The organism is Actinocorallia aurea, from assembly GCF_054783995.1.
Genome location: NZ_BAAGPQ010000012.1, coordinates 113,685 through 561,758 on the forward strand (window position 1 = coordinate 113,685; position 448,074 = coordinate 561,758).

A 448,074-nucleotide genomic window follows, 5' to 3' on the forward strand; every position below is an offset into this window, starting at 1 on the left:
CCGGCTGGAGGAGGCCGGGGACTGGGCGAGGGCCGCGATGGCCGCCTTTCGCAAGACGGGCGATCTCAACGGCGTCGCCTCCGCGCTGTTCACCCTCGCCGACGTGCACCAGGGGCAGGGCCGCTTCGACGAGGCGCTGCGGGCGCTGGACGAGTCGATGGCGATCTTCGCCGAGATCGGCAACAGCGACGGCGCGGCCCTGACGGCGACCAAGCGGGCCGACGTGCATCTGGCGCAGGGCAGGCCGCAGCAGGCGCTGGCCGTCCTGGACTCGGCGATCGAGGCGCGCCGCGCGGCGGGGTCGCGCTGGGGCGAGGCCGACGGGCTGGTCCGCAGGGCGAGGGTGCTGCACGGGCTCGGCCTCGCCGAGCCGGCCCGCCGCTCGCTGGTCTCGGCCGCCGATCTCTACGAGACGGTGGACGCAGCCCAGGCCGTCCGGATCCGCGCCTATCTGCGCGACGCGGATCCGGCGTTCATGTCGGCGCGGCTGCCGCCGGTCGGCTGGTGAGGCTCAGCCCGGGGTGAAGCGGACGGGCAGTTCCCGCAGCCCCCTGATGATCTGGCTGGCCTGGCGGGGGAGGTCGGCCGCGGGCCGGGTGAGCGCGAGGTCGGGCAGCCGCCGGAAGAGGGTCTCCAGCGCCACCGCGCCCTCCACCCGGGCCAGCGGCGCGCCGACGCAGTAGTGGGCGCCGTACCCGAACCCGAGGTGCGTGAGGTCCTCGCGGGTGAGGTCGAAGCGGTCCGGCGCGGGGTAGCGCACGGGGTCGCGGTGCGCGGCGGCCAGCGCGAGGACGACGGGATCGCCTGCCTCGATCCGGACGCCGCCGAGGGTGAGCGGCTCGGTGGCGAACCGCCAGGCGGCGAGCTCCATCGGTCCGTCGAAGCGCAGCACCTCCTCGACCGCGGCGACGACCAGGTCGGGCCGGCGCAGGAGGAGGCCGCGCTGGACGTCGTCGAGGAGCAGGGCCAGCACGCCGTTGCCGACGAGCGCGACCGAGCCCTCGTGGCCCGCGAGCAGCAGCAGGAAGATCATCGATGCGAGTTCGACGCCGGTCAGCGCCCCTTCGCGTTCGGCCGCGACGAGCCGACTGATGAAGTCATCGCCAGGTTCGCGTCGTTTGGCGGCGATGAGGGCCCGGAGGTAGGGGCCGGGTTCGGGGACGTCGGCAGGGCCGGGCCGGACGGCGTTGGACGTCCACTGGCGGAAGATCCAGCCGTCCCGCTCGGGGATCCCCAGGATCTCGCCGATGACCCCGATGGCCAGCGGATACGCGAAGTCCGCGATGAGATCGGCCTCGCCCCGGTGCGCGAAGCCGTCCACGAGGGAGTCGGCGAGCGCCTGGACGCGGGGCCGCGCCGCCGCGGCCCTGCGGACGCTGAACGCGTCCGAGACGAGCCGCCGCAGCCGCGTGTGGACCGGCGCCTCCGTCGTCAGCAGATGTTCGCCGAGGTCGGACTCGTCCTCCAGCGGACGCCCCCGGTCCGCCTCGTGCCATGCCGCCAGCGCCCGCCCCGGCTCCCGGCTCAGCCGGGGGTCGGTGAGCGCGGCGCGCACCTCCTCGTACCGGGTCACCGCCCAGCAGGCCAGCCCGTCGCGCAGCACGACCCGGTGCACCGGTGCCCGCTCGCGCAGTTTCTCGTACTCCGGATAAGGATCCGCCACGGACTCCGTGCCGAGCAGCGCTTCCTTGACGCGAATTCGCAATCCCGCTCCCGGGGCTCCACATGCGCGCATGTCGTGTGTTTCCGGTAAGAGTCAACTGCTCAACACTGCCAGACCGCCGCCTCGCCCGGAAGAATGAGCGGTGATCGGCCGCGGAAGAGTTCCGGTGAGGGGGATCCGTTCATGGAACGTCTCCAGACCGCCGTGCGCGGGGCCGGACGATGACGGGCGCGGGCCGGTCGCGTCCGGGGACCCGCCTGGGCGTCCGCGGCGGAACCTCTCCCGCGGCGCTCGACGCGTTCTGCGCCGTGGACCTCGCGCACGTCGTGACGCTCGCCGAGGGCGGGCGGCTGCCCGGCGCGCGGGCCGCCGCGCTGCTCGCCGAGATCACCCGGCTGCGGGACGCGGGGTTCGCCGAGCTTGCCGGGCCGGAGTCCCCGCACGGTCTCCACCGGGCGTACGAGGAGCAGCTGAGGCGGACGCTCGGCGCGCGGGCGGGCGAGCCGCTGCGCCTCGGGCGCACGCGCGGCGGCTTCGAGGCGACGGTCGGGGCGGTGCTGCTGCGCGCGGAGCTGACGGAACTGTCCGGCGGTCTGGCCAGGCTGATCGCGGTCCTGCTGGCGCGGGCCCGCGCGCACCGGGCCGTGGCCGTGCCCGGCCGCACGCCGCCGCTCACCTACGGGCACCACCTCGCGGGCGTCGCCACCGCCCTGTCCCGCGACCTGTCGGCGCTGGAGCGCACGGTCGAGGAGTTGGTGCGGCGCCCGCCGACCGACGCGCGCCGCACCGCGGCCCTGCTCGGCTTCGCCTCGCGTCCTGCGCGCGCGCAGGACGCGGCGGCCTTCCGCGACCCGCTGCCGCGGGCCGTCGCCGTGGTCGGCTCGGCGGTCGCGACGATGAGCCGGCTGGCCACCGACCTGCAGGTGTGGAGCACCCGGGAGTCGGGCTTCGTGGTGTTCCCCGAGCGCCTGGCCGGCGGTGGCTGCGCGCCGCCGGCCGGGCGCGGCTCCGTCCTGCTGGAACGCCTCAAGGCCGAGGCGGCGGTGGTGAGCGAGGCGGCGGTGGCCGAGGCGGGGACGGGGCCACCGCCGGGCTGCGCCGAGGCGCTGCCCGCCTTCGCGGCGGCGCGGAACGCCGCGCGGCTCGCCTCGGTCACGGTCGCCGGGGCCCGCCCCGCCGTGCCCCGGCGGGAGCCTCGGGTCCGGCCGGAGTTCGCCGTCGCCCTCCGCGGGCCGACCAGCGCGGTCGGGACGCTGGTCCGCTCCGCGCCCGCGGAGGGCCGCACCGCCCCCGGGACCGCCGCCGAAGGGTGCGGCGGCGGCCCCGGGGGCACGGGGGAGGTCTTCGCTGTGCTGCGCGGCCACCTGGTCGACCACGCGGTCTGGCTCGCCGGGCATCGGGTCCGGCAGACGCGCGCGGAGGACGAACTCGCCCGCGCCGTCGCGCGGATCGTCGATCGGCACCCGCGGGACGCGTGAGGCGGGCGGACGGAGCGGTCCGCCCGCCTCATGCGCCAAGATGGACGGCATCATGCGCAGCGACCACTTCGCCCGGATCCGAAGGCTGACGGCGGCGCACCTGCCCGGCCTCGCCACCGCCCCGGTGACACCCCTGGGAGGCGGGCTGGACAACACCGCCTACGAGGTCGGCGGCGAGGTCGTCTTCCGCTTGGCCGACGGGGGCGCGGCCTCCCGCGTCGTCGAGGAGTCCCGCCTTCTGGCCGCGGTGGCGGAGATCTCCCCGGTCCCCGTTCCGGTGCCGCTGCTCACGTCGGAGTCGGACGGCTGCCTCGCCTACCGGAAGCTGCCAGGGAGCCCGCTCATGGGCGTGCCGTTCGCCGAACGCGGGCCTCTCGCTCAAGCCGCCGCTCCCGCCCTGGGCCGCTTCCTTACGGCACTGCACCGCGTGCCCGTCCCTGTCGTCGCCTCCTTCGTCGAGGTGGACGACACACCCTTCGACGTCGACCTCCAAGAAGCTCAAGCCGTCTACCCGGACGTCGCGGAAGCCATCCCGCCTTCATACCGGCCCCGTGTGGAGGCGTTCCTCTCGGCGCCTCCGCCGACCGACCCCTCCGCCCGCGTCCTGTGCCACAACGATCTCGGCGCCGAGCACCTCCTCACGTCCGACGGCGCGCTCACCGGCGTCATCGACTGGACCGACGCAGCCCTCACGACCCCGGCCCGCGACCTGTCCCGCCTCTACCGAGACCTGGGCCCCGCGCCGTTCGCCACCTTCCTGGCCCACTACGACCCGGCCCCGCCGCCGCAGGCCACCGTCTTCCTGGCCCGCTGCGCGGCCTTGGAGGACCTGGCTTACGGCCTCGCCCACCCTCCTTACCTCCGGCAGGCCCTCGCCGCCCTCCCCCATCTCTTCCCCGACGCCTGACCCGCGTCAGGGCGCGCCGAACCAGGTGGTGAGGGCTTCGCGCAGCGACGCGGTGGCGGACGGGTCGTCCGCGGGCGCGACCCAGGCGATGCGCGCGTCGGGGCGGATGAGGAGGGCGTCGGCCGGGCGGTGCTCGGCCTTGGCGGTGTGGACGTCGACGCGGTCGGCCCAGTCGCGGGCGGCCTCGCGGAGGTCGGCGCGGTCGGTGAGGTCGAGCAGGACGGGCCGGGCGGCGCGCATCAGCTCGGCGACGCCGGTGATGCCCCGGCCGGTGCGCAGGACGAGGTCGGGCGCGAAGACGCCGGCGAGGGGGTGGTCGGCGCCGGGCATCGGGTAGCGGATGTCGGAGCCGGCGAGGAGCGCCCCCATCCTGCGCAGCGGCGCCTCGTCGGCGAGGAGTTCCTGGAAGACCTCGCGGAGCGCTTCGGCCGCCGGGTCGTGCCCGCGCCGCAGGGCGACCTGGGCCTGCGTGTGCAGCAGGGTGCGGGCGCCGGCCGGATGGCGTTCGTCGTGGTAGGTGTCGAGCAGACCCGCCGGGGCTCGGCCCCGCACCTCGGCCGCCAGCTTCCAGGCGAGGTTCACCGCGTCGAGCATGCCCGCGTTGATCGCGACCCCGGTGGCGGGGAACTGGTGCGCCGCGTCCCCGGCCACCAGGATCCGGCCCGCCCGGTACCGCGTGGCCTGGCGCGCGCTGAACGTGAACCGCGACAGCCGGCTCGCCTCGGCCACGGGCATGTCGACACCGAACACGCGGCGCAGGCTGTCCTGGAACTCGGCCACGGTCATGGGGGTGTCGTCGTCGTACTCGACCGCCTCGTCCTCGGCCGTGTAGAGGGAGACGTTCCGTGAGCCCGGCGACGATCCGACGCCCAGGAGACCGTGCTCGGTCCGGGTGAACTCCGCGGGGACGGTGCCGAAGCCGGGGACGTCGAGATCGCCGTTCGCGAGCACGTCCACGGAGTCGGGCAGGACGACCTGGGCCAGCCGGTTGACCTCCGGGTACGTGGTGCCGGGGAAGGCGATCCCGGCGAGGTCGCGGACCCGGCTGCGCGCGCCGTCGCAGCCCACGACGTACCGGGCGCGCGTCCGGTACGGTCCGTCCGGTCCCCGCACGTCGAGGGTGACGCCGTCGTCTTCCTGGGCGAGCCCGACGACCTCGTGCCCGCGCCGGACGTCGGTGCCGAGTTCTGCGGCGTGCTCTTCCAGCACCCGCTCCAGCCGCTGCTGCGGGAGCGGCAGCGCGTGCATCGGAGGGTCCGGGAGCGGGCTGAGGTCGATGTGCACGCCGCCGAACGGGAAGCGGGGAGCCGGGACGGGCGCGGTGCAGGCCGCCTGGAGGCGTTCGAGCAGGCCCCGGTAGCGGAGCAGCTCAAGGATCTGTCCGCCGAGCCCGCCTGCCTTCGGGGTGTCCCGGCGCTGCGGCCGCCGCTCCAGCACCAGGGGCCGCACCCCCGCCGCGCCCAGCTCGGCCGCCAGCATGAGCCCGGTCGGCCCGGCTCCCACGATGATCACGTCGGTCATGCGCCACCTCGATTCCCAGGGTTGTGCCTAGCCTCGCAGAACGGCGCCGCCTCCCCGTCCGGGAGGCGGCGGGCCGATCAGAGGCTGCGGGCGGTGATGTGGCCGTGGGCGGTGGTGGCGCGGATGTCGAGGCCTGCGGTGCCGTCGTTCTTGAGGGCGTTGGTGACGCGGCCGTGTCCGGTGCCCGCGTCGAGGGTCGCCGAGACGCCGGGGGCGGCGCCGACGGTGATGTCGCCGGACTGGGCGGTGAGGGTCACGGTGCCCGCGGCGGCCTGGGCGATGCGGATGCCGCCGCGCTGGGTGCTGATCTCCGCGGGGCCGCCCAGGCGGCCGACCTCGACGTCGCCGTCGAGCGCGGCGAGCCGGACCGTCGCCGCCTCGTCGATCGCGATCGGGCCGTAGGAGCTCTCGACGGCGACGTCGTCGAGAGCGCCGACGGACCGGAACTCGGCGATCGCGGCCTTGGCCTCGACGCGCGAGCCCGCGGGCATCCGCACCGTCACGGCGACCGCGCCGGACGGGCCGAGGATCTCGTGGTGCACGGGCGTCTCGATCCGCAGCGTGCCGTCGGCGTACTCGACCGTGGTCCGCTCGGCGGCCTTCACGTCGCGGTCCCGGGACGGGTTCGCGGGCGAGACCTCGACGGTGGTGTCGGCCTGGTCGGCGGCGATGACGTGGACGCGCCCGGCGGGCACGTCGAGGACGGCGGAGATGGCGGCGGGGGTGGCGAACTGCATGGTGTGCTCCTGTTTCGTCTTCGTTTCGAACAATGCAAACGCTACGTTGCATTCGCGAAATTGGCAACACATGTATTGCGCTCTATCTAAGATACTACTGGTCAATGCCCGGATTTCATTGCAATGGCTCTCGGCATGAATGCAACGATCTTCCAGGGATTCGTTGCAATGAGATGAGCTTGAACGCTCTTCGCCGCGCCCGCTAAGTGAGTGGCGCGTCATGAACGCGGCGGGCTTTCGGCGTCGAGGGGAACGTTTTGCGGGTCCGGGGGGTGGAGGGGGAGTCGGGGCGGCGACGATGCGGGGAGGGGCGGGGAGTCGAGCCCTTACGCTGGCGGCGGTGCTGTTGTGCGCCGTGCCAGGTGAGTGATGAGAAGAAGGAAGGCCGCCTTGACCGAGACCTTGTACGCCGTCACCGACCCCGCCACGGGGGAGGTCGTGGCGACCTATCCGACCGCCACCGACGCCGACATCGCGCAGGCCGTCGCGGCGGCCCACGCGGCCGCGGCGTGGGGGAGGACGAGCACGGTCGCCGAGCGGGTCGCGCTCCTGCGCCGGGTCGCCGAACTGCACACCGAGCGCCGCGCCGACCTCGCCGCGACGATCGTGCGGGAGATGGGCAAGCCGCTGGAGGACGCCGAAGGCGAGATCGACTTCTGCGCCGAGATCTACACCTACTACGCCGACAACGCCGAGGCGTTCCTCGCCGACGAGCCGATCCAGGTGGGGGAGGGCAGCGCGGTCGTCCGCCGCCGCCCGGTGGGCGTGCTGCTGGGGATCATGCCGTGGAACTTCCCCGCCTACCAGGTGGCCCGGTTCGCCGCGCCGAACCTCGCCGCGGGCAACACCATCGTGCTGAAGCACGCGCCGCAGTGCCCGGCCTCGGCCGCCGCGCTCGAAGCGATCTTCCGGGACGCCGGATTCCCCGAGGGCGCCTACGTCAACGTCTACGCCACCAACGAGCAGATCGCCGACGTCATCGCCGACCCGCGCGTGCAGGGCGTCTCCCTGACCGGCTCCGAGCGGGCCGGCGCCGCGGTCGCCGAGACCGCCGGACGGCACCTGAAGAAGGTCGTGCTGGAGCTCGGCGGATCCGACCCGTTCGTCGTGCTGTCGACCGCCGACCTGGACGACACGGTGGAGAAGGCGGTGGCCGCCCGCCTCGACAACACCGGCCAGTCCTGCAACTCGGCCAAGCGCTTCGTCGTCGTCGCCGACCTGTACGACGAGTTCGTCAGCAGGTTCACCGGGAAGCTCTTCGCCGGGTCGCCGTCGGCGCCGCTGTCGTCGCAGGCCGCGGCCGACACCCTCGCCCGCCAGATCGACGCCGCGGTCGCCCAGGGCGCCGAGTACGCCAGCGCGGGCGAACGCGTCGGAGCCCACTTCCCGGCCGGAGTCCTCACCGGCCTCACCACCGAGCACGACGTCGCCCACCAGGAGCTGTTCGGCCCCGTCGCGATGGTCTTCCGCGCCGACGACGAGGACCACGCCGTCGAGATCGCCAACGACACCCCCTACGGCCTCGGCTCCTACCTGTTCACCACCGACCCCGACCAGGCCCGCCGGGTCGCCGACCGCATCGACGCCGGCATGGTCTTCGTCAACGGCGTCCTCGCCGAAGGCGCCGACCTCCCCTTCGGCGGGGTCAAGCGCTCCGGCTTCGGCCGCGAACTGGGCCGCCTCGGCATCGAGGAGTTCCTCAACAAGAAGCTCATCCGCACCGTCACCGACTGATCCCTCCCGGGCCGGCCCTCCCCGAAGACCCGGTGGGCGGCCGGCCCCGGGCGGCGCCACCCGTTCGGTTCGCAGGTCATCGCGTGTGGCCGGTAGGGTTCGGGCATGTCTTGGATGCCGCCTGCTGTTGCCGAACTGTCCGCCGAGGTTCAGGAGAACCTGGGAATCGTTCCCGTCGTCGAGCAATCCGGCTCGGGTGTCTGGCGCATGACCATCGAGAACGAGCGGGTGAAGAACGTCATCGACTTCAAGCGCACCTCGGGCTCCCGCTGGATCTGGAAGAAGTCGGTCCTGCTCGTCGACGGCGAGCCCTACCCGCCGCGCGACACCCACGAGGAGTTCTACGAGCTGTTCCGCAACACCGACGAGGCCCTGGAGCGCGCCGCGTCCGAGGAACACGCCGACCACGACGGCCACGACCATGCGCACGGCCACGGCCACGGCCACGGCCACGGGCACGGTCACTGAGCACCGGCCCGCAGGCGGGGCCCGCCCTCAGGCGCGGGCCGAGCGGCGGCGGCGCGCGATCACGACCGCACCGGTCGCCAGCGCCGCCGCCCCCAGGGCCCACAGGGCCGCGCCGTCCGGCCACGGCGAGTCGACGTACTCCGTGACGGTCACGACCGCCCGGTAGGGCTCGTCGGACACCGCCCGGGTGAACCGGATGTCGTCGGTGATCTGCGCCGCGTCGAAGTCGCCGTCGTAGCGGGTGAGGAAGCGCGGGCCGGTCAGGGCCGCGGACAGCGCCGGGTAGGCCGGGTCGGGCTTCACCTCGCCCGCGAACGTCACCTCGGGCGCGCCGCCTCGCGGCGCCGGGTTGGTGACGTCCATCCGGTGGTCGGCCAGCACGTACAGGCGCAGCGGCTGCCTTCCTTCGGCCGTGGCCGACAGCCGCATCGGATAGACGGGCGTGTCCGTCTCGTACGCCAGCCGCATCGGCGGCAGCCCGGCGGAGAGGCTGCCGGACGCCGGGGCGAGCCGCACCGCGACGACGAGCCAGCCTTCGGCGAGGTACGGGCCGAGCGCCCCGCCGAGGTCGTCGGGCAGGGTGAAGTCGTGGGCGTCGAGCCAGCGCGACACGGCGGTCGCGTCGGTGCCGGTGAGCTGGGCCACCTCGTACGGCCCGACCTCGACGTGGTCCACGACGGTGGCGCCGCGTTCGGCGGACCCCGGCGCGCCCCCCGAGCCGTCCCCGTCCACCTCCACCCGCCGCACCCGGACCTCAGGGCGGCTGATCCGGTCGAGTTCGGGGAACAGGTTCCCATCGGCCACCGCGAACCTGGCGCGCGCGGGAACCGGCATCAGGAAGGCCGCCTGGGTCGCCTCGGACCGCGCCTGCACCGAAAGGGTGATCGTCTCGGTGCGGCCGGCCAGTTCCACGAGCGCGGTCTCCCGCTGCGCGTGCAGCCTGTCGTTGGCGACGAACGCCCCGCAGGCGCAGGCGCCGGACCGCGCGGGGTCGACCGCCGTCATCGTGGCGGCCAGCGCCACCACCAAGGCGATACGGGATGCTCTGCGACCGGTTCTCATGTCCCGTCGGATGCCCAGACCGCCATGCGAGTTCGGCCTCGGCCGAAAGGGGGCCCCGGATAGGCTGTGCCGGTCCGAGCCCCCCGAGAATTCCGAGGACGTCCATGAACAGGCGTGCGCGTGCGTGCGCCGTGACGGGTTGCGCGGTGCTGCTCGCGCTCGTCGCGGTACTCCTGCCCCGGTTCCATGTGGGGCCGTGGCAGGTCGGACCGGTGGCGAACTCCGCTACGGCGAGGTTCCTGCACCCCGGGGTGGGGGTGGGACGCAAGCGGCTGGACTCGGTCCGCAAGAACCTGAAGAAGGAGCCTTTCAAGTCGGCGTACGCGAAGCTCCGCAAGGATCCACTGACCAAGCCGGGCCGGGTGCCGCATCCGTTCGCGCAGATCGAGTGCCTGCCGAACGGGGGGGAGACGGGCGACAAGGGCTGCGACAACGAGCGCGACGACTCGCTGGCGGCCTACGGCGACGCGCTGATCTGGTACATGAGCCGGAACAAGGCCTACCTGCGCGCCGCCGAAAGGATCCTGGACGCCTACGCCGCGACGGTGCAGACGCATGTGGGCGACGGCGGGCCGTACGACGCCGACGCCCCGCTCCAGTCCGCCTGGACGGGGATCAATTTCACCAAGGCCGCCGAGATCGTGCGCCATTCCCAGCCGAAGGGCAGGAAGTGGGCGGGCGCCGCCAGGTTCGGCGCGCTGCTGCGGCGCGCCTATGTGCCGTTCGTGAAGAACGGCACGCAGCAGGGGATGAACGGCAACTGGGATCTGGCGTCGGCGGACGCCACGATCGGGATGGCCGTCTACCTGAACGACCATTCCCTCTACAAGAAGGCGATCAAGCTTCTCCACGACCGGGTCCCGGCGTATTTCTACCTGGCGGCCGACGCCGATTCCAGCGGTTATCCGCTGCCGCCCGTGGACGGCACGTGGGGCATCAACCGGTCCTGGTACATGTGCCCGCAGGTTCCCGACGCCCAGCTCATCCAGCTTCCCGGCACGGGTGCGCCGTCCGAGTGCCCGAATCCCGAGCAGTACCGGGGCGCCTATTTCCCGGGCCAGACCCAGGAGACGTGCCGGGACCTGAAGCATCCCAGTTACGGCATCGACTCCGCCTTGGAGACCGCCGCGACGGCGTCCGTCCAGGGGGACGGCGCGCAGTTCTCCTGGCTCAAGGAGCGGCTGACGACGGCGATGGAATTCCATGCCCGCTACTCGGTGAAGCCCGCGCCGCAACGGCTCTGCGCCGGGCAGAAGCTCCAGGACAGAATGCTTCCCGGCTCACTCGAGATCGGCTACACCCGGTACCACCATTCGGTCGCGCTCCCGAACACGAGAAGACTCCTGCTGCAGCAGCGCAAAAAGCGCCAGGCCAATGAATTCATCGCCTGGGAGACCCTCGTCTGGGGAACCGCCGCCTAGGAGCGCGGCGTATAGCGCACCGGGCCCGGGTCGGCAAGGTGCCGTCCGGCGACAACATTGAGCCCTTGTGGGTGGTGTGCCGCCGACGGCATCGTCGTCGTCGTGGAAACGGATCATGCGAAGCGCGGGCCGGCGTGAAGGGGACGGGGCCGCTGCTCTCGTTCACCGGGGTGACGCGCAGGTTCGGTTCCGTCCGGGCGCTCGATCCCGTGACGCTGACGGTCGGGCGGGGCGAGTTCGTCTCGGTCATCGGGCCGTCGGGGTGCGGCAAGTCCACGCTCCTGCGCCTCGCCTCCGGGCTGGACGAGGCGTCCTCCGGCACCGTGGAGACCGCGACGGACGAGGTGGCGTACGTCTTCCAGGACGCCACCCTGATGCCGTGGCGGACGGTCCGGCGCAACGTCGAGCTGCTCGGCGAGCTGTCCGGGGCCGACCGCGCCGAGGTGCGGCGGCGCGCGCAGGCCGCGCTGGAGTCGGTGGGGCTGGCCGACTTCGCCGAACGCCTGCCCCGGCAGCTGTCGGGCGGCATGAGGATGCGGGCGAGCCTCGCCCGGGCCCTCGTCATGGACCCCGCGCTGTTCCTGTTCGACGAGCCGTTCGGGGCCCTTGACGAGATCACGCGGACCCGGCTGGGCCTCCAGCTCATGGACCTGTTCGTGGCGCGCGGCTTCGGCGCCCTGTTCGTCACCCACTCGGTCGAGGAGTCGGTGCTCCTGTCCGACCGGGTCGTCGTCATGTCGGCGAGGCCGGGCCGGATCACCGCCGAGTTCACGATCCCGTTCGCCTTCCCGCGCCCGGCCGAGCTGCGCTACACGGCGGAGTTCGCCGATCTGGCAGGGAAGGTCGCGCGCTCCCTCGAAGAGGCATCGAACACCGAAGAGGCATCGAGCACCGCGGAGGCGTCGTGAGCGGGCGCCTGGCCGCGCGCCGGATCCTGCCGCCGCTCGGCGTGTTCGCCCTGATCATCGCCGGCTGGTACCTCGTGACTTACGGGCTGCTGGCCGAGGACCGCAGGTTCCTGCTGCCGCCGCCGGACGAGGTCGTCACCGAGGGGTTCCTCGACGAGCGCGTCCGCGCGGACATCCTTGGGGCGAGCTGGGAGACGCTGAAGGCGGCGCTCCTCGGCCTGGCGATCGCCTTCGTCGTGGGTTCCCTGCTCGCGGTGCTCATGGCGCAGGCGCGCTGGATCGAGCGGTCCCTCTACCCGTGGGTGGTGTTCCTGCAGACGATCCCGATCCTCGCGATCGTCCCCGTCATCGGCTTCTGGTTCGGCTACGAGCTGACGGCCCGGGTCGTCGTCTGCGTGATCATCTCGCTGTTCCCGCTGGTCATCAACCCGCTCCAGGGCCTGCTCGGCGCCGATCGGGGGCTGCACGACCTGCTCACGCTGGCGCGGGCGGGGCGGCTCACCCGGCTGGTGAAGCTACAGATCCCGGCGGCGCTGCCGCAGGTGTTCGTCGGGCTGCAGACGGCGGCGGGGCTGTCGATCGTGGGCGCGGTCGTCGGAGACTTCTTCTTCGGCAGGGGCGCCATCGGGCTCGGCCTCCTGCTGTCCCGCTACAGCGGCAGGCTCCAGTCGGCCGAGATGCTGGCGACGGTGTTCGCGGCGGCGGTCCTCGGCGTCGTCGTCTTCTGGGTCTTCGGCGCGCTGGGCCGCAGGGTCGTCGGCGGCTGGTCGGAGGCCTGGGGCGCGGGCGACCGGACGGCCGGTGAGCCCTGACCGGCGACCCCCACATCTTTCCTTCTCCCGGGCAACCCCCCCGGCGTGCCTCGGCCGTGGTCAAGGCACGCCTCACCGCAAAGGACGAGCCATGTCCCATCCCCGCACCCGCCGCGTCCTGGGCGGCGCGGCCTTCGCCGCCTCCCTCACCCTCCTCGCCGCCTGCGGTGGCGAGGACGCCACCGAGTCGGCGCCCCGTTCCGGCGTCCTGTCCGGGGCGTGCCCCGCGACCGTCGTCATCCAGACCGACTGGGAGCCGGAGGCCGAGCACGGGGGCCTCTACCAGCTCCTCGGCGACGACTACGCCGCCGACGTCGAGGCCAAGGCCGTCAAGGGCCCGCTCCTGGCTTCCGGGAAGGACACCGGCGTCGACGTGGAGATCCGCATCGGCGGGTCGTCGGTCGGCTACCAGACCGCCCAGCCCCTGCTCTACCAGGACAAGGACATCCTCCTCGGCTACGGCAGGGTGTCGGAGCACCTGGTGACGCAGAAGGACACGCCCGTCGTCTCGGTCTTCGCCCAGTTGGAGAAGAGCCCGTACGCCATCTACTGGGACCCGGCGACCTACCCCGCCGCCAAGACGATCGCCGACCTGAAGAAGGACAGGGTCAAGATCCTGTTCGGCGCGGAGGCCACCGTCTGGCAGGAGTACCTCGTCGGCGCGGGCCTCGTCGACAAGGCCCAGGTGGACCAGAGCGACTCGCCCAAGCCGGCGACGTTCGTCGCGGAGGGCGGCAAGGTCGCCGAGACGGGCTTCATCACCGCCGAGCCGTACATGTACGAGGTCGAGACCGAGGCGTGGGGCAAGCCCGTCGTCGGGCAGCTCATCCACGACACGGGATTCCCCGAGTACTTCCAGTCGGTGGTCGTGCGCGAGGAGGACGTCACCAAGGAGAAGGACTGCCTGACGAAGCTGGTCCCGATCCTCCAGCAGGCCGAGGTCGACTACGTCACCGCCCCGGCCGCCACCAACGCGCGGATCATCGACCTCGTCGACAGGTACCGGACGAGCTGGCTGTACACCGCGGGCCAGGCCGAGGCCGCCGTCAAGGCGCAGGTCGATCTCGGCCTCGTCGGCAACGGCGACGACGCCACCCTCGGGAACTACGACCTGAAGCGCGTGCAGACCCTCATCGACCTGATCGGCGAGTACGCGCCCGACGCCGACATCTCCGGCATCACCCCCGACGACCTCGTGACCAACGCGTTCCTCGACCCCGCCATCGGCCTCAAGCCCTGACCCTCACCGGGAGGATCCCTTGCACGACGCCCGCACCCCCGCCGCCCCCGTGGGCACGCCGCGCGAGGAGGTCCTCGTCCGGGCCGCGTGGGTCCTGACGGTCGGGCCCGCGGGCGACGTCGAGGACGGCGCCGTGCACGTGCGCGACGGCCGGATCGCCGCGGTCGGCCCGTACCGGGAGCTGCGCCGGCGGCTGCCCGGCCTGCCCGTCGAGGGCGACGGGACGGGCCTGCTCATCCCCGGGCTGGTCAACACGCACACGCACCTGTCGGAGGCGCTCGCGACCGGCATGGGCTCGGAGCTGACGCTGTTCGAGTGGGGCGAGCGGATCGTCGGGCCGCTCGGCTCCGCGCTGACCGCCGAGGACGCCCGCGAGGGCACCCGCCTGCGCGCGGTCGAGATGCTGCTGTCCGGCGTGACGACGGTGAACGACATGTTCGTGCACTGCAATCCGGCGGACGCGGCCAGCGTCGGCGTCGTCGCGGGCCTGGCGGAGGCGGGCCTGCGCGGCGTCGTGTCGTTCGGCGCGGAGGACGCCGCGGTACCCGGCGCGCCGCCCTGGGCGGACGTCGCCCGGGTCATGGCCGAGCAGGAAGCCCTCGCCGCCGCGTGCGAGGCCGCCGAACTCGTCACCTTCCGGTACGGGATCGGCACCCTCCTCGGGCAGAGCGACGCCCTGCTGGAGGCGGGCGCCGACGCCTGCCGGGATCGCGGCTGGGCCGTGCACACCCACCTCGCCGAGGTCCGCGAGGAACTCGTGGCGGCCTCCCTGCGCTGGGGCCGCCGGACGGTCCCGCACGCCCTCGCGCTCGGCCTGTTCGACCGGCCGCTCATCGCCGGGCACGGCGTGTGGGTCACCGAGGCCGACATCGAGATCCTCGCCGCGCACGACGTGGCGATCGCGCACAACCCCGTCGCGAACATGATCCTCGGTTCCGGCGTGTGCCCGGTGCCGCGGCTGCGCTCGGCCGGGATCGCCGTCGGCATCGGCACCGACGGGGCCGCCTCCAACGACGGCCAGGACATGCTCCAGGCCGTCAAGACCGCGGCGCTCCTCCAGAAGGTCCACGCCCTCGACCCCTCGGTCATCGACGCCCCGACGGTCCTGCGGATGGCCACGTTGGACGGCGCCCGCGCGCTGGGTCTCGACCACCTCGTCGGCTCCCTGGAACCCGGCAAACGCGCCGATCTCGTGCTCCTCCAGGACTCCGTGTGCGTCTCCGTCCTGCACGACCCGTGCGGCCAGCTCGTCTACGGCGCGTCCCCTCGCGCCGTCCGCTCCGTCTGGGTCGACGGCCGCCGCGTCGTCGCCGACCACGCCTGCACCACCATCGACGAGGCGGCCCAGACCGCCCGCTGCCGCCCGCTCGCCGCCCGCCTCGCCCAGGCCTCCGGCCTGCGCGGCGCGGGCTTCTCCCGCCTTGACCCCGCCCCGTGAGCCCTCACCACGGGAGCGGACCGTGCGCGGAGAAGAACGCCACGCCCGGATAGGCGTGCCCCGGCGAGCCGGGGGTCGCCGCGCCCGTCAGGGAGCCCAGGCCGCTGCTGAGGTTCACCACGACGGGCGTGGGAGAGCGCCGCGGCGGCGGGAGGAACGCGTGGGTGACGCGGACCGTGCCGAAGACGTTGGTGTCGAACACGTCCCGCATCACCGCGCCGGTGACGTCGGCGGCGCCGATGACGCCCCCGTCGGGCGTCCGGCCTTCCACGCCTGCGTTGTCGACCAGGACGTCGAGGCCGTCGCCGTCCGACTCGACGCGCCGGGCCGCCGCCGCGACGGACTCCTCGTCGGTGACGTCGAGGACGAGGAGCCGGGCGCCGAGCGCGTCGGCGGCCGCACGTCCCCGTTCGGGATCGCGCGCCCCGAGGTAGACGGTGTGCCCCTCGGCGAAGAGGCGGCGCGTGGTCTCGTATCCGAGGCCCTTGTTGGCCCCGGTGATCAGTGTCGTCGTCATGCCACGGAAACCACCCAGCGTGAGTCGGCGCAGGCAGCGGCGCTTCCTGCCCGGAACCCGCAGCCGGCTTCCTGGGCCACATGGGGACAAAAGGGGGTTCGAGGGGCGGGGGTGGGTGAGGATGTCGAGAAGTTTTCATGTTCGAGGAGGCGCCATGCCCGTCCGCAGGGCCGTCGGTCGGATCGCGCTGGTCGGCGCGGTGGTCCTCGTCGGGGTCGCGGGGCCGCAGACCGCGCACGCCGACGCCGCGCCGCCGCCCGTCATCACCGACGCGCAGGGGCGGGCGCTGATCCTGCACGGGCTCAACACGGCGAGCAGCGCGAAAGGGGCCGGCGGGCTGCCCTGGATCGGGCGGGACGACGTCGTCCGCGAGGCCCGCGAGCTGGGCACGAACTCGGTGCGCTACCTGATCCAGTGGAAGAACGTCGAGCCGGAGCCCGGCCTGTACGACGAGGCCTACCTCGACGCGGTGGCCGAGCGGGTGGGCTGGTACCGGGAGCAGGGCATGCATGTCATCTTGGACATGCACCAGGACATCTACGGCCCCGCCGCGTGCGACGGCGCGGGCAACGGCGCGCCCGCCTGGGCCACGGTGACCGACGGTCTGGGGTGCACGCCGCAGGACCCGTGGGTGCTGACCTACCTTCAGCCCGCCGTGGTCCGCGCCTACGACCACCTTTGGAACAACCGCGGGACACATCCGGAGCTCGCGCGGCACTACGCGGCGATGTGGCGGCACGTCGCGGAGCGCTTCGCCGACGACCCCGCCGTCCTCGGCTACGACCTGATGAACGAGCCGTTCGGCGGCACCCGGCATTTCGGATTCTTCGAAGGGCCCGTCCTCACCCCCTTCTACCAGCGGATCGTCGAGGCGATCCGCGAGGTCGACCCGGACGGCTGGATCTTCGTGGAACCCGAGTCGGTCAACGCCAACCAGGGCGCCCCGTCCTCGCTCGGCGCCGTCACCGACCCGCGACCGGGGCCGCCCCGCATCGTCCTCGCACCGCACTTCTACCCGGGCGGCGTCGACCTGGGCGGTTCCTACGAAGGCGCCGCGAAACTGCTCGTCCGGGCGCAGTTCGCCCTGTGGAAGCGGAACATGCCGGCCGCGGCGCGCCGGCTGAACACCCCGATGTGGCTCGGCGAGGTCGGCGGCATGGGCCCGGACGCCCCCGGCGCGGCCGACTTCACCCGCGACTGGCTCGCCATGGCCGACGACCTCGGCATCGGCTGGGCCTACTGGTCGAACGACCCGGGATCGGCCGGCGTCGTCGACGGCGAAGGGAAGCCGACGCTCTTCGCAGGACTCCTCGCCCGCCCCTACGCCCGGGCCATCGCCGGCACGCCCACCGGCATGTCCTCCTCGGACGGCGCCCTCACCGTCTCCTGGCGGACCAAGGCGGGCGTCACCGGCCCGACGGAGATCTGGTTCCCCTCCGCGCCCGACGTCGCCTCCACCGACCCCGCCGGGACCTGGCGGACGTCCTGGGACGCGGACCGCCGCGTCCTGTCCGTCTGGGCCGACCCGGGCAGCGCCGCGCACACCGTCACCGTCACCGCGCGCCGCTGAAGCCGCCTGACCTGCCCCGGCGGGCTATGCTCGGGCGGTGAGCGGCTACGACGACGACCCCTTCGAAGGCCTTGACGCGGCGGGACTGCCGGCGCGGCAGCAGCGGATCCTTGTCGTGATCCAGGACTGGGTGGCCCGGCACGGCTACGCGCCGAGCACCCGCCAGATCGGCGACGCGGTGGGGCTGCGCTCGGCCTCGTCGGTGTCCAGGCATCTGGCGAGCCTGGAGGACAAGGGCTTCCTGCGGCGCGGCACGGCCGTCGCCAGGCCGATCGACGTGCGCGCGTTCCTGCCGTACCCCCGCTCCGCGGAGCCCGACGACGCGGTGCCCGTGCCCGTCGTCGGCGACATCGCCGCGGGCGTCCCCATCACCGCGGACGAGCACGTCGACGACCTCCTGCGCCTGCCGCGCGGCCTCACCGGCCGCGGCACGGTCTTCGCCCTGCGCGTGCGCGGCGACTCGATGATCGACGCCGCCATCTGCGACGGCGACATGGTCGTGGTCCGCCAGCAGCACGAGGCCCACTCGGGCCAGATCGTCGCCGCCATGATCGACGGCGAGGCCACCGTCAAGGTCTACCGCCGCCGCGACGGGCATGTCCTCCTCGAACCCCGCAACCCCGCCTACGAGCCCCTCGACGGCGACCGCGCCACCATCCTCGGCGCCGTCGTCTCCGTCCTGCGCAGCCTCTGACGCTCCCTCGGAGGCACTGTCAGGCGGACGGGCTACGGTGCTGTCCATGTCCCAGCGCCACTTCGACCGGGCCCTGTCCCGCCTGCGCGATCCGGATCCGGCGATCCGCCGGTCCGGCTTCGACTTCATCCTCGAACACGCCGACTCCTACGCCGCCCCCCTGGCCGAGGCGTTCGCCACCGAGCACCGTCCCGACCTGCGCCTCCTCCTCATCGAACTCCTCGCCGAGTCCCGCTCCCCGACCACGCTCCCCCTCCTCGCCGCCCACCTCACCGACCCCGATCCGAAGATCCGCCTCTGGTCCGCCCGAGGCCTGGACGCCCTCGACACCCCCGCCGCCCGCCAGGCCCTGGCCACCACTCCCACCGACCTCCCCTGACCTCCTCAGGGCGTGAGCGCCGTCCCCGGCGTGCCGCCCGGACGGGCGGCGATGCCAGGGACGGGTCGCAGGGTTACAGGCCTGCGGTGTTGAGGAGGAGGTTCGGGGTGCCGCTCGGGGCGCCGGTGATGACGGCGAGGGCGTGGGTCTTGAGCCAGGTGTCGATGACCGCGGTGGGGGCGTCGCCGTAGGTCTGCTTGTAGAGGGCGGCCATCCCGGCGACCATGGGGGCGGCGTAGGAGGTGCCGTCGGCCTGGATCGGGGTGCCGGTCGCGTCGACGGTGTCGACGGCCTTGCCCGGCGCGTAGAGGTCGACGCAGACGCCTCCGGCGCTGCTCCAGTGGATCGCCGAGTTCGCGGTGGCGGGCTGGTCGTCGACGTGGCGGTCGAGGCCGTCGCTCGCCGCGACCACGGTCGCCCTCGCCGCGTCGGACGGCGTCATGTTGCAGGCGTTCCACTTGAGGACGTCTTCCACTCCGCCGCCCTGCGTGAGCTGGTTTCCGGCGGAGACGGTGACCAGGACGCCGGCGTCGGCGAGCTGGTTGGCCACGGTGGACAGGTCGCTGCACCTGCTGTCCCAGGGCAGGCAGCCGGTCCGCAGCCAGTTGAGCGAGACGTTGACGACGGCGGGGCGCCCGGGGTTCGCGGCGTGCCGGTCGCGGATCCACTTGAGTCCGCGCAAGGCGGCGTCGAGGGAGGGGACCTCGGAGCCGCAGGGGACGGCCACGACGGACAGCAGGTTCGCGCCCTTGGCCACCCCGTGGGCCGTGCCGCCCGCGACCGCGGCGACCTCGGTGCCGTGCGGGTCGAGTTCGGCGAGGTCGCCTCCGCACGGCACCCGGTCGCCGTCCAGGACGGCCTGGCCCGCGATCCCGTCGTAGACCACGGCGGCACGGCCGCCGAACTCGCCGAGGCCGGTGTTGATCTCGGAGTCGACGATGTAGACGTCCACGCCGCTTCCGGTGGCGGTGTAGGTGTACTGGTACGGCTGCTGGGCGGGTCCCGCCTGGTCGATCCTGTCCAGCGCCCAGCCGGACTGGGTCTGCGTTTGGGGGCTCGCCGCCGCGGGCTGGACGCCCGTCAGCGTCAGCGCCGCCGCGGTCAGCGAGGTCACGAGCAGAGATCTCTTCACGTGCCGCCTCTCTCTCAAGGGGGGTGGGCGGCGCCCACTCTGGCAGACGGCTGGGGCCGCGGGCCCGCGGGGTGGGGCCGCGGCGTCAGAGGGGGAAGTAGACCGGGGTGGTGGGCTTGCTGAGGCCGTGGAGGACGAGCCAGAGGTAGCGGGCGGCGTTGCGGAGGTACTCGGCGGAGGACACCGCGGCGCGCGTGATGGCGGGGACGGCGGGTTTCGCGGCGGGGCCGAGGTAGGTGAGGGCGTTGAGTGCCTGGAGGCGGACGCGGGGGTCGGGGTGGGTGTCGAGGGCGGAGGAGAGGAACGCGACGGCGGGCCCGGGGCGGCGCGGTGCGCGGGCGAGGAGGCGAGGTCGTTCACCTCGTCGGGGTCGGCGCGCAGGTCGTAGAGCTCCTCGGCCGGCTTGGGATGCCAGAACCGTTCCTGGGCGGGTGTGAGGGTGCCGTCGAGGTGGGCCTGCTCCCAGTCCAGGTAGCCCTTCTGCTGCCAGGCGTAGGCCTGATGCTGGCCCCAGGGGCGGTGCGGGCTGTAGTTGCGGAGGTAGCGGTACCGATCGTCGCGAACGGTGCGGACCAGGTCGTAGCGCTCGTCCATCCGGTTGCGCACCCCGAACGCGTAGCGCGGCCGGTCGGCGCGGGTGGGCGAGGTGCCCGCCATGTGGGCGGGGACGGTCGCGCCCGCGAGGGTCAGCACCGTGGGGGCCAGGTCCAGCGAGGTGACGGGCACGGTGATCACCGACCCGGGCGGCGCGGGCGCCAGGTGCGCCCACTTCTCCGGGAACCGGACGATCAGGGCGGTGCCACACCCCGGCAGGATCGAAGGCGGCGTTGTAGTCGGTCTTGTTGTTGTTCGTACAGAAGTAGCCGGTCTCGCTCAGGTATTCGGGGAATCCGAGCACAAAAGCCGGGACGTGCCCTTCGGCCCGCATGTTCTCCGCGGGCCCGCAACTCTCCGGCGGCATCCCGGTGAGGATCGCGAACCGCGCCGGCGCGCACACCGGCGCGCTGGAGAACGCGTTCTCGTACCGGACGCCCTCGCGCGCGAGCCTGTCGAGCGTGGGCGTCCGCGCCAGGCCGTCCCCGTAGGCCCCGAGGAAGGGGTTGTCGTCCTCGCTGACCAGCCAGAGGATGTTCGGCCGCTCCGGAGCGCGCGCAGCTCCCGCCGTCGCCGCCCCGGCCCCGACGAGCCCGGCCAGCAGCACACCCTGCGCGACACGAATTCCATGTCTATCCCATCTATTAAGTGGGCATGGCCGACCAGATCATGCCATAAGAACCTCATGTCCACCATGAAGCCGCAAGTGCACCCCGACCTCGATCGCATGGGCCGCGTCGAGTTCGACTCGGGCCGGCGGTGGCGATGAGGTACGAGGCTGAAAGTCGGCCCAAGGGCGTTCCATCCAGAATCGAGCCGCACCCAGGCCTTACGAGGCGGGACTTCGCATTCGCTGGACTTCGCCCGTTCTTTGCCCGCGCGGGTAGTTGCCCAGAAGCGCGCTTCTCTACCTTTGGGGGATGAGGACGCGTAAGCGGAACTACCTGATCATGATGGTCCTGTGCCTCACGCTGCTCGTCATCGCCTGCGTCGTCGCCCTCTTCTCGGCGGAAATCGCCGTCATCGTGGCGCTCGTCGCGTGCGTCTTCCCGCCGCTCGCGGCGATCATGGGGAACGACGCCGAGGCCGACGACGACAGGCCCGAATGGGACGACGACCTGACCCGCTGGGCCCAGAACGAGATCGACCAAGGAGAAGGCGCTCCGCTGACGCCCCCGTCCGGCACGTCGGCCTCGTCGGCCGCGCGACGGACCTGATCCGCGCCGACCCGACCTCGCGCCGACCTCCGCGCCCCGGCCTCAGTCGGCGCGGCGGGCGGCGGCGCCGTCGAGGATCGTGGTGAGGGCCGCGGCGAAGGCCGCGTCGCCGGTGAGGTCGATCGCGATGTCGTCGTGCTGGACGAGGGCGGCGATGAGCGGGGTGGCGTCGGGGTCGAGGTGGCCCAGTTGGCGCAGGCCCGGTGGTGGGAAGGCGGTGGCGGTGCGGCGGCGTTCCGCGGCGACGAGGCCCTCGGTGTAGAGCGACAGGGCCGAGTAGAGGTGCCAGGCGTCCAGGGGCGCGAAGCCGGCGGCGACGAGGTAGCGGATGACGGCTTCGAGGCCGCGGAAGGCGGTGTCGAAGCCCTCCTGGTCGTAGCGGGGCTGCTTGACCGCGGTGAGGTCGGCGAGCAGGGCGTCCTCGGCGAGGATCGCGCGGTGGCGGGTGAAGTACTCGGCGAGGTAGGCGCGCCACTCCGACGGGGGGCGGCCCTCGGGCGGGGGCAGCATGCCGTCCAGGCGGGCGATCGCCTTGGCGGCCATGCGCCGGAGCAGCTCGTCCTTGTTGGTGACGTGCCAGTAGATGCTGGTGACGCCGACGTCGAGGCGCGCGGCAAGTTCGGCCATGCTCAGGTTCGCCAGGCCGCTCTCCCGGGCGAGCGCGAAGGCGGCGTCGAGGATCTGCTCGGCGTCGATCGAACCGCGGGGTCGTCGGGAACGCGCGTTGGAGGCCACCTCCCCATTCTCCTCCGTCCTGGCGAGATCGCCGACGACGGCGATACTGAAGGCATTCAGTATGGGCTACGGTACTGATTCAGCAGTGTCGGGGTCCACTTACGGCACCCGAGGAGATCCCCCTGGTCCGGCTGCCGCCGGGCCGTGAAAGAGAAGGAGCACGCCCATGGCCGGTCGTGTCGAAGGCAAGGTCGCGTTCATCACCGGAGCCGCGCGCGGGCAGGGCCGCAGCCACGCGGTCCGCCTCGCCGAAGAGGGCGCCGACATCATCGCCATGGACCTGATGGAGCCCCTCCCGTTCGTCGCCTACCGGGGCGCGACGCAGGAGGACATGGACGAGACGGTCAAGCTCGTCGAGGCGACGGGCCGCCGCATCATCGCGCGCAAGGGCGACGTGCGGGACCTCGCCGGCATGAAGGCGATCGTCGACGAGGGCGTCGCCGCCTTCGGCAGGCTCGACGTCGTCTGCGCCAACGCCGGCGTCATGGTGCTGCGCGAGTGGCAGGACATCACCCCCGAGATCTGGGACGACACCATCGCCACCAACCTCACCGGCGTGTGGAACACCGTCATGGCGACCGCCCAGCACCTCGTCGCGGGCGGCGGCGGCTCGATGATCCTCACCAGCTCCGCCGCGGGCCTCAAGGGCCAGCCGTTCCTCAACCCGTACGTGGCGGCCAAGCACGGCGTCGTCGGCGTCATGCGCGCCTTCGCCACGGAACTCGCCGAGCACAACGTCCGGGTGAACTCCCTGCACCCGACCGGCGTGAACACCACCATGGTCGACGGCCTCCAGGACATGTACCCGGGCTTCCTCCAGCGCCACCCGGGCGTGGCCTCGACCCTCGGCAACCTCCTGCCCGTCCAGGCGTCCGAGGCCATCGACCAGTCCCACGCCGTCGTCTATCTCGCGAGCGACGAATCCCGCTACGTCACCGCGACGACGTTCCGCGTCGACGCCGGCACCGTCGCGGTCTGAGCGGGAGGCCACGATGTCCGCATCGCACGAGGAGCGCCTGCTGATCGGCGGGACGCTCCGCCCGGCCGCGGACGGGGGCACGTTCGACGTGCTGAACCCGGCCGACGGCACGGTCCTCGGCCGGGTGGCCGAGGCGACCCCGGTCGACGTGCGCGCCGCGATCGCCGCGGCCCGCACCGCGTTCGACGAGACCGACTGGGCCATGGACCACGGGTTCCGCAAACGCGCTCTCCTCCAGTTGCACGACGCGCTGGTCGCGGAGAAGGAGGCGCTGCGCGAGGAGCTCATCGCGGAGGTGGGCGCCCCGCGCGCCCTCACCTACGGCGCGCAGCTGGAGCACCCGCTGGAGAAGCTCAAGTGGCAGGCCGAGTACATCGACCGCTTCGAGTGGGCGCGCCGCCTCGACGACGGCGTCAACCACTTCACCGGCGAGCCCAGCGAGTCCTGGGTGGTCAAGGAGGCGATCGGGGTCGTCGCCGCCATCACGGCGTGGAACTTCCCGTTCGAGCTCATGCTCACCAAGCTCGCCGGGGCCCTGGCGGCGGGCAACACGGTCGTGGCGAAGCCCGCGGCGGAGACGCCGTGGAACACGACCCGGATCGGCCGGATCATCGCCGAGCGGACGGACATCCCGGCCGGCGTCGTCAACGTCGTGACGACCCGGGACCGGGACACCGCGGGGCTGCTGCTCACCGACCCGCGCGTCGACATGGTGTCGTTCACCGGCTCCACCGCCACCGGCCGGCACGTCCTGGAGCAGACCGCGCCGACGTTCAAGCGCACGATCCTCGAGCTCGGCGGCAAGAGCGCGTCGATCATCCTGGACGACGCCGACCTCGCCCTGGCGATCCCGCAGGCCATCGGCGCGATCGCCCACTCGGGCCAGGGCTGCGCCCTGCCGACGCGGCTGCTCGTGCAGCGCGGCGTCTACGCCGAGGTCGTCGCGGGCCTCACGCAGGTGTTCCAGAACGCGCCCTGGGGCGATCCGCGCGAGCCGGGGACGCTGGCCGGCCCGGTCATCTCGGCCCGCCAGCGCGACCGCATCGCGGAGTACATCAGGATCGGCGTGGCCGAGGGCGCGCGGCTCGCGGTGGGGGGCGGGGTCCCCGACCGTCCGGGCTTCTGGGTCGAGCCGACGCTGTTCGTCGACGTCGACAACGACTCCACCATCGCGCAGGAGGAGATCTTCGGCCCGGTCCTCACCGTCACGCCGTTCGACACCGACGAGGAGGCGATCCGGCTTGCGAACGCCAGCCGGTACGGACTGTCCGGCTATGTCTCGTCGGCCTCTCCCGAGCGCGCGCTGCGCGTCGCGCGCGGGGTCCGTTCGGGGAACTTCGTGGTCAACGGAGGCTCGATCTCGGGTCCTGACGCGCCGTTCGGCGGCTTCAAGGCCAGCGGCATCGGCCGTCAGGGCGGCCGGGAGGGCTTCGAGATCCACACCGAGACGAAGGCGATCGGCTCGGCGCTCCCGCTCCGGATCTCCTGAGGACGGGGCAGGGACGCCCGACCGGAGTCCCGAACACACGCGAAGGGCGCCGCACCCCCGGGGTGCGGCGCCCTTCGCGTCGCGGGCGGTGGTGTCAGTGCACGGAGGCCGGGGTCTTCTGCGCGGTCGCGGCCGCGTCGGCGCCGCGGGTGGGCAGCGCGGCCGCGATGACGGCGGAGAGCACCGCGACGCCCGCGCCGATGGCGAGCGCCACCCGGAACCCGCCGAGGGACGGGACGGCGTGCCCGCCGAGGTCGAGGGTCATACCGGCGAGGACCGCGCCCATGACGGCGGCGGCGATCGAGGACCCGACCGAGCGGGTCAGCGAGTTGAAGGCATTGGCGGCGCCCGTCTCGTGGTGCGGGACGGCGGCCATGATGAGGGCGGGCATCGCCCCGTAGGCGAGGCCGACCCCGCAGGCGGTGAGGATGGTGCTGATCAGCAGCGTCGGCGCGGAGTCGAGCAGGAGCTGGGCGGACAGGTACCCGCAGGCCACGACGACCGCGCCTACGGCGAGGGTCACCTTGGCGCCGTGGGCGCGGGTGATCTTCGCGCCGACGGGGCTCATCGCCATCATCATGATGCCCGAGGGCGCCATCCACAGGCCCATCGCGATCATGGACTGGCCCAGCCCGTAGCCGGTCGCGGTGGGCAGCTGGAGGAGCTGGGGGAAGACGAGGGACTGCGCGTACATGGCGAAGCCGACCAGGAAGGAGGCGATGTTCGTCCACAGCACCACGGGCCGGGCGGTGGTGCGCAGGTCGATCATCGGGTTGGCCGTGCGGAGCTCCCACCACCCCCAGGCCAGGGCGATGACGACGGCGGCGGCCAGCAGCCCGATGACGGCCGCGGAGCTCCAGCCCCAGGCGTTGCCCTTGGAGACCGCCAGCAGCAGGCAGACCAGCACGACGGACAGGACGAGCGCGCCGACGAGGTCGAACCTGCCGCGCTCTTCGGCGTCGACGCCCACGGGCGGCACCCAGACGGCGACGGCGACGGTGATCAGGACGCTCAGGGCCGCGGCCATCCACGACAGCAGCCGCCAGGACCCGTGCTCGGCGACGGCCGCCGCCAGCGGCAGGCCGAGCGCGCCGCCCACGCCCATGGACGCGCTCATCAGGGCGATGGAGGAGTGCAGGCGCGCGGGCGGGATCACGTCCTTGAGCAGCGAGATGCCCAGCGGGACGATGCCGATCCCGAGGCCCTGAAGGCCGCGGCCGGCGATCATCACGCCGACGTTCGGGGCGACGGCGCACAGGACCGAGCCGATGATCATCGGGACGGTCAGGATGAGCACGATGCGCTTCTTGCCGTACATGTCGCCGAGCTTGCCCGCGACCGGTGTCGCGACGGCGCCGGTCAGCAGGGTCACCGTGATGATCCACGACGCGTTCGAGGCGGTCGTGTGGAGCAGGGAGGGGAACTCGGCGATCAGCGGGACGACGAGCGTCTGCATGATCGCCGAGACGATGCCGGCGTAGGCGAGCGCGGCGATCACGCGCGTCTCCGTGCCGGTGCGCCGCGAGGCGCCGGAAGAGGGGTTCATATATGCATGATACATGACATATGTATGATGCATATCCCGGGTAGGGTGGCCCCGTGAGCAGGCAGAGCAGAGATATCGATCGCGAAATCACCCTTCTGGGACGGCACGCCCTCCTCGGCCCTCCCGGCTCGAAGGGCCGCGGCAACCGCCTGGACCGGTCGGCCTACCTGATCCTCATGCGCCTGGAGGACCAGGGGCCCATGTCCGTCACCGAACTCCAGGACGCCTTCGGGCTCGACCAGTCCACCCTGTCCCGGCAGACCGCCGCGATGCTGCGCGCGGGCGCCGTCGAGCGCATCGCCGACCCCGCCGGCGGCCTCGCCCGCAAGTTCCGCATGACCCCCGAAGGCGTGCAGCGCCTCCAAGCCGACCGCGGCGAGAAGCTGACCGCCCTCGCCAAGATCCTCGACGGCTGGGACGACGAGCGTGTCGCGCTGCTCTCCGCGCTGCTCCGCCAGTTCAACGAGGGCGTCGAGCGCCTCGACGGACACCCCTGGCCGCGCGACTGACGCCCGGCGGCCCGGTCCTCACCGGGGCTCGGCGGCCGGGGCCTGGGTCGTCCTCCTTGGTCGGGTGAGGGGGCTGCGGCGGTCGAGGGCGCGCAGCGCGGCGGCGGCGGCGAGGCCGGCGAGGGCGAGGAGCGACCAGGGGAGCCAGGGCGCGCGCAGGTGCGCCGCGGTGTCGAGGAGGGCGCCGGTCAGCAGGTTCGCGGCGAGGATGCCGAGGCCGGACAGCAGGTTGTAGACGCCGTAGTAGGTGCCGACGAGGCCGGGCTCGGACGCGGCGGCGATGGCGGCCATCTCGAATGGGAAGACCAGGGCGGTGCCGACGCCGAGCAGCGCGGCGCACAGGAGGAGCGCGGGCGCCCCCGCCGCCGGGAACCAGGTGGCGATCCCCGGCGGGATGAAGGCCGCGCCCATGAGGAGGAGGCCGCGGGCCATGGCCTGACCGGGCGTGTACCTGGCCTTGCTCCAGGCGGTGAGGCGCAGTTGACCGGCCAGGGCGACCAGCGCGGTCACGGCGAACAGGGCGACGGTCCAGGCGGGCCGGCCGGTGAGGCGGGCGGCTTCCAGCGGCAGCGCGAGATAGATCTGGAACGACAGCGCGTAGGAGGCCGTCATGACGGCGGCGAACGCGAGGAAGGCCCGGTCGCCGAACGCGGCGCGCCAGTCGGTGAGCACCGGCCGGTCCTCGCGCGGCGGCGGATCCTGGACCGGCAGGCGCCGCCACTGCAGCAGCGTCAGCGCGGCGAAGACGCCGGCGGCGGTCAGGCTGACGGCGCGGAAGTCGAGCCGGAGCAGGGCGAGCCCGGCGAGCGGGCCGAGGAGGATCCCGGCCTGGTAGAACACGTTGAACATGGCGAACGCCTCCACCCGCCGGTCGGCCTCGGTGTGCGCGAGGTAGGCGCGGGCCGCCGGATTGAACAGGGCCCCGGCCAGCCCGGTCAGCGCCGAGGCGGCGACGAGGGCGGGCACGGACGTCGCGAACGCGAAGAGGCCGAATCCGGCGACGCGCAGCCCGCAGCCGAGCATGATGAGCGGTTTGCAGCCGAGCCGGTCGGCGAGGGTGCCGCCGATGAGGAACAGGCCCTGCTGGCTGAGGTTCCGGACGCCCAGGACGAGCCCGACGGCCCAGAGCGCCAGCCCGGCGCCGCGGGCGAGATGGTCGGCGAGGTAGGGCATGAGCAGGTAGAAGCCGAGGTTGATGCCGAACTGGTTGACGAACAGGACCTTGGCCGCGGGACCGAAGGTCCGCCAGGTGGTGGGCGCGCTCACGTCAGGCCTCCGATCGCGGGTTGCGGACGGTCCGGCAGTACGTCCACCGGGCGACCTCGCGTTCGGCGGGGTGCGCGATCTCGTCGGGCGCGGGGGCCGGAAGTCGGTCCAGGAGGTCGTGTGCGGCGCAGTAGGCGTCGTCGTAGACGGTGTTCCAGTAGCGCCACGGCCCGTCGGGGAAGACGGCGACGACCTGTGATCCGGCGGGCAGCACGCGGCTGGTCCAGGACGCGACGAGCGCGACCGCGCCGACGCTCCAGCCGCCCGTGATGAGCTGCGCGGACGCGAGCGCGCGGCATGCCCAGACCGCCTCGTGCGCGGCGACCCAGTGGACTTCGGAGAACAGGTCGTAGGCGACGTTGCGCGGGTGGATGTGCGAGCCGAGCCCGCGCATCAGCCGGTGCCCGGCGGGCTGGCCGAAGATCGCCGAGCCGACCGCGTCGACCGCGACGAGCCGCACGTCGGGCCAGCGCTCGCGGAGCCTGCGGCCGATCCCCGCGCTGTGCCCGCCGGTGCCGACGGCGCAGACGAGGGCGTCGACGCGCGGGAACCGCTCGATCAGCTCGTCGGCCAGCGCCGTGTACGCGCCGACGTTGTCCGGATTGTCGTACTGGTTGGGGCTGTAGGCGCCGGGTTGGTCTGCGAGCAGCCGACCGACCCGCTGCTTGCGGGCCTCCTGCCACCCGCCGACGGGATGCGCCTCCTCGACGATCTCCAGCCGGGCCCCGTACGCGGTGAGGAGGTGGCGGACGAGCGGCTCCATGCCGGGGTCGCCCACGAGCGTCACCGGATGCCGGTGGACCCGTCCGGCGAGGGCGAGGCCGAGGCCGAGGGTGCCGCTCGTCGACTCGACGATGGGCGCGCCCTCGGCGAGATCGCCGCGTTCGCGGGCACGGGCGACCATGTGCAGCGCGGGTCGGTCCTTGATCCCGCCGGGGTTGCGGCCTTCGAGTTTGGCCCAGAACCCGCGGTCGCCGCCGAGCAGGTCGGGCGTCCACAGGACGGGGGTGCGGCCGACGAGGCCGGCCAGCGCGGCGCAGTCGGCGGGACGCCGCAGGGCGTCGGTGGAGAGCCTGGAGAAGAGGTCGAGCTTGCGTGTTTCGTGACGCATGGTGAGAGATCCCCGAGAAAGGGCACGGCACGGGCATACCGCGGGCATGCCGGGCCGGCGTGCGGAAAGAGAGCGCCGCGCGGCCGTCGAGGGCCGCCGCGAGCGGTCTAGATCCGGGCGATCCGGAGAGCGGCGGGGAGCATCGCCCCGCCGAGCGCGGTGCGCATCCAGTGGCCCGGAGGCCGCGCATCCGCAACGCCGGCGAAGGCACGGGCCGCGCCCGCCGGGAGCAGGCCGAACGCGAGCACGGCGCAGGCGGCGAGGACGGCGGGCCCCGGCTGCTCGACGCGGAAATCGAGCCAGGCGGCGGCCGAGTCCTCGCAGGAGGTGTGGTGGTCGTGCCGGTGGTCTTCGTGGACGGGGGAGTGCGCCCCGTCCGGCGCGGTCACCGAGTGCGCCCGGCCCGTCCCCAGCGGGCCCTTGTGCAGGCCGGGAAGGCAGAGGGCGACGTGCAGCGCGACCAGCGCGGTGAGCAGTGCCAGACCGGCGCGCACCCCGGTCCGGCACCGCGCCCTGACATCGCCCCGGCCGGTCACCCCCCGACCGTAACAACCAAGATCGAACAGCCCCTCCGCGCCGCGCCGTCAAGATCGACACAGCCGCCCTGAGACGCCAGACGCGCGCCCCGCCGGGCTTCGTCGCCGGGCGTCGGCGCTCGACGAATCTACTGATATCGGTTCCCATCGCGGCATCGTTTCCGCCCGCCGGCCGGGGACTGCCCGCCGACCTGTCCCCCGAAGCGCGGGCGGCCGGCGATCGCGGAAGGCTGGTGCACGGTGTCGCCGGCGAGGAGCCCGTAGAAGGTGAGCATCGAGTCGTCGTTCATCTGCATGGGCCTGTCGCGGAAGGCCTCAGCCGGCGGGGGACCAGACGTAGGGGGTCGTGGTGGTGACGGCCTGGAAGCCGAGGTGTTCGAGGATGGGCCGGCTCTCGTCCGAGGCGTCGACCTGGAGGTAGCGGAAGCCGAGGTCCGCGGCCAGCCGGGTCCGGACGGCCACCAGCGCCCGGTAGATGCCGCGGCCCCGCCACGGGGCGAGGGTGGAGCCTCCCCACAGCGACGCGAACTCGGGGGTGTCGCGCAGCCCCAGCCAGGCCGCGGCCACGACCCTGCCGTCGGTCTCGGCGACGAAGACCGCGATCCGCGCGGGGTCGTCGGCCAGGCCCGCGCGCAGGTGGTCGCCGATGAACGCGCAGTCCTGCCCCCAGACCTCCGACTCCATCGCCACGATCGCCCGGACGGACGCCTCGTCGTCCACCCGCCGCAGCCGCACCCCGCTGGGCGGCGCCGCGTCGGTCGGCAGGTCGGCGACCCTGCCGATGGCGACGGTCTCGCGGGGCTCGGGCACGAAGCCGGCGGCGGCGAGCCGGTCGGGAAGGTCGGCGGGCAGGTCGTGCCCGCGCAGCTTCCACTCCACGGCCTCACCGCGCGCCTCGAAGTACGCCTTCTGCGCCGCGATCAGCCCGTCGACGTCGTGCCCGGACAGATCCCGGACCGCGCTGACGAACCCCCGGTGCTGCCCGACCACCCGCAGCAGCGGCCCGTCGCGCTCGACGCTGACTCCGCGGCCGAGAGCACCGGCTCCGCGCAGGTGGGTGTCGTACAGGGTGAGCAGATCTTCAGCCATCCGGCCGATGCTAACCACCCCGCCGCCGACCCGGCGAGCGAATTTCCGGCGTCGGACCTCCACGCGGCGCGTCCCCGGGGGCGACGTCGGCGGCGCGCGGCCACGGGAATGCGCCTGCTAGATTCTTACTACGTAAAGGCGCTGGCCGGGTGACGCTTCGCATAAGCCCGGAAAGAGCCGAGCGGACTGAAGACTCATCACCGAACGGCTCGGGGAAAGGCGGCATCGCGGGGCGGAAATAAATCGGATGACACGAGAGACACGCTCGACGCATTCTGGGGTCACGACAGCAGATGGGCGTAGCTCAACGGCAGAGCGGCGGTCTCCAAAACCGCGCGTAGCAGGTTCGACTCCTGCCGCCCGTGCGCATCATCCCGGCCTTCGGGCCGGGGCCTGAACCTTGAGAACTCCACAGCGGAAACACCGGCGCCGGACGGCGGGCTGCTTCGAAGGCGGCTCGATCCTTCGCGCCATCCCCGACCCGTAAGGGCCGGGGGCCGTGCCCTACGGGGTGCGGGGTCCGCCGGGGCGCGCCGAAGGGCGCCCGCGGCGGGCACTCGGGCCTGTAGCTCCAATGGCAGAGCATCCGCCTTGCAAGCGGGAGGTCGTCGGTTCGAATCCGACCTGGTCCACAGCGGGCGGCGCATTCGCCCGCGCAAAAGCGCATCATTTCGCGCGCCGCGCGCAGTAGGGAGTTCGGCAGTCCCCGCGGGCCTCATAAGCCCGAGACCGCCGGTTCGAATCCGGCCTGCGCGCCTTGATCCGGTGTCGCCCAGAGGCAGGGCAGCGGGCTGTTAACCCGTCAGGCGCAGGTTCGATCCCTGCCACCGGAGCCATTCCCGAAGAAAGAAGCCCGGTTGGCTCAACGGCAGAGCGACGCCTTTACGCGGCGAAGGCAGGCGGTTCGACTCCGTCCTCGCGCACCAAGGTCCGGGTCCCGGTGGCCCGGGGGGCGGCCTGCAAAGCCGTCTGCTCCGGGTTCGACTCCCGGCCGGGCCTCCACCGGTCCGCCCCTCCCGCGCCGGGGGGCGGGCCCGATCCCTCGGTAGCGGAACTGCGCGACGCTCTGCGAAGGCGCCGTTCCCGGTTCGACTCCGGGCGAGGGAGCTCATCGGTGTTTCCGCTGTGGCGCCGCCCCGCTGCCCGGTGCGTGCCGGCGAAGAGATCTGAGGCCGATCGCGACGAGCCCGCAGACCGCGATCAGTGGTGGCGGGCGGTCAGGCGGTGGCGCCGCCGTCGACGACGAGGTCGTGGCCGACGATGTAGGAGGACTCGGGCGAGGCGAGCCACAGGACGGCCGAGGCGGCCTCGGCGAGGGTGCCGACGCGGCCGATGGGGGAGGTGTCCCTCATGCGGGCGGCGCGGTCGGAGAGGGTCTCGCCGGGGCGCAGCGACATGGAAGTGTCGAAGGGGCCGGGGCTGATCGCGTTGACGCGGATGCCGTCGGCGATGCCTTCGAGCGCCGCGGCGCGGGTCAGCGCGCTGACGGCGGCCTTGGAGGCCGCGTAGGCGCCGAGGCCGGGTGCGCGCTTGTGCGCGCCGAGGTTGGACGCCGTGTTGACGATGACGCCGCCTCCGTTGCCGCGCATGTGGGCCATCTGGTGCTTCATGGCGAGGAACACGCCCGTCACGTTCACGGCGAGCACGCGGTCCCAGGTCGCCTCGTCCAGGTCGGCGAGCGGCCCCGCCGCGAAGATCCCCGCGTTGTTGAACGCGACGTGCAGGCCGCCGTGGCGCGCCACGGTCGTCGCGACGAGCCGGGCGACGTCCGCGCCGTCGGTGACGTCGGCCGTGACGGCGTCGGCCCGGCCGCCTTCGGCCTCGACGAGCCGGACGGTCTCCGTCAGGGGGTCGGGCCCGCGCCCGGCGACGACCACCGTCGCGCCCTCCCGGGCGAAGGCGAGCGCGCAGGCCCGCCCGATGCCGGAGCCCCCGCCGGTGATGAGGGCGACCTTGCCGGTGAACCGTGCGGTCATCGTGTTCTCCTTCGACGCGTGCGCCATAGCAGGTGGCGGATATTTAATGAGAACGATCGGTTTAGAATTCGGGCTTGTGAAAACCTGAAGGCCTTGCGAGCAGGTCAGTCCAGGAGTGCGAGCGCCTGCGCGGCGGCGTCGCGCAGCCTGTCCGGGGCGGGATGGGCGCGGCCGAGGACGCGCAGGCCCTGGAGCAGCACGAGCAGGAAGCGGGCCAGGGCGCGCGGATCCTTGTCCGCGGCGAGCTCGCCTTGGGCGCGGGCCCGGATCAGCGCGGAGGTGAGCGCGGTCTCCAGGCGGTCCCAGCTCGCCTCGACCCGCCGGGCGACCTGCGGATCGCGCGCCACCAACTCCACCGCGGCGTTGACGGCCAGGCAGCCGCGCCTGCGCTCGTCCCGCGCGGACTGCTCGGCGAAGTCCTCGACCAGCGCCCGCACCGCGGGAAGTGCGGGCCCCGGCTGCGCGAGCGCCTCGACGATGCCCGAGTCCTTGGCCTGGAGATACCGCTCCAGCGCCCTCACGTAGAGCTCGTGCTTCCCGCCGAACGTCGCGTAGATGCTGGCCCGCGCGATCCCCAGGCGCGCGACGAGCTCGGCCATCGACGTGGCCTCGTATCCGCGCTCCCAGAACAGCTCCAGCGCCTTCTGCAGTACCGCGTCCGGATCGAACTCCTTGGTCCTCGCCACCCCTGCACCCTGTCAGATCAAGACCGATCGGTCAATTATCGGGGACGGAGGCGGGCGGGGACGTCAGGCCTCGGGGGTGAGGCGCGACGCCTCGCGGGCCGCCTCGGGGTTGAGGAGGCCGGCCCGCGAGCCCGCCAGCTTCGCGCGCAGGTGCTCGCCGACCGTGACGGGCTCGTAGAGGGCGGGCCGCTCGGGCGTGACGCAGCCGGGGAGCGGGGCGATGACGGCGTCGATGTCGCCGTCGTGGAAGTAGGCGGCCGACCGGCGCGGGACGAGCACGCCGTCGACGCGCGGGGGAGCGACCCGGTGCATGGTCGAGATCCACTGGTCGTTCGTCCAGCGGGCGAGGGCGTCGCCGAGGTTCACCAGCAGCGCGCCGGGCGCGGGCACGACGGGGTTCCAGCGCCCGTGCAGGAAGATCTCCAGGCCGGGCACCCGGTCGGCCCACAGTACGGTGACGATCCCGTAGTCGGTGTGCGCGCCCATGCCCTCCTGGTCGGGTTCCAGGACGGCGTCGGCGGACGGCATCCGGTAGTTGTTCATCCGCAGGACGTCGACGGAGTGGCCGGTGAACGCGGCGAAGTGCTCCTCGCCGAGGCCGAGCGCGCGGCCGAACACCCGGGTCATCAGCCGCGCCACCGCGCCCGCTTCGGTGAAGTACGCCATGACCGCGTCCTGGAACCCGGCGACCTCCGCGGGATGGGTGTTGACCGCGTAGTCGTCGTGCGGCAGGTCGAGGCCGGGGAAGTCGGTCCACTGCGCGCCGACGTTGAAGGCCTCGAACAGGTCTCCCGCCGAGGCGAGGCCGAGGCTCGCCCGCAGCTTCTCGGACTTGGGCGGGCTGTATCCGCGGTTGAGCCGCGGCGGCAGCCGGTAGGCCTCCTTCACCGCAGGGTCCAGCCCGAAGAACCCGTCGGCGGCCCGGGTGAGGCCGTCGATGACGTCCTGGGGCACCCCGTGGCCGACGACCTGCATGAACCCGACCTCGCGGGCCGCCCGGTCCACCTCGGCGGCGATCGCGTCGCGCACCGCGGCGGGCGAGGACGGATCGCGGAAGGCGGTGACGTCGATGACGGGAACGGTCAGCATGGTTCCTCCCGGAGCCGTGACGTGCTCGGCCGGATGGTCCCCCTGGCCGTCCGGCGTACTCCAACTGGCGAAAAACGAGCGATATCGATCGCTGTCAACGATCAATATGACCTATTCGATCGCTTCCATCAATCGTCTTGGGTAAAGGTCAGGTGAACTGCGGAGCCGAGCCCCGAAGCCGTGCTCAACGCCCGGATCGGCGCCGCGGTGCGGCGGCTGCGGGAGGAGGCGGGGCTGTCCATGCGGGAGCCGACGCGCCGCTCGGGGGTCAGCCAGCCCTTCCTGAGCCAGATCGAGAGCGGGGCCAGCGCCCCGTCGATGATCACCACCTACCGGCTCGCTGAGGCGCTGGGCGTCCTGCCGGGCGCGCTGCTGCCCGCGCCGGACATCGCCAGGGTGTCGGTGACGCGCGCCGGCGAGGGCCGCCTCATCCCCGTCGCGGCCCGCGCCGACGCCGCCGTGGGCCGCGCCCTGCTCATGCGCCCCGACACCCGGCTGGAGATCATCGAGTACGTGGTGCGGCCCGGCGAGTACCTCGAAGAATGGTTCCAGCTCAAAGGCGACATGGGCCTCTACGTCGTCTCCGGCGCTCTCGACGTCGAGATCGAGGGCGCGGGCGTCCACCGCCTGGGCCCCCGCGACCTCCTCGCCCAAGACGCCCGCCTGCGCCACCGCTGGTTCCTGGTGGGCGACGAACCCGCCCATGTCCTCCTCGCCATAGCCCACCCCGGCTAGTCCCTGCCGGCTGCCGGACGGGCACGGGGCCGGTGCTCGGCTGAGCGGGACGGGCGGGCGGGGGTCAGAGGGCGAGGCGGGCGGCGGCGTCGGTCCAGGGGGTTTCGGGGGTGGAGGGGGTGTAGCGGGTGAGGGGCTGGGTTTCGGCGATGAGGGTGCGGAGGGAGGGGAGGTCGGGGAGGAGGCCGAGGGCGCGGGCCTGCATGCCGATGTTGCCGAGGGCGGTCGCCTCGGCGGGGCCGGCGATGACGGGCAGGCCTGTGGCGTCGGCGGTGAGCTGGCAGAGCAGGGCGTTGCGGGAACCGCCTCCGACGAGGTGGACGGCGTCGATGCGGCGGCCCGACAGTTCGGCGGCCTCGCGCAGCACCGCGCGGTGGGCGAGGGCGAGGCTGTCCATGATGCAGCGGACGGTCTCGGCCCGCGTGCCGGGCACGGCCTGGCCGGTGCGCGAGCAGTAGGCGGCGATCCGGGACGGCATGTCGCCGGGCGGCATGAACGAGGGGTCGTTGGGGTCGACGACGCTGCGCGGGCCGGGCACCTCGGCGGCGGCGGCCAGCAGCGCGGGCAGCTCCGCGGAGTCCATGCCCCAGGCGCGCATCGACTCAGAGACGAGCCACATGCCCATGACGTTGCGCAGGTACCGGACGGTCCCGTCGACGCCCGCCTCGTTGGTGAAGTTCGCGGCCCGGCCCGCCTCGGTGAGGATCGGGGCGGGCAGCTCCACTCCGGCGAGGGACCAGGTGCCGCACGAGATGTAGGCGAAGTGCTCGTCCTTGGCGGGCACCGCGGCGACCGCCGAGGCGGTGTCGTGGGAGGCGACGGCCGTCAGCGGCACGCCCGCCAGCCCGGTCGAGTCCCGCAGGACCCCGAGCCGCGTTCCCGGCCGCCGGATCTCCGGCAGCAGCCCGGGGCGCAACCCGAGCGTCTCGACGACCTCCGCCGACCAGGCGCCCGCGCTCGCGTCGTACAGGCCCGTCGTGGACGCGTTGGTGGCCTCCGCGCCCTTCTCGCCGGTCAGCCAGTAGGCGAGGAGGTCGGGGATCATCAGCAACGTCTCGGCCCGGTCCAGGAACCGCTCGGCGGCGAGCTGGTAGAGCGTGTTGAACGGCAGGAACTGCAGCCCGTTGACCGCGTACAGCCGCTCGGGCGAGATCTTGGCGTGGACGTCGTCGATGACGGCCTCGGTCCGGTCGTCCCGGTAGTGCACGGGGTTGCCGAGGAGCGCCCCGGAGGCGTCCAGCAGCCCGTAGTCGACGGCCCAGCTGTCGATGCCGACCGAGGCGACCTCGGGTCCGGCCTTCGCGAGCCCGTCCAGGACGTCCCGGTACAGCCCGAGGACGTCCCAGTGCAGCGTGCCGGCGACCTCGACGGGCCGGTTCGGGAACCTGTGCTCCTCGGTGAGGTCCAGCAGTCCGTCACCGACCCGGGCGGTGATGACGCGCCCGCTGGTCGCGCCAAGGTCCACGGCGGCGATACGCGCGGTCATACGAGAAATACCTCCAGGGTGCGGGGGCCGTGGACGCCCTCCACCCGGGACAGTTCGATGTCGCTGGTGGCGGAGGGGCCGGAGATGAACGTGAGCGGCCGGGTGATGTCGAGCCGCCCGATCGCGTCGGGAAGGTCGGCGGCGACCTGGTCGGCGCGCACGACGACGAGGTGGTGGTCGGGCACGAGCGTGAGCGCCCGCCGCCCCTGGGCCGCCTGGTGGTCCAGCACGATGGTGCCGGTCTCGGCGATGCCGACGGCGCAGCCGGTGATCGTGCCGGCGGCCCGCTCCAGGTCGGCGTCGGCACCGAGCAGCCGGGTCGGCGCGATCGCGCCGGTCCAGGCGGCCGGGACGCCTTCGGGGACGACGTAGGCGCCGGGCCGCAGCGCCGCCATGAGCGCGCCGGGCAGCTCCGCCTCGCTCACCCGGTGCACGATCGCGCGGTAGTGCGCGACCCGTTCGGCGAACAGCTCGACGAGCCCGTCGCCGTGGTGGCGGTCCAGGTAGCCCCGGTGCAGCAGCCGGTATTCGGCGTCCGGGTCGCCCTCGGGGGCGCCGAGCCTGCCGAGGATCGCGTCGCGCGCGCTCATGGGGCGTCCTTCCGGTCGGTGCCGCCGTGGGTGCGCTTCCACCACGCGCGGAACGACTCCTTCGGGATGGCGGGCAGGTCGCGGGTGTCGGCCCACGCGCGCGGGAACCGCAGGTGCGGCGCGACGAAGCGGCCCCTGCTCGCGACGGCCTGGCCGAGCGCGAGCAGGGCGGGGGAGCGCAGCCCCCAGGCCGCAGCCTTCATGACGGTCTTCTCGACGGGCTTCTTGGCCGCCTTCGCCCGCAGGTGCACCAGCACCTCGGGGATGTCGATCGCGACGGGGCAGGCCTCGTAGCAGGCCCCGCACAGCGACGACGCGAACGGCAGCGAGGCGTCGACCTTCGAGCCGATGCCCCGGATCTGCGGCGACAGGATCGCCCCGATCGGCCCAGGATAGGGCGAGCCGTAGGCGTGCCCGCCCGCCCGCGCGTACACGGGGCAGACGTTGAGGCAGGCGGAGCAGCGGATGCAGCGCAGCGCCTGCCGCCCGACCTCCTCGTCGCGCACGTCGGTGCGCCCGTTGTCGAGCAGGATCAGGTGGAAGTTCTGCGGCCCGTCGCCCGGCGTCACGCCCGTCCACGCCGACGTGTAGGGGTTCATCCGCTCGGCCGTCGACGAGCGCGGCAGGAGCTGGAGGAAGACCTCGAGGTCCCGGGCGCTCGGCAGGAGCTTCTCGATGCCCATGACGGTGATCAGCGTCTCCGGCAGCGTCAGGCACATCCGCCCGTTGCCCTCGGACTCGACGACCAGGACGGTGCCGGTGTCGGCGATCGCGAAGTTCGCCCCCGAGACGGCGACCTTCGCCGCCAGGAACTTCGCGCGCAGGTGGCGGCGGGCCGCCTCGGCGAGGTCGGCGGGCTCGTCCGTCAGCCCCTCGGGCGCCGACGGCATCCGGTGCGCGAACAGCTCGCGGATCTCGGCCCGGTTCTTGTGGATGGCCGGGACGAGGATGTGCGAGGGCCTGTCGTCGGCGAGCTGCACGATGAGTTCGGCGAGATCGGTCTCCAGCGCGGTGATGCCGTGCTCGGCGAGCGCCTCGTTGAGCCCGATCTCCTGCGTCGCCATCGACTTGACCTTGACGACCTCGGTCTCGCCGGTCTCCTTGACCAGGCGCGCGACGATCGCGTTGGCCTCCTCGGCGTCGCGCGCCCAGTGCACCACGCCCCCGGCCTCGGTGACCTTCTCCTCCAGCATCCGGAGGTAGTGGCCGAGGTACTCCAGGGTGTGGTCCTTGATGCGCTTGCCGGCCTGGCGCAGCTCCTCCCAGTCGTCCAGTTCGGCGACGGCGGCGGCGCGCCGCTCGCGGATCGTGCCGGTGGCGTGGGCGAGGTTGCGGCGCAGCCGCGTGTCGGCGACCGCCTCGTGCGCGGCCTTGGGGAACGCGGGCATGCCCACGTAGGTCGGCATCCGCGACTGCGTCGCGTCCTTCTCCAAGGCGCTCATGAGGTGCTCGCGAGGATCTCGGCGAGGTGCATGACCCGCACCCCGCTGCGCTGGCGGGACAGGGTGCCGCCGATGTGCATCAGGCAGGAGTTGTCGACGGCGCACAGCACCTCGGCGCGGGTCTGCTTGACGGCGGCGGTCTTGTCCGCGCACATGGCGGCGGACACGTCGGAGTTCTTCAGGGCGAAGGTGCCGCCGAAGCCGCAGCACTCGGTCGCGTCCGGCAGGTCCACCAGGTCGATGCCCTTGACCTCGCGCAGCAGCCGCAGCGGCTTGTCGCCGAGCTTGAGCATGCGCAGGCCGTGGCAGGTCGGGTGGTAGGTGACCCGGTGCGGGAAGACCGCGCCGACGTCGGTGACGCCCAGGACGTCCACGAGCAGTTCGGCCAGTTCGTACACGCGCGGCGTCAGGGCGAACGACCGCTCGGCGAGCCGGTGGTCGCCCTGGCGGGCGGCGGTCTTGCCGTGCCAGTCGCGCACCATCGCGGCGCACGACCCGGACGGGGCGACGACCGCGTCGTAGTCCTCGAACGTGTCGGTGAACGACCGGATGAGCGGCATGGCCTGGTCGGGGTAGCCGGTGTTGAGGTGCATCTGCCCGCAGCAGGTCTGCGCCTCGGGGAAGACCACCTCGTGGCCGAGCCGCTCAAGGATCCGGACGACGGCCTGGCCGGTTCCGGGAAAGAGCGTGTCGTTCACGCAGGTGGCGAAGAGGGCTATCTTCACGGTCTTGTCGACTCCCGGATGACGAGCTCGGGCTGGAACAGGATCTGCTGGTGAGCGTGGCCCTCGGGGTCGTCGCACTCGTCCAGCAGAAGCTCGGCGGCGATCCGGCCGAGCCGGTAGGTCGGCTGGCGGACCGAGCTGAGCTGGACCGACGACGCGGTGGCGTACTCGATGTCGTCATACCCGATGACGAGCACGCGCTCAGGCACGCGGACGCCCTGCCGGAGCAAAGTCCGCAGGACGCCCATGGCGAGGAGGTCGTTGGCGCAGAAGATGGCGTCGGGCAGTTCGGCCAGCAGATGGTCGGCGGCGTCCTGCCCGGCGGCGGGGGTCATGTCGGAGACGGTGACGTCGCGCAGGGACCCGTGCCCGGCCAGCTCGATCGCCTTCTGCGCGCCGGAGCGCCGGTCGGCGCACTGCCGCAGCGTCATCGGCCCCGAGACGTAGGCGATGTCGCGGGCCCCGCACTCCAGCAGGTGGGTGACGGCCATCTGCCCGCCCGCCACGTCGTCCACGGTGACCGAGCACTGCTGCGGCCGGGTGGCGGCGTGGTCGAGCATGACGGCGGCGATGTGCCGCTCGTACAGCAGGTCGAGCCGGTCGGGGCCGCCGCTGTCGACGGGGGTGACCAGCACCCCGCGCACGCCCTGTTCGGCGAGCATCCGCAGGTTGCGGTGCTCGCGGTCGGGCGAGGTGGCCGAGCTGCACAGGATCACGGCGTGACCGCGTTCGCTCATCAGGTCCTCGACGCCGCGCGCGAGGCTGGTGAAGAACGGGTTGGCGAGGTCGTGGACCATCAGCCCGACGAGGCGGCCCTGGCCCGCGCGCAGGCTCGACGCCGAGCCGTTGCGGACGAATCCCAGGGCCCGGATGGCTTCCTCCACCCGCTCCCGTGTGGCCGCGGCGACCCGCTCAGGTCGGTTCAGCACGTTGGAGACGGTTCCGGGGGAGACGCCGGCGGCCTTGGCGACCTGCTTGATGCCGACGGTCCCGTCGCGGGGGCCGGGCGGAGACGTCGCCATGGGGCTCCTCGGAGATCGGGGGGTTCGTGGGCAGAAAGCATCACATACTTTGGGGCCACTATTAAAACGTGTCAAGTACGTAAATTTGCCGTGACGTGGGACTTGACGTGCCTGGCATCACAGACTTACCTTCATCCATCAACGCAGGATTAAAACGATTTTCGTACGAAGGAACCCGCTATGAGATCAGGAGGCCGCGAGTGAGCGAACAGTCACCCGTGCTGGCGCTGGTCGACGTGAGCAAGTCGTTCGGCGCCGTGCGCGCGCTCAAGGGCGTCCGTCTGGAGCTTTACGCCGGCGAGGTCCACGCGCTGGCCGGAGAGAACGGCGCGGGCAAGTCGACGCTCGTCAAGGCGTTCGCGGGCGTGCACCGCCCCGACACCGGCAAGATCCTCCTGAACGGGGAACCTGTCGTCTTCAACAGCCCCGCCGACGCCCAGCGCGCCGGCGTCGCGGTGATCTACCAGGAGCCCACGCTGTTCCCCGACCTCTCGGTCGCGGAGAACATCTTCATGGGCCGCCAGCCGCGCCTCGCGCTCGGCCGGATCGACCGCAAGACCATGCACGCCAAGGCCGCGGAGCTGTTCCGCCGCCTCGGCGTCGCGCTCGACCCGCGCCGCCCCGCCAAGGGCCTGTCGATCGCCGACCAGCAGGTCGTGGAGATCGCCAAGGCCATCTCGCGGGACGCCAAGGTCCTGATCATGGACGAGCCGACGGCGGCCCTCACCGGCCAGGAGACGGCCCGGCTCTTCAACGTCGTCGAGGCGCTGAAGTCCCAGGGCTGCGCCCTCCTGTTCATCTCGCACCGCCTGGAGGAGATCTTCGCGATCTGCCAGCGGGTCACCACCCTGCGGGACGGCGTCTGGATCGCCAGCGAGCCGATCGAGGAGCTCGACGAGGACAAACTGGTCAACCGCATGGTCGGCCGCGACCTGGACGAGCTGTACCCCAAGCAGGAGGTCGCCCCCGGCGAGGTCGCGCTGAAGGTCTCCCGACTCACCCGCGAGGGCACCTTCACCGACGTCTCCTTCGACGTCCGGCGCGGCGAGATCGTCGCACTCGCCGGACTCGTCGGCGCAGGCCGCACGGAGGTCGCCCGCGCGATCTTCGGGATCGACCGCTGGGATGCCGGGAGCGTCGAGGTCGCCGGCACCCCCCTCAAGAACTCCAGCCCGACCGCCGCGATGGCCGCCGGCGTCGCCCTCGTCCCCGAGGACCGTCGCCAGCAGGGCCTGGTCATGGAGATGTCCATCGAGCGCAACCTCGGCCTCACCCGGCTGAAGGCGCTCAGCAAGGGCCCCTTCATCTCCCGCGCGGCCGAGCACGCCAACGCCGCGGACTGGGCGGTGCGCCTCCAGCTCAAGTACGGCAAGGCCACCGACCACGTCGGCGTCCTGTCCGGAGGCAACCAGCAGAAGGTCGTCCTGGCCAAGTGGCTGGCGACCGACCCGTCCGTCCTCATCGTCGACGAGCCGACCCGCGGCATCGACGTCGGCACCAAGGCCGAGGTGCACCGGCTCCTGTCGGAGCTCGCCGCGCAGGGCCTGGCCGTCCTCATGATCTCCTCGGACCTGCCCGAGGTCATCGGCATGGCCGACCGCGTCCTCGTCATGCACGAGGGCCGGGTCACCGCCGAGATCCCGCGCGCCGAGGCGACCGAGGAGTCCATCATGTCGGCCGCCACCGGCCGCCCCGGCAAGGAGGCCGCATGAGCGCCGTCACCACGGCACCCGCGCCGACGCCGCCCGCCCCGATCAAGGAGAAGGACGGCCTGCTCGACAAGGCGCTGCGCGCCCGCGAGCTCACCATCGCCGCCGCCCTGATCATCCTGGTGCTGGCGACGACGATCGCCAACCCGAGGTTCCTGTCGGCCCAGGGCATCGAGGACATCTTCCTCAACGCCTCGATCCTGACGCTCCTCGCGGTCGGCCAGACCCTCGTGGTCGTCACCCGGAACATCGACCTTTCCGTCGGCTCCGTCGTCGGCCTCGTCGCGTTCGTCACCGGCAAGCTCGTCACCGACGGGCACTCGGTCGCCTTCGCGATCATCGTCGGCCTGGTCCTCGGCACGGTCTGCGGGCTGGTCAACGGCCTGCTCGTCAGCTTCTGCCGGGTCCCGGCCCTCGTGGTCACCCTCGGCATGCTGTACGTGATCAAGGGCATCGACTACTACATCGCCGAAGGCCAGCAGATCAACGCGGCCGACGTGCCGCAGGGCCTGCTCGACCTCGGCAGCGGCGGCCTCCTCGGCGTGCCCTACCTGCCGGTCATCGCCGTCGCGATCATGTTCATCGTCGGCTACTACCTGCGGGCCTACCCGTCGGGCCGCGAGTTCTACGCGATCGGCTCCAACCCCGAGGCCGCGCGCCTCGCCGGCGTGCCGATCAGCAAGCGCGTCCTCACCGCCTACGTGGTGAACGGCCTCCTCGCCGGCGTCGCCGGCGTGCTGTGGCTGTCCCGCTTCGGCACCGTCGTCGCCGACAACGCCGCGGGCTGGGAACTCACCGTCGTCAGCGCGGTCGTGGTCGGCGGCGTCGCCATCGTCGGCGGCGTCGGCACGGTCTACGGCGCGGCGCTCGGCGCGCTGCTGCTCACCACGATCGGCAGCGTCCTGGTGGTGCTGAAGGTCAACTCGTTCTGGCAGGACGCCCTCACCGGCCTCCTGCTGCTGCTGGCGATCAGCGCCGACCGGCTGGTCTCGCTGCGCGTCGCCCGGACCCTGCGCAAGAGGAGTGCCGCACGCCATGGCTCCTGACCTCACCGCCCGCCGCCTCCCCGCGCTCGGCGCGTTCCTCCGCTGGGACGTCCTCGTCGGCGTCATGCTCATCGTGGTCTTCCTCGCCGGAATGGGCACGAACGAGAGCTTCGGCAACTCCGACAACATCGCGTTCGCGCTGAGCGACCTCGCCGAGATCGCCCTCATCGCGCTGCCGATGACCCTGCTCGTCGTCTGCGGCGAGGTCGACCTGTCGGTCGCCTCCGTCCTCGGCCTGTCGAGCGCCCTGACCGGCCACCTGTGGAACGCGGGCTGGACGTTCGAGGCGATCGTCCCGTTCGTCCTGGTCATCGGCGCGGTCTGCGGCCTCGTCAACGGGCTGCTCGTCACCAGGCTCGGACTGCCCTCCCTGGCCGTCACCATCGGCACGATGACGCTCTACCGGGGCCTGGCCTACGTCGTCCTCGGCACCGAGGCCGTCTCGGAGTTCCCGCAGACGTACTCGCAGTGGGCCACCGACACCGTCCCCGGCACGCCGGTCCCTTACTCGGTCGCGCTGTTCGTCGTCCTGGCGATCATCACCGGGCTGCTGCTGCACGCCACAGGCCTCGGCCGCAGCCTGTTCGCCATCGGCAACTCCGAGGACGCCGCGTTCTTCGCCGGAGTCCGGGTGAAGCGGATCAAGCTGGTCCTCTTCGTCGTCACCGGCCTCGTCGCGGCCTTCGCGGGCATCGTCTTCACCCTGCGCTACGGCAGCGCCCGCGCCGACAACGGGGCGGGCCTGGAGATGAGCGTCATCGCCGCGGTCCTCCTCGGCGGCGTCGACTTCGACGGCGGCAAGGGCACCCTCGGCGGCGTCATCGCCGGCGTCCTGCTCATCGGCGTGCTGCGCAACCTCCTCATGCTCGACGACGTCTCGACCGAGGTCCAGGCGATCGTCACCGGCCTCCTGCTGGTGATCTCCGTCCTCGCGCCCCGCCTCGCGGTCCTGTACCGCGAAGGCAGAGCCCGAAGGCGGGCCGCCAAGGAAGCGACCGCCCCCGCCTGAACCGGCGGCATCCGAACCCAACCATCCCCGTGCGAACCACAGCGGTTCCGCTCCACCCCTTCCACCCCTTGGAAAGGCACTGAAAGTGATCACACCCCTCCGCGGCGTGCGCACCACGCTGTCGATCGCGACCGCCGGCTTCCTGGCGCTCAGCCTGGTCGCCTGTGGCGGCGGCACGACGAAGGACTCGGCGAAGGACGACGCGGGCACCGGCAGCGGCACCGCCGCCACCGCGAACCCCAACGCCCCGCTGAAGGACGGCCTGAAGCTCGCCTTCCTGCCCAAGCAGATCAACAACCCGTACGAGACGATCGTCGACCACGCGGGCATCGAGGCGGCCAAGGAGTTCAAGGGCGAGGCCAAGGAGGTCGGCCCGTCCGACGCCTCCGCGTCCTCCCAGGTCTCCTACGTCAACACCCTCGTCCAGCAGGGCCACGACGCGATCCTCATCGCGGCCAACGACGCCAACGCCGTCTGCGGCCCGCTGAACTCCGCGCGTGACAAGGGCGTCAAGGTCGTGGCCTACGACTCCGACACCAACGCCGACTGCCGCGACATCTTCATCAACCAGGCGAGCTCCGAGGCCATCGGCCGCAGCCAGGTGCAGCTGCTGTCGAAGCAGATCGGCGGCGAGGGCGAGATCGCGATCCTTTCGGCGACGGCGAACGCCACGAACCAGAACACCTGGATCGAGTTCATGAAGGACGAGCTCAAGAAGCCCGAGTACGCGAAGATCAAGCTCGTCAAGGTCGCCTACGGTGACGACGACGACCAGAAGTCCTTCCAGCAGACGCAGGGCCTCCTCCAGGCCTACCCGAACCTGAAGGGCATCATCTCGCCGACCACCGTCGGCATCGCCGCCGCGGCCCGCTACATCTCCTCCTCGCAGTACAAGGGCAAGGTCGTGCTGACCGGCCTCGGCACCCCGAACCAGATGCGCAAGTACGTCAAGGACGGCACCGTCGAGTCCTTCGCCCTCTGGAACCCGAACGACCTGGGCTACCTCGCGTCCTACGCCGCCGCTGCCCTGGCCTCCGGCCAGATCACCGGCGCCGAGGGCGAGGTCCTGAAGGCCGGCAAGCTCGGCGAGCGCACGATCGGCGCCAACGGGGAGATCATCCTCGGCGACCCGTTCACGTTCGACAAGAGCAACATCGACGACTTCGACTTCTAGTCGTCCGCGGGCCCTCCTCCGGGAGGGCCCGCCCCCTGTTGACCGACCCGGCGATACCGAAAGGCCCGACATGCAACGCGTCTGCTTCCTGCTCAAGGTCCGCAAGGACAGGATGGCGGAGTACAAGGAGCGGCACGCGGCCGTCTGGCCCGACATGCAGGCCGCGCTCAGCGCGACCGGCTGGCACAACTACTCCCTCTTCCTGCGCGAGGACGACGGCCTGCTCGTCGGCTACCTGGAGACCGACGACTTCGACGCCGCCCGCGCAGGCATGGACGCCACCGAGGTCAACGCCCGCTGGCAGACCGAGATGGCCGAGTTCTTCGAGGACCTCGACGGCGCCGCCCCCGACTCCGGGATGGTGCCGCTCACCGAGGTCTTCCACCTCGCCTGAGCCCCTTTGCGACAGAGCTTTCCGACGCGCACGACCAACCGCAGCACCTGTGATTTTCGGGGATGGAAAATGACTGACATCAGCGCCGGGCTGGACCGCCTGGCCATCGAGACGCCTTCGTGGGCCTACGGCAACTCCGGCACCCGCTTCAAGGTGTTCGCCCAGGCGGGCGTCCCGCGCGACCCGTTCGAGAAGATCGCGGACGCGGCCCAGGTGCACGCCTTCACCGGCGCGGCCCCGACCGTCGCGCTGCACATCCCGTGGGACAAGGTCGACGACTACGCCGGCCTCGCCGCCTACGCCAAGGACCAGGGCGTCACGCTGGGCACGATCAACTCGAACGTCTTCCAGGACGACGACTACATGCTCGGCTCGGTCACCAACCCCGACCCGCGCGTCCGCCGCAAGGCCACCGACCACCTGCTGGAATGCGTCGACGTCATGGACGCGACCGGCTCGCGCGACCTGAAGCTGTGGTTCTCCGACGGCACCAACTACCCGGGCCAGGACGACATCCGCGCCCGTCAGGAGCGCCTCGCCGAAGCCCTCGCCGAGGTCTACGCCCGGCTCGGCGACGACCAGCGCATGCAGCTCGAGTACAAGTTCTTCGAGCCCGCGTTCTACACCACCGACGTGCCGGACTGGGGCACCTCGCTGCTGCACTGCCTCGCGCTCGGCCCGAAGGCCGTCGTCTGCGTCGACACCGGCCACCACGCGCCCGGCACGAACATCGAGTTCATCGTCGCGCAGCTGCTGCGCGTCGGCCGCCTCGGCGCGTTCGACTTCAACTCCCGCTTCTACGCCGACGACGACCTCATGGTCGGCGCGGCCGACCCGTTCCAGCTCTTCCGGATCATGCACGAGGTGATCCGCGGGGGCGGCCTCGACGACGACTCCGAAGTCGCCTTCATGCTCGACCAGTGCCACAACATCGAGCCGAAGGTCCAGGGCCAGATCCGGTCCGTCATGAACGTCCAGGAGGCCACCGCCAAGGCCCTTCTGATCGACACCGCGGCCCTCAAGGCCGCGCAGGACTCCGGCGACGTGCTGGGCGCGAACGGCGCCCTCATGGACGCCTACAACACCGACGTCCGCCCGCTGCTCGCCGAGTGGCGCGAGTCCAAGGGCCTGGCGGGCGACCCGATCGCCGCCTACAAGGCGTCCGGATACCTCGAGAAGATCTCCGCCGAGCGTGTCGGCGGCAACCAGGCCGGCTGGGGGGCCTAATCACATGAGCGACGCTGTGAACACCGTTGTGCACGACCTGCTGAACCGCTGTCACGAGCTCGGCGCCGACCCGCGCAACACCAACTACGCGGGCGGGAACGCCTCCGCCAAGGGCGTCGAGACCGACCCCGTCACCGGCGAGCCCGTCGACCTCATGTGGGTCAAGGGCTCCGGCGGCGACCTGGGCACCCTGAAGGCGTCCGGCCTCGCCGTGCTGCGTCTCGACCGGCTGCGCGCGCTGGTGGACGTCTACCCGGGCGTCGAGCGCGAGGACGAGATGGTCGCCGCGTTCGACTTCTGCGCGCACGGCAAGGGCGGCGCGGCCCCGTCCATCGACACCGCCATGCACGGCCTCGTCGAGGCCGCGCACGTGGACCACCTCCACCCGGACAGCGGCATCGCGATCGCGACCGCGTCCGACGGGGAGGAGCTGACCCGGAGGATCTTCGGGGATCGGGTGGCGTGGGTGCCGTGGCGGCGCCCGGGATTCCAGTTGGGGCTGGACATCGCGGCGATCAAGGCGGCGAACCCGCAGGCGATCGGCGTGATCCTGGGCGGCCACGGCATCACCGCGTGGGGCGAGACCTCCGCGCAGTGCCAGGCCAACTCGCTGGAGATCATCGCCGCGGCCGAGGCGTTCCTCGCCGAGAACGGCAAGGCCGAGCCCTTCGGCCCGGTCATCGCCGGGTACGAGGCCCTGCCGGAGGACGCGCGGCGTGAGCGCGCGGCCGAGCTGTTCCCGCTCATCCGGGGCCTGGCCTCCACCGACCGTCCGCAGGTCGGCCACTTCACCGATTCCGACGTCGTCCTCGACTTCGTCGCGCGCGCCGAGCACCCGCGGCTCGCCGCGCTCGGCACCTCCTGCCCGGACCACTTCCTGCGCACCAAGGTGTCGCCGATGGTCCTCGACCTCGCGCCGTCCGCGCCGCTGGACGAGGTCAAGGCCCGCCTCAAGGAACTGCACGCGCAGTACCGCGAGGACTACGCCGCCTACTACGAGCGCAACAAGGTCGAGGGCTCCCCGGCCATGCGCGGCGCCGACCCGGCGATCGTGCTCGTGCCCGGCGTCGGCATGTTCTCCTTCGGCGCGAACAAGCAGACCGCGCGCGTCGCCGGCGAGTTCTACGTCAACGCCATCAACGTGATGCGCGGCGCCGAGTCCGTCTCCACCTACGCCCCGATCGACGAGAACGAGAAGTTCCGGATCGAGTACTGGGACCTGGAGGAGGCCAAGCTCCAGCGGATGCCCAAGCCGAAGCCGCTCGCGACCCGCGTCGCGTTCGTCACCGGCGGCGGCTCCGGCATCGGCGCGGCCACCGCCCGTCGTCTGGTCGAAGAGGGCGCTTGCGTCGTCGTCGCCGACCGGGACCTCGCCGCCGCGGAGAAGGTCGCGGCGGAGCTGGGCGCGAGCGCGCTCGCCGTCTCCGACGTGGCGATCGCGGTCGCCGCGGACGTCACCAGCGAGGACGACATCAAGGCCGGTCTGGCGAAGGCCGTGCTGGCCTTCGGCGGCGTCGACCTCATCGTCAACAACGCCGGCCTGTCGCTGTCGAAGCCGCTGCTGGAGACCACGGTCGCCGACTGGGACCTGCAGCACGACGTCATGGCGCGCGGCTCGTTCCTCGTCTCCCGCGAGTCGGCCCGGATCATGATCGAGCAGGCGATGGGCGGCGACATCGTCTACATCTCCTCCAAGAACTCGATCTTCGCGGGCCCGAACAACATCGCCTACAGCGCCACCAAGGCCGACCAGGCCCACCAGGTCCGCCTGCTGGCCGCCGAACTCGGCGAGCACGGCGTGCGCGTCAACGGCATCAACCCCGACGGCGTCGTGCGCGGCTCGGGCATCTTCGCCGGAGGCTGGGGCGCCAAGCGCGCCGCCGTCTACGGCGTCGAAGAGGAGAAGCTCGGCGAGTACTACGCCCAGCGCACCCTCCTCAAGCGCGAAGTGCTCCCCGAGCACGTCGCCAACGCGGTCTTCGCCCTCACCGGCGGCGACCTGACCCACACCACCGGCCTCCACATCCCCGTGGACGCCGGCGTCGCGGCGGCCTTCCTGCGCTGACCGCACCCGCTCCACCGACGTCCACCGATCTCGCCCGATCGGTGGACGTCGGCGTTCCACCCGTCCTGCTCCGGCCGCGGGCCGACGCCGCCGGACGTCACCGTCATCGGTGAGTCCGCGGGAGCATCGCCGCGCCGCCCGGCCCCCTGAGCGTCTGAGCGTCGGCCAGGAGCCGGCCACACGGACCCCTTCGGCACGACTCGTCCGACCGCGCCGCCTGAGCCTCCGGGGAGCCGTGACCGCGTCCGGGCGCCGTGCGGACGGAGTTCGACCTCCTTGAGCACGAGGTTCTGCACCGAGATCGTCGCCTTCTCCCGGGCCAGGCCGACCTGGACGACGCGGCCCTTGCGCCGGACGGCGTCGATGGCGCCCGCGGTGGTGGTGCCGAATCCGGCGAAGCCGATGATGACGTCGAGTTCGTCCTCGGCGAGTTCGGAAACGTCCTTGACGATCTTCCGGACGCCGATGGCGCGGGCGCGCACGGCCCGTGCACGCGGCATCGCCCTCTCCCCTCGCGGAGCCCGTCGCGGCCGCCGACCGTCCGCCGGAGCCCCCCTCGAACTGCGGTAGACGCCATGAGAACGGGATAAGTTGCTGCGCTTCCGCCGAAGCGGGCTCAGGCGACCGCGACGTCCCGCACGGGCGGAGGCCGGGTAGCCGATCACCGTGGCGAAGATCAGCGCCCACACCGCTCGGAAGAGCAGCGCACCACCCGGTCCGCACCAGGTTCCCGAACGCCCGGCGTGCCGCGGAGGAACGGCACGCTGGAGATCGCCCGGCAGGCGGGGATCTCCCGCAGCACGCTGCGGCGCCGGCTGGGCGGCACCCGCCATGCACTGGACGAGGCGGTGCGCGCGGCATCCAGACCTGCGCGCCGCTCATGCGGGAGTCCGGCGGCGGCTCCATCGTGAACATCGGATCGGTCGCCGGGATCACCGGAGCCTTCTCCGCCGCCTACTCCTCCTCCAAGTGGGCGCTGGGAGGCCTGTCCGGGTCGGCGGCCTCCACGCTGGCGGGCTGGGGCATCCGCAGCAACGTCATCCAGCCGGGCTTCATCGACACCGACATGACCGCCGCGATGAAGGCGAACCCGCAGGTCAAGGAGATGACGCAGCGGGCCATGGCCAACACCGTGCTGCTGCGGCGCACCGGCAGGGCCGAGGAGATCGCCTCCACCGTCCTGTTCCTGGCCGGCGACGAATCCTCCTGCATCACCGGCACCGACATCGTCGTCGACGGTGGATGGTTCTCCAGCGCCCCGTACCTGGGCAACGAACGCGCCCAGGGCATGCTCGACACCCTGCGGGCAGCCCGAGCCCCGCAGGGCTGACCTTCGCCTCGCTGATGCCCCGCCGTCGCCGGCGGGGCATCAGTCGCTTTCGGGGGACACGGCGGCGGCACGCAGGAACGCCGCGGCGAAGTCCTCGCACACCTCGGCGGTGTCGGGGAGCTCTATGCCGGGGAGGTCGGCGAGCATGGGCCGGGTGAGGAAGTGCATCAGCACGGGCCCCATCAGCTGCTGGGCGAGCACGGGGATCGGCATCGGGCGCAGCCGCCCGGCGGCGACCTCATCGGCGAGCCATCCGCCGATGGCCGCGAGCATACGCGGGGCGAAGTTCCGGGCCAGGGCGTGCACGCTGGGCGCGCCGGGATGGGCGAAGGCCTCGGCGAACATGGCGGGGATGACGCGCGGCTCGCGGTCCAGCGCCCCGGCGAGCATCCGGTAGACGCGGCGGACGGTCTCGGGCAGGTCCTCGCGAGGGCCGCGCAAGAGCTCCTCGGCGTCCAGGATGGGGCTGTACCGCTCGAAGATCGCCTGGAGCAGTTCGTCGCGCCCGCCGAACACCGCGTACAGGCTGTGCACCGAGCACTGGGCCGCCGCCGCGACGGCCTCCAGGGTCAGGCTCGCCAGCCCGGACTCGCTGATCAGGTGCGCTCCGGCCTTGACCGCGCGCTCACGCACGGGCCGCTGCCCTCCGGGGTCCACCCCTGAGGCGCGCACCGCCTCGTCCAGGGCCTGGCGCGACCCGCCTATGCGGCGCAGCAGGGTGCTGCGCGAGATCCCCGCCTCCTGGGCGATGACGCGGGTGGGCACGTCGGCGACGTCCTTGCCCAGCTTCCGGGCGGCACGCACCGCGGCGTCCACCACCTCTTGCGGCACCCCGGCGCCGGCCTGCGGCACTTCACTCCTCCTCATGATCCGACCATTGTCCCTTCCCACGCCGGAGCGCTCGCCGCGCGGACTCCCCGAAGGCCCGGGTCCGTCGGCTCCGGCGGACCGGTGTCCCGCACCGGCCGTCCTCGGGCCCGAAGGCCCTGGCTGGTGAAGCACGACTCAAGCTAACATGTATAAATGAGTCAAGGCTGTGTGTGGTTCGAGCGCAGCGGCGGGAAGCCGCCACCCTCACCCCTCGAAGGGAACACTCATGAGTACGACAGCCGCGGAGCCCGGGGTCGGGCGGGGACGGCACGCCGGTGAATCGGTGATCCACGTGGAAGGGCTGGTGAAGTCGTTCGGCGACTTCCGCGCGCTGGACGGGCTGAACCTGAGCGTCGCCCGCGGCGAGGTGCACGGGTTCCTCGGGCCGAACGGGGCCGGGAAGTCGACCACGATCCGGGTCCTGCTCGGCCTGCTGCGCGCGAACGCCGGCCGGGTCGAGGTGCTCGGCGGCGACCCGTGGAAGGACGTCGTGGCGCTGCACCGCCGTCTGGCCTACGTGCCCGGGGACGTGTCGCTATGGCCGGGCATGACCGGCGGCGAGGCCATCGACCTGCTCGGCAACCTGCGCGGCGGCCTGGACGAGACCCGACGCCGGGAGCTGATCGAGCGGTTCGAGCTCGACCCGACCAAGCGGGGCCGCCAGTACTCCAAGGGCAACCGGCAGAAGGTCGCCCTCGTCGCCGCCCTCGCCTCCGACGTGGACCTGCTCATCCTCGACGAGCCGACCTCCGGCCTCGACCCGCTGATGGAGGCGGTGTTCCAGGAGGAGATCGCGCGCGAGAAGGACCGGGGCCGCAGCGTTCTGCTGTCGAGCCACATCCTCTCCGAGGCCGAAGCCCTCGCCGACCGCATCAGCATCATCCGCGCCGGAAAGGTCGTCGAGACCGGCACCCTCGACCAGTTGCGCCGCCACACCCGCACCACCATCCACGCCACCCTCGCCGAACCTCCCGCGAGCCTGGACGAGCTGCGCTTCATCGCCGACGCCCGCCTGGACGGCTCCCGCTTCACCGGCAGCGTCGACCCCGCCCAGATCAACGCCGCGATGGCCGAGCTGAGCCGCCACCGGATGAGCGCGCTGACCGTCGCTCCCCCCTCCCTGGAAGACCTCTTCCTGCGCCACTACTCCCTAGAGACCGACTCCGCAGAGACCGACTCCGCAGAGACCGACTCCGCAGAGACCGACTCCGCCAAGACCGGATCCGGCGCAGCCCGATCCGGCGAGGCCGGATCTGCGGGGACCGGATCTGCGGGGACCGGATCCGTGGGGAACGGATCGGTCGAGACCGAAGGCGGTCGGGCGTGAGCGCCGTCGCAGGCGTGCGCCCTCTGCTGAAGGTCGTTCTCCGCCAGGACCGCCGCGCCATCGCCCCTTGGATCGTGCTCATCACCGCCCTGTCGGCTTCGTCGATCATCGCCTACGGCCTGGTGTTCCCCGACGCCGCGGACCGGCAGCGGCTCGCCGCGACCCTCGGCACGAACCCCGCCCTCAGCCTCCTGTTCGGCCCGGCCCGCGACCTCGCGACCGCCGACGGGTTCAACGCCTGGCGCGCCGGAGCACTGGGCGGTTTCTTCGCCGCCCTCATGGCCATCTTCACCGTCGTGCGCAACAGCCGCGCCGACGAGGACTCCGGGCAGGCCGAACTCCTCGCCTCCGGCGTCATGGGCCGCCAAGCACGGCTGGCCACCGCCGTCGCGCTCGGCTCACTCGCCTCCCTCGCGCTGGGCGTCCTGTCGTGGGTGGTCACCGTGGCCGTCGGCGGCGGCCTCGCCGACACCCTCGCCCTGTCGGCGACCTTCGTCGCCTCCGGACTGATGTTCACCGGGGTCGCGGCAGTCGCCGCGCAGATCGGATCCGACGCCCGCACGGCCAACACCATCGCCGTCGCCGTCCTGGGCACGGCGTTCATCGCCCGTGGGTACATCGACGCCGCCCAGGCGGCCGACTGGACCTCCTGGCTGACCCCGCTCGGCTGGCTCGGCCAGGTCAAGCCCGCCGCGGGCAACGACTTCCGGCCGCTGCTGCCCGCGCTCGCGCTAGCCCTGGCGCTCATGGCCGTCGCGGTGGTCCTCAACGGCCGCCGGGACTTCGGCTTCGGCATGATCGCGCCCCGGCGCGGCCCCGCCCGCGGCGGCCGCTCGGCGAACGTGTGGGGCCTGGCCCTGCGGCTCAACCGCGGCCCGATCATCTCGTGGCTCATCGCCTTCGCCGGGCTGGGCGTCGTGATGGGCAGCCTCGGCGGAGCCGTCGGCGACATCTTCTCCGGCTCGAACGTGCCCGCGTTCCTCGCCGCCTCGGCCGGGGCCGGGCCGCAGGCCCTGCTGTTCGCCTTCATCGTCCAGATCCTCCAGATCATCGCGATCATCGCCGCGGTCTTCGGCGTCCAGATCGTCCTCCGCGTCTACGCCGAGGAACTCGACTATCGCGTCGAGCCGCTGCTCGCCGCCTCCCTCACGCGAGGGAGATATCTGGCGAGCAACGCGGTCCTCGCCTTCCTCGCGCCCGCGCTCGCCCTGCTGGTGGCGGGGACCGTGCTCGCCTTCGTCGTCCACGGCACGGAACCCGCGATCGCCGTCGGCGACGTGCTGGGCCAGGCCACCGCCACGATCCCGGCGGTCTGGGTGCTGGTGGCGCTGTCGCTGGCCGTCGTCGGAGCCAAGCCGGCCGTGCGCCTCGTCAGCTGGCTGGGCATCGTCGCCACCTTCGCCCTCACCCTGCTCGGCCCCCTGTTCAACCTGTGGGACGAGATCCTCGCCATCAGCCCCCTGCACCACGTCCCCGACATCACCGCCGCGGACGCGAGCTGGACCGGCCTCGCCGTGGTCACCGCGCTCGCCGCCGTCCTCACCGCAGTCGGCTTCCTCGGCTTCGGCCGCCGCGACGTGATCTGACCCTCCGGCCCCGCACCGGGGCCGGAGGCGTCCACCCCGCCGCGTCGTCCGCCGGCTCCACAGGTCCGGCCGCGCCCGGCTCTCCCGATGTCCGGCGTTCCCCGCCGGAGCCGTCGACGCGGGTGGGATTGGCGTTCGCAGTCTTCGGCCGCGCCACACGCACGACGGGGGGCACGGACTTCCGTGCCCCCCGGGGAACTGCGTCGAGACGCGGCGCAGGACGCGTGCCGCCGCGCTCGTCAGGCGACGATGACGGTCTTGCCGGGCAGGACACCCTGCTCGAACCGGGTGTGGACCGTGGCCAGGTCGGCCAGGGCGCGCACGGAGGCAACGTGGACGGACACCTCGCCGGCGGCCACCTTCGCGAGCAGCCCCGCGAGTTGGGCGGCGTCGCCGCGCACGGCCATCCGCACGACGCGCACGCCGCGGCCGGGCTCCTGCGCCGGGGGCGTGGTCGCGCTGACGAAGGCGCCCCCGTCGGCGGTCAGCGCGGCGAGCGGGGCGGCCTCCTCAGGCGTGTTCGGCACGAGGTTCACCACCACGTCGAGCGGCCCCCGCGCGGCCTCCGGCACGGGACGCACCGTGTGGTGGACGACCGTCTCCGCCCCGTACCCGCGGACCCGGTCCGCGCTGCGCGGGCTCGCGGTGGCCGTCACCGACGCGTCGGCCCGGACGGCCAGCCGCACCGCCTGACCCCACACGCCGCACGACACACCAAGGAGCCGCGCAGCCCGGTCCGGTTCCCGGGCGCGGGGCCCGGGGCCGTGTCGGCAGGGGAGAGGGACTCCGGAGAGAGCGGGAGGCCACCTCATCGGCGAAGCGGGAGCGAGGGCCGGTGCACGGCGGCATCGAGGCGCGCGCTGCCGCACCTGCCAAGCCGACCCCGCCTCGGTGGAGGAGAGGTCAGGCCTTGGGCTGCTGCTTCTTGAGGCGGGCTGCCTCGTTGCGCACCTCGGTCTGGACGGTCTGCTCGCGCTCCAGCCACTCGGGCTTTTCCGTCTTCAGGGTCTCGATCTCGGCGGTGGTGAGGGGGCCGGTGATGCCGCCGCGGGCCAGGCCCGAGATGGAGATGTGGAGTTTGGCGGCGATGACCTGCTTGGGGTGAGGGCCTTCGCGACGGAGGTCGGTGAGCCAGGCGGGCGGGTCGGCCTGGAGCGCGTTCAGCTCGTCCCGGGAGACGGGGCCCTCCTGGAACTCGGAGGGCGCTGCCGAAAGCAGGATCCCCAGTTTCTTCGCCGCGGTCGCGGGCTTCATGGTCTGCGGGGTCTTCGCCTTCGACGTGCTCATGAGGTCAAGGGTAGCCAGTGCCGGAGGGCCTTCGGGACGCCGCTAGGCTGAGACGGTGACAGAGGGTGGTTTCCGGCTGGCCTACGCGCCGGGGGTGACGCCCGCGAAGTGGGCGGGTGTCTGGGCCGAGCGAGTGCGAGGTGTGCCGCTGCGCCTGATCCAGACGCCTGCCGCCGAGATCGTCCCCCTCCTGCGGGACGGCGGCGCGGAGGCGGCGTTCCTGCGCCTGCCCGTCGACCGCGCGGCCCTGCACGTGATCCCGCTGTATGTGGAGACGACCGTCGTCATGGTGCCGAAGGAGCACGCGGTGGCGGCGTTCGACGAGCTCGAGGTCGCCGATCTCGCCGACGAGGACGTGTTCGCGCCGCTCGACGACGTCCTGGAATGGCCCGCCCGCCCCGGACAGCCCGCCTTCACCCGCCCCGAGAGCACCGAGGAGGCGCTCGAACTGGTCGCCTCGGACGCCGGTGTGCTCCTGCTCCCGCAGTCCCTGGCCCGCCTGCACCACCGCAAGGACCTCACCTACCGCCCCGTGACGGACGCCCCCCAGTCCCAGGTCGCCCTGGCCTGGCCAGAGAACGCGACGACCGACCTCGTCGAGGAGCTCATCGGCATCGTCCGCGGCCGCACCCCCAACAGCTCCCGGGGCCGCGCCCCCCAGCAGCCCGCTTCCAACCGGGCCCCGCAGAAACGCCCGACCCCCAGGAAGCGCCGCCGCTGAACCGCGCGCCCGCCCCGTCGTACGACGGGCGTGTCGGGCGGCGGAGCGGCGGCGCCCCGGTGGGTGACACCGGGAGGGACCCAGGCGCACCGGCCCTCGTGCCGAGTGACCCGATGGTCGAATTGTCCTCTTTGTCTGTCATGCTGCTGCCGTGAACGATGCTTTCGACGACGACGCCTGGGACTACGGGGACGATGCCGCGCTCTGGGACGATTACTGCCTGACCCTCGTGCGCGGCATCTCGGCCGAGGAGTTCCTCCGCCGGATCGGGGCCCGCGTCGGCCCCGAGGTCACCGGGCTCGAGGAACTCCGTGAGGAGACCTCGGAGAGGCCGGGCATGGGCATCGGCGTGACCGAGGTCGCCGGGTGGGCGGTCGGGTTCGAGACCTGCGGCCTGATCGGGGTCTCCGCCGAGTACAACGTGCCGCTGTCGGCCGGGACCCGGCTCGTCGCGGACTTCCGCAACGTCAACGCCGTCGCCCGGTTCGTCTGGCGTGAGGACGGCGACCTGCGCTTGGAGTTCGACCCGGCAGACCCCGTCGCCCGCCACGGCAGCGACCCCGACGCCCTCCGCGACGTGATGACCGCAGCGGGCTTCGCCCTGGACGGCACGGCCGCCGACCCGGACGACATCTGGGGCGACGAAGACCGCGAAACCGACCTCGACGCCGTGATCGAGCACCTGACCGGCCTCCGCATCACCTCGCAGCACCTCCGCCGAGCCACCTACCTGACCGGCTCCGTCGGCCAGTGACCCGCCCGGGGGCACCTCCGACACGCGTCCCGAACCCGGCGGAGCGCACATGCCTTCCGCGATGAGCGGCTTACGGTGTTCCAGGTGATTTCCGATGAGGAGGCGGCCTGGCACGCGGAGGCCGACGCGGTCTTTCTGCGGCTGCTGGCCGAGACGGGGGAACCGTCGGCGTCGCCGCACACGACCGAGGTGGCGCGCGAGGCCGTCGGCTGGCTCGTCAGCATCGCGCTGCGCTGTGGAGAGCGCGACCACGTCGAGGGCTGGTGCCTTCGGCTGGGTCGGGGACTGCCGCCGGGGCATCCCATGCTGGGCCTTGTCGGACTGTGCGCCTCTGACCGGGGCCCGGGGCCCGGGACTCCGGGGTGGCTGGGCTTGGCTGCGCTGGGTGAGGGGAGGGTGGCGGTCGGGTGATATCGCGCGGGGGATAAGTCGGGAAATCTGGGCGTACTGAGAATTGCTCGGTGGTCCTGGGACCCGTGGTTGGAGTCGCCATGCAGACGCTCCCGTCGTATCCGTTCGAGACCGATCATGTCCTTCACCTGCCGTCCGTGCTGCGCGAGGCCCGCGAGGGCGGGGCGCCCGTCCTGGTCCGCCCGCCGTTCGGCCCGTCGGCATGGCTCGTCACCTCCTATGAGGATGCCAGGCGCGTGCTCAGCGGGCCCGAGTTCAGCCGGGACCGCGAACGCGTCGGCGTCCCTCTCGACGGGGTGTCCGGCGTCATCCCGATCGACCCGTCCAGCGGCACCCTCCTGGCCGCCGACCCGCCCGACCACACCCGGCTGCGCCGCTTCGTCTTCCGGACGTTCACGCCGCGCCGTGTCGAGGACCTGCGCGACGATACCCGCCGGATCGCCGACGCCCTCCTCGACGAGATGGTCGCGGCGGGGCCGCCGGCCGATCTCGTCGGCGGGTTCGGGCTCGACCTGCCCGTCCGGGTGATCTGCGAGCTGCTCGGAGTCCCCGCGTCCGACCGGGACCGCTTCACCGGCTGGCTCGACGCCATGATCTCCGGGACCGCGCTGTCGCCCGCCGAGGTCGTCGCCGCCATCGACGAGATGAACGCCTACCTCGCCGACCTCGCCGCCCGGCGGATCGATGAGCCGACCGACGACCTCATCGGCGCGCTGGTGCGCGAGGAGATCGAAGGCGAGAGCCTCACCGGGGAAGAGGTGATCAGCCTGGTCCGCGCGCTGCTCGGCGCCGGGCACGAGACGACCGCCTCGCAGATCCCCAACTTCGTCTACCTGCTCCTGCGCGACGGCGACTACGCGCGGCTCGCCGCCGACCCGGCCCTGATCCCGCGCGCCGTGGAGGAGCTGCTCCGCTACGTCCCCCTGATCTCGCAGGGCTCCTTTCCCCGGTTCGTCCTCGAAGACGTCGAGCTCGGCGGCGTCGTCGTGCGCAGGGGCGACCAGGTCCTCGTCGACCTCGGCGCGGCGAACCGCGACCCTTCGGTCTTCCCCGACCCCGAATCCCTGGACCTCGCCCGCGACGCCAACCCGCACCTCGCCTTCGGTCACGGCCTGCACCGCTGCGTGGGCGCCGCCCTCGCCCGGATGGAACTCCAGGTGGCCCTGGAGGCCCTCACCGCCCGCCTGCCCGCCCTCCGCCTCGCCACCCCCGATTCCGCGCTCCACTGGACCCCCACCCGCCTGGTCCGGCGCCCCGACAAACTCCCCATCACCTGGTGAACCGCGGCACCGCCGTGCGCGAGGGCGACCGCCCCGTACGACCAGGCGGCCTCCTGAACCGGTCCGCCGACCGTGCGTCGCGCCCCCGCGCCGGACGGCGTGGCAGGATCGCCGCGGAGGGAGGGGGCAGCCTTTGAACAGTTCGGCTGATCGATGTTTCTAGACCGGTCGAAGGATGGCCGTTGACACGTGTCATCGCGGTTCGTAGGGTGGCGGCGTCGACGGAGGGACGTTCCGGAGCACCCCGCCGGGACGTGCTGGCGAGGAGGCTGGCCGGTGTCGCTGCAAGCAGATTTCGATGTCGTGGTGGTCGTGGGCTTCGGCGTCGTCGGAGCCACCGCCGCCCTGGCCGCCGCGAAGGCCGAGGCCCGGGTCATCGTCGTCGAACAGGATCCGCTCCTGGCCCGCCGACGCCGCGGCCCGCGCTCCACCGGAACCAGGGACGCGCTGCGGGCGCGGCTGCGCAGGGCCGCCCTGTCCGCCGGAGTCGAGGTGCGGACCCAGCGCCGGGTCCATGAGCTCATGGTCGACGGCGACCGGGTCTGCGGGCTCGGCGTCGCGGCGCTGCCCGGCCGCGGGCCCGCCGCGTCGGGGCACCGCTGGGCGCGTCGGCTCGCCGAGAGCGCGCCGGAGCGGATGGCGCCCGCGCTCGACCGGCTGGCCGAGGAGGTGTGGAGGTCGGCGTTCTGCATCGAGGAGGTGCCCTGCGCGTCGGTCATCCTCGCCGTGGACCCCGCCCACTGGGAGTTCGTCGGGACTGCCATGTGGAAGGCGGCCGGGCGCGGCGGCAGCGACGGGCGGCGGCGCAGGCTCGCGGCGGTGCCCGACACGGTGGGCTCCCGGCGGGAGCTCGACGTGCGGACCTGGTGCGCGCTGCACGAGGCGTCGCCGGAGGAGGCCGCGCTGCAGCGCGACCTGAGGGTGAACGAGGCGACCGGAGAAGTCCTCGACGCCGACGACCTGCCCGTCCCCGGTCTGTTCTCGGCGGTGCACGCCGCGGAGGCGGCTTTCGAGTTCGACACCGCGCCGCGGCGCGCGAGCGGCATCCAGTGGAGTTCGCTCGGAGCGCTGGCCCGTTCGTGCGGTGTCTGGGAGCGGTCGATGGCGTGAGCGCCGGTCAGCGGCCCGTGAAGCGGGGCGCCCGGTGCTCGCGGAACGCGGCGATGCCCTCGTGGAGGTCCTTCGTCGTCATCGTGACGGGCTGGGCCAGCGCCTCCCATTGGAGAGATGCCTCCAGGCCCGCCGCCGACTGCTCAAGGCCGGTCTTGGTGAGGCGCAGGGCGATGGGGCCGGCCTCGGCGATCCGGCCGGCGACCTCCAGCGCCTGCTTGAGGGCATCGTCGGAGACGTCGGTGACGAGGCCCCAGTCTTTGGCGAGGCCGGGGTCGATCTCGCGTCCGGTGTAGAGCATGTCGCGGGCGCGGGTGACGCCGATCGCCTCGGGGAGCAGCCAGGTGGAGGCCATGCCGCCGTGGGTGCCGCGGTAGACGAAGGGGGTGCTGAAGCGGGCGTTCGCGCTCGCGTAGCGCAGGTCGCAGGCCAGCGCCAGGCAGACTCCGGCGCCGACGGCGGGGCCGTTGACGGCGGCGAGCACGGGGAACGCGAGGGATCGGGGGCGCAGCCAGCTCCGGTAGAACGGGAGCATTCTGCCGCGCAGCCGGTCGATGGTGACGTCTTCGGCCGATCCCTGGTCGAGCCAGGACAGGTCGGCGCCCGAGCAGAACGAGCTGCCGTCGCCGGTGACGACCAGGACCCGCGTCTCGCGGTCCGCCTCCACCTCGTCGAGGGCGGCGTCCCAGGCGCGCGTCATCTCCTCGGTCATCGCGTTGCGGACGCCCGGACGGTTCAGCGTCACCACCCGGATGCCGGGTCCCGCCTCGCTGAGCACCACCGCGTCGCCGGCCATCGGGTCGTCCCTTCTGCGTTTCGGGCGCACACCTTATCGCAGGCGCCGCGGCTTGCCGATCCAGCAGGTGAGCAGTGCCCGTCCGCCGATACTTCGATACATTGACAATTATCTCAATCTCGTGTTCAGTGAGGCTGCCCGGGCGGTGGCCGCCGGACGGACCGGGCCCCGGACACGGGTCCGGGCGCCGTCAGTCCTGGGGCCGCGCGCCCCGCGAAGACAGGAGATCGCATGAACTTGGACAGCGCGTCTGCGCTCGTCGTCGGCGGAGCCGGCGGATTCGGCGAGGCCACCGTGCGGCGCCTGGTCGGGGCCGGGGCCAAGGTCCTCATCGCCGACCTCGCCGAGGACAAGGGCAAGGCGCTGGAGGCCGACCTCGGCGGCGACAAGGTCCGCTACCTGTCGACCGACGTGACCAGCGAGGAGTCGGTGGCCGCGGCGGTCGCGGCGGCGGGCGAACTCGGCCCGCTGCGGGCGACCGTGATCGTGCACGGCGGACCGGCCGCCGGGCGCCGCATCATCAACCGCGCGGGCGAGCACTACCCGCTGGCGACGTTCAAGAAGACGCTCGACATCTTTCTCGGCGGCACCTACAACGTCCTCGCGCACAGCGCGGGCGCGATGAGCCGCAACGAGCCCCTGGAGTCCGGGCAGCGCGGCGTCGTCATCATGACCGCCTCGATCGCCGGATTCGAGGGCCAGGTCGGGCAGTCGGACTACGCGGCGGCCAAGGGCGGCGTCATCAGCCTCACTCTTGCGGCCGCGCGCGACCTGGCGCCGACGGGCGTGCGGGTCCTCACCATCGCGCCCGGCACCTTCTTCACCCCCGCCTTCGGCATGGCCGAGGCCGACGCCCAGGCCAAGTGGGGCCCCGGCGTGCCCAACCCCAAGCGGATGGGCCACGTGGACGAGTACGCCAGGCTCGCCCTGCACATGGTCGACAACGACTACCTCAACGGCGAAGTCGTCCGCGTCGACGGAGCCCTGCGCTTCAACGTCTGAGGCGCTCCCGAAGCCCCGTGCGGCCGGTCCCCGGGAATCGGCCGCGCATCGGCGAGGGCCGCGGGGCTCCTCTGATAGTTCGATGACCTTGATGCGGGGACGCTGACGATATGACGAATGTGGAACAGTCGGTTGGAGCGCTGGTGAGGACGGGCGAGACGCTGTTCGTCGACGGCAAGTGGCAGGGCGCCGACGACGGGCGGACCTTCGAGGTCGTCGATCCCGCGACGGGACGGGTCCTCGGGACCGCGTCGGACGCGGGGCCCGCCGAGACGGATCGGGCCATCGCCGCGGCATCGGAGGCGTTCGCGTCCTGGAGCAGGACGACGGCGTACCAGCGCGCCGAGGTGCTGTGGAAGGCGCACGCGCTGATGGCGGAGCGGGCCGAGGACCTCGCGGTGCTGATGACGTCGGAGCAGGGCAAGCCGTTGAAGGCGGCGCGCAACGAGGTCCGCTATGCGCTGAGTTTCCTGGCGTGGTTCGCCGAGGAGGCCAAGCGGGTCCACGGCTCGTCGATCCCGTCGGCGCGGGCCGATCAGCGGCTGACGGTGCTGCGCCAGCCCGTCGGGGTCGTCGCCGCGATCACGCCGTGGAACTACCCGATCTCGATGATCACCCGGAAGGTCGGCCCGGCGCTGGCGGCGGGGTGCACGGTGGTGCTGAAGCCCGCTGAGCAGACTCCCCTGTGCGCGGTCGCGGTGTTCGAGATCCTCGCCGAAGCGGGGGTTCCGGCGGGCGTGGTGAACCTGGTGACGACGTCGCGGCCCGAAGCGATGGGGGACCGGCTGCTGGACGCGCCCGAGGTGCGGAAGCTGACGTTCACGGGCTCGACCGAGGTCGGGAAGCTGCTCGCAGCGCGGGCCGCGGCGACCATGAAGCGGGTGTCGATGGAGCTCGGCGGACACGCGCCGATGCTCGTGTTCCCCGACGCCGACCCCGTCCACGCCGCCAAGGGCGCCTCCTTGGTGAAGTTCCTCAACACCGGACAGGCCTGCATCAGCCCCAACCGGATCTTCGTGCACCGTTCCGTCATCGAGGAGTTCACCGCCGAACTCGTCGCCCGCGTGGGCAAGCTCGTCGCGGGGCCGGGGGAGAGGCCCGGCGTGGCGATCGGGCCGCTGGTGGACGAGGCGGCCGTCGCCAAGGTCGCAGCGCAGGTCGAGGACGCGGTCGCCAAGGGCGCTCGCCTGCTCGCGGGCGGGCACCGGCTCACCGAGGACGGTCTGGACGCCGGAACCTTCTACGCCCCGACCGTGCTGGCCGACGTGGACGAGTCGATGCGGATCTACCGCGAGGAGACGTTCGGACCCGTCGCCGCCGTCATCGCCTTCGACGACGAGGACGAGGCGATCCGCCGCGCCAACGACACCGAGTACGGCCTGGCCTCCTACGTCTACACCAACGATCTGGGCCGGGCCCAGCGCGTCGCGGAGGCGCTGCGGTTCGGGATCGTCGGCGTCAACGACATCGACCCGACCGGCGCGGCCGCCCCGTTCGGCGGCGTCGGCGCGAGCGGCCTCGGCCGTGAGGGCGGCGCCCAGGGCATCGACGAGTACCTCGATGTGAAGCTCGTCGGCACCGTCGCCCGCTAGACCTCCCCGCCCGCGGCCCCCGGGCGCGCGGACCGAAGAACGAAGAAGGAGCACCTGATGAAGCTGCGTGTGGGACAGACCCTCCGGAGCACCGTGGACGGCACCGCCCTGGTCGTCGTCCGCGCCCCCGAAGATGACCTCGCCGTCACCTGCGGCGGCCTCGACATGTCCGAGGAGCAGGTCGCGGCCAAGTCCCCGGCCCTCGCCGGAGCCGGCTCGGGCCTCCTGCTCGGCAAGCGCTACACCGTCGACGGGATCGACGTGGAGCTGCTGTGCGTCATGGGCGGCGACCACGCGGTGTCGGTGAACGGCGCCGAGGTCGCGCAGAAGTCCGCCAAGCCGCTCCCCGCCTCGGACTGACGCGATGCCCAAGCCTCAGGCACACGTGGTGGTCGTCGGCGCGGGCCTCGGCGGGATCAGGACGATCGAGCGGCTGCGCGCCGAGGGCCACACCGGCCCGATCACCCTGGTCGGCGCGGAGGCGCATCCGCCGTATGACCGGCCGCCGCTGTCCAAGCAGATCCTCAAGGGCCAGTGGGAGCCCGGCCGCGCGGTGCTGCGCGACGACTCCGCGCTGGCCGAACTCGACGTCGCGGTGCGGCTCGGCGCGCGGGCCGTGGCGCTGCGCGGCACGACGGTCGAGCTGGCCGGCGGCGGGTCCGTCACGGGGGACATCGTGGTCGTCGCGACCGGCGTGTCCCCCCGGACGTTGCCCGGCCAGCCCGACGGCGTGCACACCCTGCGCACCCTCGACGACGCGCTCGCCCTGCGCGACGCGCTGGAGGCCGCCCGCTCGCTGCTCATCGTCGGCGCCGGGTTCATCGGCGCGGAGGTGGCGTGCGCCGCCGCGGAGCGCGGCATCGAGGTGACCGTCCTGGAAGCGGGCGCGGTCCCGTGCGAGCGGGCACTCGGCCCGCGCGGCGGGGAACTGGCCGCGCGGCTGTTCACCGAGGGCGGCGTGAAGCTGCTGTGCGGAGCGCAGATCACGGGCTTCGCCGACGCCCGCACGGTGCTCCTCGCCGACGGGACGACCGTCACGGCCGACGCCGTCCTGGTGAGCGTCGGCGCGGTGCCCGACCTGGCCTGGCTCGACGGCGCGGGCCTCACCACCCGCGACGGGCTGGCCTGCGACGCGTCCGGCAGGGCCATCGGGGGAGAGGGCGTCTGGGCGGTCGGCGACGCCGCCGCCTGGTGGGACGACGAAGCGGACCGGCACCACAGGGCCGAGCACTGGACGGCGACGATCGACCAGGCGGCGGCCGTCGCGTGCGCGATCGCCGGTGCCGACGCGCCCGTCGCGGGCCCCGCCTACGTGTGGTCCGACCAGTTCGGCATGAAGGTGCAGACCGTCGGCCGGACCGGCGCGTGCGACGATGTCGTGACGCTGCATGGAGACGGCCTGGAAGGCGGCCCGGTGAAGGGGACCGTCCTCGGGTACTTCACCGGCGGCTCGCTGAGGGGAGTGGCGTCCTTCGGGGCGCCCGGCCTGTTCGTCCGCTACCGCGCGCTCGTCGCGTCGGGAGCCGAGCGGGTCGCCGTCCTCGCGCAGGCGGGGCGGTGACCCGGTGATCGAGACCGACCTCGCCGCGGCCCTGTTGCGGGCCACTCTGGGCGTCACGATGCTCGCGCACGGCTGGAACCACGCGTTCGGCGGAGGCAAGCTGCCCGGCACCGCGCGCTGGTTCGAGTCCATAGGCATCCGGCCGGGGCGCGTTCACGCCTTGTTCGCCACCCTGGCGGAGCTGGGCGCGGGCGTCCTGCTGATCCTGGGCCTGCTGAACGCCCTCGCGGCCGCCGCCGTCGTCGGCACGATGACCGTCGCCCTCGTCGCCAACCACCTCCGGAACGGGTTCTTCATCTTCCGCCCCGGCGAAGGCTACGAGTACGTCCTGATGATCATCGTCGCCGCCTGCGCGCTGGCCGCCCTCGGCCCCGGCCGCTGGTCCGCCGACCACCTCATCGACCTCACCGTCGACGGGCCGCCCGGCCTGGCCATCGCCGCCCTCCTCGGCGGCGGAGGCGGCCTGGCCCTCCTGGCCGCCTGCTGGCGCCCGAACCGCGCGAACGCCTGACCCCCGACCCCGGCGGCCCGAGGACCGAGCACCCCTCAGGCCGCCGGACCAGGCAGGATCGAGCACCCGGACGCCTCAGCTCAGGGCCCGCGGGTCACCAGCCTCCTTCGAGGAAGGCGAGGAAGGCGGGGGCAGGGTCGGCGGCGGTCGAGGAGTTGGCCGCGGCGACGACGACGAAGGCAGCCGCCAGGACACCCGCGAGGATCCCGCACGATCCGAGCATCCGCCTGGCCGACCGCTCGGCGCGCGCCGCCGCCCGCCCCAGCAGGACGCCGCAGACGAGGAGCGCCGCCGCGACGGACGCGGAGATGACCGCCATCGCCACGTGGTAGCGCGCGAAGTCCTCGATCAGCAGGTCCAGGGCGGGAGGGTGGGGGCCTCCCGGAGCGGCGGCGAGGTTCGCCCGGACCTCGTCGAGGGTCCCGTCCGCCGGAAGCATCGGCAGCAGCGACGCGAACGGTGCGATCGCGCCCTGGACGTTCGCCATGACCGTCACCAGCGAGAGCGACGCGAGCCCGGCCGCCGCACCGCCCCCCGAGGCGAGCGCCGCCCGCCTCCCCCTCCCGACCGACGCTGCGCGCGCGGGCCCGCCAGAGCCGGACGGCGAGCATGACGAGCACGGTGAGCAGCATCCCCGCGAGCGCCGCCTTGGCCACGTGGTAGCGGGCCCAATAGCCGATGACCGTCGCCAGCTCCGCCGACGGCGCCCGCTCGCCGGACGCCCAGTACCCATCGAACGCGGCCGCCAGCGCGTCGACGAGTTCGTCCCTCCCCCCGAACCCGGCCCCCGTCCCGAGGCCGGCCAGCACCCGCGGCGTGGCGACGAACACCGCCGCCAGCCCGGCCGCCGCCGCGGCCAGGACCCCCGGGCTCCCCGCAGACCGCACCCAAGCCACCCGACCGGACATCGAACCTCCACTGTGCGCACCGTGACCTCCGCGGATCCTCCCTCCCCTCGGCCCGCCCCCACATCCCCGCAGGGACGGATCCGGACGTAGACCTGGAGCATGACCGGCCGCCCCGGCACTCCACCTGAGGCGGGCCCGCCGCTCCCGGGTCCGGTGGCGGGGAGACCGGGATGGGCGGGGCCGGGGGCGCTCGGTGGGCTAGCGTGTGGGCATGGTGGCTGGCCGGATTGCCTCATTCGCCCGTGATGGTCTGATCTTTGACGTCGTCGACGAGGGACCGGTGGACGGCGAGGTCGTGGTCCTGCTCCACGGGTTCCCGCAGACGGCCCGCTCCTGGGACGTCCTGGCGCCCTCCCTGCACGCCGCGGGATACCGGACCCTGGCTCCCGACCAGCGCGGCTACTCGCCCCGGGCCAGACCCCGCGGCCGTCTCGCCTACCGGATGTCGGTGCTCACCGAAGACATCGTCGCGCTCATCGAGGCCGCGGGCGGGCGGCGAGTCCACGTCGTCGGCCACGACTGGGGCGCCTCCATCGCCTGGAGCCTCGCCGCGGCCCGGCCCGACCTGGTCGCGACGGTGACGGCGCTCTCGGTTCCGCACCCGATCGCGTTCGTCCGCGCGATGTTCACCAGCCGCCAGTTCTTCCTGTCCTGGTACATGTTCCTCTTCCAACTGCCCCGGCTGCCCGAGTTCCTCCTCCGCCGCATCGCGGCGTCCGACCGCGCGCGGGCCCGCCTCGCCCAGGGGATGAACCCCCGCGACGTCGACTTCATCCTGACTCCCGAGAACATGACCCCGGCCCTCAACTGGTACCGGGCCATGTTCTTGGGCGGCCCGTCCCGTCTCACCGGCGGCACGATCACCGTCCCGACCCTCTACGTCTTCAGCGACCGGGATCCCGCCCTCGGGCGCAAGGCCGCCTCCCTCACTCGCGGCCACGTCCGGGCCCCTTACACGTTCCACACCCTCCGGGGCGTCGGCCACTGGATCCCCGAGGAGGCCGCACCGGCGACCGCCGCCCTTCTCCTGCCCCACCTGGCCGGTCGGCCGGCCCGCGACCCGGGCTGAGGCAAAGCGTTATCTACCCAGGTGGGGGGTCGGCCGGCCGAGCGTACGGGCAGTCCCATCGGAGGGGCTTATGGGCATGGGGAGCGATCCGGCGGAGGACCGCGTGCTGGAGGTGGCCGCGCAGCTCTTCGGCGAACTCGGCTACGACGGCATCACCACCGACCTGATCGGACGGGCGGCGGGCGTCGCGCCGGCCGAGGTGGACCGCGTCTACGGCGGCAAACGCGGGCTGTACTCGACGGTGCTGCGCTACCTCCACGAACGCGACGCCGCCTTCATGTACGAGGCGAGACGCGCGATGGGCGGCGACCGGATCGATCTGCACGCCCTCGCCGACGTCTACCTCGACTACTGCATCGCCCACCCCGTGGGCGTCGCCCTATGGATGCAGCGCCGCATGCACGACGCGGCCGACGCGCGCGGGGTGGACGAGGAACTGGTCCCGCTGGTGGAGGAGATCGGCCGGATGTCCGCCTCCGCACTCCGCCCCGGCCTCGACCCCGTCCTGACCGCATGGCTCATGACGACCTACATACAGACGTTCGTCCACAGCGGCTTCCCCGACGCGACCGGCCGCTCCGGCCGCGACGACCCGGCCGCCACCCACCGCTTCCGCGCCCACCTCCACGCCCTGGTCGACGCGATCAGCGCCCCCGACTGAGCCGGAGTCGCGCGCCGCGATCCTCCTCGATGCGGCGACGTCACCGGGTCGCTCGTTGGGGCTCGGTCCCGCCGTGCGGTGCGAGGGCTTCGCCGCTCCGGTGCTGCGGCACGGGAGCGCGGTGTGGGCCGGTCGGCGGGGCCTGGCGTCGGGTGGCGGAATGGAGGGCGGCGTAGGGGCCGTCGGCCGCCAGGAGGTCGTGGTGGGTGCCCTGTTCGAGGATGCGGCCGTCCGACAGGTACACGATGCGGTCGGCGTCGCGGATGGTCGACAGGCGGTGTGCGATGACGAACGTGGTGCGGCCCCGGCGCAGGGCCCGCATCGCGTCCTGGACGAGGCGTTCGGTGCGGGTGTCGAGCGAACTGGTGGCCTCGTCGAGGATCAGCAGGGCGGGATCGGCGAGATGGGCGCGGGTGAGGGCGAGGAGCTGGCGCTCTCCCTCGCTGAGCCCGGTGCCACCCTCCCCGATGACGGTGTCGTACCCGTCGGGCAGGGCGCGGATGAACGGGTCGGCGCGGGTGGTGCGGGCGGCGGCCTCCACCTCGGCGCGGCCCGCGGAGGGGCTGCCGTAGGCGAGGTTGGCGGCGATGGTGCCGTGGAAGAGCCACGTGTCCTGGAGGACGAGCCCGATGCCCGAGCGCAGGGCCTTGCGCGGGATCGCGGTGATGTCGGCGCCGTCGACGGTGATCCGGCCGCCGGTCGCGTCGTGGAAGCGCAGGAGCAGGTTGACGAGGGTCGTCTTGCCCGAGCCGGTGGGGCCGACGACGGCGACGGTCTGGCCGGGCTCGACGGCGAGGTCGATGTCCTCCAGCAGCGGGATCTCGGGGTCGTAGCGGAAGGACACGTCCCGGAACTCGACGCGGCCCCGGAGCGGCGCGGGCGTGCCGGTCGGCTCGGCGGGCTCCTCCTCGTCGTCCAGGTGGTCCAGCACGCGGGCGGCGGAGGCGAGCGCCGACTGGATGACCGCCGCCATCCCGGCCACCTGGTTGATCGGCTGGCCCGATTGCTGGGAGTACTGGACGAACGCCTGGACCTCGCCGAGGGACAGCGCGCCCGAAGCGATCCGGAACGCGCCGATGACCGCGATGAGGATGAAGCCGAGGCTCGCGAAGATCGCCATGACGGGCCGGGCCAGCCCCGACAGGATCTGGGCGGTCAGGCCGGCGCGGTGCATCCGTGCGTTGTGCGCGGCGAAGCGCTGCGCGGCCTCCGCCTCCCGGCCGTAGGCGCGGACGACGGTGTGGCCGGTGAAGACGTCCTCGATGTGCGCGTTGAGGTCGCCCGTGGCCTTCCACTGGGCGGCGAACCGCGGCGCGGCGCGCCGGGTGACGCGGCTCGCCGCGGCCGTCGACAGCGGGATCGAGGCAAGGCTGATGAGGGCGAGCAGCGGGGAGATCCACAGCATCATGCCGAGCAGGCCCACCAGGTGGAAGACGGCGACGAGGATCGGCCCGACGGTCTGCTGGAGCGACTGGCCGAGGTTGTCGATGTCGCCGGTGACGCGGCTGAGCAGCTCGCCGCGCGGGCGGGAGTCCACGCGGTGCAGCGGGAGGCGGTCGAGCTTGGCCTGGGCGCGGGCGCGCAGCCGTCCCATCGCCCGCTGCACCGCCTCGGTCGCGACGAGCCCCTGCACGACGCCCAGTCCGGATCCGGCGAGGAACAGCACGACGGCCACGGCGAGATGCCGTCCTGAGGAGGCGAGGTCGCCGGCGACGATCGCGTCGGTCGCCGCGCCGAGCACCCGCGGTCCGGCGACGGTCAGGGCGGCCCCGGCCGCGGCGAGCACCGCGGCCCCCGCGATCAGGGGCGCCTCGGGGCGGAGCAGGGAGAGGACCCGGCGGACGCTCATGCGGCCACCTCCGTTTCCTGGGAGAGAACGATCTCGCGGTAAGCGGAATCGACGGCCATCAGCTCCTCGTGGGTGCCGACGGCGGTGAGCCGGCCCGCGTCGAGGACGGCGATCCGGTCGGCGGCGCGCAGGGAACCCGCCCGCTGGGAGACGATCAGGACCGCGGCGTCGCCCGTCGCCTCCGGGAGGGCCGCGCGCAGCCGCGCCTCGGTGACGGCGTCGAGCGCGGAGAAGGAGTCGTCGAACAGGTAGACCGAAGGCTTGCGGACGAGCGCGCGGGCGATCGCCAGCCTTTGCCGCTGGCCGCCCGACAGGTCGGAGCCGCCCTGCGCGACGGGCGCGTCGAGGCCGCCGGGCAGGCGTTCGACGAAGTCGCGGGCCTGGGCCACGTCGAGGGCCGCCCACAGGTCGTCGTCGGTGGCCGCGGGGTCGCCCTGCCGGAGGTTCTCCGCGACGGTCCCGGCGAACAGGTAGGCCTTCTGCGGCACGTACCCGACGGCTCGCGCGAGCGTCTCGTGGGCGAGGTCGCAGACATCGACCCCGCCCACCCGGACACTGCCCTCCGTCGCGTCGGACAGGCGCGGCACGAGCGCCAGCAGGGTGCTCTTGCCGCTGCCCGTCCCGCCGACGACACCGACGACCTCGCCCGGCCGGACCGTCAGGTCCACGCCGTGCAGCACGGGCCGTTCCGCGCCGGGGTGGCGCAGGCCCGCGCCGCGCAGCTCGACCAGCCCCGGCGAGGGCAGGTCCCGGACGGGTGAGGCGGCGGGCGCGACGGTCGGGTCGGTCCGCAGCACCTCGGTGATGCGCTCGGCGCAGACCGCGGCGCGGGGCGCGGCCATCACCATGAACGTGGCGAAGATGAGCGTGCCGAGGATCAGCATGAAGTAGGACAGGAAGGCCGCGAGCGCCCCGACGCGCAGGTCGCCTGCCGCGATGAGCCGGCCGCCGAAGAACAGGACCGCGACGCACGAGAGGTTCACCACGAGCATCGCCAGCGGGAACATCATCGAGATGAGGCGGCCCGTGCGCAGCGACAGGCCGGTGAGCTCCCCGTTGACGCGGGCGAAGCGGGCGCGTTCGGAGTCCTCGCGGACGAACGCCCGCACCACCCGGATGCCCGCGATCTGCTCGCGCAGCACCGTCGTCGCCTCGTCCGTGGTGCTCTGGAGGCGGCGGAACAGGGGCGCGAGCGTGCGCAGGACCGGGCCGAACACCAGGGCCAGCCCGGCGAGCGACACCAGCAGGACCGCGGCGAGGCGCGGGCTCATCGTCAGCGCGAGGACGGCCCCGCCGAGGCAGGTCAGCGGTGCCTGCACCATCAGGCCGAGGCCGAGCTGGGCGACGGTCTGGATCTGCTGGACGTCGCCGGTGCAGCGAGTGATGAGCGAGGGGGCGCCGAACCGCGCCATCTCCGGCGCGGAGAACGTCAGGACCTTGGCGAAGACGGCCTGGCGCAGGTCGCGACCGAGCCGGGAGGCGGCCCGTGAGGCGTACACGAGGGCGCCGACGGTGACCGCCGCCTGTGCGAGCGCCACGGCGAGCATGACGCCGCCGGTGCGGACGAGGTCGCCGCCGCCGGTCTCGGCCATGGCGTCGTCGATGAGGTCGGCGTTCAGGGTGGGCAGGTAGAGCATGCCGAAGGTGGCCGCGAGCTGGAGCGCGACGATGGCGAGGAGCTCTCCGGAGCGGAGCCGGGAGCGCATGAGTGAGAGCAGCACCGGTGCCTCCGTCAGCTCGCGTAGGGGCGGGCGGCGCGCGCGTCCCGCAGGGCGAGTCCCCACCAGGCGAGCTGGTCGAGGAGGGTCTTGGCCGCTGCGGACACGCCCTCGGGGTCGACGGGCGCGCCGTCCGCGTCGAACCGGTCCCACACGCCGTGGAAGCTGACGGTGTCGCGGATCGTCACCGCGTGCAGTTCGGTGAAGATGAGCCGGAGCTGCTCGACGGCCCGCAGGCCGCCCGACATCCCACCGTAGGAGACGAATCCGACGGGCTTGGCCTGCCATTCGGCCATGTGCCAGTCGAGGAGGTCCTTGAGGGCGCTCGGGAAGCTCTTGTTGTACTCCGGGGTGACCACGATGAAGGCGTCCGCGGCGGCGAGCCGGGGGCTGAGCGCGGCGAGGCGGTCGCCGTCGTAGGCGTGCAGCCGCTCGGGGACGGGGGTCTCCAGCAGGTCGATGACATCGAGCTCCAGGTCGTCGCGGCGGGCGGCCTCGCCCGCCAGCCAGCGGGCGACGGCGGGAGCCGCCCGGCCTTCCCGGACGCTGCCGATGATGATCGCGGTCCTGAGCTTCATCACATCTCCTGTGTACGTCGTAGAGTGGTGTCTACAACGTACACAGATCGGTCTACGTTGTAAACAGACTGATACGGTGTAGACGAGGAGGGATCAATGGCAGCCGAGGAAACGCTCAAGCCGTCGGTGTGGGAGCGCATCGACACCGCAGGCGCCCAGACCCGTGCGACGCTCTCACACGCGGTGATCGCGGAGGCGGCCGTGGAACTGGCCGACGCCGAAGGGCTGGAGGCCGTCACCATCCGCAAGCTCGCCGGCCGTCTCGGCGTGACCGCGATGGCCCTGTACCGGTACGTCGAGAACAAGGAGGAGATCCTCGAACTGATGGTGGACGCCGTCTACGCCTCGCAGCCCGTGCCCGAAACCGGCGGATGGCGCGCCGTTCTCGCCGAGGGCGCCCATGCCGAACGGCGGGTCCACCTGGCCCATCCGTGGATCGCGCAGGCCACGACCCGCGTCCCGATCGGCCTGATCCCTAACAGGATGCTCGTCGGCGAGCGCGTCCTGGCCTCCCTCGACGGCCTGGGGCTCGACGCCGACACCAAGATGGCCGTCGCCGACACCGTCAGCGCCTACACTCGCGGCGCGGTGGGCGCCGAAGCGACCATGGCGGAACTGCGGCACCGGGAGGGCGTCACCGACGGCGACGGCATGCGCGACGCCTACGCCCGCCGCATGCGCCACCTCATGGAGACCGGCCGCTACCCCGCCGTCCACGCCTGGGCCCGGACCGCGCAACGCAAGGACGACGACGACTGGCGCTTCGCCCTGGGCCTGGACATCGTCCTCAACGGGATAGCCGACACCTTCGACCTCCCCTGACCCCCGCCCGCCCTCTCACCCGTTCCCCGGAAGAGTTGTTCGGGAGCTTCGGTCAGGCGAACCAAGGGTCTTCGGTGAAGGTGCGGCTCAGGCGGTCGCGGACCTCTTGACCTGCCTCGGCGCGGCCCTCCTGGAGGATCGGTGCCAGGCAGTGCTCCCGCACGGCAGGGTGGTTCGAGGCGTCCGGGCACATGAGGACGGCGATCACCCGGGCGGGCCAGATCAGCGCCTGCGGATCGAAGGCCCCCGAGGCGGTGATCAGGCCTTCGTGGAGATAGCGCCAGCTCGCGTGGGCGGCGATCCCTATCGGTCCGGCGGGCTCAAGTCCCGGCGGCACGGGGACGTCGTCCCGCCCGAGGAGGGCCCGCTCCACGGTGTAGGCGACGGTGTTCCAGAAATGCTCGTATCGGCTCAGCGCGAAGGCGAGCTGAGCCAGCAGTTCGCACCAGAAATGCGATTCCCCGGCCCATGACTGGAACTCCGCCATTCGCAGGGGCCCGAGTTCCGCTTCGAGGACCCGCAGGAAGAGCCCCTGGTCGAGCTGACGCGCGTCATTCTCGAACGCGCGTTGTTCGGCCGCTCTGGTGTGGCTGAGAAGGTGGACGTCGCGGTGGAGCCAAGAGATGACGGTCGCTCGTGCGCAGCCGATCGCGGCCTGCTTCTTGGGAAGGCTCCGCCACTCTTCCTCCCGCTCGGCGACATACTCCAGAACTTTCTCTATGGGCTTGTCCGCGAGATCGAATCCCCCTTGGCATCCGTGTCTCGCGCCGCCGCATGTGCACGTGCATTCAGGACCTTCCGCCTGAGCGCATGAGCTGTTGTGCGCCACGCGTTCCTCCTCGATCGTCAGGGGAGAAACGCATCATCCAGGGCGGAACCAGATCGGTAAATATCCGTCAAGGGTAGATAGGTGAGGCTTCCGGTGCCGGGTGATGGGATGCGGTCAGTGCGCGACGGTCCACGGCGGGGTCCAGGTGCCGGGGGCGCCGTGGTCGGCGGTGGAGCTGGTGAGGTGGGCGCGGAGGGTGGGGAGGGCAGGGTGGGGGTTGGCGCGGTGCCAGAGGAGGGAGTGGGGGTAGACGGGGGTCGGGCCGGTGATCGGGATGAGGCGCAGGTCGTGGGAGGCGGGCCAGATGAGGCGGGTGCGGGCGCCCATGAAGGTGGCGAGGGTCGGGGTGTCGGCGATGGTGTCGAGGAGGGCGTCGGAGCCGAAGTTGGGGCCGGTCGCCTCGATGGCGATGCCGAACTCGGCGACCAGGGCGTCGTAGTAGGCGGCCCATTCCGTGCCGGGGGCGATGCCGGGCATCCAGATACGGTGGTCGGCGAGCTCGGCGACGCGCACCGAGTGGGCGCCCGCGAGGGCGTGGCCGGGGCCCACGAGGAGTTGGAGCGGCTCGTCGATGACGCGGACCGAATCGATGTCGTCGGGGAGGGGGCGTCCCGGTGCGCCGACGGCGCGGAAGGACGCGTCGAGGGCGCCGGAGCGCAGGGCGGCGACGGCGGTCTCGATCTCGAAGAGCATCAGGATGTCCAGGTCGATCCCGGGGTGCGCGCCGTGGAAGCCGCGCATCAGACCGGACGCCGCGCTGCGCGAGGTGAGCACGTCGACGCGGAGCGGCCGGCTGCCGGGGCGCACGGACGCGACCGCGCGCTCGGCGACGCGCAGCAACTCGCGGGCGTGGGGGAGGAGCGCCCGCCCATCGATGGTGAGTTCCGCGCCGTGCGGGGTGCGCGTGAACAGCCGGACGCCAAGGTCGCGTTCCAGCACCGAGACGCGCTTGGAGACCGCCTGCTGGCTGACGGACAGGTCGGCGGCGGCCTTCTGGAACTGGCCGGTCTCGGCGACCGCGGCGAAGGTGCGTACTGCTTCGAGGTCCACGCCGATTCACCTTAGTGAACAACCAGCAGTTGTGGAGTAGCGGCATGATGGTTGTTTGACCTTCTATTCTGTCTCCAGATTGGCTCTTCTTGGACAATGACTGATTGTGTAGAGGAGCGCACGTGGTGGGCAGGAGACGGCTGGGGCGGCGGTTCGGGTGGCTGTGGGCGGCGTACGCGGTGAGCGCGTACGGGTCGGGGCTGGGGTTCGGGGCGCTGCCGCTCGTCGCGGTGCTGGTGCTGCACGCGGGGCCCGCCGAGGTGTCCGCGCTGTCGGCGGTGGGGCCCGCGGTGGGCGCGCTGATCGCGGCGCCTCTCGCGCCCTGGGTGGAGTTCCGCCGCAAGCGCCCGGTCATGATCGCGATGGATCTGGTGCGGTTCGCGGCGATGGCGACGATCCCCGTCGCGTACGCGTTCGGCCGGCTCGGCTTCGTCCAGTTGCTCGCGGTGTCGATCGCGGTCGCCGCGGCCAAGATCGCGTTCGGTGCGGCGTCCGGTGCCTTCCTCAAGTCGCTCGTCCGGCCGGCCGACCTGCTCGTCGCGAACGCCCGCTTCGAGTCGACGAACTGGAGTTCCATCGCGGTCGGGCCGCCGCTGGGCGGGGCCGCGATCGGCCTGTTCGGCCCGGTCGTCACCGTGGCGGCCGACGCGTTCAGCTACCTGCTCTCCGCGCTGGCCGTCACCGCGATCGGCGGCCGGGAGGACGCGCCGCGACGGACCGGTGAGGACGCCGTCCGAGCGTTCGGCGTGTTCGACGGTTGGCGTTACCTCTTCCGCCATTCCACGCTTCGGGCGCTCTACCTCAACAACATGCTCGTCTCCGGTCTGATCATGGCCACCGAGCCGGTGCTCGCCGTGCTCCTGCTCCGCGAACTCGGCTTCACGCCCTGGCAGTACGGCCTCGCCTTCGCCGCCCCCTGCCTCGGCGGCCTCGTCGGATCCCGGCTGGCCGGGCGCGTCGTGGCCCGCCACGGCAGGGACCGCGTGTTCCGGACGGTCGGCACGCTGCGCGCCGTCTGGCTGATCGGCCTGGCCTTCGTCGGCCCCGGCACGGCGGGCCTCGTCACCGTGATCGCGATCGAGCTGGCGATCATCGTCAACATGAGTCTGTACACCCCGGTCCTGGCCGCCTACCGGCTCGAACAGACCCCGCAGCATCTCCTCGCGCGCACCCTGACGGCCTGGTCGATCGGCCAGCAGGCGGCCATCGCCGTCCTGACCGCGCTCACCGGCCTGCTCGCCCACGCCACAAGCCCGCGCACCGCCCTCGCCACCGCGGGCGTCCTCATCCTGGCCACCCCCTTCCTGCTTCCCCGCCCCGCCCCGGCCCCGCGACCCGAGCCGATGACCACCCGCTCCAGTTCGACCGAACCTCGTTGAGCCTTCCCGCGGAGGAACGAAGCCCGCCGCGGAGAGTCCCCGCCCGGATAAAGTGGGCACCCAGTGCACGACCGGTGAAGCCGGCCCTCCCGCCCGGCGCACACGCGGAGGTCCCATGCACATGCTCACGGCACTTCTCCAGACCCTTCCGGCCGAACCTTCCGACGACTCCGTCCGCCCCGAGTTCCTGGTCCTGGGCGGACTCGGCGTCCTCCTCCTCGTCGTGATCGTCATCGCCCTGTACCGCAGCTCGGCCTTCCTCCCGCATGACCCCGACGCCCCCGACCGCGAGTGGCCCGACTGAGGACGCGCGGCTGCGGGCCCGGACGAGAGGTGGGACCGGACTCGTCTGCCACGGGGCGCGGTCGCTCTGTCGGCTCGGGTGCCTATGCTTGGGGGGTGACCGGGAGAGCGGGGCGGGGTGCGGAGTTGCGGGCGGACGCCGCGCGCAACCGGGCGCGGATCCTGCGGATAGCGCGCGAGCAGTTGGCCGCCGGGGACAACTCGCTGCATCTGAACGCCATCGCCAGGCTCGCCGAGGTGGGCGTCGGGACGGTCTACCGCCACTTCCCCAACCGGCATGCGCTGGTCGAGGCGCTCTCGGCCGAACGCTTCGGGGAACTCGTCGATCAGGCGCGGTCCGCCGCCGACACCGAAGACGCGCTCGTCGGCCTGAGCCGTCTGCTGCGCTTCGCGCTCGACCGCGCGCTGGACGATCCGGACTTCGCGGCGGTGCTGGAGTCCGCCGGCGATGCCGGGGCGCAGACCTCCGAGATGAAGGCCGAACTCGACCAGGCGCTCGCGGTCCTGCTGGAACGGGCCCGCCTGGCCGGCGCGATCCGGAGCGAGATCGACGCGGACGACGTGCGCCGCCTCCTGTGCGGCGCGGCCCATGCCGTGCGCTCCGGCGACGGCGAACGCCGCGAACTCTACCTCGACGTCCTGCTGGCGGGCCTGCGCCCGGCGCGCTGACGTCCCGGAGCCCTTCGGCTCTCCCCTCTTCGCCTAAGCGGATAGCTATCCGCTTGTGCTAGCGTGCCCTCATTGAAACGGATAACTATCCGCTTCGTCGGAGACGGTGAGGGGAAAGCCATGAGCGGGCGAGCAGTGGTGACGGCGGGGACCGGCGGGATCGGCCTGGAGACGGCGAAGGGACTCGCGCGGCGCGGGTTCGCCGTCACCGTGGTCGGCCGCGACGCCGAGCGCGGGGCACGCGCCGTCGAGGAGATCGCGGCGATCGCGACCGGAGCCGCGCCGCGGTTCGAGGCCGCCGACCTCGCCTCGCTCGACGAGGTGCGGGCGCTGGCCGCGGTTCTGGCGGCGGAAGGACCGCTGGAGGTGCTCGTCAACAACGTCGGGGCGATGTCCGCCGAACTGCGGCGGACCGTCGACGGCGTCGAGGCGTCGTTCGCCGTCAACCACCTCTCGCCCTATCTGCTGACCGAACTGCTGGTCGACCGGCTCAAGGAAGGCGCCCCCAGCCGGATCGTCAACGTCACCTCCGGCGCGATCAAGGTCGCCAAGCGCGGCTTCGAAGCAGTGGAACCGCCCGGCGGCTACTACGCGTTCCACTGGTACGGCCGCGCCAAGCTCGCCAACCTCGCCTACACCGTGCACCTGGCCGAGCGCCTGCGCGGCACCGGCGTCACGGTCTTCGCGGCGGACCCGGGCGGCGCCGCCACCGGCATGACCAACGGCACCATGACCTCGCCGAAGATCGTCTCACCGCCGCTGCGCCTGCTGTGGCCGCTGGTGCGCCGGACCTTCGAACGCTCCACTTCAGGCCCCGCGTCCGAAGCCGCGCGCTCGTCGGTCTTCGCGGCCACCGACCCTTCGCTGAGCGGCAGCACCGGCGTGCTCATCGGAGCGGAGGCCCGGCCCGTTCCCATGGTCCGCGCCGCCGCCGACCCCCTCACCGTCCACCAGGTCCTCACCCTCAGCCGACGGCTCGCGCCCCTGGGGTGACGATCCGGCTCGACGCCTCAGCGGGTCGCGCGGTCGCGGGCGCGCGTCCACATCTGGAGGTAGGCCTCGGGGCCGTTGGCCACGTCGTCGAGCATCGCCGGAGGCGCCGTCTCGCGGAGGTCTTCGAGCCAGTCGGGCAGGAGGCCGTAGTTGGCGACGCCTTCGGTGTTGTAATCCCAGGTGCGGACGCCGGTGGTGAGGCGGTCGAAGGTGACGGACGGGTCGAAGAACGAGGTGAACGGGTAGGTGACGGCGGAGCCGGGGCGCGGGCCGGGGAGGCTGGCGAAGCCGTTGGCGTCCAGGCCCACGCCGTAGCCGAACAGGTGGCCGGGGTCGGCGGCGGCCCTCAGCGTGCGCCAGTAGTTCACGGCGCTGTCGGGGCGGGGCTGGATCTGGGTGGCCATGCCGCCGAGCCGGTAGACGCGCGGCAGGAAGGAGGGATGCGTCCAGTTGTGAGAGGAGATGACGCCGCCGTAGCCGATCTCCTCAAGGACGTCGAGCGTCTGATCCGCGGCTTTGGCGCTCATATGGTCGATCTCCACGATCAGGCCGCGCTCGGCCATGCCGCGGAGCGTGTACTCGCCGAGAGCGGTCAGCCCGTACCTGTTGCAGTGCGGGCCCTCGGGATAGTTGGGCAGACCCTTCAGGGGGACGTCCAGCCACGTGCCGAGGGGCGCGGGCAGCGACCGCGCCGACATGAGGGTGTTGTCGGGTGGCCCGGTACAGGGCTCGACCTGCCAGAACCGTCCGGTGCTGAGGAGGTTGCCGGCGTTGACGAGGAGCCCGGCGGTGCCGCCGTCGAACCGCACCCCGCACAGCGCGTTGTCGAACTTGTGGCACAGGAACATGCTGGACACGCCCAGCGCCCTGATCTCGTCGAGTCCCCGGTCGATCTTCGCCCTCGTGCACTTGGGGACACCGAGGAACACGCCGCAGCCGAACGGCTCGGAAACCTCCATACCGGTGACGACCGCGAGCTTGCCCTGCGCGATGACTGCGCGGGCCTGCTCCGGCGAGGTGACGAGACGGAACCAGCCCTTGCCGGGGCCGCCGTTCAGGTCGTCGATGTAGGCCTGCATCTCGCGGGCGCGCCGCATCTCCAGGCGGACGGTCGCCATCTCGTCGCAGTCGTTCAGCTTGAGCGGGTAGACGTCGCACAGGATGCGGTTGGCGACGAGCTGGTCGACCAGGACGCGCAGCCCGCCGCGCCAGGCCCGCTCCAGCCACGCGTGGTAGACCATCTGGTGCGTCTGGGAGTCGTGGGCGGGCCAGTAGCTGAACGTCGGGTAACCGTCGGTGGCGTGCGTGCCGGTGGCGGTGCCGTGCGCGAAGAAGTTCTCGATGACGGCGTACTGCCCGTTCGGCCCGTGGTCGGGACAGTCCCGCAGCGCCTCCTCGATCCCGTCCGGATCGAACGGCTTCCCGCAGATGATCCGCCCGCCCATGTCCTCGTGCCCTTCGACATGCGTGTGCGCGTCCAACAACCCCCGCACCGGCCCGTCCACCACGACCGCCGCCCCGCCCCCACCCCCCGCGGCCCGAGCCGGCACGCCGAAGAGCCCCCACACCGCGACCCCCACGACGACGATCGCCCAAAACCGCCACGTCCTCCACATAACGTGAGAGTAATTCGCCTTGCCCCCCATGAGAGGACCCAAAACCAGCCGCCCCCGCGGACGTCGGTGCGGTCGGCGGGCCGGCCGATGCCCGGGCCTGCCGCCGGGATCCAGCCGAGCGCCGCGCGGTTCCTTGCGCATAATCGACAGGGGCCCTGCCGCCGGAGCGGGCTCAGGGGAGGAAGAATCTGTGAGTCGGTCTGGGCGGCGTCCGGTGTTCGCTCGTTGGTATGCGCGGGCGAGTCTTGGGATGGAGCGGGGGGTCGGGCGGTATCGGGGGGCGCTGCTGAGGGGGCTGGGTGGGGACGTCATCGAGGTGGGGGCGGGGAACGGGCTCAACTTCGCGCACTATCCGGCGGGTGTCGCGCGGGTGCTGGCCGTTGAGCCGGAGCCGCATCTGCGGGGGATCGCGGTCGGGAACGCCGCACGTGCGCCCGTTCCCGTCACCGTCGTGGACGGGCTCGCCGACCGGCTGCCCGCCGCCGACGGGGCGTTCGACGCCGTGGTGGCCTCGCTGGTCCTGTGCACGGTGCCGGACGTGGGCGCGGCCCTCGCTGAAATGGTCAGGGTTCTGGCGCCCGGCGGGCAACTGCGGTTCCTGGAGCACGTCCGCTCGCCGAACCCCGGTGCCGCCCGCGTTCAGCGCGTGTTGGACGCGACCTTGTGGCCGCGGATGGCAGGCGGCTGCCATTGCGCCCGCGACACCCTCGGCGCCTTGCGGGAGGCCGGGTTCACCGTCGACCGGGTCACCCACCTGACCGCGAAGGACACCTCGATGCCCTTCCCCGCGTCTCCCCAGATCCTCGGCGTCGCCACCCGTCCCGGCTAGCCTTCCGCGGGCCTGGGGGAGGGGAGGCGCGTCGCGCGCCTCCCCTCCGGGGGTCAGCAGTACTGGGCCTGCTTGTTGATGATGCGGTAGGGGCAGTCGGCGTATTCCATCAGGCGGAGGACCGCCTCGCGGTTGATGGACGTCTGCGGGACGATCTGCTCGTCGGGCGGGTAGAAGCCGCCGCCGCTGCCGTTCGCGCCGGGATACATCTCGAAGGTGTAGTTGAAGATCTTCTGGTTGCCCCACAGCCAGTCGTTGATGGAGCCGTCGGTGATGTAGAGGTCGGAGGACTGCTCGGGGGTGTAGCCGTTGGTGGCGGCGAGGTTCTGCCCGAGGGCGGCGTGGGCGTCGCGGTCGTCCTGGGTGAGGCCCGCGCCGGTGTCGGACGTGGTGTAGCCGTACGGCCAGAGGACGAGCTTGCTGTAGGTGTGGAAGTCGATGGCGGTCTTGATCTGCTGCACGCCTCCGACGACGCGGCCGCGCACGAAGTCGGCGACCTTCTTCACCTCGGGGGCCGACTCCGCCGACGGGCCGCGGTAGGTGATGGCGCTGGTGCTGCCGGACGAGCCGCCGCAGCAGCCCCAGTTGTAGGCCCAGTTCCGGTTCAGGTCGGTGCCGATGTTGGAGCTGCCGGTGTTCGGCTGCCGGTTCTTGCGCCAGCTGCGGTAGACGCCGGTGGCGATGTCGTACTCGCCGCCGTCGGGGTTGAGGTCGGGCAGCAGCCAGATCTCACGGCTGTTCACGAGCCCGGTGATCCGGGAGTCGGTCCCGTAGTTGTCGAGGAGCTGGTGCAGCGTGTAGAGGGCCATCTCGACGGTGAGGTGCTCGCGCGCATGCTGGTGATGGGTGAACATCACTTCGGGCTCGGCCTCGTCGGTCGCGACGTTGTCGCTGATCTTCAGCAGGATGATGTCGCGGCCCTGGTAGGAGGTGCCGACGCTCAGCTTCTGCACGATCGTCGGGTGCGCCGCCACCAGCGTGTTGATCTCCGCCGTCATCTCGGCGTAATTGTGGTAGGTCGCGTCGGCGGTGGGGAAGTCGAACGTCGTGATGTCGCTCGAAGGCTTGGGGCCGCCCGCGTCCGGGCCGGGGCCGGGCAGCTCGGTCACGGTGTATCCGAGCTTCTTGATGGCCTTGAGCTCGCTCTTCCCGGCGGTCACGATGACGTGGTCGGTGAGCACGCCGTCGATCGAGGCGCCGGTGTTCGCGATCTGGGTGCGCTGGGCCGCTGTGCTGGGCCCCTGGACCTTGTACTGCGCCTCGGCGCCGGATGCGGCGCCCGCGGTGGTGCTCCCGGTCATCGCGATGCCGATGACGAGGAGAAGGAAAGTGAGTGCTGCGCCAAGCCTGCGTCTGGTCAACGCGGGTTCCTCCTGGGGGGTCTCGGAGGTGGATCACCTCACGAGAAAGTTTCACTTCGATCCCGCCCATCCGGTGAGCTTCTTTCACGTCCGCCTCCGGCCGTGGCCTGACCAGGCGAACGAGGTTTCCCCGCACATGAAGAAGGGCCGCACGGCGATAAGCCGTGCGGCCCTTCCCTCAGGTCGTGCGCTTCGTCGTCCGTCGGCGCGGGTGGAGCTCGGTCAGTCGGCGCCGAACTCCATGGCGGCGCGGTCGAGGGGCTGCTCGGCCAGCGGGGGGTTGCCGTCGGAGGCGATGGCCTCGGCGGAGCCCTCGGGCAGGGTGCCGATCAGGCCGTTGGGGCCCGCGGCGGCGGCGCCGATCAGCGCCTGGTGGGCGTTGCCGACCAGGCCGAGACCGGCGTACTGGTCCAGCTTGGCGCGGGAGTCGGCGATGTCGAGGTTGCGCATGGTGAGCTGGCCGATGCGGTCCAGCGGCCCGAACGCCGGGTCGGAGGTGCGCTCCATGGACAGCTTGTCCGGGTGGTAGCTGAGCGCCGGCCCGGAGGTGTTGAGGATCGTGTAGTCCTCGCCGCGGCGCAGCCGCAGGGTGACCTCGCCGGTGACCGCGGTGCCGACCCAGCGCTGCAGCGACTCGCGCAGCATCAGCGCCTGGGGGTCGAACCAGCGGCCCTCGTACATCAGCCTGCCGAGCCGCCGCCCCTCGGCGTAGTAGGAGCTCAGCGTGTCCTCGTTGTGGATCGCGTTGATCAGCCGCTCGTAGGCCGCGTGCAGCAGCGCCATGCCGGGCGCCTCGTAGATGCCGCGGCTCTTGGCCTCGATGATCCGGTTCTCGATCTGGTCGGACATGCCGAGGCCGTGGCGGCCGCCGATGGCGTTGGCCTCCAGCACCAGCTCGACCGCGGAGTCGAACTTGCGGCCGTTGATCGTGATCGGTCGGCCGTGCTCGAAGCCGATCGTGACGTCCTCGGGGGCGATCTCGACGGCGGGGTCCCAGAACCGGACGCCCATGATCGGCTCGACGATCTCGATGCCCGTGTCGAGGTGCTCCAGGGCCTTGGCCTCGTGGGTGGCGCCCCAGATATTGGCGTCGGTGGAGTACGCCTTCTCCACGCTGTCCCGGTAAGGCAGGTCGTGCGCGAGCAGCCACTGCGACATCTCCTTGCGGCCGCCGAGCTCCCCGACGAAGTCCGCGTCCAGCCACGGCTTGTAGATCCGCAGGGCGGGGTTGGCCAGCAGGCCGTAGCGGTAGAACCGCTCGATGTCGTTGCCCTTGTAGGTGGACCCGTCGCCCCAGATCTGCACGCCGTCCTCGAGCATCGCGCGGACCAGCAGGGTGCCGGTGACGGCGCGGCCGAGGGGGGTGGTGTTGAAGTAGGCCCGGCCGCCGGACCTGATGTGGAACGCCCCGCAGGCCAGGGCCGCCAGGCCCTCCTCGACGAGGGCGGTCCGGCAGTCGACCAGCCGGGCGATCTCCGCGCCGTACTGCTTGGCGCGGCCGGGCACCGAGCCGATGTCGGGCTCGTCGTACTGGCCGATGTCGGCGGTGTAGGTGCAGGGCACGGCGCCCTTGTCGCGCATCCACGCGACGGCCACGGAGGTGTCGAGGCCCCCGGAGAAGGCGATTCCGACGCGCTCGCCGGCGGGCAGGGAGGTCAGTACTTTGGACACGGCTTGATTATGCACCTCAATGAATTTTCATGCAACGTGACGGTCTGGACAGGACCTTGTCACCGTCCGCGTCCGTCCGCGTCAGCAGCAGCCCGAGGACGGGCGGGAGTCGGTGCGCAGCCGCCAGAACCGCTTCTCCGACAGGACGGGCTCGCCCGGATGGGCGACCGCGCGATGCGCCAGGTACCGCTCGTAGGCGCTGTCGCCGGTGAACTCCCGGAGCAGCCGCCACAAGGAGCGGAGCCACGGCGCCGCGCGGCGCAGGGCGGCTCGGGCGATCATGGCTCGGACGATCATGGCTCGGACTTCATGCGCTCGCGCTCGGCGCGGGTCGGGATCAGCCCGGACGGCGCCCACCGCTGGGAGGGGACGTAGGGGTCCTCGGTCGTGGTCGACGTGCGGCGGTGCAGCGCGGTGATCCAGACGCGGATCGCGTCGAGGAGGATCACGAGGACCACGAGCGCGAAGAACGCCGCGAGGACCCCGTCGACCGTCGAGTTCAGGACGACCTGCTCCATCGCCGCCGTGGACTTCGCGTTGCCGAGCGAGGTCCTGCCCGCGTCGAGGGCGTCCCGGTAGAGGTCGCGCTGGGCGAAGAAGCCGATCCGCGGGTCGCTGGAGAAGACCTTCTGCCAGGACGCGGTGAGGGTCACCGCGACGTCCCAGGCGAGCGGCACCAGCGTCACCCACGCGTAGCGGGCGCGGCCCGTCTTGATGAGCAGCGTCGTGCAGACGATGAGGGCGATGGCGGCGAGGAGCTGGTTGGCGATGCCGAACAGCGGAAAGAGCTGGTTGATGCCGCCGAGCGGGTCTTTGACGCCCGCCCACAGGAACCACCCCCAGGCGCCGACGACGACCGCGCTCGACAGGTACACGCCCGGCTTCCAACTGACGTCGCCGAACCGCTTCCACACGTTGCCGACGGTGTCCTGGAGCATGAACCTGCCGATCCGGGTGCCCGCGTCGACCGTCGTCAGGATGAACAGGGCCTCGAACATGACCGCGAAGTGGTACCAGAACGCCTTGGAGCCGACGACCGACGCGAAGATGTCGGCGATCCCGACCGCGAGGGTGGGGGCCCCGCCCGTCCGGGCGACGAGGGTGCTCTCCCCGACGGACTCGGCGGCCCCCGCGAGCTGCTCGGGCGTGATCGTGAACCCGAGGCCCGCGACGGCCTGGGACGCCGACTCCAGGGTCGGGCCGAGCGCGGAGGCCGGCATGTTCATCGCGAAGTACAGTCCCGGGTCGATGACGCACGCGGCGATCAGGGCCATCACCGCGACGAAGGACTCGGTGAGCATGCCGCCGTACCCGATGACGCGGACCTGGGACTCCTTCTCCAGCAGCTTCGGGGTGGTGCCGCTGGACACCAGGGCGTGGAAGCCGGACAGCGCGCCGCACGCGATCGTGATGAAGACGAACGGGAACAGCGCGCCGGCCACGACCGGGCCGTCGCCCGTCCAGGCGAACGACGTGAACGCCTCGGTCCGCAGATCCGGCCGGGCCAGCAGGATGCCGGCCGCGAGCATCGCCACGACGCCGATCTTCATGAACGCGCTCAGGTAGTCGCGTGGCGCGAGCAGCATCCACACCGGCAGCACCGAGGCGACGAAGCCGTATCCGATGAGGGCGAGGGTGAGCGTCTCGGGGGACCAGGTGAACGCCGAGGCCCACCCGGACTCGGCGACCCGACTCCCTGCGGCCACCGCCAGGACGAGCAGCGCCGCGCCCGCGCACGAGGTCTGAAGGACCCTGCCGTAGCCCACGTAGCGCAGGTAGCAGCCCATGAGCAGGGCGATGGGGAGGGTCATCGTGATGGAGAAGGCGCCCCATGGCGAGTGCGCCAGCGCGTTCACCACGACGAGGGCCAGCACCGCCAGCAGGATCACCATGATGGCCAGCGCGCCGACGAGCGCGGCGACCCCGCCGACGGGGCCGATCTCGTCCCGCGCCAGCTGGCCGAGGCTGCGGCCGCTGCGCCGCATCGAGAAGAACAGCACCACGAGGTCCTGGACGGCCCCGGCGAAGACGACGCCGACGATGATCCACAGGGTTCCCGGCAGGTACCCCCACTGCGCGGCGAGGACCGGCCCGACCAGTGGCCCCGCCCCCGCGATCGCCGCGAAGTGGTGCCCGAACAGCACCCGCCGGTCCGTCGGATGGAAGTCGATCCCGTTGTTCCTCAGCTCGGCCGGCGTGGCTCGCGCGTCATCCGGCCGCAGCACCCGATAGGTGAGGAACCGGGCATAGAACCGGTAGGCGATCGCATACGAGGCGACGGCCGCGAACAGGATCCACGCGGCCGACACCCTCTCCCCTCGCGCCAGCGCCAGCACCGCCCACGCCGCGGCCCCGACCGCGGCCACCAGAACCCAGACGGCCGTCTCCCGCCAAGCCTTTCCCGACCGAACCTTCGCCGACCGAACCTTCGCCGACCGGACCTTTTCCGACCGGACCTTTTCCGACCAGGCATTCCCCCGCACCGCGCACCTCCCCGAGCCATGCCACCCGCCCTCATGAGATCACAGCAAGTGATGCGCGCGTGACGCGTTTCGCTCGCCCTGTGGATAACCGCTCGGGGCGTCCGGGGCCGGGCGAGACCGTTCCGTGTATGTCGGTGCCCGTCGCTACCGTGCTGCGCGGGACGCCCGGTCGCGAGACGTGCCTTCCCCCGGCGGCAGGAGAGAGCAATGGCAGTGTGGGACGAGCTGGAGGCCCTGCTTCGGGCCAGGGACCGGCGCAAGGCGGTGCAGGTCACCGAACGCGTGCTCGGCCTCGACGACCGGGGCCGCAGAGAGGCGGCCAGCGCGCTTCCCGGTTTCCTGCGGTCGCTGCGGCTGGACTCCTGGGGAGGCGACTGCCGGGCCGGGGCGTTGAAGACGGCGGGCGCGGGCTGCCTGGGCGGGGCCGCGGCGACCGCGGCCTGGCTGACCCGGCGCGACCTGCGCCAGTGGGACGACGGCGCCGCCGAGGTGTCCGCGTCGGTGCTGAAGGTGCTGGCGCGTCGGCCGCGGGCGTGGCGGCTCGACCTCGCGGCCCGGTTGGCGGCGCGGCTGCGGTTCGGCGAGATCACCGCGTGGGGCGACCGCACCACGTGGGACATCGTGGCCGGCCTGCTGCGCGAAGAGGCGGAGGCGCCCCCGACGGGCGACGCGTTCGTCGCGGGCTGGCTGCTGTGGCGCGAGAACTCGCGGGCGGCGGACGACCCCTTCTTCGCGACCCTCGCACCCGCCCTGTTCGAGGTGGACGGCATGGGCCCGCTTCTCACGGAGAAGGCGCCCGTCCCCGAGCCCGGGACCGGCGAGGGGGAGCGCGCCCTGAACCTCGCCGAGGAACTCGTCGGAGGGCTCGACCGGGCGTTCCTGCTGGACGCCTGCGTGCGGAGGTTCCTGCGGGGAGGCGACACCCGGGGACTCGCCTGGTTCGTCAGGCTGCACGAGCGGCTCGCGCCGACCGCCGAGGAGTCGGCCGCCCGGGTGCGCGACTATGTGCGGCTGCTGCCCACCGCGGTGCCGTCGGTCGCCGCGGCGGCCTTCGCGCAGGTGCGGGCAGTGGACGCCGCGGAGCCTTTGGCGCCCGCGATCGTCGCCGAGGTCGGGCACGCGATGCTGTTCCGGCCTGAGCGCAAATTCCTCACCGAGACCCTCGGCTGGCTCGACAGGACCGCCCGCGGCCGCGCGGGCACAGTCGTCGCGTTGGCCGCCGCCGCCTTCGCGGTGGACCACGCCGACACCCGCGAACGCGCGGTGCGCCTGGCCGTCAAGTACGCCCCGGCCGCCGACCCGTTGACGGCCGAGGCGGTGCGCGGCGCGGCCGCGGAACTCACCGGCCCGCTCCGGGCGAAGATCGTCGCGGCGTACGGCGGCGCGGCCGAGCCCGTCGCCGCGCAGACCCCCGTCCTGCATCCGGTGGCGCCCCGCGAACTCGATCCGCCGATCGACTCGCCCGCCGAACTCGTCGCGGAGCTGTCTTCCTACCTGCACGCGTTCCGCGAGGAGCCCTGGCAGGAACACGAGCGACTGCTCCAGGGGCTCGTCGTGCACGGTCCCGCGGCCCGCGGGGCACTCGCCGAGTGGAAGCGCCCCTGGGCTCTGGAAGACCGGTACGCCGAACACCTTCCGCACCTGCACATCGTCGTCTGCCTGCTGCTGGCCGACCGTGCGGAGCCCGTTCGGCGGAGGCTGGTCGAGCGGGCCGAGCAGAGGGACGAGCCGGCTCCCGCGAAGCTGCTCCGCCTGCGCTGCCTGGAGGCCGCCGGGCACTTCGGCGAGCCCGCCCTCCTCGCGACGCCCACGGAGCCGACCGGCCACGTGGATCCCGAGGTGTTCGCCGCGCGGCTGCGGCTGCTGGAGGAGGCGGGCGCGGAACCGGGCGAGCACGACCTGGCGCAGGCCCTGCTGCGGCTGCCGCGCGGCATCTCCGAGGGGGCCATGCCGGCCGGGTCGGGCTCTCCCGCCGCCGCCGCGGCACGGTCGTGGATCGCGTCCGGCGGGTTCGCCGACCCCTGCCTGGAGTACGCGGTGGTGCGGCTGCCGCGAGAGGTCTCCCCGTGGGCGCCTCCACCGCGGGTCGCCGAGGCCGCCAGGCTGAGCGTGGTGGGCGAGTGCCGCTCCGAAGTGGCTTGGGCGGGCCTACTCGCCTCGTTCACCGGAAGTGAGGTGAAGAAGCGGATCCTCGGCAGGCCCACGCAGCGGTGGGCGTCGGTGCTGCCCTCGCACCGCGAACTCGTGGCGGCGCACCTCCTCGCCCAGGCGCCCGCCTGGCCGGAGTGGCGGCACGGCCAGGGCGACACCGTCCTCGCGCTCGCCGACGCGACGGGCCCCACCGGCCGCGCCACCGCCGCGGTCCTCCTCCTCGCCCTGGCCTCCTCCCACGCCGCCGACCGCGCCGCGGCCCTCGACGCGCTGCTCTCCTTCGCCGCCCAAGACGCGCTCCCCGCCTCGGACATGGGCGACCTCCTCGCGGAACTGACCCTGTCTGCCGACATCGTCCTGTCCAGAGTCGTCAAGTCCTTGGCCGAAGCCCAACGCGCAGGCGCCCACCTCTGGCCCCTGTACGCCGCCGCCCTACCCCGCATCCTTCCCGAAACCGGCCCCACCCCACCGGGCCTGGGCCCCCTGCTGGCCCTCGCCGCCGACACCGCCGAACACCACGGCATCCGCACCCCGATCCCCGAACTCACCCCCTGGACCGCCACCCCCCGCACCTCCCGCACCGCCAAGGAAGCCCACCGCCTCCACAAGACCCTCACCACCCCCTGACCGCCGACGCGAGCCAACGCCGGTCACGGCAGGCGTTGACAGAAAGCCCGAACAGCGAGAGCCGACATGAAAAGACGATCCCAGGGTGCGGAGCCTTGAGCGGTCCTCCCCGGGGCGGAACCCGGTGGCGGGAAGGTCGCTCGGTACGGCGTCGAGCCGAGCGCGGAGCCCGTCCGGCTGTTCAGCGCGCAGCGGAGTCCGGACGGCGCGGTCGCCGACGCGGAGGCCGTCAGGGGGTGGGGTGGAGGTAGGGGGTGAGGAGGTCGTGGATGAGGGAGAGGGCGGTGGGTTCGGGGAGGCCCTCTTCGATCATGCGGCCGGTGCGGAGGACGAGGGCGTGGAGGAGGTCGGCGGTCTCCTCGGGGTGGGCCGCGCCGTGGGCGGTGAGGGCGGCGACGAGGGGGGTGCGGAGGCCTTCGTGGAGGGCGCCGCTGGAGCGCATGACGAGTTCGCTGTCGGCGAGGGTCGCCAGGGCCTGGACGATCGCGTGCTCGCCCGTCGCCACGAGGTGGAGGTTGGCGTCCACGTAGGCGAGGATCCTGGCGCCGTCGCCGTCGGCCTCGTCCATGCGGGCGTTCACGTAGGCCGTCCACTGCGGGAACATGTCCTCGATGAGGGCGGCGAGCAGCGCGTCGCGGGACTTGAAGTACTGGTAGACGCTGGAGCGCGCCAGCCCCGCCCGCTCGGCGACCGCCCCGAGGGCCGGCGGCTCCTTGCCGCCGGTCTCGGCGAGGATGGCCCGCGCCGCGTCCAGGAGGGCACGGCGCCGCCGGGCGCGGTGCTCGGCCACGGTGGCCGCCTGGATCTTCGGCACGGGGCTCCTCTCATTCGGCGCGCTTCAGGCTCCCGTCCATCATCTCGTAGACGGTGTCGCAGTGCGCAAGGACGTCCAGGTCGTGCGTCACCATGAGCGCGGCGACGCCCCGGGCGCGCGTCTCGCGGGCGAGCAGCGCGACGACGTCGTGGCTGCGGGCCCGGTCGAGCGCCGCGGTCGGCTCGTCGGCGAGGACGAGGCTGGGCGCGGTCACCAGGGCGCGGGCGATGCCGACGCGCTGGCGTTCGCCGCCGGACAGCCGGTCGGGCCGCCGGTCGGTCTTGCCGGCCAGCCCGAGGTCGGCGAGCAGCTCCCGGGCGTCGGGGCGCGGGCCGCGACCGGCTCCCCAGCGGGCGGGGAGCTCCAGCTGCTCGGCCGCGGTGAGCGCCGGGATGAGGTTGCCGGACTGGAACACGAACCCGATCTCCTCGCGGCGCAGCCGTGCCCGTGCCCGTCGCGATCCGGCGAGCAGGTCGCGGCCCGCGACCGTCACCGTCCCGGACGTCGGCGTGGTGAGGCCGCCCGCGACGGCCAGCAGGCTCGACTTGCCCGCGCCCGAAGGGCCGACGACGGCGGCGAACTCGCCGGGCGCGACCGTGAGGTCCACCTCGTCGAGTGCCTGGACGTGGTCCTCGCCGTCGCCGAGCAGCAGGGACACGCCCCGCATGACGAGTCCGGTGCCTTGTGCCGCGCTCATCGTGCTCCTCCCAGTGCGTTCAGCGGGTCGACGGAGGCGATGCGGACGACGGCGAGCAGCGCGCCCACCGTGCCGAGCACGACGAGCAGGCCCGCCGCGCCCGCGACGGAGCCGGCCGCCAACCGGAACGGGACGCCGCTCCCGTCCATGAAGGCCCCGAGCCCCACCCCGGCCGCGACGCCCAGCGCGACGAACGCGACGAGCAGGATGACGGCCTGGGCGAGCGCGTCGCGCAGGAGGTAACGGGTGGGGGCGCCCATCGCGCGCATCACGGCGATCTCCTGCCTGCGCTGGATCGTCAGGACGGTGAAGAAGGCGCCGACGACGAGCGCGGAGATCGCGTAGAGGAACACCTCGATGAGCAGGAGCGTCGAGGTCTCGGCGCTGTAGCCGGGGGAGGCGGCGAAGGACTCCCGGAGGGTGAGGCTCTCGGTGCCCGCGGCCCGGTCGGCGGCGGCGAGGTCCGCGCCGGGGCCGCGCACCGCGATCGCCGTGGCCTGCGTGTAAACGCGCGGGGCGGCTTGCTCGCCGGGGCGGACACCGGCCTGGACCTCCTGCCAGGCGCGCAGCGGGAGGTAGGCGACGTCGACGTGGCCGAAGGTGTGCTGGGCGTCGAGGACGCCGACGATCTTCAGACGGGTGCCGATCCGGTCCAGGGTGACGGTGTCGCCGAGCGCGAGGCCGTCCTCCAGCGCGGTGGGGCTGACGACGATGCCGTCGGCGGCGCCGAGCCCCGCGCCGCGTGCCGGCCGCGGGGCGAGGAACGAGCCGGCCTCGACGCCGAACAGCGCGAAGTCGATCTCGACGCCGCCGTCGCTCTCGGCGTTGGCGAGGGACAGCCCGAACGGCGCGGCGTCGGCGACCCCTTCCCGTCCGGCCCACACCTTGGAGTCGGCCGTGTCGACGACGCTGCGGGTGAAGGCCGCGTCGTGCTGCACCCCCTCCTCGAAGGCGAACGACGTGACGGGCAGCCGCTTCAGGCCGGACACCCCGTCGTCGACGAGGCCGTCGGCGAGCCCGGACAGCAGCACCATCAGCGCCGCGATGAGCGCCACCACGGCGCCCACGAGCCCGAAACGCGCCCGGGCGTAGCGCAATTCACGCAGAGCTAGGAACATCTGCGGCTCCCGGCTCTCTCAAGTCTTATCGACAACATGTCGGAATGATACCGACACTGTGTCGGGAACTTTCCCGGGGTCGGCGAACCTGGCGATCGCCTAGGCTTGAGGCGTGCCGGAGCTGATCCCCCCCGACGTCCGGATGTACGCCGCCTGGCTCGACGCCCACCTGGAGTGGGGGCCGGGCGCGCACGAGGACGGCTTCGGCCTCGGCCCGGACGACGAGGTCGGCTCGCCGGAGGGCTTCGCGGCGTGGGTGGCGCGGCTGGACGCCTCGGCCATCACCCACCGGTGGATCGTCGCCGACGGTCGTGTGCTCGGCGGGATCGCGCTGCGCGCCGACAGCGACCCGCGCGCCGCGCTCCTCGGCCACATCGGCTTCGGCGTCCGCCCGTCCGCACGCCGCCGCGGCCTCGCCGCCTGGGCGCTGAGCCGGATGCTCGACGAGGCCCGCGCGCTCGGCATGCGTCGGGTGCTCCTGGTCTGCGAGCCCGGCAACACCGCCTCCGCGAAAACGATCGAGCGGGGCGGCGGCGTCCTCGAACCGGGCTCCGCCGCGGACGTGCGCCGCTACCTCATCGACCTCTGACTACCGCAGCATCTGGTCGACGAGGGTGTGGAGGTGCGCGCGGAAGCGGGCGACGGACCTTGGCCCGGCCCGGTCCGCGGCGCCGGGCAGGCCCGCCAGGGTGAAGGCCTGGATGATCCACGTGACGGACCAGATCATCAGCTCGGGATCGACGCCGTCGTCGAACAGCGCGGAGAACGCCTCCAGCGACGCGTTCGTCTGCGGGACGACGAACTCGGTCTCCAGTTCCCGCAGGTCCGCCGCGTCGTTCATCCGGCGCTGGGTCCACAGGGCGGCGTGCTCGGGGTGCTCCAGGGAGAAGTCGATGTACCCGTCGATGAACCTGTGGGCCCCTTCCCGGTCCACCCCGCCCTCGGTGTAGGCGCGCAGCAACCGCCACTCGGCAGCCTGCAGCCGCCGGAACACCTCGACGTACAGGGTCCGCCGGTCCCCGAACTCCCGCCGCACCTCCTCGACCGGCACCCCCGCGGTCTCCGCGATCAGCGCGCTGTCGGTCTGGTCGTATCCCAGCACGGCGAACAGCCGGGTCGCCGCCCCGACGATCCGATCCCGCGACGTCTCTTCCATCCGCCCCCTCTGACCCTCCTTCCCACCGAAGGTCACGCCCGCCCCACTCCTCCCCCCTTTCCTCCTCGCGGATCGACGGGTCCCCAGGGCCTGGGCGGAGAGGGGAGTCAGGGCGCGGCGAGCAAGAGATCAGGTGGGGGAGAGGACCGCTATGTCGCCTTGGGCCACGGCGCAGAGGGCGGGGGTGGAGTCCGGGGGGAGGGTGAAGATCTCGCAGCGGGTGACTATGCGGGTGCGCCCGGCGCGGACGACTCTGCCTTCGGCGCGGAGGGTGCCGGTGACGGCGGGGCGCAGGTAGTCGATGGTGAAGCCTGAGGTGAGGACGTTGCCGCCGACTTCGGCGCCGGCGGCGAACGTCAGGGCGTTGTCGGCGAGGTAGCTGAGCAGGCCGCCGTGGACGAGGCCGTTCTGCTGGCGGTGGTCGTCGCGGATGTCGAGTTCGAGCACCGCCTCGCCGTCGCCGAACGCGACGATCCGGGTGCCGATGAGCTTGCTGAACGGCTGTGCGGCGAGCACTGACTCGGCGAACGCCATCGGGTCCATGGGCCTGCCCTCCCGTTTTCACTTCACTAGTGAAGTGAGGATATGCGACGGGCCGCCGCGTCTGTCAAGATCCCGGTATGCCCGCACCGGACGACCGCCTGTACTTCCTCCTCCAGCGCGCCGCCCACCGGCTGCGCACGGACGCCGACCGCCGCTGCAAGGACGCCGCGGGGATCACCACCGCGCAGCTCGGGGCCCTGTTCGCGGTGCACGACGAGCCTGGGATCACCCAGCAGGGCCTCGCCCGGGTCCTCGGCCTGCGCGAGTCGGCCGTCACCGCGCTCGTCGGCCGCCTCGAAGCCGCGGCCCTGCTCGCGCGCCGCCCCCACCCCGCCGAGCATCGCGCCGTCTCCCTGCACCTGACCGGCCAGGGCACCGCCGCGCTGGACGCCGCCCGCCCCACGATCGACGCCTTCAACGCCTCCCTCCGCGCCCTCTTGGGCGACACGGAGTTCCACCGGACCTCCGCGGCCCTCGCGGTCCTCGCCGAGGAGCCCCCCGCCTAAGCTCCGCGGTCAGTGCTCCAGGGCTTGGCGGAGGGCGAGGAAAGCGCGGCAGACGGCGCTGAACTCCCTGTTCTCGAGGAAGTCGTCGGCGGCGGTGGTGGTGAGGTTCGGGAAGGAGGCTGCGCCGGCGGTCTCGTCGTCGTACCAGGCGCAGATCATCTCGTCCGCGCGGACCGGGGAGTAGCCGCATTCGGCGACGCCGCCGAGGGGTCCGGGGTCCATGTCGGAGACGTGCCCCAGGTCGTCGTTCGTGTGGCCGCCGGACAGGCGGCCGATCAGGTCGTTGTAGACGTCGGGCAGGCGGACGTCGCCGCGCGGGGCGGCGTCGGTCTCGACGGCGATCACGGCGGTGAGCCGCGCCGTGCTCGCGTCCTCCGCGACCGACGGCAGTCGGTAGTACCCGGTGACCACCTTGGTGACGGTGCCCGGCAGGTCCCCGGTGAGGTGGTGCGGAGCGCGGCCGGGCACCTTGACGAGCCCGCCCGCCTCTTCGGAGAGGCCGACGGAGCGGTGCCCCGGCGCCGAGGTGGGCGTCTTCTCCTGGTACGGGGCGAGATCGCGGTAAGGCGATCCGCCGCATCCCGCGACGCACGACCCGCACAGCGCCAGGGCCACCGCGAGCCTCCTCCCGCCGAGCGCGCCGGTCCCTTCCCGCAGCAGCCGAATTCCCATGCGGTGATTCCAGCCCGCTCGAGCGCCCGGGAGCCAGGGACCGCAGTCCCGTCGATGCCCCGAACCGCGCGTCCTGGCGGCGATGGACGGAACTGTGGCGGAATACTGCGATAGGTGGCGGTATCCGGGTCGGACGGGTGCACGGAGGCGGGTTCATGTGGCGAATACCGGCAATCTGGCCGGTTCGGCTGGGACGTGGTCGATGCTGGCGCGAATTCGCCGCCACCACCGAGGGAGCGCACGTGCAGGCCACCGCCGATGTCGGTCATCCCGCGACCGACCCGAGCCGCAGGGACCGAGTCCTGCAGGCGGCAGTCCGGGCGGGGTTGATCGGCCCCGATCATCCCGCCGCCGGGTTCATCGACGTGGACGGCCTGCTGACCACCGTCGCCGATCTCAAGGCGGCCTTCGGGGACGTCCCCGTCCTGCACGCGTTCGCAGCGAAGTCCACGCCGCTCGTCCCGGTGCTGCGGCTGCTGGCAGATGCGGGTCTGGGCTGCGAGGTGGCGAGCCCCGGCGAGCTGGCCCTGGCCGTCGCCGCGGGCTTCGCGCCGGAGCGGATCGTGCTGGACTCGCCCGTCAAGACCCGGGCGGAACTGGTGCGTGCGCTGGCACTCGGGGTCGCCGTCAACGCCGACAACCTCGCCGAACTGGCGCGGATCGACGCGCTCCTCGCCGAGGCGCCGTCGGCGTCGACGCTCGGCCTGCGCCTCAACCCGCAGGTCGGCGCCGGTTCCATCGCCGCGATGAGCACCGCGTCGCAGACGTCCAAGTTCGGCGCCCCGCTCGCCGATCCCGGCGCCCGCCGAGCGGTCATCGACGCGTTCGACGCCTACCCGTGGCTGACCCGGCTGCACGTCCACGTCGGCTCCCAGGGCTGCCCGCCCGAGCTGATCACCGCAGGAGTCCGGGCCGCCTACGACCTCGCCGAGGAGATCAACGCGCTCGCCGGCACCCGCCGCGTCACCGGCCTCGACATCGGCGGAGGTCTCCCGGTCGACTTCGACGGGGAGACGATGTCCCCGACGCACGCCGACCACGTCTCCTGGCTGCGCGAGGGCGTCCCCGGGCTGTTCGACGGCCGCTACGAGCTCATCACCGAGTTCGGCCGCTCCCTCACCGCCAAGAACGGCTTCACCGTCGCCGTCGTCGAGTACGTCAAGGACGTCGGGGGCCGCCGCGTCGCCCTCACTCACGCGGGCGGCCACCTCGCGACCCGCACCGTCTTCATGCCCGAGTCATGGCCGCTGCGGATCGCGGCCCACACCGCGGAAGGACTCCGCAAGGACACCCCGGAGATCGGCCATGACGTGGCAGGCCCGCTGTGCTTCGCCGGAGACCTCGTCGCCCGGGACAGGCCGCTGCCCGAGCTCGAACCCGGCGACCTGATCACCCTACTGGACACCGGAGGCTACGCCTTCACCGCGCACTGGTCCTACAACAACGTCACCCGGCCCGCCGTTCATGGCTTCACCACCTCAGCGTCCGACGTCCGCTTCGCCACGATCCGCGAAGAACAGACCCTCGCCGAGATCCTCCTCGAATCCGGTGCCGACCACGCCGACGACCTGCTCGCCCTGGAGGCCTCCCCGTGGCGCTGACCCTCACGCCGCCCCCGACCATCCGCGGCCGGATCCAGCTGGGCGTCTCGGTCGTCCTCCTGGTCGTCTCCTTCGCCGCCGGGCTGACGGCCGAAGCCCCCACCAGTTGGGGGCTGCTGCCCATCGGCGTGTACGCGGCACTGGCCATCGGCGGCCTGAACCTCGTCGCGTCCACCGCCGTCGCCCTGCTGAGCGGACTCCTCCTGGCCCAACTGAGCCTCGTCGACACCGCGACGGCGCTCGGCAGCGCCTTCGGCGACTCGGTGTTCTTCATCGGCGTCCTGTGCGCGCTCGGCTCCGGGCTGGGCGAGGTCCTGCGCCGCACCGGCGGCGCGGCGCTCATCGTCCGGCGGGTCCTGCGGCTCTTCCCCGGCGACGGGTTGCTGGCCATCGCGCTCGGCCTCATGACGGCGGCCCTCGTCCTCGTCTTCTCACTCGGCACTCTCGCCGGGGCCCTGGCCGTCATCGCCCCGCTGGCCGTGCCGGTCGCCGCGCGGGCCGGGCTCACCCGCTCCACCGCGGCCACCGCGCTGTTCCTCGGCGCGGCGGGAGGGCTCGCCGTCGCGCCCTTCTCGCCGGCCAACATCGCGATCTTCGACGCGACGGGCCTGTCCTACCCGCGCTTCCTGCTCGTGTGCGGGCTGCCGCTGGCGATTCTCTCGTACGCGGTCGCCGTCCTCGTCCTGCCCCGCATCCAGCGCTCCAGCGGACGCGACGGAGGCGACGCCTACGACGCCGAACACGGACCGGGCGAAGCCGACGACCTGCCCGCGACCGCCGGACGCGCCGCCGTCGCCTTCAGCGCGGCCCTGGCCGTCGCCGTCGTCGCCGCCTCCGTCACCCGGGCAGGGGCGCTGTTCCCGATCGCCGCGCTGCCGATCATGACGATCGTCACCGTGGTCGCCGCCCGCGTACCCGCCCGCGAGGGACTCGCCGCCTTCTGGGACGGGTTCCGCCGCATGCTGGGCGTCGTCGCCCTGTTCTGGATGCTCGCGGTCCTGTTCGACCTCATCACCGTCCTGGACCCCTACGCCATCTTGATGGACGAGCTCAGCGGCCACCTCAACGGACTGTCCGCCTACGCCTTCGCCCTCGTCGTCGCCCTCCTCGGCTGGGTGGCGGTGCCCGGCGCGACCGCCGCCCAGATCGTGCTCATCCACCAGATCTTCGGCCCGCTGGGCGAGGCCGTCGGGCTTTCGTCCTCGGCCTGGGCCGTCGTGTTCATGTGGGGCTCCAAGGCCGACACCTACGGGCCGTTCCCCAACCCGAACCAGGTCGTCGCGCTCGGCGTCGCCCAGGCGACCCGGCTCCGCACGCTGCTGCTCGTCGGGTGGGCCGTCCTCATCCCCGGCGCCGTCATGTATGCGGCCATCCTCACCCTGCTGACCTGAGCCACGGAAAGATCCCCCATGCGCTTCGATCTCCTTGTCCGCGGCGGCATCGTCCTCGACGGAACGGGCGGCGCCGCGCGCCGCGCCGACGTGGGCGTCGCCGGCGAGACCATCGTGTTCGTCGGCGAGACGCCGTCGGACGCCACCGCGGAACGCGAACTCGACGCCCGGGGCAGGGTCGTCACGCCCGGGTTCATCGACCTGCACTCGCACGCCGACTTCACCCTCGGGTTCTTCCCTGCCGCGCCCGGAGCCCTGCACCAGGGCGTCACGACCCTCGTCACCGGGAACTGCGGGCAGTCGCCGTTCCCGTCGGGGCACCGGACCGGGACCGACACCGTGCCCACCGGGGTCGGATACCCGGACTTCGCCTCGTACGCCGAGCACATCGCAGGCGCGGAACCGGCGGTCAACCTTGCCGCCCTCGTCGGGCACGGGTCGCTGCGCGCGACGGTCATCGGGTCCGCGCAGCGGGTGGCGACGGGGGAGGAGATCACCGCGATGCGCGGGCTCCTCGCCGAGGCCGCCGGACAGGGCGTTTTCGGGCTCTCGACCGGGCTGATCTACGCGCCCGGCTCCTACGCAGACGCCGACGAGGTCGTCGCGCTCGCGGAGGTGGCCCGCGAACACGGCCTGCTGTACGCCACGCACATGCGCGACGAGGGAGACGGTCTCCTCGACTCCATAGGAGAGGCGCTCGACACGGCCCGGCGCAGCGGCGTCCGCCTCCAGATCTCCCACCTGAAGGCGGTCGGGCCCGCCAACCACGGGAAGGTAGGGCGAGCGCTGGAGCTGATCGAGCAGGCCCGAGCCGAAGGCGTCGACGTGGCTACCGACGTCTACCCCTACACGGCGTCCTCGACCCGGCTGACCGCCCGGCTGCCCATCTGGGCGATGGACGGCGGCCCTGACGCGCTGCTGGAACGCCTCGCCGACCCCGAAACCCGCGAGCGCATCGCCGCCGACGTGCGCGCCCGCTTCGGCCGCACCCTCCTGCCCGAGGGCATCGTCATCGCCGCGCTCCCCGAAGGGCCCTACAGCGACCGGACGAGCGCGTCGATCGCGGAGATCGCGGCGGCCGAGGGCGTCGACCCGGCCGAGGCGATGCTGCGCGTCCTGGCCGCGCACCAGGCCCTCGTGTTCATCGTCGACCACTCGATGCACGAGGACGACGTCACCCTCGCCCTCGGCCACCCGGGAAGCGCGGTGGCGAGCGACGGCTGGGACCTCGACACCGTCGCGGGCGGCCACCCCCACCCGCGGCACTACGGCACGTTCGCCCGCGCGCTGGCCCACTACAGCCGAGAGCGCTCGGTCTTCGGGCTCGCCGAGGCGGTCCGGAAGATGACGTCGCTGCCCGCGGCCCGCCTCGGCCTCACCGACCGGGGCCGGGTCGCGGAGTGGCTGGCCGCCGACCTCGTCGTCTTCGACCCGGCCGCCGTCACCGACCGCGCGACCTACGCGGCCCCCCTCGCCTACGCCGAGGGCATCGACCACGTGGTGGTCAACGGCAGCCCCGCCTTCGTGGACGGCGTCCCGACCGGCGTCCGCGCCGGCCGGGTCCTGCGCCGCACTTGACCGAACCCCGGACCGCCGTCCACCGCGGGCCCCCGATCCTGTCGGAGGCCCGCGGTACCTTCCGGGTGAGCCTCGGGATCCTCACCGGCGCATCGGCGCGGCGGTCGGCGGGCCGTTCGTCGAGGGGCGCGGTGAGCGGGCTGCGGGAGGGCCGCGGAGGGGGCGGCGCGCGGCCTGTGCTACTGCTTAGGCGCGCGAGTGGCCGGTGATCGGCTCGGAGGAGAGGGGTTCGGGTGGCGGCGGAGGGGATGGGCTTCGAGGAGACCCTGCGGTTGGAGCGGCTGGAGGCCGACCTGTTCCGGGGGCGGTGCCACCAGGGGTCGCCGCAGCGGGCGTTCGGCGGGCAGGTGGCCGCGCAGGCGCTGGTCGCGGCGGGTGGGACGGTGCCCGAAGGCAGGCTCGTGCACTCGCTGCACGGGTACTTCATCCGCGGTGGGCGCAGCGACCAGCCGATCGTCTACAGCGTCGACAGGGTCCGCGACGGCAGGGCCTTCACCACGCGGCGGGTGGTCGCCGTCCAGGACGGCGAGGCGATCTTCGGTCTGTCCGCCTCCTTCCACGGCGACGAGCCGGGCCCGGCCCACCAGCAGCCCATGCCGGAGACGGTGCCGCCGGAGGAGGCCGAGCCGGCGCCCTCCCGGTGGAGCGCCTACGCGGGCTCCCTGGAGATCCGCTTCAACGACGTGTCCTCCTCGGCCGACGAGCCGCGCCGCCAGATCTGGGTCCGCTCCCGACACCCCCTCGGCGACGACCACCTCCGCAACGTCTGCGCCCTCACCTACACCTCCGACATCGGCCTCGCGGGCACCGCCTTCCTGGGCCGCCTCGACCCGTTGGCCCCCTTCCAGCTGTCCTCCCTCGACCACGCCGTCTGGTTCCACCGCCCGTTCTCCCTCGACGACTGGCTCCTGTTCGACACCCGCAGCCCCAGCTACGCCGCCACCCGGGGCCTCGCACACGGCACCTTCTACACCCGCGCCGGCGACCTCGTCGCCTCCGTCACCCAGGAAGTCCTCATCCGCCCCCTGACCCGCGGCTGAACCCCCGCCGAGCCTCAGCCCGCGATGCCGTTCTCATAGGCGAAGACGACGGCCTGGGTGCGGTCGCGGAGGTGGAGTTTGGTGAGGATGTGGCCCACGTGGGTCTTGACGGTCTGCTCGGCGAGGAAGAGCTCACCGGCGATCTCGGTGTTGGACAGCCCCCGGGCGATGAGGCGGAGGACGTCGAGTTCGCGGGGGGTGAGACCGTCTGCGGCGTTGGTCCTGGGGCGTTCGTGGCGGCGGCGCCGCGCGAAGTCCCGGATGAGGCGGCGGGTCACCGACGGGGCGAGGAGGGCGTCGCCGGACGCCACGATCTTCACGGCGTGGATCAGGTCGTGCGCGGGGGCGTCCTTCAGCAGGAAGCCGGACGCGCCCGCGCCCAGGGCCTCGTAGACGTACTCATCGAGGTCGAACGTGGTGAGGATGAGGACGTGCGGCCCCGTCTCGGAGGCGATCAGCGCGGTGGCGGCCAGCCCGTCCATGCGGGGCATCCGGATGTCCATCACCACGACGTCGGGCGCGAGTTCGGCGGAGAGCTCGACGGCCTCCTGGCCGTCGCCCGCCTGCGCGACGATGGTGATCTCGGGATCGGAGTCCAGCAGCGCGGCGAGACCGTCCCTGATCATCACCTGGTCGTCAGCGATCACCACCCGGATCATGTCGGCCATCGTAGGGGAGTTCGGCGGCCACCGCCCAACCGCCCTCGGGCCGGGGGCCGGTCGCGAGCGAGCCGGCGAGCATGGCGACGCGTTCGCGCATGCCGAGCAGGCCATGTCCTCCGTTCGCGGGCTGCGGTTCTACCTTGGCGCCGTCGTCGCGGATCTCGAGGCGCAGTTCGTGCTCGCCGTAGTGGACCTCGACCTCGACCGTGGATCCCGGCGCGTACCGTGCGGCGTTGCTCAGCGCCTCCTGGACGATCCGGTACGCCGACAGGTCGACGGCGTCGGGCAGGGTCCGGCGTGATCCGGTGACCGTGAGCGTGACGGCCAGCCCCTCGTGCGCGTCGAGCAGCTCGGGGATCCGGTCCGCGCCCGGCTGCGGGGCCCGTTCTGCGGCCTCCGATCCGGCGCGGAGCAGGCCGACCACCCTCCGGGTCTCCGTCAGCGCGCTGCGCGCCTCGTCCCGCAGCAGCGCGAACGTCTCGCGGGCGGGCTCCGGCAGGTCGTGGATCTTGTACGGCGCGGCCTCGGCCTGGAGCGCGATCACCGACATGTGGTGGGCGACGACGTCGTGCAGCTCCCGCGCGATCCGGGAGCGCTCCTCCAGGACCGCGTTCAGCGCCTGGTCGCGCCGGTGCCGCTCGTCCTGGAGCGCCAGCCGCATCTCGGCGAGGTACCGGCCGCCCACGGCGTCGCCGAACGCCAGCGCGAGCAGCACGATGCCGGCGAGGATCAGCCCGAACCAGGACTCCAGCCGGCCGACCCAGAGCGGCACGGCCACGATCACGAAGACGGTGACGAGCCCCGCGCCCAGCGGCTTGGGCCGGTCCGAGCCCGCGCCCACCGCGAACAGCACCGCGACGAGCGCCAGCAGCGACGTCACCGGCCACGGCATGAACGTGGCGGTGCCGCCCACGGCGGTGCCGCACAGCATCCCGACCATGGCGGCCCGCCACGCGGGCACCGGCCAGCGCGGCGCGGCCAGCACCGGCAGGCACTGCAGCACGCCGAGCGGCCAGGCGAGGTCGGCGGTGACGCTGTGCAGCCCGGCGTAGAGGGCGATCGACCCGCCGGTCAGCCCGATGGCGAGCGGGACGACGGCGAGGACGATCGCCAGCCGGGGACGCGCCCGCTCCGGCCAGAAGGTGAGGCGGTCGGGCTCGGACGGGGCGCGCAGCACGGCGACGACCGCGTCCAGGGGATGGCCCAACGCATGGTGCACGCTCATGCCCCAGAGCGTAGTGAGGCTTGAAGGCCGCTGTCGTGCCCCTTCGGGGTGACCTGTCCCATCCGCCCATTACAGGGCGGGGTTCTCGGGCGATAGAGACCTGGGAGCCAGGAGGGGGGTGGCTCGGGTGGGGGATCCGGGATCGGCGCGGCGCTGCCTAGCGTCAGGACCGACGCACCGACGACCCGGGAGAGACCTTGACCGAGACCCTCGTAGCACCGCGGACCGGCAGCGACTTCACTCCGCTGGCCCGTCAGGTCAGGGCCAGCGGGCTCATGGAGCGCCGCACCGCCTACTACGGCCGCTCGATCGCCTTCACGACGCTCGCGACCATCGCGGTCTGGGCCGCCGCGGGGGCCGTCGGGGGCTGGTGGGCGCTGCCGCTGGCGGTGCCCGCCGCGCTGCTCTCGGCCAGGATGGGCTTCCTCGGGCACGACGCGGGCCACAAGCAGATCGCCGCCACGGCCCAGGGCAACCGGCGGCTCGGGCTGTTCCTCGGCAACCTCATGCTCGGTCTCAGCCACGGCTGGTGGAACCACAAGCACAACGCCCACCACGCCCACCCCAACCACGTCGGCAAGGACCCGGACATCGGCGCGGGCGCCCTCGTCTTCACCAAGGAGGACGCCGTCGGCAGGACCAGCGGCCTCATCGGCTGGCTGACCCGCAACCAGGCGGTGCTGTTCTTCCCGCTCACGACGCTGGAGGGGATCGCCCTTCAGGTGTCGAGCGTCCAGACGCTGAAGGAGCGGCCCGCCGGCGAGCGCCGCACCGAGGGGCTCCTGCTGGCTGCGCACCACGTCCTGTACTTCGGCGCCGCGTTCCTGCTGCTGCCCGTGCCCGTCGCGCTGGCCTTCATGGCACTGCACCAGGCGCTGTTCGGCCTGCACCTGGGCGCCGCGTTCGCGCCGAACCACAAGGGCATGCCGATGCCCGGCCCGGACGACGACTGGGACCACCTGCGCAAGCAGGTCCTCACCTCGCGCAACATCCGCGGCGGGGCCGTCACCGACTGGATGCTCGGCGGCCTCAACTACCAGATCGAGCACCACCTGTTCCCGGCCCTGCCCCGCCCCGCGCTGCACAAGGCCCAGCCCCTGGTCCGCGCCCACTGTGAGTCCCTCGGCCTCCCCTACACCGAGACCTCCCTCCTCACGTCGTACGCGATCGCCCTCCGCCACCTGGACTCGCTCGCCTGACCACCGCCGCCACCTCCCCGCCTCACCGCCCCCGGCCGTGGGGCGGTTCGCGCGTCCCCGGTCCCCCGTGATCGTCCAGTCGCGGACCAGCGCGCTCTCCAGCGGGCAAATGATCGTCGCCGCGAGGAGCTACGCGGCCATCTGTCGGCCTCGGCGGTGCGAGCCGGCCAGGTGAGGGCGGCGCTCGTCAGTGCGGCGCCGCCCGCGTCGGCGAGGTCTACCGGGACCTGCACCGCCATCCTGAGCTGTGGTGCACACCGGCATCGCGGTGACCGGCGTCGCGGGGCCGCCGGACTCGACAGGTTGAATGGAAACCACGAGTTTCGAGGCTGCCGTTGGGGAGGGGGAGCCGGGGCGGGCTCAGGCCGCGAGGCGCGGGACGTGGCCGTCGAGGGCGAGGTCGCGGCGCGGTGCGATGAGCCCCTCGCGGATCCGGCGGGGGACCTCAGGGTCGTCGCCGACGGCGGCCGCGAGTACCGCGGTGATCTCGTTGATCCCCTCGGTGGCGTAGGCGATCCCCAGGTCGAAGACGACGCGCAGCTCGGCCCGGGTGTCGCCGAGGTCGGGCACCGGGTGGACGGCCCCGCGGGCGACGACGACGTCCGCGGCGATCGCCGCCTTGTGCGCCCGCCAGCGGTAGATCGTCTTCTTGGCGACGCCGGCCCGCGCGGCCAGGGCGTCGATGGTCATGTCGAGGTAGCCGACCTCGGCGAGCAGCGCGGCCGCGGCCTCCATGACCGGCTCGCGGAACTGCTCGTCGCGCGGCGTCCGCGCCGCCTCCGCCACGTCGGCGTGCGGTGGGCCCACGGCCCCGACCGGGCGACCTGCACCGAGGCGGACGAGAAGAAGGGGCCGGGTCGCGGAATGCCCGCTCCCGCATCCTTCCGGAGTCGGCTCGCGGGCGTCACGGGGCGGGGAAGAGGTGTTCGAGGTAGGCGTTGGTGAACTTCGCCGTGGGGTCGAGGCGGTGGCGGAGGGCGGCGAAATCGGGGGCGCGGTGGTAGGCGGAGACGATGGCGGTGGGGGAGGCGGTGGTCAGTTTGCCCCAGTGGGGGCGGGCGGCCCTGGGCATGAGCAGGTCGTCGAGGAGGGCGATCACGGGGAGGACGGCTTCCGCGTTCCTGATCCAGGTGAAGTGCAGGGCGACGCTGTCCCTGCCGGAGGAGGGGCTCAGCCACAGGTCGTCGGCCCGGACGGTGCGGATCTCGGAGATGTGCAGCACCGGGGCGATCCGGTCGGCGAGCGTCCGGACCGCGGTGATGGCCTCGGCCGCCGCCGTGCGGGGCAGGAGCCACTCCGACTGGAGTTCGTCGCCGGCGCTCGGCGTGGTGTCGGGGCGGAAGTGCGGAAGCCGCTGGTGCCAGGGGCCGGACGCCCCGAGTTGCGCGGTGCTGTTGCCCGCGGGCATCCCGGGGACCGGGTGCAGCTCGGTGTCGGCGGGACGGCCGCCGTCCCACGCGGGGACGCCGTCGTCGGTGCGGCGCTTCAGCCAGATCCGCGCCTCGGAGGTCCGCCAGTCGGTGAACGCGCTCACGCTGTAGGCGGCGCCGAAGACCTCGTCGAAACCCGCGGTGAGCTCGTCGAGGCCGACGCCCACCCGGACGTGCTGCGCGACGTCGAAGGACGGCTCGACGTCCAGGCTCAGGTGGGTGACGACCCCGAGGGCGCCGAGCGCGACGACCGCACCGGGGAAGACGTCGGGGTCGTCCGCGCGGCTGATCTCGACGACGTCGCCCTCCGGCCCGATGAGCCGGATCGCCGAGACGGCCGCCGCCAGGCAGGCGAGCGCGGTGCCGGAGCCGTGGGTGCCGGTGGCGACCGATCCGGCGACGGAGATGTGCGGCAGTGAGGCGAGGTTCGCCAGGGCCAGGCCCTCCCGGTGCAGCGCGGCGGCGACCTCGGCGTAGCGCAGGCCCGCGGCGACGGTCGCGGTGCCGCGCCCGGGGTCGGTCTCGACGGTCGGGGGCAGCCCGTCGAGCCGCACCAGGTCGCCGTCGGTGTCGGCGACGGCGCTGAAGGAGTGCCCGCTGCCCAACGCGCGGATCCGCCGGCTTCCCGCGACGGTCCGGCGCAGCTCGTCGAGCGTTTCCGGCCGGTGTACGGCGGTCGCGCCGAAGGTGACGTTGCCTGCCCAGTTGGTCAGGGGTGCGGGTGCCATCCCCCGATGCTACGAGGAGCAAATCAATTTAATCGACCGTATTGGTTGACATTGCCCGCGCGGGTGATCAGGATCGCGGCATGGATCTGACCGATGAGCGCGTGTACGAGCGGGTACGGGCCGGGCAGTTCGCCGAGCTGTCGCGGCGCGGGATGCTGACGGGGACGGTAGCGGCGGCGGGGCTGGCGGCGGTCGGCGGCACGGCCACGGCGGCGCGGGCCGCCGGGCCGATCGTGAAGCCGCTGCCGCCCGAGTGGTTCACGGTGTTCGGCACCAACGCCGAGATGAGATGGGACGCGGTCCGCGGCCTCGGCTTCCTCACCCCGAACGAGCGCTTCTTCGTCCGCAACCACGTCTCGACCCCGACCATCGACGCCGCGGCGTGGCGGCTGCGGATCTGGGGCAGCGGCGTCCGCAAGCCGCTGGAGCTGAGCCTGGCCGACCTGCGAGCGCTCAAGGGCGAGACCGTCGTCTCCTCGATCGAGTGCACCGGCAACGGCCGCAGCTTCTTCACCTCCCAGCAGGGCCAGACCGTCTCCGGCACTGGGTGGAAGCTCGGCGCGGTCGGCGTGGCGCGCTGGCGCGGTGTCCGGCTGTCGACGCTCCTGCGGCGGGCCGGGCTCACCCACGACGCCGTCGACGTGCTCCCCTCCGGCCTCGACCCCGACTACCTCGACAAGGGCGTGAACCTCGGCAAGGTCCGCCGTCCGCTCTCGGTGGAGAAGGCGCTGAAAGACGTCCTCGTCGCCTACGAGATGAACGGGGAGCCGCTGCCGCCCGACCACGGGTTCCCGGTGCGGCTCGTGGTGCCCGGCTGGGTCGGCATCGCGTCGATCAAGTGGCTCGGCGACATCCAGGTCGCGAACGAGCCGCTGTTCTCGCCCTGGAACACCACCTTCTACCGGATGTTCGGCGAGTCCTACCCGCCCGAGGGCGGCGCCCCGCTCACCGTCATGAACGTCAAGAGCGCGTTCGAACTCCCCTGGAACGCCACCCTGACCGCGGGCGGCACCGAGGTCCTGCACGGCCGCTCCTGGTCCGGCGCGGGCCGCATCAGCCGCGTCGAGATCAGCACCGACGGCCTCACCTGGCACGACGCCGACCTCGAAAGGTCCCACAGTGCCACCGCCTGGCAGCGCTGGCGCTTCCGCTGGCGCGAGCCCGCCCCCGGCGCCTACACCCTCCGCGCCCGAGCCACCGACGAACACGGCACGGTCCAGCCCGCCACCGCCCCCCACAACACCCTCGGCTACCAGTTCGGCGCCGTGGTGGCCCACCCCGTCACCGTCACCTGACCGCCCGGCCCGCGAACGCGGGCGGCGCCGGCCGCCGTCAGTGCCCGGAGGCCATGGCGACGGCGACGAAGAAGACGGCGAGACCGACGACGATCTCCCAGAACGCGGGGTAGCCGTTCTCCTGCCAGCTCCGGTGACGGTCGTCAGACCACTCCGCGCGCCTCCGCGCGGAGTCTTGGCGGGAGGAGTAGCTCCGCTGCCACTGGTAGTAGTCGTTGCTTCGCTGCTGGGCGCGGTAGTGGTCGTCGTGCATCGGCCCTGCCCTTCTCGTCACTGCGTCCAGCATGACCCGTTGAGTGAGCGTTCGACAGCGGATGGTGCTCGGGTGAGGGGAATCAGGCGGCCGGGTAAGGGCGGCGCAGGGTCGACGAGTCGTCCGCGCTCCAGAGCGTGTTCCCCGGCCCGTCGGGGGAGACCCGGGGGAAGGGCGGGACTTTCCTGGAGGAGCGATGGCCGAGATCGGGATGCGCCGGGTCTATGAGGATCTGAGCGGAGCGCAAGGCACCCGTGTCCTGGTGGACCGGCTCTGGCCGCGGGGGATCGCCAAGGCGGACGCCCCCTGGGACGAGTGGCTCAAGGAGATCGCACCGTCCAACGACCTCCGGCGCTGGTACGGCCACGCTCCGGAACGCGAAGCCGAGTTCGAACGCCGCTACCGGGCCGAACTGGACAGCCCGCAGTGGGCGGACGCGGTGGCCCGGTTGCGGGAGCTCGCGGACGCAGGACCTGTGGTGCTGCTGACGTCCACGAAGGAGATCGAGCGCAGTCACCTGCCCGTGCTGGCGGGCCTTCTCTAGCGTCCAGCCCAGGAACTCCACGACCGCTCGATGGTCGATTCTGCTCGGTTGTGCTACAAAGTGAGCAGTTTCGAGCAGGGAGGTAGGGGTCGTGGTGTTCCACGTGGAGGGCGAGATCGCGTCGCAGCCGGAGTGCTGGCGGCGGGTGAGCGGGTCGGCGGCGGCGGGGTTGCCCCGGGCAGGGGAGCGGGTCGCCGTCGTGGGGTGCGGGACGTCGTGGTTCGTCGCGCAGGCGTACGCGTCGCTGCGGGAGGCGGCCGGGCAGGGGGAGACGGACGCGTTCGCGGCGTCGGAGCTCCCGGTCGGGCGGCGGTACGACAGGGTCGTCGCGCTGACCCGCTCCGGGACGACGACCGAGGTCCTCGACGTGCTCGCCCGCGTCGGCGCGCCGAGCGTCGCGGTGACCGCCGACCCGCGCGCGCCGATCATGGAGGCTGCCGACGAGGTCGTCGTGCTCGACTTCGCCGACGAGAAGTCCGTCGTGCAGACGCGCTTCGCCACGACGGCGCTCGCGCTGTTCCGCGCGAGCCTGGGCGAGGATCTGACCGCGGCGATCGCCGACGCCGAGGAGGCGCTGGCCGCCGACGTGCCCGCGCTGGACCGGACCCAGTTCACCTTCCTCGGCCAGGGCTGGACGAACGGGCTGGCCGCCGAGGCGGCGCTGAAGATGCGCGAGGCCTCGCTGAGCTGGACCGAGGCCTACCCGGCGGCCGAGTTCCGGCACGGGCCGATCGCGATCACCGACGAACGCTCGGCCGTGTGGTCGCTGGGGCCCGCGCCGGAAGGGCTGCGCGCGCAGGTGGAGGCGACCGGCGGCCTGTGGATCGAGCACGACCGCGACCCGATGGCCGACCTCGTCCTGGTGCACCGCCTCGCGGTGGCGCTGGCGGGCGCGCGCGGCCTCGACCCGGACGCGCCCCGGCACCTGACGCGCTCGGTGATCCTGCGGTGATCCTGACCGTCACGCTCAACGCGGCCCTCGACGTCACCTATCCGGTCGACCACCTGGTGCCGGGGGCCGTGCACCGGGTGGGGCCGCCGGAGCGGCGCGCGGGCGGCAAGGGCGTCAACGTCGCGCGCGTGCTCGCGGCGCTGGGCGAGGAGGTTCTCGCGACGGGGTTCGCGGGCGGGCCGACGGGCGCGGCGTTCCTCGCCGACCTGCCGGTTCCTTCCGCTTTCGTCCCGATCGAGGGGGAGACGCGACGCACGGTCACGGTCCTGGACGATGCGGGGGCCACCCTCCTCAACGAGCCGGGCCCGCACGTCGCCGAGGACGAGTGGCAGGCCTTCCTCGCGCGCTTCCGCACGCTGCGCGCGGAGGTCGTCGTCCTGTCCGGCTCGCTTCCGCCCGGCGTCCCGGCCGACGCCTACGCCAGTCTGACCGAGACGGCCCGTGCCCCGGTCATCCTCGACGCCGACGGCCCGGCGCTGCTGCACGGTCTCGCCGCGGGCCCCGCCCTGGTGAAGCCGAACGCGGACGAGCTGCGCGCGACCGGCCGCACCCCGGCGGAACTCCGCGGGCTCGGCGCACGGGCGGTCGCGGTGTCCGACGGACCGCGCGGCCTCGCCCTGCACCTGGCCGACGGCGGCTGGCGGGCCGCCCCGCCCGAGATCCGCGGCAACCCCACCGGGGCGGGCGACGCCGCCGTCGCCGCCTTCGCCCGCGGCCTGCGCCGCGGCACCCCCTGGCCCGCGCTCGTCGCCGACGCCGTGGCCCTGTCGGCGGCGGCGGTGGCTGCGCCCTGCGCGGGCGACTTCGACCCCGACGTGTACGCCGGCGCCGACATCAGACCCGTCAGGCTGGGAGAGAACCCGTGATCGCTGCGTTCAACGCCATCCAGATCGAGCACGCGCAGGCCATCGTCGAGGGCGCCGAGGCGGCCGGACGGCCCGTGGTGCTCCAGCTCAGCGAGAACGCCGTCAAGTACCACGGCGCGCTCGCCCCCCTCGGCCGCGCGCTGCTGGCCATCGCGGACGCCGCCCGCGTGGACGTCACCGTCCATCTCGACCACGCGACGGACGAGGCACTGGTCCGCGAGGCCGTGACGCTCGGGTTCGGCTCGGTGATGTACGACGCCTCGGCGCTGCCCCATGCCGAGAACGTCGCGCGCACCGCCGCCGTGGTGGCCGAGTGCCATCGGGCGGGTGTGCGGGTGGAGGCGGAGCTGGGCGAGGTCGGCGGCAAGGACGGGGTGCACGCCCCCGGCGTCCGGACGGATCCGGCGGAGGCCGCCGAGTACGTCTCCGCCACCGGGGTGGACGCCCTGGCCGTCGCGGTGGGCTCCTCGCACGCGATGCTCACCCGGGACGCGCGGCTCGACTTCGGCCTCATCGCGGCGTTGAAGGAGGCGGTCCCGGTACCGCTGGTCCTGCACGGCTCGTCCGGGGTGCCGGACGCGGACCTCGCCGAGGCGGTCCGCCGCGGCATGCACAAGATCAACATCGCCACGCAGTTGAACAAGGTGTTCACCGCGGCGGTCCGCGACCGGCTTCAGGCGGCGCCCGAGCTGGTCGACACCCGCAAGTACCTCGGCGCGGGCCGTGCTGCCGTCGCCGCGGAGGTCACCCGGCTGATGCATGTCCTGGAGGGCCGTTGACGCCGATGCGCGCATAAAGCGCCACCATTCGCTCAGTCACCCTGCTCTATAGTGAGCGAATGCGTCAGGAACGGCTCGCCTCCATCCTCGACCGGCTCGCCGCGCAGGGCTCGGTGACCGTCGCCGCGCTCTGCGCGGAGCTGGGCGCCTCGCCTGCGTCGATCCGGCGCGATCTGCAGACCCTTGAGGAGCAGCAGCTCCTCAAGCGCACCCACGGGGGTGCTGTAGCCGCCGGGGTCACCTACGAGCTGCCGATCCGGTACCGGGGGGGCCGCCATCAGGAGGCGAAGGCGAGGATCGCCGCGGCGGCCCTCGCGCTGATCACCGACGAGGTGCACACCATCGGCCTCAACGGCGGCACCACGACCACCGAACTCGCCCGCCGCCTCGCCGCCCTCGGCCGCCCCCTGACGGTCGTCACCAACGCCCTCAACATCGCCGCCGACCTCGCCGTGCGCCCCTCGATCGAGCTCGTGGTGACGGGCGGCAGGGCACGCCCCGAGTCCTACGAGCTCGTCGGCCCGATCGCCGACCGCGCCCTGTCCGGCCTCAGCCTCGACGTCGCCTTCCTCGGCGTCGACGGCGTCGACGCCTCCGCCGGCGTCTCCACCCACGACGACGTCGAGGCCCAGACCGACCACCACCTCATCGCCGCAGCCCGCCACGTCGTGGTCCTCGCCGACGGCTCCAAGGTGGGCGCCCGGGCCTTCTCCCGCATAGCCCCCACCTCCTCCCTCCACACCCTCATCACCGACCCCACCGCGCCCCCCGCCGACCTCGACCGCCTCCGCACCGCCGGCCTCACCGTCACCCTCGCCTGACCTCCGCCCTGCGGCTGAGTGCGGTGACGAACTCGGTGCGGTCGCCCATCTGCCGGGGGGATCACGCTGATCCGGCGGCCCCGGCCATCGCGGCGGCCTGCGACGCCGCCTCCGCCAGCGGCGCGGACGGGCGGGAGGTCACGAAAGTGCGCGTTTGGCCTCTGGGGGGAGGTCGGGGACGTGCGGGAACGGGCGCGGGTAGGGGGCGCCGATGGCGAAGCGCAGCGCGAGGACGTCGGCGAAGGCGGCGGCGATGCGGAGCTCGCCGCGGGGATTGGGGTGGGTGCCGTCCCAGGTGTGCGCCGAGGCGACGAACTCGGTGGCGGTCGGCGCGATCACCACGGGGGAGTCCGGCGTCGACAGGTCTTCGGCGAGCAGGACCAGCCGCCGGTTGAACTCCGAGACCCGCGCGTTGAAGACCGGGTCCTCACGGGCCCGCTGCGTGTCCAGGACGGTCCCGAGCACGAGCCGCAGCCCGGGGGAGCCCCGGCGGGCGGCGGCGACGAACGACCGGACGTTCGCCTCGTTCTCCTCCGCGGGCAGCCCGTACCAGAACAGGTCATTGATGCCGAGCAGCACGAGCAGCAGATCGGGCCGATGCGCCCCCGCCTTGTCCTCGATCACATCCTTCTCGGCAAGGTAGGGACGCCCCCACTCGGCATTGTGGTCGGTGTCGAACTCCGGATCGAGGTACGTGAGGTCTCCGTCGCCGACCTCGACCGTGGTGATGGCGTCGAGATCGTCCCGCGGCCCCACGAAGTCGAGCTCCACCCCCGCCTCCTTCAGGTGCTTCCACAACCGATACCGCCACGTCCAGTCCCCACTGCTCCCATGACTGATCGAATCCCCCACGATCATGACCTTGAGCACCGGCCCCTCCCCTCTCCTCGCACACCGTAATCGGCCGCATCCGTGGCGCGATATGACCTGCGGGGTAAGCCCCGCGGAACCCGACCCGCGCCCGGGTCATCAAGGAAACAGATGGCTTGGGGCTACAACATCTGTTGGACAGGATGTGGGGCGGGGGGCGAGGATTCTGGGGCGGGTCACCGGGCCGGAAGGGCCGGTGGGGCGCGTTCGGAGTTGGAGGGGGAGACCAGGTGAGTCGGGAAGTCGAAGTCCTCGTCGTAGGAGCGGGGCAGGCGGGTGTGGCGATGAGCGAGCACCTGTCGGAGCACGGGGTGCCGCATCTCGTGCTGGAGCGCAGCCGTATCGCCGAGCGGTGGCGTTCGGAGCGGTGGGACTCGCTCGTGGCGAACGGTCCCGCCTGGCACGACCGCTTCCCCGGCATGGAGTTCCCTGACCTCGACCCGGGGGCGTTCGCCTCCAAGGAACAGGTCGCCGAGTACTTCGCCGCCTACGCCGAGAAGATCGGCGCGCCGATCGAGTGCGGCGTCGAGGTGACGTCGGTGCGCCGGAACGAGGGCAGGCCCGGCTTCCGGGTGGAGACCTCGGCGGGCCCGGTGGAGGCGCGTTACGTCGTCGCCGCGACCGGACCGTTCCAGCGGCCGGTGATCCCGCCGATCGTCCCCGACGGCGCGGTGCCGCTGCAGATGCACTCCAGCGGCTACCGCAACCCGGGCGGGCTGCCCGAAGGCGCCGTCCTCGTGGTCGGATCGGGATCGTCGGGCGTGCAGATCGCCGAGGAGATCAGGCGGGCCGGGCGGGACGTCTACCTGTCCGTCGGACCGCACGACCGGCCGCCGCGCAGCTACCGAGGACGCGACTTCTGCTGGTGGCTCGGCGTCCTCGGCATGTGGGACATGGAGACGCCGCCGCAGGGCGCCGAGCACGTCACCATCGCGGTGAGCGGGGCGCGCGGCGGGCACACCGTCGACTTCCGCGACCTCGCCGCCCTCGGCGTGCACCTGGTCGGCCGCACCGACGAGTTCGCGGACGGCGTCGTCACCTTCGCGCCGGACCTCGCCAAGAACATCGCGAACGGCGACGCGAACCTCATCGCCCTGCTCGACGAGGCCGACGCCTACGTCACCCGCAACGGCCTCGACCTGCCCGAGGAGCCCGAGGCCCGCGTGCTCGGCCCGGACCCCGAGTGCGTCACGGACCCGCTCGCCGCCCTCGACCTTGCCGCGGCCGGTGTCACCACGATCATCTGGGCGACGGGCTTCGCCGCCGACTACGGCTGGCTCCAGGTCGACGCCTTCGACGAGAACGGCAGGCCCCGCCACCGCCGCGGCGTCTCCGCCGAGCCGGGCGTCTACTTCCTCGGCCTGCCGTGGTTGTCCCGCCGCGGATCGAGCTTCATCTGGGGCGTCTGGCACGACGCGCGGCACATCGCCGACCACATCGGGATCCAGCGCGGATACCGCGCCCACGACGAAGGCCTGGGCGCGGTCCGCCCGGCCGCGACCCTGCTGGAGGCAGCGCAGTGAACGACCCCATCATCGCCGGCGGGCACACCCGGATCCGGCCGTTCAACACCCGCGACACCTACCCCGAGCAGAACCTCGACAACGACCTCTGCCAGGCCGTCGTCGCCGGGAACACCGTCTACGTGCGGGGCCAGATCGGGCAGGACCTCGACACCAGCGAGTCCGTCGGCATCGGCGACGTCGAGGCGCAGACCGAGCGCGCGATGGCCAACATCGACATGCTCCTGCGCGAGTCGGGCGCGAAGATGGAGCACCTGGTCAAGCTGACGATCTACATCGTCGACCCGCGCTACCGCGAAACCGTCTACCGGACGATCGGGCGCTGGACCCGGGGCGTCCACCCGATCTCGACCGGCCTCGTGGTGTCGGCCCTCGCGCGGCCCGAGTGGCTCGTCGAGATCGACGCCATCGCGGTGATCCCGGAGGGCGCGCGGTGACGTTCTCGATCCTGGCCACTGACGGCAGGGGAGCCGTCGGCATGGCCGTCACCTCCTCCAGCCCGGCCGTGGCCGCCCGCTGCGTCCACCTGCGGGCCGGGGTCGGCGGCGCGGCGTCGCAGAACGTGACCGACCCGCGCCTCGGCACCGAACTCCTCGACGCCCTGGAGATCGGCCTCGACGCCGGGGCCGCCCTCGACGCGATCGTCGGGCGGCACGAGCTGACCGAGTACCGCCAGCTCACCGTCCTGCGCCTGGATGGCGACGCCGCGGCCTTCTCCGGTGGCAAGGCGCTCGGCGTGCACCACCACAGGGCGGGCTCCGGGGTGGTCGCCGCGGGCAACATGCTGGCCGGCCCCGAGGTGATCGACGCCGTGGTCGAATCCTTCGAGGGCTCGACCGGTGACCTTGAGGAAAGGCTCCTCGCCGCTCTCGCCGCGGGCCTCGCGGCCGGCGGCGAGGAGGGCCCGGTGCACTCGGCGGGCCTGTCCGTCGTGCGCCAGGTCGCGTGGCGGGAGACCGACCTGCGGGTCGACTGGAGCGACGACCCGATCGGCGACCTGGGCGAGCTGCTGAAGGTGTGGCTGCCGCAGCGCGACGACTACGTGACGCGCGGCCTCAACCCGGAAGCCGCCCCGTCCTACGGCGTCCCCGGGGACGAGTGACGCCATGACCGAAGAACGCAGGACCCACGCGGCCCGGACCGTCGCCGGGGACGCCGAGCGGCTGATCAAGCTGTCCGAGCTGCTGCACGCCAACCCCGAGACCGCCTGGGAGGAGCACAGGTCGGCCCGCTGGGTCGCCGAGTCGCTCGCCGAAGCGGGCTTCGCCGTCACTCCCGCCTACCTCGGGCTGGAGACCGCGTTCCTCGCCACGTACGGGAGCGGGCCCTTCCGGCTCGGCCTCTGCGCCGAGTACGACGCGCTGCCCGGTCTGGGGCACGCGTGCGGGCACAACCTGATCTCCGCGATCACGGTCGGCGCGGCCCGCGCCCTCGCGCCGCTCGCCGACGCCGCGGGCCTGACGATCGAGGTCTACGGGACGCCCGCCGAAGAAGGCGGCGGCGGCAAGATCGAGCTGCTGGAGCGGGGCGCGTTCGCCGGGCTCGACCTGGCGATGATGGCGCATCCGGCCCCGGTGGACGTCGCCGAGGCAGAGCCGTTCGCGGTGTCGCACTCCCATGTCACCTACCAGGGCAAGGGGGCGCACGCGGCGGCTTATCCCGAGCAGGGCGTCAACGCCGCCGACGCGTTCACCGTCGCCCAGGTCGCGATCGGCCTGCTGCGCCAGCAGCTGCCGCACTCGGTGCGCGTCCACGGCGTGATGACGAACGGCGGGGAGGCCCCGAACGCGATCCCGGCCCGCACCGAGGGCCGCTGGTACGTCCGGGCCGAGAGCCTCGACCAGCTCGCCGCGACCGAGGAGAAGGTGTGGCGGTGCTTCCAGGCGGGAGCGCTGGCCACCGGCTGCGAGCTCGACATCACCCCGGAGAGCAAGCCCTACGCGGAGTTCCGGACCGACGCGCGGGCGCTGCGCGCCTATGTGGCGGGCGCCGAGCGGCTGGGCCGGGTCTTCGACCGCGACTCGCCCGCCCGCCGGATGAACCGGGCCTCGACCGACATGGGGAACGTCTCCCAACTGGTGCCCGCGATCCACCCCTATGTGGGCATCCGATCGCTTCCGGCGCTGAACCACCAGCCGGAGTTCGCCGCCCACTGCGTCGGCGGGGACGCCGAGAAGGCGATCCTGGACGCCGCGACGGCCCTGGCCTGGACGGCCCTCGACGTGGCCGCCGACACCGCCCGGTAGCGCGTCCCCCTTTGGCCTCCCGCCCGTGATCGTCAACGGAGCCGATCACGGGCGGGTCCGAGCACCGCCCCGGAGCGGGCAGGATGGCAGGGTGAAAGCCCCGTCGTTCACCCTGGTGCAGCTGCGCTACTTCGCCGCCGCGGCCGAACTGGGCAGCATGACCGCCGCGGCCCGCGAGCTGGTCGTCTCCCAGTCGGCGGTCTCGACCGCCGTCGCCCAGCTGGAGAAGGAGCTCGGCGTCCAGCTCCTGCTGCGCCACCACGCCCGCGGCCTCGCCCTGACGCCCGCGGGACGGGCCTTCCACACGAAGCTCCGCGAGTTCCTCGCGCACAGCCAGGAACTCGCCGACACCGCCGCCAACGCCGGGAAAGAGCTGGTCGGCACCCTCGTCGTGGGCTGCTTCGACACCCTCGCACCGTTCTGGCTGCCGCACCTCGTCACGAAGTACGCCGAGCACCACCCTGCCGTGAGCGTCGAGGCGCTGGAGGCCGAGCACGCCGTCCTCAAGCAGAGCCTCCGCTCCGGCGCGTGCGAGATCGCCCTGATGTACTCCTACGACCTCGACGAGGACTTCCAGTCCGTCCGCGTGGGCTCGGCGCCCCCTTACGTCCTGCTCCCGCCCGGCCACCCGCTGGCCCCGCGGACCAGGATCCACCTCGCCGAGCTGGCCGAGGACCCCGTGGTGATGCTGGATCTGCCCCACACCTCGTCCTATTTCCACGCCCTCTTCCGCGAGGTCGGCGTCGAGCCCCGCGTCCGCCACCGCACTGCGGGCTACGAGACCGTCCGCTCGATGGTCGCCGCGGGCCACGGCTACGCGGTCCTCAACCAGCGCCCCGCCCACGACCACACCTACGGCGGCGGAACCGTCGTGACGGTGGGCCTCGCCGACGATCTTCCGGCCCTGGACGTCGTCGCCGTGCGCATGAGGCAGGCGAGGCTCACCCGCAAGGCCGAGGCGTTCGGCCAGGTCTGTCGCGAGGTGGGGGACCTGCTCGGACGGGCCGCCATTCGAGAATCAGATGCGGGCCATCGGAAGAACGCATGACGCGTCATCGGGACGCCACGGACGGGGCCCGCGGCGCCCCTTCTGTTAACCCTGTGTTTCGCGAGCGGAGATAAGTAACCGCGGGGTTTCTGCATCGGTTTTGTTGATGTAGATGCTCGAATTATCATGCTCGACAGATTGTGGCTGGTGGCACAGTGTTTACCGTGTCACCGTGCACGAGGAGAGCTATGAACACTCAAGCGCCGCCGAAGGATGAGGCACTGGAGATCCGGACGATCGAGCAGATCCCGGTCACCGAGCGGCATGGCCGCGCGTCCCAGCTGTTCACCATCTGGTTCGGGTCGAACATCATGCTCCTGACGATCGCGACGGGGCTGCTGTCCACGCTCGTCTTCGGGCTGTCGATCCCGTGGGCCATCGCGGCGCTCGTGCTGGGCAACGTGGTCGGCGGCGTCGTCATGGCGCTGCACGCGGCGCAGGGCCCGCAGATGGGCGTCCCGCAGATGCTGCAGACCCGGGCCCAGTTCGGCTCCCGGGGCTCGCTGCTCGTCGTGATCATCGTCGTCGCCATGTACACGGCGTTCTTCGCCTCGAACATGGTGCTGGGCGGCCAGGGCCTGGCCAGCCTCCTCGGGATCAACGAGACCCTCGCCATCGTCCTCATCGGGGCGATCTCCACGGCCGGCGCGATCTTCGGCTACAAGGCCATCCACGCGATGGCCGGGATCATGTCGGTGGTGGCCGGGGCGGCGCTCGTCGTGGCCTTCGTCATGCTCTTCGGCTTCGTCGACCTCCCCTCGGGCACCTGGTCGGCGGGCGGCTTCACCTGGGCCGGCTTCATGGGCACCGTCTCCCTCGCCGCCCTCTGGCAGATCGCCTACGCGCCCTACGTCTCGGACTACACCCGCTACATGCCGCGCGACACCGGCGTGAAGGCGGCGTTCTGGGCGACGTACTGGGGCTGCGTCCTCGGCTCGATCATCCCGATGATCTTCGGCACCGTCCTCGGCGCGGCCTTCCCCGACCTCGACACCGTCTCCGCGGTCCGCGAGGGCGCCGGAGGCGCGGGCGCGATCGTGCTGCTGGTCTTCGTCGTCGGCATCGGCACGACCAACGCGATGAACCTTTACTGCGGCACCCTGTCCGTCCTCACCATCGGGCAGACGCTGCGGCCGAAGTGGGAGCCCCGCTCCGGCGCCCGGACCGTCGTCGCGCTCGTCCTGTTCGCGGTCGGCCTCGGCATCGCCCAGCTCGGCAAGGGCGACTTCCTCACGAACTTCGTGAACTTCATGATGCTGCTGATGTGCGCGCTGGTGCCCTGGACCGCCGTGAACCTCGTGGACTACTACTTCGTCCGGCACGGAGACTACGACATCGACGCCCTGTTCCGCGCCGACGGCGGCCTCTACGGCGCCTACAACGTCCCCGCGATCGGCTGCTACGTCCTCGGCATCCTGATCCAGGTCCCGTTCCTGTCGAACGCCCTGTACGTCGGGCCGGTCGCCGAGGCGCTGAACGGCGTCGACATCTCCTGGATCGTGGGCCTCGCCCTGATCAGCCCCCTCTACTACTTCTGGACCCGCGCCACCCGGCCTGCCGTGGTCCCCGCCGCCCTGGGAGTTGAGCGCGCGTGACCGAGCGGACCCACGAAGACTGGACCGCGCTGGCCGCGAAGATCGCGCCGCGGACCGCCGCGTGGATCGGCGGGCCCGTGCCGGCGCTGTCCGGGGCGACCCGGACGACCGTCAACCCGGCCACCGGCGCGGTGCTCGCCGAGGTCGCCGAATGCGACGAACGCGACGTCGACGCCGCGGTCGCCGCCGCCCGGCGCGCCTTCGAGGCGGGGGCCTGGTCCACCGCCTCGCCGCGGGAGCGGGCCGCCGTCCTGCACCGGATCGCGGGGCTCGTCGAGGACCACGTCGACGAACTCGCCCTCCTGGACAGCCTCGACGCCGGCAAGCGCATCATCGACACCCGCGCGATCGACGCCCCCGGCTCGGCCGCCATCCTCCGCTGGTACGCCGAAGGGCTCGACAAGGTCTACGGGGAGGTCGCGCCCACCGGCGGCGGTGACCTCGCCGTCGTCACCCGCGAGCCGCTCGGCGTCGTCGCCGCGGTCGTGCCGTGGAACTACCCCCTCGAAATGGCCATCTGGAAGATCGCCCCGGCGCTCGCCGCCGGCAACAGCGTCATCCTCAAGCCCGCCGAGGACTCCCCGCTCTCCGCGCTCCGCCTCGCCGAACTCGTCGCCGAGGCCGGGATGCCCGAAGGGGTCTTCAGCGTCGTGCCCGGCGCCGGACCCGTCGTCGGGCAGGCCCTGGGACGGCACGCGGGCGTCGACGTGGTGACGTTCACCGGGTCCACCGAGACGGGCCGGCTCTTCCAGCAGTACGCCGGGCAGTCCAACCTCAAGCAGGTCTGGCTGGAGGCCGGGGGCAAGAGCGCCGTCGTCGTGCTGGACGACGTCGCCGACCTCGACCTCGTCGCGGACGGCGTCGCGGCGGGGATCTTCACCAACACCGGGCAGGTCTGCTCGGCCACGTCGCGGCTCGTCGTGCAGCGCGGCGTCGCGGACGCGCTGATCGAGCGCGTCGTCGCCCGGGCCGCCGCGATCACCGTCGGCGACCCGCTCGACCCGGCCACCGGCATGGGGCCCGTCGTCAGCGAACGGCAGGCCGCGCGGGTCCTCGCGCTGATGGAGACCGGCGCGGCGGAGGCCCGGGAGGTCCACGGCGGCGGGTTGGTGGCGGGCATGCCCGCGCCGACCTACGTCCGGCCGCAGGTGCTGCTGGGCGTCGACCCGGCCGCGCGCATCGCGCAGACCGAGGTGTTCGGGCCCGTCCTGTCCGTGCACGTCGTGGACACCGTGGACGAGGCGGTCGCCGTCGCCAACGGCACGCCCTTCGCCCTGGCCGCCGGGCTGTGGACCGACGGCCTGAGCCGCGCCCACTCCGTCGCCCGCCGGCTGCGCGCCGGGACGGTGTCGGTGAACTGCGTGGACGCCCTCGATGTCGCCACGCCGTTCGGCGGCTTCGGCCAGTCCGGATACGGCCGCGACCTCTCGCTGCACGCGCTGGACAAGTTCACCGGCCTGAAGACCACCTGGATCCACCATGGCTGACCGGACCTCGTTCGACTACCTGGTCGTCGGCGGCGGCACGGCGGGCTCCCTGCTCGCCACCCGCCTCGCCGAGCAGGGCCGCGACGTTGCCCTGCTCGAATGGGGCCCGTCGGACGAGCACGAGCCCCGCGCCCGCGAGCTGCGCCGCTGGGACGAGATGCTGGAAGGAGAGTACGACCTCGACTACCGCAGCGAGCCGAACCTCCGCGGCAACTCCCACATCCGGCTCGCCCGGCTGCGCATCCTCGGCGGGTGCTCCACCGCCAACACGATGATCTCCTGGCTGCCGCCGCGCGGCGACCTGGAGGAGTGGGTGAGGCTCGGCGCGGAAGGCTGGGACCCGGACACGATCCTGCCGCTCTACGACAGGCTGCGCACGCCGATCCAGCCCGTCGCGGAGGCGGACCGGAACCCGTACGTCGCCGACGTCGTCGCGAGCGCGGCCGAGGCGCTGGGCGTCCCGGTGCAGGACCGCTGGAACGACGGGCGCATCGACGCCTCGCCCAACGGGACCGGGTTCTTCGAGGTGGGCTACACGCCGGAGACGAACCTGCGGGCGTCGACCTCGATCCACTACGTGCACGCGGCCCGCGCGCAAGGCCGCGGCCCGGAGGTCCTGACGGGCCTGCGCGCGGTGCGGATCCTCTTCGCGGACGGACCGGACGGCCCGCGCGCCGTCGGCGTCCGGGTCCGCGACACCGAAGGCGTGGAACGCGACCTCCAGGCCATGGCCGAGGTCGTCCTGTGCGCCGGGGCCATCGACACCCCGCGGCTCCTCCAGCTCTCCGGAGTCGGCCCCCGCGACGTGCTCCAGGACGCGGGCGTCCTCGTGGTGCACGACCTCCCGGGCGTGGGCGAGAACCTCCAGGACCATGTGGAGGGCCTCGTCGTCTGGGAGGCCGCGAAGACGCCGCCCACCACCTGCGCCAGCGGGTGGGACGCCGGCGCCATGCTGAGCCTCGACGAGAACGGCGAGCCCGGCGAGGGCGACGGCCGCCCCGACGTCCTCATGCACTTCCCCGTCGAGCCGTGGGCCGTGCACGCCGAGCGGTACCTGGCGGAGGCCGGCGCGCCCCCGATGCCCGACGCCACCCTCGCGATCGCCCCGAACGTGGCCCGCCCGCACAGCCGCGGCCGTGTCTGGATCCGCTCCACCGATCCCGCCGCGCCCCCCGCGATCGACTTCCGCTCCTTCACCGACCCCGAAGCCCACGACGAGGCGATGCTCGTCGCGGGCGTCCGCCTGGCCCGCCGCATCGCCACGGCCGAGCCCATGCGCTCCTGGGTCGGCCGCGAGGTCTTCCCCGGCCCCGAGGTCACCTCCGACGAGGACCTCTCCGCCATCGCGCGCGCCACCCACCAGACCGTGTACCACCCCTCCGGCACGTGCCGGATCGGCACGGCAGGGGATCCCGCGGCGGTCGTCGCCCCCGACCTGCGGGTCCACGGCGTCTCGGGTCTCCGCGTCGCCGACGCGTCGGTCTTCCCCACCCTCACCTCGGTGAACCCGGTCGTCACCGTCATGCTGGTGGCCGAACGCGCCGCCGATCTCATCGGCTCCGACGCCTAGGAACCGTCCGAGTCGGGTCGGCCGCCGCCGTCATCGCCTTCCTTCTGGCGATCCTCCAGGCCCCCGCCCAACGGCGGGGGCCTTCCTGTCGATGTGAGCACCTCGATGTGGGCGCCGGGCCGCGTCCGCCCTCGTCGTACCGCCCGCCAGAACGGGCGTTTTGCATCAGAAGGAAACGTTTGGACTCATGTCTTGACAGGGGAGTGCGCGAAAGGGTCTTCTAGTCCCACGCTGCGAAACCTTGTTTCCCCCATCGAAACGCGAGGCGGGCGCGGTGCTCGCGGGCCGGTTGGGGGTGGCGGAGGGCGCGCGGCGTGCTTCCGTGCACGTCACCGTGACCTGCACGCGACAGAAGGAGCGGTTCATGTCGACCAGCCCGAAGATGAAGGGCCGCACGGCCCTGCGCGGCCTCACCGTCGGCGCCACTGCGGTCGTCCTGGCCACCGCGGGTCTCGGCAGCCTCCCCGCCTCGGCCGGCACCGGCACCGTGGCCTACGACTGCGTCATCTTCAACACTCACTTCGCCTACAACGCCAAGATCACCATGAAGGGTTCGGCGAAGCGCTCCGTGGGCGACACGGTGACGATCACCGCGGACCTCTCGCCGCTGCCCGGCGTGTCCCCGGTCGCCGTCGACTCCTGGAAGACCACCGGCAAGTTCACCCTCTCGGGCGCGCAGAAGGGCTCCGTCAGCGTGTCGGGGCCGAAGAAGAACGGCCCGGTCAAGCCCAAGGCCAAGATCCCGCTCGGCAAGGTGACCGGCAAGGTGAAGCTGAAGAAGGCCGGCAAGGTCTCCGTGACCATGGGCACGCTCAAGATCACCGCGTCCGCGCTCGGCTCGTCCGTCGCGATGCCCTGCACGCCCAAGAAGGGCAAGACCCTGCCGAAGCTGCTGCAACTGACCGTCAAGCGCTAGCGGCCCGGCGTCACCGGCACGTCATCGGACCGGTGCGGTGCGATCGGCGCACGGCTCAGCGGCCGGACGCGCGGGCGGTGCCTCGCACCGCCCGCGTTCCCCCACCCGGCCGCAGCCGGGTCCGGATGAGCCACTCGCCGACCCCGAGGTTGATGAGCCACGCGGCGGCCATCAAGACGGCCTTGGCGAGCTGACCGGGCGGGCCGACGGTCAGGATCCAGGGGAGCTGGGTGAGGGCCTGGGTGCCGGCGCCCATGCCCAGGGCGTAGGCGCGGATCATCCAGGCGCGGTGGCCGGCGAGGTCGCGGCGGCGGACCGCCAGGTAGCCGAGGACGATCGAGGCGGCCATGGCCGAGGCGACCGCGAGGCGGATGCCGCTGAGGAGGTCGCCGACGTCGTCGGGACGGGGATAGAACAGGGTCATCCACAGCGCGGAGAGCGCCACGACCAGACCGCACGGGACCAGGATCCGGCCCGCCCGGCGGTGCCAGGCGGGCCTGCGGCGGCGGAATCCCGGCGCGAACTGGAACGCGCCCAGCACGCCGTAGACGATGACGCCGAAGATGTGCGCCACGACGGGCGCCGGAGAGGCGAAGAACCGGGCGTTCGCCGGAGTGATCTCCGCGCCGACGACCAGCTGCGTCAGCCGGACGACGCCGGCGATCACGGGGATCGCGATGAGCAGGATCAGCGCGGTGGGCACGAGCCGGTCCGCCCGCGTGGCCGAGGGCCGTTCCGCCTTGGTATCGGTCATGCCCCGATCGTCGCCGTCGCGGGGTTCGCGGCGCATCGGCGCAAGGACCCGGACCGGGACGCCGATGGTGCGAAGGGCGGTCGTACTTTCGGCGCCGGGGTCAGCGGGACCTGCCGCGCCCCATCCGGTGCGTCTCGTAGGCCCAGATCGCGATCTCGACCCGGTTGCGGGCGCCGAGCTTGGCCATCAGGTGGGTGACGTGCGTCTTCACCGTGCTGAGCGTGACGTACAGCTCGTCGGCGATCTCGCTGTTCGTCCTGCCGCGCGCCACCGCGGCGAGGACCTGCTCCTCCCGCTCGGTGAGCTCCTCGACCAGGGGCGCAGGCCGCGGCCCGGCGTCGGCGAACGCCGCGAGCAGCCGCGCGGTGACCTTCGGCGCGATGAGCGCGTCGCCCTCCGCCGCGGCCCTGACCGCCTGACCCAGCAGATCGGGTCCGGCGTCCTTGAGCAGGAACCCCCGCGCACCGGCCCTGAGCGCGGCGTACACGTACTCGTCCAGGTCGAAGGTGGTGATGACGACCACGGGGAGCGGATCGGCCACGTCAGGTCCGGCGAGGCGGCGGGTGGCCTCGATGCCGTCCATGCCGGGCATCCGGATGTCGAGCAGGCACACGTCGGGACGGAGCCGCCGGGCGAGCTCGACGGCCCGCCCGCCGTCGGCCGCCTCGCCGACGACCTCGATGCCGGGCTGGGCGTCGAGGATCATCCGGAGCCCGGTGCGCACGATCTCCTGGTCGTCGGCGACGACCACCCGCAGGCTCATCCGTCCCAGCCCGCTCTGGGCAGCACCGCGCTGACGGTCCAGCCCCGTTCGGGATCCGGCCCTGCCGTGCACGTCCCGCCGAGGAGCTGCGCCCGTTCGATCATTCCGATGAGCCCGTATCCGGGCGCCGTGCCGGGCCGGATCAGGCCGGTGTCGCCGTCGTCGCTGACCCGCAGCCGCACCAGCGCGTCGTCGGCGGCGACGCGGACGGAGACGCGGGTGGCGTTACGGGCATGCCGCCGCGCGTTGGTGACCGACTCCTGCGCCAGCCGGTAGACGGCCGCCGCGACCGGCGGGGCCAGCTCGTCGAGGTCCCCGGAGATCCTCACCTCGACGGCGGGTCCGGTCCGCGACCCGTCGGCGAGCCGTTCGAGATCGGTGACGCGCGGGCTCGGCGACAGGTCCGCCGGAAGGTCGTGCCGGAGCACCCGGACCATGGCGCGCATCTCGGCGAGGGTGGCCGAGGCCTCGCGCTCGATCACGCGGAGCGCCTCCGTCGCGGCTTCGGGGTTCGACGGGGCCGTCGCCAGTCCTGCCTGGGCCCGGATCGCCATCGCCGAGACATGGTGGGCGACGGTGTCGTGCAGATCGCGGGCCAGCCGTTCCCGCTCCAGCATCTTGACCTGGTCGAACTCGCGCGCCCGCGCCCCCGCCCGGTACCGCAGCGCGCCGCCCAGCGCCATCGCCGCGCACAGCACGGCGAGCGCGCCGACGAGGTCCGCGGCGCTGTCCTCCCCGGTGACGAGGACCTTGCCGAACACGATCACCAGCCCGATCGCGGCCTCGCGCCCCGACCCCCACCGGAACAGCGCGTACGGCAGGAGCACCAGGAACACCATCGTGTGCAGCCCCGGCGGCTCGCCCCGCGTGGCCGCGGCCGCGAGCCCGCAGGCCCCGAACGCGATCGCGACCATCGCCAGCGGCCTCGTCCGCCGCCACAGCAGCGTGGGCACCAAGGCGACGGTGAGCACCACCGAGACCGTCCGAAAAGGCACGTCCGCCCGCAGCGCCCCCTCCAGCACCGCGACGGGCACCACCAGCCCCACGAGCACCCGGTCCCGCCACACCCGCCCCGGCGGCAGACCCGGCCGAGGCTCATTCCAGACCGAACGCAAGAAGGGGGCCACGGCCCCATCGTAAGAGCCGCCCACCCCCACCGGATCGTCCCAAAGGACGACCTCGGGGCGGCCCGCCGCAAGCCGGTCCACCCGGGACTCCGGCATCGGCGCACGCCACGGTCACGATTATTGATGGTGATCGTCAGGGAACCGATTCGGTCTGCATGTTAAAGCCTTGTTACCAGGGGTTGCGTAGATCCGGCGGGGTCGGCATTCTTTGATGTGAGCATCAAAGAATTCTCCGGGCCGGGTCGGCTCCCGGCGTTGCCGCGGGAGCCGCAGGGTCCGGACGACGTCGCAGGAGACCCGATGAACCACCCGCTTGACCGCCTCAGCCGCGAGGAGATCGCCCGCAACCGGGAGCTGCTCGACGCCGCCGGACTCGTGACGGCGCACACGCGGTTCACGCTGGTGGCCCTGCACGAGCCCGCGAAGGCCGACGTGCTGGCGTGGCGGGCCGGCGACCCCGTCGACCGGCGGGTCCGCTCCCTCCTTCTGGACCGCGCGAGCGGCGAGGCACGGGAGGTCGTCGTGTCGCTCACCGGCGGCGAGGTGGTCGCGCAGCGGGTCGTGGACGTCGTCGCCGAGGGCCAGCCGCCGATCCTCCTCGAGGAGTTCGCGCTGGTCGAGGAGATCCTCTGGAAGGACGCGGCCTGGGCGCGGGCCATGGAGCGGCGCGGGATCTTCGACCCGAAGCGGGTTCGGGTGTCGGCGCTGAGCGCGGGCTGCTTCGACATCCCCGGCGAGGAGGGGCTCCGCCTCGTCCGCTGCCTCGCCTTCCTCCAGAAGGGCCCCGACGACAACATCTGGGCCCACCCGATCGACGGCGTGGTCGCCTACGTCGACCTGATCGCCGGACGCGTCCACGACCTCATCGACGAGGGCCCCGTCCCGATCCCCGAGACGTCGCACGACTACCACCTCGACGACCCGGCCCGCCCGCCGCGCACCACCCAGAAGCCCATCGTGATCACCCAGCCGGAAGGCCCGAGCTTCACCGTCGAAGGCGACGTCGTGACGTGGGAGAAGTGGCGCTTCCGCATCGGCTTCAACCCGGTCGAGGGCCTCACCCTCCACGAGATCGGCTTCCAGGACGGGGAGGAGATCCGCCCGATCGTCTACCGCGCGTCCGTCGCCGAGATGGTCGTCCCCTACGGCGACCCGGGCCCGATCCGCTTCTGGCAGAACTACTTCGACGCCGGCGAGTACTCGCTCGGCAAGGAGGCCAACTCCCTCACCCTTGGCTGCGACTGCCTCGGCGAGATCCACTACTTCGACGCGGTCCTGCACGACGACGACGGGAACCCGCGCACGATCGGCAACGCGATCTGCATGCACGAGGAGGACTCCGGGGTCCTCTGGAAGCACACCGACGGCTACAACGGCAGCGTCTCCACCCGCCGCCAGCGCCGCATGGTCGTGTCGTTCTTCATCACCGTCGGCAACTACGACTACGGCTTCTACTGGTACCTCTACCTCGACGGCACGATCGAGCTGGAGTGCAAGGCGACCGGCATCGTGTTCGCCTCCGCCTACCCCGGCCCGCTCCCTGACGGCTCGGAGTACCCGTGGGCCAGCGAGATCGCCCCCGGCATCGGCGCCCCCTACCACCAGCACCTGTTCTCCGCCCGCCTCGACATGATGGTCGACGGGGTCGAGAACGCCGTCGACGAGATCGACGTCAAGCGGGTGCCGATGGGCCCGTCGAACCCTTACGGCAACGGCTTCACCCGTCAGGCGACGCGCCTGCGCCGCGAGTCCGAGGCCGCGCGCCTGGCCGACGGGGCCCGCGGCCGCGTCTGGCAGATCAGCAACCCCGGCTCGCGCAACGCCCTGGGGCAGCCCGTCGCCTACACGCTGCACCCGGAGGGCCTGCCCACACTCCTCGCCGACGACGCCTCCTCGATCGCCCGGCGCGCCGCGTTCACCCGCAAGCACCTGTGGGTCACCGCCTACGCCGAGGACGAGCGGTTCCCGTCGGGCGAGTACGTGAACCAGAACGACGGCAGCACCGGCATCGACACCTGGGTGAAGGCGGACCGGGACATCGACGGCACCGACATCGTCGTCTGGCACACGTTCGGCCTCACCCACTTCCCGCGCCCCGAGGACTGGCCGATCATGCCGGTCGACCACACGGGTTTCGTCCTGAAGCCGACCGGCTTCTTCGACGCCAACCCGGCCCTCGACACCCCGGCTCCCCGGGCCGCCCACGCGGCGCCCGGATCGTCCTGCTGCGCCTCCGGCGAGTGAGTCCGCGTGAGGCACGTCCCGGAACTGGAGAGGACATCGGTATGAGCGCCGCACAACCCGACCTGATCGTGGTGAACGCCCAGGTCCACACGGCCGAGCAGGGCATCACGTCGGTCGCCGTAGCGGGCGGGCGGATCAGTGCCCTGTCCCGGGAGCCCCTGCACGCGCTCGCCGGGTCGCGGACCGAGGTCGTCGACGCGGGCGGCGCGACGCTGCTGCCCGGCTTCACCGACGCGCACGTGCACCCGCTCGCCGCGGGCGCGCAGCTCCTCAGCTGCGACCTGGCGCGGCTCCCGCACTCGCCCGACCGCTACCGCGAGGCGATCCGCGCCTACGCCGAGGCACGCCCCGACGCGGCGTGGGTCAGCGGCAACGGCTGGTACGGCGACACGTTCCCCGGCGGCCTGCCCGACCGGCGGTTCCTCGACGAGATCATCCCCGACCGTCCCGCGGTCTTCTTCAGCCACGACGGCCACGGCGTCTGGGTGAACACCCGGGCACTGGAGCTCGCCGGGATCGACGACCGCACCCCCGATCCCCGGGGCGGCCGGATCAACCGGGACGAGGACGGCGTCGCCACGGGCGTCCTGGTGGAGCGGGCCGGAGACCTGGTCAGCGACCTGATGCCGCCGCTCACCGAGGACTTCCTGGAACTGGCCTTCCTCGCCGCGCAGCGCCATCTGCACGAGGTCGGCGTCACCGGCTGGCAGGACGCGTGCCTCGGCCCGCTGTTCGGCATGCCCGACCCGCTCCCGATCTACCGGCGGCTCGCCGGGGACGGGCGGCTCACCGCGCGCGTCGTCGGCGCGCTGTGGTGGGAGGCGGGCGACGGCCTCGCCCAGCTCGGCTCGCTGGAGGAGCGCCGCGCCGCGAGCACCGTCGGACGCTTCCGCGCGACGACCGTCAAGGTGATGCAGGACGGCGTCTGCGAGAACTGCACCGGGGCGATGCTCGCGCCCTACGCGGGCGGGAACCACCACGGGACGTCCTCGGGCCTGTCGTTCATCGACCCGGCCGAACTCGCCGAGATCTGCCGGGAGCTCGACGCGCGTGGATTCCAGATCCACCTGCACGCCGTCGGCGACCGGGCCGTCCGCGAGTGCCTTGACGCGCTGGAGTCCGCCCGCTCCGGCGCCGACCTCCGCCACCAGATCGCCCACCTCGACGTCGTCGACCCCGCCGACGTGCCGCGGTTCGCCGAACTCGGCGTGATCGCCAACATCCAGGCGCTGTGGGCCCGCCGCGACAAGGAGATCGTGGAGCGCAAGCTCCCGCTCCTCGGCCCTGAGCGCGAGCGGATGCACTTCCCGTTCGGCGCGCTGCACCGGGCGGGCGCGCGGCTGGCGATGGGCAGCGACTGGCCCGTCACCGACCCGAACCCGCTCTGGGCGATCCACACCGCGGCGACCCGCCTCGGCGTCCCGGAGGATCCGCATTCCGTCGGCGAAGGGGTGTTCACCGAGCCGCTGGAGGCACGCCAGGCGATCGACTTCCGGGTAGCCCTCGACGCCTACACGGCGGGCTCCGCCTACGCCAACCACGCCGAAGGTGAACTGGGCTCGATCAAGGTCGGCCACCTGGCGGACCTGGCGCTGCTGGACCGTCCCATCCTGGACGGCGGCGCGGGGGTGACGGCGGCCCGGACGGTGCTCACCCTGGTGGAGGGGCGGCCGGTGCACGACGCGCGATGACGGACCGGCGGGCGGGCCTGACCCCGCCCGCCGCCGCACCGCCCGCCCGCCCGCCGCATCGCCCCGGACCCGAGGACTCCAGGAAGAGGCCGTCCCTTGCACTCCACGCTCACCCTCGCGGCGTCCCTGGTCGGCTGCCTTCTGGCGCTGGCCCCCGCCTTCCTGCCCGCCACGCCCCGCGGCGACCGCTGGCCGCACGCCGCCATGGCGCTCGGCATGGCGGCGGGCCACCTCGGGACGGCGCTCCCGGCGTGGTCCGGCGTCCTGATCCTGCTGGCCGCAGGCTGGGTCTGCGGCTCGCCCCGCCGCCGCGCCCTGAACGGCGGCCACACCCCCGACTTCGTCATCATGGCGGTCCTGGTCACCCTGACCGCCGTCGGCGGCCACCGCGCACCGGTCGTCGGCGCCGCGCCCCACGCGCACGGCCTCGACGTCCTGGCCCCCCTCTCGATCCTCCTGGCGACCGCCTGGACCGTGTTCCGCCTGGCCTCCGCCGCAGCCGACCTGCGCGCCCACCAGGCCTCCCGCCCCTCCTGCGCCCCCCACCTGTGCTCCGCCGGCATGGCCGGGTCCATGGCCCTCATGGCCACCGCCCACTGACACGCCGCGCCGGGTCGGGCCTTCGGGCCGTCCGGCGTCAGGGGGTGGTGAAGCCGCGGAAGGTGACGGGCTTGCGGTGGGTGAAGCCGAGGCGCTCGTAGAGGGCGATCGCGCCGGTGTTGGCGGCGGCGACGTGCAGGAAGGGGCGCTCGCCTCGGCCTGCTATGCGGGCGGACAAGGCGCGGACGAGGCGGGCGGCATGGCCTCGGCCCCGGGCCTCCGGGGCGGTGCACACGGCGCTGATCTCGGTCCAGCCCGGGGGACGGAGGCGTTCGCCCGCCATGGCGACGAGGACGCCGTCCTCGACGATGCCGAGGTAGGCGCCCATTTCGTGGGTGCGCGGCCAGAACGGGCCCGGGCCCGTGCGCTGAGTGAGGGCGAGCATCGCGGGCACGTCGGCGGGGCCCAGTTCGACCACGGCCGGGTGGGGGCCCGGGTCGGGGTCGGTGGGGCCGACCATCTGGAAGCCCTCCAGCGTGAACACCGGCTCCCAGAAGGCGGGCGGGAGCGCGGGGCAGCTGAACATGTCCGCGAAGGCGCCGCGGCCCAGCAGGTGCGCGAGGTCGGCCCAGTCGGCCGCGTCCGCGTCCGCGGGGACCGACGAGAACGTCGCCACGCCCGGCACGTAGGTGAAGGCCCGCCCGTGCCGGCGCGCGAGGTGCGCGTGGTGGCCGCGGAGCGCCTCGCCCACCGGGTCTTCGAGCGCGCCGACGTCCTGGACGCTGTCCTGATCGAGCATGGAGCGTTACCTCGGCCTTCCCCGACTCTTCCTGCGATCCCTGCATCTTGCAGCATCGCCCGTCCGTCCCGGCGACCGGGAACCGGCCGGGCGGCGGCGGCCGCGTCGACGCCCTGGTCACAGGGGTTCGCGCGGGGCGCCGAAGCCTCCGTGAAACCCGGGGTTACCGTGGGAAAGGCTGAGGGGGCGAGATGTCACCATCACGATTTCGGCCGCACGGCACCGTGCGGCAGCTGGCCACGACCGACCCGCGCGATGTGGCGGCGGCGGCGAAGGCGCTGTTCGGATGGCACGGCGGGCAGCGGATGTCCAGGCTGGGCGCGGCGGCAGCGGCGGCGGCGCGGGAGCGGGCGCGGCCCCGGCGGGAGCGGATGCGGGCGCTCGTCGTCGGGTCGGACGGCGGGCTGTCCTGGCGCGGGGTGCCCGCGCCGCCGCCTCCCGGCCCGCTGGGCGCGACGGTCCACCCGATCGCGATGGCGACCTGCGATCTGGACCGGGCGCTGGTGCTCGGCCGCACCCCGTTCCCGCGACCGCTGCGGCTCGGCCACGAGTGCGTGGCCGAGGTGATGGCCGTCGGGTCCGAGGTGCGCGGCGTGCGGGCCGGCGACCGGGTGGTGGTCCCGTTCGAGATCAACTGCGGGGAGTGCGGAGCGTGCCGGGCGGGGCTGACGGGGAGCTGCCGCGCCGTCCCGCCCGTGTCGATGTACGGGTTCGGGCTGCTCGGCGGGCACTGGGGCGGCGTCTACGCCGATCTGGTCGGCGTCCCGTTCGCCGACGCCATGCTCGTCCCGCTGCCCGCCGGGGTGGCGCCCGCGGACGCCGCGAGCGTCGCCGACACCGTCTGCGACGGCTTCCGGCACGTGGCCCCGCATCTGCCGCGCCTGCTGGAACGCGATCCGGACGCCGAGGTCCTGATCCTCGGCGCGCTCCCCGAACGGTACCCCTACAGCGTCAGCACCGCCCTCTACGCCGGGCTCACGGCCAAGGCCCTCGGCGCCCGCCGGATCACCTTCTGCGACGCCCGCGCCCAGGTGCGCGCGGAGGCCGCCGGGCTGGGCCTCGACCCGATCCGGCCCGCCGAGCTGCGCCGCCGCGACCCGGCGCCGCTGGTGGTCGACATCAGCGGGTCCTCCCGGGGCGTGCGGACGGCGCTGGCCAAGACGGCGCCCGACGGCGTGTGCAGCAGCGTGGGTTCGCTGCACCACTCGGCCCGCATCCCCGTCAGCCTGCTCTTCATCCGGAACGTGACCCTGCACCTGGGCCGCGCGCACACCCGGACCCTCATCCCGCAGGTCCTCGACCTCGTCACCACAGGGGCGCTGCGCCCCGCATCCGTCACCACCCGCCTCGCCGACCTCGACGACGCCCCCGAGGTCCTCACCGACCACATGACCGGCGACACCACCAAGACCGTCCTCACGACGGGCTGACCGCGTCCTCCCGACGGGCGAGGATCCCGGAGGCGGTCACCTGGACCGTCCGGCGCATCACGTCGGTGAAGTCGAGGCGCAGCGCGGCCAGCGCGGGGTCGGAGGCGTAGGCGGCCCGCATGGCTTCGGAGGGCCGGGCGCAGGGCCAGGCGGCGAGGACCATCAGCAGTGCCGTCTCCACCAGCTGGGACGCGCCCTCTTCGCCGAGTTCGGGGACGTGCAGGAGGAACAGCCGCACCCCTTCGCGCAGGGAGCCGAGGGCGGCGTACTTGTGCCGGATCGCGACCTCGGTCGAGATGTTGTGCTCCAGCACCCCGGCCTGGGCGCTCAGCAGGTCGCACAGCACGGGCCGCCGCGCCAGCGAGCCGGCCACGAGCTCGGCGAGCCTGTCCCCGCGCTCGCGCGGCGTGCCCTCGACGGGACGGGACCGGGCCAGCTCGGCGACCCAGTCCTGGACCTCGGCGTCCAGCAGTTCGAGCAGGATCGCCTCGCGGGACTCGAAGTAGCGCAGCACGTTGGACTTGGCCAGGCAGATCCGGCGGCTCAGTTCGTTGAGGCTGAGCCGGGCGACCGGCATCTCGGTCAGCATCTCGGCCGCGACCTGGAGGATCTGCCGCCTGCGTTCGGTCCGCTGCTCCTCGGTGCGGGCGCGTTTGAAGTCCATGGCCGTCAGTTTATACCGCCGGTCTTTTGTTAAGGGACTGCCGGTCTGATACTTTGGCGGCATTAGAGACCACCGGTTCCTTAGTCGTCTGATGATCGGAGACGCACGATGTACCAGGTTCCCGACCAGCACGGCAGGCTCGCCGTGGTCACCGGAGCGAACAGCGGGACCGGCAAGGAGGCCGCCAAGCGGCTCGCGGGCGCCGGGGCGAGCGTCGTGCTCGCGGTGCGCACGCCCGGCAAGGGCGAGCAGGCCCGGCAGGAGATCCTCGCGGCGCACCCCGGAGCGGACGTGGAGGTCCGGCGGCTGGACCTGGCCGACCAGGCGTCGGTCGCCGAGTTCGCCGAAGGGCTGCTCGCCGAGGGGCGTCCGCTGGACGTGCTGGCCAACAACGCGGGCGTGATGCAGGTCCCGACCCGGCACGAGACCGTCGACGGGTTCGAGCTGCAGTTCGCGAGCAACTTCCTCGGCCCGTTCGCGCTCACCGTCCGGCTGCTGCCGCTGCTGCTGAAGGCCCCGGCGCCGCGCGTGGCCACGATGAGCAGCGGCACCGCCAACGGCGCCCGCCTCGACTTCGCCGACCTCCAGTCCACCCGGGGCTACAGCCCGACCCGCGCCTACGCCCGGTCCAAGCTGGCCGACCTGCTCATGACCCGGCACCTGGCGGCCCTGGCGGCGCGGCGCGGCTGGCCGCTCCTGTCGGTCGGGGCGCACCCCGGCTACACGCGCACCAACCTGATGGTCTCCGGGCCGAGCCTCGGCGGCGGCAGGCCAGGCCCACTCGCCGCACTGGCCTTCAAGCTGGTGCCGTCCCAGGGAGTGGAGCAGGGCGCCGAACCCCTCCTGTACGCAGCGACCGGCCCGGACGCCGTTCAGTCCGGCTACTACGGGCCGCGCTGGGGCCTGATCGGCCCGGCGAAGGCGGTCCGCACGCCCCGCAGCGCCCTCGACGAGGACGTCGCCGCCCGCCTGTGGGCCGAGGCGGAAAAGCTCACCGGCCTCTCGGCCTGACCGCGATCCGAAAGGCACATGATGACCACCCTCACCGAGGAATACGCGGCTCCGTCGGACCGGTGCCGGCCGTGCGCGCCGACCGACCGGTCGTCGTTCCTGGCGAGCTGGGCGCGCTCACCGGCGCGGATGGGCGCGGTCGCGCCCAGCTCCCGGCACCTGGCCCGCGCGGTCTGCTCCCCGGTCCCCGAGCGGGGCGACCCGGTCGTGGTGGAGCTGGGCCCGGGCACCGGGCCGTTCACCGCCGAGATCCAGCGCAGGCTCGGCGGACGCGGCCGCCACCTCGCCGTTGAACTCGATCCATTGCTCGCCGAACGCCTGCGCGCGCGCCACCCCGGCGCCGAGGTGATCGCCCACGACGCGCAGCGGTTGCCCGAACTCCTGGAAGAGCGCGGCATCGACCGTGCCGACGTCGTGGTGAGCGGCCTGCCTTGGGCGCTGTTCCCGCAGCCCGTCCAGCACCGGCTGATGGACGCGATCGCCGCGGTCCTCGGCCCGACGGGCGCGTTCAGCGCGTTCACCTACCTGCACGCCGTTCCGCTCGCCCCCGCCCGCCGCTTCCGCGGCCTGCTCGCCGCCCACTTCGAGGAGGTCATCCCCAGCCGCACCGTCTGGCGCAACACCCCGCCCGCCTTCGTCCTGCACGCCCGCCGCCCCCGCCCCTGATTCCGCGAGGGAAATATGCCTATTCGTTCCTGTTTCCTGATGAATGGTGGGATCGGTAGGAAATTTGCGATATCTCGGGTGCCCGAGCCCCGGCCCGGTGGGATTTCGGGCGGCGAACAAGGAGAACAGATGAGGCTGAAGGCGTTGGGCCTGGCGTGTGCGGGGCGGCCGCGGGAACGCTGACGGGCGTCGCGACGGCCGCGCCCGCGAGCGCGGACTGCTACGAGAAGTTCTACACCGCGGTGAAGATCACCTCGAAGAAGAAGTAACGGAAGTCGGCCGGCAGCTCGAACCGCGTCTACAACAAGACCAAGGACACGGTCGTCCGAGCCGCGTACTTCTCGACGACCAGGAAGGTGAAGATGTCGGTCAAGGCCGCTGACAACGCCGAGGTCGGAGGCACCTTCAAGCCCGGGCCACTACCTGACCGCCACCCGCGGGTGGGAGATGCAGGAGGCGAAGGGCTACGTGTACCGGGTGTACTCCAACTGCGAGACCAAGAAGGTGAAGTACTTCACCCTGCGCGGTTCTTGGAGCGACTACACGAAGTACGTGACCCGCAAGATCTGATCCCCCCGCCGCGCGAGCCGCGATCCGCCGGGTTCCGCGGACCCTGACGGCCCTGAGGCCCGCCCGTACCCGGGCCTCAGGGGGTGGCGAAGCGGGTGCGGCCGAGGACGCCGAGGAGCCGGAGCTGCTCTTCGGCCTCGGTGCGGGGGGCTGCGGTGAGGACGAGGAGGGCCTGGGACTGGTCCTCGGTGAACAGGACCTGGCAGTCGACCTCGATCGGGCCGATCTCGGGGTGGATGAGGATCTTGTGGTCGGTGAAGCGCTCGGCGACCTCGTGGCGCTCCCACAGGGCGGTGAACTCCGGGCTCACCCTGCGCAGGGCCCGGACGAGTTCGCCCGCCCGCGAGTCCGGCCCCATCGAGCCGTGGGCGGCGCGCAGGTTCGCGACGTGGGCCCTGCTCTGCCGCTCGCGGTCGTCCTCCGGGTACAGGGTCCGCTCGGCCGGGTCGGTGAACCAGCGGTAGACCTCGCTGCGGGCCAGGCCCGTGAGCCCGGCGCGCTCACCGAACAGGGCGTCGGCCATCCGGTTCTGCACCAGGACCTCGCCCAGGTTCGACAGGATCAGCGCGGGCACGTCGTCGAGGCGGTCCAGGACGCGCAGCAGGGCGGGCGCGACGTGCGTCGCGGCCGACTGCCGTTCCGGCGCGGGATGCCCGGCGACGCGGAACAGGTAGTCGCGTTCGCTGCCGGTGAGCCGCAGGGCGCGGGCGAGCGCGGCGAGCATCTGCCCGCTCGGCTGCGGGCCGCGGCGCTGCTCCAGCCGGGTGTAGTAGTCGGTCGACATCATCGCCAGCGACGCGACCTCCTCGCGGCGCAGCCCCGGCGTGCGGCGGCGCAGCCCCTCGGGGATGCCGACGTCGGCGGGGCGTAGCGCTTCGCGGCGCACCCTCAGGAATGTGGCCAGCGCGGAACGGTCCATGCCCCCATTACGGTCCATGCCCCCATTATCGGCGGTCCGAGCGGCCCAGCCAGGGATCGCCGATCCCCCGATGAGCGGACTCTGCATCGCGCGCCCGATCACGGGCACGATCGGCACATGGACATCTCTGGGAACACCATCTTCATTCCGGGCTCGACCAGCGGCATCGGCCTCGCCCTCGCCCTGGCGCTGCGCGACCGGGGCAACACCGTGATCATCGGGGGGCGGCGGACGGAACTGCTGGAGAAGATCGCCGCCGAGCATCCCGGGATCGACACGGTCCGGATCGACACCGCCGACCCCGAGAGCATCGCCGCCGCGGCCCGCGAGGTCCTCGACCGGCACCCCGACCTGAACGTCCTGGTCGCCATGGCGGGGATCATGCGGGTGGAGGACTGGCACAGCCCCGAGTCGTTCCTGGCCTCCGCCGAGGGGATCATCACCACGAACGTGCTCGGCCCGATCCGGCTGATCGCCGCCTTCATCGAGCATCTGCGGAGCCGTCCGGCGGCCACGATCGTCACCGTGTCGTCCGGGCTGGCGTTCGCGCCGCTGAAGGCCACGCCGAGCTACAACGCCTCCAAGGCCGCGATCCACATGCTCAGCGAGTCCCTGCGCCTGCAGCTCGCCGACACGGGCGTGCAGGTGATGGAGCTGGTGCCGCCGGCCGTCCGGACGGCGCTGATGCCGGGCCAGGAGACCAGCGACTTCGCGATGCCGCTGGACGACTTCGTGACGGAGGTCGTCGCCCTCCTCGCATCGGAGCCCGACGCCCACGAGATCCAGGTGGAGAACGTCAAGTTCCTCCGGTACGGCGAGGCGCGCGGCGACTACCCGAAGGTCGTCGCCCTCCTCAACGACGCCGACCCGCACGGGAAGTGAGGACCGCCCCACAGATGCTCCTCGCAGCGCGGGTCGAGGCCTTGGCGGAGGTGGCCGGTCGACGTGCTTTGCTGGGCGGGTGGCACATGACGGACGGGGCGGGGCGCCGAGCCTCGACCTCCTGCTGACGTTCCTCGAGGTCTACCGGGCCGGGTCGCTTTCGGCCGCGGCGCAGCGGCTCGGGGTGACGCAGCCTGCGGTGAGCGGGCAGATCGCCCGCCTTGAGGGACAGGTCGGGGAGCCGCTGTTCGCGCGCACGTCCAAGGGCGTGACGCCGACGAGACGGGCGGCGGTCCTCGCCTCCCAGGTCGCGTCGCACGTCGACGGGCTGCGGGCGGCGCTGTCGGCGCAGGCGCCGGTCCTCGGGGGCACGGTGCGGGTCGGCGCGGCGGCCGAGTTCACCGCCCTGCGCCTCGTGCCGGTCGTCGCCGACCTCGTCCGGCGCGGCGTCCGGGTGCACGTCACCCAGGGCCTGGCCGAGGACCTGCTGTCCGCGTTGGCCGAAGACCGCCTGGACCTCGTCGTCTCGGCGATCCGCCCCGCGCGCGCCGAGGTGGCGGCGGAGCCTTTCGTCGACGAGGAGTTCGTCCTCGTCGCGCCGCCCGCCCTGGCGCGGACCGTCGACGCCGGGCGGCTCGCCACCGAGCCGGTGGCGGCGCTGGCGCACGTGCCGCTGGTGGCCTACGACGCGCAGCTGTCGATCGTGCGCCGGTACTGGCGCAGCGAGTTCGGCAGGCGGCCCCCGAACCCCGTGGTGATGATCATCCCCGATCTGCGGGCGATCCTGGAGGCCGTCGCCGCGGGCGCGGGCATGTCGGTCCTGCCCCGCTACATCGCCGAGCCGGCGCTCGCGTCGGGCTCGGTCGTCGAGCTGCACCGGCCGGACGCGGCCCCGCTGAACACGCTCTACCTCGCCGTCCGGCGCGGCGCCCCGGCGAACCCCGCCGCCACGGTCCTGCGCGACCACCTCAGGCAGGCCGCCCGACGCTGGGGCGGCCTCTAGCGCGCTCGCGCCCGGCGGCCAAACCATCAGTCATAACGAAACTTATGGCTGCTCGCCGTGGGCGAGAACTATTCGCATCGGCGGGGGAGTTCTTCCGGTGCCCGCGGCGCACCGCCGCGGAATCCCTCTCGTGTGGAGCGCACTGATGTCGAAGGTATTGATGGTCATCACCGGAGCCGACACCCTCACGCTGGCCGACGGCTCGGCCCACCCGACCGGGTACTGGGCCGAGGAGGTCGCCGCCTCCCATCGGGTCCTCGCCGAGGCGGGCGTCGAAGTGGTCTTCGCGACGCCGGGCGGCGTCCGCCCGACCGTCGACCCGATCAGTCTCGACGAGCGCGGCGGCGTGTCCGCCGACGACGCGCGGACCTACGGCGACCACCTCGACGGCCTGGCCGACCAGCTCGCGCACCCGCTCGCCCTGGCGCGTGCGAAGGCCGAGGACTACGACGCGATCTACCTCCCCGGCGGCCACGGCCCGATGGCCGACCTCGATGGCGACGCCGACCTGGGCAGGCTGCTGAACACCGCCCAGGCCGAAGGCAGGATCGTCGCGGCCCTGTGCCACGGCGTCGCGGCTCTGCTGAGCGCCGAGGGCCCGGACGGCGCCTTCACCTTCGCGGGCCGCGAGATCACGTCCTTCACCGACGAGGAAGAGCGCCAGGGCGGTCTCGGCGAGGCGTCCCCGTACTTCGTGGAGAGCCGCCTGCGCGAGCGCGGAGCCGTCCTCCGGACCGGCGCCCCCTGGAGCGACACGGTGGTGCGCGACGGCCTCCTCATCACCGGCCAGAACCCCCAGTCGAGCGCCTCGACCGCCGAGACCGTCCTCAAGGCCCTCGCCGAGCGCTGACCGCCGGCGGTGCGCAGGGACGTCGCCCTCCGCACCGCCCGCGCGGCGGCCGACCGGCCGGTCAGCGCAGATGCGTGGTGAGCAGGCGGTGGAGGTTGGCGCCGAGGATCGCGCGGACGTCGGCGTCGGGGTGGCCGCGGGCGAGGAGCTCCGCGGTGAGCAGGGGCAGGCCCGCCGGGCCGGCCAGGCCGGGGAGGGTGGCCATGACGTCGAAGTCGACGGTCGCGGCGGGGTCCTCGCAGCAGGGCGGGGTGAGGTCGGTGTAGACCTCGTGGACGAAGTCGGGGCCGAGCCCGACGTGGTCGATGCCCGCGACCTCCGCGACGTGCTCGACGTGGTCGGCGAGCCGGGCGACGGTGTAGCCGGCCGGATCGGCGTCCAGGAACCCCGGCAGGAAGTTCACGCACACCACCCCGCCGGTCGCCGCGACGCCCCGGATCTGCTCGTCGGTCAGGTTCCGGTGGTGGTCGCGCAGCGCCCGGGCGCTGGAGTGGGTGGCGACCACCGGCCGGCGCGCGAGTTCGAGGACGTGCCCGACCCCGCTCGCGCCCAGATGGGAGATGTCCAGCAGGATCCCGAGCCGCTCCATCTCGGCCACGGCCGCGACGCCCGCGGCGGTCAGCCGGCTCCCGGTGGCGTCCTCGCCACTGCCGTCGGCGAGCGGGGTCCGTCCCCAGTGCGCCAGCGAGGCCACCCGCACCCCGAGCCGGTGCAGGGTCGGGAGCAGTTCGACGTTGGCGTCGAGGCCCGGCATGCTCTCCAGTGCCAGGACGAGCGCGATCTTGCCCTCCGCCAGCGCCGCGTCGATCTGCGCCCCGTTCAGGCAGAGCCGGACGTCGTCGGCGTTGCCCTCGGCGATCGTGTGCGCGCACTCGATCATCCGCAGCGTCTCGCGCAGCGCGCCCTCCGGACGGAACCCGTCGTCGATGAAGACGGGCAGCACCTGGAGGTCGACCCCGCCCGCGCGCAGTTGCGGCAGCCACCGCTCGCGGAAGAACGACGCCCAACGGGAGGGCGGGCGGGCCGTCACCGCCATCAGGAGGTCGTTGTGCGCGTCGGCCACCACCGCGCTCGTGTGCAGGTCCCCGGGCATGGTCCGCACTGTAGCCGTGGGCCCCGCTCAGCTCTGGGGGCGGGGCGGGGGCTTGAGGACCTTGAGGCCGACGACGCAGCCGACGATGCCGATCAGGAAGAGGGTCTTGAGGAGGGAGGCGGGCTCGGTGCCGGTGAGCATCGCCCAGGTGACGGTGAGGGCCGCGCCGGTGCCCGTCCAGACGGCGTAGGCGGTGCTGATGGGGATGTGCCGCACCGCGTAGGCCAGGGTGGCCATGCTGAGCGCGATGCCGAGGACGAAGACCGCGGTCGGGAAGGGGCGGGTGAAACCGTCGCTCGCGCCGAGGGCGGTGGCCCACACGGCTTCCAGGACGGCGCTCACGAGGAGGACGGACCAGGCCATCTCAGGTCACCGCCTTCAGGCCCGCGACGCAGGCGATCAGCCCCGTCAGCAGGGCCGCGCGCGCGGGCGGCAGCGTCTCGCGGCGACGGACGACGGCGATCACGACGGTGAGGGCGGCCCCGATGCCCACCCACACGGCGTAGGCGGTTCCCACGGGCAGCCGCGTCATCGCGTAGGACAGCCCGGCCATGCTCGCGATGATCGAGACACCGAACACGATCGTCGGGCGGGTGCGCCGGAATCCGTTCGTCTCGCCCAGCGCGGTCGCCCAGACGGCCTCCAGCACGCCCGACACGATCAGTACCAGCCAGGCCATGTCCCCTCCTCGATGCCGAAATCCCTCATTTCGCACGATCGTGCGAAACCCCTGTCTAGCACATTTCGCACGACTGTGCGAAAATGGGGACATGGCACCGAGGCTCGACAGAGAGGCCCGACGCCGTCTGGTCAGCGAGGCGGCGTGGCGGGTGCTCGCGCGCGACGGCCTCGCGGAGCTTTCGGTGCGCAACGTGGCGGCCGAGGCGGGGCTGCCGCAGAGTTCGCTGCGCTACACGTTCCCGACGGTCGCGAGCATGCGGGAGCAGGCGGCGGAGCTCGTGATCGAGCGGCTGGGCGAGCGCGTCGCCCGCATCGGCGGTTCCGGCCCCGACCGCGCCCGCCGCGTCCTGCGGGAACTCCTGCCCCTGGACGACGAGCGGCGCACCGAGATGGAGGTCTACCTGGCCCTGGGCACCGCCGCCATGACCGACCCCGCGCTGCGCCCCGCGCACCGCCGCGTCCACGAGGGCGTCCGCCGCGTCTGCGCCGACGCGCTCCACGACCTCACCGCCGCAGCCCCCACAGCCCCCGAAGACCCCACAGACTCCGAGGTCTCACGCCTGCACGCCCTCGTCGACGGCCTAGCCCTGCACATCGTCCGCCAGGACCCCGGCACCGACCCCCACTGGGCCGCCGACATCCTCGACACCTACCTGGACGGTCAGACGACCCGCTGAGGCTCCCGCCGCGGTCATTCTCCGGTGGAGCCGTCCACGGATTCGCGGAGGAGGTCGGCGTGGCCGTTGTGGCGGGCGTACTCCTCGATGAGGTGGCAGAGGATCCAGCGGACGGAGGGGGACGTGCCGTCGAGGCGGGGGAGGGCGGACGGGGTCGACAGGTCTGACCGTTCGAGGGCGGCGGCGAGGGCGGCGCGGGACCGGGCCACGGCGGTGTGCCACAGGGCGTAGAGGGCTGCGGGGTCGTCGTCGGCGGCGGTGCGCCAGTCCCAGTCGGGGTCTGCGCGCCAGTCGACGGCGTCCCAGGGGGCCGGTCGCGGCGCGCCGAGCACGCGGTGGGTGACCCAGGTGTCCTCGACGAAGGCGAGGTGCTTGAGCAGCCCGCCGAGCGTCATCGAGGAGACGCCGACGGTGGCGCGCAGCCCCGCGTCGTCCAGGCCGCGGCATTTCCCGGCGAAGGTGGCGCGCTGGTAGTCGAGGAAACCGGTGAGGGTGGCGAACTCGTCTCCGTCCAGGGGAGGAAGCGGGCGGCCCTGTTCGTCGAGGTCGGTCATGCAGGTCAGCCTAGGCCCGCTCCCTCGGAGCCCGTCTCCCGGACGTCCGCCGCCATGCCGCCGCGCGCCTGAAGCCGTGCAGCGCCATCTTTGGGCCTCTTCACGTTCACGCGGCGGGATTACGGTGCCGGGATGTTCTGTTGCGAGCCGAGCCGGCGGGAGCTCATCCGGTGGAGTGCCGTGGTGGCGGGAGCCGCCGTGCTCGGGTCGCCGGGGGAGGCGCGGGCGGCGCAGGTGCGGCCGGCCGGGCTGGAACTGGTGACGCTCACCGAGGACGGCGCCATCTTCACCTGGTACACGGGGATCGAGGGGACCGATGACGGGCTGGGGCGCATGGTGCCCGCCGCGTAGCCGCCGCCCGGCGACTTCCTGTACGCGATCGCGCTCTGCAACGATCTGCATCTCGGCGAGACCGTGGCGGGCCTCGTCGGCGGGCTGCCCATCAAGGGGATCTCCCAGGTCGAGGGGCATCCGCCCTACCCCGAGGTGATGGCCGAGGCGCTGGTCGCCGACGCCCTGGCCCGCGGGGCGTCGCGGCTCCTGGTCGCCGGCGACGTCACGAGCGAGGCCGCGCCCGTCGACCTGGGCGCCGCCCGCCGCATCCTCGACGGGTTCGGCGCCCTCGGCGCGGACTACCTCGTCGCCCGCGGCAACCACGACCGCGCCCACACCGGCGCGGCCTACGCCGACTGCCGCCCCGGCCGCTGGCAGGGCGGTGACTGCTTCGCCGACGAGTTCGCGCCCCCGCCCGGCGAACCCTCGTTCTTCACCGCGGGGTTCGGCGACCTGCGCGTCATCGGCCTCGACACCTACGACAAGGCGGGCAACGGCGCCCCACGATCGTCTTCGGCCACCACCCGCTGTTCTGCGAGGCCGACCCCCTGGCGATCACCGGCACCCACTCGCTCGAAGCGGTCCAGTCCCTGACGATCCTCGGCGACTACGCCCGCACCCCCGGCGTCTTCCTCCACCACGCGGGCCACACGCACCGCAACCGCCGCTCGAACTTCCCCCTGGCCCCGAACGTCACCCACCAGGAGGTCGCCGCCGCCAAGGAGTACCCCGGCGGCTTCTCCCTCCTGCGCGTCCACACCGGCGGCCACGCCCTCACCTACTACAAGACCCGCTCCCCGGAGGCCCGCGCCTGGAGCGAGCGCTCCCGCCAGGAACTCTCCGGCCTCTGGCCCCAACTCTCCCTCGGCGCCCGTCTCTCCGACCGCAACACCATGGTCACCCGCTCCGTCTAGGGACGACAGCCGCTGCGCAGCCGTTTCTCCTGGGCATGTCACAGCGAGCCGGGCTGTCTCGTCTCGGGGGCAGAGGGATTTCGAGGGAGATCCCGCCCTTCTGTGGCAAGGAGTCGGACATGAGCGAGCAGGCAGCGCAGCGGAGCGTCGCGTTGGTGACCGGGGCGAACAAGGGGATCGGGCGTGGGGTCGCCGGGGCACTCGCGGAGCTGGGGATGACGGTGCTGGTCGGGGCGCGGGACGCGCGGCGCGGCGAGGAGGCCGCGGCGGCGCTGCGGGCGAAAGGAGGGGACGCGCACGCGGTCGCGCTCGACGTCACCGACGCGGGCGTGATCGGTGCGGCCGCGTCGTGGATCAAGGAGCGCTTCGGCCGGCTCGACGTGCTGGTCAACAACGCCGGCATCACGGGTTCCGGACAGGTCGCGCCGCAGGACGCCCGCGATCAGATCCCCGGCGCCGTCGACCTCGGCATGGTCCGGGCGGTCTTCGAGACCAACGTCTTCGGCGTGATCGCGGTGACCAACGCGCTGCTGCCGCTGCTGCGGCGGTCGGCCGCGCCGCGCGTCGTCAACGTGAGCAGCCACGCCGCGTCGCTCGGCCTCACCGGAGATCCGGAGGGGCCCTTCGCGGCGCTGCTCCCGTCGGCCGCCTACTCGCCTTCGAAGTCCGCGCTCAACGCCTTGACCGTGAACTACGCCAAGGAACTGCGCGAGGAAGGCGTTCTCGTCAACTCCGTCGCGCCCGGCTTCGTCGACACCGACAGCAACGCCCACACGGGGTTCCTCACCGTGGCGGAGGGCGCCGCGGTCGTCGTCCGGCTGGCCACCCTCGGCGCGGACGGGCCTACCGGGGGCTTCTTCGGCGCGGAAGGCCCCGTGCCGTGGTGAGCGGGTGGCGAGGCCGGATCGTGAACGGAAAGGTGGGCGTCATGCAGGAGCACGGCGAGGGAGGGAAGGCGTGACCCGGAGCGAGGAGTTCGAGGAGCTCCGGCCGCTGCTGTTCTCGATCTCCTACCGGATCCTGGGCAGCGTGAGCGAGGCCGAGGACGCGGTCCAGGAGACCTGGCTGCGCTACGCGGCGGCTCCGGCCGAACCCGGATCGGCCAAGGCGTTCCTGGCCGCGGTCGTGTCGCGCGTCTCGATCGACGTGCTGCGCTCGGCGCGGGTCCGGCGCGAGGAGTACGCGGGGGACTGGTTCCCCGAGCCGCTCCTGGCCGACCCGTACGCGGATCCGGAGCGGTCGGCGGAGTTGGCGGACTCGGTGTCGATGGCGGCGCTGCTGCTGCTGGAGCGGCTCAGCCCGCTGGAGCGGGCCGTGTTCGTGCTCCGCGAGGTGTTCGGGTTCGGGTTCGGCGACGTCGCCGCGGCGGTGGGGCGTTCGGAGTCGGCGTGCCGCCAGCTCGCGGTGCGGGCCCGCCGCCACATGGCGGCGGGCCGTCCCCGGTTCGAGGCCGACCGCGCGGAGCGCGAGGAACTCGCCGGCCGGTTCTTCGCCGCGTTCCGGGAGGGCGACGTCGCCGGTTTGCGGGAACTGTTGGCCGGTGACGTCCAGCTGGTGGGCGACGGGGGCGGCAAGGCCCCGCGGTTCGCCGACCGCCTCGCGGGGATCGAGAAGGTGGCCGCGGCGCTCGCCTGGCTCGTCACGCGGTTCGTCGCGATCGGCGGGAAGCTGGAGCCGCACCAGGTGAACGGCCTGCCCGGCGCGATCCTCCGCGACCGCGACGGCCGGGTCTTCGCCACCTGGACCCTCGACGTCCTGGACGGCCGGATCCAGACGATCCGCACCATCAACAACCCTGACAAACTCCGACACATCGGCCCGGTCGCAGACTCCTGGGCCGCCCTTCGAGAGACCTCCCCAACCCCCATCACCCCGAACTGACCACCCCCACCCCCATCGCTCCCATCCGACGAACCCGCCTCCCGGGAGCGGCGCCGAGTCCCTCCCCCACAGGCGCGGACCCGCCGAACGGCCGGGCCGCGCCCGCGGGGGAGGGGTGCCGGGATGCCGCTGCGGGTGGGGGTCAGCCGGAGGGTGGGTGGCCTGGGGAGAGGGGCGGTAGGGCGGCGAGGCCGAGGGGTGGGGTGGCGTCGTCGGCTTCTGCGGTCTCAGGGGCGAGGAGGAAGCCGACGTGGTCGCCGAGGTCGACGCGGTCGAGGATCCGGCCGACCATCCGGCGTGCGGGCGCGGTGAGCAGGGGGACGCCTCCGGGGTCCTCGGTCCACGCGCAGTGGGCGAACTTGTCGGTCTCGTCGCCGGTGCTCTCGGCGAACAGCCGGGCGAGGGCGAGGTGTTCGGCGTCCCCGGCGCGCAGCGCGTGGACGGCGAGCCGTGCCGAGGAGGAGGCGACGAGGAAGGTCCGGTTGGCGCGGGACAGGCAGACCAGGTATCGGACGGGCTCCATGCTGCACTGCGTGGCGAACCCGACGAGGCAGCCGGCCCGCTCGCCTCCGGAGGCTGCCGTGACGATCAGGGCGGGCGGGTCAAAGCCCCGGGCGAACTCGTCGAAACCATCCATGACCGCCTCATGCCCGCCAGAACGCCGGTTCTCCCACCCAGACCCTCCGCACGGCGGTGCGCATGCCCGACGGATGTGGGGTTCAGGGCTTGCGGTCCGGCATTTCCGGCATGATCCTTCGGTGGGACCGCTGGGGGCCGAGCACGGCGACGACGGGAGGCGGACATGGGTCGCGCGTTCTTCTGGGCCAACGCGGGGCTGGCCTTCGTGCTGGAGGTGGCGGCCCTGGTGCTGCTGGCGAGGTGGGGGTTCACCCGGGACGGCGGATGGGCCCTTCGGGTGCTGCTCGGTGTCGGCGCGCCGGTCGTCGCCGCCGTCGTCTGGGGGCTGTTCGCCGCGCCGCGGGCCGTCTACCGGATCCCGGTTCCCGGGGTCCTCGCCGTGAAGGCCGCGGTCTTCCTGTCCGCCGCGCTCGCCGTGGACGCGCTGCACGGCGCCACGGCCGCCGTCGTCTTCACCGCGGTCGTCGTGGCCAACACGGCCATCGTGACGGTCCAGCGCTGACCGCGAGCCCCCACGCCGCCTCGCCCGCGGCGCCCGTGCGGAGGTGGGCTCGCACGGGCGCCGCGGCGGGGGCGGTCAGCGGTCGCGGTCGCCGGTGAGGTGGCCGACGACGCCGAGGACCAGGAGGACGGCGACGGTGCCGAGGGTGAAGGACTCGAAGGTGAGGCGGGAGACGCCCCAGCTGTCGACGAAGTCGTAGGACTGGCCGAAGAGCGATTCGAGGGTGCCGGGGAAGAGCGCGACCCAGCTGCCCACGGCGATCCACGCGAGGACGACGGCGCAGCAGACGGCCATCGCGGGCGCGCGGTAGGGGCGCGGCGTGTCCGGGTGGGTGCGGCGGAGCCTGGCGGCCGCCGGGATGATCACCAGGTAGGACATGAGCAGTGTGGTGATCGCGACGGTGAGCACGACGCCGAAGATGGACGCGCTGGTGCCGTCGACGATCTGCATCGCCGCGAGGAGGAACACCGTCGCGGTGACACCGGACAGCAGGTTGACCCGGACGGGCGTGCCGAGGCGCGGGTGGAACGCGCCGAGCTTGCGGCTGAAGAAGCCTCCGTCGGCGGCGGCCATGGCCTGCATCCGGTCGGAGACGATCATCCAGGCGCTGCCCTGGTTGAGCAGGGCGAACACGAACACCACGGCGGTGACGGTGAGGAGCCCGTCGGCGGCGCCGCCGTACAGGGAGAAGACGGTCTGGACGGCGTCGAAGAACCCGCCGAGCCCGGTGACGTCCTCGGAGGGGGTGACGGCGATGATGGCGAAGACGGGCAGCAGGTAGCACAGGACGGCGATGCCGGCGGACCTGCCGACGGCGGCCGGGACGTCGCGCTGCGGGTCGCGCATCTCCTCGCCCGCGCCGTTGGGCGCCTCGAAGCCGACGTAGGCGAACAGCAGGACGGGCACGACGGCCAGGAATCCGCCCATGGTGGGCGTGAAGTGGGCGTCCTCGAGCCCGGCGAACCCGTTCTTCGCCCCGTAGGCCAGGGCGGTCCCGACGAACACGACGACCACGGCGATCTTCGCGACGGCGCCCGCGATGGTGATCCACTTGCCGGTGCGGAGGCTGACGATGGCGGTGAGGATGGTCAGCCAGATGAAGACGAGCTTGAAGACGTAGTCGGCGACGGTGCCGCTGCCGAGGTGGAAGACGAACCCGTCCCAGGTGTCGGCGGCGAGGAAGACGAGCGAGCCGCCGATCCACACGGGGTTGGTGACCCAGTAGAAGAGGGTCGTGACGCCCGCGGCGAGCTTGCCGAAGGCGAGCTTGACCCAGACGTAGGGCCCGCCTTCCTGCGGGAACGCCGAGCCGAGCTCGGAGAAGATCAGCGCGTAGGGGACGAGGAAGAAGACGGCGAGGACCGCGGTCCACGTGAACGCCTCGCCCCCGTTGATGGAGATGGCGCCGAGGGTGTCGAGGGAGATGACGGCGGCGACGGCCAGGGCGACGATGTCGAGGCGGCGCAGGGTCTTGGGCAGGCCGACCGCGGCGGACTCTCCGGGCGGCGCTGCCTCGTCCCGCAGGACGCGGTCATGAGGGGATGCGGTCATGGGGGTCTCCAATTCTTTGATGCGAGATTCAAGCTTTGGAGAAACACCCCTGTCAACCACCTGCGGTTACATACGCGTTAATCTGAACCTTTCGTCGAAGAAATCGTCGGCACGGGTCGGCTCAGAGCTCCGCGCACCCGGTGAGGAGCCGGGCCTGGGCGACGATGAGGCGGCGCGCCTCCTCCGGCCGGAGGGCGGCGTTGCGGCTGACGATGTGCAGGCCGTAGCCGTCTTCGAGGGCCACCATGGTGCGGGCGAGGTCCCCGGCCGGACCGCTGAGGGTGAAGGCGCCGGAGGCGGCCCCGACCTCCAGGACCAGCGCGTACAGGGCGACCTCGCGGGCGAACAGGGATCCCATGAGGGTGGCGTGCCCCGGGCTGCGGTCGGCGCGGCGGTGCAGCTCGTACAGCAGCCCGTGGAGGGTGTCCTCCGGCCCGGCGGGCAGGCCGCTGTCGATCAGGGCGCGCAGGCGGCGCACCGGGTGGCCCGCCTCGGCGTCGGTGACCTTGTGCCGGGCGGCCAGGAAGTCCTCCACCGCGCCCCGGTGCACCTCCAGCACCAGGTCGTCGAGTTCGGGGTAGTAGTACAGCACCGAGCCCGCCGACATGCCCGCCTCGGCCGCGATGTCCTTGATCCGCAGGCCTTCCAGGCCCCGCTCGGCGATCGCCCGTCCCGCCGCCGTCACCAGCGCCTCGCGGCGCGCGGTCTGGTTCTTCGGCCTGCCTGCTCTGCTCATGACCGTCGATTCTCCGCGACCCCGAGCAGGCGGGGCAAGCCGCCCCCGCCCAACGGGGCGCGAAACACCCCCCAATTATTTGACTCCCCGTTCAAGGATGTCCCGCGCTGTGCGCCCCTCCCGCGGCGGTCGCGGCGCGGGTAGCCTTCGACGCATCGGATCTTCCGGAGGAGGCGCCCCATGCCCCACCCCTATCTCCAGGGCCCGCACGCCCCGGTCTCCCGGGAGCTGACGCTCACCGATCTGAAGGTGACCGGAACGCTGCCGGAGAGCCTCAACGGGCGCTTCCTGCGCAACGGCCCGAATCCGATCGGCGAAGTGGACCCGGCGACCTACCACTGGTTCGCCGGTGACGCGATGGTGCACGGGATCCGCCCGCCGGACCGTCGACGTCGAGGTCGGCGGCAGTGTGATGATGCACGACTTCTCCCTCACGGAGGAGCACGTCGTCTTCTATGACCTGCCCGTCACCTTCGACCTGGACAAGGTCCTTCCCCCCAAGCGCGTCAGGGTGGACGCGCCGCTGACGGACCGGGCCCGGCTCGTCGCCGCCTCGGCCGTCGGCGGGGTCAGGGTCCCCGAACCGGTGGCGGGCGTCTCGTCCGGCCCGGACAGGTCCTCCGCGATGCCCTACAGCTGGAAGCACGACTACCGGGCCCGGGTCGGGATCATGCCGCGCGAGGGCGGGAACGCCGACGTCCGCTGGTTCGACATCGACCCCTGCTACGTGATGCACCCCCTCAACGCCTACGACGACGGCGAGACCGTCGTCCTCGACGTCGCCCGCATGCCGAAGATCTTCGACAACGACGACGCGTCCATCGGCGAGGTCACCACCACCCTGGAGCGCTGGACCGCGGACCTGCGGACCGGCCGCCTCACCCGCGCGCTCCTCGACGACCGCTCCCAGGACTTCCCCCGCGTCGACGAGCGCCGCACCGGCCTGCGCCACCGCTACGGCTACACGATGCGGCTCGCGCCCGGCGTCGCCGAGCCCGCCGACACCCTCATCAGGCACGACTTCCTCGCCGCCACCTCCCAGACCCGCTCCTTCGGCCGCGGCACGTCCATCGGCGAGTTCGTCTTCGAGCCCGCCGCCCCCGACGCGCCCGAGGGCCACGGCTACCTCATGGGCCTCGTCACCCATCTGGCCGACGACACCACCGACCTCACCCTCCTGGACGCCGAAACCCTCGCCACCCTCGCCACCGTCCACATCCCCGTTCGCGTCCCGACCGGTTTCCACGGGAACTGGCTCGGTGACTGAGCGGCCGACCGCGGCGAGAAGGGCCGCACACCGTCGGTGTTCGGCCCTTCTCGTTCTTCCAAGTGGGCGGCCGGGTCTGTCTGGGCTCTGGAGAATGGCGTGGCCATTGTCGGAAAATGAGCGCTGGATGAGTACTGGAGTATGAAAGGCGAAGCCGTCTTACTCATTTATTGACAGACATCATGATCCTCTTCGATAAGGGTCTGATCGGCTCTTGTCGGGCATGGGCGCCGAACCTAAGCTCGGTATAAGTGAGCGGTTACTTCCCCGCTGAGCTGCGCTTTCGCCGCTCTGTGACCGCCCGCCATCCCACCCCACGTTGAGAGGTCAGTTCATGCGCAAGATCGTTGCTGCGTCCACCATCGCCGGCGCGGGTGCGCTCGCGCTCGTCTTCAGCTCGCCCGCCCTCGCCCTGACGACCGTCACGGGCGGCGGCGCGGTCACCGCGGTCAACTCCGGCAACATCAACTTCCAGGACGTCACCGCCGGCATCACGGCGGCCTGCACCTCCGGCAGCGGCGCGGGCAGCGTGCCGAACGGCACCAACACCCCCGTCGGCTCGCTCAGCTCCCTGTCGCTGAGCGGCTGCTCCGGCTCCGGCATCACCTTCACGCTGACGGTGAACGTCGCCAGCAGCGCCATCAACGTCACCGGCCTCACCAACGGCAGCGGCGTCACGCCGGGCAGCATCACCGGCGTCACCGTCAGCGCGTCGGCCCTCGGCGGCCTGTGCAAGCTCACGGCCGGCGGCGGCTCGCTCAACGGCAGCTACACCAACAGCACCGGCGCGCTCACCACCACGAGCGCGACCGGCGTGACCGTCACCAGCGTCACCGCGGGCTGCCTCGGCCTCGTCAAGAAGAACGACGTCGCCAACCTGACCGGCACCTTCATCGTCAAGAACAGCAGCGGCGGCTTCCCGCAGATCATCTCGACCTGATCCACGGGCCGAGGCGTCAGCCGACAACGGGGCCGTACGACCTTTTTCGGGGTCGTACGGCCCTTCTTCGTGCATTTCTTTTTCCGCGTGGCGCCGTGCCCGCCGAGTTCCCGGTCATGGTGCGCCGTGCTCGTCCCCCGGTGTTCTGGCGGCGCCGTGGCGGGCGCGGAACGCCGCGGCTTTGACGCGGTTTCCGCAGGTGCGCATCGCACACCATTCCCTGCGGTGGCCGCGGGAGCGGTCGAGGTAGACCTGGGTGCATTCGGGGCGGCCGCATTCGCGCAGGAGCTGCGCCTCGTCGCCGCCGATGATCGCGACGGTCTCGCGGGCGAGGCTCGCCAGGCCCTGGGCCGCCGTGCCGGAGCGCAGTATCCCCGCGTCGCCGAGCGCGAGCCCGACGGGCAGGCGCGCGGCGTGGCCGTTGACGGCGGCGACCGCGGCGGGCGGCAAGGGGGCGCCGTCGATTCGGGCGGTGACGAGCGCGTAGATCGACTCGCGCAGCTCCCGCGCGGCGGAAAGGTCCGCCTCGTCCGCGCGGGGGGCCGTGTCGAGCAGGCCCGATTCGGTGAACCAGGCATCGAGGAGCTCGGGCGTGCCGAGCTTCTCCGCGGGCGCGGCGTTGCGGCGCGCGCGCAGGGTGCCGGCGAAGTCGAGCGCGAGGGTCCCGCACGGGAAGGCGTGGTGCACGTAACCAGTCTGAACGGTGATGCAGGTGCGCGCAAGCCCAGTAACCGTCTTGACGGGTTACTGATCTCCGGTCTATGGTCGTAACCACTTGAACCGGTTACTTCAAGCCGGCCGGTTCGCCCGAAGGGAGCCCGACATGGCCGTCGTCCGCCTCGACCTCACCTCGACCCGCACCGTCGCCGAACTCATGGACGTGCTGACCGACTTCAGCCCGAACCGCCCCGCGGCCTGGTCCACCATCGACGCGAAGCACTTCGAGGTCCACGAACTCGGCGACACCTGGGCCGAGGTCACCGAAGGCACCGCGGCGGCTTGGGAACGCGCCCGCTACGAGTGGGACGCCGACCGCGGCCGCGTCGAGATCACCACCCGCGACTCGAAGGTCTTCGGCCCCGGCGGCGGCTGGATCTTCCAGCTCACCCCCACCCCCGAGGGCACCCGCGTCGACGTCGAGTTGACCCGTGAACCTCAGGGCCTCAAGCGACGGGCCCTCGCCGCCCTGCTCCCGCTCGTCGGCCCGGCGTCGCTGCGCAAGTCCCTCGGCGCGGCCCTGCACGCCCGGTGACCCCGCGCCCTCCCGGGCGGGAGACGCCCCCGGGACCGACGCTCGACGATCCGCCCGTGCCCCTCGGCGCGCGCATGGACGCGCGCGGCCGAAGGCACGAGCGCGCGGGTGCGTCGACGGATTCGCTCCCGCTTCAGCGGGTCCGGCGGGGCTCCGCGGGCGACTCGGGTGGGAGGCGGTGGTGGAGGGTGGCGGCGAAGTCCTCGGCGTGGGCCAGTTGGAGGCGCAGGGCGGCGATGCGCTCGTCGGCGGCGGCGGCGTAGGCGCGGAGCCGGTCGGTGAGGGCGCTGCGCTCGGCCGCGGGCTCGGCAGGGTCCTCCAGGCGGTCGGTGATCGACAGGAGGTCGCGCATCTCCTCCAGCGTGAAGCCGAGGGGCTTCATGCGGCGGATCAGCAGGAGGCGGTCGACGTCGGCGCGGGTGTAGAGGCGGAAGCCGCCCGGGGAGCGCCCCGAGGGGACGACCAGGCCCGCCTCGTCGTAGTGGCGGATGGTGCGCAGGGAGAGGCCGGTCGCTTCGGCGACCTCGCCGATCTGCATCATCTCGTCCGCCTTCCTCGCCCCGCCTTCGGCGCGGACGCCGTCGACCGCCGCCGGGGATCTCTACCCTAACGTGAGGGTAGAGTTGCCGCGCGGTGTCCCGGCGCGGTGCCGGCCGTGCTCCGATTCGTAAGGTAGTCCGTCCGTTGCCCAGTTCGCTGTCCCTGCCCCGCCCGGTGCGGCCGTCGCCGAAGGTGTTGCGCACCGAGGTGCTGTCCGGCCTGGTGGTCGCGCTCGCGCTCATCCCCGAGGCGATCTCGTTCTCCGTCATCGCCGGGGTGGACCCGTCGATCGGTCTGTTCGCCTCGTTCACCATGGCCGTCACCATCGCGATCGTCGGCGGGCGGCCCGCGATGATCTCGGCCGCGACGGGCGCGGTCGCCCTGGTCATCGCGCCGCTGAACCACGAGCACGGGCTGAGCCATCTGGTGGCCGCCGTCATCCTCGGCGGAATCTTCCAGATCGTGCTCGGGGCGCTCGGCGTCGCCCGGCTCATGCGGTTCGTGCCCCGCTCGGTGATGGTCGGGTTCGTCAACTCGCTGGCGATCCTGATCTTCCTCGCCCAGCTGCCCGAGCTGTCCGGCGTGCCGTGGGCGGTCTACCCGCTGGTGATCGGCGGGCTGGCGCTGATGGCGCTGCTGCCCAGGCTCACCGCCGCGATCCCGGCCCCGCTGATCTCCATCGTCGCGCTCACCGCCCTGACGATCGGCGCGGGCATCGCCGTCCCGACCGTGGGCGACAAGGGCGAGCTGCCCTCCTCGCTGCCCGTGCCCGGACTGCCCGACGTGCCCTTCACCCTCGACACGTTGAAGATCATCGCGCCGTACGCGCTGGCCCTCGCCCTGGTCGGGCTGATGGAGTCGCTGATGACGGCCAAGCTCGTCGACGAGATCACCGACACCCGCTCCGACAAGACGCGCGAGTCCATCGGCCAGGGCATCGCCAACATCGTCACCGGCCTCTTCGGCGGCATGGGCGGCTGCGCGATGATCGGCCAGACCATGATCAACGTCCGCAACGGGGCCCGCACCCGCCTCTCCACGTTCCTCGCCGGCGCGTTCCTCATGGTCCTGTGCATCGTGTTCGGCCCGATCGTGTCCGACATCCCGATGGCCGCCCTCGTCGCCGTCATGGTGCTGGTGTCGTTCGCGACGTTCGACTGGCACTCCATCGCGCCGAAGACGCTGAAGCGGATGCCCGCGGGCGAACTCCTCGTCATGGCCGTCACGGTCGCCGTCGTCGTGGCCACCCACAACCTCGCCATCGGCGTCGTCGTCGGCTCGCTGACCGCGATGGTCGTCTTCGCCAGGCGCGTCGCCCGCTTCGCCGACGTCACCGCGGTCACCGACCCCGACGGCGGCCGGGTCGTCTACGCCGTCACCGGGGAGCTGTTCTTCGCCTCCACCAACGACCTCGTCACCCGCTTCGACTACGCGGGCGACCCCGACCACGTCACCATCGATTTGACCGGCGCGCACCTCTGGGACGCCTCGTCCGTCGCCGCCCTCGACGCCGTCGAGGCCAAGTACGCCCAGCGCGGCAAGACCGTCGAGATCATCGGCCTCAACCCGCCCAGCGCGCGGATGCACGCCAGCCTCAGCGGCGAACTGTCCAGCGGCCACTGAACACCGGCGGGGCCCCGGTCAGGCGAGCCAGGTGCGGCAGAGCCACCAGGCGTCGACGGCGCCGAAGGTGGTGGCCGGGTCGACTCCGGTGACGTCGGCGAAGCGCTGGACGCGGTTGCGGACGGTGTTGGGATGGACGAACAGCTCCGCCGCCGCGGCGGTGACGTCGCGGTCGGCCAGGAGCCAGCCGAGGACCGCCGCGGCGACGGGGGCGGCGTTCGCGCCGAGGACGTGCCGGGCCTGCCGGTGCCGGTCGGCCAGCACCGCGGCGAGGTCGGGCCGGGAGGCCAGCGCCACCAGGGCGGGGACGTCCGCGACGTGTACCAGGCCGGTCCGGCCCGATGACTCGGCGGCGGCCAGCGCGTCCAGCGCGAGCCGTTGGACGGCCGGCAGCTTCTCCGGCTCGGTGGGCCCCGCGAGCCCGGCGAGTCCGGCGGGCCCGGTCGCGGCCTGCTCGACGCGGGCCGAGGGGGCCCGGGAGAGCACCGCCACGAGCGGCCCGTCGACCCGGCCGCACACGACCGGCGGCTGCGCGCGCAGCGCCCGCTCCAGCGCCTCGGCCGCCCGCGGCTCCTCGGCGCGGGCGACCAGCACCCACAGGCCTCCGTCGAGCGGAAGGCCGGTCTCGGCGGCGGCGAGAGCGGCGGCCGAGCCTCCTTCCAGGAGCCGGCGCAGGGTCGCGGTCTCCCGGCCGTCGGTGCGCCGGTCCTGATCGGCCTCGGCCGCGCGGTAGGCGGTGATCAGCCGGTGCCGCACGGTCTCGGCCCAGTCGCCGTACAGCTCCCGGGCGTCGAGCAGTAGCCGGGAGCCGACGCCGATGGCCGGGGCTATCTCGCGGGCGCGCGCCCAGATCGCGCGCTCGGCGACGTGGACCGCCGCCATCACCGCCTCGACCGGAACCCCCTGGTGGGCCCGGGCGGTGGCCAGGTCCTCCACGAACGACAGCTCCACCTCGGTGGGGCCCCGCCGGTCGGCCAGCGCGCGCGTCGCGGCGAAGATCAGGGCGCGGGTGTGGCCCGTCATGTCGGAGGGCGGCAGCACCGCGACCTCGCGCACCAACGCGCGAACCCCGGTCAGCACCGAGGGGAGCAGGTCCTCTTCCCCCACGACCCGCTCCACCAGCTCGACGACCGCCGCCCATTCCTCCTCGGAGTGCATCCCGCCATGATGCCGACGATTGTGGTGGACCACAACATGAGGCCCAATATCGGGAGTCATCCCCATACTCTCCGTGCTGATCAGGACCTACCTTGGAGCCCGCCACAACGCGGAGAGAAGGACCACCATGCCCACCACCCCACGGGTCGCCGTCATCGGCGCCGGAGCGGCGGGCCTCGCCGCCGCCAAGGCCCTGCTCGACACGGGCGCGGAGGTCGTCGTCCACGAGAAGGGCGACCGGCCCGGCGGGCTGTGGGCCCGGGACAACGCGAGCGGCCTGTCGCCCGCCTACGCCTCCCTGCACCTGAACACCAGCAAAGGCCGCACGGAGTTCGCCGATCTCCCGATGCCCGCCGAGTGGCCGGACTACCCGTCCGCCGACCGCGTCGCCGGATACCTCGCCGACTACGCCGCGAAGTTCGCGATCACCCCCCGCCTGCGCCTCGGCAGCACCGTCACCTCCGTCGAACGCGACACGGACGGCCGCTGGACGGTCGAGGCCGAGCCCGGCGGAGCCGAGAGGTACGACGCCGTCGTCGTCGCCAACGGCCACAACTGGGACCCCCGCCTGCCGGAGCCCGCCTACCCCGGCGTGTTCGACGGCGATCAGACGCACGCCCACGACTACCGCTCCGCGGAGGTCTTCCGGGACAAGCGGGTGCTCGTGGTCGGCATGGGCAACTCCGCGATGGACATCGCTGTGGACGCCTCCCACGTGTCGCGCGGACCGGTCCTGCTGTCGGCCAGGCACGGCGTCCACATCGTGCCGAAGTACCTGTTCGGCCGCCCGTCCGACGCCACCGGCGGCGCTCTCGCGGTCCTGCCGTGGCGGCTGCGCCAGCGCGTCGCCGAGACGATGCTCCGCCTCGCCGTGGGGACCCCGCAGAGCTACGGACTGCCCGCGCCCGCCGGTGGGCTCTTCCAGAACCACCCGACGATCAGCGACACGATCCTGCACCGGCTCACCCACGGCGAGGTGGTCCCACGGCCCGGGATCGAGCGCTTCGACGGAGACCGCGTCGTCTTCACCGACGGGACCGCCGAGCCCGTCGACGTGGTCGTCTGGGCCACCGGCTACCGGGTGACGATCCCGTTCCTGTCCGAGCGCTGGCTGGGCGCGGACCCCGAGGCGATGCCGCTGTACCAGCGCGTCTTCCACCTGGACGACCCGAGCCTCATGTTCGTCGGACTGATGCAGTCGACCGGCGCGGCGCTGCCCGTCGTGGAGGCCCAGGCCAAGCTCGCCGCCGCCTACGTCTCGGGCTCCTACGCGCTGCCCGACCCGGCGGGGCGGTGCCGCGCGGTGGAGAGCGCCCTGCGCCGCGCCACCGCCAGATGGGGCGGCGACCGGCGCCCCCACATGCGGATCGACTTCGACCGCTACGTCGCCGACGTCCCCAAGGAGATCAGGTCCGGCAGGGACCGGCTCCGGCGCGGCTCGACCCGCCCCTTCACCCCCGTCCGCTCCGAGGAGACCCCGTGAACCCGTCCTTCTCCCTTCTCGACGGCGGCCGGCGCGATCCGCGCGGGCTGCGCGTGATCGTCACCGGCGCGTCCGGCACGTTCGGCCGCGAGATCTGCGCCCGGCTGACCCGGCTCGGCGCCCATGTCGTCGGCCTTGACGTGGCCCCCCGCGACGACGACCCGGTGGAGGTCGTCGCCTGCGATCTGACCGACGACGCGAGCGTGCCGGCGGCGGTCGCCGAGGCCGTCGCCAGGCTCGGCGGGCTCGACCTGCTCATCAACAACGCGGGGATCGGCGGCCCGGCTCCGGCCGAGTTCCCGCCCGGCGCCGAGGTGAGCCGCCAGCTCGACATCAACCTGCTCGGCGTCTGGCGGGTCACCGCGGCCTGCGTCGAGGCGCTCGTGGCCTCGCGCGGCAGGGTCGTCATGCTGACGTCCCGGATGGCCGTCATGCAGCTCCCTCTCGCCGCGGCCTACGGCGCCTCCAAGCGGGCGCTCGTGGCCTACGCCGACGCGCTGCGCATGGAGATCGGCACCCATGTCGGCGTCACCTGCGTCTACCCGTCGATGGTGCGCAGCCCCATCCACGACTCCACCTCCGCGGCGGGCCTGTCCCTGGAGGGCATGAGCCGCTACGAGACGCTGGACGGCGTCGTCGACACGGTCCTGCGGGCGGCGCTCAGCCGCCGGGTCCGCCGCGACCTGCCGACCACGCGCCGCGGGGCCGTCGAGTTCTTCCTCGCCCGCCACCTGCCCGCGGTGACCGACCGGATCATCGCCCGCACCCTCGCCGCGCGTGCCGGCTCCGGCGCGTTCGAGGGCGCCGACCTGGCCGCCGGGGTCGTCGCGAGATCCGGGCCGCGCGCATGAGCGCCGGATCCCCGCGCACCGGCGACCTCGTCGCCTACTCCACGGGCTCCCTCGGCATGGGCGTCTGGGTGACCGTGCCCGGGCTGCTGCTGCTCTACTTCCTCACCCACACGCTCGGCGTCTCCCCGTTCCTCGCGGGCCTGGTGCTGCTGCTGCCCAAGGTCATCGACGCGCTCGCCCACCCCCTGCTCGGCACCCTCTCCGACAGGCGGGCCAGACGGGCCGGGCACCGGCGCGGCATGCTCCGGTGGGGGCTGCTGCTAGCCGTCGCGATGGCGGCGATGTTCACCGTGCCGGAGGGCCTGACCGGTCCGTCGGCCGCGCTGTGGGTCGGCGCCTGGTACATCGCGGGGAACCTGCTCTTCGCGTGCTTCCAGGTGCCCTACCTGACGACGCCGTCCGACCTGCGGATCGGCTACCACGAGCGCACCCGGGTCTTCATGGTCCGGATGATCTTCCTGACGCTGGGCCTGCTCGCGGCGGGCGTCGCCGCCCCGGCCATGGTCGTTGAGGGGGGCCGCGAGGACTACGGCCGAATGGCGCTGGTCCTGGCCGCGGCCATGGCGCTCACCGGATGGGTCGCGCTGCGCGGGGTGCGCGGCCTGACCGAGCGGTGCGGGTTCCGCACCCCCGACGCCCGCGACCACTCCTTCCTCGACGACGTCAAGGTCGCCTGGCGGGACCGCGACTTCCGGGCCCTCGTGCTGTCGTACCTGTTCACCGGCACCACCACGCACCTCTTCCTCGCCGCGGTGCCGTTCTACGCCGAGCACGTCCTCGACGACGACGGGCTCACCGCGGTGCTCATGGGCGCGTTCCTGGCCCCCGCGCTGGTCGCCGGCCCCGTCTGGCAGCGGGTCTCCCGCCGGATCGGCAAGCAGCGCGGGCTGCTGGCCTTCCAGGCGGCCTTCGTCGCGGGCTCGCTCGCGCTCCTGGCGGGCCAGCGGATCGGCGTCGCCGCCACCGTCGCCGTCGTCGCCGTGCTCGGCTGCGCCTTCGCCGGCCTTCAGCTGCTCGCCTTCTCGATGGTGCCCGACACGGTCGCCGCCGCCGAGGCACGGGGAGGCTCCCGTGCGGGCGCTTACACCGGGGTCTGGACGGCGACCGAGGCGACCGGCACCGCAGTCGGCCCCTACGTGTACTCCGCCGTCCTCGCCCTGGGCGGCTTCGTCTCCACCACGGAAGGGAACTCCGTGGCGCAGCCGGACACCGCGATCACCGCGCTGGTCGTCGGTTTCACCCTGGTCCCCGCCGTCCTCATGGCGGCGGCGCTCCTCCTGCAGCGCCGCTACACGCTCGACGGATCGGCCGCCCGATGACCGGGGGACTCCTCGCCCACGCCCACGTCCTCGCCCTCGCGGGCATCTGGTGCGGCGCGACCGTCCAGGCGGCCACCGGCATGGGCTTCTCGCTCGCCGCGGCGCCCGTGCTGGTCCTGTCCCTGGGGCCCCGCGACGGCGTCGCCGTCACCCTGGTGCTGGCGGTGCTCGCCTCCGTGGTGCCGCTCGTGCGCGACGGCCGCCACGCCCGGCCGCCCGACGTGGCGAGGCTTCTCGTGCCGACGCTCCTGTGCACCCCCGTGTTCGCCTGGGCGGTCCGCGGCCTCGACACCCATTACCTGGCCCTGGGAGCGGGCCTCGGCGTCGTCGTCGCGGTCGGCATACTGGCCCGCGGCGTCCGGTGGGCGTGGCTGACCAGGCCGTTCGGGGCGGTCGCCACCGGCGCCGCCAGCGCCCTGCTCAACGTCGTCGGGGGAGTGGGCGGGCCGCCGATCGGGCTCTACACCGCGCACGCCGGATGGGACGCGCGGACCACCCGGGCCAACCTCTCCCTCTTCTTCCTCCTGCAGAACCTCGCGACCGTCCTGCTGCTCGGCGTCGTCCTCCCCGGCCTCCCGGAGTTGGCGGCGCTGGCCGCCGGCACCGCCTGTGGAGCCTTCGCCGCCTCCCGCATGCCCGCCTCGACGCTCCGGGCGGTGGTCCTCGCGCTGTCCTGCACCGGCGGCGCGACGCTCCTCGTCACGGCCTTCTGACCGGCCGCTCAGGCGGCCGTGAGGTGCGCGTTCAGCCAGGTGACGATCTCGGCGAGGACCTCGGCCTTCTCGGGCTCGTTGTGGGGCTCGTGGTAGAGGCCGTCCCAGATCCTGACGGTCAGGTCAGGGGAGGAGACGTGCGCGCGGACGAGTTCGGTGGCGGCGACGGGCATGAGCCGGTCCTCGCCGCCGTGGACGAGGAGGAGGGGAAGGGTGAGGCCGCGGAGGCGGTCGGGCATGGCGGTGGCGGAGGTGAGGATCGCGGCGCCCGTGCGGGCGACGATCTTGCCGGTGTGGTTCAGCGGGTCGGCCTTGTAGGCGGCGACGACCTCCGGGTCCCGGCTCACGGCTTCGATGTCGAGGGCGAGGACGCCCAGGCCGGGCAGGAAACGGGCGAGAACGGGCGCGAAGGCGCGCTGGACGGCGTTGGACGCGCTCGTGTCCAGCGCGGGCGCGGAGATCACCGCCCCGGCGACCCGCGCGTGCGGCTCGCCCGTCAGGTAGCTGAGGGCGATCAGCCCGCCGAGGCTGTGCCCGTACACGAACACCGGCACGTCCGGGTGCAGGTCGGCGGCCTTGGCGACGAGCGCCGCGACCCCCGCGACCGCCGCGTCCATGCTCTCGATGTCGCCGCGCCTGCCGGGAGACCGCCCGTGCCCGGGATGGTCGACGGCATAGCAGGCGTACCCCGCCTCGTTCAGCCGCTCGGCGACATGCCCGTACCGCCCCCCGTGCTCATGCACCCCGTGCACGAACACCACGACCCCGACGGCCTCGTCGACCGGCCACCCCTGCCAGTACTGCCCGCTCTCCAGCCGACTCTCCACGCCCGCACCCTCCTCGGTTCCACACCGCCCACTCTGCTCCCGCGACGCTACAAGCCAGAACCCTCGGGCGCACCCTCCGGCTCCTCCGGGCGTCCGGCCACCGCCGGCCCGATCATGCCCGGACGAGGCCGATCCGCCCGTCGGCCGATCCGCGCGGACGCGCAGGGCCCCGCCGGAGGATCGGCGGGGCCCTGCGGGGCGGCGCGTGGGGTCAGGTGAGGGGCTTGGCTTCGGTGAGCCAGGCGGTGAGCTGCTCCATGTAGGCGGCCTGGGAGACGTAGTCCAGGGCGGGGGACAGCCAGGCGCGGACCTGGCCTGCGGTGAGGGCCGCGGCCTTGGCGGTCGTGGGCTGCTTCCTCATCTGGGCCTCGTCGTAGCCGGCCTGCTGGAGGAGCCACAGGTCGCCGCCGACCTGGCCGCCGTTCTCCCAACTGTAGTTGCCCCAGTAGTAGCCCTCGGGCTTCGGCTCGAAGAACTTCACGCCGAGGCTCGCGTACAGGCGAAGGCCCGGGTCGTCCTGGGCCTTGGCGACGCTGATGCCGTCGGCGTCGGCGTAGAGCGTGGTCACGGTGAGCGGGTTGGCTTCGGCGGCCTTGGTGAGGTTCGCCGACGCGGTGTCGTAGCGCTCCTTGCCCTTCGCGACGGTCGCGGCGTCCGCGCCGAGCGCGGTGGCGAGCCCCGTGGTGCGGTCGACGACGTCGCCGCCGTCTCCGCCCTGGATGATCGTGATGACGGGCGCGATGGCCTCGACCTGCTTCTGCTGGTCGAGGTCCTTGAAGCCGTAGTTCGGCTGGGTCTTGTCGATCGTGCCCGCGGCGTCCGACGGGAAGACCTCGGAGACGATGACGTCGGGGCGCGCGGCCGCGAGCTTCTCCAGGTCGAGTTCGCCGTAGACGGACCCGATCTCCTCGATGCCGGAGGTGTCGAGGCCCTCGTAGCGGGCGTCGTCGGCGATGGAGGAGTAGCCCCAGGCGGCGACGGGCTTGAGGCCGTAGTTGAGCAGGGGGACGACCTGGTCGTGGAATCCGGCGACGCGGGTCGGCTTCGCGTCGAGGGTGACGGTCCTGCCGAGGTCGTCGGTGAAGGACCAGGACGTGTCGGCGGCCTTCGTGTCGGAGGAGTCGGCGCTCTCGGAGGAGCACGCCGTCAGACCGGCGACGAGGACCGCGACGAGGGGAAGAATGCGAAAGTGTTTCTTGTTAGCCATCAGATTACTTAGCTTAGCCTAACCTAACTCAGACATGAGCTCGGGGTGCCGGTCTCCTCGTCCTCCTCCGGCACCACGAGCGGGGTCCCGGTCGCCGGATCGGGGATCACCCGCGCGCGCAGGCCGAACGCCCGCAGCAGGAGTTCCGGCTCCAGCACCTCGCCCGGGGTCCCGTCGGCGAGCACGCCGCCCTCGCCGAGGGCGACGATGCGGTCGGAGTAGCGCGCCGCCAGACCCAGATCGTGCAGCACCATCACGACCGTCGTGCCGGACTCGCGATTCACCCGGCGCACCAGGCGCAGCACGTCGAGCTGGTGGGCGAGGTCGAGGAACGTCGTCGGCTCGTCGAGCAGGACCGTCGGCGTCTCCTGGGCGAGGACGAGCGCGATCCAGGCGCGCTGGCGCTGCCCGCCCGAGAGCTCCGTGACGGCCCGGTCGGCGACCTCCAGCAGGCCGGTGTCGCCGAGCACGCGTTCCACGACCGCGTCGTCGGCGGGCGTCCATGGGCGCGCCCAGCTCTGGTGCGGGTTGCGGCCCCGCATGACGAGGTCGCGCACGCTCGTGCCGGGCGGGGCGACCGGGTTCTGCGGCAGGATCGCCAGCCGCCGCGCTACGGCCCGCGTCCGCGTCCTGCGCAGCGGCTGCCCTTCGAGGAGCACGGTGCCGGCGTCGGGGGCCAGGATGCGGCCGAATGCCTTCAGCAGGGTCGACTTGCCGCAGCCGTTCGCGCCGACCAGCGTCGTCACGGTGCCCGCCTCGATGCCGAGGTCGAGGCCGTCGAGCACGGTGCGGCCGTGGTAGCCGAGGCGCAGACCGCGCGCTTCGAGCACGGGAGCGGTCATGTCGTCTCCTTGCGGTTCCGGAGGAGCAGCCAGATCAGGTAGGGGGCGCCGATCGCGGTGGTCACGATGCCGACGGGGATGTCCCAGGGCAGGACGGCGCGGGTGAAGGTGTCGGCGAGCAGCACGAGGCAGGCGCCGACCAGCCCCGACAGCAGCAGCGGAGGCCGCGTGGCGCCCGCCGCGCGCACCGCGATCTGGGGGGCGACGAACGCCACGAACGCGATCGGGCCGCACGCCGCGACGGCGGCGGCGGTGAGCAGCACGGTCAGCATGATGACCGCGAGCCTGTGCCACTGCACGGGCAGCCCGACCCCGGAGGCGATGTCGTCGCCGAGGTGCGACACGGCGAGCGCCGCCGAGCCCGCGAGCGCGAGCGGCACGAGCACCGCGACGGCGACGAGCAGGGGGCGCACCCCGTCCCACGAGGCCCCGGCGAGGGAGCCGACGAGCCATTCCGCGGCGGCCGACACCTGGGTGATGCGCGCCCGCACCAGGAGGTAGCTCGTGGCGGCGTCCAGCACCGCGGCGACGCCGATGCCGACGAGGATCAGCCGGTAGCCCTCCACTCCGCCGCGCCAGCCGAGCCCGTAGACGAACGCGGCGGCGAGGATCGCGCCGAGCGCCGCCGCCGTCGGCACGCCGAGGCCCAGCAGCGCACCGCCCACGCTCTCGCCCCCGCCGCCGAGGAGGATCGCCCCGACCGCGCCGAGCGAGGCGCCGGAGGAGACGCCGATGACGTCGGGCGTGGCCAGCGGGTTGCGGGTGACGGTCTGCATGAGCGCGCCCGCGACGCCGAAGGCGAGGCCGACGAGGACCGCGGTGAGCACGCGCGGCATGCGGAGCCGGAGCACGATGAGCTCGTCGAACGCGTCGCCGCGGCCGGCGAGGGTGCGCAGGATGTCGGGCACGCTCACGCCCGCGCCGCCGACGGCGATCGCCGCGACCACGAGCGCGAAACCGAGGACGAGCGCCGCGCACGTCACGAGCAGGACGCGGGGACGCCAGGCGAAGCCGAACGGGCCTAGGAGGAGCCCGTGCCGGGTGGCGGTCGTGGAGGTCACAGGCTCACCAGCGATCTGCGGCGTGCGACCGCGACGAAGAACGGCCCGCCGATGACGGCGAGCACGATGCCCACCTGCACCTCGGACCAGCCGCCGATGAGGCGGCCGACGATGTCGGCGAGCAGCACGAGCAGCGATCCGACCAGCGCCGAGGCGGGCAGCAGCCGGCGGTGCCCGGACCCGACGAGGGCACGCGCCAGGTGCGGGACGACGAGCCCGACGAAGGCGATCGGCCCGGCCGCGGCCGTCGCGGCGGCGGTGAGGAGGGTGATGGCGGACAGGCCCACGCCGCGGGCCACCAGGAGGTTCTCCCCGAGGCCGCGGGCCAGCTCCTCGCCCAGCGCGAGATTGTCGAGCGCCCGGCTGTTGAGCGCGGCGAGCACGAGCCCTGCCGCGGCGAACGGCACCGTGGCCCACACCTCGTCGAGCTGGCGGCCGGACAGCGAGCCGACGACCCAGAGCTGGTAGGCCTGGAGGCCGTCGCGGTCGGCGAGGGTCAGCAGCGAGATGAACGCGGTCAGCAGCGCCGACACCGCGGTGCCCGCGATCGCGAGCGGCACGGGGCTCGCGGTGCCGCTCGCGGCGCTCGCGACGGCGAACGCCGCGACGCTGGCGACGAGCGCGCCGACCAGGGCGAAGCCGACGGACGCGCCGGTGCCGCTCACGCCGAACACGACGAGGCCGATGACGACGGCGAGGCCCGCGCCCGCCGAGACGCCGAAGAGTCCGGGGTCGGCGAGCGGGTTGCGGGTGTGGCCCTGCATGACCGCGCCGCCGACGCCGAGGCACCCGCCGACGATGAGGCCGATGACGGTGCGCGGGATCCGCGAGCCGTACACGACTGCGGCGTCCTCGCCCGAGCCCGGGTGCAGCAGCCCGTGGAGGACCGCGGAGGGATCGAGCCGGTTGCTGCCCAGCAGGACGCTCGCGACGCACACGGCGGCGAGCGCGCCGAGCAGTGCGAAGAAGACGACCGCACGCGCGGCGTTCTCGGGTCGTCGCCGGTCGGCCCGATGCTCGGGCTCGGCGGAGGCCAGGACTGGGGTCACGAAAAGTTAGCTTAGCCTTTCCTACGTATCGACCAGAAAGCGCGCCGACTCCCGTGACCTGCGATCGGCGTGCCCGAGGACCGCGTCGCCTTCTCCGGCTTCTGGAGGACCGACCGCGCCTGAGGCCCTGCGCCGCGGTTCACCCGTTCGCCACACCGCTGCGGGGGGCTTGCGGCATGACACAGAAGGACATGACCGCCCACGCGCGGGAGCTGTCGCTGGCCGTGACGGTGCACCGGACCGCCGGGCTGGAGGTGCTGCGCGCCGCGGGCGGGCGTGGTGAGGTGGCGATCGACGGGCCCTGGGCGCTGGCCAACATCCGCGGCTCCTTCGACTGGTCCCTCCGGCGCGCCTGAGCCGCTGATCCGCGGGCTGTTCGTGATCGTTTGTCCGGTAAAGTGGAGAAAGGTGTGCCGGGAAGTCTGGTCGGCGGTCTTGTTCGTGTTCACGAAAAAGGATCGGAGCCGATCTTGAGTGTCGACCGCGGTGCGCCGAAGCGGGGAGCGCTGTTCTCCCGGGGGACCTGGCCCGAGGCGCGGAGGATCGGCGAGATCCTGCGGGCCGAGACGGTCGGCGGGGTGCTGCTGCTGGCGGGCGCGGTCGTCGCCGTCGTCTGGGCGAACTCGCCCTGGGCCTCGTCGTACACGGCAGTGCAGGACTTCACGATCGGCCCGCACGCCCTGCACCTGGACCTGAGCCTCGCCGCCTGGGCCGCCGACGGGCTGCTGGCGGTCTTCTTCTTCGTCGCGGGTCTGGAACTGAAACGCGAGTTCGTCGCGGGCGACCTGCGCGATCCGCGGCGGGCGCTGGTGCCGGTCGCGGCGGCGTGCGGCGGCGTCGCGGTGCCCGCGGTCGTCTACCTGCTGGTCACGGCCGGCACGCCGGGCGCGTCCGGCGGCTGGGCGATCCCGACGGCGACCGACATCGCCTTCGCCCTCGCCGTTCTCGCGGTCCTCGGCCGCTGCCTGCCGACGGCGCTGCGGACGTTCCTGCTCACCCTCGCCGTGGTGGACGACCTGATCGCGATCGTCATCATCGCGCTGTTCTACACCGCCGACCTCGCCCCCCTCCCGCTGCTGGCCGCACTGGTCCCGCTCGCGGCGTTCACCGCCCTCGTCCAGCGCCGGGTCCGCGCCTGGTGGCTGCTGCTCCCGCTCGCCGTCCTCACCTGGGCGCTCGTGCACGCCTCGGGCGTCCACGCGACAGTCGCGGGCGTGCTGCTGGGCTTCGCCGTGCCCGTCCTGCGCCGCGACGGCGAGGACGGCCCCGGACTCGCCGAGCACTTCGAGCACCGGTTCCGGCCGCTCTCGGCGGGCTTCGCGGTGCCGGTCTTCGCGCTGCTGTCCGCCGGGGTGGCCTTCGGCGGCCTCTCCGGTCTGGGCGACGCCCTGCGCGACCCGGTGGCGCTCGGCGTCCTCGTCGGCCTGGTGCTCGGCAAGCCGATCGGGATCACGACCGCGACCTGGCTCGTCGCCCGCTTCACCCGGGCAGAACTCGACGAGGGCCTGACCTGGACCGACGTCTTCGGCCTGGCCCTGCTCGCCGGAATCGGTTTCACCGTCTCCCTCCTCATCGGCGAACTCGCCTTCCCCGCCCACCCGGAGACCGCCGACCTGGTGAAGATCGCCGTGCTCACCGCCTCGCTCACCGCCACCTTCCTCGCCGCCTTGGTCCTGCGCGCCCGCAACCGCGTCTACCGCCGCATCCACGCCGCCGAGACCGCCGACCAGGACCACGACGGCATCCCCGACGTCTACCAGGCCGCAGAGCCCTCCTGAATGCCGGGGCGCCCGGCTCAGGGCGGGGTGAGGCGGCCGGTGAAGTAGGCGGCGAGGGTGGTCTCGTCGCCCGGGTCGTGGGTGGCGCCCTTCATGAGGGCGAGGGCGCCCTTGGCGAGGACGTCGGCGAGGGCGTCGAGGTCGTGGCCGAACTCGGCGGGGCGGGCTAGGTAGCGCAGCGCGAGGCCCTCTTCGAGGGCGGTCATGAGCATCGCGAAGGTGCGCAGGGGGATCTCGGGGCGCAGCTCCAGGCCCATGACCGCGATGACGCCCGCGTAGGAGCCGCTCCACCAGTCGGTGGCCGCGTCGTAGAAGCGGGCGAGCGGCTCGTCGAACGCCTTCGGGACGGGCCGGCTCACGCAGATGAGGAGCTTGATGCGCAGGATCGGGGTGCCGAACACGGTGTCGAGGTCGGCGCGCGCGATCTGGAAGGCGGCGTCGCCGAAGTCCGGGACCGCCTCGACGACCCCGGGGGCCTCCTGGGAGAGCTGCTGCTCGACCGCGTAGTGCGCGGGGTGCAGGGCCCAGGCGAACAGGTCGGCGTAGAAGTCCGGCATGCACTTCCAGCGGTACTCCATCACCGCCCGCGTCACGCGCCGGTCGCCCGTCCGCTCCCGGTAGCGCTCCATGACGCTGTCCTGGCTGGGCCACACGACGGACAGCGGCATGTCCTCCGACGCCGAGCGGTCCTTGAAGGCGGCGGTCACCGCCTCCAGGCCGGCCTCCAGAAGGAGGCGGGTCTTGTCGTCCGGGAGAGAGGGCCGCGGCTGGAGATGGCGCAGCGCGGAGAGGGGGTCGTCTTCGTCCACCGGCCGATCATCACGTGCCTCCGGGCAACAAGCAAGATCGCTTGTTGCCCGCCCGCCCCGCCGTTCGCAAGAATCTTGCGGGACGGCGGGGGCGCCGTCGGTCCACACGGCGCTCGGGCGCCGGGAACGCTCGGAGGCGGACCCGGAGGGCAGCGCCGGCCGGGTCGCCTGCAGGACCCCGCCGACGAGCCCGAGGCCACTCACGCGGACACGCGGAATCGACCGCGGCGGCACCCGGCCGCCGTGGTCGCACCGCCGCAGGCTTGCGCGGGGCCCTGTCCGGGCGCGAGGACGGGCCCCGCCAAGATCAGAGCGAGTCGAGCCAGGCGATCAGGCGGGCGCCCTCGCGTTCCATGACGCCCGGGTCCCGCAGCGCGTTGGCGAGCAGCGACATCCCCTGGTAGGAGCTCACCAGGGTGAGGGCGAGGCCGTCGGGGTCCGGGAGGCCCATCTCCTGGAACCGGCCCGCCACCCAGGTGAGCAGCAGCCTGATGACCCGGCCCGCCTCGGCGTCCAGGCCGCCCTCGTCGCGCTTGTCGAGTTCGGCGGCGAGGGTGCCGGTCGGGCAGCCGTAGCGGGCGGCGAGCTCGCGTTGGCCGACCCAGGCCTCGACCAGTGCCTTGAGGCGCGCGCGGGGGTCGGGGATCTGGTCCAGGCGGTCGGTGAGCGTCCCGAGCTGCCGCGCGTGCTCCGACAGGGCCGCGGCGACGAGGTCGTCCTTGGTCTTGAAGTAGTAGTAGACGTTGCCCACGGGCACGTCGGCCTCGCGCGCTATGTCGGCGATGGTGGTGCGCTCGGCGCCCTGGCGGTGCACCACCTCGGCGGCGGCCTGCGCCAGCCTTCGCCGCTTGGCTCCGGCGGCGCGCGACCGCGCGGACTCCTTCAAGTCAGTCACCTGGCTCACTATATCCGGCGAGCCGTGCTACGCTCTTTTTAAGTCAGTCAACTAACTTAGAACGGGAACGAGGCTTTCATGATCGTTGTCACCGGTGCCACCGGGAACGTCGGCCGCACCCTGGTCCGGACGCTGGCCGAGCAGGGGCATGACGTGACCGCGGCAGCCCGCCGCATCACCGACGCCGACGTGCCGTCCGGGGCCCGCGCGGTCGCCGCGGACCTGGCCCGGCCGTCCGCCGACCTGCCCGCCTCGGCGGACGCCGTCTTCCTGCTCATCGGCGGCGACCTGATGATGACGGGGGATCCCGCCGAGGTCGTCGCCCCGTTCGCCGGCTACGGCAGGATCGTGCTGCTCTCCTCGCAGGGCGTGGTCACCCGCCCGGACTCGGCGTCGCACGGCAGGGCCTTCGCCGCCTTCGAGGAGGCCGTCACCGGCGCCGGGCCCGACTGGACCATCCTGCGTCCCGGCGGCTTCGCCTCCAACGCCTACGCCTGGGCTGAGTCCATCAGGACGGCCCGCACCGTCGCCGCGCCCTTCGGCGACGTCGGCCTCCCCGTGATCGACCCCGACGACATCGCGGCGGTGGCCGCCGCGGCGCTCACCCGGCCGGGTCACGCGGAGGCGCGCTACGAGCTGACCGGTCCCGAACCGACCACCGCGCGCGGGCGCGCCGCCGCCATCGGCGAGGCCATCGGCGCGCCGGTCGCCTTCGTCGACCAGAGCCGGGAGGAGGCGCGCGCCCAGATGCTCGCGTTCATGCCCGCCCCGGTGGCCGACACCACGCTCGACATCATCGGCACTCCGACCGAGCGCGAGCGGACGCCGAGCGCCGACGTCGAGAAGATCCTCGGCCGGGCCCCGGGCTCCTTCGCCGACTGGGCCCGGCGCAACGCCGCGGCCTTCCGCTGACATCCGAACCGCCCGCCTGTGCGTGACGCCCCCGTGGCACGGCCACGGGGGCGAGCGGCGGGAGGGGGTGCTGACCTGCAGTGACCACGGGGAGGTGACCGGGCGCCGAGGCGCCGGGCCCGTAAAGTGAAAGGCCATGACACGAGTTAGGGGAGTCGATTTGCACGAGAAACTGGAGTCGATCTATGAAAGCGTCTTGCGTCGCAATCCTGGGGAGATCGAGTTCCATCAGGCGGTCCGCGAGGTCCTCGACAGCATCGGCCCGGCTCTCGGCAAGCATCCCGAGTACGCGCAGTCAAAGATCATCGAGCGGATCTGCGAGCCCGAGCGGCAGATCATCTTCCGGGTCCCGTGGGTCGACGACCAGGGCGAGGTGCAGATCAACCGCGGCTTCCGCGTGGAGTTCAACAGCGCCCTCGGGCCGTACAAGGGCGGGCTGCGCTTCCACCCGTCGGTCTACCTGGGCATCGTCAAGTTCCTCGGTTTCGAGCAGATCTTCAAGAACAGCCTGACGGGCCTGCCCATCGGCGGCGGCAAGGGCGGATCGGACTTCGATCCCAAGGGCCGCTCCGACCGCGAGGTGATGAACTTCTGCCAGAGCTTCATGACGGAGCTCTACCGCCACATCGGCGAGTACACCGACGTTCCCGCCGGCGACATCGGCGTCGGCGGCCGGGAGATCGGCTACCTGTTCGGCCAGTACAAGCGCATTACGAACCGCTACGAATCCGGCGTGATCACCGGCAAGGGCCTCGTGTACGGCGGCGCGCAGGTGCGCACCGAGGCCACCGGCTACGGCTGCGCCTTCTTCGTCGACGAGATGCTGAAGGCCCGCGGCACGTCGTTCGACGGCAAGCGGGTCGTGGTCTCCGGCTCCGGCAACGTGGCCATCTACACGATCGAGAAGGTCCAGCAGCTCGGCGGTCTCGTCGTGGCCTGCTCCGACTCCTCCGGCTACGTGCTCGACGACAAGGGCATCGACCTGGATCTGCTCAAGCAGGTCAAGCAGGTGGAGCGGGCCCGCCTCGACGTGTACGCGGCGCGGCGCGGCGGCCAGGCGGTCTTCGTCGCGGGCCGCAGCGTCTGGGAGGTGCCGTGCGAGGTGGCGATGCCGTCGGCCACGCAGAACGAGATCACCGGCGCCGACGCCGCCTTCCTGGTCCAGAACGGGTGCGTCGCGGTGGGCGAGGGCGCCAACATGCCGACCATGCCCGAGGGCATCAAGGTCTTCCAGGACGCCGGCGTCGCCTTCGCCCCGGGCAAGGCGGCCAACGCGGGCGGCGTCGCGACCAGCGCGCTGGAGATGCAGCAGAACGCCAGCCGCGACTCCTGGACGTTCGAGTACTCCGAGCACCGCCTCCAGGAGATCATGCGCGACATCCACGCCCGCTGCCTCCACACCGCCGACCAGTACGGCATGCCGGGCAACTACGTCGCCAGCGCCAACATCGACGGCTTCCGCAAGGTCGCCGACGCGATGCTCGCCCTCGGCGTCATCTGACCGAAGGCCGCGCGGACGCGAGAACGCGTTCGGTCCGGCCAGGGGACGCCGCCGCGAACCGTTCGAGGAGGCCGGTTCGCTCCGGGGGCGGCTCCGCCGGGCGCCCTGCGCCCGGCGGAGCCTGCGGGGGGCCTTAGCATGGAGGACTCCCCGTGGAAGGTTCCAAAATCCCCATGCCCCTGGCTCTGCTCGCCCTGGCCGCCGCCGCGTTCAGCATCGGCACTACCGAGTTCGTCACGATGGGGCTGCTGCCCCAGATCGCGGACGGGGTCGGGGTGTCGGTGCCGCAGGCGGGCAACATCGTCTCGGCGTACGCGCTCGGCGTCGTCGTCGGGGCGCCGCTGCTGACGGGGATCGGGGCGCGGGTGCCGCACAAGCGGCTGCTGCTGCTGCTCTGCGGGCTGTTCGTGATCGGCAACGCGGCTTCGGCGTTCGCGCCCACGTTCGGCACGCTGTTCGCCGCGCGGGTGCTGGCGGGACTGCCGCACGGTGCGATCTTCGGGGTCGGCGCGGTCGTCGCCGCGCGGCTCGTCGCCCCCGAACGCGCGGCGCGGGCCGTCTCGACGATGTTCCTCGGGCTCACCGTGGCCAACATCATCGGGGTACCTGCGGGGACCGCCCTCGGGCAGCACCTCGGCTGGCGGTCGACCTTCCTCGCGGTGACCGCGATCGGGCTCGTGGCCGCCGCGGCGCTGGCCCTGCTGATCCCGTACCAGCCGCGCGGGGCGCAGTCGGGGATCAAGCACGAACTGCGCGCCATGGGCAATCTGCAGATCGCGATCGGCCTGCTCACCGCGGTCGTCGGATTCGGCGGGTTCTTCGCCGTCTACAGCTACCTCGTGCCGATGCTCACGAACGTGACCGGCATGTCCGAGGGGTCGACCACGGTCGTCCTCGCGCTGTACGGCGTCGGCATGACGGTCGGCACGCTCCTGGCGGGCCCGGCCACCGACCGGGCGCTGCGCCCGACCCTCTTCTCCGGCTTCCTGCTGCTCTCGGTGGCGCTCGCCGTCTTCCACTTCACTATCCACAACACCGCGGCGGCCCTGGTGACCGTCGCCGTGATCGGCGCGCTGGGCTCCTTCATCACGACCCCGCTGCAGATGCTGCTGATGACGAAGGCGAAGAACGCGCCGACGATGGCCGCGGCCTCCAACCACTCGGCGTTCAACCTCGCCAACGCCGGCGGCGCCTGGCTCGGCGGCCTCGCCATCTCCGCGGGCTGGGGCTGGTCCTCCCCGGCCCTGGTCGGCGCCGTCCTGGCCCTCGCGGGACTGGCCCTCGCCCTCCTCGGCAAGGCCCTCGACCGCCCCGACCCGCGACCCGCGGCCCCGTCGAAGGCCGCGGGAGCCCCCGCCCCGGCGACGCCGTAGACCGGACGCCGCCCGGCCGGATGGCGCAGGCCGGGGAGGAGTCAGACGGTGATCAGGAGGCCGTCTTCGCCGAGGGTGAGGTCGCCGTCGTAGTGGTCGCCCATGCCTGCGGTGAACTCGCGGCGGGCGAAGAAGCCGTCGGGGTAGGGGGTGAGGGCGTCCCTGCCGAAGTAGACGCCCGCGCACGCGGCCACGGCCAGGGTGGGGACCACCCCGAGGGCGATCCGGATGCTCTTGCCTCTCACGTGGTGGTCTCCTGTTCAGGCCCGAGTTCGGGCGCGAGCAGCCGCCGCCAGTCGGCGGCGGGCGGCGGGGCGGGGTCGGCGAAGGCGGTGAGGACGGTGCGGTCGGGACGGACCACGGCGGCGGTGGCCCGGCCCTCGGCCAGCCAGCCGGCCAGGACGTCCTCGTGCCCGGTCGTGCGGGAGCCGTCGGGCCGCAGGATCTCGGTGCCGCCGGGCCCGGCGTGCACGAGTGCCGCGTCCAGTTCCGCGGCGAGCCCGGCCAGGGACGCGGTCACCGGAAGCCGGGTGACGACGGCGAAGCCGGGCCCGATCAGGTCGTCCAGCCGCCGGGCCGTCCCGTCGACGGTGAACGGCGGCTGCGGCAGGAACGTCCCGGCCAGCCTGCCGCCCGTGACGAGGGGGCCGGGCAGCAGCCGCGGCGAGACGTTCTTCGTCATCGCGTGCCGGACCGCGGCGATCCGGGTGAGCACGCCGAGCACGGCCCGGCGCACGAACGCGGTCTTGTCCTGCCCGCCCGTCATGGCGCGCCCGATCGAGACCGCGGCCTTGATGACGGTCGTGACGTGCGGGGCGCGCTCGCTCTGGTAGGTGTCCAGAAGCCGGTCGCCCGCCACGGGGTCCGCGCCGACGGCGGCGAGCTTCCAGCTGAGGTTCGCCGCGTCGCGCAGCCCGGCGCACATGCCCTGCCCGATGAACGGCGGGGTGAGGTGGGCGGCGTCGCCGAGCAGGAACAGCCGCCCGGACCGCCACCGGTCGGCGACGCGGGCCTTGAACGTGTAGCCGGCGCTGCGGATCACCGTGAGGTCGGTGAAGGGGAGGCTGCCGGTCCAGGGGGCGAGGAGGCCCGCGAGCACCTCGGGTGCGGTGAGGTCCGCGGCGGTCTCGCCGTCCCGCATCCGGAACTCCCAGCGGTACCGGTCGGGGCCGACCCGCATGAACGTGGCGGCGCGGCGCGGGTCGCAGATCTGGTCGACGCCGTCGAAGTCGCCGAGCCGGTGCGCGCACCGCACGTCGATGACGAGCCACCGCTCGGTGAACCGCAGGTCCCGCATCCGCGCGCCGATGACCTCGCGGACGAGGCTGCCCGCGCCGTCGCAGCCGAGAACGGCCTCGGCCTCGACGGTCCGGATCGTCCCATCGGGCTCACGGAGGACGGACGAGGCGGGCCGCGCGGCGTCGCCCGGGTCGATCTTCTCGACCTCCGCGCCGGCGAGCAGCCGCGCCGCCGGGTGCCGGGCCAGCTCCGCGCGCAGCAGCGCTTCGAGGTCGGGCTGGTCGAACAGGTTCGACTCGGGCCAGCCGTGCTCGCCGGCCCGCCCGTCGCGGCGGAACTCCGCCATGGGCCGCAGCCGCGCGTCCAGCAGCCGCATGCCGGGGGCGGGCCTGCTGATCCCGGTGAACTCCTCGGCGACGCCGACCGCCTGGAGGACGCGCAGCACCTCGTCGTCCAAGTGCACGGCCCGGGGCAGCGGGTAGACCTCCCGATGGCGTTCCACGACGAGGCTCGGCACCCCGTACCGGGCGAGGAGGATCGCGCAGGCGGTCCCGGTGGGGCCCGCGCCGACGATGAGGACGGGGACGCGTTCGGTCATGCCCGCTCCCCGGCGATCTCGTGGCTGAACGGGTAACGGTCGAGTTCGGCGGTGAGGGCGGCGGCGTCCCCGTCGGTCCGGACGACGGCGTGCGGCAGCCCGTCGCGGGTCTCGACCCGGACGCCGTCCGCCGGGCCGAGCAGCGCGGCGACGACCCGGCGGACGGCGTCCTCCACCAGCGCGGGCTTGAAGATCTTGCCGACGGCCGTCACCGGAAGGCTCTCGACCACGTGCACCGACCGGGGCGCGGCGGCGGGCTCGGGGGCGTGCTCCCGCGCCCAGGCCAGCAGTTCCGCCTCGTCCGCACGGGCTCCTTCGGCGAGCACCAGGTAGGCGACGGGCACCTCGCCCGCGTGCGCGTCGGGCGCGCCCACGACGGCGGCCTCCCGCACGTCCGGGTGCGCCAGCAGGGACTCCTCGACGGGCCGGGGGTCGATGTTGTGGCCGCCGCGGATGATGAGGTCCTTGGCCCGCCCGGTGAGATAGAGGTAGCCGTCCTCGTCGACCCTGCCGAGGTCGCCGGTGAGCAGCCACCCGTCGTGCACCTTCCCGGCGGGGTCGGGGGCGGGGCCGTCGGGTCCGGGCCGGAGGTAGCCGGGGAAGACGCTCGGCCCGCGGATCGCCAGCACCCCCGCGGCCCCGGGCGGGCAGTCGCCGGTCGGGAGCTCGGCGGCGTCCACGGTGACCGCCTTGACGTGCTGGTAGGGCAGCCGCAGCCCGACCGAGCCGGGCCGGGGCGCGAACGCGGGGGTGGCCGCGGTCGCGCACGTCGCCTCGGTGAGCCCGTAGCCCTCCAGCATGGGGACCTTCGCGGCGGCTTCGAAGGCGGTGCGCGTCGCGCGGGGCAGCGGCGCCGCACCGACGGCCCCGGCGCGCAGGCTGGACAGGTCGACGCCCTCGGGGACCAGCGGCAGCGAGGAGTACACCGTGGGCACACCGGAGAAGCTCGTCACCCGGTAGTGCTCGATGACGCGCCAGAAGTCGGCCATGAGCGCCTTGTCACGGTAGCCGAGCGGGCCGAGGCTCACCACGGCCGTCCCGTGCATGAAGGGGCCGAGCCCGGTGACGTGGACGGCGTTGACGTGGAACAGCGGCAGGCCGGAGAGCGCGACGGACCCGTCGAGGAAGACGCCGGAGCAGCCCAGCGCCCACGCCATGTAGACCTCCATGGCGTGCGTGTGCGGGGCCACCTTGGGGACGCCGGTCGTGCCGCCGGTGTGGAAGTAGGCGGCGAGGTCCTGCGGCCCGGGGCGGTGGCCGGTCAGGATCCGGTCGGACGGCTGGGCTGCGGCGGTCGCGTCGAAGTCGACGGCGGCGAAGGCGGCCCCGCCGGAGTCGGCAGGGTCCCCGGAGGCGGGCGGCCCGCCGACGGCCGCCAGCGCGCGCAGGCCGGGCAGCCGGGCGGCGATCCGCCGGGCCTTGGCCCACAGCTCGGGGGACAGGCCGGGCGCGGGGGCGAGCAGCACGTCGGGCCCGGTCAGGGTGAGGATCTCCACCAGGTGGTCCTCGGCCAGCATCGGGTTCACCGGGGCGGCGATCCCGGCGGCCTGCGCGCCGAGCAACGCGGCGTAGGTCGCGCCGAGGTTGGGCAGCATCAGCGCGACGACGCCGCCGTCGGCGAGGCCGAGCACGGTGCAGGCGTTCGCCGCCCGGTGCACGCGCTCCAGCAGCTCGCCGTAGGTCCAGACGGGGGCCTCGCGCCAGGGCGCGCCCTCCCCGAGCAGGTGCAGCGCGGGCCGTTCGGGATGGGCCAGCGCCGTCCGGCTCAGCAGGTCGTAGGTGGTGGCGGGCAGACCGCGCTCGGAGAGCGGGACCGCCTCGATGACCGGGACGTCCTCGGGGAGCAGGACGAGCGGGCGGTCTCCCTGGGTGTGCGGGGTGGGAACCATCGGGGTCCTCCTCAGGGGGAAGGGGCGTCAGGAGTTCATGGCCTTGCCGAGGGCGAGCAGCCTCGGCAGGTCGAGTTCGTTGTCGGCGCGCAGCGCCTTGACGGCGTCGCGCAGCATCGCGGGGCCGGTGCCGAGGAAGTCGGACGTGGCGGGCGGTCCCCACTGCCGGAGGCCGGCCGCCGACATGGCGTCCCAGCCGGGTTCCAGGGAGCTGTCGAAGCGGTCGCCGTCGGTGAAGTGCTCCACGAGCAGCCGGTCGGGGTCGCGCCAGTAGTCGAAGATCTGGCTGCCCTGGATGTGCCTGCCGACGCCCCACGAGCGCCGGTGCCCGCGCTCCTTCAGGTACTCGCCTCCGGCGGCCAGGGCGTCGAGGTCGGCGACCTGGTAGGCGGAGTGGACGTACCCGGCCGAGGGGGACAGCAGGAGGGCGAGGGTGTGGTGGTCGGCGGGCTCGTCGCCCCGGTCGCACCGGATGAAGGCCATGACGGGTCCGCGCTCGCGCTGCGCGCCGAGGTGGAGGAAGTCGCTGACGATGAGGCCGAGATGCTCCAGGAACCAGTCGAGGTCGCGCAGGAAGACGGTGCTGGAGAGGACGACGTGCCCGAGCCGCTCCACCAAGGCGGGCGCGCGCTCGGGACGCTGGGTGGCGTTGACGCGGGGGAACGCGCCGCCGCTGTTGACGGTCAGCGGGCTCTGCGTCGGAAGGGCGGCGTGTTCGGGCGCGCCGTAGACGACCCGGACCCTTATGCCCGAGGGGGTGAACGCGGTGACGGCCCGGCCGCCGTGCTCCAAGTCCTCGACGCCGCTTCCGGTGGCGCGGGCGAGCCGGTCGAGGTCGGCGTCGGCGGAGGCCTGGAAGACAGGTCCGGCGAACCGGGAGCCGGGGCCGCGCCGGACCACCAGGCAGTCGGTGCCGGCCAGCGTGCCGCGCAGCCGCAGCTCGTCCGGGGTGCGCGCGGCGGTGGTGAACCCGAAGTCGCGGGCGAAGGCCTCGGCCCGGTCCAGGTCGGGCTTCACCAGGTCCAGCCAGGCCAGGTCGCGGACCTTGATCACGGGAGCGGCGGCCCGTCCGGGATGCTCGCCGCGCAGCGCGCCCTGCTCGCTGTGCAGGTTCTTGTGCGGGTCGGAATGCATGGTCTCGCTCGTTTCTGCCCGTCAGGCGAACGTCGTGCGCAGCGCGCCGAGGTGCTCGATCGTGGTCACGAGTTCGTCGCCGGGCGCGAGGAGGCGCGGCGGGGTGCGGGTCGCGCCGATGCCGGCGGGGGTGCCGGTGAAGATCAGGTCGCCGGCGCGCAGGAGCGTGACGGCCGAGAGCTTCGCGATGAGCTCCGGCACGGACAGGATCATGTCGCCGGTCCGCCCGTCCTGCATCGTCTCCGCGTTGAGCGTGCAGCCGATCCGCAGGTCGCCCGGCTCGGGGATCTCGTCGAGGGTGACCACGGCAGGCCCCGTCGGCCCGAACCCGGGATGCGACTTGCCCAGCGAGAACTGCTGCGGCGCGGGCCCCGACCACTGCCCGATCCGCTCCGACAGGTCCTGTCCCACGGTGAGGCCCGCGACATGCTCCCAGGCGGCGCCCTCATCGATCCGGTGCCCGCCCCGGCCGATGACCACGACGAGTTCGGCCTCCCAGTCCACCCACCCCTCGGGCAGGTCCACCCGGGCCACGGGCCCCGTCAGGCACGACGGGAACTTGGTGAACGTCACCGGCCAGGAGGACGCGGCCTCCAGCTCCGCCTCCTCGGCGTGGTCGCGGTAGTTGACCCCGATGGCGAACACCTGGCCGGGCCGCGGCACCGGCGGGAGAAGGTCCGCCTCGTCGTAGGCGGCGGCCTCCCCCTCCAGGGCGGCGAGCACGGGCCGGACCTCCTCCCACCGCTCGAACAGCCCCTGCGGATCGGGCCCGACCGCTCCACCGGACGCCTTGTGGACGTCCACGGCCCCGTCCGCGCCCAGCAGCACGGCCCTTCCAGCGAGATTGGCGACGCGCATTGAATCCTCCTCGAAGACGATGACCCGATTGAACGGCCATCCCCCTCAGGAGTGCTTGGGCTGCGAGCCCAAAGAAGCCCTGTCCCTTTAGGCCGGAGACTCGGGCAGGGCAGTGGCCGCGCGCAGCGCCAGCCAGACCTCGTGCCCGGCCCCGACAGGCCGCCCGAGCAGTTCCTCGGCCCGCCGCACCCGGTACGTCACGGTGTTGCGGCTGACGCTCAGCCGCTCCGCGGCGAGCGCGGGACTGCGCCCCAGCTCCAGGTAGACGCGCAGCGTCTCGCGCAGCTCGGCGGTGCGCGGCCCTGTCTCGGCGAGCCCGCCCAGGACCTCCGCGACATACCAGCGCGCTTCCTGCGCGTCCGCGGTCGCCAGCACCTCGACGCTCACCTCCGGGTAGGCGCACACCCTGGCGCCCCGGCTCCGGGCGATCCGCTCGGCGCCGCGCGCGCCCAGATGGCTGCGCCGGAACCCTTCCGGTCCGGCGGCCACGGGTCCGGCCGCCACCCGGATGCCGGGCGGCGGCTCCCGCAGCGCGCGGGCGACGAGTTCGGGGGCGGGCCGTGCCGGCCAGCCCGCCCACGACCACAGCGTCGGCGGCCCGTCCGGAACGGTGAGGGACTGCTCGGCTCCGGCGTCGCGGGCGAACGTGCTCGCGTACCGTGCGAGGTCGGCGGGCCTCGCGTCGGCTTCGTCGGTCCAGACGATGAGGGCGAGATGATGCCGGTCGAGGGAGCAGCCGAGGTCCCGGGCCGCCCGGTCGGCGGTGACGCGCCGCCCCGCCAGCAGATCCTCCACGGCGGCGCGGCGGGCCGCTCCGGTGCCCGCCTGCCAGCGTTCGCGCTCGGCGATGTACTCCTCGGCGAGCCGGCTGGCCTGCACGTCGGCGTACTCGAACAGCGCCTCGGACACCCGGTGGCTCTCGGCCGACCGCACCGGCTCGGGCTCCCGCTCGATCGCCGCCATCAGCTCCCGGTGCAGCCGCGCGTGCCCGATCCGCACCCCGCGCAGCACCCGGTCCAGCGCGATGCCCCGCCGCACGAGCGCCGCGTTCTCCTCCAGCGCCTGCGGCGCGACCTCGAGCGGCGACACCCGCCTGCCGCTCAGCAGCCCGACCAGGCTCGCCAGCACCGTCGCCTCGACGGCCCGCCCCAGCGTCCGCCGAGGCCCCTCCCCGCCGCCGTGCTCCGGCACCTTCTCGATGATCTCCTCGGTCATCCCCGCGGCCACCCGCACCGCCCACCGCACCGGCCCCGGCCCGACGATCCCGGCCAGCGCCTTCACCGTGGCGGCCCCGCAGGCCGGCTCGAGCCCGGCCCCGTCGGCATCGAGCCGCAACACCCAGCCCCGCGCTTCGTCGAACACGCACCCAGTACAGCACGCACGTCCCGAGGCCCGGCCCCCGCCACCTGGGTGGTGGCGGGGAGCTCGGATCAGGAGGTCAGGGCCTCTGCGGCGAGGGTCTTGGTGATGTTGCCGAAGGCGTAGTTCTTGGCCTGGAGGGCGACGTCGATGGAGACGGCGTTGTTGCCCGACGGGCTGGGCAGGCCCAGTCCGAGGTTGAGGATGGAGCTGAGGATGCCGCCGAGGCCGCAGCCGGTGGAGGCCGGGACGTTGAAGGTCGTCTCGGCGATGGTGGCGGACACGTAGGGCGTGCCGTTGGACTGCTGGAGCTTCAGGTTCGCGATGGTCGGGGTCAGGTTGATGGGGCCCGCGTCGCTGCCGAGGTAGCAGGAGTCGCCGAGCAGGGGCCCGGTGACGTGGATCTTGATCGGGATCGTCTTGGGGACGATGCCGTCGACGACGACCGCGCCGGCCTGCTCGATCTGGACGGCGAAGGTGCCGATCCCGGGGATGTCGACGCCGCCGGGGGTGGGCGAGCCGCTGACGTTGCCGCCGGTCGCGGTCACGATCTTCCCGTTGTGGATGCCGACGGCGGCGTTGAGGCGGATCGGGCCGCCGATGCCGATGTTGAGCTTGCTGCCGAGCTTGAACGAGCCGTTCGTCAGGACGATCGACACGCATTCCCACAGCGCCTTCGTCGCGCCGGACGGGAGCGTCGGGCAGTTGGCGAAGTCGGCGGAACTCGGCGTGAACGTCACGGCCTGGGCGCTGCCGGAGAAGGCGAGCGCGCAGGCCGCGGCGGCAGCGGTGACGGTCGAGGCGGTACGGAGGCGTCTCAAAAGTGCTCCATGGGGGTGGTGAGCTCCCGCGCCGCGTTCCGGCGCGGGCCGCGTCAGCGTAGGGCGGAACACTGGTTATCGGATATGTCTGCCAGCAACATGCGTTCCGCCGTAGATCCACCCTTAAGTGACAGAGCGATACCGCAGCCCTCTCCAACCACCTCGGCGTCTACCCCGGCGACGCCCGCTTCGAGCTTCTCTGGGCAGAGCTCGACCAGCGCGCCGCACTCGTCCTCGTCCATCCGACTTCCCCCCGCTCACCGAACGCCTCGACCTGTTCTGCTTGCTTCCTCCTGCCCGTCCCGCCCGGCGGCTCCGCCGACGGGTCGCGCGAGCAGCTCGGCCGCCTCTGGTACGACCTGGCCGGCCCCCCTTCCCGTACCAGGCCCCGGCGCTCGCCGCCGCCTGCTGCACCGCCCGCCCGAAGGCCCACACTGACGCCGCACGGCCGCCCGGGCCCGTGCCCTCCTGCGCCGCGGCCGGGAGGTCGCCCCGGTCGACCAGGACGTGCCCCGTGCCCTCCTGCGACGCTGCCGGGCGCCGCTCTACCTGACCCGCGGTTCCGCCACGTCGCCCGTGTCCGCCTATGACGCGGTCGGGCCCTCCTTCCGGACGTCGAGACCGTCGAAGTAGTCGAGGTAAGGCACCTTGGCTCCTTCTGCGGGAAGGCGCGGGGCGGCGCGCAGGGGCCCTGGTCCGCGTTCGGCCCCGAGGTCGGTGCCCCGGGCGACCGCGGCCTCGCGGAGTCCCTCGCGCGGGCGACGCTCCTGTCGTGGCTCGGCAGGCTGACAGCACGGTGATCGAAGGCGAAGGACTATCGGTGGTCGGGTGAGGCGGCGACGTCGGATCGCGGGGGCTCCGCCCCTTCGGCAGGGGCGGGATCGAGGCGGCGGAGCATGCGCTCGTGGTCGGCGCCGATGGTGCGCCCGGCCGCCAGGAAGGCGAGCCCGCCGAGGAGGAAGAAGAGCGGCGCCACGACGAGGAGCGCTTGGTGCAGGCCGTCGGCCTCGGGCGTCGGGCTGGGGGACGAGGCAGCGAACCGGTCGGAGAGCGCGCCGGTGACGAGGGGGCCGAACGCGCCGCCGAGCAGGTAGAACGCCGCGTAGTAGACGCCGACGGCGGTGGCGCGCAGGCGGGGTTCGACGACGTCGGCGAGGGCGGGCAGCGCGGAGGTGATGAAGAAGTAGTGCAGGAGCCATCCCGCGCCCAGCAGCCCGACGAAGGAGGCGACGGCAGTCCGGTCGACGAGCAGCGCGCCGAGGGTGAGCGGCGCGGCCAGGACGAGCCCCACCGCGCCGACGGTCATCCGGGCGCGCGGGGCGTTCCCGCCCGCGCGGTCGGCCGCGGCCCCGCCGAGGAGCAGGCCGCAGATGCCGGTGAGGCCCAGGACGAGCCCCGCGGTCTGCGCGGCGGCCCCGATGCCGAGCCCGTAGTGGCGCTGCAGGAGCGGCACGAGGAACGTGGTGACGGAGTGCGCCGGGATCTGGACGCCGATCCCGGCGAGGATGAGGCGGCGAACGGTCGGGATGGCGAGGATCGAGCGGATCGGCCGCTCCGGGGGCGGCGCGGCCTCCTTGACGGCCCGCTTAGGCTCGGGAAGCGTCAGCATGAGGGCGGCGAGCGCGAATCCCGGCACGGCCGCCAGCAGGAACGGGACGCGCCACGAGCCGGTGGCCTCCACGATCCGGCCGACGCTGAGGAAGGCGAGCAGCAGCCCGAGCGGGATGCCGAGCTGGAAGACGCCGACGGCGCGGGCACGTCGTGCGGGAGGGAACACCTCGAAGAGCGTGGCGTTCGCGGCGGGCGCGTAGGAGGCCTCGCCGATCCCGACGCCGAGGCGGAACAGCAGCAGCGCCGCGAAGCTCCACGCGCCCCCGCTGAGCGCGGTGAACAGGCTCCACACGACAAGGCCGCCGGCCATGACCCAGCGCCGCGACCCCCGGTCGGCGACGCGCCCGAGCGCGATCCCGGCCACCGCGTAGACCACGGTGAACGCGCTGGTGACGACCCCGACGTGACCGTCGGTCAGCCCGAACTCCGCCCTGATCGGCTCGATGACGATCGCCGGCACCGTCCGGTCGTAGAAGTTCATGACGTTGGCCAACGTCAGCAGGCCGAGCACCCGGTAGGCGCCGGCCACGCCCAAGCCGGTCACCGGCAGAGCGGCATCGAAACGAGAGATCACGACCAGTCCCGGGAAACGCGTCAATGGCTTCTCCAGCGTCCCGCCCCATGATCACCGACCCCGCCCACGACAGTCCAGGATCACCCCCGGATCTCCCCTGAGATTCTCAAAGTGGGCGGCCCGCTCCGGCGGTGGAGCGGGGCGGATGCGCTACTCCGCGGGCTTGGGAGTCGGCTTGGGTTTGCGGTGGGGGAGGCGCACGGTGAGGAGTTTCGCTCGGGGGGCGAGGCGGGCGGCGAGGTTGAAGAGGGCCTCGGTGCGGGTGCGGTCGGCGTCGAGGTGGGTGAAGAGGTTGACGCCCAGGTAGAAGGTGATCGCGGCGTAGGCGAGGTCGCGCGGCGGCATGAGCTTGGCCAGTGGGGAGCCGCCGATGACGCGGTCGAGCGTCGTCTCGACGAACTCGATCCAGGGCTCGGCCCGCTCGACGATCTCCTTGCGGAGTTCGGGACGGGCGATGCTGGCCCCGACGAGCTCGGAGAACAGGGTGATGTGGCCGCCCTCGATGTCGGCCCGGTAGACGGCGGTGGCCGCCTCGACCAGTTCCTCAAGGGTCCGCGCGCCGGCGACGGCCTCCCGGTGGGCGGCCATGCGCTCCTGCGACGAGCGGTCGAGGGCCGCGAGGAGCAGGGGATCGACCCCGCCGAAGTGGTAGAAGATCAGCGCCGAGTTGCAGCCCGCCGCCTTCGCGATCGTCCGCGCGCTCGTGCCCGCGTAGCCCTCGGTGCGCAGCGTGGTCGCCGCCGCCTCGATGATCCGCTCCTTGGTCTCCGCGCTGTTCTGCTTGCTCATCGTCTGCGCCGCTCCCACGTGTTGACAACCTGCCCCTCCTTCATCATACGGTTTAATCACTCGATTAAATCGCTCGGTTGAAGCGACTGATGAAAGAGGCCCTCCATGGTCACCCCCCAGCCCGAGCGGCAGCGCGCCGCGCGCCGCACCCTGTTCGCCGTCGTGGCCGCGCTGTTCGCGGCGATCCTGGCCTACAAGGTCCTGCACGCCGGCGGGCTGGAGCAGACCGCGCTGTTCTACGTCGGCATCCCGGCCCTGATCGCGCTCACCGTCGTCTGGACCGCGCGGCCGAAGAGCACGATCGGGACGATCACGGCGACCATCACCGTCGGGCTCGCCCTGGCCGGACCGCTGCTCGGCGAGGGAGTCATCTGCCTGGTCGTCGCGGCCCCGCTGTTCTACGGGGTGGGCGCGCTCGTAGGGTGGTCGGCCGACCAGGGGGTGCGGCGGCGCGGCATGAACGCCCTGCTGGCCCTCCCGCTGCTGCTCGCCGCGCAGGGCGTCTCCGTCATCGTCGCCGATCTGCCGCGCGGCAGTGCGGTGACGGCCACCCGGACGGCGTCCGCAGGGTTCGACGTCGAACGGGCCCTGGCCGCCGAGCCGGTGTTCGGGCCGTTCGACTCGCGGTTCCTGCGGCTGAAGTTCCCGAGGCCCGTCCGCTCCGACGGTACCGGCCTGGACGTGGGCGCGACCCGCGTCATCACCTTCACCCCGCGCAGGTCCCTCGGCATCGGCGCGCGGCCCGAGCCCAGGTCGATGGAGCTGAGGGTCGTCCGGCACGAGCCCGGCAGGGTCGTCTTCGCGATCACCGAGGACACCACGCTCGCCCGGTGGCTGAGGTTCGAGGAGGCCGAGTTCGGCTGGCAGGGCGCCCGGCTGAGCGTGACCCTGCGCTACGACCGGACGTTCGACCCGTCCTGGTACTTCGGTCCGATCCAGCGCCACGCCATGGGAGAGGCCGCCGCCTACCTGGCCGAGACGTTCACGGCGGCGTGATGGATCCGGCACTGGTCCGCGGGGTCGCGCTGTTCGGCCCGGTCCTCGTGCTCGCGGCCGTGCTCCGGCGCCGGCCGCCGGGGCGCGCGGAGCTCGCGGCGCTGATCCTCGCCGTCACCTGGAACGCCGCGACGCTGGCCTGCGTGAACGTCCTGGCGATCAGGGTCGGCTGGTGGTCGTTCCAGGCGGACGGCGGCACCGTCCTCGGCGTGCCGTTCGACCTGCTGCTCGGCTGGGCCGCCCTGTGGGGCGGCCTGGCGGTGGTGGCGCTGCGCCGGCTGCCGCTGCCGCTGGTCGTCGGGCTCGCGCTCTGGCTGGACCTCGCGGTGATGCCGCTCGGCGAGCCGGTCGTGCGGCTCGGGGACGCCTGGCTGGCGGGGGAGGCGGTCGCGGCCGCCGCGGCGCTGGTTCCCGGGCTGCTCCTGGCCCGCTGGACCGTCACCGGACGCCGTCTCCTGCCGCGGGTCGCGCTGCAGGCCGTGCTCGCGACGGGCGTCATGGTGGTCGCGCCGGTGGTGTGGAGCCGGGTGCCGGAGCGGCCCGGCTGGGCGCTCGGCCTGGCCGCCCAGCTTCTGGTCGTCCCCGGCGCGCTGGCCGCCGCCGCGGTCTGGGAGTTCGCTCGGACGGGCGGGGGCACCCCGCTGCCCTACGACCCGCCGATCCGGCTGGTGACGACCGGCCCGTACGCCTATGTCCGCAATCCGATGCAGACCGCGATGGCCGCGGCCTACCTCGTCCTGGCCCTCCTGGACCTCCGGTTCCTCATCGCGGCGGCCGTCGCCGTCGCCTACGGCGCGGGCCTCGCGGCCTGGCACGAGGACGCGCAGCTGCGCGGCAGGCACGGCGACGCCTGGACCGCCTACCGCGCCGCCGTCCGCCCCTGGCTGCCCCGGCTGCGGCCCTTCCCGGGCACCTCGCCCGCCGTCGTCTGGATCGCCGAGGACTGCGGCCGCTGCTCGCCCGTCGCCGCCTGGATCCTGCGACGCGGCCCGGTGGCGCTGGCAGTCCGCGCCGCCGAGGACCACCCCGAAGGCGTCGTCCGCATGACCTACGAGCGCGCCGACGGCCTCCGCGCCCAGGGCGTCTCCGCTTGGGCCCACGCCGCCGCCCACCTCCACCTCGGCTGGGCTCTCCTCGGTTGGACCCTGGACCTCCCCGTCCTGAGCCGCTTCGCGCAGCTGTGCGCCGACGCCTTCGGCGCGGGCCCGGCCGCCGCGCCCGCGCGCCGGTCCTGAGCCGGACTCGGGAAGGCGACCCGTGTCAGCGATGCCTTACCTTGGGGGCGTACGGTACTCATCATGAAATTGCTGTTTCCAGAAGTTGGGGCGACGGCCGTCGGAGAGGTGGTGCGCTGATGAACATCGAGCCCAAGCCCGAGCTTGAGGCGTTTCGGCGGGAGGTCGCGGAGTTCCTCGACACCGCGCCGACGGACGAGATCCGGGAGGCCGGGCGCAAGACGACCAGCGCGTTCGCCCCCTTCCACGCCACCATCGCGTGGCAGAAGATCCTCAACGACAAGGGCTGGGCCGCGCCGGAATGGCCGGTCGAGTACGGCGGCACCGGCTGGTCGGAGGAGGAGCGCTTCGTCTTCGCCGAGGAGTACAGCAAGCGGAGCCTGCCCCCGCTGCTGCCCAACTGCCTCAAGATGATCGGTCCGCTCGTCATCGACCTCGGCACCGAGGAGCAGAAGGCCAAGTACCTGCCCAAGATGCTGTCCGGTGAGGACTACTGGACGCAGGGCTATTCCGAGCCCGAGGCCGGCTCCGACCTCGCCTCGCTGAACTGCACCGCCGTGGCCGACGGCGACGACTACATCATCAACGGCAGCAAGACGTGGACGACCCTGGCCCACGAGGCGAATCGGATGTTCATGCTGGTGCGCACCAGCAGCGAGGGCAAGAAGCAGCAGGGCATCACCTTCCTGCTGCTCGACCGGGTCGACTACCCCGGCATGGAGATCCGCCCGATCGTCGGCCTCGACGGCTTCCCCGAGCAGTGCGAGGTGTTCTTCGACAACGTCCGCGTCCCGCAGTCGGGCCGCGTCGGGGCGGAGAACGACGGCTGGACCGTCGCCAAGCACCTGCTGAAGTACGAGCGCGGCGGCTCCTCCCAGACGCCGTACCTCTACCGGTTCCTGCACCGGCTCCGCGACGCGGCGGCGAGCCGTCCGTCGCCGTTCGGCGGCACCCTCGCCGACGACGCCGCGTTCCAGCGCGAGATCGGCGAGCTGGAGGCCGAGGTCGCGTCCGTCGAGGCGGTCGAGAAGCTCGCGGTGAGCGGGCACCCGCTCACCGACGACCCGGCGTTCTCCTCGTTCAACAAGACCGTAGCGACCGAGCTGATCCAGCGCCTCACCACCCTGATGGCCAGGATCGCCGGACTCGAAGGGCTCCCGCTCCAGCTCGACGCGCTGACCGTCGGAAGCGGCGTCGAGCCCCTCGGCGACGGCTTCGACCTGATCGCCATGCCCTATTACCTCAACAGCCGGGCCGCGTCGATCTACGCGGGCACCAACGAGGTGCAGCGCGACCTGATGGCGCGCGCCCTCATGATGAGCCGCTGACCGCAGGAGAGCGACGATGGACTTCACCTTCACCGACGAGCAGACGATGCTGCGCGAGAGCGTCGGCCGTTACCTCGCGAAGAACTACGCCTTCGAGGCGCGCCAGGCGCTCGTGGCCTCCGAGCGTCCCCACTCTGACGAGGCCTGGCAGGCGTTCGCCGACTTCGGACTGCTCGCCCTCCCGTTCCCCGAGGCCGTCGACGGTCTCGGCGGCTCGATCGTCGACGTCGTCTCGGTCGGCGAGCTGTTCGGCGAGTACCTGGTCGTCGAGCCGTACGTGTCCTCGGTGCTGCTGGCCGGGCGGGCGCTGGCCGAGGCGGGCGACCACCCGCAGGCCAAGCAGTGGCTCGGCCGGATCATGGCAGGCGAGGCGCTCGCCGCGTTCGCCCACGAGGAGGGCGCGGGCACGGCCGACCCGTCGCTCGTGGCGCTGCGTGCCACCGCGTCGGACGGCGGGTACCGCCTCGACGGCGAGAAGCGGCTCGTGCTCGGCGGCGCGAACGCCGACGTGCTCGTCGTGACCGCGCGCGTGGCGGGCGGGCCCGGCGGGAGCGAGGGCCTGGCCCTGCTGGTCGTCGAGCCCGGAGCCCCCGGCATCCGGATCACCCCTTTCAAGACCATTGATGGCCGCAGCGCCGCGCACCTCGCCTTCGACGGCGTCGAGGTGCCCGCGGACGGCTGCCTGAGCACCGACGCGCACGGCGTGATCGACCGGACCCTCGCCGACGCCGTCATCGCCCTGTCCGCCGAGGCGGTCGGCGCCATGACGGTCCTGCTCCGCCAGACGGCCGACTACGCCGTGACGCGCCGCCAGTTCGGCGTCCCGATCGGCACCTTCCAGACCGTCGCCCACCGCCTGGCCGACATGAAGATCGCGCACACCAAGGCCCGCGCCACCCTCCTGTACACGGCCGCCCTGGCCGAGTCGGGCCGCGTCACCCGCCGCGAGGTCTCCATCCTCAAGGCACAGGTCGCCCGCCTGGGCCGCACCCTCGGCGAAGCCGCCATCCAGACCCACGGCGGCATCGGCATGACCGACGAACTGGCCATCGGCCACTACGTCAAGCGCATCCTTGCCGTGGACGCCCTGTTCGGCAACGCCGACTACCACTACCGCGTGGTCGGCGCCGGCGCCTGACCGCACGCCCGGTTCACCGCGAGGGCTCCTGACGCGAACCGCGTCAGGAGCCCCTCTGCGCTTGTGGGGCGTCAGTGGCGGATCGGTAAGGGAAGTCTGGCCTGTGATGGGTTACTCAGGGCTATGGACTGTCACTTTGGGTGAGTTATGTTGTGCGGAGCGTGCCGGTGGGGCGCGCGGGGGACGGAGGGGGAATGGGTGTCGGGGATGCCGCGGCATGTGGCTTGCGTGATGGACGGGAACGGGAGGTGGGCGGGGCAGCGCGAGCTGCCCCGGACGGAGGGGCACCGGGCCGCGGAGACGGCGATCGTCGAGGTCGTGGAGGCGGCGCACGGGGCGGGGATCCCGTGGCTGAGCGTGTTCGCGTTCTCGACCGAGAACTGGCGGCGGCCCGACGGGGAGGTCGACTTCCTCATGGGGCTGGCCCGGCGGAGCATCCGCAAGCACGCGCTGGCGCTGCACGCGCGGGGCATCCGCTGCCGCTTCCTCGGCGGCTCCGACGTCAGGATCCCGCCCGACCTGGCGCAGGACATCGCCGACCTCACCACGCTGACCCGCGACAACACCCGGATGACGCTGACCGTCGCGTTCGACCACGGCGGGCGGCGCGACATCGTCCGGGCCGCGCAGGCGCTCATCCGCAGCCGGATGCCCGCCGAGCAGGTCACCGAGGAGAGCTTCGCCGACCACCTGCCCTATCCCGACACCCCTGACGTCGACCTGGTGATCCGCACGTCGGGCGAGCAGCGCATCTCCAACTTCATGCTCTGGCAGGTCGCCTATGCCGAATGGACGTTCCCGCAGGTCCTGTGGCCCGACTTCCGGGCCGCCCACTTCCGTGACTGCCTCGACTCCTACCGCGGACGCGACCGACGCTTCGGCGCCGTCCGCCGACCGGCCCCGACGGGAAAGGCATGACATGACCGAGACGGCACCCCTCGACGCGGACTCCCTGCTCAAGAAGCTGTGCGGCGAGGCCAGGTGGGGCCTCGCCGCGACCCGGGCCAGCATCCTGGAGGCGGCCCATCCGCAGATCGGCGCGGCCCTCGTCGAGCACTCGACGTTCGTCGCGCATCCGTGGCGGCGGCTGCGCAACACCGTCGTCAGCACCCAGCGGATCACCGGCGGCGACGCGGCGGCGCGCGACAAGGAGACGGCCCGGCTGAACCGGCTGCACGCGCGCATCTCCGGCACCGACGCGCAGGGCCGCCCCTACGACGCGATGGATCCCGACGCCCGCGCCTGGGTGATCGCCTCGCTGTTCGAGTCCACGGTCGCCATGTGCCGCCTCGGCGGGCAGCCCCTCGACAAGGCCGAGCAGGAGCAGTTGTACGCCGAGTTCCGCGCCTTCCTCGGCCATATGGGCGACGCCGACGGCGCCGGCCTGCCCGCCGATCTCGGGGAGTTCTGGCCGTATTTCGACCGGATGGTCGCCGAGGGCCTGGAGAACACCGAGGCAGTCCACGCGGTGCTGTACCGCCTGTTCGCCGAGGTGCCCCCGCCGCCGCTGCTGCGCGACCACCCGATGGCCTGGGCGGCGATCCGGGCGCTGGCCGGCCCGCTGGCCACCGCGATCACCGTCGCCTCCCTGCCCGAGTCGTACCGCCGCCAGGCCTACCTCACCGCGGTCCCGGGGGCGGGCGCCCTCATGCACGGCGCCTACCTGACGGCAGGGCTCGCGACCCGTCTGCTGCCGTCGTCCTGGACGAGGGCCGAGGTGCTCATGGGCGTCCTCGACCTGGACTCCGGCCGCGTCGCGCCCGTCGTCGACGCGGTGCGCGACCACGCCGCCAAGGCCGGCGCGCTCCTGCGCCTGGTCGCCCCGGCGAAGCCCGCCGGCGACGGCTCCGCCCGCCGCTCCGCGGTCCGCTTCTTCAGCGAGGTCCTCGACCAGACCGGCGACGGCCGCCTCGACTGGCCCGACCTCGCCGCGATGGCCCGCGAGATCGCCTCCCGCCTCGACCTCGACGCCGCGGCCGAGGACCGCCTCTTCGCCGCCTACGCCGCCTGGTGGAACGAGCTCCGCACCGTACTCGACGCCGACGGCGACGGCCGCATCGACGCCCACGAGTACGCCACCGCCACCACCCTCCCCGGCCGCGCCCTCATCCATGTCGCCGAAGTCCTCTTCGACGCCGCCGACGCCGACGGCGACCAGGCCATCACCCCCGACGAGTACCGCGCCCTCTTCCGCACCACCTTCTCCCACGACCCCCAGGCCGGCCCCGCCTCCCTGACCCGCGCCGCCTTCACCCGCGAGTTCCTCTCCTTCATGTCCGGGCGCCACCACTCGGCCTCCTACGACGGCCTCTTCACACGCTGAGCCCGAGACCTGGATTTGCGAAGCGGAACCTTGTTCCATATATTAGCGGAACAAGGTTCCGCTTTCTGTTCGATGCCTGATGAACAGAGCTTTCCCGGTCACGGTCGGCTGCTCCGCTTCGTCGCGCCGCGGGAGTCGGAACCCGGTTCGAAAGGAAGGCACTCCCATGTCCGATCTCCCCATCCCGACCGTGACGGTGCGTCCCGTCGTCCTGCCCGCCCCGGGCCGCGGCGACGACCTCCGGGTGAGCGTGACGGCCCCGGTGGCCGGTGCGGACCTGCCCGTCATCGTCTTCTCGCACGGCTTCGGCTGGTCGATGGACGGCTACGCCCCGCTGGCCGACTTCTGGGCGGCCCAAGGGTTCGTGGTCGTACGGCCCACCCACCTGGACTCCCGGTCGCTCGCCGTGCCGGCCGACGACCCCCGCACCCCGCGGATCTGGCGCCTGCGCGTCGACGACCTCACCCGCGCCATCGACGCGCTGGACGTCCTCGAAGCGTCGGTGCCCGGCCTGCGCGGACGCGTCGACCACGGACGCGTCGCGGTGGCCGGGCACTCCTGGGGCGCCCAGACGGCGAGCACCCTGCTCGGCGCGCGGGTGCTGGACGAGAACGGCGTCCCCGGTGAGGACCTCACCGACCCGCGCGTCGCCGCCGGGGTGCTGCTCGCGGTGCCCGGCCTGGGCGACACCCTGACGCCGTTCGCGGCGGAGCACCTGCCGTTCATGCGGCCGTCCTTCGCCGAGATGAAGGCGCCGGCCCTCGTCGTCGCCGGAGATCGCGACCAGTCCCACCTGTCCTCCCGCGGCCCCGACTGGTTCACCGACGCCTACGCGCTCAGCCCCGGCGCGAAGACCCTGCTCACCGTGTTCGGCGGCGAGCACACGCTCGGCGGCCTCGCCGGCCGCGAGGTCGCCGAGACGACCGACGAGGACCCCGGGCGCGTCGCCCTGATCCAGCACCTGACCGCGGCCTTCCTGCGCACCGCCCTGCACCCCGGCGACCCCGCCTGGCGGAGCGCCGCCCACGCCCTGGAAGACGCCCCCGAACCCTTGGGCGCCCTCCAGGCCAAGTGACCGCCCAGCGCGCCCCGGGCTACCGCCCGGGGCCGAGGAGCTGGGAGCGGAGGGCGGCGGCGCCGCCTTCGGCGAGCCAGTCGGCCAGGGTGCGCAGGCCGGGGTGGATGACGCGGAGGGCCTCGATGTCGGCGTGCCAGCGGTGGCCGGCGGCCCACCTCCGGTGGGTCTCGATGATCTCCGGGCTCAGCGCCGCGGCGTCTTCGGGGTCGAGCTGCTCGTAGCGCAGGGGGAGTCCGGTGGCGGCGCTGATCGCGGCGACGGCCTCGACCGGGGTCGGGTCGTCGCCGGCCAGCTCCAGGGTCCGGCCCGCGAAGCGGTCGGGCCGGGCGAAGGCGAGGGCGGCGAACTCGGCGATGTCCTCCAGGGTGATGAGCTGGACGGGCTCGTCCGGTGGGAACAGGTGCCGGTTGACGCCGTCGATGAACCCGTCGATCCCGATCCCGGGCATGCCCAGGTAGTTCGTGACGAACCGGACGGGCCGCAGGATCGTCGCCTGCGGAACGCGCTCCCGTAGGTACCGCTCGGTGCGCCGCTTGCCCGGAGCCTGGTGGGCGGCCGTGGTCAAGGCGACGCCGGTGTAGACCACCCGGCCTACGCGCGCGGCGACCGCCGCGTCGGTCAGGGCCCGGCCGCGGGCGAACTCCAGGTCGTGGTCGGTGCCGCCCGGCCCGAAGACCGCGGGAGGCACCGCGAAGAGGCCGGCGGCGCCTTCGAGCGCGGCCGCCAGGCTCGCCGGATCGTCGAGGTCGGCGAGGGCCAGTTCGGCCCCCGCGTCGGCGAGCGCCGCCGCGGCGGGCGCGTCCTTGTCGCGGACCAGCGCCCGCACCGGCCGCCCCTCGGCCAGCAGCCGCCGCGCGGTCGCGCCGCCCTGCTTGCCGGTGGCGCCGGTGATCGCGACGGTTCCCACGGTTTCGTCTGCCATGTCTTCCTCCAGGTTCCCCGGGGGCCGGATGCCATGGATTGACCCGGGGACATCTGGAATACTTCAACCCGGTTGAGCCGCAGCTCAAGGAGTTTCGTGACATGACCGGACAGCTCAGCGGAGGCGACCGGGCCGACGCCCGGCGCAACCGGGCCAAGGTGCTCGCCGTCGCGGGGGAGGCGCTCGCCAAGGAGGGACTCGACGTCCCGCTCGGCGAGATCGCGCGCCGCGCGGGGGTCGGCGCGGGCACCGTCTACCGGCACTTCCCCAGTAAGCAGGCGCTCCTGGAGGCGGTGTTCGCGGCGCACCTGAACGACCTGGCCGCCGCGGGAGAGCGCTGGACGGCCCGGTGCGCCCCCACCGAGGCCCTGTTCGGCTTCCTGCTCGACGTCATCGAGAAGTCGCACCACCGCCGCCACATCTGCGACGTCCTGGCCGCCGACGCGTCCTGGCCGCGCCCACTGCTCACCGCCGCCAGACTGCGCTTCCAGCAGGTCCTCACCGCGCTGCTCCACGCCGCCCAGCGCGCGGGCGGCGTCCGCCCCGACCTCGTCCCCGAGGACGTCACCGCCCTCACCCTCGGCTGCGCCGCCATCCTCACCGCCCACCGAGACCGCACCTCGGCCCTGACCCTCGTCCACCTCACTCTGGACGTCCTCCGCCCGCCCACCCATGTCACGAAACCCATCTTCCGTGACACCCTCACTCCGCAGTGCGAAGAATGCCGCACCCCCCTCACGCTCCACGCCACCGGCCGCCCGCCCCGCTTCTGCGGCCCCACCTGCCGCCAGCGCGCCCACCGCCGCCGTCCCGCCTGACCACGCGCCCGCCCGGCTCTCCCGGCCTGGCGGGCGGCGGTTGCGGCGCGGTCAGGGGGTCGGGGCGCCGAACCAGCGGGTGAGCTGGGCGGTGAGGCCGGGTTGGGCGTCGCCGGTCCAGGCGATGTGGCCGTCGGGGCGGAGGAGGACGGCGGGGACGGGCAGTTCGGGGGCGGGGTCGGTGACGTGGTCGACGCGGTCGGACCAGCCGGAGGCGGAGAGGGCGCCGGTGGTGTCGAGGAGGATGCCCCGGCCGGTGTGCATCCGCTCGTAGAGGCGGCCGCTCGTCAGGGGGAGGTCGCGCAGGCGGCGGCCCAGCAGGTCGTCGCCTTCGCCGAAGTCGTAGCGCACGTCGATCGCGGTGATCATCGCCGTGACGTGCCGGTTGACGTCGGGGAGGTCCATCAGGCGGGAGAAGAGGTTCCGCAGCGCGGTCGGGCCCGGGTCGGTGCCGAGCAACGCGATGCCGGCGCGGGTGGTGTCCAGGACCGCCGCGCCGACCGGGTGGCGTTCGGTGTGGTAGGTGTCGAGGAGGCCTTCGGGGGCCCATCCGGCGACTTCGGCGGCGAGTTTCCAGCCGAGGTTGAAGGCGTCCTGGACACCGAGGTTGAGGCCCTGCCCGCCGGTCGGGGGGTGGACGTGCGCGGCGTCGCCGGCCAGCAGCACCCGGCCGACGCGGTAGCGCTCCGCCTGGCGGGTCGCGTCGCCGAAACGGGAGAGCCAGCGCGGCGAGTGGACGCCGAAGTCCGTGCCCGCCCACGCTCGGAGCTGCCGCCGGAAGTCCTCGAGGGTCGGCTCCGCCGTGCGGTCCTCGGCGACCCCGTCGGCGGGCACGACCACCCGCCAGAGGCCGTTCGCGCCGAGCCCGAGCCCGAACCGCAGCTGTGTCTTGCGGACCCGTTCGACGACGGCGGCGATCACCTCAGGGTCCTCGGCCGCCTCCATCTCGCCCAGCAGCGTCTCGACCGTCGCGGGCTCGCCGGGGAACCCGACGCCGAGCAGTTTGCGCACGGTGCTGCGCCCGCCGTCGCACCCGACGAGGTACCGCGCGCGCAGCCGCGTCCCGTCGGCCAGTTCGACGTCCACCCCCTCGGCGTCCTGCGCCAGCCCGGCCACCTCGCATCCGCGCCGCAGGTCGGCGCCGAGCTCCAGCGCGCGCTCGGTCAGCAGCCGCTCGGTGACGGGCTGCGGCGCGGCGACGCCGTACTGGTGCGCGGTGTCGAGCCCGTCCGGCCAGGGCTTGGTGATGCCGCCGAACAGGCCGCCGACCTGGAACTTCGGGCTGACGGCGAGGAACCGCTCCAGCAGCCCGCGCTGGTCCATCACTTCGACGCTGCGCGCGTGCAGGCCCTGCCCGCGCGACTGCTCCGTCGGCTCGGTCAGCCGCTCCAGGACGACGACCCGCACGTCGTGCAGGCGCAGTTCGCAGGCGAGCATCAGCCCCACCGGCCCGCCGCCGGCGACGATCACATCGATCACGTGTTCCCCCCGAGTCGCTCCCGCGTCCAAAGCCCCAGTTTCGCAGGGTTGCGGACCGCCCACACCCGGGTCACCCGGCCGCCCGAGACCGCGAACGACGCGACCGTCGTGACGGCGCCGCCGAGCCGGGCCACGAGGCCGGGCGCACCGTTGACGGGGCGCTCGACGAGTTCGAGCCCCGGCGCCTTGTCGGCGATGGCGACCATGTACCGGGCGATGGCGGCGCCGCCTTCGACGGGCCGCAGGACGGCGCCGACCATGCCGCCCCCGTCGGCGGTGAGGACGGCGGCCGGGTCGAGGACGCCGACGAGGGCCGCGATGTCCTTGGCCTCCCACGCCTCCTTGACGCGCCGCACCGCGTCGGCCCGCCCTGCCGCGGACTCCGGGGCGCGCGCGTGGCGCACCCGGCGCCGGGCGGACGCGGCGAGCTGCTTGCAGGCGGCGGGGGTCCGGCCCGCGATCGCGGCGATCTCGGCGAACGGGTACCGGAACACGTCGTGCAGGACGAACGCGACCCGCTCGGCGGGCGTCATCGAGTCCAGGACGATCAGGAACGCCATGCCGACGGACTCGTCCTGGACGATCTGGTCGGCGGGATCGGCGCCGTGCTCCGCCTCGGGCAGCGGGTCGGGCAGCCAGGCGCCCACATAGCGTTCGCGCCGGGCCCGCGCCGAGCCGAGCACGTCGAGGCAGACGCGGCCGGTCACCGTGGTCAGCCACGCGCCGGGTGAGACGATCTCGTCCTGACGGCTTCGAGGCAGCGCGTACCAGCGCGCGTAGGCCTCCTGGACGGCGTCCTCGGCTTCGGCCGGCGAACCGAGCAGCCGGTAGGCGACGTTGATCAGGTGCCGCCGTTCCCCGTCGACCCCGTCGCCGCCCGTCCTCACCTACGTCGCCTTACCTCTTGCGCGCCCGCGTCGTCATGTCGGGTGAGACCTTATCGATTTCACTGCCTTCGGGCGGAAAAGGGGACTTCGTCATGACCACTCCCGCACCGGCACAGCGCGGCTCGTCGTTCCTGCGGATCGCGATCGCCCTGCAGACGCTCACCATCTTCGTCCAAGGGGTCTCCGCCGGCCTGCTGCTGTCCACGAGTTACGGCGAGGCGGTCCACAGCGCCGGAGCCCGCGTCATGTACGGCGCGGCGCTGCTCCACCTGCTCGCCGCGGTCCTCGCCTGGAAGCCGGGCGGAGGCGCCGCCCGGCCCATCTGGCAGGCGTCCGGCTTCCTGGTCCTCGCCTCCGTCCAGGTGGCCCTCGGCATCGCCCACGTGCCCGCGGTCCACGTCCCCCTGGGCCTCCTCATGTTCGGCCTGAGCCTGCTCGCCCTGGCCCCCCGCTGACGCTACGCGAGGGACCAGGCGTAGCGGCTCGTGGGGACGAGGTCGAGGCCGTCGGTGGCGCCGAAGCGGGCGGAGCTGGTGAGGAGTTCGTCGGTGCGGCGGTGGAGTTCGGCCGCGTCGCCGCCGCTGCCGTAGAAGGCGTGCGGGTCGGTCAGCGCGGCCATGGGGAAGTGCTCCTCGACGATCGCGGAGATCTCCGGCGACGTCGGGGTCAGCGCCTGCTCGACGATGTTCTGTATGTAGGCCGAGGTGTTCTGGGTGCGGATCGCGATGGGCGTGTGGTGCACCATCCAGTACTCCAGGTACTCCTCGCGCGTCATGGCCGCGGGCCTGCGCAGGACGGCGATCTGGGCGCACACGTCGGCGCGGACGCCGTCCGGCACGGGCGCGGGGTCGAGCCTGACCCGCTCGGTGACGCGGTACGCGTGCGGCTGAGGCTCGTCGGCGGCCTTGGCGACGACGGCGACGGCGTCCGCGGGATCCCCGCCCGTCCAGACGGAGACCAGCGCGGTGATCGGCTCCCCGGGCCCGAACCGCAGCGCGGGCGCCACGTCGGCGTCGTCGAGGTTGACCTGGACACCGGTCGCCCCGACGGCGGCCAGCGCCTCCCGGAACGAGGCGGCATCCAGCCGCTCCCCGAGCGACGCCCCGTGCAGCGCAAGAACAACCTTCGTTACCGAAAACCCGGACATGTCACTCCTCGGCGCAGACTCCCCGGAACGTAGGCCGAACACCACGGCTTGTCCAGGGGGCGGTGTTCAGCTGTGCCGGCCGTTCAGGCTGTCCCCGGCCGTCAGGGCGCCAGGAGGAGCCGGTCCAGCGTCTCGGCGATCCAGGCCGCCCATCTCGCGTCGCTCCAGCCGCGGTCGACGATGAACGGCTGGATGAAGGCGAAGTTGAACATCCCGAAGAGGACGTCGGCGGCGTCCTCGACGGTGACGTCCGCGCGGAGCCCGGGGGCGAGCGCCTCGGCGATGCGGGTCATGTCGGAGAAGCGGCGCTCCTCGTAGACGGTGTGCGCCTCGGCGATCTCCGGGTCGGCGCCGGCGGCCCGCTGGAACGCGTGCATGACCGGCAGCGCCGCCGCCAGCCCCGCCTCGACGTACTCGCGCAGCCGCTCCAGCGCCTGACGGGGATCGGGCGCCTCCAGCACGGCGCGCATGCCCGGCCGCTCGATCACCGGCACGGGCTCGTCGTCGCCCGCGAGGGTGCGGTCGACGACCGCGAGGAAGAGCGACGTCTTGCTTCCCTGGCCGTAAACGGTCTCGACCGAGACCCCGGCGCGGGCGGCGATGTCCTTCATCGTCGTCGCAGCGTAACCGGCGTCCACGAAGCACGCGGAGGCCGCGTCGATCACCGCCGCGCGGGTGCGCTTGGCCTGTTCCGCGCGCAGCGGCGACCGGTACGTCCTTGACGCGCCGGGCTTTTTAGCTACAGTCATCATGTATCCATTCCACTCGGGATGGTTCCATTACTTTAGCAAGGGAGCAGCATGAGCGCGACGATGGCGGGGCGGCGCGCGGCCCCGGCGGACGACACCGACTCCCCGATGCGGACCCGGGGGAGCGTGTCCCGGGTGATCGCGGCGGACGCCGACCGGCTCTACCACTGGGTCGCCGACGTCACCCGGACGCCCGAGTGGAGCCCGGAGACCCGCGGCTGCACGTGGGCCGAGGGGGCCACCGGCGCGGCCCGGGTCGGCGACCGCTTCCTCGGGACCAACCGCTCGGGGCTCCTCCGCTGGGCGCGGCAGTGCGAGATCGTCACCGCGGAGCCGGGCTGCGAGTTCGCGTTCCGCACGATCCCGGACGCCAAGGCCGACGACTCAACGCTCTGGACCTTCCGGTTCGAACCCGTCGAAGGCGGCACCAGGCTCACCCACTGCTACGAGATGCTGCGCGTGCTGCCGCCGCGTCCGGCGCGGCTCGTCGCCTTCCTGATCCCCAAGCACCGGGACCGGACGCCGGACATGGCGCGTTCGCTGGAGCGGATCGCCGACGCGGTCGAGGGACGCACCGACGTGCCGCAGCCCAGGCTCGGCCAGACGCACACCGCCGAAGGGCCGCATCGCCTCGGCGGCATGTACGCGATGCACCACGCCTTCCGCCGGGATCTGCGCGACCTGGCCCTGGCCGTCTCGACCACGGGTCCGGCCGAGACCGCGACCTGGGCGGCGCTGGCCCGCCGCTGGACGGGCTTCGCGACGGTCCTGCACCACCACCACACGATCGAGGACGAGCAGGTCTGGCCACGCGTGCTGGAGCGCGCCGACGCCGCCGGGGACGCCGCGGCCCGCGCCACCCTGGAGGCGATGAGCGCCCAGCACGAGCTCCTCGACCCGCTCGTCGAGGCCTGTGCGGCGGGCTTCCAGGAGATGGCCGCCACGCCCTCGGAAGCCGCCCGCGCCCGTCTCGCCGCGACGCTCGTCCGCTGCCGCGGCCTGCTCGCCGAACACCTCGCGCACGAGGAGACCGGCGCCCTGCCCCTGGTCCAGCGGTACCTGTCCGCCGCGTCGTGGCAGGCGAGCGAGGACGCCGCGTCGGCGGAGTTCCACCTCTCCGACTTCTCCTTCACCATCCCCTGGGTGACGCACGAGGTCCCCGACGACCAGTTCCGCTTCGCCTTCGGCGGGAATCACCTGATGATGCGCGCCGTCCTCCTTTTCACCGGACGCCGCTTCGCCCGAGCCCACCGCACCGCCTTCCGCTGGCTGTGACCCGAACGCGCCCGCGCCGGCGGTGGGTCGCCGCCACGGACGGTGGCGGTCGGCGGGGGCGGCGGTCTACGATCCCCCGGGTTCTGGTCGGGTTCTCGGGAAGGGTGTCGGGCGTGGGTGAAGAGGTGCCGGGGGTCGAGTTCGCGGCGCAGACGGCGGTGGTGCCCGATCCGATGCGCGCGGGGAGGTATCTGGCGGCGTTCGGGGGCCAGTGGAACGCGCCGGTGGCGCCGCAGGGCGGAGTGGTGACGGCCGCCGCGGTGCGGGCGATGCGGGCGGAACTCGACGATCCGGCCATGGAGCTGCGGTCGATGTCGGTGGTGTTCGTGGACCGGGTCGTGGAGGGCCCTGCGGTGGTCGAGGCGAGTGTGCTGCGGCGGGGCAGGTCGATGGCGCAGGCGAGCGCGGCGCTGCGGTCGGAGGGCGCGGCGAACGGCCTCGTCGCGCAGGCCGTGTTCGGCAGGGAGCGGGCCGGGTTCGTCTTCACCGACCCGTCGCCGCCGGACGCGCCGCCCGCCGCGGAGTGCGTCGACGTGCGTGCGGCGATGGCCGCCCAAGGGCTGTCCCTGGAGGTCCCGGTGATGCACCGGGTGGAGATGCGGGTGCCGAGGACGGCGCTCACCGGGCCGGCCGGGGACGAGTCCGTCAGCTGGTACCGCCTGGCCGACGGGACGCCGCGGATCGACGGGTACGTGGACCCGGTCGCGTTCCTGCCGCTGTGCGACATGATGGCGGGCGCGATCGGCCGGCGGACCGAGGTCGCCGGGCGGCCGTACCTCTCGCCCAGCTGCGACCTGACGGTGCACGTGGTGGGCCGGGCGGAGTCGGAGTGGCTGCTGGCGCGTTCGCGCGCGGTGCACGCGGCCGAAGGCTACGTGTCCATCTCCCTGGACCTGTGGGATCCGGAGCGCGGCCTGGTGGCCCGCTCGACCCAGACGTCGTTCCTGGTGTTCCCGCGCCGCGACGGGCCCTGACGGCCCGGTGGCCGCGCGAGACGGGTTCGGCCAGGCGGGTCAGCCGAGGGCGAGGAGCCCGGTGAGCGCGACGCGCAGGGTGCGGCTGAGCCGCGCGGGGAAGTCGACCTTCGTGGCCGCGAGGTCGGGGTGCCGCTGCGCTTCGGCGACGGCGGGGGAGGGGTGCGCGAAGGGCCAGAGCCCGGCCGTGCACACGACGGTCAGCGAGACCAGTTCGCGGGCCCCGGCCGGGGTGAGGGCCGGGACGCGCTCGGCGAGGAGCCGGGCCAGCGCCCCGAGGAGCCGGGTGTGGTCGAGCTTGAACGCGACCGCGGACTCCGCCGAGATGTTGCGTTCCAGCTCGGTTCCCAGCGAGCTGAACAGCTCGCACAGCAGGCGCCGCCGGGCCAGGGAGCGGGCCAGGGCGTCGGCGACGTCCTCGGGCCCGTCCGCGTCGGCGAGTTCGGCGGGCAGCTCCGCGATCCACTGCTCCAGCGAGCGGTTGAGCAGGGCGAAGAAGACCGCTTCCCTCGTCTCGAAGTAGCGCACGACGTTGGTCTTCGACAGCCCTACGCGGCGGCTGAGCTCGCGCAGGCTGATGTCGCTGACGGGCATCTCGGTGAGGAGCCCGGTCGCGGCGTCGAGGATGGCCTGCCGCCGGATCTCGCGCTGCTCGGCGTTGCGGGCGCGCTGGAAGCCCGGCCGGTCGTCTGTCATCGTCGCTGTCCCGCAAGAGCCGTGAGCGGCCTTGTGCCGCTTCCGGGAGACTCTACGCGGTCGCCGCCCTCCCGAAGGAGGGCGGCCGGACCCCTCGCGCCGAGCGGCGTCACACGGACTCGCTGACCTGCCGCCACCGCGCGTCCGACGCGGCGAGCGCCTCGGCGGCCGCTCCGGCGACCCGGACGGCGTCCTTCCCGAGCAGGAGGTGCAGCGGCGGCTCCGCGGCCCCGGCGACGTCGAGGAGGATCCGCGCGATGCGCGCCGGGTCGCCCGGCTGGTTGCCGTCGGCCTGCCGCTGCCGGGCGATGACGGGTTCGATGACCGGCCGGTACGGCTCGCTGACCGGCGGGGTCTCCATCGACGCCCCGGCCCAGTCGGTGCGCATCCCGCCGGGCTCGGCGACGGTCACCTTGATCCCTAGGTGGGCGACCTCCTTGGCGAGCACCTCGGAGAACCCGCCCACCGCCCACTTCGCCGCCTGGTAGGCGCCCAGGCCGGGGCCGCCGACCCGTCCGCCGACCGACGAGATCTGGATGATGTGCCCGGAGCCCTGGGCCCGCAGGACGGGCAGGGCGGCCCGGGTCACGTTGACGACGCCGTAGAAGTTGGTGTCGATCTGCGCGCGGAACGCCTCCGGCGACATGTCCTCGATGGCTGCCACGTCGGCGTAGCCCGCGTTGTTCACGACCACGTCGAGCCGCCCGAACGCCTCGACGGCCTCCCGCACGGCACCGCGCGCGGCTTCGGCGTCGGTCACGTCGAGGGCGACGAGCCGGACCCGCTCGCCGTGCTTCGCGGCGAGGTCCTCCAGCGAAGAGGTCCGTCGCGCCGTGGCGACGAGGCGGTGCCCCGCGTCCAGGACCGCCTCCGTGAGGGCACGGCCGAGCCCGCGGGAGCTTCCGGTGATCAGCCAGGTCTGGTTCTTGGAGGTCTCGTTCATGGATACCGCCCCGATCTTCGTCAATTAAGAGGCCAGTGGAACCTTATGTCCTCCACGATAAAGGTCCACTGGCCTCTTGTCCACTCGGGGGATCGCGGAGCGCCTCGACGCTCCACGGCGAGGGCGGCAGGGTCGGGCATACTCGGCCGGTATGGGTGGAGCCTTCTCGGGATCTGACGGCACGGGATCGAACGGCACGGCAACGGACCGCGGTGACGGTGCGATCGGCGGGCGGCCCGGCGTCGACCAGGGGGAATCGACGGTCACGGTGCTGGTCGCGGCCGGGGCCAATCTCGGGATCGCGGTGGCCAAGGCGGTGGCGGGGGTCGTCAGCGGTTCGAGCGCGATGCTCTCGGAGGCGGCGCACTCCGTCGCCGACACCGTCACGGAGCTGATGCTGCTCACGGCGCTGCGCAGCAGCGTCCGCCCGCCGGACGAGGCGCACCCGCTCGGGTACGGGGCGGCCCGGTACGTGTGGGCGCTGCTCGCCTCGGTCGCGACGTTCGTCGGCGGCGCGGTCTTCGCGATCTACGACGGGGTGCACACCCTGGTCGTGGGGGAGGAGCTGGGCGATCCGACCCTCTCCTACGTCGTGCTCGGCATCGCGTTCGTGCTGGAGGGCTTCAGCCTGCGCACGGCGTACCGGCAGATGCGCGGGGAGGCGCGCCGGACGCGCACGCCGCTGCGGCACTACCTGCGGCACACGCCCGACACCGCGGTCAAGGCGGTCTTCATGGAGGACTCCGCGGCCCTGATCGGGCTGGTCCTCGCCGCGGGCGGCGTCACCGGCGCCCATCTCACCGGCTCGCCGGTCTTCGACGGGGTCGCGTCGCTGTTCATCGGGTTCCTGCTCGTCTACGTCGCCTGGGTGCTGGGCCGCTCGAACGTGGAGCTGCTCCTCGGCCGGCCGCTGCCCCCGGCCGTCCGCGCGGCGGTGCGCGCGGAGCTGCTCGCCGTCGACGAGATCCAGGATGTCCTGGAGCTGACCACCCTGCTCCAGGGCCCGGACGAGGCCCTGGCCGCCGCGAAGGTCGACTTTCACGACACCGCCACCGCCGCCCAGATCGAATGGGCCTGCGAGCGCGCGGCGGCCCGTCTGCAGGCCCGCTTCCCCCAGATCCGCCGCGTCTACCTGGACCCGACCCCGGGCGCCGCCCAGCGCCGCCGCCAGGGCCTCGACCCCTGGCCGGACACGGACGACGGAACCGTGTGATCCCCCCTCGTCACCTGTGGCGTCCGGATCGCCTCGGCCGTTGTCGGCCGCACCCGCTCCGCCGGGGGGCCCGCGTTCCTGGCCCGCTCACCGCCGTGTAAGTGTACGCTTACCCTCTGAGTGCGCGCGCCGAGGGCGGTCCGGGGCACTGGCTTTTGCTCACCGAGACCGGATGGGGAGACATGGCGGGGCGACGGGTGCGCAAGGACCGCGACGAGCGGCGGGAGCAGATCCTCACCTGCGCACGGCAGCTGTACCAGAGCCGGTCGTTCGAGGACGTGTCGGCGAGCGAGCTCGCCGAGGCCGCGGGGGTCAGCCGCGGCCTGCTGAACCACTACTTCGGGACCAAGCGCGGCCTGTACCTCGCGGCGGTCGAGAAGATGCTGCGCGTCCCCTCGGTCCAGGGCATGGCGTTCCCCGACGGGATCGGGGTGCGCCCGCGGATCACGTTGAGCGTCAACTGGTGGCTGGACCGGCTGGAGCAGAACAGGGAGACCTGGCTGCGCACGCTGGACATGGCGGCCCCGCGCGGCGACGCCGACCTGAACCGGCTCATGGACGACGCCCGCGAGCACATGGTCGCGCGCGTCGCCGAGGTCGTCGGCGTGTCGAGCCTCATGCGGGAGCACGTGCAGGTCGAAGGCGCGCTGCACGCCTACGGCGACCTGGCGCTGCGGGCCTCGCGGGAGTGGCTGGAGTACGGCCGCCTCACCCGCGAGGAGACCCGGCGCCTTCTGGAGAGCCAGCTGATCCATCTCGTCGAGCGGGTGATCCCCGACCTCGCCGGACGGCGCCCCCGCTGACGTCAGGGAGTCTTCGACGGCTCCGCCGACGGCTCGGCGGACGCCTCCGCAGACGGTGCCGCGCCGGACGGGTCCGCGAGGCTCTCGTTGATCGCGCCGATCGAGTTGACGGCGCTGACCTTCCACGCGCCCTTCAGTTCGACGAGATCCATCTGCAGGTAGGACCCGGTGACGTTCCGGGTGCCCGCGGTGCTCTTCACCTCCGAGTCCATCACCACGACCGCCTGCGCCGAGCCGTCCGCGCCGCCGCTGACGTAGACGACGCGGACCGAGGCCGTCGCGTCGGCCTGCAGTTCCAGGATGGTGCTCTGGAGCGTCTGGGTGAAGGCCGTCTCGTAGGTCTTGCCGAAGTCCGGGGTGGCCAGGGCGAGGACCCGTTCGCGGGCCGCGGTGAGGTCGCCGTGCTCGTAGCTGAGCAGCGCGGATCCGAAGCGCCCCGCGACCGAGGAGATCTCCTCGCGCGCCTGCTCCCTGCCTTCGAGGTCGGCGGCGTGCCGCCACTGCCAGCCCCCGAGCGCCAGCGCCGCCACCACGACGAGCAGGGAGATCAGCTTGCCGAGCGAGGCCCGGCCGGGCATCGGGATGGCGATCGTGATGCTCTTGCCCTTCGCCTCCGGGCTCTCCTTCCTCCCTGCGGGCTCCGCGACCGCCTCGGCCTCGGGTTCCGCGGCCTCATCGGACTCGTCGGTGTCCGTGCTCTCGGCCGTCTCCGCAGGCTCCGCGGGAGGGGCCGCCGCGGTCTCCCGCTCGTCCGCCGCGGCGCTCTCGGTCGTCTTCGTGCTCATGGGTGGCTCCTGATGTCTAGCGTCCGGCCTTGCGGCCGGTGAGGTACGTGCGGAGGAATCGGGCGGCGACGAGCGCGAGGACGGCGCCGGCGCCGAGGATCAGCAGCAGCGGGGCGCTGCCGAGGCCGCTCGCCCCGTCGGCCGACACGCGCTGTGCCGGAGCCGTCGTGAACCCGTTCGGGACGGACTGCGCGGGCGCGTCCGGGGCACGGGGCGCGTCGGACGGCTTCGCGACGGCGTCGGCCCTGCCCGGTGTCGCCTTGCAGGTGGGCAGCGTGGACCAGGTCGGCTGGGCCGCCGGCTTGGCATAGTCGGCGGCGGCCTTGGGCCCGGCGATCGACACGAGGGCGGTCGCCCGGAGATAGGTCGCCTGCGGCGTCACCACGGAGATGTCCTTGACGAGCGCCTGGAAGGTCGGCAGCAGGGTGAGGACGTGCCGCAGCGACTGCTCGGTCTGCGCGTTGAAGACGGACGGCCCGGGCACCGCCCCCGCGGTGAGCAGGCAGTCGAGTCCGGGCCGCGACTTCTCCAGCAGGGCGTCGACCTGCTTGAGGAAGTCGGGCCCCTTCTCCAGCACCGTCTTCAGGTCCCCGCTCGCGGCGCTCACCTCGGCGGTGACGTCGGCGAGGTCGCCTGCGGCGGCCCGCAGTTGCATCCGGTGCGCGGCGAGGGTGCCGGTCACGCCGGTCAGCTCGGTGCCGAGCCGGTCGAACACCTGCGCGTTCGACGCGAGCGTCGAGGTGAGCTGGTCGGCGTCGCCGATGAGGTCGTGCAGGGTGTCGGCCCTGCCGTTCAGCCCCGCCGACAGCTCGTGGACCACGGTCCCGGTGTCGGCGGGGTCGACGGCGTCGAGGGTGTCGCCGAGCCCGGTGAACAGCTCCTGGTAGTCGACGGTCGCGCTGGTGCGGGCCAGCGGAACGGTGTCGCCCGCCTTGAGCACGTGCTCGCCGGAGGTCTTCGGCGCGGTCAGCTCGATGTACGGCTCGCCGATGGCCGACTTGCGCAGCACCTGCGCGCCGACCCCGGCGGGGATCCGCGCGTCGTGGTCGATCTCCATCTCGACCGCGACCTTCCCGGGCCGCAGCTCGACCGAGGCGACCCGGCCGACGGGCACGCCCAGGTAGCTGACCTGGAGGTCGGGGAACAGCCCGGGGGAGGAGGCGAACTCGGCGGTCACCGGGAACGGTTTGGCGATGACGTCGAGCTTCAGCAGCGAGGTCGCCGCCCACGCCGACAGCACCACGCCGAGCAGCGCGAAGAACGCGACATTGATCCAGATTCTCCGGTTCACCGCTGCGGCCCCGCCAATCCGGCGAGGTCGATGCCCCGGTTCTCCGACATGTCGGCCATCTTCGTGCTGCCCGGCGGCAGGAACCCCTTCAGCCAGATCATGAGCAGCCCCTGTCCGCCCGTCGAGACCGACGGGGCCTTCAGGAAGTCCAGGACGGTGAGCGCCAGCCGCTTCATCTGGTCGCGGCCCCGGACGGCGGCGGCGAGCATCGAGTCGGCGCGCTTGAGCAGCACCTTCAGCCGCTCGCCGTGCCGCGTCTGGATGCTCGCGTTGAAGGACTTGCCGAGCTTCAGCAGCTCCTGCACGCCCTCCTTCAGCTCCTCGCGGTCGCCCTGCAGCCGTTCGGTGGCCAGCGCGACGTTCTCCGGCAGCGCCGCGATCTCCGCGCTGCCCGAGCGCATCGTGCGCCCGAGCTCGGCGAGGGCGTCCAGCGCGCGGCCGAGGTCCTTGCTCGCGGCGGCGTAGCTGTCGCTCACCTCGGAGATCTGCTCGATGAGCCGGTTCAGCCGCTTGCCCTGCCCGCCGATCGCGGTGACCGAGGTGTCCACGATGGTCGACACGTCCTGCCCGCTGAGCGCCGCGAGCAGCGGCCCGACGTTCTGGGTGATCCCCTCCAGGTCGGGCGCGACCGCGGTCTGCGTGATCATCGCGTGGTCGGCGAGGAACGGCCCGGCGTCCAGGGAGCGGCCCTTCGGCAGGTCGAGCTGCACGTAGTTCTCGCCGAGCAGCGACGTCTTGGCGATCGTCGCCGACGTCCCCGAAGGCACCCGCATCTTCAGCGCCATCGTGACCCGCGCCCGGTACCCGTCGAGCCTGATGCCGGTGACGGTCCCGGCCCGCACGTCGGAGATCTGCACGCTGTGCCCGACGACGAGGCTCTGCACGTCGTCGAACACCGCCGACAGCACATACGATCCGCCGGTGCCGCCGACCGTCTGCACCGTGCACCCGGCCAGGCCCCCCGCCGCGAGGACCACGACGAGCACCGCCCGCCCTGCATTCACTGCTGTCACGATGCCTTCTTCGTCTTGGGGGGCTTTGGGCAGTTCGCCAGTTCGGGGTTGCCCGCGGGGCAGGGGACGGGGCCCCAGTTCAGGGCGTCGAAGACGGGCTGGAGCCAGGCCCGGACCGTCGCGGAGAGCTGGACGCGGATCACTGCCACGTGGTTCTTGCGGTCCCAGGCGTTGACGAGCACGTCGGAGAACTGGGCGAAGGCGCGGATGACCTCGTTGAGCGAGCCGCTGCCGGCCTTCAGGGTCAGCACGATGTTCGACAGGTCGGCGGCCGTCGCCGGGAGGGTCTCCTGGTAGGCGGTGAGCAGGACGCCGCTGTCGCGGATGGTCCTGGCCAGGCCGGAGAGGAACGCCCGGATCTGCTCGCGCTCCTGCGCGAGGTCGCCGCTGGCCGAGGCGAACGCGTCGAGCATCGCGTCGAGGTCGGAGCCGTTCAGGTCGGCCGAGAGCTTGCGCAGCCCGTCGGCGATCTTGACGATCTTCTCGTCCTGCCCGGCGAGTTCGTTGACGAGGTCGCCGGTCGTGCCGATCGCGTCGTTGATCTTCTGGCCGTTGCCGTCGAGGGCCTGCGCGCCCTCGTGCAGCAGCCCGCCGACGTCGCCGCCGCCGACGGCCGTCTGCAGCTTGGTGAACGCCGCGAGCGCCTCGTCGATCTCGACGGGCAGCGCCGTGCGCTCCTGCGGGATGACGGTCCCGGGCTTCGCCTCGGCCATGCCGGGCTCCCACGCGGGGGTCAGCACGACGCTGCGCTCACCGAGCGTCTCGGCCGCCTCGATCGAGGCGATGACGTCGGCGGGCACCGGCACGCCCTCGTCGATCGCGAAGTCCACCCGCACCCGGGCGCCCTCGATCTTGATCGCGGTGACGGTCCCGACGTCCGCGCCCATCACCTTCACCTTCGACTCCGGGTAGAGCGAAGGCGCCTTGGCGAAGTACGCGCTCAGCTTGTACGAGCCGCCGCCCGCGACGGGCACGGCCGAGCAGCCGCCGAGCCCCGTCATCAGCGCGAGCACCGCGCCCGCGGCCACGAGCCTCACTTCTTGGCCTCCTTCTTGGCCGCCTGGGTGGCGAGGGCGCCGAGGTCGGCGGGGCTGAGCGGGCCGAGGCCCGTCGCCGCGACCTCGACCCACGGCCCGTAGCCGCCCACGTTCGCCAGGCCGCTCAGCGTGGGTCCGGCCCAGGCCAGCACCTCGCCGAGTTCGCCGAGCTGGGGCCGGAGCGTGGACAGGGTGCCCTGCAGGTCGGCGATGACCCCGGTGAGCTGCTTCTGGTGGTCGTCGATCAGCTGGGTCAGCTCGCGCACGACGGTCGAGCTGTCGCCGAGGAAGCCGGCGAGCTCGTCGCGGCGGTCCCGCAGCTCGGCGAGCATCACCTCGACGTTGTCCAGCAGCTTCGTCAGCTGGCCGTCGCGGGTGTGCGCGACGGCCGCGAGCCGGTCGCCTCCGGTCAGCAGCTTGTCGATGTTCTCCTTGTTGTCGTGCACGGTCTGGGCGAGTTCGGTCAGGTGGTGCAGCGAATCGCGCAGCCTGCCCTTGGTGGCCTCGCTGACGCCGGTGAGCTGACCGACGATCTTGTTGAGCGCGTCGGTGTCGAGCTTGTCGACGGCCCGGGTCGAGTCGGCGACGACGCTGTTGACCGTCGCGGGGGTCCGGGTCCGCTCCTCGGGGATGCGCCTCTTGTCCTCGGGCAGCGTGCTCAGGTACGGCTCGACCACGGGTCCGGTGAGCCGCAGGTACCGGCCGCCGAGCACGTTCGCGGTCCTGATCTCGGCGCGGGTGTCCGGCCCGAGGTCGACGGCGCTGTCGACCTTCCAGGTGATGACGACCCGCCCCTTGCGGAAGTCCGGCGCCACCGTCGTCACCTCGCCGACCCGGACGCCCGCGACGCGGACCTCGTCGCCCGAGCGCAGGTTCCCGGTGCCGGTGAAGACACCGCTCACGGTGTAGCGGTCCTTGAGGACGCCGGTCGAGCCGAGCAGGTAGACCCCGCCGACGAGCAGGACCAGCCCGGTCGCCGATACCAGTCCGACGGCGATCGGATCGCGGTCGCGGAAGGATTTCAAGGCTGGACCCCTCCCAGGAGCAGGGTGCGGAAGGCGGGGCCGTCGTCGAGGCTCGTGGACGCCCCGGTCGCCCGCGTGTCGCCCGGCAGCTTCACGGGGTACGGGCAGGGCGGCGCGACGAGCGTGATGCACGGCACCGCGGCGTTGAGGAAGCGGCCGTCGTTCACCGCGCCGAAGATGTGCTCCAGCTTGGGGCCCGCCGCGGTGAGGATCTTCGCGACGGTCCCGGTGTTGCGCCGCACCCCGCCGGTGATGACGGCGAGCCGGTCGAGGACCTGGCCGAGCTGGTCGGCGTTCTGGCCGAGGACGGAGTCGCTGGTGTTCGCCAGGCGGGCCAGCTCCACGAGGGTGTCGTCGACGAGGGTGCGGTTGCGGGCGAACCCGTCGCTGAGCGCCACGAGGTCGTCGATGGCCTGGCCGATCTGCTTGTCGCGGGAGGCGACGAGCTCGGTGACGGTCGCGTAGTCCGCCAGCAGCATGCCGATGTTCTCGCGTCTTCCGGCGAGCGCCGCGAGCAGCACGTCGACGTTCTCGATGAGGTCGCCGATCTCGCCGCCGTTGCCGTCGAGGGCCTGGGCGAGGGAGACGAGGAGCTCGTTCACCTGCTCGGCGTCGAGGGTGCGGGCCAGCGGGGCGAGCCCTTCGAGGAGGTCGTCGGTGTTGACGGCCGAGCGGGTCGTCTCGATCGAGTCGCCCGAGCCGAGCATCCGGCCGTCGTCGCCGGGCATCAGGTAGACGGTCCGGCGGCCGATCGCGTCCTTCCAGCGGATGACGGCCTGGCTGTCGGCCGGGACCTTCACGCCCTCGTCCACGACGAGATCGACCTGGGCCCGGCCCTCCACCACCTTGATGCCGTCGACGCGGCCGACGGGCGCGCCGGCGATCTTCACCTCGTCGCCGGCGCGCAGCCCGCTGACGTCGTCGAAGGTCGCGGTGATGGGGTAGCCGTCGCCGAGGCTGAACCGCTGGATCTGCAGGGACAGGAACACCGTGAGCGCCGAGGTGACGGTGACGAACGCCGTCATCTTCAGCAGGGTCGAGCGCCGCAGGCGGGCGCGCTGGGTCGAGGTGTCCATCAGGGCCTCCCGCACAGACCGAGGATCAGTTCGCAGGGGGTGGACGGAAGGTAGGCGTGCACCCCGATGAGGTGCTTTCCGTCGGCGGCGGGCAGGTTGACCAGGCCGTTGTAGACCGGCAGCAGCTTGTCGGCGGCGCGCACGGCGTCGCCGAGGTCGCCGAGCTGCCCGTACAGGAGCGCGACGAGGCGCTCGCTGCTGCGGAACGACTCGCCGAGCTGGCCCGCGCGCTTGTCCAGGCCGTGCGCGACGAGCGCGGAGACGTCGCCGAGGTCGGTCGCGAAGGTGCCGAGGCTGCCCTCGGGGGCGCTCGCGGCCGTCTCGATCACCGTGTTGGCGTCCTTGGCCGTCCGGGTGAGGTCGGGGGCGGCCTGCGCGAGGGCTTCGGCGAGGCCCGCCCCGTCGCGCAGGAACGTGCGGGCGTTCTTGCGCTGGTCGTGCGCCACGCCGACCAGGGTGTCGACGCTCTCCAGGGTCCGGCGCAGCGCGGGTCCCTGCCCGTTCAGGCCGTCGGCGACGACCCGCACGATCGTCGCGACCTCGGTCGGGTCGACGGACTCGACGACCCCGGAGACGTCCGACAGCAGTTGCGACAGGTCGGTCGGGTCCGACGTGTGGACGATGTCCGCCCCGTCGGCCAGGTAGGGCCCGGACATCTCGGCCTCGCCGGGCACGAGGTCGACGAACTTCGGCCCGAACACCGAGGCGGGCTCGATGGAGGCCGTCGAGGTGGCCGGCACCCGGTACCCCGGGGTGAACCGGAGCGTGAGCCTGACCCGTCCGTTCCCGCCGAGCGCGACCTCGTCGACCGACCCGACCTGGACCCCGCGCACCTTCACGGGCGACCCGCTCTGCAGCCCCTGCCCGGCCCGCCCGAACTCGGCCCGCGCCGAGGCCCCGACCGGCGCGAACGGCCTGACCAGCGCCAGGTAGAGCGCCGCGGCAGTGAGCACGAGCGTGGCCGTGGTGACCGCGACCCCGCGGCGTAGTGAGACGTTCAACCGCTCAACCTCACCGTCGAGCCGGAGCCCCAGAACACATAGGACAGCAGCAGGTTCAACGTGACGATCACGATGATCGACGTTCGGATGGCGCGGCCGGCGGCGGCGCCGACGCCGACGGGGCCGCCGGTCGCGAAGTAGCCGTAGTAGCAGTGGATGATGATCACCGCGGTGCAGAAGATGCCGACCTTGGCCGTGCTGAAGACCAGGTCGATCGCCGGTAGGTAGAGGTGGAAGTAGTAGTCGTAGGCGCCCGGGGCGAGGTCGAAGAAGCTCGTGCTGACCAGCCGGGTGGCGAAGAAGCTCGCGAACAGCGCGATCAGGTAGAGCGGGATGAGCGCGATGAGCGCCGCGACGACCCGGGTGCAGACCAGGTACACGAGCGAGTTGATGCCCATGACCTCCAGCGCGTCGATCTCCTCGGCGATCCGCATCGCGCCGAGCTCCGCGGTGAACGCCGAGCCGCACTGCGCGGCCAGCGCCGTCGCGGCGATGACCGGGGTGATCTCGCGGACGTTGGCGAAGCTGCCGACCAGGCCCATGAACGACTGCGCGCCGATCGTCTGGAGCCCCGTGTAGCCCTGGAGCCCGATCTCGGTGCCGACGAAGAACGCCATCGTGAAGACGACGAAGACCATGCCGCCGCCGACGACCGTCGCGCCCACGCCGACCACGATGTCGCTGACGTGCCGGATGACGGTCTTGCCGTACTTGAAGCGGAAGACGATGTCCACGAGGGACCGGAAGAGGACCTTGGCGATGAAGAGCGGCCAGCTCGACATCGCGGCGTATTTGGTGACCGCGGCCTCGGCGGTCCTGCCGACGGCGCGGCCTTTCGGGAGCGCGAGCATCAGATCACCGGGGGGAAGGCGAGGAAGTAGACGGTCGTGATGACGTAGTTGAGGGCGAAGACCAGAAGGAACGCGACGACGATCGCCTGGTTCACCGCCCGTCCGACGCCGACGGGGCTCGCCGCGCAGTTCATGCCCATGTGGCACGCGACGGCCGCGGAGATGAGCCCGAACAGCCACGACTTGAACAGCGTGACGATCATGTCCGACATGCGCAGCAGGGACACCGCGCCGTCGAAGTACGCGCCTGGCGTCACCTGCTGGAGCAGCACGTTGAAGACGAACCCGCCGAACGCGCCCGCGATGATGACGAGCGAGGCCAGCAGCGTCGAGACGAGGCTCGCCGCCCACAGCCGGGGCGTCACCAGCCGGTGGACCGGGTTGACGGCCATGACCTCCATGGCGTCGAGTTCGTCGCGGATCCGGCGGGCCCCGACGTCGGCCGTCATGGCCGCGCCGCCCGCGCCCGCGATGATCATCGCCGCGGCGATCGGCGCGACCTCGCGCACCAGCCCGACGATGACCGCGCCGCCCGTCGAGGACTGCGCGCCGAGCTGTTCGGCGAGCTGCCCGACCTGGAGCGCGACCGTGGCGCCCAGGGGGAGCGCCACGAGGATGACGGGGAGGCTCGTCACGCGTGCCAGGAACCAGCACTGCTCGACGAACTCCCACCACCACTTGCGGATGTTCGGGCTGTAGCGGATGCCCTCCAACGTGATCACGAAGAGGGTGCCGATCTCGGTCAGCGTTCCGCGGATCCGCGTCGGAATCTGTACGGCCGTCATGAGCGCCCCCTTCCGGCGTTGGGGGGCGCCGGCAGGCCTGCGTCTGTCGTCACGGCGGTCACCTTACGGTCGCTATTGGCGCGCTGCTAATAAAGTAAGTGACAAATTACGTCGCGCCGATGCTCAGTGCGAGCGCGCATGACTTGTCACGGAAGGCGAAGGGAAGCCGGTCGGAGCCGGTGTCGGCGCCGCGGATTCCCGTGCAAGCTGATGAGACAGAAATTGGGGCTTGTCTCGCCATTGCTCCGTGTGCTCTCATGAACTCGCTAGCTGGTACGGAGATGCGCGATGCGTATCAGCGTACCGGCCACCCCCTGGCAGGTCGAGTAGAGATGAGGGCAAGGTGGAGCGCAGTAGGCGTGAGGTGCTGGTGGCGGGCGGCGCACTGGGCGCGGTCGGTGCGCTGGCGTCGGCGGTGCCGGCCTGGTCGTGGTCTCCGGCGGGCTCGGTGGCCGGCGCCGGTGCGGGGCTGGACCCGAAGTACGTGTGGGACCCCGAGGCCGACGCGGTGGTCGCCGGGATCATCGAGCGCGGTGAGACGGCGCAGGTCAACAAGCTCCTGAAGACCTGGAAGAAGAACGGCCAGGCGATCCCGGCGGGCCTGCCGGCGGACCTGAGGGCGTTCATGGAGAAGGCCCGCCAGCTCCCCGCCTGGACCGACCAGGCGAAGCTGAAGAAGGCCGTCGACTTCAACGAGAAGCGTGGCCTGTACCTGGGGGTGACCTACGGGTTCGCCTCGGGCATGATGTCGACGATGATCCCGCGTGAGGCGCGGGCGGTGTACTACTCCAAGGGCGGCGCGGACATGCGCGACCGCATCACCAAGACCGCCAAGCTCGGCTACGACGTCGGCTCGAAGAACGCGTTCGCGCCCGACGGCGAGATGATCGTGACCTGCGTGAAGACGCGCCTCGCGCACGCCGGAGTCCGGCACCTGCTGCCGAAGTCGCCGCACTGGACCAACGTCGCCGACGAGGAGATCCCCATCTCGCAGGCCGACATCATGGTCACCTGGCACAGCCTGCCGACCACGGTCATGCAGAACCTCAAGGCGTGGAAGGTGCCGATCCCGGACGACGAGTCCGAGGCGTTCCTGCACTCCTGGCAGGTCACCGCGCACCTGCTCGGCGTCCTCGACGAGTACATCCCCAACTCGTGGGCCGAGGCCGACGCGCAGGCGGCCCAGGTCCTCACCCCGATCCTCGCCGCCACCCCCGAGGGCATCAAGCTCGCGGACATCCTGCTCAACCTCGCCTCGTTCATCGACGGCGCGGTGCTGAGCAAGCCCGTCCTGGCCGGACTCACCCGGTTCATCCTCGGGGACGAGATCGCCGCGGACCTCAAGATTCAGAAGACCCCCTTCTGGGACGAGGTCTTCGAGACCGCGTGGGATCCGTTCATCGCGGTCCGCGAGGGCCTCCTCTCGCTGGAGAAGGCGCCCGGCATCCTCCAGCAGTCGTACTGGGCCTTCGACGAGATCCTCCGCCTCGGCATCCTCGTCCTGCTCTCCGGTGCCGACCTGCCGATCAGCATCGAGATCCCCAACATGAACAACCCCAACTACTGACGCGTCCAGACCACCGGGCAGGACCCGCCGTCGGCGGCCTTCCGGCCCGCACTCCCTCCTGACGGGCCAGGACCGGTCGCGGCAGTGGCGCGGAGCCGGTCCTGCCCGGTACCCCCGTCGCGCCGCACGACGGGGAAGGGGCGGCCGTGCCTTTTGCCGCGGGGCACGGCCGCCCGACACACCACCTTCAGGGGTGCGCTGTCACCGCTTGAGATTGAGGAGCCTTGGCCGTGGAACTGGGCTGGGCCGTCGTCGCCTTCACCGGCACGAGCGTCTACTTCACCTCCTTCATGCTCTTCCAGACTGCCGCCCGCCGGATGCCGCCGCTGCGCGGCAGCCGCCCGGTGCACGCCACGCTGGCGATGCTGAGCGACCCGATCTGGTTCGGCGGCGGCCTTCTGCTGTTCGTCGGGCTCGCCTGCCAGATCGCCGCCTTCACCGCGCTGCCCGCCGGAATCGCCCAGCCGATCCTGGGGCTCAGTCTCCTGATCCTGCTGGCCTACACCACGCTCGTCCTGCGCGAACGACTCAGCCGCCGCGAGTGGGCCGTCGTCCTCCTGGCCGTCGTCGCGGTGACCGCGCTGGGCCTGTCCGGCAGCTCCGACGTTGAGGATCTGAGCACCGACCACGCCTGGAGCGTGCCCCATCTCGTCCTCGCCGGCGTGCCGCCCGTCTTCGTCGCGGGCCTCGTCTGGCTGTTCGGCGACCAGCGCACCGGCGGCCGGCACGCCCAGCCGCTCTCGGGCGTCGCCTACGGCGTCAGCGCCGGGATGTGCGCGGGCTCGGCCGAGGCGGGCGCCCGGGGCGTCTCCGCCCTGTGGTCCGACACGTCCTCGGTGGCCGCCGTCGTCTCCTCCCCCTACCCGTTGCTGATCCTCGGCATGGCGGGCCTCACCCTCATCCAGCTCCAGATAGCCCTCCAACGCTGCCGCATGATCACCGTGGCAGTGCTCATCGCGCTCAGCGGCCGCGTCACCATGACGCTCACCAGCACCCTCCTCTACGACGAGCCCTGGCCGTCCGACCCCACCCACCTCGTCCTGCGCTACGGCGCCTACACCCTCGCCGTCGCCCTCGTCCTCGCCTTCCCCTCCCACGAACCCACTCCCACCCCGTCCGCGGCCTGGCGCCGCCGAACCGCGCCGACCTCCCGATGACCCGTCCCTCCGGGGCCGGGTGGAGGTCGGCGCGGTGCGTGGGCTCTCACCTGGGTTGATCTCGCCATCCGGTGTTCGGTCGTGATATTCCTGTATTTCCGACCGAATGTGCATGCTATCTGTGCGGAGGGACGACATGATCTTGCATTTCGATATCGAGCGGGTCTGTGCCGTGTGGCTCAGCGGGGAGCCCTGTTGCGGGCGGGCGGGGTGGTCGGCGTGATCGAGATCGTTCCGCTGGAGACGCCGACGCTGGGGGACCGGAGCTACCTGGTGCACGACGGCTCGGTGGCCGCCGTGATCGACCCGCAGCGCGACATCGACCGGATGCTGGGGCTCGCCGCCGAACTCGGCGTCGGCATCACGCATGTCTTCGAGACGCATCTGCACAACGACTACGTGACCGGCGGGCTCGCGCTCGCCGCCGCGACCGGCGCGGACTACCACGTCAACGCGGCCGACACCGTGGCGTTCGACCGCGTCGCCGTCAAGGACGGGCTGGAGATCCCCGTCGGGGACATGACCGTGCGCGCGCTTGCGACGCCCGGCCATACGCACACGCATCTGTCCTATTTCCTGCACGCCGAAGGCGCGGACCCGGTCGTGTTCACCGGGGGATCGCTGCTGTACGGCTCCACGGGGCGTCCCGACCTGCTCGGGCCGGAGCACACCGGCGCCCTCGCGCGGGCCCAGTACGCCTCCGCCCGCAGGTTGGCCGACGAGCTGCCGGACGGCACAGCGATCTACCCGACGCATGGGTTCGGCAGCTTCTGCTCGGCCACCCAGAGCCAGGCGACGTCCTCGACGATCGGTGCGGAGAAGCGGACGAACCCCGTGCTCACCGACACCGAGGAGCGCTACGTCGACGCCCTCCTCGCGGGACTCGACGCCTACCCCGCCTACTACGCCCACATGGCGCCCGCCAACGCCGCGGGCCCGAAGGCCCCCGACCTGTCCGCGCCGCGCCGCGCCGACGCCCGCGAGATCCGCCGCCGTGTCGCGGACGGCGAGTGGATCGTCGACCTCCGCACTCGCAGGGCCTTCGCCGCGGGCCATGTCGGAGGCACCGTCAACATCGGTCTCGACGGCCAGCTCGCCACCTACCTCGGCTGGCTCATCCCCTGGGGCACGCCCCTGACACTGCTGGCCGAGACGCCCGCCGACCTGGCCGAGGCGCAGCGCGAACTCGTCAGGATCGGCATCGACCGCCCCGCCGCCGCGAGCGTCGGCGCCCCCGCCGACTGGTCGGACGCCCCCCTGCGCGCCTATGGCACCGCCACGTTCGCGGACCTGGCCGCCGTCCTCCGCCACCGCGCCGTCCACGTCCTCGACGTCCGGCGCGACCTGGAATGGGCCGCGTCCCACCTCCCGAACGCCCTCCACATTCCGCTCGCCGAGCTGCCCGGCCGTCTCGCCGAGCTCCCCGAAGGCGAGGTCTGGGTCCACTGCGCGGCGGGCTACCGGGCCGCCATAGCGGCCTCCCTGCTCGACATCGCGGACCACCCGGTCGTGGCGATCGACGACGACTACGGGAACGCCGCGACCGCGGGCCTCCGCCCCACGTCTTGACGACGGCAGATCCGGCCGGTGGGGCCGGCTGCCTGGTGCCGCCGTGGGTGAAGAGGCCGGGGGTGTCGGGGAGGCGGTAGCCGACGGACCACAGCGCCTTGGTGCCGGGCACGCGGGCCATGTCGTGGCCGTCGTCCACCTCCCACCGGCGAAGCGCCATTCCACCGGCTTCCGGTTCGCGCCGTAGAAGCCCGTGACGGCGGCCTTCCCCTTGCCCAGCACCTTGACCTGCGGAATGAAGACCTGGGACTTGATCTTCCGTCGGCGGCTCCGCGTCACAGGATGGTGCGGCCCAGGGCGGAGAGGAGGAGGGCGCAGGCGAAGGGGGTGGTGGCGGGGCTGAGGCCGGTGAACTCCAGGCCGAGGAGGCCGGGGCGGGCGGCGACGGCCTCGGTGGCCTGGTGGGCTTCGCGTTCGGAGAGGCCGGAGCCGGGGTTGTAGGAGTCCTCCTCGCAGAGCAGGAGGTGGCCGCGGGTGCCCGCGGTCGCCGCGTCCAGGGCGCGGCGCATGACGTCGCGGATGCCGCGGGCGTCGATGTCGACGATCGTGGCGACGGACAGGGGAGTGGCGCGGACCAGGTCGGACGCCGCGCGCAGGCCCACCACCGCGATGTTCTCCGGGGCCAGGCGAGGGCGCAGCTCCAGAAGTTCGGCGAGGATCCCGGCGTCAGCGGTGAGCCAGACCAGGCCGAGCGCGTCGGCGTCGGTGTCGGCGGCCAGCCGGGCCGACGGGCGCTCGGTGAGGCGGGCGGGCGTCCCGTCGGCGGACAGGGCGAGGTCCAGCGCGGCGATCTGCGCGGCGGCCCCGGCCGCCTCGACCGCGGGCGCGAGGCGCGGGTCGGCGTCCAGGGCGATCGAGCGGGGGCGCGGCGGCGGCTGGTCGAACATGGGTGCCTTCTTCACGTATTCGCTGGTCATCGCCGCGAGCAGCGCCCCGTAGCCGAGGTGGAACCGGAGCCTGTCGCCGACGGAAGGAGGCGGCGCCATCTCCGTCACGTCGACGATCAGGTGGTCGCTGGAGGCGCCCAGCACCTCCACCCCCGCCTCGACCGGGTGCAGGACGGCGACGTCCACGTCCTCGCGTCCGACATTGAGGATGCCGCGCAGCCTGTCGCCCCGGTCGGTGAAGATGGGACGCCCGCCGAACGCGTCGACGCCGACCTCCCCGACGGGCACCGACGGCTTCACCTTCACTTCCAGGAGGTCGGCCTCCAGCGTGAACGCCGACCGGTCGAGCTCCTCCCACGGCTCGTCGAAGAAGGTGTCCCGGCCGCCCTGCAGGATCGTCTCGCCGAGCCGCAGGTTCGTGATGCCCGGCGGCATCCGGCCCTCCAGCAGGAACGGCAGACTGCTGGAGTTCCCGCCCGTCACGTGCGGCAGTTCGAGCCCGAACTCCTCGCGCACCCGCCGCGCGTACCCGGCGAGCCTGCCCATGTTCTCCTCCGAGGGCAGCACCGCGCCGAAGCACGTGAGGTTCGTGCCGAGCCCGACCAGCCGCACCCCGGGCCAGGCCACGATCCGGGCGACGGCGGGCATCAGCTCCGACGGCCACACCCCTTCGCGCAGGTCGCCGAGATCGACCATGAGGATCACCTCGTGGACGCGCGAGCGCCGCTCCGCCGCGCGGGAGAGCGCCTGGATCGTCTCCAGTTCGGAGTTCAGGCTCAGGTCGGCCAGCCGGACCGTCTCGTCCGCGAGGTCGGGCGGCGGGCTGCGCAGCAGCAGCACCGGGTCGCTGATCCCGGCGGCCCGCAGCCGCCGGATGTTCTCCGGCCGCGACTCCCCGATGCCGATGACCCCGCCCCGCAGCATGGCCCGCGCCACCTGCGGCATCCCGCAGGCCCCCTTCGTCACCCCGAAGACGCTGACCCCGTAACGCGCGCACGCCCTGGTGACGGCCCGGGCGTTCCGCTCGATCACGCCGAGGTCGATGGTCACGCGCGGCGCAGCCATGAGCCCCCCGATCTCACTTACGGTAACCGTAACATCGCAGGATTCCGGGCAGGGGTGCAGGCGTTCTGTTGCGCCAAGGAAGATTCGACAAGGGACATCCTACGTCCTATGTAGCTTGTGGGATGTCCTCGCGTCAAGGAAGCCCCTAAAGGTTGACGTTTTCGCCGAAATCCCTCTAGCGTGTGGCCACCGCCCCGACATAGGACGTGGGATGTCTGGTGTGACCAGGGATCATGCGGCAACAACCCCCCAGGGAGTCTGAGATGAGAGATACCTTTGCGGACGTGTCGAGAGCCGGCGTCGACCGCAGGAGCTTCCTGCGCATCGCCGGTGCGCTCGGAGCCGGAGCCGCGATCGCGGCGGGGCTGAGCGCGTGCGGGTCCGACGGCGGCTCCGGCGGAGGCGCGGGCGGCGCCAAGGAGATCGAGGCGACCCTCGCCTTCACGCTCTCGGGCGGCTTCGACCCGATGAACGCCTCCAGCGCCGTCGCCACCGCCGTCAACCAGCACATCTTCGAGGCGCTCATCGACCTCGACCCGGTCTCCCGCGAGCCCTACCTCGCGCTCGCCGCGGCCCAGCCGGAGGCCTCCGCCGACGGCCTGACCTGGACGGTCGCGCTGCGCGAAGGCGCGGTGTTCTCCGACGGCTCGCCCGTCACGACCGAGGACGTCACGTGGTCGTTCACCCGGGTCCTCGACCCCGCCAACAAGGCACTCATGGCCGGGTTCGTCAGCTTCATCGACGAGGTGAAGGCCAAGGACGCCAAGACCGTCGAGTTCAAGCTGAAGACGCCGTTCAGCCTCTTCGCCCAGCGCATCGCCGTCATCAAGATCGTCCCGAAGGCCAAGACGGGTGACGCGGCGGCGGCCAAGGCCTTCGACACCGCCCCCATCGGCTCGGGCCCGTTCAAGCTGACCAGCGCCGACGCGACCTCCGGCGTCGTCATGGCGGCCAACCCCGCCTACAAGGGCGGCCGCCCCGCCAAGGCCGACAAGATCACCCTGCACACCTCGCCCGACAACACCGCGCGGCTCAACGACCTGCGCAGCGGCCAGTCCCAGGCCATCGAGGCGGTGCCCTACCTCGACGCGGGCACCCTCGGCGCGGAGTTCGAGGTCGCCGAGAAGCAGGCGTTCAACCAGCTGTTCCTCATGTTCAACTGCGCGGCGAAGCCCTTCGACGACAAGCGCGTCCGCCAGGCCCTGCACTACGCGATCGACGCCGACAAGGTGATCGCGACCGCGCTCCAGGGCTACGGCACGGCCGCCACCTCCTACCTGGACGAGAACAACCCCGGCTACCAGAAGGCCGCGACGACCTACGCGCACGACCCGGAGAAGGCCAAGGCGCTCCTCGCCGAGGCCGGGGTGACGAACCTGTCCTTCGAACTGGTCACCACCGACGCCGCCTTCGTCAAGGACAGCGCGCCCGTCATCATCGACGCCTGGAAGCAGATCGGCGTCACCGCCACGCTCAACACCAACCCGTCCGCGGCCGTCTACGGCACCCTCGTGCCGTCCGACGACTTCCGGGTGCTCGCCGCCTCTGGCGACCCCGCGGTCTTCGGACCCGACGTCGACCTCCTGCTCCGCTGGTTCTACTACGGCGAGACCTGGCCGGTGGCCCGCCAGCGGTGGACCGACGCGGGCGCCAAGAAGTGCTCGGCGCTCCTCGACGAGGCGGCCAAGTCCGAGGGCCAGAAGCAGAAGGACACCTGGAAGCAGGCGCTCGACCTGATCGCCGACGAGGTGCCCCTCTACCCCGTCTTCCACACCAAGGTCATCACCGCCTCCGACCCCGACGGCCTGACGGGCTTCCAGGGCGCGTCCACGACCGGTCTGTACTTCCTCGACGTCGCTCGCAAGGGCTGACCCCACCCCTTTGATTGGAGCCCGTCGATGGCCGCCGTCCTCGGCATGATCCTTCGCCGGCTGCTGACGCTGATACCGCTGATGCTCGGCATCATCCTGTTCGTCTTCCTCGTGATGGCGCTGTCGCCGAACAGCACGGCGGTGTCGGTGCTCGGCAGCCAGGCCTCCGCCGACCAGATCGCCGCGTTCAACGCGGCCAACGGCCTCGACCAGCCGCTGTGGTCGCGGTACCTGTCCTACATCGGCGGGCTCTTCCACGGCGACCTCGGGACCACGTTCTCGCTGAACGCCTCGATCGGCTCGATCATCGGCGACGCGCTGCCGGTGACCGTCCAGCTGACCGTGCTCGGTGTCGCCGGGGCGCTGGTCGTCGCGCTGGCGCTCGGCATGGTCGGCGCCCTGTACCGGGACCGCTGGCCTGACCAGGTCACGCGGCTCGTCTCGATGGCCGGGATCGCCGTCCCGACGTTCTGGCTGGCGATCCTGCTCATCCAGCGGCTGTCGAAGATCGGCGGCGGCCCGTTCCCCAGCGGCCGGTACGTCCCCTTCGCCGACTCGCCCTCCGACTGGTTCCTGAGCCTCGCGCTGCCCGCGGTCGCCCTCGCCGTCCCGGTGGGGTGCGCGCTGGCGCGGGTGGTGCGGACCGCGATGGTCGAGGAACTCGACCGCGACTACGTCCGCACCGCGATCGGCGCCGGGCTGCCCCCCGTCGTCGTCATCGGCCGCAACGTCCTGCGCAACGCGCTGGTCACCCCGCTCACCGTGCTGGGCGTGCAGATCGGCTACCTGATCGGCGGCACGGTCATCGTCGAGGCGATCTTCTCGCTGCCCGGCATGGGCACCCAGATCATGAGCGCCGTCCAGCAGAACGACGTGGGCCTGGCCCGCGGGCTGGTCATCACCATCGCGCTCGGCTTCGTGGTCGTGAACCTCGTCGTGGACATCCTCTACCTCATCGCCAACCCCCGACTGCGAGGAGCACTGTGATCCTCCGCGCGCTCAGGCGCCTGCCCACCGCCTCGAAGGTCGGCCTCGGCTTCGTCGCCCTCATCGTGGCGGTCGGGATCTTCGCCCCTCTGCTGCTCACCCACGACCCGACGGCCCCCGGCCAGGCCCCGACCCTCACCGGGCCGAACGAGGACTTCTGGTTCGGCGTCGACCGGCTCGGCCGCGACGTGTACTCCCGGCTGGTCGCCGGCACCCGCCGCTCCCTCATCGTCGGGTTCGGCGCGACCGCGCTGGCCCTGGCCGCGGGCGCGGTGCTCGGCGCGATCGCCGGCAGCAGCCGCAAGGCGGTCGACGAGATCGTCATGCGGGTGCTGGACGTCGTCATGGCGTTCCCGACGATCGTGCTGGCCGCGACCCTCGTCGTCGCGTTCGGCAAGGACGACCTGCTCGTGCTCATCGCGGCCATCGCGTTCGTGTTCACCCCGCAGGTCGCCCGGGTGGTGCGAGCCAACGTCGTCGCGCAGTGCCGCGAGGACTACGTGGCGGCCGAACGCGTCATCGGCGCCCGGATGCCCTACATCCTGCTGCGGCACGTCGTGCGCAACGCGGCCGCCCCGGTGCTGGTCTTCGCGACGGTGATGGTCGCCAACGCGATCGTGTTCGAGGCGTCCCTGTCGTTCATCGGCGGCGGCCTGGAGCCCGAGGCGGGACCATCGTCCTGGGGCAGCGTCATCGCCTACGGGCAGTACCTGCTGAGCAGCCACGGCTGGTGGGCGACGTTCTTCCCCGGCCTGCTCATCCTGCTCACGGTCCTGGCGCTCAACCTGCTGTCCGAAGGCATCCTCGACGTCTGGGCGGCCCCCGCCGCCCGCGCCGCGACCGCGGCCCCCGGCGACGTCGACCGGCTGGAGGCCGCCGCACCCGGCAGGGGCGAGGTCACCGAGCTGCCCGGCCTCGCCGACGCCGCCGCCCGCCTCGCCGGAAGGGCCAGGCCGCTCCCGGAAGGGGAGGCCGTGCTGACCGTGCGGGACCTGCGGGTCGGGTTCGCCGACCGGCACTCCGGCGTCGACATCGTCGACGGCGTCTCCTTCGCCGTCCGCCCCGGGGAGGTCCTCGGGCTCGTCGGCGAGTCGGGCTGCGGCAAGTCGCTCACCGCGCTCACCCTCATGGGCCTGCAGCCCGCGGGGGCGCGGATCGGCGGCCGGGTCGAGTTCGACGGCAGGGACCTGGTGACGCTCCCGGCCCGCGCCCGCCGCGCCTACCTCGGCCGCCGGATCGCGATGGTCTACCAGGACGCCCTGTCCGCCCTGAACCCGTCGATGACCGTCGGCGCGCAGCTCGGGCAGCTGGTGCGGCGCGGCGGCACCCGCACCGCGCCCGAGCTGATGGAGCTGGTCGGGCTCGACGCGGCGCGCACCCTCGCCGCCTACCCGCACGAGCTGTCCGGCGGGCAGCGCCAGCGGGTCGTCATCGCGATGGCCCTGTCGCGCGACCCGGAACTCGTCATCGCCGACGAGCCGACGACCGCGCTGGACGTCACCGTCCAGGCCCAGGTGATCGCGCTGCTGCTGCGGCTGCGCGCCGAACTCGGCTTCGCGCTGATCCTCGTCTCCCACGACATCGCCCTCGTCAGCGACGTGTGCGACCGCGTCGCCGTCATGTACGGCGGGCGGATCGTCGAGCAGGGCGTCATGGCCGACGTGCTGGCCGCGCCCGCCCACCACTACTCGCGCGGGTTGCTCGGCTCGGTCCTGTCGCTGGAGTCGGGCGCCGAGCGGCTCACCCAGATCATGGGCACCGTCCCGGCGCCCGCCGACTTCCCCTCGGGCTGCCGTTTCGCCGACCGCTGCCCCGTCGCCACCGAGATCTGCCGGACCACCCGGCCCGACCTCGAAGGTGACGCCGACCGCCACCTCGTGGCCTGCCATCACCCCGCCGCGCGGGCCGACCGAGAGCTGGTGGCCAAGTGAAGCAGCAGATACCCGCGCAGTCAGTACCCGCGCGGTCCGGCCCGCCCGTGGTCGAGCTGGAAGACGTCGACGTCGTCTACCGCACGCGCGGCGGCAGTCCGTTCACCAGGGAGCGGGTGCAGGCCCTGACCGGGGTCGGCCTGTCCGTCGCCGCGGGCGAGACCGTCGGCATCGTCGGCGAGTCGGGCTGCGGCAAGTCGACCCTCGCCAAGGTGCTCGTCGGCCTGGAGAAGCCGCACGCCGGGACGATCCGGCACCGCGGGCAGGACCTGTGGGGGATGGGCGCGGGCGAGCGCCGCCGCCGCATCGGCCGCCACGTCGGCCTGGTCTTCCAGGACCCGAGCACCTCGATGAACCGGCGGATGCCGGTGCACCGGATCCTGCGCGACCCGCTGGACGTGCACCGCCGGGGCACCCCCGCCGAACGCGACGCCCGGGTGGCCGAGCTGCTGTCCCTGGTCGGCCTGCCGTCCTCGGCCGCGGCAGTGCTGCCGAGCCAGCTGTCCGGCGGGCAGCGCCAGCGCGTCGCCATCGCCCGCGCCCTCGCGCTCGGCCCGGACGTGCTCATCGCCGACGAGCCGACCTCCGCCCTCGACGTGTCGGTGCGCGCGCAGATCCTCAACCTGCTGCTCGACCTCAAGCGCGAGCTCGGCCTGGCGATGATCTACATCTCGCACGACATCCAGACCGTCCGGCGGGTCTCCGACCGGATCCTCACCATGTACCTCGGCCGGGTCGTCGAGGAGACGCCCGCCGCCTCCGTCGAGGACACCCGGCACCCCTACAGCCGGGCGCTGCTGTCGGCGACCCCGTCGCTGCTGCACTCGATCACGCCGATCCCGCTGACCGGGCCCGTCCCGTCGGCGGTCCGACCGCCGAGCGGCTGCCCGTTCCGGACCCGCTGCTGGCGGGCCGACGACCGGTGCGCCGAGGCGATGCCGGAGATCACGGCCGACTCTTCCGCGGCGGCGCACCGCTACCGCTGCTTCCATCCCGTCCAGGGCGAGGCCGACCTGGCCGGCGCCCGCGCTCAGGAGCTCACATGACCACCACGACCGCGACCCGCCTCACCGGGGTCATCCCGCCGGTCTGCACCCCGCTCACGCCCGAGCTGGAGATCGACGTCCCCTCGCTGGAGCGGCTCGTCGACTTCCTCCTCGACGGCGGCGTGGACGGCCTGTTCGCGCTCGGCTCGACCAGCGAGGTCGCCTACCTGCCCGACGGGCACCGGCGCCGGGCGCTGGAGACCGTCGTCGCCCGGGTCGCGGGCCGCGTCCCGGTGCTGGCGGGCGTCATCGACACCGCGACGCTGCGGGTGGCCGAGCACGTCGACGAGGCGGTCAAGGCGGGCTGCGACGGCGTCGTCGTCACCGCGCCGTTCTACGCCCGCACCCACCCCGTCGAGATCGAGCGGCACTTCCGGATCCTCGCCGAGCGCTCCGCGGTGCCCGCCTACGCCTACGACCTGCCCGTCTCGGTGCACTCCAAGCTGGACCCGGAGATGCTGCTGCGGCTGGCCGCCGACGGGGTCCTGGCCGGGGTGAAGGACTCCAGCGGCGACGAGGGCGGGATGCGCCGGCTGCTGCTCGCCCGCGAGGCGGCGGGCGAGGCGGTCGCGGGCTTCAGCGTGCTGACCGGCGCCGAGCTCACCGTCGACTCCGCGCTCGCGATGGGCGCCGACGGCGTCGTCCCGGGCCTCGGCAACGTCGACCCGCACGGGTACGCCGCGCTCTACCGGCTCTGCCGCGAGGGCGACTGGGCGGCGGCGCGAGCCGAGCAGGAGCGCCTGGTGCGGCTGTTCGACATCGTGGACGTCGGGGCGCCGTCCCGAATGGGGCGCGGCTCGTCGGCGCTGGGCTCGTTCAAGGCCGCGCTGCACCTGCGCGGGGTCATCGACCACCCCGTCACCGCGCCGCCGCAGATCCCGCTGGACGCCGCCGAGACCGCGCGGGTCGCGGAACTGCTGGCCGCGGCGGGGCTCCGGTGAGCGTCCTGAGGCTGGGGATCGACGTCGGCGGCACCAAGACCGCCGTCGGCGCGGTCGACGGGAGCGGGCGGGTCGTCGCGCGGGCCGAGCGGCCCACGCCGAGGTCCGGCGGATCCGACGTGCTGGACGCGGCGGCCCTGCTCGCCGCAAAGGTCGCCGGCGGGGAGCCGGTGAGCGCCGTGGGCGTCGGGGTGCCCGGGGTGGTCGCCGGGGGAGCCGTCGTGTCCGCGACGGACACGCTGCCCGGCTGGGCGGGCACCGACGTGCGCGCCGGGCTCGCCGACCGGCTGGGCGTCCCCGTCGCCGTCGACAACGACGTGCGTGTGATGGCGCTCGGCGAGGCGGTCCTGGGCGCGGCCCGCGACGCCGATGCCGCGCTGTTCGTCTCCGTCGGGACGGGCGTCGGCGGCGCGTTCACCCGCGGCGGCAGGCCGCGCCGCGGCCCGCACGGCACCGCGGGGGAGATCGCCCATCTGCTCGTCCCCGCCGAAGGCGCCCTGGCCTGCGGCTGCGGCCGCCGCGACCACCTGGAGGCCGTCGCCTCCGGGCCCGCGATCGCCGCCTCCTACCGGAGGCGGACCGGCGGCGGCCCCGTCGCGCTGACGGAGGTGGCCGACCTGCTGCGCGCGGGGGACCCCGACGCGCTGGAGGCGGTCGCCTCCGCCGCCCGGCTGCTCGGCCGGGCGCTCGCCGGGCTGCTCGCCGCGGTCGACGCCGACCTGGTCGTCGTCGGCGGAGGCGTCGCCCGCATCGGCGCGCCCTTCCTCGGGCCGCTGGCCGAAGCGCTGCGCGCCGAGGCCCTGCCGCCGCTGCGCGGCGTCCCCGTCGTCGCGGCCGCGCTGGGCACGGACGCGCCGCTCGTCGGCGCGGCCCTGCTGGCCGCCGACGCCGGGGCGGTGGCCCGGTGAACCGCGCCGACTTCCTCGACGCCGTCCGGGGGCGGCTCATCGTGTCCTGCCAGGCGGGCCACGGGCACCCGTTCCGCGACACCCCGTCGCTCGTGCGCATGGCGCGGGCCGCCGTCCTGGGCGGCGCGGCGGCGATCCGCTGCGGCGGCGTCGGCGGGGTCGCCGACGTGGCCGCGATCCGCGCCGCCGTCGACCTGCCGGTCATCGGGCTGACCAAAGACCCCGGCGCCGACGTCTTCATCACGCCCACCGTCGAGGCCGCGCTGGCCGTCGTCGCCGCGGGGGCCGACGTCGTCGCGGTGGACGGCACGGTCCGCCCGCGCCCGGACGGCCGCGCGCTGCGCGACACCGTGCGGGCCGTGCACGACGCGGGAGCGCTGGTCATGGCCGACGCCGCGACCTTCGAGGACGGGCTGTACGCGGCCGAGGCGGGCGCCGACCTCGTCGGGACGACGCTCGCGGGCTACACCGGCGGCGGCGCGGTCCCCGAGGAACCGGATCTCGACCTCGTCGGACGGCTCAGGGCCGCGCTCCCGTCGGTCCCGATCATCGCCGAGGGCCGCTACCGCACGCCGCAGGAGGCGGGCGCGGCGCTGCGCGCGGGAGCGGCGGCGGTCGTCGTCGGGACGGCGATCACCGACCCGGCGCAGCTCACCCGGGAGTTCGTCCGGGGGGTGGCCGAAGGCCGCCGGGGGAGCGCGCGATGACCGTGGCAAAGGCCCGGATCGACGGATCCGCCCGGCCGCCGCCGGGCACTAAAGTTCAGATGAAGGACGTCCAACCTCACCGGATCAAGGGAAGACCTCGGGGACATCGTGGAGATCGTTTCGCACTACCGGCCGGCCAAGCGCTCACGTGACGCGCAGCGGGCGATCCAGGAGCAGATCAAAGAGTGGATCCTGGCCAACAACCTCGCGACCGGCGACCCCATGCCCACCGAGGCCGAACTGGTCGACCACCTCGGCATCAGCCGGAACTCCGTCCGCGAGGCACTGAAGGCGCTTCAGGCCCTGGGGATCGTGGAGATCCGGCACGGCTTCGGCACCTATGTCGGGGACTGCTCGCTCGATCCGTTCGCCGACGCGCTGGTCTTCCGCGGCCGCAAGTCGCTGCGCGGCGACCGCCAGGAGATCCACGAGATCATCGCACTGCGCCAGGCGCTGGAGGCCGGGCTCATGGGCCAGCTCGTCGCCGTCGTCACCGACGCGCACCTCGCCGCGCTGGAGGAGCGCCTGCACGAGTTGGAGCGGCACGCCGGGCAGGGCGAGGCAGGGGACGTGGCCGACCGGGCGTTCCACGACCAGCTCTACGCGCCGCTCGGCAACCAGCTCATGAGCCAGCTGCTGCGCGTGTTCTGGGACGTCTACCACGATCTGAGCCACGAGCTCGCCCCCGCCGACCGCGACCCGGCGGGCATCATCGCCGCGCACCGCGAGATCTACGAGGCGGTCGCGGCCCGCGACGCCGCCCGCGCGAGCGCGGCGATCTTCGAGCACTTCCAGGGGATACGCGAAAGGCTGGCCGAGACCTCGTGACGAAGGAAGGCTTCGACCCGGACATCGCGGCGTGGCTGGAGGCCCGCGCCGCCGATGCCACCGCCGCCGACCAGAGCATCGACGGGGTGCGCGCGCACTCGCGGGCCGTCAACGTCCTGGCCAGGGCGCTCCTGGCGGCTCCTGCGGTCCCGGCCGTCGAGTCGCCGGTCGTGCTGGAGACCGTGGCGGGCCCGCTGCCGGCCGTCCTGCTGCGCCCCGACGCGTCCGGCCCCGTTCCCACGGTCGTCTACCTGCACGGGGGCGGCTGGATCGCCGGGGGCACCGACACGCACGCCCAGCACGTGCGGCGGCTGTGCGTCGAGGCGTCGGCGGTGGTCGTGTCGGTCGACTACCGGCTGGCCCCCGAGCACCCCTTCCCCGCCGCGTACGACGACTCCCTCGCCGCGACCCGCTGGGCCGTCGAGCACGCCGCGGAGCTCGGTGGGGACCCGGCCCGCGTCGTCGTCGCCGGCGACAGTGCGGGCGGCCAACTGGCCGCCTCGGTGGCCCTGGCCTGCCGGGACGCGGGGATCGCGCTCGCCGCGCAGCTGCTCATCGTCCCGGCCACCGACCTGGCGGGCGGGTACGCCGACCCGGAGACGGACGCGCTGTACCCGTCAAGGGCGCTCGAAGGGTACGGCCTGACGACCCCGGCGATGGCCGACTTCACCCGGACCTACGGCGTCGACCCGGCCGCTGTGGACTTCAGGTCCTCGCCGCTGCGCGCCGCCGACCTCGCCGGCGTCGCACCCGCCGTCGTCCACACCGCGGGCTTCGACCCGCTGCGCGACGAGGGCGCCGCCTACGCCCGCCGCCTCGCCGACGCGGGCGTGCCGGTCACCGCCCGTTGCTGGCCCACGCTGAACCACGGGTACTTCAGCCTCGGCGGCGTCTCCGGAGCGGCCGAGACCGCCGCCCGCGCCGCGGCCCTCGACCTGATCTCCCTCCTGACCGGGGAGAACGCCGCGGGGAGCTGACCGGCGGGGCTCGGGCGCGCGGGCCGCCCTCGCTATGCCCGGTACAGCATAGCGAGGGCACTATAGGCATTATTCGGGGCAACTCCGCAGTGCCACGATGCACGGAACGCAGGCGCTTTCCGCACCGCGACCTTCCGTGAGGAGTCCCCCCATGACCCACACCCGCTCCGCGAAGCCGACGCCACCGGGCGGCGACGGCCTGCGGGCCGTCATCGAAGACCACGCACTCAAGCCCGTGCCCGACGACCAGCGGGTGGGAGGGTGGAGCCTCGTCTTCAACACCGCGGGCGTCGGCACCACCCTCGTCATCCTGGCCATCGGCGGCGGCGTCACCTATGTCGCGGGCACCCGCTGGGGCCTCGCGATGGGCCTGGTCGCCGCGGTCTTCGGCTCGCTGCTGGGCTGGGCGATCGGCCGCGTCTGCCAGGTCGCCGGCACCTCCTCGACCGTGACCAGCCGGTTCTACGGGCTCGGCGCCCGCGGCTCGTTCCTCGCCTCGCTGATCTTCGCCTTCATGGTCCTCGGCTTCCTGGCCCTGGAGAACGCGCTCCTGTACTACGGCACGCTGTTCATGTTCGGCTGGGCCCCGACGACGCTGAACGCGATCGTCATCTACGGCCTGCTCACGATCGCGTGGATCCTGCTGACGACCTTCGGCATGAAGCTCGTGCAGCGGACCTCGGCGATCCTCACCGTCGTGTCCGTCGTGCTCGTGGTCGTCGTGACCGGCATGGCGCTGGCCAAGTCCGACCTCTCGCTCTCCGACATCTGGCTCTACACGCCGGAGAACCTCGGGACCGGCGACGTCCTCAGCGGGCTCGCCGCCATCGCGGGCATCGCGGGCGCGCTCGCCCTGACCGGCGCGGACTTCGGCCGCTTCGCCCGTTCCTCCCGTGACGTCGGGATCATGGCGATCGGCGGGTCGATCGTCGTCAACTTCTTCATCGTGGCGGTCGGGACGATCATCTTCCAGGCCGGCAACTCGGTCGTGGCGACGTTCCTGGAGGACCCCGAGAACGCCGGCACCGCGGCCACCATCGCGGGCGCCACCACCGCCGAGAAGATCGCCTTCATGACCCAGACCGACGCGGGCGCCTACTTCATCGTCATCGCCGGGGCGATCGGCTTCGTCGTCATGTACGCCGCGCAGGCCAAGGCCCAGGTCATCAACACCTACTCCGGCTCGCTCGCGCTCTCGAACTTCTTCGACGCAGCCACCGGCCGCGCCATCGGACGCTTCTGGTGGGTCGTGGTCGGCAACGTCATCGGCCTGTTGGCCGTCTGGGGCGACATCCTCGGCTTCATCAACGGCTGGCTGGGCGCGCTCGGCATCCTCACCACCTCGCTGTGCACGCTGGTGATCACCGACTTCTTCGTCGTCCGCAAGCAGGTCGCCGCCCACCCGGCGCAGGTCGAGAACTTCAACTGGGCGGGCATCATCGCGCTGCTCGCCTCCTCCGGCATCGCCTACGGCCTGGTGGAGGCCGGGGTCACCGGCCTCGGTTTCGCCGTCGCGCTGGTGCTGACCGCCCTCGGCTACCCCCTGCTGCGCCGCGTGCTGCCGGAGGGCTCCTTCGGCGGCTTCTCCTCCACCGCGGCCGCGCTCCACGAGGACGAGTAGCGCAAAGCACCGCATATACACACATAATTGGACACTCATTGAAAGGGAGCACGATGACGCGACCGCTCTTCCAGGACACCGGATTCAAGCTCGGCCTCTTCGCCGCCAACTGCTCCAGCGGCATGGCGATCACCAAGGTGCCGAACCGCTGGTCGGGCAGCTGGAGCGACAACCTCCGCATGGCGCAGGTCGCCGACCGGGTGGGCATCGACTTCCTCCTGCCCATCGCACGGTTCATCGGCTACAAGGGCGCGACGAACTTCCACGAGTCGGTCCTGGAGCCGATCCCGTGGGCCGCCGGGCTGCTGTCGGCCACCGAGCGGATCTCGGTGATCTCCACCGTGCACTCCGCCTTCAACCACCCGCTGGTCACCGCCAAGCAGATGGTGACGCTCGACCACATCAGCGGCGGGCGCGCCGGACTGAACATCGTGGCCGGGTGGAACAAGCCGGAGTACGACGCGATGGGCTCCGACCTGCCTACCGGGCACGACGACCGGTACGAGCAGGCCCAGGAGTGGTACGACATCGTCAAGAAGACGTGGACCACCGAGGGCTCCTGGGACCACGAGGGTCGCTTCTACCACCTCAAGGGCGCCGAGGGCATGCCCAAGCCCGTCGACGGCCTGCTCCCGATCATCAACGCGGGCTCCTCGCCGCAGGGCCGCGGCTTCGCCGCCCGGAACGCGGACTTCGGCTTCACCATCGTCGACGGCCCCGAGGACGCGGCGCAGATCTCCACCGAGATGCGCAAGCTCGCCCGCGAGGAGTACGACCGCGACCTCGGCGTCATCACGATCAGCCACGTCGTCGTCCGGGAGACCGAGAAGGAGGCCCGCGAGTTCTACGCGTGGTACGGCGACGAGAACGCCGACTGGGACGCGGTCGACAACCTCATGTACCTCATGGGCGCGCACTCCCAGTCGTTCACCCCCGAGATGCTGCAGATCTACCGCAAGCGGTTCGCGGGCGGCCACGGCTCGGTCCCGCTCGTCGGCACACCGGACCAGGTCGCGGGCATGATCAAGGCGCTCGCCGACTCCGGCCTCGCGGGCATCACCATGGCGTTCTTCAACTACGCCGACGAGCTGCCGTACTTCGCCGAGACCGTGCTGCCGCGGCTTGCGGAGATGGGGGTCCGCAAGCCCGTCGCGGAGACCGGCGCGTGAGCGGGGCCGGACGGGAGGCGGCCCCGGCCGTCCTCCCGCGGCTGTTCCGCGACGTCGCCGGGCACTTCGCGACGGGCGTGTGCGTGGTGACGGCCGAGGACCCCGTCACCGGGCCGCACGGCATGACCCTGAACTCCCTGACGACGGTGTCCGCCGACCCGGCGACGCTGCTGATCTGCCTCAACCGGGAGAGCACCACCCACGAGGTGGTCGCCCGGGCGGGCCGCTTCGGCGTGAACGTCCTCGCGGCCGGTCAGCAGGACCTCGCGGCGCTCTTCGCGACCCGAGACGACGACAAGTTCGCCGGGATCCCCTGGGCCCGCTCGGCGTCCGGAATCCCCCTGCTGACCGGCGGCGTCGCCCACCTCGAATGCGTCGTCACCCACCGGCACGACGTGCACACCCACACCGTGGTGATCGGCGAGGTCGTCACCGCCGCCGCCGCGGGCGGCTCGCCTCTGCTCTTCCACCGCGGCCGCATGTCCGGGCTCCCCCCGGTGGCCGAGTAGCGAGCCCACCGGCCGCGCAGAACCCCGTGAAGGCGGGAGGCGGTCCACTCCGCCTCCCGCCTTCGCCGTCAGGCCCGCGCCGCGCCCGCCCGTTATGCCGCGGTCGGGACCCCTACGGCACACCGGCCTCCGCCGTGCGCAGGCCGGTGAGCATGATCTGCAGCCAGCGCTCGCGTTCCGCCCGGGGAAGGTCCCCGCCGGGGGCGGTCCGCAGCAGCAGGACGACGTCTCCCGCGCTGACGCCGCCGTGCAGCGCCCCGTCCCGATGGGCGGCCTCCACGAGGTCCGTCATCAGCGCGGTCGCGCGGCTGCGGGCGACGCGCAGCCGCGCTTCGGAGCCGTCGAGGGCCTCGCGGAGCATCCGTGCCGTGCTCAGATCGAGGACGACGGTCCGCAGCAGTGATTCGAGCAGGTCGACGGCGCTCTCGTGCCGTGCGGCGAGCCTGCGCTCGAACGACTCCACGAGACCGATGATCTCCTCCGCGAGGTCGGACAGGATCGCCTCGATCAGCTCGTCCTTCGTGGCGAAATGCCGGTACAGCGTGCCGACGGCCAGACCGGCCTCCGCCGCGATCTCGTCCATGCCGACGCCGCGTCCCTTGGCCAGGATCATCGACCGCGCCGCGGCGACGATCCGGCCGCGGTTCCTGCGCCGGTCGGCGCGTCCGTCGTGCTCCCGGTCCGGCAAGGGGTCCTCCTGAGCGGGGATTGACCAACATGAACGATGCGTTCATCATACAACATGAACGTGTCGTTCACTTTATGGAGGAGGGGCCATGGGCCAACGATGGGACGCCGGTGACATCCCGCCGCAGACGGGCCGGGTGGCCGTCGTGACCGGGGCGACCTCGGGGCTGGGGTTCGAGACGGCCAGGCAGCTCGCGGCGCACGGTGCGACGGTCGTGGTGACCGGCCGCGACGCGGCCCGCGCCGGGGATGCGGTCGAACGGCTCAGCCGGGACGCGCCCGCCGGCCGGCTCGTGCCGGTCGTGCTCGAACTCGGCTCGCTGGAGTCCGTCCGCGAGGCCGGCGCGCGGCTCAAGGAGCTGTTCCCCCGGATCGACCTGCTCATCAACAACGCAGGCGTCACCGGTCTGGCGGAACCCACGCGGGACGGCTTCGAGCCGCAGATGGGCGTCAACCACCTCGGGCACTTCGCTCTCACCGGCCACTTGCTCCCGCACCTCGCGCCGGTGCCGGGTTCGCGGATCGTCGCGATCAGCAGCGTCGGGCACCGGATGGCGACCCTGACGGAAGGCAACTTCCAGGAGGCGAAGCGGGCGTACGAACGCTCCAAGCTCGCCAACCTGGTCTTCGCGCGGGAACTCGACCGGCGGCTCCGTCTCGCCGAGGCCCGGACCCGAGCGGTCGCCGCCCACCCCGGAGGCGCCGTGACGGGCATCTTCCGCTACTCCTCGGCCGCGTTCCGGTCCCTCAGCCTGGCCATCGCCAAGGCGCTCGGCGGGACCCCGGAGATGGGCGCCCTTCCCACCCTGCGCGCGGCGACCGATGTGTCGGTCGACGGCGGCGACTACCTCGGACCCTCAGGGCTGCTCGGCATGCGCGGACACCCCGACCGGGCCTCATCGAGCAGGGCGTCGCGGGATCCCGGACTCGGAACCCTGCTCTGGACCCGGTCCGAACTGCTCACCGGGGTCTCCTACCTGTAGCAGCCGCTCGGCCCGTCTCCCGTCGCCGGAGGCGGGTCAGTGGGTCTCGCGGCGGGGGCGGCGCGGGCGGGAGGCGACCGCGATCTCCTTCTCCAGGGAGCGGGCCGCGGTGACGAGTTCGCGGATGAAGCGCTGGACGCTCGTGGGCTGCTCGGGGCCGGCCAGCGTGGTGATGCCGATGGACCTCGGCACCGTGTCCAGCTCGGTGTCGAGGACCATCAGGCCCGGGGTGTTGCTGCCGATGAGGACGGGGAGCGGGGCGATCGCGTCGGTGGCGCGCAGGATCGCCTGGACGGTCAGGATCGTGGAGCACTCCGTGATGTCCGTGGGCAGCGGCAGGTCCTGGAGCCGGAACAGGTCGTCGATCTCCGAGCGCAGCAGGCTCGGCGCGTTCGGCAGGATCCACGGGTAGGCGAGCAGGTCCTCCAGGTCGCGCTCCTGCGCGTCGGCGGCGGGGTGGCCCTGGCGGACGACGAGGCGGACGGGCTCGTCGTACAGGCGCAGCCGCCGCAGGGGTTCCGCGGTCGTGTCGGTGCGGGGCTGGAGCCTGCCGACGAGGAGGTCGACGTCGCTGCGGCGCAGCAGGGCCGTCAGCTCGTCCGAGCCCGCCTCGATCACGGTGACCGAGACGTTCGGATGCTCCCGCTTGAGCTCGACCAGGGCGTTGGGGATGAGCGCGTACGCCCCGGCGAGGTTCGTGCCGACCCTGACGGGCTCCAGCCCGACCCGCTGGAGCTCGCTGATCCGCACCCCCGCGGCCCTGATGTTGCCGAGCACGCGGTGCGCGTGCGCGATGAGGATCTCCCCGGCCGGGGTGGGCCGGACGCCCCGCGGCCCGCGCGTGAACAGCTCGACGCCGACCGCGGCCTCGGCCTCGCGCAGGCTCCGGGTGACCACCGGCTGGGTGACGTGCAGGACCTGGGCCGTGCGCAGCAGCGTGCCCTCGCGGGCGATGGTGGTGACCAGGGTGAGATGGCGCAGCTTGAGCCGCCCGTCGAGCAGCCTTTCCGGATCCATCGGAACCTCCCCTGCCGCGGCACTGAATACCCTGGCGTCTGGCTATGTTCCGCAGAGCATATCCAGAAGCGGATAGGCATTATGCACCGAGTTCGATCACGGCCACGATGAAGCCATGACCAGCCCGAACACCGCCGCCGCCGGGGCCCTTTCCGCGCCCGGTGCCGTCGCCGCCCTCGGCGCGGCGCTGCTGGACGGCTCCGTCGAGGTCGTCGACCTCACGGCCCCGCTGAGCGCCGACACCCCGGTGCTCCAGTTGCCGCCGGAGATGGCGCCGATCCCGTCGTTCGCCCTGGAGAACCTGGCCCGGTACGACGCCGCGGGCGGGGACATCTCCTACCAGAACGGCCTGCACACGGGTGAGCACGTCGGGACCCACTTCGACGCGCCCTGCCACTGGATCACCGGGGTCGCGCACGGCGACGCCGCCTCGGTCCCGGTCGACCGGATGGTCGCGCCCGCGGTCATCGTCGACGTGGTCGCGCGGGTCGCCGCCGACCCGGACTTCGTCCTCGAAGTCGACGACCTGCGCGCCTGGCAGGACGAGCACGGCGCGTTCCCGCGCGGCTGGCTGCTCGTCCGCAGCGGCTGGTCGAGCCGCGGCGACGACCGGGAGGCGTTCCTCAACCAGAGCGAGACCGGCCCGCACACGCCGGGCATGTCCGCTGCCTGCGCGCGCTGGATCGCCGAGGAGACCCCGCTGCTCGGCGTGGGCGTGGAGACCGTCGGGATCGACGCGGGCCAGGCGTTCGCCTTCGACCCGCCCTTCCCGGCCCACCACCACCTGCTGGGCGCCGCCAAATACGGCCTCACCCAACTGCGCAATCTCGACCGGCTGCCCGCCACCGGCGCGGTGCTGATCAGCGCGCCCCTGAAGATCGTGAACGGCTCCGGCAGCCCCGTCCGCGCCCTCGCGCTCGTCGCCCGCGCCTGACGCCGCCCACCCACCTGCCCGCCCCCCCAAGTGAGGAACCCTTCGCAATGCTCGTTCACGAGGCCATCGGCCGACACCTGGTTGAGCTCGGTGTGCGCACCGTCTTCGGAGTCGTCGGCAGCGGCAACTACCACTTCACCCAGGCCATGGTGGAGCGCGGCGCCCGGTTCGTCGCGGCCCGGCACGAGGGCGGCGCGGCGACCATGGCGGACGCCTACGCGCGCATGTCCGACGAGGTGGCCGTCCTGTCCCTGCACCAGGGCTGCGGCTACACCAACGCGATGACCGGCATCACCGAGGCCGCCAAGAGCCGGACGCCGCTGCTCGTGCTGACCGCCGAGGCGACCGCGCCCACGTCGAACTTCTTCATCGACCAGGCCGCCATGGCCGTCGCCGCCGGGGCCCTCACCCTGCGGGTGCGCACCCCGCAGAGCGCCCTCGAGGACATCGCCCGCGCCTTCTCGATGTGCCGCGACCAGCGCCGCACCGTCGTGGTGAACGTGCCCATCGACGTGCAGGACATGGCACTCGACGACTACCGGACCCGCGCCTTCCGGCCGCTCGCCGCGCCCGCCCCCGCGCCGCAGGCCCTCGCCGACTTCGTCCTCGCCCTCCAGCAGGCGCGGCGGCCCGTCTTCGTCGTCGGGCGCGGCGGTCGCGGCGACGGCGCCCGCGCCGCGATCGGGGCGCTCGCCGACCAGGTCGGCGCGCTCGTCGCGACGTCCGCGGTCTCGCGCGGCATGTTCAACGGCCACCCGTGGGGCATCGACGTCTCCGGCGGCTTCTCCTCGCCGCTGACCGCCGAACTCGTCGCCGGCGCCGACCTCGTCGTCGGGTTCGGCTGCGCGCTCAACATGTGGACGATGCGGCACGGCAGGCTCATCGCCGACGACGCGACGGTCGTCCAGGTCGACACCGACCCGGCGGCGCTCGGCAGGGTCCGCGAGATCGACCTCGGCGTCTGGGGCGGCGTCACCGAGACCGCCGACGCGGCGCTCCGGGCGTTGCGCGACCTCGAAGACTCCGCGCGGCCCGGCTACCGCTCGCCGGAGCTGCGGCGGCGGATCGAGGAAGGGCTGCGCTGGACCCAGGTGCCCTATACCGACGTCTCGACCGGCGACCGCATCGACCCGCGCACCCTGAGCGCGCTGCTCAACGACCTGCTGCCCGCCGAGCGCGTCGTCTCGGTCGACTCCGGCAACTTCCTCGGCTACGCCTCGATGTTCCTCGACGTGCCCGACGAGTACGGGTTCTGCTTCACCCAGGCGTTCCAGTCCGTCGGCCTCGGCCTCGCGACGGGCATCGGCGCGGCCCTCGCCCAGCCCGGCCGGCTCCCGGTCGCCGCGTGCGGCGACGGCGGATTCCTCATGGGCATCTCCGAGCTGGAGACCGCGGTGCGGCTGGAACTGCCGCTGGTCGTCCTGGTCTACAACGACGCCCAGTACGGCGCGGAGGTCCACCACTTCGGCGCGGACGCCCCCGGCCTGGACAACGTGCGCTTCCCCGACTCCGACCTCGCCGCGATCGCGCGCGGCCACGGGTGCGCGGCGCTGACGGTCAGGTCGCCGGAGGACCTCGGACCGGTCAAGGACTGGCTGTCGTCCGGGCCGACGCGTCCGCTGGTCATCGACGCGAAGGTCGTCTCCGACGAGGGGTCCTGGTGGCTCCAGGAAGCGTTCGGGCACTAGGAAACCGGGGAGATCATGATGCGTGAACACCGCACCCGCGAGTACCGCACCCGCGAGTACCGCAATTACGTGGACGGCGCGTTCGTCGACGGCGTCCGCACCTTCCAGGACGTCGACCCGGTGGACGGCACCGTCGTCGCCGAGGTCCACGAGGCCGGCGCGGAACTCGTCGACCGGGCCGTGACGGCCGCCCGCCGCGCCCTCACCGGCCCGTGGGCCGCGCTGACGGTCCGGCAGCGCTGCGACCTGATGCGCCGGATCGCCGACGAGATCGACCGCCGCGCCGAAGACCTGCTCGAAGCCGAGGTCCGCGACACGGGCAAGCCCGAGAGGCGCGCCCGCGAGCTGGACATCGCCCGCGCGGCGGCCAACTTCCGGGTCTTCGCCGACGTGATCGCCGCCGAGGGCACCGAGTCCTTCATCACCGAGTACGGCGAGGCGCAGAAGGCGCTGAACTACGTCGTGCGCAAGCCCTTGGGCGTCGTCGCGGCGATCGTCCCGTGGAACCTTCCGCTGCTGCTGCTCACGTGGAAGCTCGCCCCCGCCCTCGCACTGGGCAACACGGTGGTCGTCAAGCCGTCGGAGGAGACGCCCGGGTCGGCGACGGTGCTCGCCGAGATCATGGCGGCCTGCGGCGTCCCGGACGGCGTGTTCAACCTCGTGCACGGGTTCGGGAACGGCTCGGCGGGCCAGTTCCTCACCGAGCACGCCGACGTGGACGGCGTGACGTTCACCGGCTCGTCGGCGACCGGCGCGCGGATCATGGCGACCGTCGCGCCCAGGGTGAAGCCCGTGTCGTTCGAACTCGGCGGCAAGAACGCGGCGCTGGTCTTCGCCGACGCCGACCTCGACGCGGCGGTCGCCGGGCTCACCCAGTCGGTGTTCGCCAACACCGGCCAGGTCTGCCTGTGCACCGAGCGCGTCTACATCGAGCGGCCGGTGTTCGAGGAGGTCGCCGCCCGGCTGACCGAGGCCGCCGCAGGACTCCGCCTCGGAGCGCCCGCCGACCCGGCGACGACGACGGGCCCGCTGATCTCCCAGGCGCACCGCGACAAGGTGCTGTCCTACCTGGAGCTCGCCCGGCGTGAGGGCGCGAAGGTCCTCACCGGTGGCGGCGTCCCGGAGATGCCCGAGGCGCTCGCGGGCGGCAGTTGGATCGAGCCGACGCTGTGGACGGGCCTCACGAACGAGAGCCGCGTCGTCCGCGAGGAGATCTTCGGCCCGGTCGCCGCGCTCATCCCCTTCGACACCGAGGAGGAGGCGGTCCGGCTCGCCAACGACACCGACTACGGGCTCGCCGCCTCCGTCTGGACGACCGACCTGTCGCGCGGCCACCGCGTCGCCGCCCGCATGAACGTCGGCATCGCCTGGGTGAACACCTGGTTCCTGCGGGAGCTGCGCTCGCCGTTCGGCGGCGCGGGCCTGTCGGGGATCGGCCGCGAGGGCGGCCGCCACTCGCTGGAGTTCTACACCGAGCAGACCAACGTCTGCGTGGCCCTCTCATGAAAGAGCAGACCTTGACCGAGAACGACGCGGCGGTGCGGACCGCCGCGGACCGGCTGCACGAGGCCGCCGAGACCGCCCGCCCGATCGTCGCCGACGGCACCTGGCCCGACCTCGACCTCGCCCAGGCCTACGCCGCCCAGACCGACCTCGTGGGCCGCAGGCTCGCTCGCGGCGAGCGGCAGAGCGGCCTGAAACTCGGCTTCACCAGCCTGGCGAAGATGGAGCAGATGGGCGTCTCGGAGATCATCGCCGGGCGGCTCACCGACGCGATGGCCGTGCCCGACGGCGGCACCCTGGACGTCGCGGGCCTCATCCACCCGCGGGTCGAGCCCGAGATCTGCTTTCGCGTCGCCCGCGACGTCGACCTCGCCGCCGGACCCGGGGCGCTGCTCGCGGCCGTGGACGCGGTCGCGCCCGCGCTGGAGGTCATCGACTCCCGCTACGAGGGGTTCAGCTTCGACCTCCCGCGCGTGGTCGCCGACAACACCTCGGCCGCGTTCTACGCGGTCGGCCCTTGGTCGGCGCTGGACCGGGACGCGATCGGCGACCTCGCGGTCGAGATGGAGCTGACGGGAGCGCCGACCACCCGCGGGACCACGAAGGCGATCCTCGGCGACCCGCTCGACGCGCTGCGGCGGCTCACCGGGATCGGCGCGGCGCACGGGTTCGTGCTGCACGCCGGGGAACTCGTCCTCGCCGGAGCCGCCACCGCGGCCGTGGCGCTCACGCCCGGGACCGTCCGGGTCACCGTCGCGACGCTCGGCTCCGTCGAGATCGCCGTCGTGGACGGGCGGACGCGGTGAGCGGTGTCGTGGCGGGGATGGCGACGCCGCGCGGGCGCTTCCCGCACGTCAAGGTCGTCGGGGACCTGGTCTTCGTGTCGGGGACCAGCAGCCGCAGGCCCGACGACACTTTCGCGGGCGCGTCCGCCGACCCGATGGGCGTCACCGATCTGGACATCCGGGAGCAGACCCGCGCCGTCCTGGAGAACATCCGGGCCATCCTCGCCTCCGTCGGGGCGGGCCTGGAGGACCTCGTCCAGGTCACCGCGTACCTCGTGAACATGAACGACTTCGGCGGCTACAACGAGGTCTACGCCGAGTACTTCGACGAGACCGGCCCCACCCGCACGACCGTCGCCGTCCACCAACTGCCGCACCCGCTGCTGCTGATCGAGATCCAGGCGATCGCGGTGCGACCCGACCCCGAGGAGAAGCAATGACCGAGATCCCCCCTGTCCTCAACTTCGAGAAGTGGGTCGCCGAACACGCCGACCTGCTCAAGCCGCCGGTCAACAACAAGCAGATGTGGGAGCCGATGGGCGACTTCATCGTGCAGGTCGTCGGCGGGCCCAACCAGCGCACCGACTTCCACCTCGACCCGTACGAGGAGTGGTTCTACCAGGTCAAGGGCGCCATGCACATCAACCTCATGACCGACGACGGGCCCCGGCGCGTCGACGTGCGCGAGGGGGAGATGTGGATGCTGCCGCGCGGGGTGCACCACTCGCCGCAGCGGCCCGAGCCCGGCTCGATCGGCATCGTGATCGAGCGGATCCGCGAGCAGGGCACGCTGGAGAAGTTCGTCTGGTTCTGCCTGGAATGCGACGCGCAGGTGCACGAGGTGGAGCTCCAAGTGAACGACATCGTGGCCGACCTGCCGCCCGTCTTCGAGCTGTTCTACGGCTCCGAAGCGGCCCGCACGTGCGGGAACTGCGGCGCGCTGCACCCGGGTAAGGGCTGAGCCGTGACGAGCAGCATCGACGTCCACGCCCACTACGTCCCGCGCGGGTGGCCGGCCCTTCCCGGGGAGAACGCCCCGCGTCTTGAGGTGCGGAGCGAGCGCGAGGCGATGATCATGGTCGGCTCGCAGGAGTTCCGGAAGATCACCGCCGAAGCGTGGGACCCCGACGTCCGGCTTGCCGACATGGACGCCGACGACGTGGCGCGCCAGGTCGTCTCCCCGACGCCGGTGTTCTTCGGCTACGGCGACGCCCCCGGCGACGCCGCGAAGGTCGCCCGGATCTTCAACGAGCTCGCCCTGGAGATCACCGACGCGTCCGACCGGCTCATCCCGTTCTGCCAGGTTCCGCTCCAGGACACCGACGCGGCCTGCGCGGAACTGGAGCGGGCCGTCGCCGACGGGCACGCCGGCGTCGAGATCGGCAACCACGTCGGCGACCGCGACCTCGACGACGCGGGCATCCGCACCTTCCTCCAGCACTGCGCGTCGCTGGACGTCCCGGTGTTCGTGCACCCGTGGGACATGCCGTCCGCGCCCAGGCTCGACCGCTGGATGGCGCAGTGGCTCACCGGCATGCCCGCCGAGACCCACCTGTCGATCCTCGCCCTCGTGCTCGGCGGCGTCTTCGACGAGGTCGACCCCCGGCTGCGGATCTGCTTCGCCCACGGCGGCGGCTCCTTCGCCTACTGGCTCGGCCGCGTGGACAACGCCTGGCGGGAGCGCCACGACGTCATCGGCACCTCGGCCCACCCGCCGTCCCACTACGTCGACCGCTTCTCCGTCGACTCCGTGGTCTTCACCGAACCGTCGCTGCGCCTCCTCGTCGACACCCTCGGCGCGAGCCAGGTCATGGTGGGCAGCGACTACCCCTACCCCCTGGGCGAACGCCCCGTCGGCCGCGTCGTCCGCGACGCGGCCTTCCTCACCGAGGAGAACCGCGACCTGATCCTCCGCGGCAACGCCGAACGCTTCCTCGCCCGCCCCTGAACGCCGTGGCGGTGCGGCGGCCTCGTGCCGTCGCACCGCCGGATCACCTCGGGTGCGATGCGAGCCCTCGCAACGTCGGCGCGAACTCCTGACCGCCGGGAGGCGTCCCCAAGGGCATGGCGGAAACCACGGAACCCTGCGGAGCGCGGCCTGAGGCGGTCGGCCTGCGCCTCTTCCAACTGCGCGTCCTGGCCGGGATGAGGCAGGGCGACGCACTCGTCGACGAGGCGCTGGGACGGCTCGGCGCGGACCGGGCGGAGATGGACGCGGCGTCGCGCGGCGAACCCGTTTTCGCGCCCCAGGGCGGCTTCGCCCGTGCCGTGGGGCTGCTCGGGCCCCCGCTGTCCGCGGCGGAGGTCCCCGACGATCAGCACGGCGGTCTCCTGCTGACCAGGCTCACCTACCGCCTCCCGCTCTGGCCCGACCTGGTGTTCACCTTTCTGGGCGCTCCCGGCCTGCCGATCGCGCACGAGTGCGGTTTCGCCCGCCCATCCGGCTCCCCGGCGGTGGTGATCGACGATCCCGCGGACCTCCGCCCGTGGGTCCACCTCCGCGATGATGTGATCGCGAGCTTCGGGTTTCCGGTCGACACGGGCACCGTGTGGGCGCCCTTCGCGGAGTACAGGTTCCGGGGGCGCGATCCCGGCGGAGCCGTCCGCCACTTCTGGGCCGTCTTCTCCTGGAACCTTCTGCAGCACGTCGAACGGGAGTGACCCGGATGGAGGCGGGCCGCCCGCGATCCCCGCACCGCAGGGGAACGCCTTCGCGGGCGGGCGGGGAACACGCGGCGCAGGGCTACTCCTCGAACGTGAACATGCGGGCTCCGGGGGTGAGGGGGAGGGGGCGGCGGTCAGGCGGTGGGCTCCGGCGGCGAAGGGGGCGTGGTCGAACAGGTCGCCGTCGAGGTCGGGGTCGCCGGTGGCGAAGGGCGTCGGGTCGGTGCGGTGCTCCGGGGGAGGGGAGGCACGGGACACCTCGGTGAAGCCCGCCGCGGTGAAGGACTCCAGGAGGGGGGCCAGGTCGGCCAGGGCGGGGCCGTAGGTGGACCAGACGACCGTCGCCCCGGGTGCGCAGAGCCGCGGGAGCATGCCGATGGTGCGGGCGGTGTCCGGTCGGCCGATGTGGGCGAAGGGGCCGCTGATCAGCACGAGGTCGGCCGGGACCGCGCCGGCGTAGGCGTCGGTCAGGCCCGCGTCGGCGACGACGACCTCGATCCGGTCCAGGGCGGTGCTGCCGACGGCTCCGTAGAGGAAAGAGGCGTTCAGCGGCTCCAGTTCGATCAGGCGGGCCGAGACGTCCTGGCCGCGCGGGTGGGAGATCAGGACGGGGAGCAGGTCGCGGGCCTGGCCGGAGCAGACGCTCACCGCCTTCAGCGGGCCGGGCGGGGCGGCGTCGAGCGCCGCGGCGAGCAACTCCTGGACGGCGGCGAGGCGGTCCGTCCGGGCCGAGCGGATCTCGTCGCAGGGGGCGTGCCAGCGGTACCAGGACTGGTCCCCGAACGCCGCGCCCGCCGCCGCGCCCGGCGGGAAGCCGGGCAGGGTCGCGGGCGCGGCGCGGCGGGTGGCGTCAGGGGCGCTCATCGGGAACCAGGCCCATCACCTCATCGGCGGCAAGAGCGCCGCCGTGGCCCTCTCGTGGCAGGAGCCGCCACCTCACCACCCGCCACGAGAACCAGGGCCTCCCCAGGCCCGCCCAGGCCCCGACCGCGGAGGCGGCCCCGGACGCCGGAGCCACGGCTCCGTGACGTGATCGTCGGGGTCGCCCGACTCCCCGCCCCCCGCGGTCAGAACCGGTTGAACATGCGGAGCAGGACCTCTTTGACGGTCGCGGCGTCGGGCGCCTCCTCGGCCGTGCCGCCGGTGGCCGCGGCGATGCTCTTCAGGTCCGCGATGCGCTTCTTGTCCTCCGCGCTGTCCTTGTTCTTGGCGAAGGCGATGCCGAAGACCTTCACCTGCGGCCGGTCCGACGCGGTCAGCTCGGTGAGCAGGTCATGGATGTCGTCGTTCTTCTCGTCGTCGTTCACCCCGTCCGTGAGCACGATGACCGCGTTGACGCGCTCCTCGTCGTAGTTCCTTCGCAGGTGGCCCACGGCGGCTCCGACCGCCGTGTAGAGGGGCGTGTCTCCGACGGCCTTGATACCGCCCAGCCCGATCTCCCACTCCTTCTGGTCGAACGCCGACAGCGGGATCTCCTGCCGGTAGTCCTTGAGCCCGTCACCGGAGGAGAACGACCACAGCGCCACCCTGTCGTCGGCAGTGAAGAAGGTCACCCCGGGCGCCTTGGTCGCGGCGTCGACGGCGACGTCGAACCGGGTCCCTCCGTCGATCCTGTGCTGGACCATGGAGCCCGACGCGTCCATGAGGAAGATGATGTTGGCCCGCTTGTGCAGGGCCTTCCACCGGTCGAGGACCGCGTTGACGACCTTGGCCTCGGGCATCTGGAGGTTCGACACGGTCCTGGCCGTGTCGGGCGCCCCCACCTCTTTGAGGATCGCGGGTGCCACGGATCCGTCGAAGGACCGGAATCCGAACTCGGCGAAGCTGTCCTGCTGCGCCGGTTCCTTGAGGAAGGCCAGGAAGTCCGCGGCCGCCGCGCGCTGCTCCGGGCCTGCCGTCGGCAGGATGATGAACGGGTGGTCGCATTCCAGGGTGCCCTCACGGGGGTACACCGCGGTGAGCCTGGTGTCGGGGTTCTTCCCGATGGCCTCCGAGTCGGGGAACTGGCCCCTGTTGGCCTGGGAGACCATCGCCTCCTGCGTCACGACCGCGTCGATGCGGCTGTCCGTCGGGTGGCGGGAGAGTTCCGCCATGAGTTCGACGAGGTCCTCCCCGTAGTGGTCGACGTTCGCCTCGATCCGGCGCATGAGGCTGTTCGCCTCGGTCTTCGTGACATCCCCCTCAAGGAGGATTCCCGAATGGTCGACCGTGGAGTAGTAGGTGGCGATCGTCGCCAGGAGGCCCGAGGTGGACGCCGTCGGATTGTCCTTGACGAAACGGAACGCGCCGGCGCCGGGCAGGACCTCCCCGGCCGTGGAGAGGATGTCGCCCCAACCAGGGCTCGCCAGTTTCGCGAGGGCGCTTCCCCGCGCGCCGGGGCCCGCGATCACCATGGGGCTTCGGGCGACCGAGACCGATGCGACGTCCCCGTAGGTCTTCGCCTCGGCCGCCTTGAGCAGGGAGAGCCACACCGACGAGGAGGGCATCCAGATCTGCGGCTCCGCCTTGTCCTGCGCCGTCTCGGCCGACCAGCCCTTCTCCAGCGCGGTCTTCGCCAGCCCGGAACTGAACGGGGTGACGTGGACCCGGGCGCAGGTCTTGCCCTTGCCGATCTTCCGTCCCGCGGCGTTGTACTTCTCGGCCAGGGCCGTGAGCAGCGCGCTCTTCTCGGTGGAGGAACTCACCTCGAGCGGCAGGCAGTCGTCGGGGTCCGGGTCGACGCCGCCTTCCTCGTCGAAGATGTTGATCCAGGTGCCGGTGAGGACCAGGGCCGTGGTCGTCAGGATCCCCCCGCCCACGAAGACGGTCCTCCGGTCGATCTCCCTCATCCGTGTTCCCTCTCTCCTCGGCCCGGCTCGGGCGCGAACAGCGCCGGAATCAGGTAGATCGCGTACACCAGGACGAACTCGACGAGCCCGATGAGCATCTGGACCCCCGTGGACCGGCCCGCCAGCACCGCGCTCAGGAAGGCGAGCGCGCCGAGGGGGAGCGCAATGCTCAGCCCGACCATGTCGGAGGCCCGCGCTGCCAGCCGCGCCCGGCGGGAGTGCCGCCGGGCGGGCTCCGGTGCGACGGCCACCTCCCCGGGATCGGCTGGACTCGAACCGTTCGCGTCGATCGGTTCCGAGCGGTCATTCGACGCCGCCGGAACGCCGTCCGTTCCCGCACCCGACTGCCGATCCGGGAGCAGCAGGGTCTGGAAGCTCGGCCACCCCGTGACCAGCGCGAGCGCGAACGTCAGGATGCCGAGGAAGAGCCCGAGACTGCTGGCGATCTTGTCGGACTTGTCCAGGCCGACCGCGAAGAAGAGGGCGGCGCATCCCGCGATCAGCAGGGCGGCGAGGACGACCAGGATCTTGAGCGGCGGGGGCAGACGTCTCATGGGGTGATCATCGGACAAGACGCAAGATCACAGGTGCGGTTGACTGAGAAAATCCTGACAGTTCGTGCGACGGGGATGATCCAGAAGATCGGCGGCCTCGTCGGCCTGAACGAGGGTGACGCGTCGGTCAGGCGGATGCGAGGTCGTCCGTCAGGGAGGGGATGGGGTCGGCGCGGCGGGCCGTGGCGAGGAGGGCGCGCAGGGCCGCCTCGGCGGGGCCGAGGCGGGGACGCCACTGGGCGAGGATCGCGACGGGGCGCAGGCGGCCGGTGACGGGGATCGGCACGAGGTCGCCGGATGCGAGTTCGCGGGCGACGGCCATCTCGGGCAGCAGCGCCACGCCGCGGCCGTGGCCGGCGAGGCGGATCAGGGTGCCCACGGACCCTTGGACCATGGCGACGTGGGCGCCGTCGAGGAGGTCGCGGCCGAACCGGTCGGTGAGCATCGCGGCGGTGCACCCCGGTTCGGAGACGAGGAAGTCGTAGTGCAGCAGGCGCTCCGGGGCGACGGCCGACTCGCGGGCCAGCGGGTGGCCGGGCGCCGCCACCAGGACGGCCCGGTCGTGGCCGAGGACGGTGTGCGGCCCCGGGCCGCGGGCGTCCTTGTCGTACTGGAAGAACACGTCGATCTCGCCGGCCGCGAAGGCGCGTTCGAGGTCGGCGCGGGGACCCACGGTGAGTTCGATGTCGGCGCCCGCGCCGCCGCCGTGCTCCAAGGCGGCTAGGACGTCGGGCATCCACCCGTGGGCGAGGGACTGCTGGGCGGCGATGCGGAGCCGGGGCCGGTCGCCGCGGGCGGCGCGGCGCATCAGGTCCTCGAGTTCGAGGGCCTCGCGGGCGTGCGGCAGGAGGCGCCGCCCGGCCTCGGTGAGGACGGCGCCGGTGCCGGCGCGGACCAGCACCGCGACGCCGAGGTCGGCTTCCAGCCGCTTGAGCTGGGCGCTCACGCTCGACTGCGCGTATCCGAGCCGCTGGGCCGCGGCCGAGATCCCGCCGTGCTCGACGACGGCGACGAAGGCCCGCAGATAGCGTGAGTCCACGATCGGCACCCTACCCGGTCCATCGGACTTTCCGATGGGGCCATCGAAAGGACGGCGTCGCCGCGCCCGCGCCCCTCGGGCGACCCTGACCGCATGACCACCTTCGCGGTCTCCTCCGCACCTTCCCGGACCGCCTCACGCACGGCCTTCCTCGCGATCGCCGCGGGCAATCTGCTCGTCGTCCTCGACACCACGATCCTGAACGTCGCGGTCCCCGACGTCAGCGCGTCCCTGCGCCCGTCCCCGGCCGCCCTGCCCTGGGCCGTCGACGCCTACACCGTCGTCTTCGCCGGGCTGCTGCTCGTCGGCGGCGTCCTGGCCGACCGGTGGGGCGCGCGCCGGGTCTACCTGTGGGGGCTCGGCGCATTCGCGGTGCTCTCCGCGCTGTGCGCCGCCGCCCCGGGCATCGGCGTCCTCATCGCCGGACGGGCCCTGCTCGGCGCGGCGGGAGCGGGCCTCGTCCCGGCTTCGCTCGCCCTGCTCGTCCACCTGAACCCCGACCCGGCCCGCCGGACCCGCGCGGTCGCCTCCTGGGCCGTGGTGAGCGGCGTCGGCGCCTCCGCCGGGCCGCTGCTCGGCGGTGCGCTCGTCGAACTCGGCGGGTGGCGGCTGGTCTTCCTGGTGAACCCGCCCATCGCGCTCGCGGTCCTGCTCGTCGCGCGCGGGCTGACGGCCCCTTCCGTCCAGGAAGCCCGCGGCCTGGACCTGGCCGGGCTGCTGCTTTCTACCGCGGGTCTCGGGCTGCTCACCTTCGGGCTGGTCGAGGCGGGCATCGAGGGCTGGACGTCGGTGCGGGCGCTGGTCGCACTGGTCGCTTCAGCCGCCGCCTTCGCCGCGCTGCCTTTCGCCGAGCGGCGGACCGCCTTCCCCGTCCTGCCGCCCGCGCTGCTCGCCCTGCCGAAGGTCAGGGCGGCGATGGCCGGCGCCGCGGTCGCCTGCTTCGCCTACTTCGGGTCGCTCTACCTGCTCGCGGTCTGGATGCAGGACGCCTACGCGCTGTCGCCCTGGCGGGCGGGGCTCGTGAGCCTGCCGATGGTGCTCCCCGTCTGCTTCATGCCGCTGGTCGCCGGACGCCTCATGGCCCGCCACGGGGCCCGTCCCGTCCTGCTGACGGGCGTCGTCCTGGCGGCCGTCGGCGGCGTCCTCCTGCTCTTCGCGGGCGGCGCGCACCCTCCGCTGGCACTCCTCTTCGCGGCCGAACTGGTCCTCGCCGGCACCGGCACCCTGTGCATCACCGCTGCCGCCGCCGAGATGGCCGCCGCCACCCCGCCCGCCTACGCCGCCACCGGCCAGGGCGCGCTCAACGGCGTCCGCCAGGCGGGCTCCGCCCTCGGAGTCGCCACCCTCGGCACCCTGACGCACCTTCCGTCCGCGGGCTGGATCCTCATCCCCGCCGGCCTGCTGGGCACCGCCGTCCTCCTGGCCTCACGCGCCTGAACCGCGCGGCGGCCCAACGCTCGCATGCCCGCGGCGTCGTCGTCACGTCACCGGCGGAGGAGACCGAGCCGTTCGGGGCCGTCCGGGGTCCCGCCGACGATCTCGGCGGTCGCCTTCGGATCGTCCGCCAGCAGGAAGCCGACGACTTCGTCGGCGACCTCCTCCGGGGCACGCCCGCCAACGTCGATGACGACCTCGAACTGCACGGACGGCGCCTGCGAAGAGGTGGTCCGCGAGGGGTAATCGAACGTCAGCCGCGCCATGTCGAATTCCGCGATCCAGGCCGTGCACCATCCGGGCGCGCAGTCCCACCGCCCGAGGATCGACGGGTCGGCCCGGAGCCGTTCCTTCACCAGTCGCGCGACGGTCCGGGCGGGCCACTCCCACGAGTGGTCCGCCTCGGCGCGCGCGACCTCCCGGTCGTAGTCCGCCCCGGCGAACCTGGCCTCCCCGAGCGGCGCACCGTCCGTCCGCGACGGGGTCGGGCAAGGTGATCCGGATCGCGAACCCCTCTTCGGGCAGGTCGCGGCGCCCGGAGTCCGCGCGGACCCACGCGGCCCGTCTCGCCTCGACCGGGTCGGCCGAGGCGAGGCCCCGCTCGACCGCCTCGACCCAGCCTGGCGCGTCCAGCACGGCCTCGATCCGTCGCGCGAGCGCCCCGCGCGCCGTCCCGAGCACGGGCCAGGCCCGCCCCGACCGCAGTTCCTCGGCTACCGAGGCGAGCAGCGCGGCCCGCCCGACCGAGGCCGCCCGGACGTTCGCGAGTTCGACCCATCGCGCGAGGACGGGCGCCGCCGCCCGGTACCGCCCGATTTCAGCCGGGTGGGCGCAGGCCATCGTGAGGAGGAGGTTCCCCACCCCTTTCCAGAGCACGCCGTCGGCGTCGGGCCGCTGGAGCAGCGCGTCCAGCCCCTGCGCCTCGGCGATCTGACGGGCGCGGGCGCTGGACAGCAGATGCCGCGGCGAGGCCAGCACCCACGCGGCGTCAGGACGGTGACGTCCAGCGGCGGTAGGCGTTCATGTCGACGTTGCCGCCGCACACGACGGTGACCACGTGGCGGTCGGCGAAACGCGCGGGGTCCTCGAGGATCGCGGCGACGCCGAGGGCGGCCGACGGCTCGACGACGAGGCCCGCGTGGTCGAGGAGCAGCCGCATTCCGGCGATGATGGACTCCTCCCGGACGAGCACCGCGTCGTCGGCGACCAGGAGGAGGTCGGCGAGGACCGCCGCGATGGGGAACCGGCCGGCGACCCCGTCGGCGATGGTGTCGATCGCCTCGGTGGTGACGACGCGGCGCCGCCGCCACGACCGCGTCATGGCCGGCGCGCCGAGCGGCTGCACGCAGACGACCTCGGCACCGGGCGCCAGCGCCTTGACGACATGGCCGATTCCGGTGGCCATAGCCCCGCCGCCGAGCGCGATGAGGACGGTGTCGAACCCTGCCGCGGCCTCGACGAGTTCCAGCCCGATGGTCGCCGCGCCCTCGCAGGTCTCGATGTCGAGGCTGTCCTCCACGAGGCGGATGCCGTCGTGCCGCGCGATGTCGGCGGCGCGGGCGCGGGCCGTCTCGATGTCCCCGTCCACCAGCTCCAGCGCTGCGCCGAACGCGCGGATGCGGTCGAGTTTCGTCGCGGGCGCGAAGCGGGACGCCACGACGGCGATGTCGAGCCCGCGCTTGCGCCCGGACCAGGCGAGGGCCTGCCCCAGGTTGCCCGCGCTCGCGCACACCGCGCCGCCCGACCCGGCCTCGGCGAGGAGGCTCGCCACCACCTCGGTGCCGCGCCCTTTGAAGCTCCGCACCGGATTCGCCGTCTCCAGCTTGACGCTCACCGAGCACCCGAGCGCGGCGCCCAGCGCCTCGCACCGGTACAGCGGGGTGTCGAGGAACACCGGATCGATCCTCCGCCGGGCCTCCCCGATCCGCCCGGTGTCAAGCCGCGTCCGCTCCACGGCCGGCAGCCTACCCCGCCCGCCGAAGTCTCTCCGCTCGGCGGGACAGCGGTCAGGTGAGCGGCAGGCGGGTGGGCGGGGGAAGGGGAGCGGGGTCGGGGCGGGTGTGGAAGGAGCGGAGGATCAAGGAGGCGAAGCGGCGGGTGGCGGCGGCGCTCAGGTCGGGGGAGTCGGTGCGGATGCCCTCGTTCGCCATGATCGTCAGGACGACGTCTTCCAGGACGATGTCGGGGCGCAGGTCGCCGGCGCGTTTGGCCCGGTCGAGGAGTTCGCCCATGCCCCGCAGGGCGCGGTCGCGGTCGGCGGCCAGACCCGCGGACGGCGGGAGGCGGGAGACGAAGGCGCGGGAGAAGCCGCGGTCGAGGGCGTGCACCTCCATCAGCTGGAAGATCGTCTCGCTGAGTCCGTGCCAGGGGTCGGGGTCGGCGAGACCGTCGTCGACGATCTGGGAGCAGAGCGTCATGCGTTCGGCGAAGGCCGCCGTGAGCAGGGACTCCTTGGTCGGGAAGTGCCGGTAGACGGTCGCCGGGCCCACCTGGGCGCGCCGGGCGATCTCCCGGATGGGGACGTCCAGGCCTTCCCGGGCGTAGGCGGCCCGGGCCGTGGCGAGGATCCGGGCGCGGTTGTCCCGGGCGTCCGAACGCTGTCTCACTTCCGCTGCCATGGCTCTCACTTTAGACAAACGGACGGGGTGCTCCACTAACGTCCGGTTCTGTGAGAGCTGTCCAATTTTCTGAGTATGGTCCGGCCGACGTCGTGCGGGTCGTGGAGGTTCCCGAGCCGCACGCGGGGCCGGGGGAGATCCGCGTCGCGGTGCGGGCTTCGGGGCTGTCGGCGGGCGAGCCGCGGCTGCGTTCGGGGGAGCTGCGCGACGCGGTGCCGCTGGCGTTCCCTTTCCGGACGGGCTTCGACGCGGCGGGCGTCGTCGACGAGGTAGGCGCCGGGGTCGTCGGCGTCGCGGTGGGCGAGGAGGTCTTCGGGATGGCGCACGCTGCCGTGCGCGGCGCGAACGCCGATCATGTCGTCCTGGCCGCGTGGGCGCCCAAGCCCGCGACGTGGGAGTGGGCGGAGGCCGGGGGCGCGGCGGGCCTGGTGGAGACCGCGACCCGGGTGCTCGACCGGCTCGCCGTCGGGCCCGGCGACACGGTGCTGATCCAGGGGGCGGCAGGAGGGGTCGGGACGGTCGCCGTCCAGCTCGCGGGGGTCCGCGGCGCCCGCGTCATCGGCACCGCGAGCGCCCGCAACCACGACTTCCTGCGCTCCCTCGGCGCGGAGCCGACGACCTACGGGCCCGGCCTCATCGACCGCGTCCGTGCGCTGGCCCCGTCGGGGGTGGACGCGGTGTTCGACTGCGCCGGCGGCGCGCTGCCCGATCTCGTCGCCCTCGCCGGGGGCGCGGCCCGCGTCGTCACGATCGCGGACACCGGCGCGGCCGCCCACGGCGTCCACCTGTCCCACGGCGTCCCGGACGACGGCACCGCGCTCTCCGCGCACGCCGACCGCCTCGCCGTCCACGCCCTTCCCCTCGCGGTAGAACTCGCCGCCCAAGGCCGTCTGCGCATCCCCGTCGCCGCGGCCTTCCCGCTCACCGAAGCGCCGGCCGCCCACGCCCTCAGCGAGACCCGCCACGCCCGAGGCAAGATCGTCTTCCTGCACTGAAACGGTGTTCTCCCGGTGTTCGCCCGAGGCCCGTATCGTGGCGCGGAACCTAAGGGAGGGATGGACATGGCGGAGCTGCGGCGGCGGCTCGGGGTGGCGGACGCCGTGGTGGTCGGGCTCGGCGCGATGCTCGGGGCCGGCGTGTTCGCGGCGCTCGGACCCGCGGCGCGGGCGGCGGGCTCGGGCCTCCTGGCCGGGCTCGCGGTGGCCGCGGTGGTCGCCTACTGCAACGCAACCTCGTCGGCCCGGCTCGCCGCCCTCTACCCGGAATCGGGTGGAACCTACGTCTACGGCCGGGAGCGGCTCGGCCCCTTCTGGGGCCATCTCGCCGGGTGGTGCTTCGTCGTCGGCAAGACCGCCTCGTGCGCGGCGATGGCGCTCACCGTCGGGTTCTACCTGTGGCCGGGGCAGGCGCACGCCGTCGCGGTCGCCGCGGTGGTGGCGCTGACCGCGGTGAACTACGCGGGCATCCAGAAGTCGGTGCTGCTGACCCGGGCGATCGTGGCCGTGGTGCTCGCCGTGCTCGCCGCCGTGGTCGTCGCGGCGCTGGGCTCGGGCTCGGCGGAGGCGTCCCGCCTCGACATCGGCGCGGACGCGACGGTCGGCGGGGTGCTCCAGGCGGCAGGGCTGCTGTTCTTTGCCTTCGCCGGATATGCCCGGATCGCTACTCTGGGCGAGGAGGTCCGCGACCCGGCTCGGACGATCCCGCGCGCCGTCCCCCTCGCGCTCGGCATCACGCTCGCCGTCTACGCCGCAGTTGCCGTCTCCGTCCTGTCGGTGCTCGGGCCCGACGGGCTCGCCCGCGCCGAGGCCCCGCTCGTGGACGCCGTCCGGGCGGCGGGCGCCGACCGGCTGGCGCCGGTCGTGCGGGCGGGCGCTGCCGTCGCCGCGCTCGGCGCGCTGCTCGCCCTGATCCTCGGCGTCTCGCGCACGGTCCTGGCGATGGCCCGCGACCGCCGCCTCCCGCACGCGCTCGCCGCGGTCCACCCGAGGTTCCAGGTCCCGCACCGCGCCGAACTCGCCGTCGGCGCGATCGTCGCGGTCCTCGCCGCGACGGCGGATCTGCGCGGCGCGATCGGCTTCTCCTCGTTCGGGGTCCTCCTCTACTACGCCATCGCCAACGCCTCGGCCTGGACCCTCTCACCCGCCGAAGGCCGGCCCGCCCGCCTGATCCCCGCCCTCGGCCTGGCCGGCTGCCTGACCGTGGCCTTCTCCCTCCCCATCACTTCAGTGCTCGCCGGCGCGGCGGTCGTAGCCGCCGGAGCCGCCGCCTACGCCATCCCCCGCACCCCCACCCCCTGACCCCGACCCCACCCCAGAACGCCCACGCATCGAGACCACGCCCGCTTGGTGACAGCTGCACCGTCCGACGCGCTGGAAGGCAGACGTGTCATGACGACGCCCCGACCCGTGGCGGGCACACCGTTCGATGCGCCGGAAGGCCCGCAAGCCGGGACGACGCCCGTTCCGTGATGGGCGCACCGCTTGCAGCGCAGGGAGGTCCGCGTATCGGGGCGAGGCGGGCTCCGGTCATGGCGACAGAGCGTCAACCGCCGCGCCGCCTGCCGGCATTCGCGGCGCGCCGCATCACATCGGTTCGTACGAGGCGTCGCCTTCCGGGTGCGTCGCGATCGGGAGGAAATCGGGGACCGTTCGGGTCCGGGCGGCGTGCAGGCGGGCCAGCGTCTCCTCCTCCGACGGGACGGGGAGGCCGAGCAGCGAGAGCAGCCGGACCCGGTACCCGGGGAAGGCGGGGTCGTCCGCGACGTACTCGGCCGCCAGGTCGGCCGCGGTGTGGGCGCCGTCCAGGAGATCCCGCCAGTACGGGTGCACCGCGAGGAGCGAGAGGGCCTCGGTGAGGTCGGCGGCCATCAGCGTCGCCTGCCCCTCGGAGTCGGCGTAGAGCACGGGCCGGGCCGTCCCGGGCTCGCCGCACAGGAAGTACGTGCCGCCCGAGCCGTCGCCGGCCACGGGATCCAGCGCGAGCCCCGACGGCACCCGGAGCTGCTCGACGGGATCGCGCCGGGAGACGTCGAAGTCGCCCGGCCACGCCAGCAGGGCGGCGATCTCGGGCGTCTCCTCGATGCGGCGAAGCAGGTCATCGGTCACGCCCCCGACCATAACGACCGCCCCGCCCCCTCGGCGGCCCTTCCCCCGGCTTCCTCACCGAGCAGCCGACCTCCACCGCTTCACCCGCTACCAGACCCGCCCGCCGTTGACGACCGCGCCACGCCGCCCCCGACGCCGCCCCGCACGCGACATATACGCAAAGTCGGAATTGTTGAGAGAAATATGTATCACTCAATTGCGACATTTCACCGCCTTCTGTGCATTTCACGGCGAGTCGAGTGATCAATACCACAAAATCGTGGAGTGATCGCAAATCCACTGCCTTCTGCGGTTAAATGTCTTTCAAGACAACCGACCGAAAGGCAAAATAAATGCTGCACTCCATCGTGGATTCCGTTTTCTGCCTCCTCCAGTTCCTCGTGGGCTGAACCGGACACCACGCACCAGTCCTTCCTTACCGCTTAGAGCTGAAAAGCCTGCGGAAGGGCGGTAAGGAAAGCAGGCGAGACGTCTTCCCCGACGTCTCGCCTGCGCCATTTCCCCCAAAAGGCGAACGAACATTCTCCCCGGCCGGACGCCTCCGCACATCCAAGGCCGCGCACTCCACTCCGCACCGCGCTCTGAGTCGCTCCATACTTCGTGCCCACCCGCCGTCGCACTTTGCACTTTGCGCTCACCGAATTCCGCATTCCGCTCACTGCGTTCCGCCCGTGGCGTCCGTCGCCACTGCGCCCACCGTGTTCCGTGCGTTCCGTGTTCTGCGCGCTCCGCCCGTCGCGCCCACCGCGTTCCGCGTCTCCGCCCGTGGAGTGGGCTGGTTCTAGATCATGGAATCGGTAAGGAGTCAACCTTGAGTGACTCCTTTCTTTTGGGCGTCTCAAGATCTACGTTGTCTTCGAGCGAAGCTTGATCGTCGAACACCCGGTACTGGGTGGAGGAGTGATCGAAATGAGCAGGAAGACCATGTCGGCGCTGGTGCTGGCCGGAGTCGCCGCGCTGGCGGCGCAGGCCGGGTCGGCCGCGGCGGCGACCACGACCTGGACCGTCGTCAATCCCCACGCCAACGGCGACTTCACCGCCACCGCCCCCGGCCTGACGTTGGAGCGGGCGGGCAAGCCGTTCATCTCCTGCGTCGGAGAGGTGAAGTTCGTGGGGACCCTCGCGAGCAAGTCGAGCACCGATGCCGTGCTGGGTAAGGCGAGCAGCGGATGGACGCCCGAGTGCACCGGTCCGGGCGGCAGCAAGTGGTCCGCGGTCCTGAGCGAGAGCGCGGCGCCGAACTACCTCAAGGCCGCCGCCTACAACGCCTCGACCGGGGTGGCGACGCTCAGCCACTTCGCGCCGAGCGTCTTCCCGGTCTGGACGTGGCTCAGGATCGATGCGGGCGGAAGCTGCATGTTCTCCACGACGTCGGTCGCCGCGACCTACACCAACGCCACCGCCGTCCTCAAGACGACGACCGCCAAGGTCTACGACGCGGCCAACTGCGCGGGCACGATCACCACCGGCGAGACCCTCACGCACGCCGCGACGTTCGCGGTGACCCCCGCCATCAAGATCACCGCCGCCACCTCCTGACCCGGCCCGCTCCGGCATGGGAGCCCCTTCCGTCGCCGCCTGGGGACTGTGTCCCCGGGCGGCCGCGCCGTGCGAGGGCGGGCGAGGACGCTCCCCAGATCGAACGTTCGCTGCGATCTCGGACGGTAGCAGCCAATCGAACCGATCGGTACCATCTTAGCGATCCGAAGTTCGGGCCCACCGCGTCAGACGGCTTCGGGGGCGGTGTCGAAGCGGCGGGCCAGGCCGACGAGGAGCCCGGCCGCGACGGTCAGCAGCACGCAGGTGGCGATCACCCCGGCCCACCCCGCGGCCTGCCACTCCCGGGTGGCCAGCGAGCCGAAAAGGGAACTCCCGGCGTAGTAGGCGAGCAGGTACAGCCCGGCCGCCTGGCCCGCGCCCGCGCCGATCCGGTCGGCCCGCTCCGAGACCCAGCCGCTGACGAGGGAGTGCGTGCCGAGGAACGCGAACGTCAGGACGGCGACACCGCAGACGACGACGGGCAGCGGCGCCGGCAGGGTCAACAGCACCCCGAGCAGCAGGAGCGCGACCCCGAGCAACGCGGTCCTGCCGCGTCCGCGGCGTGCGGCGAGGCGGCCCAGCGCGTGCGGCGCTGGAATGCCGACGGGGTAGGCGAGGAACACGAGCGTGGCCGCGCCGCCCAGAAGGTAGGGGGCGGCCTCCAGCCGGAAGGTCATCGCGTTGCACAGGCCGACGAAGGCCCCCATCGTGGCGGCGCCGACGAGGCAGAGCATCACCAGAGAGGGGTCGCGCAGGCTGCGCCCGGTCATCTCCAGAAGGCTCCGGACGCTGGGCTGGGCGCGCCGGAAGTGGCGTGACGGCGGCAGCGTCAGCCACAGGACGGCCGCGCAGAGCAGGGTGATCACGCCGATGGCGGCGCTCGCCCCCGGCCAGCCCCACCAGGCGTGCAGCGGCCCGGGCAGGAGCCGTCCGGCGGCCCCGCCGAGCGCGGTCCCGGTGATGTAGGTGGCGTTCGCACGCAGGTGGCGGCCCTCGGGGGCCTCCTCCCGCACGTAGGCGAGCGCGACGGCAGGCAGCCCCGCCAGCGCGACGCCCTGGAGCGCCCGCAGGACGAGGAGCGCGTTCCATGAGGGCGCGAACGCCGTCGCGACGCCCAGGGCGCCGGACGCGAGCAGCGAGAACCGCATGATCGGCACCCGCCCGACGAGGTCGGACACCGGCCCGACGACGAGCAGCGCCACCGCCATCGCGAGGGTCGCCGCCGACAGCGCGCCGGCCGACGCCCCGGCCGAGACGCCGAAGTGGGCGGCGAGGCCGGGCAGCAGGGGTTGCACGTAGTAGAGGGCGAGGAAGTTCGCCAGCCCGCCCGCGACGAGACCGACGCGGAGCCGGGCGGTGCTGCTCGAGATCGACACGGCCACGGACTTCACCGTGCCTGACTTGGGATGATGCGCAAAATGAAGAATTTGCCGTTACTGATGCAACTGACGCATCATCGCAGGATGGAGGTCGAATCCCTGCGCTGGTTCCTGTCGCTGTGTGAGACGGAGAACATGCGCGACACCGCCGCCGCCGAGCGGATCAACCAGTCGACGCTCTCCCGGGCCCTGGCCCGCCTGGAGGCCGATCTGGGCGTCGAGCTCTTCCACAGGCACGGCCGCCGCCTGGCCCTCAGCCGGTTCGGCGTCCTCTACCGCGACCACGCCGCCCGCGCCGTCGCCGAGCTCGATCGGGCCCGCCGCCGCATCGACGCGCTCGCCGACCCTGACACCGGCCTCATCAGGCTCGGGTTCCTGCACTCCACCGGCCGCTGGCTCGTCCCGCAGATTCTCCGCGACCACCGCGCCGTCACCCCCGGCATCCGCTTCGAGTTGCGCCAGGGCTTCGCCCGCGAGCTGTACGCGTGGCTGCGCGACGGCGAGATCGACGCCGCCCTCGCCACCCCGCCCCCGGACGGCTCCGCGCGCTGGCATTCCCTGCACGAGCAGCCCCTGTTCCTGGCGCTCCCGGCCGACCACCCCCTGGCGGCCCGCCCGCATCCGACGCTCCGCGACCTCCGCACCGAACCGTTCGTCGCCTTCGGCCCGTCCACCGACCTCCGCCGCGTCATCGACGAGATGTGCCTGGAAGCCGGGTTCGCGCCGAGGATCGCCTTCGAAAGCGAGGAGATCGCCACGGTCCGCGCCCTCATCGGCGCGGGTCTGGGCGTCGGGGTCCTGCCCCTCCCCGAATCCGGCGACACCTCGACCAATCCCGCCTATCGCCCGCTTCTCCCGGCCCGGCACCGCCCGATCGGCCTGGCCTGGAACCCCCACGCCCACCCGACGCCCGCCACCGCTGCCTTTCTGTCCCGTATAACGACCTAGCGGACGTACTCCAGCAAACTCAGCCGAACCGGCTTCGGTCATCGGTAAGATCACCGGGGTTCGCGGAGCTCTTGGGGGATGTGTGTCCGGAACGTCACCGCTGCTGTCGACGGATCCGAAGAGCGTCGGTCCGTACGTCCTCGAAGGCCGCCTCGGGGCCGGGGGGCAGGGGACGGTCTTCCTCGGCCGAGACGAGAGCGGCCGGCGCACCGCGGTCAAGCTCCTGCACGCCCACCTGATCACCCAGCAGGCCGCGCGCGCCCGCTTCCTCGTCGAGGTGGAGCTGGCCAAGCGGGTCGCCCCCTTCTGCACGGCCCAGGTGATCGACAGCGGGGTTCTGGAGGGGCAGCCCTACATCGTCAGCGAGTTCGTCGACGGCCCGTCGCTGCAGGCCTCGGTGCGCGCGGCGGGGGTCCGCGGTGGGGCGGCGCTCGAACGGCTGGCCCTCAACACCGTGACGGCGCTCGCCGCGATCCACGAAGCCGGCGTCGTCCACCGCGACTTCAAGCCCGGCAACGTCATCCTCGGTCCCGACGGCCCTGTCGTGATCGACTTCGGGATCGCGCGGGCCCTGGACCTCAGCCAGTCGCTCACCGGCAGCCAGGCCGTGGGCACCCCCGGCTTCACGGCGCCCGAGCACTTCCAGGGAGAGGCGGCCGGCCCCCCGGCCGACCTCTTCGCCTGGGGCGCGACCATGGCCTACGCCGCGACGGGAAAGCCCGCCTTCCCCGGCTCCACGGTCTCCGCGGTCATGTACGCGGTCCTGCACGGGGAACCCGACCTCGACGGCCTGGACGGCCGCCTGCGGGAGATCGTCGCGGCCTGCCTGGGCAAGGATCCCGCGGGCCGCCCCTCCGCCGTCGAGGTCGGCGCCCTCCTGCGCGCCCTCCCCGCCCCCGCCTGGCTCACCGCGCAAGACCCCGAGCCGCCCGCCGCCGAACCGGAGCGCCCCGCCGACCTGGAGCCCTCCACCCGGGCCGGGCGGAACCGTCGCATGTGGCTCGTCTACGGCGGCCTGACCGCGCTGCTCCTCGTCGGCATCGGCTTCGCCGCGCTCCCGGCGCTCCGCACCGACGGCTCCGCCGACCCCCCGAGCGTCTCCCTGGACGCGGCCCTCGACCCGTCGACGCCGCCCGCCGCCGGGGCGACGCCCGCCGCGGTCACGCCCTCCCCGAAGAAGACGCGCACCCCCAAGCCCCGCCGGCCCACCTCGAAGCCGCCGAAGAGCACACCCGAGCCGAACGCGGGCACGGGCTCACCGTCGGCCGAGCCGGGCACGCAGTCCCCGGCCGCCGCGAGCCCGAAGCCGTCGGCTCCCGCGGCCCCGGAGACGCTCGGCACCGTCACCAACCAGGACATGGCCCGGTACTGCTCCGCCCACGGCTACCTGGGCTACCTGTACTGGAACGGCAACGCCTACTTCACCTGCCAGGGAGGCGACGCGCCCCAGGTCGCCTTCACCACGGCCTGCCGCTGGCTCTTCCCCGGCAAGCCCAACGTCACCGCGAACGACAAGACCTGCGTTTCGAACCCGTGAGCCCGCCCCGGGAGTCAGGCGGAGGGCGCGGCGAGGAGCGGGGAGACGTCCGAGGCAGCGCCGGGTTCGGGAGGGGAGGACGGCGGAGCCCCGCGAGGCTCCGCCGTCGTGCTCGTCGCCGCTCGGCGCCGCGCGCCGGGCGGCGGGCCGTGCTGGGCCTCCGGTGCGCTACCGGCGCGCACCGGCGTTCACCCGGGCAACGCCGGCGACGGCGCTGACCAGTCGGGCCGTCTGCCGGATCCAGGTGACACCCGCTCGCATCTTGCTCCACCCCTCCCTTGGGAATCCCTTCCGAACGACGTGAGACGGCGCTTCATCGATCCGCGATGACTGCTTCTCGCCCCCCGCGCCGATCACGTCGCCCCCAAGGGAAGCAGATTTTGTGACTGCTCGAACCGACATTGCCCAGATGTCATAAGCGAGTTCTCGCCATCCCCGGGGAATCGAGATTCCCAGTACCGATGAAAGAGAAGATTCACGAAAAAGCTCCGGGTTCCGAGGTGCGCCCGCACTTCACCGAGATGCGGCGGCGGCACTGGTTCCGTGGCGTGCGGACCGGTCCCGATAAGGTGTGGACCTTGGTTCTCCGGTCCGGCGGCGGCTCCCCGCCAGGTCCGTCCGGTGGGAGGGGTCGTGATGAGTGGGGCCGAGAAGGCGGTCGCGTCGCAGTGGCCGGTCCTGGCGGTGGTGGGGGTCGGCGGCGCGCTGGGGGCTTCGGCCAGGTTCGGCATTTCTGAGGCGTTTCCGCGTGACGTGTCCGGGTTCGGCTGGGCGACGTTCTGGATCAACGTGTCGGGCTGCTTCCTGATCGGCGTTCTCATGGTCGCGGTCACCGAGGTGTGGCGGGTGCACCGGCTGGTCCGTCCCTTCCTGGGAGTCGGGGTGCTGGGCGGGTTCACGACCTTCTCGACCGCGATGGTCGAGGTGCAGGCGATGGCGGCCGAGGGCGCGCCCGCGGGGGCACTGGGGTACCTCGCCGGGACCCTGGCGGCGGCGTTCGTCGCGGTGCGGGCCGGGGTCGGGCTGGCGCGCACGGCGTGGACGGGAAGGGGACGGCGGTGACGCTGCTGCTGGTCGTGCTCGGCGCGGCGGTCGGGGCGCCGCTGCGCTACCTCGTGGACCTGCGCATGAAGCGGTGGGCGGGCGAGGACTTCCCGTGGGGGACGCTGACGGTCAACATCTCGGGTTCGGCGCTGCTGGGCTTCCTGGTGGCCTGGCCCGCCGGCGGCGCCGCGATGGCGCTCCTCGGAACGGGCCTGTGCGGCGCTCTGACGACGTACTCGACCTTCGGATACGACACGCTGCGCCTGGCCGAGGACGGCCCGCGCTCCCATGCCGTCCTGTACGCGGCGGGGTCACTGGCCGCGGGCCTGGGCGCCGCCTACTGCGGCATGCTCCTCGCCCAGGCCCTGCCCGGAGGCCGCTGAAGCGTCGGCCGACGCTCAGCCGAGGTTCCGACGCGGGTGGCGGTGCGCGGCGACGGCCGCGGTGAACGCGGTCCCGAAGTCCCCGTCCGCGGACGACGCCACGACCACGCCTTCGCCGGACTCGGCGCTGATCCGGTCGAGGAGGCCGCGTCCCGCGCCGACGGCGCCGATCGCCTTGCCGTGCTTGTAGGCCTCGGCGACGAACCGCACGAAGTCGGAGTCGGTCGCGAGCGCCGCGGCGTGCGCCTCGCCGTCGGGCACGAGGACCGCGTCGTAGAGGACGGACGGGGCGGTCGCGATGGCCTTGGCGACCTCGACGGGTTCGCCCGACACGTCGTCGACCTTGCCTCCGTGGGCGGCGAGCACCTCGCAGATCGCGCCGTCCCCGCCGAGCGAGTCGACGACCGCGGCGAGGTCGGAGTAGGCGACGCCGTCCGCGGCGAGGACCGCGATCTTGCGGGTGGCGACGCCGCGCACCGGGTCGGTGGCCTGGCTGAGCGCGGGCGAGGACCTGTCGTGGCCGGGCGCGCCGGGTGCGGGCGCGGGCAGTCCGAGCCCCTCGGCGACGGCCGAGGCGAGCCCGGCGTCGACGTTGGCGAGGTTGGCGACGACCCCCTCGCGCACCGCCGGACGGGTCACCTTGCCGAGTTCGAACCGGAACGCCTCGACGATGTGGGCCTTCTCCCAGTCGGACATGCTGTTCCAGAAGAGGGTCGCCTGGCTGTAGTGGTCGGCGAAGCTGTCGGCGCGCTTGCGCAGTTTCGTCCCGCTCACCGGTTCGGGGTAGTGCCGGTAGGCCTCGGTGTCCCCCGCGAGGAACGGGCAGCCGCCGCCGATGGAGTTCTTGTGGTACGCCGCCTGGTTCTCGTGGATGGCGGTCTGGTGGTAGCCGTCGCGGTGGTGGTTGGCGACGGGCGCGAGCGGCCGGTTGACGGGAAGCTGTGGGAAGTTGGGCCCGCCGAGCCTGATGAGCTGAGTGTCGAGATAGGAGAACAGCCGGGCCTGGAGCAGCGGGTCGTTGGTGACGTCGATGCCGGGCACGAGGTTGGCGAGGTGGAAGGCGACCTGCTCGGTCTCGGCGAAGAAGTTGTCGGGGTTGCGGTCGAGGGTCATCTTGCCGACGGGGACGACGGGCACCTCCTCCTCCGGGATGATCTTGGTGGCGTCCAGGAGGTCGAAGTCGAAGGAGTGCTCGTTCTCCTCGGCGACGAGTTGCACGCCCAGCTCGTATTCGGGGAAGCTCCCGGTCGCGATGGCCTCCCACAGGTCGCGGCGGTTGAAGTCCGGGTCGCGTCCGGCGATCAGCTGGGTCTCGTCCCACACCAGGGAGTGGACGCCGAGCAGCGGCTTCCAGTGGAACTTGACGAAGGTGCCGTGCCCGTCGGGGGCGACGAAGCGGAACGTGTGCACGCCGAAGCCCTGCATCATCCGGTAGCTGCGCGGCAGCGCCCGGTCGGACATGAGCCACATCATCATGTGCGTCGTCTCGGGCTGGAGCTGGACGAAGTCCCACAGGGTGTCGTGCGCGGAGGAGGCCTGGGGGATCTCGTTGTGCGGCTCGGGCTTCACCGCGTGGACGAAGTCGGGGAACTTGATGCCGTCCTGGATGAAGAAGACCGGCATGTTGTTGCCGACGAGGTCGAAGTTGCCCTGCTCGGTGTAGAACTTCGTCGCGAAGCCCCGGACGTCGCGGACGGTGTCGGCGGAGCCGCGTGATCCGGCGACGGTGGAGAACCGCACGAAGACGGGCGTCCGCTGCCCCGGCGTCGTGAGGAACGCGGCCTTGGTGACCGCGGCGAGCTCGTCGGAGTAGGCCTCGAAGGTGCCGTAGGCCCCGGATCCGCGCGCGTGCACGACGCGCTCCGGGATGCGCTCGTGGTCGAAGTGGGTGATCTTCTCGCGGAGGTGGAAGTCCTCGATGAGGCTCGGCCCCCGTTCTCCGGCGGCCAGTGAGTTGTCGGTGTCGTCGACGGGTATGCCCTGGTCGGTACCGAGCGGTGCTTCGTCCCCGCTCACCCGGTAGGCCCCGAGCTGGCGATCTTTCGCGTTCTGCTCATCGGACACGGGATTCCTCCCAAGTCTCTCGGCGCGTCGAAAATCTCGGACCTTCCACCCCTTTCCCCCGGAGTCCGGACTGAACAGCCTTAAGTCCGATTTTCCGGTGACGTTGCCGGGTGCAGGGCGGTGCCTGTGATCAACGTAGGTCGGTTTTAGGGGAGAATCAGGCGATCTTTCGGGGGTGCTTCGTCATCTGAAGGAAGGAGTGCCCCCGCCTCTGGTCTTCTCGAAGGAGCATCCGAAGTTGTCCGCTACCTCCGTCCGGCTGTTCTCGGCCGCCGTGCTCGCCGCCGGTCTGGCGTCCGTCGTCTCCGCTCCGGCCTCTGCCGCGGCGAACCCTTGTGCCGTCGGCACCTGGAAGCTCACCAAGTACTCGCTGAAGAGCCACATCAATGAGGTCACCGCGAACGCCAAGGGCGGGGTGGGCACGCGGCTGACCATCGCGAAGAAGTCGGTCACCTTCGACTTCGCGAAGTCGAAGAAGGTCGTCACCAAGGGGGTCGCGGAGGGCGACGCCTACGCGGTGACCGACATCTTCAAGAAGAAGCTGACGTTCAAGTCCAGCCTGATCGGCAAGAAGACGGGCAGCCTGACGCTCAAGCCGAAGAGCGCCACCGGGGGCGCGACCATCTCCAGCTCCATCGACGGCCAGTCCACGGGCACCGCCAATCTCGCCAAGAACTACAAGGGCGGCATGGAAGACCCCTTCGTCCCGACGTTCGGCCAGTTCACCTGCACCTCGACGACGCTGAAGCTCGTGCTGGAGGCCGACGGCCCGCAGACCACCATCAAGTCAGTGCACACCTACCGGCGGATCTGACGCGCGTCGGTCCGGCGGGCCGCCTCAGGCCCGCCGGACGGCGCTGAGGTCTTCCTCAGCCGCGTCCTCCGGCCCCCGAGCCCGCCGCCGGCCGACCCCGTCAGTCGCCGCGGAGGCGGTTCTCCAGGGTCTCGACGAGGCCGGGGATGACGCCCTCGGGGGAGGGGCTGTAGTGCGGGACCGCCCAGCGGGTGATGGCGGCGTCGATGACGGTGGGGCGGCCCGAGGACAGGGCGGTGCGGAAGGCGGACTCGAACTCTTCGAGGGTCTCGACGCGGTGGCCGTCGGCGCCGCAGGCCCGGGCGTAGGCGGCGAAGTCCGGGTTGTCGAACTCCACGAGCGCGGATTCGAGGTAGGTGGCGAGCTGGAAGAGCTTGATGAGCTTGAACTCGCCGTCGTTGAAGATGACCCAGATGACGGGGATGCCGTGCTCGACGGCGGTCATGAGCTCGAAGCCCGCCAGCGCGTAGCAGCCGTCGCCGCAGCCGACGACGACCGTGCGGTCCGGATGCGCGACCTTGAGGCCGATCGCGCCGTTCACGTGCCCCGCCATCGGCCCGAACGTCCCGGCCTTCCGGAAGTTCTGGCCCTCCTCCAGTTCGACGTAGTAGCCGAGCCAGGCGAGGTGCGCGCCAGCGTCGGCGAGAAGGATCGCGCGGTCCGGCAGCATCCGGCCGATCGCCTGGGCCAGCTCGCCCGGGTGGATCTTCCCGGTCAGATGGGTGATGTGCCGGGCCTCGTAGTCGCGGCCGTCGACCTCGACGGGCGCGACGGGGCCGACCCTGCCCTCCAGCGCCTCGATCAGCGCGGCGACCCCGGCGCGGGCGTCGGACAGCAGCGCGTGGTCCGGCGGGTAGGCCTTGTGGAACTCGCCCTCGGAGATGTTGACGTGGATGAGGACCTTGCCGTCGAAGAGGCCCTCGCGGTAGTTGAACGTCGCGTGCTGGTTGAGCGAGTTCCCGACGCACAGCACGACGTCGGCCTCGCGGAACGCCTTCCACGCGCTCGCGTGCCCGCTGTCGGCGAACACCCCGACGCACAGCCGATGCCCTTCGGACACGATGCCCTTGCCGTCGAGCGTGGTCAGCAGCGGGAACTGGAACCGCTCGATCAGCCGCCTGATCTCCTGCCCCGCGCCGCTGCGGACGGCGCCGAACCCGGCGAGCACCACCACGCGGCGGCCCCGCGCGAGCGCGTCGGCGAGCACCCCGGCGATCTCCGCGACCTTCGACGGGTCGGGCGGCACCGGCGCGACCTCCACCCGGATCGGGCGTGCCTCCACCTCGACCCCGTGCTCGGTCAGATCCTCGGGCACGTGGATGTGCACCGGCCCGGGACGTCCCGCGAACGCGAGGCCGACCGCCTCCTCCAGGACGTCGCAGGTGTCGGCAGGATCGGTGAGCAGGTAGGACCGCTTGGTCGTCGCGGCGAACATGGCCTGCGAGTCCGGGGTGCCGTTCAGCCCTGACGTCTCGTTGAGCGATCCCCAGCCCTGCCACTTGCGGGACGCGTAGCCCGAGACGGCCAGCACCGGATAAGAGTCCGACATGGCTACGGCCAGCCCGGAGAACAGGTTGAACGCGCCGGGCCCTGCCGTGGCGAAGCAGAATCCGAGCCGGTCGGTGTACATCGCGTAGCCGCAGGCCATGAACGACGCGGCCTGCTCGTGCCGGGTGATGACCGGCCGGATCAGCGCCGAGTGCTTCAGCGCGAGCATCAGCCCGGCGGCGTTCTCCCCGGCGCCGCCGAACGCGGCCCGGACGCCGGCCTCCTCCAGTCCCTGCACGATCGCCTCGTAGACCCTCATCGCGGTCCTCCTCCCTACCGTGCTCCTCAGTGCCAGCGGGCCGCGTGCCGGGCGTGGGCGTCGGTCGTGCCGTGGGCGAAGAACCGGTCGTAGTACTCGGTCTCGACGTGGTGGGTCTGCAGCCAGATCCCGGGCACGTGGATCGCGTCGGTGTGGGCGGGGAATCTGCCGTGCGTCTCGTACAGGTAGGCGCACACGTCGGTGACGCAGTCGATCACGCGCTGGTCGTACTCGGCGGCCTCGGCGAGGTAGCTCCGTCCGTAGTCGCCCTTGTAGATGCGGGAGAAGGTCCCGGTGTCGCTGTAGATGCCGTCAGGTCCGAACTTGGCGCGCACGACGGATGCGACGGCGTCCCGCATCGTCCGGAAGTTGGGCGGGCACGCGGCCTTGATCAGGTGCTCGGTCTTCGTCCGGAGACCGACGGGCTGGGAGCGCACCGCGGCGTACTTGGGGAGGGGCACCTGCCAGCGCAGGACGTCGGCGAGCCGGAAGCGCGGGACGGTGAAGTCGAAGCCCAGCATCGGCCCGTACTCGGGCCGGAACTTCGGGTCGCCCAGCATGATCTGCGGGTGGATCGTGGCGTGGATCCAGGCGCCGAGCCCCATCCCGTCGGCGACGAGCATCATGTTCTGGAGCAGCAGGTCGGCCTCGACCTGGGTCCGCATCGGCCCCAGCGCGCCGAGCGGGACCTTGAGGTCGCCGTTGAGGAAGCCGTTGCGCACCCATTTCGCGACGCCCGCCGACCGGTAGAAGTTGCGGTCGTCGACGAGGGCGGGCCGGGCCCCGTCGGGCTGGGTGAGCAGGTACATCAGCGCGTTGACGTACTGGTGGGACAGGTCGACGACCGGCAGGAAGAGCGTCGTGCCGGGCAGGTTCGACAGGAACCGGTTGGAATCGAGATAGGCGGGGAAGTCCCGTTTGCCCTCGGGGACGTCGAGCCGGTGGTCCAGCACCTTCACCTTGGCGATGCGCGCCCGTGCGATGAGGGCGTCCGGTTCGAAGCCGAGCTCCGGCGCGGGAGCCAGCTTGCGCAGGTAGTAGGTCCCCGAGTCGTTGATCATGAAGAAGTGGGTGCCCTGCGCGTTGTCGGGGCTGCCCGCCGTCCGGCCGCCCATGTTCAGGTTCGGCTTCGCCATGATGGGCGAGCCGTCGCGCGGGTCCTCCAGCGGCCGGTCCGGCATGGTCAGGCCGGAGCAGCCGGTGAGCGCGATGAGCACCGCCTCCTCCAGCTCGTCCAGGGGCATCGGCGGATGCGGCGACCGGTAGGTCATCGGCCCCGCCGGCACCGTCGCGCCATGGCTGACCCGATGCGTCCGGCGCCGCCAGATCGTCTCCAGCAGGGGCCGGGAGACCAGGTCGGCCAGCCCCTGCCGTCCGACATCTCGCTGCACGGTCATCGCGGTCTCGCTCTCACTCGCGTCCGGGGACCTGGTGCCAGGGCGCGAACGCGCTCGCGTCCCGGGGCAGCAGGCCGCTCAGGGCCGGACAGTGCCGTTGGACAACGCTCTTCATGCCGCTCCGCGCGACCCAGTCGAGTCCCAGAGGGGTGTAGATCTCGGGCCGGAAGTCGACGGTGAGGAAGCGGTCGCTCTGCAGGCGCCGACTCGCCATGAGGACGAAGACGCGGAAGGCGGTGTCGCTGAAGCCGAAGCCGCGCGGCGGGTTCTCGGCGAACAGGCCGACCATGGTGTCGATGGCGTCGACGGTGCCGTAGACGTCGCGGAGCTTCGCGGCGGTCGCGGGGTCGTCGGACAGTTCCTCGAAGCTCCGGACGCGCGGCCGGTGCAGGCCCGCCCGGAAGTCGTTGTAGCGCGGCACGCCCCGGCGGCGGCTGCGCATGAGGTCGATGACGGACAGGTCAAGGATCTCCCCGTCGTGCTCGAACGCCTGGAGCGCGCGAGGGTAGTTGTGCAGGGTGATCGCGCCCGGGTGGGCGATGCCGAACGAGTACAGCGCGTTCGCGAGGCCGATGCCGCGCATGGCGGCCTCGGTCCTGCGGCCCTGCAGGTCGGTGAAGCCGAGGGTGCGCAGGGTCCGGCCGGACGTGTGGTCGGCGATCGTGTAGTCGTCCGGGATCAGCGGATGCATCCGGTAGACGGTGATGAAGTCCTCGGTGAGCGAATAGGGCACCTTGTGGTGGTCGGGCAGCGTTCCGGGGATTCCGGTGAGCGCGTGCACGTCGACCAGCCAGAGCCCGAGCCGGGTGAGCCACGTCCGCGGCGGACCCGACCAGTTCGCGGTCAGCCCGACGTCGATCACCTCGGTGGCGAGGATCGCGGGCGTCCACTCCACGGTGTGGATCTTGGCGATGAGCGCGGAGACGACGAGCCGGGCCGTGTGGTAGATCGCGTCCTCGCCCATCCGCGGGTACTCGCGCCGCAACGCCTCGCACACGGTGTTGTGCTCGCGGGCGAACAGGGTGTGCATGATGCTGAGGCCGAGCCACCAGTTGTCCTTGAAGCCGGTGAGCGGGAAGCCCCCGTCGGCGTCGGGCGGCAGGTGGCCGTCCTCCAGCCGCAGCTCGGCGCCGCCGCCGGGCTCGCGCAGCGACGTGGCCACGGTCTCGTCGCCGCCGTAGATCTCCGAACCGTCCCACCAGTGCGAGGCGGCGTTGGCGAACAGCGTCGGCGGCTGCCCGAACCCGTGCGCGTGCACGCCCTGGTCGTCGGCGAAGCGCATGACGTCCTCGGCGGCCCCGCCAGGGGTGTTCCGCCACGTCCTGCCGGGCGGCATCGGCACCTCGACGCTCCGCACGCCCGTCGGGTAGCGCCTGTGCTGCACCCAGTCGTGGACCTGGAACTGGATCCACGCGGCGGCCAGGAGGTTCAGGGAGCGGGCCGGGAGGAAGGCGTCGCGGCGCAGCAGCTCCTCGCTGACGGTCACCGGGTTCGGCGCGTCGAACAGGTCGGGCCGGTGGTCCGGCGCGAGGTTGCGGCCGAACGGCGCGCCGACCGCGCCCATGGCCGGGTCGGACAGATCGTTGTACATCCCGTCGTAGGATCGCCTGGTCCGCTGCTCCTCGGTGACGGTCGGCGGCACCGGATGGGCCATCGGCAGCGACGCGCGCAGCCCCGTGTCGATGAGGTTGCGCTCGCGCAGCACCTGCCGCATCGACTCGAGGTTGAGCAGCCCGGCCCAGGTGGGCAGCCGGTGCCAGGGGACGAACCGGTTGAGCGCCGCGAACCCGGTGCGCAGCACCCTTCCGGCGACGACGTTGCGGCGCGGCGGCGTCGCGATGAAGCGGTAGCCCCTGCGGTGGGCGCTGGACGCCTCGTAGGCGGCCTTGCGGGCGCGGTTGAGGTTGCCCAGCGGCCGGAAGGCGTCCGTGGTGTTCCACGGGTCGAAGGCGAGGTCGTCGACGCGGGCGGCGGCGCTGCGCGCGGCGGCGGAGGCGAGGTCCCGGCGCGGGATCGTCAGGGTGGCGACCTTGACGGCCGGCGCGTCCCGCTCGGCCCAGTCGGCCGCGCCGTTCTCGACGGGCGTGCGCCGGGCGTCGGCGTAGCGCTGGACGCACAGCTCGAAGACGATGTCGTCCGCGGCGAGCCGCCGGGTGATCTCCTGGCCCAGGTAGTCGGGGTCCTTGCCCGACGGGTGCGGCGCGCCGGGCGCGTCCGCGGCGGGGCGGAGCAGGTAGCGCACGGGCCGCGCGCCCCACAGGATCGCGCCGCGGCTCCAGTACGTCTCCAGGGCGAGGCTGGCGACCCTGCGCCCCGTTCCGGCGCGCACGTTGCGCCGCATCCGCGCCGCGGCCGACCACCCGACGGCCAGCGGCAGCTTCGCGAACAGCGCGAAGCCCTTGCGCAACCGGGTGTCCGCGCCCGCCATGACCCGGGCGAAGGCGACGAACTCGCGGGCGTCCCGGGCATGCGACACCGGATGGTTGGTCATGAGCAGATCGTGGGTCTCGCCGGGCCCCGCGTGGACGCGCAGGGCCGCGCCGCGCAGATCCGGCGCGAAGTCGGGCTGCCGGGCCCCGCTCGCGTTGGAGAGCCGGACGGTGACCGGGTACCGGGCCCCGGGCTCGGCGAACCCGGTATGCAGGTCCTCGGGCAGATCGGGAACGAACGCCAGCATCGCGTCCTCGACCGCGAGGATCGCCTTGGCGTGGAACGTCCGCGCGACGTGCGCGGCCCCCGCCCGCTTCCGGATCCTCACCTGCACCCGCATGAGGTCCCGCGCGAGGTCCTCGAACTTCGCCCGCTCGATCTCCGGAGACCCGCCGATGTACCGCTCGAACTGTTCGGCTCCGGCCTCCCGCGCCGCGGTCTCCGCGACCCGCTCCCGCTGCTCGGCCTCATGCATGCGCGATCTCCCGCCTGTGCGCGTCCCGTGGATCACCGGTGGAAAGTGCGGCCCTCCGGCCATCATCGGCGACCGAGGTGATGCATCCGGACAAGCACCGGGCAGGCGGCGCGAGATTGTCCTTGACGCTTCTGCCGAATATCCCGGAAATTTACGATCAGCCGACCCGCACGAGCACCCCTCGGGTATCTAGATGACGGTCGCGGATCGCGGTCGGTGCGTCGGGATTCGGGGGTCCGGGTGAAATCGTGGCGTTGGCTGCCGCTCGCGGTGTTCTTCCTGCTCACGGCGTGCGGGGGAGAGGGCGACTACGGGGACGGGCTGCCGACCGGGGACACCTCCGTGGGGGGAAAGCGGGGCGAACTCTATACGGCGCTGCAGCAGAAGAAATGCGATAAGGCGCAGGATCTGCTCGACGCCGCGGGAAAGGACGTGCCCGCCAGGGACGTCTACCGGGCGGGCATCGCGAATTGCCGGGGGAACCGCGCGGAGGCCCGAAAGATCCTCCACGAATACCAGCAGGACGTCGACTCGGGGAAGAGCCCCTCCTTCGCGGCCCCTGACGAGTCCGCCCCGGGGCTCTACAGCGTGTGGTTCGAGTGCTATCTGATCCAGGAGGTGGAGGGCGGGGCGGTCGGCGACTGCCCCGAGCCGCCTCCGGCGAAGAGCCCGCAGACCGAGGACGAGGAGACGGGGACTCCGACGGAGGAGCCGACCCGGACGACGGAGTCCACCCGGACGGCCGATCCGGAGCCGACGCAGGACACCCCCTCGGAGCCGGAGCACCCCGAGCCGCAGGGGCCGGGCCCGGAAGGCACCTGATGGGAGGCGAAGGCCCGGAAGGCTCGCTGACACGCTGGCTGCTCGCCCTCGTGGGCAACGCGACCCTGCTCTCGGCGCTGCTGGTGTACTTCGGCTGGCAGCGCAACGAGGCGATGTACAAGGCGCTCGGCTTCGAGGAGAGCATCCTCGGCCTGTCGACCCGCGACTACCTGCTGCGCAGCATCAACCCTGCCCTGGTCCTGGTGCTGATCATCGGCATGGGCGGCCTGCTCTTCCTCGGCCTGGACCGCTGGTCGAGCGGTGCCCTCCGCGCCCCGGGCCGGCATCGGACCCGGCTGGTCCTGGCCCTGTGCGCCGCGGCCCTGCTGGTCGTCGTCCTCTCCCGGCTGGTCAGGCACGTCCCGGCCTTCGCCGAGCACACCCTGGTCTACGCACTGTTTCCGCTCTGCCTAGGTCTCGGCGTCTTCATGGTGTTCTGTGCCGTCCGCCCGTACCTTCCGACCGAGACGCACCGCCTGATCCCGCCGGCCTTCTTCGTCTGGCTCATCGTCGCCGCGACCCTGTTCTGGGCGACGTCCAACTACGCCGCCGCCGAAGGCCGCGCCGCCGCCGCGGAGATCGACCCGACCCGGCTGACCGGCGTCACCGTCTACAGCCCCTACCGCCTTGAGCCGGGCGCCGACGACGTCACCGAGACCGAGCTCAAACCCAAGCCCACCACCGAGAAGGAACCCCGCGCCTACCTCTACAGCTACACCGGCTTCCGCCTCCTGGAGCACATCGCCGACCGCTACTACCTCATCTCCGACGCCTGGATCTACGGCGACAAGACCCTCACCGTCCTGTCCGACAACGACCCCATCCGCCTCGAATTCGAGCCCCGCCTGGCCGCCCAGGCGGCGGCGGGCTAGGCGAGGGCGTCGTCGTCGGTGGGTGGCATGTGCTCGATCTTGAAGCCGGTGATGCCGTAGAGGACGCTGAGGACGGGGCTGAGGATGTTGAAGAAGCAGAAGGGGAGGTAGGAGAGGGTCGCGACTCCCAGGACGGCGCTCATGAAGGCGCCGCACGAGTTCCAGGGGACGAGCGGGGAGGTGACGGTGCCGCTGTCGGCGGCGAGACGGGACAGCATGGTGCGGGCGAGGCCGCGGCGGGCGAACTCGGCGCGGAAGACGCGGGTCGGCAGGACGAGGGCGATGTACTGGTCGCCGGCGATGATGTTCAGGCCGAACGCGCAGGCGAAGACCGTGACGAAGAGCCGGCCGGTGCTCGTGGCCGCGCGCACCAGCGGGTCGATCAGCACGTTGATGAGGCCGAACTCCTCCAGCAGCGTGCCGAAGGTGACGGCGCCGATGATGAGCCAGACCGTCGGGAGCATGCTGTCCATGCCGCCGCGGGTGAGCAGCCGGTCCACGTCGGGGATGCCGGAGTTCATCTCGAATCCGGTCGCCATCGCCTGCCAGATGCCCTTGACGCCCGTCGCGACGGGACCGAGGCCGGGATCGGCGACGAACGTCCGGACCACGTCGAACTGGGTGAACAGGCCGAGGACCCCGGCGAAGAGCGCGGCGCCCATGAGCGCGAGCGTCGGCGGGACCTTGCGCAGGGACAGCACCACGAGCAGCACCAGCGGCAGCAGGTTGACCGGGCTGATCCAGAAGATGCCGTCGATCGCGTCGAGATCCGTCTCGGTCTCCGCCGCGCCGTGCGTCGGGGCGGGACCCCACACGAAGCCGATCAGGAGGAAAAGGACGAAACCGACCAGGAAGGCCGGAAGGGACGTCCAGAGTTGGCGTTTGATGTGCTCGTAGACGTCGGCCTTGACCATCTGCGCGGTCAGGACCGTCGTCTCCGACAGCGGCGACGACTTGTCGCCGAGGTACGCGCCGGAGATGACCGCGCCCGCCGTGATGGCCTCCGACACCCCGAGGATCGACGCGATCCCGATGAGGCCGACGCCGATCGTCCCTGCCGTCGTCCACGACGAGCCGATCGACATCGCGACGAGCCCGCAGATGAGCGTGGCCGCCGCGTAGTACCAGCTCGCCGACAGCGCCTGGATGCCGTAGTGGACGAGCGTCGGGATCGTCCCGGACATGTTCCACGCGCCGATGAGCGCGCCGACCGACAGCAGGATGAAGATCGCCCCGGTGATGGACGACAGCGCCCGCTGCCCGCTCGCCTCGACGTCGTGCCACGGATGTCCGAGCCGCATCGCCACCAGCATCGTGACGAGCGCGCACAGCACCAGCGCGACCTGGATCGGCCCGTCGAGCGCGTCGAGCCCGAACAGCGCGAGCGACCCCGCGATGAGCACGACCAGCGTCACCAGCGGAATGACGGCATGCACCACCGACGGCTCGCGCGCCCCGGACTCCTCCGGCGCAGTGCTCATCCCCGAGCCCCCGTCCGCCCCACATGACCCCCGACCCTCACCTCATCCCCGCCCGCACCACCCGCCACACCGCAACGGGAGACCCCCGGTCAGGGCTCCGGCACGGCGGCGCAGACGCCCGTGCCGCCGAGCAGCCATGTGCCCGAACGCTTCCGTCGGGAGCCGGACGCCGTCGCTCCCCGAGGTGGCGCATGGAATTCGCCCGTGCGGGAGGGTCTTGCCGAAGAACGCGGGCCGCTCCTCGTCGGCCGCGAGGGCGGGGGCCGATGCGCGCAGCGGGGGCGCGGTGTCAGGACGCGGCGCGGGCCGGGGGGAAGAGCGCGGTGACGGCGCGGACGACGGCGGCACGGCGGCCCGCGAGGGACGGGTCGGCCGCGGCGCGGCGGGCGACGGAGCCGAGCTCGGCCTGGTCGCTCCAGGTCATGGCGATCTGGGAGACGAGGGCCATGACGTCGACCGGATCCCAGGACGGGTCGAGTTCGCCCGCGCGCTGGGCGTTGCGGATCCGTTCGATCTTGCCGGCCAGGGCGGATCCGAAGATGCCGCTCACCTCGCCCGGCCCGTCGTCGCGGGTGGTGGCCAGCTCAAGGCGGCCCCAGGAGATGAACCGGTACCGGTCGGGGTGGGCGATGAAGTAGTCGAACATCTGCCCCGCGTAGGAGGGCAGGTCCGCGGGGTCGAGATGCGCGGCCTCGGCGGCCGCGGCGAGCTCCGCGGAGGCGACGTGCGCGTACAGGCCCTCCTTGCTCCGGAAGTACGCGTACACGCGCTCCTTGCTGGTGCGCGCGGTCTTGGCGATCCTGTCGACGCGGGCCCCGGCGATCCCGTACCGCGCGAACTCGTCCCGTGCGGCGGCGACGATCCGGTCGCGGGTATCGGTGGTGGCCATCCGTCCAGCCTAGCTTCCCGAACCGTTCGGTTCGGGTGGGGCGGCGGGAGGGAGTAGGGTGGGACAGGTTCATACCAAACTGTTTGGTTTGATGAGGGGATTCGGGAATGCAGCAGCGCACTCTGGGGACGCAGGGCCTGGCGGTCTCGGCCATCGGCTACGGCTCGATGGGCCTCACCATGGCCTACGGGCCCGGCGACGAGCAGGCCGGCGTCGCCGCCCTCCGCCGCGCCTACGACCTCGGCGTCACCTTCTTCGACACGGCCGAGCTCTACGGCTGGGGCACCGGCTCCAACGAGATCCTCGTCGGCAAGGCGCTCAAGGACGTCCGCGACGACGTGGTCATCGCCACCAAGTTCGGGTTCGACCTGTCGGACGGGGCCATCGCGGGGCTGAACAGCCGGCCCGACAACATCCGCAAGGTCGCCGAGAACAGCCTGCGCCACCTGGGCGTCGACTGCCTCGACGTGCTCTACCAGCACCGCGTCGACCCCGACGTGCCGATCGAGGACGTCGCCGGGACCGTCAAGGAACTCGTCGACGCGGGCAAGGTGAAGTACTTCGGGCTGTCCGAGGCGGGGCCGGAGACGATTCGCAGGGCGCACGCCGTCCAGCCCGTCTCGGTGCTCCAGACCGAGTACTCCCTGTTCGAGCGAGACGTCGAGACGCTGTTCCCGGTGCTGCGCGAACTCGGCATCGGGTTCGTCGCCTACTCGCCGCTCGGCCGCGGCTTCATCACCGGCACCGCCAAGCCCGCCGGGCAGTACGACGCGACCGACATGCGCAACCACGACCCGCGCTGGCAGCCCGGCGCCTACGAGAAGAACCTCGCCGCCGTCGAGCGGCTGACCGCGCTGGCCGAGGCCAAGGGCGCGACCGTCTCCCAGCTCGCCCTCGCCTGGATCCTCGCCCAGGGCGACGACATCGTCCCCATCCCCGGCACCCGCAGCGTTCGGCGCATGGAGGAGAACGCGGGCGCGGCCGACCTCGCCCTCACCAAGGCCGACCTCGACGCCATCGCCGAGATCCTCCCGACGGGCGGCTTCGGCGCCCGCTACGCCCCGCAGGCCCTGCCGACCTGGATCTGAGCCCCTCCCGCCCCGGCGCGGCCCGCGCCGGGGCCGCGCCGCCCCCGGGATCCTGCGCGCGCACGGCCGCGGTCTCAGCCGAGTTCGTTCGGGGAGACGAGCCGCGCGATGCGCCAGAGGCCGAGCCAGCTGTCCGGGAAGACCGCCGGGTCGGTCAGCGCGGCGTGGGCCTGCGCGTCGGGGTCGGCGCACGCGTCCGGGCAGACGGCGACCTCGTACCCGATGTCGTGCGCCCAGCGCGCGGTCGACAGCACGGTGCCGGACGTCGCGACGCCCGCGATGACGACCCGGCCGACGCCCGCCGCCCGGAGCCGCTCGTGCAGGTCGGTCGTGGCGAACGCGGAGAACGAGCTCTTGCCGAGCACCGCCTCGCCCTCTTGCGGGGCCAGTTCGGGATGGATCATCTCGCGCATCTGCTCGGGCACCGCGTAGAACGCCGGCATGCCCGCGTCCCGCGCCGTCTTCAGCGCTGCGGCGGCGTGCCGCACGACGGCCGGGTCGTGGCTGTAGTTGTCGACGATGTAGGCCGCGAAGTCCAGCGCGAGGAACGCGCTCCGCTTCGGCTCGCTCATGGGGTTCTCCTTCACCGATTCGAAAGCGGAGACTGCGCCCCGCTTAGGGGTTCGGAAGGTAGCATAAGCGGAGACATCGCCCCGCTCGTCGTACCTGGGGTGGTCAAGCGGAGGCTACGCCCCGGTTATCCGGGTTCCCGATAGCATCGGGGGACAGCCCCGGTCCGGACGGAGGAAGCCGCATGCCGTCGCCCGATCGCCCTCTGCGCGCCGACGCCCGCCGCAACCGCGACCGCATCCTCGAAGCCGCCCGCGAGTCCTTCGCCGCCGAAGGCGTCACCGTCCCCCTGGACGAGATCGCCCGCCGCGCCGGCGTCGGCCCCGGCACCCTCTACCGCCACTTCCCCACCAAGGAAGCCCTCTTCGAGGCCATCGTCCACGACCGCCTCCGCCTCCTCGTGGACCGCGCCCGCGCCGCCCGCACCGCCCCCGATCCAGCCGAAGCCCTCTTCGCCACCCTGCGCGCCATCGTCGCCGACGCCCAGGCCAAATCCGAGCTCATCGACGCCCTCGCCGGCGCCCACGTCGATGTCCGCACCTCCGTCGCCGCCTCCACCGCCGACCTCCGCACCGAGATCACCCACCTCCTCACCCGAGCCCAGTCCGCAGGCGCCATCCGCCCGGACGCCTCCACCCCCAGCCTCATGGCCCTCCTCGGCGGCCTCCTCCTCTCCCTCCGCCACCCCGCCCCCGCCTACGACCCAGGCCAAGCCCTCACCATCCTCCAAGACGGCCTCCGCCCACCCCCGCCCACCCAGCAGCGACGTGCGAGATAGGCACCGTGGTGTTCGCGGGTTCGCTGTGCGTCTACGACCCGGCCGGGCTCAAGACCTACACCGCCGGGGCAGCCGGCTACACCACCGGGACCGCGGCCTCCAGCACCGGGTGACCGTCCGCCGGATGGTCGCGACCGGCGCGACCGACCGCCATGGCAACGCCGAGCGCACAGCCGTCGAGGTCGGCGCACTGGGGGAGTTCGGTTCTCTGGCCACGGGTCGCCCCGAAGTTCGCCTCGCCGCTCGCTGGACCAGGTGCTTTCCAGATAGACGGTTTTGTCGGCTTCGGGTCAGTGGAGGTCCGGCCTTCCGGGCGATGGCGGGGGAGGGCGGCGAGGGGCTTGAGTTCGCGGACGGGGGCTCTTCGTCGTGGGGCGCTCCGCGGGCGAGTTCGAGGAAAGGGTCGCGGGACCCGGTCTGACGTCGTCGTGGACGCACGGGGCCTTGCGGGGCCTGCGGTCGATCGGTGCGGGGTGACCGGCAGCGGTCCTGCGGTGGCTGGAACGGTGGGAAGATCCGGATTTCGGGTCGTGGGTGGGAGGCGTGGTGTCTGAGCGTGGGGATGCGGAGTTCGAGAGGGCTGCGGAGCAGACTGCGGTGGGGAAGGGGGTCATCGGGTTTCTCGTGCTCGCGTTGATCGGGGCGGTGATCGCGGGAATCGTCGTCGGTTGTGAGAACGAGAAGGCTCATCCGGCCTCTTCGTTCCCGGGGGCGGAGGTGGCGGGGGTCGGGGCGGGGCGGTAGAAGGCCGTCGCGAGGGTAGGGGAGGGGCATGATCATTGATCTGGCGGGGAAGACCGCGCTGGTCACGGGGTCGACGCAGGGGATCGGGGCGGCGATCGCGGAGGGGCTGGCGCGGGCCGGGGCCCGGGTGGCGGTGAACGGGCGGAGCGAGGGCTCCACGAAGGAGGCGGCGCGGCGGCTGCGGGACGCGGTGCCGGACGCCGACGTCGTCGCGGTGCCGGCCGATCTCGCGACCGAGGAGGGCGCTTCGGCGGCCCTCGCGGCGCTGCCGGAGACCGACGTCCTCGTCAACAACCTCGGCATCTTCGGGGCGCGCCCGGCCCTGGAGATCGACGACGCCGAGTGGCGCCGCTACTTCGAGGTGAACGTGCTCGCGGCGGTCCGGCTGACCCGGGCCTACCTGCCGGGCATGAAGGCGCGCGGGTTCGGACGGGTCCAGTACATCGCGAGCGACTCGGCGGTCGCCATCCCCGCCGAGATGATCCACTACGGGATGTCGAAGACCGCCCTGCTCGCGGTGTCGCGCGGTTTCGCCAAGGAGGCCGCCGGTACGGGCGTCACGGTGAACTCGGTGATCGCGGGCCCCACCCACACGGGCGGCGTCGAGGACTTCGTCTACGAACTCGTGGACCGCGCCCTGCCTTGGGACGAGGCGCAGCGCGCGTTCATGCGCGAGCACCGCCCGCAGTCGCTCCTGCAGCGCCTGATCGAACCCGCGGAGATCGCCAACATGGTCGTCTACCTCAGCTCCGCGCAGGCGTCCGCCACCACCGGCGGCGCGCTCCGGGTCGACGGCGGCTACGTCGACGCGATCCTCCCCTGACCCCGCGGGGATCTCGGGCGCAGACTAGCGACATGTAGGGAAATGCCCTCTAACATCCAGCCATGACGGACCTGCCGGATGTCGTGCTGTGGGCCATCCCCGCTTTCGTGCTGCTGCTCGCGATCGAGGCGGTCTCCTACCGCCTGCGTCCCGACGACGACGAGCGGGGCTTCGCCGGCCGGGACACCGCGACGAGCCTGGCGATGGGCCTCGGCAGCCTCGGCTGGGACCTCCTGTGGAGCCTGCCCATCGCGGCAGCCAACGGACTGCTCTTCGGCTGGCTCTACGCCCTGACGCCCTGGGACGTCCCCATCAGCTGGCAGTGGATCCTCCTCGCCCTCCCCGTGACCGATTTCTTCTATTACTGGTCGCACCGGACGCACCACCGCGTCCGCGTCCTGTGGGCGTCGCACGTGGTGCACCACTCCAGCCGGTACTTCAACCTCTCGACGGCCCTGCGCCAGCCCTGGACGGGGTTTACGAGCTGGGTCTTCTACGTGCCGATGGCCGTCATGGGCTTCCACCCGGCAGTCATGGCGTTCTCCTCCGGCGTCAACCTCGTCTACCAGTTCTGGATCCACACCGAGCGGATCGACCGGCTGCCGAGGCCCGTCGAGTTCCTCTTCAACACCCCGTCGCACCACCGGGTCCACCACGGCTCCCAAGGCTCCTACCTGGACCGCAACTACGGCGGCATCCTCATCATCTGGGACCGCCTGTTCGGCACCTTCGCCCCCGAGACGGAACGCGTCGTCTACGGGCTGACCAAGAACATCGAGACCTTCAACCCACTGCGCGTCGCGTTCCACGAGTACGCCGCCATGGCCCGCGACATCACCGCAGCCCCCACCTGGCGCGACCGCGCCGCCCACGTCTTCGCCGCCCCCGGCCGGCACCCCGCGCAGGCGTCGCCGACGCGAGTGACACAGGGTCAGAACACCAGCAGGTCGTAGCGGTACAGGGTGACGAAGCACAGGACCACGACGACGGCCCAGCGGCTGTAGGCCGCACGCCCAGCGGGGTTCCACCAGCGCCGCGTCCAGCACCCGACGGCCGGGCACGGCGCAGGTCGGTGCCGCACCGGGCGGGAGCGCGGTGGGGGAGTCCCTGACGTCCGGTCATGCGTCGGATCGGGTCAGGTTCGGGATCGGGGTCGTGGGCGGCGGGTGGGTGTGGGGGGTGCGGGGCGGCGGGCGAAGGCGGGGGCGTGTTCGGGGAGGATGCCGACGCCCACCAGGTAGGCGGGGACCGCGGAGAGGGCGGGGAAGCGCTCCAGGAGGGCGAGGAAGCCCGCGGGCGGGGCCGCGGTCTCGCCGTTGATGATGGGGACGATGAGCCGGCGGTGCAGCATGCGCTGGAGGGCCTGGACGACGATGGTCGGCAGCAGACGGCGGCGCTGGACCGCGGCGAGATCGCGGTCGGTGACCCGGTGGCGGAGCAGCGGGCGGGCGAGCCTTGACGCGGCGGCGACGGCGTCCTGGACGGCCAGGTTGATCCCGACCCCGCCGACGGGCGACATGGCGTGGGCGGCGTCGCCGATGCACAGCAGGCCCGGCACGTGCCAGCGGCGGAGGCGGTTGAGGCGGACGTCGAGATGCTTGACGTCGTCCATGGAGGTGAGCGCGGACACGTCGGCGAACGGCATGAGCGCCGCGACCTCACGCCGGAACGCCTCGATGCCGCGGGCGCGCAGGGCCGCGTCGCCGCCCTTGCGGCCCAGGTAACCGATCTGCAGGTATCCCTCGCGGGGGATCGGGATGAGGGTGCGGCCCGGCGCCGTGCGGGGCGTGAGCGTCGGCGCGACGTCCGCTTCGGTCGGGAGGCGGAACCACCAGGTGTCGAGCGGCACCGGGAACTCGCGCGGGACGAGCCCGGCCTCCCGGCGGGCGAGCGACCAGCGGCCGTCGCAGGCGACGGTGAGGTCGGCGCGCAGCTCGCCCGCCCCGTCCGGGCCCCGGTAGCGGACGCCCGCGACCCGCCCGTTCTCGCGGATCAGACCGGTGGCCTCGGTGTGCATGCGCAGGGCGAAGCCCCGCTCTTCGCGGGCCGCGTCGGCGAGGAGGTTCAGCAGGTGCCACTGCGGCACCATCGCGATGTACGGGTGGGCCATGCGCCGCAGCCTGCCGAAGTCCGAAAGGACGAGTTCACGCCCATCGCTCAACGGAAACGCTGCCTTGCGCACCTTGCTGTAGGGCAGCCTCTCGAACCGCTCGCCCAGCCCGAGCTCGTCGAGCAGCCGCAACGTGCTGGGATGCACGGTGTCCCCGCGAAAATCCCGCAGAAAGTCCCCGTGCTTCTCCAGCACCGTCACCTGAACGCCGGCCCGGGCCAGCAGCAGCCCGAGCACCATCCCGGCGGGCCCACCGCCGATGACCACGCACCCGGTCCGCTCCATCGCCGTTCCCCGTCCTCGCGCCTTCCCCCGAACCCCCAAGCCCCTCATGCCCCGACCGGGCCGTTCGACCCGACCCACGATCACCCACCCTTGAATGTTTGATGAACTTTGGTGCTTTTCGTCATTCCTATGGCATTCGCAGTGGATCGTCGGAGCCGGCCGCGTCCGCGGGCGGTGGTTCGACCGAGGCGACGCGCGCCTCCTCATCTGAGCAGGCGGCCTTGCCCGGGACAGTCGTTCGACCCGCGCGCGATGCGCTCGGCCTCGGCTGCGGCGGCCGACCTCGGGGCCTTGCGGCTCGCCATGACGTAGAAGCCCGATCGGGTGAACCTCAGGGGGTGCGGGACCATCTGATCTGGTGACCTTCGGAAAGGTGGGACATGCTGGAGCTCCTGATCATCTTCGGTGTCATCTTCGTCCTCGTCTTGGTGATCGCGTTCGTGCTCCGCGCGTTGGAGAAGGGCGGCCAGGGCGGCCACACCCCGCCGCGCCGCGCCAACCGCCGACGCTCCCACGACTCGTCCTCGGACGGCTCTTCCAGCTGGTTCGACGGTTCGAGCTGGTCCGACGGCTCCTCCTCCGGCTCCGACGGCGGCGGCAGCTCCTGCTCCTCCGGCTGACCCCTCCCCCCGCAACCTCCACCCCGAGACAGACCCACCCCACAGCACCACCTCTACCGGGCCCACCCGGTACCGGTACCGGGCCCACCCGGTACCGGGCCAACCCCGTAACGGCCAAACCTGCAGCAGGCCCACCCGGTACCCGGCCGACCCACCGGTAATGGGTCTGCCCGCACGCCCGCTCGCAAGAGGCGCGTCCCGCGACGCCCGCACCTGCGACACGCACGTTCCCGGCCACGGCCTCTCGCGTCGCCGGCGCCTGGCGGCGGAGGGCCTCGGGCTGCGGGCTCGTCGGCGCCGCCCCGGACAGCCGCCGGCCCCGTGACGGCCGCACCAGTTGCCCGCGACGCTTGGTCGCGCCCTGTTCGACTTCGTGCCACCTCCAGCCGGTACTCCTCAGACCCGCGCTGCTTCCGGCCACGTTGCGCCGACCCCCGCGCCGCGTGCCGTGGAATTCCCCTCGGACCCGTGCCGCATCTGGCTCTTGCCTCCGCCCCGGGTCGCCCCGCCCCGGGGCAGGCGGGCTGAGGCGGGTGAGGGACTGGTCGTGCTGGCCGAGGTGGCGGGACGGAGCCGTGGCTCGCCCTCGAAGCGGCATCGCTCTTCCGGGCGCGCTGAACCGGCTCGGCGGGGCGGGCCGGGTCCGCGCGAGTGGGTGGCCGTGGGGCGGGCCTCAGGGGGGTGGGGGTGGGGAGGGGAGGGTCGTGGCCATGGGGAGGGCGCAGGCCAAGGCCAGGAGGGCCAGGGCGAGGAGCATGGTCGGGTAGGAGAACCAGCGGGCCAGGGCGGCCAGGGCCAGGGGGAGGAGGAAGCCGGTGTAGGTGAGGGAGTAGTAGACGCCGGTGAGGCCGGCGAGCTCGTCGGGGGCGGCGATGCGCTGGACCTCCAGCAGGCCGGAGACGACGGCGATGCCATAGGCGCAGCCGAGCAGGGGCGCGACGATGAGCGTCGGCCACACCTGGCCGGAGACGGCGACGGCTGCGGCGAGGATCAGGCCTGTGACGACGAAGAGCATCGAGACGACGCAGGCACGAGCCGTCGACACGTCGTCGAGCCTGCGGGCCACGGGCTGGATCAGCACTCCTGCGGCCAGGGTGAGGACCGTCAGCGCGGTGGCCAGCAGGAGACCGTTTCCGCCGGAGCGCGCCTCGGCGAGCTGGGGCAGGATGACGTAGGCGACCGCGACGGTGCCGAAGACCCATGGCGCGAGCGGCAGGACCACCCGCACGAACCTGCGGTGCCCGGCGGCCGGGACGCGCAGGCGGGCCCGCAGGGATCGGGGGCCGTCGTCATGGGTGCGGGTCTCGACGGCGCGGGCCGCCACCCAGGCGAGGAACGGCAGCGTCACGGCGACGTGCACGAGGTAGGGCAGGACGCGGGGCCAGGGAGCCCACTGCGCGAGCGCTCCGGCGACGCCGGGACCGACGGCGAGCCCGATGGTCGTCGCGGTGGCCGCGCGGCGTGCCCCGGCCCCTGGAGACGCGCCCGCGGAGAGCTCCTTCACCCAGGTGGTGCCGACGGCCATCGCGATTCCGATGCCCAGGCCCGACAGCAGTCGGCCCGCGGCGACCGGGGCGGCGCCGAAGGGCGCGAGCGCGATGAGCAGGCTGCCCAGCACCGCCGCCGCGCCGCCGACGAGCATGACGGGCCGGCGGCCCCGCATGTCGGACAGGGCCGAGGCGATGAGCAGGCCGGGCACGAGACCCGCCACGTAGGCGGCCAGCAGCGCGTCGACGCCGACGGCCGAATAACCGTGCTCGCGGTAGACGGCGAGCAGCGGCGTGAACTCGTTGCCGCCCCAGCCGATCATCGCCATCAGCGTGGCCACGACGATCCACTCCCGGCCGGCCTTCGCCCTGTCCGCGCCCGGTTCCGCGAGCGGGACGGCCTGCGCGGCGCTCATGCCAGCCACTGCGCCGAAGCGCCGTGTGTGGCCGCCAGGTGGGCGCGCAGGAAGGACTCGAACCCGGGCACGTCCCCGTCGGCGATGTGGCGGGCGAGGGTCTCGTGCTCGTCGGCGAGCGTGCGCATCCGGCCCGGATCCGGCAGGATCGCCCAGACGTTCATCCGGCGCTGCCGGTCGGCGAGCGTGGCGTAGAAGCGTTCGGCGATCCCGTTGCCCGAGGCCGTGACGATCTCGCGGTGCAGCCGCGCGTCCAGCTCGGCGAACCCGACGACGTCCCGCGCGTCGACCTTCTCCCGCTGCTCGGCGACGAGTTCCGCGAGCGACCGCAGCAGCGGCGAGACGTCGTCGCGCCGAGCCGTCATCCGCCGGACCGCGGCGGCCTCCAGCGCCGCCCGCGACTCCAGCACGTCGGCGGCCTCGGTGAGCGGAACCGGGGTCACCACCGCCCCCCGCTTGGGGATCAGCTCCAGCAGATCCTCGCTCTGCAACCGCACGAACGCCTCCCGCACCGGCGTCCGGCTCACGTCCATCCGCGTGGCGACATCCCCCTCCGAGATCAGCCGACCCGGCGGCATCGCCCCGGAGAGGATCAGCTCCTTCGTCTCGCGATAGACGCGCTCGGCCGCCGAATCAACGCTCATGGGCCAAGCATACATGCTTGCATCTATGCTTGAACGCAACCGGCCGGATCAAGGGCGGGAGCACGGCATCGCGCCCCGGACGAGACCGGTGGACGGATCGCGCGCACCGCACCGCACCGCTCGCCGAGCCGACCGCGCGATCGAGGGGTTCCTGCGCGCCGAGGCACCCGCCACCCGCCGGCACGTCGTGGGCGGCCACCCCATCGGGGTGGGGCCAGGCCGTCCAGCTCCGCCACCCTTCCACGCCCCACCCGCCCGCCACGTCGTCCGACGGCCCCGCCGGTGCCGACGCCCGCGCACCGGCAATCCGCGTCTCCCGGAAATGCGAGATCTCTAGCGATAAGATGCGGCCTGTCCTGGTAGATGACGGGGAAGGCCGCCTCATGAAGCCGAAGGTCGCCGAACTGCTGCACCGGGCCGCCGCCGGGCATCTGGCGCCCGGGGAGCGGATCGAGGTGGCGCTGAAGGCGCAGATCAGCACCGTCTCGTTCGCGCGGAACATGGCGGTGGCGGCGGCGGTCGCGGTCGCCTCGGGCGGCGCCGGGTCGGTCGTGGCCATGAAGACGCCGGTGTACCTCGTGCTCACCAACTGGCGACTGCTCCTCCTGGACGCGCACAGCGTCACCGGCCGTCCCGTCGATACCCTCCGGGGCGCCTACGACCGGCGCGCGGTGTACTGCTCCGAGCCGCAGGGCGCCGTCTTCGGGATAGGTCTCAAGGCCGACCTCGCCTTCAGCGGCCGCTCCGACGGTCTCAGCCTCCTCATCCCCGCGCCCGAGAAGCAGTCAGGCCGCGCGTTCGCCGCCGCATTGCCCCGCTTCTGATCCACGCGAAGAAGCCGCGGCGCGGCCTCAGGGCGCAACCCTCCACGGCCATCTCGCCGGCCCGCTGTCGCCGTCGCCCCCGGCCGGGGCCGTGGCCCTCGCCGCGGCGGCGATCCGCCCGCCTCGCGGAGGCCCGCACCGAGCGCTCTCGTTCCGGCCGGGCGCTCACTGCGGCTCTTCACGGAAGCCGGAGCAGGAGCACGACGCGGGCGGCGGGCGGAAGTAGTGGCTGCCGTAGCTAGGGCGGCAGGAAGGGGCCCTGGCGGAGGGTCCTGACGACGAGGACGAGGCCCGCGAGCATGCCCAGGACGCCGAGGGCCAGTCCGATGCGGTCTGCGGTCATCTCAACGCTCCGGAGGGGGAGGGCGGACGCGGTTCGAGGATAGGGGGTCGCGGGGGGAGCCGAGAGGGCGGGGGATTCCTACTATGCGGGTGGGAGATTCCGCTCTACGAACAGGTGGTGGCATGGCCGCTCATCCGCTCGACGATCCGATCCGCTCGGCGCTGACCGGGCCGCACGCGCACTTCGCCGAGTGGCGCGGCGGCGTCGTCCGCTATCCGGAGGACGTCGCCCCGTTCCTCAGCCTTCCGGAGCCCGCGTCGGCGGCCGACTGGGCCGACGCGGCGGAACTCGCCGGGCCGGGCGGGCTGGTGCCGCTGGTGGGCGGGGCCCCGGCGCCTGAAGGGTGGGAACTCGCCGTGGAGCTCGCCGGGGTGCAGATGACGGGGGAGGACGTCGCGGCGGTCCCCGATCCCGAGGCCGTCCGGCTCACCCCCGCCGACGTCCCGGAGATGCTCGATCTCGTGGCTCGCACCAATCCCGGCCCGTTCCGCCTGCGCACGATCATGATGGGCGCCTATCTCGGCATCCGCCGGGAGGGCCGTCTGATCGCGATGGCGGGCGAGCGCCTCTACCCGCCCGGCTGGACGGAGATCAGCGCCGTCTGCACCGACGCCGCTCACCGCGGCGAGGGCCTCGCGACCCGTCTCGTCCACGCCGTCGCGGCCGGCGTCCGAGCCCGCGGCGAGACGCCTTTCCTGCACGCACTGGCCGACAACACCACGGCCATCCACCTCTATGAGACCTTGGGCTTCCGCCTCCGCCGCCCCACCTCCTTCTCCTCCGTCCGCGTCCCGGCGATGCTCGAACCCCTCCCCTGAGCCTGCGTCAGGAGTCGTTCGAGGCGACGAGGGCGTAGGCCTCGGCGAGGTCGCGGAGCTGGAGGGTGGTGGCTTCGGACTGCTTGCGGGAGATGTAGTCGGCGCGGCCCTTGATGGCTTTGAGGATCGCCAGGCGTGCCTCGTCGCGGGCCCTCTGCTCGGTGCTCGTCACGGCCATGGGCGCACCCTACGTCGGGCGGGCGCGGCACTCTGCGGATCTGTCCGCACTCGGTCTGTGACGCCGGGTTCAGGGGGGTTCGGGGGCCCAGCGCAGGAGGTCGCCGGGCTGGCAGTCGAGGGCTTCGCAGAGGGCTTCGAGGGTGGTGAAGCGGACGGCCTTGGCGCGTCCGTTCTTCAGTACGGCGAGGTTGGCCGGGGTGATGCCGACGCGTTCGGCGAGTTCGCCGACGGACATCTTGCGTCGGGCGAGCATGACGTCGATGTCGACGACGATGGGCATCAGATCACCTCGTCGAGTTCGGCCTGCATCCGGGTCGCCTCGGCGTCGCGGGCGACGGCCTGGGCGAGCAGGGTCCGCAGGACGAAGACGATGAGGGCCACCGCGAACACCGCGAGCGAGAGCCCGCAGATGAGCGCGACGACGCCCGGGGCGACGGCCTCGCCCGGTGCCAGCGCCGCTGCGAGGCCGAACACGACGAGCCCGCCGACGATGATCGCGCCGATCATGACGTCGACGAACCGGAACGCCCGGACCGAGAACACGGTCCCCTCGCGCACCATCGTCACGAGTCTCCACACGCACACCAGCACCACCTGGCCCGTGACGACCCCTGCCGTGAAGACGGCCGGCAGCGCGATCCTGAGGTGGTCGTACTCCGGCCGCAGTTCCGCGAGGTCGGCCACGAGCAGCGGCACCATCACCGCGAGGACGAACAGCGACCCGGCGCCCAGGACGCCGAGCACGCACCGCAGTAGGACGACGACGATCTGACGCATCACTCCTCCTCTTTGTCGAGCAACGATAGCAATCTATCGAAAATCGATAGCCTCGGCTAGGTCCGATCCGGCTCGGATCGCCCGTTCTTCAGTCCGAAATGTGCATGGCGTCGGTCACTTGCGGAGATATCGGGCATGGATCTCGCCGGATCGGGAATCCCACCGAAATATCTCAAAGTGGGTGTTGACGAAGATGCAGGAGAGACCTGAGTCCGTAGCCGTCGGAGTCGAGGAGGAGTTCCATCTGGTGGATCTGCGGACGCGGCGGCTGGTGCCGCGCGCGGACGCGTTGCTCGAAAGGCTGTCGCAGGAGCGGTTCTCCAGCGAGCTGCAGCGGTCGGTGGTGGAGACGAACTCCCGGCCGTTCGTGTCGCTCGCGGACCTCGCCGAGGACCTCACCGCGCTGCGGCACGGCGTCGTCGAGGAGGCAGAGAACTTCGGCCTGGGCGCGGTCGCGGCCGGGACGGTGCCGATCGTCGACCTGGAGGCGCTCGACGTCACGCCCGACGCCCGCTACGAGAACATGCTGGAGGAGTACCAGCTGCTCGCCCGCGAGCAGCTGATCTGCGGCGCGCAGGTGCACGTGGAGGTGCCAGACCGGGACCTCGCGGTGGCGGTCGCGAGCCGGGTCGCGCCGTGGACGCCGGTGCTGCTCGCGCTGTCGGCGTCGTCGCCGTTCTGGCTCGGCGAAGACTCCGGCTACGCCAGCGCGCGGACCCTTGCCTGGTCCCGCTGGCCGACGACCGGCCCGCCGCCCGTGGTGGAGAGCGCCAAGGAGTACGACGAGCTCATCGCCGACCTCATCCGGACCGGCGTCATCACGGACCCGGGGATGATCTACTACGACCTCCGGCCGTCCTCCCACGTGCCGACGCTGGAGCTGCGCGTCCCGGACGCCTGCCCCCGCGTCGAGGACGTGACGCTGCTCGCCGGGCTGTTCCGCGCCCTGGTCGTCGCCGCGCTGCGCGACATCGAGTCGGGCAGGTCGCCGCGCGGGTTCCGGCCGGAGCTGGTGCGCGCGCAGACGTGGCGGGCGGCCCGCGAGGGGCTCGAAGGGGAGCTGGTCGATCCGGTCAGCGGCCGTCCCTATGCGGCGGCGCGGGTCGTGCGCGGCCTGCTCGACCGGCTCCGGCCCGTGCTGGAGGACAGCGGAGACTGGGACCTGGTCGCGCGGCTCGCCTCGGAGTCCCTGGAGCGGGGCAGCTCCGCGGCCCGCCAGCGCGCGGTGTTCGCGGCGGGCGGCCTGGAGGAGGTCGTCGACCTGCTCGTCGCCGAGACGCGCATGCACACGAAGAGCGGCGGGCCCGAGAAGCCCCGCACCGAGGTCATGCGGATGCTGCGCGGCTACGATAGCTCCGCCGACGAGGCCATCGTCTTCGACCGGACGGCACGCCGCCACTACGGCATGGTGCTCAACGCGTTCGAGCGGCTCGGCCCCGGCGGAGTCGCGGAGCGGGAGCGGCGCCGCGACGAGGTCCAGCGCAACCTCGGCATGTACTTCCGCACCGGCGACGACCGGGAGCGGCTGTTCCCGTTCGACCTGTTCCCCAGGGTCGTCGCGGGCGAGGACTGGCGGGCCGTCTCCAGCGGTCTCGCCCAGCGCGCGCGGGCACTGGAGGCCTTCCTGCACGACGCCTACGGCGACCGCGAGATCGTCCGGGACGGGGTGGTGCCGGCCGCGCTGATCGACTCCTCGCCGGGACTGCGTCCGGAGGGGCGGCTCGTCGCGCCCGGCACGGTCCGGTGCGCGGTCACCGGCACGGATCTGGTGCGCACGAGCGCGGGCCGCTGGTACGTCCTGGAGGACAACCTGCGGGTCCCTTCGGGCATCGGGTACGCGATGGCCAACCGGTGGCTCGCCGCCCGGGTGCTGCCCGAGCTGGTCAGGGCCGCGCCGACGTCGTCGCCGCGGCGTGCGGTGTCCGTTCTGCGGGACGCGCTCACGCACGGGTCGCGCGCGCTGGCGCTGGTCACCGAGGGTCCGGGCGACGCGGCGTTCTACGAGCACCGCCTGCTCGCGACGGAGATGGGCGTGCCGCTGGTCCAGCCCGGCGACCTCCGGGTCGACGCCAAGGGCCGGGTGTTCGCCCGGGACATCCCGGTCGAGGTGCTCTACCGGCGGATCGAGGAGGACGCCCTGTTCGAGGCGGTGCCCGCACTCCGCGCCGCGCTCGCCGCGGGCACCCTGGTCCTCGCGAACGCCCCCGGCAACGGGCTCGGCGACGACAAGGCCCTGTACGCGCACGTCCCGGACTTCATCACCTACTACCTGAACGAGACCCCGGTTCTCGACAACGTCCCGACGTTCCTGTGCCGCGAGCCCGAACGGCTCGCCGAGGTGCTGGACCGGCTCGCCGAACTCGTCGTCAAGCCCGTCGACGGGTATGGCGGCCGGGGCGTGGTGATCGGCCCCGACGCCTCGCCCGCCGAGCTGGCGCGGGTCCGGGAGCAGATCACCGCGGACCCGGAGGCCTGGATCGCGCAGGAGACGATCGGGCTGTCGACCCATCCGACGTTCGCGGACGGACGGCTCGAACCCCGGGCCGTCGACCTGCGCGGGTTCGTGTGCATGGGCGCCGAGACCGAGGTCGTGCCGCTGGCCCTGACGCGGGTCGCGGCGGCGGGCAGCAGGATCGTGAACTCCTCGCGAGGCGGCGGTTCGAAGGACACCTGGCTCCTCTCCTGAGTTAGAAAGGACGAAAAGATAAATGTGCGGCTTTTGTGGTGAGATCCGATTCGACGATCGGCCCGCCGACGTGGACGGCGTCGCCCGGATGACCGCCCGGATGGAGTCCCGAGGCCCGGACGGCTCGGGTGTCTGGGCGTCCGGCGGGTTCGCGCTCGGGCACCGGCGGCTCAAGATCATCGACCTGTCGGACCACGCCGCCCAGCCCATGATCGACAGCGACCTCGGGCTCGCGTGCGTCTTCAACGGCTGCGTCTACAACTACAAGGAACTGCGCGAAGAGCTCCAGGCCGCCGGATACCGGTTCTTCTCCACCTCCGACACCGAGGTGCTGATCAAGGGCTACCACCGCTGGGGCCGCGACTTCGTCTCCCACCTCAAGGGCATGTTCGCGTTCGCCATCCGGGAGCGGGACACCGGCCTCGTCGTCCTCGGACGGGACAGGCTCGGGATCAAGCCCCTCTACGTGACGCGCTCGCCGGAGCGGCTCAGGTTCGCCTCCACCCTTCCGGCGCTGCTCGCGGGCGGGGACGTCGACACCTCGCTCGATCTCGTGGCGCTGCACCACTACATGACCTTCCACTCCGTCGTCCCGGCGCCCCGGACGATCCTGAACGGGGTCGAGAAGCTGCCCGCCGCGACAGTCCGGACCATCCGCCCCGACGGCACCCAGGAGGACCACGTCTACTGGCGGCCCTCCTTCACCCGGCATGTGGATCTTCCCGAGGAGGAATGGCCCGGGGCCGTCCTCGACTCGCTGCGCACCGCGGTCTCCCGCCGGATGGTCGCCGACGTGCCCGTCGGGGTGCTGCTGTCGGGCGGGATCGACTCCAGCCTGATCGTCGCGCTCCTCGCCGAGGCGGGCCAGCACGGGCTCGCGACCTTCAGCATCGGATTCCAGGCCGCCGGAGGCGAGGAAGGCGACGAGTTCGCCTACTCCGATCTGGTCGCCCGCGAGTTCGGCACCGACCACCACCGGATCGCGATCTCCGACGACCGCCTGCTGGACGCCCTGCACGGCGCGGTCTCGGCGATGAGCGAGCCCATGGTCAGCCACGACTGCGTGGCCTTCTACCTCCTGTCGCAGGAGGTGTCGAAGCACGTCAAGGTGGTGCAGTCCGGGCAGGGTGCGGACGAGATCTTCGCCGGCTACGACTGGTATCCGCCGCTCGCCGCGACACCCCGCGATCAGGCCGCCGCGGCGTACGCCAAGGTCTTCTTCGACCGGCCGCACGCCGATCTCGCCGGGCAGCTCCGGCCCGGCTACCTCGGCGAGGACCACAGCACCGCCTTCGTCCGGGCCCACTTCGCCGAGCCCGGCGCCACCGAGGCCGTCGACGCGGCCCTGCGGCTGGACAGCACCGTCATGCTGGTCGACGACCCGGTGAAGCGGGTCGACAACATGACCATGGCCTTCGGGCTGGAGGCACGCACCCCGTTCCTCGATCACGAGGTCGTCGAACTCGCCGGAGCCTGCCCGCCCGCGCTGAAACTTGCCCACGGGGGCAAGGGCGTGGTGAAGGAGGCGGCCCGGGGCGTCGTCCCCGACGCGGTGATCGACCGGACCAAGGGCTCCTTCCCCGTCCCGGCGATCCGGCACCTTTCCGGGCCCTATCTCGATCTCGCGCGGGACGCCCTGACGAACCCGTCGGCGAAGGCGCGCGGCCTGTTCGATGAGGAGTACGTCACCCGGCTCCTCGCCGCGCCGACGGCCCACCGCACCACGCTGGGAGCGAACGCGCTCTGGCAGTTGGCACTCCTTGAGCTGTGGCTGCAGGACCATGGGATTTAGTTGCCTATCCTGCGTGAAGGAACAGTCGTCGAGGTCCTCGGGGGAGGCCGCATGTGCCGTCATTTCGCCTGGCTCGGAGTCGAGCGCACGGTCGAGGATCTCGTCCTCGCGCCCGCTTATGGGCTGCCCGCCCAGGCGGCCCGCCCGCGCTGGCAGCACATCGACCTGATCAACCAGGACGGTTTCGGCGTCGGCTGGTACGAGGAAGGAAGGGCCGTCACCTACCGCCGCACCGGCCCGATCGAGGACGACCCCGCCTTCCCGGCGCTCGCGGCCGACACCCGCGGCACCTGCGTCGTCGGCGCCGCCCGCGGCGCCAGCCCCGGGATGCCGATCGAGGTCGAGGCCACCGCGCCGTTCACCAACGGCTCGGTGATCCTCTCCCTCAACGGCCACCTCAACGTGGGTCGCGCCACACCCCTGCACGACCCCGCCTACGTCCCGGAGTCCACCTGCGACGCGGCCTTCCTGGCCCAGCTCCTGTGGCAGCGCCTGGACGCGGGCGCGCCCCTCACGTCGGCGGTGCCCGAACTCGTCCGGGACATCGCCGCGCTGGACGACAACGCCTGCCTCAACCTCCTGGCCACCGACGGGTCGGTCATCGTGGCCACCACCTGGGGCGAGACCCTCTGCTACCGCGAGAGCCCCGAAGGCACCCTCGTGGGAAGCGAGCCCCACGACTACGAGCCCCACTGGGTCACCCTTGCGGACCGGCAGCTCCTGATCACCGACGCCACCGGGACGAAGGTCACCGACCTTGAGGCCGTCGAGGCGCCCTCGGTGGCCGACGCCGTCTGATCCTTCAGAGGGCGAGGCCGGCCAGCTCCCGGCGGTCGGCCACGCCGAGCTTGGGATAGGCCTTGTAGAGGTGGTAGCCGACCGTCCTGGGGCTGAGGAACAGGCGGGCGGCGATGTCCTTGTTGGACAGCCCCGACGCGGCGAGCCGGACGATCTGGAGCTCCTGCGGGGTGAGCGAGGACCCCGGCGGGCGGGTGCCGTCGCGGGCGACGGCACCCGCCGCCTCCAGTTCGGCGCGGGCGCGGGCCGCCCAGGGCGCCGCGCCCAGGTCGTCGAGCGCCTCCAAGGCGGCGGTCAGGTGCGGACGGGCCTCTGCCTTGCGCCGGGCGCGGCGGAGCCGTTCACCGTAGAGGAGCCGGGTCCTCGCGCGCTCGAAGGGGCGGCCGTCGAGGGCGACGGCCTCGGCGAAGGCGTCCTCGTCGCCTTCGAGGAGGGCGCGGCAGCGCAGCGCGAGCGCCCGCGCCCACGGCCGGCCGCTCCGGTCGGCCCACGCGGTGAACGCGGCGGCCGCGGGACGGGCCAGGTCCGGTGATCCGGTGCGGACGGCGGCCTCCACGAGATCGGGCACGCTGCGCCGCGCGCACACGTGGTGGGCGAACGCCTCGTCCTGGAGCCTGAGCAGCCCGTCGAGCGCCTGCGCGGTGCGGCCGTGGCCGAGGTCGAGGAGACCGGTCGCCCAGAGCGTCCACGAAAGGCCGGAGGCGGGGACGCCCGGGGCCGCGCCCGCGAGGGACTCGGCGACCAGCGCGCGGCAGCCCGCCTCGTCGCCCTCGATCGCGGCGAGCACCGCCGAGACCGCGGCGGCCTGGCTCGCCCAGTGCCGCTGGCCGTTGTCGGCGGCGATCGCACGGCAGTCGGCGAGCTCCGCGCGGGCGTCACGGTGACGGCCGTGGAACAGTTCGGCCTCGGCCAGGAAGAACAGCAGCGTGGGCAGCAGGCCGAACGCGCCGTCGGCGCGGGCCCGTGCCGTCAGGCGGGCGGCGAGTTCGTGGGTCTCGGCGTCCTGGCCGGCGATGAAGCCCGTGCCGCACAGCTGGGACAGGGCGTGGGCGTCGGCGCCGATCGCGCGGGCGCTCGCGGCGAGCGGAGGCGGCGCGTCCATGGCGGGTCGCCGGGCGAGGGGAGCGGCCTCGGCGTGGGCTGCCACGAGCACCTCGGCGAGCGGATCGTCGACCTCGGCGAGCCTGCCCGCGGTCGCGGCGAGCGCGTCGGAACCCAGGTACCAGGCGGTGTGGAACGCCTGGACGAGCGGCTGCGCGGCGTGCTCGGGATCCAGGTCGGCGCCCGCGAGCAGCAGGTCGTGCGCGGTCGGGTAGGCGCCCTGCCAGAACCAGGCCAGTGCCTCGACGCCCGCGACGCGGGCGAGGAAGCGCGGCTCGGCGCGCAGCCCTCCCGCGCGTTCGGCGAACGCCACCGCGCCCGCCATGTCGCCCGCGCGGATGCCCAGTTCGGCGGCGGAGAGCAGGCGGCGGGCGCGTTCGGCGTCGTCCTCGCTCAGCTCGGCGGCGCGGGCGCAGGCCGCGACCCCGGCTGCGTAACCGCCCCGTTCGCGCGCGCGTTCCGCGGTCGCCTCCAGCGCTGCCGCGACGTCCTCGCGGGGCCCGGTCGTCGCCGCGGCGAGGTGCCAGGCGCGCCGGTCGGCGTGCTCCGGGGAGTCCGCCGACTCCGCGAGCGCCCGGTGCGCGGCGATCCGGTCGGCGACCGGCGCCTCCCGGTACACGGCGGTGCGCACGAGCGGATGCCGGAACCGCAGCGTCCGCCCCTGGACCGCGACGAGCCGCAGTCCCTCGGCGGGGCGCAGGTCGGCCGCGTCCGCGCCGAGCAGGCCGCCCGCGCGGAGCACCACGTCGAGGTCGCCGGTGTCCTCGGCCGCAGCGACCAGCAGCAGCGCCCGCGACGCCGCGGGCAGCGCCGCCACCTGGCCGTGGAACGCCTCGACGAGCCGCCCCGTCAGCGGTGCGCCGCCGTCGTCGGAGACCACCGCCTGCGGCAGCTCCTGCAGGGCCAGAGGGTTCCCGGCGGCCTCGGCCAGCACCTGGAAGCGTGTCGCCGGATCGAGCGAGGCGGGCAGCAGCCGCGCGGCGTCCTGCTGGCCGAGCGGCGGCAGGCGCAGCTCGGCCAGCCCCGGCGCGGCGAACGCCCCGTCGCGCGCGGCGAACAGCAGCACGACGCCCTCGGCGTCGAGGCGCCGCGCCGCGAAGACGAGCGCCTCGGCGGAGACCGAGTCGAGCCACTGCGCGTCGTCCACCACGCACAGGAGCGGCCCGTCGTCGGCGAGGTCGGCGAGCAGCGACAGGACCGCGAGCCCGACCAGCAACCGGTCCGCGGGCTCGCCGGACGCCAGCCCGAACACCCGCTCCAACGCCGCCCGCTGCGGGCCGGGCAGCCCTCCGATACGGGCAAGCGCCGGCCGCAGGAGCTGGCTCAGCGCGGCGAACGGCAGATCCGCCTCCACCTCGACGCCCTCGGCGCGCAGGACCCGCGGCGCGCTCGCGGCGAGCCAGGACAGGAGCGCGGTCTTGCCGATGCCGGGGTCGCCGCGCAGGACCAGCGCCGCGCTGCGTCCCTCCCGGGCTCCGTCGAGCAGCCCGGCGAGGACCGCTTGCTCCGCCGACCTGCCGTACAACATGCCCGCACACTATCCGGTGCGCCACGGCACGGATCCGACCGGTCGCGGTACCTAAGCATGACGGATTCCGGGCAAGGCGCGGCTTCGTAGCGTCGGGGGTGTCAGCAGAACAGAGAAGGACGAGAGCATGGAACTCATCAACAAGTACCTCGCCGCCTGGAACGAGACCGACGCGGAGGCCCGCCGCGCCCTCCTCGCCGAGATCTGGGCCGACGACGCCTCCTACACCGACCCGCTCGCCGCCGTCCGGGGCCGCGACGCCCTCGACACCGTCATCACCGGCGTCCAGGCCCATTTCCCGGGCCTGTCCTTCACCCTCGCGGGCGACGTCGACGCCCACCACGACCTGGCCCGCTTCACCTGGCACCTCGGCCCCGCCGGCGCGTCCCCGGTCGTCATCGGCTTCGACGTCGCCGAGATCGCCGACGGCCGCATCACCCGCGTCAGCGGCTTCCTCGACCAGGTCCCCGCCTGACACCAGACGTCCCGCCGCGGCCCCCGATGAGGAGGCCGGAGCCCCTCACCGCCCGTCCGTGATCCCGGCCGGGCGGTGAGACAGAACGTCGGTTCGAGGCGTCGCCGACGAGATTCATGGCGAGGGCGCCGGCGTCAGAGCCGGAGGCCGGTGGCGCGGTGCACGCGGCGGGCGCCTCATGGGTCTGGGATGGGGGTCGGGTCGGTGTCAAGTGTTGTTGGAGGTGCGGTGGAGGGCGGGTTCGACGAACCAGAGCCAGCCGGCGAGGAGGACTATTCCGGCGGCGGTGAGGGAGGGGAGGGGGCCGGGGAAGAGGTGGGCGGTGACGAGCCACGCGGCGGACGTCATCGAGACGGCCAGGGCGGCGGTGCCGATGAGGCCGTAGACGTTGGAGCGGCGGACCAGATCCTCCTTGAGGCCCTGGCGGAAGAGGATGCGGTGCTGGGCGACGGGGGCGATGAAGAAGAGCGAGGCGAGCGCGGCGGAGACGAGGGCGACATAGTAGAGGGCGCGTTCGCCGTCGTCGACGCCGGAGAAGCCCGGCGAGAACGGCACGGTCAGCAGGAACGCGAAGAGGACCTGGACGCCGGTGACGGCGACGCGGATCCCCTGCAGGAATTCGACGAAGTTGCGGTCGGCGCGCTCGGCGGGGGTCTCGTTGGTCTTCTCGTCGGACATTTCTCGCGTCACGGGGAGGCTCTCCTGATGCACGCCGACCCGCCCGGGTGCGGGGCGCCGCTTTGTTGAGTCGTAAAGGACGTACCCCTCGGTATTGCCAGAAGTGTCACAAAAGATGCATTCCGCCGATCTTTGCCCACGCGCGGGCCGCGCTCCGGGGAGGGCGGCCCGCGCGTCCGTCAGGCTGAGGAGGAGGCCAGATAGGCGCGCCAGCCGCCGTGGGCGGTGATGTCCGCGGCGTTGTGGAGGGCGGAGGGCTCGCAGAGGAAGCCGGGGACGGAGGTGCCGTCGGAGAGTTCCAGGCTGCCGAGGGCCATGGGACGGGGAAGGGCGGCGAGGAAGGCGCCGAGGCCCTCCGGGGGAAGGTCCCAGACTTCGGCTTCGATGGCGGAGCCGCCTTCGGGGACGCGGACGAGGCCGGGCTTGGGCGGGGTGGTCTGGAGGGCGTAGAGGCGGTAGGTCGGAGCCGTGGTGACGGATCGGGCGAAGCGCGCACCCAGGGCCAGGAGTTGGCCGTTCAAAGGCTGGCCCGTGAGGTGGGCGCCTACTACGGCGATCTGGGTGGACGGGGTGAGGAGGGCGGCGAGGCGGGCCAAGAAGTGGTCGGTGTGCGCGCGGCCGATGAGCATGACGCCGAAGGGGAGGCCTGCGACGTCGCCGGCGGGGACGGCGACGGCGGCGAGGTCGAAGAGGTTGGTGGAGTTGGTGAAGCGGCCCAGGCGGGCGTTCTCGCCGAGCGGGTCGGCGGCGACCGCGTCCAGGGTGGGGTGGCCCGGAGCCGTGGGCAGCAGCAGCGCGTCGGCGTCGCCCAAGGAGGCCAGGGCGCGGGCGCGCAGGCTTTCGAGGCGGGTCTGGTCGGCGTAGAGGCGGTGGGCGGGGATGTCGCGGGAGCGCTGGACGATGCCGGTGACGGTCGGGTCGAGGCCGTCGCCGCCCTTCTCGGACTGGGCGTCGATGAACGCGCCGACGGCGGTGTAGCGCTCGGCCACGAAGGCGCCTTCGTAGAGCATCGCGGCGGCCTCGGTGAACGGGGCGAGGTCGACGGGGCACAGCACCGCCCCAGCCGCCTCCAGGCGGGCCGCCGCGCGCTGGAACGCCCCGGCCCAGCCCTCGTCCATCTCGCCGAGCTGGGCGGGGTCGGGCACGGCGACGCGCCACGGGCCCGGGGCGCGGACGGGGGCCGCGTCGGCCCCCGACACCATGTGCGCGAGGGCCTGTTCGGCTTCGGGCAGGGTGCGGGCGAAGACCGTCACGCAGTCCAGGCTCGCGCAGGCCGGGACCACCCCGGCCGTCGGGACGAGACCGCGGGTCGGCTTCAGCCCGACGATCCCGTTGAACGCCGCCGGGACGCGCCCGGAGCCCGCCGTGTCGGTGCCGAGCGCGAGGTCGGCGATGCCGAGGGCCACCGCGACGGCCGAGCCGGAGCTGGAGCCGCCGCTGATCCGGGACGGGTCCACCGAGTTCCGCACCGCCCCGTAAGGCGACCGGGTGCCTACCAGCCCGGTCGCGAACTGGTCGAGGTTGGTCGTGCCGATGACGAGCGCCCCCGCCGCCCGCAGCCGCCCGACGACCGGCGCGTCCACTTCGGGAAGGTAAGCGTACGAAGGGCAGCCCGCCGTCGTCGGCAGGCCCGCGACGTCGATGTTGCCCTTGACGGCCAGGAGCCGCCCCGCGAGCGGCAGCGACGGGTCGATCCCGGCAGCCTCCGCCTCGACCTCGGCCCGCGGGCGCAGGTCGATCCAGATCTCGGGGCGGTCGACGGCGGCGATGCGGTCGTAGGCGGCGCGGACGCGGGCGAGGATGCGTTCGGTCATCGAGGTGAAGCCTTTCGGGGAGTGGGGCCTACGCGGGCGGGCCGAGGACGATCAGGGGCGTACCCGCCTCGACCTGCCCGCCGGGCGCGGCGAGGACTTCGGCGACGACGCCGTCGCACGGGGCGTGGACGGGCGCCTCCATCTTCATCGCCTCCAGGACGAGCAGCGGGTCGCCTTCCTTGACGGTGTCGCCCGCCGCGACCGCGACCTGCCAGACGGACGCGGCGAACTCGGCCTCGACGAGCCTGCCCCCGGCAGGGACGGCGATGTCGGCGGGCGGCGGCGCGGGCTCGGCCGCGGCCTCGGCGCGCACGAACTCGCCCGCGGCCTCCCACGCGTCGCGCTCCGCGCCGAACGCGGTGGCCTGCCGCGCCCGGAACTCCGCGATCTCCGCGGCGTTCTCGTCGAGGAACCGCACGTGGTCGGCGAGCGCGAACGTGCCCTCTTCGACGTGCGGGGCGAACCGTCCGGCGGCCATGTCGGCGCGCAGTTCCAGCAGTTCCTCGGGCCCGACCTCGTACCACCTGATGCGGTCGAAGAACCGCAGCAGCCAGGGGTTCCCCTCCGGCTTCCAGCTCGACCACACCTGCGTGGTCCGTCCGACGAACTGGTATCCGCCGGGCCCTTCCATCCCGTACACGCACAGGTAGGCGCCGCCGATGCCTACGGAGTTCTCCGCGGTCCACGTACGGGCCGGGTTGTACTTGGTGGTGACGAGCCGGTGCCGCGGATCGAGCGGGGTCGCGACGGGCGCGCCCAGGTAGACGTCGCCGAGCCCGAGGACGAGGTACTCGGCGTCGAACACCGTCCGGAACACGTCCTCGACGGAGGCCAGTCCGTTGACGCGCCGGATGAAATCGATGTTCCACGGGCACCACGGCGCGTCGTCGCGCACGCCCGCCATGTACCGCGCGATGGCCTCGCGCGTCGCCGGGTCGTCCCACGACAGCGGCAGGTGCACGGTGCGGGACGGCACGACGAGCTCGTCGGCCGCGGGCAGCCCTGCCTCGATGTCGCGGACGAGGTCCAGCAGCCGCTCCCGCGCGACGGCGTCGGGGTCGAACTTGATCTGCAGCGACCGGATGCCGGGCGTGAGGTCGCGGACCCCGTCGATCCGGGCCGCGACGACGGCCTCCTGGAGCGCGTGCACCCGCATCCGCAGCGCGAGGTCGAGTTCCATCGGCCCGAACTCGACGAGGAGGTTGTCGTCGCCACTGCGCCGGAAGGTGACGTCCTGCCTGCGGGCCAGCACGCCCCCGTCGGAGATCACCGCGCGGTCGGCGACGGGCGGGGCCTGCGGCGCGCGGCGGAGCGCGTCGGCGGCGGCCGTGGTGAGCGGGACGAACCTGAGCGAGTCCCCGGGCCTGAGCTGCCCGAGCTTCCAGCGCTGCCCCGACGCGATCGTCGCCGGGCACACGAACCCGCCGAGCGACGGCCCGTCCGGCCCGAGCAGCACGGGCATGTCGCCGGTGTAGTCGACCGCGCCGACCGAGTACGGCGTGTCGTGGATGTTCGACGGGTGCAGCCCCGCCTCGCCGCCGTCCTTGCGCGCCCACCGGGGCTTGGGCCCGACGAGCCGGACCCCGGTCCGCGCCGAGTTGAAGTGCACCTTCCAGTCCGCGGCGTAGAAGTCGCGGATGTCCTCTTCGGTGAAGAACTCGGGCGCGGCGTGCGGCCCCTCGACCGCGCCGATCGCCCACTCCCTCCCGAAGACGGGACGATCGGCTTCCGGTACCGGAGTCCCGGTGGAAACGGCGCTTCCACCGTGCAGCACGTCGCCGGTGCGCAGAGCACGGCCGCCGTGGCCGCCGAACTTCCCGAGGGTGAACGTGGCCGCGCTTCCCAGGAAGTCGGGGATGTCGAGCCCGCCCGCGACCAGGACATAGGTGCGGAGTCCGTGCTCGCCGGGCGCGTCGACCTGCAGGGTGGCGCCGGCCGAGACGGTCAGCGGCGTCCACTGCGGCACCGGAGAGCCGTCGACGCTGACGGGCGCGGGCGCGCCCGTCACGCACACGGTCGTGGCGTGGGTGAAGCGCAGGGACGGCCCCTGAAGGGTGCACTCAAGACCTGGCGCCCCTTCCGGGTTGCCCAGCGCGCGGTTGCCGAGCCGGAACGACAGGTCGTCCATGGGTCCGCAGGGCGGTACCCCGACCTGCCAGTACCCGGTCCGTCCCGGCCAGTCCTGGACCGTCGTCAGCGTCCCGCCGGAGACGACCTCGATCCGCGGCGTCGGGTCGGCGACCTCGGCGAGCGTCGCCGTCGAGTGCGCCGAGGCGCGCACGGCGGGGTGGGCGAGCGCGGCGCGGACGAGCCCGAGGTTGGTCTCGATCCCGTCGATCCGGCTCGCGGCCAGGGCCGCGTCCAGCTTCGCGAGCGCCTCGTCGCGGGTCGCGCCGTGTGCGATGACCTTGGCGAGCATCGGGTCGTAGGAGGTCGTCACCTCGGTCCCGGTCCGCACCCACGCGTCCACCCGGACGCCTTCGGGGAACGCCACGCGGGTGAGCAGCCCCGCGCTCGGCCGGTGGTCGCGCGAAGGGTCCTCGGCGTATACGCGCGCCTCGACGGCGTGCCCGCGCGCGGGCCCCGGCTCGGTGACGACGGAGGCGTCGCCCTGCGCGAGCCGCAGCATCCACTCGACGAGGTCGACCCCGTAGATCTCCTCGGTGACGGGGTGCTCGACCTGGAGTCGCGTGTTGACCTCCAGGAAGTAGGCCTCCTCCCGTGCCGCGTCGTACACGAACTCGACGGTCCCGGCCGACCGGTACCCGACGGACGCGCAAAGGCCGCGCGCCGCCTCGGTGAGCCCGGCCCGGACGGCGCCGGGCAGCCCGGGCGCGGGCGCCTCCTCCACGACCTTCTGGTTGCGCCGCTGGAGCGAGCAGTCCCGATCCCCGAAGGTGACGACCTTGCCCGCCCCGTCGCCGAACACCTGCACCTCGACGTGCCGGGCGTGCTCCACGAGCCGCTCCAGGAAGACTCCGGCCGAGGAGAACGACGCCGCGGCGACCCGCTGCACCCGCTCCCACGCGTCGGCCAGCTCCGCGCCGCTCCGGCACGCGCTCATCCCGATGCCGCCGCCGCCCCCGGTGGCCTTCAGCATCACCGGGTAGCCGATCCGCTCGGCGGCCTCCAGGGCCTCCTCCAGGTCGGCGAGCAGCCCCGTCCCGGGGGCGAGCGGCACCCCGGCGGCCTCGGCGGCGGCCCGCGCGGTGTGCTTGGCGCCGAACAGTTCGAGCTGCTCGGGCGTCGGCCCGACGAACACGATCCCGGCCTCCGCGCAGCGCCGCGCGAACTCTGCGTCCTCCGAGAGGAACCCGTAGCCGGGGTGGATCGCCCCCGCGCCCGTCTCGGCGGCGGCCTTGAGCACGAGATCGACGTCGAGGTAGGACTCCTTGGCGGGCGCCGGACCCAGCCGGACGGCCTCGTCGGCGAGCCTGACGTGCGCGGCGTCCCGGTCGGGGTCGGAGAACACCGCGACGGTGCCGATGCCCAGCGCGCGGGCGGTCCGGATGATCCGGGCGGCGATCTCGCCCCGGTTGGCGACGAGCAGCTTGTCGAAGCTCACGCGCCCTCCCCTAGGGTGATCGTCATCTCGACGGGGGTCGGGTCGAAGCCGTTGCACGGGTTGTTGATCTGCGGGCAGTTGGAGACCAGGACGAGCACGTCGGTCTCGGCCCGCAGGACGACCTGGAGCCCGGGGGAGGAGATGCCGTCGACGATGCCGAGGGTGCCGTCGGCCTCGACGGGCACGTTCATGTACCAGTTGATGTTCGAGACGAGGTCGCGCTTGCCGAGCCCGTACTTGGCGCCCTCGTGCAGGAAGTTGTCGACGCAGGCGTGCTGCGCCCAGGTGTGGTGCCCGTACCGCAGGGTGTTGGACTCCTTGGAGCAGGCGCCGCCGACGGTGTCGTGCCGCCCGACGGCGTCCGCGACGACCGTCATCAGCGGGGTGTGCTCGTTCGACATCAGGACCGAGCCGGTGGTGAGGAAGATGCCGCCCTGCGCCTGGATCGTGTCGGGCGCGCTGTAGCGGACCGCAGTGTCGGCGGCGTCGTAGGCGAGGAAGTCGACGGCCTGGTTGCCGCGCAGGTCGGTGATGGTGAGCAGGCCGCCCGCCGGGACGACGGCGGACCAGGCGGCGCGGGCCGGAACTGTGCTGGTGGTCATGCGAGCCCCCGGGCGGAGAGGAAGTCGGCGGTGTTGAGGAAGGCGCGGCGGCCTTCGGGGGTGGCGTCCCAGAGCGGGTCGCCGGGCGCGGTCGGCGCGGCCTTCCAGGCGAGCACTTCGAGCGGCGTGCTGACGTACTCCGCGCGCGGGTCGGCCGGGTGCGGGACGTTGGCGACGAGCACGGTGAGGTCCTGCTCGGCCCGCAGGGTGAGCGACGCTCCGGCGCCGGCGGATCCGGTGAACTCCAGCGAGCCGTCCTCGCCGATCCGCACGCCCTGGAAGAAGGACAGGGACGGGGGCAGGTCGCGCGGCTCCAGCCCGTTCTTCAGCGCGGCCAGCTTGAACAGCTCACGTCCGGCCGGGCTCGCCGACTGGGGCGTCCCGTCGCCGTAGCGCGCGGTGTTCCGGGCCAGGGTGGAGGTGCCGCACAGGGCGTCGTGGCGGCCGGAGGTGTCGGCGACGACGGAGGCGAGCACCCGCCCTTGGTCGGAGAGCAACAGCTTGCCGTCGCCCAGGTAGGCGTTCCACTGCACCTTGACGGTGTCGGCGACGTTCAGCCGCTCCCACGGCCGGTCGGCGACGAACAGGAGCAGATGGGCGCAGGCGTCGCCGGCGAGGTCGGTGAGCCGCAGCTCGGTGCCTCGGGCGAGGACCTTGTGGGTGTAGTTGCCGCCCGCCACGGTCTCCGCCCAGACCAGGGGGCCCGCCTCCCGCGGCGGGTCGGGCCAGGCGGTGGCGGGGACCACGGGCATGGCCTCGGCCGTGACCCCTTCCTGCGCGCGGGCGTGGTCCCGTGCGCCGAACGTCGTCGCCGTCTCCATGGTCCGACCTCCTCGAAGCTAATTTCTGTCGCACGACAGAAACTAAGCGGGCGGCGATTCGTGCCCGTTGCTCCGGAGTTACGGTGATATTGCCAGGTGCTCACACCGAGTCCGGCAAGCCCGCGTCCTGCGGCGATGTGGCACGATCGGGCCATGAGCACCACCGGCAGGCGCGTCGGCAGGCCCCGCGCGGCGGCCCGGCCCGACAGCGGGCTGTCCGCGCGCGAGGAACTGCTGGCCGCCGCCGCCGAACTCTTCACCCTCCAGGGGTACGCGGCGACGTCCACGCGGGCCGTCGCCGAACGCTCGGGGATGCGGCAGGCGTCGATGTACCACTACTTCGGCGGCAAGGAGGACCTGCTCGCGGCGCTGCTGGAGGGCACCGTCCGGCCGTCGCTCGATCTCGCCCGCGCCCTGCTGGCCGCCGAGGGCTCCGCCGAGGCGCGGCTGTGGCAGCTGTGCCGCTCCGACGTCGTGCTGCTCTGCGGCGGCCCGCACAACCTCGGCGCGCTCTACCTGCTGCCCGAGGTGCGCACCGAGCGGTTCGCCGGGTTCGCCGGGATGCGCCGTGAGCTCAAGGCGGCCTACGGGAAGCTGCTCGCCGACGCCGCGTGCTGCGCCTCCCTCGACAAGGCCGAGATCGCGGTCCGCACCGACCTCGTCTTCGGGCTCATCGAAGGCGTCATCCTCATCCACCGGTCCGACCCCGAGCGCCCCGTCGAGGCGTTCGCCGCCGCCACCGCCGACGCGGCCCTGCGCGTCGCCGGAGCCCGCGAGGAGGACCTCGCGCAAGTGCGCGGGCAGGCGGCGAAGCTCGGCTGACGCGCGAGGACCCGGCGCCCGCGAGGGGCGCCGGGTCCGGGGAGAGCGGTTCAGGCCGCGACGGGAGCGGGGGTGGCCGCGGGCCGCCGCAGGGCCCGGTAGAGCACTCCGATCAGGATCGCCGCGCCGACGAAGAGGGCGGTGAACCACTGGAAGTACCAGTGCCCGCCCGCCGGGTCGTAGACGGCGGCGCGCGGCCAGGCCAGGTTCACGGTCATGAACAGCCCGTAGGCGAGCGCCAGGGCGTTGACCGGGAGCCCCCAGCGGCCGAGGGAGAACAGCGGCCGGCCCGTCTCGTCGACGCCCTCGCCGGCCTTCCACTGCCCGCGCAGCCTGCGCACCAGCATCGGCCCGGTGACCATCGCGTAGGCCAGGTACAGCATGGCGATGCAGGTCGTCCCGATGGCCAGGAACGCCTCGGGGGAGGCGAGGTTCAGCAGGCACAGCGCCGCCGCGGCGAGGCCGACGACCACCGCGGGCGCGGCGGGCATGCCGGTGCGCGGCGAGACCTTCGCGAGCATCTTGGACGCGGGCAGCACGCCGTCGCGGGCCATGGAGAACAGCATCCGGGTCGCCGACGTCTGGATCGCCAGGGTCGCGACGGCGATCGCCACGGCCACGTCGACGAGCAGGGCCTTGCCGACGCCCGAGCCGAGGCTGCTGGTGAGCACGTAGGACAGGCCCTCGGTGGCCAGGCGGCCGTCGTCGAGGCTGGGCGCGGCGAGCAGACCGCCGAACACCATCAGCGTCGCCAGGACGCCCGCCGCGATGAGCGCGGTGAGGATCGTGCGCGGGGCGGTCCGGCGCGGGTTACGGGTCTCCTCGCTCATCTCGCCCGCGCTGTCGAAGCCGATCAGCACGTAGGCCGCGGCGAACGAGCCGACCAGCAGCGCGCCGAGCGCCCCGCCCTCGCCGCCGGTGTGCAGGGTGACGCCCCCGCCCCGCTCGGAGTGGGTGAGCAGCAGGACGATGATGAGCACGGCGCCGATGATCTCGGCGGTGACCCCGATCCGGTTGACGGCCGACAGGACCCGGTTGTCCAGCACGTTCACCACAGTGGTGAGCACGAGCAGGACCACGGCGAGGATCGCGGCGTTGGCCGCGCCGGTCGCCGTCGTGGGCGCGGGGTCCCCGCCGACGAGCTGGAAGCCGCTCCAGATCGCGGGCAGCACCACCTGGAGCGCGAGCGCGGCGGCGGCGACCACGACCATCTGCCCGATCACCATGATCCAGCCGGCGAACCAGCCGAAGACCGCGCTGCTGAGCCGGGTCGACCACTGGTAGATCGCGCCGGAGATCGGGTAGCGCGCGGCGAGTTCGGCGAAGCACAGGGCGACGAGGAGTTGGCCGGCGAGGACGGCGGGCCACGTCCAGAAGAAGGCCCCGCCGCCGAAGGAGTAGCCGAAGGCGAAGAACTGGAAGACGGTGGTGAGGACGGAGATGAAGGAGAAACCCGCCGCGAACGAGGCGTACCGCCCCATGCTGCGGTGCAGTTCCTGGCGGTATCCGAACCCGGCGAGCGCCGCGGCGTCGGCGGCCGGGTCGGCGGGTGCGGGCTGCGGTGGAGCTGTGGCGGTCATGGGGACGGCTCCCGTCTCGCGTTATTTCTGTCAAGCGACAGAAATAGCGCCCGTCTGTTTCCCCCCGATGTCGCAGCCGTATCCACCACGAATCCACCTCCTCACCGGTGTTGCGGCGGTGGCCGTGGGGTGGAAGGGCGTTGAAGTGGCGCGCCGCGTCCCTAGACCTGTGGGTCTCGTTTTCTTGAGTCACTCCAGTTAATGGCGTAAAGTGGGGCTGGCAGGACACGTACGAAGGGAAGTATCGGCATGACCGTCACCCCGATCGATCTCTACGCTTCCCCCATCGACCTTGATCGCGCAGGCCGCGTGCGCCCCGACCCGCAGGGTCGGGAGACCGACGGCTGGCGGCTCACCGCCTTCCACGCCAAGACCGGCGACGACGTCCACGAGGGCGGCTGGCAGGCCCACGCCGAGGCCGACGAACTCGTGTCGTGCCTCGTCGGCAAGATCCGCGTGCTCCTGCGCCCCGAGGAGCCGGGCCAGGCCGACGAGGAGATCAGGCTCACCGCGGGCACCGCCGCGGTCATCCCGCGCGGCCGCGAACACCGCATCACCCCGGACATCCCCAGCGTCGTCCTCGCCGCCACCCTCCCCTCGGCGGCCCCCGCGGACCCCCTGCCCACCGCCTCGTAGGCGCGGGTCGCCGGATGGACCCGCTTCGGGGCCGCGGCGAGCAGGGTCGCTCGGCGGGGTGGGCCCCGGGTGTCCGGGGTATCGGAGAGGTGTGGGTTTCAGTGATTACGGGGTTCTCGCGGGGGTGCTCACCGCGCATGAACGCGACACACCGGACGATCAGGGCAAGTGGTATCACGTCAAGCTGACGCTGGCTGCGCCCGCGGGCGCCTACCGGGGCGCCGTGGACGTCGACAGCCACGAATCGGTGATCGGCGTGCAGTGGAAGACGCTGACCGTCCCGGCGGAAGCGCTGCCGGGGGTCGCCGGTCTGCCCGGCGGGTACCACCGGTTGCTCCGCTCGCTGAGCGGCGGCGCCGTCGACCTCCACCGGCATCCGGCGTTCGCGGGCGCGTGGACCAGCGGGTCGTTCCTTGAGGCGTCCGTGGCTTTGGAGTCGGTGCTGGCGATCGGCGCGCGCACTCTGCTCTTCGGCGAACTGTTCGACGAGGGCCTCGGGCTCCACAACATCCACCTGAACCAGGGCGATCCGGACGTCAGCCAGTGGTGGCGCGAGAACGGCAGCTGGCAGGACGGCGCGGTCCTCACCGCCCGGCCGGACGGGGCCTTCCACGCCTTCGTCTCCAAGTTCACCAGCCAGATCCTGCCGACCGACGACGCGGGCCACCCCCTCCCGATCCCCGCCACCCCGGCCCCGGAGTCCTGACGCACCGGGGCGGGAGGCGTGGAGGCGGTCAGGAGGCGCGGGGCGTGCGGGGCAGGAGCTGGACGAGGAGTGCGAGGAGGAGGGTCGCGGCCATGACCGCGGCCAGGGAGTGGTCGAAGGCGGTGGTGGTGGAGCCCCGGGCGGTGAAGAAGACGAGGCCGATGAGGGCCACGCCCATGGCGCCGCCGATCTGCTGCGCGGAGGTCAGGACGCCCGCCGCGGACCCCGCGTGGCGGGGGCCGACCGCGGCCAGCACCGTGGCGGCGAGCGGGCCGAAGGCGAGGCCCATGCCCAGGCCGTCGAGGAGCAGGACGGGGGCGAGTGCGCCGTAGGGGGCCTCGGCGGCGGTCAGCGCCAGCAGGCAGGCGAGCCCGGCGGTGCGGGTGAGACCGCCGAAGGCGATGACCTGGCTGCCGAAGCGGCCCGCGAGCCGGCCCGCGAGAAGTGATCCGGCGAAGTAGCCGAGGCCGATCGGGACGAAGGCCAATCCCGCGTGGAACGCGTCGAAGTCCCGGCCCCGCTGGATGTAGAGGGCGAACGCGAGGAAGTGGCCGGTCATCCCGATGTTGAACACGACCTGGGCGGCGAGTCCCGTCATGAAGGGCCGGACGCCGAACAGCTCGGGCGAGATGAGCGGCGCGGGGTGCCGCCGCCGCGCGTAGCCGAGCAGCGCGAGCGCCGCCACCGCGAACGACGCCCAGATCCACAGCGGCCAGCCCTGCTCGCGGCCCTGGATGAGCGGCAGCAGGAACGCCGCGACGCCCAGGGTGACGAGGCCGGCTCCGCCGAGGTCGAGCCGGACCGGCCCGTCGGCGCGGCTCTCGGGCACCAGCCTGGGCGCGAGGACGAGGACGGCGATCCCGATGGGCACGTTGACGAGGAAGCAGCCGCGCCAGCCGAGCCCGAACGGGTCGAGCCCGATGATCGAGCCGCCGACGAGCTGGCCGAACACGGCGGCCAGTCCCAGCACCAGTGCGTACGCGCGCATCGCCTTGGCCAGCGCGGCCCCGGTGTAGGCGGCGCGGACGATCGCGAGGACCTGTGGTGCGAGGACGGCCGCCGCGACGCCCTGGGCGACGCGCGCCGCGACGAGACCGCCGGAGGTCGGCGCCAGCCCGCAGGCGGCGGACGCGACGGTGAACAGGGTGAGGCCGAGGGCGAACATCCGGCGGCGGCCCGCGAGGTCGCCCAGACGCGCGCCGAGGATGAGCCCGGAGCCGTAAGCGAGCCCGTACCCGGCGACGATCCACTGCGTGGCCGCCGATCCGGCGTGCAGATCGCGCTGGATGTCGGGGAGCGCGACGTTGACGATGAAGAAGTCGAGGACGGGGATGAACGCCCCGATGAGGAGGACGGGCAGCATGCCGCGCCGCGCCAGGGGGGGTGGATAGAACGTTCGGTATACTCACGAGGGAGGATTAGATAGAACGATTGATCTACCTGTCAAGGGGTGCCAGAATTCCGGACATGAGCAGACCCGGCCCCCGCGAGCGCCTCATCGAGGCGGCCCGCGACCTCACCTACCGCAAGGGCGTGAACGTCGGCGTCGACGCGATCCTGGAGCAGGCGGGGGTCGCCCGCCGCTCGCTCTACCAGCATTTCGGCGGCAAGGACGAACTCGTCGCCGAGGTGCTGCGCTCCGCGCGCGGACCCGAGCGGTACGAGCGCGTCATGGCGGCCGCGGGCGACGACCCCGTGGCGCGCCTGAGCGCGGTCTTCGACGAGATCGAGCGGATCACCGGCGCGCCGGAGTTCCGCGGCTGCCGCTACACCGCGGCCGAACTCTCGCTGGGCGACCCCGCGCATCCCGCCCACGCGGAGGTCCGCGCCTACAAGGAGAGCCTCCAGGCCCTCTTCGCCGCCGAACTCGCCCGCGCGGGCCACCCCGACCCGGCCTTCGGCGCCGACCAGCTCGTCGTCCTCATCGACGGCGTCCTCGCCCAGGCCGCCACCCGGCCCCACACGGGCCCCGCCCGCGCCGCCCGGGCCCTCGCCGGCACCGTCCTCGGCACCCCCCTCCACCCCTCCCGCACGCCCTGACCCGCGGGCCCAACGCGCGGTTCCGCGTCGTCTCGCGTCCGGTTGCCCGGCCGCGGTCGTCGGCGGGCCGCACGGGCGGCCGGTCCGCTGCTCGCCGACGGAGAGCGGCGTGTCAGGTGTCGCGGGAGAGGTCCTTGGCGTGGGGCTGGCCAGGTCGGAGGGCCACGACGGAGAAGGAGAGGGTCGCGACGGCGGCGACCACGTCGCGGCCCTCGTCGCGGACGGTGACCTCAACGACGGTGAGGGTGCGGCCGCGGCGCAGGACGCGGGCCGCCGCGACCGCGGGGCCGACGTTCACCGACGACAGGTAGCGGATGTTCAGGTCGGCCGTGGCCGCGCTCTCGTCGTCGGCGAGGTCCGCAGCCACGGCCCGCGCCGCCGCGAGGTCGACGAGCGTCGCGACGAACCCGCCCTGCAGGCCGCCCCGGGTGTTGACCACGCTCGGGGTGAGCGGCATCGCCATGGCGAAGTCCGAGCCTTCCGGCGCGGGCACGTCGTGCAGGCCCATCGCCGAGAGCACGTGTCCTTCGAGCCGGAAGGCGACCCCGCCCGCCTGTCCGTTCCCCTGCGCCACCGCGACCTCCCGCACACCGGCCCCCGGCCCACCCGGAAGCATCCGAAGCAGACTCTAGAACCGTGCTCTAGGATCGCGCGACCCCCTCGGAGCCCGCGCCGGCTCGCGGGCGGCCGCGGTCAGCCCGGGGTGACGTCGCGCCAGCGCGCCTCGCACGCCGAGTAGGCGCCGAAGACGGCGAGGCCCACGGCGACGACGGCCAGCAGCCAGGGGCCGGCCGGGGTGCCGGCGAACTCCCGGAGGGTCCCGTCGACGCCTTCGGCCTTGCCGGGGTCGACGGTCGCGCCCGCGTACGCGACGAAGACGCCGACGCCCGCGAAGACTGCGTAGCGCGCGGCGTAGCCGATCCGGCCGAGCACCTCCACGACGGGCCGGACCTGGCCCGACACGTGGAGCTTCGCCATGAATTCGCGCTTGACGACCGACTTGTAAGCCATCCATCCCGCGCCGCAGACGAGGACGATCCCCGCGACCAGGACGATCCAGCGCCCGCCCGGCAGATCGTGCATCGCCCGGCCGGACAGGTCGCGCGACTGCTCGTCGCTGGACTTCTGCCCCCGCACCCCGAGCACGAACAGCAGGGTCGTCGTCGCGGTCACGGTGTAGAAGACACCGCGCCCCAAGGACATCGCCCGATGGGACGCCTTGTGCCCGTCGGGCCCGGCGGCGCCGAACGCCGCCTCGGCCAGCCGCCACAGCGCCAGCCCGTAGAGGCCGACGACGATCAGCCACAGCATCACCTCGCCGCCGGGCTGGCCGGCCAGCGTCTGCACGGCTCCGGACTTGTCGGCCTCCTTCCCGCCGGCGCCGAACGCGACGCGCAGCGCGAGCACCCCGATGAGCAGGTAGATCGCGCCTCGGACGGCGAGTCCCAGCCGTGCGGCGATCCCCATCGCGCGACCGCGCGACGCCTTTCGTACACTCCGTTCAACATTCGTCACCATAGGTCATGAATTCCCCGTGAGTCGGCAAAGAAACCGAAAAACACCCCACTCGGTTACAGGTCACCCCATTCCGGGTGACCGCCCTCTCTGGACCGGCTCTTTGCCCGGCCGGGGTATCGGGCAGGCCGCGGACCGGGGAACGAACGACGTGATCACGTCGATTTCGAGGAGAGCCGTGGCCGCGCCGTCGTATCAGGACCGGACCGACTTCGAGAACGCGGACAAGGGGTTCCTGGGCACGACCGCCGATCGGCTGATCAAGGACGCCGCAGGCCGGACCGTGTGGGACTTCGAGGCCTACGCCTTCCTCGACGACGTCCGCCCGGACACGGTGAACCCGAGCCTGTGGCGGCAGTCGCAGCTCACCGCCAAGCACGGGCTCTACCAGGTCGCGCGAGGCATCTACCAGGTGCGGGGCTTCGACCTGTCGAACGTCACCTTCATCGAAGGCGACCGGGGCGTCGTCGTGGTGGACCCGCTGCTGTCCGTCGAGTGCGCCGCCGCGGCCCTGGCCCTCTACCGGGAGCACCGGGGCGACCGCCCCGTCACCGCGGTCCTCCACACGCACTCGCACGCCGACCACTTCGGCGGCGTCCGCGGCGTCTTCGACGGGGCGGCGGACGTGCCCGTCGTCGCGCCGTCGGGGTTCCTGGAGCACGCGGTGTCCGAGAACGTGTACGCGGGCACCGCCATGAACCGGCGCGCCGTCTTCATGTACGGCGCCGAACTGGCCAGGGGCCCCGCCGGCCAGGTCGGCGCGGGACTCGGCCAGACGACCTCCGCGGGCACGATGTCCCTGGTCGAGCCGACCCTGACCGTCTCGGCGACCGGCCAGGAGGAGGTCCTGGACGGCGTTCGGTTCGTCTTCCAGCTCACCCCGGGCGCCGAGGCCCCGGCCGAGATGAACTTCTACCTCCCCGAGCACCGCGCGCTCTGCATGGCCGAGAACGCCACCCACAACCTGCACAACATCCTCACGCTGCGCGGCGCCCAGGTGCGCGACCCGCGTGTGTGGTCGCGCTACCTCACCGAGGCGGTCCAGCTCTTCGCGGCTGACTCCGACGTGCTGTTCGCCTCCCACCACTGGCCGACGTGGGGCACCGCCGCGCTCACCGAGTTCCTCACCGGGCAGCGCGACCTGTACGCCTACCTGCACGACCAGACCCTGCGCCTGCTCAACCAGGGCCTGACCGGCCCTGAGATCGCCGAGGCGATCGAGCTGCCGCCGGCGCTCGCCGGGGCCTGGCACGCGCGCGGCTACTACGGCTCGGTGTCCCACAACGTCAAGGCCATTTACCAGCGGTACATGGGCTGGTTCGACGGCAACCCCGCCCACCTGTGGGAACTGCCGCCCGAGGAGTCGGCGCGCAGGCACGTGGAGCTCATGGGCGGCGCGGCGGCGGGGCTGCGGAAGGCTGCGGAGGCCGTCGAGGCAGGGGAGTTGCGCTGGGCGGCGCAGGTGCTGAACTACCTGGTGTTCGCCGACCCGCGCGACACCGCGGCCCGGGAGCTCCTCGCCGACGTCTACACGAGGCTCGGGCACGGCAGCGAGAACGGCACCTGGCGGAACTTCTACCTCCAGGGCGCGGCCGAGCTGCGCGGGAACAAGGCGAGAGCGTCCGTCGACACCGCGAGCCCGGACGTGATGGCCGCGCTGACCGTCGAGCAGCTCTTCGACTCGGTGGCGATCCGGGTAAACGGGCCGCGCGCCTGGGACATCCGGCTCAGCATCGACTGGCACCTCACCGACGTGAAGGAGGAGTTCCGGATGAGCCTCGCCAACGGCGTCCTCACGCGGACCCGGGCCCCGGGCGGTCCGCCGCCCGACCTGGCCGTCACCCTCACCAAGCCGCAGTTCCTCGGCGTCCTCGCCACGGGGAACCTCGACGGCGTCCGCGCCGAGGGCGACCGCCAGGCCCTCGCCACCCTGCGGGGCCTCCTCGACGACGGCGACCGCGACTTCGACATCGTCACCCCGTGACCCGCCGGGGGAGGCGGTGATCGGTCGGCTCCTGGACCGGGTGGTCCCGGTCGAGCAGCGGCGCGGCCTCACCGAACTCGACGCCGACCTGGCGCTGGCCGGACCGGGGCGGTCCGCACAGCGCTCGGCGTTCTGGACGATGCTCGCCCTGTCGGCGGTGATCGCCGCGTCCGGCGTGCTGTCGGACTCGACCGCGACGGTCATCGGCGCCATGATCATCGCGCCGCTCTCGCAACCGATCATGGGCATGGCCGTCGGGCTCGTCGAACGCGCCAGGACCCGGGCGGGCTGGTACGTCCTCGGCGGCGCGGCCCTGGTCGTCGCCGTCGGCGTCGTCGCCTCGCTCGTGGTGCCGCGCTCCTACGACCTGCTGTCGAACAGCCAGATCGCGGGTCGGACGTCGCCGGGCCTTGCCGATCTGGTCGGCGCGCTCGCGACGGGGTGCGCGGGGGCCGTCGCGCTCGCCCGCAGGGACGTCGGCGCGGTGCTGCCCGGCGTGGCCATCGCGATCTCGCTGGTCCCGCCGCTGGTCGTCGTGGGGGTGTGCCTCGGCGACGGCGGGTTCGTGCTGGCGCTGGGCGCGCTCGTGCTGTTCCTGTCGAACATGCTGGCGCTCGTCCTGGCCGGGGCCCTCGTCTTCGCCGTCCTCGACAGGTCCGCGGTCCCGGCCGGTACCGCGAGGCGCGGCCGGACCTTCCTCGCCCTGGGCGGCCTGGGCGTCGTCGTCTGCCTGTTCCTGACCGCGAGCACCGCCGCCACCTACCTCCTGGAGCTCTGGCAGTCCCGGGCCCGCGACGCCGCGGAGGCCTGGCTCGCCGACGTCCCGGGTGCCTCCGTCACCGACGTCACCGCCGCCGCGACGACCTTCCACATCGCGATCACCACCCCGTCCGCCCCGCCGCCCACCGCCGACCTCCTGACCCGGCTGGCGAACGAGGTCCCCGCGGTCTTCTCCGTCGTCCTGGAGACGGAGGCGGGCCGCACGACCGACCTCGGCCCGATCGGCGATCGCCGCTGATCCACCGGAGCCGTGGGAGGTTCGTTGCCCGGGGGAGGGGCGGGCTTGGGCGGGCATGCGGAAAAGTCGGAATTGGTGGGGTGGGACTCTTCCGGGGAGGCTCGCGATGTTCCGCAACAAGACCGAGAACGCGTCCACGACCGTGCAGTTCCAGATGCAGCAGCGGATGCTGTCCTTCGGGGACGACTTCTGGATCGAGAACGGGGTCGGGCAGCGGGTCTACCGCGTCAACGGCAAGATGCTGCGGCTGCGCCGGACGTTCCTGCTGGAGGACGCGAACGGCGACGAGCTGCTCAAGGTCCACCAGAAGGCGCTGCGGCTGCGCGAGACGTTCGTGATCGAGCGGGGCGGCGAGACCGTGGCGACGCTCCACAAGGCCCTCGTCGGCATCCGCAACCGCTTCAAGGTCTCCTTCGCCGAAGGCGGCGACCTGCGCATCCAGGGGAACATCCTCGACCACGACTACGGCCTCACCCGCGACGGCACCGACGTCGCCCAGGTCTCCAAGCGCTGGGTGCGCGCCCGAGACACCTACACGGTGGCGATCGCCGAAGGCGAGGACTTCCCCGTGATCCTCGCCGCCGTCGTCTGCATCGACGCCCTCACCCACGGCGGCCGCTGACCGTCAGACGCGCGCGCCGCGCCTCGGCCGCAGCCGGTAGGGGCTCTGCCGACACAACCCGGCAAATCGTGCAGAAGTTTATATATCACCTGATCATGGGGTCGGTCGGGTGCCCACCTCCGGCGAGAGGTCAGACCAGGGACGCGAAGCGGGCGCGCAGAGCCGGGCCGTCGAGGCCGAAGGACTCGGGGGAGTAGCGGTGGGTGCCCTTGGCGGTGCGGGGATGGGCCGCGTGGTAGGCGGCGATCATGGACGGGAGGTCGTCCGGTGCGGCGAGGGAAGCCGCGTCGTAGATCTGCCGTAGGACGGCCTCGGTGGCCGAGACGAGGTCGCGGTAGGAGACGTCGAGCAGGGTGATGCCGGAGGCGGCGGGGGAGACGCGGAAGGCCCGGGCGCGGCGGAGCCAGAGTTCGGTCTGGTCGCTCTGGAAGCGGCCCACGTCGGCGGGGTCGACGTCATCGCTGTACGTCGCGCGGAACACCGAGAAGAGGCTCGCGCCGGACGCGATGGTCTCCACGATGTCGCGGTGCAGCACCACGACGCACGCGCCGGGGAACGCCGCGGCGAGCGCGGCGAGTTCCGGGGTGTGCGCGGGCGCCTTCAGCAGCCAGCGCCGGCCGTCGGCCCGGTCCAAGGTGCGCAGCGCGTGGCGGTAGTCGGCGTAGACGGGCGCGAAGTCCTGGCCGGCGAGCCACGCGCTGTAGGAGTCCAGGCGCATCGTCGAGCTGAATCCCCAGCTCTTCAGCGCGGTCCCCATGCCGACGACGCACTCCTCGGGCAGCCTCGGCCCGAAGTCGTGGACCGCGGCGAGATCAGGGTTGAGCAGGTCGAGCAGCCCGGACGCGGCGGCGCCCTGCTCGATGAACTCCTCGCGGCGCGCGTCGGTGGCCCCGGCGAACCGCCACGGCGCGCCGAGCTCGGCCGAGAGCGGCGCACGGAGCCGCGGGTCGGCGGCCAGCAGCCGGAAGAGAAAGGTGGTGCCGGTCCGCCATCCGCCGGTGATGAAGATCGGCGGCAGGGCGGGCGGCTCGTCCACGCGCGGCAGCCTCGCCATCGCGATGCGGGCTCTGAGCCGTCCGGCCGCGGTGGACCCGGCCATCTTGACGCCGAGCGCGTTGAGCCGCCCGTCGTCGCGGGCCGAGGCGAGGTACCGCTCCAGGCCTTCGTGCCACTCGGCGGGGTCGCCGAGCACGTCGGGGTCCGCGCCGCGCAGTGCCCGGGCGACGGTCCCGTCGGCGTCGAGCGCGTACCTCTCGGGACGTGCCGCCCGGTCGGCCTCGGCGGCCGCGTACAGCTGCTCGGCCTGCGCGGTGCGGGGGCTCGGCCGCCACGTCATCGCAGCTCCTCGATCGGGACGACCCGCAGCGTCGGCAGGACCGGTTCGCGCTCGGCCTGCAGGAAGCGCAGGACGAACAGGCCGTACGGGCGGCCCTCGGTGTCCAGCGCGTCGGGGACGCCGGGGTCCTCGGCCGCCAGGACGAACCGGTACCTTTCCTCCGAGGTCGTGGCGGTCTGCCCCGTCCGGGACACCTGCCGGTTCCGGTGGTCGAGCGAGTTGAGGAACCTGCTGTACAGCAGGATGCTCCAGTGCCGGCAGGGCACCGTCTCGCCTTCGACGACGAGCGCCTGGCCGGGCTCCAGCCCCCACGCGCCGCGCAGGTAGTGGATGCCGGGCTCGGTGAACGCCGCGCCGCCGGACATCTCCGTCCAGTGGTGCACGGTGTTGGGCTCGACCTTGTCCTGCACCGTCGAGAACACCGCGGGCATCACCTCGACCGTCTTGGCGAGGCGGCGCAGACGGCCGGGGAAGCGCGCCGCGTCGATCAGGGGCGGCGGGGCGGCCGGGGCCCCGACGGGTTCGATGGCGGCCCAGCCGTGCGCCTCGGTGCGGACGTCGCCGTGGAAGTGCCGCACCCACAGCTGCCTGGCGCCCTCGGGCAGCGGCAGCCACGGGGTGCCGTCGCCGGGATCGGGACCGCCGACCAGGAGGGTGAAACCGCCGTCGGCGTTGCGGGGGAGCGCGTCGGAGTCGATCCTGGTGGTCGCGCCGACCCCGCCGGACGCCGCCGCGTAGGCCGTCACCGACTGGTACACCGAACCGCCCGGATGCCCGGTGATCCGGTAGGCGCGGTCGTCGCGGATGTCGGCCACCCAGTAGCGGTAGTCCGGGTTGTCCATGAAGAACTTCTGCCGCCACCCGTTGAACTCGACGAGTTCGGGCCGCTCCCGGTCGACCTCGAACCGGGCGAGCTGGTGGTGCAGGCCGCGCAGCAGGGCACGGTACCCGTCGGCCCGCTCCGCCTCGCCGAGCCCCTCGGTGGACGCGGCCATCCGCTCGCCCGCGGCCCGCAGCGCGTCCACGAGCCCGTTCCAGGCCTCCGCGTCGTCCCGCCCGCTCATCGCACGGCCTCGGTGACCCGGTCGTCGGCGCGGTAGTGCGGGCGCGGGTCGTCGATGAGGATGCCGGGCTCGGCCGCGCACACGGCAGGGAGCGCGTCGAGGACCGCCTGGACGGACGCGCCGGTGATCGGGTTGGTCTTGTCGGGGTTCTTGCCCGCGCGGTTCTGCTCGAAGGCGATCCGGGTGCGCAGCACCGACGGCTCACCGGTGATCTCGATCGTGTAGTTGATCGGGCCGGGCGCCCCGTGGTCGGCGAAGGGGAGGTCGTCGCCGAGGTAGGCGTTCTCCGGGCCGAGGTACCAGCACTCCTCGTTGGTGAAGTAGTGGTGGTCGCCGATGTATCCGCGGTGGGTGAGGTGCAGCGCGGCGGTCTGCCCCGGCTCCACGGTGAAGCCCGACCGGGTGGTGTACCGCTCGTCGGCGGGCAGCCCGCGCAACTCGTGCACCACCTTCACCTCGTCCATGCCGACCCCGTACAGGTGGTGGGCGACGTTGCCGGTGAGGTCGCCGTAGTAGAGGTCGCCGAACAGGGCGAGCGGAGCGCCCGCCTTCACCTCGGCGGGGTCGAGGCCGAACCCGATGCGGCGCAGCCCGCCCCACATCGACCCGGACGCGGCGGCGAAGTCGACGGCTTCGACGCACCGCACGTGCGTCACCTCCGACATCGACCGGGCCATCGTCATCGCGACCCGCTCGACCATGAACGTCGGATGCACCCCGGTCCCGTGCAGGGTGGCGCCGCCCGCGCGGCACGCCTCCAGCAGCCGCGACGGCGCGGGCCGCGTCGCCGACAGCCAGTTCGGCATCGCCGCGTTGTGGTACGAGGCCGTCGAGATGACGTTCTTACCCGATTCGAGCAGCGCGATGACGTCGGTGTCGAGTTCGTTCCCGAGCACCCCGGGCCGCGGCGTCACGATGACGACGTCGGCGTCGAGCGCGAGGATCTCCTCCCGCGAGGTGGTCGCGGCGACCCCGATCGGCCCGATCCCGATCAGCTCGCCGAGGTCCGCCCCGTGCTTGCGCTCCCGGAAGACCTTGGCGCCGACGAGTTCGGTGTCGACCCGCCGATGGCACGCCCGCGCCACCGCCCCGCCGACCTCGCCGGGCCCCCAGATCGCCACGCGGTAGGGAGATCCCATCGTTCACCTGCGCCTTCTCCCCGCGGCGGGGCTGGACTGCCGATGCGTCGGGCGCTAACTTACAAGTCGCAAGTTATCCGGACAAGAGGTGCGGGAGGCCCGTCAATGGCGACGCGCAGGCGGCTGACGGGCCCGGAGAGGCGCGCCCAGATCCTCGACGTGACGCGTGATCTCATCGTCGGCCAGGGCTACGCCGCGGTGAGCATGGAGCGGGTCGCCGATGCCTGCGGCGTCACCCGGACCGTCATCTACCAGCAGTTCGCGAGCCTGCCCGGCCTGCTCGTCGCGCTCATCGACCGGGAGGTCGAGCACGCCTTCGCCGGATTCCGCGAGGCCGCCGCCCGCCCCGTCCCGCCGGGGGAGCATCCCTTCACCGTCGCCCTCGCGGGCATCCTCGACGCCGTGGACGCCGCGCCCGACACCTGGCGGCTGTTCATGCTCCCCGCCGAAGGGGGGCCGCCCGAACTCCACGAGCGCCTCGCCCAGGCCCGCGCCGTCACGCGCGCCCGCCTCCACCGCATCACCCTGGACCACCCCGACCCCGACCTCGGCATCCGCGTCCTGCACGCGGTGGCGGACGAGCTCGTCCGCCTGCGGCTGACCGACCCCGCCGCCTACCCCGTCCCGCGCCTGCTCGCCCAGGCGCGCCTCGTCGCCCGTTGTGCGGAGCCCGTTCCGCCGCGGTCCGGAAATGCGTGAGATACCGTCCGTATCCCTTTTCGGCGACACTTCACGACAGTGAGATTCTCGGTCGGCGATATGTCAGGCCACGGCATTTACCGGCGGATTCGGCAACGGGAATCCGCTGAGGGAGCGGCCTGACGTTTTCCCGGAGAAAGGGAGAAAGGGAGGTGGCCGAGAGCGGGGGCGGGAGAACATCCGGGGTGTCCGAGTGAACTGTCGATAAAGCCACTGTGCAAAGCGGTCATACGTAGCATCATGCTCTGTGGAGACCCCTCGTCTGATCTAGGAGTGAGCTTCTTGGCAACACCCCGAGTACGGAGATCGGCCCTGGCGGCGAGCCTGCCGCTGGCCCTGGCGGCCGCGGTGGCCGGCCTTCCCGGCGCCGCCGGCGCGCTCTCGACCGACGTCGTCATCTCCGCCGTCTACGGCGGCGGCGGAAACGCCGGAGCGGCGTTCAAGAACGACTACATCGAGCTGGCGAACCTCACCGGCGCGCCGATCGACGTCTCCGGCTGGAGCGTGCAGTACGCCTCGGCGGCGGGCTCGGTGTTCCAGATGACCAACCTCACCGGCAGCATCCCGGCGAACGGCCGCTACCTCGTCCAGCAGGCCGCGGGCTCCGGCGGCACGCTCGCGCTCCCGACGCCCGACGCGTCCGGGAGCATCCCCATGTCGGGGACCTCCGGCGTCGTCGCGCTGGTGACCGCGCAGATCCCCCTGGTCGGCTGCGGCATCTCCTGCGCGACCGCTCCGAACGTCAAGGACCTGGTCGGCTACGGAGCCACCGCCAACGTCGAGACGCTCGCCGCGCCCGGCCTGAGCAACACCACCGCCGCGGCCCGCAGCGGCGCGCTGACCGACACCGACAACAACTCCGTCGACTTCACCGCCGGGGTGCCGAAGGCCACCAACTCCGCGGGCACGACCGTGTCGGCGGACGACCCGGGCGGGCCGGTCGACCCGACCCCCGGCTCCGTCCGCATCCACGACATCCAGGGCTCGGGGCGCATCTCCCCGATCGTCGGGCAGAACGTGACGAACGTTCCGGGCATCGTCACGGCCGTCCGGAGCACGGGGAACTCGCGCGGCTTCTGGTTCCAGGACCCGTCCGCCGACGCCGACCCGCTCACCAGCGAAGGCCTGTTCGTCTTCACCGGCTCGACCTCCCCGACGGTCGCCGTCGGCGACTCCGTGCTGGTCACCGGCCGCGTCACCGAATACCGCCCGACCGCCGGGGCGCAGAGCCTGACCGAGCTCGGCGGCACCATCGCCGCCACCAAGCTGAGCTCCGGCAACGCGCTGCCCGCGGCCGTCCCCGTCGCATTCCCCGACGCCTACACCAAGTCCGGCGCGCTGGAGGCCCAGCCGCTCGAACCGTCCTCGTACGTGCTGGACTGGCTGGAGGTGCACGAGGGCATGCGGGTCACCCTCGCCCAGGACACGCGCCTGGTCAGTCCGGTGAACACCGAGTTCGACGAGCTGTGGGTCACCCTGAAGCCCGGCCAGAACCCCACGCCGCGCGGCGGGACCGTCTACAAGTCCTACGACGACCCCAACAGCGGCAGGCTCATGGTCGTCTCCCTGGCCGGTGACGCGCCCGCCGCGAACGTCGGCTCCACGCTGGCCGCGGGCACCACGGGCCCGGTCGACTACCAGTCGTTCGGCGGCTACGTCGTGCAGGCCACCGAGCTGGGCGCGATCACCGAGGGCGGCCTCAAGCGGCAGAAGGTCACCAAGGCCAAGGGCCTCCTCGACCTGTCGATCGCCACCTACAACGTCGAGAACCTCGACCCGTCCGACCCGGACGAGAAGTTCGCCCGCCTCGCCCAGGGCGTCGTCAAGAACCTCGGCTCGCCCGAGATCCTCGCCCTGGAGGAGATCCAGGACGACAACGGCGCGGTCGACGACGGGACCGTCACCGACGACCAGACGCTCACGAAGTTCACCGCGGCGATCAAGGCTGCGGGCGGCCCCGCCTACGCGTTCCGGTCCATCGACCCGAACAACGGCACCGACGGCGGCGAGCCCGGCGGCAACATCCGCCAGGCGTTCCTGTACAACGCCGCCAAGGTGCAGTTCACCGACCGGGCGGGCGGCAACGCGGACACGGCGGTGGGCGTCGTCAAGAAGTGGCCGATCCTCGACCAGGTGGCCCTGACGGTCTCGCCCGGCCGGATCAACCCGACCGGCGCCGCGTGGAGCACCAGCCGCAAGCCGCTCGTCGGCGAGTTCAACTACCTCGGCCAGCCGCTGTTCGTCATCGCGAACCACTTCAACTCCAAGGGCGGCGACCACCCGCTGAGCGCGGCCGTGCAGCCGCCCGTCCGGAGCTCGGAGACGCAGCGGCTCCAGCAGGCCGAGGAGGTCCGCGCGTTCGTCCAGGACCTCTCCGACAAGAGCAAGGGCAAGGCCAAGGTCGTGGTCCTGGGCGACCTGAACGACTACCAGTTCAGCCCCGTCCTGCAGACCGTCACCGGCAACGGGGCCCTGCTGAAGTCGCTGATCGACGAGCTGCCCGCCGACCAGCGCTACAGCTATATCTACGACGGCAACTCCCAGACCCTCGACCACATCCTGGTCAGCCCGTCCATCAAGGGGTACGTCCACGGAGTCGTGCACCTGAACGCCGAGTTCGCCGACCAGGCCAGCGACCACGACCCGCAGATCCTGCGCCTCGTCGCCGGCTGCGAACTGCTGCCCTGGCTGCCGCGCTGCTCCCCCGCCGGCCTCATCGTCGACGAGTGACCCCCTGACCCGGAGCGCCCGTCCCACGGAGGGAGACGGGCGCTCCGCCTTTCCACGCGGAGCTTCAGGCGCGGCGGTAGGTCCACTTGGAGGTGGTGTGTCCGCCGCCGTCAGCCTTGGCGTAGCCGTCTTCCCGCCCCCCGAGGCGCACCCGGCCCCGGGCCGTCCACGGCGCAGGCCCGCCGACGCCCGCGTCCTGGACGCGGCGGCGAGCGGGCGGAGGTCTCCGCCCGCTCGCGCCGGGTCAGTGGACGAGGCCGAAGGCGAAGAGGCCGGACGGGTCGTAAGCCGTCTTCACCCTTCGGAGCCGTTCGAGGGTCGCGGGAGGCCAGGCGGCGGCCACGTCGGCGGGGGTGGGGGCCGAGCCCAGGAAGTTGGGCAGGGCGGCGTCGCGCGCGTGGGGTCGGAGCGCGTCGATGACGCGGGCCCCGGTCGGCGCGACGAGGGAGGCCAGCTCCTCGGGCGGCGGCGCGCCGATGACGAGGAGCGAGTAGGCCGCGTCGCGGCCCCCCACGGCGTCGCCGCCCTCCGGCCGGCGGGCGAGCGCCCCGCCGAGCTGCCGGATCTCCACCATGAAGGGCGGGTCGTCGGCGTCCGCTCCGGCGGTCTTCACCAGCGCGGCGAGCGCGGAATCGGACAGGTCGTCGAAGGCGAGGCCCCGCTCCCAGACGGGCATCGGGTCGGTCGGGTCGGCGTGCACCGCGCCGATGCCGGCGAAGTCCAGCTCGCCGATCCCGTCGAGGACAGGCCGGACCGGCGACAGCGCGCCCTGGAGGCGCACGAGCAGCGCCGCGCCCTCGCGGACATCGCCGACGTGCGCGTACCGGACCGCGACGACGAACCTGCCGCGCAGCGGTGGCGGCAGCTCCGGCAGCGGCGGCAGCCGCAGCAGCGCCACCGAGGTCGTCGCCCGCTCCGGCAGCTCCGCCGCCCAGCGCCGCCATGCGTGCAGGACGGCGGGCGCGTCCTCGCCCGCGTAGTAGGCGGCCCCCGCGAACAGGCGGCGGACGGGGAACAGCCCGACCGTCATCGAGGTGACGATCCCGAAGCCGCCCTTGCCGCCGCGCAGCGCCCAGAAGAGGTCGGGCTCGTGCTCGGCGTCGACCTGCCGGAGCCGCCCGTCGGCGGTGACGACCTCCAGGGCGCGGACGTGGTCGGCGGCGTACCCGAACGTCCGGCCGACCGGACTCAGCCCGCCGCCGAGCGTGTAGCCGACCACCCCGACGTCCGGCGCGGAGCCCGAGAGCGGCGCGAGACCGTGCGGCGCGGCGGCGTCCAGCAGGTCGCGGCACCGCACGCCCGCGCCGATCCGCGCGGTCCGCGCGGCCGGGTCGACCGCGATGCCGCCGAGCGCCGCGGTGTGCACCAAGAGGGCTCCGTCGTCCGGTCCGGTGGTGCCGTGCCCCGTCGCCTGGACCGCCACCGGCAGCCCGCGCCGCCGCGCGTACCGGACCGCCGCCGCGACGTCCGCCGCGTCCCGGGCCAGCGCGACGAGCGCGGGACGGCGCGGCACCGCGGTGTTGAACGGCGCGACCGCCTCGGTGTACCCCTCCTCGCCGGGCGCCAGGACGGCCCCCGCCATGAGTGCGCGCAGCTCGGGCGCGGAGCCCCCCGCGAACGTGTCCATGTCTTGCTCCTTCCGCGCCCCCTTTGGGCGCACCGCGACCTTTGTCGCAGGTCCCGCTTGCCGTTCACTGCGGTCTCACTAGCGGTCGAGGGGCGCGGGAAGCGCAAGCGGGACGGGGGATCATAGGGCCATGACCCCCCTGTCCTTCCGGGTGCTCGGCCCGGTCGAGGTCGCCGACGCCGTCGGCGCGCCCGTCAAGCTCGGCGGCGGCCGCCGGACCCTCCTCGCCCTGCTCCTGTCCGAGCCGGGCCGGGTCGTGGCGATGGACCGGATCGTCGAGGCGCTGTGGCACGGCGATCCGCCTCCGTCGGCGCACGGCGTCGTCCTCGCCCACGTCTCCCATCTGCGCCGCGCGCTCGACCCGGGACGGACGGGGGAGAGCCGGATCGCCACCCGGGCGCCCGGCTACGTCTTCACCGCGGCTCCGGGCGAGCTGGACGCGCTGCGGTTCACCGAGCTCGTCGCCGAGGGCGAGAGGGCGCTGGGAGACGGCGACGCCGCCGGGGCGCTGCGCCTGCTCGACGAGGCGCTCACCCTGTGGCGGGGCCGCCCGTTCGCCGGCATCGACGCCGACCCCGAGCTTGACCTGCGCGTCGCGGAGCTGGAGGAACAGCGGCTGCGCCTGCTGGAGCTGAGGGCGGAGGCGCTGCTGCGGCGCGGACGGGCCGGGGAGGCGGCGGCCGAGGCCGAGACCCTCGTGCGCGAGAGGCCCCTGCGCGAGCGGTCCTGGGAGCTGCTGATGCGCGCCCGCTACCGGGACGGCCGCCAGGCCGACGCGCTCGCCGCCTACCAGGACTGCCGCGACCTCCTCGACGCCGAACTCGGCCTGGAGCCCGGACCGGCGCTGCGCGACCTCCAGCTGGCGGTCCTGCGCCGGGACCCCGCGCTGGACGCCGTCCCCGCGCCGGTCGCCCCGGAACCCGAGGGCAGGCTCGTCGGACGGGAGCGCGAACTCGCCGCTATTGCCGACGCCGTCGCCGGGGCGGTGCGCGGCGCCGGCCGGATGGTCCTGCTGGAGGGCGAGGCGGGGATCGGCAAGACCTCGGTCGCCGAAGCCGGCGCGGCCCGCGCGCGCGAGGTCAGGGTCGTCTGGGCGCGGACGGTCGAGGACCTCGCCGCGCCTGCCCTGTGGCTCTGGGAGCAGATCCTCGCCGATCTGGGCCTGCCCGCCCGCCAGGCCCCGGCCGCCGACGACGGCGCCGATCCCGCGGTGGCCCGGTTCCGGATGCTGGAGGGCACGACGCGCGCCCTGCTCGCGGCCGCGCGGGAGCGGCCGCTGCTGCTGGTCCTGGAGGACCTGCACTGGGCCGACGCCGGATCGCTCCAGGTGCTGCGGCTGCTCGCGGCGCGGCTCGGCACCGCCTCGTGCTCGATCGTCGCCACGACTCGCACGGCGGACGCCGCCGACCCGGCCGCCCTCGACGCCGCCCTCAGCGCGCTGGGGCGGGAGCGGGCCGTGCGGCGGATGGCGCTCGCGCCGTTCTCCCTCGCCGAGGTCGAGGAGTTCCTGGGCGAGGACCGGGGACACGCCGGAGCCCTGCGCGAGAAGACCGGCGGCAACCCGTTCTTCCTCACCGAGATGGTGCGGCTGCTGTCCGCGCCGGACGCGGAGGCCGGGCCAGTCCCGTCGACCGTCCGGGACGTGGTCGAGCACAGGTTCCAGCGGCTGCCCGTGGCGACCCGGCGGGTTCTGCGGCTCGCCGCGCTCGCGGGAGCCGACCTCGATCCGCGGGTCCTGGGCCACGCCGTGGCCGCCGAGGTGACCGAGGCGCTGGAGCCGGCACTGCGCGCGGGCCTGCTCCAGCACGATCCCGACGACTGGAGCTGGCGGTTCGCGCACGACATCGCCCGCGACGCGCTCGCCTCCGCGCTCAGCCCCGCGCACCGGGCCGAACTGCACCGGCTGCTCGCCGACGCTGTGGCCGCCGTCCACGGCAGCGACGCCAGGCACGCCGAGGAGCTGGCCAGGCACCGGTTCCACGCGGCGCGGGGCGGCCCGTCGGAAGCCGCCTACCTGGCTTGCACCGCCGCCGCCGACCTCGCCCGTCGTCGTCTGGCTCCCGACCAGGCGGCCCGGCACCGGGAGCGCGCTCTTGCCGCGCTGCCTCCGGGCGACGACCGGCGTTTCGACGCGCTCATCGCGCTCATGGAGGAGCAGCGCCAGTGCGGGGACGTCCTCGCCTCCTTCACGACCCTGGAGGAGGCGCTGGCCGAGGCGGGCGAGGACCGAGAGCGGGCCGCTCGGGCTGCGGGCATGCTCGGTGGCGTGACCCTGTGGAACTGGCGGCCGTACGGCTTCGTCGACCACGCGATGGCCGACCGCCTCCACGATCTCCTCACCGATCCGCACGGGCCGCGCCGCCGCGCCGAACTGCTCGGGGCGCTGGCCGTCGAGCTGTACTACGGGCCCGCGCGGCTCGACGGGCGCAGCGAGGCGCTCGCGGCCGAGGCCGTAGGGCTGGCCCGCGAGGTGGGCGACGCGGAACTGCTGGGAAGGACGCTCAACAACTACGTGATGGCCGCCTGGACGCCGCAGGCCGACGACCGCCGCCTGGCCGTGCTGGACGAGTCGCTGGCCATGGCGGGCCGGGGCCTGCCGCGCGCCACCGAGGTCATCGCCCGGATGCACCGGCTGACCCTGCACCTGCGGCACGGCAGGGCCGCGGAGTACCGGGCGGACCTGGAGATCTGCGCCGAACTCGCGCCGACGCTCGGCGTCACCGACATCGAGGTGCAGACCGACTACAAGCGGGCCACCTTGGCGGCGCTGCACTGCGACTGGGAGACGGCCGAGGAGATCGGCGGCCAGGCCTTCCGCACGCACCGCAGGACCAGCATGTGGGGCGCGCTCTTCGCCAGCCGCATGCAGAGGGTGGCGATCGCCTACGCTCGGGGCCGCGACGCCGACCTGGCCGCCCTCGCCGACGAACTGGCCGAAGCCGCGGCGCGTGAGGAGAACGGGGTGCTGCGCCCGACCGCGGTGCGACTGCTGGCCGACCTCGGCGAGCACACCCACGCCCGCACGCTGGTGCGCCGCTGGGGCCTGGACCTGCTGCCCGACGCCCGCGACTGGCACTCCGACTTCGGGCTCGCCGAGCTCGGCGCGGTCGCCGCGCTCCTCGGCGTTCCGGACCCGGCCGCGGCCTACCGGAAGCTGCTGCCCTTCCAGGACCGCCTCGTCGTGGCGGGCAGCGCGCTGGCCTGCCGGGGCTCCTTCCACGGCGTCCTAGCCGACCTCGCGGACCGCCTCGGCGACGAGGAGGCCGCCGCCCGCCACCGCGCGGCCCCGCCCCCGCCTTTCCCGGTCTTCGCCCCGTGAGCGCCGGCCTGAGCCGTCAGAGGCGCCGGATCTCCGGGACGGGCTGGCCGCGCCGGGCGGCCTCGGCCCGGATCCGGTGCCGCAGCTGCCTGCCGTGCGTCAGCAGGGAGACCATCCGCTTGAGCGGCTGCTCGGGCAGGCTCCAGTCGGGCAGCGCACGCTCGACGGTGACGGCGAGGCCGTCGCCGCCGCGGACGGTGGCACTGCCGAGCAGCACCACGTTCTCCTGCCACTTCAGGTCCGGATCGTGCGCGTCGAACGTCAGGCAGACCGGGCCAGGCACCGCCTCGATCCCGGCGGGCAGGGTGAGGTCGTAGCCCGTCGGGGTGCGGGAGAACGCACGCGCGGGCACCGTCACGGGGAGGCCGTCGCCGCCCATCGAGACCAGAGGGCGGCCGAGCCGGAGCGCGCGGTCGGCGTAGGCCCGCCAGTCCGCGGGCGGGGCCGAGCGGTTCGGCAGGCGCCCGCCGGACGGGGCCGGATCGGAGGCCGCGGCATCGGTGTCGGACGGACGCGTCCAGACCTGCGGGGCCCGGCCGAGATCGCCGCCCGGCCACCAGGTGATCCGCTCCGGCTCGATCTCCACATAGATCCGGGCGAAGTACCAGGCGCAGCGCTTCAGCACGAACCAGGGCGAGCCGGCGAGCGCGTCGGGGAACTTGGCGGAGGACTCGCGGACGTACCGGTCGGTGTTCGCCTGGAGGTCGGCGTCCCGCACCGCGGCCCGCCCCTGCACCAGCACCACGGGGTCCCCCTCGAAGAGCAGCGCGACCCGCGGGTCCCGCCGGGCCCGCTCCGCCTTGTCGGGATAGGAGAGCCCCGTGCTGACGTCGATGGTCCCGCCCGCCCCCGGATAGGGCGTCACGGGCCAGCTGACGGGCCGCCCGTCACGCGTGAGCGAGGTGTAGGCGCACACCGCGGCGTCCCGGAACACCGAGACCGGAAGAGTGAGTGTCATGCCCTGACGCTAGGCGGCACGACTTGCGCCCTTCTTGGGGTCCGATGGCCAGAACCGCCCAAGCGCGGGTCGCCACCATGGCGCCGTCCGCACAGCACGACAAGGAGCACCGCCATGCGCACCGCCGCGTCCCCGAACGTCCCGCAGATCACGCTGCCCGGCCAGGCCGCCGCCGCGCCGGGACCCCTCGACATGGGCAACATGTACCTCGCCCACTACGGCTTCCGCCGCGACGTCGGCCGGCTGATCACCGCCGTCGGCCGGGTCGGCCTGACCGACCGCCGCCGCGTCGCCGCGCTGCGCGCCCACTTCGCGTGGGTGCTGTTCGTGCTGCACCACCACCACTCGGCCGAGGACGCGATGGTCTGGCCCCGGCTGCGCGAGCGCGCGCCCGAGGCACGCCCCGTCATCGACGCGCTGGAGGCCGAGCACGCCGCCTGCGACCGGTGGATCCGGGAGGGCGCCGACGCCTTCCGCGACTTCGAGGCGGTCCCGTCCGCCGAAGGCAGGGAGGCGCTCATGACCGCCCTGCGCGGGCTCGCCGACGCGCTCGGCGCGCACCTCGCGCACGAGGAGACCGAAGGCATCCCGCTGATGATGGCCCACATCACGCCCGCGGAGGACGCGGCGATGCACCGGGCGCTCTCCCGGCAGATCGGCCTGCGCAAGCTGCCGACGCTGCTCGGCTGGATCACCGCCGAGCTGCCCGCCGACGTCGAGGCGCACCTGCGCAGGACGTCGCCCAAGCCGATGCTCCTGCTGCACCCGCTCGCGGCCCGCCGCTACCGGCGCCGCACGGCCTACCTGTGGGGCTGACGGAGCTCCCGCTCCACCCTTTCGGCGTGCTCGGCGTGCCGCCGCGCCGCGTCGGCGTCGCCCAGCGCCGCGGCGAGCCCGGCGAGCGAGCGGCTGACCGGCCACATGAGCAGGCTCAGCCCGGCGATGCCCATCCGGTCCGCGTACGGGGACGCCTCGGCGTAGAGGTCGGCGCAGGCCCGCCGGTCGCCCAGCGCCGCCCACACCTCGCAGCGGATGACCAGCCAGAACAGGTACACGAACGTCCGCGGCAGCGGCTCCTGCCGCTCCCAGGGGCCGACGACCCGGCGTGCCTCCTCGATCCGGCCGAGCACGACCAGGGCGTGGGCGTGGCCTTCGGGCCCGAACGCGGCGAGGTCGTCCTCGGACCCCTCAGGCAGCGCCCCGCCCTGGCGCATCCGCATGAGCGCCACCTGGTAGGCCGCGCCCGCCGCGTTGCCCTCCACGCCCCACATCGAGGTGGACCGATGCTCGGCCTCGGTGGCGGCCAGCAGCGCCTCGGCGGCGTCCAGGTCGCCGGCGTGCACCAGGACGCCGAGCCGAAGCCAGCCGAGCATGATGCGCAGGTACGGCATGTGGGTGCGGGCGATGAGCCGGTCGGCCTCGGCGAGCACCCCGAGCGCCTCGGGGACCCGGCAGAACTCCAGCAGCGTGGCGCCCTGGCAGGTGAGCCCGATCGTGCGCAGCTCGTCGTCACCCGACTCCAGGCCCGCACGGGCCATCTCCTCGCCCGCCGCCAGGCGCTGGTGCGCCGAGTCCGGATCGAGCAGCGCGTAGAAGCGGGCGAACAGGACCCTGCCCAGCAGCGTCGCGTCGTTCTCCAGACGGGCCAGCCGCACCGCCTCGGCGCTCCAGGCGTCGCGCTCGGCGGGTTCCCGGCCCGGCTGGTAATAGGTCTGGAGTGCCAGGCAGGCCAGCACCTTGGCCCGCGCGGACGGCTCCAGGGACTCGTCGGACGCCAGTTCGACGAGCTCGGCCACCAGGTCGGGGTCGTGGTCGCCGTAGACCTTCCAGGGCTGGAGGACGCGTCCGCCGTAGCCGGTCGCTGCCTCGATCCGGCGCCGCCGGTCGCCCGCCGCCCTGGCCAGGTTCCGGATGCGCGCCAGCTCGGCCTCCTGCCCCTGGAGGTCGCCGGCCCCGAACCTCGCCTCGGCGAGCGCGAACAGCAGGTCCATCCGCTCGCCGTCGCCCAGGTCGGGGTCGTCCTCGGCGACCCGTGCGGCGCGCTCCAGCAGATCGACCGCCGCGTCGTAGGCGCGCAGCCGCTTGGCCTCCTCGGCGGCCCGCCACGCCGCCCGCCAGGCGCGTGCGGTGTGGCCCGCGGGGATCGCCCCGAACCAGTGGTGGGCCGCGGCGGCCAGCCGGTCGGAGGGCGCGCCGCCCGGGCGCGCCTCGATCGCGGCGGCCACCGCGGCGTGCAGCCGCGCCCGGCGCAGCACCGGCACCACCTCGGCCAGCGCCTCCTGCACGAGGGCGTGCACGAACAGGAACCGGCCGGGCCGCCCCTCGGCGACGAGGCCCGCGGCGAGGGCGGGCTCCAGGCCGTCCAGCGCGGCGTCCAGGCCGCATCCCGCGGCCTCGGCGACGATCGCCGCCTCGAACTCCCGCCCCGCGACGGCGGCCGCGCGCAGCAGCTCGGCGGACGGGCCGGGCAGCCGGTTCACCCGGCCGAGGACGACGTCGCGGACACCCAGGGGGAGCGCGCGGCCGTCGTCGGATGATCCGGCCCGCAGGTAGCGCAGCAGCTCCGTGACGAAGAAGGGGTTGCCGTTCGTGCGGTCTCTGAGCGCGCGTACGTCGGTGCCGTCGGGGGCCAGCCCGGACAGGTCGTCCTCCGACAGCCCCGACAGGTGGCACCGCACCGCCCCGCGCCGCGCGAGCGCCTCGAACGCCTCGGCCAGGACCCCTTCCGGCGGCGGCAGGTCGCGCGCGGTGCCCACCACGGCGAGCCGGCCCTCCCGGACGTTCTGGGCGAGGTGCTCCAGCAGGCGGAGCGAGGAACGGTCGGCCCAGTGCAGGTCGTCCAGCACCACCAGCACCGGCGCGGGACTCGCGGCCAGCGCCTGCGCGGCGGCCTCGTAGGTGCGGAACCGCGCGCCCTCGGGATCGGCCCCGGTGGCGGAGCCGACGCCGGGCAGGTTCGCTCGCACGCCCTCGGGCAGCGGCGGCGCGGTGTCGGCGAGCCGCTCCAGCACCGTCACCCAGGGCCAGAACGCCGGAGCGCCCTCGGTCGCCGCGCACCGGCCCACCACGACGGTGAAGCCCCGGGCGCGGGCCCGCGCCGCCAGCTCCTCGGCGAGCCGGGTCTTGCCGATGCCGGGCTCCCCGGTGATCAGCGCGAAGCCCGGCGTGCCCGCGGCGGCGGTCCGCAGCACGCCGTCCAGCGCGGTGAGCTCGGTCCGGCGGCCCGCGATCCCGGCGGTCCGCGGCGGCGCGGCGGGCCGCGGGAGCAGCGCGGGCGACTGGCCGAGGATGTCGCGCTCCAGCTCGCGCAGCCGGTCGCCCGGATCGACGCCGAGTTCCTCGGCGAGGACGCGCCGGGCCGTCCGCAGCGCCTCCAGCGCCTCGCCCTGCCTGCCGCTCCGGTACAGCGCCAGCGCGCGCAGCGCCCACAGCCGCTCCCGGAGCGGATGCTCATGGGTCAGGGCCTTCAGGTCGCCCAGCACCTCGTCGTGCCGGTCCTGCCGGATGACGGCGTCGACCCGCAGCTCACGGGCCCGCTCCCACACTTCGGTGAGCCGCGCCCGAACTGCCGCCGCATGCGGCCGGTCCAGGAGCTCCCGGTAGGGCTCGCCGCGCCAGAGCGCCAGCGCCTCGTCCGCCAGCCGCTCGGCCGCCGAGGGCTCCGCGGCCCGCTCGGCCCGCCCGACCAGCGCCAGGAACCGCGCCGCGTCCACCCGCCCGGGATCCAGCGCCAGGGTGTACCCCACAGGCCCGAACAGCAGCACCCTGCTCGGTTCCCTGGCCGCCCGGCCCGGCTCCAGCAGCCGCCGCAGATTCGACACGTACGCGTGCAGCGACGCCTGCGCCTCCGGCGGCGCGTCCTCGCCCCACAGACCGTCGATCAGCGCCCCCGGCGCGACGGGCCGCCCCTCCGCCAGCACGAGCAGGCACAACAGCTCCCGCACCTTCCGCGGCGCCACCCGGCACGGCACCCCGTCGTCCCCGACGACCTCCAACGCCCCCAGCACCCGGATCTCCACACCGCGAGCGTAGAACGTCCCCGCCCGCGCCGACAGTGACCCGCGTCCCTCCCCTCCCCGGGCGCCGAGGAGGAGGGGCGGCGGTGGTCCCGCGCGCCGAGGGGGAGCGCGGGACCCGTGGGGCCGGCTACTCCAGGACGACCAGGAGGTCGCCCGCCTCGACCTGCGACGGGCCGGGGACGACGACGCGCCTGACGGTGCCGTCGACCGGGGCGGTGATCGCGGCCTCCATCTTCATGGCCTCGATGAGGGCGACGGCGTCACCGGCGGAGACACGGTCGCCGGGGGAGACCTTGGCGGTCACCGAGCCGGAGAAGGGCGCGGCGACCTGGCGTGGGTCGGCGGTGTCGGCGCGCTCGGCGCGGGGCGTCTCGGGGGCGACCGAGCGGTCCCGGACGGTCACCGTGCGGGCCTGGCCGTTCACGGTGCAGATGACCTGGCGGCAGCCCGCCTCGTCAAGTTCGCCGACGGCCTCCAGGGCGGTGAGGACGCGGACGCCCGGCTCCAGGTCGAAGGCCACCTCCCGGCCGGGGCGCAGGCCGTACAGGAACGCGCCCGTGGGCAGGACGGAGACGTCGCCGTACGCGGCGCGGGACTCGGCGTAGGCCTTGGCCGGGCCGGGGAACAGCAGCCTGTCGAGGGTGGCGCGGACGTCGGGTCCGCCGAGGGCCTTCTCCTCCTCCTCCGTGAGCTCGGCCTTGGGCGGCGTGTACGTCCGGCCGCGCAGCGCCGCACCGCGGAACGGCTCGGGCCAGCCGCCGGGCGGGTCGCCCAGCTCGCCCGAGAGGAACCCGACGACGCTGTCGGGGAGGTCGAACGCCGACGGGTCCGCCGCGAACCGCGTCGGGTCGGCGCCTGCCGCGACGAGGTGAAGGGCGAGGTCCCCGACGACCTTGCTGGACGGGGTCACCTTGACGAGCCGGCCGAGGATCCTGTCGGAGGCCTCGTACAGCCGCTCGATCTCCTCGAACCTGTCGCCGAGGCCGAGCGCGACGGCCTGCTGCCGCAGGTTGGACAGCTGCCCGCCCGGGATCTCGTGCCGGTACACCCGCCCCGTCGGCGCCGGGAGGCCCATCTCGAACGGCGCGTACAGCCGCCGGACGGCCTCCCAGTACGGCTCCAGCGCGAGGACGGCGTCGAGGTCGAGGCCGGTCGCGCGCTCGGTGTGGTCGGTGTGCGCGACGATCGCCTGGAGCGGCGGCTGGCTCGTCGTCCCCGACAGCGGCGAGGAGGCCCCGTCCACGGCGTCGACCCCGGCCTCGATCGCGGCCAGGTACGTCGCGAGCTGGCCGCCGGCGGTGTCGTGGGTGTGCAGGTGGACGGGCAGGTCGAAGCGCGCGCGCAGCGCGGTGACGAGGGTGCGGGCCGCGGGCGCGCGCAGGAGCCCGGCCATGTCCTTGACGCACAGGACGTGCACCCCGGCCTCGACGAGCTGCTCGGCGAGCCGCAGGTAGTAGTCCAGCGTGTAGAGGCGCTCCCCGGGCGAGGAGAGGTCGCCCGTGTAGCACAGGGTGCCTTCGGCGATCGCGTGCGTGTGCAGGACGGCGTCGATGGCCGGCCGCATCCGTTCGACGTCGTTGAGCGCGTCGAAGACACGGAAGATGTCGACGCCCGTCTTGGCGGCCTCCGTCACGAAGGCCTTGGCGACCGCGTCCGGGTAGGGCGTGTAGCCGACGGTGTTGCGGCCGCGCAGCAGCATCTGGATGTTGGTGTTCGGCGCGGCCTCGCGCAGCGCGGCGAGCCGCTCCCACGGGGACTCGCCGAGGAACCGCAGAGCGACGTCGTAGGTCGCGCCGCCCCACGCCTCGATCGACAGCAGTCCCGGCAGGGTCCGCGCGACGTGCGGGGCGGCCCGCAGCAGGTCGGTGGTCCGCACCCGGGTGGCCAGCAGCGACTGGTGGGCGTCCCGGAACGTCGTGTCGGTGACGGCGAGCGCGGCCTGCCCGCGCAGCCCGTCGGCGAAGGCCTTCGGCCCGAAGGCGAGCAGGAGGTCGCGGGAGCCCTGCGGCATCGCCCCGCCGGGCAGTGGCGGGAGCTTCGCGGCAGGGTCCAGCTCGGTGGGCGCGTCGCCGTACGGCCGGTTCACGGTGACGTCGGCCAGGTACCGCACGAGGCGGGTCGCCCGGTCGCCGCTGGAGCGGGCCGTCAGCAGCGCGGGGTGGTCGGCGATGTAGGCGGTGGTGACGCCTCCGGCCCGGAAGTCCGGCTCGTCGAGGAGGGCGAGGAGGAAGGGGATGTTGCTGGCGACGCCCCGGATGCGGAACTCCGCGACGGCCCGGGCGGCGCGGCGCACGGCGTCGTCGAAGGTGCGGCCGCGGGTGGTGAGCTTGACCAGCAGCGAGTCGAAGTGCGGGGAGACCTCCGCGCCCGCGTAGGCCGTGCCCGTGTCGAGGCGGACGCCCGCGCCGCCGGGGGAACGGTAGGCGGAGATGCGCCCGGTGTCGGGGCGGAAGTCGCGGGCCGGGTCCTCGGTGGTGATGCGGCACTGCACGGCGAACCCGGAGACGGTGATCTCGTCCTGGTGGATGCCCAGGTCGTCGAGGGTCTCGCCGCCCGCGATGCGCAGCTGCGCCTGGACGAGGTCGATGCCGGTGACCTCCTCGGTCACCGTGTGCTCGACCTGGATGCGCGGGTTCATCTCGATGAAGACGTGTTCGCCGCGCTCGTTCACGAGGAACTCGACGGTCCCGGCGTTGACATAGCCGACTTCCCGCGCGAAGGAGACGGCGTCCGCGCAGAGCCGCCGCGCGATCAGCGGGTCGAGCCCCGGCGCGGGCGCGATCTCCACGACCTTCTGGTGGCGGCGCTGCACCGAGCAGTCCCGCTCGCGCAGGTGGACGGTGTGGCCCGCGCCGTCGGCGAGGACCTGGACCTCGATGTGGCGGGGCCGGTCGACGGCCTGCTCCAGGAAGACCGTCGGGTCGCCGAACGCGCTCTCCGCCTCGCGGCGCGCGGCGTCGACGGCGTCGGGCAGGTCCTCGCGCCGGTCGACCCGGCGCAGGCCGCGACCGCCGCCTCCGGCCGCCGCCTTGACGAACAGGGGCAGCCCCACCTCGTCGGCGGCCTCCAGTTCGCGGCCGGGCTCGGGCGTGACCGAGCGCAGCACCGGCAGCCCGGCGCGGCGCGCCGCCGCGACCGCCTCGATCTTGTTCCCGGCCAGCCGCAGCACCTCGGCGGGCGGCCCGACGAAGACCAGGCCCGCCCGCGCGCAGGCCTCGGCCAACTCGGGGCTCTCCGAAAGGAACCCGTAGCCGGGGTAGACGGCGTCGGCGCCTACGCGCAGCGCCGTCGCGACGATCTCCTCCACGTTCAGATAAGCGCGCACGGGATGCCCCGGCTCGCCGATCGGGTACGCCTCGTCGGCCTTCTGCCGGTGCAGGGAGAACCTGTCTTCCTGCGCGTACACGGCGACGCTCGCGATGCCCAGCTCGTACGCGGCGCGGCAGGCGCGCACGGCGATTTCGCCGCGGTTGGCGACCAGCAACTTGGTGATCATGCCACTGCTCCTCGTCGTCGGATACCAGCGACGGTCACATGACCGGCGGGCCCGTGCACAGAGCGTCGCCGGGGAAAGAACGGAGATCTGTGCCGTAAGTGATTAATTACCCAAATAAGCGCGCGGCCACCCGGTTCGTTGCCGGGCCGCGCCGCTCTCACACCCCCGGGCTCCGATCGCCCGGCGCGCGGCTCCCGGAACTGTCGGTGGGGCGGCGTAGCGTTCACGGTTCCGGAGTTCATCGAGGAGGCGGAAGCCGGAGGAGGCGGGTCATGAACGGGGAAACGGAAGAGACCACAAGGGGCGCGGCGAAGGTGCAGTGGCAGTTCACCATGTCCCTGGACGGCTTCATGGCGGGTTCGGGCGGCGACATGGCATGGCTCGCCGGCCTCATCGGCCCCGACCCGGTGGCCGATGAGGTCAGGGACGGGACCGGGGCCCTGCTCGTCGGCAACAGGACGTTCCGGGGCGACGACGTCCACAAGGACACCACCGACGGCCCCACCACCGCGATGCTGTTCCGCGTCCGCCCATGACGTCCGGCTCCGCCGCACGTGGCGCGCGGCGGAGCCGGACGGAGCGGGAGAGGTCGCGCGCGCTTCCGCCCGGGCCGCCGAACCGTACGCCCGGGTGCCGGCGGCGGAACGGGCCAGGCGACGCGCTTGGGCGGGGCCGCTACGACGGGTTGCGTGCCTGGGGAAGGACGGGTGGTGCCGCCCCGCGCCCGGAAGGCAGGACGCGGGGCGGCGGGGCCGCCCCGTCAGTCGTGCAGGGCGGTGTGGAGGGCGATCCACTGGGCGGGCCGCACGAACGCCACGACGGTGTCGGGGGCGATGCCCGCGTGGGCGAACGCCGCGTCGACGCCGCGGTAGTGGCGGCCGAGCGAGGCGTGGAGCGAGCCGCCGACCCCGGAGAACCCGCGTTCGACGAGGCGCTGCCAGGCGCCGCCGTCCCGCACCAGCGGCGCCGGGCGGCGGTCGATCCTGAGGATCGCCGAGTCGACGGCGGGGACGGGCCGGAAGCTCTCCCTGCCGATCGTGTCGTGCAGCGTCCAGTCGAACCACGGCCAGCTCTCCACCGTGACGAGGCTCCACCTGCCGAAGTCGCCGCTGCGCTTGCGGGCGTACTCCCGCTGGGTGAGCAGCGTCGCCGAGGTCAGCCCCGGAGCCCGCAGGCACCAGCCGACGATCTTCGAGGTCGCCGAGTACGGGATGTTCCCCACGACCGAGAACGGCGTGCCCGGCGGGCGCGCTCTGGTGAAGTCCGCCCTGATGACGTCCAGCCCGGTCCGCGCCTTGAGCCGGGCCGCGAGCATCGGGTCGATCTCGTAGCCGACGACCCGTGCGCCCGTCGCGGCCAGCGCCGTGGTGAGCGCGCCGTCGCCGCTGCCCGGCTCCAGCACGAGGCCGCTCGGCCGGGCCGCCTTGATGACGAGCCCGACGGCGGCGGGATCGATGAGGAAGTTCTGCGACAGCTCACGCCGCGCCCGGTCCCGGGGCGTGCGTCCGCCGCCGCGCTGTGTCCTCCTTGCCTGGTTCTGGGTATGCGCATGGTTTCCGTGCGCGAAGTCCTGTGCCACAGCCAAGCCCTTTCGGGTCCTCGAGATGGGAAGGGATCTCGATGGGCCCTGGGCTCGCGTCGTACGAAGCTAGCGAGCCAGAGCCCGGCCTCCGCGCAGACGCATGAAGAAGGGAACCGTGTATGTCATGCGGGACACCGTAGGAGCCCGCCGATCCGGCCCGCAAAGGATTTTCCGCGCGGGGCCGAGCCCCGGGCGCGCCTGCCGGGCGTGTGCGGCGCACGGCCTGGCGTGTCCGGCGCGAACGCGCGCGGCCCCGCCGTCCGGGGGACGACGGGGCCGCGTGCGACTCAGGTCAGTTCAGTTTCCATTCGCCGCTCTGCGGGGCCATTCCGCTGTCGAGGGTGACCTGGAGGGTGGCGGGCTTGATCTTCTTCGGCATCTCGAAGACGAGCCAGCCCTTCCGCTGCTTTCCGGGCGCCATTTTCACATTGTCGATGATGGGTCCGGCCGAGATCTTGGTGAGGATCGTCGTGTTGTACTCCTGGCCGTCGGCGTCGAGCAGTACCGCACTGGTGAGGAGCGAGTCGTCGTAGACGATGGTGCCGACGTTCTTCAGGGAGAGCTGCAAGGCGACGAAACGGTTGCCCTGTTCGGAGGGCTTGAGTCCGTCGGTGGCCTTGACCGTTCTCGGCTTCTTCAGCACCGTGATCGCGACCTTCAGGTTCTCGTCCGTGCCCTTGAGGGTGATCTTGTCGCCGATCGTGGCCTCGGCCGCCTCCTGATCCTGCTGCTGCGCGTTGCCCGCCGGCTGATCCGGCTCGTTCGTCACCTCGGCGGGGGCGCATCCGGCGAGGCCGAGCACGAGCACGGCGGCCAGGACGGCAAAGGACTTCTTCATTCAGCTCTCCGAAACACGATGTGACGCAGGGGGCATGTCAACCCTAGAGGTGCCTTTGTGCGTGATCTGTGTTCCGTGACGCATTCACGGAACTGTGCCGCGTGTTTCGGAGTGGACATTTTCGGGCGATGTGTAAAACGGCCGACCGGAAACTTGCTGCGTAAAGGAACCGGCCCCGGGTCCCGCGCGGCGGAACCCGGGGGATCGTCAGGCGCTCGGCGGGAACCCGCCGGTCGCGATCGGCCCCCACGACTCGATCTCGATGCGCAGCAGCGACTTGTCCTGGCGGGCCATGGCCGCGCGGTACTCGTCCCAGTCGGGGTGCTCGCCGGCGATGCAGCGGTAGTAGTCGACGAGGCCCTCCACGGCCTCGGGCATGTCGAGGACCTCGGCCCGCCCGTTCACCTGCACGTAGGGGCCGTCCCAGTCGTCGGACAGGACGCAGATGGACACCGCCGGGTTGCGGCGGGCATTGCGGATCTTGGCACGGGACGGGTAGGTGGACACGACGATGCGGCCTTCGGCGTCCACCCCGCAGGTGACGGGCGACATCTGCGGGGTCCCGTCGGATTTCGCGGTGACGAGGACGCCGCGGTGGCGGGTGCGCAGGAACTCCAGCAGGTCGGTGCGGTCGACGCGGTCGGCGGTGGCGATACGTGGCATGCCTCCACCGTAACCGCGTCCTCGCACGTCACAGGCCCACGGGTGGGCCCGGCCGGGTCAGAGGGCGAAGAGCGCCGCGGCGTTGCCGTGCACGACCGCGCGCAGCCAGTCGTCGCCGAGGCCGAGGCGGGCGAGGGACTCCAGCGAGTGCGCGTAGGGGTAAGGGATGTTCGGGAAGTCGCTGCCGTGCAGGATCTTGTGCTGGAGCCCGCGCAGCCGGGGGACGTCGGCCGCGGGGAAGGGGTTGAAGTCCGGGAAGTCGGTGAACGCCATCGTGGTGTCCAGGCGGACTTCGGAGTGGGCTTCGGCCAGGTCGAGGAACGCGCCGTATTCGGGCATGCCCAGGTGCGCGACGATCAGGGGCAGCCGCGGGTGCCGGCGCAGGACCTCGCCGATCGGCTCGGGCCCGGTGAACGCGCCGGGGATCGGGCCGGAGGCGCAGTGCGCGACGACGGGCACGCCCGCCTCGGCCAGCAGCCCCCACACGTCGTCGAGGAGCGGGTCGCGGGGGTCGTAGGCGCCGACTTGAAGGTGGGCCTTGAAGACCCGCGCGCCGCCTTCGATCGCGTCGCGCACGTACGCGGCGGCGCCGGGTTCGGGGAAGAACGTCGCGGTGCGCAGGCAGTCGGGGGTGCGGGCGGCGAAGTCCGCGGCCCACCCGTTGAGCCACGCCGCCATGTCCGGCTTGTGCGGGTAGACCATCGCGGTGAACGCCCGGACCCCGAACGACCGCAGCGTGGCCAGCCGCTCGTCCTCGTCGGCCCGGTACCGGATCGGCCACTCGATCCCGGTGAGCGGCCCGACCCCGTCGAAGTAGGCCCACACCTTGTCCATGACGTTCTTCGGCAGGAAGTGGGTGTGCACGTCGATGATCCCGCGCAGCCCGAGCCCTTCCCAGAACTTCACGACCTCCGCGGCCTCGTCCACCGCGACCCCCGAATCCGACGTCTCGCTCACGCAAGGACGCTACTGAACCGGAGACCCCGGGCGCCACACAGCCCCCGCTCACGCCCGCGCGGTGGAAATTCTCCCCTTCACGTCTTCTCTTCGGCTCGCCGTTACCCCATCATCGTCCTACTGTGCCGGTGGAGTTCGGGAGTCGGTGAATGCGCGTGGGTCGGATCGCGGGTGTCGTGGTGTCGGCGGGGGCGGTGCTGGCGGCGGTCCCGTCGGTGGCCGTCGGCACCCAGCCGACCGCGGAGTGGCGGCTGGTGAAGAAGATCGAGCCCCGGTACCACCAGGGATTCTCGTATTTCGACAGCGTCCTCGCGCTGGGCGCGAAGGAGGCGTTCGCGTTCGGGGACGGCAACGGCGCCGAATTCGCGGACAAGCCGACCAGCGACCTGCTCGCCTACCGTTTCGACGGGACGACCTGGAAGCACACGGGGCTCCCGGCGAAGCTCGGCAACCGGTTCGGCCCCGTCGGCGCGGTCGGCCCGTCCGCGGTCTACGCGATGGCGCAGTTCGTCTCCTACGAGGCGCGGCCGCGGGTGGACGAGTACTCCTCGACGCTGGTGCGCTGGAACGGCACCAAGTGGACCGCCATGAAGAAGTGGCGGGGCTACCACCTCAACGCGATGGCGGTGCTCGGGCGCAAGGACATCTGGGCGTTCGGCACCCGTGTCGTCAAGGGCAGGTTCAAGGCCGTCGCGGTGCACTACAACGGCAGGTCGTGGAGGGAGCAGGCGGCGCCCTACGTGGTGCGGACTGTGGTGAAGGGGCCGAAGGGCCGCCTGTTCGCGACCGGAGCCAAGCCCGGACCCGGGTCCTGGGCGGACGGCGACGGCGCGGTCCGGGCGCTGCGGTTCGACGGCGGGCGGTGGCGGGTCCTCCCGGACTCTGCGTGCGGCGGGGCCGACACTCTGGCATCCCATCGAGGTGGGCCGGTCGGCACCTGCACGCGGGGCGGGGACGCCGAGGCCGGGATCTTCGTGCGGTGGAACGGGCAGGTCTGGGAGGCCGAGAAGCCGAAGGTCGCGCGCGGCTGGCGGCTCGGCGAGCCGGTTCCCGCCCGCGACGGCGGCCTGTGGTTCGCCGCCGAGAAGGCTTCGGACGAGTCCGGCGGGCTGTTCCACCGCTCGTCGTCGGGCACCTGGACGCTCACCCCCATCTCGCCCGAACCCCTCGACTGCGGCGACACCTCCTACACGTCGCCGCGCGACCTGGCCGCCCTTCCCGGCACGAACACCCTGCTGAGAGCGGGCTGTGTCGGCTCCGGTGATGACGGCTCGCCGCGCGGCGCGTTGGCCCGCCTCGATCTCCCCTGAGCGGCCGCGGGCCGACCGGTTCGGTACGCTCGGCGCGGGTCCTTGCCGAGGGTCTTGAAGGAGAAGAAGATCCTCGTACAGGGCTTTTCGGGGCTTGAGGGCGCGGTGGAAAGTAGGCGGTCGGATGTCCGGGCTGATGGTGAATCCGCTGGACGCGCACGCGCTGCTGGTGGCCTTCGGGGTCATCGGCGTCGGGGTGGTCCTCTTCGCGGAGACGGGGCTGCTGATCGGGTTCTTCCTGCCGGGGGACTCGCTGCTGTTCAGCGCGGGGCTGCTGTGCACCGCCGGATCCAGCCTGGACGAGCCGCTGTCGCTGCCGTGGGTGATGGTGTCGGCGGTGGCCGGGGCGCTGCTCGGCGCGCAGACGGGCTATGAGCTGGGCCGGCGCGGCGGCCGCATGCTGCTGGCCCGCAGGGAGAAGGGAAGGCTGCACGACGGCGTGGCACGGGCGGAGGAGCTCCTCGCCCGTTACGGGTACGGCAAGGCCATCGTCCTCGCCAGGTTCATCCCGATCATCCGGACCGTGCTGAACCCCGTCGCGGGGGCTCTCGAAGTCCCTGCCCGCACGTTCGTGTTCTGGCAGGTCACCGGCGGACTCGTCTGGACCGTCGGCCTCATCCTCGTCGGCTACCTCGTCGGCGGCGCGATCCCCGGCGTGGACCGGTACCTCCTCCCGGTGGTCTTCGTGCTCGCGGTCCTCTCGATGCTGCCCGTCCTGCGGGAGCTGCGCCGCGTGCGCCGGGCCTGAGGTCCGGCCGGAGCTGAGGCGATCTTCAGCGGCCTTCAGCCCGCGTTCAGGATCGTTCACGGAGGGTGGCGGTGATGCATTCGTGTCGAGTGGGGAGTACTCCATGCCTGCCAAGACCGTGATCGCGATCGCGCTCGCCGCCGCCACGGCGGCCGGGATGTCCGGAACGTCGTTCGCCGACGACGCAGTACGGGCGCCCGGAGCCGTCCGGGCGACGGAGACGCCCTCTCCGACGGAGCCGGAGGCCACGATGAGCCCGTCCGCGCCGTTCACCGCGCCGGACGTCACGGCCGAACAGGCCATCTCCAAGGCGATGGACAAGGTGCAGGACTCGAAGGTCGCCTCGGCGTCCCTGGAGGGCGAGGAAGGCTCGCAGAGCTGGGACATCCTGGTCCTGGACAAGGACGGCAAGTGGCAGACCGTCATGGTGGACGCCACCAGCGGCGACGTCACCGGCCCGAAGGCGGCGAGCTCGGAGACCACGGCCAAGATGTCCACCGCCGTCAAGGATGCCAAGATCACCGCCACCGACGCCATCACGAAGGCGACGGAGAAGCAGCCCGGCACCGTCAAGGAGCTCAAGTTCCACGAGAAGGACGGCAAGGGCGCCTGGATGGTCGAGGTCGTCGACGACCAGGGCGCCGAGCACGAGGTGGTGGTCGACGCGACCAGCGGCGAGGCCGTCATGAAGCCGACCGAGAGCCCCACCATGAGCCCGACGGAGAGCCCGGCGTCCCCGATGCCGACTCCCTGACCCGCTCCCGGAAGGCCCCGGGGCGCCGCCGCGTGACCGCGACGCGCCCCGGGGCCTTCCGCGTCCGCGCCCCCGCGGCGCACCGGTCAGGAATCGAGAAGCGCCGGTGACCAGGCCGGATCTAGCGTTGCGGGCATGGACATCACCATTCACTCCACCTTCCTCCCGCAGGACGACCCGGACGCCGCCGTCGCCTTCTACCGGGACGCGCTCGGCTTCGAAGTCCGCCTCGACGTCGGCCACGGCGGCCTGCGCTGGATCACGGTCGGGCCGAAGGGCCAGCCCGACACGGCGATCGTGCTCACCCCGCCCGCCGTCGACCCCGGCATCACCGACGACGAGCGGCGCGTCGTCACCGAGATGATGGCCAAGGGCACCTATGCCACCGTCATCCTCGCCAGCAGCGATCTGGACGGGACCTTCGAGAAGGTCGCGGGGACCGGCGCCGAGGTCGTCCAGGAGCCCACCGAGCAGCCGTACGGGGTGCGCGACTGCGCGTTCCGCGACCCCTCGGGCAACCTGGTCCGCGTCCAGGAAGCGCGCTGACGTTCCGGAACGAAGCCGCCCGGAGCAGCGTTGTTCGCGCATATGATCGAAGACCGCATCGAGCCGGGCGACGCCGGCGGGGCCCCTGAGCGGGGCCCCGCACCGACAGATGACGATGGAGAGAAGATGACCGACGGGACGAACGGGCCCTCGTCCGCGCCGCACGCCGCCGACACCCATGACCTGATCCGCGTGCAGGGGGCGCGCGAGAACAACCTCAAGGACGTCAGCGTCGAGATCCCCAAGCGGAGGCTGACGGTCTTCACCGGGGTCTCCGGCTCCGGCAAGAGCTCCCTGGTGTTCGGCACGATCGCCGCCGAGTCCCAGCGGCTGATCAACGAGACCTACAGCGCCTTCGTCCAGGGCTTCATGCCGACCCTGGCCCGTCCCGAGGTGGACGTCCTGGAGGGCCTGACCACCGCGATCATCGTCGACCAGCAGCGGATGGGCGCCGACCCGCGCTCCACGGTCGGCACCGCCACCGACGCCAACGCGATGCTGCGGATCCTGTTCAGCAGGCTCGGGCAGCCCTACGTCGGCTCCCCGAACGCGTTCTCCTTCAACATCCCGACGGTCCGCGCGAGCGGCGCGATCACCGTCGAGAAGGGCAAGGACGCCAAGGCCGAGAAGGTCGTCTTCACCCGGGCGGGCGGCATGTGCCCGCGCTGCGAGGGCCGCGGCAGGGTCTCCGACATCGACCTCACCCAGATCTACGACGCCTCCAAGTCCCTCAACGAGGGCGCGCTGACCGTCCCCGGCTACACCATGGACGGCTGGTACGGCAGGATCTTCTCCGGCTGCGGCTTCTTCGACCCCGACAAGCCGGTCGGCCAGTTCACGAAGCAGGAGCTGGAAGACCTGCTCTACAAGGAGCCGACCAAGATCAAGGTCGACGGGATCAACCTCACCTACGAGGGCGTGATCACCAAGATCCAGAAGTCGATCCTGTCGAAGGACGTCGAGGCGCTCCAGCCGCACATCCGAGCGTTCGTGGAGCGGGCGACGACCTTCACCGACTGCCCCGAGTGCGAGGGCACCCGGCTCAGCGAGGCCGCGCGGGCGTCGAAGATCAAGGGCATCAGCATCGCCGACGCCTGCCAGATGCAGATCACCGACCTCGCCGCCTGGGTCCGCGAGCTGGACGAGCCGTCCGTCGCGCCGCTGCTCGCCAAGCTCGGCCACACCCTCGACTCGTTCGTGGAGATCGGCCTCGGCTACCTGTCGCTGGACCGCCCCGCGGGCACCCTGTCGGGTGGCGAGGCGCAGCGCACCAAGATGATCCGTCACCTCGGGTCCGCGCTCACCGACACCACCTACGTGTTCGACGAGCCCACCTCCGGCCTGCACCCGCACGACATCCAGCGGGCCAACGAGCTGCTGCTGCGGCTGCGCGACAAGGGCAACACCGTCCTCGTCGTGGAGCACAAGCCGGAGATGATCGCGATCGCCGACCACATCGTGGACCTCGGCCCCGGCGCGGGCACGGGCGGCGGCACCGTCTGCTTCGAGGGCACCCTGGACGGGCTGCGGGCCAGCGGCACCATCACCGGACGCCACCTGGACGACCGCGCCTCGGTCAAGGAGTCGGTGCGCAAGCCGACGGGCGCGCTGGAGATCCGCGGCGCGACCGCAAACAACCTCCGCGACGTCGACGTGGACGTGCCGCTCGGCGTCCTCGTCGTGGTGACGGGCGTGGCGGGCTCCGGCAAGAGCTCGCTGGTGCACGGCTCGATCCCGGCGGGCGCCGGCGTCGTCTCCATCGACCAGGCCCCGATCCGCGGCTCGCGGCGCAGCAACCCGGCCACCTACACGGGGCTGCTGGAGCCGATCCGCAAGGCGTTCGCCAAGGCCAACGGGGTGAAGCCCGCCCTGTTCAGCGCGAACTCCGCGGGCGCCTGCCCGGCCTGCAACGGCGCGGGCGTCATCTTCACGGACCTGGCGATGATGGCAGGGGTCGCGAGCACCTGCGAGGAGTGCGACGGCAGGCGCTTCGACTCCTCGGTGCTGGAGTACCGGCTCGGCGGGCGCGACATCAGCGAGGTCCTGGCCATGTCGGTGACGGACGCCGAGGCGTTCTTCGCCGAGGGCGAGGCCCGCATCCCTGCCGCGCACAAGATCCTCCAGCGGCTCGCCGACGTCGGCCTCGGCTACCTCAGCCTCGGCCAGCCGCTCACCACCCTGTCCGGCGGCGAGCGGCAGCGGCTCAAGCTCGCCACCCACATGGGTGAGCAGGGCGGGATCTACGTGCTGGACGAGCCGACCACGGGCCTCCACCTCGCCGACGTGGAACAGCTCCTGGGGCTGCTGGACCGGCTGGTCGAATCCGGCAAGTCCGTCATCGTGGTGGAGCACCACCAGGCCGTCATGGCACATGCCGACTGGATCATCGACCTCGGACCGGGCGCGGGCCACGACGGGGGCGCGATCGTCTTCGAGGGGACACCGGCCGAACTCGTCGCGGTGCGCTCGACCCTGACGGGCGAGCACCTGGCCGCCTACGTGGGCGCCTGACCGGCGGGAACACGCGCACGAAGCGGCCCCGGAGACCTCTCCGGGGCCGCTTCGCCGTCAGGGTGACGCGGCTCACTTTCGCGGGTCGTCACATCGGGACGGGCTATCCCGTCATCTCTGTGAACCCGAAAGACGACGGCAAAGGAGCCGACCATGGAACCCCGACTGAACGCCTTCGCGAACCCGGTGGCGGGCAAGGTGCTCAAGGGCCTCATCGCGGCGGGCAAGGCCGCCGAGAGCGTCCTGCCGCACGCGACGGCGGAGCTGGTGAAGGTCCGCGCGAGCCAGATCAACGGCTGCGGCTTCTGCCTCGACATGCACACCAAGGACGCCCTCGCCGCCGGTGAGACCCAGGCCCGCCTCAACCTGGTCGCCGCCTGGCGCGAGGCCACGGTCTTCACCGAGCCCGAGCGCGCCGCCCTGGAACTCGCCGAGCAGGCCACCCGCCTCGCCGACGGCACGGGCGTCACCGACGAGGTCTGGGCGAACGCCGCCAAGCACTACGACGAGGACCAGCTCGCCGGCCTCGTCTCGGCGATCGCCGTCATCAACGCCTTCAACCGCCTCAACGTCACCCTCCGGATGCCCGCGGGCGACTACCAGCCCGGCATGTTCGGCTGACCCTCTCCGGCCGGACGCCTCCGGCCGAGGCACCGGGCCCGGGGTTCCCCCCGGGCCCGGCCCGTTTCGCGGGTTCCCCGGCGCAGCCGGGTTCTTGAAGAGCCCGTGGGCCGGGCCTGGTGAGCACAGCCTGTTTCCGGGATCGTCCGGATCACGAACCGCTCCGCGGTCCTACGATCTCCGGTATGTCGGTCAATTGGGTTTCACCGTGCGTTTCTTAGATTTCGCGGATGCCGAGAAGGCGGCCCTCGTGGCCGAGAAGCTCAACGCGTACATGCGGGAGCAGGGTCTGGACCGCCAGGGCGTGAGGTTCGTGGCCGGCGGGACCAGGGTGTCCGGCGGGACCGAGTTCCCGCTCCTCTTCTCCGGCGCGAGCCGTTGGTTCCGCTGGTCGGAGAAGTGGGTCACCGAGACCGTCGCCGAGGTGGATCCCGAAGCGTCGAAGGGGAGCGGCCGGACGACCCGTTCTAGGGAGGGCGCTTTCCCTGAATCCGCTGACAGAGGGCCCGCGCCCCGGTTCCGGGCCGCGCGGGCGGCGGCGATCGCAGTCCAGGCGGTATGGCAGGATCGTGAAATGACCGGCAGGCCGAGCGAGGAACAGCGCCTGAGCGATCTGGCGAGGCTCCGCCGGGTCCGGGACCGCATGGACCGCGAGTACGACCAGCCCCTCGACGTCGAGGCGCTGGCCCGCGGCGTCCACATGTCGGCGGGCCATCTCAGCCGCGAGTTTCGCCGCGCCTACGGCGAGTCCCCCTACTCCTACCTGATGACCCGCCGCGTGGAGCGCGCGATGGCGCTGCTGCGGCGCGGCGACATGAGCGTCACCGAGGTCTGCTTCGCCGTCGGCTCCTCCTCTCTCGGCACGTTCAGCACCCGCTTCACCGAGCTCGTCGGCATGTCGCCCAGCGCCTATCGCCAGGCCGTCGCGGACGGCGAGACCGAGGGCCTGCCCTCCTGCGTCGCCAAGCAGGTCACCCGCCCCATCCGCGAGACCCCCACCCGCCGCGGCCCTTCGGCCTGACGGCCCTTCACCGGCCGACGATCCGTTCGGTCTCGCGCCACAGCAGCGCCTGGAGCGCGGGGTCGCCGCCCGGCGCGACCGGCTCGATCGGGCGCGCGCCCCGGACGCTGTAGTAGCCGCCGCTATGGGCCAGGTAAGCGGGGTCGGCCGCCAGCGCGACGATGAGGCCCGCCCCGCGTGCCGGATCGCCGATCCGCAGCCGGGTGAGCGCCTTCTCCAGGGGCCCGGCGAACCGGAGCTCGCGGCCGAGCCCGGTGGTGTTGAAGCCGGGGTCGAGGCAGGTGGCGGTGACGCCCGTGCCGTCCAGGCGGCGGGCCAGCTCCCGGGTGAACATGATGTCGAGGAGCTTGGTCTTGCCGTAGTGCGCCGATGAGCCGCGCGCCGTGAAGGGGACGGTCTCCGTCAGGTCGTCCGGGAGGCGGAGGCCGCCGTGCCGGCGGGAGGCCTGCGAGGCGACGGTGACGATCCGCGCCGCGGGGGCCCGGCGCAGCGCCGGCAGCAGTTCGCGGGTGAGCAGCCATGGCGCGAGATAGTTGACCGCGACCATCTCGGGCAGCCCGTCCGGCGTCGTGCGTGCCGTGAACGCGTGCAGCCCCGCGTTGTTGATGAGGACGTCGACGCTCCCGTACCGGTCGCCGATCTTCCGGCCGACCTGCCGGACGTCGTCGAGCCGGGCGAAGTCGGCGATGAAGACCTCCACCTCGGCGTCCGGGACCCGCGCGAGGATCTCGCGTCGCGTCAGCTCGCCCTTCGCGGGGTCGCGCGCGGTGAGCGCGAGCCGTCCGCCGCGCCGGGCCAGCTCAAAGGCGGCGCGCCGACCGAGTCCGCCGGTGGCGCCGGTGATGACGTACAGGGGTCGCATGGTCGATCCTGTCTGAAGTGGTTTGCCGATGCCCATCACTTTAAGGTGATATAGTTCGGATATGCAAACCACTTCGTCGGGAGGGAACCGGCGGGACCTGGAACACGCGATGGCCGAGCAGATCAACGCCCTGCTCGGTGCGACGCGGGCGCTGAGCGAGCGGAGCGCCGCGCACTTCCATCCCGGGCTCCAGCCCGCGGCGTTCCACATCGCACGGTGGCTGCACGCGTTCGGCCCTGCCCGGCCCAGCGAGGTCGCCGAGGCCGTGGCCATGGACCGGAGCTCCACCAGCACCCTCATCGGCAAGATGCGCGGCCTGGGGCTCCTGGAGAGCACGCCGTCGCCCTCCGACCGGCGGAGCGTGCTCGTGGCGCTCACCGAGGAGGGGCATCGGAGGGTCGCCGCCACCCTCGACGAGCGCGGCAAAGAGTTCTACGCCCGGACCCGCGACTGGGCGGACGAGGATCTCGCCCACCTGACCCGCCTCCTCGCTCGGCTCGCCTCAGGGGAAGAGGCTCCGAAAGACTGACAGGGGGTGTCAGGTATGGGCGGGAGGGTGGGAGGTATGAAACGGAACATGATCGCACTGGTGGCGGGGGCGACCCGGGGAGCGGGGCGCGGGGTGGCCGTGGCGCTGGGCGAGATCGGCGCGACGGTCTACGTGACGGGACGCAGCGGAGGCGGCAGGAGGTCGGAGATGGACCGGCCCGAGACGATCGAGGAGACCGCCGCGCTCGTCGAGAAAGCGGGCGGAACGGGCATCCCCGTCGTCGTGGACCACCTGGACAAGGCGCAGGTCGCGCGCCTGGTCGAGCGGATCGACGCCGAACAGGGCAGGCTCGACGTGCTCGTGAACGACATCTGGGGCGGTGAGCTGCTGTTCGACTGGAACGCGAAGCTCTGGGAGCACTCCCTGGACGACGGGCTGCGGATCCTGCGGCTCGCGATCGACACCCACATCATCACCAGCCACTACGCGCTGCCCCTGCTCGTCCGCAACCCCGGCGGGCTCGTCGTGGAGATGACGGACGGCACCGCCGCGTACAACGCCGACCACTACCGGATCTCGCTGTTCTACGACCTGGCGAAGGTGTCGGTGAACCGGCTCGGCTTCGCGCAGAGCAAGGAGCTCGACCCGTTCGGCGGGACCGCGGTGTCGCTGACGCCGGGCTGGCTGCGCTCGGAGCTGATGCTGGAGCACTACGGCGTCACCGAGGCGAACTGGCGGGACGCGCTCGCGGCCCAGCCGCACTTCGCGATCTCCGAGACGCCCCTGTACGTCGGCCGCGCCGTCGCCGCCCTCGCGGCGGACCCGGACCGCCGCCGCTGGAACGGGGCTTCCCTGTCGAGCGGCGGCCTCGCCCAGGTGTACGGCTTCACCGACGCCGACGGCAGCCGCCCGGACGCCTGGCGCTACATCGTCGAGGTCCAGGACGCGGGCAAGCCCGCCGACGTCACCGGCTACCGCTGACCGGCCCGTACAGCCCGGCCAGGCGCGCGGCGGCGTCGGCCATTCGGACCCGGAGCTCAGGCGGCTCCAGCACCTCGGCTTCGGGACCGAACCGCAGGATCTGGTCATAGGCGACATCGAGATTCTCGACGGGCAGGACGGTGACGACCCACCCCCGCCCGTCGGGCTCGCCCGCCGCCGCCATGGCGGCCTCGGCGGCGGGCGGCTCGGCGACGTGGCGCAGCGCCCGCACCGCGCGCGGGCTCAACCGGACGGTGATCTCCGCCCGCAGCAGCGACGCGACGAACCGGGCCGACCGGTCCCGCCAGGCCGCCGCGAGGTCGAAGCCCTCGTCCCGGACGAACCCGCGCCCGGTCTCCGCCACCGACGCGATCCGATCCACCCGGTAGGTCCTGACCTGCCCTTCGACGGCCCCCATGAGGTACCAGATCCCGCCCTTGAGCACGAGACCGTAAGGCGCCACGACCCGCGCGGCCTCCCGGTATCCGATCGCGACCTCGCGGTCCGCCCACACCGCCCGGGCCAGCCCTTCGAGCAGCGGCGGCGCCTCGGCGTCGGTCCACCAGCCCGGCACGTCGAGGTGGAACCGCCGCGCCGTCCGCCCCGGGGCCTCCCGGAACGGCACGGGCAGCGCCGCCACCAGCTTCAGCCGCGCTGACGCTGCGACCTCGCCCAGGCCGAGCTGCTCGGCGGTCCCGCCCAGCCCGGCGAGGAACAGCGCCTCGGCCTCGTCCCTGGTCATCCCCGTGAGCCGCGTCCGGTACCCGTCGACCAGCCGGTACCCGCCGTGCCTCCCCTGGTCGGCGTAGACCGGAATCCCCGCCTCCACGAGATCCCGCACGTCCCGGTAGACCGTCCGCTCCGACACCCCCAGCTCAGCGGCCAACTCCGCCGCCGTCAGCACCCCCCGCTCCTGCAGCACCAGCACCAGAGAGATCAGCCGCCCCGCACGCACCCCACCAACCTACGCGATCACCGCGGATCGGCGGGCCGGGTCGGGCGCACCGGTCGGGGGCCGGCACGCCTCAGGGTGAGCGCTCGCCTGAGCCGCCCTTTCTCGGAGACGCGACTCAGCGGAGGAGGTCAGCCGCCGTAGGACGCGGTGGCGCCGGAGAGGACGGTTCGGTCCGCCACGTGGGCGGTGTAGTCGGTGGTGACGTTGGCGGGGTGGGCGTGGAGGGCGAGGGTGTCGCCGGGGAGGACGGGCGAGGAGAAGCGGCCGGAGGCGGAGCCGAGGTCGGCGGGGTGGGCGCCGAGGGCCCGGGCCAGGCCGACGGTGCAGGTGGCGAGCGTGGCGAGGCCGTGGAGGATGGGGCGGTCCAGGCCCGCGGTCTTGGCCGCCTCGGGGTCGACGTGGAGGGCGTGCAGGTCGCCGGAGAGGCGGTAGAGCGCGGCCTGCTCGGCGAACGTGGGGACCTCGACGGTCAGGGGAGGCGTCCCGGCGGGGGAGGCCGAGCGCGCCGAGGGGCCCCGGTCGCCGCCGAAACCGCCGCGCCCCGGCGCGAAGATCGACCAGGTGGCGGTGAAGCAGCGGGATTCGACCTCGATGTCGAAGATGGCGGCGGAGCCCTTGTCCCAGACCGCGGAGACGCGGGCCGACAGCGTCAGCTCGCCGCCGCGCGGCAGGGGAGCGGCGACCTCCAGCCGCTGGGAGGCGTGCAGCGCCGTCGTCGGCGCGAACGCGCCGTTGGTCCCCGCCACGTCGGGGGCCCACTGGGCGAGGGTCAGGCCGAACGTCGGCAGGACGCGCAGGCGGCGCTCGTACACGAGGTCGAGTTCCTCGGCGCGGGCCCCGACGGACAGGGCGTAGAGGATCGCGTCGCGCTCGGTCCACGACGCGGTGCGCTCACCGAGGCGGACTCCGGCCCACGCACCGGCCGGGTCCTGCGGGGAGGGGAAGCTCATGACAGGCGCTCCACGATGAGGGCCATGCCCTGGCCGCCGGCGGCGCACATGGTGACGGCGCCGTAGCGGCCGTCGCGGCGGCGGAGGCCGTTGACGAGGGTGGTGGTGAGCCGCGCGCCGGTCATCCCGAACGGGTGGCCGAGTGCGATCGCGCCGCCGTGGACGTTGACCTTGTCCTCGTTGAGGCCGAGGTCGTCGATGGTGGGCAGGACCTGGGCGGCGAAGGCTTCGTTGATCTCGATGAGGTCGAGGTCGGCGGCGGTGATCCCGGCACGGGAGAGGGCCTGGCGCATCGCGTCCACCGGCCCGAGCCCCATGATCTCCGGCGACAGCGCGGAGACCCCTGTCGAGATGAGCCGGGCCAACGGCGTCAGCCCCAGTTCGGCGGCCTTCCGGTCGGACATGACGACGAGCGCCGCGGCGCCGTCGTTGAGCGGGCAGCAGTTCCCCGCGGTGACGGTCCCGTCCGGTCGGAACACGGGCTTGAGTGCGGCGACGGATTCGGTGGTGACTCCGGGGCGCGGGCAGTCGTCCTTGGCGACGACGGTGCCGTCCGGCAGGGTCACCGGCGTGATGTCGAGGTCGAAGAACCCGTCGGCGAGGGCCTTCTCGGCGAGGTGCTGGCTGCGCGCCCCGAAGGCGTCCTGCCGCTCCCGGCCGATGCCGCGCAGTTGCGCGACGTTCTCGGCCGTCTGCCCCATCGCGACGTACGGGTCGGGCAGTTCCCCGTCCTCACGCGGGTCGCGCCACACCGTGACGCCCGCACCGGTCCGGGACGCGCTCCGCGCCTCGGCGGCCGCGTACTTCGGGTGGTGCGTCCCCTCGGCCCCGTCGGACTTGCCGCGCGCGTACCGCGACACACACTCGACCCCGGCCGAGACGAACGCGTCGCCCTCCCCCGACCGGATCGCGTGCAGCGCCATCCGCGTCGTCTGCACGCTGGACGCGCAGTACCGCTGCACTACCGTGCCCGGCACCCCGTCGAGCCCGAGCCCGATCGCGGTCTGCCGTGCAATGTTGTACCCCTGCTCGCCCGCGGGCTGCGCGCAGCCGACCATCAGGTCGTCCAGCGTGGCCGGATCGAGCGCCGGCACCTGCGCCAGCGCCGCCGACACCATCTGCACCAGCAGGTCATCGGGCCGCAGGTCCTTCAGCGACCCCTTGTACGCCCGCCCGATGGGCGAACGGGCCATAGCGACGATGACGGCCTCCGGCATCGGTGCACCTCCAAGCTCTGCGGGGACGGCGCGGCTCGCACCGACGCCAATGTAGCAAACGCTAGGTTGGGTAATCCGCTCCGGGACCCGCGGCAAAGCCCCGGGCGAGGGCCCTGCCGCGGCGCGCGTCAGGCGACCGGCGCGAGCGGAGCGTCCTGCACGGCGGCCGGGGCCTTCCGGTCGCGCAGCGACCAGGCGCGCTCGTCCAGCAGAGACAGGACGGCCGGGAGCAGGACGACCCGGATGAGCGTGGCGTCCAGCAGGACGGCGACGGCCAGCCCCACCCCGAGCTGCTTGAAGTCCTGCATCGACAGGGTGGCGAAGACCGCGAAGACCGCGACCATGATGAGCGCCGCGCTCGTCACCGTGCCCGCGCTGGAGGAGATCCCATGGAAGACCGCCTGACGGGTCGGCATGCCCTGCCGCCGGGCCTCCCGGATCCGGGAGACGACGAAGACGTGGTAGTCCATCGACAGCCCGAAGAGGATGACGAACACGAACAGCGGAAGCCACGCCTGGACCGCGCCGGCCCCCGTCGTCCCGACGAGCCCGTCGCCCCAGCCGTGCTGGAAGATCGCGACGATGACGCCGTAGGCCGCGCCCACGGACAGCAGGTTCAGCAGGACCGACACCACCGCGATCGCCACCGAGCGGAACGCGGCGAGCATGATGAGGAACGCGGCCCCGGCGACGAACCCGAACACCGGCGGCATCGCCCGCGCGAGCTGGTCGTTGTAGTCCTCGCTGAAGGCCAGGTCGCCGTCGACGACCGCGCCAGGGTGGCCCCGCACGGCGTCCCGCGCCCTCGCCAGGTCGGCCTCGGTCGCCAGCGGGACGGTGACGCGGGTGATCCCGTTCTGCGCCCGGACCTCCCCGAGCGAGGCGAGGTCCCCGGCCGGTCCCTTGACGAGGATCTCGCCGGTGGCCGCCTGCGCGGGGAACGCGGCGAGGATGTGCTCGTAGGCGGTGATGACGGGATCGTCGGCGGGGATGGTCTGGCGCAGCGACAGCAGCTCGGTGCGCATGCCGAGGACGGGCAGCGCCAGCGCGACGAGGAAGGCCCCGGAGAGCGCGGTCGCGAGCGCGGGCCGGGCGATGACGGCGCGCAGGACCGCTGGCAGCGCCCTGCCCTGGCGGCGCGGACGCCGCCGCCGGATCAGCCGGCCCGCGTCCACCTTGTCGCCGAGCAGCGACAGCAGCGCGGGAAGCACGGTGACCGAACCGGTCATCGCCACGAGCACGACGAGGATCGTGCCGACGGCGAAGCTCTCGAAGAGCGGCATCCCGGACAGGAACAGCCCTGCCATCGCCACCGCGACCGTCGCGCCGGACACCAGCACCGAATGTCCGGACGTCCTGGCCGCGATCGCCAGCGCCTCGGCGGAGGTCTTTCCGCGCTCCCGCTCCTCGCGTTCGCGGCGCAGGTAGAACAGGCAGTAGTCGACGCCGACGGCGAGCCCCATCAGCAGCATCACCGATCCCGTGGCGTCGGCGGCGTGGAACCAGTGGCTGGCGAGCGCGCCGAGCCCGGTCGCCGCGACGAACGCGGTGAGCGACAGCGCGACGGGCAGGACCGCGGCGACGAGCGCGCCGAACGCGACGAGCAGGATGCCGAGCGCCAGCGGCACGGCGGTCCACTCGGCGCGGGCGAAGTCCTCGTCGAAGGCCTTCTCGAACCACCGGTCGACGGTGGCGCCGCCGAAGACCTCGGCGCGCAGCCCGGTCGCGGTGATCGCGTCCCGCACCGCCGGGTAGCGGTCGGTGGCGTCGCCGATGTCGCCGTTCCAGTCGAAGGTGACGAGCACCGCGTCGGAGGTCCGCGCTGCCTCCGCGACGCGCACGGCAGCCCCCGTCCGCTCGACGGCCGCGATGACGGGCCGCGCGTCGGTCCCGTGCACCAGGACGAGTTCGTTCACCGGGTCCTCGACGCCGGCCTCCTCCAGCATCTCGATCGCCTGCCGGGAGCCGCCGAAGGCGTTCTCGGCGTCGGTCATCGGCTGCTGCCCCGCCATCGCGCCCAGAACGGACGCGGCGACGACGAACAGCAGCCACAGCACCAGGGCGGCGACGCGGTGGCGCGCGCTCCAGCCGCCCAGCTTCTCAGCGATTTCCATGCCCACGACGCTAGAAAGCGCGGGTCGCACGCGACATCCAGCGGACTGGCGTCTTCGGGGTGGGCCTACACCCACCCAGAGTGGACAATAGGTCCAGTGCGCATTGAACACCCCTCGGCCAGAGTGAAGGCATGAAGAAGACATTCCAGGCCATGGGCCGCGGTCTCGCGCTGGTCGGGCTGAGCCTCGCCCAGCTGCTGGTCTGGTGCGCCGCGGTCACCGCGATCTGCCTGATCCCGATCGGCGTCGGCCTCTACCTCGCGCCCGGACTCCTTGAGGCGCACCGGCGCTTCGCCGACCGCGCCCGGCTGCACGCGCACGACTGGAGCGGCGTCCGCATCGTCCGGCCCTACCTTCCCGAGCCCGCCTACCGGCCGGGGTTCATCGGCCGCGCCGAGCGCTGCCGGCACCTCCTCACCGACAGGGCGACCTACTGCGACCTGCTGTGGGGGCTCACCGATCCGATCGTCGGCGTCCTCCTCGGCGCGCTGGCGTTCACGCTGCCGTTCTACGGCGTCGAGGGCATCCTCATGCCGGGCATCCTCGAGATCTTCGGCGACCTGGGCTTCAACGAGTGGTACGCCGGAATCCACGTCTGGCAGGGGCGGCCCGAGGCGGCCTGGTGGTGCGTGCCCGTCGGCGCGCTCATCGTCCTGCTCGGACTGTGGGCGGCGCCGCGGCTGCTGCGCGCGCATGGCCTGTGGACCCGCAGCGTGCTCAGCCCCGCCGACGTCGACGATCTCGCCCGCCGCGTCACCGAGCTGACCCGCACCCGCGCCGAGACCATCGACGCCTCCGCCGCGGAGCTGCGCCGGATCGAACGCGACCTGCATGACGGCGCGCAGGCCCGCCTCGTCGCGATGGGCATGACGCTCGGCGCGATCGAGCAGCTGCTGGAGAAGGACCCGGCGAAGGCGCGGCTGCTGCTCGCCGAGACCCGGGAGACGTCGGCGCGGGCGCTGGGCGAGCTGCGCGACCTGGTGCGCGGCATCCACCCGCCCGTCCTCGCCGACCGGGGACTGTCGGACGCCGTCCGCGCCCTCGCGCTCGACAGCGGCATGGACGTCGAGGTGAGCGGGACGCTCCCGAGGATGCAGCCGCCGCTGGAGTCCGCCGCCTACTTCGCGGTGTCGGAGGTCCTCGCCAACGCCGCCAAGCACAGCGGCGCCCGCCGCGTGTGGATCGACCTCGGCATCGCGAACGGGCTGCTCAAGATCGGCGTCACCGACGACGGCCTGGGCGGCGCCTCCCTGGAGGCGGGCAGCGGCCTGCGCGGCATCGAAAGGCGCCTCGCCGCCTTCGACGGCGTCCTCGCCCTCAGCAGCCCGCCCGGCGGGCCCACGATCATCACCCTGGAGATTCCTTGCGCGCAGTGATCGCCGAAGACCTCGCCCTGCTCAGGGAGGGTCTCGTCCGGCTCCTCGAAGCCGACGGCTTCGAGGTGGTCGCGGCGGTCGACAACGGCCCGTCGCTGCTGCGCGCGCTCATCGAGGAGAAGCCGGACGTCGCCATCGTGGACGTCCGGCTGCCCCCGTCCTTCACCGACGAGGGCATCAGGGCGGCGATCGAGGCCCGCCGGCGGGTTCCCGGGCTGCCTGTGCTCGTCCTGTCCCAGTACGTCGAGCAGCTCTACGCGCGCGAACTCCTCGCCGACGGCACGGGCGGTGTCGGCTACCTCCTGAAGGACCGGGTGTTCGACACCGCGGAGTTCGTCGGAGCGGTCCGGCGGGTCGCGTCCGGGGGCACCGCGATGGACCCCGAGGTGATCGCCCGCCTGCTGACCCGGGGCCGCGCCGTCCGGCCCCTGGAGCGGCTGACGCCCCGCGAGACCGAGGTCCTCGCGCTCATGGCCGAAGGCCGCTCCAACGCCGCCATCGCCGCGAAGCTCGTCGTCTCCGACGGCGCCGTCGCCAAGCACACCACCAACATCTTCGCCAAACTCGACCTCCAGGCCTCCGATGACGACAACCGCCGCGTCCTCGCCGTCCTCGCCTACCTCAACGGCTGACCCGGCCCCCGAGGAATCGACGGCGAAAGAGACGGTAATGTTCCGTTTCGGCGTGCCGCAGGGGTCGCCGGAAGTCGGCGCGCGAGGCGCGAGGAGTGGTGCGATGTCCCCGCGCGGAGAGGCGCCGTCGGCCCGGCGCCGAGCGGCGATCGCGTCTTCAAACCGATCGAGGTGCGCGAAGGGCAGGAGATCTCTCTGACCGGCGTCTGCGCGGGGGAAGGCAGCCTCCGCGTCGACCTCGGCCTGACCGGCGCGGACGGCAACTTCTCCCTGGACCTCGACTGCTCCGGCGACAGGGGCGGTCCGGAGGGGTTCGTCGGCCCGGCCCAGGCCACCGCCGCAGCCTTCCCGGAGATCGACATCACCGGCGACGTCCGGTGGGCCCTGCGGGTGGAAGAGGGCCGTACCTCCTGGTGACGCACCGCCGGTTCGTGCTCGGGGGACCGTCCGACGCGATGCACCAGGCCGGCCCTCGCCGTCACATCTCGGGCAGGCCCAGGGTGACGGCGGGGATGCGGCCGCCGACGAGGGTGCCCGCGTGGGCGGCGTCGGCGAGGGCGCGCAGGATGGTCTCCGGGTCGCGCTCGGGAATGCCGAGGAGGCCGGTGAGACCGGCCCACAGGGTGAGGCCGCCGGACGCCGCGATGTCGAGCCAGGTGCGGTTGACGCGGATGCCCAGGCCGTCGCCGACGGTGAGGGGCCGGGCCGTCTCGGCCCGGCAGACGAGCGTCACCTGGACCTGGTCGGGCGGGTCTCCCGGCATGAGCACGGCCCGCCACGCGGGCACGTGCGGGGCCGGGTGCAGGAGGTCGCTGACCGAGAGCAGGCACAGCCCTTCGCGCAGCCACGCCTGCACGTAGGCGTTGGAGTCCGTGCTGGTGTTCTGCAGCGACGGCACCACCGGCTCCATGATGAGCGCGGCGCGCGGCGCGGTCTCGCTGCCGAGGAGCAGCGGGATCAGATGCTGGCTGCGGAAATAGCCGTGCAGGCTGACGGGCGTGTCCCGGTCCTCGACCTTCGACGGGGAGCAGGCCTCGTGCGCCCAGATGATGTTCAGCAGCGGCCGGTCCGGATGCTCGGCGACGGGGAAGCGGCGCACGAGGACGCTCGTCGGCTCCCGGTCGGCGTCCCCCGGCCGATCGCAGATGACGCACTCGTACGCCCCCGGCTCGGGCCCGGCCATCAGCTCCGCGACCTTCTCCGCCCCGAGCACGGCGGCGACCGCCGCCCCGATCACGACCTGCCGCCCCTGCCCGTCGCTCATAACGGTCACCGTAAACCGGCGGCCCCCGGCTAACCAGTGCCCGACCCGGGGAAGATCCGCACAGCCGGGCGACCGACTCTGTGGAGCCCGGCCGCCTCAGCGCGGGACGCGCCAGAGGTGGTACCGCCGCTTGGTGGCGGAGCCTGCGGGAGCCTTGGCCTTGCCGAAGACGAAGACCTGCCCGGACGGTGCCACGCTCAGCCCCCGCAGATCGACCGCCTCGGCGGTCCCCCTGTAAGGGTGGGCGGTGACGACCCCGGCGGGGGAGACCTCCAGGACGTCGGTGTACCGCTTGCCCTGGTAGTTGACGAGGACGGACCAGAACATGCCGGAGCGGTCGAGGGACAGACCGCCGAAGAAGGCTCGGGCGAAGAGCGACCAGTCTGCGCCGTCCCAGCGCAGGATCCGGTCGGCGTAGCCGACGTAGAGGTTCTTCTCCGAGGTCGCCTCGACATACCAGATGCGCTGCTCGCAGTACTCCGCGTCCCCGTCGGTGGGGCTGCATCCGAGGGAGGACGGCAGCGGCTGCTTCTTCCAGCCGCCGCCGTCGTTGCGGAAGAGGAAGGACTCGTCCTCGCCGCCGGTGGTGTTGGCCGCCCACATCGTCCCGTTCGGCAGGATCGCGAACGAGGAAAGGTACCGGTACTTCTTCTTCGTCCACGCGTGGCCGTTGTACCGCCACTCGGTCGTGGACCTCTGCCCGTCCCGGGAGAACACGCGAACGTCGTCGCGGGCCACGGCCGTCAGGCCGGTCGAAGGGTATTCGGCATAGCCCCGCGGGAGCCGTTTCGCGACCGCCCACCGGCCGCCCTTCCGCCGGAGCAGCCCGTCCCAGGCCGACGCGTTCTGACCGCTGTTCACGACCACCCAGAAGTCCTTGGGGCTCCCCGCGGCCTCGGTGACCACGCCGAGGCGCGGCAGCGTGAACCGCCGCCACTTCGCGCCGTCCCAGTGGTAGGCCTTCGGCTTGGTCGGCTTCGCGGTGTCGAAGACGCCCCGGCCGGTGAACACCCACACGTTCTTCGGCCCGAACGCGTGCACCGCGGTCACCTCGATGCCCTGGGCGAGGGCGGGGAGCCGCAGGTCCTGCCAGCGCGCGGGCGCCGCCGCTGACACGCCCCCGCCTTGACCGAACAGGAGAGCCGAGCCGGTGCACAGCGCCGCGGCCGCACGGCCGCCGCGCCTCCACTTGATGATCACCGCAGGAGCGTAGCGGCGGCCGATCCGCGAGAGGTGTGAAACGCGGGGAATACCCCGGAAGGCCGCGTCCGTCGGGAGCGCGCCGAAGGCCGGTACCGGGAAGGGTCATTGAAATAGAAACCCCGTTCTTATAGCTTCAATGGCGACGGTCACACCCCTGACGCCCGCCGCCCTGAGGAGACAGCCCCCATGTCACTCGAGCTCGATGTCATGCTCTCCGACTCCGTGGTCACCGCGGCCGAGCGCGCCCGCGCGCTGGAAGGATGCGGGGTGGACGGGGTGTTCACGTTCGAGAACTCGCACGACCCGTTCTTCCCGCTGGTCGCCGCTGCGCCGGCCTGCTCGCTCGACCTGATGACGAACGTCGCCATCGCGTTCCCGCGCAGCCCCATGCACCTCGCGCACGCCGCGTACGACCTGCACCTGCTGTCCGGGGGGCGGTTCCGGCTCGGGCTCGGCTCGCAGGTGAAGGCGCACGTGGAGAACCGGTACGGGGCGCGCTGGGGCAGGCCGGTCGCGCAGATGCGCGAGTGGGTCGAGGCGACGAAGGCGATCCTGGACAGCTGGCAGAACGGCACCCGGCTCAAGTACGAGGGCGAGTACACCAGGCACACGCTGATGACGCCCGCGTTCAACCCGGGGCCGAACCCGCACGGCGTTCCGAAGGTCCTGGTCGGCGCGCTCGGCCCGCGGATGAACCGGATGGCCGCCGAGGTCGCCGACGGCGTCCTCGTCATGCCGTTCAACAGCGCCCGCCACATGCGCGAGCGCACGTGGCCCGCGATCCGGGCGGGCCTGGAGGCCTCGGGGCGCTCGCGCGGCGACCTCGAGGTGACGGCCGAGGTCATCGTCGGCGTGGGCCGCACCGAGGAGGAGCTGGAGGCGGCCAAGGCGATCCGGTTCCTTCTCGCCTTCTACGGCTCCACCCCCGCCTACAAGGCGGTCCTCGACGTCGAGGGCATGGGCGACCTCCAGCCCGAGCTGAACGCCCTGTCCAAGCAGGGCCGCTGGGGTGAGATGCCCGGCCTCATCGACGAGAAGGCCATGAAGACCCTCGCCGTCCACGGCACCCCCGACGAGGTGGCCGCCGAGATCGTCGCCCGCTACGGCGACTGCGACCGGGTCTGCGCCTACTTCCCGCACTACAACGCCTCCGACGACCTCATCGCCGACTTCGCCGCGGCCCTGAAGGCCGCCCGGCCCTGACCCGGCCGAGCCGAGTAAGAATTGAATTTCTCTTCCAGGAGGTAAGCGGTGTCCACCGAACTGCCGTTCACGTTCTTCGACTGCGACAACCACTACTACGAGGCGCTCGACGCCTTCACCCGGTACGCCGAACCCGAGTTCAAGCGCCGGACCGTCCAGTGGGCCGAGATCAACGGACGGCAGCGACTGCTGGTGTCCGGGAAGATCAACAAGTTCATCCCGAACCCGACGTTCGATCCCGTCGCCCGGCCCGGCGCGATGGACGAGTACTTCCGCGGCCGCAACCCCAAGTCGTCCGACGTGAAGCAGCTCTTCGGCGACCTGGAGCCGACCCGCCCCGCCTACCGCGACCGCGACGCCCGCCTCGCCCTCATGGACGAGCAGGGCATGGCGGGCACCCTCATGCTCCCCACCCTCGGCGTCGGGATCGAGCAGGCGATGCTGCACGACCTGCCCGCGCTCGGCTCCGCGTTCCGCTCCTTCAACCGCTGGCTCGACGACGACTGGGGCTACGCCTACCGGGAGCGCATCTTCGCCGCCCCGTACATCACCCTGTCCGACGTGGACGGCGCCACCGCCGAACTCCGGCGCGTCCTGGACCGGGACGCCCGTTTCGTCGTCATGGTCCCCGGCCCGGTGATGACCCGGGAGGGCCTGAAGAGTCCCGCCGACCCCTACTTCGACTCGTTCTGGCGGCTCGCCAACGAGTCGGGCATCACCGTCGTCTACCACTCGGGCCTGACCTACTACAGCCGCTACATGCAGGACTGGGGCGAGTCGGCCGAACTCGAGGCGTTCAAGGCCTCCGCGTCCTTCATGGCCTACTCGTCCCACGACGCGGTCCATGACACGTTCGCCAGCATGCTCGCGCACCACCTGTTCGCCCGCTTCCCCAGGCTCCGGATCGCCGTCATCGAGTCCGGCGCGTCGTGGGTGCTGCACTTGTTCGCGAAGCTGAAGAAGGTCTTCGGCCAGGCCCCGTTCCGGTTCCCCGAGGACCCCCGCGAGACGTTCCGGCGGCACGTCTGGGTCTCCCCCTACTACGAGGACGACCTGGGCGAGCTGAAGCGGCTCGTCGGCGTCGAGCGGATCCTCATGGGCTCGGACTTCCCTCACGTCGAGGGTCTCGCCGATCCCGCCTCCTACCTCAAGGACCTGGAGAACTTCCAGTTCGCGCCGGAGGAATGCGAGACGATCATGCGCCACAACGGCTGGGAGCTGGCCTCCCGCCTCGCCTGACGCGCCCGGCCCGATCCGCTAGACAGAGGAGGGACCGTCCGCCTGGACGACGAGCGTGATGAAGTCGTCGACCAGGCGGTACACCTCGCTGAACGGGCCGCCCTGGTGGATGGCCGAGGACAGCAGGGCGTGCAGGATCGACCAGAGCATCGTCGCGGCGTCGTGCGCCTCGGCCACGCCGAGGTCGGCGAAGTCCCGGTCGAGCACCTTCTCGGCGAGGGAGGAGACCTCGCCGAGGATCGCCTCCACCTCCGGGTCGCCCGACCCGTAGAGCAGGAGGTGCGTCTTGAAGAACTGAGGCTGCGCCTCGAACGCCCCGATGACGCCGCGCATCCGGGCCCGGACGCGCTCCTCGGGGGTGCGGTCGGGCAGGGCCGCGTCGAGGCCCCGCCGGTCCACCCACGCGCGGAGCGCCACGGCGTACAGCAGTTCCTTGGAGGCGAAGTAGCGGTAGAGGGTGCCCAGGGCGACGTCGGCGCCCTGCGCCACCTCCGCGATGCGGATCTGCTCGTACTCCTGCCGCTGGAGCGCGGCGAGCGCCGACTCCAGGATGCGGTGGCGCCGCGCGCGCTTGAACGCCGGCAGCCCTTCGGCGGACGTCGCGGCCTGCGGGGTGCTCGTCATGGCCGCTCCTCGCCGGGCCGTCCGGGCAGGGCCGCGGCCTGCCGCTCGCACAGGTCGAGGAAGCGGTCGGCGAGCCGGTAGGCCTCGGCGAAGGGCCGCCCGTGGAAGACCGCTGCGGTGAGGGTCGAGCCGCTGATCGCGTAGAGCATCCGGGCGCGGTCCTGCGGCGCGGGGACGCCCATCCCGGCGAAGTCGCCCGCGAGCAGCGCGGTCGCGGTGGCGTCGGCGCCCGCGAGCAGCGCCCTGACCTCGGGGTCGGTGCTGGCCCCGAGCAGCAGGGTGAGCTTGTAGAACTGCGGCTGGCGCTCGAACGCGGCGATGATGGCGTGGATGCGGCTGCGCGCCCGGTCGCGTCTGCCGGGGGCGGGCCCGCTCTGCCGGTGCCGGTGCCTGTCGCGCTCGACCCACTCCTGGAGGACGACGGCGTACAGGTGCTCCTTGGAGGGGAAGGAGCGGTAGAGCGTGCCGAGGGCCACCTCGGCGGCCTGGGCGATCTCGCCGACCCGGATCCGCTCGTACGGCTGCTGCTCCAGCGCGCTCAGCGCCGCGTCGACGATCCGCTGCCGCCGCGCCCATCGCGCCGACGGCGCGCGTTCCGCGCCCTTCGGGCCGGCCGTCTGCTCGTTCACCTGGGATTCCGCTCGACAGGGGCCGTCAGATAACAGGAGTCCCATTATAGGTCGCGGCGCTTCCCGCCGCACCGCGCCGCGCGGTCACAGCAGCCAGACGGGGAGCGCGGTGCCGGGGTCGGCGGGCAGCCGCGCGAGGTCGCCTTCCCGGGCGGCCAGCGCCGATGCCGTGAGGTCGTCCGGGCCGAACAGGGCGAAGGCGACGCCTTCGGCGGAAGCGTCCCGCCACAGGGCGGGCGCACAGGGCGCGGCGGAGGCGTCCCGGACGAGCAGGGCCCGCCCGCGCCCCCACGTGACGAAGAACCAGCCTTCCCCGTCCTCGACGACGTCGCCCAGCAGCGCCCGGCCGAGGAGATCGTGGGCGCGGTCCAGGTCGGCGGCGGTCAGCCCGATGAGGGAGACCGCGCGGGCCGGCGGAGCGGCGACGGGGAAGTCCGCGGGCGCGTCGGTGATGCCGTGCGTCTCCAGGAGCGAGTCGTCGGTCTCGATGATCTGGACGAGCGTGCCCAGCGCGGCGTCCTTCGGGTGCACGAAGGCCTCGCGCCGTCCCGGCAGGTCCGGGTGGCCGCCGAAGGTCGGGAACTTCAGGCGGACGAGTTCCTCGGCCGTCTCGTCCATCGAGGGCACCTTGAACGTCAGGTGGTGCGGCGCGGGCCCGCGCCGGGCCAGGAAGCGGTCCATGAAGCCGCGCTCCTCGGCCGGTGCGATGAACTCCAGGCGCATGCCCGTCCCGTAGCCGAGCTGGAAGGGCGCGTATTCGGCGGCCTCGCCGCCATGGTCCCAGCGCCCGCCGAGCTCCGTTGCGAACCGCGCGTAGGCGTCGGACCACCGCCGCACCCCGATGGCCAGATGGTCGAGCAGCGGCCACCGCACCGCGTGCTGTCCGGCGACGGTCGCGTCCGGCATGGGGGTGCTCCTGACGTCCGGGCGGCTGTGCCGCGGGGGCCGCGACCCCGGACGAAGGCCGCACAGGGAAGCATTCGGCGCATTCTAACTCTGGAACGGGAATCCCATTCAGGCGCCCCGGCCGGGCGATGCGGGCGTCCGGCTCGGCGGACGAGAGGGGGCGGCGCCCGTGGACGCCGCCCGTGAGCCGCCGCGCTCCCCGCGTTGCCCGGACGCGGGGAACGCGCCGACCCGGCTCGCGGGTCTCCGCCGCCGCTGCCCCTCGCCGCGCGGGACGCGGCGGCGGCGCTCGGTGATCCCGTCGTGCATGGACATGGTCGTCGCCCGCTCATCGGTCGAAACATCGAACGAGCGGAACGTGATCGAATCGCCACATGCGTCACAGGACGCGACTCACGGTGAGGGGCCTCGCTCGGCTGCGGTCGCGGCGACTCACCTGCCGCGGCCTCCTCGCACCCGTGCCGCCTTGCCGTTAGCCTTTGCCGAATCCGGCCGGGTCCGCGGGTGTCCCGGCGAAGCCGGGTTCTCGAAGAGCCGTGTGCCGGCCGAGTGAGCACGGTAAGACGGCGAGGGGACAAGGTGGAGGCGTTCGCGCACGAGGTGGAGCTTCAGGAAGTCCCCATCTACCAGATCGGCAACCGTCGGCTGCCCATCGGGGACGCGGGGGAGCTCCCGTACTACGCGACCCGAGAACTCGACGGGTCCGCGGGCGGGGAGGCGGACGTCATCGTGGTGGTCCACGGCGCGCTGCGGAACGCCGGGCACTACTACCGGTCCGTCTTGAGGGCCGCGATGCTGTCGGGCGGCAACCCCGTCGTCGTGGCTCCGCAGTTCCTGGCGGACGTCGACGTCAGGGACGACAAGGAGAGGGCGGGCCTGCTGCACTGGGGCACCGACTCCTGGAAGGACGGCAGGGGAGAGCCCGGCTCGTTCCACGTCATGGACGAACTGCTGACCGCCCTCCCGCGCGCCTTCCGGGAGGTCCGCCGGGTCACCGTGGTGGGGAACTCGGCGGGCGGCCAGTTCGTCAACCGGTACGCCGCCGTGGGCAGGGCTCCGGACGACGCGCGGCTCGCGGGCCGGGTCCGGTTCGTCGTGGCGAACCCCTCGACCTTTCTGTACTTCGATGACTTCCGCCCCGCTCCCGGAGGCGGCTTCGCCCGCCGGGCGGACGGCGCCGCGGTCGGCCGGTGGCGCTACGGCTTCACCGACCCGCCGGCCTACGTCCGCAAAGACCACGAGGACGCCTACTTCGAGCAGTACATCTCGCGCGACGTCACCTACCTGCTAGGCAAGCAGGACACCTCCCCGGACGCCTCTCTTCTGGAGGTCCACCCCGCGGCCGCCGCGCAGGGCGCCGACCGGAGGGAGCGGGGCCGCAACTACAGCGCCTACCTCGCGTGGAAGGCCGGTCACCCCGTGCACCGCCTGGTCGAGGTCGACCACGTCGGGCATGACGCCGCCGACCTCTTCACCTCCGACCGGGGCATCGGGGTGCTGTTCCCGCCCCTTTGACCCGGTCTCCACCGAAGCGGAGGCCGGGCCGCTCTCCGCCCGTCAGCCCTGGAGCCACCAGGGGCTGGAGTAGGCGACGCCCCAGTCGTTGCAGGGGTGCCCGGCGGGGCCGGGGGAGCGGTTCGCCTGGGACGGGTCGGAGACGCGCAGGACGACCCAGGCGCCGTCGGCGGTGTTCAGGGGGACGGTGAACTCGGTGATCCGGCCGGAGACCGTCTCGATGACGTCGACGACGGTCGGGGCTGTGCTGCCAGGGCGCAGGACCTGGATGTTCAGGGGCTTGCCGACCCACTCGGTGCCGCGGTCGAGGTCGACGCGGAACGTGACGTCGCCGCCGGTGATCGGCAGGTCGCCGCCCATCCGGACGCCTGCGGCCGTCGCGTCGAGGCGCAGCCCGGAGACGCGGGTGGCGAAGAAGCGGCGGGCGCGCATGGCCTCCAGGACCCCGGCGCGGGTGTTCTCGGTGACCCACATGCCGCTGCGGCCCTTGCCCTCGGGAAAGCCCCAGTCGGTGCCGTGCTCGTCGGTGACGCCGGTCAGGCCGGTCCGCCAGCCCGCGTTCAGGCACTTGACGAGCGGCGAGGACATGCCGTTCGACCAGCCTTCGAAGAGGTAGTCGTCGCCGCGGTTGAACATCTCCAGGCTGACCATGCGGTCGCGCACGGCGGAGTTGTAGCCGAACTCGTTGAAGCGCAGCTCCTCGCGGCCCGGGTGGTTGAACCCGGCGACGGCGTCCTTGTCGTCGAGCCAGTTGAAGAACGTCTTCATGTTGGGGGCCGCCGACATGTCCACGTAGGAGTCGGAGAACCAGACGTTGGCGTGCCCGAGTAGCGCGTGCGTCCATTCGAATCCGCGGATCGCGGTGTAGACGCCGGGGACGTTGGCCGTGTCGGCGAGGGAGGCCGTCCGCTTCCACTCCGACGAGCTGAGCCCGCCGATGGTGAACACGCCGCTGTGGTCGGTGAGCGCCGCGACGTCGAGGCCCGCGCTGCGCATCGACGCGAACGCCAGCGCCGGGTCGCCGTCCCCGTCGGACATGGTGGTGTGGTTGTGCATGTCGGCGTGGACGAGGGTCGTGCCCTGCGTGATCAGCGAGGCCCGCCCCGCGCCGCCCGCGGCCAGGGCCGAGACCCCGCTCGCGGCGGCGGTGCCGGTGGTGGCGGCGCGGGCGCTGCCGGGCGCCGCGGCGAGGAACAGCAGCCCGCCGGCCGCCGCGCCGAGCAGCGCCCGGCGGCTCGGCGGCCCGCCCGCTTCGGGCACCTGGTACCCGTGGCCCTGGGGATGGTGGTGAGGGTGGCCGTGGTGGTGGTCGTGTCCGTGATCTCCCATGGCGGACATCACACGCGTGCGGCAGGAACATGAACAGAATTCCTATCCCTCTGCGGGTGAACGTTCCGTGAGGGACGCCTCCGCGGCGGCGCGCAGATACCGGCGGCCCAGCGCGGCGACGTGCGCGACGAGTTCGGGCGGCTCCGCGACCTCGAAGTCGAGGCCGAGCATCCCGATGTAGACGGCGACGGTCTCCAGGCTGTCCGCGCCGGTCACCAGGATGCACCGGTCGGCGTCCACCGCCTCGACGACCCCCACGGTCGCGTTGATCCGGGCCAGGACCTCCGCCGCCGGGGCGAGGACGGTGATCCGCGCGTGCACCTTCCAGCCCGTCGCGGCCACGTCCCGCAGGACGAACGAGGTGTAGTCGCCGCCCGGCAGCGGGGAGGGGGCGAACGCGCGGCCGGGCATGAGGGGCGTCATCCAGTCGGCGCGGTAGGCCGCCCACGCGCCGGAGGCGGGATCCCGGGCGACGAGGTACCAGCGCCGCCGCCAGCTCACCAGGCGGTACGGCTCCACCTGCGCGCGGCCGGGCGGCGCGGCGGTCGCCGAAGGAGGCCACGCCGCCGGCGCGGTGGCGGGGACCGCGTAGTCGAAGCGCAGCAGGACCTTGTCCCGGATCGCGGCGGCGATCGCGGTGAGCACCGCGGCGTCGGTCTCGGGATCGGCGGCGTCGGTGTCGAGGTTCTCCGGCGCCCGCGAGGTCGCCTCGTGCAAGGCGACGACCTGCCTGCGCAGCCTGTGCGGCAGTACCTGCTCCAGTTTCGCAAGCGCGCGGGCGCTGCTCTCCTCAATGCCGCCGACCCCCGCGCCCGCCCGCAGCCCGATCGCGACGGCGACGGCCTCCTCGTCGTCCAGCAGCAGCGGAGGCAGCTTCGCGCCCGCGCCGAGCCGGTACGAGCCCGCCGCGCCCCGGGCCGCGTCGACCGGGTATCCGAGGTCGCGCAGCCGTCCCACGTCGTTGCGGATCGTGCGGGTGCTCACGCCGAGCCGCTCGGCGAGCTCCCGGCCCGTCCAGTCGGGCCGGGACTGGAACAGCGACAGCAGGGCGAGCAGGCGGGCCGACGTCTCCAACATTTCTTCAGTATCGCGGATATATAGGAATCAAGTCTTCCTATATGGCTCCTACCGTAAGGGACATGACGAAGACGCAGCACACCGCCGAGATCCGCACCTTCACCGTCGCGATCGAGCAGGCCGACATCGACGACCTCCGCGCCCGCCTCGCCCACACCCGCCTGCCCCGCCCCGCGGCGGCCGACGACTGGGCCCTCGGCACCCCGAACGGCTACCTGCGCGAGACCGTCGAGTACTGGCGCACCTCGTTCGACTGGCGGGCGCAGGAGGCGCGGATGAACGCCTTCCCGCACCACCTCACCGAGATCGACGGCCAGACCGTTCACTTCGTCCACGTGCCGTCGGTGGAGAAGGACGCGACGCCGCTCCTCCTGCTGCACACCTACCCCGGCTCGTTCGCCGACTACCTCGACGTGATCGGCCCGCTCACCGACCCCGTCGCGCACGGCGGCCGGGCCGAGGACGCGTGCTCGGTCGTCGTCCCCTCGGTCCCCGGCTTCGGCTTCAGCACGCCGCTGGTGGGCGCCGGCTGGACCCAGGCCAAGGTGGCGCGCACCTTCGACACCCTGATGCGCCGCCTCGGCTACGACTCCTACGGCGCGCACGGCAGCGACATGGGCGCGCAGATCTCCCGCGAACTCGGCCTGCTCGACCCGCCCGGGTTCCTCGGCATGCACGTCCTGCAGCTGTTCTCCTTCCCGTCCGGCGACCCCGCCGAGTTCGAGGGGTTCGGCCCGAAGGAGTACGCGGCGCTGGAGCACATGCAGTGGTTCCAGTCGGTCGGCGGCTACAACGCGATGAACGCGGCCCGGCCCCAGACGATCGGCGCGGCGCTCGCCGACTCGCCCGTCGGACAGCTCGCCTACAGCGAACTGCTGAACTCCTTCGGCAACGGCACGAGCCTGCTCACCATCGACCAGATCCTCACCCAGGTGTCCCTCTACTGGTTCACCAACACCCAGGCGACCGCGAGCCGGTACTACTACGAGGAGTCCCGGTCCGGCGCGGAACCGGCGGTCAGCGCCGCGCGGACGGGCGTCGCGGTCTTCGCCGACGACTTCCAGACGATCCGGTCCCTCGCCGAGCGGGACAACACGAACATCGTGCACTGGAGCGAGTTCGCGAAGGCCGGCCACTTCGCCGCGATGGAGGCGCCCGAAGCCGTCGCGGGCGACATCCGGGCGTTCTTCGCCGGGCTGCGCACCGCCTGACGCGCCGCGGACGGGCCGGGAGCGCCACCCGGCCCGTCCGTCGTTAGCATCGGGCGATCGGATCGAGCGAGGGGCGGCGGGATGGCGGACTGGGCGCAGTTCCGGAAGACGGCGGGGGAGCGCGTCGCGGGGTTCGGGCGGGTCGCCCTCGGCGAGGCGGACGGGGTGCGGCGGGCCGCGGTGGTGCTGTGCGTGGCCGAGCGGGACGGGGAACTCGGCGTCCTGGTGATCAAGCGGGGCGACCGGGGGCGGAACGCGGGCCAGTGGGCGCTGCCGGGCGGGCGCGCCGAGGAGGGCGAGACGCTCACCGAGACGGGCCTGCGGGAGTTGCGCGAGGAACTCGGCCTGGAGATCGCCGACGCCGACGTGCTCGGCATGCTCGACGACTTCCCCGCGTCCTCCGGATTCGCGATCACCCCCGTGGTGGCCGTCGCCGAGGGCGCGGGCGAGCCCGTGCCCGACGCGCACGAGGTGCGCTCGGTGCACCACGTGCCCCTGAGCGTCCTCGCGGCCGAAGGCGCCGTGCACTGGGTCGAGCGGCCCGGCGGCGGACGCCTCCTCCAGATGCGCCTCGGTCCCGCCATGACGATCCACGCCCCCACCGGCGCGATGCTCTGGCAGTTCCGCGAGGTGGTCCTGCTCGGCAGGGACGTCCGCGTGGCCGACCTCCTCCAGCCGGACTGGACCCGCGAATAGCCCTGAGTTCTGTCACCGGCCGGTGCTAGCTTCCCGATCATGTCGACGAGGTACGTGTCATGGGACGAGGCGGTCGCGCTGTTCGAGCGGCGAGGTCTGCCGCGGAGCGCTTACGAGAACCTCTACGAGGAGGGGTACATCCTCGTCGAGGGCCCCGCGGTCGTGCGCGGCGATCTGCCGCTCGACGAGCACGAGGCGACGCCATGGGCGGAGGCGACCCCGGACGGCGCCACGGGCTACATCGTCGACGGCGACCTGACCGTCGAGGGGAACCTCCTCGACATCGACGACGGCTCGGCGGCCCTCGTCGTCCTGGGCCGGCTGAGCGCGCGCGACGTCTACTTCGAGGGCGACGTCAAGCTGATCACCCTCGGCGACACCGTCTGCCGGGCCTTCGTGGGCTACATGACGGAGAAACTGGTCATGGTCCACGGCGATCTGCGCGCCTCGGTGGCGGTCTTCCTCGCCGAGTTCCTCCCCGACCTCGTCACCGGCACCCTGTCGGGAAGGCTCCTCACCGACGAGGAGGGCCCCTTCGACGAGATCGGCGGCCTGTCCGATCCGGCGCCGGACCTCCCCCTCGCCGATCTCCTCCTCCCAGAGGTCTTCGCGGCGGAAGGCTCCGATCCGGACGGCGACTTCGCCTCCTTCGCCGAAGTGGGCCTCGACGGCGGGGCGATCCGCGACCGCGTCATGAAGGGCCTCCCCCTCTCACCCGCCCCCTGAGGCCTCACTCCCGCGCGATCTCCTCGATCAGGGCGCGCAGCCGGAGCGGCATCTCCTCGTTGAGCGAGAGGACGGTGCCGGTCCGCACGACCCCGGGCGCGAGGACGATCTCGCCGGTGAGGCGGTGGAGGTCGGCGGTGTCGCGGGCGACGACCTTCAGCAGGAGGTCCGCGTCCCCCGTGGTGGAGTGCATCTCGATCACCTCCGGCACGGCGCGCAGGGCCTCGATCGCGCCCTGCGCGCTGTGCTGGCTGATCTCGAGGGAGATGAACGCGACCATGCCCCGGCCGAGCAGCGCCGGGTCGACGCGGCGGGCGAAATCCCGGACTGTCCCCGATTCGCGCATTCGCTGGAGGCGGGAGGTCAGGGTGTTGCGGGCGATGCCGAGGCGGGCGGCGAGGGCGAGGACCGTGGCGTCGGGATCGTCGTCGAGGGCGAGGAGGATCTTGGCGTCGAGGCTGTCCATGTGAACATTATGACAGGTGATTATCAAGCGCAGTGGCAGAATGTTCAGTGCGTGGCGGCTCGGTTGCGCAATTCTAGGCTATATCTACGATGTCCTGACATGTGCCGATTTTCTACGCAGGGCCGTCGTGGCCCGCACTCCACAGCTCACCCAGGAGCCGCCCGGTGACCACCGCGGCCCTCAGCCCCGTCATCCGGCACAGCCGTCTGGAGAACGTCGCCGGCCTCGCCGTCGGCGCCCTCGTCGCCTCGTTCGGGCTCCACCTGATCCAGGGGGCCGGCGCCGTCACCGGCGGCGCCGCGGGGCTCGTCCTCCTGCTCACCAAAGCGCTGCCCCTGCCGTTCGGGTTGATCTACGTCCTGGTGAACATCCCGTTCGTCGTCCTCGCCTGGACCCGGCGCGGCAAGCGGTTCGTGGCGCTGTCCGCGGCGTCGGTGCTGATGCTCGCCGCCTTCTCCGGCCTGCATCCGCGCTACGTCGAGGCGGCGCGGATCGAGCCGCATTACGCCGTCCTCGGCGGCAGCCTCGCCGCGGGGATCGGCATCCTCATCGTGCTCCGCCACCACGCGAGCCTCGGCGGCTTCGACGTCGTCGCCCTCGTCTGCCAGGACCGCCTGGGCTGGCGCGTCGGCCACGTTATGCTCGCCCTGGACGCCGCGGTCATCGCCCTGTCCGCCCTGACCGCCCCGCTCGGCACCGTCCTGCTCTCCGCCGCGGGAGTCGTCGTCCTCGACATGGTCCTGGTGCTCAACCACCGGCCCGGCCGCTACCCGGCAGCCCTCTGACCGCCCGGCGTCAGGGCGGGGACTCAGGGGCGAAGAGCAGGTCGGCCGGGTCGTCAGCGACGGGCAGGCGCTCGTCGTAGGCCCTGATGAGCGCGTCGGCCCCGCGGACGTCGCCGACGAGGGCCGCGCCGATCAGGCGGCCCTCGCGGACGACGACGCTGCGGTGCACGCCCAGGCGGGGGGAGGAGGTGACGGCGTACTCGTCCTCGGGCCATTCGGGTTCGGCGGCGCCCATCGCCACCACGTCCACCCCGGCGGCCGTCAGCCGGGTCGAGATCCGGGAGCCGTGGTAGGCGGCGGTCGCGGAGCCGGTGATGTGGTCGGAGAGGACCTCGGCCTGCTCCCACAGGGCCCGGATCGCGCCGTACACCTGCCCCCGGTGCTCGGCGCACGCGCCGACCGCGTAGATGTCGCGCTCGCCCGCCGCGCGCATCCTGTCGTCCACGACGATCCCGCGCTGCACGATCAGGCCGCTCGCGCGCGCCATCGCCGAGTCGGGCCGGACCCCGGCCGCGACCACCACCATGTCGCACGGTAGGTCCCGCCCGTCGGCCAGGCGCAGGGCGCGCACCCGCCGCTGACCGAGCACCGCGACGGGGCGGGCGCCCAGCTCCACGCCGATGCCGAGGCCCGCGACGCGGTGGCGGAGCACCAGCCCGGCCCGCGCGCCGAGCTGCTGGTCCATCAGGTGCGCCGCGCTGTGCACCACGGTGATGTCGAGGCCCTGGTTCTGGAGGCCGCGCGCCGCCTCCAGCCCGAGCGGCCCGCCGCCGACCACCACCGCGCGCCGGTGCCCGCGCGCGTACCGGATCATGTTGCGGGTGTCGTCGAGCGTGCGGAAGGTGAAGACGCCCTGGTGGAACCCGCGGTCGGCCACGCGCATCCCGGCGATGTCGGGGACGAAGGGGACGCCGCCCGTCGCGATGACCAGTTTGTCGTAGCGCAGCGACTCGCGCCCGGCGAGCCGCACCCGGTGGGCGAACCTGTCGATCCGCTTCGCGCGGACCCCGGACAGCAGCTCGATCCCGTTCTCGGCGTACCAGGGGAGCGCGTTGAGGAGGATGTCGGATTCCTCCGCCTCACCGGACAGGACCCGGGAGAGCGCGAGCCTGTCGTAGTTCCCGTACGGCTCGTCGCCGACGACGGTGATCTCGAACTCCCCGCCGCCGCGCGCCAGGATGCCCTCGACCGTCCTCATCCCGGCCATCCCGTTGCCGATCACGAGGATCCGGGGCATCACACCTCGACCAGGCCGAGGTCCACCACCACGGTGCCGGTCACCCCGTCGGCCGCCGCGAGGTGCACCTCGACGACGGTTCCGGCCTCCAGATCCTCCACGATCCGCAGCGACACGTGCGTCGCGTCCTTCGCGCCGACCGGGAAGTACCGCATCGGCACCCCGTTCCGCATGAGGACCACGCACACCAGTTCCCCGCTGCTGTTGCCCGCCCGCAGGTAGACGGGCTGGGCGGCGGCCCCGCCCGGCACCTCGTACCGCAGCGCCGCCGAGATCGGCACCGGCGTCTCGAACCCCTTCCCGACGAACGGGAACGCCCCCTGGAGAAAACACGGCTTCGACTCCACAGCCGCATCGTGGTTTCCCCAGGTTAACGTCCGAGAACCCGGATGTTACCCACCGGTTACGAACCTGTCCCCTCCCGCGCCGGGGCCCGGATACGGCGGCGGGCAGGCCGGCCGCCGCCGTCCTGGCCTCCGGGGGTCAGGCGGGGAGGTCTTCGGCGCGGAGCATCCACGCCTGCTTCTCCACGGCGGCGGTGACGGAGATGAGAAGGTCCTGGGTGACGGGGTCGGCAGGGCCGGTCTCGGCGATGCGGGCGCGCAGGCGGGGGACGAGGCCGTCGTAGAGGGCGCCGAAGGCGGCCAGTGCGCCGCCGACGGTGATCGGGCCGGGCGGGAACGGATCGGGCCGGCTCGCGGCGACCGTCACCGGACGGCCGTCGGGAGAGACGCCCAGAGCGGAGGCGCGTTCGGCCACGTCATCGGCGAAGCCCCGGGTGGTGTCCACGATCTCGTCGAGGTGCAGATGCAGTGAGCGGAAGCCCGGACCGCGCAGGTTCCAGTGGACCTGCTTGGCGTTCGACGCGAGGTCGAGGAGATCGGCGAGCGTGTCCTGCAGGGCCTGACCCGCGGTCTTCACGTCGGCGGCGGGCAACGTCTGGGCCGTGTCGTACATGGGAGTCCTTCGGTAGGGGATGTCGGTGAGAGGAGGGGTCACTGGAGGTAGCCCTCCACCTGGGAGGCGGGACGGACGTGCGCGGCGGCCGGGTCCTCGCCCGTCTCGCGCAGTGCCCGCCGCTGCCGCAGCAGGTCCCAGCACCGGTCGAGCTCGGTCTCCAGGGAGCGCAGGCGGTGCAGGGTCCTGGCCTGCGGGGCGCCGCGCAGCGCGTGCTCCTCGGCGATGACCTCGTGGATGCGCTCCAGGATCGTCTGGTCGCGCGGCGTCATCGGACGGCCTCGGCTGTCCATGGGTGCTCCTTCGCTTACGGTCGTGCGGCGGGCTTCCGAACGCCGCCTCATAACGGTCGCCCGGCAGGGCCTCGCGCCGCATGACACGAACGCGTGAGATCCTCCGGTTCGAGGCGCGCCGCATGGAGGCCGCGGCGGAACCCACGGGGAAGGGGAGACCGATGACGGACACGACGCCGTGGCCTGCGCGGCTGCCGATCGCGCAGGCGCCGATGGCGGGAGGCGCGGCCACGCCGGAACTCGTCGCCGCCGTGTGCGGGGCGGGCGGCCTGGGCTTCCTCGCCGCCGGATACAAGACCGCCGCGGCCATGCGCGCGGAGATCGCGCGGACCCGCCTGCTCACCGACGCACCCTTCGGCGTCAACGTGTTCCTGCCGACGGCCGACACCGCCGACGCGGACGCCGTCGCCGCCTACGCGGCCCTCATCGAGCCCGAGGCCCGCAGGCTGGGCGCGCCGCTCGGCGCACCGGCAGGGGGAGACGACGACTACGCGGCCAAGATCGCGGCGCTGCTCGCCGATCCGCCCGCTGTCGTCGGCTTCACGTTCGGGCGGCCCGATCCCGCCGCGGTCAGGGCGCTGCGCGAACGCGGGGTCTTCGTGCTCGCCACCGTCACCTCGGCGGCGGAGGCGCGCCAGGTCGAGGGCGTCGACGCTCTGTGCGTGCAGGGCGCGGAGGCGGGCGGGCACCTGGGCTCGTTCACCAACGGCCCGCTGGAAGGCACCCCGCTGGACCGGCTGCTGGGCGAGGTACGGGCGGCGGTGCGGCTCCCGCTCGTCGCCGCCGGAGGACTGGCCGACGGCCGCGACGTCGCCCGCACGCTGGCCGCCGGAGCCGACGCCGCCATGGCCGGGACCGCGTTCCTCCTCTGCCCCGAGAGCGGCGCCTCGGCGACCCACCGGCGCGCCCTCACCGACCCGGCGTTCACGCGCACCGCGATGACCCGCGCGTTCACCGGCCGCCCCGCCCGCGGCCTCGCCAACCGCTTCCTCGACACCTACTCGGCTCAGGCCCCCGCCGCCTACCCGCAGATCCACCACCTGACGTCCCCGCTCCGCAAGGCCGCCGCCGCCCAGGGCGACCTCGACGCCCTCCACCTCTGGGCCGGCACCTCCTGGCACCGCGCCCGCCCCGCCCCGGCCGCCGAAGTCGTCTCCAGCCTGGCCGCCCGCCCCTGACCCACCGCCGCGCGTCCCCACCGGCGCCGGAGGACCAGCCCTCCGAAAGCCCGCCTCGCCGGGACACAGCGAGAAGGCGAACGCTTTGGGCCCGGCACCAGGGCACTTGGACTGCCCGCTCCGCCGGGACAGCCGCGGAGGAGGCCGGGCTCCTCGTGCTCGGTCGAGGGCGCTCCGAGTACGCGCCTTCGGAACTCCCGTGGAGAAGGCTCGACTCCTCGAGCCTGGCACAAGAGCTCTCCGAGTACCCGCCTTCGCTGGAACTCCTGTGGAGAAGGCCGAGCCCTCGGGCCCGGTACGCGGGCGTTTCCGGCTTCGCCGGGCGCACCTGTACCGGGCACTGTAGGCGGGCGCTCCAAGATCTCGGCCTTGTCGTGAGGCCGCGTGTCGGGAGCCGCCGACGGTCAGGCGGTCCGGAGGACGCCTTCGTCCACGGCGCGGCGGGGGAGGGGGAGCGGCGGCGCGACCTGGCGGTCGCTCTGCCGCGCCCAGCGGGGGGCGGCGGAGGCCGGGTGCCGCGCCACCACGAACAGCCCGGGGACGCGGTCCCAGCCGACGAGCCGGAGGAGCCGCACCAGGTGCGGCGCGACCGAGCACAGCACGAGTTCGCGGTCCTGGCCGCCGAGCCGCCGTGCCGCCTCGGCGAAGAGCCGCAGCCCTTCGACGCCGCAGAAGTCCACCCCCGCGAGGTCGAGATAGATCTCCCGGTTGCCGTGCCGCACCGCCGCGTCCACGGCCGCCGCGACGTCCCCGATCGTGGAGGTGTCGATGTCGCCGAAGAAGCGGAGCCCCGACCTCCCGGCGAACGCGGTGATCCGCAGCAGTGCGCCGTCCGCGACCACGAAGCCCTCCGGAGTCTCCCCGCCCGCAGTGGTGACCGTCTCCCGTACGCATTCCATGCCTGTGCCTCCCGTTCGGTGTATGGCCTCATCCTCCGCACCGCGACCCCCAGGCCGCATCGTGCGAACGATTGATCCTTCAATGAACGTGAGGCCGCCGACCGAGCGCGCGGCGGCCCGGGCACGGGCGCGAATCCGCTCAGGGCGCGGCCGTACGGCGGCCGCCCGCCTCCCCGGTCTCACCCGTTCGAGTGATCCGCGGCCGGGTGCCGCCCGCGCGCGCCGGGTCAGCCCTCGGCGGTCTTCGGGAGCGGGGCCGTGAGGTGGACGACGGGGAGGTCGCCGTCCTCGTGCCTCTGCCGGAGCACCTTCTTGTCGAGCTTCCCGACACTGGTCAGCGGGATCTCCGCGACGAAGGACCAGTATTCGGGGATCCACCAGCGGGCGACCTTGCCCGTCAGCCAGACGCGCAGGGCCTCCCCGTCGAGCGCGGCTCCCCGGCGGACGACGACGACGGCACAGGGCCGCTCGTCCCACTTGGGGTCGGGAACGCCGATGACGGTGGCCATCGCGACGTCCGGATGCCCGGCGATGGCGTTCTCCAGCTCGACCGAGGACACCCATTCGCCGCCGGACTTGATGACGTCCTTGGCCCGGTCGGTGATGCGGACGTGGCCCTCGTCGTCGAGGGTGCCGATGTCGCCGGTGCGCAGCCAGCCGTCGTGGAACTTGTCCGCGCCCTCGTCGCCGAGGTAGCGGCCGGTGATCCAGGGGCCGCGCAGTTCGAACTCGCCGATCGCCGCGCCGTCGGCAGGCAGGACCTCCAGGGTGTCCGGATCGACGATGCGGATCTCGACCCCGGGGGAGACCCGGCCCTGGGAGAGCCGCCGGGACATCGCGGTCTCGGGGTCGGTGCCCTTCGGCGTCCTGGCGACGGTGACGAGCGGGGACGTCTCGGTCATGCCCCAGCCCTGCACGAGGGTGATGCCGAACTCCTCGAAGCCCTCCACGAGCGCGCGGGAGACCGCGGCGCCGCCGATGACCACCGCGCGCAGGCTGCCCAGGTCGTGGCCGGGCTCGGACCGCAGGACTCCGAGGACGTCGTTCCAGACGGTCGGGACGCCGTTGGCGAAGGTGATCTTCTGTTCCTCGACGGCGCGGACGATGGTGGCGGCGTTCATGAACCGGTCGAGCAGCACGATGTCGGCGCCGAACCACCAGCAGGTGTAGGGGTAGCCCCAGGCGTTGGCGTGGAACATGGGCACCACGATCAGGCTCCGGTCGTCGAACCCGAGCGTGACGGCGTTGTAGGTGCCCTGCGACATCGAGTGGATCGCGATCGAGCGGTGGGAGTAGGCGACGCCCTTGGGGTCGCCGGTCGTCCCGGTGGTGAAGCACAGGGTGGCGGCGTCGTGCTCGTCGACCTCGACCCAAGCGCGCTCGGCCGGCCTGCCTTCGAGGAGTTCGGCGTAGGTGAGCACCTTCTTGCCGGACCCCTCGAAGTGGGCCGGGTCGATCCGCCCGTTGACGACGACGGTGTGCACGGTCGGCAGCAGGTCCCACAGCGGGGCGAGCGTCGCGACGAGCGACTCGTCGACGATCAGGACCCGGTCCTCGGCCTTGGTGATCGTGTACGTGAGCTGGTCGGGGAACAGCCGGATGTTCGCGGTGTGCAGGACGGCGCCCATCGCGGGGACGGCGAGGTAGGCCTCCAGGTGCTCCTGGTTGTTCCACATGAACGTGCCCACCCGCTCGTCACCGGAGATCCCCAGCGACTCGAGGCCGTGCGCGAGCCGCGCGGCCCGCTCGGCGACCTCGGCGAACGTCGACTCCCGCCACTCCCCGGGACCGGTCAGGGTGACGACCTTGCGCCGCGAGTGCCAGCGCCGCCCGTGCCGCAGGATCGTCGCGACGCTCAGCGGGACGTCCATCATCGTGCTTCTCATCGGAGCTCCCCCCATAAGTGTTCACCGACAAACCGGTCATTCGACCCTAGTGATGCCCATCACGGCACGGACACCCGGCCCTGAGCGATCGCTTAATGGGCGGGCCTGGGCAGAGACTCGGTCATGGCCGGCCTAGGACGTCGAGTAGGCGGGAGGCGAAGGCGGCCGGGTGGGTGCTGAGGCCGACATGGCCGCCGGGGAAGGAGGCGAGCCCGGTGCCGAGAAGGCCGGCGAGGCAGGCCGTCGTCCGGTAGGGGAGCTCCCCGGCGGAGTCGGTTCCCACGGCGAGGACGAGCCTGTGCGCCACGGCCGCGAGAACCTCCACATCGACGGGGGAGGTCATGAACGCGGGGACGACCCGGCCGACGAAGTAGGGCATGTTGGCCATGGTCCGCGCAGCCCGCGCCGCCGGCGGCAGTGCGGTGGCGGCCGCCGCGACGGGCGTCGCTTCCCCGGGGCGGCGCAGGCCCGCCGCGAAGACCTCGATCGCGGGGGCCAGGCCGGCTCGGTCGAACGTCTCCCGGACCCGGGCGACGAACGCGCGCTGGTCGGCCTCGTCCGGCAGCACCGCCACCACCGGCGGCTCGTGCGCCACGACCCGAACGACGGCTTCGGGGCGGTCGGCGAGGAGCCGCAGGGCGGTGATGGCGCCCGAACTGCACCCTGCCACGCGGGCGGGCGCTTCGGGGGACAGCAGTGCGATCAGGCGATACGCGTCGTCGGCGTGCTGCTCGGGGCACTGCGCCGCGGCCGGGTCGTCCAACGGGCTCCGGGACATGCCTCGCGGGTCATAGGACACGACCCGGTACTCGGCCGCGAGGGCGTCGGCGATGCCGTCGTAGGAGGCGGCGTCGCCCGCGCCGCCGGGGACGAGCAGCAGGAGCGGGCCCTGCCCGCGGACCTCGTAGTGCAGGACGGCTCCGTCCACGCGCAGGCGTCCGGTGGTCGGCTCCGTCATGACGGGTCCCCCTCGGCGGACCGGGGCCAGTGCTCCAGGACGGTGTGCAGGGCGTCGAGGCAGCGGGCCCAGGAGGCCTCGGAGGGGCGTGCATGGGCGAAACCGCCCGCCGCCTCAAGGGAGGCGAAGCCGTGCAGGGTGCTGCGCACCAGCCGGACGGCGTCGGTCAGGTCGGGCTCTCGCAGGGCGTAGGCGCGCAGCATCCCGTACGTCAGCTCGACCGCCCGGCGAGGGCCGGGCGCGGCGGCGGCGACCTCGGGGTCGAGGCCTACGGGGATCTGGGTGGCGGTATACCGGCCCGGATGGTCGTGGGCGTAGCCGCGGTAGGCGTTCGCGTAGGCCACGAGCGCGTCCCGCCCGGACCGTCCGGCCATGGCCTCGGCGATCCGGATGGTCTTCTCGTCGGCGGCGAGCAGCGCGATCCTGCCGCGCAGGTCCTCCAGCCCGCGCACGTGCGCGTAAAGGCTCGCGTCCTTCACGCCGAGCCTTCGCGCGACCGCGGACATCGTCACATGCTCCAGCCCCACGTCGTCGGCCAGCTTCGCCCCGGCGACCGTGACCCGCTCCGCCGTCAACCCCGCCCGCACCATCGGCGCCGCCTTTCCTCGAATCTCCTAAGAGCCCTCGTGAGATGCCTAGGGGTCCTAGGCTATACCTAGTGATCCTAGGAACGTGCTCGATCCGTCCGGCGACTCCGCCCGAATAGGGACGCTCGGTGCGTTCAGATCACTCGTACGAGGGATGACGGGAGGCGCCGTGACGGATGACGATGGGGCAACGGCTGGATCAGAGAAGGCCGACTGCCGAAGGGAGGGGCCGCCGTGCGCGACACAGTCCTGATTCTGGGCCTGGTCCTCGGGCTCTACCTCGTCGGGCGCTCACTCGCCGAACCACCACTCGCCGCCCCGCCCGGCCCCGCCGCGAACACCCCGGCCACCTACTACGCCGACCACACGGCCCCTCTGGCCCACTGCCCCCCGGGCAGCCTGTCCGCCTACCTCGCCACCCGAACCGCCGCCCTCCGCTGACCCCGCCCACGCCCGCCGACCGCCCGCACGGCGGACGACGACGCGAAGATCCCTCCTGAGGGCTGAGGGCTGAGGAGATGCGAGGCGGTGTGCGGGCGCTGGGTCGCGGGCGGCGATGCGGCGGCGCCACGGGAGACGGTGCGTGGGCTGGGTGGCGGGGGCTGTGCGCGGGGTTCGGGCGGCGCGAGCGGAGGCGGGGCCGGGGGTCGGTTGTGCGCGGGGCTCGGGCGGCGGTGATTTATGGCTGTTTGGTTGGTTCGGATGTGGTTAGCCTGAGTGGGTCTCGAGGATCGGGGGAGCGATGCGGGGGAAAGCGGTGGGGGCGGTCGTGGTGGGCGCGGCGGTGCTGTGGGGGATGGCCTCGCCCGAGGGCGACGCCGGCCGGGCGACTCCGGTGGCCTCGGCGGGTGCGCCCGCGCCGGCGCGGGAGACGCCGGATCGCGGCGGGATCGGCGGAGACCGGAACGCGGCCCTGCCCGAGCCGGCCGGTGGCACGGCGCAGGCGGTGGACCAGGAAGACGACGCGGAGAGGGGGTCCACCGTGGCCGAGCCGACGGCCAGGATGCCGGAGGGCGCCGCAGAGGACGGGCGGGTGGACTGCCGGAAGAAGAAGTGCGTCGCGTTGACGTTCGACGACGGTCCGGGCTCCCGAACGCCGGAGCTGTTGCGGACGCTGCGGAGAGCGGAGGTCCGCGCGACGTTCTTCGTGGTCGGGACCCGGGCCAGAGCCGACGAAGGGGTCCTCGCCCGGGCGCACGCCGACGGCCACGAGATCGGCGTGCACACCGAGAACCACCCGGATCTCACGACCCTGCCGGACTCGCGGATCCGCCGGGAGATCGACCGTACCCTGCGCACGATCAAGGACCAGACCGGCCGTCGCCCCGTGCTGATGCGCCCACCCTACGGCGCGACCAACGCGCGGGTCGCGGCCCAGGCGCGTGACCTGGGCGTGGCGCAGATCCTCTGGGACGTCGACCCGGTCGACTGGCGCGACCGCGACTCGGCCGTGGTGGCCCGCCGCGTCATCGCCGACCTCCACCGAGGCGCGATCATCCTCCTGCACGACATCCGCCCGACGACCGTCGCCGCGGTCCCGCGCATCCTGAAAGCCGCTGAAGCCAAGGGCTACACCTTCGTCACCGTCTCCGAACTCCTGGGCCCGACCGAACCCGGCAAGATCTACACCCGCGCCCATTCCTGAGCCCCCACGACCTTCGGGCTCCCGCCACCTCCGAGCCCACCAGCCCGGTTCCGCTCCGCCCATGGCCATCGACCTAGCCCGCGGGCCCCGGCCCAGCGGCGGCGGCCAGACGGACCCCGCCGTCGGCGGGCAGGCGGGCCTGAGGCGGTCCCGGCGGCCGCCAGGGTCGCCGACCCGGCGGGAACTGGCGCGCCGCCGCGCGCCCGCGCCGACCAGCGTCGCGGGACAGCGCGGGCGCGCGGTGGGCGCGGCCTGGTGCCGCGCTGAGCTGCCGGCTCGGCGGGGATGCGGCGGTGTTCGGGTTCGGCGGGGTGGTCAGGAGGTGCGGTCGGCGGCGAGGCGGGAGGCCAGGGCGGGGATGTTCCAGGAGGCTTCGTCGGCGGGGGAGGCGCCGTGGAGCCTGTTGACGAGCTGATGAGGGTCGGCGGTGAGGTCGTAGTACTCGCGGAAGACGACGCGGCCGCTGCCCGCGGGGGTGCCGACGGGGTCGGTGTAGAGGGCGTAGTACTCGGTGTACTGCTCGGTCTTGCTCACGTAGGAGGCCCAGGAGTGGGGCGGGCGCCGGTCGACGCCCTGCCGCCAGAACTCCAGCAGCAGGTGGTCGCGCTCGAACGGGCCGAGGACCGATCTGCCGTCCTGCGGCGTCGACGGAGTGACCCCGGCGGCGTCCAGGACGGTCGCCGAGACGTCGATGTTGGCGACGATCCTGTCGTCCTTCGTGCCCGAGGCGAGGCCGCCCGCGGGCCACGACAGGAAGAAGGGGATCTCATAGGCCGGACGGTAGGGCACCGACTTCCGCGCCCAGCCGTGGTCGCCCCACAGGTAGCCGTTGTCGCCGATGAAGAGGACGAGGGTGTTGTCGAGCTGCCCGGTGGCCTCGAGTTCGTCGCGCAGTGCCTGCACGGCGTCGTCCACCGACATGAGGGTGCGCGCCTGCTCGCGGCGGATCTCCCGGCCGCGGGACAGCGACGCGTGGGCGTCACGGAGATAAGGAGGTTTGTCGCTCTTGTCGGCCTCGCCGACGGAGGGCCGCCCGGCCCACGCCTCGACAGGCGCGTCGGCGTACTTCGGCTCGGGCGTGAACGGCGCGTGCGAGCCGTACGGGGCGACGTAGGCGCACCACGGCCGGGGGTCGTTCTTGCCCTCCCGGATGAACTCCACCGCGAAGTCGCGGATGTGGTGGGTCGTGTACCCGGGCAGGACGGCGATCTCCCCGTTGCGGTTGAACCTGCCGTCGACGTAGCCGACGGGGCTGAGCACCGCGAAGTCGTCGAAGTGCTCCGGCGGCGTCTTGATCCGCCACTCGTTGAGGTACTTGCCGAACATGCCGTTGCGGTACCCGGCGTCCTTGAGGTGCCGCTGGAAGGTGGTGCTCTGGTCGAGGTTGAGCTTCAGGTAGTTGTCGCGGACCCCGTGGTTGTGCGCGTAGCGCCCGGAGAAGATGGACGACCGCGACGGGCAGCACAGCGGTGTCGTCGCGTGCGCCCTGGTGAACTCCACGCCCTGGTCGACCAGCCACCGGCGGGTGCTGGGCAGGGCCGACGCGAGGTACTTGGGCTGGTCGTCGGTGACGATCACCAGGATGTTCGGGCGGGACTCGACGGGCTTCGCCTGCGCCTCGTGGACCTGCGCGACCTCCTGCACGTCGCGGACGGGAGCGGTGCCCGAGGGGGAGCAGGCCGCGGCGCCGGCGGCGGTGACGGCCGCGGCGGCTCCGGTGAGGAACCCGCGCCTGCCCAACACAACTTCCGCACCCAAGAGGTCACCTTCCACGTCCGCAGGGCGAGATCCCGGCGCGTAGCCACAAGCACAGCGTGCTCCAAAAGCGACGGATCGCCCAGGCCCAAAACCATACTTTTCAGGTATGTAATACGTCAATACCGGACGGGGGAGTGCCCTGGAAGCACGGGAGTGCGCATGACTGCCGCCGAGTCCGGTCTGAGCCGCAACGACCCTATCGGTGCGAAGCGGGCCGAGTGAGGCGTTCTGAACTCCCGTCCCCTGGGTTGTGCGGCCGCGCTGACGGCGCCCCGGACGGCTCACGCCGGTGCGGGTGTTTTCGGCGGTGCGCGAGCTACGGGAAACCTGGGTTAAAACCCGGGAAGAGGTCAAGGTAAGGTAAGCCTCACTTAACAACCGTTTCATGTGTTTGGAGTGCCACGATGTTCACCATCGTTCGGTCGCGCCCTCGGGCCGCGCTCGCCACCCTGGTCACGGCGACCGCCCTCGCGCTTTCCGGGTGCTCCTCCTCCGAGCCCGAGATTGAGACGAGCCCGTCGGCCGCCGCCGACGCGTTCCCGGTCACCCTCACCAGCGCGCTCGGCGACGCCGTCATCACCGAGGCGCCCGAGCGCGTCGTCACCTGGGGCTGGTCCAGCCAGGACGCGGCGCTCGCCCTTGGCGTCGTGCCCGTTGCGATGCCCGAGAACACCTACGGCGGCAACGAGGAAGGCGTCCTGCCCTGGGACGCCGACAAGATCAAGGAGCTCGGCGGCACCACCCCGACCCTGCTCCCGGCGGACGGCGACGTGCCGTTCGAGGAGATCGTCGAGGCCGACCCCGACGTCATCCTCGCCCCGTACTCCGGCCTCGTCCAGGCCGACTACGACAAGCTCAGCAAGATCGCCCCGGTCGTCGCCTACCCGGAGAAGACCTGGTCGCTGTCCTGGCAGGACCAGATCACCATCATCGGCAAGGCCCTCGGCAAGACCGCCGAGGCGACGGAGCTGCTGGAGCGGACTCAGGCCAGCGTCAAGGCGCTCGCCGACGAGAACCCCGTCCTCAAGGACAAGACGATCTTCTACGCGGCGGCCAACGAGGCCGACCTGCTCAACGTCTACCAGGCCGACGACCCGCGCGTGAAGATGCTCCTGGACCTCGGCATGACCGCCGCCGAGAGCGTCGACGTGCTCGACCCGAAGCCCGGCGACGACGCGTACTTCTACCAGCTGAGCTACGAGAACGTCGAGAAGATCGACACCGACATCCTCGTCATGTACTTCGCGACCCAGGCCGACGTCGACAAGTTCACCGCCGACCCGGTCATCGCGGCCATGCCCGCCGTCAAGGAGGGCCGCTTCGCCCCGATCGTCGGCGAGTCCTTCGTGATGGCCACCAGCGCGCCGACCGTCCTGTCCATCCCGTGGATGCTCGACCAGTACGTGCCGCAGCTCGCCGCCGTCGCCGAGAAGGTCGCCAAGTAGCCCTCCGGCAGACCCGGAGATCCGAGCAACCGGAAGAACCCCACGTGTCCGACCTCCCCGTCACCCGGGGCACGACGCGACCGGCGGCGCAGGACGCCCCGGCCGGAGCGGCGCCGCGGCGCCGCCGGCTCGGGCCGCTGGCCGCCGGTCTCGTCGTGCTCGCTGCGGCGCTCGTCGCGGTGTGCGTGCTCAGCCTCGCCGTCGGCGCGAACGCGCTGCCCTTCCACACGGTCTGGCAGGCGCTCACCCACTACGACCCGACGAACCCGCAGCATCTCGTCGTCGTGGAGAAGCGGGTGCCCCGCACGCTCGTCGGCCTCACCGTCGGCGTCGGTCTCGCGGTCGCCGGCGTCGTCATGCAGGGGCTGACCCGCAACCCGCTGGCCGACCCGGGCCTCCTCGGGGTCAACGCGGGCGCGTCCCTGTTCGTCGTCCTCGCGCTCAGCGTGTTCGGCGTGCAGGGCTCCGGCTACCTCTGGTTCGCGTTCCTCGGCGCCGCCGTGGTGACGCTCGTCGTGTACGGGGTGGCGAGCGCCGCCGGGCGCGGGGGCGCCACCCCGGTCACCCTGGTGCTCGCGGGAGCCGCGGTCACCGCCGCGCTGACCTCGCTGGTCACCGCCATCCTGCTCACCGACCGCGCCGCACTCGACGAGATGCGGTTCTGGCAGGTGGGCGCGCTGTCGGCCCGCGACTACACCATCTTCTGGCAGACACTGCCCGGCATCGCCGCCGGGCTCGTCCTCGCGTTCGCGGTGAGCCGAGGACTGAACGGTCTCGCCATGGGCGAGGAAGTGGCGCGCGGACTCGGTCAGAAGGTAGGGCTCGTCCGCACCTTCGCCGCGCTCTCGGTGGTGCTGCTGTGCGGCTCGGCCACCGCGGCCGCAGGCCCCATCTCCTTCGCCGGCCTCATGGTCGCCCACCTCGCGAACCGGCTGGCCGGCCCCGACCACCGCTGGAGCATCCCCTACGCCGCCCTCGCCGGGCCGACCCTGATCCTCGCCTGCGACGTGCTCGGCAGGGTCGTCGTCCGTCCGGGCGAGCTCCAGGTCGGCGTCGTCGTCGCCGCGGTCGGCGCGCCGCTGCTGGTCGCCCTCATCCGGCTGCGCGGGAAAGGACGCCGATGACCGCATCCTCCTCTTCGGTGGGCCGCCAGTTCCGCCGGGCCCGGCTCCGCGAAGCCCGGACCACCGGGCTCCTCCTCCTGGTGATCGCGGCGCTCGCCGTCCTCGGCCTGGTGATCGGCAAGGCCTCCGTCAGCCCGTCCGAGGTCCTGTCCGCGGTGGTCGGCCGGGCCGACGCGATGACCGATTTCGTCATCCTCGAACTGCGCATGCCGCGCATGGTCACCGCGCTGCTCGCCGGGGCCTGCCTCGGCCTGTCCGGCGCGATCCTCCAGTCGATCCTGCGCAACCCGCTGGCCAGCCCCGACATCATCGGCGTCACCAACAGCGCGAGCGCCGCGGGCGTCGTCGGCCTCGTCCTCCTCGGACTGAGCGGGCTCGCGCTCACCGGCCTCGTCCTCGCCGGGACCGTCGCGGCGACCGCCGCCATCTACCTGCTGGCGTGGCGGCGCGCCGCCCACCAGCTCGTCATCGTCGGCATCGGCGTGTCCGCCCTCTGCGCCAGCGTCGTGTCCTACGTCTTCACCCGCAGCGACATCCGCGACGCCCAGGAAGCCCTCGTCTGGATCAACGGCAGCCTCGGCCGCGCCGACTGGGACACCGCCCTTACCCTGGCCGTCTGCGCCGCGATCCTGCTCCCCGCCGCCCTCGCCTGCGGCGGCCGCCTCACCGTCCTGGAACTCGGCGACGACCCTGCCCTGGCACTCGGCGTCAAGGTGTCCCGCACCCGGACCCTCATGCTGGTCCTCGCGGCGGCCCTCGCCGCGGCCGCGGTCGCGATGGTCGGCCCCGTCCCCTTCGTGGCCCTCGTCAGCGCCCCCATCGCCCGCCGCCTCACCGCCACCGGCTCGGTCGCCCTCCTCCCCTCCGCCCTGACCGGTGCCGCCCTCCTCCTGGCCTCCGACCTCACCGCCCAATTCGCCCTCCCCGACGTCCCCCTCCCCGCCGGCGTGGTCACCGGCGTAATAGGCGCCCCCTACCTCCTGTGGCTCCTCATCCACCAGAACCTCCGCCGCACCTGACCCGCTCCGCACACCCCCGGGACTGCCAGACCATCCGGCGGGACAGTCCCACGCTGCGACGATGCGAACGGTGCGAGTGGACCTGGCGGCCGAGCGGATCCGACCTACCTCTGCCCGCCCGACCGGCCTGGCGCCGCGGACTCACCCTCCGCGCCACCGACCGGATCGCTTGCCGGCGACGTCCTTCCGTGCTGACGCCACCGTCGCGGAAGCGAGGATCCGAGATAGCGGGCGGCGCGCGACGGGAACGCGAAGCCGCCACCCTGCTGCGCCGCCCTCGATCACCGGGCGGCCCAGGCGGTCGGCGTGGCCGGATGGGAGTTCGCGGTTTCAGGCAGGTCGGTTCGGCCCTGCCGTCGAAGAGGTCGCCGCCGAGGGGGTCGTCCAGGGGCTGGACGGCGCGGTCGGAGGTGGGGGTGGGCCCCGAAGATTAATGCCAAAGCCGGGCAAAGTTGGACCTTTTGGAAGGCAATATCTGCAGCCCGGGGGCGGCATGATGCTGTCGCGTATCGCTATCCGGGCGTCACGGATGGCAGCCGGTGGTAGGGTGGCAGTAGTTGCAGTTGTGGTACCCATGAACTTCGGGCGCACCTCGGGACTCCGCGGGTGCGCGTTTTGGTTTTTGACCGGTCATCTCCGGATGGGCTTCATCGGCGACGCGGGGGCCACAAGGTGTGGTTCCCGGATCTGCCTCATTGAAGGAGAACGAAATGGCCACCGGCACCGTGAAGTGGTTCAACGCGGAAAAGGGCTTCGGTTTCATCGAGCAGGACGGCGGCGGCTCTGACGTCTTCGCCCACTACTCGAACATCGCCGCCCAGGGCTACCGCGAGCTTCAGGAGGGCCAGAAGGTGTCCTTCGACATCACCCAGGGCCCGAAGGGCCCGCAGGCCGAGAACATCGTCAGCATCTGACGTTTCGGTGACTGAGGCTTCGGCCTCGAAGGCCGGGTCCCGCATCGCGGGGCCCGGCTTTTTCGCGTCACGGCTCATTCGCGTCACGGGCCGCCTGACCTGGGCACGTCCGTCCGATGGGATGATCGGGGGATGGAAGAACGGCTCATCGGACGGCTTGACCGTCGGGTCTCGGTGGTGGGGCTCGGCACGTGGCAGCTCGGCGCGGACTGGGGCGAGGTCGAGGAGAAGGACGCGCACGCGGTCCTGGAGGCGGCGGCGGAGGCGGGCGTCACGTTCCTCGACACCGCGGACGTCTACGGCGACGGCCGCAGCGAGAAGATCGTCGGCAGGTTCCTGCGCGACCACCCGGGACTCTTCGTCGCCACGAAGATGGGCCGGCGCATGGCGCAGGTCCCCGAGAACCACACCCTCGCCCACTTCCGGGAGTGGACGGACAGGTCGCGCGCCAACCTCGGCGTGGACACGCTCGACCTCGTGCAGCTGCACTGCCCGCCGACCCCGGTGTACTCCTCCGACGCGGTGTTCGACGCGCTCGACACCCTCGTCGCCGAAGAGCGGATCGCCGCCTACGGGGTCAGCGTGGAGACCTGCGAGGAGGCGCTGACGGCGATCGCCCGGCCGGGCACCGCGACCGTCCAGATCATCCTGAACGCGTTCCGCCGCAAGCCGCTGGAGCGCGTCCTGCCCGCGGCCGCGGCGGCCGGGGTGGGGATCATCGCGCGGGTGCCGCTGGCATCGGGCCTGCTGTCGGGCCGCTACCGGCACGACACGGTCTTCGGGCCGGAGGACCACCGCAACTTCAACCGGCACGGCGCGTCCTTCGACGTCGGCGAGACGTTCTCCGGGGTCGACTACGACACCGGGGTGGACGCGGCCCGGGAGTTCGCGGCGCTCGCCCCGTCCGGCGCGACCCCGGCCCAGACCGCGCTGCGCTGGATCGTCCAGCAGCCCGGCGTGAGCACCGTGATCCCCGGCGCCCGCACGCCCGACCAGGCCCGCGCCAACGCGGAGGCGGCGGCGCTCGCCCCGCTCTCCGAAGACCTCCTCGGCCGGATCGAGGACCTCTACGACGCCAAGATCCGCCCCCTGGTGCACGACCGCTGGTGAGCCCGGCGCGTCCCCTGAAGCCCCGGGACGCGCCCGCCGCGGCGCGGTTGCGGCGGCAGTTCGTCAGAGAGCGGAGTCCGTGCTCGCCTGGATGGATTCGGCGAGTTTCCACAGCGGCGTGGACCGGGGCGCGAGGATGATCATGATGTCGTCGGGCTCGGCGGGGGCGGGGGAGGGCGTGCCGGAGTCCAGCCAGGGCGCGAGGGCGGTGCGGACCTCGGTGATCGCGGCGGTGAAGCGGGCGTGGACGTCGTCGGGGGCCGACGCGCGGAGCCAGGTGCGCAGGACGTGGTTGTGGGTCGCGGCGACGGCGGAGGCGGCGACCTCGTGGTGGAGGCGGAAGCGGTCGAGGTCGGCGGCGGGGCGGCGGGCGTTCAGGTACGTGACGAAGGCGCGCTGGTAGCGGCTGGTCGCGGCGATCTCCCACTCGCGCAGGGTGGGGACGCGGCGGATCACCTCGTACCTCCGCACGGCGGTCTCGGGGTCCTCGGCGTACATGTCGAGGACGAGTTCGGCGGCCCGCGCGATGACCTGGAGCGGCGGATCGAGGGGCGAGGACGCGTCGAGGAAGGCGCGGACCCGTTCCAGGCAGGCGTCGTGGTCGGGGAGGACGGCGTCCTCCTTGGCACGGAAGTGCCGGAAGAAGGTGCGGCGGGCGACGCCGGCGGCGGCGGCGATCTCGTCGACGGTCGTGGCCTCGAAGCCGTTGGCGAGGGACAGGCTGATCGCCGCGGCCATGAGAGCGCTCCGCGCGTCGCGCCTTCCGGACATGTGTCCCCCTCCGCCCCCGGACCAAGGTGGCCCACCGTAACACCGGTCGCGCCTGCCCCCGTGCGGCTGAATCCGGGGCCGGTCCCGGCCGGTCCCGGCCCGTCCCGGATCTGGTCGCATGGCACTCAGTGCCTTAGTCTATGTCACATAGTGACACCCCTTGAGGAGAATGCGATGAGCGAAGTCGGCGGGCTTTACCACATGTCCGAAGAGCACGAGATGCTGCGCGAGGCCATCCGGGCCATCGCCGACGAGAAGATCGCGCCGCGCGCCGCCGAGACCGACGAGAGCGGCGAGTTCCCGTGGGACGTCTACAAGGCCCTCGTCGAGTCGGGCTTCCACGCCGTGCACGTCCCCGAGCAGTACGGGGGCGAGGGCGCCGACGCGCTCGCCGCGGTGATCGTGATCGAGGAGGTGGCCCGCGCGTGCGCCTCCTCCTCCCTGATCCCTGCCGTGAACAAGCTCGGCACCGTGCCGCTGCTGCTGTCGGCCTCGGAGCAGATCAAGTCGACCTACCTGCCGAAGGTCGCCGGCGGTGAGTCCCTCTTCGCCTACGCCCTCTCCGAGCCCGAGGCGGGCTCCGACGCCGCGGGCATGAAGACCCGCGCCGTCCGCGACGGCGACGACTACGTCCTCAACGGCGTCAAGATGTGGATCTCCAACGCGGGCGTGGCCGACTTCTACACCGTCATGGCGGTCACCGAACCCGGCATCGGCGCGCGCGGCATCTCCGCCTTCGTCGTGGAGAAGGCCGACGCGGGCGTGTCCTTCGGCCCGAAGGAGAAGAAGCTCGGAATCAAGGGCTCCCCGACCCGACAGGTGATCCTGGAGGACGTCCGGATCCCCGCGTGGCGCATGATCGGCGAGCCCGGCACCGGCTTCAAGACCGCCCTGGCGACCCTCGACCACACCCGCGTCACCATCGCCGCGCAGGCCCTCGGGATCGCCCAGGGCGCGCTCGACTACGCGATCGGGTACGTCAAGGAGCGCAAGCAGTTCGGCAAGCCCATCGCCGAGTTCCAGGGCCTCCAGTTCATGATCGCCGACATGGCGATGAAGCTGGAGGCGGCCCGCCAGCTCACCTACGCAGCCGCCGCCAAGTCCGAGGCCGCCATGCACGGCGCCCAGATCAAGGACCTCACCTTCTTCTCCAGCGCCGCCAAGTGCGCGGCCTCCGACGCCGCCATGGAGATCACCACCGACGCCGTCCAACTGCTCGGCGGCTACGGCTACACCTCGGACTTCCCGGCCGAGCGGATGATGCGCGACGCCAAGATCACCCAGATCTACGAGGGCACCAACCAGATCCAGCGCATGGTCATGGCCCGCCAGCTCCTCAAGTAAAGCCCTCCCCTCTCGCACAGACACAAGGAGTCCGCATGAGCACCCCCGAGCGGATCGTCATCCTGGACGGCGCGCGCACGCCCGTCGGCGGCTTCGGCGGCGCGTTCAAGGACGTGCCCGCCCACGAACTCGGCGCCGCCGCGGCCAGGGCCGCCCTCGCCCGCGCGGGCGTGCGCGCCGAGGACGTCGGCGAGGTCGTCATGGGCTGCATCGGCCAGGTCGGCCCCGACGCCTACAACGCGCGCCGGGTGGCCCTCGCGGCCGGGCTGCCCGTCTCCACCCCCGCCTACACCGTGAACCGCCTGTGCGGCTCGGGCCTGCAGGCGGTGTGGTCGGCCGCGATGCAGATGCGCTGGGACGGCGGCGTCGACTTCGCCCTCGCGGGCGGCGACGAGAACATGTCCCGCATGCCGTTCTACGACTTCGGCGCGCGCTCGGGCTACAAGCTCGGCGACCGCGCTCTCGTCGACGGCACCGTCGGCATGCTCACCGACCCGTTCCACGGCATCCACATGGGCGTCACCGCCGAGAACGTCGCCACCAAGTACGGGATCTCGCGCGAGGAGCAGGACGCGTTCGCCGCCGAGTCGCAGCGCCGCGCGGCGACCGACGCGGCCCGCGCCGCGTTCGCCGAGGAGATCACCGCGGTCTCCACCGGAGGCCGCAAGCCCGTCACCGTCGAGGCCGACGAGCACCCGCGCCCCGGCACCACGGTCGAGACCCTGGCGAAGCTGCGCCCGGCGTTCGTCAAGGACGGCACCGTCACGGCGGGCAACGCCTCCGGCATCAACGACGGCGCCGGCGTGGTCGTGCTGGCCCGCGAGAGCGCCGCCGCCGAGCGCGGACTGACCGGCCTCGCGGTGATCGAGTCGGTGGCGACCGCCGCGATCGAGCCGGAGCTGATGGGCTACGCCCCCGTGCCCGCGCTGGCCAAGCTGTTCAAGCAGACCGGGCTCACCCCCGCCGACATCGACGTGATCGAGCTGAACGAGGCGTTCGCCTCCCAGGCCGTCGCGGTGATCCGGGACGCGGGCCTCGACCCCGAGAAGACCAACCCCTACGGCGGCGCCATCGCCCTCGGCCACCCCGTCGGCGCCACCGGCGGCATCCTCACGCTCCGCGCCGCCAAGGACCTCGTCCGCCGCGACCTGGAGACCGCCGTCGTCACCATGTGCATCGGCGGCGGCCAGGCCCTCGCCGCCCTCCTGCGCCGCGTCGCCTGACATCTCGTCCCCTCCCTCCCAGAGGCCCGGAACGGTGATCCGTTCCGGGCCTCAGCGTATGCCCGGGATCACCGACCGTGCTCGTCGGTGATCTTCCTTCTGTGGATAACTCAAAGATCACCGACAAGTCTTCCCTGATGTGGTGAGGTGTTCTCCGGTGGGATTGACGGCCAAGGCGCGTCATGGAACGCTGATTCCCAAGTTTGAAGAACATCGTTCTCGTGAGTGAGACCGGGATCTTCACCCCCCAGGCCCCCAGGCGACGCCTCCGGCACCGCGATGCGTCCCGCCCCGCAGGAGGAGCTTCATGACGGAACTGCACGAGTACGACAGCAAGGACTTCTTCAGCGACGAGAGCTTCGTGGGCGACCCGTACCCGTACTTCGACGCGCTGCGCAGCGAGTCGCCGGTCCGGCGCGAGCCCCACCACGGCGTCATGCTCGTCACCGGCTACGACGAGGCCGCCCAGGTCGCGCAGGACGCCGAAACGTGGTCGTCCTGCATCTCGGTGACCGGCCCCTTTCCCGGCTTCCCCGTGCCGCTGGAGGGCGACGACGTCAGCGAGCTCATCGCCGAGCACCGCGACAAGCTCCCCATGAACGACCAGCTCCCGGTGCTCGACCCGCCGGTGCACACCGAGCACCGCGCGCTGATGATGAAGCTCATCACCCCCAAGCGCCTCAAGGAGAACGAGGACGAGATGGCCGGGGTGGCCGACCGCCTCCTCGACGAGTTCCTCGCCAAGGGCGCCGGCGAGTTCATCAGCCAGTTCGCCGCCCCGTTCAGCCTCCACGTCATCGCCGACCTCCTCGGCGTCCCCGACGAGGACCGCGCCGAGTTCGTCCAGGCGCTCCAGCGCCGCCCGCAGGAGCAGTCGACGCTCGGCCAGATCAAGTCCGAGCTGTCGCACTCGCCGATGGAGTTCCTGTACCTGCGCTTCACGGGCTACATCAACGACCGCCGCGCGAACCCCCGCCAGGACGTCCTCACCGGCATGGCCGCCGCGACGTTCCCCGACGGCTCCACGCCGGAGGTCATGGACGTCGTCAGGATCGCCGCGAACGTCTTCTCCGCAGGCCAGGAGACCACGGTCCGGCTGCTCAGCTCCGCGCTGCTGATCATCGCCGAGAACCCCGACCTCCAGGCCCGCCTGCGCGCCGATCCGTCGCTGATCCCGAACTTCATCGAGGAGACGCTGCGCACGGAGAGCCCCATCAAGGGCGACTTCCGGCTCGCCCGCAAGACCACCGAGGTCGGCGGCGTCGAGATCAAGGCGGGCACGATGGCGATGATCCTGAACGGCGCCGCCAACCGCGACCCGCGGCACTTCGAGGACCCGAACACCTTCGACCTGGAGCGCAAGAACGCCCGCCACCACATGGCGTTCGGCCGCGGCATCCACACCTGCCCGGGCGCGCCGCTCGCGCGCGCGGAGGCGCGCACCTGCATCGAGCGCATCCTTGCCCGCACCACCGACATCCGCCTGTCCGAGCAGGCCCACGGCCCCGCCGGAGACCGCCGCTTCATGTACCTGCCGACGTACATCCTGCGCGGCCTGGCCTTCCTCGGCCTGGAGTTCGACGTGGTGGAGGCGCAGGCCTGATGAAGGTCCGGATCGACGAGGACAGCTGCCGGGGCCACGGCATCTGCTGCACCATCAACCCTGACGTTTTCGACATCTCTGACGACGGATACGCTGTCGCCCTCGTGGCCGAGGTGCCCGCCTCCCAGGAGGAGTCGGTCTCCACCGCCGCGGCCCGCTGCCCCGAGCGGGCGATCATACTGAGCTAGGGAGTTCTGCCATGTCGAAGGTTCTCGTCGTCTTCACCGAGGACATCAAGGACGCCGAAGGAATGGCCGCCTACACCAAGGCCGCACTTCCGACGATGATGACGGGCGCGAAGGTCGTCGCGGTCGACGCCTCTCCTCGCACCCTTGAGGGCGAGTGGCACGGCACCCAGACCGTCATCCTGGAGTTCGAGTCCGAAGAGGCCGCCCGCGCCTGGTACGACTCGCCGGAGTACCAGGCCGCCGCGAAGCTCCGCCACGCCGCCGCCGACTCCAACGCCGCGATCATCACCGCCTTCTGACGACGCTGTAGCGGTCTTCCGGCGGCACCGCCCCGCCCGTCCGGCCTCCGGCTCAGGACGGGCGGCGGCTCACCGGCGCGTGCCAGAGGCCGGTGATCGCGTCGACGAGGTCGTCGGCGAGGTCCTCCCAACCCGAGGGGTCGCCTTCGGCGATCTCCCTTTCGCGCTCGGCGCACATCTGCACCGTCAGGTGGCGCCCCATCGTCCAGCGGCGCATCCGCACGTCCGGCGGAAGGCCGGGCAGGCAGCGGTTCATCCCCTCCAGCAGCAGCCTCAGCGACGGCGAGTCCAGTGACTCCTCGACGGCGATCCTGTGCAGCGCCGGGTCCGCCGAGATCTGCGCGCCGAAGCGCGCCCACCACGTCGGGCTGCCGAGTTCCGCGAGGTGCGCGGTGATGGGCACGACGAGCCCGCGCACCCAGTCCCGTGTCTCCGCCGAGCCGAACGCCTCGGCGACGAGTTCCGCCCGGTGCCGCTCGACGTCCTCGGTGTGACTGCGCGCGATCGCCCTGACGAGGTCGGCCTTGGAGCCGAAGTGGTAGCCGACGGCGGCGCTGTTGCCCTGGCCGGCGGCCTCGCTGATCTGCCGGTTCGACACCGCGTACACGCCGCGCTCGGCGAACAGCCGCTCGGCGGTGCGCAGGATCAGCTCCCGGGTCGCGCCGCCCCGCTCGGGCCGGGTCCCGCCCGTCACCGTTCCCGCAGACATCCGTGGCCACCTCCCGGCTCAAGGCCCATCAAAAGCCACCTTCCGGGCATTGCGTCGGTCCGTCAAGTCAATCACGTGATTTAATCCATTCAATCGACTGACTTAAAGCGGACGGAGGCCCCCCATGTCCCGAGCCCAGACCGAGCCCGGCGAAGCCGACGCCCAGGTGCGCCGCCCGAGCGTCTACGTCGCGATCCTCGCCTTCTCCGGCATCACCGTCTCGCTCATGCAGACCCTCGTCATCCCGCTCGTGCCGCGCCTGCCCGGGCTGCTGCACTCCTCCACCGCGGACACCGCATGGACCGTCACCGCGACCCTGCTCGCCGCCGCCGTCATCACCCCCGTCGTCGGCCGCCTGGGCGACATGTACGGCAAGCGCCGGATGCTGCTCCTCAGCCTCGGCGTCCTGGTCGCCGGGGCCGTCGTCGTCGCCCTGTCGGACTCCCTCGCGCCCATGCTCGTCGGCCGGGTGCTCCAGGGCCTCGCGGGCGGCGTCATCCCGCTCGGGATCAGCATCATGCGCGACGAACTGCCGCCCGACCGGCTCGGCTCGGCCACCGCGACGATGAGCTCCTCCCTCGGCGTCGGCAGCGCGCTCGGCCTGCCCACCGCCGCGCTCATCGCCGACCACGCCGACTGGCACGTCCTGTTCTGGCTCGCCGCCGCCCTCGGCGCGCTCGCCATCGGGCTCGTCCTCGCCCTCATCCCCGAGTCCCGGGTGCGCGGCGGCGGCAGGTTCGACTTCGTCGGCGCGCTGGGCCTGTCGGCGGTCCTGGTCTGCCTGCTGCTCGTCATCTCCAAGGGCGCCGACTTCGGCTGGACCAGCCGGACCACCGTCGCGCTCCTCGCGGCGGCCGCCGTCGTGCTGGCCGCGTGGATCCCGTTCGAGCTGCGCGTGCGCGGCCCGCTGGTGGACCTGCGCACCTCCGCGCGCCCGGAGGTCCTGCTGACGAACACCGCGTCCGTCGTCTTCGGGTTCGCGATGTTCGGGATCGCGCTGGTGCTGCCGCAGATCCTCCAGCTCCCCGCGGCCACCGGGTACGGCCTCGGCCAGACCATGCTGGCGGTCGGTCTCGTCATGGCCCCGCAGGGCCTGGTGATGATGGCGATGGCCCCGCTGTCCGCGCGGCTGTCCAAGGCGCGCGGGCCGAAGGCGACGCTGATGCTCGGCGCCTTCATCGTCGCCTGCGGGTACGGGCTCGTGCTGCTGATGCACGGGCACCTCTGGCAGCTCGTGCTGGCCTCCTGCGTCATCGGCGCGGGGATCGGCTTCGGCTACGGCTCGATGCCGGCGCTGATCATGAGCGCCGTGCCGGTCTCCGAGACGGCCGCCGCCAACAGCCTGAACACCCTCATGCGGGCCGTGGGGACCTCGGTGTCGAGCGCGGTCGCGGGCGCGGTCCTCGCGGGCATGACGGTGGCCGTCGGGCCCGCGTTGTTCCCCTCCTTCGACGGGCTCCGGCTCGTGCTCGCCGTCTGCGCCGCGGCCTCGCTCGTCACGGTGGCGATCGCGTCGTGCATCCCGGACGGCGCCCGCAAGGGCGGCAAGGCCTCCTCCGGGGCCGCGGCCGGAGCCGAGCCGCTGCCCGCGCGCTGACGGGCACCGCACGCCCCGCGCCGTCGATTCCTCGGTTTCCGAGGCTCGAACACGATCGGAATGGGCATGTCTTCCCGTACGGGCCGGTCTGAACTGTGGTTCAGGGCTGGTTTGTACGGATCTGGTGGCATCTCCGTGCGTGCGAAAAGAGGAAGCAACAGATGACCGACTCCCTTGAGGCGACCGCCGGCGTCGCGGCGAACACGGCGCGTCCGCAGAACGGGGCGGAGTACATCGAGAGCCTGCGCGACGGCCGGGAGGTGTGGATCTACGGGGAGCGCGTCGACGACGTCACGACCCACCCGGCGTTCAGCGCCTCCGTCCAGTCGATCGCGCGCCTGTACGACGCGCTGCACGACGGGACCGTCCCGACGGTGCCCACCGACACCGGCAACGGCGGCTACACCCACCCCTTCTTCAAGACACCCCGCTCGTCGCAGGACCTCCTCACCGCGAGGGACGCCATCGAGAAGTGGGCCCGCCTCACCTATGGCTGGATGGGCCGTACTCCCGACTACAAAGCGGCCTTCCTCAGCACGCTCGGCGTGAACGCCGACTTCTACGCCCCCTACGACGACAACGCGAGGCGCTGGTACAAGGAGTCGCAGGAGAAGGCCCTCTACTGGAACCACGCGCTCATCAACCCGCCCGTCGACCGCGGCAAGCCCGTCGACGAGGTGGGCGACGTGTTCGTGCACGTCGAGAAGGAGACGGACAGCGGGCTGATCCTCTCCGGCGCGAAGGTCGTCGCGACGGGCTCGGCGACGACCCAGATGACGTTCATCGGCCACGGCGGCGCGCCCGTCCAGGACAAGCGGTTCGGCGTCATCGCCGCGGTCCCGACCAACGCGCCCGGCCTGAAGCTCATCGGCCGCACCTCCTACGCGCGCACCGCCCACCTCACCGGATCGCCGTTCGACTACCCGCTGACGAGCCGGTTCGACGAGAACGACGCGATCCTCGTCCTCGACAAGGTCCTCGTCCCCTGGGAGAACGTCTTCCTGTACGGCGACCTCGACAAGTTCAACGGCTTCCTGCGCTTCTCCGGCTTCAACGCCCGCCTCACCCTCCAGGCCGCGACCCGGATGGCGGTGAAGCTCGACTTCCTGTCCGGCCTGCTCCTCAAGGCGCTGTCGCTCACCGGAACGAAGGAGTTCCGGGGCGTCCAGACCAGGCTGGGGGAAGTCCTCGCCCTGCGCGCGATGGTCTGGTCGCTGACGGAGTCGATGGTCCGCAATCCCGAGCCGTGGGTCGGCGGCAGCGTCAACCCCGATCCGCGCGCCGTCGACGCCTACCGCTGGATCGGCACGGTCGCCTACCCGCGCGTCCGCGAGGTCGTCCTGAAGGACCTCGGCTCGGCGCTTATCTACCTGCCGTCGCACGCCCGCGACTTCGACAGCCCGGAGCTGCGCCCCTACCTCGACCGCTACGTCCGCGGCTCCGGAGGGGTGGACGCCGAGGAGCGCGTCAAGACCCTGAAGATGCTCTGGGACGCCGTCGGCACCGAGTTCGGCGGACGCCACGAACTCTACGAGCTCAACTACCAGGGCAACCACGAGCAGGTCCGCCTCGGCGTCCTGTTCAACCACGAGGGCCGCGGCTGGAACCGCTCCCTCATCGAGTTCGCCGAGCAGGCCATGTCCGAATACGACCGCACCGGCTGGACGTTCTGAGTGCCCCGCCGGGCGGGCTCCGCGCCCGCCCGGCGGCGCGCGGCGGGCTCACCGGCCGAAGGCGAGGTGGGTCGTGAGCCAGACGCCTCCGGCGACGAGGAGGGCCCGCAGGATCCACGTCAGCGCCGTCGGGCGGGGGTCCTTGACGCGGAACCACCGCCAGACGTGCTCGGAGAAGGTGTCGCCCGGCTCCGGGCGGGCCAGTGCCGCTCCTTCGAGCAGGACGAACGCGAGAATCCAGATGACCCAGGCAAGGGTGAACACCACGGCCTCCAGGGGGTGCGTCCTCCGCGGACGCGGCCGGGCCGGTCGGGGAGGATGAGGGGAAGGGAGGGCGCCCTTGCCAAGATCATGCCCGCTGCGGGCCGCCCGCAACCGGCTCGGACGGGCCCGCGTTGGAACGGTCTTCTGCGGGCTGAGTAGGGTGTGCTGCCATGACCGACGCCTTGAAGACACTGCTCGATCTGCTCGACCTTGAGGAGATCGACGCCGATGTCTTCCGGGGGCGGTCGCCGCAGACCGAGGCGCAGCGGGCGTTCGGAGGGCAGGTGGCGGCCCAGGCGCTCGTCGCGGCGGCGCGGACGGTCGGGGAAGGCAAGCTGCCGCACTCGCTGCACGCCTATTTCGTGCGGGCGGGGGATCCCGGCCAGTCGATCCTCTACCTCGTCGAGCGGGTACGGGACGGGCGGTCCTTCGCCACCCGCAGGGTCGTGGCGCGCCAGCACGGCAAGACGATCTTCATGACGTCGGTGTCGTTCGCGGCCGACGGGCCCGGGCCGGAGCACTCGAGCCCCCTCGACGTCCCGCTCGGCGACCCCGAGGCGCTGGTCGACGCCTCGCCCCGGTGGATGGACGAGATCCCGTCGACCGGGTACATGATCTGGCACCCGTTCGAGATCCGGATGGAGCGGCCCGTCGAGGGGGACCGCGCGACGGGGCGCTCGCGGATGTGGCTGCGCGCAGCGGGGCAGGTGCCCGCCGACCCCGTGCTGCACCTGGCGGTCCTCACCTACGCCAGCGACCTCACGCTGCTCGCCGCGACCGCCGCCTCCCACGGGCACCTTCCGGGGCCGAACAGCGGCGTCGCCCTAGTCTCGCTCGACCACGCCGTCTGGTTCCACCGGCCCTTCCACGCGGACTCCTGGCTGCTGTTCGACCAGAGCTCCCCGACGACGTCCGGGGGCAGGGGCCTCGCCCACGCCCGGATCTACACCGCCACCGGCGAGCTGGCGGCGTCCGTCACGCAGGAGGGCCTTCTGCGCACCCCGGAGCACCCCGCCTGAGACGGCCGGCGCTCACGGGCTCGTGAGCACGGCGACGCAAGTCCTGCGCACGTCCGCGACGACGGCCTCGGCGCGTCCTCTCCCCGTGCGTTCGGACGCTCTCCCGCCCACGTGATCCGGGTCACATTGACGCGCGTTCGGTACTGAGACATATTCATGCGGATGTCTCAGCGCTGACGAGGTGAACCGTGTCCGCTCCCGCCGTGCCCCCGGAGTTGCGTGAGTACGAACTCACGGGAATGACGTTCTGGACGAAGCCCGAGTCCTTCCGGACCGAGGCGTTCGCCAAGATGCGCCAGATGGAGGCCATGCCCTTCGTGCCCCTGGTGAAGATCCCGTTCACCAAGTCCGCACCCGGCTTCTACGTCGTGTCCCGGCACGCCGACGTGCTCGCCGCGAGCCGCAACGCCGAGCTGTTCAGCAGCGAGCCCGCCTCCAACACGCTCATGGAGATGCCGGTCTGGGCGAGCCGCTTCTACGGCTCGATGATCAACATGGACGACCCCGAGCACGCGCGCATCCGCCGCGTCGTCTCCCGCGCGTTCAGCCCCCGCATGCTGGAGCGCATCGACGAGGACCTGCGCCGCCGCTCGGCCCGGATCGTCGACGACCTCATCGCCGAGGGCCCGCACGACTTCGTCGCCCAGGTCGCCGCCCGGCTGCCCATCGAGATCATCTGCGACCTCATGGGCATCCCGGACACCTACCAGGACATGATCCTGCGGCACACCAACACGATCCTCGGCTACACCGACCCCGAGTACAACGGCATGAAGTCCGACGACCTGGACAAGCCGCCGGGCGTCGCGGACACGATGCGGGGCGCGTACCGGATCGTCAAGGCGGGCAGCGACCTGTTCCGGCTGGTCCGCCGACTCGGCAAGGAACGGCGCGGCTCGGGCGGCGAGGACCTCGTCACCAAGCTCGTCACGCCCAACGCCGACGGCGAGTCGCTCACGTCGCAGGAGATCGGCTCGTTCTTCGTGCTGCTGGTCGCCGCGGGCAACGAGACCACGCGCAACGCGATCGCGCACACGCTCCGCCTGCTCACCGAGCACCCCGAGCAGCGCGCGCTGCTCCTGGAGGACTTCGAGGGCAGGATCGGCGGCACGATCGACGAGGTGCTGCGCTACTCGCCGCCGGTCATCCAGTTCCGCCGCAACGTCACCCGCGACACCGAGCTGCACGGCGTGCGGCTGAAGAAGGGCGACATCGTCGTCATGGTCTACCCGTCGGCGAACCGGGACGAGACGGTCTTCACCGACCCGCACGTCTTCGACATCACCCGCTCGCCCAATCCGCACGTCGCGTTCGGCGCGCCCGGCCCGCACTACTGCATGGGCACCCACCTGGCCAAGCGCGAGATGACGGTGCTGCTGCGCGAGCTGCTCACCCGGCTGCCCGACGTCCGGATGGACGGCGAGCCCGACTTCCTCGCGTCGTACTTCATCAACGGCATCAAGCGCATGCCGTTCGCCTTCACCGCGCCGAGTTCATCGGGCCCGGAGGCGTCCCGGTGACGGCGGTCCTCGACCGGCTGGCGTGGGCCCGCGCGAGCGCCCGCGCGGGCCTGCTCGCCCCCATGGGCCCGGGCACCGCGCGCAAGGTCGCCCGCGCCCTACGGGCCTACGGAGCGCTCGGCGCGGCGGCGGCCGTCGGCGCCGCGCGCTTCGGCGACCGCACCGCGGTCGTCGACGACTTCGGCACGCTCACCTACCGCGCGCTGGACGAGGCGGCGAACGGCGTGGCGACGGCCTGGGCCCGCCAGGGGATCGGCCCCGAAGACCGGGTGGGCGTCCTGGCCCGCAACCACCGCGGCTTCCTCATCGCGCTCACGGCGGCGGCCCGGCTCGGCGCCCGCGTCGTCCTGCTGAACACCGACTCGGCGGGCCCCGAACTCGCCGCGGTCACCGCGGCGCAGGGCCTCACGGCGCTCGTCCACGACACGGAGTTCGCCCCGCGCGTGGCCGGGCTCGAACTCGTCCACGGGACCTTCACCGCCGACGGCGAGGAGAGCGACCTCGCCCGGCTCGGCCGCGAACCGGGCACGGCGCCGCCCGCGCCGCGCGAGCCCAGCACCCTCGTGATCCTGAGCAGCGGCACGACCGGCCGTCCCAAGGGCGCGCGGCGCTCCTCCGCCCCGCCCGACCCGCTGGCTCTGCCCGGCGGCGTCCTCAGCCGCATCCCCTTCCGCGGCGGCGAGGCGGTGTTCGTCGGGCCTCCGCTCTTCCACGGCTGGGGCCTCACGACCGCGTCACTCGCGCTCTCGCTCGGCTGCCCGCTCGTGCTGCACCGCAGGTTCTCCGCCGCACGGGTGCTCGCCGCGCTCGCCGAGCAGCCCTGCGCCGCCTTCGTGGGCGTCCCGACGATGCTGAGCCGGCTGCTCGCCGAACCCGGCTTCGCACAGGCGGATCTGAGCGCCCTGCGCATCGCGGTGACCGGGGGAGGGCCGCTCAGCCCTGAACTGAGCGCCCGCGCCACGGCGGCGCTCGGCCCGGTGCTCTACAACTTCTACGGCTCGACCGAGGCCTCGTGCGTCGCGATCGCCACCCCGGCCGACCTCGCCGCCGCGCCCGGCTGCGCCGGCACCCCGCCGCCGGGGACCCGGGTCACCGTCCTGGACGCCGAGGGGGCGCAGGTCCCGTCCGGCACGGTCGGCAGGCTCCACGTCAGCAGCCCGACCCGCTTCGAGGGCTACACCTCCGGAGGGGGATCCGCCGCCGGAGGGGACGGCGCTGCCGGGCTCCCGCTCGGCGACCTCGGCTTCTTCGACGACGGAGGCCGCCTGCACGTCACCGGACGGGCCGACGACATGGTCGTGTCGGGCGGCGAGAACGTTCATCCGGCCGAGGTCGAGGAGCTGCTGGAGAGCCATCCGGACATCACCGAGGCGGCCGTCGTGGGGGTGCCGGACGAGGACTTCGGCCGAAGGCTCCGCGCCTACGTGGTGGTGTCGGGGGAACTGGACGCCGACGCGGTCAAGGCGCACGTCGCCGCGCACCTGTCCCGGGCGAAGGTCCCGCGCGACGTCGTGTTCCTCAACGCGCTCCCGCGGACCGCCACGGGCAAGGTGATCAAGCGCGAGTTGCCCTGAGGCCGCTCATCCGGCGAGGGCCTCGGCCTTGATCTGGTCGAACTGCGCGCCCATGCCTTCGGCGAGCGCGTTGGCCCCGGACAGCGGCCGGACCATCACCATCAGCTCGTCGATCTTCCCGTCCGCGTTGCGGTGGAGGAAGTCGCAGCCCTGGACGGTCCTGCCGTCGATCGTCGTCTGGAAGATCAGCGCGTGGTCGGTGTCCTCGGGGGAGCCGATCTCGCGCAGGTAGCGGAAGTCCTCGAACACGCGCATGACGCCGCGCAGGATCGCGAGGGTCATCGCCTTGCCCTCGTACGGCTGGAACGCGATGGGGCTGGTGAACACCACGTCGTCGGCCAGGAGATCAGCGATGGCGTCGATGTCGCGGGCCTCGATGGCGGCGCGGAAGGTGGTCATGTCTGCTCCTCGATGCCGGAACCCTCTCCTTCGACCTTAGGCAGCTCCGCGTGGTGCTGTCCAGCGTTGATTATTGAACAAATTGACTATTCAATGCCGCGGGTACGATGCGGGTATGGCACTCCGCAACGCGATCATGGCTGCCCTCCTCGCGGGCGAGGCCTCCGGTTACGACCTCGCCAAGGAGTTCGACGCCTCGTTCGCCAACTTCTGGATGGCGACGCCGCAGCAGCTGTACCGCGAACTCGACAAGATGGAGGCCGAAGGCCTGCTCAGCGCTCGCGTCGTCCAGCAGGAGCGCCGCCCCAACAAGCGGCTGTTCTCCCTCACCGCCGAAGGCCGCGCCGTGCTCCGCGCCTTCACCGCCGCCGCGCCCCGGCCCGGCGCGATGCGCGAGGAGCTGATGGTGCAGGTCCAGGCCGTCGACGCCGGCGACGCCGCGGCGGTCCGCGCCGCGATCGCCGAACGCCTGCAGTGGGCCGAGGCCAAGGCCGCCCGCTACGAGCGGTTCCGCCTCCGCCTGCTGGACGGCCGCACCGAGGAGGAGTTCCTCGACCAGGCCGAAAGGGTCGGCCCCTACCTGAGCCTGCTGCGCGGCCTGTCCTTCGAACGGGAGAACGCCCGCTGGGCCGAGCACGCCCTCGCGGTCCTGGACCGCCGCGCCAGCCGCGTCTGATCCCGCTGTACAGAGCCGGCCGGACTTTCTGTACAGAGCCCCGAAGGTTGTCAGGGGGGAATCACCACCGGAGGCCGGAGGTTCGTTTTCCCGGCCGATGAACGCGGCGGCGTCGCCCAGGATCCTGTGCCGCATGAGAATCCGCAGCATCAGCCTGACCGCCGTGGCGGCCCTGTCGGCGACACTCGCGGTGCCCGCGGCGGCGCACGCCGGGGCCGAGGACGCCTGGCGGCACGTCTACTTCACGCCGCTGGCCACTCCGGTAGGCGACATCGAGGCGGTGGGCCCCAACGAGGTCTGGCACGCGATCACCAAGCTGGGCTCGCTCTGGCCCACGGTCGCGCGCTGGACCGGCGGCTCGACCTGGCAGACCTACGCGCTGCCCGGCATGGGCGTCCCGCTGCTGGGCATGACCCTGCAGGACATCGACGCGGCGACCCCGGACGACGTCTGGGTCGAGGGCTCCTCCCTGGTCGGCATCCTGCCCGACCGGTACCGGAAGTACCTCGCCCACTGGGACGGCGCGAAGTGGACCAAGGTCAACGCGCCCAACTCCGAGGACGCCTACGGATCGCAGAGCGGCCTCCTGGAGGTGACGTCCGGGGCGGCGTGGTACTTCGAGGGCGATCGCGTCTACAGCTGGAACGGCACCGGCTGGCACCTCGACGCCGAACTGGGATCCCGCATCGGAGCCTTGCACGCCTTCGGCGCCGACAGCGCCCTGGCGACGACGGCGAACGGGCTGCGGCGGTGGAACGGCGCCGAGTGGTCCGAGGTGCCGGGCGCCTGGCCCGCCGCCGCCCGCATCACCGGTCCGGACAGCGCCTGGTACGCCGACAAGGACGGCCTGCACACCTGGGACGGCACGGACTGGACGACCGTCGCCTATCCGGAGGAGTGGCGGCAGCTCGACACGGTGACGATGCTCGGCGCCGCGGACGGCCTGTGGGTGCGCCTGAAGGAGTCGGTCTACTTCCGGCGGCTCATCTGGCGGTACAAGGACGGCGCGTGGACCTACCAGGTCGACACCCCGAACACGCCGTCCAGCGTGGTCGTCGACGGCGCCGGACGCGTCTGGGCGACCGACGTCCTGACCCGTCTCATGCCGCAGGGCGACACCTACTACCAGGAGAGCAAGGGCCGCATCCTGCGCCTGAGCGACAACCGCCTCTCCTGGACCGTCGTCTCGTCGGCGCCCGAGGCCCACTACCGGCTGATCGAGCTCCCGGGCAGCGACCGCCTCTACGCCGTCGGCCGCAACCAGTGGACCGGCACCGACCACATCACCACCAACGTCGCGCCCTGACGCGCCGCGGGCCCGGACGCTCCCTCCCGCGTCCGGGCCCGCGGCGCGCCGGAGTCAGAGGAGGCCGAAGAAGACGGATGCGTGGTACGGGCCGCAGATCGCGTCGTGGCCCGTGCCCGTCCGGCCGCAGTTCGCGAGCCCGGTGCCCGGATCGACCGGGGCCTCGTGGCCCATGCCGCTCACCGTGTACGTCTCTACCTGGCCGCTCCCGTAGACGCGCTTGGTGACGCCGGAGGCGGGCACGGTCGTGGCGGTGGGGACGCGGCTGATCCCGAACACGTCGGTCCACTGGTCGCGCTGGTAGTCCAGGGAGCGCGGGGAGATCACTCGGTGTCGGCGCAGCCGTAGGCCATGCCGAAGAACACGGCGCCCGCCTTGAAGAAGTCGGGGTAGGCCGCGAGCATCACGTTCGTCGCCGCGCCGCCGCCGGAGTAGCCGGTGGCGAACACGCGGCCGAGGTCGGCGCCCTGCTCGGCCGCGAGGTGCCGGACCATCGCGACGACCGAGGCCGCCTCGCCCTGGCCGGCGCGGGTCCGGTCGGCCGGGTTCGAGGCGCTGAAGCACTGGTGCGGGATGAGCCCGCCGGTACCGACGTTCTCCGGCTTCTGCTCGGGCATGACGAGGGCGAAGCCGAGCGCGTCGGCGTACTTGCGCCAGCCGGTGTTCACGTCGAGGTTCTGCGCCTGGCCGCCGCAGCCGTGGAACAGCACGACGACGGGGGCGCGCGCGGGCAGCGACGCCGGGACGTAGGCGAACATGCGCAGGTCGCCGGGGTTCGCGCCGAAGGCCGCGACGGCAACGCGGGGCGGCGGCACACGGTCCCGGTGCCGCCGCCCCGGAACGGCCCCGATCCCGTCACCCCGGGCCTGGGGCCGTCGTGTATCCGTCAAAGAAACCCTGTTCCCATGATGGAAACGGGCTCTATGCTGGGCGCATGACGAACTCCGTGGGTCCCCGTGCCGTCTTCGGCGTGATCGTGCCGAGTACGAACACCGTGGTCGAGCACGACTACTGGAAGGCCGGGCCCCCGGGCGTGGCGTTCCGCGCGGGCTCGATGTACATCCCCGACCCCGTCATGGGCGACGACCAAGCCTTCCAGGCCCTCCTCGGGCAGATCCGGGCGTCGATCGACGTCGCCGTGCGCGACGTGCTCACGGCCGAGCCCGACCGGATGGTGATGGGCATGTCGGCCGAGACGTTCTGGGGCGGCGTCGAGGGGAACGCGGCCTTCGAGAAGCGCCTGCGCGACCGCACCGGCCTGCCCGTCACCACCGGAGCCTCCGCGTGCCGGGCGGCGCTGGAGGAACTGGGCGTCCGGCGGATCGCGGTGTTCTCCCCGTACCAGCCGGTCGCCGACGTCGAGGTGGGCCGCTTCTTCACCGAGGCAGGGTTCCGGGTCGAGGCGATCACCGGGCTGCGCTGCGCGACCGCGATGGACATCGCCCGGGTCCCCGAGGACCGTCTGCGCGAGATCGTCGCGGAGATCGACGGGCCGGACGTCGAGGCCGTCGTCCAGGTCGGCACGAACCTGTCGTTCGTCGACCTCGCGGGCACCCTGGAGGCGGAACTGGGCAAGCCCGTCATCCCCATCAACACCGCGACCCTCTGGCACGCCCTGCGCTCCCACGGCATCGGCGACCGCCTCCCGCACGCCGGCCGCCTCCTGCGCGACCACTAAGGAACGGGCCGCGGTCTTCGCCCGTTCAGTCCCCGAGCAGGCCGGCGAACCACCAGTGCTCGGGATCCTCCTCGTCGAGCGGCTCCGGGCGCAGATCGGTGTCCGGGGCCTCCTCCAGCGCGCGGGTGCGGCCGACGATGGCGCGCAGTTCGCGCAGGACGGGCACTTCGGCGAGTTCGTCGGGCATGCACGCCCACCAGGGGGAGCCTTCGAGGAGAACCTGCGCGCCCAGGCAGTACCAGAAGGCGATGAGGCCGACGTCGCCCTCGGCCTCCGCGGCGGCGGCCACTTGCGCCACGACCTCGATCAGCGGGACGCGGGCCGGGGGATCGGCGTCGGGGCCCGTCAGGACCCCGCTGTCGGCCATGCGCCGCCACAGGTCGGTGCCGGCCTCGCAGTACAGGTGCGGCGGGTCGACGTAGCCGTCCTCCAGCCACGAGCCGTGCCCGGCGAAGTCCTCTGCCGCCTCGGACTCCCGTAGCGCGGTGACCTCCCGTAGCGCGGTGAACTCGGTGAGCCCGGCGAGGAACTCCCGGCGGGTGGTGTGGTCGGGGTGCGCGTCGAGGGGGAAGCGGTAGGCGAATCCGCGCCTGAGCAGGACGTCCATGAGCCGGAATCGGGTGAAGGAGCAGTCCCAGTCCTCCTCGAACCGGTACAGCGCGGCGATCCAGGACCGCACGCGCGGGTCGTCGGCGGGGAAGGCGGAGTCCAGGAGGCGGATGGAGTCGGCGACCCCGTCCTCGATCTCGTGCACGGACATCGGAAGTCGTGGTCCTCGCGGGGGTCGTCGCGTCGGGGGGAGCCGCGTTCTCCGTGGGAAGGGCGGGGCTTCATGATGAGCGTAACGCCGTTCGGTTCCGTCCGGCGGCTCTTCAGCTCGCCCCGCACAGATTGTGATCACCCCCTTGACGCAAGACACGCAGCGCACCACGGCCGCCGAAGCCTTCTTCACCACCGAAGGCGGCACCTTCTTCCCCGGCCCCCGCGCGGTCGGCCCGTGGGGCGCCGACATGATGAACGGCCGCCCCGTCGGCGGCATCCTGGCCCACTGCCTGGAGGACCGGCACGGCGACCCTGCGTTCCTGCCCGCGCGGCTCACCGTGGACCTGCTGCGGCCGACGAGGATGCGGCCCTTCACCGTCCGGACGGCCTCCGTCCGCGAGGGCCGCCGGATCCTGATCGCCGACGCCGAACTCGTCCAGGACGGGGACGTGACGGCCCGGGCGAGCCTCGTGCAGCTGCGCCGCGGCGAGCAGCCGCCCGGCCGGGTCTGGCAGGCCGACGACCCGATGGGGGCGCCGATGCCTCCCGCCGACGTGCCCGACAACGGGCACGAGCTCCTCATGTGGCCGTACGGGCACGGTGAGCCCGACCCGGCCCACCGCATGTCGGTGTGGGAGGGCGTGTCCCGCAAGGGCACCTGGCTGCGGGAGAACCGCGATCTCGTCGAGGGCGCGGCGCTCACCCCCTTCGTGCGGGCGGCCCTCGCGGGGGACGTGGCCAGCCCCCTGACGGGCTGGGGGACCGCGGGCCTGCACTACATCAACGCCGACTACACCCTCGCCCTGAGCCGCCTGCCCGAAGGCCCCGACATCGGGCTCCTGGCCGTCTCCCACCTCAGCGTGGAGGGCGTGGCGACGGGCAGCGTCACCGTCCACGACCGGCGCGGCCCGATCGGCACGTGCTCGATCGTCGCCCTGGCCAACACCGTGGCTTCCCTCGCCCTCCCGCCGGACCCCGCGGCCCGGTAGGAACCTTACTGCGTAAAGGCGCGGGCTGGATCTGCCGTCAGCGCGCAGGGCCCGCCTCCGCCCGAGCGACGGCGGCGGCATACTCGCCCGGACCCGGACGGAACCCCTCAAGCCACCACGTCGCGCCGGCCGCCTCGATCGCCGCGACCGACGCGGAGGCGCGCGCCGCGGCGTCGGCCGGGGTGCGGCCGGTGATGACCACGTCGAACGGCCCGTCGGCGCCCTCGCGCAGCGCCTCGACCGCCGCGACGAGTTCGGCGACGGCCTCGGGGGTCGCGTTCCACGCGCCGGTGGCGGGGTCGGTCATCATCGGTGCGACACCGTCCCAGCGGGCGGCCCGGCGCAGGGGCGCGCGGTGCGGCCAGTCGCATCCGATCCACACCGGAGGGCGCGGCGACCGCACGGGGGAGGGGCGGAACCTGACCTTCCGGGCGGTCAGGAACTCTCCCGTGAAGTCGACCTCCTCGCCCGACCACAACGCGGCCAGGAGGTCGAGCCCCTCGTCGAGCCTCCGGGCGACCTCGCGCGGCTCCGTCGGCTCACCCCAGGTTCCGTACTCGGCGTCGAGGGTGAAACCCAGTCCCGCGCCGAACACGAGTCGGCCGCCCGACAGCCGGTCCAGCGAGGTGGTCTGCCGCGCCAGCGTGCCGGGCCTGCGCCGCGCGACCGCGGTGACCAGCGGCCCGAGCAGGATCCGCTCGGTCGCGGCGGCGGCCAGGGTCAACGCCGTCCACGGATCGCCGACGTCGAGCGGGGCGAAGGGGAAGACCACGTGATCCCACAGGAAGAACCCGTCCCAGCCGGCGGCCTCGGCACGCCGCGCCAGCTCGGCGACCCGGCGCGCGTCCGCGAACTCGCCGAGGTTCGGTACGCACAGTCCCTGCCGCATAGCGGCGACGGTAACGATATTTTCGTGCGATGCCAAGGTACGTCTCGTGAATGAGAACCAGGAGTTCGGCCGTTCAGCGGTCCTCGGGAGGCAGCAGGGTGCCTAGGGGGCCGAGGTCGAGGTTGAGATCCGCGCGGTCGAGATGGAAGCGCTCCTCCAGCTCCTTCATCGCCTCCTCCAGCCGCATCAGCGCGAGGCCGAGTTCCTCGACCTTCTCCTCCGGCAGGTCACCCGCGTCCACCCGGCGCAGCGCCTGCCGCTCCATGAGCTGGCGGATCAGCTCGACCAGTGTGAGGACGAGGCGGACCAGATCGCGCTGCACGGCCTCCGGATCGGTCTCCAGGCGGTGCGCGAGCCTCCGGCCCTGCACCGCGCGGCGCTCGCGGCCGTCCTCCTCCCCGCTCCGGTAGGGGCGGGTCACGGCGGCGCGGCCCCCATCGGCTCGCCCGCGATCCGCTCGATCTCCGGTCCCACCGAGGCGATCACCGCGCGGAGCGAGATGTGCACGAGGTCCACGTCCGCGATCGAGATCACGATGTCCCCGGCGATGACGACACCGCCCGCCAGCAGCCGGTCCAGCAGATCGACCAAGGCGACGGGTTCGCCGCGCGCGTACCCGTCGCGCTGCGGCTCCAGGGCCCGGCTGACGCTCACGGCTCCCCCTCCCCGGCGGCCTCCTCGACGACGGCGAACGAGTACGGCGCCCACGGCCCCGTGATCCTGACCCGCAGCCGCGGGTGGCGCGCGCCTTCGGCGGCGACGGCGGCCCGGAACCGGGCGCCGTCGGAGTCGTCCACGAGGTAGGCGGCGTTGAGCACCATCCACCCGGGCTCGCCGGACAGGCCGGGGTCCTGCGCGCGGTGCCTCCGCATGTCCACCGACACGTCGCGCAGGGCCGCGTCGATCTCCTCGGCGGCGCGCAGCGCGGCGAGCCGCCCTTCGCGTTCGCTGTGCCGCTCCTCCTGGCGCCGCCGCAGGTAGGACGTGCCAGGGCGGGACCCCGAGCCGGCCGGCGCCGCCGCGGGCTCGGCGCGGGCCGGAGGATCGGCGTAGACCTTCACGCCCCACTCGGTCCGTCCGCCCACCCGGTCCAGCGCTCCGGCGAACTCCCCGCCCCGCTCCCGCAGCGCCGCGTGCACCCGCTCCTCAGAGCGGTAGACGGTGGCGAGGCCCAGGGGGATGACGGTCGCACCGAGCGCGTCGATGACGCCGTGGTGGGCGCGTGCGGTGGACTCCAACCAGGCCAGGCTCTCCAGGTTGCGGCGCAACGGCTCCTCGCCGAACTCCGCGAGGCCGACGGGGCTGACGACGGCCGTGAGCCCGCCCTCCTCGACGAGTCGGACGGGTTCTCCGCCGATGCCCCGTACCCCGTCGACGGCGTCGGAAGACAGGCCGCGGCCTACGGCGTAGACGTAGCAGCCCGTCCCGGGCTCACCCACGGCGCCTCTCCTCCCGGTCCTCGGCGTACTCGCGGTCCTCCGTGGAGGAGTCCGCCTCCAGATCCGCCTCCCTCTCCAGCTCGGTCTCGCCCGCAAGCTCGGATTCGGCCTCAAGCTCGGCCTCGCCCTCCAGTTCGGATTCGGCCTCAAGCTCCGCGACGCGGGCGCGCAGCCTCCGGTTCTCCTCGTCGATGGACGAGCGGGCGTGCGACGACAGTGTCGGATCGTGCTCCCACCAGTCGATGCCCATCTCCTTGGCCCGGTCGACCGACGCGACGACCAGCCGCAGCTTCACCGTCAGCAGCTCGATGTCGAGCAGATTGACCTGGATGTCCCCGGCGATGACGATCCCCTTGTCGAGGACCCGCTCGAGGATGTCGGCGAGGTTCGCCGGCTCACCGCGCCGCGTCGCCGCGGGAGGCTGCCGGGCATAGCCGGACAGCTCGCTTCGGGTGAGGGGCTCGCTCATCACGGCCTCCGCTCAGAGCTCGGGCGGCGGCCGGTCAGCCGGTCGAGGAGCGCCTGCTCCAGGGCGTCGGCCTCGTCCTCGGTGAGTTCGCCCGCCTCCCGGGCGCGCGCCACCTCGGCCAGCTCCCGGCGGATCTCGGCCGGATCGAAGAGCTGGCGCTCGGCCTCGTCGCGCAGGCACTCGGCGAGCCATGCGACGCCGCGGACCGGGGCCAGCGGCAGGGTGAGCAGTCCGGTGACCAGGCCCATCGCTCACACCTCCTCAAGGACGGGAACGAAGTCGTACGGCGCGAGGGGCCCGAGCAGGCGCAGCGAGACCCGCCCCGCCCACCGCTCGCCCAGCGCGTCCACGGCGTCCTCGAACTCCGGAAGGTCGTCGTCGGCGACCAGGAACGCCGCCTCGGCCGCGGCGGTCTCGCCCGCGGCGTCGCGCAGCGCCGCCCCCACCGAGTAGGGCTCCAAAGCCGACAGGAGGACGTCCGTGTCCGCCGCGCGCTTGTCGTCGAGCGCTCGGACGACGGACTCGCCGAGCTGTAGGCGCTCGCCGTAGGAGGCCTCCACCGGCTTGTCCCCGATGGCCGCGCGCAGATCCGCGATCTCCGGCCGCTCCACCATGATCTCCCGCAGCACCGCCTCCTCGTCGTAGGCGCCGGAGACGACGAACTCACGCCGCCCGCGCAGGTCGGCGAGGACGTCGGCGAACCAGGCGTGGTGCGGCGCGAGCAGTTCCTCGGCCACCGCGTCGTCGGCCGTGACGACGGAGCCGAAGCGGAAGGGAAGGATCACGGTCGCCTCCGACGCAGCGGCCACGACGTCCTCATGGGCGAGCAGTTCGTCGCGCGCGCCGAGCGGCCCGCGCGGGTTGATCCCGCCCACGAGCGCCGCGACCCCGCCGCGCTCGACGAGCCGTACGGGCTCGCCGTCCAGGCCGACGAGGTCCTCGGGCAACCGCGCCCCGGCAGGCACGATGCCGAACACGTAGCACGCGGTCTCCTCGACGGGCGGCGCGTCGGCGGCCGCGCCGTTGGCCGGCGTCGTCATCGCTCCCGCCTCCTCTCACGGTGGCGGGCCCCCGCCTCGGCGGGCGCGCGCTCCTCTTCTTCCTCTTCCGCGTACTCGGCCCTGCCGTCGTCGTCGTCGTCCTGCGACAGGCCGGAGAAGGCCTCCTTCGTCGCCTCGATGACGCCGCGCGCCTTGCCCTGGGCGACCTTCTGCGTGCCGCCCTCGGTGACGTCCTCGACCAGGTCGGGCAGCCCCTCGCCGCCCTTGCCCTCCTCGTACAGGTTCAGGCGGTTCGTCGCCTCGGCGAACCGCAGGAACGTGTCCACGCTCGCCACGACGATCCGGGCGTCGATCGTGATCACCTCGATGCCGACCAGCGACACCCGCACGAACGCGTCGATGACCAGGCCCTTGTCGAGGATCAGGGCGACCACGTCGGCGAGACCGCCGCCGGGCGCCCGCTCGACAGGGGAGGGCGCCCCTCGGTAGGACTGCACTGACATCGGTGCTCACCTCCGCTCCGAGCCGCCTCCGCGCGGCTCATCTGCCCGCTCGCGGCGCGGGCTGCTTCACCCGGGGCCGGTCCTCGGCCTCGGCCGGACGGCGCCGGGCCGGCTGCCGTGCGGGTTCGGGCGGCCTGCGCCGCGCCCGGCGGGGATCGGCTCCCTCGCGCTCGGACCCTTCGCGGGCCGGCTCACGCTCACGTTCACGCCCGCGGTGGCCTTCTCCGTCCTCCTCGTGCTCACGTGGGCGCCGGTGCTCGGCGTGCTCACGCGGACGGCGGTGCTCCTCTTCGTGCTCATGCTGCGGCCTCTCTTGGCCGTCATGCTCGTGCGCCGACTCCTCGGCCTCCTCGGCGGATCCGTTCGCGCGCTCGTCCTCGGAGGTCTCCTCGCCGGTCGAGACGACCTCGCCGTCGCGGATCTCCCCGCGCCAGCCCTCGACCTGGTCGGGATCGGCCAGGGCGTGGACCATGACGTGCCGCGCGAAGTGCTTGAGTTCCAGACGCGCCCGGCGGCCCTGAGCGCGCCACAGGTTCCCGGTGCGCTCGAAGAACCCCTGCGGGTGGTACTCCATCACCAGGCAGACCCGGGTGAGATTCGGGCCGAGTTCGGTGAACGACACCGCGCCGTCGACATGTCCCTTGGCCCCCTTGGACCGCCAGATGATGTGGCTGTCGGGCACCTGCTCGAGGATCGTCGCCTCCCACTCGCGGTGCGACCAGAAGACCTGGGCCTTCCAGTGGACCTTCATGTCGTCGGACTGGTCGGCCTGCTCGACCTTCTTCGTGAACGTCGGGAAGTCCTCGAACTGGGTCCACTGGTTGTAGGTGAGCTGGAGGGGGGCGCCCACGTCGATGGTCTCGACGATGTTGGTCAGTTTCAGCTTCTTCTTCCCGCCGGAGCCCTTGAGCTTCGCCGTGAGGCCGGACATCCCGGCGCTGAGCGCGGCCCGTACCGGCCCCTTGCCTTCACTGAGCGCGCCGAGTCCGGACATCGCCGCCTGGACGCCGGGGCCGCCTCCGTCCTCCTGCTTCGCCTTGTCGAGCAGGCTGTGCGCCGTATCGTCGATCTTGTGCGAGACCTTGTCGGCCGCCGCCTTCAGCGCCTTGTCCGCGAGCCCCGTCAGGAGGCCGCCGACGGCGCCGGCACCCCGTCCGTCCCGCGCGTCCTTGTCCTCGGCCATGTCTCCAGTCTCCCCTCGCCGTGCCCGTCTACCGGGCCGCCGTCCTCTTGCGCGGTGATCCGCGTTCGGCGTCGCGCCGTCCGGCTTCCGCGGCCCGCGAGGGCGCGCGGCGCTCCGGCTCCTCCTCGTCGGGGTAGTCGTCGGTCTCGGCGTAGTCCTCGTACTCGTCGTCGGAGTCCTCTTCGTAGTCGTCCTCGTGCCGCTTCTCCCTGGCTCGGCGTGCGGGCTTCTCCCGCTCGTCTTCGTCCTGCTCCGTGTGCTCGTCCGCGCGCTCGCCCTCCTCGGCGCTCTCGTCGCCGCCGGACTCCTTGTCGCGGGAGCCCAGCAGGACGTCGGCGAGGTCGCCGAGCGAGCCCGTGCCCGTCGTGCCGGCCTTCTCCGCGATGCCCTTGCCGGTCTCCGCGAGTTGCCCGCGCAGGTCGGTGAGGGCCTTGTCGAGTCCGGCGCGGCGCAGCATCTCGACGATGTCCCCGGAGGAGCGCCCGGCCACGACCATCAACGCGAGCATCGCCGCGGTTCTGGCCTTGTGCGAGCGTCCCAGCACATATCCGAACAGCACCGAGAGAGCTATTTGACCTCCGCCTTTCATACCTGTCCCCCTTACCGTCGGGTATATCTCGCCGCCATCCTCAGGCTATGCCCGAAGCCGTGATCGAAACGGAGTTAAAACCCGATGAAGCAGACGTTTTGGAGGTCCGGTGAATGCGAGGCCGAGGATCACCCCGCACCTGGTGTTCTCGCTGGTGGTAGCAGACATGATCGCCTTTTTCGCGGGGCGCTCATGGAGGGTGCGAGAATGCGGCTTTGGGTAATATCGGCAGTCGTTGCGGACCATTCGCGTTGGTGTGCGAGTGTGGAGTTTCCGGATCGCTCATCCATGATGAGGAGGAACCGAAAATGATGTCTTCCACGATCGTGCGCCGGACGGTGATGGCAGGAGCCGTGGCGTTCGGAGCAGTGCTCGCGGCGGCGTCAGGTGCGTCGGCCGGAGACGGCCCAGGCGACGGATACCACGGTGATCACGGATACCACGACGGCTACGACAACGGCTGGAACCACGGCGACGGAGACTGGCACGGCGATGGCGGCTACCACGGTGATGGCGGCTGGCATGGCGACGGCGGCTGGAACGGCGGTGGTGACTGGAACGGCGGTGGTGGCTGGAACGGCGGCGGCGGCGACTGGGGCGGCAACGGAGGCTGGTGACCACTGCCAGGCCCCGTGATCGACCCCTGAGCCTCGCACCCACTACCGAGAAGCCCGAAGGGCGCCTCTTCCCGAGAGGCGCCCTTCGGGCGTGCGCGCCCTTCCCGATGACAACCAGAAGGTCCCACTCCTTGGATGCGAGCAACATGAGGTTGCCGGCCACGTCCGCCCCGGCCGTCCCGGCCGCGCAGATCCTCGCCGCGACCACCACGCTGACCGTCGGCTCCGGCGCGGTTCTGCTGCCCAACCACGCGCCCTACGCGGTCGCCGAGCAGTTCGGCGCCCTCGCCTGCCCGCACCCCGGACGGGTCGATCCCGGGCTGAGCCGGGCCACCGGGGGAGCACCGCACGCCGCGCCGCGCCGCGGCGACCCCCGCTGCTCGGACTTCCGCACCCATGCGCGCCGGCGACCCCGACGCCCTCCTGCCCACCGAGGCCGCCGTCGTCATCGCGGTGGATCGCGCGGTGCGCGCGGCAGCCGGGCCGCCGTTGACGCAGAGCGTTCGTCGGCCAGCCGTGGCAGCCTTTCGGGTGCGGGGTGCGGGGTGCGGGGTGCGGGGTGCGGGGTGCGGGGTGCGGGGTGCGGGGTGCGGGGTGCGGGTGCCCGTCGGACCGAGGGCGACTGACCCGCCGCCGGTTTTTCGCCGGCACCTTCGTCCCTGGCGCCTTGGTCGAGGAAGCCCGGCAGATCACCGTCTTGTTCCAGGTCCTGCTGCGATGGGACGACGGAAACGACCGGTAGGCGACGCTGGACCTCTTCAACGCCTTCGGCCGGGCGCGCGGCCGAACTCGCGGCAGGAGAGCGGCGTGCCTGGGGGAGGGACCGGGCGCGCGGCGGGCTGCACGCTGTGGAAGCGGGCGCGGTGGTGGCGCGGGATCTTTTCGAGCGTGTTGAGCTCCTCGCCCACATGGGGGAGGAGTTCTCGACGGGCCGTACCCATGCTCTCGCAGCCTGCGGGTCTCGCCCGAATGGGAGCGGAGGCCCTTTACATGGGCGTGGTGTCAGGGGGTTGGGGAGGTGAGGGCGCGGAGGCGGACGGCTCGGGCGGTCCAGCGGCCGTCGTGGCGGTGGACTTCGATGGGGTGGGCGAAGGCCGTGGTGACGTGGGGTGTGGTGAGGGCGGTGTCGACGGGGCCGGAGGAGACGACCCGGCCCTCGGAGAGGAGGAGGGCGTGCGTGGTCGAGGCGGGCAACTCCTCCAGGTGGTGCGTGACGAGGACCGAGGCGAGCCGGGGCCTGGTCTCGGAGAGGAGGTCGAGGGTCTCCAGGAGCTGTTCGCGGGCTGCGACGTCGAGGCCGGTGGAGGGCTCGTCCAGGAGCAGGAGCCGCGGGTCGCTGATCAGGGCGCGCGCGATCAGGGTGCGGCCCCGCTCTCCCTGGGAGAGGGTCGGCCAGCGATCCTCGGCTTTGCCTGCGAGGCCGAGATCGGCGATCAGGGCGTCGGCCTTGGCGAGCTCCGAGGGCTCTGGCCGCCACCGCAGCTGCGGCTCGATGGTCCCGGTCAGGCCGGTGAGCACGGTTTCGCGGACGCTCAGTGGAATGCGCAGCGGGTGCCGCGGGTTCACGTGCCCGATCCGCCGGCGCAGCGCCTGGAGTTCGACCCGACCGAGCCGTCCGCCCAGCACCTCCACGGTGCCCGAGGTCGGGTGGGCGACCGCGCCGCAGAAGCCCAGGATCGTGCTCTTGCCCGCGCCGTTCGGGCCGAGCATGGCCCAGTGCTCGCCTTCGGTGACCCTGAAGCTGATCCCGTGCAGGATCTCCTTGTCGATCCGGCGGTAGGTCACGTCCCTGAGTTCCAGAACGGTGTCGGGGGAGTGCTGGGGGATCATGCGTAGGCCTCCTTCAGCCCGGTCAGGTGGGCGCGGCTCAGTTCGGCGGCGGCCAGAGGATCGCGCCGCGCGATCGCTTCGGTGAGTTCCTCGTGTGCGGTGTGATCGGCCTCGGGGGAGGCCGGTGGGCGCGTGCGCATCATGTCGACCATGGCGGTGCGGACGCGTGGCACGAAGCTGTCGAACAGTTCGACGAGCACATCGTTGTGCGCGGCGACGATCACCGCGCGGTGGAAGGCCATGTCGGCGTCCACATGGTCTTCGGCCGACCGTCCGGCGACCGCCCGGTGGGCCAGCGCCCGCCGCACCGCGCGCAGGTCGTTCGGCGTGCGCCGTGCGGCGGCCAGCGCGGCCGCCTCGGCCTCGATCGCGAGCCGGGCCTCCAGGACCGAGGCGACCGACGCGCGGCGCAGTACCGCGTCCCAATCCTCGGTGACGTCCAGGGCGGTGACGAACACTCCGACGCCCTGCCGGGAGTCCAGCACGCCCTTGCCCGCCAGTTCGCGGACGGCCTCGCGTACCGTGGATCGGCCGATCCCGAGCTGGGCGGCCAGGGTCGTCTCGCCGGGCAGGCGGTGCCCGAGCCCCCACTCGCCGGCGCGGATGCGGGCCAGCAGCGCCTCGGCGGCCTGCGCCGCGAGCGGATGCCGCTGTAGGGGTGCCGTCATGTCCGCTCCCTCTCGCCCGCTCCGACCGGCCTGCGTGATCATTCCGCACGATCGGCTCATCTGATCTTGACGCTGCCAGCGTACACCCGGTTCACAGCATGTCGAACCGAATGTTGCAGGTCAGGCCGCATGAGCCCATCAGCTTGTCTGAGGAGTGGGTGCGGAGGAAAGGGACAGAGGCACCCGGCTGCTGCCGGGTGCCTCGGGAGCGGGAAAGGTCAGCCGACGAGCAGTGTCTCCTTGAGCTCCTTCAGTTCGGCCTTGGTCAGCCCCAGACCCTGCCTCTCGTAGGCGGCGAAGGTGCCGAAGGACTTCTCGACCTGGTCGAATCCGGCGTCGAGGTACTCGGCGCGGACGTCCATGAGCGGCTTGTAGATCTCGGCCTGGGCGGCGGGCATCGAGGCGAGCGCGGCGGCGTTGGCCGCGGCGCGGTAGTCGTTGCTCGCCAGGTAGTCGGCCATGACCGTGGCGCGCGGGACGCCGAGCGCGGTGAGCAGGGACGCGGTGGCCCAACCGGTCCGGTCCTTGCCGGCCGTGCAGTGGTACAGGGCGGCGCGGAGGTCGTCATCGGACAGGCCGTCGAAGACGCTGCTGTAGGCGGCCTGGGAGACCGCGGAGGTCACCATGCTCCGCTCGCCCTGGACCATCATCTGAGCCGCGGCCTCGGCGGTGGTCGGCATCGTGTAGGAGCCGCTGCCGCCGGAGACGTCGGCGATCACGTGCCGGATGCCTGCGGGGAGCCTGTCGGGCGCGGAGGCGCGCTCGGAGTCCATGCGCAGGTCGTAGACGATCTCCACGCCGAGCCGCTTGAGCTTCGCCTGGTCGGCGGAGGTGAGCTTGTCGAGGGCGTCGGTGCGGTAGATCTCGCCCATCTTCACCCACTGGCCGTTCGCGGTTCGGTAGCCGCCGACGTCGCGGAAGTTGACCGTGCCGTCCAGCTTCACGAGGCGGTCGGCGAGGTGCAGGGAGCCTCCGTGCTCCGGAACGAGGTCGAACCACTGCCGGTCGGCGGAGGGCAGCCCCTTGACGCGGACGGTCTCTGAGCCGTCTCCGCGGGCCACGGTCTTTCCGGCCGCCTCGACGGCCACGTGCTTCACTCCGGGAGCGTTCCAGGTGATGGTGAACGAGCCGTCGTTGCCCGCCTTGACCGTCGCCTCGGTGAAGGGGATGCGCTGGGAGTGCTGCCCCTTCGGGTGGTGGTCGTTCTTGTAGTGCGGTGGGGAGGCGGCGGCCCCGGTCGCGGCGGCGCCGATCACGAGGGCGGCGGACGCCACCACGGTCGAGACCGCCTTGACCGATGTCAGGTTCTTCATGACCCGGAACGTTCCTCCCGCCAGATGAACGGGAAGGGAAACGAGTAAACAACGGACCTTTAATGATTCAAGGCGGAGTAAAGAAGTCGCGTGTGAAAGAGGAGGAGGGCGGGGCTGGGGGCACCTCCATCCGGAGCCCCCTCGACGGCCCATCGCGGCGGTCCGAGGACGTCCCGAAGGAGAGGCGCCATGACCGACTCACCCGCGACCCGACCCGACACCGCAGGACTGGAAGAGGCCGAGGTGCGGGCCTTCCCGTTCCACGCCCCGGACAGGCTCAACGTGGACTCCGACTACGCCGATCTGCGGGAGACCGAACCCCTGTGCCCGGTACGGCTGCCCTACGGCGAGCCCGCCTGGCTCGTCACCAGGCACGAGGACGTACGGACGGTGCTGGCCGACCCGCGGTTCAGCCGAGCGGCCTCCGTCGAGCACGACGAGCCGCGCATGCGGCCGTACGAAGGCATTCCCGACAGCATCATGTCGCTGGACGCACCCGAGCACACGCGGCTGCGCGGGTCCGTCGCCAAGGCGTTCACCGCGCGGCGCGTCGAACTGCTGCGCTCGCGCACCCAGGCCATCGCCGACGAGCTCGTCGACCGGATGATCTCGGCGGGCCCGCCCGCCGACCTCGTCGCGGACTTCGCGCTGCCCCTGCCCGTCACCGTCATCTGCGAACTGCTCGGCGTGCCCTACGCCGACCGCGGCCTGTTCCGCCAATGGTCGGAGGCCCTGCTGTCGACCACCGAGTACACCGAGGCGGAGGTCATGGACGCCTCGGCGCGGCTCCTCGGCTACATGGAAGGGCTCGTCGCCGACCACCGGCGGGAGCCGAAGGACGACCTGCTGAGCGCGCTGGTGGCCGCCCGTGACGAACGGGACAGGCTCACCGAGAGGGAACTCGTCGTGCTCGGCGTGAGCATCCTCGTCGCGGGCCATGAGACCACCGCGACGCAGATCCCGAACTTCGTCTACACGCTGCTCGTCGAGCCCGGCCGCCTCGCGGCGCTGCGCGAGCGGCCGGAGTCGATCCCCCGCGCGGTGGAGGAGCTGATGCGCTATGTGCCGTTGGGCAGCGGGGCGGCGATACCGCGGTACGCGCGCGAAGACGTCGAGCTGAGCGGAGGCACGGTGCGGGCGGGGGACCCGGTCCTCGTCGCGCTGTCGTCGGCCAATCGGGATGGGGTCGTCTACACCGACGCCGACCGGCTCGACTTCTCCCGCGAGGAGACGCCGCACCTCGGGTTCGGGCACGGCGCGCACTACTGCCTCGGCGCCCAGCTCGCCCGGATGGAACTCCAGGTCTCCCTGGCGACGCTGATCGGGAGGCTGCCCGGCCTCCGCTTCGCAGGCTCGGCCGATGACGTCGTATGGAAGTCGGGCGCCGTCATCCAAGGCCCCGAGTACATGCCGATCGCATGGGACGCGTCGTGAAAAGCGCCGAAGGCGGCCGTCCATGCGGGACGCGTAAGAGAAGCCGCAGGTAGCGGCGGTGGCGGGCCCGGTCGTTAGGGAAATGTTGTTTCCCTAGAGGGAACGAAGGGTGTCGGAGCGCGTAGGCGGCGGCGTAAGATCGCGCCGTCGACGGGCGATGTCCGGCGTTCCCCCCGGACGTGTCGGACAGGCTGTGTCGCCGTGGGATCCGGTCCGTCTCGTCACAGGAGTCGCCATGCGCAAGGCAGTGATCACCGGAAGCACCAAGGGCATCGGCTTCGCCCTCGCCCGCGAACTGCTGCGGAGGGGCAACTCCGTGGTCGTCACCGGACGGAGCCGGGAATCGGTCGAAGACGCCGTGGAGAGACTGCGCCCGGAAGCGGCGGACAAGGCCGAGGTCCACGGCCACGCCGTGGACGTGACCGACGCCGCGGCCGTCGAAGGACTGTGGGAGGCGGCGGTCGCCGCGCTCGGCGGAGTGGACCTGTGGATCAACAACGCGGGCGTCGCGCACACGACCCGGCCGATCGTGGAGACGACGCCCGGGGAAGTCCGGGCGATGGTCACTACCAACATGCTCGGCACCGTGTTCGGCGCGCAAGTGGCGGTCCGGGGCATGCTCGCGGCGGGCGGCGGGCAGGTCTTCAACGTGCTCGGCGGCGGCAGCGACGGCCGCATCCGCCCGGGCATGGGCGTCTACTCCGCGACGAAGCGGGGTCTGGACTCGTTCACCCGTGCGCTGGTCAAGGAGGCGTCCGGGACGAACGTGCGGATCGGCCAGATCAGCCCCGGCATCCTCATCACCGAAGGCTGGCTCCGCGAGGCCGCGGTCGCCCCCGACCAGGTGTCGAGCCAGCGCAAGATCCTCAACATCCTGTGCGACCACGTGGACGACGTGGCGCCGTATCTCGTCGACAAGGTTCTGGCCAGCGGCAGGAACGGCGATGCGATCGCCTGGCTCACGACGGGACGGATGGCCCGGAAGTTCCTCGCGCCGGGCAAGCGTGACGTCCTCGGCCGCTACGAGCTCTGAGGCGCACTCCGTGGTGGTGCGATAAGGCCGATCGTTACCGTCACCAAAGGTGATTTCACCGTTACCCGATGGTGATGTCGGTACCGCTCTGGGGCCACTGGTGCGGCCGGGGTTCGTGCGGCCACGATCTGTGGCATGGCGAACACGTTCCAGCGCGGCAAAATTCGCGGCATCTTCACGGCGATGGATGTCGACGGGGACGGCGCGCTCACCGAGTCCGACTTCCGAGACCTCGCGGCCCGCTGGACGGCCGTGCGCGCCGACGCCGACCACACAGGGCTGACCAGGGTGATGACGGGATGGTGGCCGATCCTGCGTGCCGCGGCGGACACCGACGGGGACGGCAGGGTCGGCCTCGACGAGGTCCTGGCCGTGGTGGACACGCTGCCCGCCGCGCCAGAGGCGATGGACGCCACCGCAGAGGCGATGTTCGAGGCCATCGACGAGAACAGCGACGGGCGCATCTCCCGGAACGAGTACCGCACAATGATCGAGGCCTGGACGGGTCGGCCCACCGACACCGACACCGTCTTCCCGCGGCTCGACCTCGACGGGGACGGCTACCTGTCCCGTGCCGAGTTCCTGCTGCTCTGGCGTGACTTTTGGGCGGGCGACACCCCCGGAACCCCGGGCGCCTGGCTCTTCGGCCTCTTCCCCACCGAAGCCACGCGCTTATCCCGGAGGGCTCGGCCGCGCGGTCTTCCGGCCGCCACCGCCGCTAGGACGGCGGGAAGGCGCCCGGAACGCCGCGCGGCCCTGCCCGTTGGGCGGGACCCGGCCCGGTCAGGGTGGGTGCGCGAGGGCGCCGTAAGCGGTGACGGAGAGGAACCGGATGGGGAGTTCCCGGAGTTCGATCGGTCCGTGCGGTGCCTCGCCGTCGAACTGGAGGGAGTCGCCCGGGGCCATCTCGTAGCGGGAGGTGCCGTGCCCGTAGGTCATGACGCCGTCGAGCATGTAGAGGAACTCGGTGCCCGCGTGCTGGAAGAGCGGGAACACCTCGCTGGCCTCGGTGAGGGTCACCAGCAGCGGCTCGATCCGCTTGTGCTCGCCGCGCAGCGACCCGAGCTGCTCGTACAGGTGGCCGACATTACTGCCGCGCCGGACGATCCGCGCCCCGTGCCCGGCCGGCACGAAGACCGCCTCGCGTTCGGCCTCCACGCCGCGGAACAGCGCGGTCACGGGCACCTCGAGCGCGTCCGCCAGGCGCGCCAGCGTGGAAAGGCTGCACGAGGTCTGCGCATTCTCGATCTTGGAGAGCATCGCCTTCGAGATCCCGGTCTCCTCCGCCAGCCCGGCGAGCGAGACACGCCTGCTCAACCGGTACTCCCGCACCCGAACGGCGATGATCTCCTCAAGCGACACCAGCCCAGGATAGGCCCAGCCCACCCCCGCGGATCCCCGTCGGCCCGACCCCGCCGACCATCTCCTCTCCATCGCCTCCGGGCCACCGGCTCCTTGCATCATCTCGGCGCGCACCCATGCGGAGAACGAGGTAGGCCTTCGATCAGGCCGGTCGGGTGCCGGGCGGTGTCGAGCGGCTCCACGCGGCAGTGGGCGCTTCTCGGGCGACGGGCCCGGGAGCGATCGGGCACGAGTTCCCCGAAGCGCTGTCTGCGGACAGCGCCCGCTGCCACCTGAGCCCGTCGACGCTCAGCCGGATCAGACCGCCTGGACGAATTCGCCTCTGTGTCGGGGCGGGGGTGGGGCTGCGTGGGGCGGGTCGGCTGCTCTAACAGAGTGGAGTGCTGCCCGGGCAGGCTGGGCGGTGCGTGGAGTCGGTTGGTTGATGGGTCTTGGGTGGGCGGCTGTTTGTAGCTTGGGTTAACAGGCGGGCAACCCCTGGGGGTTTCGTGCTGGTTATCTTGGTTTCCTGTAGGTGGATGCCGGGTGCGCGTGTCCGGCGGCGAGGGAGGCGGGGCGGGTGCGGGAGAGCGAGGCGGTGGGTGTCGATCCCGGGTCGACGAGTGCGCCCCGGTTCGGCCGGGAGGCGCCGGAGGTGGACGCCACGGGGAAGGACTACGCGGTGCTGGCGCTCGGGGAGGCGGCCAGGCCGGTCGCCGCGGCCTGGGCGCAGCGGATCGAGGAGGCCGGGGCGACGGCGTGGGTCTCCTATGCGGCCGAGTTGGGCGACGGGGTCCTCGCGGCGTTCCGGGAGAGGCTCGCCGCGGCGTCGGTCGGCTGGCGGCTGATGCTGTGCGGGCCAGAGCACGAGGTGCTGTTCCTGCGCGGTGAGGCGGTGCGGGCGGGGGCGCTGCCCGTCGAGATCCGGATGCACGCGACGGCCGTGGGGCGGCGCCGTGTGTACTGCGCGCACTGCCGTCATGTCACGTCCGGTGACATCGGTGCGGGCGACCTCCTCCTGTGCGGAGGCTGCGGCCTCACCCTCGTCTGCCACCACCACTTCTCCCGTCGGCTCGCGGCCTACCTCGCTTACCAGGCCGACGCGGAGGTCGTCGCGTGAGGCGGACCCGGCGACAGCGCGGCTCGGAGCGCCCATCGGAGGCCGAACGGTGAGCGGGCTGGAACTCGTGCTCCGCAAGGCCGTCGACGAGGCGCCCGGGGTGCGGTCGCTGAGCTTCGCGCGGCCTGACGGAGGTGCGCTGCCGGCCTACGTGCCCGGCAGCCACCTCGTCTTCGAATGCGACGGCACCCGCAATGCCTACTCGCTGACCGGATCGGGCGACGTGTCCGCCGAGTACCCCGTCTCGGTGCTGCTCAGGCCGGAAGGGGCGGGCGGCTCGGCCTGGATGCACCGGCTCGTCCCGGGCGACACGGTGCGCGCGTCGGCGCCCCGCAGCGCCTTCGCCCCGGTCGCGACGGCCCGGCGGCACCTGTTCGTGGCGGGCGGCATCGGCATCACGCCGCTGCTGTCGCACGTCCGCGCAGCCCTGGCCTGGGACCGCGATTTCCTCCTGCTGTACGGCCACGCCGAAGGCGGCGCGGCACACCTGGCGGAACTCCGCGACCTGTGCGGCGACAGGCTGCAGGCGTGCACGGGACGGGAAACCCTCCTCGCTGCCGTCCACGCGCGCCTGCGGGCCCAGCCCTTGGGCACGCACCTCTATGTATGCGGGCCTCCGGGCATGATCGACGGGGTCGGAATCCTCGCCGGCGCCGCGGGATGGCCCGCCGAACGCGTCCACGTCGAGCGTTTCGCCGGCGCGGACCTCGATCCGGGTGCGCCCTTCACCGCGCGGCTGCGGAGCGGCCGGATCCTCGACGTCCCGTCCGGCGTCAGCCTCCTCGACGCGCTCGCGACGTCCGGGATCGAGGTGCCGAACCTGTGCCGCCAGGGCGTCTGCGGTGAATGCCGCGTTCCGGTCGTCGGCGGACGGCCGGAGCACCGCGACCTCTACCTGTCGGAGGCCGAACGGGCCTCCGACACCGCGATCATGTGCTGCGTGTCCCGCGGCACCGCTCTGGAACTCGACCTGTAGCCGGGAGACGCACATGGCCTTCACGACGGCGTCCGGCGGACGCACCGCACGGTTCCCCTTCCCGTTCTCCTCCGACAGCTACCGCTATGCCACCAACGTGGAGCCGGCCCGCGCCCCCGTGCGCACCCCGGCGGGCGGCTGGGGCGAGACCGTCGTCGACGTCGACGACGACTACCGCGCGGAACTCGCCGAACGCGCCCGCGTCCTGGCGGCGGACCCCAGCCGGTGCACGGTCCTGCCGCACATGCGCGCGGCCTGCTGGGACGCGCTCGTCTACCTCCTGCGCGAACTGGCCGCGAGCAACCCCGGCGCGATGGCACTCGCCGACCTCGGCGGCGGGCGCCTGTCCTGGCGTAACGACCTCCTCGGCATGGTCCTGGACTTCACCGTCGGAGACGACGCCGGTGTACCGGGCGGGCCGCTCGCGTTCGCCGGGAGCCAGGTCCAGGAGGACATCGTCCTGCTCGACCAGCGCGAAGACGCCCTCTGGGCGGACGCCGGCCTGGTCACCTTCGCCGCCTCCTGGTCGCTGCACTTCGACGTCGGCATGCCGTTCCTCGAAGTGCACGGGCCCGTCCCGCGCGTCCACGCGAACGGCGTCATCCCGCGCGCCCAGGCGTTCCTGATGCGGCTCCCGGCAGGCCGGGAGTACCGGCGGACCAACTGGTCGATGACCGTGGGCCGCCGCCTCGACACCTCGATGGAGGCCTATCCCGAGTGGGGTCCGGAGCGGGCGCGTGCCGCCGCGTCGCCCGAGACGCTCGGCGACACCCTCCACTTGCGGGTCGAGGTCCAGCACCTGCTGCGGCTCGCGCCGTCCGGCGCGGTCCTGTTCCTCATCCGCACCTATCTCCTGTCCCTGCGGGAGATCGCCCGCGTCCCGGAGTGGGGACGCAGGCTCGCGGCGGTCTTGGCGGAGTTGCCGGACGACCTCGTCGAGTACAAGGGCCTCGGCGCGTACCGTGACGGCGCCGTCGCCTGGCTGGGCGCGGCGGCGGGGTGAGCCGCGCGGGTCACATCGTGTTGACGATGAGGCCGATGTGCGTGAAGTAGTTGAGCGCGCCGAACAGCAGGAACAGCACGCCCGCGATCGCCCAGCACCACAGGAGCACCTTGGCCAGTCCGGGACGGCGCCCGCCGAGCGCGAACGGGAACAGGACCGCGCCGAGCCCGACGAGGAAGTACAGCAGCGAGATGAACACCGCCTCGACCATCGGGTGGTCGGCGAGGAGGCCCGAGATCGGCTCCTCCTTCGGCGCGGCGAACAGCTTGTACCAGACCCCGGCGGCAGCGATCCCCCAGCAGGCCAGGCCCATGCCGAACACGAACACCGAGATGGGTCCGGCGAGCCCGGCGAGGTGCCTCTCGCGTTCCGGGTGCTCCTCGAGGATGCGTCCGCGCCGCCACAGGTAGACGCTCGCGCCCAGGAGCAGCACGCCGAACGCGAGAGACGGCTCACCGAAGATGATGTTGTCGAATGGGAAACCGCCGGCGGCGAGCGGCCAGGTGAGGGTCATGTGCAGGCCGGTCAGCGTGAGGATCGTCCCCAGGACGCCGAACGCCAGCGCGAATCCCTCGGTGTGCAGCTCTGCGCGGGGCTCGGCAAGCCGCTTCCATAGGCCCACGACCAGGAGGAGGCCCGCCCCCGCCGCGACCGCCATGATCGTGTTGTACGTGGGCATCTCGGCCCAGTTGATCTTGAGCGCGGCCTGGACGGCTTCCGCATCCGCGAGCTTCATTCAAGCCCCCTTTTCCCCTTGGTCGCCCCGTACCCTCGGCCCCTTCCTGCCGCCCCCGTCAAATCACCAAAAACCCACCAGATCTCCCGTGTCGCCGACGATGTGTGCCCGGCCCCGACGGATAGGCGACCTGCCCCTCAACGAACGGTGGGCGGGGGCGAACCTTGCGGAGGCGGGAGGCGTCCGAACTCGGCGACGGGGAAGATGAGCGGAGGGCGTTGTGGACGGAGCCGGATGGGGGCGGGTCGCCGCGCGGGGGGCGGTGCTGATCGGGGGCGGGCTCTCCGTGTGCGCCGTCACCGGGTGGATCGTGGGGGCGGGTGGGTTCTTCGGAGGGGTCGCCCAGTTCGCGGCGGCTGGGGCGCTGGTCGGGGCATGGCTGCTGCTGGACAGGTGGGGGCCCGCGTGGGCGGCGGTGGCGGCCTGCGCGCTGGCCGGGTTGCCCCTGCTGGGCCTCGTGCAGGCCGGCGCCCCGGCGAACCTGTACCTGAGGACGGGCGGGGAACGCACCGCGGCCGTCGTCGTCGCGGCGGAGCACGTGAGGACGAAGAGCGGCGGCTACGACGTGTACCGGATCGCCGGTGCCGACGGGCGCGAGATCGACGGAGACCTGGAGGGCGCGGGGGACGGGCTTCGGCCGGGTGCGCCGCTCGATGTGGTCGTCGATCCGGCGGGGATCCTCCGACCCCGTCTCGCGGCCGAGGCCGACGACAGGGACTACGACGTCCTGTGCCTTGCGGCGCTCGCCGCGTGGACCGTGCTCGTCGGGACGGCGCTGCTCCTGGGCGAGCTCGGCGCGCGACGTGCTGCGCCGGTCACCTCGGGGCTGCGCCGGTTCGTTCCGGAAAGCGTGGGTACGCGGGCGGCGCTCATCACCGCAGGCCTGGTCTTGGCCTCCTTTCTGACGGGCTGGGCGATCGCGGCCTTTCCCTCGCCGGTCCCCTGGATCCTCGGGGTGCCGCTCGGGACCGCCGCGCTCGGCGCGCCGTTCCTGCTCGCCGTGGCGACGAAGGTCGAGGTGGAGGGCCGGCAGGCGTGGTGGCCCGCCTGGACGGGGCTGCTTTTCGCCGGGGCCCTGTTCATCGGCGGCTGCGTCATCCCCAAGGACGCGTATCTGCACATCTTCGGCGAACGCACGACCGGGGTGGTCGCCGGGACCGTCTGCGAGCAGAGCGACACGGACGCATCGGGCTGCTACTACGAGCACACGCTGACCGATCCCGAAGGCCGCCCGCTCAGCGGCACCGTAGGATCTTCCCGCCTGTACGGCGACGGCACGGAACTCCCCATCCTCGCCGACCCCCGCGGCGAGGTGTCTCCCCAGCTCGTCACCGATGACCGGGCCGACTTCGGCTACCGTCTCGCGGCCGTGGGCCTGGCGGGTTTCGCCGCCACCTCCCTCGCGGCGACCCTGAAACACCGCGCCCAGCAGCGCACCTCTCCACCCGCGCCCCGTTCCCGACGCCGCACCCCCCACCCCACCCCAAAACGCCCCAAACCCTGAAACGCGGCGACGCGGGAGCGCTGCGCGGTGGGGCGGGGGATAAGGAAGCGTTGATGCCGGTGGCGGGGAGGGACTGCCAGCCTCGGGTGAACGGGGAGGAGATGCGCTCTGCGCGGGACAGGTCGACGCCGGCGTGGGGATGGCGGGCGTAGAGCTCTTCGAGGGCGACGCGGGCCTGCAGTTTGGCGAGGTGGGAGCCGATGCAGAAGTGGACGCCGCTGGCGAACCCCAGGTGGCGGCCGATCGGGCGGGTGATGTCGAGGCGATCGGCGGTGGGGCCGTACTCGCGTTCGTCACGGCCCGCCGAGCCGTAGAGCATCATCACCTTCTCGCCCTCGGGGATCTCGACGCCGTGCAGCTCCACGGGGCGGGTGGTGGTGCGGGCCAAGGCCTGGACCGAGCCCTCCAGGCGCAGGAACTCCATCAGGGCGTTCGGGATCAATGCGGTATCGGCGACGAGTTGCTCGCGCTGGGCGTGGTCGGAGTCGAGCAGCATGACGCCGTGGGAGATGAGGTTGCCCGTGGTGTCGTTGCCGCCCGCGACCATGACGAAGCAGAACCCGAGGATGTCCCAGTCGGTGAGGCGCTCGCCGTCGACCTCGGCGGCGGTGAGGGCGGTGATGAGATCGTCGCCGGGCTCGGCGCGGCGGGCGGTGATGACCGCGCCGAAGTACTCGAACATCTCGGCCACCGCGGTGACGGCCGCCGCGTCGTCCAGCTTCAGGCCCTCGTCCTGGATGGTGGTGAGCGCCGCGACCCAGGGGTCGAAGCGCGCGCGGTCGGCCTCGGGCACCCCGAGCAGGTGCGCGAGCGCGAACGTGGGCAGCGGCGAGGCGTAGTCGCGGTGCAGGTCCGGAACCTCGCCCTCGGCGGCCTTGCGTTCCATCAGGGTGAGGCGTTCGCGCACGAACGCGCGGAGCAGCTCCTCCATGCCGCCGATGCGCCGCGGCGTGAAGCCCGCCGACACCAGGCGGCGCAGCACCGAATGGCGTGGCGGATCGAGCATGACGATGGTCGGCGCGAGGCCGAGCGCGGTGATCTCGTCGGGGAAGAAGGTGAGGCCCTGCGCCGACGACCAGGTGCCCGGATCGCGGACCGCCTCCCAGATGTCGGCGAAGCGCGACAGCGCCCAGTAGTGCGGAGACTCGTGCCGGTGGACGGGTTCGGTGTCGCGCAGCGCCCGATAGGCGGGATACGGATCGGACTGGAAGTCGGGATCGAACGGGTCATAACGCATCGGGGGCCTCCCGCTCCTGCGATTTAACGGCACTCGTTATTAACGCCCTCTGTTATTATCACCCCATGGCGCGTGACGCAACCGAGACGAGGGCCCGGCTCGTTCAGGCAGGGGCGAGGCTGTTCGCCGAGAAGGGAGTCGACGCCGCCAGGACACGCGACATCGTCTGGCTCGCGGGCCAGGCGAACGACTCGGCGATCACCTACCACTTCGGTTCGCGCCAGGGACTGTTGGAGGCGATCCTGCGCGCGGGCATGGACAGGATGGAGCCCGTCCGCGCGCGGGCGGAACTCGCGGGCGCGCAGATCCCTGCCGTCGTCGCCGCGATCGTCGAGCCGATAGCCGCGGAACTGCGCACCGAAGAAGGCCGCGACTTCCTACGCGTGGTCGCCCAGGTCTCCGGCCAGGCAGGCGTCCGCACCCGGGACGCCCCGTCGTTTCTCGCGGGCACCGAGATCGCCCGTCAGCTCTCCGTCCTGGAGAAGTCCCTCGCCGCGCGCCTCCCCGAGCCCGTGGCGCTGGAACGGGTCGCGGCCCTCATCGCCTTCCTCACCGCCGCGCTCGCCGACCGCGCCTCCCGCCCCGAACCGCACCTGCTCCCGCACGACTCCTTCACCGCCGATCTCATCGCCATGCTCTCCGCCGCCCTCCAGGCCCCGCCTCCACCGCTATGAGGCCCCGGCCTGGGTCGGCGGCGTCCCGAACGGTCGATCCCCCGTCGTGCGCCTGCACTTCGAGGGGACGCTGCGGCTGCACCCGGACGTCCCCGACTCCTTCCTCGACGCCCTGCGGTCCCACCTGAGCATCTCCGACGAGGAGCCGGAGACCGCCACCCTCGATCACTCAGGTCCGGCGATCCGCGTGGACGGTGCCGCCGCTTGGCGGGAGTTCGCGCAGGTGAAGGCAGCTCTAGGGTCCGCGGGAGCGGCTTGGAGGCGGGCGGTTTCAGTCCTCGGTGAGGTCGTACTCGTCGACGCCCAGCGAGGCGCCGGTCCGGTGGAGGAAGTCGAGCACGTCCCTGTCGAGTCGCCGGCCGAACGGGTTCGGGGCGTCGGTCGCGGGGCCCGGCGAAGGCTCATCCGTGAAGTAGCGCACGACGATGAGGATCGCGCCGCCCGCGGGCGTTTCGTCGCGCAACTCCCTTGCCAGGTCGGCGAGCTCGCCTGCCACAGGGCGCAGCCTGGCGAGGACGCAGGCGATCTGGTCGTCGACCCGGAGGTCGCTTTCCCGGCAGGAGATCTCCCAACTGTGCTCGACGGGCACGATGGGCCGGCTCAAGCGACTACCGCGCACCGTGGAGCGGTCCGGCCCAAGGCCGAGGCGCTCGGCCATCGCGGAGGCGGTAGTGCGTCGGCTGAACAGGGCGAAGTGCGCATGCTGGCGGATCGGCACAGCCGGAGCATACGGCCGGGTCTCGCCGTTGCCTTCTTGTGTGGGCGGCCTTCTCTGCGGCGGAGCGCACCAGGCCGGAGCGGAGTGGGCGGCGGTGCGGGAGGTCGGCTGGCCAGGGTGCAGGCCGAGCGCGCGCAGAGCGGCTGCGGGGAGGCTGACGGTCATCCGGCAGCGCCGAACGCCTTCGGCATCCGGGGCGCGGCCCACCGCGCAGCGGATCGAGGCCGGGCCCCAGGGCATCCAGTCGATGCCGCGGTCGCGCGGTCAAGCGCGCGGCCGCCCCGGGGGACGGGCGGCCGCGCGGGTTCCCGCAGGTCGAGATGGCGTCGCCGACCTCTCGCGGGACCTGCCGTACCAGTGCGAGACCGCCGGCGGTGTGCCGGTCGTGCCGGGGCCGGAGCTCACCGGCCTGCGCAGGGTCACCCCGTCGCGCTCTGGACTGCGCGAGATGATCGACGGGCGGTTCTTCTTCCTCGCCTGGGAGGTGGCGGCCCCGCGCGTCCGCCCGGGAGGAGCCGGGCGGACGCGCCGGGGTTCAGGAGGCGCCTCGGGCGTTGTAGACGACGGCGTCCGCACGGGAGCCGTATTCCTTGAAGACGGCTATGGCCTCGTCGGGAGCGTCGCCGTAGGCGACTTCGATGCCCCGGGCGGCGAACTGGGCGGCCCAGTCCTCACGCATGGGGCCTTCGTCGAAGCCGGTGAGTTCTTCGAGTTCGGGGCCGTCGCCGGCGATGAGGAGGCGGCGGACCCCGGACCACATGGCGGCGCCGTAGCACATGACGCAGGGGCGCCAGTTGACGACGAGTTCGAGGTCGGGGGTGCCGGGGGCACCGAGGTCCCAGCGGCCGAGGCGGGTCTGGGCGAGGGACAGCGCGGTCACCTCGGCGTGGACCGAAGACAGGTCGGAGGCCAGGACGACGTTGACGCCCGCCGAGATGACGGCTCCGCTTTCGCGTTCGACGACGAGGGCCGCGAACGGCCCGCCGGTGTCCTCGCGGTGGTTGCGGGAGGCGAGCCGGTTGGTGAGGGTGAGCCTTTCCCGGTCGCCGGGCAGGGTGTCGGGTACGTCGGCCATCTCCTCCAGCACCCACGCGGGAAGGCGGGCGCCGAACGAAGTGGCGAGGGCGGAAACGTCCATGAAGGGTCCTCTGGGACGGGTCGGGCGGTGCGGAGAGGGCTGAGGCCGAGGACGTGCGGTCCTCGCAGGGCGCGGCATCGTGTCGAGGCACCGCCGCCGACCCGCCACGTGCGGGTGCGAGGCTGCGCGCGGTCCGACACCGAGTGAAGGGGCTCGGGCGCGCGAAGGGGCCGTCGACGGTGGGGCGGGCGGGTTCAGCGGTTCCCGGGTCGGGTCCGCCGGGCCCGCGCCCGATGGCTGCCGTGCGCGACGCGCCCCCTCGTCCACGCGGTCCGGTGGACGAGTCGCCGCAGATCACCCGTGGCCCGCACCCGTCCCACCTCCGTTCGCCCCTGTGGACTCCGTCGGGATCGACGATGTCCTCTTCCGGTGTCCGCGCCGTTCCGTTGCGGTTACGGATGGATTGCCCTTCTGTTCGGTCCTCAATCGGCGGTCAGCCGAGCGCAGGCTGGGGGACCGGCGCGTGCCGCTCCAGCGCGTGCGCGAGCGCGGCGACGCCGAAGGCCAGGGCGGCGAGGATCGCGCCGACGATGTTCGGCGAGGTGTAGCCGTGCCCGGCGGCGATCACGAGGCCGCCGAGCCAGGCGGCGAGGGCGTTGCCGAGGTTGAACGCGCCGATGTTGACCGCCGAGGCGAGGGTCGGCGCACCGGACGCGTGGTCCAGCACCCGCTTCTGCAGGGGTGGCACCGTGGCGAAGCCGAGCGCCCCGACGAGGACGAGGGTGACGGCGGCCGGGACCGGGGAGCGCGCGGTGAACGTGAACAGGGCGAGGACGAGGGAGAGTCCGCCGAGCGAGGTGTACAGCATCGGCATCAGGGCGCGGTCGGCGTACCTGCCTCCGACGAGGTTCCCGGCGACCATGCCGATCCCGAGGAGGACGAGGAGCCAGGTGACGGACGATTCGGCGAATCCGGCGGCCTCGGTCATCATCGGCGCGATGTAGGTGACCGCGGCGAAGACCCCGCCGAAGCCGAGCACCGTCATGGCCATGGCGAGCAGGACCTGGACCTCGCCGAGCGAGCGGATCTCGTGCCGCAGCCGCACCCCCGACGGCGCTGGGATCTCCGGGACGAGTCGGGCGACCCCGGCGAGCGCGACGACGCCGAGCACGGCGACGATCGCGAAGGCGATCCGCCAGCCCAGCGTGTGCCCGACGAACGTGCCGAGGGGGACCCCGACGACGTTCGCGACGGTCAGCCCGGTGAACATCGCGGCGATGGCCCCGGCCCGCCGCTCGGGGGCGACGAGGCCGGCGGCGACGACCGAGCCGATGCCGAAGAACGCCCCATGGGTGAGGGAGGCGACGACCCGTCCGGCGAGCATCGCGCCGAAGGTCGGCGCGACGGCCGACAAGGTGTTCCCTGCGATGAACAGGACCATGAGGATCATGAGCATCTTCTTGCGCGAGACGCGGGTGCCGAGCGCCGTCATGAGCGGGGCGCCCGCCATGACGCCGAGGGCGTAGCCCGTCACGAGCCAGCCGGCGACGGGGATGGACACCCCGAACTCGGCGGCGGTGAGCGGCAGCAGCCCCATCATCACGAACTCGGTGGTTCCGATGGCGAACGCCCCGATGGCCAGGGCGAGGAGCGCGAGAGGCACGGTGGCCCTCCTGATGATTGCGCGAGTAGGTATCCAGCGCTGACAATAGTTGCACACGCCGGATACTTGCAAACGCGCTATATCGGCCGGTCTTTGGTAGTCTGGGCCCATGACCGCCACCGACCCAGGCCTGACGTCGCTCGCCCAGGGCTGGTGCGCGCTGTCGCTGCTGCACAGCAGGATCGAGGCCCGGATCGAGCGGGCACTGGAGGCCAGGCACGGCCTGAGCGTCCGCGAGTTCTCCCTGCTCGACGTCCTCAGCCGCCAACACGACGGGGACGGCGGCCATCTCCAGATGAAGCAGGTGGCCGACGCGGTGGTCCTCAGCCAGAGCGCCACGACCCGGCTCGTCACGCGGCTGGAGAACCGCGGCCTCCTCGCGCGTTATCTGTGCCCCACCGACCGCCGCGGCATCTACACCGACGTCACCAGTGAGGGCCGCGTCCTTCTGGAGGATGCCAGGCCCACCAACGACCAGGCCCTCCGGGAAGCCCTGGCCGAAGCCGCCGACAGCCCCGAGCTGGCTCCCCTGGTCCAGGCGCTCAGCGCGATCCCCGCCGCCCGCTAGCCACTCCTGGCACGGGACGACCGGACGACCGTGCCCGAGCGGGTGATCGGGGATCCCACGGCCGAGCGGATCGCCCGGGAGCACAACGTCGAGGTCGGGCGGTGCGCGATCGAGCGGATGGGTGAGTACCTCGACGCGGCGGGCCTCAGGCTGCGCGCCGGGCGCCTCCGTGGTGCGGCGGCAGCGTGAGCTGTCGGGTCGGCGCGAGGTCCGGCTCGTCGCCGACTGATGCGGGAAGAGCCCGCCGGGGTCCCCCGGCGGGCTCATGGAGATGGCCTTCGCGCACGCAGGGGCGCGCGAAGGTCATCCGAGGAGGCGGCGTGCGGAGCGGACCACCGCCTCGTCGATCAGGCGGCCCTCGGCGTCGACGCAGACGCCGGAGCCGGAGGCCAGGGCTGCCTCGTAGCGCGCAAGGACGTCCTTGGCCTTGGTGACTGCCTCGTCCGAGTGCGTGAAGACCTCGTTCACCACCGCGACCTGCGCGGGGTGGATGCAGGCGCGGCCCCAGAATCCGAGTCGGCGCAGCGCCTCCGAGGACGTCCGCAGCCCGTCGAGGTCGCGGAAGTCGACGCTGACGGGCGCGATCGGCTGGGCGATCCCGGCCGCCGCGCTCGCCGCGACGACCTGGGAGCGGCACCACAGCAGTTCGAGCCCGTCCGGGCCGGGTTCGACGCCCAGGTCCGCCGCCAGATCGGCCTCGCCGAGCTGGAGTCGGGCGACGCGCGGGGCACGGGCCAGCTCGCGGGCCCGGAAGACGGCCTCGCCGGACTCCAGCAGAGGCACCACGCCGAGGGGAGCCACCGAGCGCTCGGCTTCCAGGGAGGCCAGAAGGCTGTCGAGCACCACGAGGTCGGCAGGGTCCTCGGCCTTGGCCACGCAGACGCCCGCCACACCCGGCGCCACGACGGCCCGCAGGTCGTCGTGGCCCTGCTCACCCGGGTTGATGCGGATCCATACCGCAGGGCCCGAGAAGTCGCCTTCGCGCGAAGTGAGCCAGGATGCCACGGTCGCCCGCGCCGCCGCTTTGCCGCTCTGCGGGACCGCGTCCTCCAGGTCGACGATCAGTTCGTCCGCGCCCCGTCCGAGGGCCTTGACGAGCTTGTCGGGCGCGTCGCCGGGGACGTAGAGCGCCGAGCGGGCCGTCATCCGACGGTGCCCTTGCCTGTGATGAGCGCCTTGGCGATGACCGTCCGCATGATGTCGTTCGTGCCCTCGCCGATGCTCATCAGGGGCGCGTCCCGGTAGAGCCGCTCCACGACGAACTCCTTGGAGTACCCGTACCCGCCGTGCACCTGCATCGACGTGAGCGCGCACTCGATCGCGGCCTCGGAGGCGAACGTCTTGGCCATGCCCGCCTCCATGTCGATGCGGTTGCCCGCGTCGGCCTGGGAGGCGGCCCAGTAGACGAGGAGCCGGGAGGCCTGGACCTTGATCCCCATCTCGGCGATCTTCAGCTGAATGGCCTGGAAGTCGTGGATCGGCTTGCCGAACGCCTCGCGCTGGGCGGCGTAGGCGAGCGCCTCGTCATAGGCGGCCTGGGCGATGCCGAGCGAGCGCGCGGCGACGTTGATGCGCCCGGTCTCCAGCCCCGACAGCACCTGCTGCATGCCGCGCCCCTCGACGCCGCCGAGCAGGTTCTCCTTGGGCACCCGGCAGTCGGTGATGGTGATCTCGCACGACTCGGTGCCCTTGTAGCCGAGCTTCGGCAGGTCGCGGGAGACCTCGAAGCCTGGCGTGTCGGCGTCGACGAGCAGGACGGACATGCCCTTGTGCGCGGGAGAGGCCGCCGGGTCGGTCTTCACCAGGACGGGCAGCGGGTCCGCGTACCGCGCGTTGGTGATCCACGTCTTCGCGCCGTTGACGACGTAATGGTCGCCCTCCAAGCGCGCGGTGGTGGAGATGCCTTGGAGGTCGGTGCCCGCGCCGGGCTCGGTGAGGCCGATGCCGGTGCGGCGCTCGCCGGTCGCAAGGGCGGGCAGCAGCCGCGCCTTCTGCTCCTCGGTGCCGTGCCTGGCGATCATCCAGCAGGCCAGGGAGTGGCTGCCGAGGATGCCCGCGATGCCCATCCAGGCCTTGGAGATCTCCTCGAAGACCAGCGCGAACGACACCATGTCGACGCCCAGGCCGCCGTACTCCTCGGGCACGGTGAGGCCGAACAGCCCCAGCTGCTTCATGCCCTCGACGATCTCGGTGGGGTAGCGGCCGGAGGCCTCCCACTCCATCGCCACCGGGCGGATCTCCTTGTTGGCGAAGTCCCGCAGGGTGTCGCGGAAGAGCTTCTGCTCCTCGGAAAGGGAGAAGTCCATCTCAGTCAGTCCTCGTTCGCTTCGGCGGGGCGGAACACGGGCAGTCGGCGGCCGTCGGGCAGCGCCCGCCAGGCGACCCGCACGGGGTCGTCGCACCGCCAGGAGCCGGGCTCGGCGCCTTCCAGGTTGGTCAGCAGGATCGGCCCCTCGGCGAGCCGGACGCGCGCGACGACGTACGGGGCTTCGAGGTCGGGCCTGGGGGAGCGGTGCACGACGGTGAAGGAGTCGACGGTCCCCTTGCCGGACACGTCGGCGAAGTCCAGGTCGGTGCCGCCGCACGAGGCGCACAGGGCGCGCGGGTAGTGCTGGAGGCGTCCGCAGGAGACGCAGCGCTGCACGGTCAGCCGTCCCTCGCGCGTCGCGTCCCACCAGGGCTCGGTGATCTCGTCCGTGGGAATCCCCGGCGTCTCGGGAGGTGCGCTCATCGGTCGGCCCCCAGCAGGACTGTGGCGTGGGTGGAGAAGATGCCGCCGGTGCCGTGCGCGAGCGCGACCTCCGCGTCGGGCACCTGCCGGTCGCCGCACTCGCCGCGCAGCTGCCGGACGGCCTCGACGAGCAGGAGCAGCCCGAACATGCCCGGGTGGTTGTAGGACAGCCCGCCTCCGGAGGTGTTCGCCGGCAGGGAGCCTCCCGGACGGGTGGCGCCGGACGCGACGAGCGCGCCCGCCTCGCCCGGCTTGCAGAACCCGAGACCTTCGAGGGTGAGCAGGACGGTGATGGTGAACGAGTCGTAGAGCTGGAGCACGTCGACGTCCGAAGGCTCCAGCCCGGCCATGGCGAACGCGGCGGCACCCGAGGCGAACGAGCCGGGACGCAGCAGGTCGTCGGCCGCGATCATGCCCGCGTTCGTGGTCGACTCGCCGTAGCCGAGCACCACGACGGGCGGCTTGGGCAGGTCCCGGGCGCGCTCCAGCGAGGTCAGCACGACCGCGCCGCCCCCGTCGGTGACGAGGCAGCAGTCCGCGACGGTGAGCGGCGAAGACACCGGCTTGGACGCGAGCGCCTCTTCGACGCTCAAGGGACCCGCCCCGTGGCGGAACGCCTTCGGGTTGAGCAGGGCCCACTCCCGGGCGGCGACGGCCACCTCGGCGAGCCACTCCCGGCCGCCCTTGTACTCGTGGAGGTACCGCTGAGCGGCCATCGCGTAGTACGACAGCGGGAACAGCGGCCCGTACGGGTCCTCGAACTGCGCCTGCGGAAGGTGCGACTCCTGGACCCCGCCCAGAGACCGGGACCTCGCCGACCTCTGGTTGGAGCCGTAGGAGATGACGACGGTCGAGCACTGCCCCGACTCGATCGCCTGCGCGGCCCGCGCGACGTACATCTCGAACGCCGAGCCGCCCGCGAACGTCGAGTCCGACCAGGCGGGCTCGATGCCGAGGTACTCGGCGAGCTGCGGGGTGGAGAACCGGGAGACGCCCGCGGTGGCCAGCCCGTCGACGTCGGCGAGGGTGAGGCCGGCGTCGGCCAGCGCGCGGGTGATGCCCTGCGTCTGGAGGGTGAGGATCGACTTGTTCGTCACCCCGAGGTCGGACTCGGCGGCGCCGACGATGGCGACGGTCATGCGTCGCCGCCGGGGAAGACCGCCGTGGGCACGACCTCGATGAGGAACTCCGGCCGCAGCAGCGCCGAGCACACGACCGACGTCAGGGCCGGGGTGTCGCCGAAGTACTTGCGCCGGATCTCGGCGACCTCCGGGTACCGCGCGACGGCGTCCGGGGTGATGTACTCCACGAGCCGCGTGACGGAGCCATAAGGCAGGTCCTCGCCCAAGCCCGCCTCGCGGAGGACCGCGGCGATGCTCGCGTACGTGTACTCCGCCTGCGCGAGGAGGTCGTCTTCGAAGATGGCCTTCTGGGTGGCGGGCTCCAGGGAGCCGAACCCCGACATGAACAGGGTGCGCCCGTTGGACAGGCCGGGCTTGTAGGTGAGGGTCGCGTACCGCTTCCAGCCCGGGTTCACCGCCTTGAAGGGGACGGTCGTGGCGATCGCGTCGAGGGAGACCATCGCGCCCGGCACCACGGCCTGGTCGATGACGATCCCGGCCGCGCCCGGGTGGACCGGCCTGCCGTCGCTCCCGGTGCCTCCGAGCAGTTCCTTGCGGGGCCGTCCGCACCGCGGGTACTGCGAGCGGGTCGCGCGCGCCGTGTAGTCGGTCGTCTGGACGAGCGAGTCGAGGCCCAGCCCGGCGGCCTTCAGCAGCTCGCCGGTCTTCTCCAGCGTGTGGCGGTACTGCTCGCGGAAGTCGTCGGCGTGCACGACCGACGTCCCGTCGTGCGGGTGGACGCTCGGCAGGTACACGATGTCGTCGGCGATCCGGACGGTGCCGCGGTGGAAGCCGTGGTCGGGGTGCGCCTCGACCAGGGTGCCGCCGCCGGGGAACGCGGTCAGCTCGATCGCGAGGACCGCGCCGTCCTCGGGCAGCGCCTCCACGCCGACGGTCGCGACGGGCACGAGCTGTCCGGCCAGGGCGGCGTTCCGCGCGGCCTCGACCTCGGCGTACCCGTCGAGCGCGGCGCCGGTGGCGTACTCCACGACGTAGACGACGTCGGACGGGGCGAGGCCCGCCCCGGCGAGCGCGGCGAACGCGCCCGCGTAGGCTTCGGCGACGCCGCCCGCGACCGCGGACAGCCGGGTGGTCTTAAGGCTCATGGTTCTCCAATGCGCTGATGAGGGCGGCCGGGGACGCCGCGCCGGCAAGGGTGAGGATCGCGTCGGCGACGGTCTCGCCGCCGGGTCCGAGGGCCGCCAGGGCCTTGGCGCGCACGAGCGCGTCGATCGCGGGGTCGTCGGGTCCGCCGCCGCTGCGGGGCACCTCGCCCGCGACGGTCTCGCCCGAGTCGAGCCGGATCAGGACGTGGCCGGGCTGGTCGGCGGCGGCGCCGGGATAGTCGACGACCTCGGTGCGCACCTTCGCGGCCAGCGCGAGCAGTTCGGGCCGCTCGATCCGCGTGTAGGTGCCGATGGTGACCTCGCCGTCGGTGAGCATCGCCGCGACGCTCCACGGCAGGCTGAACTTCGCGTCGTAAGACGTTCTGGGCGTTTCCTTGCCCGGCCCGCAGACGATCTTGGCCGCGTCCGGATGGGCCCGCACCGTGATCTCCGCGATCCGATCGAGCGGCACGCCCTTCGCGCGCGCCTCGCGGGCCGCGTCGAGCTGGGCGTGCATGAGCTGGCACGCCGGATAGGGCTTGACCGTGATCCGGGCCGCCTCCCAGCGCTCACCGAGCCCGCCGAGGATGGCCGAGCGGTCGGCCTCACGGCGCGCCAGCGCTCTGTACAGGCCGTACTCGCCCTCGAAGACCGACACCGGGCCGGTCGCCCCGGCCGAGGCCAGCACGGCCGCGGTGAGGCCGTCGGACGCGGCGAAGCCCGGGTGGAGCTGCTTGGTGGAGCTGCCGGTGTTGAGGAACTCCAGCAGGCCGCCCGCGCGGCTGCCCGCGATGCCGAGGGCGTTCACCGTCTGCTCCACGCTCAGGCCGCGAAGGCGGGCCGCGGTGAGCGCCGCGGCGAACACGCCGCACGCCTCGGTGGCGTGCAGGCCGACCGCGTGGAATCCGTGCGGGGCCGCCGCGCCGAGCCGGCAGATCGTTTCCAGGCCGATCACCAGCGCCGTCACGGCCTCCGCGCCGGAGACGCCCGGTCCCTTCCCCGCGCAGCCTTCGGCGAGGACGACGGGCACGACCGGGGCGGAGGCGTGCACGAGGCCGCCCGCGTGGGTGTCGTCGAAGTCCAGCGCGTGCACGAGGACGCCGTTGGCGAGGGCGGCGGCGGGCCGGGACACGCGGGTACGGCCGCCCAGGATGAGCGCGTCTCCGGGGCCCATCGCCTCGGCGGTGCGCACCGCCGCGTCCGCCGCGCCTGCCCGGGCCCCGGCGAACGCGTTGCCGACGGCGTCCAGCAGATGCCGGAGCGCGGCCTCGCGCACGGGTTCCGGCACGTCCTGCGGCCGCAAGGCCAGGGCCCAGGCGGCGAGCTCTTCGGCGATCGTGCTCATGCAGGGGTCCCGAACGCGCCGTCGCCCGCCAGCTCGGCGATCCGCTCGGGGGAGTAGCCGAGCCCGGTGAGGACCTCGTCCTGGTGCTCGCCGCGCTGCGGGGCGCGGACGTAGCCGGGCTGCTCCGCCCCGACCCGGACGGGCGAAGCCAGGTTCTTCAGGGTGCCGTACCGGGGGTGCTCGGTCTCCACGATGAGGTCGCGGGCGATCGTGTGCTCCTCGGCGAGCGCCTGGGACACGTCGTTGATCGGCCCGCACGGGATCGCGGCCGCCGTCATGGGCTCCAGCCACTGCGCGACGGTCCGGGTCGCGAAGATCTTCTCCAGCTCGGAAAGCAGGACGCCCGCATTGCGCTGCCGGTCGGCGAAGGTCAGGAACCGGGGATCCTCGGCGAGGTCGGGCCGGTCGATCACGACCGCGAGACGCTCCCAGAACTTCTGCTTGGCGCACCCGACGACGATCCAGCCGTCGGCCGCCTCGAACGCCTGGAACGGCACCAGCGACGGGTGCGCGGAGTGCCTGGTCCGGACGGGCGTGAACCCGGCGTTCAGGTGCCAGGTGCCCGGATAGGTGAGCATCGAGACGGCGGTGTCGTACAGGGACACGTCGCAGTCCATGCCCACGCCGTCGCGGCGGGCCGCGTGCAGGGCGGTCAGCAGCGAGAGGGCGGCGACGTACCCGCCCGTGTAGTCGACCAGGGAGAGGCCGGACTTGGCGGGCGGCCCGTCGGGCTCTCCGGTGAGGTCCATCCAGCCCGCGAGGCCCTGAAGGATGTAGTCGTACCCCGGCTGGGCCGCGCGCGGGCCCGTCATCCCGAAGCCGGTCAGCGAGCAGCAGACGATCCTCGGGTTGAGGTGCTTGAGGTCGTCGTAGGTGATCCGGAGCTTCTTCGGCACGTCGCCGCGCAGGTTGGAGTACACCGCGTCCGCGCCGCGCACGAGGTCCTCGAAGACGGCGCGGCCTGCGGGCGTCGCCATGTCGAGCGAGATCGACTTCTTGTTCCGGTTGAAGGTCTCGTAGAAGATCGAGTCTTCTTCTTCGGCGTACGGCGGCACGTAGCGCCCGACGTCCCCACCGGTCCGCGGGTCCTCGATCTTGATGATCTCCGCGCCCTGGTCGGCCAGGTGCAGCGAGCCGAACGGCCCCGCGCCGTACTGCTCCAGGGAGATGATCCGGACGTCCTCCAGCGGCTTCAAGACAGCTCCCTGATGAGGTCGATGATGCGGGCCTGGGCGGCCCGGATCTCGGCGGGGTCGATGCCGTGCGTCGGCGGGGTCAGTTTGACGGAGTCGGCGAGCCCCGCATAGGCCGCGACCCGCTCGGCCACCTCGTCGAGCGTGCCGGTCAGGGTAAGGGCGTCGGTCATCCGGTCGGAGACCGCGGGGGCCAGGAAGTCGGCGCCCGCGCCCGCCCGGAACGCGGCGATGACCTCGTCCTGGTCCTCGGCGAGGCCGTGGAAGGCGAAGAACTCGGCGTAGGTGCGCACCGAGGCGTAGAAACCGGCCGTGCCGGCGGCCCTGCCGCGCGCCACCGCCTTGTCGTCGTCGATCGAGCAGGCCGCCGACACCACGACGTCCAGGGAGGCCCGGCCGCGGCCCGCCTTGGCCAGGCCCTCCTCCAGCGGGGGGAGGGAGCGCTCGGCGAGCCAGGAGGGGGAGCACAGCTCGTGCGAGATCCAGCCGTCGCCGATCTCGCCCGCGAGCCTCGTCATGGCAGGGCCCATCGCGGCGACATAGACCGGGATCTCCTTGCGCGCCTGCGTGTAGGGCCGCTGGTAGCCGCGGATCCTTACGGGCTCGTGCTCGCCCTCCAGCGTCATGGGCGCCCCGTCGGCGGCGTGCGCGACGATGTGCCGGACGGCCGCGACGGTCTCGCGCAGGTGGGTGACGGGCTTGCCCCAGCGCGCGTTGTGCCAGTCCTCGTTCAGCCGCTTGACCCCGGTGCCCAGACCGAGGACGAACCTGCCGCCGGACATCTCGTCGAGGTCCATCGCCTCCAGGGCCGTCACCATGGGGCTGCGGGTGAACGCGAGCGCGATCGCGGTGCCGACGCGGGCCCGGGAGGTGCCCGCGGCGAGCGCGGCGGCCGAGACGGTGGCGCTGCGGTGCAACTCGGGCACCCACAGGGTGGTCGCGCCGGCCTCCTCGGCCGCCCGCCCGGCCGACACCAGCTCCTCCAGGGTCTCGCCCCAGGGACCGAAGGTGATCTTGAGTGGGCTCACGCCTCGGCCTCGGGCAGGGTCATCTCGCCGGTCTTGGCCTTGGGGAAGTAGCCCTTGTCGTTCTTGGCGCTCCTCTTGTAGACCATCGCCGACCGCGTCCAGGAGACGACCTCGTCGCCGTCCTGGTTGAGGCCGCGGGTCTTGCAGGTGAGGATGCCCGCGTAAGGCCGCGACTTGGATTCGCGCTTGTCCAGCACGATCGACTCGGCGTAGAGGGTGTCTCCGACGAAGACGGGGTGGGGGAGCTTGATGTCGGTCCAGCCGAGGTTGAACATCGCGTTCTGCGACATGTCGATCACCGAGAGGCCGACCACCAGGGCCACCGTCAGCCCGGAGTTGACGATGATCTTGCCGTAGGGGGCGCGGGCGGCGAAATCGGCGTTGAAGTGGTTCTGGTTGGTGTTCAGCGTGAGCAGCGTGAACCAGGTGTTGTCGGTCTCGTTGACCGTTCGGCCGAACGGGTGCTGGTAGACGTCGCCGATGACGAAATCCTCGTAGTACTTGCCGATCCCGGCCTCGTGAACGGTCACCGCGACTCCTCGGGGGATGTAAAAGTCAGACCTTTACCCTGGAGGATAAAGGTCTGAGGTATTCGGATCAAGGCCCCGGCCCGGTTCGTGGGCTCCCCGGCGCAGCCGGGCTCTCAAAGAGCCCGCGAACCGGGCCCTGTGAGCAGGGATCGGATCGGTGCCGGTCAGCCCGCCGCGGGGCCGTCCGGAACGCCCAGCAGGACCCGCGCGCTCGCGGGCGCCGCGGCCACCCGGGCCGCCTCCCCGTCGGGCCCGACGACGACCACGCGCTGCTCCAGGACCAGGTAGTCCTCGCCGACCTCGGTCACCGAGCCCTCGCACCGGACGGTCTCCTCGGCGAACACCAGCGCCTTGAAGGTGAAGTCCAGCTTGCGCACGAACGACTGAGGCCCCAGCCAGTCCTGGATCTGCTCCACGAGCAGCGCCCCGAACACCTGACCGTCGACGACGGGGCCGGGGACCTGGGCCTTCTTCACGTACTCCGGGTCGTAGTGCAGCCGGTACCAGTCCCAGGTCGCGCCCGCGTAGGCCACCATGTCGGCGAGGCCGATCCTGCGCTCCAGCGGCGGGACCACGTCGCCCACCGCGTACTTCGCCGCCTCGGTCACCGGCCGCCCTCCAGTTCCACGAAGATGATCGTCTCCTCGTTCTCGGCGAGGAGGCCGCCGTTCTGATCGGTGTAGGTCGCCTTGGACGAGATGATCAGCATCTCGGCGCCCGACCTGGTCGTCTTGCCCGTGACGTCGGTGATCTCCCAGGTCGCGGTCACGACGTCGTCCGGCCTGATCCTGCGGTGGAAGGTGTAGGAGTTCCCGCCGCGCACCTTGCGGGTGCCCGGGATCTCGATGCCCCACTCGTGCCCCGCGTAGCCGTCCGGCGGGATCGGCAGGTTCGCGTACTGGTTGGTCTCGCAGATCAGGGTGAGCGGCGCGGTGACGCCGGAAAGGCCCTGCGCGCGGGCGTATTCGGGGTCGGAGTAGAGCGGGTTGTGGTCGCCGATCGCGATGCCGAAGTACCGGCCGGCCGCGCCGCCGAACTCCTCCGGCGCGGTGTAGACCCGCTTGCTTCCGACGAGCGCCCGGACCTCATCGGTCAGGAGTTTCATGTCTCGTCCTACGGGATGAGAGCTCAAGGTGAGAGCGTTGACGGGGAGCCGCCCGACGGTCAACGTCAGACGTATCGCGGAGTCTAGGGGAGGAGGCCCGGAGCGGGTCAAGCCTCGCTACTCCCGGTAGGCGCCGCGGATGTTCCCGAGATGGGCGCGCATCGCCGCGCTGGCGCCCGGCCCGTCGCCCGCCGCGATCCGCTCGATGATCAGCTGGTGGTCGGCGTCGACGAGCGACCAGAACTCCGGCTGCTCGGGCTTGAGGAACCGGGTGCGCAGCACGTGGAACACCGGCTCGGTCATCATCGTGAGCAGGCCGTTGCCGCTCGCGTCCATGACCACGTTGTGGAAGTCGCGGTGCTCGCGGAACTTGCCGCTGCGGCCGCGGGTGCGCTTCTCCCGGTCCATGGCCGCGCGCAGCGCCTCCAGGTGCTCCTCCCCGCGCCGCTCGGCCGCCAGGGCGGCGGCCGGGACCTCCAGCAACTCGCGGGCCTCAAGGATGGCCGCCAAGGGCAGGTCGGCCGAGCCGGACATCAGGCCGAGCCCGACCTCCAGGTAGTCGCTGATCTGGTCCGGGGCGATCCGGCAGACGAACGTCCCGCCCGTCGTGCCGCGCGCGGTGCGCACCAGGCCCTGGGAGGTGAGGACGCGCAGCGCCTCGCGCACCGTGCTGCGGCTCACCCCGAAGTTGCCGCCGATCTCGTTCTCCGGCGGCAGCCTGTCGCCCGGCGCCAGGGAGCCGTCGAGGATCAGGTCGCGGAGCTGGTCGGCCACCTGCTGGTAGGCCGGGCGCAGGCGCGTCACCGGCAGTGACGGGGCCGCGCCCCCCTCGTTCGCTCTCACCATGGTTCGCCCCGCAAAGGTCAGACGTTGAAGATGCCGCCCATCTCGGCGGGCGCCCATCATCGCACGCCCCACGCGGGAGTACCACGGGCGTCGATGACGCCCGCCCGCCGCATAACTCTGATGTATCGGTCTCCCGGTGGACTTCCGGAAAAGGGAGAGGGTGCGGCTTAGGGGAAACAGGCGGCAGGGTATGACCTGAGTGATCAGTGCTGTTCCGGTGGGAACCGGACGAACAGACTGATCGTTGTATCCGTGACTCCGTACGACCACAGAGAGCAACCCTTGGACCCCGACCATCCCCACCGCAGACCCCGCAAGGCCATGGCCGCCACGACTCCCGGGTCGGGCCGCCGATGATCACGGTGCTCTCGCTCCTGCTCGGCGTCGCCGTCGTCCTCGCGATCACCGCGCTGACCGGCTACTTCGTGGCGCAGGAGTTCGCCTTCATGTCCGTGGACCGCTCCCGGCTCCACGCCCGCGCCGACACCGGTGACAAGACCGCCGCGCGCACCCTGAAGGTCACCCGCCGCACCTCCTTCATGCTCTCGGGCGCCCAACTCGGCATCACCGTGACGGGACTGCTCGTCGGCTACGTAGCCGAGCCCCTGATCGGCCGCGCGTTCGGCGACATGCTCGGCGGCGCCGGCGTGCCCCAGGGCATCGGCATCGCCATCGGAACCGTCCTCGCCCTCGCCTTCTCCACCCTGGTGCAGATGGTGTTCGGCGAGCTGTTCCCCAAGAACCTCGCCATCGCCAGGCCCGAGCCGGTCTCCCGCTGGCTCACGGGGTCCACCCTCGTGTACCTGAAGGCCTTCGGCTGGCTCATCCACGTGTTCGACGCGGCCTCCAACCTGCTGCTGCGGGCGCTGCGGATCGAGCCGGTCCACGACGTGGAGCACTCCGCCACCGCGCGGGACCTCGCCCACATCGTCAAGGACTCGCGGCGCAGCGGCGACCTGCCGCCCGACCTGTCGATCCTCCTCGACCGCATCCTCGACTTCCCCGAACGCGACGTCGAGCATGCCATGATCCCGCGCTCGCGCGTGGACGTCGTGGAGACCGACGAGACCGTCGCCGACGTCCGGATGCAGATGAGCACCGGCCACTCCCGCTACCCCGTCCTGGACGAGGACGACCACGTGATCGGCGTGGTCCACCTGGAGGACGTGCTCACCGCGCCCGACAACACCCTGCCCGTCACCTCGATCATGCGCCCGGCGACGGTCCTGGCGACGCTGACGCCCCTGCCCGCCGCCGTGGACCACATGACGGCGGAGCGGGCCCAGCTCGCCTGCGTCATCGACGAGTTCGGCGGCTTCGCGGGCGTCATCACCCTGGAGGACATGTCGGAGGAGCTCGTCGGCGAGATCACCGACGAGCACGACGTCGACGAGGAGGCCTCGGCCACCGCCGCCGGGGACGCCTGGATCATCCCGGGCGACTTCCACATCGACGAGGTCGAGCGGACCATCGACGCGGCGCTGCCCGAAGGCGACTACGAGACCATCGCCGGCCTCGTCATCGCCGCCCACGGCGGCCTGCCCGAGGCCGGGGTGAAGCTCGACATCGAGCTGCCCGCCGACCCCGCGGACCTCGCGATGGCCGACGAGCCGCCGACCCGCTGGGTGCACGTCGAGGTCCTGGAGATCGACAACCACGTCCCGTCGTCCATCCGCCTGGAGGTCGACCCGCCCGAGGACCACACGCACGACGACCGAGCGCACGGCGACGCGGACGTCCGGGAAGGAGAGCACGCGTGACCGACAATCCCTGGATCGTCCTCGCGGCCACGGTCGCGATCATCGTCCTGTCCGCGTTCTTCGTCGCGGTCGAGTTCGCGCTGATCGCGGCGCGGCGGCACCGGCTGGAGGACTCCGCGCAGACCAGCAGGTCGGCGCGGGCCGCCCTGCGCAGCGCCTCGGAGCTGACGGTGCTGCTGGCGGGCTCCCAGCTCGGCATCACGGTCTGCACCCTGGCACTCGGCGCGATCACGAAGCCCGCGGTGCACCACTGGCTCACGCCGGTGTTCGAGCACTGGGGCGCGCCCCTGTGGCTGGCCGACGCGGCAGGATTCGTCCTCGCCCTGGTGATCGTGACGTTCCTGCACCTGGTCATCGGCGAGATGGCGCCCAAGTCGTGGGCGATCGCCCACCCGGAGAAGTCCGCGACGCTGCTGGCGCTGCCCATGCGCGGCTTCATGTGGCTGACCAGGCCGCTGCTGAACGCGCTGAACAACCTCGCCAACTGGTGCCTGCACCGGGTCGGCGTCGACCCGACGGACCAGGTCGGCGCGGGCCAGGACCCGGCCGCGCTGCGCCACCTGGTGGAGCACTCGGCGAACGTCGGCGCGCTCGACCCGCGCTACTCCACCCAGTTCTCCGGCGCGATCGAACTGCAGAACCTCAAGGTCGGCGAGCTGGTCGAGCACGGCGTGCCGCCGACCTCGGTGGGGCGCGGCGCGACCGTCGCCGAGGTGCAGGAGGTGAGCCGGGCCTCCGGCCACCTGCGGATCCTGGTGCCCGGCCCGGGGGCCGAGTGGGGCGTGGTCCACGTCCGCGACACGCTCGCCTCGCCGGACGACGCGCCCATCGAGGAGCTGATCCGCCCGGCCTACGCCATGGACGCGGAGACACCGGTCTACTCGGCGCTCACCCAGATGCGGGAGACCGCCAACCAGCTGGTGCTGGTCACCGAGGCGGGAGAGGTCGCCGGGGTCGTCACGATCACCGACATCCTGCGCCGCCTCAACCCCCGTGCGGGAGGGGCTTTGACTCCGGCCTGACCTCCGTGGGGTAGAGCTAGTGGCATGGCATCAGTGAAAGGCCGCGAGTGGCGGCTCCAGCGCCGTCCCGTCGGCGTCCCCGTACCCGAGGACTTCTCCCTCACCGAGGTGGAGGTCCCCGGGCCGGGTCCCGGGCAGCTCCTCGTGCGCAACCTCTTCCTGTCGGTCGACCCTTACATGCGGGGGCGGATGTCGGACGCCAAGTCCTATGCCGCCCCCTACGGGCTGGACGAGCCCATGACGGGCGGGGCGATCGGCGAGGTCGTCGAGAGCGCGGCCGAGGGGTTCGCCCCCGGCGACATCGTCAGGCACGGCCTCGGATGGCGTGAGTACGCCCTCTTGGAGGCGGCCGAGGCGTCGGTGATCCGGCCGACGGAGGGCGTCCCGCTCAGCGCCTACCTGGGCGTCCTCGGGATGACCGGGCTCACCGCGTACGCGGGGCTCATGCGCGTCGCGGCGTTCCAGCCGGGCGACCGGGTCTTCGTGTCCGGGGCGGCCGGGGCGGTCGGCAGCACCGTCGGCCAGATCGCGCGGCTCAAGGGCGCCGAACTCGTCGTCGGCTCGGCGGGCAGCGCGGAGAAGGTCGCCTGGCTGCGCGACGACCTGGGCTTCGACCAGGCCTTCGACTACAAGAAGGGCCCGGTCGCCGACCAGCTCGCCCAGGCCGCGCCCGAAGGGATCGACGTCTACTTCGACAACGTGGGCGGCGACCACCTGGAGGCCGCTCTCGGCGCACTCCGCCTCAAGGGCAGGATCGCCGTCTGCGGCATGATCTCCCGCTACAACGACACCAGGCCCGCGCCGGGGCCGAACAACCTCGTCCGGCTCATCCAGACCCGCGGCAGGATCGAGGGCTTCCTCGTCGGCGACCACGGCGACCTGGCCGGGGAGTTCCACCGGGACATGGGTCCGAAGGTCGCCTCCGGCGAGCTCAAGCACCGCGAGACCTTCACCGACGGCATCGAGAGCGCCCTCGACGCCTTCCTCGGCGTCCTGGAGGGCGCCAACATCGGCAAGATGATCGTCCGTCTCGGCTCCTGACGCCGTGCGAGCGGGGCCCGGCGCCTTCACGGTGCCGGGCCTGGCCGGTCAGTCGCCCTGGAGGCGCTGCTCCCGCCACGGGTCGCCGTAGTCGTGGTAGCCGTCGGTCTCCCAGAAGCCGCGTCCGCTCCGCGTCATGAGCCGGAGGCTCTTCAGCCACTTCGCCGACTTCCAGAAGTACAGGTGCGGGACGAGGAGCCGGGCCGGGCCGCCGTGCTCTGCCTCCAGCGGCTCCCCCGCGAAGGTGTGGACGAGCCACGCCCTGCCGCCGGTGAGGTCGGAGAGGGGGAGATTGGTGCTGTAGCCGCCGTAGGAGTAAGCCATCGCGAACTCGGCCCCGGTCTCGATCCCGGCCAGCAGGACGTCGAGGGAGACGCCGCGCCACCGGGTGTCGAACTTCGACCAGCGGGTGACGCAGTGGATGTCGGCCTGGACGTCCTCCTGCGGCAGCGCCAGCATCTCCGGCCAGGTCCAGACGTGCTCCGCCCCGGTCTCGGTCTCGATGGTGAACCGCCACCGCTCCTCGGCGACCGTGGGGGTGGGCCCGGCGGAAAGCACGGGGAAGCCCGGGGTCAGGTACTGGCCGGGAGGCAGCCGGAGGCCCTGGGGGGTGCGCCCGCGCCGCCCCCGGAATCCCGGCGAGAGTTCGCTCATAAGGCGATTCTCCCCTTTTCCGGAGTGCGGGGTCCCGCTCAGATGGTGAGCGCGCCGGTGGCGAGCAGGACGACACCGATGACGGCGCCCGCGAGGATGAGCAGGAAGAGCGCGGCCTCCGGCACGGAGAAAAGGCGCCGACCCTGCTCCCGGCGGGTGAGCGCGAACAGGATGGTGCCCGGCGCGTAGACGATGCACGACAGCAGGAGGAAGTCCAGGCCGGCCGCCCAGATGAGGAACGCGGTGTAGAGGACGGCGAGGCCCGCGATGACGAGGTGCTTGGTGCGCGGCCCGGGGTCGTCGCGGTAGGTCTCCCGGGTCGCGGCGAGCTTCAGCGCGAAGCCGGCGGCCAGCAGGTAGGGCACGAGGGACAGCGAGCTGCACAGCTTGAGCGTGAAGGTGAACGCGTCGTCGGAGAACAGCGTCGTCAGCAGGACGGCGGTGGTGAGCGCGCTGGTGAGGATGATCGCCGCCACCGGAGCCTCGGCGGTGTTCTGCCGGGACAGGAACGACGGCATGTCCCGGTCGGCGGCGGCGACGAACAGGACCTCGGCCGCCATGAGGGTCCAGGCGAGATAGGCGCCGAGCACCGAGATGATCAGCCCCACGCTGACGAACGCCGACCCCCACGACCCTGCCGCCGCGCTCAGCACCCCGCCCATCGACGGCTGCCGCAGCTCCGCCAGCTCGCCGCGCGGCAGGATCCCGTACGACAGCAGGGTCACCGACGCGAAGAGGGCGAGGACGCTGAGGAACCCGAGCACGGTCGCCCGCCCGACGTCCTCGCGGCGCCGCGCGTACCGGGAGTAGACGCTCGCGCCCTCGATGCCGAGGAACACGAACACCGTCACCAGCATCGTGTCCCGCACCTGCGAGACGATCCCGGGCGCGCCCGCGCCGCCCCACATGTTCCCGGCGAAGACCCCGCCCTTCAGGCACACCAGGACCACGACGACGAAGACGAGGATCGGCACCAGCTTGGCCCAGGTGACGATCTTGTTGACCCCGGCGGCCTGCTGGACGCCGCGCAGGATCAGCCAGGCGAACGCCCACACCCCCACGGCCGAGAGCGCCACCGCGAGCAGCGTGTCGCCCTCGCCGAGCCCGGGGAAGAGCTGCCCGAGCGTGGACTTGATGAGCACCCAGTAGGTGACGTTCCCGACGCACGCGCTCGCCCAGTATCCGAACGCCGACAGGAAGCCGGGCCACTCGCCGAAACCCGCCTTCGCGTACGCGTAGACGCCGGCGTTCAGGTCGGGCCGCCGGACCGCGAGGATCTGGAAGACGAACGCCAGCATGAGCATGCCCGCGCCCGCGATGGCCCAGGCGATGACCGCGCCGGCGACGCCGGTCGCCCGCCCGAAGTTGGCGGGCAGCGAGAACACGCCCGCGCCGACCATCGACCCGATGACCATCGCGGTCAGCGCGGGCAGGGCCATCGTCCGTTCGCGCTCCGCCAAGATCTCTCCCGTTCCGTCGCCTGGGGCATTGCCCGTGGCGAGGGAGGGCATGCGGGGTTTGCCCCGGCACGCCGCGATCATGGCCGGGGCATGACGCGGGCGGGGTCAGGCCGCGCGGTCGGCCTTCAGACGGGCGGCGAGGCGCGGAATGCCCCACGCCTTCTCCTGCTTGCGGGTGGCGCCGTGCAGCTTGTTGACGAGCTGGTAGGGGTCGCGCCTGAGGTCGTAGTACTCGCGGAAGAGGACCTTGCCGGTGCCCACCTCGTCGCCCGCGGCGTCGGTGCGCAGCGCGTAGTACTCGGTGTACTGCTCGGTCCTGCTCACGTAGGCGGCCCACGAGTTCGGCGGGCGTTCGTCGCCGCCTTGGCGCCAGAACTCGATGAGGAGGTGGTCGCGGGAGCCGCGGCGCAGGAGCGACCTGCCGTCCTGGGGCGTGGGCGGCGTGATCCCCGCGGCGTCCAGGACGGTCGCGGAGATGTCGAGGGTGGCCACGAGCCTTCCGTCCTTGGTCCCGGTGGCGAGGCCGCCCGCGGGCCACGAGAGGAAGAACGGCACCTCGAAGGCGGGCCGGTAGGGCACGGACTTCCTCGTCCAGCCGTGGTCGGCCCACAGGTAGCCGTTGTCGCCGACGAAGATGACGAGGGTGTTGTCGAGCTGGCCCGTCGCCTTGAGCTCGTCGTGGAGGGCCTGGACGGTGTCGTCCACGGACCGCAGGGTGCGCAGCTGGGCGCGGCGGATGGTCCGGCCGCGGGTCAGGGACGCGTGGGCATCGCGAAGATACGGAGGCTTGTCGCTCTTGTCCTTCTCGGTCACCGACGGGCGGCCCGCCCACGCGGGCACGCGGAGGTCCGCGTGCTCGTCCTCCGGGGTGAAGGGCGCGTGGGAGGCGTACGGGGCGACGTAGGCGAACCAGGGCCGGGGGTCGCGCGCGCCCTCGCGGACGAAGGCGCGGGCGAAGTCGCGGATCCGGTGGGTGGTGTACCCGGGCAGCTTGGCGATCCGCCCGTTGCGGTTGAACCTGCCGTTGACGTAGCCGACCGGGCTGAGCAGGGCGTAGTCCTCGAAGTGCGGGGGCGGCGCGGCGATGCGCCACTCGTTGAGGTACTTGCCGAACATGCCGTTGCGGTAACCGGCGTCCCTCAGGTGCTTCTGGAACGTGGTGTCCTGGTCGAGGTTGAGCTTGTGGAAGTTGTCGCGGACGCCGTGGTTGTGCGCGTAGCGCCCGGAGAAGATGG

General features: G+C 72.7%; 429 protein-coding genes, 6 tRNA genes and 3 pseudogenes (2 of these 438 running past the window's edge). 230 read left to right on the forward strand and 208 right to left on the reverse strand.

The genetic code is table 11. From position 1 onward, the window contains the following. Positions 1-508, forward strand: partial view of an ATP-binding protein gene (locus tag ACYVOM_RS12955; RefSeq protein ID WP_460303564.1) — the 3' end only. 1,769 nt of this gene lie to the left of the window's left edge; 508 of the gene's 2,277 nt are visible here — the last part of the coding sequence; its start codon lies beyond the left edge, outside the window; its stop codon occupies positions 506-508. Positions 509-511: 3 nt separating this feature from the next. Here the strand turns inward: ACYVOM_RS12955 and ACYVOM_RS12960 are convergent, their stop codons facing one another. After that, on the reverse strand, positions 512-1,705 hold the full coding sequence (locus ACYVOM_RS12960) for a cytochrome P450 family protein (RefSeq protein ID WP_460303565.1): 1,194 nt from the start codon (positions 1,703-1,705) through the stop codon (positions 512-514). Positions 1,706-1,884: 179 nt separating this feature from the next. On the opposite strand from ACYVOM_RS12960, the gene ACYVOM_RS12965 reads away from it, so the two are divergent. After that, the gene (locus ACYVOM_RS12965; RefSeq protein WP_460303566.1) at positions 1,885-3,141 is read left to right on the forward strand and encodes a lyase family protein; all 1,257 of its coding nucleotides are present in this window, start codon (positions 1,885-1,887) and stop codon (positions 3,139-3,141) included. Positions 3,142-3,181: 40 nt separating this feature from the next. Further along, positions 3,182-4,048, forward strand: coding sequence for a phosphotransferase family protein (locus ACYVOM_RS12970; RefSeq protein WP_460303567.1), 867 nt, complete (start codon positions 3,182-3,184; stop codon positions 4,046-4,048). 6 nt (positions 4,049-4,054) lie between these two features. On the opposite strand, the gene ACYVOM_RS12975 is transcribed toward ACYVOM_RS12970, so the two are convergent. Both ACYVOM_RS12975 and ACYVOM_RS12980 read right to left on the reverse strand, forming a co-directional pair. Next, positions 4,055-5,569, reverse strand: coding sequence for an FAD-dependent monooxygenase (locus tag ACYVOM_RS12975; protein ID WP_460303568.1), 1,515 nt, complete (start codon positions 5,567-5,569; stop codon positions 4,055-4,057). A 77-nt stretch (positions 5,570-5,646) separates the two neighbouring features. Further along, a complete protein-coding gene (locus ACYVOM_RS12980) occupies positions 5,647-6,306 on the reverse strand; it encodes a DUF4097 family beta strand repeat-containing protein (RefSeq protein ID WP_460303569.1) in 660 nt (219 codons plus the stop codon). 390 nt (positions 6,307-6,696) lie between these two features. Here ACYVOM_RS12980 and ACYVOM_RS12985 point away from each other — a divergent pair, with 390 nt between their 5' ends. Together ACYVOM_RS12985 and ACYVOM_RS12990 are read left to right on the forward strand one after the other, a co-directional pair. Next, positions 6,697-8,040, forward strand: coding sequence for an NAD-dependent succinate-semialdehyde dehydrogenase (locus ACYVOM_RS12985; RefSeq protein WP_460303570.1), 1,344 nt, complete (start codon positions 6,697-6,699; stop codon positions 8,038-8,040). A gap of 207 nt (positions 8,041-8,247) precedes the next feature. Beyond that, on the forward strand, positions 8,248-8,508 hold the full coding sequence (locus ACYVOM_RS12990; protein WP_460303571.1) for a hypothetical protein: 261 nt from the start codon (positions 8,248-8,250) through the stop codon (positions 8,506-8,508). Between the two features lie 27 nt (positions 8,509-8,535). Here ACYVOM_RS12990 and ACYVOM_RS12995 read toward each other — a convergent pair whose 3' ends face one another. Continuing rightward, complete coding sequence (locus tag ACYVOM_RS12995) at positions 8,536-9,534, reverse strand: DUF2330 domain-containing protein (RefSeq protein WP_460304360.1); 999 nt, start codon at positions 9,532-9,534, stop codon at positions 8,536-8,538. A gap of 140 nt (positions 9,535-9,674) precedes the next feature. Here ACYVOM_RS12995 and ACYVOM_RS13000 point away from each other — a divergent pair, with 140 nt between their 5' ends. The 5 genes from ACYVOM_RS13000 to ACYVOM_RS13020 all read left to right on the forward strand — a co-directional run bounded on the left by ACYVOM_RS13000 (position 9,675) and on the right by ACYVOM_RS13020 (position 15,389). After that, positions 9,675-10,991 carry an alginate lyase family protein gene (locus ACYVOM_RS13000; protein WP_460303572.1) on the forward strand — a complete coding sequence of 439 codons (1,317 nt, stop codon included), beginning with the start codon at positions 9,675-9,677 and terminating at the stop codon, positions 10,989-10,991. Positions 10,992-11,125: 134 nt separating this feature from the next. Beyond that, complete coding sequence (locus ACYVOM_RS13005) at positions 11,126-11,899, forward strand: ABC transporter ATP-binding protein (protein WP_460303573.1); 774 nt, start codon at positions 11,126-11,128, stop codon at positions 11,897-11,899. Beyond that, entirely contained in the window at positions 11,896-12,711 is an 816-nt protein-coding gene (locus ACYVOM_RS13010; RefSeq protein WP_460303574.1) for an ABC transporter permease, read from the forward strand. Before ACYVOM_RS13005 ends, ACYVOM_RS13010 begins: the two co-directional genes overlap by 4 nt. A gap of 91 nt (positions 12,712-12,802) precedes the next feature. Continuing rightward, complete coding sequence (locus ACYVOM_RS13015; protein ID WP_460303575.1) at positions 12,803-13,951, forward strand: substrate-binding domain-containing protein; 1,149 nt, start codon at positions 12,803-12,805, stop codon at positions 13,949-13,951. A gap of 19 nt (positions 13,952-13,970) precedes the next feature. After that, positions 13,971-15,389, forward strand: coding sequence for an amidohydrolase family protein (locus ACYVOM_RS13020; RefSeq protein WP_460303576.1), 1,419 nt, complete (start codon positions 13,971-13,973; stop codon positions 15,387-15,389). A 4-nt stretch (positions 15,390-15,393) separates the two neighbouring features. On the opposite strand, the gene ACYVOM_RS13025 is transcribed toward ACYVOM_RS13020, so the two are convergent. Then, a complete protein-coding gene (locus ACYVOM_RS13025; RefSeq protein WP_460303577.1) occupies positions 15,394-15,906 on the reverse strand; it encodes an SDR family NAD(P)-dependent oxidoreductase in 513 nt (170 codons plus the stop codon). Between the two features lie 154 nt (positions 15,907-16,060). On the opposite strand from ACYVOM_RS13025, the gene ACYVOM_RS13030 reads away from it, so the two are divergent. From ACYVOM_RS13030 to ACYVOM_RS13040, 3 genes are read left to right on the forward strand one after another with little or no spacing between them, the layout of a single operon-like run. Beyond that, on the forward strand, positions 16,061-17,476 hold the full coding sequence (locus tag ACYVOM_RS13030) for a cellulase family glycosylhydrolase (protein WP_460303578.1): 1,416 nt from the start codon (positions 16,061-16,063) through the stop codon (positions 17,474-17,476). A gap of 37 nt (positions 17,477-17,513) precedes the next feature. Beyond that, entirely contained in the window at positions 17,514-18,170 is a 657-nt protein-coding gene (lexA, locus tag ACYVOM_RS13035; protein ID WP_460303579.1) for a transcriptional repressor LexA, read from the forward strand. 46 nt (positions 18,171-18,216) lie between these two features. Continuing rightward, entirely contained in the window at positions 18,217-18,549 is a 333-nt protein-coding gene (locus ACYVOM_RS13040) for a HEAT repeat domain-containing protein (protein ID WP_460303580.1), read from the forward strand. A 73-nt stretch (positions 18,550-18,622) separates the two neighbouring features. Here ACYVOM_RS13040 and ACYVOM_RS13045 read toward each other — a convergent pair whose 3' ends face one another. After that, on the reverse strand, positions 18,623-19,681 hold the full coding sequence (locus ACYVOM_RS13045) for a S8 family serine peptidase (protein WP_460303581.1): 1,059 nt from the start codon (positions 19,679-19,681) through the stop codon (positions 18,623-18,625). A gap of 913 nt (positions 19,682-20,594) precedes the next feature. Beyond that, a pseudogene (locus tag ACYVOM_RS13050) lies at positions 20,595-20,882 on the reverse strand (sulfatase-like hydrolase/transferase); the annotation flags it as partial. A 313-nt stretch (positions 20,883-21,195) separates the two neighbouring features. On the opposite strand from ACYVOM_RS13050, the gene ACYVOM_RS13055 reads away from it, so the two are divergent. Next, on the forward strand, positions 21,196-21,492 hold the full coding sequence (locus tag ACYVOM_RS13055) for a DUF3099 domain-containing protein (RefSeq protein ID WP_460303582.1): 297 nt from the start codon (positions 21,196-21,198) through the stop codon (positions 21,490-21,492). A gap of 42 nt (positions 21,493-21,534) precedes the next feature. Here ACYVOM_RS13055 and ACYVOM_RS13060 read toward each other — a convergent pair whose 3' ends face one another. Beyond that, a complete protein-coding gene (locus ACYVOM_RS13060; protein WP_460303583.1) occupies positions 21,535-22,227 on the reverse strand; it encodes a TetR family transcriptional regulator in 693 nt (230 codons plus the stop codon). Between the two features lie 166 nt (positions 22,228-22,393). Between ACYVOM_RS13060 and ACYVOM_RS13065 the strand changes: the two genes are divergently transcribed. Then, the gene (locus ACYVOM_RS13065) at positions 22,394-23,206 is read left to right on the forward strand and encodes a mycofactocin-coupled SDR family oxidoreductase (protein ID WP_460303584.1); all 813 of its coding nucleotides are present in this window, start codon (positions 22,394-22,396) and stop codon (positions 23,204-23,206) included. A 13-nt stretch (positions 23,207-23,219) separates the two neighbouring features. Beyond that, positions 23,220-24,695 carry an aldehyde dehydrogenase family protein gene (locus ACYVOM_RS13070; RefSeq protein WP_460303585.1) on the forward strand — a complete coding sequence of 492 codons (1,476 nt, stop codon included), beginning with the start codon at positions 23,220-23,222 and terminating at the stop codon, positions 24,693-24,695. 94 nt (positions 24,696-24,789) lie between these two features. Here ACYVOM_RS13070 and ACYVOM_RS13075 read toward each other — a convergent pair whose 3' ends face one another. Further along, complete coding sequence (locus ACYVOM_RS13075) at positions 24,790-26,241, reverse strand: MFS transporter (protein WP_460303586.1); 1,452 nt, start codon at positions 26,239-26,241, stop codon at positions 24,790-24,792. A 53-nt stretch (positions 26,242-26,294) separates the two neighbouring features. Between ACYVOM_RS13075 and ACYVOM_RS13080 the strand changes: the two genes are divergently transcribed. Continuing rightward, positions 26,295-26,750 (forward strand): MarR family winged helix-turn-helix transcriptional regulator, encoded by a 456-nt coding sequence (locus ACYVOM_RS13080; protein WP_460303587.1) that lies wholly within the window; start codon positions 26,295-26,297, stop codon positions 26,748-26,750. Between the two features lie 18 nt (positions 26,751-26,768). Here the strand turns inward: ACYVOM_RS13080 and ACYVOM_RS13085 are convergent, their stop codons facing one another. From ACYVOM_RS13085 to ACYVOM_RS13100, 4 genes are all read right to left on the reverse strand, one after another. Continuing rightward, positions 26,769-28,016: an MFS transporter gene (locus tag ACYVOM_RS13085; RefSeq protein WP_460303588.1), complete on the reverse strand. Its 1,248-nt coding sequence runs from the start codon at positions 28,014-28,016 to the stop codon at positions 26,769-26,771. A gap of 1 nt (position 28,017) precedes the next feature. Next, positions 28,018-29,127, reverse strand: a complete 1,110-nt coding sequence (locus tag ACYVOM_RS13090) for a PLP-dependent cysteine synthase family protein (protein WP_460303589.1) — start codon at positions 29,125-29,127, stop codon at positions 28,018-28,020. A 107-nt stretch (positions 29,128-29,234) separates the two neighbouring features. After that, complete coding sequence (locus ACYVOM_RS13095) at positions 29,235-29,663, reverse strand: hypothetical protein (RefSeq protein WP_460303590.1); 429 nt, start codon at positions 29,661-29,663, stop codon at positions 29,235-29,237. Between the two features lie 315 nt (positions 29,664-29,978). Then, complete coding sequence (locus tag ACYVOM_RS13100) at positions 29,979-30,752, reverse strand: GNAT family N-acetyltransferase (protein WP_460303591.1); 774 nt, start codon at positions 30,750-30,752, stop codon at positions 29,979-29,981. A gap of 293 nt (positions 30,753-31,045) precedes the next feature. Between ACYVOM_RS13100 and ACYVOM_RS13105 the strand changes: the two genes are divergently transcribed. The 6 genes from ACYVOM_RS13105 to ACYVOM_RS13130 all read left to right on the forward strand — a co-directional run bounded on the left by ACYVOM_RS13105 (position 31,046) and on the right by ACYVOM_RS13130 (position 31,859). Beyond that, positions 31,046-31,117, forward strand: a tRNA-Trp gene (locus ACYVOM_RS13105). Between the two features lie 194 nt (positions 31,118-31,311). Then, a tRNA-Ala gene (locus ACYVOM_RS13110) sits at positions 31,312-31,384 on the forward strand. A gap of 49 nt (positions 31,385-31,433) precedes the next feature. After that, a tRNA-Met gene (locus ACYVOM_RS13115) sits at positions 31,434-31,508 on the forward strand. Positions 31,509-31,513: 5 nt separating this feature from the next. Beyond that, positions 31,514-31,588 (forward strand) — tRNA-Asn (locus ACYVOM_RS13120). A 91-nt stretch (positions 31,589-31,679) separates the two neighbouring features. Then, positions 31,680-31,754, forward strand: a tRNA-Cys gene (locus ACYVOM_RS13125). Between the two features lie 36 nt (positions 31,755-31,790). After that, positions 31,791-31,859, forward strand: a tRNA-Arg gene (locus ACYVOM_RS13130). A 110-nt stretch (positions 31,860-31,969) separates the two neighbouring features. On the opposite strand, the gene ACYVOM_RS13135 is transcribed toward ACYVOM_RS13130, so the two are convergent. The 3 genes from ACYVOM_RS13135 to ACYVOM_RS13145 all read right to left on the reverse strand — a co-directional run bounded on the left by ACYVOM_RS13135 (position 31,970) and on the right by ACYVOM_RS13145 (position 34,503). Beyond that, positions 31,970-32,728 carry an SDR family NAD(P)-dependent oxidoreductase gene (locus tag ACYVOM_RS13135; RefSeq protein ID WP_460303592.1) on the reverse strand — a complete coding sequence of 253 codons (759 nt, stop codon included), beginning with the start codon at positions 32,726-32,728 and terminating at the stop codon, positions 31,970-31,972. A gap of 104 nt (positions 32,729-32,832) precedes the next feature. After that, the gene (locus tag ACYVOM_RS13140) at positions 32,833-33,414 is read right to left on the reverse strand and encodes a TetR/AcrR family transcriptional regulator (protein WP_460303593.1); all 582 of its coding nucleotides are present in this window, start codon (positions 33,412-33,414) and stop codon (positions 32,833-32,835) included. A gap of 63 nt (positions 33,415-33,477) precedes the next feature. Further along, entirely contained in the window at positions 33,478-34,503 is a 1,026-nt protein-coding gene (locus ACYVOM_RS13145) for an isopenicillin N synthase family dioxygenase (RefSeq protein WP_460303594.1), read from the reverse strand. 180 nt (positions 34,504-34,683) lie between these two features. Here ACYVOM_RS13145 and ACYVOM_RS13150 point away from each other — a divergent pair, with 180 nt between their 5' ends. Beyond that, complete coding sequence (locus tag ACYVOM_RS13150; protein WP_460303595.1) at positions 34,684-35,238, forward strand: helix-turn-helix domain-containing protein; 555 nt, start codon at positions 34,684-34,686, stop codon at positions 35,236-35,238. A 64-nt stretch (positions 35,239-35,302) separates the two neighbouring features. Here the strand turns inward: ACYVOM_RS13150 and ACYVOM_RS13155 are convergent, their stop codons facing one another. The 5 genes from ACYVOM_RS13155 to ACYVOM_RS13175 are packed head-to-tail and all read right to left on the reverse strand — an operon-like array spanning position 35,303 to position 40,503. After that, the gene (locus ACYVOM_RS13155; protein WP_460303596.1) at positions 35,303-36,724 is read right to left on the reverse strand and encodes a rhamnulokinase; all 1,422 of its coding nucleotides are present in this window, start codon (positions 36,722-36,724) and stop codon (positions 35,303-35,305) included. Continuing rightward, positions 36,721-37,314 carry a LutC/YkgG family protein gene (locus ACYVOM_RS13160; RefSeq protein WP_460303597.1) on the reverse strand — a complete coding sequence of 198 codons (594 nt, stop codon included), beginning with the start codon at positions 37,312-37,314 and terminating at the stop codon, positions 36,721-36,723. Before ACYVOM_RS13160 ends, ACYVOM_RS13155 begins: the two co-directional genes overlap by 4 nt. After that, positions 37,311-38,756: a lactate utilization protein B gene (locus ACYVOM_RS13165; RefSeq protein ID WP_460303598.1), complete on the reverse strand. Its 1,446-nt coding sequence runs from the start codon at positions 38,754-38,756 to the stop codon at positions 37,311-37,313. Before ACYVOM_RS13165 ends, ACYVOM_RS13160 begins: the two co-directional genes overlap by 4 nt. Then, a complete protein-coding gene (locus ACYVOM_RS13170) occupies positions 38,753-39,481 on the reverse strand; it encodes a (Fe-S)-binding protein (protein WP_460303599.1) in 729 nt (242 codons plus the stop codon). The genes ACYVOM_RS13165 and ACYVOM_RS13170 overlap by 4 nt, the downstream gene beginning before the upstream one ends. After that, positions 39,478-40,503, reverse strand: a complete 1,026-nt coding sequence (locus ACYVOM_RS13175; protein WP_460303600.1) for a LacI family DNA-binding transcriptional regulator — start codon at positions 40,501-40,503, stop codon at positions 39,478-39,480. The genes ACYVOM_RS13170 and ACYVOM_RS13175 overlap by 4 nt, the downstream gene beginning before the upstream one ends. Positions 40,504-40,703: 200 nt before the next feature. Here ACYVOM_RS13175 and ACYVOM_RS13180 point away from each other — a divergent pair, with 200 nt between their 5' ends. The 7 genes from ACYVOM_RS13180 (at position 40,704) to ACYVOM_RS13210 (ending at position 49,127) form a co-directional block, all read left to right on the forward strand. Continuing rightward, positions 40,704-42,215 carry a sugar ABC transporter ATP-binding protein gene (locus ACYVOM_RS13180; protein WP_460303601.1) on the forward strand — a complete coding sequence of 504 codons (1,512 nt, stop codon included), beginning with the start codon at positions 40,704-40,706 and terminating at the stop codon, positions 42,213-42,215. Next, positions 42,212-43,258: an ABC transporter permease gene (locus tag ACYVOM_RS13185; RefSeq protein WP_460303602.1), complete on the forward strand. Its 1,047-nt coding sequence runs from the start codon at positions 42,212-42,214 to the stop codon at positions 43,256-43,258. Before ACYVOM_RS13180 ends, ACYVOM_RS13185 begins: the two co-directional genes overlap by 4 nt. Continuing rightward, the gene (locus ACYVOM_RS13190; RefSeq protein ID WP_460303603.1) at positions 43,248-44,267 is read left to right on the forward strand and encodes an ABC transporter permease; all 1,020 of its coding nucleotides are present in this window, start codon (positions 43,248-43,250) and stop codon (positions 44,265-44,267) included. Before ACYVOM_RS13185 ends, ACYVOM_RS13190 begins: the two co-directional genes overlap by 11 nt. A gap of 85 nt (positions 44,268-44,352) precedes the next feature. Continuing rightward, a complete protein-coding gene (gene rhaS / locus ACYVOM_RS13195; protein WP_460303604.1) occupies positions 44,353-45,441 on the forward strand; it encodes a rhamnose ABC transporter substrate-binding protein in 1,089 nt (362 codons plus the stop codon). A gap of 70 nt (positions 45,442-45,511) precedes the next feature. Continuing rightward, on the forward strand, positions 45,512-45,835 hold the full coding sequence (locus tag ACYVOM_RS13200; protein ID WP_460303605.1) for an L-rhamnose mutarotase: 324 nt from the start codon (positions 45,512-45,514) through the stop codon (positions 45,833-45,835). A gap of 69 nt (positions 45,836-45,904) precedes the next feature. Next, on the forward strand, positions 45,905-47,062 hold the full coding sequence (gene rhaI, locus ACYVOM_RS13205; RefSeq protein WP_460303606.1) for an L-rhamnose isomerase: 1,158 nt from the start codon (positions 45,905-45,907) through the stop codon (positions 47,060-47,062). 4 nt (positions 47,063-47,066) lie between these two features. Next, entirely contained in the window at positions 47,067-49,127 is a 2,061-nt protein-coding gene (locus ACYVOM_RS13210; protein WP_460303607.1) for a bifunctional aldolase/short-chain dehydrogenase, read from the forward strand. 272 nt (positions 49,128-49,399) lie between these two features. Here the strand turns inward: ACYVOM_RS13210 and ACYVOM_RS13215 are convergent. Next, a pseudogene (locus tag ACYVOM_RS13215) lies at positions 49,400-49,960 on the reverse strand (hypothetical protein); the annotation flags it as partial. Between the two features lie 74 nt (positions 49,961-50,034). Between ACYVOM_RS13215 and ACYVOM_RS13220 the strand changes: the two are divergent. Then, the gene (locus tag ACYVOM_RS13220) at positions 50,035-50,457 is read left to right on the forward strand and encodes an SDR family NAD(P)-dependent oxidoreductase (protein ID WP_460303608.1); all 423 of its coding nucleotides are present in this window, start codon (positions 50,035-50,037) and stop codon (positions 50,455-50,457) included. Positions 50,458-50,496: 39 nt separating this feature from the next. Here the strand turns inward: ACYVOM_RS13220 and ACYVOM_RS13225 are convergent, their stop codons facing one another. Then, positions 50,497-51,324, reverse strand: coding sequence for a TetR/AcrR family transcriptional regulator (locus ACYVOM_RS13225; protein ID WP_460303609.1), 828 nt, complete (start codon positions 51,322-51,324; stop codon positions 50,497-50,499). A 229-nt stretch (positions 51,325-51,553) separates the two neighbouring features. On the opposite strand from ACYVOM_RS13225, the gene ACYVOM_RS13230 reads away from it, so the two are divergent. Both ACYVOM_RS13230 and ACYVOM_RS13235 read left to right on the forward strand, forming a co-directional pair. Then, a complete protein-coding gene (locus tag ACYVOM_RS13230) occupies positions 51,554-52,654 on the forward strand; it encodes an ABC transporter ATP-binding protein (RefSeq protein ID WP_460303610.1) in 1,101 nt (366 codons plus the stop codon). Further along, entirely contained in the window at positions 52,651-54,240 is a 1,590-nt protein-coding gene (locus ACYVOM_RS13235) for an ABC transporter permease (RefSeq protein ID WP_460303611.1), read from the forward strand. The genes ACYVOM_RS13230 and ACYVOM_RS13235 overlap by 4 nt, the downstream gene beginning before the upstream one ends. A 239-nt stretch (positions 54,241-54,479) precedes the next feature. On the opposite strand, the gene ACYVOM_RS13240 is transcribed toward ACYVOM_RS13235, so the two are convergent. Then, entirely contained in the window at positions 54,480-54,926 is a 447-nt protein-coding gene (locus ACYVOM_RS13240) for a zinc-binding dehydrogenase (RefSeq protein ID WP_460303612.1), read from the reverse strand. Positions 54,927-55,143: 217 nt separating this feature from the next. Continuing rightward, the gene (locus tag ACYVOM_RS13245; RefSeq protein ID WP_460303613.1) at positions 55,144-55,527 is read right to left on the reverse strand and encodes a DUF5997 family protein; all 384 of its coding nucleotides are present in this window, start codon (positions 55,525-55,527) and stop codon (positions 55,144-55,146) included. Between the two features lie 55 nt (positions 55,528-55,582). Between ACYVOM_RS13245 and ACYVOM_RS13250 the strand changes: the two genes are divergently transcribed. From ACYVOM_RS13250 to ACYVOM_RS13270, 5 genes are all read left to right on the forward strand, one after another. After that, entirely contained in the window at positions 55,583-56,248 is a 666-nt protein-coding gene (locus ACYVOM_RS13250) for a LysR family transcriptional regulator substrate-binding protein (RefSeq protein ID WP_460303614.1), read from the forward strand. Between the two features lie 151 nt (positions 56,249-56,399). Next, a complete protein-coding gene (locus tag ACYVOM_RS13255) occupies positions 56,400-57,002 on the forward strand; it encodes a DUF6461 domain-containing protein (protein ID WP_460303615.1) in 603 nt (200 codons plus the stop codon). A gap of 84 nt (positions 57,003-57,086) precedes the next feature. Continuing rightward, positions 57,087-57,413 carry a hypothetical protein gene (locus ACYVOM_RS13260; protein ID WP_460303616.1) on the forward strand — a complete coding sequence of 109 codons (327 nt, stop codon included), beginning with the start codon at positions 57,087-57,089 and terminating at the stop codon, positions 57,411-57,413. An 80-nt stretch (positions 57,414-57,493) separates the two neighbouring features. After that, positions 57,494-58,693, forward strand: coding sequence for a cytochrome P450 (locus ACYVOM_RS13265; RefSeq protein ID WP_460303617.1), 1,200 nt, complete (start codon positions 57,494-57,496; stop codon positions 58,691-58,693). A 276-nt stretch (positions 58,694-58,969) separates the two neighbouring features. Further along, on the forward strand, positions 58,970-59,803 hold the full coding sequence (locus tag ACYVOM_RS13270; protein WP_460303618.1) for a hypothetical protein: 834 nt from the start codon (positions 58,970-58,972) through the stop codon (positions 59,801-59,803). A gap of 7 nt (positions 59,804-59,810) precedes the next feature. On the opposite strand, the gene ACYVOM_RS13275 is transcribed toward ACYVOM_RS13270, so the two are convergent. Beyond that, a complete protein-coding gene (locus tag ACYVOM_RS13275) occupies positions 59,811-60,599 on the reverse strand; it encodes an enoyl-CoA hydratase/isomerase family protein (protein ID WP_460303619.1) in 789 nt (262 codons plus the stop codon). A 231-nt stretch (positions 60,600-60,830) separates the two neighbouring features. Here ACYVOM_RS13275 and ACYVOM_RS13280 point away from each other — a divergent pair, with 231 nt between their 5' ends. From ACYVOM_RS13280 to ACYVOM_RS13300, 5 genes are all read left to right on the forward strand, one after another. Continuing rightward, a complete protein-coding gene (locus ACYVOM_RS13280) occupies positions 60,831-61,601 on the forward strand; it encodes an SDR family NAD(P)-dependent oxidoreductase (protein WP_460303620.1) in 771 nt (256 codons plus the stop codon). A gap of 110 nt (positions 61,602-61,711) precedes the next feature. Next, positions 61,712-63,193 (forward strand): NAD-dependent succinate-semialdehyde dehydrogenase, encoded by a 1,482-nt coding sequence (locus tag ACYVOM_RS13285; RefSeq protein ID WP_460303621.1) that lies wholly within the window; start codon positions 61,712-61,714, stop codon positions 63,191-63,193. A gap of 57 nt (positions 63,194-63,250) precedes the next feature. Next, positions 63,251-63,553 carry a hypothetical protein gene (locus ACYVOM_RS13290; RefSeq protein ID WP_460303622.1) on the forward strand — a complete coding sequence of 101 codons (303 nt, stop codon included), beginning with the start codon at positions 63,251-63,253 and terminating at the stop codon, positions 63,551-63,553. 4 nt (positions 63,554-63,557) lie between these two features. After that, positions 63,558-64,754: an NAD(P)/FAD-dependent oxidoreductase gene (locus ACYVOM_RS13295; RefSeq protein WP_460303623.1), complete on the forward strand. Its 1,197-nt coding sequence runs from the start codon at positions 63,558-63,560 to the stop codon at positions 64,752-64,754. Between the two features lie 4 nt (positions 64,755-64,758). Beyond that, entirely contained in the window at positions 64,759-65,265 is a 507-nt protein-coding gene (locus ACYVOM_RS13300) for a DoxX family protein (protein ID WP_460303624.1), read from the forward strand. 94 nt (positions 65,266-65,359) lie between these two features. Here ACYVOM_RS13300 and ACYVOM_RS13305 read toward each other — a convergent pair whose 3' ends face one another. Continuing rightward, positions 65,360-65,752, reverse strand: coding sequence for a hypothetical protein (locus ACYVOM_RS13305; protein ID WP_460303625.1), 393 nt, complete (start codon positions 65,750-65,752; stop codon positions 65,360-65,362). A gap of 632 nt (positions 65,753-66,384) precedes the next feature. Here ACYVOM_RS13305 and ACYVOM_RS13310 point away from each other — a divergent pair. Together ACYVOM_RS13310 and ACYVOM_RS13315 are read left to right on the forward strand one after the other, a co-directional pair. Beyond that, positions 66,385-67,242 carry an alpha/beta fold hydrolase gene (locus ACYVOM_RS13310; RefSeq protein ID WP_460303626.1) on the forward strand — a complete coding sequence of 286 codons (858 nt, stop codon included), beginning with the start codon at positions 66,385-66,387 and terminating at the stop codon, positions 67,240-67,242. Between the two features lie 76 nt (positions 67,243-67,318). Continuing rightward, the gene (locus ACYVOM_RS13315) at positions 67,319-67,903 is read left to right on the forward strand and encodes a TetR/AcrR family transcriptional regulator (RefSeq protein WP_460303627.1); all 585 of its coding nucleotides are present in this window, start codon (positions 67,319-67,321) and stop codon (positions 67,901-67,903) included. A gap of 40 nt (positions 67,904-67,943) precedes the next feature. On the opposite strand, the gene ACYVOM_RS13320 is transcribed toward ACYVOM_RS13315, so the two are convergent. Genes ACYVOM_RS13320 through ACYVOM_RS13330 form a run of 3 tightly spaced genes read right to left on the reverse strand, consistent with a single transcriptional unit; the run spans position 67,944 to position 72,048 of the window. After that, positions 67,944-69,752: an ABC transporter ATP-binding protein gene (locus tag ACYVOM_RS13320; RefSeq protein ID WP_460303628.1), complete on the reverse strand. Its 1,809-nt coding sequence runs from the start codon at positions 69,750-69,752 to the stop codon at positions 67,944-67,946. Further along, the gene (locus ACYVOM_RS13325) at positions 69,749-71,473 is read right to left on the reverse strand and encodes an ABC transporter ATP-binding protein (RefSeq protein WP_460303629.1); all 1,725 of its coding nucleotides are present in this window, start codon (positions 71,471-71,473) and stop codon (positions 69,749-69,751) included. Before ACYVOM_RS13325 ends, ACYVOM_RS13320 begins: the two co-directional genes overlap by 4 nt. An 11-nt stretch (positions 71,474-71,484) precedes the next feature. Continuing rightward, complete coding sequence (locus ACYVOM_RS13330) at positions 71,485-72,048, reverse strand: NADPH-dependent FMN reductase (RefSeq protein WP_460303630.1); 564 nt, start codon at positions 72,046-72,048, stop codon at positions 71,485-71,487. Positions 72,049-72,144: 96 nt separating this feature from the next. Here ACYVOM_RS13330 and ACYVOM_RS13335 point away from each other — a divergent pair, with 96 nt between their 5' ends. Then, complete coding sequence (locus ACYVOM_RS13335) at positions 72,145-72,870, forward strand: TetR/AcrR family transcriptional regulator (protein ID WP_460303631.1); 726 nt, start codon at positions 72,145-72,147, stop codon at positions 72,868-72,870. Positions 72,871-72,922: 52 nt separating this feature from the next. Here ACYVOM_RS13335 and ACYVOM_RS13340 read toward each other — a convergent pair whose 3' ends face one another. Next, a complete protein-coding gene (locus ACYVOM_RS13340; protein ID WP_460303632.1) occupies positions 72,923-73,699 on the reverse strand; it encodes a hypothetical protein in 777 nt (258 codons plus the stop codon). A 114-nt stretch (positions 73,700-73,813) separates the two neighbouring features. Further along, positions 73,814-74,749 (reverse strand): LysR family transcriptional regulator, encoded by a 936-nt coding sequence (locus ACYVOM_RS13345; protein WP_460303633.1) that lies wholly within the window; start codon positions 74,747-74,749, stop codon positions 73,814-73,816. A 122-nt stretch (positions 74,750-74,871) separates the two neighbouring features. Here ACYVOM_RS13345 and ACYVOM_RS13350 point away from each other — a divergent pair, with 122 nt between their 5' ends. From ACYVOM_RS13350 to ACYVOM_RS13365, 4 genes are all read left to right on the forward strand, one after another. Then, positions 74,872-76,128, forward strand: coding sequence for an MFS transporter (locus ACYVOM_RS13350; protein WP_460303634.1), 1,257 nt, complete (start codon positions 74,872-74,874; stop codon positions 76,126-76,128). 121 nt (positions 76,129-76,249) lie between these two features. Continuing rightward, positions 76,250-76,432: a hypothetical protein gene (locus ACYVOM_RS13355; RefSeq protein WP_460303635.1), complete on the forward strand. Its 183-nt coding sequence runs from the start codon at positions 76,250-76,252 to the stop codon at positions 76,430-76,432. A 95-nt stretch (positions 76,433-76,527) separates the two neighbouring features. Continuing rightward, complete coding sequence (locus tag ACYVOM_RS13360) at positions 76,528-77,100, forward strand: TetR/AcrR family transcriptional regulator (RefSeq protein WP_460303636.1); 573 nt, start codon at positions 76,528-76,530, stop codon at positions 77,098-77,100. Between the two features lie 120 nt (positions 77,101-77,220). Next, entirely contained in the window at positions 77,221-78,093 is an 873-nt protein-coding gene (locus ACYVOM_RS13365) for an SDR family NAD(P)-dependent oxidoreductase (protein ID WP_460303637.1), read from the forward strand. 17 nt (positions 78,094-78,110) lie between these two features. Here ACYVOM_RS13365 and ACYVOM_RS13370 read toward each other — a convergent pair whose 3' ends face one another. Next, complete coding sequence (locus ACYVOM_RS13370) at positions 78,111-79,709, reverse strand: Coagulation factor 5/8 type domain-containing protein (RefSeq protein WP_460303638.1); 1,599 nt, start codon at positions 79,707-79,709, stop codon at positions 78,111-78,113. Between the two features lie 250 nt (positions 79,710-79,959). Between ACYVOM_RS13370 and ACYVOM_RS13375 the strand changes: the two genes are divergently transcribed. Continuing rightward, positions 79,960-80,538: a class I SAM-dependent methyltransferase gene (locus tag ACYVOM_RS13375; protein WP_460303639.1), complete on the forward strand. Its 579-nt coding sequence runs from the start codon at positions 79,960-79,962 to the stop codon at positions 80,536-80,538. A 53-nt stretch (positions 80,539-80,591) separates the two neighbouring features. On the opposite strand, the gene ACYVOM_RS13380 is transcribed toward ACYVOM_RS13375, so the two are convergent. The 4 genes from ACYVOM_RS13380 to ACYVOM_RS13395 form a co-directional block, all read right to left on the reverse strand. Next, positions 80,592-81,899: a M14 family metallopeptidase gene (locus ACYVOM_RS13380; RefSeq protein ID WP_460303640.1), complete on the reverse strand. Its 1,308-nt coding sequence runs from the start codon at positions 81,897-81,899 to the stop codon at positions 80,592-80,594. A gap of 222 nt (positions 81,900-82,121) precedes the next feature. Continuing rightward, the gene (gene argG, locus ACYVOM_RS13385; RefSeq protein ID WP_460303641.1) at positions 82,122-83,570 is read right to left on the reverse strand and encodes an argininosuccinate synthase; all 1,449 of its coding nucleotides are present in this window, start codon (positions 83,568-83,570) and stop codon (positions 82,122-82,124) included. An 81-nt stretch (positions 83,571-83,651) separates the two neighbouring features. Beyond that, a complete protein-coding gene (locus tag ACYVOM_RS13390) occupies positions 83,652-83,852 on the reverse strand; it encodes a YbdD/YjiX family protein (protein ID WP_460303642.1) in 201 nt (66 codons plus the stop codon). Between the two features lie 11 nt (positions 83,853-83,863). Continuing rightward, the gene (locus tag ACYVOM_RS13395) at positions 83,864-85,936 is read right to left on the reverse strand and encodes a carbon starvation CstA family protein (protein WP_460303643.1); all 2,073 of its coding nucleotides are present in this window, start codon (positions 85,934-85,936) and stop codon (positions 83,864-83,866) included. Positions 85,937-86,260: 324 nt separating this feature from the next. Here ACYVOM_RS13395 and ACYVOM_RS13400 point away from each other — a divergent pair, with 324 nt between their 5' ends. Then, positions 86,261-88,831 (forward strand): hypothetical protein, encoded by a 2,571-nt coding sequence (locus tag ACYVOM_RS13400; RefSeq protein WP_460303644.1) that lies wholly within the window; start codon positions 86,261-86,263, stop codon positions 88,829-88,831. 229 nt (positions 88,832-89,060) lie between these two features. Here ACYVOM_RS13400 and ACYVOM_RS13405 read toward each other — a convergent pair whose 3' ends face one another. The 3 genes from ACYVOM_RS13405 to ACYVOM_RS13415 are packed head-to-tail and all read right to left on the reverse strand — an operon-like array spanning position 89,061 to position 91,460. Continuing rightward, positions 89,061-89,645, reverse strand: coding sequence for a TetR/AcrR family transcriptional regulator (locus ACYVOM_RS13405; RefSeq protein ID WP_460303645.1), 585 nt, complete (start codon positions 89,643-89,645; stop codon positions 89,061-89,063). 10 nt (positions 89,646-89,655) lie between these two features. After that, positions 89,656-90,342, reverse strand: coding sequence for an ABC transporter ATP-binding protein (locus tag ACYVOM_RS13410; RefSeq protein ID WP_460303646.1), 687 nt, complete (start codon positions 90,340-90,342; stop codon positions 89,656-89,658). Continuing rightward, positions 90,339-91,460, reverse strand: a complete 1,122-nt coding sequence (locus tag ACYVOM_RS13415; RefSeq protein ID WP_460303647.1) for an ABC transporter permease — start codon at positions 91,458-91,460, stop codon at positions 90,339-90,341. The genes ACYVOM_RS13410 and ACYVOM_RS13415 overlap by 4 nt, the downstream gene beginning before the upstream one ends. 112 nt (positions 91,461-91,572) lie before the next feature. On the opposite strand from ACYVOM_RS13415, the gene ACYVOM_RS13420 reads away from it, so the two are divergent. After that, the gene (locus tag ACYVOM_RS13420) at positions 91,573-92,049 is read left to right on the forward strand and encodes a GNAT family N-acetyltransferase (RefSeq protein ID WP_460303648.1); all 477 of its coding nucleotides are present in this window, start codon (positions 91,573-91,575) and stop codon (positions 92,047-92,049) included. Here ACYVOM_RS13420 and ACYVOM_RS13425 read toward each other — a convergent pair whose 3' ends face one another. Together ACYVOM_RS13425 and ACYVOM_RS13430 are read right to left on the reverse strand one after the other, a co-directional pair. Next, on the reverse strand, positions 92,050-92,616 hold the full coding sequence (locus ACYVOM_RS13425) for a TetR/AcrR family transcriptional regulator (protein WP_460303649.1): 567 nt from the start codon (positions 92,614-92,616) through the stop codon (positions 92,050-92,052). Positions 92,617-92,745: 129 nt separating this feature from the next. After that, positions 92,746-93,159 carry a PaaI family thioesterase gene (locus ACYVOM_RS13430; RefSeq protein ID WP_460303650.1) on the reverse strand — a complete coding sequence of 138 codons (414 nt, stop codon included), beginning with the start codon at positions 93,157-93,159 and terminating at the stop codon, positions 92,746-92,748. A gap of 77 nt (positions 93,160-93,236) precedes the next feature. On the opposite strand from ACYVOM_RS13430, the gene ACYVOM_RS13435 reads away from it, so the two are divergent. After that, on the forward strand, positions 93,237-93,665 hold the full coding sequence (locus tag ACYVOM_RS13435; protein ID WP_460303651.1) for a MarR family winged helix-turn-helix transcriptional regulator: 429 nt from the start codon (positions 93,237-93,239) through the stop codon (positions 93,663-93,665). Between the two features lie 9 nt (positions 93,666-93,674). On the opposite strand, the gene ACYVOM_RS13440 is transcribed toward ACYVOM_RS13435, so the two are convergent. Further along, a complete protein-coding gene (locus ACYVOM_RS13440; protein WP_460303652.1) occupies positions 93,675-94,337 on the reverse strand; it encodes a hypothetical protein in 663 nt (220 codons plus the stop codon). Between the two features lie 242 nt (positions 94,338-94,579). Between ACYVOM_RS13440 and ACYVOM_RS13445 the strand changes: the two genes are divergently transcribed. The 4 genes from ACYVOM_RS13445 to ACYVOM_RS13460 all read left to right on the forward strand — a co-directional run bounded on the left by ACYVOM_RS13445 (position 94,580) and on the right by ACYVOM_RS13460 (position 99,947). Then, entirely contained in the window at positions 94,580-95,938 is a 1,359-nt protein-coding gene (locus ACYVOM_RS13445) for a type III PLP-dependent enzyme domain-containing protein (RefSeq protein WP_460303653.1), read from the forward strand. Continuing rightward, positions 95,929-97,329, forward strand: coding sequence for a Na+/H+ antiporter NhaC family protein (locus ACYVOM_RS13450; RefSeq protein WP_460303654.1), 1,401 nt, complete (start codon positions 95,929-95,931; stop codon positions 97,327-97,329). Before ACYVOM_RS13445 ends, ACYVOM_RS13450 begins: the two co-directional genes overlap by 10 nt. An 18-nt stretch (positions 97,330-97,347) precedes the next feature. Then, entirely contained in the window at positions 97,348-98,907 is a 1,560-nt protein-coding gene (locus ACYVOM_RS13455) for an N-acyl-D-amino-acid deacylase family protein (RefSeq protein ID WP_460303655.1), read from the forward strand. A gap of 233 nt (positions 98,908-99,140) precedes the next feature. Beyond that, the gene (locus ACYVOM_RS13460) at positions 99,141-99,947 is read left to right on the forward strand and encodes an acyl-CoA thioesterase (protein WP_460303656.1); all 807 of its coding nucleotides are present in this window, start codon (positions 99,141-99,143) and stop codon (positions 99,945-99,947) included. 14 nt (positions 99,948-99,961) lie between these two features. Here ACYVOM_RS13460 and ACYVOM_RS13465 read toward each other — a convergent pair whose 3' ends face one another. Together ACYVOM_RS13465 and ACYVOM_RS13470 are read right to left on the reverse strand one after the other, a co-directional pair. Further along, complete coding sequence (locus ACYVOM_RS13465; protein WP_460303657.1) at positions 99,962-100,606, reverse strand: response regulator; 645 nt, start codon at positions 100,604-100,606, stop codon at positions 99,962-99,964. Continuing rightward, positions 100,584-101,834: a sensor histidine kinase gene (locus ACYVOM_RS13470; protein ID WP_460303658.1), complete on the reverse strand. Its 1,251-nt coding sequence runs from the start codon at positions 101,832-101,834 to the stop codon at positions 100,584-100,586. Before ACYVOM_RS13470 ends, ACYVOM_RS13465 begins: the two co-directional genes overlap by 23 nt. A gap of 197 nt (positions 101,835-102,031) precedes the next feature. Between ACYVOM_RS13470 and ACYVOM_RS13475 the strand changes: the two genes are divergently transcribed. Continuing rightward, a complete protein-coding gene (locus ACYVOM_RS13475) occupies positions 102,032-103,033 on the forward strand; it encodes a fatty acid desaturase family protein (RefSeq protein WP_460303659.1) in 1,002 nt (333 codons plus the stop codon). A gap of 360 nt (positions 103,034-103,393) precedes the next feature. On the opposite strand, the gene ACYVOM_RS13480 is transcribed toward ACYVOM_RS13475, so the two are convergent. Both ACYVOM_RS13480 and ACYVOM_RS13485 read right to left on the reverse strand, forming a co-directional pair. Next, positions 103,394-103,840, reverse strand: coding sequence for a TetR family transcriptional regulator (locus ACYVOM_RS13480; RefSeq protein ID WP_460303660.1), 447 nt, complete (start codon positions 103,838-103,840; stop codon positions 103,394-103,396). Positions 103,841-103,937: 97 nt separating this feature from the next. Beyond that, a complete protein-coding gene (locus ACYVOM_RS13485) occupies positions 103,938-105,191 on the reverse strand; it encodes a D-arabinono-1,4-lactone oxidase (protein WP_460303661.1) in 1,254 nt (417 codons plus the stop codon). Positions 105,192-105,271: 80 nt separating this feature from the next. On the opposite strand from ACYVOM_RS13485, the gene ACYVOM_RS13490 reads away from it, so the two are divergent. Further along, positions 105,272-106,486, forward strand: a complete 1,215-nt coding sequence (locus ACYVOM_RS13490) for a sulfite oxidase (RefSeq protein ID WP_460303662.1) — start codon at positions 105,272-105,274, stop codon at positions 106,484-106,486. Positions 106,487-106,523: 37 nt separating this feature from the next. Here ACYVOM_RS13490 and ACYVOM_RS13495 read toward each other — a convergent pair whose 3' ends face one another. Next, positions 106,524-106,760, reverse strand: coding sequence for a hypothetical protein (locus ACYVOM_RS13495; RefSeq protein WP_460303663.1), 237 nt, complete (start codon positions 106,758-106,760; stop codon positions 106,524-106,526). A 175-nt stretch (positions 106,761-106,935) separates the two neighbouring features. Here ACYVOM_RS13495 and ACYVOM_RS13500 point away from each other — a divergent pair, with 175 nt between their 5' ends. The 5 genes from ACYVOM_RS13500 (at position 106,936) to ACYVOM_RS13520 (ending at position 110,701) form a co-directional block, all read left to right on the forward strand. After that, positions 106,936-107,283: a DUF488 domain-containing protein gene (locus ACYVOM_RS13500; protein ID WP_460303664.1), complete on the forward strand. Its 348-nt coding sequence runs from the start codon at positions 106,936-106,938 to the stop codon at positions 107,281-107,283. Between the two features lie 91 nt (positions 107,284-107,374). Beyond that, positions 107,375-108,235 carry an SIS domain-containing protein gene (locus ACYVOM_RS13505; RefSeq protein ID WP_460303665.1) on the forward strand — a complete coding sequence of 287 codons (861 nt, stop codon included), beginning with the start codon at positions 107,375-107,377 and terminating at the stop codon, positions 108,233-108,235. Then, complete coding sequence (locus ACYVOM_RS13510; protein WP_460303666.1) at positions 108,232-109,101, forward strand: 1-phosphofructokinase family hexose kinase; 870 nt, start codon at positions 108,232-108,234, stop codon at positions 109,099-109,101. Before ACYVOM_RS13505 ends, ACYVOM_RS13510 begins: the two co-directional genes overlap by 4 nt. Then, on the forward strand, positions 109,098-109,880 hold the full coding sequence (locus ACYVOM_RS13515) for a class II fructose-bisphosphate aldolase (RefSeq protein ID WP_460303667.1): 783 nt from the start codon (positions 109,098-109,100) through the stop codon (positions 109,878-109,880). Before ACYVOM_RS13510 ends, ACYVOM_RS13515 begins: the two co-directional genes overlap by 4 nt. A 59-nt stretch (positions 109,881-109,939) precedes the next feature. Then, a complete protein-coding gene (locus tag ACYVOM_RS13520) occupies positions 109,940-110,701 on the forward strand; it encodes a DeoR/GlpR family DNA-binding transcription regulator (RefSeq protein WP_460303668.1) in 762 nt (253 codons plus the stop codon). A 138-nt stretch (positions 110,702-110,839) separates the two neighbouring features. On the opposite strand, the gene ACYVOM_RS13525 is transcribed toward ACYVOM_RS13520, so the two are convergent. Then, positions 110,840-111,559, reverse strand: a complete 720-nt coding sequence (locus ACYVOM_RS13525) for a GDSL-type esterase/lipase family protein (RefSeq protein WP_460304361.1) — start codon at positions 111,557-111,559, stop codon at positions 110,840-110,842. A 242-nt stretch (positions 111,560-111,801) separates the two neighbouring features. Here ACYVOM_RS13525 and ACYVOM_RS13530 point away from each other — a divergent pair, with 242 nt between their 5' ends. From ACYVOM_RS13530 to ACYVOM_RS13570, 9 genes are all read left to right on the forward strand, one after another. Continuing rightward, positions 111,802-113,094, forward strand: coding sequence for a flavin-containing monooxygenase (locus tag ACYVOM_RS13530; protein WP_460303669.1), 1,293 nt, complete (start codon positions 111,802-111,804; stop codon positions 113,092-113,094). Then, complete coding sequence (locus ACYVOM_RS13535) at positions 113,091-113,531, forward strand: RidA family protein (protein ID WP_460303670.1); 441 nt, start codon at positions 113,091-113,093, stop codon at positions 113,529-113,531. Before ACYVOM_RS13530 ends, ACYVOM_RS13535 begins: the two co-directional genes overlap by 4 nt. Then, on the forward strand, positions 113,528-114,196 hold the full coding sequence (locus ACYVOM_RS13540) for a DUF1028 domain-containing protein (RefSeq protein WP_460303671.1): 669 nt from the start codon (positions 113,528-113,530) through the stop codon (positions 114,194-114,196). Before ACYVOM_RS13535 ends, ACYVOM_RS13540 begins: the two co-directional genes overlap by 4 nt. 4 nt (positions 114,197-114,200) lie before the next feature. Beyond that, positions 114,201-115,340 (forward strand): M20 family metallopeptidase, encoded by a 1,140-nt coding sequence (locus tag ACYVOM_RS13545; protein WP_460303672.1) that lies wholly within the window; start codon positions 114,201-114,203, stop codon positions 115,338-115,340. A gap of 91 nt (positions 115,341-115,431) precedes the next feature. After that, positions 115,432-116,388, forward strand: coding sequence for a LysR family transcriptional regulator (locus ACYVOM_RS13550; protein WP_460303673.1), 957 nt, complete (start codon positions 115,432-115,434; stop codon positions 116,386-116,388). Positions 116,389-116,576: 188 nt separating this feature from the next. Continuing rightward, the gene (locus ACYVOM_RS13555; protein WP_460303674.1) at positions 116,577-117,983 is read left to right on the forward strand and encodes a purine-cytosine permease family protein; all 1,407 of its coding nucleotides are present in this window, start codon (positions 116,577-116,579) and stop codon (positions 117,981-117,983) included. Continuing rightward, positions 117,980-119,470: an aldehyde dehydrogenase family protein gene (locus ACYVOM_RS13560; protein WP_460303675.1), complete on the forward strand. Its 1,491-nt coding sequence runs from the start codon at positions 117,980-117,982 to the stop codon at positions 119,468-119,470. Before ACYVOM_RS13555 ends, ACYVOM_RS13560 begins: the two co-directional genes overlap by 4 nt. After that, complete coding sequence (locus ACYVOM_RS13565) at positions 119,463-121,040, forward strand: GMC family oxidoreductase (protein ID WP_460303676.1); 1,578 nt, start codon at positions 119,463-119,465, stop codon at positions 121,038-121,040. The genes ACYVOM_RS13560 and ACYVOM_RS13565 overlap by 8 nt, the downstream gene beginning before the upstream one ends. Before the next feature lie 364 nt (positions 121,041-121,404). Then, positions 121,405-121,956 (forward strand): hypothetical protein, encoded by a 552-nt coding sequence (locus ACYVOM_RS13570; protein WP_460303677.1) that lies wholly within the window; start codon positions 121,405-121,407, stop codon positions 121,954-121,956. A gap of 55 nt (positions 121,957-122,011) precedes the next feature. Here ACYVOM_RS13570 and ACYVOM_RS13575 read toward each other — a convergent pair whose 3' ends face one another. The 3 genes from ACYVOM_RS13575 to ACYVOM_RS13585 form a co-directional block, all read right to left on the reverse strand. Further along, a complete protein-coding gene (locus ACYVOM_RS13575) occupies positions 122,012-122,710 on the reverse strand; it encodes a DUF2306 domain-containing protein (RefSeq protein ID WP_460303678.1) in 699 nt (232 codons plus the stop codon). Between the two features lie 100 nt (positions 122,711-122,810). Beyond that, a complete protein-coding gene (locus tag ACYVOM_RS13580; protein WP_460303679.1) occupies positions 122,811-123,473 on the reverse strand; it encodes a response regulator in 663 nt (220 codons plus the stop codon). Continuing rightward, positions 123,470-124,600, reverse strand: coding sequence for a sensor histidine kinase (locus ACYVOM_RS13585; RefSeq protein ID WP_460303680.1), 1,131 nt, complete (start codon positions 124,598-124,600; stop codon positions 123,470-123,472). The genes ACYVOM_RS13580 and ACYVOM_RS13585 overlap by 4 nt, the downstream gene beginning before the upstream one ends. A 300-nt stretch (positions 124,601-124,900) precedes the next feature. Here ACYVOM_RS13585 and ACYVOM_RS13590 point away from each other — a divergent pair, with 300 nt between their 5' ends. The 3 genes from ACYVOM_RS13590 (at position 124,901) to ACYVOM_RS13600 (ending at position 129,135) form a co-directional block, all read left to right on the forward strand. Beyond that, positions 124,901-126,844, forward strand: coding sequence for a primary-amine oxidase (locus tag ACYVOM_RS13590; protein ID WP_460303681.1), 1,944 nt, complete (start codon positions 124,901-124,903; stop codon positions 126,842-126,844). A gap of 41 nt (positions 126,845-126,885) precedes the next feature. After that, the gene (locus ACYVOM_RS13595) at positions 126,886-128,535 is read left to right on the forward strand and encodes an amidohydrolase (RefSeq protein WP_460303682.1); all 1,650 of its coding nucleotides are present in this window, start codon (positions 126,886-126,888) and stop codon (positions 128,533-128,535) included. A gap of 96 nt (positions 128,536-128,631) precedes the next feature. Next, the gene (locus ACYVOM_RS13600; protein ID WP_460303683.1) at positions 128,632-129,135 is read left to right on the forward strand and encodes a hypothetical protein; all 504 of its coding nucleotides are present in this window, start codon (positions 128,632-128,634) and stop codon (positions 129,133-129,135) included. A gap of 37 nt (positions 129,136-129,172) precedes the next feature. Here the strand turns inward: ACYVOM_RS13600 and ACYVOM_RS13605 are convergent, their stop codons facing one another. Continuing rightward, positions 129,173-129,874, reverse strand: coding sequence for a GNAT family N-acetyltransferase (locus ACYVOM_RS13605; RefSeq protein ID WP_460303684.1), 702 nt, complete (start codon positions 129,872-129,874; stop codon positions 129,173-129,175). Between the two features lie 191 nt (positions 129,875-130,065). On the opposite strand from ACYVOM_RS13605, the gene ACYVOM_RS13610 reads away from it, so the two are divergent. Continuing rightward, a complete protein-coding gene (locus ACYVOM_RS13610) occupies positions 130,066-131,304 on the forward strand; it encodes an alcohol dehydrogenase catalytic domain-containing protein (RefSeq protein WP_460303685.1) in 1,239 nt (412 codons plus the stop codon). On the opposite strand, the gene ACYVOM_RS13615 is transcribed toward ACYVOM_RS13610, so the two are convergent. Next, positions 131,291-131,968 (reverse strand): TetR family transcriptional regulator, encoded by a 678-nt coding sequence (locus ACYVOM_RS13615; protein ID WP_460303686.1) that lies wholly within the window; start codon positions 131,966-131,968, stop codon positions 131,291-131,293. The genes ACYVOM_RS13610 and ACYVOM_RS13615 overlap by 14 nt on opposite strands. 108 nt (positions 131,969-132,076) lie before the next feature. On the opposite strand from ACYVOM_RS13615, the gene ACYVOM_RS13620 reads away from it, so the two are divergent. The 3 genes from ACYVOM_RS13620 to ACYVOM_RS13630 all read left to right on the forward strand — a co-directional run bounded on the left by ACYVOM_RS13620 (position 132,077) and on the right by ACYVOM_RS13630 (position 134,215). Then, a complete protein-coding gene (locus ACYVOM_RS13620; RefSeq protein WP_460303687.1) occupies positions 132,077-132,979 on the forward strand; it encodes an SDR family oxidoreductase in 903 nt (300 codons plus the stop codon). Between the two features lie 18 nt (positions 132,980-132,997). After that, positions 132,998-133,645: a class I SAM-dependent methyltransferase gene (locus ACYVOM_RS13625; RefSeq protein ID WP_460303688.1), complete on the forward strand. Its 648-nt coding sequence runs from the start codon at positions 132,998-133,000 to the stop codon at positions 133,643-133,645. 447 nt (positions 133,646-134,092) lie between these two features. After that, positions 134,093-134,215, forward strand: a complete 123-nt coding sequence (locus ACYVOM_RS13630) for a hypothetical protein (protein WP_460303689.1) — start codon at positions 134,093-134,095, stop codon at positions 134,213-134,215. 76 nt (positions 134,216-134,291) lie between these two features. Here the strand turns inward: ACYVOM_RS13630 and ACYVOM_RS13635 are convergent, their stop codons facing one another. Next, positions 134,292-135,152, reverse strand: coding sequence for an MmyB family transcriptional regulator (locus ACYVOM_RS13635; protein WP_460303690.1), 861 nt, complete (start codon positions 135,150-135,152; stop codon positions 134,292-134,294). Positions 135,153-135,251: 99 nt separating this feature from the next. Between ACYVOM_RS13635 and ACYVOM_RS13640 the strand changes: the two genes are divergently transcribed. The 3 genes from ACYVOM_RS13640 to ACYVOM_RS13650 all read left to right on the forward strand — a co-directional run bounded on the left by ACYVOM_RS13640 (position 135,252) and on the right by ACYVOM_RS13650 (position 137,869). Continuing rightward, on the forward strand, positions 135,252-136,016 hold the full coding sequence (locus tag ACYVOM_RS13640; protein ID WP_460303691.1) for an SDR family oxidoreductase: 765 nt from the start codon (positions 135,252-135,254) through the stop codon (positions 136,014-136,016). A 79-nt stretch (positions 136,017-136,095) separates the two neighbouring features. Beyond that, complete coding sequence (locus tag ACYVOM_RS13645; RefSeq protein ID WP_460303692.1) at positions 136,096-137,019, forward strand: LysR family transcriptional regulator; 924 nt, start codon at positions 136,096-136,098, stop codon at positions 137,017-137,019. Between the two features lie 145 nt (positions 137,020-137,164). Continuing rightward, on the forward strand, positions 137,165-137,869 hold the full coding sequence (locus ACYVOM_RS13650; RefSeq protein WP_460303693.1) for a type 1 glutamine amidotransferase domain-containing protein: 705 nt from the start codon (positions 137,165-137,167) through the stop codon (positions 137,867-137,869). Positions 137,870-137,930: 61 nt separating this feature from the next. Here ACYVOM_RS13650 and ACYVOM_RS13655 read toward each other — a convergent pair whose 3' ends face one another. From ACYVOM_RS13655 to ACYVOM_RS13665, 3 genes are read right to left on the reverse strand one after another with little or no spacing between them, the layout of a single operon-like run. Next, complete coding sequence (locus tag ACYVOM_RS13655) at positions 137,931-138,962, reverse strand: dipeptidase (RefSeq protein WP_460303694.1); 1,032 nt, start codon at positions 138,960-138,962, stop codon at positions 137,931-137,933. Positions 138,963-138,989: 27 nt separating this feature from the next. Next, positions 138,990-139,325, reverse strand: coding sequence for a DMT family transporter (locus ACYVOM_RS13660; protein ID WP_460303695.1), 336 nt, complete (start codon positions 139,323-139,325; stop codon positions 138,990-138,992). A gap of 1 nt (position 139,326) precedes the next feature. Continuing rightward, positions 139,327-139,641, reverse strand: coding sequence for a DMT family transporter (locus ACYVOM_RS13665; protein WP_460303696.1), 315 nt, complete (start codon positions 139,639-139,641; stop codon positions 139,327-139,329). Positions 139,642-139,732: 91 nt separating this feature from the next. Between ACYVOM_RS13665 and ACYVOM_RS13670 the strand changes: the two genes are divergently transcribed. Next, positions 139,733-140,320, forward strand: a complete 588-nt coding sequence (locus ACYVOM_RS13670; protein WP_460303697.1) for a TetR/AcrR family transcriptional regulator — start codon at positions 139,733-139,735, stop codon at positions 140,318-140,320. Between the two features lie 14 nt (positions 140,321-140,334). Here ACYVOM_RS13670 and ACYVOM_RS13675 read toward each other — a convergent pair whose 3' ends face one another. Further along, positions 140,335-140,874, reverse strand: a complete 540-nt coding sequence (locus ACYVOM_RS13675; RefSeq protein WP_460303698.1) for a DinB family protein — start codon at positions 140,872-140,874, stop codon at positions 140,335-140,337. Positions 140,875-141,057: 183 nt separating this feature from the next. On the opposite strand from ACYVOM_RS13675, the gene ACYVOM_RS13680 reads away from it, so the two are divergent. The 4 genes from ACYVOM_RS13680 to ACYVOM_RS13695 all read left to right on the forward strand — a co-directional run bounded on the left by ACYVOM_RS13680 (position 141,058) and on the right by ACYVOM_RS13695 (position 144,002). Continuing rightward, on the forward strand, positions 141,058-141,225 hold the full coding sequence (locus tag ACYVOM_RS13680) for a hypothetical protein (protein ID WP_460303699.1): 168 nt from the start codon (positions 141,058-141,060) through the stop codon (positions 141,223-141,225). Between the two features lie 63 nt (positions 141,226-141,288). Further along, positions 141,289-141,801, forward strand: a complete 513-nt coding sequence (locus tag ACYVOM_RS13685; RefSeq protein WP_460303700.1) for a metallophosphoesterase family protein — start codon at positions 141,289-141,291, stop codon at positions 141,799-141,801. A gap of 439 nt (positions 141,802-142,240) precedes the next feature. Further along, positions 142,241-143,008 (forward strand): SDR family NAD(P)-dependent oxidoreductase, encoded by a 768-nt coding sequence (locus tag ACYVOM_RS13690; protein WP_460303701.1) that lies wholly within the window; start codon positions 142,241-142,243, stop codon positions 143,006-143,008. A gap of 70 nt (positions 143,009-143,078) precedes the next feature. After that, on the forward strand, positions 143,079-144,002 hold the full coding sequence (locus tag ACYVOM_RS13695) for an RNA polymerase sigma-70 factor (protein WP_460303702.1): 924 nt from the start codon (positions 143,079-143,081) through the stop codon (positions 144,000-144,002). A 142-nt stretch (positions 144,003-144,144) separates the two neighbouring features. On the opposite strand, the gene ACYVOM_RS13700 is transcribed toward ACYVOM_RS13695, so the two are convergent. Further along, a complete protein-coding gene (locus tag ACYVOM_RS13700; protein ID WP_460303703.1) occupies positions 144,145-144,639 on the reverse strand; it encodes a flavin reductase family protein in 495 nt (164 codons plus the stop codon). Positions 144,640-144,804: 165 nt separating this feature from the next. On the opposite strand from ACYVOM_RS13700, the gene ACYVOM_RS13705 reads away from it, so the two are divergent. Beyond that, positions 144,805-145,143: a YrdB family protein gene (locus ACYVOM_RS13705; RefSeq protein WP_460303704.1), complete on the forward strand. Its 339-nt coding sequence runs from the start codon at positions 144,805-144,807 to the stop codon at positions 145,141-145,143. Positions 145,144-145,218: 75 nt separating this feature from the next. On the opposite strand, the gene ACYVOM_RS13710 is transcribed toward ACYVOM_RS13705, so the two are convergent. Next, positions 145,219-146,694: an APC family permease gene (locus tag ACYVOM_RS13710; RefSeq protein ID WP_460303705.1), complete on the reverse strand. Its 1,476-nt coding sequence runs from the start codon at positions 146,692-146,694 to the stop codon at positions 145,219-145,221. A gap of 121 nt (positions 146,695-146,815) precedes the next feature. Further along, entirely contained in the window at positions 146,816-147,430 is a 615-nt protein-coding gene (locus tag ACYVOM_RS13715; protein WP_460303706.1) for a TetR/AcrR family transcriptional regulator, read from the reverse strand. Between the two features lie 180 nt (positions 147,431-147,610). Here ACYVOM_RS13715 and ACYVOM_RS13720 point away from each other — a divergent pair, with 180 nt between their 5' ends. From ACYVOM_RS13720 to ACYVOM_RS13730, 3 genes are all read left to right on the forward strand, one after another. Continuing rightward, positions 147,611-147,889, forward strand: coding sequence for a carotenoid oxygenase family protein (locus ACYVOM_RS13720; protein WP_460303707.1), 279 nt, complete (start codon positions 147,611-147,613; stop codon positions 147,887-147,889). Then, complete coding sequence (locus ACYVOM_RS13725) at positions 147,780-148,697, forward strand: carotenoid oxygenase family protein (RefSeq protein WP_460303708.1); 918 nt, start codon at positions 147,780-147,782, stop codon at positions 148,695-148,697. Before ACYVOM_RS13720 ends, ACYVOM_RS13725 begins: the two co-directional genes overlap by 110 nt. 334 nt (positions 148,698-149,031) lie before the next feature. Further along, positions 149,032-149,637: a hypothetical protein gene (locus tag ACYVOM_RS13730; protein WP_460303709.1), complete on the forward strand. Its 606-nt coding sequence runs from the start codon at positions 149,032-149,034 to the stop codon at positions 149,635-149,637. 114 nt (positions 149,638-149,751) lie between these two features. On the opposite strand, the gene ACYVOM_RS13735 is transcribed toward ACYVOM_RS13730, so the two are convergent. Then, a complete protein-coding gene (locus ACYVOM_RS13735) occupies positions 149,752-150,324 on the reverse strand; it encodes a CGNR zinc finger domain-containing protein (protein ID WP_460303710.1) in 573 nt (190 codons plus the stop codon). A gap of 136 nt (positions 150,325-150,460) precedes the next feature. On the opposite strand from ACYVOM_RS13735, the gene ACYVOM_RS13740 reads away from it, so the two are divergent. Beyond that, positions 150,461-150,889, forward strand: coding sequence for an SRPBCC family protein (locus tag ACYVOM_RS13740; RefSeq protein ID WP_460303711.1), 429 nt, complete (start codon positions 150,461-150,463; stop codon positions 150,887-150,889). Positions 150,890-151,022: 133 nt separating this feature from the next. On the opposite strand, the gene ACYVOM_RS13745 is transcribed toward ACYVOM_RS13740, so the two are convergent. Next, positions 151,023-151,427, reverse strand: a complete 405-nt coding sequence (locus ACYVOM_RS13745) for a MerR family transcriptional regulator (protein WP_460304362.1) — start codon at positions 151,425-151,427, stop codon at positions 151,023-151,025. Positions 151,428-151,573: 146 nt separating this feature from the next. On the opposite strand from ACYVOM_RS13745, the gene ACYVOM_RS13750 reads away from it, so the two are divergent. Next, complete coding sequence (locus ACYVOM_RS13750; protein WP_460303712.1) at positions 151,574-153,052, forward strand: SulP family inorganic anion transporter; 1,479 nt, start codon at positions 151,574-151,576, stop codon at positions 153,050-153,052. Positions 153,053-153,070: 18 nt separating this feature from the next. Here the strand turns inward: ACYVOM_RS13750 and ACYVOM_RS13755 are convergent, their stop codons facing one another. After that, positions 153,071-154,210: a helix-turn-helix domain-containing protein gene (locus ACYVOM_RS13755; RefSeq protein ID WP_460303713.1), complete on the reverse strand. Its 1,140-nt coding sequence runs from the start codon at positions 154,208-154,210 to the stop codon at positions 153,071-153,073. A gap of 127 nt (positions 154,211-154,337) precedes the next feature. Here ACYVOM_RS13755 and ACYVOM_RS13760 point away from each other — a divergent pair, with 127 nt between their 5' ends. From ACYVOM_RS13760 to ACYVOM_RS13775, 4 genes are read left to right on the forward strand one after another with little or no spacing between them, the layout of a single operon-like run. Next, positions 154,338-155,693: a flavin-containing monooxygenase gene (locus ACYVOM_RS13760; protein WP_460303714.1), complete on the forward strand. Its 1,356-nt coding sequence runs from the start codon at positions 154,338-154,340 to the stop codon at positions 155,691-155,693. Continuing rightward, positions 155,690-156,544, forward strand: coding sequence for an SDR family NAD(P)-dependent oxidoreductase (locus tag ACYVOM_RS13765; RefSeq protein WP_460303715.1), 855 nt, complete (start codon positions 155,690-155,692; stop codon positions 156,542-156,544). The genes ACYVOM_RS13760 and ACYVOM_RS13765 overlap by 4 nt, the downstream gene beginning before the upstream one ends. Continuing rightward, complete coding sequence (locus ACYVOM_RS13770; protein WP_460303716.1) at positions 156,541-157,863, forward strand: MFS transporter; 1,323 nt, start codon at positions 156,541-156,543, stop codon at positions 157,861-157,863. The genes ACYVOM_RS13765 and ACYVOM_RS13770 overlap by 4 nt, the downstream gene beginning before the upstream one ends. After that, complete coding sequence (locus ACYVOM_RS13775) at positions 157,860-158,576, forward strand: TSUP family transporter (RefSeq protein ID WP_460303717.1); 717 nt, start codon at positions 157,860-157,862, stop codon at positions 158,574-158,576. The genes ACYVOM_RS13770 and ACYVOM_RS13775 overlap by 4 nt, the downstream gene beginning before the upstream one ends. Before the next feature lie 8 nt (positions 158,577-158,584). Here the strand turns inward: ACYVOM_RS13775 and ACYVOM_RS13780 are convergent, their stop codons facing one another. The 5 genes from ACYVOM_RS13780 to ACYVOM_RS13800 form a co-directional block, all read right to left on the reverse strand. Further along, positions 158,585-159,403, reverse strand: coding sequence for a lysophospholipase (locus ACYVOM_RS13780; RefSeq protein WP_460303718.1), 819 nt, complete (start codon positions 159,401-159,403; stop codon positions 158,585-158,587). Between the two features lie 211 nt (positions 159,404-159,614). Then, positions 159,615-160,610, reverse strand: coding sequence for an ABC transporter substrate-binding protein (locus tag ACYVOM_RS13785; RefSeq protein ID WP_460303719.1), 996 nt, complete (start codon positions 160,608-160,610; stop codon positions 159,615-159,617). Between the two features lie 23 nt (positions 160,611-160,633). Then, positions 160,634-161,452 (reverse strand): ABC transporter ATP-binding protein, encoded by an 819-nt coding sequence (locus ACYVOM_RS13790; protein WP_460303720.1) that lies wholly within the window; start codon positions 161,450-161,452, stop codon positions 160,634-160,636. Next, complete coding sequence (locus ACYVOM_RS13795; protein ID WP_460303721.1) at positions 161,449-162,513, reverse strand: FecCD family ABC transporter permease; 1,065 nt, start codon at positions 162,511-162,513, stop codon at positions 161,449-161,451. The genes ACYVOM_RS13790 and ACYVOM_RS13795 overlap by 4 nt, the downstream gene beginning before the upstream one ends. Then, positions 162,510-163,562: a FecCD family ABC transporter permease gene (locus tag ACYVOM_RS13800; protein WP_460303722.1), complete on the reverse strand. Its 1,053-nt coding sequence runs from the start codon at positions 163,560-163,562 to the stop codon at positions 162,510-162,512. The genes ACYVOM_RS13795 and ACYVOM_RS13800 overlap by 4 nt, the downstream gene beginning before the upstream one ends. 176 nt (positions 163,563-163,738) lie before the next feature. Here ACYVOM_RS13800 and ACYVOM_RS13805 point away from each other — a divergent pair, with 176 nt between their 5' ends. Both ACYVOM_RS13805 and nhaA read left to right on the forward strand, forming a co-directional pair. Then, positions 163,739-163,918, forward strand: coding sequence for a hypothetical protein (locus ACYVOM_RS13805; RefSeq protein ID WP_460303723.1), 180 nt, complete (start codon positions 163,739-163,741; stop codon positions 163,916-163,918). Between the two features lie 150 nt (positions 163,919-164,068). After that, positions 164,069-165,340: a Na+/H+ antiporter NhaA gene (nhaA, locus tag ACYVOM_RS13810; RefSeq protein ID WP_460304363.1), complete on the forward strand. Its 1,272-nt coding sequence runs from the start codon at positions 164,069-164,071 to the stop codon at positions 165,338-165,340. A gap of 17 nt (positions 165,341-165,357) precedes the next feature. On the opposite strand, the gene ACYVOM_RS13815 is transcribed toward nhaA, so the two are convergent. After that, positions 165,358-166,149 carry a hypothetical protein gene (locus tag ACYVOM_RS13815; protein ID WP_460303724.1) on the reverse strand — a complete coding sequence of 264 codons (792 nt, stop codon included), beginning with the start codon at positions 166,147-166,149 and terminating at the stop codon, positions 165,358-165,360. Positions 166,150-166,456: 307 nt separating this feature from the next. Further along, positions 166,457-167,044, reverse strand: a complete 588-nt coding sequence (locus ACYVOM_RS13820) for a TetR/AcrR family transcriptional regulator (RefSeq protein WP_460303725.1) — start codon at positions 167,042-167,044, stop codon at positions 166,457-166,459. Positions 167,045-167,122: 78 nt separating this feature from the next. Between ACYVOM_RS13820 and ACYVOM_RS13825 the strand changes: the two genes are divergently transcribed. From ACYVOM_RS13825 to ACYVOM_RS13835, 3 genes are all read left to right on the forward strand, one after another. Continuing rightward, entirely contained in the window at positions 167,123-167,956 is an 834-nt protein-coding gene (locus ACYVOM_RS13825) for an SDR family oxidoreductase (protein WP_460303726.1), read from the forward strand. A gap of 136 nt (positions 167,957-168,092) precedes the next feature. Beyond that, positions 168,093-169,457: an NADP-specific glutamate dehydrogenase gene (gdhA, locus tag ACYVOM_RS13830; RefSeq protein WP_460303727.1), complete on the forward strand. Its 1,365-nt coding sequence runs from the start codon at positions 168,093-168,095 to the stop codon at positions 169,455-169,457. 173 nt (positions 169,458-169,630) lie between these two features. Then, on the forward strand, positions 169,631-170,830 hold the full coding sequence (locus ACYVOM_RS13835; protein ID WP_460303728.1) for an MFS transporter: 1,200 nt from the start codon (positions 169,631-169,633) through the stop codon (positions 170,828-170,830). A 41-nt stretch (positions 170,831-170,871) separates the two neighbouring features. On the opposite strand, the gene ACYVOM_RS13840 is transcribed toward ACYVOM_RS13835, so the two are convergent. From ACYVOM_RS13840 to ACYVOM_RS13885, 10 genes are all read right to left on the reverse strand, one after another. Continuing rightward, a complete protein-coding gene (locus tag ACYVOM_RS13840) occupies positions 170,872-171,075 on the reverse strand; it encodes a hypothetical protein (protein ID WP_460303729.1) in 204 nt (67 codons plus the stop codon). Then, positions 171,072-172,667 carry a bifunctional 3-(3-hydroxy-phenyl)propionate/3-hydroxycinnamic acid hydroxylase MhpA gene (gene mhpA / locus ACYVOM_RS13845; protein WP_460303730.1) on the reverse strand — a complete coding sequence of 532 codons (1,596 nt, stop codon included), beginning with the start codon at positions 172,665-172,667 and terminating at the stop codon, positions 171,072-171,074. Before mhpA ends, ACYVOM_RS13840 begins: the two co-directional genes overlap by 4 nt. Beyond that, positions 172,664-174,556 (reverse strand): acyl-CoA synthetase, encoded by a 1,893-nt coding sequence (locus tag ACYVOM_RS13850; RefSeq protein ID WP_460303731.1) that lies wholly within the window; start codon positions 174,554-174,556, stop codon positions 172,664-172,666. The genes mhpA and ACYVOM_RS13850 overlap by 4 nt, the downstream gene beginning before the upstream one ends. A 27-nt stretch (positions 174,557-174,583) precedes the next feature. After that, positions 174,584-175,690 carry a VOC family protein gene (locus ACYVOM_RS13855; protein ID WP_460303732.1) on the reverse strand — a complete coding sequence of 369 codons (1,107 nt, stop codon included), beginning with the start codon at positions 175,688-175,690 and terminating at the stop codon, positions 174,584-174,586. A gap of 21 nt (positions 175,691-175,711) precedes the next feature. Beyond that, positions 175,712-176,548: a fumarylacetoacetate hydrolase family protein gene (locus tag ACYVOM_RS13860; protein WP_460303733.1), complete on the reverse strand. Its 837-nt coding sequence runs from the start codon at positions 176,546-176,548 to the stop codon at positions 175,712-175,714. A gap of 87 nt (positions 176,549-176,635) precedes the next feature. After that, entirely contained in the window at positions 176,636-177,910 is a 1,275-nt protein-coding gene (locus ACYVOM_RS13865) for a PucR family transcriptional regulator (protein WP_460303734.1), read from the reverse strand. A 68-nt stretch (positions 177,911-177,978) separates the two neighbouring features. Continuing rightward, complete coding sequence (locus tag ACYVOM_RS13870) at positions 177,979-178,728, reverse strand: hypothetical protein (protein ID WP_460303735.1); 750 nt, start codon at positions 178,726-178,728, stop codon at positions 177,979-177,981. A 53-nt stretch (positions 178,729-178,781) separates the two neighbouring features. Then, entirely contained in the window at positions 178,782-178,970 is a 189-nt protein-coding gene (locus tag ACYVOM_RS13875) for a hypothetical protein (protein ID WP_460303736.1), read from the reverse strand. 572 nt (positions 178,971-179,542) lie between these two features. Then, complete coding sequence (locus tag ACYVOM_RS13880) at positions 179,543-180,883, reverse strand: spinster family MFS transporter (protein WP_460303737.1); 1,341 nt, start codon at positions 180,881-180,883, stop codon at positions 179,543-179,545. A gap of 180 nt (positions 180,884-181,063) precedes the next feature. Beyond that, positions 181,064-181,702, reverse strand: coding sequence for a TetR/AcrR family transcriptional regulator (locus tag ACYVOM_RS13885; RefSeq protein WP_460303738.1), 639 nt, complete (start codon positions 181,700-181,702; stop codon positions 181,064-181,066). Positions 181,703-181,807: 105 nt separating this feature from the next. Here ACYVOM_RS13885 and ACYVOM_RS13890 point away from each other — a divergent pair, with 105 nt between their 5' ends. The 7 genes from ACYVOM_RS13890 (at position 181,808) to ACYVOM_RS13920 (ending at position 189,797) form a co-directional block, all read left to right on the forward strand. After that, the gene (locus tag ACYVOM_RS13890; protein WP_460303739.1) at positions 181,808-182,698 is read left to right on the forward strand and encodes a hypothetical protein; all 891 of its coding nucleotides are present in this window, start codon (positions 181,808-181,810) and stop codon (positions 182,696-182,698) included. Further along, positions 182,698-183,933, forward strand: coding sequence for a methyltransferase family protein (locus tag ACYVOM_RS13895; RefSeq protein WP_460303740.1), 1,236 nt, complete (start codon positions 182,698-182,700; stop codon positions 183,931-183,933). The genes ACYVOM_RS13890 and ACYVOM_RS13895 overlap by 1 nt, the downstream gene beginning before the upstream one ends. Positions 183,934-184,052: 119 nt before the next feature. Further along, complete coding sequence (locus ACYVOM_RS13900) at positions 184,053-185,261, forward strand: acyl-CoA dehydrogenase family protein (RefSeq protein WP_460303741.1); 1,209 nt, start codon at positions 184,053-184,055, stop codon at positions 185,259-185,261. A 16-nt stretch (positions 185,262-185,277) separates the two neighbouring features. Next, positions 185,278-186,399 (forward strand): acyl-CoA dehydrogenase family protein, encoded by a 1,122-nt coding sequence (locus ACYVOM_RS13905; RefSeq protein ID WP_460303742.1) that lies wholly within the window; start codon positions 185,278-185,280, stop codon positions 186,397-186,399. A 207-nt stretch (positions 186,400-186,606) separates the two neighbouring features. Beyond that, on the forward strand, positions 186,607-187,317 hold the full coding sequence (gene uppS, locus ACYVOM_RS13910; RefSeq protein WP_460303743.1) for a polyprenyl diphosphate synthase: 711 nt from the start codon (positions 186,607-186,609) through the stop codon (positions 187,315-187,317). Between the two features lies 1 nt (position 187,318). Continuing rightward, positions 187,319-188,722, forward strand: a complete 1,404-nt coding sequence (locus tag ACYVOM_RS13915; RefSeq protein WP_460303744.1) for an oxygenase MpaB family protein — start codon at positions 187,319-187,321, stop codon at positions 188,720-188,722. A 166-nt stretch (positions 188,723-188,888) separates the two neighbouring features. Then, positions 188,889-189,797, forward strand: a complete 909-nt coding sequence (locus ACYVOM_RS13920) for an alpha/beta hydrolase family protein (protein ID WP_460303745.1) — start codon at positions 188,889-188,891, stop codon at positions 189,795-189,797. A 19-nt stretch (positions 189,798-189,816) separates the two neighbouring features. Here the strand turns inward: ACYVOM_RS13920 and ACYVOM_RS13925 are convergent, their stop codons facing one another. Continuing rightward, a complete protein-coding gene (locus tag ACYVOM_RS13925; RefSeq protein ID WP_460303746.1) occupies positions 189,817-190,722 on the reverse strand; it encodes an NmrA family NAD(P)-binding protein in 906 nt (301 codons plus the stop codon). A 101-nt stretch (positions 190,723-190,823) separates the two neighbouring features. On the opposite strand from ACYVOM_RS13925, the gene ACYVOM_RS13930 reads away from it, so the two are divergent. Next, positions 190,824-191,540 (forward strand): TetR/AcrR family transcriptional regulator, encoded by a 717-nt coding sequence (locus ACYVOM_RS13930; RefSeq protein ID WP_460303747.1) that lies wholly within the window; start codon positions 190,824-190,826, stop codon positions 191,538-191,540. A gap of 51 nt (positions 191,541-191,591) precedes the next feature. Here ACYVOM_RS13930 and rox read toward each other — a convergent pair whose 3' ends face one another. Both rox and sigJ read right to left on the reverse strand, forming a co-directional pair. Then, positions 191,592-193,019, reverse strand: coding sequence for a rifampin monooxygenase (rox, locus tag ACYVOM_RS13935; protein WP_460303748.1), 1,428 nt, complete (start codon positions 193,017-193,019; stop codon positions 191,592-191,594). Next, positions 193,016-193,906 carry an RNA polymerase sigma factor SigJ gene (gene sigJ / locus ACYVOM_RS13940; protein WP_460303749.1) on the reverse strand — a complete coding sequence of 297 codons (891 nt, stop codon included), beginning with the start codon at positions 193,904-193,906 and terminating at the stop codon, positions 193,016-193,018. The genes rox and sigJ overlap by 4 nt, the downstream gene beginning before the upstream one ends. Positions 193,907-193,998: 92 nt before the next feature. On the opposite strand from sigJ, the gene ACYVOM_RS13945 reads away from it, so the two are divergent. Next, positions 193,999-194,361, forward strand: a complete 363-nt coding sequence (locus ACYVOM_RS13945; protein ID WP_460303750.1) for a hypothetical protein — start codon at positions 193,999-194,001, stop codon at positions 194,359-194,361. Between the two features lie 2 nt (positions 194,362-194,363). Here ACYVOM_RS13945 and ACYVOM_RS13950 read toward each other — a convergent pair whose 3' ends face one another. Together ACYVOM_RS13950 and ACYVOM_RS13955 are read right to left on the reverse strand one after the other, a co-directional pair. Then, positions 194,364-195,053 carry a hypothetical protein gene (locus ACYVOM_RS13950; RefSeq protein ID WP_460303751.1) on the reverse strand — a complete coding sequence of 230 codons (690 nt, stop codon included), beginning with the start codon at positions 195,051-195,053 and terminating at the stop codon, positions 194,364-194,366. A gap of 101 nt (positions 195,054-195,154) precedes the next feature. Next, positions 195,155-195,802 (reverse strand): TetR/AcrR family transcriptional regulator, encoded by a 648-nt coding sequence (locus ACYVOM_RS13955; RefSeq protein ID WP_460303752.1) that lies wholly within the window; start codon positions 195,800-195,802, stop codon positions 195,155-195,157. A gap of 51 nt (positions 195,803-195,853) precedes the next feature. On the opposite strand from ACYVOM_RS13955, the gene ACYVOM_RS13960 reads away from it, so the two are divergent. Then, on the forward strand, positions 195,854-197,077 hold the full coding sequence (locus ACYVOM_RS13960) for a hemerythrin domain-containing protein (RefSeq protein WP_460303753.1): 1,224 nt from the start codon (positions 195,854-195,856) through the stop codon (positions 197,075-197,077). A gap of 113 nt (positions 197,078-197,190) precedes the next feature. Continuing rightward, positions 197,191-198,051, forward strand: coding sequence for a thioesterase family protein (locus tag ACYVOM_RS13965; protein WP_460303754.1), 861 nt, complete (start codon positions 197,191-197,193; stop codon positions 198,049-198,051). A gap of 39 nt (positions 198,052-198,090) precedes the next feature. Here ACYVOM_RS13965 and ACYVOM_RS13970 read toward each other — a convergent pair whose 3' ends face one another. Further along, positions 198,091-198,747, reverse strand: coding sequence for a TetR family transcriptional regulator (locus ACYVOM_RS13970; protein WP_460303755.1), 657 nt, complete (start codon positions 198,745-198,747; stop codon positions 198,091-198,093). 109 nt (positions 198,748-198,856) lie between these two features. Further along, complete coding sequence (locus ACYVOM_RS13975; RefSeq protein ID WP_460303756.1) at positions 198,857-199,690, reverse strand: oxidoreductase; 834 nt, start codon at positions 199,688-199,690, stop codon at positions 198,857-198,859. Positions 199,691-199,841: 151 nt separating this feature from the next. On the opposite strand from ACYVOM_RS13975, the gene ACYVOM_RS13980 reads away from it, so the two are divergent. Continuing rightward, positions 199,842-200,903 (forward strand): cation diffusion facilitator family transporter, encoded by a 1,062-nt coding sequence (locus tag ACYVOM_RS13980; protein ID WP_460303757.1) that lies wholly within the window; start codon positions 199,842-199,844, stop codon positions 200,901-200,903. A 182-nt stretch (positions 200,904-201,085) separates the two neighbouring features. Further along, positions 201,086-201,706: a TetR/AcrR family transcriptional regulator gene (locus ACYVOM_RS13985; RefSeq protein WP_460303758.1), complete on the forward strand. Its 621-nt coding sequence runs from the start codon at positions 201,086-201,088 to the stop codon at positions 201,704-201,706. Between the two features lie 2 nt (positions 201,707-201,708). Here the strand turns inward: ACYVOM_RS13985 and ACYVOM_RS13990 are convergent, their stop codons facing one another. From ACYVOM_RS13990 to ACYVOM_RS14030, 9 genes are read right to left on the reverse strand one after another with little or no spacing between them, the layout of a single operon-like run. Next, positions 201,709-202,491, reverse strand: coding sequence for a hypothetical protein (locus ACYVOM_RS13990; protein WP_460303759.1), 783 nt, complete (start codon positions 202,489-202,491; stop codon positions 201,709-201,711). A gap of 16 nt (positions 202,492-202,507) precedes the next feature. Then, positions 202,508-203,782: an MCE family protein gene (locus tag ACYVOM_RS13995; protein WP_460303760.1), complete on the reverse strand. Its 1,275-nt coding sequence runs from the start codon at positions 203,780-203,782 to the stop codon at positions 202,508-202,510. Next, entirely contained in the window at positions 203,779-204,795 is a 1,017-nt protein-coding gene (locus ACYVOM_RS14000; RefSeq protein ID WP_460303761.1) for an MlaD family protein, read from the reverse strand. Before ACYVOM_RS14000 ends, ACYVOM_RS13995 begins: the two co-directional genes overlap by 4 nt. Further along, a complete protein-coding gene (locus ACYVOM_RS14005) occupies positions 204,792-205,832 on the reverse strand; it encodes an MCE family protein (protein ID WP_460303762.1) in 1,041 nt (346 codons plus the stop codon). Before ACYVOM_RS14005 ends, ACYVOM_RS14000 begins: the two co-directional genes overlap by 4 nt. Next, positions 205,829-206,857: an MlaD family protein gene (locus ACYVOM_RS14010; protein ID WP_460303763.1), complete on the reverse strand. Its 1,029-nt coding sequence runs from the start codon at positions 206,855-206,857 to the stop codon at positions 205,829-205,831. Before ACYVOM_RS14010 ends, ACYVOM_RS14005 begins: the two co-directional genes overlap by 4 nt. Continuing rightward, positions 206,854-207,933, reverse strand: coding sequence for an MCE family protein (locus ACYVOM_RS14015; RefSeq protein WP_460303764.1), 1,080 nt, complete (start codon positions 207,931-207,933; stop codon positions 206,854-206,856). The genes ACYVOM_RS14010 and ACYVOM_RS14015 overlap by 4 nt, the downstream gene beginning before the upstream one ends. Next, positions 207,933-208,934 carry an MCE family protein gene (locus tag ACYVOM_RS14020; RefSeq protein ID WP_460303765.1) on the reverse strand — a complete coding sequence of 334 codons (1,002 nt, stop codon included), beginning with the start codon at positions 208,932-208,934 and terminating at the stop codon, positions 207,933-207,935. The genes ACYVOM_RS14015 and ACYVOM_RS14020 overlap by 1 nt, the downstream gene beginning before the upstream one ends. Then, positions 208,931-209,785 (reverse strand): ABC transporter permease, encoded by an 855-nt coding sequence (locus ACYVOM_RS14025; RefSeq protein WP_460303766.1) that lies wholly within the window; start codon positions 209,783-209,785, stop codon positions 208,931-208,933. Before ACYVOM_RS14025 ends, ACYVOM_RS14020 begins: the two co-directional genes overlap by 4 nt. Then, on the reverse strand, positions 209,785-210,570 hold the full coding sequence (locus ACYVOM_RS14030; protein ID WP_460303767.1) for an MlaE family ABC transporter permease: 786 nt from the start codon (positions 210,568-210,570) through the stop codon (positions 209,785-209,787). The genes ACYVOM_RS14025 and ACYVOM_RS14030 overlap by 1 nt, the downstream gene beginning before the upstream one ends. A gap of 343 nt (positions 210,571-210,913) precedes the next feature. On the opposite strand from ACYVOM_RS14030, the gene ACYVOM_RS14035 reads away from it, so the two are divergent. The 3 genes from ACYVOM_RS14035 (at position 210,914) to ACYVOM_RS14045 (ending at position 214,863) form a co-directional block, all read left to right on the forward strand. After that, positions 210,914-212,137 (forward strand): oxygenase MpaB family protein, encoded by a 1,224-nt coding sequence (locus ACYVOM_RS14035; protein ID WP_460303768.1) that lies wholly within the window; start codon positions 210,914-210,916, stop codon positions 212,135-212,137. 230 nt (positions 212,138-212,367) lie between these two features. Then, a complete protein-coding gene (locus ACYVOM_RS14040; RefSeq protein WP_460304364.1) occupies positions 212,368-213,294 on the forward strand; it encodes a DMT family transporter in 927 nt (308 codons plus the stop codon). 219 nt (positions 213,295-213,513) lie between these two features. After that, entirely contained in the window at positions 213,514-214,863 is a 1,350-nt protein-coding gene (locus ACYVOM_RS14045; RefSeq protein WP_460303769.1) for an MBL fold metallo-hydrolase, read from the forward strand. A 275-nt stretch (positions 214,864-215,138) separates the two neighbouring features. On the opposite strand, the gene ACYVOM_RS14050 is transcribed toward ACYVOM_RS14045, so the two are convergent. Further along, a complete protein-coding gene (locus ACYVOM_RS14050) occupies positions 215,139-216,815 on the reverse strand; it encodes an alanine racemase (RefSeq protein ID WP_460303770.1) in 1,677 nt (558 codons plus the stop codon). 284 nt (positions 216,816-217,099) lie between these two features. Between ACYVOM_RS14050 and ACYVOM_RS14055 the strand changes: the two genes are divergently transcribed. The 12 genes from ACYVOM_RS14055 to ACYVOM_RS14110 all read left to right on the forward strand — a co-directional run bounded on the left by ACYVOM_RS14055 (position 217,100) and on the right by ACYVOM_RS14110 (position 230,310). After that, a complete protein-coding gene (locus tag ACYVOM_RS14055; protein WP_460303771.1) occupies positions 217,100-218,686 on the forward strand; it encodes an ABC transporter substrate-binding protein in 1,587 nt (528 codons plus the stop codon). Positions 218,687-218,713: 27 nt separating this feature from the next. Further along, positions 218,714-219,673 carry an ABC transporter permease gene (locus tag ACYVOM_RS14060; protein ID WP_460303772.1) on the forward strand — a complete coding sequence of 320 codons (960 nt, stop codon included), beginning with the start codon at positions 218,714-218,716 and terminating at the stop codon, positions 219,671-219,673. Next, entirely contained in the window at positions 219,670-221,604 is a 1,935-nt protein-coding gene (locus tag ACYVOM_RS14065) for a dipeptide/oligopeptide/nickel ABC transporter permease/ATP-binding protein (protein WP_460303773.1), read from the forward strand. The genes ACYVOM_RS14060 and ACYVOM_RS14065 overlap by 4 nt, the downstream gene beginning before the upstream one ends. Further along, a complete protein-coding gene (locus ACYVOM_RS14070) occupies positions 221,601-222,650 on the forward strand; it encodes an ABC transporter ATP-binding protein (RefSeq protein WP_460303774.1) in 1,050 nt (349 codons plus the stop codon). Before ACYVOM_RS14065 ends, ACYVOM_RS14070 begins: the two co-directional genes overlap by 4 nt. After that, entirely contained in the window at positions 222,647-223,591 is a 945-nt protein-coding gene (locus tag ACYVOM_RS14075; RefSeq protein ID WP_460303775.1) for a dihydrodipicolinate synthase family protein, read from the forward strand. Before ACYVOM_RS14070 ends, ACYVOM_RS14075 begins: the two co-directional genes overlap by 4 nt. Continuing rightward, entirely contained in the window at positions 223,588-224,499 is a 912-nt protein-coding gene (locus ACYVOM_RS14080) for an ROK family protein (protein ID WP_460303776.1), read from the forward strand. Before ACYVOM_RS14075 ends, ACYVOM_RS14080 begins: the two co-directional genes overlap by 4 nt. Further along, complete coding sequence (locus ACYVOM_RS14085) at positions 224,496-225,206, forward strand: N-acetylmannosamine-6-phosphate 2-epimerase (RefSeq protein WP_460303777.1); 711 nt, start codon at positions 224,496-224,498, stop codon at positions 225,204-225,206. Before ACYVOM_RS14080 ends, ACYVOM_RS14085 begins: the two co-directional genes overlap by 4 nt. Before the next feature lie 108 nt (positions 225,207-225,314). Next, entirely contained in the window at positions 225,315-226,034 is a 720-nt protein-coding gene (locus ACYVOM_RS14090; RefSeq protein WP_460303778.1) for a FadR/GntR family transcriptional regulator, read from the forward strand. Further along, entirely contained in the window at positions 226,031-227,011 is a 981-nt protein-coding gene (locus ACYVOM_RS14095) for an alpha/beta hydrolase (RefSeq protein WP_460303779.1), read from the forward strand. Before ACYVOM_RS14090 ends, ACYVOM_RS14095 begins: the two co-directional genes overlap by 4 nt. Before the next feature lie 151 nt (positions 227,012-227,162). Beyond that, positions 227,163-228,632: a purine-cytosine permease family protein gene (locus tag ACYVOM_RS14100; RefSeq protein WP_460303780.1), complete on the forward strand. Its 1,470-nt coding sequence runs from the start codon at positions 227,163-227,165 to the stop codon at positions 228,630-228,632. Positions 228,633-228,685: 53 nt separating this feature from the next. Beyond that, positions 228,686-229,801 carry an LLM class flavin-dependent oxidoreductase gene (locus tag ACYVOM_RS14105; RefSeq protein ID WP_460303781.1) on the forward strand — a complete coding sequence of 372 codons (1,116 nt, stop codon included), beginning with the start codon at positions 228,686-228,688 and terminating at the stop codon, positions 229,799-229,801. Continuing rightward, positions 229,798-230,310 carry a flavin reductase family protein gene (locus ACYVOM_RS14110; RefSeq protein ID WP_460303782.1) on the forward strand — a complete coding sequence of 171 codons (513 nt, stop codon included), beginning with the start codon at positions 229,798-229,800 and terminating at the stop codon, positions 230,308-230,310. The genes ACYVOM_RS14105 and ACYVOM_RS14110 overlap by 4 nt, the downstream gene beginning before the upstream one ends. 112 nt (positions 230,311-230,422) lie before the next feature. On the opposite strand, the gene ACYVOM_RS14115 is transcribed toward ACYVOM_RS14110, so the two are convergent. Next, complete coding sequence (locus ACYVOM_RS14115; protein WP_460303783.1) at positions 230,423-230,998, reverse strand: TetR/AcrR family transcriptional regulator; 576 nt, start codon at positions 230,996-230,998, stop codon at positions 230,423-230,425. A gap of 88 nt (positions 230,999-231,086) precedes the next feature. On the opposite strand from ACYVOM_RS14115, the gene ACYVOM_RS14120 reads away from it, so the two are divergent. After that, positions 231,087-231,980, forward strand: a complete 894-nt coding sequence (locus ACYVOM_RS14120) for an oxidoreductase (protein WP_460303784.1) — start codon at positions 231,087-231,089, stop codon at positions 231,978-231,980. A 36-nt stretch (positions 231,981-232,016) separates the two neighbouring features. Here the strand turns inward: ACYVOM_RS14120 and ACYVOM_RS14125 are convergent, their stop codons facing one another. After that, positions 232,017-232,997 carry a LysR substrate-binding domain-containing protein gene (locus ACYVOM_RS14125; RefSeq protein ID WP_460303785.1) on the reverse strand — a complete coding sequence of 327 codons (981 nt, stop codon included), beginning with the start codon at positions 232,995-232,997 and terminating at the stop codon, positions 232,017-232,019. A 115-nt stretch (positions 232,998-233,112) separates the two neighbouring features. On the opposite strand from ACYVOM_RS14125, the gene ACYVOM_RS14130 reads away from it, so the two are divergent. The 7 genes from ACYVOM_RS14130 to ACYVOM_RS14160 are packed head-to-tail and all read left to right on the forward strand — an operon-like array spanning position 233,113 to position 239,855. After that, complete coding sequence (locus ACYVOM_RS14130) at positions 233,113-233,931, forward strand: cyclase family protein (protein ID WP_460303786.1); 819 nt, start codon at positions 233,113-233,115, stop codon at positions 233,929-233,931. A 47-nt stretch (positions 233,932-233,978) separates the two neighbouring features. After that, positions 233,979-235,619, forward strand: coding sequence for a thiamine pyrophosphate-binding protein (locus ACYVOM_RS14135; protein ID WP_460303787.1), 1,641 nt, complete (start codon positions 233,979-233,981; stop codon positions 235,617-235,619). A 15-nt stretch (positions 235,620-235,634) separates the two neighbouring features. Continuing rightward, on the forward strand, positions 235,635-237,125 hold the full coding sequence (locus ACYVOM_RS14140) for a 2-hydroxymuconic semialdehyde dehydrogenase (RefSeq protein ID WP_460303788.1): 1,491 nt from the start codon (positions 235,635-235,637) through the stop codon (positions 237,123-237,125). A gap of 11 nt (positions 237,126-237,136) precedes the next feature. Beyond that, positions 237,137-237,928 carry a 2-keto-4-pentenoate hydratase gene (locus ACYVOM_RS14145; protein ID WP_460303789.1) on the forward strand — a complete coding sequence of 264 codons (792 nt, stop codon included), beginning with the start codon at positions 237,137-237,139 and terminating at the stop codon, positions 237,926-237,928. Beyond that, the gene (locus ACYVOM_RS14150) at positions 237,925-238,347 is read left to right on the forward strand and encodes a RidA family protein (protein WP_460303790.1); all 423 of its coding nucleotides are present in this window, start codon (positions 237,925-237,927) and stop codon (positions 238,345-238,347) included. Before ACYVOM_RS14145 ends, ACYVOM_RS14150 begins: the two co-directional genes overlap by 4 nt. Next, positions 238,344-238,868, forward strand: a complete 525-nt coding sequence (locus tag ACYVOM_RS14155) for a 3-hydroxyanthranilate 3,4-dioxygenase (protein ID WP_460303791.1) — start codon at positions 238,344-238,346, stop codon at positions 238,866-238,868. Before ACYVOM_RS14150 ends, ACYVOM_RS14155 begins: the two co-directional genes overlap by 4 nt. Positions 238,869-238,871: 3 nt before the next feature. After that, on the forward strand, positions 238,872-239,855 hold the full coding sequence (locus tag ACYVOM_RS14160; RefSeq protein WP_460303792.1) for an amidohydrolase family protein: 984 nt from the start codon (positions 238,872-238,874) through the stop codon (positions 239,853-239,855). On the opposite strand, the gene ACYVOM_RS14165 is transcribed toward ACYVOM_RS14160, so the two are convergent. The 4 genes from ACYVOM_RS14165 to ACYVOM_RS14180 form a co-directional block, all read right to left on the reverse strand. Beyond that, on the reverse strand, positions 239,738-241,435 hold the full coding sequence (locus ACYVOM_RS14165; RefSeq protein ID WP_460303793.1) for a hypothetical protein: 1,698 nt from the start codon (positions 241,433-241,435) through the stop codon (positions 239,738-239,740). The two genes, ACYVOM_RS14160 and ACYVOM_RS14165, sit on opposite strands and share 118 nt — an antisense overlap. 203 nt (positions 241,436-241,638) lie before the next feature. Next, positions 241,639-243,399, reverse strand: coding sequence for a vWA domain-containing protein (locus ACYVOM_RS14170; RefSeq protein WP_460303794.1), 1,761 nt, complete (start codon positions 243,397-243,399; stop codon positions 241,639-241,641). Beyond that, a complete protein-coding gene (locus tag ACYVOM_RS14175; protein WP_460303795.1) occupies positions 243,396-243,953 on the reverse strand; it encodes a hypothetical protein in 558 nt (185 codons plus the stop codon). The genes ACYVOM_RS14170 and ACYVOM_RS14175 overlap by 4 nt, the downstream gene beginning before the upstream one ends. Positions 243,954-244,080: 127 nt before the next feature. Further along, positions 244,081-244,992, reverse strand: a complete 912-nt coding sequence (locus tag ACYVOM_RS14180) for a LysR family transcriptional regulator (RefSeq protein WP_460303796.1) — start codon at positions 244,990-244,992, stop codon at positions 244,081-244,083. A gap of 93 nt (positions 244,993-245,085) precedes the next feature. Here ACYVOM_RS14180 and ACYVOM_RS14185 point away from each other — a divergent pair, with 93 nt between their 5' ends. After that, positions 245,086-246,429, forward strand: a complete 1,344-nt coding sequence (locus ACYVOM_RS14185; protein ID WP_460303797.1) for an MFS transporter — start codon at positions 245,086-245,088, stop codon at positions 246,427-246,429. A 47-nt stretch (positions 246,430-246,476) separates the two neighbouring features. Here ACYVOM_RS14185 and ACYVOM_RS14190 read toward each other — a convergent pair whose 3' ends face one another. The 3 genes from ACYVOM_RS14190 to ACYVOM_RS14200 form a co-directional block, all read right to left on the reverse strand. Beyond that, positions 246,477-246,782, reverse strand: coding sequence for a hypothetical protein (locus tag ACYVOM_RS14190; RefSeq protein ID WP_460303798.1), 306 nt, complete (start codon positions 246,780-246,782; stop codon positions 246,477-246,479). Positions 246,783-247,414: 632 nt separating this feature from the next. Next, positions 247,415-248,380, reverse strand: a complete 966-nt coding sequence (locus tag ACYVOM_RS14195; RefSeq protein WP_460303799.1) for a threonine ammonia-lyase — start codon at positions 248,378-248,380, stop codon at positions 247,415-247,417. Between the two features lie 52 nt (positions 248,381-248,432). After that, the gene (locus ACYVOM_RS14200; protein ID WP_460303800.1) at positions 248,433-249,044 is read right to left on the reverse strand and encodes a TetR/AcrR family transcriptional regulator; all 612 of its coding nucleotides are present in this window, start codon (positions 249,042-249,044) and stop codon (positions 248,433-248,435) included. A gap of 50 nt (positions 249,045-249,094) precedes the next feature. Between ACYVOM_RS14200 and ACYVOM_RS14205 the strand changes: the two genes are divergently transcribed. Then, a complete protein-coding gene (locus ACYVOM_RS14205; protein WP_460303801.1) occupies positions 249,095-250,039 on the forward strand; it encodes an NADP-dependent oxidoreductase in 945 nt (314 codons plus the stop codon). A gap of 66 nt (positions 250,040-250,105) precedes the next feature. Beyond that, positions 250,106-251,341: an APC family permease gene (locus ACYVOM_RS14210; protein WP_460303802.1), complete on the forward strand. Its 1,236-nt coding sequence runs from the start codon at positions 250,106-250,108 to the stop codon at positions 251,339-251,341. Positions 251,342-251,626: 285 nt separating this feature from the next. On the opposite strand, the gene ACYVOM_RS14215 is transcribed toward ACYVOM_RS14210, so the two are convergent. Then, a complete protein-coding gene (locus tag ACYVOM_RS14215; RefSeq protein WP_460303803.1) occupies positions 251,627-252,148 on the reverse strand; it encodes a hypothetical protein in 522 nt (173 codons plus the stop codon). Positions 252,149-253,057: 909 nt separating this feature from the next. Here ACYVOM_RS14215 and ACYVOM_RS14220 point away from each other — a divergent pair. Continuing rightward, a complete protein-coding gene (locus tag ACYVOM_RS14220) occupies positions 253,058-253,687 on the forward strand; it encodes a hypothetical protein (RefSeq protein WP_460303804.1) in 630 nt (209 codons plus the stop codon). A 185-nt stretch (positions 253,688-253,872) separates the two neighbouring features. Here the strand turns inward: ACYVOM_RS14220 and ACYVOM_RS14225 are convergent, their stop codons facing one another. Next, positions 253,873-255,069 (reverse strand): MFS transporter, encoded by a 1,197-nt coding sequence (locus tag ACYVOM_RS14225; protein ID WP_460303805.1) that lies wholly within the window; start codon positions 255,067-255,069, stop codon positions 253,873-253,875. An 81-nt stretch (positions 255,070-255,150) separates the two neighbouring features. Here ACYVOM_RS14225 and ACYVOM_RS14230 point away from each other — a divergent pair, with 81 nt between their 5' ends. The 4 genes from ACYVOM_RS14230 to crcB all read left to right on the forward strand — a co-directional run bounded on the left by ACYVOM_RS14230 (position 255,151) and on the right by crcB (position 258,978). Further along, the gene (locus tag ACYVOM_RS14230) at positions 255,151-256,014 is read left to right on the forward strand and encodes a LysR family transcriptional regulator (protein ID WP_460303806.1); all 864 of its coding nucleotides are present in this window, start codon (positions 255,151-255,153) and stop codon (positions 256,012-256,014) included. Positions 256,015-256,096: 82 nt separating this feature from the next. Then, on the forward strand, positions 256,097-257,551 hold the full coding sequence (locus ACYVOM_RS14235) for a serine/threonine protein kinase (RefSeq protein ID WP_460303807.1): 1,455 nt from the start codon (positions 256,097-256,099) through the stop codon (positions 257,549-257,551). 636 nt (positions 257,552-258,187) lie between these two features. Then, a complete protein-coding gene (locus ACYVOM_RS14240; RefSeq protein ID WP_460303808.1) occupies positions 258,188-258,613 on the forward strand; it encodes a fluoride efflux transporter FluC in 426 nt (141 codons plus the stop codon). Then, positions 258,610-258,978, forward strand: coding sequence for a fluoride efflux transporter CrcB (crcB, locus tag ACYVOM_RS14245; protein WP_460303809.1), 369 nt, complete (start codon positions 258,610-258,612; stop codon positions 258,976-258,978). Before ACYVOM_RS14240 ends, crcB begins: the two co-directional genes overlap by 4 nt. 15 nt (positions 258,979-258,993) lie before the next feature. Here the strand turns inward: crcB and ACYVOM_RS14250 are convergent, their stop codons facing one another. Further along, positions 258,994-261,042, reverse strand: a complete 2,049-nt coding sequence (locus tag ACYVOM_RS14250) for a catalase (protein WP_460303810.1) — start codon at positions 261,040-261,042, stop codon at positions 258,994-258,996. Positions 261,043-261,280: 238 nt separating this feature from the next. Between ACYVOM_RS14250 and ACYVOM_RS14255 the strand changes: the two genes are divergently transcribed. Beyond that, positions 261,281-261,856 (forward strand): hypothetical protein, encoded by a 576-nt coding sequence (locus ACYVOM_RS14255; RefSeq protein WP_460303811.1) that lies wholly within the window; start codon positions 261,281-261,283, stop codon positions 261,854-261,856. A gap of 100 nt (positions 261,857-261,956) precedes the next feature. Here ACYVOM_RS14255 and ACYVOM_RS14260 read toward each other — a convergent pair whose 3' ends face one another. The 3 genes from ACYVOM_RS14260 to ACYVOM_RS14270 are packed head-to-tail and all read right to left on the reverse strand — an operon-like array spanning position 261,957 to position 267,965. Continuing rightward, complete coding sequence (locus tag ACYVOM_RS14260; protein WP_460303812.1) at positions 261,957-263,663, reverse strand: thiamine pyrophosphate-binding protein; 1,707 nt, start codon at positions 263,661-263,663, stop codon at positions 261,957-261,959. A gap of 26 nt (positions 263,664-263,689) precedes the next feature. Beyond that, entirely contained in the window at positions 263,690-265,060 is a 1,371-nt protein-coding gene (locus tag ACYVOM_RS14265) for a hypothetical protein (protein ID WP_460303813.1), read from the reverse strand. A 13-nt stretch (positions 265,061-265,073) separates the two neighbouring features. After that, positions 265,074-267,965 carry a peroxidase family protein gene (locus tag ACYVOM_RS14270; RefSeq protein WP_460303814.1) on the reverse strand — a complete coding sequence of 964 codons (2,892 nt, stop codon included), beginning with the start codon at positions 267,963-267,965 and terminating at the stop codon, positions 265,074-265,076. Positions 267,966-268,205: 240 nt separating this feature from the next. Here ACYVOM_RS14270 and ACYVOM_RS14275 point away from each other — a divergent pair, with 240 nt between their 5' ends. Continuing rightward, positions 268,206-268,787 carry a hypothetical protein gene (locus ACYVOM_RS14275; protein WP_460303815.1) on the forward strand — a complete coding sequence of 194 codons (582 nt, stop codon included), beginning with the start codon at positions 268,206-268,208 and terminating at the stop codon, positions 268,785-268,787. Beyond that, complete coding sequence (locus ACYVOM_RS14280) at positions 268,787-269,659, forward strand: hypothetical protein (RefSeq protein ID WP_460303816.1); 873 nt, start codon at positions 268,787-268,789, stop codon at positions 269,657-269,659. Before ACYVOM_RS14275 ends, ACYVOM_RS14280 begins: the two co-directional genes overlap by 1 nt. Here ACYVOM_RS14280 and nhaC read toward each other — a convergent pair. Continuing rightward, positions 269,656-271,140, reverse strand: coding sequence for a Na+/H+ antiporter NhaC (gene nhaC / locus ACYVOM_RS14285; protein WP_460303817.1), 1,485 nt, complete (start codon positions 271,138-271,140; stop codon positions 269,656-269,658). The two genes, ACYVOM_RS14280 and nhaC, sit on opposite strands and share 4 nt — an antisense overlap. Positions 271,141-271,429: 289 nt before the next feature. Further along, positions 271,430-272,029, reverse strand: a complete 600-nt coding sequence (locus tag ACYVOM_RS14290) for a TetR family transcriptional regulator (RefSeq protein ID WP_460303818.1) — start codon at positions 272,027-272,029, stop codon at positions 271,430-271,432. A gap of 107 nt (positions 272,030-272,136) precedes the next feature. Here ACYVOM_RS14290 and ACYVOM_RS14295 point away from each other — a divergent pair, with 107 nt between their 5' ends. After that, the gene (locus ACYVOM_RS14295) at positions 272,137-273,117 is read left to right on the forward strand and encodes an aldo/keto reductase (RefSeq protein ID WP_460303819.1); all 981 of its coding nucleotides are present in this window, start codon (positions 272,137-272,139) and stop codon (positions 273,115-273,117) included. A 74-nt stretch (positions 273,118-273,191) separates the two neighbouring features. Here ACYVOM_RS14295 and ACYVOM_RS14300 read toward each other — a convergent pair whose 3' ends face one another. Beyond that, a complete protein-coding gene (locus ACYVOM_RS14300; RefSeq protein WP_460303820.1) occupies positions 273,192-273,689 on the reverse strand; it encodes a cysteine hydrolase family protein in 498 nt (165 codons plus the stop codon). A 182-nt stretch (positions 273,690-273,871) separates the two neighbouring features. Between ACYVOM_RS14300 and ACYVOM_RS14305 the strand changes: the two genes are divergently transcribed. The 3 genes from ACYVOM_RS14305 (at position 273,872) to ACYVOM_RS14315 (ending at position 276,985) form a co-directional block, all read left to right on the forward strand. Next, complete coding sequence (locus ACYVOM_RS14305) at positions 273,872-274,465, forward strand: TetR/AcrR family transcriptional regulator (protein WP_460303821.1); 594 nt, start codon at positions 273,872-273,874, stop codon at positions 274,463-274,465. A 772-nt stretch (positions 274,466-275,237) separates the two neighbouring features. Then, entirely contained in the window at positions 275,238-276,032 is a 795-nt protein-coding gene (locus tag ACYVOM_RS14310; protein WP_460303822.1) for an SDR family NAD(P)-dependent oxidoreductase, read from the forward strand. A gap of 62 nt (positions 276,033-276,094) precedes the next feature. Continuing rightward, on the forward strand, positions 276,095-276,985 hold the full coding sequence (locus ACYVOM_RS14315) for a sterol desaturase family protein (protein ID WP_460303823.1): 891 nt from the start codon (positions 276,095-276,097) through the stop codon (positions 276,983-276,985). On the opposite strand, the gene ACYVOM_RS14320 is transcribed toward ACYVOM_RS14315, so the two are convergent. Next, entirely contained in the window at positions 276,964-277,113 is a 150-nt protein-coding gene (locus ACYVOM_RS14320) for a hypothetical protein (RefSeq protein ID WP_460303824.1), read from the reverse strand. The two genes, ACYVOM_RS14315 and ACYVOM_RS14320, sit on opposite strands and share 22 nt — an antisense overlap. 54 nt (positions 277,114-277,167) lie before the next feature. After that, positions 277,168-278,427, reverse strand: coding sequence for an FAD-dependent oxidoreductase (locus tag ACYVOM_RS14325; RefSeq protein ID WP_460303825.1), 1,260 nt, complete (start codon positions 278,425-278,427; stop codon positions 277,168-277,170). Positions 278,428-278,807: 380 nt separating this feature from the next. Between ACYVOM_RS14325 and ACYVOM_RS14330 the strand changes: the two genes are divergently transcribed. Next, the gene (locus ACYVOM_RS14330) at positions 278,808-279,047 is read left to right on the forward strand and encodes a hypothetical protein (protein ID WP_460303826.1); all 240 of its coding nucleotides are present in this window, start codon (positions 278,808-278,810) and stop codon (positions 279,045-279,047) included. Positions 279,048-279,720: 673 nt separating this feature from the next. Here the strand turns inward: ACYVOM_RS14330 and ACYVOM_RS14335 are convergent. Continuing rightward, positions 279,721-280,950 (reverse strand): MFS transporter, encoded by a 1,230-nt coding sequence (locus ACYVOM_RS14335; RefSeq protein ID WP_460303827.1) that lies wholly within the window; start codon positions 280,948-280,950, stop codon positions 279,721-279,723. Continuing rightward, positions 280,947-281,594: a GntR family transcriptional regulator gene (locus tag ACYVOM_RS14340; protein WP_460303828.1), complete on the reverse strand. Its 648-nt coding sequence runs from the start codon at positions 281,592-281,594 to the stop codon at positions 280,947-280,949. Before ACYVOM_RS14340 ends, ACYVOM_RS14335 begins: the two co-directional genes overlap by 4 nt. Before the next feature lie 383 nt (positions 281,595-281,977). Here ACYVOM_RS14340 and ACYVOM_RS14345 point away from each other — a divergent pair, with 383 nt between their 5' ends. Further along, the gene (locus tag ACYVOM_RS14345; protein ID WP_460303829.1) at positions 281,978-282,418 is read left to right on the forward strand and encodes a hypothetical protein; all 441 of its coding nucleotides are present in this window, start codon (positions 281,978-281,980) and stop codon (positions 282,416-282,418) included. Positions 282,419-282,883: 465 nt separating this feature from the next. Then, on the forward strand, positions 282,884-283,579 hold the full coding sequence (locus ACYVOM_RS14350) for a GNAT family N-acetyltransferase (protein ID WP_460303830.1): 696 nt from the start codon (positions 282,884-282,886) through the stop codon (positions 283,577-283,579). 7 nt (positions 283,580-283,586) lie between these two features. Here ACYVOM_RS14350 and ACYVOM_RS14355 read toward each other — a convergent pair whose 3' ends face one another. The 3 genes from ACYVOM_RS14355 to ACYVOM_RS14365 all read right to left on the reverse strand — a co-directional run bounded on the left by ACYVOM_RS14355 (position 283,587) and on the right by ACYVOM_RS14365 (position 284,536). Further along, positions 283,587-283,757, reverse strand: coding sequence for a hypothetical protein (locus ACYVOM_RS14355; protein WP_460303831.1), 171 nt, complete (start codon positions 283,755-283,757; stop codon positions 283,587-283,589). A 69-nt stretch (positions 283,758-283,826) separates the two neighbouring features. Then, positions 283,827-284,039 carry a helix-turn-helix domain-containing protein gene (locus ACYVOM_RS14360; protein WP_460303832.1) on the reverse strand — a complete coding sequence of 71 codons (213 nt, stop codon included), beginning with the start codon at positions 284,037-284,039 and terminating at the stop codon, positions 283,827-283,829. Beyond that, complete coding sequence (locus ACYVOM_RS14365) at positions 284,039-284,536, reverse strand: DUF2975 domain-containing protein (RefSeq protein WP_460303833.1); 498 nt, start codon at positions 284,534-284,536, stop codon at positions 284,039-284,041. The genes ACYVOM_RS14360 and ACYVOM_RS14365 overlap by 1 nt, the downstream gene beginning before the upstream one ends. A gap of 193 nt (positions 284,537-284,729) precedes the next feature. Between ACYVOM_RS14365 and ACYVOM_RS14370 the strand changes: the two genes are divergently transcribed. Genes ACYVOM_RS14370 through ACYVOM_RS14380 form a run of 3 tightly spaced genes read left to right on the forward strand, consistent with a single transcriptional unit; the run spans position 284,730 to position 289,812 of the window. Further along, complete coding sequence (locus ACYVOM_RS14370) at positions 284,730-287,222, forward strand: glutamate--cysteine ligase (protein WP_460303834.1); 2,493 nt, start codon at positions 284,730-284,732, stop codon at positions 287,220-287,222. A 22-nt stretch (positions 287,223-287,244) separates the two neighbouring features. Beyond that, entirely contained in the window at positions 287,245-289,014 is a 1,770-nt protein-coding gene (locus tag ACYVOM_RS14375; protein WP_460303835.1) for an N-acetylglutaminylglutamine amidotransferase, read from the forward strand. Between the two features lie 51 nt (positions 289,015-289,065). After that, positions 289,066-289,812 (forward strand): class II glutamine amidotransferase domain-containing protein, encoded by a 747-nt coding sequence (locus ACYVOM_RS14380; RefSeq protein ID WP_460303836.1) that lies wholly within the window; start codon positions 289,066-289,068, stop codon positions 289,810-289,812. A gap of 4 nt (positions 289,813-289,816) precedes the next feature. On the opposite strand, the gene ACYVOM_RS14385 is transcribed toward ACYVOM_RS14380, so the two are convergent. Beyond that, entirely contained in the window at positions 289,817-292,441 is a 2,625-nt protein-coding gene (locus ACYVOM_RS14385; protein WP_460303837.1) for an ATP-binding protein, read from the reverse strand. A gap of 127 nt (positions 292,442-292,568) precedes the next feature. On the opposite strand from ACYVOM_RS14385, the gene ACYVOM_RS14390 reads away from it, so the two are divergent. Further along, on the forward strand, positions 292,569-292,916 hold the full coding sequence (locus ACYVOM_RS14390; protein WP_460303838.1) for a nuclear transport factor 2 family protein: 348 nt from the start codon (positions 292,569-292,571) through the stop codon (positions 292,914-292,916). Between the two features lie 207 nt (positions 292,917-293,123). Here ACYVOM_RS14390 and ACYVOM_RS14395 read toward each other — a convergent pair whose 3' ends face one another. The 5 genes from ACYVOM_RS14395 to ACYVOM_RS14415 form a co-directional block, all read right to left on the reverse strand. Further along, positions 293,124-293,606, reverse strand: coding sequence for a DUF6328 family protein (locus ACYVOM_RS14395; RefSeq protein WP_460303839.1), 483 nt, complete (start codon positions 293,604-293,606; stop codon positions 293,124-293,126). Between the two features lie 167 nt (positions 293,607-293,773). Further along, entirely contained in the window at positions 293,774-295,408 is a 1,635-nt protein-coding gene (locus ACYVOM_RS14400; protein WP_460303840.1) for an allophanate hydrolase, read from the reverse strand. Positions 295,409-295,436: 28 nt separating this feature from the next. Then, positions 295,437-298,973: an urea carboxylase gene (gene uca, locus ACYVOM_RS14405; protein ID WP_460303841.1), complete on the reverse strand. Its 3,537-nt coding sequence runs from the start codon at positions 298,971-298,973 to the stop codon at positions 295,437-295,439. Further along, the gene (locus ACYVOM_RS14410) at positions 298,970-299,575 is read right to left on the reverse strand and encodes an urea amidolyase associated protein UAAP2 (protein ID WP_460303842.1); all 606 of its coding nucleotides are present in this window, start codon (positions 299,573-299,575) and stop codon (positions 298,970-298,972) included. Before ACYVOM_RS14410 ends, uca begins: the two co-directional genes overlap by 4 nt. Then, the gene (locus tag ACYVOM_RS14415) at positions 299,572-300,396 is read right to left on the reverse strand and encodes an urea amidolyase associated protein UAAP1 (RefSeq protein ID WP_460303843.1); all 825 of its coding nucleotides are present in this window, start codon (positions 300,394-300,396) and stop codon (positions 299,572-299,574) included. The genes ACYVOM_RS14410 and ACYVOM_RS14415 overlap by 4 nt, the downstream gene beginning before the upstream one ends. 153 nt (positions 300,397-300,549) lie before the next feature. Between ACYVOM_RS14415 and ACYVOM_RS14420 the strand changes: the two genes are divergently transcribed. Continuing rightward, the gene (locus tag ACYVOM_RS14420) at positions 300,550-301,218 is read left to right on the forward strand and encodes a TetR/AcrR family transcriptional regulator (protein ID WP_460303844.1); all 669 of its coding nucleotides are present in this window, start codon (positions 300,550-300,552) and stop codon (positions 301,216-301,218) included. Between the two features lie 50 nt (positions 301,219-301,268). Here the strand turns inward: ACYVOM_RS14420 and ACYVOM_RS14425 are convergent, their stop codons facing one another. Further along, positions 301,269-302,798: an amino acid permease gene (locus ACYVOM_RS14425; protein WP_460303845.1), complete on the reverse strand. Its 1,530-nt coding sequence runs from the start codon at positions 302,796-302,798 to the stop codon at positions 301,269-301,271. 249 nt (positions 302,799-303,047) lie between these two features. Between ACYVOM_RS14425 and ACYVOM_RS14430 the strand changes: the two genes are divergently transcribed. Then, positions 303,048-303,434 carry a cupin domain-containing protein gene (locus ACYVOM_RS14430; RefSeq protein WP_460303846.1) on the forward strand — a complete coding sequence of 129 codons (387 nt, stop codon included), beginning with the start codon at positions 303,048-303,050 and terminating at the stop codon, positions 303,432-303,434. Positions 303,435-303,525: 91 nt separating this feature from the next. Continuing rightward, complete coding sequence (locus tag ACYVOM_RS14435; protein ID WP_460303847.1) at positions 303,526-304,140, forward strand: DUF2278 family protein; 615 nt, start codon at positions 303,526-303,528, stop codon at positions 304,138-304,140. Positions 304,141-304,168: 28 nt separating this feature from the next. On the opposite strand, the gene ACYVOM_RS14440 is transcribed toward ACYVOM_RS14435, so the two are convergent. Next, a complete protein-coding gene (locus tag ACYVOM_RS14440) occupies positions 304,169-305,503 on the reverse strand; it encodes an MFS transporter (protein WP_460303848.1) in 1,335 nt (444 codons plus the stop codon). 104 nt (positions 305,504-305,607) lie between these two features. Between ACYVOM_RS14440 and ACYVOM_RS14445 the strand changes: the two genes are divergently transcribed. After that, positions 305,608-306,180, forward strand: coding sequence for a TetR/AcrR family transcriptional regulator (locus ACYVOM_RS14445; RefSeq protein WP_460303849.1), 573 nt, complete (start codon positions 305,608-305,610; stop codon positions 306,178-306,180). Positions 306,181-306,292: 112 nt separating this feature from the next. On the opposite strand, the gene ACYVOM_RS14450 is transcribed toward ACYVOM_RS14445, so the two are convergent. Together ACYVOM_RS14450 and ACYVOM_RS14455 are read right to left on the reverse strand one after the other, a co-directional pair. Further along, a complete protein-coding gene (locus ACYVOM_RS14450; RefSeq protein WP_460303850.1) occupies positions 306,293-306,754 on the reverse strand; it encodes a PaaI family thioesterase in 462 nt (153 codons plus the stop codon). Positions 306,755-306,873: 119 nt separating this feature from the next. Next, positions 306,874-307,647 carry a DUF1206 domain-containing protein gene (locus ACYVOM_RS14455; RefSeq protein WP_460303851.1) on the reverse strand — a complete coding sequence of 258 codons (774 nt, stop codon included), beginning with the start codon at positions 307,645-307,647 and terminating at the stop codon, positions 306,874-306,876. Between the two features lie 226 nt (positions 307,648-307,873). On the opposite strand from ACYVOM_RS14455, the gene ACYVOM_RS14460 reads away from it, so the two are divergent. The 3 genes from ACYVOM_RS14460 (at position 307,874) to ACYVOM_RS14470 (ending at position 311,319) form a co-directional block, all read left to right on the forward strand. Continuing rightward, on the forward strand, positions 307,874-309,679 hold the full coding sequence (locus ACYVOM_RS14460) for an alkyl/aryl-sulfatase (RefSeq protein WP_460303852.1): 1,806 nt from the start codon (positions 307,874-307,876) through the stop codon (positions 309,677-309,679). Positions 309,680-309,695: 16 nt separating this feature from the next. Beyond that, positions 309,696-310,697: a DUF389 domain-containing protein gene (locus ACYVOM_RS14465; protein WP_460303853.1), complete on the forward strand. Its 1,002-nt coding sequence runs from the start codon at positions 309,696-309,698 to the stop codon at positions 310,695-310,697. Positions 310,698-310,803: 106 nt separating this feature from the next. After that, positions 310,804-311,319 carry an LURP-one-related/scramblase family protein gene (locus ACYVOM_RS14470; RefSeq protein WP_460303854.1) on the forward strand — a complete coding sequence of 172 codons (516 nt, stop codon included), beginning with the start codon at positions 310,804-310,806 and terminating at the stop codon, positions 311,317-311,319. Positions 311,320-311,449: 130 nt separating this feature from the next. Here ACYVOM_RS14470 and ACYVOM_RS14475 read toward each other — a convergent pair whose 3' ends face one another. From ACYVOM_RS14475 to ACYVOM_RS14485, 3 genes are read right to left on the reverse strand one after another with little or no spacing between them, the layout of a single operon-like run. After that, complete coding sequence (locus ACYVOM_RS14475) at positions 311,450-312,655, reverse strand: sulfotransferase family protein (protein WP_460303855.1); 1,206 nt, start codon at positions 312,653-312,655, stop codon at positions 311,450-311,452. After that, positions 312,652-313,719, reverse strand: coding sequence for a hypothetical protein (locus ACYVOM_RS14480; RefSeq protein ID WP_460303856.1), 1,068 nt, complete (start codon positions 313,717-313,719; stop codon positions 312,652-312,654). The genes ACYVOM_RS14475 and ACYVOM_RS14480 overlap by 4 nt, the downstream gene beginning before the upstream one ends. After that, a complete protein-coding gene (locus ACYVOM_RS14485) occupies positions 313,716-314,858 on the reverse strand; it encodes a hypothetical protein (protein ID WP_460303857.1) in 1,143 nt (380 codons plus the stop codon). The genes ACYVOM_RS14480 and ACYVOM_RS14485 overlap by 4 nt, the downstream gene beginning before the upstream one ends. A gap of 105 nt (positions 314,859-314,963) precedes the next feature. On the opposite strand from ACYVOM_RS14485, the gene ACYVOM_RS14490 reads away from it, so the two are divergent. Both ACYVOM_RS14490 and ACYVOM_RS14495 read left to right on the forward strand, forming a co-directional pair. After that, positions 314,964-315,557: a TetR/AcrR family transcriptional regulator gene (locus ACYVOM_RS14490; protein ID WP_460303858.1), complete on the forward strand. Its 594-nt coding sequence runs from the start codon at positions 314,964-314,966 to the stop codon at positions 315,555-315,557. 282 nt (positions 315,558-315,839) lie between these two features. Beyond that, positions 315,840-318,287, forward strand: coding sequence for a lamin tail domain-containing protein (locus ACYVOM_RS14495; protein WP_460303859.1), 2,448 nt, complete (start codon positions 315,840-315,842; stop codon positions 318,285-318,287). Between the two features lie 244 nt (positions 318,288-318,531). Here the strand turns inward: ACYVOM_RS14495 and ACYVOM_RS14500 are convergent, their stop codons facing one another. After that, positions 318,532-319,914, reverse strand: a complete 1,383-nt coding sequence (locus ACYVOM_RS14500; RefSeq protein WP_460303860.1) for an FAD-binding oxidoreductase — start codon at positions 319,912-319,914, stop codon at positions 318,532-318,534. Between the two features lie 130 nt (positions 319,915-320,044). On the opposite strand from ACYVOM_RS14500, the gene ACYVOM_RS14505 reads away from it, so the two are divergent. Beyond that, positions 320,045-323,233, forward strand: a complete 3,189-nt coding sequence (locus ACYVOM_RS14505; RefSeq protein ID WP_460303861.1) for a BTAD domain-containing putative transcriptional regulator — start codon at positions 320,045-320,047, stop codon at positions 323,231-323,233. A 16-nt stretch (positions 323,234-323,249) separates the two neighbouring features. Here ACYVOM_RS14505 and ACYVOM_RS14510 read toward each other — a convergent pair whose 3' ends face one another. Further along, positions 323,250-324,191, reverse strand: coding sequence for a pyridoxamine 5'-phosphate oxidase family protein (locus tag ACYVOM_RS14510; RefSeq protein WP_460303862.1), 942 nt, complete (start codon positions 324,189-324,191; stop codon positions 323,250-323,252). A gap of 114 nt (positions 324,192-324,305) precedes the next feature. On the opposite strand from ACYVOM_RS14510, the gene ACYVOM_RS14515 reads away from it, so the two are divergent. Then, positions 324,306-325,007 (forward strand): hemerythrin domain-containing protein, encoded by a 702-nt coding sequence (locus tag ACYVOM_RS14515; RefSeq protein WP_460303863.1) that lies wholly within the window; start codon positions 324,306-324,308, stop codon positions 325,005-325,007. Here ACYVOM_RS14515 and ACYVOM_RS14520 read toward each other — a convergent pair. Next, positions 324,992-328,210 (reverse strand): BTAD domain-containing putative transcriptional regulator, encoded by a 3,219-nt coding sequence (locus tag ACYVOM_RS14520; protein ID WP_460303864.1) that lies wholly within the window; start codon positions 328,208-328,210, stop codon positions 324,992-324,994. The genes ACYVOM_RS14515 and ACYVOM_RS14520 overlap by 16 nt on opposite strands. A gap of 127 nt (positions 328,211-328,337) precedes the next feature. Beyond that, a complete protein-coding gene (locus ACYVOM_RS14525; RefSeq protein ID WP_460303865.1) occupies positions 328,338-331,706 on the reverse strand; it encodes a pyruvate carboxylase in 3,369 nt (1,122 codons plus the stop codon). A 272-nt stretch (positions 331,707-331,978) separates the two neighbouring features. On the opposite strand from ACYVOM_RS14525, the gene ACYVOM_RS14530 reads away from it, so the two are divergent. Then, positions 331,979-332,242 carry a dihydrofolate reductase family protein gene (locus tag ACYVOM_RS14530; RefSeq protein WP_460303866.1) on the forward strand — a complete coding sequence of 88 codons (264 nt, stop codon included), beginning with the start codon at positions 331,979-331,981 and terminating at the stop codon, positions 332,240-332,242. Between the two features lie 224 nt (positions 332,243-332,466). On the opposite strand, the gene erm is transcribed toward ACYVOM_RS14530, so the two are convergent. The 4 genes from erm to ACYVOM_RS14550 form a co-directional block, all read right to left on the reverse strand. Beyond that, on the reverse strand, positions 332,467-333,285 hold the full coding sequence (gene erm / locus ACYVOM_RS14535) for a 23S ribosomal RNA methyltransferase Erm (protein ID WP_460304365.1): 819 nt from the start codon (positions 333,283-333,285) through the stop codon (positions 332,467-332,469). Positions 333,286-333,580: 295 nt separating this feature from the next. After that, positions 333,581-334,126 carry a DUF4352 domain-containing protein gene (locus ACYVOM_RS14540; protein ID WP_460303867.1) on the reverse strand — a complete coding sequence of 182 codons (546 nt, stop codon included), beginning with the start codon at positions 334,124-334,126 and terminating at the stop codon, positions 333,581-333,583. Positions 334,127-334,333: 207 nt separating this feature from the next. Continuing rightward, on the reverse strand, positions 334,334-334,789 hold the full coding sequence (locus tag ACYVOM_RS14545) for a PPOX class F420-dependent oxidoreductase (protein ID WP_460303868.1): 456 nt from the start codon (positions 334,787-334,789) through the stop codon (positions 334,334-334,336). Positions 334,790-334,846: 57 nt separating this feature from the next. Continuing rightward, positions 334,847-335,746 carry an amidohydrolase family protein gene (locus tag ACYVOM_RS14550; protein ID WP_460303869.1) on the reverse strand — a complete coding sequence of 300 codons (900 nt, stop codon included), beginning with the start codon at positions 335,744-335,746 and terminating at the stop codon, positions 334,847-334,849. A gap of 149 nt (positions 335,747-335,895) precedes the next feature. On the opposite strand from ACYVOM_RS14550, the gene ACYVOM_RS14555 reads away from it, so the two are divergent. From ACYVOM_RS14555 to ACYVOM_RS14585, 7 genes are all read left to right on the forward strand, one after another. After that, positions 335,896-337,056, forward strand: coding sequence for a hypothetical protein (locus tag ACYVOM_RS14555; RefSeq protein WP_460303870.1), 1,161 nt, complete (start codon positions 335,896-335,898; stop codon positions 337,054-337,056). Between the two features lie 124 nt (positions 337,057-337,180). Then, positions 337,181-337,804, forward strand: a complete 624-nt coding sequence (locus tag ACYVOM_RS14560; RefSeq protein ID WP_460303871.1) for a DedA family protein — start codon at positions 337,181-337,183, stop codon at positions 337,802-337,804. A 103-nt stretch (positions 337,805-337,907) separates the two neighbouring features. Continuing rightward, a complete protein-coding gene (locus tag ACYVOM_RS14565) occupies positions 337,908-338,558 on the forward strand; it encodes a PepSY domain-containing protein (RefSeq protein ID WP_460303872.1) in 651 nt (216 codons plus the stop codon). Between the two features lie 135 nt (positions 338,559-338,693). Then, positions 338,694-339,104, forward strand: a complete 411-nt coding sequence (locus tag ACYVOM_RS14570; RefSeq protein WP_460303873.1) for a VOC family protein — start codon at positions 338,694-338,696, stop codon at positions 339,102-339,104. 126 nt (positions 339,105-339,230) lie between these two features. Continuing rightward, on the forward strand, positions 339,231-341,615 hold the full coding sequence (locus tag ACYVOM_RS14575) for an ATP-binding cassette domain-containing protein (RefSeq protein ID WP_460303874.1): 2,385 nt from the start codon (positions 339,231-339,233) through the stop codon (positions 341,613-341,615). Positions 341,616-341,768: 153 nt separating this feature from the next. After that, positions 341,769-342,236: a carboxymuconolactone decarboxylase family protein gene (locus tag ACYVOM_RS14580; RefSeq protein ID WP_460303875.1), complete on the forward strand. Its 468-nt coding sequence runs from the start codon at positions 341,769-341,771 to the stop codon at positions 342,234-342,236. Positions 342,237-342,810: 574 nt separating this feature from the next. Then, the gene (locus ACYVOM_RS14585) at positions 342,811-343,257 is read left to right on the forward strand and encodes a helix-turn-helix transcriptional regulator (protein ID WP_460304366.1); all 447 of its coding nucleotides are present in this window, start codon (positions 342,811-342,813) and stop codon (positions 343,255-343,257) included. A 7-nt stretch (positions 343,258-343,264) separates the two neighbouring features. Here the strand turns inward: ACYVOM_RS14585 and ACYVOM_RS14590 are convergent, their stop codons facing one another. Further along, complete coding sequence (locus ACYVOM_RS14590; RefSeq protein ID WP_460303876.1) at positions 343,265-344,119, reverse strand: SDR family NAD(P)-dependent oxidoreductase; 855 nt, start codon at positions 344,117-344,119, stop codon at positions 343,265-343,267. A 61-nt stretch (positions 344,120-344,180) separates the two neighbouring features. Between ACYVOM_RS14590 and ACYVOM_RS14595 the strand changes: the two genes are divergently transcribed. Continuing rightward, on the forward strand, positions 344,181-344,648 hold the full coding sequence (locus ACYVOM_RS14595) for a MarR family winged helix-turn-helix transcriptional regulator (RefSeq protein WP_460303877.1): 468 nt from the start codon (positions 344,181-344,183) through the stop codon (positions 344,646-344,648). Positions 344,649-344,696: 48 nt separating this feature from the next. Further along, the gene (locus ACYVOM_RS14600) at positions 344,697-345,590 is read left to right on the forward strand and encodes an SDR family oxidoreductase (RefSeq protein ID WP_460303878.1); all 894 of its coding nucleotides are present in this window, start codon (positions 344,697-344,699) and stop codon (positions 345,588-345,590) included. Here the strand turns inward: ACYVOM_RS14600 and ACYVOM_RS14605 are convergent. The 4 genes from ACYVOM_RS14605 to ACYVOM_RS14620 form a co-directional block, all read right to left on the reverse strand. After that, positions 345,574-346,545 carry a helix-turn-helix transcriptional regulator gene (locus ACYVOM_RS14605; RefSeq protein WP_460303879.1) on the reverse strand — a complete coding sequence of 324 codons (972 nt, stop codon included), beginning with the start codon at positions 346,543-346,545 and terminating at the stop codon, positions 345,574-345,576. The genes ACYVOM_RS14600 and ACYVOM_RS14605 overlap by 17 nt on opposite strands. Before the next feature lie 128 nt (positions 346,546-346,673). After that, on the reverse strand, positions 346,674-347,495 hold the full coding sequence (locus ACYVOM_RS14610; RefSeq protein WP_460303880.1) for a MaoC/PaaZ C-terminal domain-containing protein: 822 nt from the start codon (positions 347,493-347,495) through the stop codon (positions 346,674-346,676). Then, the gene (locus tag ACYVOM_RS14615) at positions 347,492-348,712 is read right to left on the reverse strand and encodes an acetyl-CoA C-acetyltransferase (protein ID WP_460303881.1); all 1,221 of its coding nucleotides are present in this window, start codon (positions 348,710-348,712) and stop codon (positions 347,492-347,494) included. The genes ACYVOM_RS14610 and ACYVOM_RS14615 overlap by 4 nt, the downstream gene beginning before the upstream one ends. A gap of 128 nt (positions 348,713-348,840) precedes the next feature. Further along, entirely contained in the window at positions 348,841-350,826 is a 1,986-nt protein-coding gene (locus ACYVOM_RS14620; RefSeq protein ID WP_460303882.1) for an MMPL family transporter, read from the reverse strand. 131 nt (positions 350,827-350,957) lie between these two features. Here ACYVOM_RS14620 and ACYVOM_RS14625 point away from each other — a divergent pair, with 131 nt between their 5' ends. The 3 genes from ACYVOM_RS14625 to ACYVOM_RS14635 all read left to right on the forward strand — a co-directional run bounded on the left by ACYVOM_RS14625 (position 350,958) and on the right by ACYVOM_RS14635 (position 353,251). Then, on the forward strand, positions 350,958-352,202 hold the full coding sequence (locus tag ACYVOM_RS14625; RefSeq protein WP_460303883.1) for a sensor histidine kinase: 1,245 nt from the start codon (positions 350,958-350,960) through the stop codon (positions 352,200-352,202). Then, positions 352,190-352,834: a response regulator transcription factor gene (locus ACYVOM_RS14630; RefSeq protein WP_460303884.1), complete on the forward strand. Its 645-nt coding sequence runs from the start codon at positions 352,190-352,192 to the stop codon at positions 352,832-352,834. Before ACYVOM_RS14625 ends, ACYVOM_RS14630 begins: the two co-directional genes overlap by 13 nt. Positions 352,835-353,005: 171 nt before the next feature. Beyond that, positions 353,006-353,251: a hypothetical protein gene (locus ACYVOM_RS14635; RefSeq protein ID WP_460303885.1), complete on the forward strand. Its 246-nt coding sequence runs from the start codon at positions 353,006-353,008 to the stop codon at positions 353,249-353,251. A gap of 61 nt (positions 353,252-353,312) precedes the next feature. Here ACYVOM_RS14635 and ACYVOM_RS14640 read toward each other — a convergent pair whose 3' ends face one another. Next, complete coding sequence (locus ACYVOM_RS14640) at positions 353,313-354,098, reverse strand: hypothetical protein (RefSeq protein ID WP_460303886.1); 786 nt, start codon at positions 354,096-354,098, stop codon at positions 353,313-353,315. Between the two features lie 96 nt (positions 354,099-354,194). Beyond that, the gene (locus tag ACYVOM_RS14645; protein ID WP_460303887.1) at positions 354,195-355,298 is read right to left on the reverse strand and encodes a hypothetical protein; all 1,104 of its coding nucleotides are present in this window, start codon (positions 355,296-355,298) and stop codon (positions 354,195-354,197) included. A gap of 189 nt (positions 355,299-355,487) precedes the next feature. On the opposite strand from ACYVOM_RS14645, the gene ACYVOM_RS14650 reads away from it, so the two are divergent. Both ACYVOM_RS14650 and ACYVOM_RS14655 read left to right on the forward strand, forming a co-directional pair. Next, positions 355,488-356,504: a TIGR03617 family F420-dependent LLM class oxidoreductase gene (locus tag ACYVOM_RS14650; protein WP_460303888.1), complete on the forward strand. Its 1,017-nt coding sequence runs from the start codon at positions 355,488-355,490 to the stop codon at positions 356,502-356,504. 48 nt (positions 356,505-356,552) lie between these two features. After that, the gene (locus ACYVOM_RS14655; RefSeq protein WP_460303889.1) at positions 356,553-357,743 is read left to right on the forward strand and encodes an amidohydrolase family protein; all 1,191 of its coding nucleotides are present in this window, start codon (positions 356,553-356,555) and stop codon (positions 357,741-357,743) included. Positions 357,744-357,761: 18 nt separating this feature from the next. Here ACYVOM_RS14655 and ACYVOM_RS14660 read toward each other — a convergent pair whose 3' ends face one another. The 3 genes from ACYVOM_RS14660 to ACYVOM_RS14670 all read right to left on the reverse strand — a co-directional run bounded on the left by ACYVOM_RS14660 (position 357,762) and on the right by ACYVOM_RS14670 (position 359,902). Then, on the reverse strand, positions 357,762-358,367 hold the full coding sequence (locus ACYVOM_RS14660) for a TetR/AcrR family transcriptional regulator (RefSeq protein WP_460303890.1): 606 nt from the start codon (positions 358,365-358,367) through the stop codon (positions 357,762-357,764). Beyond that, a complete protein-coding gene (locus ACYVOM_RS14665) occupies positions 358,364-358,996 on the reverse strand; it encodes a TetR/AcrR family transcriptional regulator (RefSeq protein ID WP_460303891.1) in 633 nt (210 codons plus the stop codon). The genes ACYVOM_RS14660 and ACYVOM_RS14665 overlap by 4 nt, the downstream gene beginning before the upstream one ends. Before the next feature lie 84 nt (positions 358,997-359,080). Further along, positions 359,081-359,902: a VOC family protein gene (locus ACYVOM_RS14670; protein ID WP_460303892.1), complete on the reverse strand. Its 822-nt coding sequence runs from the start codon at positions 359,900-359,902 to the stop codon at positions 359,081-359,083. 579 nt (positions 359,903-360,481) lie between these two features. On the opposite strand from ACYVOM_RS14670, the gene ACYVOM_RS14675 reads away from it, so the two are divergent. Next, a complete protein-coding gene (locus ACYVOM_RS14675; RefSeq protein ID WP_460303893.1) occupies positions 360,482-361,417 on the forward strand; it encodes an alpha/beta hydrolase in 936 nt (311 codons plus the stop codon). A gap of 42 nt (positions 361,418-361,459) precedes the next feature. On the opposite strand, the gene ACYVOM_RS14680 is transcribed toward ACYVOM_RS14675, so the two are convergent. Together ACYVOM_RS14680 and ACYVOM_RS14685 are read right to left on the reverse strand one after the other, a co-directional pair. Then, positions 361,460-362,746: a CehA/McbA family metallohydrolase gene (locus ACYVOM_RS14680; protein WP_460303894.1), complete on the reverse strand. Its 1,287-nt coding sequence runs from the start codon at positions 362,744-362,746 to the stop codon at positions 361,460-361,462. A 42-nt stretch (positions 362,747-362,788) separates the two neighbouring features. After that, a complete protein-coding gene (locus tag ACYVOM_RS14685; protein WP_460303895.1) occupies positions 362,789-363,823 on the reverse strand; it encodes a helix-turn-helix transcriptional regulator in 1,035 nt (344 codons plus the stop codon). A gap of 62 nt (positions 363,824-363,885) precedes the next feature. Between ACYVOM_RS14685 and ACYVOM_RS14690 the strand changes: the two genes are divergently transcribed. From ACYVOM_RS14690 to ACYVOM_RS14700, 3 genes are all read left to right on the forward strand, one after another. Next, positions 363,886-365,034 (forward strand): epoxide hydrolase family protein, encoded by a 1,149-nt coding sequence (locus tag ACYVOM_RS14690; RefSeq protein ID WP_460303896.1) that lies wholly within the window; start codon positions 363,886-363,888, stop codon positions 365,032-365,034. An 81-nt stretch (positions 365,035-365,115) separates the two neighbouring features. Continuing rightward, positions 365,116-365,730 (forward strand): NUDIX hydrolase, encoded by a 615-nt coding sequence (locus ACYVOM_RS14695; RefSeq protein WP_460303897.1) that lies wholly within the window; start codon positions 365,116-365,118, stop codon positions 365,728-365,730. 39 nt (positions 365,731-365,769) lie between these two features. Then, entirely contained in the window at positions 365,770-366,456 is a 687-nt protein-coding gene (locus ACYVOM_RS14700) for a hypothetical protein (protein ID WP_460303898.1), read from the forward strand. 4 nt (positions 366,457-366,460) lie between these two features. On the opposite strand, the gene ACYVOM_RS14705 is transcribed toward ACYVOM_RS14700, so the two are convergent. Continuing rightward, positions 366,461-366,922 carry an Lrp/AsnC family transcriptional regulator gene (locus ACYVOM_RS14705; protein ID WP_460303899.1) on the reverse strand — a complete coding sequence of 154 codons (462 nt, stop codon included), beginning with the start codon at positions 366,920-366,922 and terminating at the stop codon, positions 366,461-366,463. A gap of 164 nt (positions 366,923-367,086) precedes the next feature. Between ACYVOM_RS14705 and ACYVOM_RS14710 the strand changes: the two genes are divergently transcribed. Further along, on the forward strand, positions 367,087-367,707 hold the full coding sequence (locus ACYVOM_RS14710; protein ID WP_460303900.1) for a YitT family protein: 621 nt from the start codon (positions 367,087-367,089) through the stop codon (positions 367,705-367,707). Between the two features lie 10 nt (positions 367,708-367,717). Here the strand turns inward: ACYVOM_RS14710 and ACYVOM_RS14715 are convergent, their stop codons facing one another. From ACYVOM_RS14715 to ACYVOM_RS14730, 4 genes are all read right to left on the reverse strand, one after another. Next, positions 367,718-368,944 (reverse strand): NAD(P)/FAD-dependent oxidoreductase, encoded by a 1,227-nt coding sequence (locus tag ACYVOM_RS14715; protein ID WP_460303901.1) that lies wholly within the window; start codon positions 368,942-368,944, stop codon positions 367,718-367,720. Beyond that, positions 368,944-369,291 (reverse strand): hypothetical protein, encoded by a 348-nt coding sequence (locus tag ACYVOM_RS14720; protein ID WP_460303902.1) that lies wholly within the window; start codon positions 369,289-369,291, stop codon positions 368,944-368,946. Before ACYVOM_RS14720 ends, ACYVOM_RS14715 begins: the two co-directional genes overlap by 1 nt. Positions 369,292-369,427: 136 nt before the next feature. After that, complete coding sequence (locus tag ACYVOM_RS14725) at positions 369,428-369,901, reverse strand: Dps family protein (RefSeq protein ID WP_460303903.1); 474 nt, start codon at positions 369,899-369,901, stop codon at positions 369,428-369,430. A gap of 38 nt (positions 369,902-369,939) precedes the next feature. Continuing rightward, positions 369,940-370,194, reverse strand: coding sequence for a DUF2630 family protein (locus tag ACYVOM_RS14730; RefSeq protein ID WP_460303904.1), 255 nt, complete (start codon positions 370,192-370,194; stop codon positions 369,940-369,942). Between the two features lie 161 nt (positions 370,195-370,355). Between ACYVOM_RS14730 and ACYVOM_RS14735 the strand changes: the two genes are divergently transcribed. Beyond that, positions 370,356-371,372 (forward strand): NAD(P)H-dependent flavin oxidoreductase, encoded by a 1,017-nt coding sequence (locus ACYVOM_RS14735; protein WP_460303905.1) that lies wholly within the window; start codon positions 370,356-370,358, stop codon positions 371,370-371,372. A gap of 404 nt (positions 371,373-371,776) precedes the next feature. Here the strand turns inward: ACYVOM_RS14735 and ACYVOM_RS14740 are convergent, their stop codons facing one another. The 4 genes from ACYVOM_RS14740 to ACYVOM_RS14755 all read right to left on the reverse strand — a co-directional run bounded on the left by ACYVOM_RS14740 (position 371,777) and on the right by ACYVOM_RS14755 (position 375,705). After that, on the reverse strand, positions 371,777-372,271 hold the full coding sequence (locus ACYVOM_RS14740; protein WP_460303906.1) for an STAS domain-containing protein: 495 nt from the start codon (positions 372,269-372,271) through the stop codon (positions 371,777-371,779). 227 nt (positions 372,272-372,498) lie between these two features. After that, the gene (locus ACYVOM_RS14745) at positions 372,499-374,157 is read right to left on the reverse strand and encodes a long-chain fatty acid--CoA ligase (protein ID WP_460303907.1); all 1,659 of its coding nucleotides are present in this window, start codon (positions 374,155-374,157) and stop codon (positions 372,499-372,501) included. Positions 374,158-374,278: 121 nt separating this feature from the next. Then, positions 374,279-375,115, reverse strand: a complete 837-nt coding sequence (locus ACYVOM_RS14750) for an alpha/beta fold hydrolase (RefSeq protein WP_460303908.1) — start codon at positions 375,113-375,115, stop codon at positions 374,279-374,281. Next, positions 375,112-375,705, reverse strand: coding sequence for a TetR/AcrR family transcriptional regulator (locus tag ACYVOM_RS14755; protein WP_460303909.1), 594 nt, complete (start codon positions 375,703-375,705; stop codon positions 375,112-375,114). The genes ACYVOM_RS14750 and ACYVOM_RS14755 overlap by 4 nt, the downstream gene beginning before the upstream one ends. Before the next feature lie 231 nt (positions 375,706-375,936). On the opposite strand from ACYVOM_RS14755, the gene ACYVOM_RS14760 reads away from it, so the two are divergent. Then, on the forward strand, positions 375,937-376,143 hold the full coding sequence (locus ACYVOM_RS14760; RefSeq protein ID WP_460303910.1) for a hypothetical protein: 207 nt from the start codon (positions 375,937-375,939) through the stop codon (positions 376,141-376,143). A gap of 301 nt (positions 376,144-376,444) precedes the next feature. Continuing rightward, the gene (locus ACYVOM_RS14765; RefSeq protein ID WP_460303911.1) at positions 376,445-377,347 is read left to right on the forward strand and encodes a polysaccharide deacetylase family protein; all 903 of its coding nucleotides are present in this window, start codon (positions 376,445-376,447) and stop codon (positions 377,345-377,347) included. A 315-nt stretch (positions 377,348-377,662) separates the two neighbouring features. Here the strand turns inward: ACYVOM_RS14765 and ACYVOM_RS14770 are convergent, their stop codons facing one another. Next, a complete protein-coding gene (locus ACYVOM_RS14770) occupies positions 377,663-379,105 on the reverse strand; it encodes a sulfatase family protein (protein WP_460303912.1) in 1,443 nt (480 codons plus the stop codon). Positions 379,106-379,509: 404 nt separating this feature from the next. Here ACYVOM_RS14770 and ACYVOM_RS14775 point away from each other — a divergent pair, with 404 nt between their 5' ends. The 5 genes from ACYVOM_RS14775 to ACYVOM_RS14795 all read left to right on the forward strand — a co-directional run bounded on the left by ACYVOM_RS14775 (position 379,510) and on the right by ACYVOM_RS14795 (position 384,717). Continuing rightward, the gene (locus tag ACYVOM_RS14775) at positions 379,510-380,550 is read left to right on the forward strand and encodes an iron-siderophore ABC transporter substrate-binding protein (RefSeq protein ID WP_460303913.1); all 1,041 of its coding nucleotides are present in this window, start codon (positions 379,510-379,512) and stop codon (positions 380,548-380,550) included. A 44-nt stretch (positions 380,551-380,594) separates the two neighbouring features. Continuing rightward, positions 380,595-381,674: a FecCD family ABC transporter permease gene (locus ACYVOM_RS14780; RefSeq protein WP_460303914.1), complete on the forward strand. Its 1,080-nt coding sequence runs from the start codon at positions 380,595-380,597 to the stop codon at positions 381,672-381,674. Next, positions 381,671-382,693, forward strand: a complete 1,023-nt coding sequence (locus ACYVOM_RS14785; RefSeq protein ID WP_460303915.1) for a FecCD family ABC transporter permease — start codon at positions 381,671-381,673, stop codon at positions 382,691-382,693. Before ACYVOM_RS14780 ends, ACYVOM_RS14785 begins: the two co-directional genes overlap by 4 nt. Positions 382,694-383,403: 710 nt before the next feature. Then, on the forward strand, positions 383,404-383,607 hold the full coding sequence (locus ACYVOM_RS14790) for a cold-shock protein (RefSeq protein WP_460303916.1): 204 nt from the start codon (positions 383,404-383,406) through the stop codon (positions 383,605-383,607). A gap of 132 nt (positions 383,608-383,739) precedes the next feature. After that, complete coding sequence (locus ACYVOM_RS14795) at positions 383,740-384,717, forward strand: aldo/keto reductase (RefSeq protein WP_460303917.1); 978 nt, start codon at positions 383,740-383,742, stop codon at positions 384,715-384,717. Between the two features lie 63 nt (positions 384,718-384,780). Here the strand turns inward: ACYVOM_RS14795 and ACYVOM_RS14800 are convergent, their stop codons facing one another. Next, positions 384,781-385,488 carry a TetR family transcriptional regulator gene (locus tag ACYVOM_RS14800; protein ID WP_460303918.1) on the reverse strand — a complete coding sequence of 236 codons (708 nt, stop codon included), beginning with the start codon at positions 385,486-385,488 and terminating at the stop codon, positions 384,781-384,783. A gap of 174 nt (positions 385,489-385,662) precedes the next feature. Between ACYVOM_RS14800 and ACYVOM_RS14805 the strand changes: the two genes are divergently transcribed. The 5 genes from ACYVOM_RS14805 (at position 385,663) to ACYVOM_RS14825 (ending at position 390,145) form a co-directional block, all read left to right on the forward strand. After that, positions 385,663-386,832, forward strand: a complete 1,170-nt coding sequence (locus tag ACYVOM_RS14805) for an acyl-CoA dehydrogenase family protein (protein WP_460303919.1) — start codon at positions 385,663-385,665, stop codon at positions 386,830-386,832. Between the two features lie 35 nt (positions 386,833-386,867). Next, a complete protein-coding gene (locus ACYVOM_RS14810) occupies positions 386,868-388,055 on the forward strand; it encodes a thiolase family protein (RefSeq protein ID WP_460303920.1) in 1,188 nt (395 codons plus the stop codon). A gap of 307 nt (positions 388,056-388,362) precedes the next feature. Continuing rightward, complete coding sequence (locus ACYVOM_RS14815) at positions 388,363-389,658, forward strand: cytochrome P450 (protein ID WP_460303921.1); 1,296 nt, start codon at positions 388,363-388,365, stop codon at positions 389,656-389,658. Continuing rightward, the gene (locus ACYVOM_RS14820) at positions 389,658-389,846 is read left to right on the forward strand and encodes a ferredoxin (protein WP_460303922.1); all 189 of its coding nucleotides are present in this window, start codon (positions 389,658-389,660) and stop codon (positions 389,844-389,846) included. The genes ACYVOM_RS14815 and ACYVOM_RS14820 overlap by 1 nt, the downstream gene beginning before the upstream one ends. A gap of 11 nt (positions 389,847-389,857) precedes the next feature. Next, a complete protein-coding gene (locus ACYVOM_RS14825; RefSeq protein WP_460303923.1) occupies positions 389,858-390,145 on the forward strand; it encodes a DUF1330 domain-containing protein in 288 nt (95 codons plus the stop codon). Positions 390,146-390,197: 52 nt separating this feature from the next. Here ACYVOM_RS14825 and ACYVOM_RS14830 read toward each other — a convergent pair whose 3' ends face one another. Next, positions 390,198-390,854, reverse strand: coding sequence for a TetR family transcriptional regulator (locus ACYVOM_RS14830; protein WP_460303924.1), 657 nt, complete (start codon positions 390,852-390,854; stop codon positions 390,198-390,200). A 124-nt stretch (positions 390,855-390,978) separates the two neighbouring features. Here ACYVOM_RS14830 and ACYVOM_RS14835 point away from each other — a divergent pair, with 124 nt between their 5' ends. After that, positions 390,979-392,451: an MFS transporter gene (locus ACYVOM_RS14835; RefSeq protein WP_460303925.1), complete on the forward strand. Its 1,473-nt coding sequence runs from the start codon at positions 390,979-390,981 to the stop codon at positions 392,449-392,451. Between the two features lie 161 nt (positions 392,452-392,612). Further along, positions 392,613-394,124 carry a 4-hydroxyphenylacetate 3-hydroxylase N-terminal domain-containing protein gene (locus ACYVOM_RS14840; protein WP_460303926.1) on the forward strand — a complete coding sequence of 504 codons (1,512 nt, stop codon included), beginning with the start codon at positions 392,613-392,615 and terminating at the stop codon, positions 394,122-394,124. Positions 394,125-394,172: 48 nt separating this feature from the next. Here ACYVOM_RS14840 and ACYVOM_RS14845 read toward each other — a convergent pair whose 3' ends face one another. After that, positions 394,173-394,391: a hypothetical protein gene (locus ACYVOM_RS14845; protein ID WP_460303927.1), complete on the reverse strand. Its 219-nt coding sequence runs from the start codon at positions 394,389-394,391 to the stop codon at positions 394,173-394,175. A 167-nt stretch (positions 394,392-394,558) separates the two neighbouring features. Between ACYVOM_RS14845 and ACYVOM_RS14850 the strand changes: the two genes are divergently transcribed. The 3 genes from ACYVOM_RS14850 (at position 394,559) to ACYVOM_RS14860 (ending at position 398,501) form a co-directional block, all read left to right on the forward strand. Beyond that, positions 394,559-395,407, forward strand: a complete 849-nt coding sequence (locus tag ACYVOM_RS14850; RefSeq protein ID WP_460303928.1) for an acyl-CoA thioesterase — start codon at positions 394,559-394,561, stop codon at positions 395,405-395,407. 188 nt (positions 395,408-395,595) lie between these two features. After that, on the forward strand, positions 395,596-396,927 hold the full coding sequence (locus ACYVOM_RS14855) for a cytochrome P450 (protein ID WP_460303929.1): 1,332 nt from the start codon (positions 395,596-395,598) through the stop codon (positions 396,925-396,927). Next, entirely contained in the window at positions 396,924-398,501 is a 1,578-nt protein-coding gene (locus tag ACYVOM_RS14860) for an AMP-binding protein (protein WP_460303930.1), read from the forward strand. Before ACYVOM_RS14855 ends, ACYVOM_RS14860 begins: the two co-directional genes overlap by 4 nt. Positions 398,502-398,507: 6 nt before the next feature. Here ACYVOM_RS14860 and ACYVOM_RS14865 read toward each other — a convergent pair whose 3' ends face one another. Next, positions 398,508-398,900, reverse strand: coding sequence for a nuclear transport factor 2 family protein (locus ACYVOM_RS14865; RefSeq protein WP_460303931.1), 393 nt, complete (start codon positions 398,898-398,900; stop codon positions 398,508-398,510). Positions 398,901-399,015: 115 nt separating this feature from the next. On the opposite strand from ACYVOM_RS14865, the gene ACYVOM_RS14870 reads away from it, so the two are divergent. Both ACYVOM_RS14870 and ACYVOM_RS14875 read left to right on the forward strand, forming a co-directional pair. After that, positions 399,016-399,576 (forward strand): PadR family transcriptional regulator, encoded by a 561-nt coding sequence (locus ACYVOM_RS14870; RefSeq protein ID WP_460303932.1) that lies wholly within the window; start codon positions 399,016-399,018, stop codon positions 399,574-399,576. Between the two features lie 133 nt (positions 399,577-399,709). Then, the gene (locus ACYVOM_RS14875; protein WP_460303933.1) at positions 399,710-400,882 is read left to right on the forward strand and encodes a hypothetical protein; all 1,173 of its coding nucleotides are present in this window, start codon (positions 399,710-399,712) and stop codon (positions 400,880-400,882) included. Positions 400,883-400,936: 54 nt separating this feature from the next. Here the strand turns inward: ACYVOM_RS14875 and ACYVOM_RS14880 are convergent, their stop codons facing one another. Together ACYVOM_RS14880 and ACYVOM_RS14885 are read right to left on the reverse strand one after the other, a co-directional pair. Beyond that, complete coding sequence (locus ACYVOM_RS14880) at positions 400,937-401,209, reverse strand: hypothetical protein (RefSeq protein WP_460303934.1); 273 nt, start codon at positions 401,207-401,209, stop codon at positions 400,937-400,939. After that, positions 401,206-401,697 carry an extracellular catalytic domain type 1 short-chain-length polyhydroxyalkanoate depolymerase gene (locus ACYVOM_RS14885; RefSeq protein ID WP_460303935.1) on the reverse strand — a complete coding sequence of 164 codons (492 nt, stop codon included), beginning with the start codon at positions 401,695-401,697 and terminating at the stop codon, positions 401,206-401,208. The genes ACYVOM_RS14880 and ACYVOM_RS14885 overlap by 4 nt, the downstream gene beginning before the upstream one ends. 119 nt (positions 401,698-401,816) lie before the next feature. Here ACYVOM_RS14885 and ACYVOM_RS14890 point away from each other — a divergent pair, with 119 nt between their 5' ends. Continuing rightward, on the forward strand, positions 401,817-402,560 hold the full coding sequence (locus ACYVOM_RS14890; protein WP_460303936.1) for a maleate cis-trans isomerase family protein: 744 nt from the start codon (positions 401,817-401,819) through the stop codon (positions 402,558-402,560). Between the two features lie 25 nt (positions 402,561-402,585). On the opposite strand, the gene ACYVOM_RS14895 is transcribed toward ACYVOM_RS14890, so the two are convergent. Then, positions 402,586-403,320, reverse strand: a complete 735-nt coding sequence (locus ACYVOM_RS14895; RefSeq protein WP_460303937.1) for a hypothetical protein — start codon at positions 403,318-403,320, stop codon at positions 402,586-402,588. Positions 403,321-403,465: 145 nt separating this feature from the next. Here ACYVOM_RS14895 and ACYVOM_RS14900 point away from each other — a divergent pair, with 145 nt between their 5' ends. Next, on the forward strand, positions 403,466-404,311 hold the full coding sequence (locus ACYVOM_RS14900) for an acyl-CoA thioesterase domain-containing protein (protein ID WP_460303938.1): 846 nt from the start codon (positions 403,466-403,468) through the stop codon (positions 404,309-404,311). A 37-nt stretch (positions 404,312-404,348) separates the two neighbouring features. On the opposite strand, the gene ACYVOM_RS14905 is transcribed toward ACYVOM_RS14900, so the two are convergent. The 10 genes from ACYVOM_RS14905 to ACYVOM_RS14950 form a co-directional block, all read right to left on the reverse strand. Then, entirely contained in the window at positions 404,349-405,200 is an 852-nt protein-coding gene (locus tag ACYVOM_RS14905; protein WP_460303939.1) for an LLM class flavin-dependent oxidoreductase, read from the reverse strand. 73 nt (positions 405,201-405,273) lie between these two features. Further along, positions 405,274-405,621, reverse strand: a complete 348-nt coding sequence (locus ACYVOM_RS14910; RefSeq protein WP_460303940.1) for a gas vesicle protein K — start codon at positions 405,619-405,621, stop codon at positions 405,274-405,276. Continuing rightward, positions 405,618-405,854 (reverse strand): gas vesicle protein, encoded by a 237-nt coding sequence (locus ACYVOM_RS14915; protein ID WP_460303941.1) that lies wholly within the window; start codon positions 405,852-405,854, stop codon positions 405,618-405,620. Before ACYVOM_RS14915 ends, ACYVOM_RS14910 begins: the two co-directional genes overlap by 4 nt. Then, a complete protein-coding gene (locus tag ACYVOM_RS14920; protein ID WP_460303942.1) occupies positions 405,851-406,639 on the reverse strand; it encodes a GvpL/GvpF family gas vesicle protein in 789 nt (262 codons plus the stop codon). Before ACYVOM_RS14920 ends, ACYVOM_RS14915 begins: the two co-directional genes overlap by 4 nt. Then, complete coding sequence (locus ACYVOM_RS14925; RefSeq protein WP_460303943.1) at positions 406,632-407,108, reverse strand: gas vesicle protein; 477 nt, start codon at positions 407,106-407,108, stop codon at positions 406,632-406,634. The genes ACYVOM_RS14920 and ACYVOM_RS14925 overlap by 8 nt, the downstream gene beginning before the upstream one ends. Beyond that, positions 407,108-407,356: a gas vesicle protein GvpG gene (locus ACYVOM_RS14930; RefSeq protein WP_460303944.1), complete on the reverse strand. Its 249-nt coding sequence runs from the start codon at positions 407,354-407,356 to the stop codon at positions 407,108-407,110. The genes ACYVOM_RS14925 and ACYVOM_RS14930 overlap by 1 nt, the downstream gene beginning before the upstream one ends. Before the next feature lie 3 nt (positions 407,357-407,359). Then, positions 407,360-408,148, reverse strand: a complete 789-nt coding sequence (locus tag ACYVOM_RS14935; RefSeq protein WP_460303945.1) for a GvpL/GvpF family gas vesicle protein — start codon at positions 408,146-408,148, stop codon at positions 407,360-407,362. Next, positions 408,145-408,612 carry a gas vesicle protein GvpJ gene (gene gvpJ, locus ACYVOM_RS14940; protein ID WP_460303946.1) on the reverse strand — a complete coding sequence of 156 codons (468 nt, stop codon included), beginning with the start codon at positions 408,610-408,612 and terminating at the stop codon, positions 408,145-408,147. The genes ACYVOM_RS14935 and gvpJ overlap by 4 nt, the downstream gene beginning before the upstream one ends. Before the next feature lie 37 nt (positions 408,613-408,649). Next, complete coding sequence (locus tag ACYVOM_RS14945) at positions 408,650-409,795, reverse strand: SRPBCC family protein (RefSeq protein WP_460303947.1); 1,146 nt, start codon at positions 409,793-409,795, stop codon at positions 408,650-408,652. Between the two features lie 28 nt (positions 409,796-409,823). Further along, complete coding sequence (locus ACYVOM_RS14950; RefSeq protein ID WP_460303948.1) at positions 409,824-410,354, reverse strand: hypothetical protein; 531 nt, start codon at positions 410,352-410,354, stop codon at positions 409,824-409,826. A 338-nt stretch (positions 410,355-410,692) separates the two neighbouring features. Here ACYVOM_RS14950 and ACYVOM_RS14955 point away from each other — a divergent pair, with 338 nt between their 5' ends. Together ACYVOM_RS14955 and ACYVOM_RS14960 are read left to right on the forward strand one after the other, a co-directional pair. Then, a complete protein-coding gene (locus ACYVOM_RS14955; protein ID WP_460303949.1) occupies positions 410,693-411,001 on the forward strand; it encodes a hypothetical protein in 309 nt (102 codons plus the stop codon). Positions 411,002-411,147: 146 nt separating this feature from the next. Next, entirely contained in the window at positions 411,148-411,627 is a 480-nt protein-coding gene (locus ACYVOM_RS14960) for an LLM class flavin-dependent oxidoreductase (RefSeq protein ID WP_460303950.1), read from the forward strand. A gap of 376 nt (positions 411,628-412,003) precedes the next feature. On the opposite strand, the gene ACYVOM_RS14965 is transcribed toward ACYVOM_RS14960, so the two are convergent. The 3 genes from ACYVOM_RS14965 to ACYVOM_RS14975 form a co-directional block, all read right to left on the reverse strand. Then, a complete protein-coding gene (locus tag ACYVOM_RS14965) occupies positions 412,004-412,831 on the reverse strand; it encodes an ABC transporter ATP-binding protein (protein WP_460303951.1) in 828 nt (275 codons plus the stop codon). After that, positions 412,828-413,499 carry a FadR/GntR family transcriptional regulator gene (locus ACYVOM_RS14970; protein WP_460303952.1) on the reverse strand — a complete coding sequence of 224 codons (672 nt, stop codon included), beginning with the start codon at positions 413,497-413,499 and terminating at the stop codon, positions 412,828-412,830. Before ACYVOM_RS14970 ends, ACYVOM_RS14965 begins: the two co-directional genes overlap by 4 nt. Before the next feature lie 218 nt (positions 413,500-413,717). Further along, entirely contained in the window at positions 413,718-414,812 is a 1,095-nt protein-coding gene (locus ACYVOM_RS14975; protein WP_460303953.1) for a tyrosine-protein phosphatase, read from the reverse strand. 189 nt (positions 414,813-415,001) lie between these two features. Between ACYVOM_RS14975 and ACYVOM_RS14980 the strand changes: the two genes are divergently transcribed. The 3 genes and pseudogenes from ACYVOM_RS14980 to ACYVOM_RS14990 all read left to right on the forward strand — a co-directional run. Next, a complete protein-coding gene (locus tag ACYVOM_RS14980; protein WP_460303954.1) occupies positions 415,002-416,246 on the forward strand; it encodes a cytochrome P450 in 1,245 nt (414 codons plus the stop codon). Between the two features lie 235 nt (positions 416,247-416,481). Then, on the forward strand, positions 416,482-417,279 hold the full coding sequence (locus tag ACYVOM_RS14985) for an SDR family oxidoreductase (protein WP_460303955.1): 798 nt from the start codon (positions 416,482-416,484) through the stop codon (positions 417,277-417,279). 135 nt (positions 417,280-417,414) lie between these two features. After that, positions 417,415-417,840, forward strand: a pseudogene (locus tag ACYVOM_RS14990) (EF-hand domain-containing protein); the annotation flags it as partial. 222 nt (positions 417,841-418,062) lie between these two features. On the opposite strand, the gene ACYVOM_RS14995 reads toward ACYVOM_RS14990, so the two are convergent. After that, complete coding sequence (locus ACYVOM_RS14995) at positions 418,063-418,641, reverse strand: helix-turn-helix domain-containing protein (RefSeq protein WP_460303956.1); 579 nt, start codon at positions 418,639-418,641, stop codon at positions 418,063-418,065. Positions 418,642-419,275: 634 nt separating this feature from the next. On the opposite strand from ACYVOM_RS14995, the gene ACYVOM_RS15000 reads away from it, so the two are divergent. The 3 genes from ACYVOM_RS15000 to ACYVOM_RS15010 are packed head-to-tail and all read left to right on the forward strand — an operon-like array spanning position 419,276 to position 421,719. After that, complete coding sequence (locus tag ACYVOM_RS15000; protein ID WP_460303957.1) at positions 419,276-419,740, forward strand: dimethylamine monooxygenase subunit DmmA family protein; 465 nt, start codon at positions 419,276-419,278, stop codon at positions 419,738-419,740. A 49-nt stretch (positions 419,741-419,789) separates the two neighbouring features. Further along, a complete protein-coding gene (locus ACYVOM_RS15005) occupies positions 419,790-420,716 on the forward strand; it encodes a PDR/VanB family oxidoreductase (RefSeq protein ID WP_460303958.1) in 927 nt (308 codons plus the stop codon). A gap of 13 nt (positions 420,717-420,729) precedes the next feature. Continuing rightward, complete coding sequence (locus ACYVOM_RS15010) at positions 420,730-421,719, forward strand: heme-dependent oxidative N-demethylase family protein (protein WP_460303959.1); 990 nt, start codon at positions 420,730-420,732, stop codon at positions 421,717-421,719. A gap of 10 nt (positions 421,720-421,729) precedes the next feature. Here the strand turns inward: ACYVOM_RS15010 and ACYVOM_RS15015 are convergent, their stop codons facing one another. Both ACYVOM_RS15015 and ACYVOM_RS15020 read right to left on the reverse strand, forming a co-directional pair. Further along, positions 421,730-422,455, reverse strand: coding sequence for a DUF981 domain-containing protein (locus ACYVOM_RS15015; RefSeq protein ID WP_460303960.1), 726 nt, complete (start codon positions 422,453-422,455; stop codon positions 421,730-421,732). Between the two features lie 1,328 nt (positions 422,456-423,783). Then, positions 423,784-425,196, reverse strand: coding sequence for a cytochrome P450 (locus ACYVOM_RS15020; protein ID WP_460303961.1), 1,413 nt, complete (start codon positions 425,194-425,196; stop codon positions 423,784-423,786). A gap of 65 nt (positions 425,197-425,261) precedes the next feature. Between ACYVOM_RS15020 and ACYVOM_RS15025 the strand changes: the two genes are divergently transcribed. After that, positions 425,262-425,870, forward strand: coding sequence for a TetR family transcriptional regulator (locus tag ACYVOM_RS15025; RefSeq protein WP_460303962.1), 609 nt, complete (start codon positions 425,262-425,264; stop codon positions 425,868-425,870). 271 nt (positions 425,871-426,141) lie between these two features. Here the strand turns inward: ACYVOM_RS15025 and ACYVOM_RS15030 are convergent, their stop codons facing one another. From ACYVOM_RS15030 to ACYVOM_RS15040, 3 genes are all read right to left on the reverse strand, one after another. Further along, positions 426,142-426,588, reverse strand: coding sequence for a DUF4279 domain-containing protein (locus ACYVOM_RS15030; RefSeq protein WP_460303963.1), 447 nt, complete (start codon positions 426,586-426,588; stop codon positions 426,142-426,144). 535 nt (positions 426,589-427,123) lie between these two features. After that, a complete protein-coding gene (locus ACYVOM_RS15035; protein ID WP_460303964.1) occupies positions 427,124-427,726 on the reverse strand; it encodes a nucleoside deaminase in 603 nt (200 codons plus the stop codon). Between the two features lie 433 nt (positions 427,727-428,159). Then, positions 428,160-429,329, reverse strand: a complete 1,170-nt coding sequence (locus ACYVOM_RS15040) for an MFS transporter (RefSeq protein ID WP_460303965.1) — start codon at positions 429,327-429,329, stop codon at positions 428,160-428,162. A gap of 109 nt (positions 429,330-429,438) precedes the next feature. On the opposite strand from ACYVOM_RS15040, the gene ACYVOM_RS15045 reads away from it, so the two are divergent. Both ACYVOM_RS15045 and ACYVOM_RS15050 read left to right on the forward strand, forming a co-directional pair. Next, positions 429,439-429,897, forward strand: coding sequence for a MarR family winged helix-turn-helix transcriptional regulator (locus ACYVOM_RS15045; RefSeq protein ID WP_460303966.1), 459 nt, complete (start codon positions 429,439-429,441; stop codon positions 429,895-429,897). Between the two features lie 42 nt (positions 429,898-429,939). Beyond that, a complete protein-coding gene (locus tag ACYVOM_RS15050) occupies positions 429,940-430,086 on the forward strand; it encodes a hypothetical protein (protein WP_460303967.1) in 147 nt (48 codons plus the stop codon). 114 nt (positions 430,087-430,200) lie between these two features. Here ACYVOM_RS15050 and ACYVOM_RS15055 read toward each other — a convergent pair whose 3' ends face one another. The 12 genes from ACYVOM_RS15055 to ACYVOM_RS15110 all read right to left on the reverse strand — a co-directional run bounded on the left by ACYVOM_RS15055 (position 430,201) and on the right by ACYVOM_RS15110 (position 440,902). Further along, positions 430,201-431,043: an HpcH/HpaI aldolase/citrate lyase family protein gene (locus ACYVOM_RS15055; RefSeq protein ID WP_460303968.1), complete on the reverse strand. Its 843-nt coding sequence runs from the start codon at positions 431,041-431,043 to the stop codon at positions 430,201-430,203. Further along, the gene (locus ACYVOM_RS15060; RefSeq protein WP_460303969.1) at positions 431,040-432,203 is read right to left on the reverse strand and encodes an acyl-CoA dehydrogenase family protein; all 1,164 of its coding nucleotides are present in this window, start codon (positions 432,201-432,203) and stop codon (positions 431,040-431,042) included. Before ACYVOM_RS15060 ends, ACYVOM_RS15055 begins: the two co-directional genes overlap by 4 nt. A gap of 5 nt (positions 432,204-432,208) precedes the next feature. Further along, a complete protein-coding gene (locus ACYVOM_RS15065) occupies positions 432,209-432,628 on the reverse strand; it encodes a Zn-ribbon domain-containing OB-fold protein (protein WP_460303970.1) in 420 nt (139 codons plus the stop codon). After that, positions 432,625-433,767 (reverse strand): acetyl-CoA acetyltransferase, encoded by a 1,143-nt coding sequence (locus ACYVOM_RS15070; RefSeq protein ID WP_460303971.1) that lies wholly within the window; start codon positions 433,765-433,767, stop codon positions 432,625-432,627. The genes ACYVOM_RS15065 and ACYVOM_RS15070 overlap by 4 nt, the downstream gene beginning before the upstream one ends. Then, positions 433,764-434,855, reverse strand: a complete 1,092-nt coding sequence (locus ACYVOM_RS15075) for a RidA family protein (RefSeq protein ID WP_460303972.1) — start codon at positions 434,853-434,855, stop codon at positions 433,764-433,766. The genes ACYVOM_RS15070 and ACYVOM_RS15075 overlap by 4 nt, the downstream gene beginning before the upstream one ends. Beyond that, positions 434,845-436,200: an MmgE/PrpD family protein gene (locus tag ACYVOM_RS15080; protein ID WP_460303973.1), complete on the reverse strand. Its 1,356-nt coding sequence runs from the start codon at positions 436,198-436,200 to the stop codon at positions 434,845-434,847. The genes ACYVOM_RS15075 and ACYVOM_RS15080 overlap by 11 nt, the downstream gene beginning before the upstream one ends. Further along, positions 436,197-437,396: a CaiB/BaiF CoA transferase family protein gene (locus tag ACYVOM_RS15085; protein WP_460303974.1), complete on the reverse strand. Its 1,200-nt coding sequence runs from the start codon at positions 437,394-437,396 to the stop codon at positions 436,197-436,199. The genes ACYVOM_RS15080 and ACYVOM_RS15085 overlap by 4 nt, the downstream gene beginning before the upstream one ends. After that, entirely contained in the window at positions 437,393-438,421 is a 1,029-nt protein-coding gene (locus tag ACYVOM_RS15090; protein ID WP_460303975.1) for an LLM class flavin-dependent oxidoreductase, read from the reverse strand. Before ACYVOM_RS15090 ends, ACYVOM_RS15085 begins: the two co-directional genes overlap by 4 nt. Beyond that, positions 438,418-438,951 (reverse strand): MaoC family dehydratase, encoded by a 534-nt coding sequence (locus ACYVOM_RS15095; RefSeq protein ID WP_460303976.1) that lies wholly within the window; start codon positions 438,949-438,951, stop codon positions 438,418-438,420. Before ACYVOM_RS15095 ends, ACYVOM_RS15090 begins: the two co-directional genes overlap by 4 nt. Before the next feature lie 164 nt (positions 438,952-439,115). Next, positions 439,116-439,559: a MaoC/PaaZ C-terminal domain-containing protein gene (locus ACYVOM_RS15100; RefSeq protein WP_460303977.1), complete on the reverse strand. Its 444-nt coding sequence runs from the start codon at positions 439,557-439,559 to the stop codon at positions 439,116-439,118. Continuing rightward, on the reverse strand, positions 439,556-440,056 hold the full coding sequence (locus ACYVOM_RS15105) for an FAS1-like dehydratase domain-containing protein (RefSeq protein ID WP_460303978.1): 501 nt from the start codon (positions 440,054-440,056) through the stop codon (positions 439,556-439,558). The genes ACYVOM_RS15100 and ACYVOM_RS15105 overlap by 4 nt, the downstream gene beginning before the upstream one ends. Positions 440,057-440,173: 117 nt before the next feature. Next, positions 440,174-440,902, reverse strand: coding sequence for a FadR/GntR family transcriptional regulator (locus ACYVOM_RS15110; protein WP_460303979.1), 729 nt, complete (start codon positions 440,900-440,902; stop codon positions 440,174-440,176). 353 nt (positions 440,903-441,255) lie between these two features. On the opposite strand from ACYVOM_RS15110, the gene ACYVOM_RS15115 reads away from it, so the two are divergent. The 3 genes from ACYVOM_RS15115 to ACYVOM_RS15125 are packed head-to-tail and all read left to right on the forward strand — an operon-like array spanning position 441,256 to position 444,725. Then, positions 441,256-442,662: a hemolysin family protein gene (locus tag ACYVOM_RS15115; RefSeq protein ID WP_460303980.1), complete on the forward strand. Its 1,407-nt coding sequence runs from the start codon at positions 441,256-441,258 to the stop codon at positions 442,660-442,662. Next, entirely contained in the window at positions 442,659-443,684 is a 1,026-nt protein-coding gene (locus ACYVOM_RS15120) for a CNNM domain-containing protein (protein ID WP_460303981.1), read from the forward strand. The genes ACYVOM_RS15115 and ACYVOM_RS15120 overlap by 4 nt, the downstream gene beginning before the upstream one ends. A gap of 24 nt (positions 443,685-443,708) precedes the next feature. Then, positions 443,709-444,725 carry an NADP-dependent oxidoreductase gene (locus ACYVOM_RS15125; RefSeq protein ID WP_460303982.1) on the forward strand — a complete coding sequence of 339 codons (1,017 nt, stop codon included), beginning with the start codon at positions 443,709-443,711 and terminating at the stop codon, positions 444,723-444,725. 48 nt (positions 444,726-444,773) lie between these two features. Here the strand turns inward: ACYVOM_RS15125 and ACYVOM_RS15130 are convergent, their stop codons facing one another. The 3 genes from ACYVOM_RS15130 to ACYVOM_RS15140 form a co-directional block, all read right to left on the reverse strand. Then, complete coding sequence (locus ACYVOM_RS15130) at positions 444,774-445,379, reverse strand: sulfite oxidase-like oxidoreductase (protein WP_460303983.1); 606 nt, start codon at positions 445,377-445,379, stop codon at positions 444,774-444,776. Positions 445,380-445,417: 38 nt separating this feature from the next. Further along, positions 445,418-446,839 carry a basic amino acid/polyamine antiporter gene (locus tag ACYVOM_RS15135; protein ID WP_460303984.1) on the reverse strand — a complete coding sequence of 474 codons (1,422 nt, stop codon included), beginning with the start codon at positions 446,837-446,839 and terminating at the stop codon, positions 445,418-445,420. A gap of 105 nt (positions 446,840-446,944) precedes the next feature. Beyond that, on the reverse strand, positions 446,945-448,074 hold the 3' portion of the coding sequence (locus ACYVOM_RS15140; RefSeq protein ID WP_460303985.1) for a sulfatase family protein. 250 nt of this gene lie beyond the right edge of the window; the window shows 1,130 of its 1,380 coding nt (coding positions 251-1,380); its start codon lies beyond the right edge, outside the window; its stop codon occupies positions 446,945-446,947.

Bases quoted from the DNA above. Each gene is read 5' to 3' on its own strand.
- ACYVOM_RS14560 (WP_460303871.1), top strand. From the start codon at position 337,181: ATGTCCGGGCTGATGGTGAATCCGCTGGACGCGCACGCGCTGCTGGTG.
- ACYVOM_RS14660 (WP_460303890.1), bottom strand. From the start codon at position 358,367: ATGACGAGCACCCCGCAGGCCGCGACGTCCGCCGAAGGGCTGCCGGCG.
- ACYVOM_RS15045 (WP_460303966.1), top strand. From the start codon at position 429,439: ATGACCGCCACCGACCCAGGCCTGACGTCGCTCGCCCAGGGCTGGTGC.
- ACYVOM_RS13520 (WP_460303668.1), top strand. From the start codon at position 109,940: ATGCGTCAGGAACGGCTCGCCTCCATCCTCGACCGGCTCGCCGCGCAG.
- ACYVOM_RS13075 (WP_460303586.1), bottom strand. From the start codon at position 26,241: ATGAACCCCTCTTCCGGCGCCTCGCGGCGCACCGGCACGGAGACGCGC.
- ACYVOM_RS13230 (WP_460303610.1), top strand. From the start codon at position 51,554: ATGAGTACGACAGCCGCGGAGCCCGGGGTCGGGCGGGGACGGCACGCC.
- ACYVOM_RS14870 (WP_460303932.1), top strand. From the start codon at position 399,016: ATGGCACTCCGCAACGCGATCATGGCTGCCCTCCTCGCGGGCGAGGCC.
- ACYVOM_RS14385 (WP_460303837.1), bottom strand. From the start codon at position 292,441: ATGTTGTACGGCAGGTCGGCGGAGCAAGCGGTCCTCGCCGGGCTGCTC.
- ACYVOM_RS14130 (WP_460303786.1), top strand. From the start codon at position 233,113: ATGACCAGCCCGAACACCGCCGCCGCCGGGGCCCTTTCCGCGCCCGGT.
- ACYVOM_RS14505 (WP_460303861.1), top strand. From the start codon at position 320,045: ATGACCCCCCTGTCCTTCCGGGTGCTCGGCCCGGTCGAGGTCGCCGAC.
- ACYVOM_RS13155 (WP_460303596.1), bottom strand. From the start codon at position 36,724: ATGACCGCGCGTATCGCCGCCGTGGACCTTGGCGCGACCAGCGGGCGC.
- ACYVOM_RS13925 (WP_460303746.1), bottom strand. From the start codon at position 190,722: ATGGCAGACGAAACCGTGGGAACCGTCGCGATCACCGGCGCCACCGGC.
- ACYVOM_RS14740 (WP_460303906.1), bottom strand. From the start codon at position 372,271: ATGGAATGCGTACGGGAGACGGTCACCACTGCGGGCGGGGAGACTCCG.
- ACYVOM_RS14375 (WP_460303835.1), top strand. From the start codon at position 287,245: ATGTGCGGCTTTTGTGGTGAGATCCGATTCGACGATCGGCCCGCCGAC.
- ACYVOM_RS14380 (WP_460303836.1), top strand. From the start codon at position 289,066: ATGTGCCGTCATTTCGCCTGGCTCGGAGTCGAGCGCACGGTCGAGGAT.
- rhaI (WP_460303606.1), top strand. From the start codon at position 45,905: ATGACTGACATCAGCGCCGGGCTGGACCGCCTGGCCATCGAGACGCCT.
- ACYVOM_RS13365 (WP_460303637.1), top strand. From the start codon at position 77,221: ATGAGCGGGCGAGCAGTGGTGACGGCGGGGACCGGCGGGATCGGCCTG.
- ACYVOM_RS13905 (WP_460303742.1), top strand. From the start codon at position 185,278: ATGGACTTCACCTTCACCGACGAGCAGACGATGCTGCGCGAGAGCGTC.
- ACYVOM_RS14830 (WP_460303924.1), bottom strand. From the start codon at position 390,854: ATGTCTGCGGGAACGGTGACGGGCGGGACCCGGCCCGAGCGGGGCGGC.
- ACYVOM_RS13090 (WP_460303589.1), bottom strand. From the start codon at position 29,127: ATGCGTCACGAAACACGCAAGCTCGACCTCTTCTCCAGGCTCTCCACC.
- ACYVOM_RS15130 (WP_460303983.1), bottom strand. From the start codon at position 445,379: ATGAGCGAACTCTCGCCGGGATTCCGGGGGCGGCGCGGGCGCACCCCC.
- ACYVOM_RS13715 (WP_460303706.1), bottom strand. From the start codon at position 147,430: ATGAGCAGAGCAGGCAGGCCGAAGAACCAGACCGCGCGCCGCGAGGCG.
- ACYVOM_RS13375 (WP_460303639.1), top strand. From the start codon at position 79,960: ATGGAGCGGGGGGTCGGGCGGTATCGGGGGGCGCTGCTGAGGGGGCTG.
- ACYVOM_RS13570 (WP_460303677.1), top strand. From the start codon at position 121,405: ATGTCGACCAGCCCGAAGATGAAGGGCCGCACGGCCCTGCGCGGCCTC.
- ACYVOM_RS13740 (WP_460303711.1), top strand. From the start codon at position 150,461: ATGGCCGTCGTCCGCCTCGACCTCACCTCGACCCGCACCGTCGCCGAA.
- ACYVOM_RS15115 (WP_460303980.1), top strand. From the start codon at position 441,256: ATGATCACGGTGCTCTCGCTCCTGCTCGGCGTCGCCGTCGTCCTCGCG.
- ACYVOM_RS13990 (WP_460303759.1), bottom strand. From the start codon at position 202,491: ATGAGCACGAAGACGACCGAGAGCGCCGCGGCGGACGAGCGGGAGACC.
- ACYVOM_RS13490 (WP_460303662.1), top strand. From the start codon at position 105,272: ATGGATCTGACCGATGAGCGCGTGTACGAGCGGGTACGGGCCGGGCAG.
- ACYVOM_RS12990 (WP_460303571.1), top strand. From the start codon at position 8,248: ATGACCATCGAGAACGAGCGGGTGAAGAACGTCATCGACTTCAAGCGC.
- ACYVOM_RS14820 (WP_460303922.1), top strand. From the start codon at position 389,658: ATGAAGGTCCGGATCGACGAGGACAGCTGCCGGGGCCACGGCATCTGC.
- ACYVOM_RS14370 (WP_460303834.1), top strand. From the start codon at position 284,730: ATGCAGGAGAGACCTGAGTCCGTAGCCGTCGGAGTCGAGGAGGAGTTC.
- ACYVOM_RS13670 (WP_460303697.1), top strand. From the start codon at position 139,733: ATGGCACCGAGGCTCGACAGAGAGGCCCGACGCCGTCTGGTCAGCGAG.
- ACYVOM_RS14825 (WP_460303923.1), top strand. From the start codon at position 389,858: ATGTCGAAGGTTCTCGTCGTCTTCACCGAGGACATCAAGGACGCCGAA.
- ACYVOM_RS12975 (WP_460303568.1), bottom strand. From the start codon at position 5,569: ATGACCGACGTGATCATCGTGGGAGCCGGGCCGACCGGGCTCATGCTG.
- ACYVOM_RS13245 (WP_460303613.1), bottom strand. From the start codon at position 55,527: ATGAGCACGTCGAAGGCGAAGACCCCGCAGACCATGAAGCCCGCGACC.
- ACYVOM_RS13185 (WP_460303602.1), top strand. From the start codon at position 42,212: ATGAGCGCCGTCACCACGGCACCCGCGCCGACGCCGCCCGCCCCGATC.
- ACYVOM_RS14960 (WP_460303950.1), top strand. From the start codon at position 411,148: ATGAGGTTGCCGGCCACGTCCGCCCCGGCCGTCCCGGCCGCGCAGATC.
- ACYVOM_RS13555 (WP_460303674.1), top strand. From the start codon at position 116,577: ATGAACACTCAAGCGCCGCCGAAGGATGAGGCACTGGAGATCCGGACG.
- ACYVOM_RS13145 (WP_460303594.1), bottom strand. From the start codon at position 34,503: ATGCTGACCGTTCCCGTCATCGACGTCACCGCCTTCCGCGATCCGTCC.
- ACYVOM_RS14015 (WP_460303764.1), bottom strand. From the start codon at position 207,933: ATGGACACCTCGACCCAGCGCGCCCGCCTGCGGCGCTCGACCCTGCTG.
- ACYVOM_RS13355 (WP_460303635.1), top strand. From the start codon at position 76,250: ATGCTCACGGCACTTCTCCAGACCCTTCCGGCCGAACCTTCCGACGAC.
- ACYVOM_RS14650 (WP_460303888.1), top strand. From the start codon at position 355,488: ATGTCACTCGAGCTCGATGTCATGCTCTCCGACTCCGTGGTCACCGCG.
- ACYVOM_RS13770 (WP_460303716.1), top strand. From the start codon at position 156,541: ATGAGCGCCGGATCCCCGCGCACCGGCGACCTCGTCGCCTACTCCACG.
- ACYVOM_RS13100 (WP_460303591.1), bottom strand. From the start codon at position 30,752: ATGGCTGAAGATCTGCTCACCCTGTACGACACCCACCTGCGCGGAGCC.
- ACYVOM_RS14615 (WP_460303881.1), bottom strand. From the start codon at position 348,712: ATGCCGGAGGCCGTCATCGTCGCTATGGCCCGTTCGCCCATCGGGCGG.
- ACYVOM_RS14725 (WP_460303903.1), bottom strand. From the start codon at position 369,901: ATGTACGACACGGCCCAGACGTTGCCCGCCGCCGACGTGAAGACCGCG.
- ACYVOM_RS14640 (WP_460303886.1), bottom strand. From the start codon at position 354,098: ATGAGCGACGGGCAGGGGCGGCAGGTCGTGATCGGGGCGGCGGTCGCC.
- ACYVOM_RS14445 (WP_460303849.1), top strand. From the start codon at position 305,608: ATGAGCAGACCCGGCCCCCGCGAGCGCCTCATCGAGGCGGCCCGCGAC.
- ACYVOM_RS14930 (WP_460303944.1), bottom strand. From the start codon at position 407,356: ATGGGCCTGGTCACCGGACTGCTCACCCTGCCGCTGGCCCCGGTCCGC.
- ACYVOM_RS13690 (WP_460303701.1), top strand. From the start codon at position 142,241: ATGAGCGAGCAGGCAGCGCAGCGGAGCGTCGCGTTGGTGACCGGGGCG.
- ACYVOM_RS12965 (WP_460303566.1), top strand. From the start codon at position 1,885: ATGACGGGCGCGGGCCGGTCGCGTCCGGGGACCCGCCTGGGCGTCCGC.
- ACYVOM_RS14050 (WP_460303770.1), bottom strand. From the start codon at position 216,815: ATGGCTGCGCCGCGCGTGACCATCGACCTCGGCGTGATCGAGCGGAAC.
- ACYVOM_RS15110 (WP_460303979.1), bottom strand. From the start codon at position 440,902: ATGGTGAGAGCGAACGAGGGGGGCGCGGCCCCGTCACTGCCGGTGACG.
- ACYVOM_RS15065 (WP_460303970.1), bottom strand. From the start codon at position 432,628: ATGAGCGCACCTCCCGAGACGCCGGGGATTCCCACGGACGAGATCACC.
- ACYVOM_RS15070 (WP_460303971.1), bottom strand. From the start codon at position 433,767: ATGACCGTCGCCATCGTCGGCGCCGCCGAGTCCGACCTCGGGGTGACG.
- ACYVOM_RS13720 (WP_460303707.1), top strand. From the start codon at position 147,611: ATGCCCCACCCCTATCTCCAGGGCCCGCACGCCCCGGTCTCCCGGGAG.
- ACYVOM_RS13620 (WP_460303687.1), top strand. From the start codon at position 132,077: ATGTACCAGGTTCCCGACCAGCACGGCAGGCTCGCCGTGGTCACCGGA.
- ACYVOM_RS14850 (WP_460303928.1), top strand. From the start codon at position 394,559: ATGACCGACGCCTTGAAGACACTGCTCGATCTGCTCGACCTTGAGGAG.
- ACYVOM_RS14315 (WP_460303823.1), top strand. From the start codon at position 276,095: ATGACGGACCTGCCGGATGTCGTGCTGTGGGCCATCCCCGCTTTCGTG.
- ACYVOM_RS13775 (WP_460303717.1), top strand. From the start codon at position 157,860: ATGACCGGGGGACTCCTCGCCCACGCCCACGTCCTCGCCCTCGCGGGC.
- ACYVOM_RS13955 (WP_460303752.1), bottom strand. From the start codon at position 195,802: ATGACTGTAGCTAAAAAGCCCGGCGCGTCAAGGACGTACCGGTCGCCG.
- ACYVOM_RS14755 (WP_460303909.1), bottom strand. From the start codon at position 375,705: ATGGTGCGGGCGGGGTTGACGGCGGAGCGGGTCACGGTCGCCGGGGCG.
- ACYVOM_RS14975 (WP_460303953.1), bottom strand. From the start codon at position 414,812: ATGAAGAACCTGACATCGGTCAAGGCGGTCTCGACCGTGGTGGCGTCC.
- ACYVOM_RS13760 (WP_460303714.1), top strand. From the start codon at position 154,338: ATGCCCACCACCCCACGGGTCGCCGTCATCGGCGCCGGAGCGGCGGGC.
- ACYVOM_RS13135 (WP_460303592.1), bottom strand. From the start codon at position 32,728: ATGACCGCACGGTTCACCGGCAAGGTCGCCCTCATCACCGGCGGGGGC.
- ACYVOM_RS14785 (WP_460303915.1), top strand. From the start codon at position 381,671: ATGACCGCATCCTCCTCTTCGGTGGGCCGCCAGTTCCGCCGGGCCCGG.
- ACYVOM_RS13310 (WP_460303626.1), top strand. From the start codon at position 66,385: ATGGTGGCTGGCCGGATTGCCTCATTCGCCCGTGATGGTCTGATCTTT.
- ACYVOM_RS14475 (WP_460303855.1), bottom strand. From the start codon at position 312,655: ATGACGTGGCGGCCGAGCCCCCGCACCGCGCAGGCCGAGCAGCTGTAC.
- ACYVOM_RS14530 (WP_460303866.1), top strand. From the start codon at position 331,979: ATGAACGGGGAAACGGAAGAGACCACAAGGGGCGCGGCGAAGGTGCAG.
- ACYVOM_RS14345 (WP_460303829.1), top strand. From the start codon at position 281,978: ATGAAGCCGAAGGTCGCCGAACTGCTGCACCGGGCCGCCGCCGGGCAT.
- ACYVOM_RS14555 (WP_460303870.1), top strand. From the start codon at position 335,896: ATGCGCGTGGGTCGGATCGCGGGTGTCGTGGTGTCGGCGGGGGCGGTG.
- ACYVOM_RS14565 (WP_460303872.1), top strand. From the start codon at position 337,908: ATGCCTGCCAAGACCGTGATCGCGATCGCGCTCGCCGCCGCCACGGCG.
- ACYVOM_RS14415 (WP_460303843.1), bottom strand. From the start codon at position 300,396: ATGGAGACGGCGACGACGTTCGGCGCACGGGACCACGCCCGCGCGCAG.
- ACYVOM_RS14290 (WP_460303818.1), bottom strand. From the start codon at position 272,029: ATGGCCACCACCGATACCCGCGACCGGATCGTCGCCGCCGCACGGGAC.
- ACYVOM_RS14170 (WP_460303794.1), bottom strand. From the start codon at position 243,399: ATGAGGGAGATCGACCGGAGGACCGTCTTCGTGGGCGGGGGGATCCTG.
- ACYVOM_RS14980 (WP_460303954.1), top strand. From the start codon at position 415,002: ATGACCGACTCACCCGCGACCCGACCCGACACCGCAGGACTGGAAGAG.
- ACYVOM_RS14365 (WP_460303833.1), bottom strand. From the start codon at position 284,536: ATGCGTCAGATCGTCGTCGTCCTACTGCGGTGCGTGCTCGGCGTCCTG.
- ACYVOM_RS13190 (WP_460303603.1), top strand. From the start codon at position 43,248: ATGGCTCCTGACCTCACCGCCCGCCGCCTCCCCGCGCTCGGCGCGTTC.
- ACYVOM_RS13040 (WP_460303580.1), top strand. From the start codon at position 18,217: ATGTCCCAGCGCCACTTCGACCGGGCCCTGTCCCGCCTGCGCGATCCG.
- ACYVOM_RS14955 (WP_460303949.1), top strand. From the start codon at position 410,693: ATGATGTCTTCCACGATCGTGCGCCGGACGGTGATGGCAGGAGCCGTG.
- ACYVOM_RS15055 (WP_460303968.1), bottom strand. From the start codon at position 431,043: ATGACGGCCCGCTCGGCGCTCTACGTCCCCGGCGACGCGCCCGACAAG.
- ACYVOM_RS13175 (WP_460303600.1), bottom strand. From the start codon at position 40,503: ATGGCGACGTCTCCGCCCGGCCCCCGCGACGGGACCGTCGGCATCAAG.
- ACYVOM_RS13280 (WP_460303620.1), top strand. From the start codon at position 60,831: ATGAACTTGGACAGCGCGTCTGCGCTCGTCGTCGGCGGAGCCGGCGGA.
- ACYVOM_RS13805 (WP_460303723.1), top strand. From the start codon at position 163,739: ATGACACAGAAGGACATGACCGCCCACGCGCGGGAGCTGTCGCTGGCC.
- ACYVOM_RS14525 (WP_460303865.1), bottom strand. From the start codon at position 331,706: ATGATCACCAAGTTGCTGGTCGCCAACCGCGGCGAAATCGCCGTGCGC.
- ACYVOM_RS14120 (WP_460303784.1), top strand. From the start codon at position 231,087: ATGGGCCAACGATGGGACGCCGGTGACATCCCGCCGCAGACGGGCCGG.
- ACYVOM_RS13630 (WP_460303689.1), top strand. From the start codon at position 134,093: ATGCAGGAGGCGAAGGGCTACGTGTACCGGGTGTACTCCAACTGCGAG.
- ACYVOM_RS14500 (WP_460303860.1), bottom strand. From the start codon at position 319,914: ATGGACACGTTCGCGGGGGGCTCCGCGCCCGAGCTGCGCGCACTCATG.
- ACYVOM_RS13960 (WP_460303753.1), top strand. From the start codon at position 195,854: ATGAGCGCGACGATGGCGGGGCGGCGCGCGGCCCCGGCGGACGACACC.
- ACYVOM_RS14485 (WP_460303857.1), bottom strand. From the start codon at position 314,858: ATGGGATCTCCCTACCGCGTGGCGATCTGGGGGCCCGGCGAGGTCGGC.
- ACYVOM_RS14455 (WP_460303851.1), bottom strand. From the start codon at position 307,647: ATGGGGATCGCCGCACGGCTGGGACTCGCCGTCCGAGGCGCGATCTAC.
- ACYVOM_RS14810 (WP_460303920.1), top strand. From the start codon at position 386,868: ATGAGCACCCCCGAGCGGATCGTCATCCTGGACGGCGCGCGCACGCCC.
- ACYVOM_RS14510 (WP_460303862.1), bottom strand. From the start codon at position 324,191: ATGACACTCACTCTTCCGGTCTCGGTGTTCCGGGACGCCGCGGTGTGC.
- ACYVOM_RS14680 (WP_460303894.1), bottom strand. From the start codon at position 362,746: ATGGGAGATCACGGACACGACCACCACCACGGCCACCCTCACCACCAT.
- ACYVOM_RS14390 (WP_460303838.1), top strand. From the start codon at position 292,569: ATGGAACTCATCAACAAGTACCTCGCCGCCTGGAACGAGACCGACGCG.
- ACYVOM_RS13675 (WP_460303698.1), bottom strand. From the start codon at position 140,874: ATGACCGACCTCGACGAACAGGGCCGCCCGCTTCCTCCCCTGGACGGA.
- uppS (WP_460303743.1), top strand. From the start codon at position 186,607: ATGCCGCGGCATGTGGCTTGCGTGATGGACGGGAACGGGAGGTGGGCG.
- ACYVOM_RS13025 (WP_460303577.1), bottom strand. From the start codon at position 15,906: ATGACGACGACACTGATCACCGGGGCCAACAAGGGCCTCGGATACGAG.
- ACYVOM_RS14515 (WP_460303863.1), top strand. From the start codon at position 324,306: ATGCGCACCGCCGCGTCCCCGAACGTCCCGCAGATCACGCTGCCCGGC.
- ACYVOM_RS14265 (WP_460303813.1), bottom strand. From the start codon at position 265,060: ATGACCGTGCAGCGAGATGTCGGACGGCAGGGGCTGGCCGACCTGGTC.
- ACYVOM_RS14705 (WP_460303899.1), bottom strand. From the start codon at position 366,922: ATGGACAGCCTCGACGCCAAGATCCTCCTCGCCCTCGACGACGATCCC.
- ACYVOM_RS14685 (WP_460303895.1), bottom strand. From the start codon at position 363,823: ATGTTGGAGACGTCGGCCCGCCTGCTCGCCCTGCTGTCGCTGTTCCAG.
- ACYVOM_RS14280 (WP_460303816.1), top strand. From the start codon at position 268,787: ATGGGAGGCGAAGGCCCGGAAGGCTCGCTGACACGCTGGCTGCTCGCC.
- ACYVOM_RS14340 (WP_460303828.1), bottom strand. From the start codon at position 281,594: ATGAGCGTTGATTCGGCGGCCGAGCGCGTCTATCGCGAGACGAAGGAG.
- ACYVOM_RS13610 (WP_460303685.1), top strand. From the start codon at position 130,066: ATGTCACCATCACGATTTCGGCCGCACGGCACCGTGCGGCAGCTGGCC.
- ACYVOM_RS13415 (WP_460303647.1), bottom strand. From the start codon at position 91,460: ATGTTCCTAGCTCTGCGTGAATTGCGCTACGCCCGGGCGCGTTTCGGG.
- ACYVOM_RS13985 (WP_460303758.1), top strand. From the start codon at position 201,086: ATGGCGGGGCGACGGGTGCGCAAGGACCGCGACGAGCGGCGGGAGCAG.
- ACYVOM_RS14100 (WP_460303780.1), top strand. From the start codon at position 227,163: ATGACCCACACCCGCTCCGCGAAGCCGACGCCACCGGGCGGCGACGGC.
- ACYVOM_RS13855 (WP_460303732.1), bottom strand. From the start codon at position 175,690: ATGCATTCCGACCCGCACAAGAACCTGCACAGCGAGCAGGGCGCGCTG.
- ACYVOM_RS13970 (WP_460303755.1), bottom strand. From the start codon at position 198,747: ATGACAGACGACCGGCCGGGCTTCCAGCGCGCCCGCAACGCCGAGCAG.
- ACYVOM_RS14295 (WP_460303819.1), top strand. From the start codon at position 272,137: ATGCAGCAGCGCACTCTGGGGACGCAGGGCCTGGCGGTCTCGGCCATC.
- ACYVOM_RS14060 (WP_460303772.1), top strand. From the start codon at position 218,714: ATGGCCGCCGTCCTCGGCATGATCCTTCGCCGGCTGCTGACGCTGATA.
- ACYVOM_RS14840 (WP_460303926.1), top strand. From the start codon at position 392,613: ATGACCGACTCCCTTGAGGCGACCGCCGGCGTCGCGGCGAACACGGCG.
- ACYVOM_RS14105 (WP_460303781.1), top strand. From the start codon at position 228,686: ATGACGCGACCGCTCTTCCAGGACACCGGATTCAAGCTCGGCCTCTTC.
- ACYVOM_RS13565 (WP_460303676.1), top strand. From the start codon at position 119,463: ATGGCTGACCGGACCTCGTTCGACTACCTGGTCGTCGGCGGCGGCACG.
- ACYVOM_RS14620 (WP_460303882.1), bottom strand. From the start codon at position 350,826: ATGGAAATCGCTGAGAAGCTGGGCGGCTGGAGCGCGCGCCACCGCGTC.
- ACYVOM_RS13470 (WP_460303658.1), bottom strand. From the start codon at position 101,834: ATGAGCGTGCACCATGCGTTGGGCCATCCCCTGGACGCGGTCGTCGCC.
- ACYVOM_RS13975 (WP_460303756.1), bottom strand. From the start codon at position 199,690: ATGAACGAGACCTCCAAGAACCAGACCTGGCTGATCACCGGAAGCTCC.
- ACYVOM_RS14580 (WP_460303875.1), top strand. From the start codon at position 341,769: ATGGAACCCCGACTGAACGCCTTCGCGAACCCGGTGGCGGGCAAGGTG.
- ACYVOM_RS14835 (WP_460303925.1), top strand. From the start codon at position 390,979: ATGTCCCGAGCCCAGACCGAGCCCGGCGAAGCCGACGCCCAGGTGCGC.
- ACYVOM_RS13285 (WP_460303621.1), top strand. From the start codon at position 61,712: ATGACGAATGTGGAACAGTCGGTTGGAGCGCTGGTGAGGACGGGCGAG.
- ACYVOM_RS14690 (WP_460303896.1), top strand. From the start codon at position 363,886: ATGACGAAGACGCAGCACACCGCCGAGATCCGCACCTTCACCGTCGCG.
- ACYVOM_RS13930 (WP_460303747.1), top strand. From the start codon at position 190,824: ATGACCGGACAGCTCAGCGGAGGCGACCGGGCCGACGCCCGGCGCAAC.
- ACYVOM_RS15105 (WP_460303978.1), bottom strand. From the start codon at position 440,056: ATGAAACTCCTGACCGATGAGGTCCGGGCGCTCGTCGGAAGCAAGCGG.
- ACYVOM_RS14865 (WP_460303931.1), bottom strand. From the start codon at position 398,900: ATGACCACCTTCCGCGCCGCCATCGAGGCCCGCGACATCGACGCCATC.
- ACYVOM_RS13920 (WP_460303745.1), top strand. From the start codon at position 188,889: ATGTCCGATCTCCCCATCCCGACCGTGACGGTGCGTCCCGTCGTCCTG.
- ACYVOM_RS13160 (WP_460303597.1), bottom strand. From the start codon at position 37,314: ATGAGCGCGCGCGACGCGATCCTCGGCAGGCTCGGCGCCCCCGAGGGC.
- ACYVOM_RS13895 (WP_460303740.1), top strand. From the start codon at position 182,698: ATGGATCCGGCACTGGTCCGCGGGGTCGCGCTGTTCGGCCCGGTCCTC.
- ACYVOM_RS13575 (WP_460303678.1), bottom strand. From the start codon at position 122,710: ATGACCGATACCAAGGCGGAACGGCCCTCGGCCACGCGGGCGGACCGG.
- ACYVOM_RS13455 (WP_460303655.1), top strand. From the start codon at position 97,348: ATGCGCTTCGATCTCCTTGTCCGCGGCGGCATCGTCCTCGACGGAACG.
- ACYVOM_RS13755 (WP_460303713.1), bottom strand. From the start codon at position 154,210: ATGCACTCCGAGGAGGAATGGGCGGCGGTCGTCGAGCTGGTGGAGCGG.
- ACYVOM_RS13370 (WP_460303638.1), bottom strand. From the start codon at position 79,709: ATGTGGAGGACGTGGCGGTTTTGGGCGATCGTCGTCGTGGGGGTCGCG.
- ACYVOM_RS14925 (WP_460303943.1), bottom strand. From the start codon at position 407,108: ATGAGCGAGCCCCTCACCCGAAGCGAGCTGTCCGGCTATGCCCGGCAG.
- ACYVOM_RS14270 (WP_460303814.1), bottom strand. From the start codon at position 267,965: ATGCATGAGGCCGAGCAGCGGGAGCGGGTCGCGGAGACCGCGGCGCGG.
- ACYVOM_RS13850 (WP_460303731.1), bottom strand. From the start codon at position 174,556: ATGGTTCCCACCCCGCACACCCAGGGAGACCGCCCGCTCGTCCTGCTC.
- ACYVOM_RS13710 (WP_460303705.1), bottom strand. From the start codon at position 146,694: ATGACCGCATCCCCTCATGACCGCGTCCTGCGGGACGAGGCAGCGCCG.
- ACYVOM_RS14670 (WP_460303892.1), bottom strand. From the start codon at position 359,902: ATGCCGGACGCGACCGTCGCCGGACAGCACGCGGTGCGGTGGCCGCTG.
- ACYVOM_RS14600 (WP_460303878.1), top strand. From the start codon at position 344,697: ATGATCGCACTGGTGGCGGGGGCGACCCGGGGAGCGGGGCGCGGGGTG.
- ACYVOM_RS13580 (WP_460303679.1), bottom strand. From the start codon at position 123,473: ATGAGCCTGCGGGTGGTCGTCGCCGACGACCAGGAGATCGTGCGCACC.
- ACYVOM_RS14935 (WP_460303945.1), bottom strand. From the start codon at position 408,148: ATGACGACGCCGGCCAACGGCGCGGCCGCCGACGCGCCGCCCGTCGAG.
- ACYVOM_RS13000 (WP_460303572.1), top strand. From the start codon at position 9,675: ATGAACAGGCGTGCGCGTGCGTGCGCCGTGACGGGTTGCGCGGTGCTG.
- ACYVOM_RS13545 (WP_460303672.1), top strand. From the start codon at position 114,201: ATGACCGAAGAACGCAGGACCCACGCGGCCCGGACCGTCGCCGGGGAC.
- ACYVOM_RS14355 (WP_460303831.1), bottom strand. From the start codon at position 283,757: ATGGCCGTGACGAGCACCGAGCAGAGGGCCCGCGACGAGGCACGCCTG.
- ACYVOM_RS13950 (WP_460303751.1), bottom strand. From the start codon at position 195,053: ATGTCCGGGTTTTCGGTAACGAAGGTTGTTCTTGCGCTGCACGGGGCG.
- ACYVOM_RS13210 (WP_460303607.1), top strand. From the start codon at position 47,067: ATGAGCGACGCTGTGAACACCGTTGTGCACGACCTGCTGAACCGCTGT.
- ACYVOM_RS13875 (WP_460303736.1), bottom strand. From the start codon at position 178,970: ATGGACGAGGACGAGTGCGGCGCGCTGGTCGAGCTCTGCCCAGAGAAG.
- ACYVOM_RS13435 (WP_460303651.1), top strand. From the start codon at position 93,237: ATGCCCGCACCGGACGACCGCCTGTACTTCCTCCTCCAGCGCGCCGCC.
- ACYVOM_RS13660 (WP_460303695.1), bottom strand. From the start codon at position 139,325: ATGGCCTGGTCCGTCCTCCTCGTGAGCGCCGTCCTGGAAGCCGTGTGG.
- ACYVOM_RS13595 (WP_460303682.1), top strand. From the start codon at position 126,886: ATGAGCGCCGCACAACCCGACCTGATCGTGGTGAACGCCCAGGTCCAC.
- mhpA (WP_460303730.1), bottom strand. From the start codon at position 172,667: ATGACCGAACGCGTCCCCGTCCTCATCGTCGGCGCGGGCCCCACCGGG.
- ACYVOM_RS14310 (WP_460303822.1), top strand. From the start codon at position 275,238: ATGATCATTGATCTGGCGGGGAAGACCGCGCTGGTCACGGGGTCGACG.
- ACYVOM_RS14155 (WP_460303791.1), top strand. From the start codon at position 238,344: ATGACCGAGATCCCCCCTGTCCTCAACTTCGAGAAGTGGGTCGCCGAA.
- ACYVOM_RS13055 (WP_460303582.1), top strand. From the start codon at position 21,196: ATGAGGACGCGTAAGCGGAACTACCTGATCATGATGGTCCTGTGCCTC.
- ACYVOM_RS13605 (WP_460303684.1), bottom strand. From the start codon at position 129,874: ATGCTCGATCAGGACAGCGTCCAGGACGTCGGCGCGCTCGAAGACCCG.
- ACYVOM_RS12970 (WP_460303567.1), top strand. From the start codon at position 3,182: ATGGACGGCATCATGCGCAGCGACCACTTCGCCCGGATCCGAAGGCTG.
- ACYVOM_RS14300 (WP_460303820.1), bottom strand. From the start codon at position 273,689: ATGAGCGAGCCGAAGCGGAGCGCGTTCCTCGCGCTGGACTTCGCGGCC.
- ACYVOM_RS14200 (WP_460303800.1), bottom strand. From the start codon at position 249,044: ATGGCAGCGGAAGTGAGACAGCGTTCGGACGCCCGGGACAACCGCGCC.
- ACYVOM_RS13615 (WP_460303686.1), bottom strand. From the start codon at position 131,968: ATGGACTTCAAACGCGCCCGCACCGAGGAGCAGCGGACCGAACGCAGG.
- ACYVOM_RS12980 (WP_460303569.1), bottom strand. From the start codon at position 6,306: ATGCAGTTCGCCACCCCCGCCGCCATCTCCGCCGTCCTCGACGTGCCC.
- ACYVOM_RS14125 (WP_460303785.1), bottom strand. From the start codon at position 232,997: ATGGATCCGGAAAGGCTGCTCGACGGGCGGCTCAAGCTGCGCCATCTC.
- ACYVOM_RS13030 (WP_460303578.1), top strand. From the start codon at position 16,061: ATGCCCGTCCGCAGGGCCGTCGGTCGGATCGCGCTGGTCGGCGCGGTG.
- ACYVOM_RS13225 (WP_460303609.1), bottom strand. From the start codon at position 51,324: ATGAGGAGGAGTGAAGTGCCGCAGGCCGGCGCCGGGGTGCCGCAAGAG.
- ACYVOM_RS14175 (WP_460303795.1), bottom strand. From the start codon at position 243,953: ATGAGACGTCTGCCCCCGCCGCTCAAGATCCTGGTCGTCCTCGCCGCC.
- ACYVOM_RS14895 (WP_460303937.1), bottom strand. From the start codon at position 403,320: ATGTCCGTGCACGAGATCGAGGACGGGGTCGCCGACTCCATCCGCCTC.
- ACYVOM_RS14540 (WP_460303867.1), bottom strand. From the start codon at position 334,126: ATGAAGAAGTCCTTTGCCGTCCTGGCCGCCGTGCTCGTGCTCGGCCTC.
- ACYVOM_RS13980 (WP_460303757.1), top strand. From the start codon at position 199,842: ATGGGTGGAGCCTTCTCGGGATCTGACGGCACGGGATCGAACGGCACG.
- ACYVOM_RS15025 (WP_460303962.1), top strand. From the start codon at position 425,262: ATGGCGCGTGACGCAACCGAGACGAGGGCCCGGCTCGTTCAGGCAGGG.
- ACYVOM_RS13265 (WP_460303617.1), top strand. From the start codon at position 57,494: ATGCAGACGCTCCCGTCGTATCCGTTCGAGACCGATCATGTCCTTCAC.
- ACYVOM_RS13655 (WP_460303694.1), bottom strand. From the start codon at position 138,962: ATGCCCGGGGACCTGCACACGAGCGCGGTGGTGGCCGACGCGCACAAC.
- ACYVOM_RS15080 (WP_460303973.1), bottom strand. From the start codon at position 436,200: ATGAGCACGATCGCCGAAGAGCTCGCCGCCTGGGCCCTGGCCTTGCGG.
- ACYVOM_RS14585 (WP_460304366.1), top strand. From the start codon at position 342,811: ATGACCGGCAGGCCGAGCGAGGAACAGCGCCTGAGCGATCTGGCGAGG.
- ACYVOM_RS13745 (WP_460304362.1), bottom strand. From the start codon at position 151,427: ATGCAGATCGGCGAGGTCGCCGAAGCGACCGGCCTCTCCCTGCGCACC.
- ACYVOM_RS13915 (WP_460303744.1), top strand. From the start codon at position 187,319: ATGACCGAGACGGCACCCCTCGACGCGGACTCCCTGCTCAAGAAGCTG.
- ACYVOM_RS14305 (WP_460303821.1), top strand. From the start codon at position 273,872: ATGCCGTCGCCCGATCGCCCTCTGCGCGCCGACGCCCGCCGCAACCGC.
- ACYVOM_RS13640 (WP_460303691.1), top strand. From the start codon at position 135,252: ATGGACATCTCTGGGAACACCATCTTCATTCCGGGCTCGACCAGCGGC.
- ACYVOM_RS13785 (WP_460303719.1), bottom strand. From the start codon at position 160,610: ATGGCTAACAAGAAACACTTTCGCATTCTTCCCCTCGTCGCGGTCCTC.
- ACYVOM_RS14570 (WP_460303873.1), top strand. From the start codon at position 338,694: ATGGACATCACCATTCACTCCACCTTCCTCCCGCAGGACGACCCGGAC.
- ACYVOM_RS14360 (WP_460303832.1), bottom strand. From the start codon at position 284,039: ATGCCCATCGTCGTCGACATCGACGTCATGCTCGCCCGACGCAAGATG.
- ACYVOM_RS14775 (WP_460303913.1), top strand. From the start codon at position 379,510: ATGTTCACCATCGTTCGGTCGCGCCCTCGGGCCGCGCTCGCCACCCTG.
- ACYVOM_RS13590 (WP_460303681.1), top strand. From the start codon at position 124,901: ATGAACCACCCGCTTGACCGCCTCAGCCGCGAGGAGATCGCCCGCAAC.
- ACYVOM_RS14325 (WP_460303825.1), bottom strand. From the start codon at position 278,427: ATGGAGCGGACCGGGTGCGTGGTCATCGGCGGTGGGCCCGCCGGGATG.
- ACYVOM_RS14595 (WP_460303877.1), top strand. From the start codon at position 344,181: ATGCAAACCACTTCGTCGGGAGGGAACCGGCGGGACCTGGAACACGCG.
- ACYVOM_RS13500 (WP_460303664.1), top strand. From the start codon at position 106,936: ATGGCCGAGATCGGGATGCGCCGGGTCTATGAGGATCTGAGCGGAGCG.
- ACYVOM_RS14805 (WP_460303919.1), top strand. From the start codon at position 385,663: ATGAGCGAAGTCGGCGGGCTTTACCACATGTCCGAAGAGCACGAGATG.
- ACYVOM_RS13485 (WP_460303661.1), bottom strand. From the start codon at position 105,191: ATGGCACCCGCACCCCTGACCAACTGGGCAGGCAACGTCACCTTCGGC.
- ACYVOM_RS14700 (WP_460303898.1), top strand. From the start codon at position 365,770: ATGTCGACGAGGTACGTGTCATGGGACGAGGCGGTCGCGCTGTTCGAG.
- ACYVOM_RS13705 (WP_460303704.1), top strand. From the start codon at position 144,805: ATGGGTCGCGCGTTCTTCTGGGCCAACGCGGGGCTGGCCTTCGTGCTG.
- ACYVOM_RS15020 (WP_460303961.1), bottom strand. From the start codon at position 425,196: ATGCGTTATGACCCGTTCGATCCCGACTTCCAGTCCGATCCGTATCCC.
- ACYVOM_RS13295 (WP_460303623.1), top strand. From the start codon at position 63,558: ATGCCCAAGCCTCAGGCACACGTGGTGGTCGTCGGCGCGGGCCTCGGC.
- ACYVOM_RS14905 (WP_460303939.1), bottom strand. From the start codon at position 405,200: ATGCGGCAGGGACTGTGCGTACCGAACCTCGGCGAGTTCGCGGACGCG.
- gdhA (WP_460303727.1), top strand. From the start codon at position 168,093: ATGACACGAGTTAGGGGAGTCGATTTGCACGAGAAACTGGAGTCGATC.
- ACYVOM_RS13730 (WP_460303709.1), top strand. From the start codon at position 149,032: ATGCGCAAGATCGTTGCTGCGTCCACCATCGCCGGCGCGGGTGCGCTC.
- ACYVOM_RS13200 (WP_460303605.1), top strand. From the start codon at position 45,512: ATGCAACGCGTCTGCTTCCTGCTCAAGGTCCGCAAGGACAGGATGGCG.
- ACYVOM_RS14165 (WP_460303793.1), bottom strand. From the start codon at position 241,435: ATGAGCGCCCCTGACGCCACCCGCCGCGCCGCGCCCGCGACCCTGCCC.
- ACYVOM_RS14030 (WP_460303767.1), bottom strand. From the start codon at position 210,570: ATGACGGCCGTACAGATTCCGACGCGGATCCGCGGAACGCTGACCGAG.
- ACYVOM_RS13790 (WP_460303720.1), bottom strand. From the start codon at position 161,452: ATGACCGCTCCCGTGCTCGAAGCGCGCGGTCTGCGCCTCGGCTACCAC.
- ACYVOM_RS14545 (WP_460303868.1), bottom strand. From the start codon at position 334,789: ATGCCACGTATCGCCACCGCCGACCGCGTCGACCGCACCGACCTGCTG.
- ACYVOM_RS13700 (WP_460303703.1), bottom strand. From the start codon at position 144,639: ATGGATGGTTTCGACGAGTTCGCCCGGGGCTTTGACCCGCCCGCCCTG.
- ACYVOM_RS15015 (WP_460303960.1), bottom strand. From the start codon at position 422,455: ATGAAGCTCGCGGATGCGGAAGCCGTCCAGGCCGCGCTCAAGATCAAC.
- ACYVOM_RS14890 (WP_460303936.1), top strand. From the start codon at position 401,817: ATGACGAACTCCGTGGGTCCCCGTGCCGTCTTCGGCGTGATCGTGCCG.
- ACYVOM_RS13425 (WP_460303649.1), bottom strand. From the start codon at position 92,616: ATGGAAGAGACGTCGCGGGATCGGATCGTCGGGGCGGCGACCCGGCTG.
- ACYVOM_RS14140 (WP_460303788.1), top strand. From the start codon at position 235,635: ATGATGCGTGAACACCGCACCCGCGAGTACCGCACCCGCGAGTACCGC.
- ACYVOM_RS14230 (WP_460303806.1), top strand. From the start codon at position 255,151: ATGGAGGTCGAATCCCTGCGCTGGTTCCTGTCGCTGTGTGAGACGGAG.
- ACYVOM_RS14220 (WP_460303804.1), top strand. From the start codon at position 253,058: ATGAGCAGGAAGACCATGTCGGCGCTGGTGCTGGCCGGAGTCGCCGCG.
- ACYVOM_RS14800 (WP_460303918.1), bottom strand. From the start codon at position 385,488: ATGTCCGGAAGGCGCGACGCGCGGAGCGCTCTCATGGCCGCGGCGATC.
- nhaC (WP_460303817.1), bottom strand. From the start codon at position 271,140: ATGAGCACTGCGCCGGAGGAGTCCGGGGCGCGCGAGCCGTCGGTGGTG.
- ACYVOM_RS14330 (WP_460303826.1), top strand. From the start codon at position 278,808: ATGCTGGAGCTCCTGATCATCTTCGGTGTCATCTTCGTCCTCGTCTTG.
- ACYVOM_RS13900 (WP_460303741.1), top strand. From the start codon at position 184,053: ATGAACATCGAGCCCAAGCCCGAGCTTGAGGCGTTTCGGCGGGAGGTC.
- ACYVOM_RS14625 (WP_460303883.1), top strand. From the start codon at position 350,958: ATGAAGAAGACATTCCAGGCCATGGGCCGCGGTCTCGCGCTGGTCGGG.
- ACYVOM_RS13320 (WP_460303628.1), bottom strand. From the start codon at position 69,752: ATGAGCGTCCGCCGGGTCCTCTCCCTGCTCCGCCCCGAGGCGCCCCTG.
- ACYVOM_RS14945 (WP_460303947.1), bottom strand. From the start codon at position 409,795: ATGGCCGAGGACAAGGACGCGCGGGACGGACGGGGTGCCGGCGCCGTC.
- ACYVOM_RS13625 (WP_460303688.1), top strand. From the start codon at position 132,998: ATGATGACCACCCTCACCGAGGAATACGCGGCTCCGTCGGACCGGTGC.
- ACYVOM_RS14795 (WP_460303917.1), top strand. From the start codon at position 383,740: ATGGAAGAACGGCTCATCGGACGGCTTGACCGTCGGGTCTCGGTGGTG.
- ACYVOM_RS13885 (WP_460303738.1), bottom strand. From the start codon at position 181,702: ATGAGCAAGCAGAACAGCGCGGAGACCAAGGAGCGGATCATCGAGGCG.
- ACYVOM_RS13335 (WP_460303631.1), top strand. From the start codon at position 72,145: ATGGCAGCCGAGGAAACGCTCAAGCCGTCGGTGTGGGAGCGCATCGAC.
- ACYVOM_RS14790 (WP_460303916.1), top strand. From the start codon at position 383,404: ATGGCCACCGGCACCGTGAAGTGGTTCAACGCGGAAAAGGGCTTCGGT.
- ACYVOM_RS13835 (WP_460303728.1), top strand. From the start codon at position 169,631: ATGCCCCTGGCTCTGCTCGCCCTGGCCGCCGCCGCGTTCAGCATCGGC.
- ACYVOM_RS14875 (WP_460303933.1), top strand. From the start codon at position 399,710: ATGAGAATCCGCAGCATCAGCCTGACCGCCGTGGCGGCCCTGTCGGCG.
- ACYVOM_RS14610 (WP_460303880.1), bottom strand. From the start codon at position 347,495: ATGAGCTTCCCCTCCCCGCAGGACCCGGCCGGTGCGTGGGCCGGAGTC.
- ACYVOM_RS14985 (WP_460303955.1), top strand. From the start codon at position 416,482: ATGCGCAAGGCAGTGATCACCGGAAGCACCAAGGGCATCGGCTTCGCC.
- ACYVOM_RS14420 (WP_460303844.1), top strand. From the start codon at position 300,550: ATGAGCACCACCGGCAGGCGCGTCGGCAGGCCCCGCGCGGCGGCCCGG.
- ACYVOM_RS13315 (WP_460303627.1), top strand. From the start codon at position 67,319: ATGGGGAGCGATCCGGCGGAGGACCGCGTGCTGGAGGTGGCCGCGCAG.
- ACYVOM_RS14025 (WP_460303766.1), bottom strand. From the start codon at position 209,785: ATGCTCGCGCTCCCGAAAGGCCGCGCCGTCGGCAGGACCGCCGAGGCC.
- ACYVOM_RS14185 (WP_460303797.1), top strand. From the start codon at position 245,086: ATGACCACCTTCGCGGTCTCCTCCGCACCTTCCCGGACCGCCTCACGC.
- ACYVOM_RS13165 (WP_460303598.1), bottom strand. From the start codon at position 38,756: ATGAGCGCCTTGGAGAAGGACGCGACGCAGTCGCGGATGCCGACCTAC.
- ACYVOM_RS14730 (WP_460303904.1), bottom strand. From the start codon at position 370,194: ATGGACAGCCGAGGCCGTCCGATGACGCCGCGCGACCAGACGATCCTG.
- ACYVOM_RS14735 (WP_460303905.1), top strand. From the start codon at position 370,356: ATGACGGACACGACGCCGTGGCCTGCGCGGCTGCCGATCGCGCAGGCG.
- ACYVOM_RS14765 (WP_460303911.1), top strand. From the start codon at position 376,445: ATGCGGGGGAAAGCGGTGGGGGCGGTCGTGGTGGGCGCGGCGGTGCTG.
- ACYVOM_RS14715 (WP_460303901.1), bottom strand. From the start codon at position 368,944: ATGCCCCGGATCCTCGTGATCGGCAACGGGATGGCCGGGATGAGGACG.
- ACYVOM_RS14350 (WP_460303830.1), top strand. From the start codon at position 282,884: ATGGCCGCTCATCCGCTCGACGATCCGATCCGCTCGGCGCTGACCGGG.
- ACYVOM_RS13430 (WP_460303650.1), bottom strand. From the start codon at position 93,159: ATGGACCCGATGGCGTTCGCCGAGTCAGTGCTCGCCGCACAGCCGTTC.
- ACYVOM_RS15060 (WP_460303969.1), bottom strand. From the start codon at position 432,203: ATGGACTTCTCCCTTTCCGAGGAGCAGAAGCTCTTCCGCGACACCCTG.
- ACYVOM_RS14695 (WP_460303897.1), top strand. From the start codon at position 365,116: ATGGCGGACTGGGCGCAGTTCCGGAAGACGGCGGGGGAGCGCGTCGCG.
- ACYVOM_RS13275 (WP_460303619.1), bottom strand. From the start codon at position 60,599: ATGGCCGGCGACGCGGTGGTGCTCAGCGAGGCGGGACCCGGCATCCGG.
- ACYVOM_RS13400 (WP_460303644.1), top strand. From the start codon at position 86,261: ATGGCAGTGTGGGACGAGCTGGAGGCCCTGCTTCGGGCCAGGGACCGG.
- ACYVOM_RS13825 (WP_460303726.1), top strand. From the start codon at position 167,123: ATGATCGTTGTCACCGGTGCCACCGGGAACGTCGGCCGCACCCTGGTC.
- ACYVOM_RS13015 (WP_460303575.1), top strand. From the start codon at position 12,803: ATGTCCCATCCCCGCACCCGCCGCGTCCTGGGCGGCGCGGCCTTCGCC.
- ACYVOM_RS13390 (WP_460303642.1), bottom strand. From the start codon at position 83,852: ATGATCGCCCGAGCCGCCCTGCGCCGCGCGGCGCCGTGGCTCCGCTCC.
- ACYVOM_RS15125 (WP_460303982.1), top strand. From the start codon at position 443,709: ATGGCATCAGTGAAAGGCCGCGAGTGGCGGCTCCAGCGCCGTCCCGTC.
- ACYVOM_RS15035 (WP_460303964.1), bottom strand. From the start codon at position 427,726: ATGGACGTTTCCGCCCTCGCCACTTCGTTCGGCGCCCGCCTTCCCGCG.
- ACYVOM_RS15010 (WP_460303959.1), top strand. From the start codon at position 420,730: ATGGCCTTCACGACGGCGTCCGGCGGACGCACCGCACGGTTCCCCTTC.
- ACYVOM_RS13440 (WP_460303652.1), bottom strand. From the start codon at position 94,337: ATGGGAATTCGGCTGCTGCGGGAAGGGACCGGCGCGCTCGGCGGGAGG.
- ACYVOM_RS14240 (WP_460303808.1), top strand. From the start codon at position 258,188: ATGAGTGGGGCCGAGAAGGCGGTCGCGTCGCAGTGGCCGGTCCTGGCG.
- ACYVOM_RS13070 (WP_460303585.1), top strand. From the start codon at position 23,220: ATGTCCGCATCGCACGAGGAGCGCCTGCTGATCGGCGGGACGCTCCGC.
- ACYVOM_RS14745 (WP_460303907.1), bottom strand. From the start codon at position 374,157: ATGAGAAGCACGATGATGGACGTCCCGCTGAGCGTCGCGACGATCCTG.
- ACYVOM_RS13465 (WP_460303657.1), bottom strand. From the start codon at position 100,606: ATGATCCGGGTGGTGATCGCTGACGACCAGGTGATGATCAGGGACGGT.
- ACYVOM_RS13665 (WP_460303696.1), bottom strand. From the start codon at position 139,641: ATGGCCTGGCTGGTACTGATCGTGTCGGGCGTGCTGGAGGCCGTCTGG.
- ACYVOM_RS14750 (WP_460303908.1), bottom strand. From the start codon at position 375,115: ATGACGGAGCCGACCACCGGACGCCTGCGCGTGGACGGAGCCGTCCTG.
- ACYVOM_RS14410 (WP_460303842.1), bottom strand. From the start codon at position 299,575: ATGACCACCAGCACAGTTCCGGCCCGCGCCGCCTGGTCCGCCGTCGTC.
- ACYVOM_RS14210 (WP_460303802.1), top strand. From the start codon at position 250,106: ATGGCGGAGCTGCGGCGGCGGCTCGGGGTGGCGGACGCCGTGGTGGTC.
- ACYVOM_RS14075 (WP_460303775.1), top strand. From the start codon at position 222,647: ATGACCACCACGACCGCGACCCGCCTCACCGGGGTCATCCCGCCGGTC.
- ACYVOM_RS14260 (WP_460303812.1), bottom strand. From the start codon at position 263,663: ATGAGGGTCTACGAGGCGATCGTGCAGGGACTGGAGGAGGCCGGCGTC.
- ACYVOM_RS14815 (WP_460303921.1), top strand. From the start codon at position 388,363: ATGACGGAACTGCACGAGTACGACAGCAAGGACTTCTTCAGCGACGAG.
- gvpJ (WP_460303946.1), bottom strand. From the start codon at position 408,612: ATGTCAGTGCAGTCCTACCGAGGGGCGCCCTCCCCTGTCGAGCGGGCG.
- ACYVOM_RS15075 (WP_460303972.1), bottom strand. From the start codon at position 434,855: ATGAGCCTTAAGACCACCCGGCTGTCCGCGGTCGCGGGCGGCGTCGCC.
- ACYVOM_RS14135 (WP_460303787.1), top strand. From the start codon at position 233,979: ATGCTCGTTCACGAGGCCATCGGCCGACACCTGGTTGAGCTCGGTGTG.
- ACYVOM_RS14965 (WP_460303951.1), bottom strand. From the start codon at position 412,831: ATGATCCCCCAGCACTCCCCCGACACCGTTCTGGAACTCAGGGACGTG.
- ACYVOM_RS13635 (WP_460303690.1), bottom strand. From the start codon at position 135,152: ATGGACCGTAATGGGGGCATGGACCGTTCCGCGCTGGCCACATTCCTG.
- ACYVOM_RS13525 (WP_460304361.1), bottom strand. From the start codon at position 111,559: ATGATCGTGGGGGATTCGATCAGTCATGGGAGCAGTGGGGACTGGACG.
- ACYVOM_RS14400 (WP_460303840.1), bottom strand. From the start codon at position 295,408: ATGACCGAACGCATCCTCGCCCGCGTCCGCGCCGCCTACGACCGCATC.
- ACYVOM_RS14575 (WP_460303874.1), top strand. From the start codon at position 339,231: ATGACCGACGGGACGAACGGGCCCTCGTCCGCGCCGCACGCCGCCGAC.
- ACYVOM_RS14480 (WP_460303856.1), bottom strand. From the start codon at position 313,719: ATGAGCGGGCGGGACGACGCGGAGGCCTGGAACGGGCTCGTGGACGCG.
- ACYVOM_RS13410 (WP_460303646.1), bottom strand. From the start codon at position 90,342: ATGAGCGCGGCACAAGGCACCGGACTCGTCATGCGGGGCGTGTCCCTG.
- ACYVOM_RS14425 (WP_460303845.1), bottom strand. From the start codon at position 302,798: ATGACCGCCACAGCTCCACCGCAGCCCGCACCCGCCGACCCGGCCGCC.
- ACYVOM_RS14470 (WP_460303854.1), top strand. From the start codon at position 310,804: ATGTTCCGCAACAAGACCGAGAACGCGTCCACGACCGTGCAGTTCCAG.
- ACYVOM_RS13330 (WP_460303630.1), bottom strand. From the start codon at position 72,048: ATGAAGCTCAGGACCGCGATCATCATCGGCAGCGTCCGGGAAGGCCGG.
- ACYVOM_RS14590 (WP_460303876.1), bottom strand. From the start codon at position 344,119: ATGCGACCCCTGTACGTCATCACCGGCGCCACCGGCGGACTCGGTCGG.
- ACYVOM_RS13305 (WP_460303625.1), bottom strand. From the start codon at position 65,752: ATGGCGAACGTCCAGGGCGCGATCGCACCGTTCGCGTCGCTGCTGCCG.
- ACYVOM_RS13945 (WP_460303750.1), top strand. From the start codon at position 193,999: ATGACCACTCCCGCACCGGCACAGCGCGGCTCGTCGTTCCTGCGGATC.
- ACYVOM_RS13890 (WP_460303739.1), top strand. From the start codon at position 181,808: ATGGTCACCCCCCAGCCCGAGCGGCAGCGCGCCGCGCGCCGCACCCTG.
- ACYVOM_RS13290 (WP_460303622.1), top strand. From the start codon at position 63,251: ATGAAGCTGCGTGTGGGACAGACCCTCCGGAGCACCGTGGACGGCACC.
- ACYVOM_RS13650 (WP_460303693.1), top strand. From the start codon at position 137,165: ATGTCGAAGGTATTGATGGTCATCACCGGAGCCGACACCCTCACGCTG.
- ACYVOM_RS14490 (WP_460303858.1), top strand. From the start codon at position 314,964: ATGGCGACGCGCAGGCGGCTGACGGGCCCGGAGAGGCGCGCCCAGATC.
- ACYVOM_RS14440 (WP_460303848.1), bottom strand. From the start codon at position 305,503: ATGCTGCCCGTCCTCCTCATCGGGGCGTTCATCCCCGTCCTCGACTTC.
- ACYVOM_RS13065 (WP_460303584.1), top strand. From the start codon at position 22,394: ATGGCCGGTCGTGTCGAAGGCAAGGTCGCGTTCATCACCGGAGCCGCG.
- ACYVOM_RS14335 (WP_460303827.1), bottom strand. From the start codon at position 280,950: ATGAGCGCCGCGCAGGCCGTCCCGCTCGCGGAACCGGGCGCGGACAGG.
- ACYVOM_RS14970 (WP_460303952.1), bottom strand. From the start codon at position 413,499: ATGACGGCACCCCTACAGCGGCATCCGCTCGCGGCGCAGGCCGCCGAG.
- ACYVOM_RS13860 (WP_460303733.1), bottom strand. From the start codon at position 176,548: ATGCGCGTCGCCAATCTCGCTGGAAGGGCCGTGCTGCTGGGCGCGGAC.
- ACYVOM_RS14430 (WP_460303846.1), top strand. From the start codon at position 303,048: ATGACCGTCACCCCGATCGATCTCTACGCTTCCCCCATCGACCTTGAT.